At 58.3% G+C, this 461,373-nt stretch carries 401 protein-coding genes, 6 tRNA genes, 1 other RNA gene, 3 pseudogenes and 1 riboswitch (1 of these 412 only partly in view); of the genes and pseudogenes, 248 read left to right on the forward strand and 163 right to left on the reverse strand.

Annotated elements, in window-relative coordinates:
- Window positions 1-472 precede the first annotated feature (472 nt).
- Together HF945_RS03825 and rapA are read right to left on the reverse strand one after the other, a co-directional pair.
- Window positions 473-1,135: a dienelactone hydrolase family protein gene (locus HF945_RS03825; protein ID WP_290524435.1), complete on the reverse strand. Its 663-nt coding sequence runs from the start codon at window positions 1,133-1,135 to the stop codon at window positions 473-475.
- Between the two features lie 2 nt (window positions 1,136-1,137).
- Window positions 1,138-4,023: an RNA polymerase-associated protein RapA gene (rapA, locus tag HF945_RS03830; RefSeq protein ID WP_290524436.1), complete on the reverse strand. Its 2,886-nt coding sequence runs from the start codon at window positions 4,021-4,023 to the stop codon at window positions 1,138-1,140.
- Window positions 4,024-4,715: 692 nt separating this feature from the next.
- On the opposite strand from rapA, the gene HF945_RS03840 reads away from it, so the two are divergent.
- Window positions 4,716-8,117, forward strand: coding sequence for an FG-GAP-like repeat-containing protein (locus tag HF945_RS03840; RefSeq protein ID WP_290524438.1), 3,402 nt, complete (start codon window positions 4,716-4,718; stop codon window positions 8,115-8,117).
- A gap of 419 nt (window positions 8,118-8,536) precedes the next feature.
- Here HF945_RS03840 and uca read toward each other — a convergent pair whose 3' ends face one another.
- From uca to HF945_RS03895, 11 genes are all read right to left on the reverse strand, one after another.
- Entirely contained in the window at window positions 8,537-12,124 is a 3,588-nt protein-coding gene (gene uca / locus HF945_RS03845) for an urea carboxylase (RefSeq protein WP_290524439.1), read from the reverse strand.
- 85 nt (window positions 12,125-12,209) lie between these two features.
- On the reverse strand, window positions 12,210-12,851 hold the full coding sequence (locus HF945_RS03850; protein WP_290524440.1) for an urea amidolyase associated protein UAAP2: 642 nt from the start codon (window positions 12,849-12,851) through the stop codon (window positions 12,210-12,212).
- Between the two features lie 41 nt (window positions 12,852-12,892).
- Window positions 12,893-13,609, reverse strand: coding sequence for an urea amidolyase associated protein UAAP1 (locus HF945_RS03855; RefSeq protein ID WP_290524441.1), 717 nt, complete (start codon window positions 13,607-13,609; stop codon window positions 12,893-12,895).
- Window positions 13,610-13,639: 30 nt separating this feature from the next.
- A complete protein-coding gene (locus HF945_RS03860) occupies window positions 13,640-14,431 on the reverse strand; it encodes an ABC transporter ATP-binding protein (protein WP_290524442.1) in 792 nt (263 codons plus the stop codon).
- 1 nt (window position 14,432) lies between these two features.
- Window positions 14,433-15,251 carry an ABC transporter permease subunit gene (locus HF945_RS03865; protein WP_290524443.1) on the reverse strand — a complete coding sequence of 273 codons (819 nt, stop codon included), beginning with the start codon at window positions 15,249-15,251 and terminating at the stop codon, window positions 14,433-14,435.
- Between the two features lie 84 nt (window positions 15,252-15,335).
- Complete coding sequence (locus HF945_RS03870) at window positions 15,336-16,400, reverse strand: putative urea ABC transporter substrate-binding protein (RefSeq protein WP_290524444.1); 1,065 nt, start codon at window positions 16,398-16,400, stop codon at window positions 15,336-15,338.
- Between the two features lie 56 nt (window positions 16,401-16,456).
- A riboswitch (guanidine-I (ykkC/yxkD leader) is annotated at window positions 16,457-16,571 on the reverse strand.
- Between the two features lie 197 nt (window positions 16,572-16,768).
- A complete protein-coding gene (locus HF945_RS03875) occupies window positions 16,769-17,542 on the reverse strand; it encodes a dienelactone hydrolase family protein (RefSeq protein ID WP_290524445.1) in 774 nt (257 codons plus the stop codon).
- Window positions 17,543-17,612: 70 nt separating this feature from the next.
- The gene (locus HF945_RS03880) at window positions 17,613-17,927 is read right to left on the reverse strand and encodes a hypothetical protein (protein ID WP_366492553.1); all 315 of its coding nucleotides are present in this window, start codon (window positions 17,925-17,927) and stop codon (window positions 17,613-17,615) included.
- A gap of 60 nt (window positions 17,928-17,987) precedes the next feature.
- Window positions 17,988-18,551 (reverse strand): glutathione peroxidase, encoded by a 564-nt coding sequence (locus tag HF945_RS03885; protein WP_290524447.1) that lies wholly within the window; start codon window positions 18,549-18,551, stop codon window positions 17,988-17,990.
- A gap of 63 nt (window positions 18,552-18,614) precedes the next feature.
- Window positions 18,615-18,983 carry a HopJ type III effector protein gene (locus HF945_RS03890; protein WP_290524448.1) on the reverse strand — a complete coding sequence of 123 codons (369 nt, stop codon included), beginning with the start codon at window positions 18,981-18,983 and terminating at the stop codon, window positions 18,615-18,617.
- Window positions 18,984-19,070: 87 nt separating this feature from the next.
- Window positions 19,071-19,463: a hypothetical protein gene (locus HF945_RS03895; protein ID WP_290524449.1), complete on the reverse strand. Its 393-nt coding sequence runs from the start codon at window positions 19,461-19,463 to the stop codon at window positions 19,071-19,073.
- A 68-nt stretch (window positions 19,464-19,531) separates the two neighbouring features.
- Here HF945_RS03895 and HF945_RS03900 point away from each other — a divergent pair, with 68 nt between their 5' ends.
- From HF945_RS03900 to HF945_RS03950, 11 genes are all read left to right on the forward strand, one after another.
- Complete coding sequence (locus HF945_RS03900) at window positions 19,532-19,870, forward strand: GIY-YIG nuclease family protein (RefSeq protein WP_290524450.1); 339 nt, start codon at window positions 19,532-19,534, stop codon at window positions 19,868-19,870.
- The gene (locus tag HF945_RS03905) at window positions 19,854-20,444 is read left to right on the forward strand and encodes a LemA family protein (RefSeq protein ID WP_290524451.1); all 591 of its coding nucleotides are present in this window, start codon (window positions 19,854-19,856) and stop codon (window positions 20,442-20,444) included. The genes HF945_RS03900 and HF945_RS03905 overlap by 17 nt, the downstream gene beginning before the upstream one ends.
- Window positions 20,441-21,163, forward strand: a complete 723-nt coding sequence (locus tag HF945_RS03910) for a YgcG family protein (RefSeq protein ID WP_290524452.1) — start codon at window positions 20,441-20,443, stop codon at window positions 21,161-21,163. The genes HF945_RS03905 and HF945_RS03910 overlap by 4 nt, the downstream gene beginning before the upstream one ends.
- Window positions 21,163-21,774, forward strand: a complete 612-nt coding sequence (locus HF945_RS03915) for a TPM domain-containing protein (RefSeq protein WP_290524453.1) — start codon at window positions 21,163-21,165, stop codon at window positions 21,772-21,774. The genes HF945_RS03910 and HF945_RS03915 overlap by 1 nt, the downstream gene beginning before the upstream one ends.
- 1,079 nt (window positions 21,775-22,853) lie before the next feature.
- Window positions 22,854-23,072, forward strand: coding sequence for a hypothetical protein (locus HF945_RS03920; protein ID WP_290524454.1), 219 nt, complete (start codon window positions 22,854-22,856; stop codon window positions 23,070-23,072).
- A 169-nt stretch (window positions 23,073-23,241) separates the two neighbouring features.
- Window positions 23,242-23,775, forward strand: a complete 534-nt coding sequence (locus HF945_RS03925) for a hypothetical protein (RefSeq protein WP_290524455.1) — start codon at window positions 23,242-23,244, stop codon at window positions 23,773-23,775.
- A gap of 413 nt (window positions 23,776-24,188) precedes the next feature.
- A complete protein-coding gene (locus HF945_RS03930) occupies window positions 24,189-24,809 on the forward strand; it encodes a hypothetical protein (RefSeq protein ID WP_290524456.1) in 621 nt (206 codons plus the stop codon).
- Window positions 24,810-24,941: 132 nt separating this feature from the next.
- Entirely contained in the window at window positions 24,942-25,199 is a 258-nt protein-coding gene (locus HF945_RS03935) for a helix-turn-helix transcriptional regulator (protein WP_290524457.1), read from the forward strand.
- Window positions 25,192-26,430 carry a type II toxin-antitoxin system HipA family toxin gene (locus HF945_RS03940; RefSeq protein WP_290524458.1) on the forward strand — a complete coding sequence of 413 codons (1,239 nt, stop codon included), beginning with the start codon at window positions 25,192-25,194 and terminating at the stop codon, window positions 26,428-26,430. The genes HF945_RS03935 and HF945_RS03940 overlap by 8 nt, the downstream gene beginning before the upstream one ends.
- A 424-nt stretch (window positions 26,431-26,854) precedes the next feature.
- Window positions 26,855-27,124 (forward strand): hypothetical protein, encoded by a 270-nt coding sequence (locus HF945_RS03945; protein ID WP_290524459.1) that lies wholly within the window; start codon window positions 26,855-26,857, stop codon window positions 27,122-27,124.
- Between the two features lie 135 nt (window positions 27,125-27,259).
- On the forward strand, window positions 27,260-27,616 hold the full coding sequence (locus tag HF945_RS03950) for a hypothetical protein (RefSeq protein ID WP_290524460.1): 357 nt from the start codon (window positions 27,260-27,262) through the stop codon (window positions 27,614-27,616).
- Between the two features lie 395 nt (window positions 27,617-28,011).
- On the opposite strand, the gene HF945_RS03955 is transcribed toward HF945_RS03950, so the two are convergent.
- A tRNA-Met gene (locus HF945_RS03955) sits at window positions 28,012-28,088 on the reverse strand.
- 216 nt (window positions 28,089-28,304) lie between these two features.
- On the opposite strand from HF945_RS03955, the gene iscR reads away from it, so the two are divergent.
- From iscR to HF945_RS03975, 4 genes are all read left to right on the forward strand, one after another.
- A complete protein-coding gene (gene iscR / locus HF945_RS03960; protein ID WP_290524461.1) occupies window positions 28,305-28,766 on the forward strand; it encodes a Fe-S cluster assembly transcriptional regulator IscR in 462 nt (153 codons plus the stop codon).
- A gap of 192 nt (window positions 28,767-28,958) precedes the next feature.
- A complete protein-coding gene (locus HF945_RS03965) occupies window positions 28,959-30,107 on the forward strand; it encodes an IscS subfamily cysteine desulfurase (RefSeq protein WP_290524462.1) in 1,149 nt (382 codons plus the stop codon).
- Window positions 30,108-30,297: 190 nt separating this feature from the next.
- The gene (locus tag HF945_RS03970; protein WP_290524463.1) at window positions 30,298-30,477 is read left to right on the forward strand and encodes a heme NO-binding domain-containing protein; all 180 of its coding nucleotides are present in this window, start codon (window positions 30,298-30,300) and stop codon (window positions 30,475-30,477) included.
- A 281-nt stretch (window positions 30,478-30,758) separates the two neighbouring features.
- On the forward strand, window positions 30,759-31,145 hold the full coding sequence (locus HF945_RS03975; protein WP_290524464.1) for a heme NO-binding domain-containing protein: 387 nt from the start codon (window positions 30,759-30,761) through the stop codon (window positions 31,143-31,145).
- Window positions 31,146-31,149: 4 nt separating this feature from the next.
- Here the strand turns inward: HF945_RS03975 and HF945_RS03980 are convergent, their stop codons facing one another.
- From HF945_RS03980 to sufB, 7 genes are all read right to left on the reverse strand, one after another.
- Window positions 31,150-31,599: a SufE family protein gene (locus tag HF945_RS03980; protein WP_290524465.1), complete on the reverse strand. Its 450-nt coding sequence runs from the start codon at window positions 31,597-31,599 to the stop codon at window positions 31,150-31,152.
- Window positions 31,600-31,681: 82 nt separating this feature from the next.
- On the reverse strand, window positions 31,682-32,224 hold the full coding sequence (gene sufT, locus HF945_RS03985; RefSeq protein ID WP_290524466.1) for a putative Fe-S cluster assembly protein SufT: 543 nt from the start codon (window positions 32,222-32,224) through the stop codon (window positions 31,682-31,684).
- Window position 32,225: 1 nt separating this feature from the next.
- Complete coding sequence (locus tag HF945_RS03990; protein ID WP_290524467.1) at window positions 32,226-32,585, reverse strand: iron-sulfur cluster assembly accessory protein; 360 nt, start codon at window positions 32,583-32,585, stop codon at window positions 32,226-32,228.
- A 103-nt stretch (window positions 32,586-32,688) separates the two neighbouring features.
- Complete coding sequence (locus HF945_RS03995) at window positions 32,689-33,912, reverse strand: cysteine desulfurase (protein WP_290524468.1); 1,224 nt, start codon at window positions 33,910-33,912, stop codon at window positions 32,689-32,691.
- A complete protein-coding gene (gene sufD, locus HF945_RS04000; RefSeq protein ID WP_290524469.1) occupies window positions 33,909-35,135 on the reverse strand; it encodes a Fe-S cluster assembly protein SufD in 1,227 nt (408 codons plus the stop codon). Before sufD ends, HF945_RS03995 begins: the two co-directional genes overlap by 4 nt.
- Window positions 35,132-35,887 (reverse strand): Fe-S cluster assembly ATPase SufC, encoded by a 756-nt coding sequence (gene sufC / locus HF945_RS04005; RefSeq protein WP_290524470.1) that lies wholly within the window; start codon window positions 35,885-35,887, stop codon window positions 35,132-35,134. Before sufC ends, sufD begins: the two co-directional genes overlap by 4 nt.
- 138 nt (window positions 35,888-36,025) lie before the next feature.
- Window positions 36,026-37,465, reverse strand: a complete 1,440-nt coding sequence (gene sufB, locus HF945_RS04010; RefSeq protein ID WP_290524471.1) for a Fe-S cluster assembly protein SufB — start codon at window positions 37,463-37,465, stop codon at window positions 36,026-36,028.
- A 296-nt stretch (window positions 37,466-37,761) separates the two neighbouring features.
- On the opposite strand from sufB, the gene ndk reads away from it, so the two are divergent.
- The 12 genes from ndk to HF945_RS04070 all read left to right on the forward strand — a co-directional run bounded on the left by ndk (window position 37,762) and on the right by HF945_RS04070 (window position 52,111).
- Complete coding sequence (ndk, locus tag HF945_RS04015; RefSeq protein ID WP_290524472.1) at window positions 37,762-38,193, forward strand: nucleoside-diphosphate kinase; 432 nt, start codon at window positions 37,762-37,764, stop codon at window positions 38,191-38,193.
- 87 nt (window positions 38,194-38,280) lie between these two features.
- The gene (gene rlmN, locus HF945_RS04020) at window positions 38,281-39,423 is read left to right on the forward strand and encodes a 23S rRNA (adenine(2503)-C(2))-methyltransferase RlmN (RefSeq protein WP_290524473.1); all 1,143 of its coding nucleotides are present in this window, start codon (window positions 38,281-38,283) and stop codon (window positions 39,421-39,423) included.
- On the forward strand, window positions 39,423-40,205 hold the full coding sequence (gene pilW, locus HF945_RS04025) for a type IV pilus biogenesis/stability protein PilW (protein WP_290524474.1): 783 nt from the start codon (window positions 39,423-39,425) through the stop codon (window positions 40,203-40,205). Before rlmN ends, pilW begins: the two co-directional genes overlap by 1 nt.
- Window positions 40,202-41,074, forward strand: coding sequence for a RodZ domain-containing protein (locus HF945_RS04030; RefSeq protein WP_290524475.1), 873 nt, complete (start codon window positions 40,202-40,204; stop codon window positions 41,072-41,074). The genes pilW and HF945_RS04030 overlap by 4 nt, the downstream gene beginning before the upstream one ends.
- 18 nt (window positions 41,075-41,092) lie before the next feature.
- A complete protein-coding gene (gene ispG / locus HF945_RS04035) occupies window positions 41,093-42,211 on the forward strand; it encodes a flavodoxin-dependent (E)-4-hydroxy-3-methylbut-2-enyl-diphosphate synthase (RefSeq protein ID WP_290524476.1) in 1,119 nt (372 codons plus the stop codon).
- 137 nt (window positions 42,212-42,348) lie between these two features.
- Window positions 42,349-43,587, forward strand: coding sequence for a histidine--tRNA ligase (hisS, locus tag HF945_RS04040; protein ID WP_290525388.1), 1,239 nt, complete (start codon window positions 42,349-42,351; stop codon window positions 43,585-43,587).
- Window positions 43,588-43,850: 263 nt separating this feature from the next.
- Window positions 43,851-44,486, forward strand: a complete 636-nt coding sequence (locus tag HF945_RS04045) for a tetratricopeptide repeat protein (protein ID WP_290524477.1) — start codon at window positions 43,851-43,853, stop codon at window positions 44,484-44,486.
- Window positions 44,487-44,497: 11 nt separating this feature from the next.
- Window positions 44,498-45,643, forward strand: coding sequence for an outer membrane protein assembly factor BamB (gene bamB, locus HF945_RS04050; RefSeq protein WP_290524478.1), 1,146 nt, complete (start codon window positions 44,498-44,500; stop codon window positions 45,641-45,643).
- A 141-nt stretch (window positions 45,644-45,784) separates the two neighbouring features.
- A complete protein-coding gene (gene der / locus HF945_RS04055; RefSeq protein ID WP_290524479.1) occupies window positions 45,785-47,191 on the forward strand; it encodes a ribosome biogenesis GTPase Der in 1,407 nt (468 codons plus the stop codon).
- Window positions 47,192-47,290: 99 nt separating this feature from the next.
- Entirely contained in the window at window positions 47,291-49,336 is a 2,046-nt protein-coding gene (locus tag HF945_RS04060; protein WP_290524480.1) for a TonB-dependent receptor, read from the forward strand.
- Window positions 49,337-49,367: 31 nt separating this feature from the next.
- The gene (locus HF945_RS04065) at window positions 49,368-50,195 is read left to right on the forward strand and encodes a hypothetical protein (RefSeq protein WP_290524481.1); all 828 of its coding nucleotides are present in this window, start codon (window positions 49,368-49,370) and stop codon (window positions 50,193-50,195) included.
- Window positions 50,192-52,111 (forward strand): ATP-binding protein, encoded by a 1,920-nt coding sequence (locus tag HF945_RS04070; protein ID WP_290524482.1) that lies wholly within the window; start codon window positions 50,192-50,194, stop codon window positions 52,109-52,111. The genes HF945_RS04065 and HF945_RS04070 overlap by 4 nt, the downstream gene beginning before the upstream one ends.
- On the opposite strand, the gene xseA is transcribed toward HF945_RS04070, so the two are convergent.
- Window positions 52,056-53,414 carry an exodeoxyribonuclease VII large subunit gene (gene xseA, locus HF945_RS04075; RefSeq protein WP_290524483.1) on the reverse strand — a complete coding sequence of 453 codons (1,359 nt, stop codon included), beginning with the start codon at window positions 53,412-53,414 and terminating at the stop codon, window positions 52,056-52,058. The two genes, HF945_RS04070 and xseA, sit on opposite strands and share 56 nt — an antisense overlap.
- Before the next feature lie 239 nt (window positions 53,415-53,653).
- On the opposite strand from xseA, the gene guaB reads away from it, so the two are divergent.
- Together guaB and guaA are read left to right on the forward strand one after the other, a co-directional pair.
- The gene (gene guaB, locus HF945_RS04080; RefSeq protein WP_290524484.1) at window positions 53,654-55,135 is read left to right on the forward strand and encodes an IMP dehydrogenase; all 1,482 of its coding nucleotides are present in this window, start codon (window positions 53,654-53,656) and stop codon (window positions 55,133-55,135) included.
- Window positions 55,136-55,317: 182 nt separating this feature from the next.
- Window positions 55,318-56,889: a glutamine-hydrolyzing GMP synthase gene (gene guaA / locus HF945_RS04085; protein WP_290524485.1), complete on the forward strand. Its 1,572-nt coding sequence runs from the start codon at window positions 55,318-55,320 to the stop codon at window positions 56,887-56,889.
- A gap of 270 nt (window positions 56,890-57,159) precedes the next feature.
- Here the strand turns inward: guaA and HF945_RS04090 are convergent, their stop codons facing one another.
- Window positions 57,160-57,459 carry a transposase gene (locus HF945_RS04090; protein WP_290524486.1) on the reverse strand — a complete coding sequence of 100 codons (300 nt, stop codon included), beginning with the start codon at window positions 57,457-57,459 and terminating at the stop codon, window positions 57,160-57,162.
- A gap of 275 nt (window positions 57,460-57,734) precedes the next feature.
- Here HF945_RS04090 and HF945_RS04095 point away from each other — a divergent pair, with 275 nt between their 5' ends.
- Window positions 57,735-61,517: an SIR2 family protein gene (locus tag HF945_RS04095; protein WP_290524487.1), complete on the forward strand. Its 3,783-nt coding sequence runs from the start codon at window positions 57,735-57,737 to the stop codon at window positions 61,515-61,517.
- 875 nt (window positions 61,518-62,392) lie between these two features.
- On the opposite strand, the gene HF945_RS04100 is transcribed toward HF945_RS04095, so the two are convergent.
- On the reverse strand, window positions 62,393-63,595 hold the full coding sequence (locus tag HF945_RS04100; protein WP_290524488.1) for a hypothetical protein: 1,203 nt from the start codon (window positions 63,593-63,595) through the stop codon (window positions 62,393-62,395).
- Window positions 63,596-63,978: 383 nt separating this feature from the next.
- Between HF945_RS04100 and infC the strand changes: the two genes are divergently transcribed.
- The 8 genes from infC (at window position 63,979) to HF945_RS04140 (ending at window position 70,082) form a co-directional block, all read left to right on the forward strand.
- Window positions 63,979-64,536, forward strand: coding sequence for a translation initiation factor IF-3 (infC, locus tag HF945_RS04105; protein ID WP_290524489.1), 558 nt, complete (start codon window positions 63,979-63,981; stop codon window positions 64,534-64,536).
- 52 nt (window positions 64,537-64,588) lie between these two features.
- On the forward strand, window positions 64,589-64,783 hold the full coding sequence (rpmI, locus tag HF945_RS04110) for a 50S ribosomal protein L35 (RefSeq protein WP_008929366.1): 195 nt from the start codon (window positions 64,589-64,591) through the stop codon (window positions 64,781-64,783).
- A 25-nt stretch (window positions 64,784-64,808) separates the two neighbouring features.
- A complete protein-coding gene (gene rplT / locus HF945_RS04115) occupies window positions 64,809-65,168 on the forward strand; it encodes a 50S ribosomal protein L20 (RefSeq protein WP_290524490.1) in 360 nt (119 codons plus the stop codon).
- A 162-nt stretch (window positions 65,169-65,330) separates the two neighbouring features.
- On the forward strand, window positions 65,331-66,350 hold the full coding sequence (gene pheS, locus HF945_RS04120; RefSeq protein WP_290524491.1) for a phenylalanine--tRNA ligase subunit alpha: 1,020 nt from the start codon (window positions 65,331-65,333) through the stop codon (window positions 66,348-66,350).
- Window positions 66,351-66,380: 30 nt separating this feature from the next.
- Entirely contained in the window at window positions 66,381-68,756 is a 2,376-nt protein-coding gene (gene pheT, locus HF945_RS04125; RefSeq protein WP_290524492.1) for a phenylalanine--tRNA ligase subunit beta, read from the forward strand.
- Window positions 68,757-68,776: 20 nt separating this feature from the next.
- Entirely contained in the window at window positions 68,777-69,079 is a 303-nt protein-coding gene (gene ihfA / locus HF945_RS04130) for an integration host factor subunit alpha (protein WP_062817366.1), read from the forward strand.
- On the forward strand, window positions 69,060-69,419 hold the full coding sequence (locus tag HF945_RS04135; RefSeq protein ID WP_035230230.1) for a MerR family transcriptional regulator: 360 nt from the start codon (window positions 69,060-69,062) through the stop codon (window positions 69,417-69,419). Before ihfA ends, HF945_RS04135 begins: the two co-directional genes overlap by 20 nt.
- A 586-nt stretch (window positions 69,420-70,005) precedes the next feature.
- A tRNA-Pro gene (locus tag HF945_RS04140) sits at window positions 70,006-70,082 on the forward strand.
- A 430-nt stretch (window positions 70,083-70,512) separates the two neighbouring features.
- Here the strand turns inward: HF945_RS04140 and ylqF are convergent.
- Window positions 70,513-71,457: a ribosome biogenesis GTPase YlqF gene (gene ylqF, locus HF945_RS04145; RefSeq protein WP_290524493.1), complete on the reverse strand. Its 945-nt coding sequence runs from the start codon at window positions 71,455-71,457 to the stop codon at window positions 70,513-70,515.
- Between the two features lie 214 nt (window positions 71,458-71,671).
- On the opposite strand from ylqF, the gene HF945_RS04150 reads away from it, so the two are divergent.
- Window positions 71,672-72,874, forward strand: coding sequence for an acyl-CoA dehydrogenase family protein (locus HF945_RS04150; protein WP_290524494.1), 1,203 nt, complete (start codon window positions 71,672-71,674; stop codon window positions 72,872-72,874).
- Window positions 72,875-72,899: 25 nt separating this feature from the next.
- Window positions 72,900-74,024 carry an acyl-CoA dehydrogenase family protein gene (locus HF945_RS04155; RefSeq protein WP_290524495.1) on the forward strand — a complete coding sequence of 375 codons (1,125 nt, stop codon included), beginning with the start codon at window positions 72,900-72,902 and terminating at the stop codon, window positions 74,022-74,024.
- Window positions 74,025-74,651: 627 nt separating this feature from the next.
- Here HF945_RS04155 and HF945_RS04160 read toward each other — a convergent pair.
- On the reverse strand, window positions 74,652-76,955 hold the full coding sequence (locus HF945_RS04160) for a hypothetical protein (RefSeq protein WP_290524496.1): 2,304 nt from the start codon (window positions 76,953-76,955) through the stop codon (window positions 74,652-74,654).
- 637 nt (window positions 76,956-77,592) lie between these two features.
- Between HF945_RS04160 and HF945_RS04165 the strand changes: the two genes are divergently transcribed.
- Window positions 77,593-78,219: a TetR/AcrR family transcriptional regulator gene (locus HF945_RS04165; RefSeq protein ID WP_290524497.1), complete on the forward strand. Its 627-nt coding sequence runs from the start codon at window positions 77,593-77,595 to the stop codon at window positions 78,217-78,219.
- A gap of 117 nt (window positions 78,220-78,336) precedes the next feature.
- Here HF945_RS04165 and HF945_RS04170 read toward each other — a convergent pair whose 3' ends face one another.
- The 3 genes from HF945_RS04170 to HF945_RS04180 form a co-directional block, all read right to left on the reverse strand.
- On the reverse strand, window positions 78,337-79,269 hold the full coding sequence (locus tag HF945_RS04170; RefSeq protein WP_290525365.1) for an IS110 family transposase: 933 nt from the start codon (window positions 79,267-79,269) through the stop codon (window positions 78,337-78,339).
- 897 nt (window positions 79,270-80,166) lie between these two features.
- On the reverse strand, window positions 80,167-81,057 hold the full coding sequence (locus HF945_RS04175) for an OmpW family outer membrane protein (RefSeq protein ID WP_290524498.1): 891 nt from the start codon (window positions 81,055-81,057) through the stop codon (window positions 80,167-80,169).
- 10 nt (window positions 81,058-81,067) lie between these two features.
- The gene (locus HF945_RS04180; protein WP_290524499.1) at window positions 81,068-84,412 is read right to left on the reverse strand and encodes an Ig-like domain-containing protein; all 3,345 of its coding nucleotides are present in this window, start codon (window positions 84,410-84,412) and stop codon (window positions 81,068-81,070) included.
- 500 nt (window positions 84,413-84,912) lie between these two features.
- Here HF945_RS04180 and HF945_RS04185 point away from each other — a divergent pair, with 500 nt between their 5' ends.
- The 6 genes from HF945_RS04185 (at window position 84,913) to HF945_RS04210 (ending at window position 94,195) form a co-directional block, all read left to right on the forward strand.
- Window positions 84,913-85,833: an oxygenase MpaB family protein gene (locus HF945_RS04185; RefSeq protein ID WP_290524500.1), complete on the forward strand. Its 921-nt coding sequence runs from the start codon at window positions 84,913-84,915 to the stop codon at window positions 85,831-85,833.
- Between the two features lie 108 nt (window positions 85,834-85,941).
- Window positions 85,942-87,591 carry a lipoprotein insertase outer membrane protein LolB gene (locus tag HF945_RS04190; protein WP_290524501.1) on the forward strand — a complete coding sequence of 550 codons (1,650 nt, stop codon included), beginning with the start codon at window positions 85,942-85,944 and terminating at the stop codon, window positions 87,589-87,591.
- On the forward strand, window positions 87,591-88,133 hold the full coding sequence (locus HF945_RS04195; protein ID WP_290524502.1) for an FMN-binding protein: 543 nt from the start codon (window positions 87,591-87,593) through the stop codon (window positions 88,131-88,133). The genes HF945_RS04190 and HF945_RS04195 overlap by 1 nt, the downstream gene beginning before the upstream one ends.
- Before the next feature lie 638 nt (window positions 88,134-88,771).
- On the forward strand, window positions 88,772-90,442 hold the full coding sequence (locus HF945_RS04200; RefSeq protein ID WP_290524503.1) for an AMP-binding protein: 1,671 nt from the start codon (window positions 88,772-88,774) through the stop codon (window positions 90,440-90,442).
- 111 nt (window positions 90,443-90,553) lie between these two features.
- On the forward strand, window positions 90,554-92,203 hold the full coding sequence (locus HF945_RS04205) for a lipoprotein insertase outer membrane protein LolB (protein WP_290524504.1): 1,650 nt from the start codon (window positions 90,554-90,556) through the stop codon (window positions 92,201-92,203).
- An 897-nt stretch (window positions 92,204-93,100) separates the two neighbouring features.
- Window positions 93,101-94,195: an OmpA family protein gene (locus HF945_RS04210; RefSeq protein ID WP_290524505.1), complete on the forward strand. Its 1,095-nt coding sequence runs from the start codon at window positions 93,101-93,103 to the stop codon at window positions 94,193-94,195.
- 416 nt (window positions 94,196-94,611) lie between these two features.
- Here HF945_RS04210 and HF945_RS04215 read toward each other — a convergent pair whose 3' ends face one another.
- Complete coding sequence (locus HF945_RS04215; protein WP_290524506.1) at window positions 94,612-95,439, reverse strand: ion transporter; 828 nt, start codon at window positions 95,437-95,439, stop codon at window positions 94,612-94,614.
- 414 nt (window positions 95,440-95,853) lie between these two features.
- Between HF945_RS04215 and HF945_RS04220 the strand changes: the two genes are divergently transcribed.
- Window positions 95,854-96,837 carry an IS110 family transposase gene (locus HF945_RS04220; protein WP_290522779.1) on the forward strand — a complete coding sequence of 328 codons (984 nt, stop codon included), beginning with the start codon at window positions 95,854-95,856 and terminating at the stop codon, window positions 96,835-96,837.
- A 277-nt stretch (window positions 96,838-97,114) separates the two neighbouring features.
- On the opposite strand, the gene recD is transcribed toward HF945_RS04220, so the two are convergent.
- The 4 genes from recD to HF945_RS04240 all read right to left on the reverse strand — a co-directional run bounded on the left by recD (window position 97,115) and on the right by HF945_RS04240 (window position 107,178).
- On the reverse strand, window positions 97,115-99,058 hold the full coding sequence (gene recD, locus HF945_RS04225) for an exodeoxyribonuclease V subunit alpha (RefSeq protein WP_290524507.1): 1,944 nt from the start codon (window positions 99,056-99,058) through the stop codon (window positions 97,115-97,117).
- Window positions 99,059-99,232: 174 nt separating this feature from the next.
- On the reverse strand, window positions 99,233-102,853 hold the full coding sequence (gene recB / locus HF945_RS04230; protein ID WP_290524508.1) for an exodeoxyribonuclease V subunit beta: 3,621 nt from the start codon (window positions 102,851-102,853) through the stop codon (window positions 99,233-99,235).
- Window positions 102,850-106,221, reverse strand: coding sequence for an exodeoxyribonuclease V subunit gamma (gene recC / locus HF945_RS04235; protein WP_290524509.1), 3,372 nt, complete (start codon window positions 106,219-106,221; stop codon window positions 102,850-102,852). Before recC ends, recB begins: the two co-directional genes overlap by 4 nt.
- A gap of 258 nt (window positions 106,222-106,479) precedes the next feature.
- Entirely contained in the window at window positions 106,480-107,178 is a 699-nt protein-coding gene (locus HF945_RS04240) for a LysE family translocator (RefSeq protein ID WP_290524510.1), read from the reverse strand.
- Between the two features lie 154 nt (window positions 107,179-107,332).
- Here HF945_RS04240 and HF945_RS04245 point away from each other — a divergent pair, with 154 nt between their 5' ends.
- Entirely contained in the window at window positions 107,333-108,733 is a 1,401-nt protein-coding gene (locus HF945_RS04245; RefSeq protein WP_290524511.1) for a PLP-dependent aminotransferase family protein, read from the forward strand.
- A 114-nt stretch (window positions 108,734-108,847) separates the two neighbouring features.
- On the opposite strand, the gene HF945_RS04250 is transcribed toward HF945_RS04245, so the two are convergent.
- From HF945_RS04250 to HF945_RS04260, 3 genes and pseudogenes are all read right to left on the reverse strand, one after another.
- A complete protein-coding gene (locus tag HF945_RS04250) occupies window positions 108,848-109,291 on the reverse strand; it encodes a DUF3332 family protein (protein WP_290524512.1) in 444 nt (147 codons plus the stop codon).
- A gap of 159 nt (window positions 109,292-109,450) precedes the next feature.
- Window positions 109,451-110,191: pseudogene (locus tag HF945_RS04255) on the reverse strand (lysine 2,3-aminomutase); the annotation flags it as partial.
- Between the two features lie 63 nt (window positions 110,192-110,254).
- Window positions 110,255-111,280 (reverse strand): hypothetical protein, encoded by a 1,026-nt coding sequence (locus tag HF945_RS04260; protein ID WP_290524513.1) that lies wholly within the window; start codon window positions 111,278-111,280, stop codon window positions 110,255-110,257.
- A gap of 256 nt (window positions 111,281-111,536) precedes the next feature.
- Between HF945_RS04260 and HF945_RS04265 the strand changes: the two genes are divergently transcribed.
- Entirely contained in the window at window positions 111,537-112,982 is a 1,446-nt protein-coding gene (locus HF945_RS04265) for a phospholipase D-like domain-containing protein (protein WP_290524514.1), read from the forward strand.
- A gap of 143 nt (window positions 112,983-113,125) precedes the next feature.
- A complete protein-coding gene (locus HF945_RS04270) occupies window positions 113,126-113,848 on the forward strand; it encodes an START domain-containing protein (RefSeq protein ID WP_290524515.1) in 723 nt (240 codons plus the stop codon).
- Here HF945_RS04270 and HF945_RS04275 read toward each other — a convergent pair.
- Together HF945_RS04275 and HF945_RS04280 are read right to left on the reverse strand one after the other, a co-directional pair.
- Window positions 113,817-113,993, reverse strand: coding sequence for a PLDc N-terminal domain-containing protein (locus HF945_RS04275; RefSeq protein ID WP_290524516.1), 177 nt, complete (start codon window positions 113,991-113,993; stop codon window positions 113,817-113,819). The two genes, HF945_RS04270 and HF945_RS04275, sit on opposite strands and share 32 nt — an antisense overlap.
- A 116-nt stretch (window positions 113,994-114,109) precedes the next feature.
- Window positions 114,110-114,186, reverse strand: a tRNA-Arg gene (locus tag HF945_RS04280).
- Between the two features lie 667 nt (window positions 114,187-114,853).
- Here HF945_RS04280 and arsS point away from each other — a divergent pair.
- From arsS to HF945_RS04300, 4 genes are all read left to right on the forward strand, one after another.
- Window positions 114,854-115,810: an arsenosugar biosynthesis radical SAM (seleno)protein ArsS gene (gene arsS / locus HF945_RS04285; protein WP_290524517.1), complete on the forward strand. Its 957-nt coding sequence runs from the start codon at window positions 114,854-114,856 to the stop codon at window positions 115,808-115,810.
- On the forward strand, window positions 115,807-116,481 hold the full coding sequence (locus tag HF945_RS04290) for a TIGR04283 family arsenosugar biosynthesis glycosyltransferase (protein WP_290524518.1): 675 nt from the start codon (window positions 115,807-115,809) through the stop codon (window positions 116,479-116,481). The genes arsS and HF945_RS04290 overlap by 4 nt, the downstream gene beginning before the upstream one ends.
- Before the next feature lie 11 nt (window positions 116,482-116,492).
- Window positions 116,493-117,140 (forward strand): TIGR04282 family arsenosugar biosynthesis glycosyltransferase, encoded by a 648-nt coding sequence (locus HF945_RS04295; RefSeq protein WP_290524519.1) that lies wholly within the window; start codon window positions 116,493-116,495, stop codon window positions 117,138-117,140.
- Window positions 117,141-117,251: 111 nt separating this feature from the next.
- Window positions 117,252-117,596, forward strand: coding sequence for an Hpt domain-containing protein (locus HF945_RS04300; RefSeq protein ID WP_290524520.1), 345 nt, complete (start codon window positions 117,252-117,254; stop codon window positions 117,594-117,596).
- 633 nt (window positions 117,597-118,229) lie between these two features.
- Here the strand turns inward: HF945_RS04300 and fdxA are convergent.
- Both fdxA and mutS read right to left on the reverse strand, forming a co-directional pair.
- Window positions 118,230-118,565, reverse strand: coding sequence for a ferredoxin FdxA (fdxA, locus tag HF945_RS04305; RefSeq protein ID WP_290524521.1), 336 nt, complete (start codon window positions 118,563-118,565; stop codon window positions 118,230-118,232).
- Window positions 118,566-118,857: 292 nt separating this feature from the next.
- The gene (gene mutS, locus HF945_RS04310; RefSeq protein ID WP_290525389.1) at window positions 118,858-121,410 is read right to left on the reverse strand and encodes a DNA mismatch repair protein MutS; all 2,553 of its coding nucleotides are present in this window, start codon (window positions 121,408-121,410) and stop codon (window positions 118,858-118,860) included.
- Window positions 121,411-121,640: 230 nt separating this feature from the next.
- On the opposite strand from mutS, the gene HF945_RS04315 reads away from it, so the two are divergent.
- Window positions 121,641-122,624, forward strand: coding sequence for a transposase (locus HF945_RS04315; RefSeq protein ID WP_290524522.1), 984 nt, complete (start codon window positions 121,641-121,643; stop codon window positions 122,622-122,624).
- A gap of 81 nt (window positions 122,625-122,705) precedes the next feature.
- Here HF945_RS04315 and HF945_RS04320 read toward each other — a convergent pair whose 3' ends face one another.
- The 10 genes from HF945_RS04320 to HF945_RS04365 form a co-directional block, all read right to left on the reverse strand.
- Complete coding sequence (locus HF945_RS04320) at window positions 122,706-123,998, reverse strand: SO2930 family diheme c-type cytochrome (protein WP_290524523.1); 1,293 nt, start codon at window positions 123,996-123,998, stop codon at window positions 122,706-122,708.
- Window positions 123,999-124,086: 88 nt separating this feature from the next.
- On the reverse strand, window positions 124,087-125,721 hold the full coding sequence (locus HF945_RS04325) for a parallel beta-helix domain-containing protein (protein ID WP_290524524.1): 1,635 nt from the start codon (window positions 125,719-125,721) through the stop codon (window positions 124,087-124,089).
- Window positions 125,722-126,374: 653 nt separating this feature from the next.
- A complete protein-coding gene (locus HF945_RS04330) occupies window positions 126,375-127,415 on the reverse strand; it encodes an AraC family transcriptional regulator (protein ID WP_290524525.1) in 1,041 nt (346 codons plus the stop codon).
- Between the two features lie 227 nt (window positions 127,416-127,642).
- Entirely contained in the window at window positions 127,643-127,978 is a 336-nt protein-coding gene (locus HF945_RS04335) for a hypothetical protein (protein WP_290524526.1), read from the reverse strand.
- Window positions 127,975-128,802 carry a DUF3325 domain-containing protein gene (locus HF945_RS04340; RefSeq protein WP_290524527.1) on the reverse strand — a complete coding sequence of 276 codons (828 nt, stop codon included), beginning with the start codon at window positions 128,800-128,802 and terminating at the stop codon, window positions 127,975-127,977. The genes HF945_RS04335 and HF945_RS04340 overlap by 4 nt, the downstream gene beginning before the upstream one ends.
- Window positions 128,799-129,113 (reverse strand): hypothetical protein, encoded by a 315-nt coding sequence (locus HF945_RS04345; RefSeq protein WP_290524528.1) that lies wholly within the window; start codon window positions 129,111-129,113, stop codon window positions 128,799-128,801. The genes HF945_RS04340 and HF945_RS04345 overlap by 4 nt, the downstream gene beginning before the upstream one ends.
- Complete coding sequence (locus tag HF945_RS04350; RefSeq protein ID WP_290524529.1) at window positions 129,110-130,702, reverse strand: PepSY-associated TM helix domain-containing protein; 1,593 nt, start codon at window positions 130,700-130,702, stop codon at window positions 129,110-129,112. Before HF945_RS04350 ends, HF945_RS04345 begins: the two co-directional genes overlap by 4 nt.
- Window positions 130,703-130,908: 206 nt before the next feature.
- Window positions 130,909-133,134 (reverse strand): TonB-dependent receptor, encoded by a 2,226-nt coding sequence (locus HF945_RS04355; protein ID WP_290524530.1) that lies wholly within the window; start codon window positions 133,132-133,134, stop codon window positions 130,909-130,911.
- A gap of 200 nt (window positions 133,135-133,334) precedes the next feature.
- The gene (locus HF945_RS04360; RefSeq protein ID WP_290524531.1) at window positions 133,335-134,318 is read right to left on the reverse strand and encodes a FecR domain-containing protein; all 984 of its coding nucleotides are present in this window, start codon (window positions 134,316-134,318) and stop codon (window positions 133,335-133,337) included.
- Window positions 134,315-134,878, reverse strand: coding sequence for a sigma-70 family RNA polymerase sigma factor (locus HF945_RS04365; protein WP_290524532.1), 564 nt, complete (start codon window positions 134,876-134,878; stop codon window positions 134,315-134,317). Before HF945_RS04365 ends, HF945_RS04360 begins: the two co-directional genes overlap by 4 nt.
- A 246-nt stretch (window positions 134,879-135,124) precedes the next feature.
- Between HF945_RS04365 and HF945_RS04370 the strand changes: the two genes are divergently transcribed.
- The 4 genes from HF945_RS04370 to HF945_RS04385 all read left to right on the forward strand — a co-directional run bounded on the left by HF945_RS04370 (window position 135,125) and on the right by HF945_RS04385 (window position 140,918).
- On the forward strand, window positions 135,125-135,652 hold the full coding sequence (locus HF945_RS04370; RefSeq protein WP_290524533.1) for a hypothetical protein: 528 nt from the start codon (window positions 135,125-135,127) through the stop codon (window positions 135,650-135,652).
- Between the two features lie 166 nt (window positions 135,653-135,818).
- On the forward strand, window positions 135,819-137,435 hold the full coding sequence (locus HF945_RS04375; protein ID WP_290524534.1) for a GMC family oxidoreductase N-terminal domain-containing protein: 1,617 nt from the start codon (window positions 135,819-135,821) through the stop codon (window positions 137,433-137,435).
- A gap of 61 nt (window positions 137,436-137,496) precedes the next feature.
- Window positions 137,497-139,131, forward strand: coding sequence for a long-chain-fatty-acid--CoA ligase (locus HF945_RS04380; protein ID WP_290524535.1), 1,635 nt, complete (start codon window positions 137,497-137,499; stop codon window positions 139,129-139,131).
- 440 nt (window positions 139,132-139,571) lie between these two features.
- Window positions 139,572-140,918, forward strand: a complete 1,347-nt coding sequence (locus HF945_RS04385; RefSeq protein ID WP_290524536.1) for a wax ester/triacylglycerol synthase family O-acyltransferase — start codon at window positions 139,572-139,574, stop codon at window positions 140,916-140,918.
- Between the two features lie 164 nt (window positions 140,919-141,082).
- Here HF945_RS04385 and HF945_RS04390 read toward each other — a convergent pair whose 3' ends face one another.
- Together HF945_RS04390 and rnk are read right to left on the reverse strand one after the other, a co-directional pair.
- On the reverse strand, window positions 141,083-142,459 hold the full coding sequence (locus tag HF945_RS04390; protein ID WP_290524537.1) for a class II fumarate hydratase: 1,377 nt from the start codon (window positions 142,457-142,459) through the stop codon (window positions 141,083-141,085).
- An 89-nt stretch (window positions 142,460-142,548) separates the two neighbouring features.
- On the reverse strand, window positions 142,549-142,938 hold the full coding sequence (gene rnk / locus HF945_RS04395; RefSeq protein ID WP_290524538.1) for a nucleoside diphosphate kinase regulator: 390 nt from the start codon (window positions 142,936-142,938) through the stop codon (window positions 142,549-142,551).
- A gap of 309 nt (window positions 142,939-143,247) precedes the next feature.
- Between rnk and HF945_RS04400 the strand changes: the two genes are divergently transcribed.
- Window positions 143,248-144,603 (forward strand): wax ester/triacylglycerol synthase family O-acyltransferase, encoded by a 1,356-nt coding sequence (locus HF945_RS04400; RefSeq protein ID WP_290524539.1) that lies wholly within the window; start codon window positions 143,248-143,250, stop codon window positions 144,601-144,603.
- Window positions 144,604-144,650: 47 nt separating this feature from the next.
- On the opposite strand, the gene HF945_RS04405 is transcribed toward HF945_RS04400, so the two are convergent.
- Genes HF945_RS04405 through HF945_RS04415 form a run of 3 tightly spaced genes read right to left on the reverse strand, consistent with a single transcriptional unit; the run spans window position 144,651 to window position 147,625 of the window.
- Entirely contained in the window at window positions 144,651-145,172 is a 522-nt protein-coding gene (locus HF945_RS04405; RefSeq protein WP_290524540.1) for a pyridoxamine 5'-phosphate oxidase family protein, read from the reverse strand.
- Entirely contained in the window at window positions 145,169-145,591 is a 423-nt protein-coding gene (gene hutX / locus HF945_RS04410; protein WP_290525390.1) for a heme utilization cystosolic carrier protein HutX, read from the reverse strand. The genes HF945_RS04405 and hutX overlap by 4 nt, the downstream gene beginning before the upstream one ends.
- 6 nt (window positions 145,592-145,597) lie before the next feature.
- Window positions 145,598-147,625: a TonB-dependent hemoglobin/transferrin/lactoferrin family receptor gene (locus HF945_RS04415; RefSeq protein WP_290524541.1), complete on the reverse strand. Its 2,028-nt coding sequence runs from the start codon at window positions 147,623-147,625 to the stop codon at window positions 145,598-145,600.
- A gap of 238 nt (window positions 147,626-147,863) precedes the next feature.
- On the opposite strand from HF945_RS04415, the gene HF945_RS04420 reads away from it, so the two are divergent.
- The 6 genes from HF945_RS04420 (at window position 147,864) to HF945_RS04445 (ending at window position 152,696) form a co-directional block, all read left to right on the forward strand.
- The gene (locus HF945_RS04420; RefSeq protein WP_290524542.1) at window positions 147,864-148,712 is read left to right on the forward strand and encodes an ABC transporter substrate-binding protein; all 849 of its coding nucleotides are present in this window, start codon (window positions 147,864-147,866) and stop codon (window positions 148,710-148,712) included.
- Window positions 148,713-148,721: 9 nt separating this feature from the next.
- A complete protein-coding gene (locus HF945_RS04425) occupies window positions 148,722-149,762 on the forward strand; it encodes an iron ABC transporter permease (RefSeq protein WP_290524543.1) in 1,041 nt (346 codons plus the stop codon).
- On the forward strand, window positions 149,755-150,510 hold the full coding sequence (locus HF945_RS04430) for a heme ABC transporter ATP-binding protein (RefSeq protein WP_290524544.1): 756 nt from the start codon (window positions 149,755-149,757) through the stop codon (window positions 150,508-150,510). The genes HF945_RS04425 and HF945_RS04430 overlap by 8 nt, the downstream gene beginning before the upstream one ends.
- 41 nt (window positions 150,511-150,551) lie before the next feature.
- Window positions 150,552-151,040 carry a CinA family protein gene (locus tag HF945_RS04435; protein WP_290524545.1) on the forward strand — a complete coding sequence of 163 codons (489 nt, stop codon included), beginning with the start codon at window positions 150,552-150,554 and terminating at the stop codon, window positions 151,038-151,040.
- Window positions 151,041-151,195: 155 nt separating this feature from the next.
- Window positions 151,196-152,233 carry a recombinase RecA gene (gene recA, locus HF945_RS04440; RefSeq protein ID WP_290524546.1) on the forward strand — a complete coding sequence of 346 codons (1,038 nt, stop codon included), beginning with the start codon at window positions 151,196-151,198 and terminating at the stop codon, window positions 152,231-152,233.
- Window positions 152,226-152,696: a regulatory protein RecX gene (locus HF945_RS04445; RefSeq protein ID WP_290524547.1), complete on the forward strand. Its 471-nt coding sequence runs from the start codon at window positions 152,226-152,228 to the stop codon at window positions 152,694-152,696. The genes recA and HF945_RS04445 overlap by 8 nt, the downstream gene beginning before the upstream one ends.
- Window positions 152,697-153,199: 503 nt before the next feature.
- Here HF945_RS04445 and HF945_RS04450 read toward each other — a convergent pair.
- Window positions 153,200-154,630 (reverse strand): M48 family metalloprotease, encoded by a 1,431-nt coding sequence (locus HF945_RS04450; RefSeq protein ID WP_290524548.1) that lies wholly within the window; start codon window positions 154,628-154,630, stop codon window positions 153,200-153,202.
- Window positions 154,631-154,703: 73 nt separating this feature from the next.
- On the opposite strand from HF945_RS04450, the gene HF945_RS04455 reads away from it, so the two are divergent.
- On the forward strand, window positions 154,704-154,952 hold the full coding sequence (locus tag HF945_RS04455; RefSeq protein ID WP_290524549.1) for a sulfurtransferase TusA family protein: 249 nt from the start codon (window positions 154,704-154,706) through the stop codon (window positions 154,950-154,952).
- A complete protein-coding gene (locus HF945_RS04460; RefSeq protein ID WP_290524550.1) occupies window positions 154,952-156,043 on the forward strand; it encodes an AI-2E family transporter in 1,092 nt (363 codons plus the stop codon). The genes HF945_RS04455 and HF945_RS04460 overlap by 1 nt, the downstream gene beginning before the upstream one ends.
- Before the next feature lie 104 nt (window positions 156,044-156,147).
- Here HF945_RS04460 and bcp read toward each other — a convergent pair whose 3' ends face one another.
- Together bcp and HF945_RS04470 are read right to left on the reverse strand one after the other, a co-directional pair.
- A complete protein-coding gene (gene bcp, locus HF945_RS04465) occupies window positions 156,148-156,624 on the reverse strand; it encodes a thioredoxin-dependent thiol peroxidase (RefSeq protein WP_290524551.1) in 477 nt (158 codons plus the stop codon).
- A 72-nt stretch (window positions 156,625-156,696) separates the two neighbouring features.
- Complete coding sequence (locus HF945_RS04470) at window positions 156,697-157,224, reverse strand: ACT domain-containing protein (protein WP_290524552.1); 528 nt, start codon at window positions 157,222-157,224, stop codon at window positions 156,697-156,699.
- A 250-nt stretch (window positions 157,225-157,474) separates the two neighbouring features.
- Between HF945_RS04470 and dapA the strand changes: the two genes are divergently transcribed.
- The 6 genes from dapA (at window position 157,475) to HF945_RS04500 (ending at window position 161,495) form a co-directional block, all read left to right on the forward strand.
- Window positions 157,475-158,359, forward strand: coding sequence for a 4-hydroxy-tetrahydrodipicolinate synthase (dapA, locus tag HF945_RS04475; RefSeq protein WP_290524553.1), 885 nt, complete (start codon window positions 157,475-157,477; stop codon window positions 158,357-158,359).
- On the forward strand, window positions 158,356-159,012 hold the full coding sequence (locus HF945_RS04480) for an outer membrane protein assembly factor BamC (RefSeq protein ID WP_290524554.1): 657 nt from the start codon (window positions 158,356-158,358) through the stop codon (window positions 159,010-159,012). Before dapA ends, HF945_RS04480 begins: the two co-directional genes overlap by 4 nt.
- A gap of 6 nt (window positions 159,013-159,018) precedes the next feature.
- Complete coding sequence (locus HF945_RS04485; RefSeq protein WP_290524555.1) at window positions 159,019-159,792, forward strand: MBL fold metallo-hydrolase; 774 nt, start codon at window positions 159,019-159,021, stop codon at window positions 159,790-159,792.
- 68 nt (window positions 159,793-159,860) lie between these two features.
- Window positions 159,861-160,577, forward strand: a complete 717-nt coding sequence (gene purC, locus HF945_RS04490) for a phosphoribosylaminoimidazolesuccinocarboxamide synthase (protein ID WP_290524556.1) — start codon at window positions 159,861-159,863, stop codon at window positions 160,575-160,577.
- Window positions 160,578-160,630: 53 nt separating this feature from the next.
- Window positions 160,631-160,864, forward strand: coding sequence for a DUF6726 family protein (locus HF945_RS04495; RefSeq protein WP_290524557.1), 234 nt, complete (start codon window positions 160,631-160,633; stop codon window positions 160,862-160,864).
- Window positions 160,865-160,982: 118 nt separating this feature from the next.
- The gene (locus HF945_RS04500) at window positions 160,983-161,495 is read left to right on the forward strand and encodes a hypothetical protein (RefSeq protein ID WP_290524558.1); all 513 of its coding nucleotides are present in this window, start codon (window positions 160,983-160,985) and stop codon (window positions 161,493-161,495) included.
- A gap of 503 nt (window positions 161,496-161,998) precedes the next feature.
- On the opposite strand, the gene HF945_RS04505 is transcribed toward HF945_RS04500, so the two are convergent.
- Window positions 161,999-162,544, reverse strand: coding sequence for a hypothetical protein (locus HF945_RS04505; protein WP_290524559.1), 546 nt, complete (start codon window positions 162,542-162,544; stop codon window positions 161,999-162,001).
- Window positions 162,545-162,769: 225 nt separating this feature from the next.
- Between HF945_RS04505 and HF945_RS04510 the strand changes: the two genes are divergently transcribed.
- The 17 genes from HF945_RS04510 to HF945_RS04585 all read left to right on the forward strand — a co-directional run bounded on the left by HF945_RS04510 (window position 162,770) and on the right by HF945_RS04585 (window position 174,209).
- Window positions 162,770-163,468, forward strand: a complete 699-nt coding sequence (locus tag HF945_RS04510; protein ID WP_290524560.1) for a GntR family transcriptional regulator — start codon at window positions 162,770-162,772, stop codon at window positions 163,466-163,468.
- A gap of 85 nt (window positions 163,469-163,553) precedes the next feature.
- A tRNA-Val gene (locus tag HF945_RS04515) sits at window positions 163,554-163,630 on the forward strand.
- A 181-nt stretch (window positions 163,631-163,811) separates the two neighbouring features.
- Complete coding sequence (locus HF945_RS04520; RefSeq protein WP_290524561.1) at window positions 163,812-165,035, forward strand: integrase arm-type DNA-binding domain-containing protein; 1,224 nt, start codon at window positions 163,812-163,814, stop codon at window positions 165,033-165,035.
- A gap of 101 nt (window positions 165,036-165,136) precedes the next feature.
- Window positions 165,137-165,913 carry a hypothetical protein gene (locus tag HF945_RS04525; RefSeq protein WP_290524562.1) on the forward strand — a complete coding sequence of 259 codons (777 nt, stop codon included), beginning with the start codon at window positions 165,137-165,139 and terminating at the stop codon, window positions 165,911-165,913.
- 93 nt (window positions 165,914-166,006) lie between these two features.
- Window positions 166,007-166,291, forward strand: coding sequence for an AlpA family phage regulatory protein (locus tag HF945_RS17355; protein WP_366492593.1), 285 nt, complete (start codon window positions 166,007-166,009; stop codon window positions 166,289-166,291).
- Entirely contained in the window at window positions 166,288-166,566 is a 279-nt protein-coding gene (locus tag HF945_RS04530; protein ID WP_290524563.1) for a hypothetical protein, read from the forward strand. The genes HF945_RS17355 and HF945_RS04530 overlap by 4 nt, the downstream gene beginning before the upstream one ends.
- A 275-nt stretch (window positions 166,567-166,841) precedes the next feature.
- On the forward strand, window positions 166,842-166,997 hold the full coding sequence (locus tag HF945_RS04535) for a hypothetical protein (RefSeq protein ID WP_290524564.1): 156 nt from the start codon (window positions 166,842-166,844) through the stop codon (window positions 166,995-166,997).
- Window positions 166,994-167,299, forward strand: coding sequence for a hypothetical protein (locus HF945_RS04540; RefSeq protein WP_290524565.1), 306 nt, complete (start codon window positions 166,994-166,996; stop codon window positions 167,297-167,299). Before HF945_RS04535 ends, HF945_RS04540 begins: the two co-directional genes overlap by 4 nt.
- Entirely contained in the window at window positions 167,296-167,565 is a 270-nt protein-coding gene (locus tag HF945_RS04545) for a hypothetical protein (protein WP_290524566.1), read from the forward strand. Before HF945_RS04540 ends, HF945_RS04545 begins: the two co-directional genes overlap by 4 nt.
- Entirely contained in the window at window positions 167,558-167,908 is a 351-nt protein-coding gene (locus HF945_RS04550) for a hypothetical protein (protein ID WP_290524567.1), read from the forward strand. The genes HF945_RS04545 and HF945_RS04550 overlap by 8 nt, the downstream gene beginning before the upstream one ends.
- Window positions 167,905-168,123, forward strand: a complete 219-nt coding sequence (locus HF945_RS04555) for a hypothetical protein (RefSeq protein WP_290524568.1) — start codon at window positions 167,905-167,907, stop codon at window positions 168,121-168,123. The genes HF945_RS04550 and HF945_RS04555 overlap by 4 nt, the downstream gene beginning before the upstream one ends.
- Entirely contained in the window at window positions 168,116-169,006 is an 891-nt protein-coding gene (locus HF945_RS04560; protein ID WP_290524569.1) for a toprim domain-containing protein, read from the forward strand. Before HF945_RS04555 ends, HF945_RS04560 begins: the two co-directional genes overlap by 8 nt.
- A complete protein-coding gene (locus HF945_RS04565; protein ID WP_290524570.1) occupies window positions 169,003-170,550 on the forward strand; it encodes a DUF3631 domain-containing protein in 1,548 nt (515 codons plus the stop codon). The genes HF945_RS04560 and HF945_RS04565 overlap by 4 nt, the downstream gene beginning before the upstream one ends.
- Entirely contained in the window at window positions 170,550-170,846 is a 297-nt protein-coding gene (locus HF945_RS04570; RefSeq protein WP_290524571.1) for a hypothetical protein, read from the forward strand. Before HF945_RS04565 ends, HF945_RS04570 begins: the two co-directional genes overlap by 1 nt.
- Window positions 170,839-171,075, forward strand: a complete 237-nt coding sequence (locus tag HF945_RS04575) for a hypothetical protein (RefSeq protein WP_290524572.1) — start codon at window positions 170,839-170,841, stop codon at window positions 171,073-171,075. Before HF945_RS04570 ends, HF945_RS04575 begins: the two co-directional genes overlap by 8 nt.
- 120 nt (window positions 171,076-171,195) lie before the next feature.
- On the forward strand, window positions 171,196-171,405 hold the full coding sequence (locus HF945_RS04580; RefSeq protein WP_290524573.1) for a hypothetical protein: 210 nt from the start codon (window positions 171,196-171,198) through the stop codon (window positions 171,403-171,405).
- A 74-nt stretch (window positions 171,406-171,479) separates the two neighbouring features.
- Window positions 171,480-174,209: a hypothetical protein gene (locus HF945_RS04585; RefSeq protein ID WP_290524574.1), complete on the forward strand. Its 2,730-nt coding sequence runs from the start codon at window positions 171,480-171,482 to the stop codon at window positions 174,207-174,209.
- Here the strand turns inward: HF945_RS04585 and HF945_RS04590 are convergent.
- Together HF945_RS04590 and HF945_RS04595 are read right to left on the reverse strand one after the other, a co-directional pair.
- Window positions 174,196-174,456: a hypothetical protein gene (locus HF945_RS04590; protein WP_290524575.1), complete on the reverse strand. Its 261-nt coding sequence runs from the start codon at window positions 174,454-174,456 to the stop codon at window positions 174,196-174,198. The genes HF945_RS04585 and HF945_RS04590 overlap by 14 nt on opposite strands.
- A 9-nt stretch (window positions 174,457-174,465) precedes the next feature.
- The gene (locus HF945_RS04595; RefSeq protein ID WP_290524576.1) at window positions 174,466-175,017 is read right to left on the reverse strand and encodes a hypothetical protein; all 552 of its coding nucleotides are present in this window, start codon (window positions 175,015-175,017) and stop codon (window positions 174,466-174,468) included.
- Window positions 175,018-175,482: 465 nt separating this feature from the next.
- On the opposite strand from HF945_RS04595, the gene HF945_RS17360 reads away from it, so the two are divergent.
- The 3 genes from HF945_RS17360 to HF945_RS04605 all read left to right on the forward strand — a co-directional run bounded on the left by HF945_RS17360 (window position 175,483) and on the right by HF945_RS04605 (window position 177,328).
- Complete coding sequence (locus HF945_RS17360; protein WP_366492599.1) at window positions 175,483-175,914, forward strand: type II toxin-antitoxin system PemK/MazF family toxin; 432 nt, start codon at window positions 175,483-175,485, stop codon at window positions 175,912-175,914.
- Between the two features lie 435 nt (window positions 175,915-176,349).
- On the forward strand, window positions 176,350-176,757 hold the full coding sequence (locus HF945_RS04600; protein ID WP_290524577.1) for a hypothetical protein: 408 nt from the start codon (window positions 176,350-176,352) through the stop codon (window positions 176,755-176,757).
- 19 nt (window positions 176,758-176,776) lie between these two features.
- Window positions 176,777-177,328: an SOS response-associated peptidase gene (locus tag HF945_RS04605; protein WP_290524578.1), complete on the forward strand. Its 552-nt coding sequence runs from the start codon at window positions 176,777-176,779 to the stop codon at window positions 177,326-177,328.
- Here HF945_RS04605 and HF945_RS04610 read toward each other — a convergent pair.
- Window positions 177,325-178,110 (reverse strand): hypothetical protein, encoded by a 786-nt coding sequence (locus HF945_RS04610; RefSeq protein WP_290524579.1) that lies wholly within the window; start codon window positions 178,108-178,110, stop codon window positions 177,325-177,327. The two genes, HF945_RS04605 and HF945_RS04610, sit on opposite strands and share 4 nt — an antisense overlap.
- A 281-nt stretch (window positions 178,111-178,391) precedes the next feature.
- Window positions 178,392-178,607: a DNA-binding protein gene (locus HF945_RS04615; RefSeq protein WP_290524580.1), complete on the reverse strand. Its 216-nt coding sequence runs from the start codon at window positions 178,605-178,607 to the stop codon at window positions 178,392-178,394.
- A gap of 1,431 nt (window positions 178,608-180,038) precedes the next feature.
- On the opposite strand from HF945_RS04615, the gene HF945_RS04620 reads away from it, so the two are divergent.
- Window positions 180,039-180,518, forward strand: coding sequence for a hypothetical protein (locus HF945_RS04620; protein ID WP_290524581.1), 480 nt, complete (start codon window positions 180,039-180,041; stop codon window positions 180,516-180,518).
- Window positions 180,518-181,360 carry a DUF72 domain-containing protein gene (locus HF945_RS04625; protein WP_290524582.1) on the forward strand — a complete coding sequence of 281 codons (843 nt, stop codon included), beginning with the start codon at window positions 180,518-180,520 and terminating at the stop codon, window positions 181,358-181,360. Before HF945_RS04620 ends, HF945_RS04625 begins: the two co-directional genes overlap by 1 nt.
- Window positions 181,361-181,544: 184 nt before the next feature.
- Here the strand turns inward: HF945_RS04625 and mltF are convergent, their stop codons facing one another.
- Window positions 181,545-182,948 (reverse strand): membrane-bound lytic murein transglycosylase MltF, encoded by a 1,404-nt coding sequence (mltF, locus tag HF945_RS04630; RefSeq protein ID WP_290524583.1) that lies wholly within the window; start codon window positions 182,946-182,948, stop codon window positions 181,545-181,547.
- Between the two features lie 408 nt (window positions 182,949-183,356).
- Here mltF and purL point away from each other — a divergent pair, with 408 nt between their 5' ends.
- The 4 genes from purL (at window position 183,357) to HF945_RS04650 (ending at window position 189,145) form a co-directional block, all read left to right on the forward strand.
- Window positions 183,357-187,232 carry a phosphoribosylformylglycinamidine synthase gene (gene purL / locus HF945_RS04635; protein ID WP_290524584.1) on the forward strand — a complete coding sequence of 1,292 codons (3,876 nt, stop codon included), beginning with the start codon at window positions 183,357-183,359 and terminating at the stop codon, window positions 187,230-187,232.
- Between the two features lie 189 nt (window positions 187,233-187,421).
- Complete coding sequence (locus HF945_RS04640; protein WP_290524585.1) at window positions 187,422-188,099, forward strand: PaaI family thioesterase; 678 nt, start codon at window positions 187,422-187,424, stop codon at window positions 188,097-188,099.
- A gap of 2 nt (window positions 188,100-188,101) precedes the next feature.
- Window positions 188,102-188,806, forward strand: a complete 705-nt coding sequence (locus HF945_RS04645; RefSeq protein ID WP_290524586.1) for a PaaI family thioesterase — start codon at window positions 188,102-188,104, stop codon at window positions 188,804-188,806.
- Between the two features lie 9 nt (window positions 188,807-188,815).
- Window positions 188,816-189,145, forward strand: a complete 330-nt coding sequence (locus tag HF945_RS04650) for a YqfO family protein (RefSeq protein WP_290524587.1) — start codon at window positions 188,816-188,818, stop codon at window positions 189,143-189,145.
- A gap of 382 nt (window positions 189,146-189,527) precedes the next feature.
- On the opposite strand, the gene HF945_RS04655 is transcribed toward HF945_RS04650, so the two are convergent.
- Window positions 189,528-190,085, reverse strand: a complete 558-nt coding sequence (locus HF945_RS04655) for an NUDIX hydrolase (protein ID WP_290524588.1) — start codon at window positions 190,083-190,085, stop codon at window positions 189,528-189,530.
- 303 nt (window positions 190,086-190,388) lie between these two features.
- Here HF945_RS04655 and HF945_RS04660 point away from each other — a divergent pair, with 303 nt between their 5' ends.
- From HF945_RS04660 to HF945_RS04675, 4 genes are read left to right on the forward strand one after another with little or no spacing between them, the layout of a single operon-like run.
- Window positions 190,389-191,063 (forward strand): response regulator transcription factor, encoded by a 675-nt coding sequence (locus HF945_RS04660; protein ID WP_290524589.1) that lies wholly within the window; start codon window positions 190,389-190,391, stop codon window positions 191,061-191,063.
- Window positions 191,063-191,470 carry a CsgE family curli-type amyloid fiber assembly protein gene (locus tag HF945_RS04665; RefSeq protein ID WP_290524590.1) on the forward strand — a complete coding sequence of 136 codons (408 nt, stop codon included), beginning with the start codon at window positions 191,063-191,065 and terminating at the stop codon, window positions 191,468-191,470. Before HF945_RS04660 ends, HF945_RS04665 begins: the two co-directional genes overlap by 1 nt.
- Window positions 191,470-191,880: a curli assembly protein CsgF gene (locus HF945_RS04670; RefSeq protein WP_290524591.1), complete on the forward strand. Its 411-nt coding sequence runs from the start codon at window positions 191,470-191,472 to the stop codon at window positions 191,878-191,880. The genes HF945_RS04665 and HF945_RS04670 overlap by 1 nt, the downstream gene beginning before the upstream one ends.
- A 14-nt stretch (window positions 191,881-191,894) precedes the next feature.
- On the forward strand, window positions 191,895-192,734 hold the full coding sequence (locus HF945_RS04675) for a CsgG/HfaB family protein (protein WP_290524592.1): 840 nt from the start codon (window positions 191,895-191,897) through the stop codon (window positions 192,732-192,734).
- Window positions 192,735-192,876: 142 nt separating this feature from the next.
- Here HF945_RS04675 and HF945_RS04680 read toward each other — a convergent pair whose 3' ends face one another.
- The 5 genes from HF945_RS04680 to HF945_RS04700 all read right to left on the reverse strand — a co-directional run bounded on the left by HF945_RS04680 (window position 192,877) and on the right by HF945_RS04700 (window position 198,978).
- Window positions 192,877-193,200 carry a hypothetical protein gene (locus HF945_RS04680; protein ID WP_290524593.1) on the reverse strand — a complete coding sequence of 108 codons (324 nt, stop codon included), beginning with the start codon at window positions 193,198-193,200 and terminating at the stop codon, window positions 192,877-192,879.
- 73 nt (window positions 193,201-193,273) lie between these two features.
- Window positions 193,274-194,128 (reverse strand): hypothetical protein, encoded by an 855-nt coding sequence (locus tag HF945_RS04685; protein WP_290524594.1) that lies wholly within the window; start codon window positions 194,126-194,128, stop codon window positions 193,274-193,276.
- Window positions 194,129-194,424: 296 nt separating this feature from the next.
- Window positions 194,425-195,843, reverse strand: a complete 1,419-nt coding sequence (locus HF945_RS04690) for a hypothetical protein (RefSeq protein ID WP_290524595.1) — start codon at window positions 195,841-195,843, stop codon at window positions 194,425-194,427.
- Between the two features lie 1,125 nt (window positions 195,844-196,968).
- Window positions 196,969-198,387 (reverse strand): hypothetical protein, encoded by a 1,419-nt coding sequence (locus tag HF945_RS04695; protein WP_290524596.1) that lies wholly within the window; start codon window positions 198,385-198,387, stop codon window positions 196,969-196,971.
- 51 nt (window positions 198,388-198,438) lie between these two features.
- Window positions 198,439-198,978 (reverse strand): hypothetical protein, encoded by a 540-nt coding sequence (locus tag HF945_RS04700; RefSeq protein ID WP_290524597.1) that lies wholly within the window; start codon window positions 198,976-198,978, stop codon window positions 198,439-198,441.
- Between the two features lie 329 nt (window positions 198,979-199,307).
- Here HF945_RS04700 and HF945_RS04705 point away from each other — a divergent pair, with 329 nt between their 5' ends.
- From HF945_RS04705 to rssA, 4 genes are read left to right on the forward strand one after another with little or no spacing between them, the layout of a single operon-like run.
- On the forward strand, window positions 199,308-199,949 hold the full coding sequence (locus HF945_RS04705) for a CoA pyrophosphatase (protein ID WP_290524598.1): 642 nt from the start codon (window positions 199,308-199,310) through the stop codon (window positions 199,947-199,949).
- A gap of 2 nt (window positions 199,950-199,951) precedes the next feature.
- Complete coding sequence (locus HF945_RS04710; RefSeq protein ID WP_290524599.1) at window positions 199,952-200,491, forward strand: gamma carbonic anhydrase family protein; 540 nt, start codon at window positions 199,952-199,954, stop codon at window positions 200,489-200,491.
- A complete protein-coding gene (locus HF945_RS04715; RefSeq protein WP_290524600.1) occupies window positions 200,484-200,696 on the forward strand; it encodes a DUF1289 domain-containing protein in 213 nt (70 codons plus the stop codon). Before HF945_RS04710 ends, HF945_RS04715 begins: the two co-directional genes overlap by 8 nt.
- Window positions 200,693-201,616, forward strand: a complete 924-nt coding sequence (gene rssA / locus HF945_RS04720) for a patatin-like phospholipase RssA (RefSeq protein WP_290524601.1) — start codon at window positions 200,693-200,695, stop codon at window positions 201,614-201,616. Before HF945_RS04715 ends, rssA begins: the two co-directional genes overlap by 4 nt.
- Window positions 201,617-201,748: 132 nt before the next feature.
- Here the strand turns inward: rssA and HF945_RS04725 are convergent, their stop codons facing one another.
- Both HF945_RS04725 and ccsA read right to left on the reverse strand, forming a co-directional pair.
- The gene (locus HF945_RS04725; RefSeq protein WP_290524602.1) at window positions 201,749-203,011 is read right to left on the reverse strand and encodes an HlyC/CorC family transporter; all 1,263 of its coding nucleotides are present in this window, start codon (window positions 203,009-203,011) and stop codon (window positions 201,749-201,751) included.
- 230 nt (window positions 203,012-203,241) lie between these two features.
- On the reverse strand, window positions 203,242-204,045 hold the full coding sequence (ccsA, locus tag HF945_RS04730; RefSeq protein WP_290524603.1) for a cytochrome c biogenesis protein CcsA: 804 nt from the start codon (window positions 204,043-204,045) through the stop codon (window positions 203,242-203,244).
- Between the two features lie 216 nt (window positions 204,046-204,261).
- Here ccsA and ffh point away from each other — a divergent pair, with 216 nt between their 5' ends.
- The 5 genes from ffh (at window position 204,262) to rplS (ending at window position 208,141) form a co-directional block, all read left to right on the forward strand.
- On the forward strand, window positions 204,262-205,689 hold the full coding sequence (ffh, locus tag HF945_RS04735; RefSeq protein WP_290524604.1) for a signal recognition particle protein: 1,428 nt from the start codon (window positions 204,262-204,264) through the stop codon (window positions 205,687-205,689).
- A gap of 498 nt (window positions 205,690-206,187) precedes the next feature.
- The gene (gene rpsP, locus HF945_RS04740) at window positions 206,188-206,436 is read left to right on the forward strand and encodes a 30S ribosomal protein S16 (RefSeq protein ID WP_290524605.1); all 249 of its coding nucleotides are present in this window, start codon (window positions 206,188-206,190) and stop codon (window positions 206,434-206,436) included.
- Window positions 206,436-206,975: a ribosome maturation factor RimM gene (gene rimM / locus HF945_RS04745; RefSeq protein ID WP_290524606.1), complete on the forward strand. Its 540-nt coding sequence runs from the start codon at window positions 206,436-206,438 to the stop codon at window positions 206,973-206,975. Before rpsP ends, rimM begins: the two co-directional genes overlap by 1 nt.
- Before the next feature lies 1 nt (window position 206,976).
- Window positions 206,977-207,774 (forward strand): tRNA (guanosine(37)-N1)-methyltransferase TrmD, encoded by a 798-nt coding sequence (gene trmD, locus HF945_RS04750; protein WP_290524607.1) that lies wholly within the window; start codon window positions 206,977-206,979, stop codon window positions 207,772-207,774.
- 10 nt (window positions 207,775-207,784) lie between these two features.
- Window positions 207,785-208,141, forward strand: coding sequence for a 50S ribosomal protein L19 (gene rplS, locus HF945_RS04755; protein WP_290524608.1), 357 nt, complete (start codon window positions 207,785-207,787; stop codon window positions 208,139-208,141).
- Window positions 208,142-208,360: 219 nt separating this feature from the next.
- Here the strand turns inward: rplS and HF945_RS04760 are convergent, their stop codons facing one another.
- Both HF945_RS04760 and HF945_RS04765 read right to left on the reverse strand, forming a co-directional pair.
- Complete coding sequence (locus HF945_RS04760) at window positions 208,361-209,362, reverse strand: IS110 family transposase (protein ID WP_290523520.1); 1,002 nt, start codon at window positions 209,360-209,362, stop codon at window positions 208,361-208,363.
- A gap of 508 nt (window positions 209,363-209,870) precedes the next feature.
- Entirely contained in the window at window positions 209,871-210,125 is a 255-nt protein-coding gene (locus HF945_RS04765; protein WP_290524609.1) for a GlsB/YeaQ/YmgE family stress response membrane protein, read from the reverse strand.
- 132 nt (window positions 210,126-210,257) lie between these two features.
- Here HF945_RS04765 and xerD point away from each other — a divergent pair, with 132 nt between their 5' ends.
- From xerD to HF945_RS04795, 6 genes are all read left to right on the forward strand, one after another.
- A complete protein-coding gene (xerD, locus tag HF945_RS04770) occupies window positions 210,258-211,166 on the forward strand; it encodes a site-specific tyrosine recombinase XerD (protein ID WP_290524610.1) in 909 nt (302 codons plus the stop codon).
- 46 nt (window positions 211,167-211,212) lie between these two features.
- Window positions 211,213-211,974 carry a DsbC family protein gene (locus HF945_RS04775; RefSeq protein ID WP_290524611.1) on the forward strand — a complete coding sequence of 254 codons (762 nt, stop codon included), beginning with the start codon at window positions 211,213-211,215 and terminating at the stop codon, window positions 211,972-211,974.
- A 134-nt stretch (window positions 211,975-212,108) separates the two neighbouring features.
- Entirely contained in the window at window positions 212,109-213,299 is a 1,191-nt protein-coding gene (gene alaC, locus HF945_RS04780) for an alanine transaminase (protein WP_290524612.1), read from the forward strand.
- A gap of 64 nt (window positions 213,300-213,363) precedes the next feature.
- The gene (locus HF945_RS04785) at window positions 213,364-214,665 is read left to right on the forward strand and encodes a homoserine dehydrogenase (protein WP_290524613.1); all 1,302 of its coding nucleotides are present in this window, start codon (window positions 213,364-213,366) and stop codon (window positions 214,663-214,665) included.
- A 164-nt stretch (window positions 214,666-214,829) separates the two neighbouring features.
- Entirely contained in the window at window positions 214,830-215,912 is a 1,083-nt protein-coding gene (gene thrC, locus HF945_RS04790; protein ID WP_290524614.1) for a threonine synthase, read from the forward strand.
- 138 nt (window positions 215,913-216,050) lie between these two features.
- Window positions 216,051-216,260: a DUF3565 domain-containing protein gene (locus HF945_RS04795; RefSeq protein ID WP_290524615.1), complete on the forward strand. Its 210-nt coding sequence runs from the start codon at window positions 216,051-216,053 to the stop codon at window positions 216,258-216,260.
- 457 nt (window positions 216,261-216,717) lie between these two features.
- On the opposite strand, the gene HF945_RS04800 is transcribed toward HF945_RS04795, so the two are convergent.
- Window positions 216,718-217,950: a serine hydrolase domain-containing protein gene (locus HF945_RS04800; RefSeq protein WP_290524616.1), complete on the reverse strand. Its 1,233-nt coding sequence runs from the start codon at window positions 217,948-217,950 to the stop codon at window positions 216,718-216,720.
- 261 nt (window positions 217,951-218,211) lie between these two features.
- Here HF945_RS04800 and HF945_RS04805 point away from each other — a divergent pair, with 261 nt between their 5' ends.
- Both HF945_RS04805 and HF945_RS04810 read left to right on the forward strand, forming a co-directional pair.
- On the forward strand, window positions 218,212-218,529 hold the full coding sequence (locus HF945_RS04805; protein ID WP_290524617.1) for a DUF962 domain-containing protein: 318 nt from the start codon (window positions 218,212-218,214) through the stop codon (window positions 218,527-218,529).
- Window positions 218,530-218,544: 15 nt separating this feature from the next.
- The gene (locus HF945_RS04810) at window positions 218,545-218,988 is read left to right on the forward strand and encodes a group III truncated hemoglobin (protein ID WP_290524618.1); all 444 of its coding nucleotides are present in this window, start codon (window positions 218,545-218,547) and stop codon (window positions 218,986-218,988) included.
- A gap of 46 nt (window positions 218,989-219,034) precedes the next feature.
- On the opposite strand, the gene HF945_RS04815 is transcribed toward HF945_RS04810, so the two are convergent.
- Together HF945_RS04815 and HF945_RS04820 are read right to left on the reverse strand one after the other, a co-directional pair.
- A complete protein-coding gene (locus HF945_RS04815; RefSeq protein ID WP_290524619.1) occupies window positions 219,035-219,208 on the reverse strand; it encodes a hypothetical protein in 174 nt (57 codons plus the stop codon).
- Window positions 219,209-219,538: 330 nt separating this feature from the next.
- Window positions 219,539-220,747, reverse strand: coding sequence for a CaiB/BaiF CoA-transferase family protein (locus tag HF945_RS04820; protein WP_290524620.1), 1,209 nt, complete (start codon window positions 220,745-220,747; stop codon window positions 219,539-219,541).
- 189 nt (window positions 220,748-220,936) lie between these two features.
- On the opposite strand from HF945_RS04820, the gene trmH reads away from it, so the two are divergent.
- Entirely contained in the window at window positions 220,937-221,620 is a 684-nt protein-coding gene (gene trmH / locus HF945_RS04825; protein WP_290524621.1) for a tRNA (guanosine(18)-2'-O)-methyltransferase TrmH, read from the forward strand.
- On the opposite strand, the gene HF945_RS04830 is transcribed toward trmH, so the two are convergent.
- Complete coding sequence (locus HF945_RS04830; protein WP_290524622.1) at window positions 221,592-223,481, reverse strand: hypothetical protein; 1,890 nt, start codon at window positions 223,479-223,481, stop codon at window positions 221,592-221,594. The two genes, trmH and HF945_RS04830, sit on opposite strands and share 29 nt — an antisense overlap.
- Window positions 223,482-223,529: 48 nt before the next feature.
- Here HF945_RS04830 and HF945_RS04835 point away from each other — a divergent pair, with 48 nt between their 5' ends.
- The 3 genes from HF945_RS04835 (at window position 223,530) to HF945_RS04845 (ending at window position 226,063) form a co-directional block, all read left to right on the forward strand.
- Complete coding sequence (locus HF945_RS04835; RefSeq protein ID WP_290524623.1) at window positions 223,530-224,201, forward strand: 50S ribosomal protein L11 methyltransferase; 672 nt, start codon at window positions 223,530-223,532, stop codon at window positions 224,199-224,201.
- 175 nt (window positions 224,202-224,376) lie between these two features.
- A complete protein-coding gene (locus tag HF945_RS04840) occupies window positions 224,377-225,705 on the forward strand; it encodes a DegQ family serine endoprotease (protein ID WP_290524624.1) in 1,329 nt (442 codons plus the stop codon).
- 79 nt (window positions 225,706-225,784) lie between these two features.
- A complete protein-coding gene (locus tag HF945_RS04845) occupies window positions 225,785-226,063 on the forward strand; it encodes a DUF5666 domain-containing protein (RefSeq protein WP_290524625.1) in 279 nt (92 codons plus the stop codon).
- An 8-nt stretch (window positions 226,064-226,071) separates the two neighbouring features.
- Here HF945_RS04845 and HF945_RS04850 read toward each other — a convergent pair whose 3' ends face one another.
- Entirely contained in the window at window positions 226,072-226,851 is a 780-nt protein-coding gene (locus tag HF945_RS04850) for a crotonase/enoyl-CoA hydratase family protein (protein ID WP_290524626.1), read from the reverse strand.
- Between the two features lie 65 nt (window positions 226,852-226,916).
- Here HF945_RS04850 and HF945_RS04855 point away from each other — a divergent pair, with 65 nt between their 5' ends.
- On the forward strand, window positions 226,917-227,237 hold the full coding sequence (locus tag HF945_RS04855) for a thioredoxin family protein (RefSeq protein ID WP_290524627.1): 321 nt from the start codon (window positions 226,917-226,919) through the stop codon (window positions 227,235-227,237).
- On the opposite strand, the gene HF945_RS04860 is transcribed toward HF945_RS04855, so the two are convergent.
- Window positions 227,234-228,241 carry a zinc-binding dehydrogenase gene (locus HF945_RS04860; protein ID WP_290524628.1) on the reverse strand — a complete coding sequence of 336 codons (1,008 nt, stop codon included), beginning with the start codon at window positions 228,239-228,241 and terminating at the stop codon, window positions 227,234-227,236. The two genes, HF945_RS04855 and HF945_RS04860, sit on opposite strands and share 4 nt — an antisense overlap.
- Before the next feature lie 96 nt (window positions 228,242-228,337).
- The gene (locus tag HF945_RS04865) at window positions 228,338-228,781 is read right to left on the reverse strand and encodes a DoxX family protein (RefSeq protein ID WP_290524629.1); all 444 of its coding nucleotides are present in this window, start codon (window positions 228,779-228,781) and stop codon (window positions 228,338-228,340) included.
- Between the two features lie 203 nt (window positions 228,782-228,984).
- Between HF945_RS04865 and HF945_RS04870 the strand changes: the two genes are divergently transcribed.
- On the forward strand, window positions 228,985-229,368 hold the full coding sequence (locus tag HF945_RS04870; RefSeq protein WP_290524630.1) for a DoxX family protein: 384 nt from the start codon (window positions 228,985-228,987) through the stop codon (window positions 229,366-229,368).
- Window positions 229,369-229,450: 82 nt separating this feature from the next.
- Here the strand turns inward: HF945_RS04870 and HF945_RS04875 are convergent, their stop codons facing one another.
- Window positions 229,451-229,849 (reverse strand): TM2 domain-containing protein, encoded by a 399-nt coding sequence (locus HF945_RS04875; protein ID WP_246968881.1) that lies wholly within the window; start codon window positions 229,847-229,849, stop codon window positions 229,451-229,453.
- An 11-nt stretch (window positions 229,850-229,860) separates the two neighbouring features.
- Window positions 229,861-231,042 (reverse strand): formate-dependent phosphoribosylglycinamide formyltransferase, encoded by a 1,182-nt coding sequence (gene purT / locus HF945_RS04880; protein WP_290524631.1) that lies wholly within the window; start codon window positions 231,040-231,042, stop codon window positions 229,861-229,863.
- Between the two features lie 83 nt (window positions 231,043-231,125).
- Here purT and tadA point away from each other — a divergent pair, with 83 nt between their 5' ends.
- Window positions 231,126-231,578 carry a tRNA adenosine(34) deaminase TadA gene (tadA, locus tag HF945_RS04885; RefSeq protein ID WP_290524632.1) on the forward strand — a complete coding sequence of 151 codons (453 nt, stop codon included), beginning with the start codon at window positions 231,126-231,128 and terminating at the stop codon, window positions 231,576-231,578.
- Window positions 231,579-232,078: 500 nt separating this feature from the next.
- Here the strand turns inward: tadA and HF945_RS04890 are convergent, their stop codons facing one another.
- The 4 genes from HF945_RS04890 to HF945_RS04905 form a co-directional block, all read right to left on the reverse strand.
- Entirely contained in the window at window positions 232,079-233,260 is a 1,182-nt protein-coding gene (locus tag HF945_RS04890; RefSeq protein ID WP_290524633.1) for an OmpA family protein, read from the reverse strand.
- A gap of 317 nt (window positions 233,261-233,577) precedes the next feature.
- Window positions 233,578-234,369, reverse strand: coding sequence for a GGDEF domain-containing protein (locus tag HF945_RS04895; protein WP_290524634.1), 792 nt, complete (start codon window positions 234,367-234,369; stop codon window positions 233,578-233,580).
- 126 nt (window positions 234,370-234,495) lie between these two features.
- A complete protein-coding gene (locus HF945_RS04900; RefSeq protein ID WP_290524635.1) occupies window positions 234,496-235,032 on the reverse strand; it encodes a chalcone isomerase family protein in 537 nt (178 codons plus the stop codon).
- Entirely contained in the window at window positions 235,002-235,607 is a 606-nt protein-coding gene (locus tag HF945_RS04905; protein ID WP_290524636.1) for a nuclear transport factor 2 family protein, read from the reverse strand. Before HF945_RS04905 ends, HF945_RS04900 begins: the two co-directional genes overlap by 31 nt.
- An 84-nt stretch (window positions 235,608-235,691) precedes the next feature.
- Here HF945_RS04905 and HF945_RS04910 point away from each other — a divergent pair, with 84 nt between their 5' ends.
- The 4 genes from HF945_RS04910 to HF945_RS04925 are packed head-to-tail and all read left to right on the forward strand — an operon-like array spanning window position 235,692 to window position 239,314.
- Entirely contained in the window at window positions 235,692-236,252 is a 561-nt protein-coding gene (locus tag HF945_RS04910; protein WP_290524637.1) for a DUF2878 domain-containing protein, read from the forward strand.
- Between the two features lie 3 nt (window positions 236,253-236,255).
- A complete protein-coding gene (locus HF945_RS04915) occupies window positions 236,256-237,026 on the forward strand; it encodes a DUF1295 domain-containing protein (RefSeq protein WP_290524638.1) in 771 nt (256 codons plus the stop codon).
- Complete coding sequence (locus HF945_RS04920) at window positions 237,023-238,030, forward strand: cyclopropane-fatty-acyl-phospholipid synthase family protein (RefSeq protein ID WP_290524639.1); 1,008 nt, start codon at window positions 237,023-237,025, stop codon at window positions 238,028-238,030. Before HF945_RS04915 ends, HF945_RS04920 begins: the two co-directional genes overlap by 4 nt.
- Window positions 238,031-238,054: 24 nt before the next feature.
- Window positions 238,055-239,314 (forward strand): HAMP domain-containing sensor histidine kinase, encoded by a 1,260-nt coding sequence (locus HF945_RS04925; RefSeq protein WP_290524640.1) that lies wholly within the window; start codon window positions 238,055-238,057, stop codon window positions 239,312-239,314.
- A 91-nt stretch (window positions 239,315-239,405) separates the two neighbouring features.
- On the opposite strand, the gene HF945_RS04930 is transcribed toward HF945_RS04925, so the two are convergent.
- The 3 genes from HF945_RS04930 to HF945_RS04940 form a co-directional block, all read right to left on the reverse strand.
- Window positions 239,406-240,305, reverse strand: a complete 900-nt coding sequence (locus tag HF945_RS04930) for a diguanylate cyclase (RefSeq protein ID WP_290524641.1) — start codon at window positions 240,303-240,305, stop codon at window positions 239,406-239,408.
- Between the two features lie 12 nt (window positions 240,306-240,317).
- Complete coding sequence (locus HF945_RS04935; protein WP_290524642.1) at window positions 240,318-241,016, reverse strand: response regulator transcription factor; 699 nt, start codon at window positions 241,014-241,016, stop codon at window positions 240,318-240,320.
- Window positions 241,017-241,154: 138 nt separating this feature from the next.
- A complete protein-coding gene (locus HF945_RS04940; protein ID WP_290524643.1) occupies window positions 241,155-242,147 on the reverse strand; it encodes a helix-turn-helix domain-containing protein in 993 nt (330 codons plus the stop codon).
- A gap of 203 nt (window positions 242,148-242,350) precedes the next feature.
- On the opposite strand from HF945_RS04940, the gene HF945_RS04945 reads away from it, so the two are divergent.
- The gene (locus HF945_RS04945) at window positions 242,351-244,135 is read left to right on the forward strand and encodes an acyl-CoA dehydrogenase (protein ID WP_290524644.1); all 1,785 of its coding nucleotides are present in this window, start codon (window positions 242,351-242,353) and stop codon (window positions 244,133-244,135) included.
- A gap of 179 nt (window positions 244,136-244,314) precedes the next feature.
- On the opposite strand, the gene HF945_RS04950 is transcribed toward HF945_RS04945, so the two are convergent.
- Window positions 244,315-245,247, reverse strand: a complete 933-nt coding sequence (locus HF945_RS04950; RefSeq protein WP_290525391.1) for an IS110 family transposase — start codon at window positions 245,245-245,247, stop codon at window positions 244,315-244,317.
- A 669-nt stretch (window positions 245,248-245,916) separates the two neighbouring features.
- Between HF945_RS04950 and HF945_RS04955 the strand changes: the two genes are divergently transcribed.
- Window positions 245,917-246,963 (forward strand): porin, encoded by a 1,047-nt coding sequence (locus HF945_RS04955; protein ID WP_290524645.1) that lies wholly within the window; start codon window positions 245,917-245,919, stop codon window positions 246,961-246,963.
- A gap of 107 nt (window positions 246,964-247,070) precedes the next feature.
- Here HF945_RS04955 and fabB read toward each other — a convergent pair whose 3' ends face one another.
- Both fabB and fabA read right to left on the reverse strand, forming a co-directional pair.
- Window positions 247,071-248,285 (reverse strand): beta-ketoacyl-ACP synthase I, encoded by a 1,215-nt coding sequence (fabB, locus tag HF945_RS04960; RefSeq protein WP_290524646.1) that lies wholly within the window; start codon window positions 248,283-248,285, stop codon window positions 247,071-247,073.
- A gap of 9 nt (window positions 248,286-248,294) precedes the next feature.
- Window positions 248,295-248,855 (reverse strand): 3-hydroxyacyl-[acyl-carrier-protein] dehydratase FabA, encoded by a 561-nt coding sequence (fabA, locus tag HF945_RS04965; protein ID WP_290524647.1) that lies wholly within the window; start codon window positions 248,853-248,855, stop codon window positions 248,295-248,297.
- 450 nt (window positions 248,856-249,305) lie between these two features.
- Between fabA and HF945_RS04970 the strand changes: the two genes are divergently transcribed.
- The 16 genes from HF945_RS04970 (at window position 249,306) to HF945_RS05045 (ending at window position 266,662) form a co-directional block, all read left to right on the forward strand.
- Window positions 249,306-251,270, forward strand: coding sequence for a heme lyase CcmF/NrfE family subunit (locus HF945_RS04970; protein ID WP_290524648.1), 1,965 nt, complete (start codon window positions 249,306-249,308; stop codon window positions 251,268-251,270).
- Window positions 251,267-251,812 carry a DsbE family thiol:disulfide interchange protein gene (locus tag HF945_RS04975; protein WP_290524649.1) on the forward strand — a complete coding sequence of 182 codons (546 nt, stop codon included), beginning with the start codon at window positions 251,267-251,269 and terminating at the stop codon, window positions 251,810-251,812. The genes HF945_RS04970 and HF945_RS04975 overlap by 4 nt, the downstream gene beginning before the upstream one ends.
- A complete protein-coding gene (locus tag HF945_RS04980; RefSeq protein WP_290524650.1) occupies window positions 251,809-252,234 on the forward strand; it encodes a cytochrome c-type biogenesis protein in 426 nt (141 codons plus the stop codon). Before HF945_RS04975 ends, HF945_RS04980 begins: the two co-directional genes overlap by 4 nt.
- Window positions 252,231-253,256 (forward strand): cytochrome C biogenesis protein, encoded by a 1,026-nt coding sequence (locus tag HF945_RS04985; RefSeq protein ID WP_290524651.1) that lies wholly within the window; start codon window positions 252,231-252,233, stop codon window positions 253,254-253,256. Before HF945_RS04980 ends, HF945_RS04985 begins: the two co-directional genes overlap by 4 nt.
- Before the next feature lie 261 nt (window positions 253,257-253,517).
- Window positions 253,518-254,174, forward strand: a complete 657-nt coding sequence (adk, locus tag HF945_RS04990) for an adenylate kinase (protein WP_290524652.1) — start codon at window positions 253,518-253,520, stop codon at window positions 254,172-254,174.
- Between the two features lie 1,570 nt (window positions 254,175-255,744).
- Entirely contained in the window at window positions 255,745-256,494 is a 750-nt protein-coding gene (locus HF945_RS04995) for a hypothetical protein (protein ID WP_290524653.1), read from the forward strand.
- Window positions 256,495-256,842: 348 nt separating this feature from the next.
- Window positions 256,843-257,073, forward strand: a complete 231-nt coding sequence (locus tag HF945_RS05000) for a bacterioferritin-associated ferredoxin (protein ID WP_081939780.1) — start codon at window positions 256,843-256,845, stop codon at window positions 257,071-257,073.
- Window positions 257,074-257,192: 119 nt separating this feature from the next.
- The gene (gene bfr, locus HF945_RS05005; RefSeq protein WP_290524654.1) at window positions 257,193-257,672 is read left to right on the forward strand and encodes a bacterioferritin; all 480 of its coding nucleotides are present in this window, start codon (window positions 257,193-257,195) and stop codon (window positions 257,670-257,672) included.
- A gap of 94 nt (window positions 257,673-257,766) precedes the next feature.
- Window positions 257,767-257,843 (forward strand) — tRNA-Arg (locus HF945_RS05010).
- Between the two features lie 743 nt (window positions 257,844-258,586).
- Window positions 258,587-258,841, forward strand: coding sequence for an OadG family transporter subunit (locus HF945_RS05015; RefSeq protein ID WP_290524655.1), 255 nt, complete (start codon window positions 258,587-258,589; stop codon window positions 258,839-258,841).
- A gap of 13 nt (window positions 258,842-258,854) precedes the next feature.
- A complete protein-coding gene (oadA, locus tag HF945_RS05020; RefSeq protein ID WP_290524656.1) occupies window positions 258,855-260,645 on the forward strand; it encodes a sodium-extruding oxaloacetate decarboxylase subunit alpha in 1,791 nt (596 codons plus the stop codon).
- A complete protein-coding gene (locus HF945_RS05025; RefSeq protein ID WP_290524657.1) occupies window positions 260,638-261,936 on the forward strand; it encodes a sodium ion-translocating decarboxylase subunit beta in 1,299 nt (432 codons plus the stop codon). Before oadA ends, HF945_RS05025 begins: the two co-directional genes overlap by 8 nt.
- A 140-nt stretch (window positions 261,937-262,076) precedes the next feature.
- Window positions 262,077-263,111 (forward strand): dihydroorotase, encoded by a 1,035-nt coding sequence (gene pyrC / locus HF945_RS05030; RefSeq protein ID WP_290524658.1) that lies wholly within the window; start codon window positions 262,077-262,079, stop codon window positions 263,109-263,111.
- A gap of 2 nt (window positions 263,112-263,113) precedes the next feature.
- Window positions 263,114-264,139 (forward strand): GTP-binding protein, encoded by a 1,026-nt coding sequence (locus tag HF945_RS05035; protein WP_290524659.1) that lies wholly within the window; start codon window positions 263,114-263,116, stop codon window positions 264,137-264,139.
- A gap of 18 nt (window positions 264,140-264,157) precedes the next feature.
- The gene (locus tag HF945_RS05040) at window positions 264,158-264,487 is read left to right on the forward strand and encodes an SMR family transporter (protein WP_290524660.1); all 330 of its coding nucleotides are present in this window, start codon (window positions 264,158-264,160) and stop codon (window positions 264,485-264,487) included.
- Window positions 264,488-264,502: 15 nt separating this feature from the next.
- The gene (locus HF945_RS05045) at window positions 264,503-266,662 is read left to right on the forward strand and encodes an acetyl-CoA hydrolase/transferase C-terminal domain-containing protein (protein ID WP_290524661.1); all 2,160 of its coding nucleotides are present in this window, start codon (window positions 264,503-264,505) and stop codon (window positions 266,660-266,662) included.
- Window positions 266,663-267,009: 347 nt separating this feature from the next.
- Here the strand turns inward: HF945_RS05045 and HF945_RS05050 are convergent, their stop codons facing one another.
- The 5 genes from HF945_RS05050 to HF945_RS05070 form a co-directional block, all read right to left on the reverse strand.
- Window positions 267,010-267,540: a DUF4282 domain-containing protein gene (locus tag HF945_RS05050; protein ID WP_290524662.1), complete on the reverse strand. Its 531-nt coding sequence runs from the start codon at window positions 267,538-267,540 to the stop codon at window positions 267,010-267,012.
- Window positions 267,534-268,568, reverse strand: coding sequence for a DUF2804 domain-containing protein (locus HF945_RS05055; protein ID WP_290524663.1), 1,035 nt, complete (start codon window positions 268,566-268,568; stop codon window positions 267,534-267,536). The genes HF945_RS05050 and HF945_RS05055 overlap by 7 nt, the downstream gene beginning before the upstream one ends.
- Window positions 268,565-269,374: a DUF1853 family protein gene (locus HF945_RS05060; protein ID WP_290524664.1), complete on the reverse strand. Its 810-nt coding sequence runs from the start codon at window positions 269,372-269,374 to the stop codon at window positions 268,565-268,567. Before HF945_RS05060 ends, HF945_RS05055 begins: the two co-directional genes overlap by 4 nt.
- The gene (locus HF945_RS05065; protein WP_290524665.1) at window positions 269,371-269,919 is read right to left on the reverse strand and encodes a PadR family transcriptional regulator; all 549 of its coding nucleotides are present in this window, start codon (window positions 269,917-269,919) and stop codon (window positions 269,371-269,373) included. The genes HF945_RS05060 and HF945_RS05065 overlap by 4 nt, the downstream gene beginning before the upstream one ends.
- Before the next feature lie 207 nt (window positions 269,920-270,126).
- Complete coding sequence (locus HF945_RS05070) at window positions 270,127-270,810, reverse strand: hypothetical protein (RefSeq protein ID WP_290524666.1); 684 nt, start codon at window positions 270,808-270,810, stop codon at window positions 270,127-270,129.
- Window positions 270,811-271,095: 285 nt separating this feature from the next.
- On the opposite strand from HF945_RS05070, the gene HF945_RS05075 reads away from it, so the two are divergent.
- The 5 genes from HF945_RS05075 (at window position 271,096) to HF945_RS05095 (ending at window position 275,579) form a co-directional block, all read left to right on the forward strand.
- A complete protein-coding gene (locus tag HF945_RS05075; protein ID WP_290524667.1) occupies window positions 271,096-271,563 on the forward strand; it encodes a YbjN domain-containing protein in 468 nt (155 codons plus the stop codon).
- 1 nt (window position 271,564) lies between these two features.
- Window positions 271,565-272,230, forward strand: a complete 666-nt coding sequence (locus tag HF945_RS05080; RefSeq protein ID WP_290524668.1) for a 2OG-Fe(II) oxygenase — start codon at window positions 271,565-271,567, stop codon at window positions 272,228-272,230.
- Window positions 272,188-274,233, forward strand: a complete 2,046-nt coding sequence (locus HF945_RS05085) for a hypothetical protein (protein ID WP_290524669.1) — start codon at window positions 272,188-272,190, stop codon at window positions 274,231-274,233. The genes HF945_RS05080 and HF945_RS05085 overlap by 43 nt, the downstream gene beginning before the upstream one ends.
- A gap of 162 nt (window positions 274,234-274,395) precedes the next feature.
- Complete coding sequence (locus tag HF945_RS05090) at window positions 274,396-274,845, forward strand: Hsp20 family protein (protein ID WP_290524670.1); 450 nt, start codon at window positions 274,396-274,398, stop codon at window positions 274,843-274,845.
- Between the two features lie 215 nt (window positions 274,846-275,060).
- Window positions 275,061-275,579, forward strand: coding sequence for a hypothetical protein (locus HF945_RS05095; protein ID WP_290524671.1), 519 nt, complete (start codon window positions 275,061-275,063; stop codon window positions 275,577-275,579).
- An 83-nt stretch (window positions 275,580-275,662) separates the two neighbouring features.
- Here HF945_RS05095 and gap read toward each other — a convergent pair whose 3' ends face one another.
- Entirely contained in the window at window positions 275,663-276,679 is a 1,017-nt protein-coding gene (gene gap / locus HF945_RS05100; protein ID WP_290524672.1) for a type I glyceraldehyde-3-phosphate dehydrogenase, read from the reverse strand.
- A 160-nt stretch (window positions 276,680-276,839) separates the two neighbouring features.
- Between gap and ffs the strand changes: the two genes are divergently transcribed.
- The 5 genes from ffs to HF945_RS05125 all read left to right on the forward strand — a co-directional run bounded on the left by ffs (window position 276,840) and on the right by HF945_RS05125 (window position 281,639).
- An RNA gene (gene ffs / locus HF945_RS05105) (signal recognition particle sRNA small type) lies at window positions 276,840-276,936 on the forward strand.
- 158 nt (window positions 276,937-277,094) lie between these two features.
- The gene (gene dnaX / locus HF945_RS05110) at window positions 277,095-279,050 is read left to right on the forward strand and encodes a DNA polymerase III subunit gamma/tau (protein WP_290524673.1); all 1,956 of its coding nucleotides are present in this window, start codon (window positions 277,095-277,097) and stop codon (window positions 279,048-279,050) included.
- Between the two features lie 85 nt (window positions 279,051-279,135).
- Window positions 279,136-279,453 carry a YbaB/EbfC family nucleoid-associated protein gene (locus tag HF945_RS05115; protein ID WP_290524674.1) on the forward strand — a complete coding sequence of 106 codons (318 nt, stop codon included), beginning with the start codon at window positions 279,136-279,138 and terminating at the stop codon, window positions 279,451-279,453.
- Between the two features lie 9 nt (window positions 279,454-279,462).
- Window positions 279,463-280,065, forward strand: coding sequence for a recombination mediator RecR (gene recR, locus HF945_RS05120; protein WP_290524675.1), 603 nt, complete (start codon window positions 279,463-279,465; stop codon window positions 280,063-280,065).
- A 431-nt stretch (window positions 280,066-280,496) separates the two neighbouring features.
- Entirely contained in the window at window positions 280,497-281,639 is a 1,143-nt protein-coding gene (locus HF945_RS05125) for an acyl-CoA dehydrogenase family protein (RefSeq protein ID WP_290524676.1), read from the forward strand.
- A 418-nt stretch (window positions 281,640-282,057) separates the two neighbouring features.
- Here the strand turns inward: HF945_RS05125 and HF945_RS05130 are convergent, their stop codons facing one another.
- Together HF945_RS05130 and HF945_RS05135 are read right to left on the reverse strand one after the other, a co-directional pair.
- Window positions 282,058-283,044: a putative solute-binding protein gene (locus HF945_RS05130; RefSeq protein ID WP_290524677.1), complete on the reverse strand. Its 987-nt coding sequence runs from the start codon at window positions 283,042-283,044 to the stop codon at window positions 282,058-282,060.
- Between the two features lie 136 nt (window positions 283,045-283,180).
- A complete protein-coding gene (locus tag HF945_RS05135) occupies window positions 283,181-284,194 on the reverse strand; it encodes an AraC family transcriptional regulator (protein ID WP_290524678.1) in 1,014 nt (337 codons plus the stop codon).
- Between the two features lie 268 nt (window positions 284,195-284,462).
- Here HF945_RS05135 and HF945_RS05140 point away from each other — a divergent pair, with 268 nt between their 5' ends.
- Genes HF945_RS05140 through HF945_RS05165 form a run of 6 tightly spaced genes read left to right on the forward strand, consistent with a single transcriptional unit; the run spans window position 284,463 to window position 293,300 of the window.
- A complete protein-coding gene (locus HF945_RS05140) occupies window positions 284,463-285,158 on the forward strand; it encodes a hypothetical protein (protein ID WP_290524679.1) in 696 nt (231 codons plus the stop codon).
- Window positions 285,159-285,177: 19 nt separating this feature from the next.
- A complete protein-coding gene (locus HF945_RS05145) occupies window positions 285,178-286,803 on the forward strand; it encodes a GH3 auxin-responsive promoter family protein (protein ID WP_290524680.1) in 1,626 nt (541 codons plus the stop codon).
- On the forward strand, window positions 286,800-287,894 hold the full coding sequence (locus HF945_RS05150) for a hypothetical protein (RefSeq protein WP_290524681.1): 1,095 nt from the start codon (window positions 286,800-286,802) through the stop codon (window positions 287,892-287,894). Before HF945_RS05145 ends, HF945_RS05150 begins: the two co-directional genes overlap by 4 nt.
- Window positions 287,891-288,847, forward strand: a complete 957-nt coding sequence (locus HF945_RS05155) for a hypothetical protein (RefSeq protein ID WP_290524682.1) — start codon at window positions 287,891-287,893, stop codon at window positions 288,845-288,847. Before HF945_RS05150 ends, HF945_RS05155 begins: the two co-directional genes overlap by 4 nt.
- Window positions 288,844-290,019, forward strand: coding sequence for an efflux RND transporter periplasmic adaptor subunit (locus tag HF945_RS05160; RefSeq protein ID WP_290524683.1), 1,176 nt, complete (start codon window positions 288,844-288,846; stop codon window positions 290,017-290,019). The genes HF945_RS05155 and HF945_RS05160 overlap by 4 nt, the downstream gene beginning before the upstream one ends.
- Complete coding sequence (locus HF945_RS05165; RefSeq protein ID WP_290524684.1) at window positions 290,016-293,300, forward strand: efflux RND transporter permease subunit; 3,285 nt, start codon at window positions 290,016-290,018, stop codon at window positions 293,298-293,300. The genes HF945_RS05160 and HF945_RS05165 overlap by 4 nt, the downstream gene beginning before the upstream one ends.
- A gap of 331 nt (window positions 293,301-293,631) precedes the next feature.
- Here the strand turns inward: HF945_RS05165 and gpmA are convergent, their stop codons facing one another.
- On the reverse strand, window positions 293,632-294,378 hold the full coding sequence (gpmA, locus tag HF945_RS05170) for a 2,3-diphosphoglycerate-dependent phosphoglycerate mutase (RefSeq protein ID WP_290524685.1): 747 nt from the start codon (window positions 294,376-294,378) through the stop codon (window positions 293,632-293,634).
- Window positions 294,379-294,549: 171 nt separating this feature from the next.
- On the opposite strand from gpmA, the gene rnd reads away from it, so the two are divergent.
- From rnd to HF945_RS05195, 5 genes are read left to right on the forward strand one after another with little or no spacing between them, the layout of a single operon-like run.
- A complete protein-coding gene (rnd, locus tag HF945_RS05175; protein WP_290524686.1) occupies window positions 294,550-295,623 on the forward strand; it encodes a ribonuclease D in 1,074 nt (357 codons plus the stop codon).
- Entirely contained in the window at window positions 295,623-295,931 is a 309-nt protein-coding gene (locus HF945_RS05180) for a YcgL domain-containing protein (protein WP_290524687.1), read from the forward strand. The genes rnd and HF945_RS05180 overlap by 1 nt, the downstream gene beginning before the upstream one ends.
- Window positions 295,921-296,373, forward strand: a complete 453-nt coding sequence (locus HF945_RS05185; protein ID WP_290524688.1) for a YcgN family cysteine cluster protein — start codon at window positions 295,921-295,923, stop codon at window positions 296,371-296,373. Before HF945_RS05180 ends, HF945_RS05185 begins: the two co-directional genes overlap by 11 nt.
- 28 nt (window positions 296,374-296,401) lie before the next feature.
- Window positions 296,402-296,755 carry a hypothetical protein gene (locus HF945_RS05190; protein WP_290524689.1) on the forward strand — a complete coding sequence of 118 codons (354 nt, stop codon included), beginning with the start codon at window positions 296,402-296,404 and terminating at the stop codon, window positions 296,753-296,755.
- Window positions 296,752-297,210, forward strand: a complete 459-nt coding sequence (locus HF945_RS05195; protein WP_290524690.1) for an HIT family protein — start codon at window positions 296,752-296,754, stop codon at window positions 297,208-297,210. The genes HF945_RS05190 and HF945_RS05195 overlap by 4 nt, the downstream gene beginning before the upstream one ends.
- 283 nt (window positions 297,211-297,493) lie before the next feature.
- On the opposite strand, the gene HF945_RS05200 is transcribed toward HF945_RS05195, so the two are convergent.
- From HF945_RS05200 to HF945_RS05225, 6 genes are all read right to left on the reverse strand, one after another.
- Window positions 297,494-298,219, reverse strand: coding sequence for a class I SAM-dependent methyltransferase (locus tag HF945_RS05200; protein ID WP_290524691.1), 726 nt, complete (start codon window positions 298,217-298,219; stop codon window positions 297,494-297,496).
- A complete protein-coding gene (locus HF945_RS05205) occupies window positions 298,212-298,574 on the reverse strand; it encodes a PilZ domain-containing protein (RefSeq protein WP_290524692.1) in 363 nt (120 codons plus the stop codon). The genes HF945_RS05200 and HF945_RS05205 overlap by 8 nt, the downstream gene beginning before the upstream one ends.
- A gap of 8 nt (window positions 298,575-298,582) precedes the next feature.
- Window positions 298,583-298,735, reverse strand: coding sequence for a hypothetical protein (locus HF945_RS05210; protein ID WP_290524693.1), 153 nt, complete (start codon window positions 298,733-298,735; stop codon window positions 298,583-298,585).
- A 251-nt stretch (window positions 298,736-298,986) separates the two neighbouring features.
- Window positions 298,987-301,314 (reverse strand): TRAP transporter large permease subunit, encoded by a 2,328-nt coding sequence (locus HF945_RS05215; RefSeq protein ID WP_290524694.1) that lies wholly within the window; start codon window positions 301,312-301,314, stop codon window positions 298,987-298,989.
- Between the two features lie 193 nt (window positions 301,315-301,507).
- Window positions 301,508-302,521, reverse strand: a complete 1,014-nt coding sequence (locus HF945_RS05220) for a putative solute-binding protein (RefSeq protein ID WP_290524695.1) — start codon at window positions 302,519-302,521, stop codon at window positions 301,508-301,510.
- Between the two features lie 90 nt (window positions 302,522-302,611).
- The gene (locus tag HF945_RS05225; protein ID WP_290524696.1) at window positions 302,612-303,640 is read right to left on the reverse strand and encodes a hypothetical protein; all 1,029 of its coding nucleotides are present in this window, start codon (window positions 303,638-303,640) and stop codon (window positions 302,612-302,614) included.
- A gap of 202 nt (window positions 303,641-303,842) precedes the next feature.
- On the opposite strand from HF945_RS05225, the gene HF945_RS05230 reads away from it, so the two are divergent.
- Window positions 303,843-305,177 carry an AarF/UbiB family protein gene (locus tag HF945_RS05230; protein ID WP_366492898.1) on the forward strand — a complete coding sequence of 445 codons (1,335 nt, stop codon included), beginning with the start codon at window positions 303,843-303,845 and terminating at the stop codon, window positions 305,175-305,177.
- A gap of 195 nt (window positions 305,178-305,372) precedes the next feature.
- Here the strand turns inward: HF945_RS05230 and HF945_RS05235 are convergent, their stop codons facing one another.
- The 7 genes from HF945_RS05235 to HF945_RS05265 form a co-directional block, all read right to left on the reverse strand.
- Complete coding sequence (locus HF945_RS05235; protein WP_290524698.1) at window positions 305,373-306,581, reverse strand: putative solute-binding protein; 1,209 nt, start codon at window positions 306,579-306,581, stop codon at window positions 305,373-305,375.
- A 76-nt stretch (window positions 306,582-306,657) separates the two neighbouring features.
- Complete coding sequence (locus HF945_RS05240) at window positions 306,658-307,731, reverse strand: putative solute-binding protein (RefSeq protein WP_290524699.1); 1,074 nt, start codon at window positions 307,729-307,731, stop codon at window positions 306,658-306,660.
- A 176-nt stretch (window positions 307,732-307,907) separates the two neighbouring features.
- The gene (locus HF945_RS05245; protein ID WP_290524700.1) at window positions 307,908-309,080 is read right to left on the reverse strand and encodes a putative solute-binding protein; all 1,173 of its coding nucleotides are present in this window, start codon (window positions 309,078-309,080) and stop codon (window positions 307,908-307,910) included.
- A gap of 454 nt (window positions 309,081-309,534) precedes the next feature.
- Window positions 309,535-310,302 carry a YciK family oxidoreductase gene (locus tag HF945_RS05250; protein WP_290524701.1) on the reverse strand — a complete coding sequence of 256 codons (768 nt, stop codon included), beginning with the start codon at window positions 310,300-310,302 and terminating at the stop codon, window positions 309,535-309,537.
- Between the two features lie 95 nt (window positions 310,303-310,397).
- Window positions 310,398-311,066, reverse strand: coding sequence for an HAD-IA family hydrolase (locus tag HF945_RS05255; protein ID WP_290524702.1), 669 nt, complete (start codon window positions 311,064-311,066; stop codon window positions 310,398-310,400).
- Between the two features lie 106 nt (window positions 311,067-311,172).
- Entirely contained in the window at window positions 311,173-311,934 is a 762-nt protein-coding gene (gene ubiG / locus HF945_RS05260) for a bifunctional 2-polyprenyl-6-hydroxyphenol methylase/3-demethylubiquinol 3-O-methyltransferase UbiG (RefSeq protein ID WP_290524703.1), read from the reverse strand.
- A complete protein-coding gene (locus HF945_RS05265; protein WP_290524704.1) occupies window positions 311,885-313,219 on the reverse strand; it encodes a TRZ/ATZ family hydrolase in 1,335 nt (444 codons plus the stop codon). Before HF945_RS05265 ends, ubiG begins: the two co-directional genes overlap by 50 nt.
- 218 nt (window positions 313,220-313,437) lie before the next feature.
- Between HF945_RS05265 and gyrA the strand changes: the two genes are divergently transcribed.
- From gyrA to HF945_RS05335, 14 genes are all read left to right on the forward strand, one after another.
- Window positions 313,438-316,197, forward strand: coding sequence for a DNA gyrase subunit A (gene gyrA / locus HF945_RS05270; protein WP_290524705.1), 2,760 nt, complete (start codon window positions 313,438-313,440; stop codon window positions 316,195-316,197).
- Between the two features lie 105 nt (window positions 316,198-316,302).
- Window positions 316,303-317,385 (forward strand): 3-phosphoserine/phosphohydroxythreonine transaminase, encoded by a 1,083-nt coding sequence (gene serC, locus HF945_RS05275; RefSeq protein ID WP_290524706.1) that lies wholly within the window; start codon window positions 316,303-316,305, stop codon window positions 317,383-317,385.
- A 186-nt stretch (window positions 317,386-317,571) separates the two neighbouring features.
- A complete protein-coding gene (pheA, locus tag HF945_RS05280) occupies window positions 317,572-318,654 on the forward strand; it encodes a prephenate dehydratase (protein WP_290524707.1) in 1,083 nt (360 codons plus the stop codon).
- A 202-nt stretch (window positions 318,655-318,856) separates the two neighbouring features.
- Complete coding sequence (hisC, locus tag HF945_RS05285; RefSeq protein WP_290524708.1) at window positions 318,857-319,969, forward strand: histidinol-phosphate transaminase; 1,113 nt, start codon at window positions 318,857-318,859, stop codon at window positions 319,967-319,969.
- Between the two features lie 128 nt (window positions 319,970-320,097).
- Complete coding sequence (locus tag HF945_RS05290; protein WP_290524709.1) at window positions 320,098-322,341, forward strand: bifunctional prephenate dehydrogenase/3-phosphoshikimate 1-carboxyvinyltransferase; 2,244 nt, start codon at window positions 320,098-320,100, stop codon at window positions 322,339-322,341.
- Window positions 322,338-323,015, forward strand: coding sequence for a (d)CMP kinase (cmk, locus tag HF945_RS05295; RefSeq protein ID WP_290524710.1), 678 nt, complete (start codon window positions 322,338-322,340; stop codon window positions 323,013-323,015). The genes HF945_RS05290 and cmk overlap by 4 nt, the downstream gene beginning before the upstream one ends.
- A 198-nt stretch (window positions 323,016-323,213) precedes the next feature.
- Window positions 323,214-324,896, forward strand: a complete 1,683-nt coding sequence (rpsA, locus tag HF945_RS05300) for a 30S ribosomal protein S1 (RefSeq protein WP_290524711.1) — start codon at window positions 323,214-323,216, stop codon at window positions 324,894-324,896.
- Between the two features lie 69 nt (window positions 324,897-324,965).
- Entirely contained in the window at window positions 324,966-325,316 is a 351-nt protein-coding gene (gene ihfB / locus HF945_RS05305; RefSeq protein WP_290524712.1) for an integration host factor subunit beta, read from the forward strand.
- A 50-nt stretch (window positions 325,317-325,366) separates the two neighbouring features.
- Complete coding sequence (locus HF945_RS05310) at window positions 325,367-325,597, forward strand: lipopolysaccharide assembly protein LapA domain-containing protein (protein ID WP_290524713.1); 231 nt, start codon at window positions 325,367-325,369, stop codon at window positions 325,595-325,597.
- Window positions 325,594-326,763 carry a lipopolysaccharide assembly protein LapB gene (gene lapB / locus HF945_RS05315; protein ID WP_290524714.1) on the forward strand — a complete coding sequence of 390 codons (1,170 nt, stop codon included), beginning with the start codon at window positions 325,594-325,596 and terminating at the stop codon, window positions 326,761-326,763. Before HF945_RS05310 ends, lapB begins: the two co-directional genes overlap by 4 nt.
- Window positions 326,764-327,938: 1,175 nt before the next feature.
- Window positions 327,939-328,940, forward strand: coding sequence for an IS110 family transposase (locus HF945_RS05320; protein WP_290523520.1), 1,002 nt, complete (start codon window positions 327,939-327,941; stop codon window positions 328,938-328,940).
- A gap of 197 nt (window positions 328,941-329,137) precedes the next feature.
- The gene (gene pyrF / locus HF945_RS05325; protein WP_290524715.1) at window positions 329,138-329,833 is read left to right on the forward strand and encodes an orotidine-5'-phosphate decarboxylase; all 696 of its coding nucleotides are present in this window, start codon (window positions 329,138-329,140) and stop codon (window positions 329,831-329,833) included.
- A gap of 88 nt (window positions 329,834-329,921) precedes the next feature.
- Window positions 329,922-330,239, forward strand: coding sequence for a helix-hairpin-helix domain-containing protein (locus tag HF945_RS05330; protein ID WP_290524716.1), 318 nt, complete (start codon window positions 329,922-329,924; stop codon window positions 330,237-330,239).
- 85 nt (window positions 330,240-330,324) lie between these two features.
- Window positions 330,325-331,062: a hypothetical protein gene (locus tag HF945_RS05335; RefSeq protein ID WP_290524717.1), complete on the forward strand. Its 738-nt coding sequence runs from the start codon at window positions 330,325-330,327 to the stop codon at window positions 331,060-331,062.
- Window positions 331,063-331,093: 31 nt separating this feature from the next.
- Here HF945_RS05335 and HF945_RS05340 read toward each other — a convergent pair whose 3' ends face one another.
- Together HF945_RS05340 and HF945_RS05345 are read right to left on the reverse strand one after the other, a co-directional pair.
- Entirely contained in the window at window positions 331,094-332,428 is a 1,335-nt protein-coding gene (locus tag HF945_RS05340; RefSeq protein WP_290525392.1) for a succinylglutamate desuccinylase/aspartoacylase family protein, read from the reverse strand.
- A gap of 28 nt (window positions 332,429-332,456) precedes the next feature.
- The gene (locus HF945_RS05345) at window positions 332,457-334,337 is read right to left on the reverse strand and encodes an ATP-binding cassette domain-containing protein (protein WP_290524718.1); all 1,881 of its coding nucleotides are present in this window, start codon (window positions 334,335-334,337) and stop codon (window positions 332,457-332,459) included.
- Window positions 334,338-334,594: 257 nt separating this feature from the next.
- Here HF945_RS05345 and HF945_RS05350 point away from each other — a divergent pair, with 257 nt between their 5' ends.
- Window positions 334,595-335,713 (forward strand): sterol desaturase family protein, encoded by a 1,119-nt coding sequence (locus tag HF945_RS05350; RefSeq protein ID WP_290524719.1) that lies wholly within the window; start codon window positions 334,595-334,597, stop codon window positions 335,711-335,713.
- Window positions 335,714-335,809: 96 nt separating this feature from the next.
- Entirely contained in the window at window positions 335,810-336,217 is a 408-nt protein-coding gene (locus HF945_RS05355; protein WP_246968657.1) for an SMI1/KNR4 family protein, read from the forward strand.
- A gap of 131 nt (window positions 336,218-336,348) precedes the next feature.
- Here the strand turns inward: HF945_RS05355 and HF945_RS05360 are convergent, their stop codons facing one another.
- Both HF945_RS05360 and trmY read right to left on the reverse strand, forming a co-directional pair.
- The gene (locus HF945_RS05360) at window positions 336,349-337,281 is read right to left on the reverse strand and encodes an IS110 family transposase (RefSeq protein ID WP_290525365.1); all 933 of its coding nucleotides are present in this window, start codon (window positions 337,279-337,281) and stop codon (window positions 336,349-336,351) included.
- Window positions 337,282-337,600: 319 nt separating this feature from the next.
- Window positions 337,601-338,203, reverse strand: coding sequence for a tRNA (pseudouridine(54)-N(1))-methyltransferase TrmY (gene trmY / locus HF945_RS05365; RefSeq protein WP_290524720.1), 603 nt, complete (start codon window positions 338,201-338,203; stop codon window positions 337,601-337,603).
- Window positions 338,204-338,464: 261 nt separating this feature from the next.
- Here trmY and HF945_RS05370 point away from each other — a divergent pair, with 261 nt between their 5' ends.
- The 12 genes from HF945_RS05370 to HF945_RS05420 all read left to right on the forward strand — a co-directional run bounded on the left by HF945_RS05370 (window position 338,465) and on the right by HF945_RS05420 (window position 349,970).
- Window positions 338,465-338,755, forward strand: coding sequence for a hypothetical protein (locus HF945_RS05370; RefSeq protein ID WP_290524721.1), 291 nt, complete (start codon window positions 338,465-338,467; stop codon window positions 338,753-338,755).
- Window positions 338,756-338,847: 92 nt separating this feature from the next.
- Window positions 338,848-340,167, forward strand: coding sequence for a hypothetical protein (locus HF945_RS05375; RefSeq protein ID WP_290524722.1), 1,320 nt, complete (start codon window positions 338,848-338,850; stop codon window positions 340,165-340,167).
- Window positions 340,168-340,570: 403 nt separating this feature from the next.
- Window positions 340,571-342,076, forward strand: coding sequence for a hypothetical protein (locus tag HF945_RS05380; RefSeq protein ID WP_290524723.1), 1,506 nt, complete (start codon window positions 340,571-340,573; stop codon window positions 342,074-342,076).
- Window positions 342,077-342,221: 145 nt separating this feature from the next.
- Window positions 342,222-342,449 (forward strand): DUF3024 domain-containing protein, encoded by a 228-nt coding sequence (locus HF945_RS17365; RefSeq protein ID WP_366492900.1) that lies wholly within the window; start codon window positions 342,222-342,224, stop codon window positions 342,447-342,449.
- Between the two features lie 206 nt (window positions 342,450-342,655).
- Window positions 342,656-343,816, forward strand: coding sequence for a protein kinase family protein (locus tag HF945_RS05385; protein WP_290524724.1), 1,161 nt, complete (start codon window positions 342,656-342,658; stop codon window positions 343,814-343,816).
- Between the two features lie 125 nt (window positions 343,817-343,941).
- Window positions 343,942-344,934, forward strand: coding sequence for an alkaline phosphatase D family protein (locus HF945_RS05390; protein ID WP_290524725.1), 993 nt, complete (start codon window positions 343,942-343,944; stop codon window positions 344,932-344,934).
- Between the two features lie 543 nt (window positions 344,935-345,477).
- Complete coding sequence (locus tag HF945_RS05395) at window positions 345,478-345,879, forward strand: GFA family protein (RefSeq protein WP_290524726.1); 402 nt, start codon at window positions 345,478-345,480, stop codon at window positions 345,877-345,879.
- 105 nt (window positions 345,880-345,984) lie between these two features.
- A complete protein-coding gene (locus HF945_RS05400; protein WP_290524727.1) occupies window positions 345,985-346,914 on the forward strand; it encodes a prolyl oligopeptidase family serine peptidase in 930 nt (309 codons plus the stop codon).
- 268 nt (window positions 346,915-347,182) lie between these two features.
- Complete coding sequence (locus HF945_RS05405) at window positions 347,183-347,695, forward strand: adenylate kinase (protein WP_290524728.1); 513 nt, start codon at window positions 347,183-347,185, stop codon at window positions 347,693-347,695.
- 288 nt (window positions 347,696-347,983) lie between these two features.
- On the forward strand, window positions 347,984-348,472 hold the full coding sequence (locus HF945_RS05410; RefSeq protein ID WP_290524729.1) for a VOC family protein: 489 nt from the start codon (window positions 347,984-347,986) through the stop codon (window positions 348,470-348,472).
- 511 nt (window positions 348,473-348,983) lie between these two features.
- Complete coding sequence (locus tag HF945_RS05415) at window positions 348,984-349,208, forward strand: PAS domain-containing protein (RefSeq protein WP_290524730.1); 225 nt, start codon at window positions 348,984-348,986, stop codon at window positions 349,206-349,208.
- Complete coding sequence (locus HF945_RS05420; RefSeq protein WP_290525393.1) at window positions 349,209-349,970, forward strand: diguanylate cyclase; 762 nt, start codon at window positions 349,209-349,211, stop codon at window positions 349,968-349,970.
- Window positions 349,971-350,002: 32 nt separating this feature from the next.
- Here HF945_RS05420 and HF945_RS05425 read toward each other — a convergent pair whose 3' ends face one another.
- On the reverse strand, window positions 350,003-351,895 hold the full coding sequence (locus tag HF945_RS05425) for a propionyl-CoA synthetase (protein ID WP_290525394.1): 1,893 nt from the start codon (window positions 351,893-351,895) through the stop codon (window positions 350,003-350,005).
- Between the two features lie 813 nt (window positions 351,896-352,708).
- Here HF945_RS05425 and HF945_RS05430 point away from each other — a divergent pair.
- Window positions 352,709-353,011 (forward strand): antibiotic biosynthesis monooxygenase, encoded by a 303-nt coding sequence (locus tag HF945_RS05430; RefSeq protein WP_290525395.1) that lies wholly within the window; start codon window positions 352,709-352,711, stop codon window positions 353,009-353,011.
- A gap of 271 nt (window positions 353,012-353,282) precedes the next feature.
- On the opposite strand, the gene mscK is transcribed toward HF945_RS05430, so the two are convergent.
- From mscK to HF945_RS05445, 3 genes are all read right to left on the reverse strand, one after another.
- Window positions 353,283-356,636 carry a mechanosensitive channel MscK gene (gene mscK, locus HF945_RS05435; protein ID WP_290524731.1) on the reverse strand — a complete coding sequence of 1,118 codons (3,354 nt, stop codon included), beginning with the start codon at window positions 356,634-356,636 and terminating at the stop codon, window positions 353,283-353,285.
- Window positions 356,637-356,892: 256 nt separating this feature from the next.
- Window positions 356,893-357,876, reverse strand: coding sequence for an IS110 family transposase (locus HF945_RS05440; protein WP_290522779.1), 984 nt, complete (start codon window positions 357,874-357,876; stop codon window positions 356,893-356,895).
- Between the two features lie 390 nt (window positions 357,877-358,266).
- Window positions 358,267-358,932: a tRNA/rRNA methyltransferase gene (locus tag HF945_RS05445; protein WP_290524732.1), complete on the reverse strand. Its 666-nt coding sequence runs from the start codon at window positions 358,930-358,932 to the stop codon at window positions 358,267-358,269.
- A 173-nt stretch (window positions 358,933-359,105) separates the two neighbouring features.
- On the opposite strand from HF945_RS05445, the gene HF945_RS05450 reads away from it, so the two are divergent.
- The 3 genes from HF945_RS05450 to HF945_RS05460 all read left to right on the forward strand — a co-directional run bounded on the left by HF945_RS05450 (window position 359,106) and on the right by HF945_RS05460 (window position 362,170).
- On the forward strand, window positions 359,106-360,128 hold the full coding sequence (locus HF945_RS05450; RefSeq protein WP_290524733.1) for a phospholipase: 1,023 nt from the start codon (window positions 359,106-359,108) through the stop codon (window positions 360,126-360,128).
- A 66-nt stretch (window positions 360,129-360,194) separates the two neighbouring features.
- Window positions 360,195-361,538 carry a peptidylprolyl isomerase gene (locus HF945_RS05455; protein WP_290524734.1) on the forward strand — a complete coding sequence of 448 codons (1,344 nt, stop codon included), beginning with the start codon at window positions 360,195-360,197 and terminating at the stop codon, window positions 361,536-361,538.
- Complete coding sequence (locus HF945_RS05460) at window positions 361,538-362,170, forward strand: hypothetical protein (RefSeq protein ID WP_290524735.1); 633 nt, start codon at window positions 361,538-361,540, stop codon at window positions 362,168-362,170. The genes HF945_RS05455 and HF945_RS05460 overlap by 1 nt, the downstream gene beginning before the upstream one ends.
- Here HF945_RS05460 and HF945_RS05465 read toward each other — a convergent pair.
- The 10 genes from HF945_RS05465 to HF945_RS05510 all read right to left on the reverse strand — a co-directional run bounded on the left by HF945_RS05465 (window position 362,137) and on the right by HF945_RS05510 (window position 373,819).
- Window positions 362,137-363,081 carry a PA2778 family cysteine peptidase gene (locus tag HF945_RS05465; RefSeq protein ID WP_290524736.1) on the reverse strand — a complete coding sequence of 315 codons (945 nt, stop codon included), beginning with the start codon at window positions 363,079-363,081 and terminating at the stop codon, window positions 362,137-362,139. The two genes, HF945_RS05460 and HF945_RS05465, sit on opposite strands and share 34 nt — an antisense overlap.
- A gap of 17 nt (window positions 363,082-363,098) precedes the next feature.
- A complete protein-coding gene (locus HF945_RS05470) occupies window positions 363,099-363,476 on the reverse strand; it encodes a PA2779 family protein (RefSeq protein WP_290524737.1) in 378 nt (125 codons plus the stop codon).
- Window positions 363,477-363,523: 47 nt separating this feature from the next.
- Window positions 363,524-365,698, reverse strand: a complete 2,175-nt coding sequence (selD, locus tag HF945_RS05475) for a selenide, water dikinase SelD (protein WP_290524738.1) — start codon at window positions 365,696-365,698, stop codon at window positions 363,524-363,526.
- Window positions 365,695-366,468 (reverse strand): PhzF family phenazine biosynthesis protein, encoded by a 774-nt coding sequence (locus HF945_RS05480; protein WP_290524739.1) that lies wholly within the window; start codon window positions 366,466-366,468, stop codon window positions 365,695-365,697. Before HF945_RS05480 ends, selD begins: the two co-directional genes overlap by 4 nt.
- A gap of 360 nt (window positions 366,469-366,828) precedes the next feature.
- On the reverse strand, window positions 366,829-368,325 hold the full coding sequence (locus HF945_RS05485; RefSeq protein WP_290524740.1) for an ABC transporter permease subunit: 1,497 nt from the start codon (window positions 368,323-368,325) through the stop codon (window positions 366,829-366,831).
- Entirely contained in the window at window positions 368,322-368,969 is a 648-nt protein-coding gene (locus HF945_RS05490; protein WP_290524741.1) for an ATP-binding cassette domain-containing protein, read from the reverse strand. The genes HF945_RS05485 and HF945_RS05490 overlap by 4 nt, the downstream gene beginning before the upstream one ends.
- 2 nt (window positions 368,970-368,971) lie before the next feature.
- On the reverse strand, window positions 368,972-369,847 hold the full coding sequence (locus HF945_RS05495) for a putative selenate ABC transporter substrate-binding protein (protein ID WP_290524742.1): 876 nt from the start codon (window positions 369,845-369,847) through the stop codon (window positions 368,972-368,974).
- Between the two features lie 389 nt (window positions 369,848-370,236).
- Window positions 370,237-372,552: a fatty acid cis/trans isomerase gene (locus HF945_RS05500; protein WP_290524743.1), complete on the reverse strand. Its 2,316-nt coding sequence runs from the start codon at window positions 372,550-372,552 to the stop codon at window positions 370,237-370,239.
- A 232-nt stretch (window positions 372,553-372,784) separates the two neighbouring features.
- Window positions 372,785-373,237 (reverse strand): DUF3429 domain-containing protein, encoded by a 453-nt coding sequence (locus HF945_RS05505; protein WP_290524744.1) that lies wholly within the window; start codon window positions 373,235-373,237, stop codon window positions 372,785-372,787.
- Window positions 373,238-373,318: 81 nt separating this feature from the next.
- Window positions 373,319-373,819 (reverse strand): DUF1643 domain-containing protein, encoded by a 501-nt coding sequence (locus HF945_RS05510; protein ID WP_290524745.1) that lies wholly within the window; start codon window positions 373,817-373,819, stop codon window positions 373,319-373,321.
- A gap of 57 nt (window positions 373,820-373,876) precedes the next feature.
- Here HF945_RS05510 and HF945_RS05515 point away from each other — a divergent pair, with 57 nt between their 5' ends.
- Complete coding sequence (locus HF945_RS05515) at window positions 373,877-374,593, forward strand: nitroreductase (protein ID WP_290524746.1); 717 nt, start codon at window positions 373,877-373,879, stop codon at window positions 374,591-374,593.
- A 466-nt stretch (window positions 374,594-375,059) separates the two neighbouring features.
- On the opposite strand, the gene HF945_RS05520 is transcribed toward HF945_RS05515, so the two are convergent.
- On the reverse strand, window positions 375,060-375,575 hold the full coding sequence (locus HF945_RS05520; RefSeq protein WP_290524747.1) for an Hsp20/alpha crystallin family protein: 516 nt from the start codon (window positions 375,573-375,575) through the stop codon (window positions 375,060-375,062).
- Window positions 375,576-375,758: 183 nt separating this feature from the next.
- On the opposite strand from HF945_RS05520, the gene HF945_RS05525 reads away from it, so the two are divergent.
- Window positions 375,759-375,974: a dodecin gene (locus HF945_RS05525; RefSeq protein ID WP_035235004.1), complete on the forward strand. Its 216-nt coding sequence runs from the start codon at window positions 375,759-375,761 to the stop codon at window positions 375,972-375,974.
- A gap of 152 nt (window positions 375,975-376,126) precedes the next feature.
- Here the strand turns inward: HF945_RS05525 and HF945_RS05530 are convergent, their stop codons facing one another.
- From HF945_RS05530 to HF945_RS05540, 3 genes are all read right to left on the reverse strand, one after another.
- A complete protein-coding gene (locus HF945_RS05530; protein ID WP_290524748.1) occupies window positions 376,127-377,782 on the reverse strand; it encodes a DEAD/DEAH box helicase in 1,656 nt (551 codons plus the stop codon).
- Window positions 377,783-378,771: 989 nt separating this feature from the next.
- Entirely contained in the window at window positions 378,772-379,644 is an 873-nt protein-coding gene (locus tag HF945_RS05535) for a MaoC/PaaZ C-terminal domain-containing protein (RefSeq protein ID WP_290524749.1), read from the reverse strand.
- Between the two features lie 148 nt (window positions 379,645-379,792).
- A complete protein-coding gene (locus HF945_RS05540) occupies window positions 379,793-380,443 on the reverse strand; it encodes a TetR family transcriptional regulator (RefSeq protein ID WP_290524750.1) in 651 nt (216 codons plus the stop codon).
- Between the two features lie 185 nt (window positions 380,444-380,628).
- Between HF945_RS05540 and HF945_RS05545 the strand changes: the two genes are divergently transcribed.
- From HF945_RS05545 to HF945_RS05560, 4 genes are all read left to right on the forward strand, one after another.
- Entirely contained in the window at window positions 380,629-381,753 is a 1,125-nt protein-coding gene (locus tag HF945_RS05545) for an FAD-binding oxidoreductase (protein ID WP_290524751.1), read from the forward strand.
- Window positions 381,754-381,771: 18 nt separating this feature from the next.
- Window positions 381,772-382,914, forward strand: a complete 1,143-nt coding sequence (locus tag HF945_RS05550; protein WP_290524752.1) for an acyl-CoA desaturase — start codon at window positions 381,772-381,774, stop codon at window positions 382,912-382,914.
- Window positions 382,915-383,302: 388 nt separating this feature from the next.
- Entirely contained in the window at window positions 383,303-384,322 is a 1,020-nt protein-coding gene (locus HF945_RS05555; protein ID WP_290524753.1) for an AraC family transcriptional regulator, read from the forward strand.
- 103 nt (window positions 384,323-384,425) lie between these two features.
- Complete coding sequence (locus HF945_RS05560; RefSeq protein ID WP_290524754.1) at window positions 384,426-384,707, forward strand: hypothetical protein; 282 nt, start codon at window positions 384,426-384,428, stop codon at window positions 384,705-384,707.
- Window positions 384,708-385,101: 394 nt separating this feature from the next.
- Here the strand turns inward: HF945_RS05560 and HF945_RS05565 are convergent.
- The 3 genes from HF945_RS05565 to HF945_RS05575 all read right to left on the reverse strand — a co-directional run bounded on the left by HF945_RS05565 (window position 385,102) and on the right by HF945_RS05575 (window position 386,323).
- Window positions 385,102-385,189: transfer RNA gene (locus tag HF945_RS05565), tRNA-Ser, on the reverse strand.
- Between the two features lie 142 nt (window positions 385,190-385,331).
- Window positions 385,332-385,769 (reverse strand): YiiD C-terminal domain-containing protein, encoded by a 438-nt coding sequence (locus tag HF945_RS05570; RefSeq protein WP_290524755.1) that lies wholly within the window; start codon window positions 385,767-385,769, stop codon window positions 385,332-385,334.
- Window positions 385,766-386,323: a nitroreductase gene (locus HF945_RS05575; RefSeq protein ID WP_290524756.1), complete on the reverse strand. Its 558-nt coding sequence runs from the start codon at window positions 386,321-386,323 to the stop codon at window positions 385,766-385,768. The genes HF945_RS05570 and HF945_RS05575 overlap by 4 nt, the downstream gene beginning before the upstream one ends.
- Window positions 386,324-386,478: 155 nt before the next feature.
- Here HF945_RS05575 and HF945_RS05580 point away from each other — a divergent pair, with 155 nt between their 5' ends.
- Complete coding sequence (locus HF945_RS05580) at window positions 386,479-388,026, forward strand: adenylate/guanylate cyclase domain-containing protein (RefSeq protein ID WP_290524757.1); 1,548 nt, start codon at window positions 386,479-386,481, stop codon at window positions 388,024-388,026.
- A 165-nt stretch (window positions 388,027-388,191) separates the two neighbouring features.
- Here HF945_RS05580 and HF945_RS05585 read toward each other — a convergent pair whose 3' ends face one another.
- Complete coding sequence (locus HF945_RS05585) at window positions 388,192-389,841, reverse strand: hypothetical protein (protein ID WP_290524758.1); 1,650 nt, start codon at window positions 389,839-389,841, stop codon at window positions 388,192-388,194.
- 842 nt (window positions 389,842-390,683) lie between these two features.
- On the reverse strand, window positions 390,684-392,279 hold the full coding sequence (locus tag HF945_RS05590; RefSeq protein ID WP_290524759.1) for a choline dehydrogenase: 1,596 nt from the start codon (window positions 392,277-392,279) through the stop codon (window positions 390,684-390,686).
- Between the two features lie 106 nt (window positions 392,280-392,385).
- On the opposite strand from HF945_RS05590, the gene HF945_RS05595 reads away from it, so the two are divergent.
- The 10 genes from HF945_RS05595 (at window position 392,386) to pelG (ending at window position 406,100) form a co-directional block, all read left to right on the forward strand.
- Window positions 392,386-393,021, forward strand: coding sequence for a DUF3047 domain-containing protein (locus HF945_RS05595; protein ID WP_290524760.1), 636 nt, complete (start codon window positions 392,386-392,388; stop codon window positions 393,019-393,021).
- 268 nt (window positions 393,022-393,289) lie between these two features.
- On the forward strand, window positions 393,290-393,850 hold the full coding sequence (locus tag HF945_RS05600) for an HNH endonuclease (RefSeq protein WP_290524761.1): 561 nt from the start codon (window positions 393,290-393,292) through the stop codon (window positions 393,848-393,850).
- Between the two features lie 126 nt (window positions 393,851-393,976).
- Window positions 393,977-396,748 carry an endo alpha-1,4 polygalactosaminidase gene (locus HF945_RS05605; protein ID WP_290524762.1) on the forward strand — a complete coding sequence of 924 codons (2,772 nt, stop codon included), beginning with the start codon at window positions 393,977-393,979 and terminating at the stop codon, window positions 396,746-396,748.
- Window positions 396,711-397,586: a hypothetical protein gene (locus HF945_RS05610; RefSeq protein ID WP_290524763.1), complete on the forward strand. Its 876-nt coding sequence runs from the start codon at window positions 396,711-396,713 to the stop codon at window positions 397,584-397,586. Before HF945_RS05605 ends, HF945_RS05610 begins: the two co-directional genes overlap by 38 nt.
- Window positions 397,583-400,345, forward strand: coding sequence for a tetratricopeptide repeat protein (locus tag HF945_RS05615; protein ID WP_290524764.1), 2,763 nt, complete (start codon window positions 397,583-397,585; stop codon window positions 400,343-400,345). The genes HF945_RS05610 and HF945_RS05615 overlap by 4 nt, the downstream gene beginning before the upstream one ends.
- A gap of 10 nt (window positions 400,346-400,355) precedes the next feature.
- A complete protein-coding gene (locus tag HF945_RS05620) occupies window positions 400,356-400,868 on the forward strand; it encodes a hypothetical protein (protein WP_290524765.1) in 513 nt (170 codons plus the stop codon).
- Window positions 400,868-402,202, forward strand: a complete 1,335-nt coding sequence (locus tag HF945_RS05625; RefSeq protein WP_290524766.1) for a PelD GGDEF domain-containing protein — start codon at window positions 400,868-400,870, stop codon at window positions 402,200-402,202. Before HF945_RS05620 ends, HF945_RS05625 begins: the two co-directional genes overlap by 1 nt.
- Window positions 402,195-403,211, forward strand: a complete 1,017-nt coding sequence (locus HF945_RS05630) for a hypothetical protein (RefSeq protein ID WP_290524767.1) — start codon at window positions 402,195-402,197, stop codon at window positions 403,209-403,211. Before HF945_RS05625 ends, HF945_RS05630 begins: the two co-directional genes overlap by 8 nt.
- Window positions 403,183-404,730 carry a GT4 family glycosyltransferase PelF gene (gene pelF, locus HF945_RS05635; protein WP_290524768.1) on the forward strand — a complete coding sequence of 516 codons (1,548 nt, stop codon included), beginning with the start codon at window positions 403,183-403,185 and terminating at the stop codon, window positions 404,728-404,730. Before HF945_RS05630 ends, pelF begins: the two co-directional genes overlap by 29 nt.
- A complete protein-coding gene (pelG, locus tag HF945_RS05640; RefSeq protein ID WP_290524769.1) occupies window positions 404,730-406,100 on the forward strand; it encodes an exopolysaccharide Pel transporter PelG in 1,371 nt (456 codons plus the stop codon). Before pelF ends, pelG begins: the two co-directional genes overlap by 1 nt.
- A 535-nt stretch (window positions 406,101-406,635) precedes the next feature.
- Here pelG and HF945_RS05645 read toward each other — a convergent pair.
- Window positions 406,636-407,673: a DUF3080 family protein gene (locus HF945_RS05645; RefSeq protein ID WP_290524770.1), complete on the reverse strand. Its 1,038-nt coding sequence runs from the start codon at window positions 407,671-407,673 to the stop codon at window positions 406,636-406,638.
- Between the two features lie 115 nt (window positions 407,674-407,788).
- Here HF945_RS05645 and HF945_RS05650 point away from each other — a divergent pair, with 115 nt between their 5' ends.
- Together HF945_RS05650 and HF945_RS05655 are read left to right on the forward strand one after the other, a co-directional pair.
- Window positions 407,789-413,344 carry an MG2 domain-containing protein gene (locus HF945_RS05650; protein ID WP_290524771.1) on the forward strand — a complete coding sequence of 1,852 codons (5,556 nt, stop codon included), beginning with the start codon at window positions 407,789-407,791 and terminating at the stop codon, window positions 413,342-413,344.
- Window positions 413,345-413,454: 110 nt separating this feature from the next.
- The gene (locus HF945_RS05655) at window positions 413,455-413,856 is read left to right on the forward strand and encodes a hypothetical protein (RefSeq protein WP_290524772.1); all 402 of its coding nucleotides are present in this window, start codon (window positions 413,455-413,457) and stop codon (window positions 413,854-413,856) included.
- 252 nt (window positions 413,857-414,108) lie between these two features.
- Here HF945_RS05655 and HF945_RS05660 read toward each other — a convergent pair whose 3' ends face one another.
- Window positions 414,109-414,621, reverse strand: a complete 513-nt coding sequence (locus HF945_RS05660) for an outer membrane beta-barrel protein (protein ID WP_290524773.1) — start codon at window positions 414,619-414,621, stop codon at window positions 414,109-414,111.
- Between the two features lie 107 nt (window positions 414,622-414,728).
- Here HF945_RS05660 and HF945_RS05665 point away from each other — a divergent pair, with 107 nt between their 5' ends.
- Complete coding sequence (locus tag HF945_RS05665) at window positions 414,729-415,313, forward strand: HAD family hydrolase (RefSeq protein ID WP_290524774.1); 585 nt, start codon at window positions 414,729-414,731, stop codon at window positions 415,311-415,313.
- A 10-nt stretch (window positions 415,314-415,323) separates the two neighbouring features.
- On the opposite strand, the gene HF945_RS05670 is transcribed toward HF945_RS05665, so the two are convergent.
- Complete coding sequence (locus HF945_RS05670; RefSeq protein ID WP_290524775.1) at window positions 415,324-415,923, reverse strand: GNAT family N-acetyltransferase; 600 nt, start codon at window positions 415,921-415,923, stop codon at window positions 415,324-415,326.
- Between the two features lie 96 nt (window positions 415,924-416,019).
- Window positions 416,020-417,045: a GGDEF domain-containing protein gene (locus HF945_RS05675; RefSeq protein WP_290524776.1), complete on the reverse strand. Its 1,026-nt coding sequence runs from the start codon at window positions 417,043-417,045 to the stop codon at window positions 416,020-416,022.
- A 602-nt stretch (window positions 417,046-417,647) separates the two neighbouring features.
- Here HF945_RS05675 and HF945_RS05680 point away from each other — a divergent pair.
- From HF945_RS05680 to HF945_RS05705, 6 genes are all read left to right on the forward strand, one after another.
- On the forward strand, window positions 417,648-418,718 hold the full coding sequence (locus HF945_RS05680) for an aldehyde reductase (RefSeq protein WP_290524777.1): 1,071 nt from the start codon (window positions 417,648-417,650) through the stop codon (window positions 418,716-418,718).
- Window positions 418,719-418,864: 146 nt separating this feature from the next.
- Complete coding sequence (locus HF945_RS05685) at window positions 418,865-420,586, forward strand: neutral/alkaline non-lysosomal ceramidase N-terminal domain-containing protein (RefSeq protein ID WP_290524778.1); 1,722 nt, start codon at window positions 418,865-418,867, stop codon at window positions 420,584-420,586.
- Between the two features lie 193 nt (window positions 420,587-420,779).
- On the forward strand, window positions 420,780-422,114 hold the full coding sequence (locus tag HF945_RS05690; protein ID WP_290524779.1) for a DASS family sodium-coupled anion symporter: 1,335 nt from the start codon (window positions 420,780-420,782) through the stop codon (window positions 422,112-422,114).
- A 135-nt stretch (window positions 422,115-422,249) separates the two neighbouring features.
- A complete protein-coding gene (locus HF945_RS05695; protein ID WP_290524780.1) occupies window positions 422,250-422,951 on the forward strand; it encodes an ATP-binding cassette domain-containing protein in 702 nt (233 codons plus the stop codon).
- Entirely contained in the window at window positions 422,941-424,179 is a 1,239-nt protein-coding gene (locus tag HF945_RS05700) for an ABC transporter permease (RefSeq protein ID WP_290524781.1), read from the forward strand. The genes HF945_RS05695 and HF945_RS05700 overlap by 11 nt, the downstream gene beginning before the upstream one ends.
- A 1-nt stretch (window position 424,180) precedes the next feature.
- Window positions 424,181-424,720, forward strand: coding sequence for a DUF3299 domain-containing protein (locus HF945_RS05705; protein WP_290524782.1), 540 nt, complete (start codon window positions 424,181-424,183; stop codon window positions 424,718-424,720).
- Window positions 424,721-424,923: 203 nt separating this feature from the next.
- On the opposite strand, the gene HF945_RS05710 is transcribed toward HF945_RS05705, so the two are convergent.
- Together HF945_RS05710 and HF945_RS05715 are read right to left on the reverse strand one after the other, a co-directional pair.
- On the reverse strand, window positions 424,924-425,343 hold the full coding sequence (locus HF945_RS05710; RefSeq protein WP_290524783.1) for a CBS domain-containing protein: 420 nt from the start codon (window positions 425,341-425,343) through the stop codon (window positions 424,924-424,926).
- Between the two features lie 376 nt (window positions 425,344-425,719).
- Window positions 425,720-427,018, reverse strand: coding sequence for an MFS transporter (locus HF945_RS05715; protein WP_290524784.1), 1,299 nt, complete (start codon window positions 427,016-427,018; stop codon window positions 425,720-425,722).
- A gap of 480 nt (window positions 427,019-427,498) precedes the next feature.
- Here HF945_RS05715 and HF945_RS05720 point away from each other — a divergent pair, with 480 nt between their 5' ends.
- From HF945_RS05720 to HF945_RS05750, 7 genes and pseudogenes are all read left to right on the forward strand, one after another.
- Window positions 427,499-428,455, forward strand: a complete 957-nt coding sequence (locus HF945_RS05720) for an oxygenase MpaB family protein (protein WP_290524785.1) — start codon at window positions 427,499-427,501, stop codon at window positions 428,453-428,455.
- 255 nt (window positions 428,456-428,710) lie between these two features.
- On the forward strand, window positions 428,711-428,968 hold the full coding sequence (locus tag HF945_RS05725; protein ID WP_290524786.1) for a type II toxin-antitoxin system ParD family antitoxin: 258 nt from the start codon (window positions 428,711-428,713) through the stop codon (window positions 428,966-428,968).
- Window positions 428,949-429,251, forward strand: coding sequence for a type II toxin-antitoxin system RelE/ParE family toxin (locus tag HF945_RS05730; protein ID WP_290524787.1), 303 nt, complete (start codon window positions 428,949-428,951; stop codon window positions 429,249-429,251). The genes HF945_RS05725 and HF945_RS05730 overlap by 20 nt, the downstream gene beginning before the upstream one ends.
- Window positions 429,252-429,574: 323 nt before the next feature.
- A complete protein-coding gene (locus tag HF945_RS05735) occupies window positions 429,575-431,485 on the forward strand; it encodes a 3'-5' exonuclease (protein WP_290524788.1) in 1,911 nt (636 codons plus the stop codon).
- Between the two features lie 111 nt (window positions 431,486-431,596).
- A complete protein-coding gene (locus HF945_RS05740) occupies window positions 431,597-433,354 on the forward strand; it encodes a hypothetical protein (protein ID WP_290524789.1) in 1,758 nt (585 codons plus the stop codon).
- Between the two features lie 19 nt (window positions 433,355-433,373).
- Window positions 433,374-433,469: pseudogene (locus HF945_RS05745) on the forward strand (transposase); the annotation flags it as partial.
- 92 nt (window positions 433,470-433,561) lie between these two features.
- Entirely contained in the window at window positions 433,562-434,233 is a 672-nt protein-coding gene (locus HF945_RS05750; RefSeq protein ID WP_290524790.1) for a hypothetical protein, read from the forward strand.
- Window positions 434,234-434,540: 307 nt separating this feature from the next.
- On the opposite strand, the pseudogene fadA (HF945_RS05755) reads toward HF945_RS05750, so the two are convergent.
- Window positions 434,541-434,672 (reverse strand): annotated as a pseudogene (gene fadA / locus HF945_RS05755) (acetyl-CoA C-acyltransferase); the annotation flags it as partial.
- A 148-nt stretch (window positions 434,673-434,820) separates the two neighbouring features.
- On the opposite strand from fadA (HF945_RS05755), the gene HF945_RS17370 reads away from it, so the two are divergent.
- Complete coding sequence (locus HF945_RS17370) at window positions 434,821-435,519, forward strand: ImmA/IrrE family metallo-endopeptidase (protein WP_366492672.1); 699 nt, start codon at window positions 434,821-434,823, stop codon at window positions 435,517-435,519.
- Between the two features lie 584 nt (window positions 435,520-436,103).
- Here the strand turns inward: HF945_RS17370 and fadA (HF945_RS05760) are convergent.
- Window positions 436,104-437,279, reverse strand: a complete 1,176-nt coding sequence (gene fadA, locus HF945_RS05760; protein WP_290524791.1) for an acetyl-CoA C-acyltransferase FadA — start codon at window positions 437,277-437,279, stop codon at window positions 436,104-436,106.
- Window positions 437,280-437,305: 26 nt separating this feature from the next.
- Entirely contained in the window at window positions 437,306-439,453 is a 2,148-nt protein-coding gene (fadB, locus tag HF945_RS05765) for a fatty acid oxidation complex subunit alpha FadB (RefSeq protein WP_290524792.1), read from the reverse strand.
- Between the two features lie 1,470 nt (window positions 439,454-440,923).
- Here fadB and recJ point away from each other — a divergent pair.
- Window positions 440,924-442,657, forward strand: coding sequence for a single-stranded-DNA-specific exonuclease RecJ (recJ, locus tag HF945_RS05770; protein WP_290524793.1), 1,734 nt, complete (start codon window positions 440,924-440,926; stop codon window positions 442,655-442,657).
- Window positions 442,658-443,011: 354 nt separating this feature from the next.
- Here the strand turns inward: recJ and HF945_RS05775 are convergent, their stop codons facing one another.
- Window positions 443,012-443,344, reverse strand: a complete 333-nt coding sequence (locus HF945_RS05775) for a hypothetical protein (RefSeq protein WP_290524794.1) — start codon at window positions 443,342-443,344, stop codon at window positions 443,012-443,014.
- 303 nt (window positions 443,345-443,647) lie between these two features.
- Here HF945_RS05775 and HF945_RS05780 point away from each other — a divergent pair, with 303 nt between their 5' ends.
- Window positions 443,648-444,766 (forward strand): BamA/TamA family outer membrane protein, encoded by a 1,119-nt coding sequence (locus HF945_RS05780; protein ID WP_290524795.1) that lies wholly within the window; start codon window positions 443,648-443,650, stop codon window positions 444,764-444,766.
- Window positions 444,767-444,929: 163 nt separating this feature from the next.
- On the opposite strand, the gene HF945_RS05785 is transcribed toward HF945_RS05780, so the two are convergent.
- Window positions 444,930-445,385, reverse strand: a complete 456-nt coding sequence (locus HF945_RS05785) for a transposase (RefSeq protein WP_290524796.1) — start codon at window positions 445,383-445,385, stop codon at window positions 444,930-444,932.
- Between the two features lie 415 nt (window positions 445,386-445,800).
- Between HF945_RS05785 and HF945_RS05790 the strand changes: the two genes are divergently transcribed.
- The 6 genes from HF945_RS05790 to HF945_RS05815 all read left to right on the forward strand — a co-directional run bounded on the left by HF945_RS05790 (window position 445,801) and on the right by HF945_RS05815 (window position 452,037).
- On the forward strand, window positions 445,801-446,085 hold the full coding sequence (locus HF945_RS05790) for a hypothetical protein (protein WP_290524797.1): 285 nt from the start codon (window positions 445,801-445,803) through the stop codon (window positions 446,083-446,085).
- A 194-nt stretch (window positions 446,086-446,279) separates the two neighbouring features.
- Window positions 446,280-447,396, forward strand: a protein-coding gene (gene prfB, locus HF945_RS05795; protein WP_290524798.1) for a peptide chain release factor 2 whose coding sequence is annotated in 2 segments (ribosomal slippage) — window positions 446,280-446,351 and window positions 446,353-447,396 — 1,116 coding nt in all. Because the reading frame shifts where the segments join, the coding sequence is not laid out codon by codon here.
- Window positions 447,397-447,484: 88 nt separating this feature from the next.
- Window positions 447,485-448,987 (forward strand): lysine--tRNA ligase, encoded by a 1,503-nt coding sequence (gene lysS / locus HF945_RS05800; protein WP_290524799.1) that lies wholly within the window; start codon window positions 447,485-447,487, stop codon window positions 448,985-448,987.
- Between the two features lie 88 nt (window positions 448,988-449,075).
- Complete coding sequence (locus tag HF945_RS05805; RefSeq protein WP_290524800.1) at window positions 449,076-449,744, forward strand: TetR family transcriptional regulator; 669 nt, start codon at window positions 449,076-449,078, stop codon at window positions 449,742-449,744.
- Window positions 449,737-450,420, forward strand: coding sequence for a uracil-DNA glycosylase (ung, locus tag HF945_RS05810; protein ID WP_290524801.1), 684 nt, complete (start codon window positions 449,737-449,739; stop codon window positions 450,418-450,420). Before HF945_RS05805 ends, ung begins: the two co-directional genes overlap by 8 nt.
- Window positions 450,421-451,326: 906 nt before the next feature.
- Window positions 451,327-452,037: a phosphoadenylyl-sulfate reductase gene (locus HF945_RS05815; protein WP_290524802.1), complete on the forward strand. Its 711-nt coding sequence runs from the start codon at window positions 451,327-451,329 to the stop codon at window positions 452,035-452,037.
- Window positions 452,038-452,360: 323 nt separating this feature from the next.
- On the opposite strand, the gene HF945_RS05820 is transcribed toward HF945_RS05815, so the two are convergent.
- The 9 genes from HF945_RS05820 to HF945_RS05860 form a co-directional block, all read right to left on the reverse strand.
- Entirely contained in the window at window positions 452,361-452,801 is a 441-nt protein-coding gene (locus HF945_RS05820) for a chemotaxis protein CheX (RefSeq protein WP_290524803.1), read from the reverse strand.
- A gap of 32 nt (window positions 452,802-452,833) precedes the next feature.
- A complete protein-coding gene (locus tag HF945_RS05825) occupies window positions 452,834-453,658 on the reverse strand; it encodes a protein-glutamate O-methyltransferase CheR (RefSeq protein WP_290524804.1) in 825 nt (274 codons plus the stop codon).
- Window positions 453,655-454,776 carry a chemotaxis-specific protein-glutamate methyltransferase CheB gene (gene cheB, locus HF945_RS05830; protein ID WP_290524805.1) on the reverse strand — a complete coding sequence of 374 codons (1,122 nt, stop codon included), beginning with the start codon at window positions 454,774-454,776 and terminating at the stop codon, window positions 453,655-453,657. The genes HF945_RS05825 and cheB overlap by 4 nt, the downstream gene beginning before the upstream one ends.
- A complete protein-coding gene (locus HF945_RS05835; RefSeq protein WP_290524806.1) occupies window positions 454,773-455,156 on the reverse strand; it encodes a response regulator in 384 nt (127 codons plus the stop codon). The genes cheB and HF945_RS05835 overlap by 4 nt, the downstream gene beginning before the upstream one ends.
- Before the next feature lie 17 nt (window positions 455,157-455,173).
- On the reverse strand, window positions 455,174-457,189 hold the full coding sequence (locus HF945_RS05840) for a methyl-accepting chemotaxis protein (protein WP_290524807.1): 2,016 nt from the start codon (window positions 457,187-457,189) through the stop codon (window positions 455,174-455,176).
- Between the two features lie 22 nt (window positions 457,190-457,211).
- Window positions 457,212-457,697 (reverse strand): chemotaxis protein CheW, encoded by a 486-nt coding sequence (locus HF945_RS05845; protein WP_290524808.1) that lies wholly within the window; start codon window positions 457,695-457,697, stop codon window positions 457,212-457,214.
- Window positions 457,687-459,921 carry a chemotaxis protein CheA gene (locus HF945_RS05850; protein ID WP_290524809.1) on the reverse strand — a complete coding sequence of 745 codons (2,235 nt, stop codon included), beginning with the start codon at window positions 459,919-459,921 and terminating at the stop codon, window positions 457,687-457,689. Before HF945_RS05850 ends, HF945_RS05845 begins: the two co-directional genes overlap by 11 nt.
- Before the next feature lie 36 nt (window positions 459,922-459,957).
- Complete coding sequence (locus HF945_RS05855; protein WP_290524810.1) at window positions 459,958-460,383, reverse strand: response regulator; 426 nt, start codon at window positions 460,381-460,383, stop codon at window positions 459,958-459,960.
- A gap of 638 nt (window positions 460,384-461,021) precedes the next feature.
- Window positions 461,022-461,373 carry the end of an efflux RND transporter permease subunit gene (locus tag HF945_RS05860; RefSeq protein ID WP_290524811.1) on the reverse strand. 2,765 nt of this gene lie beyond the right edge of the window, so 352 of the gene's 3,117 nt are visible here — the last part of the coding sequence; the start codon falls outside the window, past its right edge; its stop codon occupies window positions 461,022-461,024.

Here is a 461,373-nt window from a genome sequence, read left to right on the forward strand (position 1 = left end):
AGCAACACGCTAAAAAGCCGCGCTCCGAAAGGGGCGCGGCTTTTTTGTGGGCAGCTCTGCGGCTGCTGGACGCTGGACGAATCACGTCGGACGCTAAAAACCTCTGTCTTCAACAGCGCACTGTGGTTGAAGGGAGTAACCAGCCTGCAGGCGCTCCGAGTCTCGAAGGTAAAAAGTTACGAGTTACGATAAGCGAGTTTCGAAAGGCAAAACCTCAAATCTCGTGCTGGGTTGTTGTCTTTTGATCTTCGAAACTCGGTACTCGAAACTCGCTTCTGGAATCCTTACCTCGCCAAGGCTCGGATCGCCTGCAGGCAGGCTCCTACGGCGGGGAATAGCGAGGGTTTTAACGATGCAAAAAGGCCCGCCCGGTTTATCGGGCGGGCCTTTTTGCATCAGGCATCAGGCATCAGGCATCAGGCATCAGGCATCAGGCATCAGGCATCAGGCATCAGGCATCAGGCATCAGGCATCAGGCATCAGGCATCAGGCATTCACTAATCCATTTCCCGATCTCGCGGATCTGTTCCAGGCACACCATGTGTTCCATGGGGTAGGTGCGATAGTCGGGGGACAGGCCCATCTGTTGCAGGCTGGCAACCGCGCGCTGGCCCAGCTGTTCCGGTACCACCGGATCCATGGTGCCGTGGCTGACCATGACGGGGAGGTGGGCATTCGTTTCGCTCAGGGCGACAGGTATGGCCATGTAGGTGGACAGGGTCAACAGGCCGGCAAGCGGCTTGGGGTGGCGCAGGGCACACTGATAGGCCACAGCGCCGCCTTGAGAGAAGCCGGCGATAATGATCCTGTTGCTGGGAATGCCACGCTGGATTTCCCGTTCGATCAGATCGTCGATCGCATCCGCGGAGGCCAGAACGCCGCTCTCGTCCACCTTGCGGTCGATATCCATGGCCAGGATGTCGTACCAGGCAGGCATCACCATGCCGCCATTGACGGTCACCGGGATGTTGGGCGCATGGGGGAAGATGAAGCGCACGGGCAGATCGGCTGGCAGCTGCAGCTCAGGCACGATGGGTTCAAAATCGTGACCACTGGCCCCCAATCCATGTAACCAGATCACGCTGGCGACAGCGGGTTGTGCCGGCTCGATTTCGATACATTCCAGCAAGGCCATGATCATTCCCCTCCTGCGACGATAACGCGTACGGCGTTGAGTTGGCACTGGGCGTCGGCCAGCAGTTTTTCCAGTTGCCGGGTCTGGTTTTCCAGAGCAGTAATCTCTTCTTCACGGACCGCCGGGTTCTTTTCTTTCAGCGCCTTGAGGCGGCCGAGTTCGTGCCCTTGCTCCTCACGCATGGCGTCCAGTGCAGCGGTGATAATGGTGTCCGCTTCCTTGCCCGCGGCGGCTTCGTTGCCCTTGAGCAGTTTTTCCAACAGGCCTTTCTGGCTGGAAACAATCTTGCGGCTAAGGGGTTTGTCCATCTTGTGACATTGCTGGCTTAGGCCGTCGTGGCTGATGGCCTGGCTGATGTTCTTGCCATTACTGTCCAGCAGGTGACGGATCACCGTGCAGGGCAGGAAGCGGTCTGCCTGCAGATGTTTGGGAGCCATGGACTCCACCGTGTAAATCGCTTCAATCAGCAGGGTGCCGGCCTTGATACGCGGGTTTTTCAGCAGGCTGACAGCCGCCTTGCCCTTGTGCTCTCCAAGCAGCATTTCAAGGCTGCCGGTGACCATGGGGTGCTCCCAGGTGAGGAACTGCATGTCGTCCCGGCTCAGGGCAGTGGTGCGGTCGTCGGTCATGGTGATGCCTTCATCCGGGAGCCCGGGGAAAGCATCGCGCATGTGCGGGCCGGGTTTGAGGATCACGGCAGTATCCGAGTGATCTTCCTGGTCCACGCCGTAGCGATCAAAGACGCGCTGCATGAATGGCAGTGGGCTGTCCTCATCCGATTCGGCCAGCAGGGACTGAAGTTGCGAGGCATGTGCGTCATCGAAGGAGCTCAGTTCCAGCAGACGGTCACGACCGGTTTCCATCAAGGTGTGGAGCTCGTCGGCAACAGCGCGGGTTTCGGACACCAGTGCATCGATAGCGGTGTACTCCGGGTCGCTACAGAGCAATGGTTCCAGCGCATCACGGCTGCGCAGATAGATATCATGGCCCGCCGGGTTGGTGTGTTCGAAGGCATTCATGCCTTCGTGGTACCAGCGGTAAAGGACTTCCTGGGCGTGCCCTTCGAAATAGGGCACATGAATCTGGATGTCCTGATTCTGGCCGATACGATCGAGGCGACCAATGCGTTGTTCCAGCAGATCCGGGTTCAGGGGCAGGTCCAGCAGCACCAGGTGATGGGCGAACTGGAAGTTTCGTCCCTCAGAACCAATTTCAGAACAGATCAATGCCTGGGCGCCGTCAACGTCGTCAGCAAAGAAGGCGGCGGCACGGTCACGCTCAATCAGATCCATGTCTTCATGGAACATGGCGACGTTCATGCCCAGTTTGTAGTTGCAGTGCGCGTGCAGATCGGTGGCGGTATGGCGGCTGGCACAGATCACCAGCACCTTTTCCTGGCGGTGTTGTTTGAAGAACTGTTCCAGCCAGTTGACCCGTGGATCAAGGCCGCACCAGCGATCATCGTGATAGAGGGTCTCCGGGTGCAGCTGCCCTTCCAGGGATTCGTCGTTGTCGTAGCGATATTCGTCGGGCAGCTCCAGCGGGTAGCCATGGGCATGGCGCTGGGGAAAACCGGCGATATTGTGGCGCGTGTTGCGGAACATGACTCGCCCGGGTCCGGAGCGATCCAGCAGCTCGGCCAGGATACCATCGCGATCGCTGTCCGTGATGGTCATGTCCGGCAGGAGTGTCTGGGCCCGTTTGATCAGATCCGCATCCCAGCTGGGCTGGTCGTGCAGTTCACCGGCCAGCTGGGCGATCTCCTGATAGTGGCTTTGCTCTTCACGGAAGGCGTCCAGGCTGGGGTAACGATCCGGGTCCAGCAGGCGCAGGCGGGCAAAGTGGCTTTCCAACCCCAGTTGTTCCGGGGTCGCGGTGAGCAGCAGCAGGCCGCGGGCCTGACGGGCGATGGTGTCAACGCGCTGATAACCCTCACTGGGGGCGTCTTCACTCCATTCCAGATGGTGTGCCTCGTCCACCACCAGCAGGTCCCAGTCGGCGCCGGCCAGCTGCTCGATATCACATTCTGCAAGGAAGTCGGTGCTGCACAGGATTAGCTGTTCGCTCAGGAACGGGTTGTCGTTGTTGCTCGGCGCTTCGCCTTGTTCTTCGGCAATCCGTTCTTCCTCGATAATCTGCGCCAGCATGTCCTTGATGCTGGTTTCCGGCTGCAGCGCTTCCAGACGTTCGCGATCGAAGATGGAAAAGTGCAGGTTGAAGCGGCGTACCATTTCCACAAACCATTGATGTACCAGTGCCGGAGGCACCACCACCAGCACCCGGCTGGCGCGGCCGGTGAGGAGTTGCTGATGCAAAATCAGGCCCGCCTCGATGGTCTTGCCCAGACCCACTTCATCCGCCAGCAGGACCCGGGGGGCAAAGCGGTTGGCTACCTGGTCGGCAATGTAGAGCTGGTGGCCGATATGATCGATGCGCGGGCCTCGCAGTCCCTTGATACGGGATTGCTGTTGCTGACAGTGGGCGTTGAGGGCATCCACACGCAATTCGAACCAGCGGTTGGAAGAGAGCTGGTTGGACAGCAGACGGTCCAAGGCAGAGTTGAGGCGCAGCGTATGACCCAGCAGGGTTTCCGGCACGGGCTGCACATTCTCCGGCTCACCCGCCGGGTGGGCCATGTAGACCTTGAGACCGTTCAGTTCATTGACTTCTGCTACGGTCAGTTCCAGCCCGTCTTCAGTACGCAGGGTGTCGCCGGTATCAAAGGTTACCCGGGACAGGGGCGCATTGTTGATGGCGTAGGTACGCTCTTCCTCAACAGCCGGGTATTCCACCGTGACCAGACGGTAGTCTACGTCCTTGATGATGCCGAGACCCAGTTCGGTTTCGGATTCGCTCAGCCAGCGCTGGCCGGGGGTGAAGTCTGTCATTGTTGCTGCCGGTTGATTCAAGGGGGCCGAATTATACGGCTTTGTGCGCCGCGCTTCGATGTTGACAGGGTGCTGTGACAGGCTTTTGTCCAGTTCGGGGCCTGGTTGCCCATGTTCCTGGCGCTGTGGGCGGAGGCTGTCGGGTTGATGGCTCTCCCGTCAACGGCCTGCTCTGCCGACATTCCCGCTAATCGGCGTTCAATCTTTTGATATGCTGGGGCTCCACTTCTTACAGGCAGTTCTCGATGGGCGACGTCGTTTCGTTTCGCAAACCGGCCAAAAAGGCGCCCCGCAAAGGCATGTGTCAGCATGGCTTCCACAAGTGGGAAGTGTGCAAAGCGTCGCAGTTTGATGTGAAGCAGGGTCGTCTGGTGACGGTGTACCGCTGCGCCCGCTGTGGAAAACAAAAGGTACAGGCCCATTAGGCGTTCGGGTGAGTGACGGTCGCCCATGTGGGGCAATGGTGCTACGCGGAAATGTAAAATTACGCCGCCAGCTCCCGCACTCTTTGGCGTGAACTGTATACCTTGTAAGAAAGCGCCGCGAAAACAGAGTCTTACGGAGGCTGCCTGGGTGGCTGTAAGTGCATCTTTTTGTGGCGATTGAGTTAATTTTTGTACGATAATTCCGGAAAAAGTGAGATGCGGTGCGCACTTTGGGCATTCGCGATAACAATAATTCCGGGATCGACTATGAAAGCAGGGACGTTGCTTGCCCGATATTCCATGGTGCCATGGGCCATCGTGGTGGTTCTGACACTCAGCGCCTGTGGCGGTAGCGGTGGCGGCTCCGCCGGGGCGGCGGCCACGCCTGCGGGCTCCGGTTCCACTCCGCCCCCTGAGCCTGTCGATCCGGTGGAGGACGATCCGGAAGTCACCCTCAACAGCTGGCTGCGCAGTGTCATTAACGAAAAGGGCCTGACCGGTGATCCTGCTGCTGCCCGTCAGGTGGCGCAGACCACCCCCGCAGAAGATCCCGCCGTCAAACTGGGGCAGTTGCTGTTCTTCTCTCATACCCTGTCCGGTGACCGAACCGTATCCTGTGCCACCTGTCACATGCCGGATTTTGGCGGTAGTGACGCCCTTTCCCTGGGGGTGGGGGTATCGCCTGTGGATGCCGCCCAGGTTGGCCCCGCCCGCCGGCTTGATGCGACCACGGATCTGGATCCCGCTGCCGACGGCAAACCCAATATGCACCGCAACAGTCAGACGGTGTTCAACGCGGCACTGTATGACCGCAGCCTGTCCTATGATGGCCGCGTCTTCGTGGTGGATCAGGCGGTCATGCCGGGGGGCAAGGGGCAGAGTATCCGTACCCCGGACACGGGCAATCTGACCGATGGCTCCGGCGCGGATGGTTTGCTGGAAGTGTTCTCCAAGTTTCCGCTGACCAACCACAATGAAATGCGGGGGTATCTGTTCAGTGCCCTGTCCGAGGACGAGTATCGCGAGCACCTGGTGGCCCGGCTCCGCGGCACGGTGGATACGGACCTGCTTTCTGATGATGGCAGCAGCAACTGGCTGGCACTTTTCCAGGCCGCGTTTGACCAGCCTGATGCCTCTGCCGAGCAGGTGATTACCCTGGTCAATGTGCAACGGGCCCTGGCGGCGTACATGTCCTCTATGAGCTTTGTGGACAGCCCCTGGAAGCGTTTTGTTCAGGGGGAGGAATCGGCAATTACCCTGAAGGCCAAGCAGGGCGCGCAATTGTTCTTTGCCGGCAAGGACGAAGGCGGCTTGGGCTGTGCGAGCTGTCACAGCGGGGATTTCTTTACCAATGAAAAATTCTATAACGTGGGTTTCCCGCAAATCGGCCGGGGCTTCCTGCGACCCGAGAAGGATGATATCGGTCGCTGGAACAGCACCCGCCTGGAAGCCGACAAGTATGCGTTCAGGGTACCCAGTCTGCTGAATGTGCAGGTGACCATGCCATACGGGCATGCCGGCACCTTCGATCAGCTGGAAGACGTGATCCGTTATCACGCCAACCCCCGTGTAGGGCTGGCGTTGTTCGACTTCGGCCTGCAGCAACTGGCCCAGTTCAAGGGGACAGAGAGTTACGATTACGCTGAAGGGCACAGTCAGGCGGTACAGGATGCAACCAGCTTCCTGCTGGCCGAACCTCTGCTGCCAGGACGGGATCTGGACGATGATGAGCTGGATCGTCTGGTTGTTTTCCTTCGTACGCTTAGTGATCCCTGTGTCAGGGACAATGTTTGCCGAAACCAGTGGCGGCCAACGGCGGAAGAGGATCCGGACGGGAACCTGCTGGTGGCCGGCGTGAATCCCACCTTCGATGGCGATACCCCGGTGGACCCGGATCCAGGAACGGGCGAGCCGCCGGTGGACCCGGCAGATTACCCGAAGACAGTGGCGTTGAATTTCACCGCACCCGCCCGGACAACCTTTGCGGAACTGGCAAGCTGCAACGAGCAGCCGGCCCCGTTTGTGGTGAATTCTGGCCTGCCGGTGTTTGTTGGCCGTCACTTGTTCGCGTTCGGTTTGTACGATGGATTGGGGCGTCCTTTGCATCCCCATGGTTTCAACCCTGAAACCTGGAACCTGGATAAAGTGTTCAGCATCGAGCCGGTGATGATTGCCGGAGGCGTAAGTGCGGGCTATCTGGACGATGACTGCTGGCTGGATCTGGCGTATGCCGGTGGGGAAGAATCCGGGATGGTCTTTTATCGCAATCGCGGCGGCCAACTGGGTTTTGATGCCATGGATCTGCTTGACGATGATCCGGGTGGGAAGTTTACCGGTACCGCCCTGGCAGATCTGAACGGTGATTACCGCCGGGAAATGTTGTTCGGTAATGTGCAAAGCCCGACGCTGCCGATCTATTCCAGTAATGATGCGGGTGGCTATTATTCGGTCGCCAAGGTGCCGATGAGCCGGAACACTTACGGCATCTCCTTCGCTGATGCCAATCATGACGGCTACCCGGAACTGTTTCTGGCTCACTGGTATGGCGGCAATGTGCTGACCGCGCCGTTGTTCTGGAAGAACAACAGTGGTGTGGAGATCGAGCATGATGATGTGGCGGCCGGGCTGTCCAATAACGATCTGAGTCAGACCTGGAATTTTTCCCCGCAACCGGCCGACGTGAATGCGGACGGTGAGCTGGATCTGTTGCTGGCGTCGGATTTTGGCACCACCGTGGTGATGGAAGGGCAGGGCAATGGCACCTTTGCCAATATCACCGATCGGGAGATCATCACCGATGAAAATGGCATGGGTTCCACGCTGGGCGATTATGACAACGATGGCGATCTGGACTGGTTTGTGACTTCCATCTTTGACCCCAACGGAGAGGCCGAAGCCAACTGGGGGGTGACGGGAAACCGTCTGTACCGCAATAACAGTTCGGCAGGTGAGTTGATTCTGGAAGATGTAACCACATCAGCCGGTGTGGCCGATGGAAACTGGGGGTGGGGCGCCTGTTTTGCCGATTTCAACAACGACGGTTTCCTGGATATTTTCCATGTGAACGGGTTCGGGTTTATCCCGGATTCTGCCACCGATACCGAATTCGGTCTGAGCATGATCGAAAACTACAAGACCGCCACCCAGGAATACTTCGATTCGCTGCCGCGTTTGTTCATCAACCAGGGAGACGGCAGTTTCACCGAGCAGGCTGTGCAGTGGGGGTTATTGCTGCCCAGCGAGGGGCGAGGCATTACCTGTCTGGATTACGACCGGGACGGTGACATGGATGTGGCACTGCTGGATCATTCCCGGGGGCTGCAGTTCTTCAGCAACCAGATTGGCAATGGCTACGGCAAGCGTTTCCTGTCTGTGCGTCTGGTGGGGCAGGCGCCAAACACCGAAGCCATTGGTGCCCGGGTGAAAGTGAGCGCCGATGTGGGCGGCAGCTTTGGTCAGCAGACGCAAATGCGGATGGCGAATGCCAACACAAACTTCAATGGCCAGAACCCGCCGGACCTGCATTTCGGCATGGGCACAGCGAATCAGGCTGACCTGATCGTGACCTGGCCCGATGGGGTGAGTTGGCAGTGCGATGGGGTGGATACCAACCGCTTCATGATCCTCGACCAGCGCAGCCTGCCGGCAAGCTGTTCGGCTACGCCGTAAAGCAGCTACGAGCTACGAGCTTTGAGCTACGAGTAAAAAAGAAAAGATATTGGGCTTTATCTTTTTCTCGAAGCTGGAAGCTCGTAGCTAGGGAGCCTCTGAATAACTCCTTGCGTACTCAGCGTGACCTGGAGCGTGCAGCTGTTGTGTCTTGTCTCGACGGTCAGGGTGGCTCCCTTTCCGAGAGGCAAGGCGCAGCAGATGTGCGCTCCAGGCCGCGCCTTTATGCCCGAACGGGTGCTCTCGGGTCTTCCAGGCTGGCCCGCACTCGTTGTTGCGCCTTACGTTGAAGGTGGAGAGTCGATGGATGGACATACACCTTCAAAAGCGCGCCCCTCTTTACCTTTGCCGAGGGGGCGAACCAGCCTGAAAGACTGAGCATGCAAGGAGTTATTCAGAGGCTCCCTAGCAGCTGCTTTTCAATCCAGCACCATGATCGCCTGCCCCGCATTGATCTGCTGGCCTTCCTGGCGGGCAATGGCCGCAACCGTTCCGGAAGCGGGGGCGTAGATTTCGATTTCCATTTTCATGGATTCGAGCACGGCCACCACGTCACCTTCGTTCACGCTGTCGCCTTCGGCCACGTTCAGTTTCCAGATATTACCGGCCACCGGTGATTCCACCGGGGTGCCGTCCACTTCTTCAGTGCCATTGTCCGCATCCAGATCCTGTTCAGACTGGAAGTTGATCTGGCCACTTTCCACCCAGCGTTGCAGCTCTTCATCAAAGGCCCGGTTGCGGGATTCAGTGAACGCTTCAATCTCATTCTGATTGTCATCCAGAAAACGCTGGTACTCGCTCAGATTGAAGGTGGTCTCTTCGATCTTGATGGGATATTCGCCCTTGGGGAAGTCCCGGCGGATCTGGTTGAGTTCCTCGTGGCTCACCTCGTAGAAACGAATCTGGTCGAAAAAGCGCAACAACCAGGGCTTGTCGAACGCCCCGGTCTTGCGATAGCGATTCCACATCTGCAGGGTGCGGCCCACAAACTGGTAACCCCCCGGGCCTTCCATGCCATAGACACACAGATAGGCGCCGCCAATACCCACGGAATTTTCCGCTGTCCAGGTACGCGCCGGGTTGTACTTGGTGGTCACCAGGCGATGGCGGGGATCGTAAGGCGTGGCCACCGGGGCACCCAGGTACACATCCCCCAGCCCCATCACCACATAGCTGGCACTGAACAGGATCTTTTTCACCTCATCAATGCTGTCCAGGCCGTTGATACGGCGAATGAACTCCAGGTTGGAGGGGCACCAGGGGGCGTCCTTGCGCACCGACTGCATGTATTTCTCGATGGCCTGATGGCAGGCCTCGTCATCCCAGCTCAGCGGGATATGCACGATACGGGAGGGGACCTCCAGATCCTTCTTTTCCTGCAGGGCCCGTTCAGCGTCGGTCAGGGTCTTCAGCAGGATATCGCGGGGCAGCACCTGCGGATCGAAATGAACCTGCAGAGAGCGAATACCCGGGGTCAGTTCGATGACACCCTCAAGCTTCTGTTCTTCCAGCCACAGCATCAACGCATCGGCGCGGAAACGCAGACGCAGGTCCAGCACCAGCGGACCGTATTCCACCAGCAGGTAACGATCCCCCGCAGCACGGTAGACCACGTCGACACCCACTTGTTCTTCCGACAACGCGACCAGAATCGGTGTGGTGATGGGCGCGGTTTCGACTTTTTTGACCGGCTCACTCAGTGCGCTGACACAGGCATCCTGCTCGGCAGCCAGCGCGTCCGCATCCTCCAGGCTGATGGCTTCAAAGCGCAGGGTATCGCCGGCCTTCAGTTGCCCCAGTTTCCAGCGGTCGGCCAGTACCACGGTGGCAGGGCAGACAAAGCCACCCAGAGAAGGGCCGTCCGGGCCAAGAATGACAGGCATATCACCGGTGAAATCCACGGTCCCTACCGCATAGGCATTGTCATGAATATTGGAAGGGTGCATGCCCGCTTCGCCACCGTCACTACGAGCCCATTCAGGCTTGGGGCCCACCAGGCGAATGCCGGTACGGCTGGAGTTATAGTGCACCTGCCAGTCGGTGGAGAAGAACATGGCCATGTCGTCGTCGGAGAAAAAATCCGGGGCGCCATGGGGGCCGTAGATTACCCGCAGGGTCCACTGTTTGCCGAGCTTCGGCTTGAGGCTGTCTGGCACCACCCGATCGCTGCTGGGGCCGTTGTCGGGGGCAAAGTGAAGAACGTCACCGGTGCGCAGGGCTCGCCCACCATGACCACCAAACTGGCCGAGAGTAAAGGTGCTGCGCGAACCCAGATAGGGCGTGCACTGCAACCCACCGGCAATGGCCAGATAGGCGCGGGCGCCTTCGCCGCTGACCTTGCCCAGTTTCAACACCTGGCCGGCATGCACCTTGATGACCTGGTAGCTTGCCAGCGGGGCATCATCCAGGGTGGCGTGCATGTCAGCACCGGTGAGGGCAATACGGGTGGCCTGGTTGAATTTCAGGGTCGGGCCGTTAAGCGTGAATTCCAGTCCTGCTGCGTTTTCGTCATTGCCCAGCAAACCATTGCCAAGCCGGAAGCTGAGGTTATCGAAAGGGCCTGACGGCGGCACACCCACGGGCCAGTAACCACTGCGACCCGGGTAATCCTGTACCGTGGTCATGGTACCGCCGGCCAGCACATCCAGAGTGAACGGCTGGTAATGGAAGTCGTTCAGGTAACGGGTGGTCATCCGGCCTTCCGCGAATACCGGATCGTTGAGAATGGCGCACACGTATTCGCGGTTGGTTTCGATACCTTCCAGCGTGATGTTGTCCAGCGTATGGCCCAATGCCGTCAGGGCGCTGTCGCGATCTGCTTCATGAATGATCACCTTGGCGAGCATGGGATCGAACAGGGGAGAGACGGTGAGGCCGCCTTCCACCCAGTGATCAATACGCAGTCCTTTGCCATCGGCTTCCGGGAACGTGACAGCGGTCAACAGGCCGGCACTGGGCTGGAAGTCCTTGTTGGGGTCTTCCGCGTAAACCCGGGCCTGAATGGCATGGCCTTTCGGGGTGAAGGGGCCGAGACTGTCCAGGGGCGGCAGATCGCCGGCAGCCAGTTTCACCATCCATTCCACCAGGTCTACGCCGAAGATCTGTTCGGTGACACCGTGCTCCACCTGTAGCCGGGTGTTAACTTCCAGAAAGTAGAAAGCGTTGGTGTCCTGGTCGAGAATAAACTCCACGGTGCCCGCGTTGCGGTACTGTACCGCTTCCATCAAGGCGCGGGCGGTGTCCTGCAGTTCGCTACGCACTGCATCGGGCAGATTGGGGGCGGGGGTTTCCTCCAGCACCTTTTGATGGCGGCGCTGGGCCGAGCAGTCCCGTTCACCCAGGGTTATCGCCTTGCCCTTGCCATCACCAAACACCTGAACCTCGATATGGCGGGCACGGGCAATATACTTCTCGATAAAGACGCCATCGTTGGAAAAATTGTTGGCGCTGAGCCGGCGTACCGAATCCCAGGCCTTGTCCAGACTCTCTGCACTTTCACAGATCTGCATGCCGATACCGCCACCGCCGGCGGTACTCTTCAGCATCACCGGGTAACCGATCTCGTCAGCGGCTTTCAGGGCGGCGTCTTTGTCGGTGAGCAGATCGGTACCGGGCAGCAAGGGAACGCCGGTTTTTTCAGCCAGCGCCCGGGCGGTGTGCTTGAGCCCGAAGGTATCCATCTGTTCCGGGGTTGGACCGATAAAGGCAATGCCGCGGGCTTCACAGCCTTTCACAAAGTCCGGATTTTCACTGAGGAAGCCATAACCGGGGTGCACCGCTTGCACGCCATGGGCTTCCATCAACGCAAACAGTTTTTCCTGATTCAAGTAGGTGTCACGGGCGCTACCTTCACCCAGACAGAATGCCTCGTCGGCGTGATTCACATGCAGGGAATCCCGGTCGGCTTCGGCAAAGACGGCCACGGCTTTCACGCCGAGGGTCTTGAGCGTTCGGGTAACACGGGTGGCAATGGCACCGCGGTTGGCAATCAGAACCTTGTTGAACATGGCTGCCTCTCTTCGACAGGAGACGGGTCGTCCCGTCATTAAAACCTTGGCCGCCGAGGTCGTCCCCGGGGTATAGGAGCGGTGATCAATCGTTCCAGATCAGTACTTCAATGGGTGTCGGGTTGTAGCCGTTACAGGGATTGTTCAACTGCGGGCAGTTGGAAATCAGGATCACTGTATCCATGCAGGCGGTCAGCTCCACATACTTGCCCGGCGCGGAAATGCCGTCTTCGAAAGTGAGCCCGCCCTCGGCAGTCACCGGCACATTCATGAAGAAGTTGATGTTGTGAGTGATGTCCTGCTTGGCCAGATGAAATTCCGGGTGCTCATTGACGGCCAGCATCCAGCTGTCCCGGCAGGCATGCATGCAGCGCTTTTCCAGATCGTAGCGCACGGTGTTGCTTTCAGTGGCACAGGCGCCGCCCAGAGTATCGTGACGGCCACAAGTGTCAGCAACGATTTCCAACAAAGGGTTCATGCGGTTAGTCATCAGCGTGGTGCCGGCGGTGAGGTAGACATTGCCCTGTTCGCGGATGGTGTCCATGGCGCTGTAGCGTTCGGCGGGATCTTCGGCGCTGTAGAAAAGGGTGTCTGCAGCCTGGTTGCCTTCCAGATCCAGCAGGCGAACCGTCTGGCCTTTGCTGATAGTGCGGATAAAATAATCTCCGGCCGCCACCACTTCACGAAAGCTGGCCTGATCTGGTTGTCGTGAACTTTCTTTGATCATTTTTCTTTCCTTGTCGCTTGAAGCTTGTGGCTTGCAGCTTCTTACAATCCCAGGTGGTAGAGGCGATTGTTTTCGAACGCACGGCCGTTTTCCGGGCGGAAGTTCTTGCAGAAATCATCCTCTGTTACGGGGGCGGCTTTCAGCATCTCGATCTGCACCGGCTTCATGGGATATTCCTCCGCCGGATCCAGCGGGTGTGGGCAGCTGTGCAGGATCACCAGGGTGTCCATTTCGAAGCGCAGGGTAACGCTGGCACCGGCGCGGGCCACGGAAGGATCGAACACCAGGTTGCCCTCATCATCCGCCGCCACTTTGGAAAACAGATTCAGGTTAGCGGCCATGTCCCGTTCGGTGAGACCGTACTTGGCCAGTTCGGTCAGGAAGCTGTGTTCACCACTCAGGGTCCATTCATTGTGGCAATCCTGGTAGGAGCGCACGGCGTATTTTTCTTTCAGGGTCTTTTCACTGAGGGTGCCACACACGGTGTCGTGCCAGCCGAAATCGTCTTCCACGATGGAGGCAAATACGCGACCCATATCGGAATAAAGACAGTTGCCTTTGGTCAGCTTGAAAGTGTGTTGGCCCTTGAGGCTGTCCGGGGCGTTGTACTTCTCAAGAAGCATCTCGGGGTTGTACATCAGTACGGAGAGGTTGGCGCCACCCTCCAGATCGGTGAAGCGCAGCTGCATGCCGCGGCGTACCCGCAGCGACCAGTGGGCGCTGCCGGGCAGGGTGGTGGTGTAAAGGCTTTCGCTCATGGTGAAGTCCTTACCGCTGTTTGATACGGGTTACAGGGTGTCGTTAAGAACGCGACTGGTTCGTGTCACGGTCTGATTGATATTGGTCAGAGTGCCGTTGGCGCAATCGCCCACGGGCAGGTCATAGGTGACCCGCGCGCCGTAGGCACCGGGGGCCTGGGGATCAAGACGGGGTTTGTCGAAGACCCACAGGCGGGTGCCCAGATAGAAGCCTTCAGTGATGTCATGGGTGATCATGAACACCGTCAGTTTCTGTTGCTTCCACAGGCTCAGCACCAGCTTGTGCATGTCGGCACGGATACCCGGGTCCAGTGCACCGAACGGTTCGTCCAGTAGCAGAATGCGAGGCCGCTTTATCAATGCCTGGGCCAGGGCAAGACGTTGCTGCATACCACCGGAAAGCTCATGGGGGTATTTGTCTGCGGCCTGACCCAGTCCCACGGACTCAAGCATGTCGAGGGCGGTCTTGCGAAGCTGGCGACGCTTCTTGCCGAACGTAACGCCCAGCCAGCGGTTGCTTTCCAGTTCACCGCCGAGCATGACGTTTTCCAGCGCGGTCAGGTGGCTGAGCACGGAATAGCGCTGGAACACGATCCCACGGCTTTCGTCTGGCTCCGCCGGTAACGGCTTTCCATCCAGCAGCAATTCGCCGCGGGTGCCTTCTTCAGTGCCAAGCAGCAGTTTCAGGAAGGTGGTTTTTCCGCAGCCGGAGGCGCCGACAATGGTGATGAATTCACCTTCCTGCACGGTGGCATTGAGCCGCTCCAGGACGACCTGATCACCGTACTCCTTCCACAGGTTTTTCAGTTCGATAATGGCCATCTTAATGTCCTTGCTGGTGGAACCAGGGATAGCGCCATTGCGAATAGCGGCTAAGCATGAAGTCGATGGCAAACGCCAGCAGAGTGATCCACACCACGTAGGGCAAGATCACGTCCATGGACAGGTACCGCCGGACCAGGAAGATCCGGTAGCCCAGCCCTTCGGTGGCTGCGATAGCTTCGGCGGCAATCAGGAACAACCAGGCCGGGCCCAGCGACAGTCGCACGGCGCTGATCAGTCGCGGCATTATCTGCGGCCACACCAGACGAGTGACGATCTGCCAGGTATTGGCGCCCAGGGTCTGCAGCTTGATGATCTGCTCGGCGGGGATTTCCATGGCTCGCTGTTGCAGGTCGCGAATCATGAAGGGGGTAATACCAATAATGATCAGCATGACCTTGGCCAGTTCCCCCAGTCCGAAGATGATGAACAACACGGGCAGAATCGCCATGGGGGGCACCAGCGAGAGCCCGGTGACCAATGGGGAAAAGGTGGAACGAATCAGCGGAATGGTGCCGTTGCCGATGCCCACCACCACCGCGATCAATGCACTGATGGCCACACCAATGGCAAGCCGTTGCAGGCTGGCCAGTGTGTCAGCCCACAAAAGGTAATCGCCGCTGCGCTTGCTGGGTTCGAAGGCCATGCGGTCGATGGCTTGAACGAAACTGTCCAGGGCGGGCAGCAACTTGTCGTTGGGGTTCTCTGCCAGTCGTGCGTCGGACGCCACCATGTAGGCGATGATCAGCAGCAGGAAGGGCAAGAGTCCCAACGCCCAGTTCATGGCATTGCCGGGGCGACGGTTGATCAGTTTCTTCATGGCAATTCCCGGTTGATTTAGAGACTGGATGCCTGACGCCAGCCGCTAAGCAGCGTCAAGCGTCGGGCATCTGGCGTCAGGCGTTCAGAGCTTTCCTTCCGCGGCCATGGCCATGTAGTCAGGGATAAAGCGCAGCTGCACATTGCCTTCGCTGCCGAATACGCCGGCTGGCGTTTCGATACCCACAAAACCGGCATCCGGTGCGCCTTCACCGAGCAGGCCATGGTCAAAGGAGAATTCGGCCACTTTCTGCATGGTGTCTTTCAGCTCTGCACTATTGACGAATTCCACGGCTTCGCTGGCGTTGTAGAACATGCGGGTGGAGGCAAGCTGGGCTTCGTAACCGGCCAGATCAGTACCGGAGGCCTTGGCCATGAAAGTGCGGGCCGCCTTGCCGGCTTCATCGTCGGCGGACATGGTGGCCATGATTTCGTACCAGGCGCCGGTGAGCGCCTTGCCGAAGTCCGGGTTGGCGTTCAGGGTCTCGGTGTTGACCACCATCAGATCGATGATTTCACCGGGGATCTTGGAAGAGTCGAACACCTTGTGGCTGTCCGGCATGGCGGTGATTTCGCTCAGCAGCGGGTTCCAGGTGGCCACTGCGGTCACGTCATCGGTGGTGTAGGCAGACACCATGTCAGCATCAGAGGTGTTCACCACGGTCAGGTCTTTTTCGCTCAGCCCTACTGTGTCGAGAGCCCGTGCCAGCAGATAGTGAGAGACAGACAACTCGACCAGGTTCACATTCTGGCCCTTGATGTCAGCCAGCTTGTCGGTGCCCTTGAGGACCACACCATCGTTGCCGTTGGAGAAGTCCCCTACGATCAGGGCGGTGGAATCTACCCCACCGGCGGCGGGAATGGTCAGCGCATCCATGTTGGTCATGGCGCAGCCGTCATAGGCGCCGGCAGTGTACTGATTGATGGATTCCACGTAGTCGTTGATTTGCACTACGTCGATGTCGATATCGTATTTGTCGGCCCATTTATCGACGATCTCTTGCTGGGCGCCATAGTCCCATGGCATCCAGCCCACATAGATGGACCAGCAAACGCTGAATGAATCCTTGGCCATAACGGTGGCCGGGGTGAGGGCGGCAAACAGGGAAAGTGCTGCGGCGGCAGCGGTTTTGCGTACGGAATGGGTCATCTCGGACCTCCTTGGCTACGGACGGAGAGGAATCCAATGACACTGCTGTCATCGTGCTCTCCCGGGCTTTTGTCCCGCCGTGTAACCTTCTGCCAAGCAAGTCAGACAAGGTCGCCAGCTCTCGGACCAGACATCTTCAGGACGAAGACCGGAACCCTAGCTGCCTATTTCGCAAATTGTGTTGAGTGCGTGATGGCATGCAAGCCATTCGATTCCTCGACAGGAATTCTGCAAGCCAGATGCCAACTTTGACAAAGTGGGAGAAAACAAGGAGTTGGGAGTGTGGGCGGAAGTGTCAGGGCGCGAAAGTACAATAAAACGCATTGCATTGGGGCGCTGCGTACTGAGGCGCCCCAATGCGGTGCATATCAGTCCGTCATGAAATTCATCAGGGCGTCCCAACTGGTCAGATCAGCATGGGCATCGTAGCCCAGCGGCAACTCGAAGCGTTTGGCTACGGCATCCGCGCCGGGATTGGTGAAGCTGTGCTGGACCCCCGGGAAGCTGAGCAGGCGCAGATCTACGCCGGCAGTGGTCATCTCGGAAACAAACCCGGTGACCTGCTCGGCGGGCACCATGGGGTCAGCCTGGCCAGTGGCCACCAAAACCTTGGCCTTGATGTCTCCCGCTTGCGCCGGCGAGTCCGTTCCCAGAGAGCCGTGGAAGCTGGCCACACCGGCCAGATCCACGCCCCGACGGGCCTGGTTCAGCACCACCGCACCACCAAAGCAGTAACCAATCGCGTAGATCCGTTTGGCATCCACCTGCTGCTGTTTGAGCAGCATCTGGCGGGCCGCTTCGAAGCGGGCATTCATCTTTTCCGGCTCCGCCAGTGCGGCTTCCATGAAGGCGGTGGCATCTTTGGGATGGGTGGCTACTTTGCCAGTGCCGTACATGTCCACGGCCAGGGCAACAAAGCCTTCCTTGGCCAGCATGCGGGCGCGATTGCGGGCATATTCGTTCAATCCCCACCATTCGTGTACCACGATGACGCCGGCAGAAGGTTCCTTCTGCTTTTCGTTCAGGTACATGACACCGGTGCCCAGCCCGTCGGGCAGGGTGACTTCTGTTTCGATGATCTCGGCAGCGTAGGCGCTTTGGCCCATGACCAGAAACAGGATAAACAGGCCAAGCCGTTTCATTGCTTTTCCTCTCGGTGATTAAGTGTTTTCGGGGTTGTGCGCGTCACGCATCAGGCGGCCGGCGGCAACCTCATTCCTGCCATACCCAGCGCAGCGGTTCGCCAAAGTCGTCATACAGCAGTTTGCGCTGGGGGCGGGCGTTGAGACGTTGGCGTTTGGGTTTGTGCTTGCGGGCATCAATGGTGGCCGCCACCTGGCTGAGGTCGGTGCGGCCTGGCTGGCGAGGGCCATTGAACAGCACGGTCTGGTGACCCTTGCCACTGACCGCATCGGCGCCACTGACGCCACTGGGGACTTCCTCGATGGATCCACCTTTCTCCAGAAAGCGTTGCATATCACGCTCCAGGCGATGACGTTGCTGCTCTTTGCTGTTGAGAACCTTCACCGGAACTGACCCCAGGTTGAAAGTGGAACCATCGACAATAGCAGCCTGCGGGCAGGGCTTCTACTGCCCGTGGGTGGGAGTTTGTAACGCTGCCTTGATCGCGTCTTCCAGGGCGCCACCCAGCGGTTTCTCTGCTGCGGGGAAATGCTGGATCGACTGGCCGTCGGCGGAAACCAGGAATTTGTTGAAGTTCCAGCCCGGTGCCTCGGTGGCTTCCGCCAGTGCCCGGAATACCGGGTTGGCCTCTGTCCCCTTCACCTTGCTGGTGGCCGCCATGGGGAAGGTGACGCCGTAATTGATATAGCAGACCTTGGCGGTGTCCGCTTCATCATCCAGTTCCTGACGGAAGTCATCGGACGGAAAACCAATGATCACCAGTCCCTGATCCTTGTAGCGCTGGTAGAGATTTTCCAGGCCCTTGAACTGGCCAGTGTAGCCACAGCGGCTGGCGGTATTCACCACCAGCGTCGTGTGCCCCCGGGTCAAGTCACACAGATCCAGCTCGGCTTTGGAGTGCAGCTTGCGCACCTGGGTATCGAACAGGGCCGGGCAATCACTGGCCATGGCCGGCAAGGTAATGGCCAGGGGCAGGATTAGCAGTATCGCTTTCAGGGTGCGAATCACAATGACGCTCCTTTGATGGCAGAACCTGACTATTCCTCCGGCCCGGTCAACAGGGCGCGAAGATCAACGCCCCTTGGGCTTGAGTGCCTCGCCGTCGAACTTTACGTCGGCCAGGGTGTGGCGCATGAAAGTGCGGATATTGGCGTGATCATCGCCTTCCGGATTGCTCAGCACATGGTCACGGAAGAAATGGCCAAAGCAGGCCAGGGTCTGCTCATCGTTGAGCTGGTGCAGCTTGGCGAAGGCGAAGATCTTGCAGGAGCCCTCATTGGTACCCGCCTCATTCACCACCATGTCCTCGCCGCTGCCGTTGGTGAACCGGGTCGGGGTGTAGTCATAGTGTTCTGCGATGACTTCCTGTACCTGCTCAAAGGCAACCACTTCGGGCATCAGATTCAGGGCAAACAGCAGGGTTTCGACGGAATTGCTCATGAGGTGGATCCTGTTCCGGTGTTGGTCGTCTGGACAAGCGCTGAAGGGTAGCGCCAACACCGGAGCAGGGGAAGGCCAAAGCGCCGATTACCGGGTGGCGGCCGCGGCCTCTGGCAGCCTTTCCGCGCCCAGCGGGTTGCAGTTTTTCAGGACCACCTTGCCCTGCAGCATATTGCCGCGGGAATACTCGCGGAAGATGCAGTCACCGGTTTCCGGGTCATAGTCCTCGATCCACAGGTTGTCTTCCTTCCAGGTGGCGTTGAGGTGGTAGTGGCCTTCAGGAATGGTAATGCTCATGGTGCCGCCAAAGCGCTTCACGAACACCTGCTGCAGCCAGAAATAATAGGCCAGGGTGGCGACCAGCCAGATGATGGCGGCAACAATGATCGCTGGCTTCCATTTCTCCATGCGCACGCCAATGCCGAACAGGGCACCAATCACCAGAGCTGCGACCAAAAACCAGTAGAGGTAGGTAACCATATTTTCATCCTTGTTGTCTGAATTAGCTCTGGCATCATAGCAATGATTTCAAAGGCAGATGTAAAAGCATGCAACAGTGGTGGGTGTACATGGTGAGGTGTGCGGACCGGTCTCTTTATACCGGTATCTGTACCGAGCCGGCTCGCCGCTTTTACGAGCATAATCACAGCCCGAAAGGCGCACGATATACCCGGGTGCGGCGTCCGGTGGTGCCGATATTACTGGTGCCCGGTGGCGATCGTTCAACGGCCAGCCAGCTGGAAGCTGGTTTGAAACGGCTGAGCCGGGCCAACAAGGACAAATTGCTGGCGGCGCTGCGAGAAGAAAAACGTCGGCAACCGCTGTCAATCTGGCTGGAAGATTCCGAATACATTAATGGAGAACAAGGTAATGACACTGTGGCGTAGTTTTGTGCTGGTAATGCTGGCGGGCTGGTTGAGTGGCTGCGGGATCAATAATATCCCCACCTACGACGAGCAGGTAAAAGCCGCCTGGAGCCAGGTGGAAAACCAGTATCAGCGCCGTGCAGACCTGATTCCCAATCTGGTCAATACCGTGAAGGGGTATGCCGCCCACGAGCAGGAAGTACTGGTAGATGTGACCGAAGCCCGTGCCAAGGTGGGTTCCATCCAGGTGGATGGCAACATGCTGGATAACCCGGAAAAGTTGCAGCAGTTCGAGCAGGCCCAGCGCCAGCTCGGTTCCGCCCTGCAACGCCTGATGGTAGTGGCAGAGCGTTACCCGGATCTGAAGGCCAACCAGAATTTTCTGGCCCTGCAATCCCAGCTGGAAGGCACCGAAAACCGCATCAGCGTGGCGCGCCGGGATTACATCGCCGCCGTGCAGCAGTACAACACCGAAATTCGTACCTTCCCGGGCCGCCTCTGGCACAGCTTCCTGTATAGCGAGATGGAAGTGCGTGACACCTATGAAGCCACGTCGGAAGGGGCCGACGAGGCGCCGGCTGTCAGCTTCGAATGATGCGCTTTCTGATACTGGCCCTGTTGTTGCTGGCGCGGCCCCTGTGGGCGGCGCCTGATTTCCCTGAGCTGACCGGCCGGGTGGTGGACCAGGCCGGTCTGCTGACGCCGGCCCAGGTGCAGAGCCTGAGTGGCACGCTTGCCTCGGCGGAGCAGAATACGTCCAATCAGGTGGTGGTGGTTACCCTGTCCGATCTGCAGGGGTATGACATTGCCGACTACGGTTACCAGCTGGGCCGTCACTGGGGTATTGGCAGCAAGGATAACGACAACGGCGTGTTGCTGATCGTCGCGCCCAACGACCGCAAGGTGCGCATCGAGGTGGGTTATGGTCTGGAAGGGGCGCTCACCGATGCCCTGTCCAGCATCATTATCCAGCAGGAAATCCTTCCCGCGTTCCGTCAGGGGCAGTTCTATGGTGGTATCCAGGCGGGTGTCACGGCCATTCAGGCTGCCATCAAGGGTGAGTATGCGGGTACCCGCCAGGCCCGTCAGAAACCCTCTGGCCTCAAGGCCCTGGGTATCCTCGGTGTGATGATTGTGCTGACCTTCCTGCTCTCCTTCGGGGGCGGTGGCGGTCGCGGTGGTCGCCGCGGGGGCTTCATGTTCCTGCCCATGCCCATGGGCGGTGGTGGCTTCGGCGGTGGCGGTTTTGGTGGCGGCGGCTTCGGCGGCGGTGGTGGCGGCTTTGGTGGCGGTGGCGCCTCAGGAGGTTGGTGATGTTATTGGATAAACAGGCCCAGGCAGATCTTGCTGCAGCTATCACTGAGCAGGAAAAGCGCACTGACGCTGAACTGGTCACCGTGCTGGCGGGGCAAGCGGACGACTATCGTTACATCACCACCCTGTGGGCTGCGCTGTTGTCTCTGCTGGTGCCGGCTGCGCTATTGTTCATCCCGCACTGGCTGACATCGCTGGAAGCGTTGATGTTGCAGTGGGGCGTGTTGCTGGGGCTGGCGGTGCTGTTCCGATTCAGGCCCATTCAGTTCCGCCTGGTACCCCGCTCCCTGCAGCGCCAGCGCGCGGCGAGCCTGGCACGCAGCGCCTTCCTGGAACAGGGGCTTCACCACACCCGTGGCGATACCGGTTTGCTGATTTTCGTCAGTGAGGCCGAGCATTATGTGGAAATTCTTGCGGATCAGGGCATTGCCCGGCATGTGGATGATACCCAGTGGCAGGCCATCGTGGATGCGTTTATTGCCCGGGTAAAAGCGGGACAGATGGCAGAGGGCTTTCAGCAGTGTGTGGCGGCCTGCGGCGACAAGCTGGCCACCCATGTGCCTGCGACCCGCGATAAGAACGAACTGCCCAACCATCTGGTGATGCTCTGAACCCCACTGCTGTCCCACAGTTTCCTGAAGGTCCTGAGGAAGCGGAGGCGCTTTCTCTTGTGGGAGCTCTCTGTGCTCGTCAGGGTATGCTTGCAAGCGAATAGCCCTTGCCGCACCAAAATTCGCCTGCAAGCAGGCTCCCACGAGCAAGGCATCTGCGAGCGTCAAAATGCGGCGGTTAAATCCTGTTCCCCTAAACAGAGCAACCCGCCGGCTTGCCAGCCTGGCGGGTTTCGGACTTCGCTAAGGAGCCTCTGAATAACTCCTTGCATGCTCAGTCTTTCAGGCTGGTTTGCCCCCTCGGCAAAGGTAAAGAGGGGCGCGCTTTTGAAGGTGTATGTCCATCCATCGAAAAAGCGCAACAACGAGTGCGGGCCAGCCTGGAAGACCCGAGAGCACCCGTTCGGGCATAAAGGCGCGGCCTGGAGCGCACATCTGCTGCGCCTTGCCTCTCGGAAAGGGAGCCACCCTGACCGTCGAGACAAGACACAACAGCTGCACGATCCAGGTCACGCTGAGTACGCAAGGAGTTATTTAGAGGCTCCCTAAGTCAAACTGTGGGACAGCAGTGGGAGGAACCCGGGCTTTTGCGGTCCGGGTGCCTGTCAGGTTTGCCCCGTGTCTGTTCTGGCTGTTGGTTCGCACACCGGGGCTAACGTATCGCCGAATCACCCGCCGAAGGCGTTCTTCGCAGGCTGGGCCCATTCTGAAACGCCGTTCATCGCCTGGTGCCGGCCTTTCCCTGGTGGTAGCCGGGCAACCGTTCCTGGCTAATCCTTTTTTCTTCCCTTCCAAGCGACTGATAAGAATAGAAAACCGCTCCGGTGGTGGCCCCTGCGCTGAAGAACTCAGTGCTACTCAGTAATTGAATATGAGAAAAGTGGACAATTGCGGGAAAGGTTGAAATTCAGTACCAAAAGAAGGAGCAGAAAAGCTAACCGTGCCGGTCGGATCCCCGTTTGCGTTCCGCCATCATGGCCCGGCAAGCCAATAGCAATAAGGACAATGCCACTGCCAACGATGCAGTGGCCGTCGCCAGAACCGGGTAACGGTTCTGGCATGCGCTATGGAGAGAGACGATGAAACTGTTTCGCGAGCACCTTGGTACCGCTACGCCGATTCCTCCTGTTCTGATTACCGAGTCAAATGATCTTGAGCGCCTGAAATCCATCGCCCGCAACACCGCCGCCTTTGATCTGGGTGTGCAGGATGTGGAATGGGAAACAGACCAGCCCGACCCCCAGGGTTGCCTGCGTCTGAAACTCAGCGGCGATTACTATTTTGTCATTCGGCCCTGATTCCGCCCCGGCTTGCCGGCTGACCCGTGGCTCCCGTCTCCACAGTCATGAGGCTTACCGCAACGGCTTGGTTGTGGTTGCTCGGTAATACTCCCCGGGTGTAATACATTGCCGCAGGACAAGCGTGCTACGGTCAGGGCAGGACCGAGTTGATCGCAGGAAGCGACTGATGAGACAAGGTGTGCCAATTGCCCTGGCCTGGGCTGCATTGCTGTTCAGCCTTTCTTTGCCAGCCTTGGCGGCGCCCACCTGGTACGGCGTGTTCAAGGGTGGCTGGACAGATTTCGACTATCCGGATTTGCCCTCGGGCATCGACACCACGGACTCCACCTTTTCACTGCTTGCAGGGATGCAGTTCGACTTCAATCCTTCTTCCTTTTCCGCCGGACTTGAGGCGGGTCCCGTCTGGTTGGGTCGCTATGGCCCGGACGACAATCTCAGCGTGGGTGGCCTTGAGGCCGCCGTTGTCGGGGTTGCCCGGGTGGCGACGGGCACCGACCTGTTTGTTCGAACCGGCGTTCTGGGCTGGGATGCGAAAGTGCGTGGTGCCAGGGACGAAGACGGCCTGGATCCCCACTACGGCCTGGGATTCCGCTACGGCCTCGATAACCTGCGTTTTCGGGGCAGCGTGGACTGGTATGAACTTGATGATGTGGAGGTAGAAGCCTATACCCTCGGGTTTGACTACTGGTTTCAGCGCTGAGTGGGCGTGGGTTTGACACAACCCCCGTCAAAGATCTCAAAATGAAGTCTGTGGTGATGTTTGCGTGGCGGTGCCGGGTGAAAGGCCGGGTGGACGACGTACCCCCGGTTAGGGAGCCTCTGAATAACTCCTTGCGTCTCCTCTTTTACTGTTGCCGAGGGGCGAGGCTGTCTGAAAGTGTCTGCATCAGACGTTATCGAGAGGCTTGCCGGGGTGTGTGTCTCGACGGTGTCAGCGGGGAAATGGCTGCCTCACGTATCAGCGGCAAGATAATCTTCTTTCTCTGAAATGGGGGCGCAGCAGGTTTTGATTGCCGCCTTGTCCCGACTGTAGGAGGCTATCGTTATCGTGTTCGTTGCGGCTTCACTGCGCGGCACACAACAAGGATCTTTTTTGGCAAGGAGTCTCAAGCAATGCGTATCCCCTCTCAGTTTCAATTCCCGTTCGCAGTATTGGCCTTGATACTGTGGCTTTCCGGTTGTGCCTCTACCACGGAGGATGACGCGCTCCCCGAGCCGTCACTGCAGACGGAGGAAATTCACAATGAGGGCGAGCCGGGCAGCGCGCAATTGCGTCGCCTGGATCTGGTGGCGCAGGTCACCGCTATTGATCACGACACCCGGGAAGTGACTCTCAAGGACAGCACGGGTGAGAGTACTACCCTGACGGTAGGACCTCTGGTGGAAAATCTGGACCAGGTAGAGAAGGGCGACAAGGTGCACGTGGTGTTTTACGAGCAAATGGTCGTTTATGCCCGCCCGCCGGGCAGCGGCGCACAGGCCGATGCCGCCTTGCTCATGGAGACCGCCGAGAAAGGCCAGAAACCCGCCGGCGTGATTGCGGAGGTGGATGAAATCGTGGCCGTGGTCACCGCGGTGGACCTTGAAGCGCACAGCGCGACACTGCGCTTCCCTGATGGCAGTGAGGAGCAATTTGCCGTGTGGCCCGACGTGGAGTTGAAAGAGGAGCATGTCGGCGCGGAAGTGGTCATTCAGATGACCTCCGCAGTGGGCGTCAAAGTCGACAAGATCTGATTGGAAGGCATACGGACCGGCGCTGCTTTTGATGAGTGTCCGGTCTTTTGCTTGAGGCGCAGGATGTCGTTGCAATGCCTGTCTACTCATATTTGAGTATATTTTGCTTTATAGATTGATTTCTACTCATTTATGAGTAGATTTATCGGTATGGAAACCTTGGCGAAAATTGGCAGCAACCTCCGTGAAGCAAGGCGCAAAGCGTACCCTGACGATACCCTGGATGACTTTGCATTACGGATTGGTGTCGGCAGGGCAACCCTGCAACGGATGGAGAAGGGCGATCTCAGCGTCTCCATGGGGAAATATCTGCAGGCAGCCAGATTGCTGGGCCTGGACGAGCCATTCCAGTACCTGCTGAAGCCCAGACGGAGCCTGTTCGATGACTAGACAGCGCTACGATCTCTACCTCAATACCCGTGAGACAGGGCTGGTACATGCTGCCGAGGTGGTACTGCTGGAAGAGGCGGGCAGCCTCAGCGAGGTAGGGTTTCGCTACCGTTCCGAATACCTGGATGGTTCCGGAGCCTTTTCCATTGACCCGGCACAGCTTCCTCTTCGCTCAGGTACGTTTGAATTTGCCTGCCACCGGGGCGCCTGCCCGGCGATTCTCGACGATTACCTGCCGGATGACTGGGGTCGCAAGGTGCTGGTGCAGTTGGCGCTGTATCGCGACCACAAAAAGCTCAACGCCAACAGCGCGATTGATACCCTCTCCCTGTTGGGCAATAGCAGGATTGGTGCCGTTTCCATCGTGGAGCAGGGCGGGGTGCCACACTTCGACGGCGGTTACGCTCTTGAGTATCTGCAGGCAGCAGAGCAGGCGGCCCAACAACTGGACCAGTTGGACCACGGTCAAGTGGACCTGGACGAAATGAGCCTGCTCTATCTGGCCAACGCCGGTACTGGTGTGGGCGGTGCCCGGCCCAAGGCCCTGCTGTTTGATGCTCACGGCCACTATCTGGCCAAGTTCAACCGCTTCACCCAGGACAGCTACAACAATGCCAGAGTGGAACTGGCCTGTCTGAAAATGGCGCAGGCTGCAGGCATCACCATGCTGGATGGGAAGGTCATCACGGGAATCAATGGTCGCGAAGTGCTGTTGCTGGATCGCTTCGACATAGACGGCGACACCAGAAAGCACCTGATCACCGCCAACGGACTGCTCAAGGAGCCCCAGTCACAACTGGATCCTGGGCATGCCTTCCGCTACGACCATGTCAGCGAGTTGATCCGGAAATATTCCTGCCGCGTAGAACAAGACCTGATACAGCTGCTCAAATTGATGCTCTTCAATCGTGCCATCAACAACACCGATGACCACGAGCGTAATTTCAGTTTCATGCATGGCCCAAAAGGCTATCACCTGGCCCCAGCCTATGATCTGGTACCCAGTCTCACCCTCAATACCCACCACGCCGCCGGCTACCAGTACCAGCCCTGGCCTCCCTCGCCCACGGAAGCCCTGGAAGATGGCCGTATCTTCAAATTACCCAGACCCAAAGTCGAAGCGGCAGCAAAGGATGTGATGCGCGCTGTCGAGCAATGGCGGCACTTTGCTAGTGAAGCGGGAGTGAGTTTTGAAGATAGTGAAAAGTTGGGGCGGGTGATCAAGACCTGAGTGGTGTTTATGGCAGGTCTGAGTCAAGAGAGCTTTCCCGGCGTTTTTTCAGTGAGGGGGGGGCGTGCCCTTGTCCTTTCTTTTTCCTTTACCTCTTCACCAACAGGGGCGAAGTCAGCGGACTCCGGCCGTTTTCATCAGCGCGCAAGTTGATCTTGTAGGTTATGGCTTACATAAATTTTTAAGTGATTGAGATAAGGTGATTTTTTAGAAAAGCGGATGCAAGAAAAGTCCGAGTAAAAATTCCCGTTCAACACGCAAGTTCAAGAAAAGTCTGTTGAGAGTGATTCCTGATTGTAGGGTAAGTCACTGATAGGTAGTCGGTCTCATGTGATTCTTGAGTGGGAGTGGATCGGGGATATACAGCAAAGTGTTATATCGCATCTGCAATTGAATAAACTGTTAGTGCTCAATGGAGTTGTCTTTGCCTATTTACATCAAGCGTGAATCTGACAACGTGAACATAGCCAAGCTGGCAGCAGGTGACTGGGAGCTGCCCTCTCAAATACGTTGCCTAGAGGAATGGCTGGTGGAACAAGAGGAGAGTTTGCCTCCAGCGGACTACATTGCGGACATCGGATTCAGTATGCGCGAAAACGCTCTTGGTGGCGGTGCAATTTTAAGTGTTCGCGCCATGTCCATCATGGCAAAGCTTGGAATAAAGCTTTATCTATCCGAATACCCTGATGACTAGGTGTATGGGCACTAACAAGCGGCATCACGGCGACCGCTTTTCCGCCGCTTCGCGGCTCCAAACCGGCGCGTGTGCCGGGCGTTATGTTTACAAGGCTCGTAATTGTCAGAGAGGGTTGGCGTGAGAAGATTAATTATGGCTACAAGCCTGGTGGCGCTAGTCTCCGGATGCGCCACCTCAATGAGCCCCGCGCAGTTTGGTGAGAGTTTCCCAAAAGCTACCACCTCTGAGTATTACTCAAAGCCTTCCGCGGAGGCTGCGATACGTGAAGGAAATTGTAGCATTGCAGTTAAAGACAGAAAGTATGTCGCGCCGATTGGGTTGACGGTGCATGGAGATGTAAAGAACGGAGCTGTCGGTGTTGATGAATGGGTCGCGGCCGATAAGGCCAACGCATACACAATAAACAACTACGAGTGGATTTCCGTGCCAATAGGCGAGGACTACGCAACTCAGTTGATTCTACACTTCGATACGCTTCTGTGTCCGTGAGAGGACTAGAGCATAACAAGGGCCTGCAAGCCGACATTCGGCGGCTGAGGCGGGCGTTAACTGTCCAACCTCCGCAAGAAAAGTAGACACCTCACTACAACCTAATGAGGTGTGTTTATATGGCAAAGAAGTCGAACGGTGGCGTCTGGTCTTGCATCGTGCGCGAGGAGTCTGGTGCAAGGAGGGCGATGCCGGATTCGCCCCTCAAGTGGTGCTCCTGCACTCAGGGCTGCCTGCGCGGAGTGGGGCGGGGCTCGTTTGGCAGAAGCCACGCCCCGTGTTGCAGCTTGTAGCTTGCCGCTTTGGCATGTTGCGTGATGCATGAAGCGTGCAGCCGCCGCGAAGCGGCACAAAAAAAGGGCTGGAGATCACTCTCCAGCCCTTTTTTCATCGTTTGGTAGCAAGGGGCGGACTTGAACCGCCGACCCCAGCATTATGAGTGCTGTGCTCTAACCAGCTGAGCTACCTTGCCATTCGAGGCCGCGAATTTTCCGCGAGGTGGGTGCAGGTGTCAAGCTTTACCGGTTCAGCTGGACAATGTTTAGCCAGGCTGGCTCGACATGGGGAACGTTTTGCGATTTGCTTGTCTTAATTGAGAATCATTGTCATTATTGTGATGCTAATACTTGACTGAAATGGTCGGGATTATTAGGCTTCAACCTGTAATACACATAAAAAGGGTGTGGATATGCGACTGACTACCAAGGGCCGTTATGCGGTGACGGCGATGCTGGATCTTTCCCTGCATGCTGCAGCCGGCCCGGTGTCGCTGGCGGACATTTCGGATCGTCAGGGTATTTCCATTTCCTATCTGGAGCAGCTGTTTGCCAAACTGCGCCGTAACGGGTTGGTAAACAGCGTGCGGGGCCCCGGTGGGGGCTATCAGTTGAGCCGGGCCAGCGACGATATCGATGTGGCGTCGGTGATTTCCGCCGTGGACGAGCCGGTGGATGCCACCCGTTGTGGCGGCCACGGCGATTGCCAGGAAGGTGATACCTGCCTGACCCATCATCTGTGGTGCGATCTTTCCGACCAGATTCAGAGTTTTCTGGGCGGCATTACCCTGGGTGAACTGGTTGCACGACAGGAGGTCAAGCAGATCTCCGAGCGTCAGGACCGTCACCAGCGGTTGTCCGTGAGTAGCCTGTAGAAGACGGAGGGACGTCTGAGGTCTGACGTCGGACGACAAGGAACAAGATCTGTTGGTTTTGGGTTCAGCGTCAGACTTCCGACGTCAGACGTCCGACCTGACTGGCTGATTCGCTCAACGCTACATTGCCCCCTATAATTCCCCGATCATTTCCGCCTTCATTTCCATACACAACCGGTTTCTTTCATCGCCATGAGCCAAGCTGTTTATCTTGATTACGCTGCTACCACGCCGGTGGATCCGGCCGTGGTGGACGTGATGGTCCGTCATCTCGGCCCGGAGGGGACCTTCGCCAACCCGGCTTCCCGCAGTCATCTTTATGGCTGGCTGGCCGAGGAGGCGGTGGAAACCGCTCGCCGCCAGGTGGCCGATGTGTTGAATGCGGATCCCCGCGAGATCGTCTGGACCAGCGGGGCTACTGAAGCCAACAATCTGGCGATCAAGGGAGTGATCGAAGCCCGTGGTGGCGGCCATGTCATTACCAGTGCCACAGAGCACAAGGCGGTGCTGGATGCCTGCAAATGGCTGGAGCAACAGGGTCATGCGGTGAGTTACGTCATGCCGGGGGACGATGGCCGTATTGCGCCTGAGGCGGTCGCGGCGGCGCTGCGGGATGACACCGTGCTGGTGTCGATCATGCATGCCAATAATGAAACCGGGGTGATCAACGATATCCAGACCATTGGCGCTCTGTGCCGTGAGCGTGGGGTCTTGTTCCATACCGATGCCGCCCAGACGGTGGGCAAGCTGCCGCTGGATGTGCAGGTGATGCCGGTGGATCTGGTGTCAGTGTGTGCTCACAAGGTCTACGGGCCCAAGGGCGTAGGCGCTTTGTATGTGCGCCGGGCGCCGGAGGTGAAGGTGTCCGCGCAGATCCACGGTGGTGGGCATGAGCGCGGCATGCGTTCCGGTACCCTGCCTACCCATCAGATTGTCGGCATGGGAGAGGCGTTCATGCTGGCAGTGGATCAGTGTGAGGAAGAAGGGGGGCGGATTGCCGGTTTGCGCGATCGCCTTTGGCAAGGGATCCGTGCACTGGATGATGTGGCCATTAATGGCGGAGACAGTCCGCGTCTGCCGGGCCATCTGAATGTGGCCTTTGCCGGCGTGGATGGGGAGATGCTGATCACTGCCATGAATCAGGTGGCGGTATCGTCCGGCTCCGCTTGTACCTCCGCCTCCCTGGAGCCGTCCTATGTGCTCAAGGCCATGGGCGTGTCGGATGATCTGGCCCATGGCTCCATTCGTTTCTCGGTGGGGCGTTTTACTTCCGAGGCGGATATTGACCGGGCGATCGAGAATGTCCTCGATGCGGTGCGTCGATTGCGCGGTGCGGCCTGACGCCCTTCCTTGCCCGCAGGACCAGTGACGGGCAGAAACGACCGTGCCAAGCACTTTGTGACGTTGGCAGTCATGGCGATGTGTTTCACCTGGCAAAACAGGCCGTCAGCGGTGCCCTGTATCGGCTGAATGGTCATTTTCCGGGTATGCCTCTTGCTGGGATGCAGAGGTAGGCCAGGAGGGTGAGATCATGCACGGTGCCATTGTTTCCAGCTTCAAGCGTTATCTGGATACCGCCCTGGGGGAGGATATCTGGCGGCATGTGGTGGAAGATGCCGGCTTGAAAGGCAAGACCTATATGCCGGTTTCCATCTATCCCGATGAAGAAATGGAGGCGCTGCTGAATGCGGCGGAGCTTGGGAGCCTCTGAATAACTCCTTGCGTACTCAGCGCGGCCTGGAGCGTGCAGCTGTTGTGTCTTGTCTCGATGGTCAGGGTGGTTCCCTTTCCGAGAGGCAAGGCGCAGCAGATGGGCGCTCCAGGCCGCGCCCTTCGGGTCTTCCAGGCTGGCCCGCACTCGTTGTTGCGCTTTTTCGACAGGCAACCAGCATGCCATCAAAAGTGCGCCCCTCTTTACCTTGGCCGAGGGGGCGAACCAGCCTGAAAGACTGAGTATGCAAGGAGTTATTCAGAGGCTCCCTTGCCACCGGGTTGCGACGTGATGACCTGCTGGCGGATTTCGGTGAGTGGGTGATTGCCCCGCTGATGCAGCTCTACAAGGCCATGATTCCCCCTGATACGGATGCGGTCAGTTTTCTCGTCAATCTGCAGCAGACCCATGAGCGTATCCTCAGGCTCAAGGACCCGTCAGCGCAGGCGCCCAATATCACGGTCAAACGCTGCGGCAAAGGGCTGGTTGAGATTTGCTATGCGTCCAGCCGCAATATGGGGGCGATGATTCCGGGAGCGGTGAAGGGCATTGCCCGCTGGTTTCATGAAGAGCTGAGTCTGCTCGCCTCGGAGCCGGGCGAGCAGGGTGCAGTGCACTTCGTGTTCCAGTTCAGCGCCAACGAGATGGCGGCGCGTCAGGTGGTCTGACGGCTCAGGCGGCGAGCTGTTCGGCCTGGTGCTTGATCTTGGCGACCATGGCCCGCAGGCCGTTGCCGCGGGTGGGGCTCAGATGACTGAGCAAATCGATACGGTCGAAGAAGCCGTCCATATCATAGTCGTGTATGGCCTTGGGGGATTGCTGGTTCAGGGCAGACAGAACAATCGCCGCCAGCCCTTTCACGATCAGCGCATCGGACTCCACGGCCAGATACAGGGTGTCGGCATCACTGTCGTAATCCGTTTCCAGCCACACCTGGCTCTGGCAGCCCCGCACAAAGCGGTCTTCGGTTTTCAGCTCATCGGGCAGGCCGGGTAGCTGTTTACCCAGATCAATGATGTAGCGATAACGCTCTTCCCAGTCATCCAGAAATTCCAGATCCTCGGCAATGTCCTCGGCAGTCACATCCTTGCCAAGCTTGATGCTGCGAATATCAAATGACACGTCGTTGAACTCCGTTATCTCTGGCTGCAGGTTTACTGGGTTTTGCGTGCTGCATGTTGCGTGAAGCGTGCAGCGTCTCTTGTCAGAACATCCCCAGTTCGAGCTGGGCTTCTTCACTGATCATCTCGCGGCTCCAGGGCGGGTCGAATACCAGGGCCACTTCCACCTTGTCCACGTTGGGCACCTTGCCCAGGCGATCTTCAACATCGCCCACCAGTACCGGGCCCATGCCGCAGTTGGGGGCGGTGAGGGTCATGCGGACCTGGACCACGTTCTCGCCGTCACGGCGGATCACGTCACAGCCGTAGACCAGCCCCAGCTCCTTGATGCTCACCGGGATTTCCGGGTCGAAGATGGTCTGCAGGGTATTGTCCAGGTCTTCCTGGCGCACGCTGCCGTCCTCATTGGCGGGGGCGAAGTTCAGTTCCAGCGGCTGCTGGCCGATGGCATCGGCGTCGGTGCCGTCAATGCGCGCCATGTTACCGTTGATAGTCACCGTGTAGGTGCCACCCAGGGCCTGGCGCAGGTTCACGAAGCTGTTCTTGGGGATGGTAATACGGGTGCCGTCCGGCACCTTGCGGGCCGGGACATCACGGGAGACGACAACCGTTCTTTGCTCTGCCAAGTTATACCTCTTCGACGGTAAAGCTCTCGCCGCAGCCGCATTCGCCGGTGGCGTTGGGGTTGCGGAACTTGAACAGGCTGTTGACGCCTTCGGTGACGTAATCGATGACCAGGCCGTTGAGCATGGGCAGCCACTTTTCCGGCACGTACAGGTTCACGTCGTCGATGACGAACAACTGGTCGCCATCTTTGGCCTCTTCCACGAATTCAAGCACGTACATGAACCCGGAGCAGCCGGATTCGTCCAGGTCCAGACGGATGCCGGCGGCATTGGCGCGGGCGATTTCACGCAGCGCCTGTTTATTGGCTGCTTCGGTCAGGTGGATGGTGATTTGACCGGGAGTAAATGTCTGAACTGTCATGAATTACCTACCTTGCCAAAACGCCAGATGCTTGATGCCTGACGCTTGACGCTGAAAACCAATGTGGGATCGTGCTCCGGCGTCCGGCGTCCGGCGTCCGGGGTTACAGGAAGGTTTTCACCTTCTCCAGTGCCTCGAACAGGCGATCCACCTCATCAAGGGTATTATAAATCGAGAACGAGGCACGCACAGTGCCCGGAATACCGAGCGAATCCATCAACGGCATGGTGCAGTGATGGCCGGTGCGTACTGCCACGCCCTGCTTGTCCAGCAGCATGCCCACATCCGCCGGGTGACCGCCCTCCAGCAGGAAGGACAATACACTTACCTTGTTGGCGGCGGTGCCGATGATTTTCAAGCCATCGAAAGCCTCTGCCTTTTCTGTGGCCCGGGCCAACAGCGCGTTTTCATGGGCTTCAAGGGCAGGGCGATCCTGGGTATTGAGCCAGTTGATGGCGGCGCCAAGACCGATTGCCCCGGCAATGTTGGGGGTGCCAGCCTCGAACTTGTAGGGCAGCTGGTTCCAGGTGCTCTTCTCGAAGGTGACCACTTCGATCATTTCGCCACCGGTCTGGTAGGGCGGCATGGCCTCCAGCAGTGCGCGGCGACCATAGAGCACGCCGATGCCGGTGGGGCCGAACAGCTTGTGGCCGGAAAAGGCGTAGAAATCCACGTCCAGGTCCTGCACATCCACCGGGAAGTGGGCCACGGCCTGGGCGCCGTCGATCAGGGTGATGGCGCCCACCGCTTTTGCGCGGGCAACCATGTCCTTCACCGGGTTCAGGGTGCCCAGCGCATTGCTGGCATGGCCGATGGCGAAGATTTTGGTTTTTTCGCTGAGCAGCTGCTCGAAAGCGTCCAGATTCAGGCTGCAATCGTCACGTAGCGGGATCACCTTGAGGGTGGCGCCGGTGGCTTCGCAGGCCTGTTGCCAGGGCACGATGTTGGCATGGTGTTCACTGGTGCCGATCAGTACCTCGTCGCCGGGCTGGAGGCGCTCGCGGGCCACGCACTGGGCAACGATGTTGATGGATTCGGTGGTGCCCTTGGTCCAGAGAATTTCTTCCCGGCTGGCGTTGAGGAAGTCCGCCACGGTTTGGCGTGCACCCTCGAACTGGCCGGTGGCTTCGTCACTCAGGTAGTGGGCACCACGGTGCACATTGGAATTCACGCCACGGTAGTAATTCTGCAGGGCGTCCAGTACCGCCACCGGTTTTTGGGTGGTGGCGCCATTATCCAGATAGACCAGCGGCTTGCCGTTGACCTGCTGGTCCAGAATCGGAAACTGGGCGCGCAGGGCGTTGATATCCAGTGCCTTCACGGTCATGCCGCCGCATCTCCCGCCGGGCTGGCGTGGGTCAGCTCGGCTTCCAGCCAGGGCTGGGCCCATTCCGCCACTTTCTCGTGGGGCAGGGCCATCAGCAGTTCGTTGACGAAGCCCAGGCTCAGCATGCGCTTGGCTTCTGCCGCCGGGATGCCGCGCGATTGCAGGTAGAACTGCTGGGTGGCATCCAGCTGGCCGACGGTGGTGCCATGGGCACACTTAACGTCGTCGTTGTAGATCTCCAGCTCCGGCTTGGTGTTGATCTCCGCACCGGCATTGAGCAGCAGATTCTTGTTGGACAGTTCGGCGTTGGTGCCACTGGCGCCGGGGTGGATGTGAATACGGCCGTTGAATACGGCCTTGCCACTTTCGCCGGCCAGACCCTTGAAGTTCTGGTCGGACTGGCAGTTGGGCACCGCATGTTCCACACACATCTGGTTGTCCACGTGGCTCTTGTCGCGCACCACGAAGATGCCTTTCATGTTCAGTTCGGCGCCGCTTTTGCCCACCAGGGCGTGGACATCGTTACGACGCAGGCGGTTACCGGTCATCAATTGGTAGCTGTTCACCGTGCTCACGCCCTGCTGGTCGATCACCAGGGTGCCGATGTACAGGGTGGAGGCCTGCTCCCCCTGCAGGCGGTAATGGGTCAGCTGGGCGTTGTCGGCGGTGATCAGTGCGGTGACTGCGTTGGTCAAAGCCTGGCCTTCGGCGTGGACATGCTCGATCACGGTGGCTTCAGCGCCCGTGTTGAGCTTGACGATCACGCGGGGGTTGCAGTGCGCCGGTGCGTCGCTGGCAGACTGAATCTGCACGTGGATCGGCTGCTCGATACGGGTATTGGCGGCCACTTCCAGCACGACAGGACGGGCCACAGCGCTGTTGTAGAGCGCAAACGGAGTATCCAGTCCGTTCACGGCGGGACTGTCATGATGCAGGTTGACGCCAGCGGGCAGGGTGCTGCCGGTCAGCTCGCCATTGGTGAGGGTGACCACGTATTCGCTCAGGGCGGGCAGGGGGCTGCTCAGTTCGCCGTTGGCAATGCCATTCAGGTGCCCGTCAGCCAGGGCATGCAGAGAGGTGTACTTCCAGCGCTCGGTCTTGCGCTCAGGAAAGTCGACCGCCTCCAGCTCGCCCAGGTCTGCACCGTCACCGGCCAGACGGCGGGCGCTGGCCAGGGTCTGGGTTTTCAGGTCGAGAGCCAGGTTTGAGGAGGTTAAGCTCATGCAGATTCTTCCTCGCCGGTGAGCCAGCCGTAGCCTTTCTGTTCCAGTTCCAGTGCCAGTTCCTTGCCGCCGGACTTGATGATCTGGCCGTTGTACAGCACGTGTACAAAGTCCGGCACGATGTAGTCCAGCAGGCGCTGGTAATGGGTGACCAGCACGATGCCGCGCTCCGGGCTGCGCAGGGAATTGACCCCTTTGGCGACCACTTGCAGGGCGTCGATGTCGAGGCCGGAATCCGTCTCGTCGAGCAGTGCCAGCTTGGGCTCCATCAGCATCATCTGCATGATTTCGTTGCGCTTCTTCTCGCCACCGGAGAAGCCCTCGTTGACGCCACGCTTGAGGAAGCTGGCATCCAGGCTGACCTGCTTGCAGGCAGCCCGGGCCTGGCGAAGCAAGGTGACCGAATCCCACTCTTCCTTGCCCTGGGCGCCGCGCACGGATTCCAGTGCCGCCTTGAGGAATTCCATGTTGGAGACACCGGGGATTTCCACCGGGTACTGGAACGCCAGGAACAGGCCCGCCTGGGCGCGCTCTTCCGGTTCCATGTCCGCCAGGCTCTTGCCTTCGAACAGGGCTTCGCCACCGGTGATTTCGTAGTTGTCACGGCCGGACAGCACGTTGGCCAGGGTGGATTTGCCGGAGCCGTTGGGGCCCATGATGGCGTGCACCTCGCCCGGGTTCACGGTCAGGTTCAGGCCCTTGAGAATCGGCTTGTCCGCCACGGAGGCGTGAAGATCACGAATTTCCAGCATGTTTTGATGCGCCTTTCGATTGGGCCGGGAGTCCGGCACCGGGTTGATTCAGGGTTGCTGTGGGAGCTTGCCTGCAAGCGATTTGAGCAAGATCGATCGCTTGCAGGCAAGCTCCTACGGCGTAGTTGGTCTCGGGTGTTAGCCCACCGCGCCTTCCAGGCTCACTTCCAGCAGCTTGCCGGCTTCCACGGCGAACTCCATGGGCAGTTCCTTGAACACCTCTTTACAGAAGCCGTTCACGATCATGGATACGGCTTTCTCCGGGTCGATGCCACGCTGGCGACACAGGAACATCTGGTCATCACTCACCTTGGAGGTGGTGGCCTCGTGCTCAATGGTGGCCGTGGGGTTCTTCGACTCGATGTACGGGAAGGTGTGCGCGCCGCACTGATCGCCCAGCAGCAGGGAGTCGCACTGGGTAAAGTTGCGCGCGTTTTCCGCCCGCGGGCTGATGCGTACCAGGCCCCGGTAGGCATTCTGGCTGCGTGCTGCAGAAATGCCCTTGGATATGATGGTGCTCTTGGTGTTCTTGCCCAGGTGGATCATCTTGGTGCCGGTGTCCGCCTGCTGCATGTGGCGGGTCAGGGCCACCGAGTAGAACTCGCCGATGCTGTTGTCGCCACGCAGGATCACAGAGGGGTACTTCCAGGTGATGGCGGAGCCGGTTTCCACCTGGGTCCAGCTGATCTTGCTGTTGTCGTGGGCCACGCCGCGCTTGGTCACAAAGTTGTAGATGCCACCCTTGCCGTTCTCGTCACCGGGGTACCAGTTCTGGACCGTGGAGTACTTGATTTCGGCACCGGGCAGGGCCACCAGCTCGACCACGGCGGCGTGCAGCTGGTTCTCGTCCCGCTGGGGCGCGGTGCACCCTTCCAGGTAGCTCACGTAGCTACCTTCGTCGGCCACGATCAGGGTGCGCTCGAACTGGCCGGTATTGGCTTCGTTGATGCGGAAGTAGGTGGACAGCTCCATGGGGCAGCGTACGCCCTTGGGGATGTAAACAAAGGAACCGTCGGAGAACACCGCGCTGTTCAGGGCCGCATAGAAGTTGTCACCCTGAGGGACCACAGAGCCCAGGTACTTGCGGATCAGCTCCGGGTGCTCCTTGATGGCCTCGGAGATGGAGCAGAAGATCACCCCGGCTTCCGCCAGCTTCTCTTTGAAGGTGGTAAATACCGAAGAGGAATCGAACACCACGTCCACGGCTACGCCGGCCAGCATTTCCTGCTCGTGCAGGGGGATGCCCAGCTTTTCATAGGTGGCCAGTAGTTCCGGGTCTACCTCATCCAGGCTCTTGGGGGCGTCGTCCAGGCTCTTCGGCTTGGAATAGTAGGACACCTCATTGAAATCGATGGGCGGATGGGACAGATGTGCCCAGCCCGGAGAGGGCATTTCCTGCCACTTGCGGTAGCTTTCCAGTCGCCATTCCAGCATCCATTCCGGCTCTTCCTTCTTGGCAGACAGGAAGCGGATGACGTCCTCGCTCAGGCCCGGGGGCAGGGTCTCGGCGTCCACCGTGGTGGTGAAACCGGCCTCGTAGTTGGAGCGAATCAGCTTGTCCAGTTCGGCTTGGCTCATAGATCAGTGCCTGCGATTGAATACCAGAGTAATTTAGTCGGGTATTATACGCCTTTCGCGGGCGCTGTCGAATGGGGGCGGGTGTGAAATGGCCGCGGCCCGGTGACGGCGGGGCGGTGCGTGTCCGACGGGGCGGCAACGGTATCATAATTCGCCTCTCTTGCGTATAATCCGCCGGTTCCAGGGGGTTGCTGCGTGGGCTGCTTTGCCAGTCTGCCGATCGCCCCTGTCATTGCCCCGGGGAACCGTTTGGGTTTCCGAGGACCATTTAACGCAAATCTGGAGTGAACAGACTGATGGCTGTTGAGCGCACCCTCTCTATCATCAAGCCTGATGCCGTGGCCAAGAACGTAATCGGCGACATCGTTGCCCGTTTCGAGAAGGCTGACCTGAAAGTTGTCGCCATGAAGATGGTACACCTGATCGACGAGCAGGCCGGCGGTTTCTACGCCGAGCACAAAGAGCGTCCTTTCTTCAAGGATCTGGTGTCCTTCATGACCAGTGGTCCTGTTGTGGTTCAGGTTCTGGAAGGCGAAGGCGCCGTAGCCAAGAACCGTGACCTGATGGGTGCTACCAACCCTGCGGACGCGGAAGCCGGAACCATTCGTGCCGATTTCGCTCAAACCATTGACGAAAACGCGGTACATGGCTCCGACTCCACCGAGTCTGCTGCCCGTGAAGTGGCCTACTTCTTCTCTGACGAAGAACTGTGCCCGCGCACCCGCTAAGTTTCAGCGAGTGAGCAACCTCCAGCCACGGCCTTCGGTCGTGGCTGGCGCTTATCAGGAAACCGTGTTTCCTACTGGAGAAATGCCATGACAGCCCAACAGAAAGTCAATCTGCTCGGTCTCGATCGCCCGCAAATGGAAGCGTTCTTCCTGGAAATGGGGGAGAAGAAATTCCGTGCCCAGCAGGTGCTGAAGTGGATCCACCATCATCAGGCGGATTCGTTCGAGCAAATGACCGATGTCGGCAAGGCATTGCGCCAGAAACTCTCCGAGGTGGCGGAAATTCGCGCTCCGGAAGTGATCCACGAGAGCATCAGCCGTGACGGCACCCGCAAATGGGTGTTCGAAATGGATAACGGTGGTGCCGTGGAAACCGTCTTTATTCCCGATGGCCGCCGCGGCACCCTGTGTGTGTCGTCCCAGGTGGGCTGTGCCGTGGACTGCAGCTTCTGCTCCACTGGCAAGCAGGGCTTCCAGCGGGACATGACCAGTGCCGAAATCATCGGCCAGGTGTGGCAGGCCAGCCGGTCCTTTGGTCCGCGCCGCAATCTGGGCGAGCACCCGATCACCAATGTGGTGATGATGGGCATGGGCGAGCCCCTGCTCAACTATGACAAGGTGCTCACTGCCATGCGCATCATGAAGGATGACCTGGGCTACGGCATTGGCAAGAAGCGTATTACCCTGTCTACCTCCGGGGTGATCCCGAAGATGGACCAGCTCAGCCAGGACCTGGATGTGGCGCTGGCGGTCAGCCTGCACGCGCCCAATGACGAGCTGCGCAATGAACTGGTACCGCTGAACCGCAAGTATCCGCTCAAAGAGCTGATGGCGGCCTGCAAGCGCTACACCAAGAATATTTCCCACAAGCACAACACCATCACCATGGAATATGTGATGCTCCGGGATGTGAACGACAAACCGGAACATGCCCGCCAGTTGGTTAAACTGCTTAACGGCATTCCGGTGAAGGTGAACCTGATCCCGTTCAATCCTTTTCCCCATGCGGGCTATGAACGCTCACGCAAGAGCGATATTCTGGAGTTTCATAAGTATCTGAATGACAATGGATTGTTGACTACGGTCAGGACGACGCGCGGTGATGATATCGACGCCGCCTGTGGTCAGCTGGTGGGGCAGGTGCAGGACCGTACCCGGCGCAGTGAGCGCTGGAAGCAATCCATTTTTCACCGCTCTGAACACACGGATAACAATACAGCGCAAGCGTAATGAATCCTTTTATTCGCGGTTTTCTTGGCCTGCTGGTTGCAGGCTTTCTCACCACCGGTTGTGTGACGGTGGAATCCGGCGGGCGGGAAGTCAAAGTCGATGAAGCAGTGACCAGTCGTGTTGCTGCCGGGCTACAGTATCTTCAGCAGGGTGACCCTGCCGAGGCGCGTCGACATTTCTCCCGTGCACTCCAGCTCGATGATGACAGTGCGGTGGCGCATAACGCCATGGCACTGCTCTACAAGTACGAGCAGGACCCGGAGATGGAAGAATATCACTACAAAAAGGCGGTCAGTGCTGATCGCAGCTACTCACCCGCACAGAACAACTACGGCACGCTGCTGTATTCCCGAGGCGAGTATGACGATGCCCTGAAGCGTTTCGAGCGGGCCGCCAATGATCCCAGTTACAGTGGTCGTGGCAGTGCCTGGGAAAACATGGGGCGTTGCTACCGGGAGCTGGGCCAGGATGAGGCCGCCCAGAAGGCCTTTATCAAGGCGCTGCGCCTGAATCCCCGTGCTGTGCTTCCCAATCTTGAACTGGCCGACCTTTACTTCCAGGAGGATCGTGCGCGGCTGGCCTGGGATTACTATCAGCAGTATGTCCAGCGTTCAGACCGTCAGAGTGCCCGCTCGCTGTTGCTGGGCGCCCAGCTGGCTTCCACGCTGGACTACAAGGATCAACTGTCGAGCTATGCGCTGGCACTGGAAAACCTCTATCGTCGCTCACCGGAGTTTCGTGAGTGGCAGGACTGGAAAGCTTCACGGGAGAGCGCACAATGAGTGACAAGATGGTGGTGTTGCCCGGTGAGCGTTGCCGCAAGGCCCGCGAGGCCATGGGCTGGACTCCCGCAGAAGCCGCCAAGCGAATGCATCTGTCCCAGACCTATCTGCTGGCGCTGGAAGCCGATGATTACGAGCGTCTGCCAGAGGCAACCTTCGTCAAGGGTTACCTCAGGAATTATGCTCGCCTGCTGGGACTGCCCGCGGATGAGGTAGCCAACACCTTCCAGCAGATGGTCAACGAGGATGCGTTCGACAAGCCGCTGGAGCTGCCGAGCATGCCCCGTCGTCCAAAACTGTTCGCCCGTCCACTGGGCTGGGTGCTGATTGCGGTTGTGGTGGGTGTGCTGGCGGTGCTGTTCTGGCCCCAGGCGGGGAACGAGACGGTCGCCCCTGAGCCGGTGAATGACATGAGCGAGGATGCCGGTCTGGACAACCCGGCCACATCAGCGCCGCTTTCCTCTGGCGAAGAGGATGCTGCTGATATGGCCGAGGCGGATGCTCTGGAAATGGACGACACCCAGGCGCTGCCAGACGGTGAGACGCTGGATGCGCCGGTCGAGGCTGAGGCACCGGTCGCCGAGCCGGAAGCCCCGGCGGTCGATCCACAAATGCTGGCGTCCAACGGTCTGGACCGTCTGGTGCTGGACCTGTCAGCGGACTGCTGGATGGAAATTCGCGATGCCAATAACCGCGTGCTTCGCCAGGGGGTGAAACCTGCGGGTGCCACCCTGCGCGTGGATGGCCGGGCACCTTTTAGTCTCAAGATCGGCGACGCGGCCGCAGTGAGCGAAATGTATCTCAATGGTGAGGCTGTCACCTTGCCGACGGATTCTCCTGGTAGCGTGGTCAAACTGACGCTCCCCTGATCAATACCGAGACAAGCCATGGAACCGGAAGTCAAAATCGAGCGCCGCAAGACCCGACAGATCTTTGTCGGCAAGGTGCCGGTGGGCGGTGACGCGCCCATCTCCGTTCAAAGCATGACCAATACTGAAACCTGCGACGTGGCGGCCACCGTGGGCCAGATTCAGCGTTTGCAGGATGCCGGCGTGGATATCGTGCGGGTCTCCGTGCCGACCATGGAGGCGGCGGACGCCTTCGGTGAAATCCGCAAGCAGGTGGATGTGCCGCTGGTGGCGGACATTCATTACGACTACAAGATCGCTCTGGCCGTGGCTGAAAAGGGCGTGGACTGCCTGCGTATCAATCCCGGCAACATCGGCCGCGAGGATCGTATCAAGGCGGTTATCCAGTGCGCCAAAGACAAGGGTATTCCCATCCGCATCGGTGTGAATGCCGGCTCACTGGAAAAGGAACTGCAGCGTAAATACGGTGAGCCCACCTCCGACGCCCTGGTGGAGTCCGCCATGCGTCATGTGGATATTCTGGATCGCCACGATTTCCAGGATTTCAAGGTCAGCGTGAAGGCGTCCAACGTGTTCATGACCCTGCAGGCCTACCGCAAGTTGTCGCAGCAGATCGAGCAGCCCCTGCATCTTGGGGTCACCGAGGCTGGTACCTTCCGTTCTGGCACCGTGAAGTCAGCGGTGGCCCTGGGCTCCCTGCTGATGGAGGGTATCGGTGACACCATCCGTATTTCCCTGGCCGCCGACCCGGTAGAAGAAGTGCGTGTAGGCTTCGACATTCTGAAGAGTCTGAACCTGCGCAAGAAAGGCGTGAACATCATTGCCTGTCCCAGCTGTTCGCGGCAGAACTTCGATGTGATCAAGACCGTTAATGAACTGGAAGCGCGCCTGGAAGACATCAATGAGTCCGTGGATCTGGCGGTGATTGGCTGCCTGGTCAACGGGCCCGGCGAAGCCCGGGAAGCGGATGTGGGCCTCACCGGTGGCACCCCCAATAATCTCTCCTACCTGAATGGCGAAAAAAGCCATCACGTCACCAAGGACGATCTGGTGGACGAGCTGGAGCGGATGGTGCGCGCCAAGGTCAAGAAGCAGCGCGAAGATGAAGAAAAAGGCATCATCGCGCGTAGTGAATAACTGACGCTGGATGGCGGATCCCCGACGCCTGACGCCATGATGGTGGTTGCGTCGGGCGTTTCGCGTCCGGCGTCCAGCGTTTTGAAGGAAATGCAGTGAGCAAGGCAGGAAATAAAAAAATCACTTCCATTCGCGGGATGAATGACATCCTGCCGGAGCAGACCGGCCTGTGGCAGTGGCTGGAAGACAAGGTGCGCGGTGTGCTGGCCAGTTATGGCTACCAGGAGATCCGCATGCCGATTGTGGAGCAGACCGATCTGTTCAAGCGCAGCATCGGTGAAGTGACCGACATCGTCGAAAAGGAAATGTACACCTTTGACGACCGTAACGGTGACAGCCTGACTCTGCGTCCGGAAGGAACTGCCAGCTGTGTGCGTGCCTGTGAGCAGCACGGTCTGCTCTATAATCAGGTGCAGCGGCTCTGGTATACCGGCCCCATGTTCCGTCACGAGCGCCCCCAGGCGGGTCGCTACCGCCAGTTCCACCAGATCGGGGTGGAAACGTTCGGTATGGACGGTCCCGATATCGACGCCGAGGTCATCCTGATGACCGCGCGCCTGTGGAAAGCGCTTGGGCTGGCAGACAAGGTGACCCTGGAGCTGAATTCCCTGGGCGACAGTGATGATCGCGCTCGTTACCGCGATGCCCTGGTGGCCTACCTGCAGGCGCATGTGGAGCAGATCGACGAAGATTCCCGCAAGCGCATCGAGCGTAGCCCCTTGCGGGTGCTGGACAGCAAGGACCCGGGGACCCGTCAGGTGCTGGAAAATGCCCCGCAACTGGCGGACTACCTGAATGATGATGCCCGTGCCCACTTCGATGGGCTGAAAGCCTTGCTGGATGCCAATGGCATTGCTTATAAAGTGAATCCCTATCTGGTGCGCGGTCTCGACTACTACGGCAAGACCGTGTTTGAGTGGGTCACCGATGCACTGGGGGCCCAGGGGACGGTTTGTGCCGGTGGGCGCTACGACGGTCTGGTGGAACAGCTGGGCGGCAAGCCGACCCCGGCGGTGGGCTTCGCCATGGGCGTCGAGCGACTGATTTTGCTGGTGGAACAGGAAAAGCCGGAACTGTCAGCGCCGGTGGACGTCTATGTGATGGCCATGGGCGATGTGTTGGCCCCCACCATGGCGCTGGCCGAAGAGTTGCGTGATGCCCTGCCGGGCAAGAGCGTGCAACTGCATTGCGGTGGTGGCAGTTTCAAAAGCCAGATGAAAAAGGCAGACCGCAGCGGTGCGGCCGTGGCCCTGATTATCGGCGAAGACGAACTGGCCAATGGCGTGGTGACAGTGAAGCCGCTGCGTGGTCAGGGTGAGCAGGTTCAGGTTGCCCAGGGTGATGTGGCCAACGCGGTGACCTCGCTACTGGGATGAAGACAGCGACAAGCTTCAAGCTGCAAGTCGCGCTGCAGCTTGAGATGACAGACGAGTTGAAAGTTTAAAGTTCAAAGTTGAAAAGCGCGGGCCCGGTTTTCTTGAGCTGGTCGGCCATGCCCGCGCTTCAGGACTGATGAATCGCGGAGACATCCTTTCCGGATGGCAATGCCTTTACCGCGTTTCAACTTTGAACTTTTAACTTTCAACTCCGCCAAACAACGAACCCGAAACCCGGGATATAAAAACGAAAGGAGATCAGGGTGGTCGATTACATCCGTGACGAAGAAGAGCAGGCGGAACTGCTCAAGAACTGGTGGAAGGAAAACGGTACCGCCACCATCATCACCATTGTGCTGGCCGTGGCTGCGCTGATTGGCTGGCGCGAGTGGCAGGGCTACCAGGGTGAGCAGTCTGCGGATGCTTCCAGCCAGTATCAGAGCATGCTGGAATCCCTGGGGGCGGCTGAGGTAGACGCAGTGACCGAGAAAGCCGACGTCCTGATCGAGGATTTCCCTGGCACCGCCTATGCCGACCATGCCCGTCTTGCCAAGGCCAGTCTGGCCGTGTCCAAGGCGGACTATGATACGGCCGCCACGTTGCTGGAAGACGTGGCTGACAACGGTGCCACCGATGCGCTGACATACACTGCCAAGTTGCGTCTGGCACGGGTTCATCTGCAGCAACAGGCCTGGGACAAGGCGGAATCCGTACTGTCAGGCGCTTTCCCGGAGGCCTTCAACGGCATGGCCCTGGAGCTGCGCGGGGACGCCGCCAAGGGGCAGGGTGATCTGAATGCCGCGCAAGCCCGCTACAGCGAGGCGCTGGACGTACTGCAGGACGGTGGCGAAAAAGACCGTGTGCAGATGAAACTTGACGATCTGAAGACCGCTTCCTGAACAGGATTTTCATGAGAAACCTTCTGCTTCCCCTGCTGCTCGCCAGTGTTGTGCTGGCGGGCTGCAGTTCCAATCCCAATGCCATCGAGCCCAATGAATTGCCCGACTTCGATGCCAGCTACAAGGTAAAGCGGCTGTGGAGTGAAGGCGTGGGTGATGGTTTGCAGGACAGCCAGCTAACCCTGCGGCCTGCGGTGACTGCACAGCAGGTGATTGCCGGTGACGTGGAAGGGCGGGTCTATGCCATCGACCGTGAAACCGGCAAGCGCCAATGGCGCATCAAGACCGGTGATCGCATTGCCGGGGCCTTCTATGCCGGTTACGGCATGGTGCTGTACGGCACCCGCGAAGGCATGGCGGTGGCGCTGGATGCAGAAACCGGTGAAACCCGCTGGCGTACCCAGCTCAGTGGAGAGGCGTTGGCGATTCCGGTGACAGAGGGTTCCCTGGCCATTTTCCAGACCCAGGATGGCCATGTGACGGCACTGGATGCTGAGACCGGTGAACAGCGCTGGGATTATGAAACGCCCCCGCCCACCCTGACTCTGCGTGGGCTGGCCCAGCCGACCATTGCCGGCGACAAGGTTTACGCCGGGTTTGCCAATGCCAAGGTGGCGGCGCTGGATCTGGCCAGTGGTTCGCCGGTGTGGGAAACACGCATTGCGGAGGCGACCGGGCGTTCCGAGCTGGATCGTCTGGTGGATGTGGACGGTAACCTGATTGTGGAAGGCGGCGGCGTTTTCGCGGTGAGCTTTCAGGGCAAGATCGGTGTGCTGGACCAGGATTCCGGTCGCCAGTACTGGGAAAAACCCATGTCCAGCGCCCATGTGATCAGTACCAGTGGTGCTGGCAGTCTGTTCGTGGCAGATGATGTAGGCGTGGTGCGGGCGGTGGATCAGCGAAGCGGCGCCGTGCTGTGGAAGCAGGACAAGCTCTACGGTCGCCGTCTCACCGGCAGTGCCTACCAGGACGGACTGGTCGCCGTTGGGGATTTCGAAGGGTATATCCACTGGCTGGATGCCGATGACGGCAGTATCGTGGCCCGCAAGCGCCATGATGGCGACGGCTTTGCGGGGACCCCGGTGGCCTATGATGATGTGCTTTATGTGGTGGGTTTTGATGGCAAGCTGTCGGCCTACCGATTGGAGCTTCGTTAATCCTGACGCCGCAATCGTGCCATGATTCAAACGCCGACCCCTCTGGTCGGCGTTTTGCGTGCAGCGAACCAATCCGTTTCGCGTTACCATAGCGCCCAAATAGCGTTCAAATGGCGCTCAAATACTCATGCAGAGATACCTATGAAGCCGGTTATCGCCCTGGTGGGGCGGCCCAATGTGGGCAAATCCACCCTGTTCAATCGCCTGACCCGTACCCGCGATGCCCTGGTGGCAGATTTCCCGGGCCTCACCCGTGACCGTAAATACGGTGACGGCAGGCTGGGCGACTTCCTCTACACCGTGGTGGATACCGGTGGGATCGGGGAAAACGATGATGGCATTGATGTGCCGATGACCGAGCAATCCCTCACTGCGGTGGGGGAGGCCGATCTGGTGTTGTTCATGGTGGACGGCCGGGCGGGATTGACCGCGGCGGACGAGCAGATAGCAGCGGAATTGCGCAAGCTTCCCAAGCCCACCTACCTGGTGGTGAACAAGACCGACGGCATCGATCCGGACACGGCCATGGCCGACTTCTATACCCTGGGAATGACCGATGTGCTGCCCATTGCCGCAGCCCATGGCCGGGGGGTGCGCAGCATGATCGAGACCGTGCTGGAGGCCTTTCCGGATCTGGAACCCTACTACGACGAAGACGGCGAGCCGGTGGATACCAACGATGGCAGCATTCGTGTGGCCGTACTGGGGCGCCCGAATGTGGGTAAATCCACCCTGATCAACCGGATGCTGGGCGAGGAGCGGGTGGTGGTGTTTGACCATGCCGGCACCACTCGGGATTCCATCGAAGTACCCTTCGAGCGAATGGACAAGAAGTACACCCTGATCGACACCGCCGGGGTGCGGCGCCGTGGCAAGGTTTACGAGATGGTGGAAAAGTTTTCCGTTATCAAGGCCTTGCAGGCTGTTGAGGCAGCCCAGGTGGTGGTCATCGTGATCGATGCCCGGGAAGGCATCACCGACCAGGATCTTCACCTTTTGGGCTATGTTCTCGATAGTGGCCGCGCGCTTATGATAGCGGTGAACAAGTGGGATGGACTGGATGCCGACCACAAGGAGCGGGTACGTGTGGAACTGGGCCGCCGGCTGGAGTTTGCTCCCTGGGTGAAGATCAAGTTCATCTCCGCACTGCATGGTACCGGGGTTGGTGATCTTTGGGGTATGGTTGAAAAGGCATGGGACAGTGCCTTTATCCGGATCGGCACCAACGAGATGACCCGTATCATGGAGGCGATTCTGGCGGGTCACCCGCCGCCGCGTAACGGTCGATTCCGGGCCAAATTGCGCTATGCGCACCTGGGGGGCAACAATCCGCCCACCATTGTGCTGCATGGCAACCGCACGGAATCCTTGCCCAACAGCTACAAGCGTTTCCTCGAAAACCGTTTCCGGGAAGCGCTCAAGCTGGAAGGGACGCCCATCCGGTTGGAGTTCAAGTCCGGCTCCAACCCCTATGAGGGCAAGAAGAATGTGCTCACCGATCGTCAGGCCCACAAGCGCCGCCGGATGATCAAGCGCATGAAGAAATAGCGCGTTAGCCTCAGGGAGGGGGTTGCTATCAAAGATCGGGGGATTGGGTTTGTCATTGCGATAACGGTCTTGTCGCCAGCTTCTTGGGCCATGGAGCCCATGATGCCGTTTGATGACGCCCCGGGAATGGTGCTGACCCCGGCCCGGGTCAGCCAGCCCCAGTCTGAAGCCCCTGCCAGTGTGACGGTAATCGACCGTAACCTGATTGAAGCCAGTGGAGCCCGAGAGCTCTACGAAGTGCTCAAGCTGGTGCCCGGCATGTCTGCCATCAAGGTGGACGGCAATGTCCCTACCGTTTCCTACCATGCCACCCAGGCCCGCGATGTGCGCCGCATGCTGGTGCTGCTGGATGGCCGAAGCCAGTATCAGCCCGGTCTTGCCCGGGTGAACTGGAATGACATGCCCGTTGATATCCAGGATGTGGAGCGCATTGAGGTGACACGGGGCCCTGCCGCTGCCGCCTACGGCGCCAATGCCTTCGCAGCCGTGATCAATATCATCACCCGTGATCCGCGGGATATCAGTCGTAGCAGTGTCTATCTGGCGGGGGGCAACAACGCCATTCGAGATGGCCGTGCTGCTGCGGCCGGGCAGACCGAGGATATGGCCTGGCGGGCGTCTGTGGCGCGCCGTGCTGATGATGGTTACGACGAGCCTTTCGAGGGCAGCAGACTGCCCGACGCCAAGCGTATTGAAACCCTGAACAGTGAATGGCTGTGGAGCCTTGACCAGAAGAATACCTTTGGCATCCAGGCCGGGGGTAGCATGAGCCGGCTGGAACGGTTGCAGGACCCGAGTATCGGCGAGCTTGGTGCGTATCAGCAGGACCCGGTGCAGAAGGGGGAACGCGCCTTCCTGCAGCTGGAGTGGCAGCATGTCTTCAGTCAGACCCACCAGCTCAAGCTCACCGGCTATGGGCAGTACAACAACGAAGTGACGGACTTCAATGTGTGCTACTTCGACCCGACCACGGGGCAGCCGGGCCCGGGCGGCGGGATTTTCTTTTCCCGGGAGCTGCGCGATTTCTACCTGCAAAACCCGGGCGGTGATATCGGTGCCACGCTGGCCGCCTCATTCGCCGATCCGGCGGTGCAGTCCCGGTTTGCCACATTATCCGCGGCCGGAGGGGATTTCTGTGCCACCAACGAGCTTGATGTTCAGGAAGAGCGGTATGACCTGGAGCTGCAGGACACGCTGCAGATCAATGACCGGCTTCGCCTGGTCAGTGGTATCAACGTGAGGCAGGACCGTGCCCGTTCACAGACCTTCCTGTCCGGCACGGAGGAGAATTTCAGTTACCGCGTGTTCGGCAACCTCTCCGCCGAAGTCATCGACAATGTTCTCGTCAACCTGGGCGGTTACTGGGAGCACGATGAAATCAGTGACGCCAACTTTAGTCCCCGTGCGGGGGTGAACTGGCGCTTCATGCCCGGTCACAGCCTCCGCTATGTGTATTCCGAAGCGATTCGTACCCCGGACATTTACGAGGAGCGAGCGCGCACCAATATTGAGGCGCAGCAGTTGTCATCGCCTTTTGCCAGCGACCCGCGAGGGTTGTTGGGATGGTCGCCAGCGTTTTTCTTTGCCACCCAGAGCAGCCCTGGAACCCAGGAGCCGGAAGAAATCCGTTCCTGGGAGGTCGGCTATTTCGGTCAGTTCCGGATGCTGGATCTGGATGTTCGCTACTTTCAGGAAACCCTGACCAATCTGATCAGTGGTGCCATCAACTTCGCGGAATTTGAACCCGCCAATGATGGCGAGGTTGCTCACCAGGGCACGGAAGCCCAGTTGACCTGGCGACCCTCCGTCAATCACCTGCTCAGGGCCACCGGGGCGCATATCCACACCCGTACCAATATCAAGACAGAAACCCGTCTGGCTGCCCGTGACAGTGGCAGCCTGTTGTGGGCCTGGCAGCTGACCGACAACTGGGGGTTCAGCACGGCCTACTATCTGTTCGGTGATTACAATGACAACACCTTTGAGCGCGTGGATGCGCAGCTGCGTTTCCGGCATGAACTGGCCGGGAGTGAATGGGAATGGAAAGCCGTGGTGCAGCATGGGCTGAACAAGCAGCCACTGGTGTTTGAAGAAAACCTTTATGCCGAAGATCGCATGTGGCTGGGGATGTCGGTGAGGTTCTGACATGAGAGTTCAACAAGGATGTTGGCTACTGATGATCTGGCTGTTGTTGTCGGGGGAGCCCCTGTTTGCCCGGGAACATCTGAAGGTGCATGTGCTGGCCGCGGAGGGTCCGTTTAAAAGCGGCTTCGTGAATGCCTTGCAGGCCGGCGATCCGGATATCCGCATCACCCCTACCAGCGAGCAGGCCGATCTGTTGGTGGCACTGGGTGATGATGCCTTCTCGCGTTCAGCACGTGATGACAAGCCTGTGCTGGGTGTATTTGTCAGTCGCAGTCTGGAAGACAGTTTGCGCCGTAAAGGGTGTCATTGCGCGGCTATCTGGGCAGGTGTCGCGCTGAATGATCAGCTTGCCATGCTGCAGCTGATGATGCCGGTTGCCGCCAAGGTAGGGGTGATCATTGGCAGCGACAGTGCCTGGTCAGAGGGGACGGTGAAGGACTACCGTGGCCGGCTGGGACTGACCCTGTTCAAAGTGGCCGACCTGTCCGAGTTGGGCAGGGTGCTTCGGGAAGAGCTGGATGAGCTGGATGCCCTGGTCCTGCCGGTGGATGAGGAACTGTTTGGCCCGGATGCCGCCAAACTGGTTCTGTTGACCAGCTATCGCTTGCGCCGACCCGTGTTTGGACCAGAGCAGAGTTATGTTCATGCCGGGAGTGCGGCCAGCCTGTTTGCCAGTGGTGGTGATCTGGTCGCGGAGACATTGGTCCAGCTGGAATCATTTACTTCACGCAAGCGCTTCCGGCGCTCCGGGTTTGTGCACACCCCCTCTGTGATCGTCAACGAACATGTGGCCAACAGCTTTGACATGCGCTTCCACGATTCCGAAGCGTTGCGCTCGGCGCTGGAGGTGATGCCATGAATCTGGGAGGCGGCATTCGCAAGCAGCTGCAATTGCTCGGGGTGGTGCCCGCCCTGTTTATGCTCGGCCTGTTGCTGGTGGCGCTGACCTGGCAGCGGTTTGAAGATGCGGATCGGGATTTGCAGGCGCTGGGCAGTTTCATGGCGTCCCAGCTGGCGTCCTCGTCGGAATATGGGGTGTTGGCGGGCAATTACAGTGATTTGCGTCGTCAGGCCCAGCTGGCCATGCAGCAGGCGGATCTGCAGTACGTGGTATTCCGCGACAACGAGGGCAAGGTGCTGCTGTACGAGGGGCGCCAGGATCGGGTGGCGGGTAACAGTATTATCGAATTTCATTCCGGCATTTACCGCCAGCCCCTGATGGATACCGATACCATGCGCGTGTCTGCCGCAGACAATGATTCGCCGGTACGCATTGGTGAAGTGGTGCTTGGGATGTCCAGTTCCCGCCTGTTGGCCAGGCAGAAGGAGATTCTGCTGGCCAGCCTGATCCCGGCGCTTTCCGCCATGATCCTGGGGTTGTGGATTGCCCACTACCTGGCCCGGCAGATTGCCTCCCCGCTGAATTACCTGTCCGGTCTGCTGCGTACCCTGCGCGGGGGGGATTACCATGTTCGCGGCACCAGTGAGTTGCAGGGGGAGCTGGGTGATCTGCAGAGTGATATCAATCAGCTGGCCAGCAGTCTGGAGGAAGCCCGGGTCGACCAACAGAGCGCGATTAACGAACTGCAGGCCGCACACCAACAGGCCCAGACGGCCAGCCAGGCCAAGAGTGACTTCCTGGCGATGATGAGCCATGAACTGCGCACGCCCATGAATGGGGTGCTGGGCATGTTGCAGCTGCTGGAGCAGACCCGGCAGAGCGGGGAGCAGCACGAATATACCCAGGTGGCGCTGGAATCCACCGGGCACCTGCTGGATGTGATCAACGATATTCTGGACTTTTCACGGATTGAAGCCGGACGCATGGACCTTGATCCGGTGTTTTTCGAGCTGGATCCGCTGCTGGAGAACTGCCTGTCCACGTTCCGCTATCTGGCAGAGAAAAAAGGCCTGTTCCTGAAACTCGAGAAAGACGCGCTGATCAGCGGCAAGCTGGTGCGCACGGACCCCACACGATTGCGGCAGGTGCTTAACAACCTGATCTCGAATGCCATCAAGTTTACCAATGAGGGCGGGATTACCGTCTCCGCCAGTGCCCACCAGGTCAAGGGCGACTGGCTGGACGTGAAGTTGTCCGTTATGGATACCGGTATCGGGATCCCGGAAGACAAGCAGTCGCGTCTGTTTCAGGCCTTCTCCCAGGTAGACTCGTCCACCTCCCGCCGCTTTGGCGGTACCGGGCTGGGGCTGGCCATTGCCCGGCGGCTGAGTGAAATGCTGGGCGGCACCCTCACGCTATCCAGTTCAGCGGGCGGCGGCAGCACCTTCACGGTGGCATTGCGTATGTTTTTCCGCAGCGACATGGATAGTGGCCGTGAAGTGGTGTTGATTGGTCAGGAGGAGGAGCCTCGCACCCTGAATGGACTGGTACTGCTGGTGGAAGACAACGAGGTCAACCTGATGGTGGCAAGGCGGATTCTGGAGCAGATGGGGGTGACCGTGGTAACGGCCATGAACGGTCGTGAGGCGCTGGACAAGGCCGAGCAGCGCGACTTCGATTGTATCCTCATGGATGTGCAGATGCCGGTCATGGATGGCATGGAAGCCACCCGGCGCCTGCGTCAGTGGGAGCGGGAGCAGGGCCGGGTGCCCATGCCGGTGATTGCGCTTACCGCCAATGCCATGGAAGAAGAGCGTGAACGCTGCCTGGGCGCGGGCATGAATGCCCATGTGGCCAAGCCCTTCCGTCGCCAGCAACTCAGTCGGGTACTGACCCCGTATCTGACCCCTGAACGTGCTCAATCCGGGCGCTGAACTCGCCATCCTGTAAACGGGTGGTGACGGTGTCGCCGGGTCGGAGCTGATCCACCGATCGCACTGCCTGCTTTCCCTTGAAGCTGATGCTGTAGCCCCGTGCCAGGGTCTGCAGCGGGCTGGCGGTGTCCAGGCGCTTGCCCAGGTTGCCGAGCTGTTGCTGCTGCTGTTCCATGCTGCGCAGGACTGGCTGCGGCAGTCGCTGTTTCAGGTTGGCCAGTCGTTGCTGGCGGTCCTCCAGCAACCGTAGCGGTGAAATGCGCGCCAGCCGTTGTTGTACGGGCAACAGGCGGCTTTCTGTGAGGCGAAGTTGATGGCGTACCTGCCGCTGCAGGCGGGCCTGCAGCTCATCCAGCCGTTGGCTGCTCTGCTCCAGATGATGGCGCGGTGAGCGTAGTCGCTGTGTCAGGTGGCGCAGTCGGTCGCCGGGAGTGCGCAGCTGCTGGGCCATGACCCATTTGAGCCGGCGCTGCAAGGCACTCAGTCGCTGGGTGACCTGGGTCAGATCCGGGCTCACCAGTTCTGCTGCCGCCGAGGGGGTCGGCGCGCGCAGGTCTGCTGCGAAGTCGGTCAGGCCGGTATCCACCTCATGGCCCACCGCGGAAACGATGGGGATCGGGCAGGCGGCCACAGCCCGGGTCAGGGCTTCGTCATTGAACGCCCACAGGTCCTCCAGGGAGCCGCCGCCGCGGCCGATGATCAGCACATCACACTCATTGCGCCGGGTAGCCAACTGCAAGGCCTGTCGCAACTGGCCGGGTGCGTCGGCGCCCTGTACCGCGGCGGGGTAGATCACCACCGGAATGGACGGGCAGCGACGCTTCAGCACCTGCAGAATATCGCGGATGGCGGCCCCGCTGGGGGAGGTGATGACGCCGATCTGGTTGGGCCAGGGAGGCAGGGGTTGCTTGCGCTCCTGGGCAAACAGGCCTTCCGCTTGCAGCTGCGCCTTGAGCGCGTCGAATTGCGCCTTGAGGGCCCCTTCACCGGCGGGCTCCATGTGCTCCACCACGATCTGAAAGTTGCCGCGGGGCACATACAGCGTGACCTTGGCGCGCACCAGTATCTGCTGGCCATTCTGGGGCTGGAATCCCACCTGCCTGTTACGGTTTCGAAACATGGCCGCGTTAATCTGGGCCCGTGAATCCTTGAGGCTGAAATACCAGTGGCCGGACGACGGTCGGGACAGGTTGGACAGCTCGCCCTGTAGCCAGATCAGGGGAAAAGAGCCTTCCAGCAGGCCCTGGGCTTCCAGGTTGAGCTGGCTGATGGAGAGGGGATCGGTACGCGATGAAATGTTCATCGCGGGAGAGTAGCGATTTTCTTTGTTCTCTGCCACTGTCTGGATTGTGTACAGGGGGCGAGATGTCGTATAATCGCCCGCTTAATTTCCGGGGGTGGCCCGGCGAGGCTCTGGGTAAACCGGAGACCGCCAGCCGCCTTAACCGGCGGCACCCGGTCCTCCTCCTTAACTCCGGGTGCGCCTGACAGAACCCCAATCAGCGGTTCTGGTGGCAACCCTCTCACTTCCTACGGTGCAATATGCTCAGAATCGTGCAAGAAGCATTGACGTTCGACGACGTTCTGCTTGTACCCGCCCATTCCAATGTGCTGCCCAAGGATGTGTCCCTGAAGAGCAAGCTGACGCGGGACATCTCCCTGAACATTCCGCTGGTCTCTGCAGCCATGGATACGGTCACCGAGCACCGCCTGGCCATTACCATGGCCCAGGAAGGCGGCATCGGCATCCTCCACAAGAGCATGGATGTGGAAGCCCAGGCGCGTAACGTGCGCATGGTCAAGAAGTACGAATCCGGCGTGGTGAAAGATCCGATCACCATTGGCCCGGAAGCCACGGTGGCCGAGCTGCTCAACCTCACCGAAGCCAACAACATTTCCGGTGTGCCGGTGGTTGAGAAAGACGGCGAGGGCGACAAGGTGGTCGGCATCGTTACCAGCCGCGACACCCGTTTCGTGACCAACTATGACCAGCGCGTCCAGGACATCATGACCGGCAAGGACCGGTTGGTGACCGTGAAAGAAGGCGCCGGTGCCGATGAAGTGCAATTGCTGCTGCACAAGAATCGCATCGAAAAGGTGCTGGTGGTCAACGATGCCGGCGAACTGCGTGGCATGATCACCGTGAAGGACATCGAGAAAGCCCGTAAATACCCCAACGCCTGCAAGGACTCCCAGGGTCGCCTGCGAGTGGGCGCTGCCGTGGGTACCGGTGAAGGCACCGACGAGCGTGTTACCGCGCTGGTGGAAGCGGGTGTGGACGTGATCGTGGTGGATACCGCACACGGACATTCCCAGGGCGTGATTGACCGTGTCGCCTGGGTGAAGAAGCATTACCCGGAAGTGCAGGTGATCGGCGGCAATATTGCTACCGCCCAGGCCGCAAAGGATCTGGTGGCTGCGGGGGCCGATGCCGTGAAAGTGGGTATTGGTCCGGGTTCCATCTGTACCACCCGTATCGTCGCCGGCATCGGTGTGCCGCAGATCACGGCCATCTCTGAGGTGGCTGCAGCACTGGAAGGTACCGGTGTGCCGTTGATCGCTGATGGTGGTATCCGTTTCTCCGGTGACATCGCCAAGGCAGTGGCTGCCGGTGCCAGCGCCATCATGATCGGTTCCCTGTTGGCCGGCACCGAAGAGGCGCCGGGTGAAGTGGAGCTGTTCCAGGGGGGCTACTACAAGGCCTACCGTGGCATGGGCTCGTTGGGCGCCATGTCCGGCAAGACCGGTTCCTCCGACCGCTACTTCCAGGATGCCGCAGCGGGTATCGAGAAGCTGGTGCCGGAAGGTATTGAAGGCCGGGTGCCCTACAAAGGCCCCATGAGCGCCATCGTGCATCAGCTGATGGGCGGGCTGCGGGCCTCCATGGGCTACACCGGCTGCGCCACCGTTGATGAAATGCGCACCAAGCCGGAGTTCGTGAAAGTCTCCGCTGCCGGGATGAAGGAATCCCATGTGCATGACGTGACCATCACGAAAGAGGCGCCGAATTACCCGGTTGGGTGATTTGAGACCTGTCGTGCTTGAAGGGGTCGGATGTCTGAAGTCGGATGTCTGACGCCAGAACCGGTCGGAGGCAACTCCGGCCGTTTTGTTTTTAAAGCGTCTGACGTCAGACATCCGGCGTCCGACCTGTAACCAACAAGGCCCGGTGCTTGTCGCCGGCAACCACCGCGGGATAGAACCCCATGCAAGACATCCATGCCCAGCGCATCCTCATTCTGGATTTCGGTTCCCAGTACACCCAGCTGATCGCCCGTCGCGTGCGCGAGATCGGCGTTTACTGTGAGATCCGCGCCTTCGACATGACCGCTGAGGAAATCAGCGAGTTTGCGCCCAAGGGCATTATCCTGTCCGGTGGGCCGGAGTCGGTTACTGCGGCAGAAACCCCGCGTGCCCCACAGGCGGTGTTCGACGCCGGTGTGCCGGTGCTGGGCATCTGTTACGGCATGCAGACCATGTCCGAGCAGCTCGGCGGCAAGGTGGTTGCCGGTGAGAAGCATGAGTTCGGTTACGCGCGTGTAGAAAAAGCGGAAAAGAACAGCCTGCTGGATGGCATTGTCGACCACGAGGAACACGGCAAGGAATTCCTGGACGTGTGGATGAGCCACGGTGACCGTGTGGGTGAGATCCCGCAGGGGTTCAAGGTGATCGCCACCACCGGTAGCTGCCCGATTGCTGCCATGGCCAACGAAGAGAAGCGCTTCTACGGCATCCAGTTCCATCCGGAAGTGACACATACCCTGCAGGGTGGCCGTCTGCTGGAGCGTTTCGTGCGTGAGTTGTGCGCCTGTGAAGCATTGTGGACACCCAGCAACATCATCAATGATGCCATCGACACCATCCGTGATCAGGTGGGCAAGGACGAAGTGATCCTGGGGCTTTCCGGTGGCGTGGATTCCTCCGTGGTGGCGGCGCTGCTGCACAAGGCCATCGGTGACCAGCTTACCTGTGTGTTCGTGGACAACGGCCTGCTGCGTCACCAGGAAGGCGACCAGGTGATGGAAATGTTCGCCGACAACATGGGTGTGAAAGTGATCCGTGTGGATGCGGAAGACAATTTCCTCGGCAAACTGGCCGGCGAAGCGGATCCGGAGAAGAAGCGCAAGATCATCGGCAACACCTTCATCGACATCTTCGATGAAGAAGCCGGCAAACTGAAAAATGCCAACTGGCTGGCCCAGGGCACCATCTACCCGGACGTGATCGAATCCGCCGCCAGCAAGACCGGCAAGGCCCACGTGATCAAGAGCCACCACAATGTGGGCGGCCTGCCGGAAGACATGAAGCTCAAGCTGGTGGAACCCCTGCGCGAGCTGTTCAAGGACGAAGTGCGCAAGATCGGTCTGGAGCTGGGCCTGCCCTACGACATGGTCTACCGCCACCCCTTCCCGGGCCCGGGTCTGGGCGTGCGTATCCTCGGTGAAGTGAAGAAGGAGTACGCCGACACCCTGCGTCTGGCGGACCATATCTTCATTGAAGAGCTGCGTGCTGCGGGGCTCTATCACAAGACCAGTCAGGCCTTTGCTGTGTTCCTGCCGGTGAAGTCCGTGGGTGTAGTGGGCGATGCCCGCCGCTACGAATACGTGGTCGCCCTGCGTGCGGTGGAAACCATCGACTTCATGACGGCCCGCTGGGCACACCTGCCCTACGAGTTCCTGGAACTGGTCTCCAGTCGCATCATCAACGAGATCCCGGGTATCAGCCGGGTCACCTACGACATCTCGTCCAAGCCACCGGCGACGATTGAGTGGGAATAGCCCATTCTGGATGCGTAGAAATACATCATGAAAAGGACGGCCTTCGGGGCCGTTTTTTTATGGCGTATTGATATCGTTAAGTTAGATCGTGATTTTTCAAGTAGCTTTTCTCTTGGTGCGTGGTTGGCACATAGAAGGCCATAGCAGCGGCTACAGCTGATGGCATCGGGGTATTAGGTAACTTGAAAGCATACTCGGAGCTCATCGGTAGAAAGTGGGCCTCGGGACAGAGCTTGGTCGGATGGTAAGCTTTTTGGGGTGTGATTGAATTTATGCGTGTCCTCGAATTTCACTTTTATGGCGCTTGTTGTAGAGCTGCGAATAGGTCCCATTGAGGTGGCGCATCCCTTTTGACAATGTGGCATCACCCGTTTCTATGAGAAGGTGATAGTGGTTGCTCATCAAGCAGTAAGCATGGCATTGCCAGTGGTAGGTTTGAGTGCATGAGAGAAGGGCGTCCAAGAATGCTAATCGGTCCTGATCATCTTCATAGATGTTTTGTCTGGCGTTGCCCCTTGCTGTGACGTGATATAGGGCACCAGAAAATTCGATGCGAAGTGGGCGAGCCATGGCAGTCTCCATTCTTTTTGGTGTTTGAGGATGGTGCCGCAGGAGGGAGGGCTCGGCTGTAGGCGAAGTCCTTCTGATGTTATAAGTGGTTGCCTGCGTTCTTTGTGGGAAATGGGAGACCTGACCCCCGTTGTTAAAGATGCGCGCCTATGCTGATTCGACTCAGTATCTGTAGAGCAAGCGTCGAAGCAAACGCACTAGCCAATCCAGCACTAGAATCTATGAACAGCAATTGATGAATTGAGCTTATGAGATTTCATCCCGATGGTCCCTCCATGCCGGATATTCTTTTGGAGCGCTGTGATGCTGGTCGCGTGGTGTTTCTGTGCGGTGCCGGAGTTTCGTTGCCATCTGGAATGCCGACCTTTGTCGGCCTCACTAGGTACGTCATTGAGTTCTTTGACCCACCAGACGATTCAGAAATCATGGCTGCGTTTCGGCCATGGCTGGACGATCAATCTGCAGCGAATGTCCCACTCGACCAAATCTTCAACCTCCTTCACCTTGAATACGGCAAGGATGAAGTTAACGCTCTGGTCACAGAGCGGCTGAGTGCTCCTCTAGAAATCAAAGATTTTGGACGTGAGCACGGTCTGATCAAGCGGATTTCTTCGAGCCAAAGCGGCGTGCCGCAGATTGTCACGACGAATTTTGACCGATTGTTCGAGGTAGGGCAGGAAGGAGAGCATCTGGTCCGACACGTGCCACCTGCTTTTCCCGACCTGAACTTTGGAACGAAGATAGAGGGGATTACGTATCTACACGGGCGTTTGGTAGAAGCAGCCTCTAAAAGTCATCCTTACGTGCTGAGCAGCGCGGACTTCGGGCGTGCCTATCTGTCAGAAGGATGGGCCACCAACTTCATCAGGCATCTCCTCGAACGATATACCGTCGTTCTGGTCGGCTATCAGGCGGAAGACCCACCAATTAAATATCTTCTTCAGGGGCTCAACCATGACGGTCAGTATGACCGATCTAGACTCTATGCCTTTGACCGTGGGCTTCCTGAGGAGATCGAAGCCAAGTGGCGTGACCGAGGTGCCACAGCCATAGCCTATTCCGATCATTCGGATTTGTGGAAGAGCATGGAAGCCTGGGCAGATCGGGCCGACGATCCGCGCAGGTGGCGTGCATCCATAATCGCCAAAAGTCAGCAGGACCCGAAGGATCTAGCCCCTCATGAGCGTGGTCAAGTTGTTCATGTCCTTCGCACAGTGCAGGGAGCGAGGTTGTTCTCGGAGGCTGATCCGGTACCGCATCCTGAATGGGTATGTGTGATGGATGCGAATGTCCGATCAGCCAAACAGAGCCGCGGCTATGGCGACGATGCTGAAGTTTTCGATCCCGAGGCTGCTTATGGACTCGATGACGATCTGAGGGATATCTCTGACGATGATCGCAGACAGGGTGTCAGTAACGACAATCTCCTTGTCTGGCGCGATGAAGACGACAATCCGCATGATTTTCATCGGTTGGGCGGACGACAGGCTGCAGGTTTCGAGGTAACCCCGATAAGGCTTGGCCACCTCATCACCTGGCTCAGCAAGTCCATCGATAGCCCTGTGCTGGCTTGGTGGGTCATTCGACAGAGCGGACTGCACCCGCGACTGCTGCAACAGTTCGAGTGGCAAGTGGAGCATTCGAAGGCTCTCAACGAGCGTGCTCGTCATATCTGGAACCTGATTCTCGAACACCATCGAGACCCTCGCAATCGTCAATGGAATGGCGACTGGTTCGACTTGAAGAAACGGATCAATGAGGAGGGCTGGACGGCCAGTGTCCTACGGGAATTCCGGAGGGTTGCGACGCCGCGCTTGGAGATCAGGCCATCGTATGGCTTGGGGCAGACCAGACCACCGTGTGTACCCTGGGAGGAAATTCATCTCAGCGACCTCGGTCAGTGGGAAGTCGTGCTCTTGGATCGGCACAACGAAGATTTAGACGTCCCCGACGATCTATTACCACAGGTAGTTGGCATTCTGAATGAACAGTTTACCGTCGCCTCAGGGCTACTGGGGGATATCGAGACCGTCTACTTCCAGACGCCGACCTGCTATTCGGACCGTGAGATCGATGGGAGAGAGCACATCACGGAAGCCGCGGGGGGCGTGACTTGGTTCGTCCAACTTTTTGACCGATTGGCTGCCAAGTGGCCAGAACTGGCAAATGCATATGCAACAACTTGGCCTGCGGCAGACCGGTTCTTTTTCCGTAAACTCAAGCTGTATGCGTTCAGCAAAGCGGGCGTCTTCGAGGCCGACCATGTAGCCGAGGAGGTCTTGTCCTTAGATCAGGAGATATTCTGGGGCATCGATGTGGTCCGAGAGCTTCTTTTCCTGCTGGAGGACCGATGGGGAGAGTTCTCTCAGGAGAGCCGAAATCAACTCATCGACCGCATCTTGACGGGCCCCGATCAGCGTTCCCGCTGGTGTGACGAAGAGTTTCCAGGGCTGCGGGACGAGTTTGCCTCCAGATACGCCCGGTATCTCGAACTACAGGGTTGTGAACTGACTGCTGATCGCAGTGAACGGCTTGCCGAGATGATCAGAAGTATTCCTGGATGGAGCGACGGCTGGGCGACCTCGACGGTGGTGGTGCGGGGCTCTCACACGGGCTGGGTCGGTACGGATGAAAAACCAGATTCCATCTTGGACCTTCCCGTAAACGAGGTGGTCTCCAAGGCAAAGGAAGACCTGAAGAGGGACGTTGACAGCTTCACCGAGAAGCGGCCCTTCACTGGTTTGGTGAAAGCCAATCCGCGAAAGGCGCTGTCTGCGTTGACGATTGCAGGAAAGGCTAACGACTACCCTGAGGCGTTCTGGTCGGCCATGATCAGTGAGCTTCCCGCAGACATCTCGCCCAGGCTGAGACGGGGATTCCTGAACCGAGTAGCGCGACTCCCACATGTAGTTATCGCCAAACTGCGCCATACCTTGGGCCGATGGCTCGAAAAGGACTTGGTCGCGATCCTTGAGTTTGATGATGATCTCGGTTGGACAGTCTACGATCACATCGTCGATGGCATCCTGAGCGGCGGAGCAAATGCAGCGAAGAGCGGGATTGGCGAAATCCGCCAAGGTGGAAACGTCATTCAACGGTCCCGGCGCACATTCGGCCATGCGATCAACGGTCCCATTGGTATGTGCGCTAAGGCCCTTTTCCACTCAGTGCCAGGGGAAAAACAGGAAGCTGGTTCACTGATCCCCGAGCACATCAAATCCCGTGTCGAGCGCCTCTTTACGGCACCAGGTGAGGGGGCAGGTCATGCCGTGTCGATAGCGAGCAGCAAGCTTAACTGGCTCATGTTTGTTGATCCCGCCTGGACTGAGGAACGTCTTATTCCGATGTTGGAGTTCGAGCATCCAGCCTCGGAACCAGCATGGAATGGGTTTCTTCATAGTGGCCGAGTGCCTTGGCCGCCGTTGGCCGAGACCATCAAGCCACTCTTGCTTGACCTCTTCCCGTGGGTTGAAGGGTTTTCTTGGGATCGCGATCTCTCAGAGGTAGCCGTCCAATGGCTAGGCTTCATGCGGGTGTTTCACCCGGGTGAACCAAGCGGTCTTACACGAGGCGAAATGCGCTCGATCTTTCGAGCGATGTCCGACGATGCTCGGAACCAGTTCATTTTCTGGTTGGGCAAGGTCGGACAGAAAAACGAGAATGGCTGGATTAAACACGTCATTCCCTTAATCAAAGAGGACTGGCCGAGAGAACGCCGATACAGGACCACAGCATCGATGAGGGCGTGGATCGGCCTGCTTGATGATACCGGCGATAGCTTCCCGGCCGTCTACGAAACGGTGAAGAAGTTCTTGGTGCCGGTGGAGACAAATGACCATCCGTTCTACCGGTTCACCCGAGAGATCAGTGATGAGAAGCCGATTACCGCTCTATTCCCTGAAACGACGCTGGATTTGATGAACAGGGTTACACCTCGGGTCCTCACCCGTCCGCCATACGAGTTACCGAAGGTACTAGCACTGATTGAGGAAGCCGAACCTGAGCTGATATCAGATCCACGCTATTTGCGCCTTATCGATCTTGTTGAACGAAGCTAGGTCTCGGTATTCATGACCGACAACCCAGCTATGGATATGGAGCCCTAGATTTCACGACCTCTCAAACAGTGAAGGTCTGCCATAAATAAATCAGAAGTTCTTGTTCGCAGTGACACCGAATGACCGTAATACGCTCTGTCGATCCAGCGCACTTAGTCAGTAAGTGCGCCAGACTGAACGGCAAGAAAGGGCTGGCTGTGACTTGTGCGAGAGCTCTGTGACGGCGGGATGGCACATCACATCGATAATGCCCCTCAAGCGGTAGAGGTGGTATTTTTCATGGTATGGCTCCCGTGTGGCATGCATAGCTTATTGTTTTATAGGGATTTATTTCGACAATCAATAATAGAGTGGGAATAGAAAAAGGCAGCCAGTTGGCTGCCTTTTTTGTGGTTCATCGCGCAATCGCGGGAAGTTGCTCCTACCGCGGTTTTCCCGTAGGAGCGTCGCTCGCGGCGCGATTCCAGCGGTTTAGTCCCGCCCAGGGGCAAATCGAGATCTGTGGGAGATTCTGCTTGCTGAACGAAGGCTCTAGCAGCATGCCCTGGTCCACAGCAGCATTCGTTCAGCAAGCTGAATTTCCCACACAAGCAGGAAAGCCTGTTTTGCCACAGAGATCGCAGAGACCACCGAGTGAAAACAATGGGTTTCCTCAGTGGTCTCTGCGATCTCTGTGGTGAAAACGTTTTTGACCCTGGTCTGTAATCGCGCCGCGACCGAGCGCAGCGAAGGAACGCCTGACAAGGCGGCCCCGCAGGGGTGAGCGGAGCGAATAACCGACGCTCCTACGGCATGGGGCGTGCCGCGAGCCATTCCCTCAAATCCGCAATGAACCTTTTTTGTTTCATTCAGGCTAAGCGCTGCGCGACGGCACCCTAAGAGCAGATGCGGAGCAGGTGGCTGATCAGATCCACCTGCCGGTTGAAGTTGTTCTTCTGTAGCAGGGATTTGATATTGGTACGAACGGTGCTCACTGCCAGGCTCAGTTCCTCGGCGGCTTCAGCGGTGTTGGCGCCTTTGATCAGGCAGTGGCAGACCCGGGCCTCCGCCTCGGTGGCATTGATGATCTTGCGGATCTCGGCGGTCCCGGGCACCCGGCAGTCATTCGGGTCAAAGATCTCCACCAGGACATTACTGTTGCTGCGTTGCTTGTTGTGCACCGGGGTGATCGAGAAACGCAGGGGCAGGGCATCGGTGTGCAGGTACAGGGTGTCGTTGTCGTCCAGCGCTGCGGTCTTGCCGGTAATGAATAGCATGAGCTGGGTGTAGAAATCCTTGCCAAACCCGGTGTCGCGGAAATGAATGCCCCGGGTCTCCTGGTTCACCGTGAAGACATCATAGCGATTACCAATATCGATGAAGGCCGGGCTGGCGCTGATCAGCAGGGTGACCGGAGAGAACACCGCCACAGGCTGTTTGAGCATGGCAATGCTGGTTTGCAGGTCCTTGAAGCTCTGTTCAGAGCGGTGCAGGCGCTCGTAGAGGTCCAGGGCGATTTCAGCATGCTTCTTCAGCCGGGCAAGCAGGGCCATTTCCTGTTTGCTGAACACCGGTCGGGACTTGTGGCGATTGAAGACCAGTGCCACATGTTGCTGGTACTTGTTGGTGAAGGCGATGGTGGCGCTGTCGACAATGCCCGCGGCGCGCACCCAGGTGCGTGAGAAGGAAGACATGCCGGCCAGTACATCGCATTCCGGGTCGCCGTCGGCGTAGCTGAACAGGGCGTTGGGGCCAGCGTCCAGGGCCCGGGCAATGGCCTTGTCCTTGAAGACCAGGCCGGTTTTCAGCATCAGGGGGACAACCCCGGGCGGGTACCCGACCGCCCAGCCATACAGCCCTTTCAGCTGAGGTTCCTTCTGGATGACGGCGAGACAGGCGCTGACCAGATCCAGCTCTTCACGAATAAAGCGCAGGAAAGGGTCAAACCCTTCATTGTGATCCACGCAGCTATACAGGCTGGTGACCAGGCGATCCAGGATGTCCGCCTGGTTGTCGTCCGGTGCCAGCAGTCCCCCGTTGACCTGGTTGCGATCCGGATCCGCAACGTGGCCGGGATGGTGATGACTTTCTATGGGCATGGTTGTCTTGCTTCCCCCTCAAGACCACAGAGACCCAGCGTACAATTTGCCGGTCTGGATGTTAAGGCGCGGCCTTTTCGGGGGTGGCGTGAGCGGTAGCGGGTGCGGGACGGCGCCGGTTGGCGGTTTTGCTGCCATTGGGGCCGTATTGCTGCTTGAAAAGTGGGCGGATTTGCTTAAAATACGCACCCTTCCCGGGATTCGGGGCCGGTTACACGGCTTTCGGATCGTGAGCGAAACCTCACAGCCGGGTAGAATTCATTCCGTTTCAGTGAGTTGCGTGCTCCAGCCTGAGGGTTTGGGGTTGTTGTGCCCGTTGTGGTGGCATACAATGCGCGCCTTTACTGGGGCGGCGAGGCGTTCGCCTCATGGTCTAAAACAGAGTGGAGGTTCACGACATTAAGCGTGGAGGCAACAAGGGCCGCGAGCAACGCGCCCGAATCAATCAGCAAATCCAGGCAACCGACGTTCGGTTGATCGATGTGGACGGCGAGCAGGTCGGTATTGTGACCCTGCAGGAAGCGCTGGAGAAATCCACTTCAAAACAGCTGGATCTGGTAGAAATCTCCCCTGGTGCGGAACCGCCTGTTTGCCGAATCATGGATTACGGCAAGCACCTGTTCGAGGCGAAGCAGAAGGCCAAAGAGGGGCGCAAGAAGCAGCGCCAGACTCAGGTCAAGGAAATCAAATTCCGTCCCGGCACTGACATCGGCGACTATGAGGTGAAACTGCGTAACCTCAAGAAGTTCCTCGAGGCCGGCGACAAGACCAAGATTACCGTCCGCTTCCGCGGCCGGGAAATGGCTCACCAGGAGCTGGGCCGGGAACTGCTCGAGCGTATCGAGAAGGACCTGGAAGAACTGGGTACTGTTGAGCAACGCCCGAATATGGAAGGTCGCCAGATGATCATGGTGATCGGCCCGGGCAAAAAGAAGAAGTAATCTCTCCAACAGGAGGGGTTACTGCATTAATCAACCAACTTGAGAAGGTACCATGCCTAAAATCAAGACAAATCGTGGGGCTGCCAAGCGTTTCAAGAAAACCGCCTCCGGTTTCAAGCGCAAGCAGGCATTCAAAAACCACATTCTGACCAAGAAGTCTTCCAAGACTATCCGTCAGCTGCGTCCGAAGCAGGAAGTCCACGAGAATGATGTGGCTCTTGTTAAACGCATGATGCCCTACGCATAACTGATACGGATCTGGAGACTGAAAAATGGCACGAGTAAAACGTGGTGTGCAGGCCCGTCGTCGGCACAAGAAGGTTCTCAAGCAGGCTAAAGGCTACTACGGTGCCCGCAGCCGTGTTTATCGCGTAGCGGTCCAGGCCGTTACCAAAGCCGGTCAGTACGCTTACCGCGACCGTAAGGTTCGCAAGCGTCAGTTCCGTCGTCTGTGGATTGTTCGTATCAACGCCGCTGCGCGTCTGAACGGCCTGTCCTACAGCCGTCTGATCGACGGCCTGAAAAAGGCTTCTGTCGATATCGACCGTAAAGTACTGGCGGACATCGCTGTTCGCGATCAGGCAACCTTTAGCGCTTTGGCCGAGAAAGCCAAAGCGAGTCTCACCGCCTGATTCACTGTTCTGTCTCAGACAGAGCAGCATACTCAACGGGGGAAGAGCTCGCGCTCTTCCCCCGTTTTTGTTGGAACAAGAGACGCAACAAGCAACATGCTTCATGCAACACGCCAGTCTGCGTGATGCGTGTTGCGTGAGGCGTGTAGCAGGGGAATATCAATGGAAAATCTCGATGCCCTGGTCGAAGCCGCGCTGGCGGAAGTAGAGCAGGCGGGCGATGTGCGGGCCCTGGATGATGTGCGGGTGAAATACCTGGGCAAGAAGGGCGAAATCAGTGCGCTGATGAAGGGCCTGGGCAAGTTGAGCGCGGAAGAGCGCCCCAAGGCTGGCGCTGTCATCAATGAAGGCAAGCAAAAGGTCCAGGAAGCGATTACTTCCCGCAAGACCCTGCTGGAAGAAGCCGCGCTGGCGGAGCAGCTGGCCAGTGAAACCGTGGATGTGACCCTGCCGGGCCGTGGCGATATGCCGGGCAACCTGCACCCGGTGAACCGCATGCGCCGCCGCATTGAAGATTTCTTCCTGCGCCTGGGGTTCGATATTTCCGAAGGGCCGGAAGTGGAAGATGATTTCCATAACTTTGAAGCCCTGAATATTCCCTCCCATCATCCGGCGCGTGCCATGCACGACACCTTCTATTTTGGTGATGGCCGTCTGCTGCGTACCCACACCTCGCCGGTGCAGGTGCGGGTCATGGAGCAGGGCAAGCCGCCGTTCCGCATTATTGCGCCGGGGCGGGTGTACCGTTGTGATTCCGATCTGACCCACACGCCCATGTTCCACCAGGTGGAAGGCCTGCTGGTGGACAAGGACATTACCTTTGCCGACCTTCGCGGCACCGTGGCGGAATTCCTGCGCTTCATCTTTGAAGTGGAAGACCTGCCGGTGCGTTTCCGTCCCAGCTATTTCCCGTTCACCGAGCCCAGTGCGGAAGTGGATGTGGGTTGCGTCAGCTGTGGCGGCGAAGGCTGCCGGGTGTGCTCGCACACCGGCTGGATCGAGATCATGGGCTGCGGCATGGTGCATCCCAAGGTGCTTGAGCACGGTGGCGTGGATGCTGAGGAATACAGCGGTTTTGCCTTCGGTATGGGGATCGAGCGGATCACCATGCTGCGCTACGGGGTGAACGATCTGCGGTTGTTCTTCGAGAATGACACCCGTTTCCTGTCCCAGTTCAGCTAACGCCCGCAAACACGTTTAAGGAATTCGATAATGCTTGTGAATGAAGCCTGGTTGCGGGAGTGGGTGAACCCCGCGGTCGACACGGACACCCTGGTCAAACAGCTGACCATGGCCGGTCTGGAAGTAGACGGTGTAGAACCGGCGGCGCCGGTTTTTTCCGGTGTGGTGGTGGGCGTGGTGGAAAGCTGCGAACAGCACCCGGATGCCGACAAGTTGCGCGTCTGCCAGGTGTCCAACGGCACGGACACGACCCAGGTGGTGTGTGGCGCCAGCAATGTGCGCCCCGGCCTGAAGATTCCCTTTGCCCAGGTGGGTGCCAAGCTGCCTGGTGATTTCAAGATCAAGAAAGCCAAGCTGCGTGGCGTCGAGTCCAACGGCATGCTGTGTGGTGCCTCCGAGCTGGGTCTGGAAGATCTGATCGATGGCCTGATGGAACTGCCGGAAGAGGCGCCCGTCGGCAAGGACTTCCGCGATTACCTGCAGCTGGACGATGCGGTCATCGAGGTGGATCTGACCCCCAACCGGGCGGACTGCCTGAGCGTGCGCGGTATTGCCCGCGAGCTGGGCGTGATGAACCAGAGCCCGCTCACCGAGGTGGCCATCAGCAAGGTGGCACCGGCCATCGATGACACCCTCAACGTGACCCTGGCGGACAGCGATGCCTGCCCCCGTTATCTGGGGCGCGTGATCAAGGGCGTTGATGTGAAGGCGGAGACCCCGCTGTGGATGATCGAGCGCCTGCGCCGTGCCGGTGTGCGTACTATCGATCCGATTGTCGATGTGACCAACTATGTGTTGTTGGAGCTGGGGCAGCCCCTGCATGCCTTCGACCTGGCCAAGCTCAACGGTGGCATCACCGTGCGCAAGGCCAACGCCGAAGAGAAGCTGACCACCTTGGACGATCAGGAACTGACCCTGCGCAACGACACCCTGGTGATCGCCGATGACAGCGAGGCCCTGGCCCTGGCCGGCGTCATGGGGGGGAAACCGTCTTCCGTGACCGACAGCACCCAGGACATCTTCCTTGAGTGCGCTTTCTTTGCGCCGCTGGCCATTGCCGGCAAGGCCCGTTCCTATGGCTTGCACACCGATTCCTCCCACCGCTTCGAGCGCGGTGTGGACCCGCAGTTGCAAAATGACGCCATTGAGCGCGCCACCGCCCTGATCCTGGAGATCGCCGGCGGTCAGGCGGGCCCGGTGACCGAGGCCGTGGACGAAGGCAAGCTGCCGAAGCAGGCGGAAATCACCCTGCGCGCTGAGCGGATCGAGGGGCTGCTGGGTATGGGCCTGCCTGCGACCCAGGTAGAAGACATCCTCAGTCGTCTGGGTATGGAGATTTCCACCCAGGAGAGCGGCAAGGAATGGGTTGTGCTGGCGCCCAGCTGGCGTTTTGATATGGCCATCGAGCAGGATCTGATTGAAGAGCTGGCGCGTATCTACGGCTACGAGAAGCTGCCCAGCCGTGTTCCGGCGGGCTCGCCCTCTGGCGAGACCGTGGGTGAGCACGTGGTGGCCCTGCGCCGCCTTAGCGATACCCTGATCGATCGCGGCTATCTGGAAGCCATTACCTATACCTTTGTGGAGCCGGGCCTGCTCAAGCAGGTGGAGCCCCGCTACGAGCCCCTGCCGCTGCTCAATCCGATCTCGGCGGATCTGGGCGTGATGCGGACCACGTTGCTGGCCGGCTTGTTCAGCACCGCCCGCCATAACCTGAACCGTCAGGCGGAGCGTCTGCGTCTGTTTGAAACCGGGCTGCGCTTTGTGCCGGGTGAGGCAGGTCTTGAGCAGACCCCGATGATCGCGGGTCTGGTTTACGGCAGTGCCCAGCCGCAGAACTGGGAAGGCAAGCGGGCTGTGGACTTCTTCGACCTGAAAGGGGATGTGGAAGCCTTGCTCACGCTTTCTGACGTGGGGGCGTTCAGCTTTGAGGCCGGAGAGCACCCCGCGCTGCATCCGGGGCAGACCGCTGCGCTCAAGCGCGGAGAGGATGTGGTTGGCTATCTGGGCCGGATTCACCCCCGTCTTGCGGCGGATCTGGACCTGCCCGCCAATCTGTATGCCTTTGAGCTGGCGTCAGCACCTCTGCAGCAGGGGGTATTGCCCACCTTTGCCGGTGTGTCCGATCAGCCACGTATGCGTCGCGATCTGGCCTTTGTCGTGGATGACAGCGTTCCGGCGGGTGAGCTGGTAGCGGCGGTGCGATCTGCCTGTGACGAGCGTCTCACCGATGTGCGGATTTTCGATATATATCAAGGTGATAGCATTGGTAAAAATCGCAAAAGCCTCGCTTTGGGCTTGACCTTCCAGGACCGTTCACGCACTCTTAAGGATCAAGAAGTCAACGACCTGGTTGAAGCTGTTGTTTCCCAGTTAAAACAACAGTTTAACGCCGCCTTAAGGGATTGATTCGGGATTGGGAGTGATTCATGGGAGCGCTGACCAAAGCGGACATGGCCGAGCGCCTGTTTGAAGAGCTTGGCCTTAACAAGCGCGAAGCCAAGGAAATGGTGGAAATGTTCTTCGAGGAAATTCGCCATTCCCTGGAAAACAACGTTCCCGTGAAGCTGTCCGGTTTCGGCAATTTTGATCTCAGAGATAAAAGTGAACGACCAGGGCGCAATCCGAAAACCGGTGAGGAAATCCCCATCACTGCCCGTCGGGTTGTCACCTTCCGTCCAGGACAAAAACTAAAACAACGGGTTGAGGCGTATGCTGGAACCAAGTCATAACGACGAACTCCCGGCGATCCCGGGCAAGCGGTATTTTACCATTGGCGAAGTGAGCGACCTGTGTGATGTAAAGCCGCACGTGCTGCGCTACTGGGAACAGGAATTTCCCCAGCTCAAGCCGGTAAAGCGCCGTGGCAACCGTCGTTACTATCAGCGCCAGGATGTGCTGATGATTCGCCAGATCCGTAGCCTGCTGTACGATCAGGGGTTCACCATTGGTGGTGCCCGGCAGCAGCTTACCGGTGGTGCCAATGCGGAATCCGCCACCCAGTACCATCAGCTGATCAAGCAGATGATCGTGGAGCTGGAAGACGTCCTCGACGTGCTCAAGGCCTCCTGATCTTAGACAGGCTCCTGCAGGAGCTTGCCTGCAAGTGAAAGCCCCGGCAGCCCGGCTCCCGGGGCTTTTTCATGCCTGGCCCTTCCTCCATGCCCCCATAGGAGCCTGCCTGCAGGCGATCCTTTTCAAGCCACAAGCCACAAGCCACAAGCTACAAGCTACAAGCTACAACGCGAGCGAGGCCTTGCCTGGCTGGAATGCCTGGGCTCCGCGCTCCGGGGGGTAACACTCCGCGGTACCCGATTCATGCGATGGACCCTGCTACTGTGGGAGCGGTCGTCCGACCGCGAAACTTCGAGGTCGGGCAATCGCGGTGGAACCACCGCTCCCACAGTGAGGTTGGTGCTATGTGACGCGGGGCCCTAAGCGGTGGCCTTTCAAATGGTTGATTGGGTTCTGGCCAATCCGACCGGGGTGCGGGCAGGGCGTGGCCGTTGACACAGCATTTCTCCGCGTTGAAGCTTGTAGCTTGAGGCTTGCCGTCTCATCGCTCAAACCCTGACCAATCAGCTGTTTACTGGTTCCATCCCGCGAATGAATCCGCTATGATGCACGCCGCTTTGTTAGCAGTGCTGACAAAGCGCCTCGGGGCGTAGCGCAGCCTGGTAGCGCACTTGCATGGGGTGCAAGGGGTCGGAGGTTCGAATCCTCTCGCCCCGACCAATTTGGTCGGATCAAAAAGCTCGGCATTAGCCGGGCTTTTTTTGTGGCCGCTCGGCGGCCGCAACACGCTTCACGTATCAGGCAACACCCGGAAGGGCGGTGCCAAATGGCATCCCCTCTTGGTACCCAGCCTGCACGGCACGCCTGTAGGAGCTTGCCTGCAAGCGATCCGAGCGACAGCGAGGTAATCCGTTTCGAGTTACGAGAAGCGAGTTTCGAAAGGCAAAACCAGGAGCATGGAAAGCGGTTCGGGTTTTGATCTTTGAAATGCGTTTCTGGAATCCGTACCTCGCTTAGGCTCGGATCGCCCAGGCAAGCTGGGCTCCTACGGCGGGGTATAGCATGTGTTTTCGACGCAAAAAGGCCCGCCCGGTTTACCGGGCGGGCCTTTTTGCGTCAGGCGTCAGGCGTCAGGCGTCAGGCGTCCTAGTCAGGCCTTCTTGTTCGCCTTGGCCTTGTAAGCTGCCTTTCTTGCCTTTTTGCGTTCTTCCTTTTCCTTCGCCTTTCTGGCGCGGATTTCCGCTACCTTGACGTGTTCCTTCTCGGCCATGGCCGGGGTTTCCAGGGTGATCTGGCCCAGTTTGCCATTGCGGAACTCATTGATCAGCAGCGCCGCTGCGCGGTCGAAATCCACATGGCCACCACGGCCCAGGCAGCCGCGCTGCTTGCCGATGACTTCCAGCAACGGTACGCCTTCGCTGGGCAGATCGGCCTGTTTGAAACGCTCCTGCATGAGTGCCGGATAGGCCTCCATGAAGTACTCCGCGGCAAACAGGGCCACATCATCCTCGTGCATGGCGGTGGCCTTGATGGCGCCGGACAGGGCCAGGCGATAACCGCTGGCCGCGTTCTCGATCTTGGGCCAGAGGATCCCCGGAGAATCGATCAGGATCAGCCCTTCACCCAGTTCGATGCGCTGCTGGCGCTGGGTCACCGCCGGTTCGTTACCCGCTTTGGCCACCTGACGGCCGGCCAGGGTATTGATCAGTGTGGATTTGCCCACATTGGGGATGCCGGTGATCAGGGCGGTGATGGTCGTGGCGCGGTCAATCCGCTTGTTCACCATTTTCCGGCAGGTATCGGCCAGTTTGCGTATGGTTTCCGGCTTGTGGGTGGTGATGGCCTGGGCCCGCACGGTGGGGTCCTGTTGCAGGTGCTCAAGCCACCGGGCTGTGATCTGCGGGTCGGCCAGATCGCTTTTGCTGAGCAGCTTCAGGCAGGGCTTGCCCTGGCGAAAGCCTTCAATCACCGGGTTGCTGCTGCTGTAGGGCAGACGGGCATCGACGATCTCGATGATCAGGTCCACCTTGGGCAGCAGATCGTGGATTTCACGGGTGGCCTTGTTCATGTGGCCGGGGAACCAGTTGATGCTCATCAAGGGGCCTGCTCTGGAAAATGCGAATTGGCCGGGATTATATCGGTTCTTGTCCGGCCTTGCTGAACGGAAGCAGTTGTCGAGAGCCGCCTGTGAAGGCCACGAAATTGCGCATGACGGTTTTCGCCAATGCCCTGATACGTCCCGTCATGAGTGTCTCATACGTACTCGTATACACTGTATACCATTGATTCTGATAACAGCGGAGTACGGTATGGATCTGCGTGTGCCGGAGCAGGAAAAGGCATTTCGGGAAGAGGTGCGGACCTTTCTTGAAGAAAGTCTGCCCCCCGAAATTCGGGAAGCAGGCAAGATGGTGACCTCGGTGTTCGCACCGGTGAAGGAAGCCATGGCCTGGCAGAAAATCCTCAATGACAAGGGTTGGGCAGCCCCCCACTGGCCGAAAGAGCATGGCGGGACCGGCTGGAGCGTCACCCAGCGTGCCATCTTTGCTGAAGAACTGGTGCGTGCCGAAACCCCGCCGCTGGTGCCCATGGGCCTGCACATGTGTGGCCCCTGCCTGATCGGCTGTGGGACTGAGGAACAGCAGAAGGAATACCTGCCGAAGATCCTTAACGGTGAGCATTTCTGGTGTCAGGGCTATTCCGAGCCCGGCTCTGGTTCTGACCTGGCCTCTCTGAAGACCTTTGCTGAAAAAGACGGTGATGACTACATCATCAACGGCACCAAGATCTGGACCACCTACGCTCATTACGCCAACAAGATGTTTGCGCTGGTGCGCACCAATAAAGACGGCAAGCCCCAGCAGGGCATTACCTTCCTGCTGCTGGATATGGACCTGCCGGGCATCAGCATCGAGCCCATCGTCGGTCTGGATGAAGTCACCGAGCAGTGTCAGGTGTTCTTCGACAACGTGCGTGTCCCCCAGGCGAACCGTGTGGGCGAGGAGAACGACGGCTGGACCGTGGCCAAGTACTTGCTCACCTTCGAGCGTGGTGGTCAGGAATACGCTCCGGGCCTGAACGTACAGCTGGAAAAGATCCGTCTGATGGCCGAAAAACAGCAGACCGTGCACGGCCCCATGAGCAAGGATCCGGTCTGGCAGCACAAGTTTGCTTCCGTGGAAGCGGATGTGCTGGCACTGGAATTTACCGAGATGCGTATCAAGTCTGCACTGTCTTCCGGCAAGGATCCGGGCGCGCTGTCTTCCATGACCAAGATCCTCGGCACCGAACTGCTGCAAAAAGTCACCGAACTGCGTATCGAGACCCTCGGTGCCCAGGCCGCCATCTGGCAGCCTCAGGCCCTGGTGCCCGGTGATGAGCAACCGATCATCGGGCCGGAGTATGCGCTGACCGCCATGCCCCATTACCTGAACTCACGAGCCTGCTCCATCTATGGCGGCTCCAACGAAGTCCAGCGCGGCATTATTGCCAAAGCCGTTCTGGGTTTGTAAGCGTCCGCCAACAAGGAGAAGTCTGATGAATTTTCAGTTGAGTGAAGAACAGCAAATGCTGGCGGACAGCGCCAAGCGTTTTGTCCGTGATAACCACGATGTGGAAAAGCACCGCCAGAACAAGAAGCTGATGCCGCTGGACGAAGCGACCTGGAATCAGTTCGCCGAACTGGGCTGGCTGGCCGTACCGTTTGCCGAAGAGCACGGTGGTCTGGGCATGGGCCCGCTGGAGACCATGGTACTGCTGCAGGAACTGGGTGAAGGCCTGATCATGGCACCCTATATTGCCACCGTGGTTCTGGGCGGCGGTTTCCTGCGTCATGCCTCTGAAGCCCAACAGGGTGAAACCATTCCGTCCCTGTTGGAAGGTGGCCTGCAGCTGGCCTTTGCCGCAGAAGAATACGAGCGCGTATTCAGCCTGGAAAACACCGCCATGCAGGGCGATGTGCAAGGGAGCGACGTGGTGCTCAATGGCACCAAAGCCTGTGTCCTGAACGGGGACCATGCTGATCAGCTGATCGTGCTGGCCCGTACTGCAGGCCAGGTGGGCGACAAGGACGGCCTGAGCCTGTTTCTGGTGGATGCCAATGCCGAAGGGGTTGAGCGTACTCCCCACCGTACCGTGGACGGTCGCCAGGGTGCAGAGATCCGCTTCAGTAATGTGAAGGTGGCCGAGGCGGCACGCATCGGTGAGATGAACAAGGCTTACGAGATTGCCAAAAGCGTCCTGCTGGAAGGCCTGCTGGCCCTGTCTGCCGAGTGTACTGGCAGCCTGTCCGTGCTGCTCAACGATACCGTTGAATACAGCAAGACCCGCAAGCAGTTCGGCCTGCCGATTGGGAAATTCCAGGTGCTGCAGTTCCGCATGGCGGACATGTTCATCGCCATGGAGCAGACCAAATCACTGTTGATGGCGGCTACCATGAAACTGGTGGAAGGGCATGATGATGCGGCCAAGGCGGTCCACGCCATGAAGGCGCAGCTGGGCCGTGCCGGCCGCAAGATTGGCCAGGAAGCCATCCAGATTCACGGTGGCATGGGCATGACCGACGAGCTGAACGTGGGCCACTTCGTCAAGCGCCTGAGTGCGGTAGATGGTGTGTTCGGCAATGCGGATGTCCACCTGATGGAGATCGCGCGCTCCGCGTAATCTTCCGTTGGAGGGAACACAAAAAAGGCGGCCCTCGGGCCGCTGCTGTCCCACAGTTTGATTTAGCGAAGTCCGAAACCCGCCAGGCTGGCAAGCTGGCGGGTTTCTCTGTTTAGGGGAACAGGATTTAACCGCCGCATTCTGACGCTCGCAGATACCTGTCTCTTGGGAGCCTGCTTGCAGGCGAATGTTGGTGCGGCAAGGGCTATTCGCTTCAAGCATACCCTGACGAGCACAGAGAGCTCCCACAAGAGAACGCGCCTCCTCTTCCTCAGGACCTTCATGGAACTGTGGGACAGCAGTGGCCCGAGGGCCCCTTTTTTGTTGGCCGCTCTTCGGCCACTTTTACGCCCGCCAGGGGGGCTGTCGTGTGGGAGCGTGCTTGCACGCGAATGGCCATCGGATATACAAACCTTCGCGTGCAGACATACCCTAAAGGGCACAAGCGCTCCCACAAAAAATCCGTTTCTCTTCTTCATAAAAACAGGCGAAGCCTGAGGGGTTTGGGTTTCGGCGTCAGGCTTCGGGCATCTGGCGTCATGCGTCACAGCCGCAGCGCGGCAAAAGAAAACCCGCACAGCGCAAGCTGTGCGGGTTTCTCTTACTGCTTTACTGCAGGGTCCTGGATTACAAGGTCTTCATGTATTCCATGATGGCCAGACGCTCATCATCGGTGAGTACACTGTTGAACTCGTGACCCTCGTTGCCCTGGCTGTACAGGATGGTGTTGTAGATCTTGCGATCTTCCACCTGGGCATTGGTGATGTTCGGCGGTGCCCAGATGTTCCATGCCAGGATCAGGTTATCGAACAGCACGCCGAGGATCTCCTGAGCCAGCGGTGTGTTCCGCTCGTCATTGGGATCACAGGTGTAGCCCGGGGTTACCGCAGGGTTCCACCAGGTGCGCCATTCACAATCGATCACGTCGTATTTCCAGCCCAGCTTGTTCTGGTCGTAAGCGCGCGAGAAGTTGGTATCGAAGCCCATGGTCACGTTGCCATTGTTGTACCAGGGGTTCTTCATCTTCGGTGCAGACTCACGTCGCCAGATGGTGGGACGGTCAGACGGTTTGAGCAGGCTCCAGACATCCGGAATGGCGCCATTGTGCAGGTAAGGCGCGGTGGCCCATACGCCGTACAGCGGTGGTGCCAGATAACCCGGCTCACGATCCCCACGCAGGCGTTCCTGGTTCTGCGGGCCACAATCGTTTTCGGTGCCCTTGGTGGATGGGTAACCAAAGAAGTTCACGGAACCGGCCCGCTGCATGCTTTCGTTGTTGGTTTCCCAACGCACCGCATCGGTGCCGATGATACGCTGCGGCACGATGTAGGACGCTACCCCTTCCAGCGCCGGGTCGGCCAGGAAGTTGGGGTCGTTCACATAACGCGGAGAGTAAGCACCGTGACAGCTGGCACAGGAACCGTTCCCTTCGGGGCGGTCAATGGGGTTGTCGCGATCCGGGCCCCACATGTCCAGCTCGTGGAACAGCACGGCACCTTCTTCTGCCAGTGCGGTATCAATCTCGGCGGGATACTTGGGCGCTTTCAGGGTTTCGATCCAGGCGTTGATAGGCGGCCCGGCCTTACGCATGTAATCCTGGCCTGCTTCACTCAGCGGGCCCAGTACGGCCCCAAACAGACCGAAAATCGGTGTGTAGAACACCTGGTCCACACGGGGGGCGTCAGCCGGGAAAATACCGTCAGCAAACTTCACCGGACGGTGACCCAGGTTCCACCACGCGGGGGTATCCATGGAGGCGGTGGAACCGCTATTGATCAGGCCAAAGAAATCCTGCGGGGCGTAGAGTCCGTCATCGGGAAAGATGAACGCCAGATTCACGTCCGAGGCGTTGTTGGTGCCGCGGCCATGGCTGAGGTTGGCGAGGGTGGCCACGGAGGCCAGATAGCCTTGCGGCAGGGCATCACGCAGGAACAGATCCAGATCGGCCAGCGGACTGCCGCTACCCAGGGTATTGCCCATGCCCTCGTGCTCCACGTTGCCACTGTGACAGGCGTGGCAGGTGATGCCGATGCGGCCGGACCAGGAGCCGTCCTTGAGGCGCATCTGTGTGAACATCAGTGGCAGCTGACCTGAGCCGCCGTCAGTTTTGTTCGGATCTTCCCCGGGCAGGGGGTAGGGATTGCGTGTATCGCTGATCGGCGAACCGTAGCGTTCAGCAACCCGCTGATCGTAGTTATCGGGTTTGGCGATATAGCCGCCCCAGGACATCCACAGACGGCGATACTGGCCTGCTGTCAGGGTGGAGATGCCCATGGCCCCTTCCAGGGTGTAGGGGGTGGTGCCGGCAAACAGGGCGCCCACGCCTTCGGAGCCGCCGGTCAGCAGTCGGCCGCCCCACTCGAAGCGTTCGCGCAGCTCGCCGCAGGTCTTGGCGTTACCCACTTCCTGAACGGCTTCCGCATCCACATGGCAGTTTTTCCAATAGGCATTGAAATGCACCGCCTTACCATAGCTGACGCCTTCCTTGACCATGGAACGGGGATCAACAGGGAGTTCTGCACTGTCCGGCTTGCCGTAACAGTAATCCCAGACCGCCCAGCCCCCGCGGCTGCCTTCTGACAGCAGCGCATAGGGGTCGTAATCGCCAGGACGATTATAGACGTTGATCGGGGCTTCATCGTGGTAGGGGTCTTCGTAGCTGCCATCGTAGGGCGCCGGGGGCGGCGCATCTTCACCCGCAGAGTAGGATTTCTGGGATGTCACTTGCGACGATAGCGGGACAACATCTTCCGTCTGGGGTGTTGGCAGACTGGTGTTGGCGGCGCTTTCCGGTGTGCTGCTGGTATTGTCGTTGTTGACGGGGTCAACGTCACCGGTGCCACCGCAGGCTGTTGTAAGCGCAACTGCTGCGACCATGGTCGCCAGCGCTCTCCAGCGAGAGGGTACTTCCTTGAGGGTTGGATTCTTCATTGCACACGTACCTCCGACAGTCATGTCGAAAAATAGTTGTTGTTATTTCTTGATCCGGTGGTTTGCGGTGACTTGTTGTTGTCGTTGCCGCTGCCTGGATCTCACGGCTCTGTAGGCCATGATGTGTAGCGCACCATTTTGGGATGGGTGCAACCTTGATACAAATTATTATTATTGTATCAGCTGCTCAACACTAGCATTGCAGAACTGTGACTTGCTAGTCACTAGTCAGATTTCTGCCGTTTGTATCCCTTCTGGTGGCTGGTCTGGTGGTTCCCTCTGTCGCCTGTGCTTTCTGGGTCGTCGGTAGGCATGGGGCGGCAGAGGAGGACGCATTCAGCAATGAGCATCCCCCTAACTGAAGCCGGGAGGAGGCAGGGAAGCGTGGCGGACGTAAGGCGGGATTTTCAGCTGGCAGGATGAATGGCAAACGCAGAGTTGGGGCACGAAGGTGACGTCACCCGTAATGACACCGTGTTTGTTACCGGTGCCAACGCAAAGCAACGTGAAAAGCGCACGGTGTCACCACGTGACAAGGGCGGGATACATAGTTGTCGTTCACGTTTGAGTAAGTATTTGCTACCGTTACTTCCTTATAACAATTTCCTCTGAACAGCTATCTTCACCTGGAGTCTCGATGTCACGGAACACTGCTGCCTCAAATGCACTTCTGCAAGGGATTCAATTGCCGGAGGGTGACAAGACCTATGTGAAGATTCTCGACGCCGGTCTGGCGCTGTTTATCGAATTCGGTCTGCGTCGCACGACCATGGAAGATGTGGCCAACCGTGCCGGCGTCGGGCGAGCCACGGCCTACCGTCGCTTTGGCGACAAGGACCAACTCATCCATGCGGTGATTCTGCGTGAGGCAAAGCGTGAGCTGGATCTGATCGAGCAGGAACTGAATGCCATCGAGGGCGGCCTCAACAAGCTGCTTGAGTCCTTTGTGCTGGCGGTAACCCGCGCCCATGCGCATCCGCTGTGGCGCAGGCTGCAAACCTCTGATACCGAAATCATCCTGCCATTCTTCACCCAGGGGCTATGGCAGATGATGGCTTTCTTCCGCATGTTTCTGGCGACCATGCTGGAACGGGTCAAGAAGGAAGAGGCGATCAGCGACTTGTCGACCGAGTTTCTTGCCGAACTGATGTTGCGTCTGATGCAATCCATGCTGCTGTCGCCGGAAGGGGTGATGAACCCCTCTGATGAAGCGTCCGTGCGTAAGGTTGCCGATCAGTGCCTGCGTCCCCTGATGGCGGGCTGATTGCTTGAGTCGCAGAGGCCGCATATTGCGGCCGCGGAGCGGCAAAAGAAAAATTCATCGTAGAATTACGGGAAAGCCTCCACTTTTCCGTAGGAGATTCTATGTTGTCCACCCCTTTTATGAGGCAGGCATAGATACGTAGTCAGTACGGCTCTTCATCAGCGCGAAGGCGATACGGACCAGCTTACGTGCGAGGATGACCAGGGCCTGCGTTTTCGCCAGGCCACGGTCGAGATAACCTTGGTAGACACCCGCCCAGCGGGCGCTTTTACGAGCGGCCATGGCCGCACAGTAAAGCAGTCTGCGGGTCTCTGAGTCGCCTTTTTTGGTCAGCTTGCGTTTTCCCGTTCTGGTGCCGGAGTCCTTTACATGGACATCCATCCCCAGGAAGGCGACGAAGGCGTCGCTGTTGCGGAAGTCTCCTCGCAGGAAGGCCATGACCAAGGCGTAAGCCGTCAGATCGCCCACACCTTCCAGAGATTTGCAGCGTTGTACCTGATCGCAGAGCCCTGCCTCTCTTACGGTGTTGCGAAGATGCTTCTGGATTAGTGTATCCAGACTGTTGATCTGTGAGATCAGCCTTGTCAGGCTCGCCTTGAGAATCTTTTCGCCACCCAGGCTCTGTTGGATCATGGTTCGCGCCTTGATCAGCGCCGCGCGGCGGCGTAGCAGTGTCTGCAGTGTTCGATACGCCTTGGGCGGCGGGCTCCAACGGCGCAGATCCTCCTTCTCTCTCTGCAGATGGCGGGCAAGCAGCTGGGCGTCAGAGGCGTCTGTTTTAGCTCGGCCGCCTGTTCCCTTGCGGTAGCTGCTGAGACGTGAAGCATCAATGACGTAAATGTGGTGCCCTTTGGCATGGGCCAACTCGATGACTGCCATGTGGTAAGTCCCTGTGGCCTCAATGGCGATCTCACAGGAGCATGGCAGGCTCTTGAGCCAGTGTTTAATGGCTTTGGGGGTGTTCTCGATGGTGAACGTCTGGCCCTGGAAATGAATGACCAACTCGGCCTTGGCGACGTCGATGCCGACGATAGATCTTGCTACTTGCATTGCCACTGAACTGCCCCTTGAGCTAGGTTACACATGCTTGTCGGGGCGCACCTAAACGCTGGCTTGCTGGTATCGTCGGTCTGAGGTGCAACTCAGCCGATGGATTCTTTATCGGCGTATGAATAGGTGCGGGGTGGGGCCAAGTCTCCTACCGTCTGTACCCTGAGGTCAGATGCGTCGTTGGTCCCTCCACCCCGGCAAGTCCTGCATCATTGCAGGAGAGGCATTCAAACATACAAGCGTCGGTTATTCGCTCCGCTCACCCTTCGGGCCGCCCTGCGGGCGTTCCTTCGCTACGCTCGGTGGCGGCGTGATTCCAGACTGCTTGTGTGGGAAGTTCAGCTTGCTGAACGAATGCTGCTGTAGGCCATGGCATGCTGCCAGAACTTTCGTTCAGCAAGCTGAATCTCCCACTAGACACCGATTTCACCCAGAGCGAAGTAAAGCGCTGGAATCGCTCCGCCACCGTGCGCAGCGGATAACCGATGCTCCTGCGGGAAGGCTCCGGTAGCAGAACCTTCCCGCTAATCCACGATGAACCTTTTTGGGGGCCGCTCTGCGGCTGCAGCACGCCCAGGTAACACCGTAGGGCGTAAATCGGCGGAAGCCGATCTCCGCCGCATTTTCCATCATTGCCCCGCACCACAGGAAAGGCCCTGTCGGAGATCGCCTGCGGCGATTTCCAACCTACGAGGCTTCGCATCGCACACAGGCGGCCGATGCAACCCGGTATTGTGTTCTTATCGTCAGGCGTCTGGCTTCAAGCATCTGGCGGCCTGTGAGCGGGATTGAGCCAGGGAGATTCATCTCATCGCCCCTTCCTGCTAATCCGCGATGAGCACAAAAAAAGACCGGCGGGATTTCCCGCCGGTCTTTTTGGTTGCCGTGCGTTCAGGGTTAGAAGGTGAAACCGATACCCAGCGAGTAAGCGAGGATGTTGATGTCCGCGTTGTACTCCACATCACCCACTCTTTCGTAGGGAACCTGGGGAAGGCCGGGCGCCTCGACAACCATGTCGGACACCACGGCAGACACGTCCGGGAAGCTGATGTACTTGGTATCCAGGCTTACCCACCAGTGCTCCGACAGGTGGAAATCAAGCCCTGCCTGGGCCGCCCAGCCGAACTTGTTGTCCACGTCGATATCCGGTTCGCCCAGCGCAGTAGCGACCGGGTTGGTGACCTCGGTGTCGAAGGTAAACAGATAACCGATACCGGCCCCCAGATAGGGCTGTATGCCCTTGTTCAGGCGAAAGCGTTTTACCAGTGTCACCAGCGGTGGGGCAGCCTTGGTGGTGGCAATTTCTTCACCCAGCGCCGGCACACCGGTGGGGATGCCATTCACTTCCGGTACTAGCGGTTCATCAGCCAGTTTCCCTTCCGCTTTGAGCTCCAGGGTTGGCGGGGCTGAGGCAATCAGTTCCAGCGACCAGCCTTTCCCCCAGGGCAATTTGTAGCCGAAGATGATGCCCGGCAGTAGCAGGGGGTCTGCGGTGGCTTCCCCTTCCAGATAATGCGGGCCCGGACCGCCCAGGGCGGTTTCGGCCACTTCACTCAGGTTCTTGGCCTCAATGTAGTTGGTTTGCACATCCGGGGCAAAGTACATCGCCCCAAAGCGAAAGTAGAAGCGGTCTTCACCGGCGATATCACGGACAAAGTCGGAGCCGGGATAATCGACGCGCACGTCATCGTATTCAGGAATGGTTCGGTCCTGCGCCATGAGCGGGGCGCAGAGCGCCAGGCCGGCGGCGAGCGCCGGCAGGCGCAGAACGTGTTTCTTGCTCTGCATGTTGTTGTCCTTATTGAGCGTTGCTTTCAGGCAGTTTGCGGGCACGGGACGGCAGGTTCATGACCTGCAGGGCTACCTTCTCGGCCGGCAGCAGCAGATCGGCTTCACCGAGGCTGGCATCTAGCAGATCGGGGAAAAGCTCGAGCCCAAGGGTTGCCTTGACGTTGTTCAGGTTGGTGACCTTGAGCGTGATCCGTCCGTCATCCTGGAAGCTGATCGGCCCGTAGAGATAGGCGGTCACTGCCAGACTTTTTGCAGTATGGCTGGCCAGAACGTCGTCAATGAAGTCCTCCAGCTCCAGGAAGCCAAGGAAGTCCAGGAAGGTGGACCCTTCGCCAAGCAGCAGTTCCGTCAGTGCTTCCTGGATCGCGGTCAGCAGATCGAGATCCGGTACGTCCAGCCATGCGGGCAGACGTACGATGAAGTACGGTTGCTCTTCGCCTTCCAGGTTCACAATGTAACCGTTCAGGGGCAGCACATCGCTTTCTGGATCCGGTCGCTCCGGACGGGTACGCAACAGCACCGAGCGAGTGTTCAGCTTGATCGGAAGTGATACGGCCACACCTTCAAAGACGTTGAACACATCCAGATCACCGAGCACTTTGCCAATATCGAGACCAACATCGGCATTAATCGTGAGACCAGTGCCGAGAATCACCTGGTGATTCACTTCCACCGGTATCATGTGCGTGCCGACCACATCAAGACAGGGTTGCTCGCCCAGATCGTCCGGGTTTGGCATGCACCAGCTGCCATCGCCCTGGTCTACCAGACCGAGATCCGGCACGGACAGATCCAGTTCCTGCTTGGGCTTGAAGGCCATTGGCAGGGCACCGGTAGCAAAGATCTTGTCCTCGCCCTCGCTCAGGCTGGCACCGGTAATCAGGCCATGGGTGTCGAGTACTTCGGCAGTGGCGAAGTTACTGCAGTACGGTGAGAGGTCGGCGCTTACAGGATTGCCTTCCTCGTCGATCGGGTTGCCGTTCTCGCCAAAGCGGGTGCACGGGAAGGGTTCGCCGTCATCCCAGCCGCCGCTGCCGTTGAAATCCGCGTAGGGGCGGGTATATACCGTGGCATAGACCGTATCGAAAGGTGCAACAGCGTTGAAATCAATGATGATGTTGTCGCCACCATTCGGGTTGCCTGCCTTCGGGGTGTCGGCAATACCTTCCATCGGTGTGGTATTCAGCGGCAGGTTGCCCAGATTGTCGTGACTGTACAGCTGGGGAGTGCTGTCGCCGTTAACCACCAGACGGTATTGCTCACCGGCAACAAAGGTGCCTTCGGCAGGGTGAATCTGGAACTTCAGGTTGCTCGGCACCAGGGCAGCGTCGATGCTTTCCCAGTTGCTGCCGGTATCCCAGCCCAGACATACCGGACCGTCTACGCAGGCGTCACCGCCGGGGGCAATGGTGCCCAGCACCATGGAGTCTGTATCCATGGGTTGGCTGAAAGAGGCTTCAATGACACGGCCGATTTCATACTGGAAATCCAGGTAGAGTTCGTCATCGCTGAGACCGCCTTTACAGCGACCGGCATAACCAGGTACTTCGGTCTCTACCAGTGCACAGCCAATACCGGGATGCAGACCGAGAATGATCGGGGGGACTTGCTCCTGGGAATTGGCGGTACGCGTGTAGTCGGCGGTGGTGAACGTGAGGGTGCTGTCGCCGCCCAGTGCATCTTCGCCGCTGACTTCAATGGTGCGCGGTTCGAAGGCGTGAATATCGGTAATGTTGTTGCTCATGATGAGCTGATATTCGGTGGCCGGGTTCAGGCGCGCCTGAGGGGAAATGGTCAGGCTGGTACCGCTACGCTTGACCATGATGTCCACGGGGGTCCCGCCGTTGCCCATATCCAGCAGCTGGATTTCATCCAGACCGGCGGGGCTCAGGGGCTCATTGAAGGCCAGCAGGATATTGTCATTGGTTTCCACGCCGATCTTGCCATCGGAAGGGTAGGCGCCGGTGACAAAGGGGGCATCACTGTTGGTGTAATCCACCACCACGGCCGGATCGGCCTTGGCCTGCAGACTGAAATCTGCCGCTACCTTGGTGGCGCCGCCCAGCACGTCCAGCTGCAGGGTACGGAACACTTCCAGGGTCAGGACGTGGTCCTCAATGGTGGCCAGACCAATGGCACGTACATGCATCAGGTTCTGGTTCAGGGTGGCATTGCCCTGCAGGTTCTCGGTCTGCAGTGACAGGTCAAAGTCCATGTACACGTACAGAGGGGCCTTGTCATCGTCCATCTTGTGGCCATCGGGACGATAGATATTGGGCATCAGGTAACCGGTGACATTGCTCAGGAAAGTCCCTGTGATCAGGCCGGTTTCCAGATCCGTGCTGACTTCACCGCCGAGCTTGGCCGGGTTGATACCAGTGAGCTGCAGCTGCTGGCCTTTACGGGCCAGAACCGGCGTCCTGGTGCCACCAAAAGCCTGCGGGTTGGCCAGAAAGGCTTCCAGGCCGTTGGGCAGGGAGTTGGCCACATTTTTACCCAGGGCGGTATTAACCAGAGTGAACTGGTTGGTGGGGCCACCGGTGATCTTGGATTTGCCCGGGTAGCCGGGGCTTTCCATGTCCGGGAAGGTCTGCAGGGTTTGATAAATAGGTGGATTGGCTGCGTCCGGGGTGTCCTTGGTGCTCGCGGGCACAAAGCTGTAGGTCACCGGCTCCAGCGCTTCGCCATTCAGGTCGACGATGCCATTCAGGCGTACTTCATAGTGGGCGCCGCCCTCCATGTCCTCAATGGGCTGCAGTGTGATGTAGTGGCGCTCGGCGAGCATGTCCGCATCCACGGGTTCTTCGCCATTTTCTCCGCTCACTTTGACGAACTGGACAGACTCACCCAATACCACCGAATCATCAAACAACGGCTCGTTGAACGTTAGGCGAACCGGAGAAATGTCCACGATCGGGAATTCAGGCTCTACTTCACTGCCTTCCACAAAGGCCAGTGGGCTTTCCTGGTTGAAGGCCAGCACGGCAGGAGTCTGTCCTTTGACAGGGGCTTCCTGACGGGTCGTGAAGCTGAACACAGGCTCCTCGCCATCGCCGATATTCTTTGCCTTGGGGGAGGCTTCACGGCGCAGCCAGACCTGGTAAGTCGTGCCGGGGGTCAGGCCGTCCATACTGAATTCGATGGTACGGCCATTGTTGATGATATTGGTGTAGCTGCCGGTGTCGACCGGGCCATCCGGGCCTGTCACACAAAAGGCGCCAATGGGCGCGTCGGCGGTGCCCGTACAGTTGGCCATCACAGCGGTTTCATTGACCTGGCTGGAAAACACCAGCATGGCCTTGCTGGGGGTGGGCACATCGACCATACCGTCAACCGGGAAGGTGAATGTCAAACCGTCAGTTGTGGGTGGAACCACAAATGGGTTGTTGTCCGCCCCACAGCCTGAGAGGGCTATAGACATTGCGGGTATAAGCAGGCCTAAGCCTAATTGTGAGCATTTGGTCATTGTTGTTCTCCAGCACCGTTATTGGGTGTTGTTGGATGAGGGCTGGCGGGTCCGTCCAGTTTTTCGATCCAGAGTTGTTGCGTATCAAAAAAAACACACTATGATACAGAAAGCAATAATCGTATCGTTGTTCGATACAAAAGACTGCCAACTATTTATGCCCACTTGGCCCATTCTGCACATCAGTGGCGGTTGAGGGCTGATCACCGGTCGGGCGCGTGTGAAACGGCGCTGTCTGGCCGGTCATGCGCAATTGATTTCAGTTTGCATGAAATTGCTCCGTCGAGTAGTCGACAACGAGATCAAATTTGTTTCACTGTCTTGCGAAATGCCATATTGAGACGTATTTTTGCATTTGTCTCATTGCAGGATGACTGGAGTGCCCGATGACACAAACCGCTGAGCAATCACGCCGCGATGTACTGAAGCCGCTTGGGCCGGATTCCCTGACATGGCAGGACTTCGGGTCCTGGCGTTTCAATCTGATGCTCCCGCAGGCGTTTGTGCTGCAGGTGTCTCACCCGATTGTGGATGCCGGTGTGGGTGACCACTCGGTATACAAAACAGACCCCTGGGGACGCGCCAAGCGTTCCACTGCCATGTTGTGGCCTATTGTTTATGCCCGGCCCCAGAAGGCCATCGAGATGGGCGTGAAACTGTATGATCTGCACCGCTCCATCAAGGGTGTGGACAAGCATGGCAAGAAATACTTTTCACTGGATCCCGAGGCCTACAGCTGGGTACATATCACCGGCTATGACGCCACTATCCGGATGCACGAAATGCTCGGTACGCCCCCGACCACGGAGGAGCGCGAGCAGATGTTTCAGGAGTGGCGTCAGCTCGGTTTCCTGATGGGTATCCGTGATCAGGATCTGCCGGCAACCCAGAGCGAGTACTGGGACTATTTCAACCGGATGATTGAAGAGAAGCTGGAAATGGGTGAAGTGGCACAGGAGCTGCTTGCGCATAACCACTATCTTGAGATTCCGAAGCCGCCGGTAGACTGGTTGCCGGAAATCGGCTGGAAAATGATTCGTGCCGTGCTGGGGCGCCTCATGCGCTTTAATCTGCGTGCCACCTTGCCGCACCAGTATCGTGAGAAGTTCGACATTCCCTGGACGAAAGGGGATCAGCGGTTGTTCAAGGCCTGGTGCCGCTTTTATCGGCTGATGTATGCCATCACGCCGAAAAAGATGCGACTGATTCCCATGGCTCGCCGGGCCTTTGCGGATGCGAAAAAGCACCCCGAAGCCTACAACATGGCCCGGACGACCCAGGAGACAGTCGCCCAGGAAGCCATCTGAACCCCGGGATAGGTTCAGACAGGGCTGCCCGACAGCGCCAGGAAACGCGCACCATGCAGCTCCTCCCGGAGCTGCCTTTTGATAACAAAAAACGTAGTAGAGAGCCTCATGAAAATGCTTAGCGAAAACGCAAAAGTACTGCTTCTCGGGTTGTTGGTGGTTTTCCTGCATGGGTGTTCATCCATGAAGGAATCTGACTATGTTCCCAAGTCCCCTGAAACGCTCAGCGAATGGTTGGTAGAAGGCTCGTTTGAGCTGAAGACCGGTGGCAACAAGAGCGAAAGCCATTTCTATTTCAAGCAGATCGATGAAAATTATGAGTTGGCCATTCTCGGCGATGACCCGGTCGGCAAACCCAAGGCATTGATCAGCGGTAACATCTATGAGCCCGGTAGCGAAAAGCTGGATGTGATCAGCGGCTACGAGGCGGAAAAGGTGGCCCAACAGCTGAAATCCGTCATGCGGGCCGGTGACCTGTCCTACTGGGTGCGTGGCCTGCCTGCCACGGCAAACGCGCAGGTTGAACAGCAGGGCACCAATCTGGCCAAGAAAATCCAGGAAAATGGCTGGAAGATTTACTACCACGATTTCATGTCGGTAACCGGCAACTACAAGTTGCCTGCGCACATCAAGTTCAATGGTGACGACAAGTCGCTGCGCATGGATTTGGTGCGGGCAGAAACCGGTTATCTGACCAATCCCTGTGGCCAGAACCTGTCTGAAGACGAAATCAACGCCTCTGTGGAGCAGGTCGGTGAGGGCGATGTCGTCACCACTCTGGTTCCCCGCGATGGTACTGCGCCGTTGCCTCGGTGGATTGACGAAGCCGATTTCTGCAAGCAGCTGCTGAAAATTCACGGCGACGAGTTGCCGGATTCCCGTGTGGGCCTCTACGGTCCGGACTCCATGATGTGGCGCCTGTCCGGCATGGCGTTGCCGGGAAGTTTCGGCGCCGGTCGCTCACTGCTGCTGCAGGTGGCTCACCCCTGGGTGACTGCCGGTATCGATGAGCATTCCGTGGTGCGCAACGATCCGCTGGGCCGTGCCCGCCGAACCTTCTACCACATCCTCAGTGTTACCTATGGCAGCATGCCGCAGGTCATGGCCTCGGCAAACCAGGTACGTGACATTCACGAAGAAATTGAAGGTCATCTTCCCGAAGAAAGTGGTGCCTTTGAGCGGGGTTCCGAGTACCGCGCCAACGAAATCAACGCCATGATCTGGGTGCACGCCACTCTGTGGGAAACCATCGTCCATATGTACGAGAAAATGGAAGAGCCGCTGACACAGCAGGAGAAAGACCGTTTCTACGAAGAGACCAAGCTGTTTGCCATGCTGTTCGGTATTCCGGAGCAGGCGTTGCCGGCGGACTGGAATGAATTCATGGAGTACAACCGGGCCATGTGGAACAGCCCGCAGTTGACGGTGACCCCGGCGGCCATGCAGCTGAAGAAGGATCTGTTCAAGCCTCAGTCTATCTGGATGATCTTCCCCATGTGGGGTCAGGAAATTATCACTTCTGCTGAACTGCCCCCGCGTATTCGTGAAGAGTACGACATGAAGTATGGCTGGTGGCAGAAGATGAACTACGCGTGGATGCGTGCCGGTGCCTGGACTCTTGGTGCACTGTTGCCCAAGGATATGGAGCGCCAGGCGGTGTACCACGAAGCCATGGCTCGCCTGGAGGGTGAGAAGCTGGGTGGTGTAAACCAGTTCTTCATCGAGGCCTTCTTCGACAAGGAACGGTTGGTTAACTGATGAAGGTTGAACTCTCCCGGGTATCAATGCGCCTGCTGGGCGCATTGATACTGGTGTTCTCGCTGCCGGCCACAGCGGCTTACGATGAGACCGAGTATTCCACGCCTGAAGCGTTTCTCGGTAAGGTCTATGGCAATGATGTGCCCGGTATTTCCCTGCTGCCCCTGCGCGGTGAAACCCGCAAACGGGCCGAGGCCGCATTGGGCCATCGCTACAGTGGCATGCGTCTGCGTTATTGGCAGAATGACGGCACGACGGCCTGGATCATTGACGAAAAAAGTAAAGACATGCCAATGACCATCGGTATTGGCATCAGTCCGGAGGGGAAGATTTCCGTACTGGAACTGCTGGTTTACCGCGAGCCGCGAGGTGGAGAAATTCATCAGGCTGCTTTTCGGGAACAGTATATCGGCGTCAACCTGACAGAACAGGACGCCCTGTCTGTGGATGTGGATGGTATTACCGGTGCCACCCTGTCTGTGGATGCCTTGAATCGCGTCGCTGCCATGGCGCTGGTGCTGCACGAGTCCGTGGTGGAATAAGTACTGATTTCTGTTTGTTAGTTGTTAGTAGTGTGCATTTGGCCTGCGCAGGATCTGGTTTTATCAGGTCCGGCAGGTCGCCTTTTTCCCGCTGAAAAAAAATCCTTCCTTTCTTCGCTAATACCCGCTGTTACTGATCACTTTTTCCGTTCAGGCGCGACTTCAGATGCCGGCATTGGGTGCATTAATGGTATGGCGGGTTACGGATCGTAACGGTAAACCGGCATTCCTTTTCCGGCATCTGTGTGTTCTCAAAAGTGGCAGCGATTTACTGCTGGCTGTCAACGCAATCCGTCGATAATGGGGGCCGCCGGAATGATCAAAGATAAGCCTGTGATGGCAGATGTGGCTAAAGACCTGTTGGGCCACAACCTCTATCTTGGGAGCAAGTAATTCCCCCGGTTAACTGGCTGCGGGGGAGCCCGGAAGGACCGGGCGGTGGTGATTCGTGGTCTGCGTAGGGTGAGAGTCTTGAGACTGTCGCACCGTCAACGTGACCCGGTTTTTTAGTCCAGCTGTGGCCTGGGCTCACAGGGAATAATCCGGTGAGCATGGTTGCATCTGCTGAGCGGCGGAGCGTTCTATCTGCTCGCCACCGGCAAGCCAATAACGTCAATAAACACGCTTAAGGTGCTTTTATGAATCAGGAATCTCGCCCCTGGCTGTCTACCTACGAATCTCTGGGCAAAGACTGGTATACCCTGCCGGAGCTGCCTGAGAAAACCCTGTCTGATTATGTGCGCGGCTATGCGACAGAATTTCCTGATCGGGAAGCACTGGTATTTCTCGGCCAGGCGCTGACCTACAAACAACTGGATACCCTGGCCGATCGCATGGCTGCGCTGTTCGCAGAGCAGGGCGCCACAGAAGGGGATGTGCTTGGTATCCAACTGCCCAATACGCCGCAATACGTGATTGCGTTTATCGCAGCGGCCCGCCTGGGTATGGTGACCACCAGTATTTCTCCACTGATGACTCCGCCGGAAGTTACCCATCAGGCCAATGATGCGAAAGTGAAGATCCTGATGACACTGATGCCGTTCTGGCAGGCCTCCGTTCAGCCGGTGTTGGGCAAGGTGCCTACCCTGACGACGGTGATCGTATCTGGCCCCATGGACATCATGAGTGGTCAGGGCGAAGCGCTGGATACCGAAGTCGAAGGCATCAAGGGCATTTCCCTGCATGATCACATGCCGGAAACCGCCGCCGCCGTGAATACCAAAGTGGACATGGACAAGGTGCTGTATCTGCAATATACCGGTGGCACCACAGGCCTGCCCAAGGGCGCCAAGTTGTCTTCGCGCAACCTGTTCATGAACAACCTGCAGGCCAATGTCTTTTATGGCTACCGTACCGGTGAAGAAACCGTGGCATCTGCCTTCCCGCTATTCCATATCGGCGGTGCGGCAGTCCTGTTCAATGCCCTGCGTACGGCCTCCACTTTCCTGCTGATTCCGGACCCCCGTGATATCGATCATTTCGTGAATGAAATGAAGGCCCGCATTCCCACCGTGCTGGCTGCGGTGCCCGCGCTGTATCAGATGCTGTGCGCCAACGAGACCTTCAAGGGGTTGGATTTTGCCGGTCTGCGGATGGCGATTTCCGGTGCGGCGCCCTTTGCCAAGGAAGAAGTGCAGAAGCTGGAAAGCGTGGTCGGTGCGGGCAAGTTCTGCGAGGTGTATGGCATGACCGAGACCAGCCCGGTGATCACCCTTAACCCTGCCTCTCATTTCAAGGAAGCCCATGTGGGGTTTCCGCTGCCGGGCACCGATGTGCGTATCGTTGATGCGGAAGACGGCGAGACCCTGATGCCGCTGGGTGAAGCCGGTGAGATCATTGCTTCCGGCCCTCAGGTGATGCAGGGGTATCTGGAAATGCCGGAAGCCACCGCCAAATCCCTGCGGGAAATTGATGGCAAGCTGTGGATGCACACCGGTGATGTGGGTGTGATGGATGAAGACGGCTTTGTCCGTGTCTGTGACCGCAGCAAGGACATGTTGATCGTCGGTGGCTACAAGGTGTTCTCTGTGGAAGTGGAGAGCAAGGTACAAAGCCTTCCCTGGGTGGCAATGTGTGCCGTGGTCGGCCGCCCGGATACCAACCGTCCTGGTAACGATGTGGTCCAGTTGTACGTTGAGCGCACAGCGGATTGCGCGGAAAATGAAAGCGAGCTGAAAAGCCAACTGGAAAGCTTCTGTCGCGAAAACATGTCGCCCTACAAGGTACCCAAGGAAATTTTCTTTATTGATCCGATCCCGCTCACTTCAGTGGGCAAGATCGACAAGAAGGCACTGCGCCAACCCGCTTGATCGGGTTGAGCCACCCTTTGGCAAGTCATCGGCATGCTCTGTCGGTGACTTGTTAAAGGCATTGCCTGAATTCATTGCTGCATAATCACTACAACAACATGAGAGGCTGTCATGAGCCGCGTTATCCTTTCTTTCGGCAAGGTGTATTTGCTTGCCCTGTTCCTGGTCCTGCAAGGTTGTTCGTCACTCAAGGAATCCAGCTATGTGCCCAAATCTCCAGAGGGGATGAGCGAATGGCGCGTAGAAGGAAAGCTTGAACTGTTTGCTGATGATGAGAAAAGCAAGAGCTACTTCTATTACCTGCAGATAGACGAAAACTATGAGCTTGGATTGCTTATGGATGAGCGTGTGGGCGATCCCCAGGCGACCATCCGTGGCAATGTGTTTGAGCCTGGCAGCGAAAGCGTTGATGTCACAGGTGGCGCGGATGCGGTAGCCGTTGCTGAGCATCTACGTGCCAGTATCAGCGCGGGCAATCTTTCTTACTGGTTGCGGGGCTTGCCCGCCACTGAGTCCGCGGAGATTTACAAGGATGGTAATTACCAGCTTGACCGGATTGAAGAGGCCGGTTGGGATATTCGCTTCCGTGACTACATGTCGTTGCAAGGCAACTATCGGCTGCCGTCTGACATCAAACTGGAAGGTGATGACAAGGGACTGATCCTGAAGATGGTGCGGGGGGATACCGGTTATCTGGCACACCCCTGTGAACAGGGTGTCAGCGATGAACAGGTTGCGGCCACCAATGACCCTGCCCGTGACAGTGATGTGGTTGCCCAGCTGGTGCCCCGTGATGGCAGTGCGCCGCTGCCGCGCTGGATCAACGAGGTGGACTTCTGTCGTCAGCTGGCAAAGATCCATAACGACAAGCTGCCCAACCCCCGTGAAGGGCTATATGGTCCGGATTCCATGATGTGGAAAGTCACTGGCCTGGCATTGCCTTCCGGCTTTGGTGCTGGCCGTGCACTGCTGCTGCAGGTGGCGCACCCCTGGGTCACCGCCGGCATCGACGAGCATTCGGTGGTGCGTGATGATCCGCTGGGCCGTGCCCGCAGGACCTTCTACCATATTTCCAACATGGTCTATGGCAGCACCTCCCAGGCCATGACGTCGGCTAATCAGGTCCGTGATATTCATGAAGAAATTGAAGGTCACGTGACTGAGCAAGCCGGCGCGTTTGATCGTGGCTCCGAATATCGTGCCAACGAAATCAACGCCATGATCTGGGTGCATGCAACGCTCTGGGAAACCAGCATGCACATGTACGAAGAGATGATTGGCACGTTGAGCCAGGAAGAAAAAGATCAGTACTACGAGGAAACCAAGCTGTTCGCCATGCTGTTCGGGATTCCGGAGAGCGCACTGCCCAAGGACTGGAACGAGTTCATGGCCTATAACGAAGCCATGTGGGACAGCCCCCAGTTGACGGTGACCAACAATGCGCTGCAGCTGAAAAAGGATCTCTTCGATGCCAAGTCAATCTGGATGATCTTTCCGCTGTGGGGGCAGGAAATTATCACCTCAGCGGAGCTGCCGCCGCGTATTCGTGATCAGTACAACATGAAGTATGGCCTATGGCAGAAGCTGAATTATGGTTGGATGCGCGCCGGTGCCTGGACCATGGCGGTACTGTTGCCCAAGAGCATGGAGCGCCATGCGATCTATCGTGAGGCTGAAGCAAGGCTGGAAGGTAAGCGCCTGGGCGGTTACAACCAGTGGCTGATTGAAGCCTTCTTCGACAAGGAACGGATCGTTAACTGATTCTGAAAAGCCGGCGGTTTCACCGCCGCCGGCCTTTTGTTCGTTTCTGATCCTGGATACCCCCGCACGCGCCAGCACTTCTGCTCATTCGAAAGCAAGGCTGGCACTCTCTCACCCTTATATCGTTTCATCGGGGATTTCCTGGAAGGCCCCGCACCTTCCCGTAAGCGCGTCGGTTATTCGCATCGCTCACCCCTGCCGAGCCGCCTTGTCAGGCGTGCTTGGCTTCACTTGTTGGCGTCGCGATTCCAGCGCTTTACTTCCTCTTTTGATCGATGTCTGGTGGGAGATTCAGCTTGCTGAACGAAGGTTCAGATAGCATGCCCGGGTCTGCAGCCGCATTCGTTCAGCAAGCTGAACTTCCCACACAATCAGCAAAGCCAGTTTTACCACAAAGCTCGCAGAGATCACTGAGTTGATACGATGTGGGGCTCTGTGGCATCGGTGATTGCTATCCCGCTACAGGAACGTAGCGCAGCGGAGTAACGCAAACAGTGCAGCCCGAAGGGTGAGCGTGGCGAATAACGGCCGTTCCGCCGTGATCCGAGCCTGAGCGAGGTAAGGATTCCAGAAGCGCATCTCGAAGCTCAAAGCCCAACGCCCTTTCGATGAGGCCGGTTTTGCCTTTCGAAACTCGCTTTGGGAGTCCTTGCCTCGCCTGAGCCTGAATCGCTTGCCCAGGGCCAGTGCCTGGACAGGCATAAGGTTTATTAGGCTTTAGTGTGAATATTGGGTGAAGGGGTAAGTGGAAAGGGCTAGATAACTGTATCTCTTACTGGGCGGCTTGGTTTGGTTTCGGTAAATAATCGCTATATCAGCCCCAAATGATCTATTTATGACATAAGGGAAAGTCATACAATCGCCCACCTTCCATTCGCACAGAAAAGGATTTGCACTGTGAACGCAACCCTCAAGGTGATTGCAGCTTCTTCCCTGTTGTTGGCTCCCTTTGCTACGGCCAATGAAAATGTCCCTGACCGTTATGGTTACATTGGTGGTCATGCCAGTTTTTATACCTTTTACGACAATCGGGTCATAGGTAAGACGGTTAACGGCCTTGAGGATGTGGCCTTCTACGGTGGCCAAATCGGTTGGCGCTTTCATCCCAACTGGTCTGTACAAGGCTGGTACGAAACCGTAGAGGGGGATGCAGAGAGCAAATACGTAGACTCAGGTCTGCGCCTTGATATGACCAACTATTTTGCCAGTGGTCGCTACCATCTGAACAACCACGGCTTGCTGGGTTTTGAGCCCTATGTGGGGCTCAACGTGGGTGAGCAGATCATCGAGAGTATTAACAGCCCGAACAGTGACAAGAATGATGAGTTGATGGCAGGTCTGGAGCTCGGTCTCCAGCTTGCCTTTTTCAAGCATCTGGTGCTGGACCTGGGTACCCGTCATGCCTACAGCCTCGATCGTGAATTTTGGGAAGGGCAGGTGTACGCCGGCATCAACCTGGCGTTCGGTATCAGCAATGATGATGAGTCGCAAAGCAGTGATGAGGATGCGGTAACCAATCCGGAAGATGTAATTGTGCTGGATGCCGACAACGATGGCGTCAATGATGACGTAGACCAGTGTGCAGGCACTGCATCGGGCGCGGTTGTTGATGAGACAGGTTGTGAAGTCGATGATGCTTCCGGGCAGGTGCAGCAAGCCGGTAGCCTTTACTTCCCGTTCGACAGTGACCGGGTGCAAGGTGAGTTTGATGAGCAGGTGCGCACGGCGGCGGAACGCATGAAGGCGGGTGAAAAAGCCTCCATTCGCGTGGAAGGTCATACTGATGATACTGGCGATGAATCCTACAACCAAAGCCTGTCGGAGCGTCGTGCGGAATCTGTGCGCGATAAGCTGGTGACGGATTTGGGCGTGGACGGGGAGAGTATCTCCACCCAGGGATTCGGGGAATCTCGGCCTGTGGGTGACAACAACACCCCTGAAGGTCGTGCCCGGAATCGCCGCGCAGATGTGATTGTGGAGCCGCAGGAGTAAACGCCGCGGTTGCCAGCAGGCTGGCAGCAATAAAACGGGACACCTGGTGTCCCGTTTTTTTTGATTCACCTCGCAATTGCAGGAATAACCCACCTTTGGATTAACCGGCTGAGAGAGAATCTCCCCTTCACGAAAAATGCTCGACGCCTGATGCGGGAATAGCGTGCACTCCGCAAGGCACGTCTCAGCTGAAAATCGATTGTCTGGAAAGACAGTCCCCCAGGCTGAGTGATAATCCTCAAGCGGGTGAGGGAGTCACAGGCGCACGATATAACCCTGCGTTGTCATTTTGGTTGTCAGGCGTCAGGTATGCAGCGACCGCAACGGCAGATTAGCCTGATAAAGGCGGGGAAAACCTTCTCACTGCCTTCCCCGCTAATCCAGCATGAATCTGTTGAATTGGCAGACAGTCCGAATCACTTTTTGCTGGACTGAACCAGCCTGGTGAGCTCGGCCAGTTCCGCCTGAATGTCTGTCAGCTGACGGCTCATTCTTTCCCTTTCGCCATGGGCTTCCTCTGCCTGTTTGGCGTTCTGTTCCTCGCTCATGACTTCCAGGATGGCACCGATCATCATGTTCAGGAATACGAAGGCGGTGAGGAAAATAAAGCTGAGGTAGTACAGCCAGCTTAATGGATAGCTTTCCATGGTGGCGTACATCACGTCGGTCCAGTCTTCAAAGGTCGCCACCCGGAAAAGGGTGAGCATGGAAATGGCCACATCGCCCCACAGGGTTTCATCGACACCGGAGAAGAACATGGAGCCCATGGCCGCGTAGATATAGAAGATGATGAACATGAGCAGGGCGATGTAACCCATGCGGGGAATCGCCTTGATCAGGGAGTTGATCAGGAAGCGCAGTTCCGGCACCACCGATACCAGCCGCAATACCCGGAATACGCGCAACAATCGGCCCAGAAGCACCACTTCGGCATTGTCCATGGGTATCAGGCTGCCAATCACCACCAGGGTATCAAACAGGTTCCAGCCATCCAGAAGGAAGCGCTTCTTGTCCGCGTGGACGCCAAACCGGAACAGGATTTCCACCAGGAAGAAGATCGTGATGGCGTTATCGAGCACGGCCAGGGTGTCGGTGAACAGGGGCGGCAGGTTATAGGTGTTGGCGCCAATGGTCAGCGCGGAAAGGATGATGATGGCGATCACTGCGCCCTGGAACAGTTTGCTGGATTCGATGCGGCGCAGCTGCTCCAGTGTGGATGAGGAGCGAGTCAGTTCGGTGGACATGGAGAGTCAGGATCCTGTTTGCAATGTGTCTGAACAGCGGTCAGGCCCGATTCTAATTGCCCCCGGCCTTGAGCGATAGCCAGCGAGTTTAAATGGTTGATCGGGGTATCCGGTAAAAGCCGGTTTGCCCCCCCAATACTGTTCACTGAAGCGCGATGTTTCAGTGGGAGCGTGCTTGCACGCGAATGGCGCGGCATGACACAAAGGCTTCGCTTGCAAGCAAGCTCCTTGTATCTCTCCACGAGTGCTGATTAGCTACCAGCACTCACGGGTCGGGTTAAAGCCTGACAAGCTCCTGAGGGCATAGACCCTGTGACGTAGATCCTGGCTCCGACCCATTCTCTTAAATCTGAACGGTATCCGGGCTCTCCCCTCCGCGGGATGAAGCCGTATAAGCAAGGGAAGACACGAGAGATGCACTTCGTTGGAATTGATGTCAGCAAAAAGAGCCTCGATACACTTTGGCTGCGCCAGGCCAATCCCCGGAAGGTAAAAACACGGGTTTTCCAGAATCGGCGCGGGAAGGAGCACGAGGTTGCGCAGTGGCTGCTCAAGCAGACCGGTGCTGAGCCGTCCGAGATTCATGTGGTGCTGGAAGCCACCTGTATTTATCACGAGAACCTGACCTACGCACTCCATGAAGCTGGGTTGCAGGTGTATGTGGCCAATCCGGCGCGCACCAGGGACTTCGCCAAGAGTGAAGGGTTCTCAAGCAAGACAGACAAGCTCGACTCGCTGTGCCTGGCTCTCTACGTGAAAGAGAAGCATGAGCGACTACATAAATGGCAGCCGGAAGCGCCAGAGATCAGGCAGTTACGAGCGCTTGGTGCTCGTCTGGAGGCCTTGGAGAAAGACCGTCAGCGGGAAGAAAACCGGCTTGAGAAAGCGGAATTCAACCAGTCAAGCGAGCGAGTCATTGCCTCTATACAGGACATGATCGCGACACTGAATGAGGAGATCCGCAAGCTCAAAAAGGACATCGATGACCACATTGATGGCCATCCTGAACTGAAACAGGACCGCTCACTGCTGGAGAGCATCACTGCGGTAGGCGATGTGATGTCCCGAGAGCTGCTGTCGCTAATACACAGTCGGGACTTCCGGTCAGCCAAGCAATGTGCCGCCTTCCTGGGCATTACGCCGGTGCACAATGAATCCGGCGACTCCAGAAAGCCGACAAAGATCCGCAAAGGTGGCCGCGCCAACGTACGGGGAAAATTGTTCATGGCAGCAGTCACAGCATGCACCCACAACCCCGATATCCGGGCACTGAGACGGCGCATGGAAGACAGGGGGAAGACAGGTAAAGTGATTGTGGTGGCAGCAATGCGCAAGCTGGTGCAAATCGCCTATGGGGTAATCAAGCACCAAAAGAAATATACCCCACAAGTCGCATAGAGACGGCTTGCAGGGTATGGAGAGAGACGGTATCTACAAGAAGACCAAACCTCTCCTTGAGTGAACAGCATTACGGTTTGATCTCCACCTTTTCGTCGCGGCGTGGGTTATTCGCTCCGCTTGCCCCTGTAGTGCCGCCTTGCCTGGCTTCCTTCGTTGCGCTCGGTGGCGGAACGATTCCTGGCCAGGACCAACCGTTTTTCACCACGGAGGTTACTGAGAAAACAAGCTTTCTCTGGGTGATCTCTGTGACCTCGTTGTGCCTGTGAGGGTCCCGTTATTGATGCTGGTGTGCCAGCCGGTCTGCCAGGCCGGAGGCGCGCCAGGTGGCTTTCTTCACTGCGCTGTCCCATACCCCGGGCTTGCCGAATTCCAGCAGGGTGAAGGTTTCCCGCGCCCGAGTGACCGCGGTATACACCAGCTCCCGGGTAAGCAGGGGGTGGGGTGCATCGGGGAGTACCAGCAGGGTGTGGCGGAACTCCGAGCCCTGGGACTTGTGTACCGTCATGGCGTACACGGTTTCCACCCCGTCCAGCCTTGAGGGGAGTACCCACTTGATGCGGCCATCCGGCAACTGGAAAGCGACCCGCAAGGGGCGGAGGCCACTGTCATCCGTTTCTCCGGGCAGGGTTAGCCCCACATCGCCGTTCATGAGTCCCAGCTGGTAATCATTGCGTGTCATCATCACCGGGCGACCCGCATACCATTCCCGCTCTGGGGCCAGCCCCTGTTGTTGCAGGTAGTGGGTGATGCGCTGGTTGAGCTGCTCCACCCCAAAAGGGCCGCTGCGCAGGCCACTGAGCAATTGCTGGTGGGTGAGTTGTTTCAGTAGCGATGCCGCCCATTGATCCCGTTCAGGGTTCGCCTCCGGCGGATTCTCGACGGCCAAAAAAAGACTGCGCAAACCCTGGTGGCCGGCGCTGCCTTCCAGCAACAGGGTTTCCAACTGTGTGTTGTCGCTCTGCAGTCGGCGGCGGTTGAGGCTCTCCGGGTAATCCAGAAACGCCGCCCGTGACTTGCTCAGGTCTGCCCGGTTGATGGCGGTAGCCAGGGCGCCGATGCCGGGGCTGTCCTTAGAGCGCCAGTTGGTACGTAGCATGGCTGTGGACTGTGCCAGCGCCGTGCCGGGCTGGTCGGGCACTTCACGGAAGTCACGGATATCGGCGCCACAACTCTGAGCAACGAAGTCCAGGGTATCGGCTTGATAACGGCCTTCAAAGGCATAGCGGCACAAATCGCCCATGACTGCGCCGGCTTCCACGCTGGCCAGCTGGTCCTTGTCGCCCAGCAGGATCAGTTGCGCATGGGCGGGCAGGGCTGACAGCAGGCTGGCCATCATGTCCATGTCGATCATGCTGGCTTCGTCCACGACTACCAGATCCGCGTGCAGGGGATTGTGGGCGTGATGACGGAAGTGCCGCGAATCCGGCCGGGTGCCCAGCAGGCGGTGCAGGGTGGTCACGTCGGTGGGAATGCTGTCGCGAACCGCATCAGAGACCGGCAGGGCGGCTACCTGGTCGCCAATGGATTCGGTGAGCCGCGCGGCGGCTTTGCCGGTGGGGGCGGCGAGACGAATGCGCAGGCGCTGTTGGTTTCCCACGGCCAGGCTTTGCAACAGGCCCAGCAGTTTTACCACTGTGGTGGTCTTGCCGGTCCCCGGGCCGCCGGTAATGATGCCGATACCAGCGCGGCTGGCCAGCGCGCAGGCCACCTGTTGCCAGTTGGTGTTGTTATCACTGTCAGGGAATAGCGCCTGCAACGGGCCCTGCAGTTGTTGTGCAGACAGTCCGGAAGGCGTTGCCAGCCGCGTTGCAATGGCGTTGGCGACCGACCGTTCCTGTGACCAGCTACGGCGCAAATAAAGTCGATGGTTATCCAGCACCAGTGGTGTGCTGCCGTCGTCGCTGACCAGCGGGCTTTGCTGCAAGGCCTTGCGCCATTGGGCGGGTGTCCCCGGGAGTAACTGCGTCAGTTCCGCAGGCGGTGACGTGCCCCACAGCTGGGTACTCAGGGCGTCATTTTCAAAATCCAGACAGAGATGACCACTGGCCTGCTGGTTGCTGGTAAAGGCCGCCAGTAACAGCACTTCATAACTGGCATCGCTGCACTGTTGTTGCAGAAAGCGGGCAATGGCCACATCCAGATCCCGTAACAGTCCGCCGTCGCGTAGCCGCTCCAGGGCATCTTCCCAATTGAGGGCGGAGAATAGATCAGATTGCATCGAAGCCCCCAAAAGCCATTGAAAGTTGAAAGTTGAAAGTTGAAACGCGGGAAGGTTTAGAGTTTAACGAACAGGTCATGCGCCGCGATTCTTGGGTAGTGGTGCGCGGGTACAGAGTTCCAGCAAGGGAAAGCGTCCCCCGCGCTTTTAAACTTTTAACTTTTAACTTTAAACTCACCCCTCGCCTCCAAACATCGCATCCAGCCTTTCAATCAACTCCGTCGCCGGCCGGTCGAAGACCGTGCCCGCTGCTGGACCCTGCATGCCGCGCAGGAACACATAGACGGCGCCGCCCAGGTGTTGCTCCGGATTGTAGCCTTCGCCAAGGCGGTTCTTGAGAAGACGATGGAGAGCCAGCAGGTAAAGCACGTACTGCACCTCGTAACGCTTGTCGAGAATGGCACGGGTCATGGCGCGGGCGGTGTAGGCGCTGTCATCCACGCCCAGCCAGTTGGATTTGTAGTCGAGCACGTAGTACTTGCCGCGGTGTTCGAACACCAGATCGATAAAGCCCTTGAGCATGCCGTTGAGGGTGTCGGCCTCCAGTCGCGGGCGGGGCAGATCCGGGTGGATGGCATCGCGGATAGCCTGGTCCAGAGCCGCCACGCTCACCTGGTTGGCGGGCAACATGAATTCCATCTCTGCCACATAGGTGGCCATCTCGCTCAGCGCCACCTGATCAGCGGCCAGCGGTAACGGGGTTTGCAGGGCGGTTTTCCACCAGTTATTGATCACCGCCCCGTGATCTTGCCATCCGCGGGCCTGGAGTTTTTCTGCCACAACCTGTTCGAAGGGCGCTGGGGACGCCAGGGTCGCAACAAAGTCCTGGTTCGCTGCCAGCTCGAGGAAATCATGCAGCAGGGTGCCGGGTGCTGCGCCGCGGGGAAAGGCGTGGATGCTACCCGGCAGAGGCTCCTGTTCCGGCATGCTGTCCTGATCCGGTTGCTCGGCCAACTGGTCGCTGCGCGGGTCCGCCGGGGCCAGGGTTTCCTGCACATGCTTGAGGGCACTGTAGCTGGCAATCCACCAGGGCTGGCGTTGATGTCGGGGGGGCACTTGTACCGGTTTGAGGGTCACATTCTGTGTAGCCGGTTGATACGGGGCATCATGGCTCTCCGGTGGTGCGATCACGCTTACCGCGTCGCTGATTACCGGTGTCAGTTTTTCGGTGAGCTTTTCATTTTCCACACCGTCACCAAACAGCAGGCGGCCTATGGCACTCTTCTCCAGCTGGTTGGTTTTTCCGTTACCTTTCACGTAGGGGGCAATGCCCAGGGTGCAGGTATGGCAGGCCCGGGTGAGTGCCACATAGAGCAGGCGCATGTCTTCCGCCAGGCGCTCTTCGTCAGCCTTGCGCTCGTCTTCCACATCCGGCTCCAGTGACACATGCAGCCGGTCATCATCATGGAAACGCAGCGGCGGCTTGCTCTTGTCGGCGGGGCGGAAGCTGCAAATAAAGGGCAGATACACCAGCGGGTATTCCAGCCCCTTGGATTTGTGGATGGTGATCACCTTGACCCTGTCATCATCACTTTCCAGCCGCAGGATGCTTTCCTTGCTGCTGTTGCTCTGTTGTTCGAGGGTTTCTTCCAGATAGCGAATCAGGGCTTGCTCGCCATCCAGTTGGGTGGCCATCTGCTGGAGCAATTCAGACAGGTGCAGCAGGTTGGTCAATGCCCGCTCACCGTCCAGGCTCTGACTGAGACGCACCGGCACATGAAAATCCATCAGCAGGTTGCGCAGCATGGGCAATACACCCTGCTGTTGCCACTGGTGGCGATAGCCATGGAACTGTTCCACCATGCGTTCCCAGCGCACCTCATCCTGATTGATGGCATCCAGTTCCGTGTAGGCCATATCCAGTGACGCACTGGCCAGGGCACTGCGCACCTTGCTGTCCGATTCCGGGTTGGCGCAGGCGTGCAGGATCAGCAGCAGGTCGATCGCTTCCGGCTGGGCAAACACGGAATCCTGGTCAGACAGATACACGCTGCGCACCGCACGTTCCATCAGCGCATCGCGAATGGCTTTGGCTTCGGTGCGGTCTCGTACCAGAATGGCAATGTCGTTGGGCTGCAGGGGCCGAAACTGTTCGCCTTTGCGGAAACCGGTGTCGCCTTTTTCCGCGCCGTTGAGCAGGTGGGTGATTTCGGTGGCGCAACGTTCCGCCTGTTGCTGGCGGTACTGACCCGCACTCACCGCCCTGTCGCGGTCTTCCACCCACAGGGTAATGCCAGCTTTGACCTGCCCATCTACTTCCAGTTGTTCCTTGCGACCCTGGGCTTCCACCGGGTCGAACGGGAAGGGGCTGCCGGTTTTGGCCATGCGGAAGACATCACCAAACGTCTGGTCGCTGTAAGTGAACAATTCGTTCACAGCGGCGACCATGGCATGGGCAGAACGGAAGTTCTTTTTCAGGGTGTAGTGGTTGCCTTTGGTGGCCGTGCGGGCTTTCAGGTAGGTGAATACATCCGCGCCGCGGAAAGCATAGATGGCCTGTTTGGGGTCGCCGATCATGAACCAGCCGATCTCCGGCTGATTGCCATAGAGTGCAGAAAAAATTCCGTACTGGACCGGATCGGTATCCTGAAATTCGTCGATCAGCGCCACCGGGAATTGCTCACGAATCACCGCGGCCAGCCTCTCGCCGTTGGGCCCTTCCAGGGCATCGCGCAGGCGGGTGAGCATGTCATCGAAGCCCAGCGTGGCGGTCTGGCGGCGTACTTGATCCACGCGCCGGTCAATCCAGGCAGCCACATGGGCCAGCAGGTCCGTGCGTGGCAGGCGGGTGTTTTCGCGACCCATCAGGACCCGATCTAGAGTTTTGCAGAACAGGAAGTCCGGACGGTGTTCCTGACCCGCCTTGGTCAGCTTCATGCCGTCTTCAGAGAACTTGAAGAGGACGTCGTAATCCTTGTCGCGCAGGCCTTCTCCCTTGGCGTAGCGCTTCAGAAGCTTGAGCATGCCGGGCACACTTTTCGCCCGATAGCTGTTGCCGTTCAGCCACTTGTTCTCCTGGGCGTCACGTACCCAGTGAAGGAAGTCCGGCAAGGCGTCGGCCAGTTGCTGACGGGCCAGCCGGTCCAGCTCGGCCTGGGGATCGGTTTGCGTCAGCCATTTTTTCACACTGTCTGGCAGGTTCGCCGGATCGGCTTCCTTGAGCCCCAGCAGAGGGCGGGCTTCCTTGAGCAAGGCATCCGGGTTGCCCAGGCCTTCGCTTTGCAACTGGTTGGCGGCACTCACCGGGAAGTTGTTGATGATGTTGCGCCAGTAATCCCGTGCCGCCTGCAGTTGTTCATCGCTGGCATCTTCCTGCAGTTCCAGACTGAACAGGCTGCCGGAATCAAACGCATGCTGTTTGAGCATGCGGTTACAGAAACCGTGGATGGTGTAGATGGCTGCTTCATCCATCCACTGGGCTGCGGCATCCAGTCGCTGGGCGCATTGCTTGCGCGCCTGCGGCTCGGCGTAGTCGGCCAGCAGTTGTGACAGCACCGGGTCGCTGGCAGTGGCGTCCGGGTCGGCAAAGGTCCGGGCGGCATCGGCCAGGCGGTCCCGAATCCGTTCGCGCAGTTCTTCCGTGGCGGCTTCGGTAAAGGTCACCACCAGGATGTCCGGTGGCAGCAGCGGGCGGTGGAAGGCCCGGTCGTCACCATGGCCCAGCACCAGGCGCAGATAAAGCGCTGCCAGGGTAAAGGTCTTGCCGGTACCGGCGCTGGCTTCGATCAACCGGGTGCCATGCAGAGGGAAAGTGATCGGTAGCGGTGGGTCCTGACGTCCGTCGTTATGGCTCATGACAGGTCCCCCAGTTCGGCCCACTGGCTGTTCAGGAAGAGGGGCGCAAAGAGTTGTTCTGTCCAGTAAAGAAACAGCGGTTCTTCCTCTTTTGTCTGTGCCCAGAGCGTATCGAAATCCGGCCAGGCGCGGGCCAGTGACGGGTCATCCACTTCGCCACGGCTGAAATCGCTACTGGTGTATTTGTGCCTTGCCGCTTTCACGCCTTTCTCTTCATCTTCTTCCGTCAGGAAGGCAAAGGCGGTGGCACAGGCCACCGGTAGCGGATGGCAGAGCGCCTGTTGCCAGGCATGACCAAGCTGGTCGAGATGCTGCTGGGCTGCCTGCTGGGTTACCTGTAGCAGGGTAAAGCGCCCATCCTGGCCCTGAATGCGGGTGGTGAGCGGGTAGCCGGCAGCACAGGCGGCCAGGTGAATGACCCAGTCGCGACACAGCTTGTCGTAACGGTTTTCCAGCTTGCCGGTCTGCAGGACCAGCCGCTGCGGGTTGCCGGTGGCACCGCGCAGATCGGTGAGCCAGTCTTCCAGTGGCAGGGGGCCGGCGGTCAGACGGATTTCCTGCTGGGGCAGTGGACTGCCACTCTGGGCCAACAGGGCAAAGTAATCGTCCAGCGGATCGGCCAGCGGCACCAGCAGGCTGTCACGGCTCCCTTCTTCAAACGGATGCAGGGGCAGATCGCCGCTGGCGGCCAGCCGGTCCAGGGTGGCCTGCATGGTGGCTTGCGCCTGTTCCGGGCCCACCTGCAGGGCGTCACTGACCAGCTGATCCTGTAGTTGATAACGCTGTAGTCCGTCGAAACCGAAGGGTTCGCTGTCTTCGAGTACCTGGCGTTCCAGTTTCAGTTTTGCCTTGAGTCGGCGTTCGAAAAAGTGTGCCACCGGCTGCTTTAGGAAGCGTCCCAGGGCAGCGCAATTCACCGGCTCGTCGTTGTCCAATGGTGGTAACGGTTGGCTGTTGTCCACTGGCGGGGCATCGCCGTCATGCAGTACCCGCCATTCGTTGGCATAGGTGCTCAGGGCATCGTTGCCGGCATCGAAGTACTGGCTGCTGAAGGGCTGCAGGGGATGCGCCTGGGTGAGGGCCTCCACCGGGTCGCCCTGGTCGCAGTGCCAGCGCTGGTTGATGTGATCGCGCAGCTGGGCCACCAGTACTGAAGGCGGACGTTCGCTATTGTCGCGCACGTTGCGGCCGGTCCAACTGATATAGAGGCTGTCGCGGGCGCTGAGCAGGGCTTCCAGAAACAGATAGCGGTCGTCGTCCCGCCGGGAGCGATCCCCGGGACGATAGTTGCCCCACTGGCGCATCAGGTCGAAATCCATGGGCTGCTGGGGGCGGGGGTAGTCACCGTCTTTCATGCCGAGCAGGCACACATGGCGGAACGGAATGGCGCGCATGGGCATCAGGGTGCAGACGTTGATGCGCCCGGCCATGAAGCGCTGCGACAGGCTTTCGGCATTGAGTGCATCCAGTAATGGGCGGCGGGCCACGGTGAGCGGCAGAGCCTTGTCGAAATCCGCTTCGCCGCAGGCCGCCAGCCAGTCGTTGAGAGCATCGCGCAGGCCGGCATCCAGGCCCTGGTCGTCCTGCTCCTCGGGGGCAAACAGATCATCCAGTAACTGGCTGAAACGCAGCTGCCACTGGGTCGGGGTGGCGCTGTCCCGGAAGGCCTGCCAGTGATGTTCCAGACTATCCAGCAAGCGTGACAGTCGCCCGGCCAGCTCCGCACCCAGGCCTGCCACTTCGTCCAGGGGCTGGATGTTGTTCCAGGCCGGGCCATCGCCCATCAGGTAGCCGGCCAGCATGCGCTTGAGCCCGAACGCCCAGCTGTTCTGTTCAAAGCCGGGCACCTCCAGGGTGTGGCGCTGGTCGCTGTTGAGCCCCCAACGGATACGGGCCTGATCAATCCAGCTGGCCAGCTGGGGCAGGTCGCTTTCCTCAATGGCAAAGCGCTGGCGCACCGCAGGCACCTCCAGCAGGTCGAGAATGTCGCTGGCGGTAAAGCGCCACTGGGGCAGGTGCAGCAGGGACTCCATGGCCTGGGCCATGGGCGAGGCGGCACCGGCACTGCGGTCGCTGAGGGTGTAAGGCAGGTAGCGTGGGTCGTCCCGCTCCATGCGACCAAACACTGCATCAATGTAGGGCGCGTAGGCCTCGATATCCGGCACCATCACGATCACGTCCCGTGGCTGTAGGCTCGGGTCTTCGGCAAAGCGTTTCAGCAACGCATCCTGCAGGATTTCCACCTCCCGCTGGGGGCTGTGGGCGATAGCGAAATGCAGGGAAGAATCCGTTTGCAGGGGGGGGCGCTGGTCCGGTGCCGGCTGCGGTTCCAGATCGAGGATGTCCTGCTGCAGTTGTTGCAGCAGGGTGCTCGGTGAGAGATCGACGAACAGGTCAATCTGGTTCTGGAAAGCGCTGCGGTAGCTGTCCGGATCATCGTGATCATAGAGCAGGCCGATAAAGTCCCGGCCCTGTTTGCCCCAGGCGGCCAGCAGCGGATTGACCCGGTTCTCCGGCAGCAGGTCGAGGTGACGTTTGCGCTCGTCCAGTTGGCGCCGGAGCAGATGACGGTCTTCCACGATATCCGCCCAGTAATGCTGGCAGGGGTTCTGTACCAGCATCAGGATCTGGCAGTGCTGGCTCAATGCGGCGAGGGCCTCCAGGGATTGCTGGGGCAGGGCGCTGATACCAAAGATAATCAGCCGGCGCGGCAGGCCCGGGGGCGTTTCACCATTGTTCAGTGTCGCGATGAAACTGTCATGGATGGCACTACGACTGAGGCCCTGTTTGTCATCGTCCATATCGGCCAGCAGCGCGCGCCACAGGTGCGCCTGCCAGCGCTGGCTGGCGGGAAATTCATCAAAGGTAGTGCGGTCGTGAGCTTTGCGCAGTTGATCCTGTCCCGCTTCCCAGTCGGTGAGCCAGTCAGCCCGGTACACCTGGTAAGCGTCATAGAGATCGGCCAATCGTTCGGCCAGCTGGTGTCGCTTGCGAAAGTCCTGATCATCAGCAAGAAAGTGGCGCAGCGGGCCGAAATGTTCATCATCCAGCAGAGTCGGCAGCAAGCGATACAATCGCCACAGCAAACGGGACTTGTCGAAGGGTGAGGTGCGCGGCACCTTGTCCTCGCCGAGCACGGCGCGGTAGGCGCTCCACAGAAAACGGGCCGGCATCTGGAACTGGAAGCCGGCACTGATCCCCAGCGCATCCGCCAGTTGCAGTTTCAGCCACTGGGCCATGCCATTGGATTGCACCAGGAAGGTTTCGGTTTCCAGTGGTGCCAGGGGCTGGCGTTCCAGCCAGTCGGCCACCAGTTCGGTGAGGGTTTCCAGACGGTTGCTGTGCAGCACCATCAGCCCGTTTTGCATGGATCATCCTTGCGCGACATTGAGTTTGTGCGAAAAGACTAGACTAAGGGAGAAGGGCGCCGTGCGCTACAACCCAAGCCTGTCCCGGCGCTTGAAATGTCAGTATGTCGGCAGGGCAGGACAGAAACTGTCGTAGCGGATTGAGAAAAGTCAGAAGCGAGTTGCGAGTGACGAGTAACGAAGCGTTAAACCGCGTTTGTGTCTCGGGTTTTGACTTTCGAAATTCGCTCCCCGTCACTCGCCACTGCCTCACTAACGCTACATCACACTCTGCCACCAGGGTTCCCGTTGCACTGGCACCGTCATCGTCTCGTCAGGTTGCGCCGCCGCAGGTAGCTGGCTGTCGGCTTCGTTGGCTTGCAATCCAAACGTGGGTACCAGTGATGCCACCAGCAGCAATGCCATGGTGCGGTTGAACAGTTTCAGTCGCTTGCCTTCTTTCAGCCACTGTTTCAGCAGGGCACCAAACAGACTCCAGCTACTGATCAGCGGCAGGCCGATCAACAGAAAGGCGCCCGCGACAATCGCGACGCTGACACTGAAGTCCGCAGGGTCGGTGAAGGTTGCCACTCCGGTCAGAATCATCATCCAGGCTTTCGGGTTAACCCACTGGAACAGGGCAGCCTGGAAAAAGGTAAAGGGTTGAGCCTGTGCCGTCCCGTCATGGAGGGCTGTGCTGCGTACCAGTTGCCAGGACAGGTAGAGCAGGTAGGTAGCTCCGCCAACCCGAAGCAGGGTGATGGCCTGCGGGAACTGGCTGAGCAGCTGGCCAAGTCCCAGGGCGACGCAGACCAGGATCACCTGACAGCCGATAGCAATCCCGAAAATATGTGGCAGCGAACGGCGGAAACCCGCATTGGCACCGGAGGCAATCAGCATCAGGTTGTTGGGGCCCGGGGTCGCGGTCATCACGGTCACAAAGCCGATCAGGGCCAGCAGCTGTTCCGTACTCATCATGTGCTTCCTGCGTTGGGGAAAGGGATAAGAGTCAGAGTAGGTGGACAGTGTTGAGCAAGACAGATATAAGAAAACGAAATTGATGCAGTACAGATGGTTTTGTGAGTAATCTGTGCTGCCGTATTTTTCACAAACTGTACTGCGGGGTAGAGGGATGACGTTGTATCAGGCACTTGCGGATCGCTTGCAGGGGTTGATCCGTGATCAGGTTTACCCGGTTGGGAGTCGTTTGCCCGGGGTGAGAATGCTCAGTGAGCAGCATGACGTCAGCGTCTCCACGGCGGTGAATGCCTGTCGCGAGCTGGAGCAGCGAGGAGTGCTGGAAGCGCGCCCACGTTCCGGTTACTACGTGCGTCAGCCCGCCCTGATGCGCAAGCCACCACGGGTGGCCAGGGCCAGCCGCAAGCCGCGGCGCATCACCGGCCAGGAAAGAGTGCTGCAAATTCTGCAATCGGTGAAAGATCCCGCTGTCATGAATCTGGGGGCTGCCGTTCCCGCACCGGAGTTCATGCCGGTGGCGGCTATGGAGCGGGTTTATCATTCGGTGTTGAGGGAGGAACGCCGTCGTTGTGTGGGTTACGAATTCCCTCCCGGGGCGCCGGAGCTGCGTACCCAGATCGCCCGGCGTTTGGCGAGCCTGCAATGTGATGTGTCACCGGATGAGGTGCTGATTACCAATAGCTGTCAGGAATCGGTTTCCATTGCGCTGAAACTGGTTACCTCTCCGGGTGACACTGTCGCCATTGAGTCGCCAACCTACTATGGATTGCTTCAGGTCATCGAATCGCTGGGACTGAAGGCCCTGGAGATACCCACCGATCCGGAACACGGAATCTCTCTGGATGCATTGACGCTGGCACTGGAGACGTGGGACGTGGCGGCCTGTGTGGTGGTGAGCAATTTCTCCAACCCGTTGGGGGTTTGCCTCACGGATGACAGAAAGCAGGCGCTGCTGTCATTACTGGGCAAACACAAGGTGCCGTTGGTGGAGGATGACATCTACGGGGATTTGCCGCTTGCCGGGCCGCGCCCCCGGCCGCTGAAATGTTGGGACCGCGAGGGGCTGGTCTACTATTGTTCCTCCTCATCCAAGACGCTGTCGGCAGGCATGCGGGTGGGCTGGCTGGTGCCCCCGCCGTCGCAACAGGAGCGGGCAGAGTATCTGCAGTTCATCAATACGGTGTCGGTGAATACGCCGGCGCAGCTAGCGCTTGCCCGTTATCTGGAGAAGGGAAGATACGATCACTTTCTGCGTCAGCTGTGCGCTCAACATGCCCTGGGTGTGGCACGAATGACGGAGCGGGTCACCCAGCTTTTTCCGGAAGAAGCTCGGGTCAGTCGGCCGGCAGGGGGATTTGTATTGTGGGTGGAGCTGCCAGGCGAAGTGGATACCACCAGTTTGCTGGAAAGGGCGCTGAATGCCGGTGTCAGTTTTGCCCCCGGCGCCATGTTCTCGGCGTCAGGAAAGTTCGCCAACTGTTTGCGCATGAATTGTGCAGTGAAGTGGGATAATCGGGTGGAGCAGGCGTTGGTTACGCTGTCGAGATTGTTGTGAAGAGTCAGCAGCGAGTTTCGAGTTGCGAGTGATGAAAGTCAAAAACTTCAGCCCGGAGGCCAGGAGGGTTTCTGCTTTTCGTTACTCGCAACTCGTCACTGGCAACTGGGGTTTTTACAGCAGCATGCTGCCCAGCACTTCGCGCTGCTCGTCCTGGATCTTGATGACCTTGTCACCTTCCTTGACCAGGGTGTAGCGCTCTTCCACACCTTCACTGGTGGCCAGAACAGAGATGGAGCCATCAGCGTTGTAGGTCAGCTCGGCCTGGTTGCCCATGCCATCGTTGACGGTTTCGGTGCTACCTGCGACTTTGGCGCCTTCCTTGCTGATCGGGTTGGTGCCGGTCCAGAACTCGATGGAGTTGAAGATCACGATGTCACCCAGCAGGGAGAGCCCGTAAACCGGCACCCACCAAAAGATGAAAGAAATCCCCTGGCTGACGAACTTGTTGTTGGTGGCAGTGGCGTTCCAGTCCTGCACGGTATCGAACAGGGCGTTCTGGCCAAGACAGCCAGTGAGCATCATGGCGCAGGCGGTACTGGTAAAAGCTTTCTTCATGATTTCTCCTCGTAGTTGACGGCGTTTCACCGGTCAAGTCGGCGAACCCTTCCACTAATAGCCCTGTGGGTGGGCAACGTCCAACATTCTCTTTCAAGATGTGAAAGCCGTACTTATAAAAACGCCCCGCAGGGCGGGGCGTCTTGGCGTGCTGGCGGATCAGCTTTCCATCTCGGCCAGTTCGTCTTCAAAGAAAAACTTGTCTTCTCCGAAGGCCGGCTCCAGATGGTTTAGCCAGGTGGCCTCTTCATTGAATTTGGCGAAGAACGGGCGCTGAACCCAGTCGTGATTACGGCCCTGGATAAAGCGCAGGGCAAACACTTTTTCACCGTTGATTTCGGTGACACCCTGAATCTCCACTTTGCCCGGGTGGCTGGACATACTGGGGCCGCGGGCGGTGCGGGCAATACCGGATACCTGCTTCATGGCATCCCGGTAAATTTCCCAGGCTTTTGCCAGCGGTACTTCAAAGTAATGCCGGGCGCCGGTATCGCGTTCCACAAACATGTAATAAGGCACGATGCCCAGTTCCACCTGCGTCTGCCACAGTCGCGCCCAGTCATCGGCATTGTCATTGATGTGGGCGAACAGAGGACCCTGTGCCCGGATAACAGCACCGGTAGCGCGGACCCGGCGAACGGCTTCTTTGACGATATCGGTTTCCAGTTCCTGCCAGTGGTTATAGTGGGCCATCAGCGCCAGATGCTTGCCGCTGGCCTGCACCTCTTCGAACAGTTCCAGAAGATCCTGGGCATCGTCGTCGGACACGACACGCTGTGGCCAGAAGGTCAGAGCTTTGGAACCGATGCGGATGGTGCGAATCTGCTCAAGCTCCAGCAAGGGCTCGATGTGAGCACGCAGATTTTTGGTTTTCATTACCAGCGGGTCGCCACCGGTGACCTTATCGCGTTTACATGGGATGTAAAGTATCTTGGAGATTAGTTGGCAATGCTGTGAGTGGAACTATTTCGTAATTAACTGGAGCACTAAAAAAAGCGAAGCTACGAGCCAAACCGACATGTTCACAATGGGCATTTTGGCTAAAAGCCTTGCAGTGTCAGAAGTGTTCTTTGCATTATTTTCAGATATTTTATGTATTAGCGGTGGGAGGTCATGCTTCTGTTTTATTAGTGCTTCTATTTCGGCTATGGATTTTTTATGTTGATGCATATGGTCAAGGCCGCTTTTAATTTTTCGACCGAAAACATAATTTAAAAATATCCCAACAAAAATGATGAGTGTTGCACTGGCCCAAGTTGTTAGTCTCCCTTTTTCTAGGTTTGAAAGATAGGGCATTGATGCTAGCAATGCCAGCATGAAAGTTGTGTTCATGCTAAGTTTTTTCCAGTTTAAATTGTCTTCATGAGTATACAGGTTTACGGCAGTATGGTGATAGTCAACGATGTCGTCCAATGGTTGGGAAGCTGAGTGCCAAAGAGTTCGAGTGTATATTTTTGATTTTTCTGGGAAGCGACACCAGATGCCTCTCGGTCGAGTTATGTTGTCGGGGTCTGGCCCAGGCTTAATTTCAAACTGCTTGATGAAGCCGTGTTTTTCATGGAATTTAATGGAGCTTTCATTTTGGGGCTGGGTTACGATAGCGGCGGCTAAAACGATATTTTGTTCAGTTACATATTTGTATAATGTATCTGCCACGCCCCGAGTTTTTGGGGACTCTTTTTTTACACAAATTTGCTTAATTAAGAAAAATTCACAATTAAGGTTTGCTTTGCAGTATTGCCCGACCAGATCATTGGCGGCGATTTCGGAGGAGGGGTATCCATAAAGAAAGCCAAGTATCTCGCCGTTTTTTTCAGCTTTTATGAAAGTGTTTTTTTCTATCAAGAAGCTTTTGTAATTATCAATGGAGTAGCCTGATACTAAAAATCCTTTCTCTGTGCCGGTTTTGCAGCCGCTAATTAGCCAGCTTGATGCAATCGCGTGTATTTCCTCAATATCGGTTTGCATGACTTTGGAGAGGGTAAGCAAGGTGGGGCTCCTGGTAGTTTAGGTATGGCTCTGGTGTGAAAGCTCATAACCCGCGTGGTCTGGAATGATCAATTAATGGTAGTGGCAGGCAATTTAAAGTGCAAAGTGGGCCGGTTTATATTTTGCGGACTCTTTGCGGCCAGTCTGCAGCTCAATAAATCGGTCTTCTCCATTTGTTGTACTATGTTGGCTGCATATTGCTAATCTAACAAGGCTACTTCAATGAGTGCTGCCAGTGGCACGGAGCTGAAAACCGTTGGATCTGACATTCTGGAAAAGCCGTTATGAGCAGGGACTGGCAGTGCTGGAGCCGTTCTGGCCCTATATTGCCGCTGCCATCAGTCTTTCCCTGGCGATCTATGTGACTGCCCATGTGGCCCAGAACAAGCGCGATGCGCGGGCGGCGGCGGCCTGGACCGGGCTGGTGTGGCTGGTGCCGGTGGTCGGCGCGGTACTGTATTTCATGTTGGGGGTGAACCGTATCCAGCGTCGCGCCCGACAGCTCACCGGCGGGCTGATCGACACTGATGATGGCTGGCGGGTGGCCGCAGAAGCGGAGCCCACGGTGCCGCACCTGCAGGTGCTCAGCCGGCTGGTAGGACGCCTGACTCATTTGCCGCTCACGGATGGCAACGAGTTGGCATTACTGGATGCGCCGCAGACCTATCAGGCCATGCTGGAGGCGATTAACGGTGCCAGTGAGAGCATCTACCTGGTGACCTATATTTTTGGCAATGACGCTGCCGGCAAGCCTCTGGTGGATGCCCTGGCCGCTGCGGTCAAACGGGGCGTCAAGGTGAGGGTGCTGATTGATGGCATGGGCGCTCACTATTCCTTGCCGTCAGTGGTTTGGCGTCTGCGCCGTAGCGGGGTGCCGGTACAGCGCTTTCTGTACTCTCTGGCACCCTGGCGCATGCCCTATATCAACCTGCGCAACCACCGCAAGATCATGATCGTGGATCGCTCCCTGGGCTTTACCGGGGGGATGAATATCCGCGCAGGGTATCTACACAAACCGGCTCGCACCACGGATCTGCATGCTCGGCTTGAGGGGCCGGTGGTCGGCCAGCTGTTGCGAAGTTTTGCGGCCGATTGGGTCTTTACCTGCGGGGAAGTGCTGGAGACCAGCTACCGTGGCCCTGCCCAAGTGGGCGACGTACAGGCCCGGGGTATCAGTGCGGGTCCGGATGCAGATTTCGACAAGCGGCGTCTGACCCTGCTGGCGGCCATCGGCAGTGCAGAGCGCCGTATTCGCATTGTCACTCCCTATTTCGTGCCGGACCTGACCTTGTTGGCGACCTTGCAGCTGGCCATCCTGAAAGGCGTGGAAGTGCAAATTGTGGTGCCACGACGGAACAACCTGCGAATGGTGCACTGGGCCAGTATGCACGCCCTGCACTGGCTGGTGCAGGAAGGTGCGCAACTGTGTCTTTCGGCAGCACCTTTTGATCACAGCAAGGTGATGACCGTGGATGGTCACTGGGTGATGCTGGGCTCCGGCAACTGGGATGCGCGCAGTCTGCGCCTGAATTTCGAATTCGACCTGGAATGCTACAGTGACAGTCTCGCCGAGAGGGTGGACCGGTTCGTGGATAGCCGGATAGCGGCGGGGTACGCCATGGATCTGCAGGGATTCAGGCAAATTGCCCCTTGGCGCCGGGTCCGCAATGCCCTGGCGCACATGATGGAGCCCTATCTCTGAATGTTCGATGGCACTTTGCCATGATAAATGTGGCCCGTGTCACGCTACGGCGGCTACCGTATTTCACCGGACAAGCAGTCTCGCTAGAGTGCGTGCAGGTTCTCTTCCCGCCTGGGGAGTGCACGAGGAGTGCCGGAAAAATAATGAAAATACTTCTGACCCTATTGCTGATGCTGGCGCTGAGCCCTGTCACCCACGCCAATCAACCGGACCCGGAACCGGAATGGATCCTGGTGACTGACCGTGATGGTGTGCGGGTCTATCGGCAGGATGAAAAAAGCACCCGGTTGAAAACCTTTCGCGGCGTCGCCCGGATGCCGGTGGATGACTTCAAGGCCATCGGTGTGCTGATGGATGACTACGATGCCGTGGCAGGTTTCATGCACATGGTGTCGGAAATCCGCGATGTGAAGCGTTTCTCCCACTACAAGCGCGATGTCTACATCACCACTCAGTTACCGTGGCCGGTCAGTGACCGGGACGCGCCCCTGCGCGTTTCCTTCTACCAGGAGCCAGACTCCTATGACTTGATCATGCCCATGGCGCTAAATCCCGGGATGCCTGAGCAGAGCGGGTATGTGCGCATGCCGCAGATGCAGGGCTATTACCGTTTTTCCCCGGTGGCACCCGGGGAGGTGGAAGTGACCATTGAGGTGATACTGGATCCAGGCGGTGCCGTGCCTGCCTGGATTGCCAATATCATCCTGCGGGACATTCCCTATTTTTCCCTCAAGCGTTTGCGCCGTGTGATCAACCAGCCCCGCTTCCAGGGCGTGGATACCGGTTATTACCGGGTGCCGGAAAGCTGGAAGAACGCGGAGGAGGCCTCCGTGGCTAACGCTTCAGTGGAGAGCCCGGCCCCATAATGGCCCAGATGATCAGGCCGATCAGTGGCACAATCAGAATCAGCACAACCCACAGCACCTTGGCCATGGTTTCCGCAGAAGATTGAACAATCATCACGATGGCATAGATCGCTGCAGCCAGCAGCACCAGTCCCAGTAGTTTCATGCGTCCATTCCCGTCAGGTGGTTGTTCCATCAATGTCGGTCCCGTCAATGTAGACCAGAGCAGAGAAAGGGTAAACCTGCACTACCGGGGAGCGGGGGCGTAATGTCAGGGGGAAGTGGCGCCCCGGAGATGATTCGAACATCCGACCTAGCGCTTAGGAGGCGCTTGCTCTATCCAGCTGAGCTACCGGGGCAAAGAGCGAAAGATTGTACTGGGTTTCATCGTTGGTGCCAGTCTCCGGGGAGCAAGCGTCTCTTTACAGCGCTTGCTCGCCCTCCGGGCGCCGGCAAAGCGGCGGTATCCGCTTCGCGTTCGTTCGGCCAAAGCACGCTTTGGCCCCCCCGAACTCACCCAGCTGAGCTACCGGGGCAAAGAGCGAAAGATTGTACTGGGTTTCATCGTTGGTGCCAGTCTCCGGGGAGCAAGCGTCTCTTTACAGCGCTTGCTCGCCCTCCGGGCGCCGGCAAAGCGGCGGTATCCGCTTCGCGTTCGTTCGGCCAAAGCACGCTTTGGCCCCCCCGAACTCACCCAGCTGAGCTACCGGGGCATGGCTGTTGATTGTAAGGACTTTCAACGGTGGCGCCAGTTTTCAGGAATCGGACGGTTATTTTTTATGCGAGAGGGGGGTAAGCAGTCGTTCAGTCAGTTGAATCTCCTGCAGACTCACCGGGCCCCTGCATGCTTGTTACCGTCTCGGGGGCACAATCTTGTCGAAACTCGAAACTCGAAACTCGAAACTCGAAACTCATAGCTCATAGCTCATAGCTCATAGCTCATAGCTCAATTCCCCCTTCACGTAACCTTTGCGACATTTGCGCATCCAATTGGTAGCATTGCGGAAATTTCATGACAGGTTAACTATGCAGGACACCCACGATCTTCTGGTGCGCAGTTCTACGGATTTTCCTCCCCTGCGCAGACAGTCCACTACCATCTTGCAGGTCAATCTCGGTTACCTGTGCAACCTCAGCTGTGTTCACTGCCATGTGAATGCCGGGCCGACGCGCACGGAATTGATGGACCTGGACACCGTGGAATTGGTGTTGGCGGTCATTCGTGAACGGGGGATTCAGGTACTGGATCTCACCGGCGGCGCACCGGAAATGAATCCTCATTTCCGCTATCTGGTCACAGAAGCGCGCAAGCTGGGGGTGGAAGTCATCGATCGCTGCAATCTCACCGTGCTGCTTGAAGAAGGGTATGAGGATCTGGCCGGGTTCCTGGCCGAGCAAGCGGTGCATATTGTGGCCTCGTTGCCCTGCTATCTTGAGGACAACGTCAACAAGCAGCGGGGCAAGGGGGTGTATCAGGGCAGTATTGAGGCGATTCGCCGCCTTAACGCGCTGGGGTATGGGGACCACTTGACCCTGGATCTGGTCTATAACCCCACCGGGCCTTCCCTGCCGCCCCCCCAGGCGGCACTGGAAGCGGATTACAAACGTGAGCTGGATGAGCGGTTCGGGCTGCGCTTCAACGGCCTGCTGACGATCACCAACATGCCCATCAGCCGGTTTGGCGCCGTATTGTTGGCCCATGAGCAGTTCAATGACTACATGCAGTTGCTAAGAGACAGCTTCAACCGGGAGACCCTGCCTGCGGTCATGTGTCGCAGTACCCTCAGTGTGGATTACCGCGGTTATCTGTATGACTGCGATTTTAACCAGATGCTGCACATGCCCCAGGGGAACCACGCTAGCCATCGCCATCTTTCCTCCTTGCTGGAACGTGACATGGAGGGTGAGGCTATCTATGTGGCTGACCACTGCTATGGCTGCACTGCTGGCGCAGGGAGCAGCTGTGGTGGGGCGCTGGGGTGACATCGGTCAGCGTCATCGTGCCGGTTCGCAATGAGGCGCCCCAGCTTGCCGATGTGCTGGCCAGTATCCGTCGCGCCCTCCGGGCGGGGGATGAGCTGATTGTGGTGGATGGCGGCAGTACGGATGGCAGCATTGATATTGCCGAGCGGCTGGCGGACCGGTTGCTGGTGTCGCCGGCCGGGCGCGCCAGACAGATGAATGCCGGCGCCGCTGCGGCGCGAGGGACTTGGCTGTGGTTCGTTCATGCAGATACGGAACTGCTGCCTCAGCATCGACATGCGCTGGAGACGTTACCTTCAGGGGCGTTGTGGGGGCGTTTCGATGTGCGCTTGTCCGGCAGCCGGTTGCTGTTTAAGGTAATTGGCGGGCTGATCACTCTTCGTTCCCGGCTCACTGGTATTGCCACCGGGGACCAGGCCATCTTTGTTCGCCGTGATGTCTTTGATGCACAGGGAGGTTTTGCCGACCAGCCCCTGATGGAGGATATCGCGCTGAGCGCAGCCCTTCGCCAGCAGGGGCGCCCCGCCTGTCTGCGACCGGTGCTGGTGACCAGTAGCCGCCGGTGGCAGAAACAGGGCGCCTGGAAAACCATCTGGCTGATGTGGCGGCTACGTTGGCGCTACTGGCGTGGCGAGGACCCGGCCAGCCTGCATCGGGACTATTATGGCTGAGCAGGACCTGTATGGCTGAGCAGAACAAGGCCCAGCGTGGCCGCAACCGTGATTTGCTGATTGTTTTTGCCCGGGCGCTGTACGCGGGACAGGTGAAAACCCGCCTTATACCGGCGGTGGGCGAGCGCGGGGCGCTGCGGGTGTACCGACAGTTGCTGGAGCGCACGCTGGCGGCTGCGCAACGCTTTCCCGGCGATGTGGAACTGTGGATCGACCGCCCTGATGTGAACCAGATGGCCCGTGCCCGTCGCTCAGGATGGACATGCCGGGTGCAACAAGGGGCTGATCTGGGGCAACGCATGGCGTTTGCGCTGGATCAGGGCTTGCAGAGCCATGACAGAGTGCTGCTGGTGGGCAGTGATTGCCCGTTGCTGGACAGAGCGTATTTTCAGCAGGCATTGCGGGCCCTGGCTGGTGCAGAGGTGGTGTTTGGCGCCAGTGAGGATGGTGGCTATGTGCTGCTTGGGAGCCAGCGTCCCGGGTTATGGAAACGGAATCCGTTTTCCGGGGTCAGATGGGGTACAGAGCACGCCTTGAAAGACAGCGTGTCGTCATTGCAGTCCCGCTCCCGCCGGCTGGCAATGCTGCCAGCGCTATGGGATGTGGATGAGCCGGATGATCTGACGCGGGCCATCAATGCAGGCCTGTTGGTCGGGTGAAGCGTTGCTTTCACACTTTCTCATTCCAAAGTGCGAATATCGGAATTGATGCACATAAGATTTAGTTCTTAGGTGAAACAATAACTAGCCGTAAAGGATGACGGAAGCGCTATGCCGGTTTCAGAGACACAACTTATCGATTCGGACATCGTCACGGAGCTGAAAGACGTGATGGGCGATGATTTTTCTGTGCTGGTGGACTCGTTTATTCGTGATGGCCAGCAGCGGTTACAGGCGCTTCAGCAGGCCCTGTCAGCACGGGACCGAGAGACGCTGCGGGCCCAGGCGCATTCCTTTAAGGGCAGCAGCAGCAACCTGGGGGCGCTGCAGGTCTGCGCCCTGTGCCTGGCCATGGAGACCCTGGCTGTCGAGGGCGATCTGAATCAGGCGCCGGAGATTCTGGAGGCGCTGCAGACGGCATTCGACAAGGCGTCCGAAGCGTTGAGAGAAATCTGAACCCGCCTGCCAAAACACCAGGCAAAAAAAACCCTCTTCCAAAAGTGGGGTGGAAGAGGGGGGTTGTGAGCGCTATTTCTAGCGCCTTGGGGGGATACTGGTTGAGCCTTGGGGTAACCCTCAGCTCATGGGAATAATGCTATCGATTCGCAGGCCGGGCTGCTGTAAAAACCGGTGAGGATTTGTAATAACTTGCCGCACTTTTACCGGCAGGATGTAGCAAGACGGTAGGACTTCCACCTTCCCGGGAGGCTATTTCACGCGTCCTTGTAAGATATTTCCTACAAATCTGTAGGAAATACCTGTCAATTTCCCCTGATTTCAAACGCTGGTTTTATGCTAACTTATTGATAAGTATGGCATTGACCGGAAAAGGGCGTTTTTTGATCAAAGTTTTAATCTTTTTTTTACCCAAATCCCAAAAATGCGTTGCTATAGTGGAATCGTGCTTAGGGACAAGAGCACAGGGACAAGCAGGGAACGCAAGACACGGAAGTCACGGTGAGCGCAAAAGGGTCAGGATGACTCGACGCAAAAAGGGCGGCAGGATGCCGCCCTTTTATTTTGTCTGCAGAAAGTGCTGCAGAAGCCAGCGCCACTTGGGGCATGGCGCTGTCTGGCAGAAGGAAGGCGTTAGCCTTCCCACTCGCGAACCAGCTTCTCGCGTTTGTTCGCAACACCGTCCCACTCTTCAGCATCGTCCGGTGCATCTTTCATTTCAGTAATGTTTGGCCACTTTTCGGCCAGTTCCGCGTTGATCTCCAGGAACTCCTGCTCGCCATCGGGCAGCTCATCCTCGGAGAAGATCGCGTTCACCGGGCACTCCGGCTCACACAGTGCACAGTCGATACACTCGTCCGGGTGGATTACCAGGAAGTTGGGGCCTTCGTAGAAACAGTCTACCGGGCACACTTCCACACAATCGGTGTGTTTGCAGTTAATGCAGTTTTCACCTACTACGAACGTCATAGCCTGTCCTCGCCAGGTGTCATGTCTTGGTCCAGCATCAAGCCGCTGATTATAGCAGCTTTTATGTGGTCTCACTTGGGGTGGCGCTAGTCTAGCGGCATGGCCTGAGGCAGGCAAACGCAGACTTGATATAAGGATATAGCTTGCACAGTCCGAAGAGGACAAAGGCGTTTTTACCACAGAGGGCACAGAGGCCCCCTTTCCGGACCTGAATGCCTTGCCCGACCGTAGGAGCGATGGTTCCACCGCGATTCGCGCAGCGAAACCGGTGCCCTCTGTGGTAAAACCGCCTTTAAACCAGCCCCTTGAGCTTGTACAGCGCCTCCAGCGCCTGCTTCGGCGTCAGGTCATCCGGATCCAGATCGGCCAGCGCTTGCTCGGCGGCACTGGGCTCGGCGAACAGGCTGGCCTGTGCGGGCGCGGTCGCCGGGGCGCTGGCGTTGGGGATGGCCGTGGGTGGGGCATCGTTTACCGTCAGGCTCTGCCCGGTTTCCAGCTCACGCAGCTTTTCGCCCGCCTGCTGGATCACGCCCGCCGGCACGCCGGCCAACTGGGCCACCTGCAGACCATAGCTGCGGCTGGCGGGGCCTTCCTGTACCCGGTGGAGAAACACGATACGGTTGTCATGTTCGCTGGCGGTCAGATGGGCGTTGTAGATGCCGGGCAGCTGCTCCGGCAGCTGGGTCAGCTCGAAATAGTGGGTGGCAAACAGGGTGAAGGCCTTCAGGTTGCGGGCCAGATGTTCTGCTGCGGCCCAGGCCAGGCTCAGGCCATCAAAGGTGCTGGTGCCGCGGCCGATCTCGTCCATCAGCACCAGGCTCTTGGCGGTGGCGTTGTTGAGGATGTTGGCGGTTTCCGACATTTCCACCATGAAGGTGGAGCGGCCACCGGCCAGATCATCGGAGGAGCCGATGCGGGTAAAGATGCGGTCCAGGTTGCCGATGCGGGCGCTGGCGGCGGGCACGCAGCTGCCCAGATGTGCGAGCAGGGCAATCAGTGCGGTCTGGCGCATATAGGTGGACTTACCGCCCATGTTCGGGCCGGTAATGATCACCATGCGGCGGGCATCGTCCAGGTGCAGACTATTGGGCACAAAGGCATCGTCCAATACCTGCTCCACCACCGGATGGCGGCCATCCACGATCTCGATGATGGCTTCTTCATCGACCAGTTGCGGGCGCACCCAGTTTAGCGCTTCGGCTCGCTCGGCCAGGGCGGCCAGCACATCCAGCTCGGCGACGGCCGCGGCGCAGCGCTGCAACGGGTGCAGGTCAGCGGCCACTTTTTCCAGCAGTGCTTCATACAGACGCTTCTCCAGGGTCAGCGCCTTGCTGGAGGCCGACAGCGCCTTGTCTTCGAACTCTTTCAGCTCGGGGGTGATAAACCGTTCGGCATTTTTGAGGGTCTGGCGACGCTGATAATCCACCGGCGCATCATCCGCTTCCCGGCGGGACAGCTCGATGTAATAGCCGTGGACCTTGTTGTATTTCACCTTGAGGGTGGAAAAGCCGGTGCGCTCGCGCTCACGGGTCTCGATATCCACCAGCACCTGGCCGGCGTTTTCGCTGATGGAGCGGAGCTCGTCCAGCTCCGCGCTGTAGCCGGGGGCAATCACACCGCCATCGCGGATCAGCATGGGCGGGTTCTCGATCACCGCCCCGCCCAGCAGTTCAACCTGTTCCGGGAACTGACCGATGCGTTCGATCAGCTCATAAAAGGCATCGGAGGCCGGCAGGGTGCCAATCAATGCCGGCAGCGAATTGAGGCTGGCATGAAGGCGCGTCAGATCGCGGGGGCGGGCAGAGCGCAGCGCCACCCGACCAAGGATCCGTTCCATATCGCCGATGTCGTTGAGCACATCGCGGGTGGACTCGAAACACCAGCCCTGGCGCAGGGCTTCAATCTGGTCCTGGCGCTGGTTGAGGGTGGTGCGGTTGCGCAGGGGCTGGTGTACCCAGCGTTTCAGCTGGCGAGCGCCCATGGCGGTTTTGGTGCTGTCCAGCACCCAGGCCAGGGTGTGCTGCTCCTGGCCATCCAGGGTTTCGGTCAGTTCCAGATTACGGCGGGTGGCCGCATCCATGGCCACGGTGTCGTCAAAGCTTTCCACCACCAGCCCGGTCACATGGGGCAGTTCGCCGCGCTGGGTTTCCTTGGCGTAACCGAGCAGGGCGCCTGCGGCGGCCACCGCCACCGGTGTGGGTTCACCAAAGCCGGCCAGATCCTGTACCTGGAACTGCTGGCTCAACTGACGGCGGGCAGATTCCTCATCGAACTCCCAGTCCGGGCGTTTGCGGCTGCCGGGCTTGTCCGCCCAGCGGCCGGGCAGGGACTTGGCTTCACTGTAAAGCAGCTCGGCGGGCGACCAGCCCTCCAGCAGCGCCTGCAGTTGTTCGCCGCCTTGCACCTGGGTCACCACAAAACGCCCGGCGGCCACATCCAGGCTGGCACAGCCATATAGCCCCTTGTCCTCATAGACAGCACACAGCAGGTTGTCGCGACGCTCTTCCAGCAGCGCCTCGTCACTGACCGTGCCTGGAGTAACGATGCGCACTACATTGCGTTCCACCGGTCCCTTGGCCAGCGCCGGGTCACCAATCTGCTCGGCAATGGCAACGGATTCGCCCAGCTTCACCAGCCGGGCCAGATAGCCTTCCGCGGCGTGGTAAGGAATGCCCGCCATGGGAATCGGCTTGCCGGCACTCTGGCCGCGCTGGGTTAGGGTAATATCCAGCAGCCGGGCCGCCTTCTGCGCATCACCGAAAAACAGCTCATAGAAATCCCCCATGCGGTAGAACACCAGCTGGTCCGGGTGCTCGGCCTTGATCGCCAGGTATTGCTGCATCATCGGCGTATGTTGGCTCAGGTCCGCGCTCACGCTTCCTCCGGGGGTATCAGTGACGGAAATCAAAGGAGGGATGATATAGGGATTGGAAGAGGGATTCATGGTTCATTCCTCTTCTAATCGGGGACACCCACAAATTAGACAATATCCTACACATGGAATGGCAGGCTTCTGATGGCGGGCAGTCTTTATGGTCAGTATTGTTGGGTCATGGATAAGCAAGGAGGCTGACCATGACTCGCGCTCGTTATACCCAGGTATCACTCGACTCTACTTCGTTCTACCACTGTATCTGTCGCTGTGTGCGGCGGGCCTTTCTGTGTGGCAAGGATCACTATTCCGGTCAGGATTATGAGCATCGCCGCCAGTGGGTGGTGGATCGCCTGGCGGTGCTGGCTGAGGTGTTTGCCATCGACCTGTGTGCCTATGCGGTGATGTCCAATCACTACCACCTTGTACTTCGTATCAATCGGCAGAAAGCCTTGTCCTGGTCGGATCGAGAAGTGGCCGAGCGCTGGATGCAGCTTTTTTGCGGCCCTCTTATCGTCAAGCGCTGGCTGAAAGAGGAGACAGGAGCAGCGGAATCCCTCAAGGCCCAGGAAATCGTTGGGCAGTGGCGTGACCGGCTTTACGACATGGGCTGGTTTATGAAGTGCCTTAATGAGCACCTGGCCAGACGAGCTAATGAAGAGGATTGCTGCAAAGGGCGCTTCTGGGAAAGTCGCTACAAGTGTCAGGCGTTGCTGGATGAACAGGCAGTTCTGCAGTGTATGGCCTATGTGGACCTGAACCCTGTAAGAGCTGATATGGCGGGCACCCCTGAAGAGTCCGAATACACGTCTATCCAGCAGCGTTCAGAAGCCATCAGCGAAGGTGATGGCGACAACAAGGCAAGGCCCGCCCTTCTTCCCATGGTCCACGCCGGTAATGCCGAGGCAGAGGATGAGGATACGGTGTGCCGCTTCCGACTGATGGATTATCTGGAGCTGGTGGACAGTACGGGGCGCGCTGTTTGTGATGACAAGCGAGGCGCAATCTCCGCACATGCGGCAGGAGTGCTGGATCGTTTGGGAATAGATGAGAAGGCATGGTTAGCCCATATGAGGCCTAAACAGCAACGGCAGCCCATTGCACTGGGTGCGTTGGATAAGCTGAAGGAGTACGCACAGATGACGGGTCGCAAATGGATTGCGGGGCAAAGCCTGGCGGGATGGTAAGTTGTTATTTTGGCTGATTAAATTTATGCGTGTCCCTGACTAAAGGAAAAAGGACGCGCGCAGCGCGTCCTTTCTTGGGTGTCACGGCGAACACGCCGCATCAGGCAATTGATTGATCCATTCGCGAATCAAGGCAACGCCTTCTTGATGAATCACACTGCGGCCCAATTCCGGCATCTTGTGCCGTGGGTCGGTGGTGTTCATGCGGAACAGCAGGTAAGACTCCTCTGCTGCGCCGGGGACCACATCGCCCAAGGGGTAATCGGGGCTGCCACCGGCAACTGGAATCTTGCAAGCGCCGAACCGGGTTGGGTCGTCTGCATATTCGCGGTTGTATTCCAGCTGCAAACCACTGCTGCCAGCCGGGCCAGCGTACTGCGGCTCGGGCAGGGTCAGCTCGGAGCGGTGACAGTGGGCGCAGTTGATGTCCAGATACGCCTTGGCGGCATCATGCAGGGCTTCCGGCGTCAGCAGTACCGGGTCCTGGGCGTTGCTGAAGAGCGGCGCTTGTGACACCTCGCTCATGGATTCGGGCAAACCCTCCAGCACGCCCTGTTCTTCCCAGTAAGCCAGTTGGTTCCTGTTGTATCCCTCATAGTCGAAGTCTTTGTTCAGGTACCGGGCCTTTGGACCAATGGGCTTGAAGATCGGTTGACGTTGGTCTTCCGAGCCTTGCAGCAACGGCACAACGGAGTGACAGGAAGTACAGGACGAGGCTTTCGGCACTGCATAGGTGAAGGTGAGGGTCTGACCGTTATGCAGCGTGGTCATGTTCTCCACGCTTTTGCCGGCGATGGCCAGGGTGGCATCCGCTTCTGTGTCCCAGTAGTAAGGACGGGCGACCCAGCCATTTTCGCGATGAATCAGCAGACGGGTTTCAATGATGGTTTCGTTCTGGCCACGGTTGGCGGTGTCCGCCGGCATCGCAAAGGTTTTCACCAGCACCGTACCCACAGGAAACTCGAACGCTTCGTGTTCACTGTAGGTGGCCTTCTCTCCTTCAGGAATGAATACAAACCGGTACTTGCTCGCATAGTCCGTGAAGAGCGGCGTGGACAGGTCGTAGGGAATTCCGCCGGCGTTCGGGTTGCGGGTGGGGTCGGTGCGGTCAGCAAACAGATTGTAATCCGACAGCTTTGCACAGTTTTCGTTGAGTAACGCCCCCCAGTTCACCCCGGAGGTGGTGCCACCGCACTCGGCGGTTTCCGCGGGCTCGGACGGGTCGGTTGTTTCGGGCACATAACGGACACTGTCATCCTTGTTGATGGTGAGCCCGTCTTTGCCAATGTCCACGTCGCAGGCGCTGAGCGCAGACAGGGCCAGGGCAAAGACCGTGCTGCTGAGCGCACGCTTGCTAAATGTTGAGTTGTTCATGGTAACCACTCACTCAATCGATTCTCGTTGCGGCATGGTGATGACGAAGAGGCGAACCACTGTCCGCCTCGTTCTCATGCCAACCGGATTAGAGGGCACATGCCGCTTCGGACAGATCATCACCCGTGCAGCCATAGGTCACGCCGTTGATGCTGACGGTGGCGGGGGGCAGACGGTTGTGTGCACAGTTCAGGAGCGAGGAGCCGATCATGGGCTCGATCAGCAAGCTGGGTGCGGGGGCGGTACCCGCCGCATTCCAGTTGGCCGGGTTCATTGGATCGGTGCCGAAAACCTGGCCGGTGTTGACGTCGTCGTAGGTGGTGGCCGGGTTGCCGTTCACATTGTTATTGGCACAGATCTGGTCTTCCGCGCCGTAGGGCTGATAGCTGACGCCGTCTGCTTCGGCTTGAGAGCCGGCAGGAATGAAGTCCTGGAACGCTGTCAGTTGCCCCGCGTTGGCGAGCAGTTCACCCACGCCATCATAGAGAATGGCCGGGAACACCTGGGCCATGCCGCTGGCGTTATACGGGGAGGTATAGCCGTTGATGATATCCACCAACAGCGTGCCCTGCGGATTGGTGCTGTTACGCGCGATAAAGTTATTGTGGGCGTAGACGTTGCGCACCAGCGGGGTCCAGCCATTGGTCATGGCCTGTCCGTACTTGGCGGGGTAGTTGGCCAGGTCATCGTCTGCCAGCAGATAGCTGGCGATGGCGATCGCGGTGGTGTCGTTATCGGTGATGTCGTTGTTGAAGATTTCCACGTCACTGGTGGCGAACACCAGGATGCCGGTGCCCGGAGGCGCAATGGCTACCGCGCCGGCCCCCACATTGGGTGCGTTGTTCGCATAGGCGGTGTTATTGAAGACACGAACATTGCCGCCATAGGCATTGGTCAGGCCGGGCAGGTCAAAAACCAGAATGCCGGCGGTATTGCCGGTGGCCATGTTGTTATACACATCCGCATTCAGGGTGTTTTCCACTTCGATACCTGCCACGTTGCGTACCGCCACATTGTCACGGATCACCACGTCGCTGGACTGCCCCACATAGATGCCCGCATCCGCGGAGCCTGCGGCATAGTTGTGTTCCAGCAGCACATTGCGCGATTGCAGCGGGTACAAACCATAGGCGCCATTGTCGGATTCCAGGGGCCCTTCCCAGACGGTGGCGGTATAGGCGAAATGCACACCGCTGGCATTGGTGACCTTGATGGCGTTCTTGTTAGACTCATATACGCCGAAATCGCGGATGGTCAGGTTAGAGCCGCCTTCAAAACGGATGGAGTCGTCGCCGGTGGAATCGCTGAAGTCCAACTTGGTTTCCTTGATGCCATGGCCGGTCAGGACCACGCCGCTGGCGCTGTTAACGGTGATGGTTTCAGAGACGGTAAACTCACCCCGGGGCAGGACCACGACCGCATTCTCCGGCAGCTCGAACAGGGCAACCAGCAGATCTTCGGTGATATCGTCGCCACTCTCGGCGTCCGGTGCTACAAAGATGGCGTCACAGGGGAAGGCGAAGCCGGAAGTGCTGGTGCCGGCGTCACAGCTTTCAACCGTGCCCGAGTTTCCGGTGTTGCCACCGCTATCGGGACTGCTCTTTGTCTGGGTGATCTCGTCACCCTCGTTAACGTCAATACAGCCTGTCAGCAACAGCGAGCTGGACAGCACGCCGGCAGCAAATGCCGGTAACGCTTTGCGGCTCATCCGGTTCTTCATCATGGTGGTTCTCTCCCGACTCGTTATTTTTCCATCCTGAGCGCCTTCGGTGGCGCTAAGAATTTTGTACTAGGGAAAACAACCTATAGAACCCGGGGAGAGAGCCCCAACGAGAAGCGCTGTGCAAACCTGAAAAGCGATGTGCAATACGTGACAGGCACCATGCAAAAGTTAAAAAACCACTGAGTAAATCCTTTAACTGACTGTTTTTATTGGAGGATTAGGCTTTGTCGCGGATCGGCGGGAGTGGCGCCCAGAAAAAGGCCTTCGGTAGGCGCGTGGGCTATTGCTGCGTTGGCGGCGCGATTCCATACCAGGATCAAAAGCGTTTTCATCGCGGAGAGTGCAGGGTTCAAAGAGCCCCCCGGTTTTCTTCCTGAACGCAGTGGCCTTTGTGGCAAATCGGTATCAACAGCTATCGCGCCGCCACCGAGCGTAGCGAAGGAACGCCCGCAGGGTGGCCCGAAGGGTGAGCGGAGCGAATAACCGACGCTCCTGCGGAAAGGGTGGGAGGAACTGATCGGGGTTATTCAGGTAAGTTGCGAAGCACCCAAATTGGGGCTTGTGACGGGAGGGTTTAACGTCGGTCGATGTCGCCCTTTGTATGATGCCTGAGGGGTTGGGAGCGGGCTCGCAAGGACAAAACGTCGGCAAGCCTATTGGCGAGACTGACGATACTCGGTGGGGGTTTGCTGTTTGAGCTCCTTGAAGGCCCGGTTGAACGAGCTCAGCGTGCGGTAGCCGATATCCAGGGCAATATTCTGAATCGGGGTGTCCGGTTCAGTGACCAGACGGTTACAGGCTTCTTCAATGCGCATCTGGTTCACGTAATCATTGAAGTTGCGATAGTTGAACGTACCGTTGATGATGGCCCGCACCCGGTATTCGGGAAGGGACATCCGCTCGGCCAGCTTTTTCAGGGTTAACTTCTCGGTCCGGTAGAAGTGTTCCTCTTCCATGAGCTGCCTGAGTTGTTCCGCCATCTCATGGCTCGGGTCCGTCTCCGGGGCCGGCTCGGTTTGCTCGATGGCCGATGCGTGGTGAGCCTCATTGTTGCCCGGTGTGGTAGCGACTGACTGCATGTCCAGCAGTACGCCATCCTGCCCCTTGAGCAAAAGGAACCCGACCAGCAAGGTGGCCAGGCCCACCATGCCGGCAACCAGCTTGCTGGTATCCAGCCCATGGTTGAGTGACACGGTGACACACAGCAAGGTGGCGCCCACGGACACCAGCAGGGCGAACCGGAGCTTCCTTCGCCCTTCAACCAGGTCATTGCGCCAATGCACTGCGGTGATCCATAGCCCACTGAGAATGAGGATGTATTCCGCGAACTGGGGCACCTTGAAGCCCAGCCAGTGCAACCACCAGGCGGCTTCAGGATCTGCACCACCAAACGGTCTGCTCAGGGCCGGGGGGATGAAACTATACAGGGCCAGTACCACCCAGACCGGGTTGGCCCGGGGTCTGGGGGAGAACGCCAGCAGGCACAAGAGCCAGAACGCTGCCGGCAGGGTGGTCATGATATCGCCCAGCAACCACTGGTATTGCTGTCCTGCTACCCGGCTGGAGACGAAGGCGGCAGCGGCAAGCAATACCCACAGAAACACCTTGCCCACCAGCAAGTGCCGGAAGTCGCGCAGGACAACAAGAAAGACAACGGCAAGACAGCCAAGACTAAAGCCCGTGAGTAGTTGCATGCTCACTCAATGCGTTATTGGTTATTGTGGGTGAGCAGAATAGCACCAAAACAAGGGGATAATCTTTCCGTGCTTCCGGGAAATCGGTGAGCCTGTCGTTTGCACTGGGGCACAGTTCCCTCCGGGGCTGGCTGCATACTGGCGGTCTTCCGCCGTCGGAGAACAGCCGTGGCAGTCTTGCGGCGGCCCCTGTCAAAGACGCATCAAGCCGGGGGAGTGCCTGTTTCTCAAGGGTAGGTTGAAGGCGTCAGACCCTGCACATCTTTCCAGTCCACTTCAAACATTTCGCCGGGCCCGGCATCCATGATGATGTAAAACGGGCGCGTTGGTTGGGGGAAGGTGAGGCGTGAGTGCGCATCCAGCTTGCTGTGCTTGAGGATAGTGTTGTCGTAGTCCAGCACCGTCATGGCGACGCCATTGGCGGCGCTGCCGTCATGGAATTGGCCGGTGCAGGTGATGTCTGAGCCGGTGAGTTCACAGCGGCATACCGGGGTGTGCGCGATCACCGGACCGCACAGCAGCAGGGTGACAATCAGGGCGGAAAACCGCGGGACGAATTTCATGGTCGCTCCTTGATAAAAGTGGCCAGGCTCGGCGACAGACGTTCTATGGAGAGTGGCTGATGGTGAAAAGTGCCGTCGTTGCCTTCCACTGTCAGCCACAGGCCATCGCTCAGGGTGGCGGCCACAGGAATGGGGATCTGTACGGCCTTTTCCTCACCGCGACCAAAGAAGGCATTACCCGCGGCGGTAGTGCTGCGCGGTTCGCGTACCTTGAGAAAGGCCTGGCGAATTTCGCCCTGACAGCGTTCGCAGAAGCGGATCACGAACTGTTTCAGGGGCACCTCCAGGGCCACAATTTCCGGTGCTCCCTGATCCTTTTCGGCGATCACGAAGGTCCAGGGGCCGATATCACCGGTCAGGGCATCGTCGCGCAGCAACGGCTTCTGCCCGGTGCCGGCCAGTTGCCAGGCGAATACGGTCAGCGGCAGGGCAATGACGGCCAGGGCCATGGCGATTTTCGCCGGGCTGGCCGGTACCGGTTCGGTGGCCAGTGGAATGCGCGTTATCCCAGCGGCTTTTTTTCGCGCCGGGCGCTGGGGTTTCACCGGTTGCCAGGGCCAGCGGGGCAGGGCAAACACCAGCGCAACCCCGGCCAGGGATAGCCAGCCGAACCAGGTGACAACCCCAATGCTGAAACGCCATTGCACCGCGGCAAGGATCAGTGCGACACCAAGCAGGGCCCAGCCTGTTATTTTGGCAAGACGGGTGGCCTGCGGTGAAAGAGAGCGTTGCAACAGATGTTTACTGTGCCGGGGCATGGCCAGTGCCAGGCAGGTAAAACCGGCAAAGGTGATCAGAAATAGCGTCAAATTTAACAGGGTCATGCGCCACCTTCCGGCATCAGCCAAAGGATCAACGGTGCACACGCCAGACTGCCGATCAATAGGCCCAGCCACACGGTGCGTAGCCGTTTGATGCTGAAAGCCCAGATGATGATCAGCGCATACAGGATAAAACCGAGCATGGTGCCGGTAGCAATGGCTTCGGCTTGTGGCAGGGGCAAGGTCAGCGACAGCAACAGCAACACCATCGATGAAAGCATATAGCCACCGACAAAGGCGGCCACAACCCGAGCGAAAACGGCCCATCGGTAGCGGGCGCTGTCACTGAATAGACGGTTACGCAGGGCGCTCATACCGATGCCTCCCGACGATTGTTGGTGAGCCAGCGTCGTCGCACCTTGATGGCCATCCAGGCAAAGGCGGCTCCCAGGCCCAGCATGGTCAGATCAAAGCCGGCCAGTACCCACTCGCCGGCGGGGAGCGTCATGCCCAGGTGCTTGTCGGTGGTGATCAGGTTGAGTAGCGGGATCAGCGCAAAGGCGGCTGCGGCCAGCCAGAGAATTTCCACCCAGGCCTTGCGGATATCCCGGAAGCAGGCGTAGAGGAAGGCTTCGCCCCACAACAGAAACAGCACATTGGCTTCCCAATTGGCGCGCTCGGCCAGATCCACTGGCAGCAGGCGGTTGGCCCAGAAGTAGCCAGCAATCCCCAGTGGCAAGCCAGCGATAGTGGCCACGTTGAGGGCTTCTATCAGCCGCATGTTGATGCTGTGGTCCCCCGGAAGGGTCTGCTGTTTTCGACGTTTTACGGTCCACAACACCAGACCGGTGGCGATCATGGCACAGCCCAGCAGGCCCGCAGCAAAATACAGCCAGCGCAGCCAGGGGCCGGCAAAGCGGCCTTCGTGCAGGGCGGTGATGACTTGCCGGGTGCGGGAAGTCATTGTGCCATAGGGGCCCGTGGGCAAGGCCTCACCGGTGGTGGCGTCAAAGGCCAGTTTTTCGCCGTCGTACCAGCGTAGCCGATCAATATGGATGCGCTGGATCTCCACCCGTGGACTCTCGCCGGTATCATGCTGGATAAAGACGGACTGGATTTGTTGCTCTCCCCAGGCCCGGTCAGCGCTAGCGAGCATGGGGGCAAGGGGTGCCTGCGGCCGTGAGGCGGCCTGGTGATCATGGTTCTCTGCGTAGAGGTCGTCGAAGTATCGGTCGCGGCTTTCCCGGTCCGCTCCATACAGGGCGACCATGCCGGCGGGCATGTAGGTAGTGTCGAAGAACACCAGGCCGCTGTAGGTGATCATGATGAAGAAAGGCAGGGCCATCACGCTGATCACGTTGTGGGCATCCAGCCAGCTTCTCTGCCCCTTGCCCGGGCGGAACGTGAAGAAATCCTTGAAAATCTTCTTGTGGGTAATGACCCCGGTGATGATGGCCATGAACATCAGCAGGGTGCAGATGCCCACCAGATAATAAGCCAGCAGCAAGTCCATGTAGTGCAGCCGGTAGTGCATTTCATAGAGTAGCTCTCCGCCACCGGTGGCTCGTACCGGAGTGCTTTCCTGATGTTCACCGGTGAGTGGATTGAGGGTGGCGTTGCCACGGGCACCGTGGTCATGGCCGGGTTCGGGCAGATCTTCCCAACGAATTTCAAAATTCTGCCAGCCGCGGTTGACCGGGGAGTAATGTGGCAGGTTGATTTGCCAGTGCGCGGCGTGGGGGGCTCGCTGTTCCAGCTGGTCCAGCGCCAGCGAGATCATGGCGTCACGGTCGCTGGTTGGCAGGGCCTCTACCAACGGTCGTTCCGGTTCCATCCAGCGGGTGATTTCAAAATGGAAATACCCTGCGGTGCCGGTCACAAAGATGAAGAACAACACCCAGCCTACGACCAGTCCGGTCCAGGTGTGCAGCCAGGCCATGCTTTGTCGGAAACCTTCTTTCATCGTGTATCGTGCCACCTGTTACCGTTATGAAACCTGTGTTTGGGCTTCCCGAAAACAAAAAAGCGCCCCGATCCAGGTCGGGGCGTTGCATGGGAAGGAGCTTGCCGGAGGGCTGGCGGCGTTTTTATATGCCCTCATGAATAAAGACGAACGAGAAAGGGAAAAGGTGAAACCCTTTCTCGTTCTTTTGATCACGGCGCAGGTGATCAGAAGTTGTAGCGCACATCCATGTTGATGGAGCGGCCAGGCTCCAGCAGGGTTTCCACGGTGGGGAACTCTTGCCCGTAGCTGGCGCGGTCGGTGTATTCCTCATCATTGATGTTATCGACAGAGAGACGCAGTGACAGGGCGTCGATGGGGCTGTAATCCACATAGACGTCCACGACGGTGTAGCTTTCCTGTTTTTCCCCCAGTCCTTCGGCTTCCAGCGCGTCATTTTCAAGCGCGATTTCCGCGTTCAGGCCCAAGGCCCATTGACTGTTGGGCCAGTACAGCTCGCCATTGAGGGCAATCTGTTCGCCGAGCGGGACAGTGAAGTAATTGCCGTCGTAGGAGGAAGCCACCTCATCATCTTTTTCCGATTCGATATCCGCATAGGTCACCGCGAAACGACCCAGTGACGCGCGGTAGCCCACGGTGGCGTCAAAGCCGTCAATGTCGAAGTCCGAGTACAGGTCAGGACCGCCACCCCAGGTCGGTACCCGGGCATCACGAATACCGGTTTCGAATTGGTTGGCGGAGGCAAAGAAACCGTTCCAGTTGGCCTTGAAGCCGACGGTGTGGTTGTGGGCCTTGACGGGCATCATGTCGCCGTAAACCCAGGCGCCATTGAGGATGAAGTTTTCCGCCAGTGCGGTGCCGCCCCAGACATCGGCGTAGCCGCCGTTGATGGCGAAGTGCTCGTTAAAGTGGAATTCGGCGAACACATTGGAGCTGGCGCCTTCGTCTTCGTGGCTGGATTCATCGGTGCCGATGAAGTCTTGCTGGTCATAGCGCAGGCCGTAGGACAGGTCCAGGCGCTGGAACAGCGTCTGGCGAAACTGGACGAAGGCGCCGGTGTTTTCTGCGCTCTCTTCCAGATCCGGGTCGCCGGCATATTTGAAAACGGCACTGTCATCGTAATAATCCAGGCCGGCAGTGATATCCACGAAGCCGGTGTGAAAGGTATTCTTTGCCGTGGCAGAGGTGCTTTCAGTGATGCCGGTGTAGACCACTGTAGTGGTTGGTGCCGCCAGAGGATTTTCAGTGGTTTTCAGCTCGGTTTCGTTGTTGGCTACTGTCACTTCCGGGTTCCACAGGCCGCTGCCGGTAAGCCGACTGTAGCCGAGCACGGAGTTCTTGCGGGTGAGATCATAATTGCGGGAATCCGGCACCGGTCGCCCGGCGGTCAGGCCGGAAAAGTTGGCTCGGTACGGGCGCTGGGAGTCATCGTTGACCTGTTCGTGGCTCAGTTCGATGCGCCCCATGTCGTCATTCTCATAGGCCAGTTTGGCCAGACCGCTGAGCAGGGCGGGTTCGGTGAAGTTCACCTCGTCGCCATTGCCATCTTCATAATTGTCCCCGTCCACTTTTTTCACGTAGCCCAGGGCTTCAAAGCCATTGCTGCGGCCAAAAAGGGAACCTGCGGTGGTCAGTGCGTCGCCGTTGGAGGCATACCGTCCATGCAGGAAACCACCCAGATCATCACCGGGGGCCAGCAGGTCGGCCACATCGACCGTCTCGAATTTCAGGGCACCCCCCAGTGCGCCCGGGCCATCATCGGCGGCGGCAACACCGGCGGATGCGCTCACAGACTTGAACAGGGAAGGGTCAATCAGGGTGGTGGCGTTGTGGTGGAATACCTTGTTGTTCTGGCGCGCACCATCCACGGTGACCAGCATGGCGGTTTCTTCCACGCCGCGAACATAGATTTTCTCGTTCACAGGAATGGAGCCGCCAACGGACACGGATGCTTCGTTCTTGAACAGGTCCTTGCTGTCCTGGGGCTGGAGTCGGGTGATGTCGGTGAAATCGTAATCCAGCGTATCTTGCGCACTGCGCTGACTGACGCTGACGGTGACCGGGTCAAGGGTGTTGCTGGCATTGCTGTCTGCGCCGCTCAAGGCAAAAGAGCCGTCAGGTTGGCGAGTGGCGGAAAGACCGGTGCCCGAGAGAATGCGCGTCAGGCCTTCTTCGGCATCATAGCTTCCCTGGAGACCGGGGCTCTGTCTGCCCGCTGCCAGCTGCAGGTCACCGGCGATGAGCACGCCAGACGCACTGGAGAATTGGGTGAGCACGGTGTTCAGCGGACCGGCCGGAATGTTGTATTGCTGTGCGCCAGCGGATTCTTCGGCATGGGCGGTCAGCGGCAGAGTCAGTGGCAGGCTCAGGCCCATGGCCAGGCTCAGTGTCAGGGCGCGCATGGCGCCATGGCTAGGTTGAAAACGTTTCACGTTATCTCCTCTTGTCAGTATGGGATGTTCCCGGCGCATCCTTGTGACGGGTTTTACTGACATATCGAACAAGGCGACTGAAAGCGGAAAACTTTTTTCAGGTTATTTGTGTTGTTGGGTCCGTGACGGGCATTTGCTTTAGCGCTGGCGTCAGTCAATGTAGGCGTTCAGGCGGAGATGGGCTCGCGGCCCTTTCCGCCCTACGGGGTTGCCGGCAGCGGTTCGATGCTGGTCCACCAGGGGAGAGGCTGGTGAATACGGATCGGCAGGGCGTTTTCCAGCATGCTCCAGGCTTGCTCGGGACGATCGAGAGGAAAGCCGCCGAAGACCCTCAGGTTCGCCACCCGGGGAGAGACCTGAATGTGGCCATGTTGATAGCGGCCCAGTTCCTCGATGAGATCCGACAATCGAATGTCCTCTGCGATGAAACGCTTTTTGTGCCAGGCCTGCTGCGTGTTGCGGATACTGGATATGGGCGCGATGGCATTGCGGGAGAAGTGTGCCTGCTGGAGTCGCTTTACCACAGCGCGTTGCTGGCCGAGGGTGGTGATTTCAACGGCCCCCTCGAATACCGACAGAAGCGTTTGCGCTTTGCCATGGCGAACGGAAAACCGTGTACCCAGCGGGCGCAGTTCGCCACCGGCGGTGAACACCACCATGGGGCGCGGGTCGTTCCCTGTCTCTATGAGGATTTCGCCGTGGAGTAACTGGATCTGGCGCTGTGGGCCATCCATGACGGTATTCACGGCGGAATCGGTATTCAGCCAGAGCCGGGTGCCATCCGCCAGGGTCCATTGGCGAATCTCTCCGGTGCCGGTGCGACATTGTGCCTGCCAGCTGGCCGCCAGCTGCGGCAGGGGAGTATGTCGCCAGCTGGTCCAGCCCAGTCCGAGGGTAACGGCAAGTGCGCCCAGTCCCTTGAGCACATGACGCCGTTGCTGGCGGCTCTGGCGAACCCGCTGGAGAGTGGCTTCCGTATGCTGTGGGTGATCGCCGGTGGCGGCACTGAACTGCTGCTCGATACGCTCCACCAACTGCCAGCCCCGGAGATGATCCGGGTGCTGGTTCAGCCAGTGTTGCCAGCGTTGATTGTCTTCCGGGGCGGCTTCGCCGGAGCGAAGCAGCGCAAACCAGTCGGCGGCATCGCAGAGCACCCGATGATCAATTGTGGCTTGCCCGGTCATGAGGAGCCACGCAGGTTGTCACTGGCGGGGGGGGCCGGGGTGTCGCCCTCCAGGCGTGCCTGCAGGCGCAGGCAGGCGAGCATGGCTTTGGACAGATAATTGCGCACCGTACGTTCGGTGACATTCAGCCGCTGGGCAATTTCGCGACCGGTGAGGCCGTGGACCATGGACTGCAGAAAGGCATCGGCAACGGGCTCGGGCAGGCGTTGCAGCATGGCATCCACTGCCATCAGAGCCTCCAGTGCGGCGGTCTGTTGCTCGGCGGAAGGGGTTTCCTGCTCCGGGTGGCTGGCCAGGGTGTCCAGCCACGCTTGCTCGATTTCACGGCGTCGCCACAGATCCACACACAGGCCCCGGGCCATTCGGCTAAGGTAGGCGCGGGCAGTGTGGTGGCTGAGATAACGGGGTTTGGTCAACAGCCGGATAAAGGCATCGTGGGCCAGGTCCGCGGCATCATCCGCATTGCCCAGCCGGCGGCGCAGCACCTGATGCAACCAGCCATGGTATTCGCTATATAGCGTTTCTACGGACAGGGAATCCCCTGTGGTTGCCCCGGACATGATCGCGCCCCCAGCGTCGTTGCCCAAATAATGAGCGGTCAAGTCTAAATGGGAATGGTTATTATTACAATGATCGTTTTGGTGGGTGCTTCTGTTCCGGCTTTACGGCTAACCACACAGGCCCTGGGCAATGTCGGGGTAACCGTACTGGCCCGTGCATCCCTGCTCTTCGAAATACCACCTTATGGCCACCGTTTTGTTACCCTGTCCCGGCGGGGGATCACCGTGAGCATAAGGGAGCGCAAGATGACTATTTTAATCCGGTCAGTCGCAGCAATGCTGCTCGTTCTGGCCGTCCAGGCGGAGGCCTATGATCAGATATTCAAGGTCAAAGAGGGCTTGATGATCCGTAATCCTTATTACGGTGACCAGGGCATTATCTCCATCCGGGTCTATGGGGATTACGTGAATGCCTATTCCAAGGATAAGTACGACAAGCAATACAACGACAAGCTGTTCACCATCACCCCAGGGGTGGCGCCCTACCGGGAATTCATCTTCGATATTTTGGAGAAAGGGCGCTTTGTGATCCTGCCTAATCAAACCGGCAAGATTGAAGACTTGCGTATTATCTACAAAGAAAAGAAATACAGCTTCCTTGAAGCGGTGCGTTATTTGAATGACAAAGATTTGTGTGGCCTCGCCATGGAATGCCCGTCCAGCGAAATGGCGGAAAAACAGGGTCGGCGGACCACGGCACCGGGCACCGAAGGGCCGCTGGAGCGGGCCAGTGCCAGGAAGGTGGATTACATGACCCGAGTGAATATCTTCTAGCTGTTGTATGCGGTTGCCTACCAGCCCGCAAAGTTACAAATTTCAACCCTGGGGGGAGTACAAAGAAACTCGACAAATGCCCAGCTTCAGTATTGATTGGGGGCTGGCCGGCGAAGACCTGCGCCAGGGGCCGCATACGACTGAAAAGAACAACAGGGAGAGCAGCATGGAATTTGATTATGTCATCGTTGGTGGCGGGTCTGCCGGGGCGGTGTTGGCGGCCCGGCTGAGTGAGGATCCTTCGGTTTCCGTATGTCTGCTGGAAGCAGGCGGAAAGGGGGACCACATCATGATCCGGGCGCCCGCCGGGGTGGTGGCCATGCTGCCTAACGGGCTGGTCAGTAACTGGGCCTTCGAAACCGAACCCCAGTCCGGTTTGAATGGTCGTCAGGGCTACCAGCCCCGCGGCAAGGCATTGGGCGGCTCCAGTGCCATTAATGCCATGCTCTATGTGCGCGGCCAGAAGGAAGACTATGACCTGTGGGCGGAGCAGGGTTGTGCTGGCTGGTCCTGGGATGAGGTATTGCCGTATTTCATCAAGTCCGAAAACAATGAAAATGGCCGTGATGCGTTTCATGGCGACGACGGCCCGCTCCATGTGAGCAATCAGAAGTCGCCTCGCCCGGTGACCCATGCCTTTGTGGAATCGGCCCGGCAGGCGGGGTATCCGGTGATTGAGGATTTCAATACTGGAGACAATGAAGGGGCCGGTATCTATCAGGTCACCCAGTTCCATGGTGAGCCGAAAAATGGCGAGCGCTGCTCCACGGCAGCGGGGTTTCTGCACCCGGTGATGGATCGCAGCAACCTGACGGTGATCACCGGCGCCCGTGCCACCAGGGTCGTGTTCGAGGGCAAGCGTGCCACCGGCGTGGCGTATCACCAGAAAGGCCATGATGCGGTAGCAGTAGCACGTCGTGAGGTGCTGTTGGCTGGCGGTGCTTTCGGCAGCCCCCAGCTGTTGCAGCTTTCCGGCGTGGGACGCCCGGAGGACATTACCCCCCATGGCATCGAGATGGTTCATGAACTGCCGGGGGTGGGGCATAACCTTCAGGATCATATCGATTTCATTTTGTCTTACCGCTCAAAAGATACCGATAACTTCGGTATCGGGGTCACGGCAAGCGTCAATCTGTTCAAGCATATTCTGCAGTGGCGCAAAGACGGCACAGGCATGATTGCTACGCCTTTTGCTGAAGGGGCGGCGTTCGTCAAGTCGGAGAGTGATGTGAGTCGGCCGGATCTGCAGCTGCACTTTGTCATTTCCGTGGTGGACGACCATGCCAGGAAACTGACCCTGGGCCATGGTTTCAGTTGTCATGTCTGTGTGTTGCGACCCCACTCCCGTGGCAGGGTGTTCCTGAAGAGCGGTGATCCGTTGGCGGCGCCGGGCATTGATCCCGGGTTCCTCAGTGATGAGCGCGACATGGAGACGCTGCTCAAGGGCGCGAAGATCACTCAGGGTATTCTGGAAGGTGAGCCTTTGGCCAAATACCGGGAAGAGCCCATGTTTGGCGCGCGTTTGGATTTCACGGATGAAGAGTGGAAAGATCACCTGCGTGCCCGATCTGATACCGTCTATCATCCGGTAGGGTCCTGCAAAATGGGACTGGATGACATGGCGGTGGTGGATCCGCAGTTGAAAGTCCGTGGCCTGGAAGGGCTACGGGTGGTGGATGCTTCGGTGATGCCTACACTGGTGAGCGGCAACACCAATGCCCCCACCATCATGATCGCGGAAAAGGCCGTTGATATGATCAAGGCGGATCAGCCCAAGAGCTGACCGCTGCTCAACAAGCATTGCATAACGAAGAAAGACTGATTTTGTACTTAGGAGAGAGAGCATGAATGGCACCATGATGTATGAGTCACTGACGGTTGGCTCGTTGCTGGACCACGCCAAGAACTACCACGCAGGCACGGACGTGGTGTCGGTGGAAACCAGTGGTGAGGTGGAAACCCTGACCTGGGGAAAGGTGTCGGAAAATGCCCGCCGACTGGCTGCGGTGCTGGACAAGCTGGGCGTCGCGCCCGGCAGCCGCTGTGGCACCATCGCCTGGAACAACCGCCGTCACCTGGAAATCTATTACGGGGTGGCTTCCAGCGGTCGTATTACCCATACCATCAACCCTCGTCTCCACCCGGAACAGCTGATCTACATTGTGGAGGATGCGGATGATCAGGTGCTGTTCTTCGACAGCACCTTCCTGCCGGCGGTGGCTGCGCTGAAGCCCAAGCTGAAGAGCGTGAAGCATTTTGTCCTGATGGGCGCGCGCGATGAGGAGGCTGCGGCGCAGCTGGACGGTCTGAAGTTCTACGATGAGTTGCTGAGTGAAGTGGAGCCGGTGGCCCATTGGCCGCAGATCGATGAAACCAGCCCGGCGGCCCTGTGTTACACCTCGGGCACCACCGGGAACCCCAAAGGGGTGCAATACACCCACCGTTCCACCGTGCTGCATTCCCTGGGCGGCAATCAGCCCGATGGACTGGCCATTTCCGCCCGCGATACGGTGTTGCCGGTGGTTCCCATGTTCCATGTGAATGCCTGGGGTGTGCCTTACGTCACGGCTGCCGTGGGTGCCAAGCTGGTGTTGCCGGGGCCGCATCTGGACGGTGACAGCCTGGTCAACCTGCTCAACGATCAGTCGGTGACACTGGCGCTGGGGGTGCCCACCATCTGGATGGGGCTGCTGGAAGCCATGGCCCGTTCCGGCAAGAAGCCGGAGAGCCTGAAGCGTACGGTTGTGGGCGGCTCCGCCTTGCCGCCGTCCATGATCAACCAGTTCCGCGACAAGTATGGTGTGGAACTGATTCATGCCTGGGGCATGACCGAAACCTCGCCGTTGGGCACCATGAATCAGCTGCTGCAGAAGCATGATCGCCTCAGTGATGAAGAGCAGGCGCTGTTGCGTCAGGGCCAGGGTCGTCCGCCCTATGGTGTGGCGCTGCGCATCGTTGACGAGGCGGGGCATCCTCTTCCCCACGATGGCAAAACCCAGGGTGACCTGCAGATCCGCGGCCACTGGATTGTGGAAAGCTATTTCGGCAAGGGGGAGTCCGCCCTGACCGCGGATGGCTGGTTTGATACCGGCGACGTGGCCACCGTGGATGAGGATGGCTACATGATCATCCGTGACCGCTCCAAGGACATCATCAAGTCCGGGGGCGAGTGGATTTCCACCGTAGAGCTGGAAAACATTGCCATTGCCCATCCGGGTATCGCCAATGCGGCGGCGATTGCGGCCCGCCATCCGAAGTGGGATGAACGCCCGATTCTCATCGCGGTGAAGAACGGGGAAGCGGACGTGACCGGCGACGAATTGCTGGCCTTCTACAAGGGCAAGGTGGCCAGCTGGCAGGTGCCAGACACGGTCATCTTTGTGGATGACCTGCCGCTGGGTGCCACCGGCAAGGTGATGAAAAACCAGCTCCGTGAAAAATATGGTGATGTGCTGTTGTCAGCCCAGACCGACAAGTAAGCCTGTCCGTACGACAGCCCGGTTGCTGCACTGATTGAGGCTGCCGTGTCCCGACCGCCACAGTCTCCCTGGGAGGGGGCTGTGGCAATTATGCCTGCAATGGGCAGTCCCCGCCTTGAATCTCCGTTCGGCACCTTTTCAACTGGACAGTTTGTTTCTCTCTGGCCCTTTTGTTTGTTTTATCGCGGTTTTGCGGGAAAAGCCCGATTCACGTCTCCCTCCCCCGTAGGCGCTTCGCTGGCGGCGAGATTGGGCAGGCGCTAAAAACAGATGTACCGCAGAGGACACCAGGACCATGGGGTGTATCCGTCGATAACCAAAAACAACGAATCAGCCAATGAGTCCCGGGACAGGGTCTGGATAATGGGATGTTTGGTATTCCCGCATGGGGATGGCATTGTGGAACCACAACAATAAGCAACAACGCTCTGGAGCATCTTATGGCGCGCAAATTGTCCATCATGGATTCTGGCTGGCTGATGATGGAAACCCGGGAAACCCCCATGCACGTGGGTGGGCTTGCCCTGTTCACGATGCCCGAGGATGCACCGGCAGATTACATGGAAAACATGTATCGCTATCTGATTGACGTGGACGGGATCTGCCGTCCGTTCAACCAGAAAATCCAGGCTCACTTGCCATTGCGTATGGACGCGGCGTGGGTGGAAGACGAAAACTTCGATATCGATTATCACGTGCGCCATTCGGCACTGCCGCGCCCGGGACGGGTGCGCGAATTGCTGGCGCTGGTCTCCCGCCTCCATGCCCAGCGACTCGATCCCAGCCGTCCGCTGTGGGAGTGCTATCTGATTGAAGGTATCGAAGGTAACCGGTTTGCGCTCTACACCAAGATGCATCATTCCATGGTGGATGGCATGGCAGGGATGCACCTGATGCAGTCACGCATGGCGAAAAGTGCCGACGATGCCATGCCCGCGCCCTGGTCCGGTGCCTGGGATGCCAACAAGCCGAAGCGCTCTCCGAGTGAGAAGGTGAAGGCTTCCGTGCGTCAGGGGCTGAGTAACGTCTCCAGGGGAACCGGTCAGCTGGTGGATCTGCTGCGCCAGCCCAAAGAGGGGAATGTGAAGACCATCTACCGGGCGCCGAAGACCCAGCTCAACCGTCGCGTCACCGGGGCTCGCCGGTTTGCGGCACAGTCCTGGTCTCTGCCGCGGATCAAAGCGGCGGCAAAGAAACACAATGGCACGGTGAATGATATCTTTCTGGCCATGTGCGGCGGCGCATTGCGTCGTTACCTGCTCAGTCAGGACAGCTTGCCGGAGGAAGCACTGGTAGCTCAGGTGCCGGTGGCCCTGCGCAGTGCCGATCAGGCGGAGGAGGGGGGCAATGCCATCACTACCGTACAGGTCAGTCTTGGTACACACCTGGATATTCCCGAAGCCCGGGTGGCAGCGATTCAGGATTCCATGAAGTCGGTGAAGTCCCGCCTTGGTGACATGCAGAAGGCAGAGATTGATGTCTATACCCTGCTCACTAATGTCCCTCTTTCCCTCGGGCAGATCACCGGGATCTCCGGGCGGATCAATCCCATGTTCAACCTGGTGATTTCCAATGTGCCAGGGCCGAAGCAAACGTTGTATCTGAACGGTGCCGAGATGCAGGCCACGTATCCGGTGTCCCTGGTACTGCACGGCTATGCCTTGAACATTACCGTGGTCAGCTACAAGGACAGCCTGGAGTTCGGGGTGATCGGTTGCCGGGATACCCTGCCGCACATCCAGCGTTTTCTTGATTATTTCGAGGAATCGCTCAGCGAACTGGAGTAATGGCCAACAGCAAACGTGCTCGACAGGCTTGCGGTAAACGCGAGCGCCTCCCTCTTGTCAGGGGGATGGGCACGGTTGCAGGGGCAATCAGGGCGTTGCATCACAAACAACATCCAGGCGCAGAGCCTCTCTGGCTCTGTGCTGAATGTAGTGGGTGGATGTTGCTACGGGCCGCCGTCCGTCAGCGATGCCGGGTCCAGTAACCGTTCCAGCTCCGCTTTGCTCAGGTCGGTATGCTGTTCCGCCACCTCGATGATGGGGCGGTTTTCCTGGTAGGCCAGTTTGGCAATCTCGGCGGCCTTCAGGTAACCAATGATGGGGTTTAGGGCGGTGACCAGAATCGGGTTGCGGGCCAGTGCCTCATTGAGCTTGTCTTCCCTTACCGTGAAAGTGGCGATGGCCTTGTCCGCCAGCAGGCGGCTCACGTTGCTCAGCAAGGTGAGGCTTTCCAGAAGATTCTTCGCCACCAGTGGCAGCATCACGTTCAGTTCAAAGTTTCCCGATTGGCCGGCCACGGTGAGGGTGGTGTCGTTGCCGATCACCTGGGCGGCGACCATGGCGGCGGCTTCCGGGATCACCGGGTTAACCTTGCCGGGCATGATGGAGGAGCCCGGTTGCAGTGCTTCCAGTTCTATTTCACCGAGCCCGGCCAATGGGCCGGAGTTCATCCAGCGCAGGTCATTGGCGATTTTCATGATCGTCACTGCGGTGGTTTTCAGCTGCCCGGAGAGTGCCACGGCGATGTCCTGGGAGCCGATGTGGGTAAAGAAATTCTCCGCCGGGGTGAACGTCATGCCGGTGTGGGTACTGAGGGCCAGGGTGAAAGCGGCAGCGAAATCGGGATGGGCATTGATACCGGTACCTACGGCCGTTCCGCCCTGGGCCAGACTCTGGATCGAGGGCTGCAGTTGTTTCAAGTGGGTGATGTTGCGGGCAATCTGGTCCGCCCAGGCATCCAGGCTCTGGCTCATGCGCACTGGCATGGCATCCATCAGGTGGGTGCGGCCGGTTTTCACATAGGCGGCCACCTCAGTGGCCTTGCGGCGAATCACTGATTCCAGGTGTTGCAGGGCAGGCAGCAATGCCTCGGCCAGGGCGAGGGAGGCGCTGATGTGGATGGTGGTGGGGATTACATCGTTACTGCTCTGGCCGCAATTGATGTGGTCGTTGGGACTCACCGGCTGGCCGTAATGACGGCTGGCCAGGGTAGCAAGCACCTCGTTGGCATTCATGTTGGAGCTGGTCCCGGAACCGGTCTGGAAGATGTCCACCGGGAAGTGCGTCATGAAATCCTCTTCCAACAAGGCATCTACGCTCTGGCAGATGGCCTCGCCCATCTCTGCCGGGATCTGTCCCAATTTGCTGTTGGCGGTGGCGGCGGCCCGCTTGGCCAGCAGCAGGGCACGGATAAAGGCGTGGGGGAGGGGCTGACCACTCACCGGGAAATTGTCGATGGCGCGTTGCGTCTGGGCACCATAGAGCGCGGAGCTGGGGACCTTGAGCTCGCCCATGCTGTCTTTTTCGGTGCGATAACGGGTCATGCTTTTCTCCCTGTCAGCGATCGTGTTGAAAGTGTAGCAGCTGGTTCTGGCGGCTGCTTGCCGGGGCCGTCCGGCAGGCAGCCTGGGCGCTAATGTGACTGAGCCGGCAGGACCTCCAGTAACTGCAGCTGCAAAGTACGGTTACGGCAGGGCCAGTGGATGGTGGCGCCCACGCTCAGCCCGAGCAGGGCGGCCCCGGCCGGGCTGAGGATAGAGATGGCGTCCGGGAAGTTGCCGGTTTCGCGGGGCAGCACCAGCACGCGCAAGTGTGCCTTTTCGCTGCCGGCTTCACGAAAGCGCACCCGGCTGCCCAGGCAGACCGTCCCCTCGGGCAACTGGTCCGGGGCCACAATATGGGCGCGTTCCAGTTCGCGGTAGAGGTGCTCGATTTCATCGCTGTCTTCCTGCTGGCGATCCAGCAGGGCATAGAGTCGCTCACGGTCCAGGGTGGTGACCGTAATGGGCGGTAAATTGGCCATTTTGTTCTCCTGAAGTATCGGGGGTAGTCGTGCCGGGGGCGCCGAACGTCCGGCGCAGGCACGGCCGTTCGGCGTCAGGAGAGAAAGGCAGGAGTGCTCGCAACCACGCCGTTTTCAGGGGTGATTGTCTGGAACAAGGGGGACGGGCTCACCGGGACGGGAGCAAAGGCGTCAGTCATGGGATGAGCGTAACAGAACGGTAAACGTTGTCCAGATGGCTCATGCCGAACCGCGTTCTGTCATGGTGCACATTCATGGCCCGGCGTAGGTTACGAGGCTTTCAGGCGCTACCGTTCAGGAGAACGCACCGTGGGCAAGAAGCTTTCCATTTTTGATGCCGGCTTTCTGATGATGGAAACCCGGGAAACCCCCATGCATATCGGCATGCTGCAACTCTATGGCCTGCCGGAGGGCGCTCCGGATGATTATCTTGAGCAGATCTACCGTCGCATGGTGGATGTGGAAGGCATTTGTCGTCCGTTCAACCAGAAACTGCACTCGCGGGTGCCGGGCAGGGTGGATGCCTCCTGGATCACCGATGAGAACTTTGATATCGACTACCACGTGCGCCATTCGGCACTGCCCCGTCCGGGCCGGGTGCGCGAGTTGCTGGCACTGGTATCGCGCCTGCATGCCCAGCGCCTCGATCCCCGTCGCCCGTTGTGGGAGTGCTATCTCATTGAGGGGCTGGAAGGAAACCGCTTCGCCGTCTACAACAAGATGCACCACGCCATGATGGACGGTGCCGGTGGTATGAATCTGTTGCAATCGCGCATGTCCACCAACCCGGGGGATTCCCTGCCTCCCCCCTGGTCTTCCGAGTGGAACACCCGCCTTCCCCGCAAGCGCAAGAAGAAAAAGCCCGCGCCGGTGGGACTGATCAAGTCGCTGCGCAATGTGCAGCGTGGCACCAGCCAGTTTGTGGACCTGATGCGTCAGCCCAAGGAAAGCAACATCAAGACCATCTATCAGGCGCCGAAAACGGTGTTTAACCATCGGGTGACCGGTGCCCGCCGTTTTGCTGCCCAGTCCTGGTCACTGGATCGTATCAAGAAGGTGGCAGAGCAGCACGATGGCACCGTAAACGATATCTTTCTGGCCATGTGCGGCGGCGCCATGCGTCGCTATCTGTTGTCGCTGGACAAGCTGCCCCACGATCCTCTGGTGGCCCAGGTGCCGGTGGCGCTGCGTTCCATGGAAGAAGCCGGTGAAGGAGGCAATGCCATCACTACGGTACAGGTCAGCCTGGGTACCCATCTGCATGAACCCACAGAGCGACTGGAGGCCATCAAGGATTCCATGAATGGGGTGAAGGGGCGCTTGAAGTCCATGGAAAAAGCGGAGATCGATATTTTCACCATGATCTCCAACCTGCCGTTATCGGTGGGCCAGATGACCGGCATTTCCGGGCGTATGAACCCGCTGTTCAACCTGGTGATTTCCAATGTGCCGGGGCCGAAGGAGCCCTTGTACATGGGCGATGCCAAGATGCTGGCCTCGTATCCGGTGTCGCTGGTGATGCACGGTTATGCGCTCAACATCACTGTGTTCAGCTACTGTGACAGCCTTGAGTTCGGCATCATCGCTTGCCGGGAAACCCTGCCCCGGATTCAGCGCATGCTGGATTATCTGGAAGAGTCGCTGGTGGAGCTGGAAGGGAAGTAGATCGGCAACTCCGGGCCAGACGCCGGTCGTCTGGCCCGGTGTTCGGCTTATGCCTGGCGTTTGCGGTGACCATCGCGCATGTGGTTGACCGCTTCACCGGCCAGGGTCTTGCCTTCCAGTTGATAGGCGCGGGCAAACCCTTTTACGTAGCGACCTTCCCGCGGGATCAGGCGGAACAGCTTGAAATCCCCCAGGGTGCTCAGGTTGAGAATGCGCTCGCCCAGACGCTGGTGAAGCGTCTCTACACCGGTCTTCCATTCCGGGCTGTCCTCCTGCAGCTTTTCGGCATCCATCAAATAGTTCACCCGCTTGCGGGCAAACAGTTCTTCTGCGCTGTCTTCATCTTCCACGATCAGCACAGAGGCCTGCGGGTTGGCTTGCAGATTGCGCGCATGCACGGCAATTTCGCTGATCAACACATAGAGGCACTCGTCGCCGATGGCGAAGGGCGCATAGGACGCAAAGGGCGCGCCGTCGTCGCGGATGCTGGCCAGTTGCAAGCTGCGCCGGCTGTGGATGAAGTCGACCACTTCCTGGTTGATCTTGCGGGTAAAACGTTCACTGCTCATTGGTCGGCTCCGGTGTTGGGCAGGCTGAGGGTGTCACGAATGCTCAGGTAGGTTTTCAGTTGCTTCTCCAGCAGTTGGCCATTGCCGTCGCGGCCGAGAAACACTTTGAAAATGTTGTCGCCCTGCTTGTCCTGAAAGCAGAACGCATGGCTGTCACGGCCACGGTGCTGGCGGCTCTGCAAATAGATATGGCCGATGGCCTCCAGGCGGATATGGCCGTGGAAGCCGGGAACCGGACCATCCAGATTGAAATACCCTTCCCCTTCCTTGCCGGCGGGGAAGGGGCCCTTGAATTCGAACACACAGCTGCCGTGCAGCACGATGGTGGTGGTGTTGTCCCAGGTGGCGAGCAGCTGCATCAAGGCTTTGGCGTCACTGCCTGGCAACGAAGGTTGTGGCTGGGTCTTGAGCGTCTCCAGGCGCTATCAGAATTGATAGCGCAATGAGGAAATGATCGCGCGGCCGGGGTTGTCCAGTTCGGACCAGGCCACCCGGTAGCTGCGGTCGGTGATGTTGTTAACGGTCACATCGGCACGGATGGCCGGCCAGGCTTTCGGGGTCCAGCTGGCATACAAGTCGGTGACGGTGTAGCCGTCGTAGGTGGTGTTGCCGGTGTTGGTGGCGTAATCGGTTAGGTCCTGTTCACGGGCGTGGATCATGCGAACACCGGCGGTGAACTGGTTATCCCAAAAGCCGTAGAACAGGTCGGCGTTCAGGGTGTCTGCCGGGATATTGGTCAGGTCTTCACCGGTATCTTCGTCTTCACCGCGGGTCTGGCCATAGCCGAGTCGAACACCGAGCGCCTCAAGACGGTATTCTGCTTCCAGCTCGAAGCCTTCCAGGGTGGCCTTGTCCACGTTGACCCAGTAGGTGTTGCCCGGGTCCATGGCCGGTGGGGGGAAGAACACGGGCGGGGTCACGATTTGTTCAATGAAGTTGTCCACCTTGTTCTGGAAGATGGCCGCCTTGACGGTGAGGTTGTCGCCCCCGGCCAGCTCGCTCCAGTCCATGCGCACCAGCAATTCGTTGTTGGCGGCCTGTTCCGGATCCAGATCCGGGTTGGAAACGAAGGTGTTGCAGAACCCCGGGCCCATGCAGAAATGGGTACCGGTGCTGTACAACTCTTCGGCGCTCGGGGCCCGGAAGGCCTGGTCGTGACGAAGGGTGACACGGGCCCACTCGGCCGCTTGCCAGCTCAGCGCCGCAGAAGGGGAGACGGCGCTGTCACTGCGGTCTTCGTTGAGGTTGTCGGCCTCGGTGGCGAAGTCGTCATAGCGCACGCCGAGCTCCAGATCCAGCGAGCCGGTGAGTGGATAGGTACCCTGGGCAAAGACGCCCCAGACATCGGTGGTGGCGTCCGGCGGGGTGGGCCGGTTGCTGCCGCCCCGCTCTGCACTGAATTGTTCCTGATAGCCGTCCACCCCCATCAGCAACTCCAGTTTGCCGAGCATGGCGGTGTGGTTCAGGTTGATGCCGTACAGGTCCAGCTGGGTGCTGTCCGGGCGGCCATCACTTTCGCGGGTTTCATCCATCTCCACGCCATTCCAGTAGAACATGGCCTGGCTGTTGGTGCCGTCACCGTTGCCCAGGTGGCGGTAGTCGATGGCCGCATTGCGGGTGGTCTGGTCGCGCTGGATCAGGAAGTTGCTTGTGCCATTGGCGGGGGCGCTGCCGTTGGAAGGCACGCCGCCGGAGAAGTCCGCTTGCCGCGCGGTAAAGGCAATGTTCTGGTTATCGGCCAGATGCCAGACCAACTTGCCCATTCCACCCTCTTCGCGGCTGGCTGAATTGGCCAGTTCCTGATCGTGGGACACTTCCATGTCGTCACTCTCGCGGTTGTAACCACTGAACAGCCAATCCAGATGCCTGGTGGTGCCTGCCACGGCGGCGCTGCCGCGTTTGTCATTGTTGTTGTCGTTGTAGGTGCCTTTCAGGAAACCGCCGACGCTGGCATCGGGCTGGATCAGGTCGGTGGGATCCACGGTGTTGAATGAGGCGACACCGCCGACCGCGCCAGAGCCCCACAGGTTGCTGGCCGGGCCACGAATTACCTCTGCAGAGCGAATCAGCTCGGGCTCGATGAAGTAACTGGGGCGGTGGCCGGATTCAAAGACCTGTCGTGCACCGTCCACCAGTTGCAGTACCCGGGCGCCTTCCAGGCCACGGATATTGATATGTTGATTTTCAGAACGGGGGCCACCCACGGTGGTGACATTGGGGATGTCCTTGACCAGCTCCGGCGCGGAGCTGGCCTGACGGCTCTCGATGCTTTCCGCGCTGACGGTGGCCACGGAGCGGGTGGCCTCTTTTTCCGTTTTGTTGTCACGGGTTGCGGTGACAGTGATCGGGGCCAGTTCGGCCAGCACTATCGGTTCTTCTGCAGAGGTGTCAGCCAGAGCCGGGCTGGCTGACAGGGCGATTGCCAGGGACAGGGCACGTTTGCGCAAAAACATGTGGGTTTCCTCACAAGCCAAAAAAGAGAGCGAATTTGCCTGGCGTGCGAGGGGCTGGCTGGGCAGTAATCAGAATTGGGGCGCAAGCATAGGCATTTGAATATGATATGTAAGCAGTAATCATTCTCATTGACGTTTATGGCTCAGACTGCCAGTATTTGCGCCACATTACGGGGGACGGGTACGTCTCCTCAGGGCGGTTGTGCTCGGAAATGCAACCTGAGAAAGGGGAGTTGTGGTGCGAATTCTTGAAATGATCGCAGGCTTGTCGATCAGTGTGGTCCTGGCTGTGCAGGTGCAGGCGGCTGAGCCCAAACGACTGATCAGTGCGGATGCAGGTGCCACCAACATGATTGTCGCGCTGGGGCTGGAGGATTCCCTAGTGGCGGTGGACGTGACCAGCCCGGCGTCTGGCGAGCTGGCTGAGTTGCCGCGCATTGGCTACCACCGCAACCTGTCTGCCGAGGGCTTGTTGAGCCTTTCACCGACTCATCTGGTGGGTACCGATCACATGGGCCCCGACACCACCTTGAATGTGCTGGAAGACGCCGGGGTTGAGCTGATTCGCTTGCCGGCGGCCTATTCCTTGCCTGCGCTGAAAAGCAATCTGCAGGCGATGGCAGAGGCGCTGGGTCGAGAGGCGCAGGCTCAGGGTCTGCTGGACCGTTTTGCTGCCCGGACCGCTGCGCTGCAGGCCCATTCCCTGAAGGGCAATAAGGTCGCGTTCATTCTCGGTGCGCGGGGTGGGTTTCGTCTCGCGGGCGCGGGCAGTAATGCCGGGCAGGCGATGATTGAGCTACTGGGAGCGGATAACGTGGCGGATTTTGAGAACTATCGTTCGGTCTCCACGGAGTCCCTGCTGGCCATGGAGCCGGATGTGATTTTGGTGGCTGGTGAGATGAGCACTGATCCAGCGGCGGCGCTATTGGAGAAGCAGCCCCTGTTGTCGCATACCCCAGCCGGTAAGGCGGGGCAAATCTACACGGTGGATGGTGCCACCCTGGTGGCGGGCTTGAGCCTGGCGGCGCTGGATGAGGCGGAGCGCGTCGCTAACGCAGTGCAGTCTTCCAGGCCGTCTGGCTACTAGGGCTTTGTCATGATGAATCGATTGCCGGCGGCCCCTGCGGCGGTGTTGCTGTGCGCCCTGCTGATGGTTGGAGTGGTGTTGTCCCTGACCCAGGGGGCGGTGTCCATGCCTGCCTCCGGCAGCTTGACCGCTATTTGGGATGCGCTGTTCAGTAGTGATCGCTCCGGGTTACTCCGCCACGAAAAAGTCATTGTGCTGGAGCTTCGCTTGCCGCGCTTGTTGCTGGCCATGCTGGTCGGCGCCATTCTGGCCCAATGCGGTGCGGTGATGCAGGGTCTGTTCCGTAATCCGCTGGCCGACCCGGGGATTATCGGGGTGTCCTCCGGGGCGGCGGTGGGCGCAGTGTTGGCGATCGTGTTGTTACCGGTCGCATGGCTGGTCTGGGCGGTACCGTCTGCGGCGTTTGTCACCGGGCTGCTGACCACCTTGCTGGTGTATTCGCTGGCACGTTCCTCGGCGGGTACGTCTGTGGTCATGTTGCTGCTGGCGGGGGTGGCGGTGGCCGCGTTCGCTGGCGCGGGGATCGGCTTTCTCAGTTACTTCACCGATGACGCCCGGTTGCGAGAGCTCAGTGTCTGGCAAATGGGGTCGCTGAATGGGGCCAATCACCAGCAGGTGTTGCTGGCGTTGGTAGCGTTTGCGGTATTGGCGATCTGGTTTCAGCGCCGGGCCGGGCCGCTCAATGCCTTTTTGTTGGGGGAATCCGAGGCGCGCCATCTGGGGGTGCCCGTGGAGCGCATGAAACTGGAGTTGATTGTGCTGGCAGCGCTGGGGGTGGGCGTCGCGGTGGCGTGCAGCGGCATTATCGGCTTTGTGGGGCTGGTGGTGCCGCACCTGGTGCGCTTGTCCTGTGGCCCGGATCACCGCCGCCTGTTGCCGCTGTCGGCGCTGACCGGAGCAATGTTGTTGATGCTTTCGGACCTGGCCGCGCGCACCCTGGCCAGCCCGGCAGAATTACCCGTGGGCTTGCTCACGGCCCTGCTGGGTGCGCCGTTCTTTCTGATCCTGCTGCTTCAGCAGCGCAAGCAATGGAGTCTGTCCGGTGCTTGAGATTAGTGATCTGCTTGTTGAAGCCGGTGGTCGGCGTTTGCTGCAACTGGACAATCTGCGTCTGCCCGCGGGGCAGTTTGTGGCATTGCTGGGGCCCAATGGCGCGGGGAAGTCTTCATTGCTCAAGGCCATTAGTGGCGAGGTGACTTGCCGTGGAGAGTTGCTTTTCCACGGTCAATCACTGCGGCACTGGAACAGCCTGCAGCGGGCCCGACATGTTGCAGTGCTACCCCAGGCCAGCAGCCTGACGTTCCCGTTCAGTGTCCGTGAAGTGGTTGAGATGGGATTGATGCCGTTGTCCATGTCGCGCCAGGCCGGCGCCGATGTGGTGCGGGCCGCCATGATTGATACGGATTGCTTGCACCTGGCCGCGCGCAGTTTTCCCGGTTTGTCCGGTGGTGAAAAACAGCGGGTGCACCTGGCCCGAGTACTGGTGCAGCTGGTGCAGGCAGAAAAAACGCCGCTGCTGCTGCTGGATGAACCCGTGTCTGCCCAGGATCTGGGGCAGCAACACAACATTTTGCGGCTGGCGGTGCGGCTGGCCCAGCAGCGAGGCATTACCGTACTGGCGGTATTGCACGACCTGAATCAGGTGCTGCGTTATGGCATGCGCTGTCTGGTGCTGGCGGAAGGGGAGCTGGTAGCGGATGGTGCGCCGCAACAGACCCTCACGCCCGAGCGAATTGAAGACGTATGGGGCTATCGTCCCGAGCGTTACCTGTCGGAAGAGCATTTTGCGTTGCTCTGAAAATGCTAAAGTGCGTTCCAGACCTGTTACTGGAGCGATGCGTGAACTCCCGAGACATTCCCGATGCAATTGAATCCCTGGCCCTGCGACTGACCCGCCAGCGTCTGATGGTGGTGACGGCAGAGTCCTGCACCGGCGGCGGTATCGCCCAGGCCATGACGGCCCTGCCTGGCTCGTCCGCCTGGTTCGAGCGCGGCATGGTGTCCTATTCCAATGAAGCGAAGCAGGACCTGCTGGGTGTACAGGCGCAGACACTGGACAGCCATGGGGCGGTCAGTCAAGCAACCGCACTGGAAATGGCCCGCGGTGCCATCGAGCATTCCCGCGGTCATATCAGTGTGGCGGTGACCGGCGTGGCCGGGCCGGATGGAGGCACCCCGGACAAACCGGTGGGCACGGTGTGGATCGCCTGGGCGCAGAAGCAGGGCCCTGCCGAGGCGCAGTGCTTTCACTTTGCCGGCGATCGCCATGCCGTTCGTCAGCAGACCATTCTGGCCGCCATCGAGGGCTTGAATGCGCGCCTGCAGTAGTCACAATTGCCCGATCAGACAAACAGGGTTGCAAAGCACAGGAATACCTGTTCATAATACTGTCCATATTGTCAGTGCTGACTGAAAGGCCAGTTTTGACGACACAGATACCGGCGATGCAATGACTGTCACGCCGACACAGGAGAGGGGTCACAATGAGCGATAAATCCAAGGCGTTGTCCGCCGCACTGTCCCAGATTGAACGTCAGTTTGGTAAAGGTTCCGTGATGCGCATGGGCGACCAGAAGCGCGAGCGGATCCCGGCCATTTCCACCGGCTCCCTGGGGCTGGATATCGCACTGGGTATTGGCGGTTTGCCGAAAGGCCGTATCGTGGAAATCTACGGTCCGGAATCCTCCGGTAAGACCACCCTGACCCTGAGCGTGATCGCCGAAGCCCAGAAGAAAGGCGCCACCTGTGCCTTCGTGGATGCGGAGCACGCGCTGGACCCGGATTACGCCGAGAAGCTGGGTGTGAACGTTGATGACCTTATCGTGTCCCAGCCGGATACCGGTGAGCAGGCACTGGAAATCACCGACATGCTGGTGCGCTCCGGTGCCGTGGATGTGGTGATTGTGGATTCCGTGGCGGCGTTGGTGCCCAAGGCGGAAATCGAAGGTGAAATGGGCGACGCCCACGTTGGTCTGCAGGCCCGTCTGATGAGCCAGGCGCTGCGCAAGATTACCGGTAACGTGAAGAATGCCAACACCCTGGTGGTGTTCATCAACCAGATCCGCATGAAGATCGGGGTGATGTTCGGTAACCCGGAAACGACCACCGGGGGTAATGCCCTCAAGTTCTACTCCTCCGTGCGCCTGGACATTCGACGCATTGGTGCCGTGAAGCAGGGCGACGAAGTCACCGGTAATGAAACCCGTGTGAAAGTGGTGAAGAATAAGGTCTCCCCGCCGTTCCGTCAGGCTGAGTTCCAGATTCTTTACGGCCAGGGCATCAACCAGCTGGGTGAAGTGCTGGATCTGGGTGTACAGCAGGGCCTGGTTGACAAGTCCGGTGCCTGGTACGCCTACAAGGGTGACAAGATTGGCCAGGGCAAACAGAACGCCTGTGATTACCTGCGTGAGAATCCGGCCATTGCCCAGGAGATCGAGAAGGAAATCCGTGCTCGTCTGCTGGCTGTTCCGGGCGACGCTCCGGCTGAGGCCGAAGAGGAAGCCGAACTGGGCGATGAATAAACCGCTTACCGAATCCGAGTTGCGTCAGCGGGCGGTCAGCCTGCTGGCGCGCCGGGATCATGCCCGCCGCGAGCTGGAAACCAAGCTGCGCAGCAAGGTGGGGGAGCATCCGGCATTGGCGTCGGTGATCCAGTGGTGCGAGGAACAGGGTTTCATCGATGACCGGCGCTTTGCCGGTTTTTTTGTGCGTTCGCGCATCGAACGAGGCCATGGCCCGCTGCGTATCCGCCAGGAGATGCAGCTGAAAGGCGTGGATCGGGAGCTGATTGAAGCGGCTATCCGTGACGCCGGTGAAGATAGTGGCATCGACTGGTTTGCCCTGGCCCGGGATGCTCGCGCCCGCCGTTTCCGTAGCTATCCGCAGGATCAGAAAGAAAAAGCCAGACAACTGCGCTTTCTGCAAAGCCGCGGTTTCGATGCGGAACAAAGTTTCGCCGCTCTGGATGTGCGGGAAGAAGAATAACCGCTCTTTTCTGATTCATTGCGGATTAGCGGGAAGGTGCTGCTACCAAGGCCTTCCAGCAGGAGCGTCGGTTATTCGCTTCGCTCACCCCTGCGGGGCTGCCTTGCCAGGCGTTCCTTCGCTGCGCTCGGTGGCGGCGCGATTCAAGCGCTTAACTTGCCTTGGGTCAAATCCATGTCTGGTGGGAGATTCAGCTTGCTGAACGAAGGCTCTGGTGGCATGCCCAGGTCTACCGCAGCATTCGTTCAGCAAGCTGAACTTCCCACACAAGTAGCAAAGCCTGTTTTACCACAGAGGTCGCAGAGATCACCGAGTTAAAACAGGGGGTATCTGCTGGGGAACCCGTATCCCTTAACTGATGGCTGAAGTGGAAGGTTGTTGAAACCACGGAGGCATTATTCGCGTGCAGGCACGCTCCCACAGGTAAGTCTTGAGCATTTCGAAGTGACGACCTGCTCAGGTTTTGATGATTCCGTCAGGCGTCAGGCATCCAGCGTCCCCAATCAGAACTCTTCCTCAGACAGCCGCTGCATCTCTTTCATGCGACCGTTGAGTTTGCTGTACAGGGCAAAATCTTTCTCGGCATCGTTGAGGGCATACTGCATTTGCTGCAGGGCCTTGCTGTCGTTACCCCGCAGGAACTGGCTTTCAGCCCGGGCGTGGAGGGCGCGTACCCGGTCGCCGCTGTTGCCATAGGCATCGGCGGCAAGGTCCCAGATATAGGGGTCGGTGGGACGACGGTTCAGCAGTGACTTTAGCACCGGCATGGCACGCGTCGGTTGCTGGCTGCGTAGATAGGCGCGGCTGAGCAGGATGGACGCTGCATAGTCATCCGGGGAAACCTTGAGCACCCGCTGAGCTTCGCGGATGGCGGTGTCGTACTGCTCTTCGTCCAGCGCAATTTCGGCCAGTCCCAGACGGAACCAGAGTTCATCCGGGTAGATGTTGGCCAGTTGTTCCATCAGTGAGCGTGCCTGGTCGTAGTGGTTGGCGCGCAGGTGGCTGAGGGCCAGACCGTAACGGGCTGCTTGCAGGGCAAGGGCGCTGCGTTCGTTGCTATAGCGTTCGAAGTAGTCGATGGCCTGGTCGTCGCCCTGGATGAAGGCGGCGCGTAACCTTGCCTGGACCAGCAGATACTGGGGAGAGATGGACAGTGGTGGAGAGGGCAGATTGCGTGCTCGGGCACGGCTGTCGGCGATACGGCTTTCGGTGACCGGGTGAGTCAGCAGGAACTCCGGCGGATCACCGGAAAACTGTTGCTGGTTGTGCATCCGTTCGAAAAAACGAGGCATGGCGTCGGGGTCCATGCCGGCAGCGGCCAGTGTTTGCATGCCGACCCGGTCCGCTTCCCGTTCGTTCTGTCGTGAATAGGCCAGCTGGCTGTGAATGGCGGCGGCCTGTGTGGCCGCCATGCCGGCCATACCGGCTTCACCGTCGCCGGCAATGGCCACCGCGAGGCTGGCCAGCATGGCAGCCAGCACTGCGGTGTTGACCTTCTTGGAGTCCAGATAACGGCGCGCAAAATGGCGCTGGCTCACGTGCGCGATTTCGTGTGCCACCACGCCGCCCACTTCGGCTTCCCCGTGAGCATTGAGGAACAGCCCGGCATTGAGGCCGATGACGCCACCGGGTACGGCAAACGCGTTGATTTGCCGGCTGTTGATGACCACGATATCCAGGTCGGGTTCTTTCAGGTCACTGAAAGACGCCAGCCTGTAGACCAGACTTTCCACGTATTCCTGCACCAGCGGATCCGACATGATGGAGGTCTGGCCGCGCAGCTGCCGCAACCATGCCCGTCCCAGCCGGTACTCCTGATCTGCAGACATCAGTGCGGCGGTGGGATCGCCCAGCACCGGGAGGTCATCATTGGCGCTGGCCGGGTACACGGCCAGGCAGCACAGCAGCAGAAACACGCGTTGTAGCAACTTCAATCAGGACTCCATATCGGATGGGCAGGCATGTGACTATAATGCCGTCAGGCAGATAAACAATGAAACCCTGTGCATGACTGATCCGTTAATTGACCTTCACATCGATGCTTCAGAGCTGCAATGTCCCATGCCGCTTCTCAAGACCCGTCAGGCTCTCAGACACCTGAATGCCGGGCAGGTTCTCGAAGTGGTCGCCACGGATGCATCGTCGGCGCAGGATATCCCTGCCTATTTGAGACAATCCTGTCACCAACTGGTTCGCTGTGATGAACAACCCGGGCGCTGGAGATTCCTGATTCGCCGCGGAGAAAGGGAGAGCTGATGGTACGAATTCTGAAGCACTGGGTGGATCAGTACTTCTCTGACGAAGAAGCCGTGTACCTGCTGGTGGTGCTGGTTTCCGTGGGCCTGGTCATCGCCTTTCTGGGGGGGATGCTCGCCCCGGTGCTGGCGGCCATGGTCATCGCTTATCTGATGCAGGGGCTGGTGTCGGCGCTGGAGCGCCGTGGCCTGCGTCGCATGATGGCGGTGAGTCTGGTGTTTACCCTGTTTCTCGGGGTGCTGATTGCCACCCTGGTGGTGCTGTTGCCGCTGGTCTGGAAGCAGACGGTCCTGTTGGTCCGTGACCAGCTGCCCCATGTGCTCAAGAATGGAGAGGCCTGGCTGCGGGAACTGCCCAACCGGTATCCGGAGATTGTTTCCATTGAGCAGATCGATTCCATCGTTGCCGTGATCCAGCGGGAGGTGGCGGTGGTGGGGCAGGGTGTGCTGACCCTGTCACTGTCTTCCATTCCCAACCTGGTGGAAGTCATGGTGTTTCTGGTGTTGCTGCCGCTGCTGGTGTTCTTCTTTCTCAAGGACAAGGACGCCCTGGTGGGCTGGCTGATGCGTTTTTTGCCGGACCGGCGGCGGGTGCTGTCCCATGTCTGGCAGGAAATGGACGGGCAGATCGCCAACTATGTACGCGGCAAGGCCATCGAGATTCTGCTGGTCGGCAGCGCCACTTTTGTGGCCTTCATCCTGTTCGGGCTCAACTATGCGGTACTGCTCAGTGTGCTGGTGGGCTTGTCCGTGGTGGTGCCCTATATTGGCGCCACCGTGGTGACCCTGCCCGTGGCGGCTGTAGCCTATGTCCAGTTTGGTTGGGGCGGGGATTTTGCCCTGGTGATGGTGGTGTACGGGATTATCCAGTTTATTGACGGCAATCTGCTGGTGCCGCTGCTGTTCTCGGAAGCGGTCAATCTGCACCCGGTGGCGATCATTACCGCCATCCTGCTGTTTGGTGGCATGTGGGGGTTGTGGGGGGTATTTTTTGCCATCCCGCTGGCGACCCTGATCAAGGCGGTGATTAACGCCTGGCCCAGTCAGGGCGATTATTCCTCCGGGAACACGGAAGACGCAGCCGCAGAATGATGCATGAAAAGGGGCGGATCAAGCGCCCCTTTCTTGTTCCACCGCAAGCGTATTCGGGCGGCGCGATTCGAACACCGGCAGACGTGAGCTACCACTGAGGCTCGCTAGATGCCCAGAGCGTCCAGCTCGGCGAGCAGGTCTTCGTGGTGGGTCTTGGTCTTGAACTTGTCCATGACCTTCACCAACTTGCCATCCTTGCCGACGATGAAGCTGGTGCGGATCAGACCCATGAATTCCTTGCCCATGAACTTCTTCATGCCCCAGCAGCCATATTTTTCTGCCACTGCATGATCTTCATCGGACAGCAGGCTGAAGTTCAGGTCGTGCTTTTCGATGAACTTGGGCAGGCGTGCTACCGGGTCCGGGCTGATGCCAAACACCACCACGCCACGCTTCTCCAGCTCCGCTTTGGTGTCCCGGATGCCGCAGGCCTGGGTGGTACAGCCCGGGGTCAATGCCTTGGGGTAGAAAAAGATTACCACCGGATGCTTGCCCTTGAACTGTTTCAGCTCAACGGTGTTGCCGTCCTGATCCTGCAGTTTGAAGTTGGGTGCCAGATTACCAATCTTGGGGTGTGCCATGTCTTAGTCCAGTTCCCTGTCTTTGGGTTAGTGTCTTGCGTGTTGCCTGAAGCGTGATGCGTGTAGCGGTTCTTACCGCTTCGGGCTCATGGTGGCATCCAGGTTGCGTGCCTCACAGAAATCCAGGAAGGCATCGCGCAGCTGGGCAACGGATTGTTCCGCGCTCATGCTCAGTACCAGGTGAAGGCTGAACATGGGGGTGCCAGTGTGAGGGGCAGCATAGGTGCCGGTGTGCAGGTCATCAATATTGATGCTGCGGGACGAAAAGAAATTGGCGATCTCATGAACAATCCCAGGGTTGTCCATGGCGACCACCTCCACCTCATAGGGCAGGGAGGCCGGGCGCTGATCCCTCCGCTGGGTGCGTTTGAGGGTGATCAGCAGGTCCAGTTCCTGGCTGAGCGTCGCCTGGTCTGCTTCCAGCTGCGCCAGCGTACCCTCGCTGCCCGAGACCAGCATCAACACCGCAAATTCGCCGCCCAGCACCGTCATGCGGGAATCCAGAATGTTACCCTGGCGCTCAAGGACGGCGCGGGAAAGGGATTCAACGATGCCGGGGCGGTCCGACCCCAGCGCAGAAATAACGATCAACTGTTCCATATGACGCTCCCTGAGATCCGCGTTTCAGAGGCTTCCGAAGAGGCCGTTCTGGCTATTATTGGAATGAGTAGCAACAAGAGTGTAGTGCGGGGAGCAGGATTGTGCACGGCGGGAATCGGGGACACCGCATGTCGCCTTTATGCGGCACATCTGGCGTCCAGCCCTGTCGGAGTTTACCATAGCGCCCTTCACCATTTCGGCAGGGTCCGGTACCCGTGGGCACCGGTTTTGCGGCCAACAGGAGACAGGCATGATTCGCGGCAGCATTGTAGCGCTGGTTACCCCCATGCGAGAGGACGGTTCCGTCGACTGGGAACATCTTCGCTCGCTGGTGAACTGGCATGTGGATCAGGGTACCCACGCCATCGTGGCGGTGGGCACGACGGGTGAATCCGCAACCCTCGGTTTCGAAGAACACGACAGTGTGATTCGCGAAGTGGTTGCCATCGCCAAGGGCCGTATTCCGGTGATCGCCGGTACCGGTGCCAACAATACCGAAGAAGCCATTCGCCTGACCCGTGACGCCAAGCGTGACGGTGCTGATGCCTGCCTGCTGGTGACGCCTTATTACAACAAGCCGCCCCAGGAAGGCCTGTATCAGCATTACCTGGCGGTTGCCCGTGCCGTGGATATCCCGCAGATCCTCTACAATGTACCGGGAAGGACGGCCTGCGACATGTTGCCGGAAACCGTGGAGCGACTGAGCAAGGTGCCCAACATCATCGGTATCAAGGAAGCCACCGGCAACCTGGAGCGGGCCCGCGAGATCCGCGAGCGTTGTGGTGGCGATTTCATGCTCTACTCCGGCGACGACGCCACCGCTTGCGAATTCATCCTTGCCGGCGGCCATGGCGACATTTCCGTGACGGCCAACGTGGCCCCCGCCAAGATGGCGGCCATGTGTGAAGCCGCGCTGGAGGGTGATGCCGACAAGGCGCGGGCACTGAATGCGGAACTTGAACCCCTGCACCGTGATCTGTTTATTGAAGCGAATCCGATTCCGGTGAAATGGGCATTGTATGAAATGGGCCTGATTGATGCGGGTATCCGGCTGCCGCTGGTGTCGCTGTCCGAAGTGGCCCAGCCCCGGTTGCGCGATTCCCTGCGTCAGTGCGGGCTTCTGGAGGCTAAATGAAGCAAGTGGAAACGACCCCTTTGCGTCGCTTTTCGATCCTGAGGGGGCGTTTGCCGGGTAGTCTGGCGGTGCTGGCGGTGATCAGCGGCTGTAGCTGGCTGCCCAACAGCAGTCTTGAGTATCGGGATGCGGCGGTCACCGACCCGATTCAGGTGCCGGAAGGCGGAGTGTTCATCGGCGAGCAGGCGCTGTACGACGTGCCCCGCCAGGATGACCGCCTGATCGGCAAAGGGCCCGATGAAGACAAGTACGAGCCACCCACACCGCCGGAACTGGTGGTGTTGGGCAATGTGCCTGAGGATGATGAGGATTTACCCGCACCGTCGGGAGAGTCCGCCAGAGCGATTCTGGCCCGTGACGGCAATGGCTACCCGATTCTGATGATGTCCACACGCTATGCGTGGGCCTGGGAATATATTGGCGATGCCCTGAAAGACACGGACCTGAAAGTGTCGGACCGGGACCGCGAAATCGGGGTGTTTTACCTTCGGGTGCCCTCGCGCTATGAACTTGGTGCCCGTGAGGCCCAGCTGAAGCTCAGCCATACCACCAACGGGATCCAGGTGGCGGTACTGAATGAGAAAGGCACGGCGCTGGTTGAGAAAGCGCCGGGACAGGCCATCCTTGAACGTATCTATGAAGAGCTGGAATAGGCTTTGATGCGTCTGGCTTCGCTGGGCAGCGGCAGCAAGGGCAATGCCACCCTGATCCAGGCCGATGACACCCTGGTGTTGGTGGATTGCGGTTTTACCGTCAAGGAAACCCTGGCCCGACTGGCCCGGCATGGACTGCCCGCCGATAGCCTGAGCGCCATTCTGGTTACCCACGAACATGGTGATCATGTGCGCGGTGCTGGCGCTTTGGCCCGTAAGACCGGCTGCCCGGTTTACAGTACCTTTGGCACGGCCTGTGCAGTCAGGGACAAGCCAGCCGGGTTCCGCAATGCGGACTGGCAAGAGGTTCGTCCAGGGCGAGCTTTTCAGGTAGGTGCGCTGGAGATCCTGCCTGTGCTGGTGCCGCATGATGCCCGTGAACCCTGCCAGTACCGCTTTTCCTGGCAGGGGCGCACCGTGGGCGTGCTGACCGACCTGGGGTCGATCACCCCCCACGTGGTGGATGCCTACAGCGACTGTGATGCACTGGTGTTGGAATGCAACCATGACCGCCAGATGCTGGAGGGCGGCCCTTATCCGTTGTCGTTGAAACGCCGGGTGGGTGGTATGTTAGGGCACCTGAGCAATGATCAGGCGGCGGCGCTGTTGCGCCAAACCAACGTGGACCGCCTGCAACACCTTGTACTGTCTCACCTGAGTGAGCAGAACAATACGACCTTGCTGGCGCAAGACGCCATCGAGCAGGTGATCACCTGCGGTCGTGAACGCATTGGTGTGGCCAGTCAGACCGAAGGGTTTGACTGGCTGCAGATACATTAGGGAGTTTCCGGACAGGCCCCTCAGGGCGCTGGCGGCAGGCTTCCATAACTCTGGTGATAGGTCTTTTCATGGAAAAACGCGAAGAGTTGTATGCTGGCAAAGCCAAGTCTGTGTACACCACTGATGATGCCGACAGTCTGGTAATGGTGTTCCGTGACGACACCTCGGCCTTTGATGGCAAGAAGAAGGAAGCCCTGGCGCGCAAGGGTGCGGTGAACAACCAGTTCAACGCCGCCATCATGGAAAAGCTGAAGGCGGCCGGTATTCCCTGTCACTTTGAAAAGATGCTGTCTCCCACCGAATCGCTGGTGAAAAAACTCGAGATGATTCCGGTGGAGTGTGTGGTGCGGAACATTTCCGCCGGCTCAATCTGTCGTCGCCTTGGCGTGGAAGAGGGCCTGGATTTGACGCCCCCCACGTTTGAATTCTTCCTCAAGAACGATGACCTGGGCGACCCCATGGTTAACGACTACCACATCCGCAGCTTTGGCTGGGCCACGGACGAGCAAGTGGCTGAAATGAAGGCGCTGACCTTCAAGGTCAACGATGTGCTCAAGCAGCTGTTCCTGGATGGCGGCATGCTGCTGGTGGATTACAAACTGGAATTTGGCGTGTTTAATGGGGAAGTGCTGCTGGGCGATGAATTCAGCCCGGATGGCTGCCGCCTGTGGGACAAGGAAACCCGCGAAAAGCTGGACAAGGACCGCTTCCGCCAGGGGCTGGGCGGCGTGGTTGAAGCCTACGAAGAAGTGGGCCGTCGTCTGGGGATGACGTTCGAGTATTAAGTTTTACTGCCGGCCCCGGGGCCGGCAGCCCCAATAATAATAAGGAGACTCCCATGAAAGCCATGATTCGTCTGACCGCCGTTGCACTGCTGACAGCGGTATTGAGCGGCTGCTTCCTGACCAAAATTGTTACTACGCCGATGCGCCTGGTAGGCGCGGCCGGTTCGGTGGTGGGGGCTGCCTTGTCCATTATTCCCGTGGCCGGCAATGCGGCCGATGAGGCCCTGGAAAAAGTGGATGGCGCCATTGATACCAGCGCCGACAGCATCGACAAGATCCCGCTGTAACTGCCGCCGAGCCATAAATGCTGGCGCCAAGGTGCTTGTAATACGCCGGGGGCTGTGAAGAATAATGTTTGCGCCCTTCCCGGACGCCTGACATAAAAACAAAAAACCGGAGTTTGCCATGCGTCGCTGGCTTGTTTCGCTACTGGCCCTGTTGCCGTTTACCGCCCAGGCGGATGATGCCCTGATTGGTCTGGGTTATCTCAATGGCCTTGTTGGTATCAATCTGGAGTGGGCGACCACCCAGAACAGTTTTTTCGCCCTCCCTGCCTACTATGTAGATTCCTCTGGCCTGGATACCGATGAATTCCGCTGGGTGGCGGGCTGGCGCCACAAGATGGAGCGCGGGATGATGGACGAAAACGGCTTCTATACCGGGCTGCTGGCCGGTGACCTGGGGGGCGAGCGACATTACGAGCGTCTCGGGGTCGGTTTTGAAATTGGGCATCAATGGGTGAAACCCTACTCCCGCTGGACCGTCAGTGCCGCCATCGGTGCGGTGGAGGCGCTGGAGTGCGCCGACTACAAGGCGGCTATCCGCTGCGACAGCGAAGAAGAACAGGACCAGTATGATCTGGATGTTGAGCCGGTGGTGGTGCTGGGCGTGAGCTACAGCTTCCGGTTGGGCAGGTAAGCCCTGTCCTGTGTTTCGAAAGGGGGCGCTTTCCTGCGCAATCCCGTCCTATTCCTTCCTGATTCCCCCTCTTGCGCCGCTTCTTGAGCGGTCTTGAGGGGCTACAGTCTTGTTGTGCCCCCTTTCTGGGCACCACTTTTGCACAAGTCTGTAAACACCTTCTCATCTCCATTCTAGCGATCTGCTCTAACTCATTGATTTGTGGCTTTTGTTTCTTAACTTATTGATTTGTAATGGCTTTAACCTTGTGGCCATTTTTTCATCATTTTAATGCCATCTTAGGGAAAGCCTGTGCTGGCGACGGTTCCTGACAGTCTATGCACAGAGTTATCCACAGATATTGTGAGTAACTTTTGTGGGTCACTTTTAAGGGCGACTTGAGGGAGGAGGAGGCTCGGGGCCTCTGAATAACGTCTTGCGTACTCAGCGTGACTTGAAGCGTGCAGCTGTTGTGTCTTGTCTCGAAGGGAAGGGTGGTTTCCTTTTCAAGAGGCAAGGCGCAGCTAGCGCCGCAGCATGGGCAAGGGGCGCCAGGGCTGGCTGAGTAGCTGCTGGCCACCGAGTTTGAGCAGCAGGGCGTGGAAGCCGGCGTTGGGAAACGCTGCACGGATACGGCGAATGCGGGCGGCTGGCAGTCCGAAACGGAGCAAGCCCAGGCTCACATCAATCCAGTCTGCGCGGCGAAACATTTCGGCCAGATTAAGGTTGTCCCGGCTGAAGCGGGTGACCTTGTGGTGGTTAAGGATCATGGCCTTGACGGTGGGCTGCCAGCTTTCCAGATGCTGCTCTTCCAGATAATGGCAGGCCAGTCTGGCGGAGGGGTCGAGATAATCAAAGGTGCCGGCCAGCCAGATACCCGCGTCATGGAAAAACCCCGCAATAGCCACTTGGTCCAGCTCTTCTTCGCTGAGCGGCCGTTGTGAGGCAACCAGATTAAGAACCCGATAAATATGATTGCGGTAGGGCGTCTGATCTTTGCCAAACCGCTCGGAGTGCAGGTCGAACAGCGCGTCAATGCGTGGGTGTCGCTGAATCAGGTCAGGGGTCATGAGGTATCCATTCCGGTTATCCGGTCATAGTGGCGTGGCCCCGGGGGGAAATCCAGTACCGGCTTGCGGATCTTCCACCGGGTTGGCAAAACCAGCCAACCGCAGGCCGGGCAAACAGGAAGGTGGAATTTGTTGTCTGCGGTCAATGGGGCTTGGTGCCCAACAGCACTTGTACTATAGTCGGACAATAATTTCAGAATTGTTCAACAAGCACCCGGGGGTTCGGTGAGTTTCAAAGCCAAGGAAAGCCTTTCCGAGCAGATCGCCCAGCACCTGGCGGATCAGATCATCCGTGGGGACATGCTGGCCGGCGATCGTATTCAGGAATTGCGGGTTGCCGGTGAGCTGGAAGTCAGCCGGGGGTCCGTGCGCGAAGCACTGCTGATTCTGCAGCGCCGCCAGCTGATCGATATACTGCCGCGCCGCGGTGCGGTAGTAAAAGAGATGTCAGAGTCCCATGTGCGCAGCCTCTATGAGGTGATGCAGATTCTGCTTGGGCTGGTCATCCGCAAGGCCATCAAGGTCGTGCGCGAGGAAGACCTGGATGCGTTTATCGAGCTGGTCCACGGTCTGCAGGTCGCAGCGGAAGACCGTAATCTGGATGATTTCTTCGTTCTCAGCTTTCGTTTCCTGGAGCATGCCTACCCGTATGCACGGAATCCGTTTGTGGAGGACATCCTCATCAACATGCAGCCGGCTATGCAGCGCGCGTATTTCATGGCCCTGCATCTTGAAGGGGATGAGGTGAAGGAATGCCTGTCGTTCTTCAAGGCGCTGGTGGAAACCATCTTCCGTCGCGATGTGCGTTCGGCCCTGGAGATCATCCGCGAGTTCGCCGAGCACCAGTCTGATCTGGTGGAAGAATCCATCACCCGTGCCCGTCAGATCGAGACTGCCTGGGGTTCCAGACGGAAAAAGTCATAAAGCCCGGGGCAGGGGGTTGCCCTGACCCGGCAAGCTGCATAGAATTGCCACCCTCTTCAGGACGTTACGACGCACTGAAAGCCATACAACCGTAGCTCAGTTGGTTAGAGCACCACCTTGACATGGTGGGGGTCGGTGGTTCGAATCCACTCGGTTGTACCAAATTCCAGTATCACGGCATCCCATGCCGTCCCAAGAGCCCTGTTAATCAGGGCTTTTTTGGTTATAGTGCGTTTCATGCGGGTTCATTTCATATCACCGCATACCCCCAAAACGGGGGGTATATCCGGGGGTATATCCCGATACCCCTTGCTTGATACCCCCACCGGGAGAGAGCGCACTCATGCCCCTTACATCCACAGCCGTCAGCCAGGCAAAGCCCAAAGCCAAACAGTTCAAGCTGTCTGACAGCCATGGGCTCTACCTTCAAGTGATGCCCAACGGCTCAAAGTACTGGCGATATAAGTACCGCTTTGCCGGCAAAGAGAAGGTGTTGGCCCTTGGCGTGTTCCCCGCGGTCTCCCTGAAAGATGCGCGGAGTGCCCGAGATGAGGCACGGCTCACCCTGGAGAAGGGGGTGGATCCGGGGGCAGTTCGCAAGGTGGAGAAACTGACTCGGCACATTGCCGCGGCTGAGAGCTTTGAAGCGATTGGCCGAGAGTGGTTCGAGAAGACCAATGCGAAGTGGTCTGCTGGCCATGCCGACCGGACAAAACGTCTGCTGGAAAAGAACCTCTATCCCTATATCGGCTCCAGGCCAATCAAGGACATTGAAGCTCCTGAGGTGCTGGCGGTCGTGCGCAGAATTGAGGCCCGTGGCTCCAACTATATGGCTCACCGTGCCAAGCAGGTGGCAGGGCTGGTTTTCCAGTATGCGATTGCTACAGGGCGAGCACAGGCAAACCCAACCCTTGGCCTGACTAACGCGATGGTGCCTCGACGCCAGAAACATCATGCCGCTATCACTGACCCTGCTGAGGTAGGGAAGCTGATGGTGGCCATCGATGCCTTCCAGGGCACGCCGGTTGTGAATGCTGCCCTTCAACTATCAGCGTTGCTGTTCCAGCGCCCTGGGGAGATTCGGGGTATGGAGTGGTCCGAAATCAAATGGGACCAGTCCCGATGGGAGATCCCTGCGGAGAAGATGAAGATGGGTATGCCTCATGTTGTGCCCCTCAGCCGGCAGGCCATGGCCATTCTGGAGGAGCTTCATCTGCTGACCGGCCGTGGCCGCTATGTCTTCCCCAGTGCCCGGGGCGCCAGCCGCAGCATGTCTGAGAACACGGTCCGCACGGCCCTCCGCACCATGGGTTATGACAACGACACCATGACGGCTCACGGCTTCAGAGCTATGGCTAGGACAATTCTGGATGAGGTGCTGGGCTGCCGGGTGGACTGGATTGAGCACCAGCTGGCCCACCAGGTGAAGGATTCGAACGGCCGGGCCTACAACCGGACAGCACATGTCGAGGGCAGGGCCCAGATGATGCAGCAGTGGGCTGACTATCTGGACCAGCTCAGGAAAGAAGCGAAATCAGAGAATGTGGTGAATATCCGGAAGGCTTGAGCCGCCGGTACCGAGTTTCGCCAGCCTAGGGTAGCTCCTGAACGGCCAGTAACCCCACTGGCCTGGCTGGCGGATTTATTGGGGTGTCATAGGGGTATGACATGGATGCAGTCGTTGATAAGGGGCCTGTTTTCTATGATGGAGATAGGCTCTTTTTGAGAAGAGACATCGTCACAAAAGTCATTCAACAAAATGGACTTTCACAGAACTACGAAGATGAAGATGGCAATAAGAAAGTTAGAGGCGTGGAGCCATATGTCTATGTGGACGGCATCGTTGAGCTTTATGGAATAGGGGATCTCGAGAACCAAAGCAGCACAAAGGTGTATGCAAGCGGCCTATTCCTTTACTCAAACATCACAAGCTGGTTTGGGAAGTCTGCATTTGATAAAAACTGGGTTCAGCTGGTGGTAAAGCCCCATCTGAGTGGGCGTCTATCTCTACCCCCATCTCTAAAGGACTCCTACTTTCCGGAGGCCTATATGCCTGCGACAACGATCCCATATGCTGAAGACTGTGCATATTTTGATACTTCAGAGCTTCTCTACTTTGCAACCGAGTGGCTGGGCTTCCCATCGAGTGTTCTCGTGGAGAGGGTTGAAGCAGAGGTTGGCCCATATTTGGCTGATGAAACCAATAAGGCAGCGCCTCAGAGCGATGGCGCTTTGCATCCAAAGGAAAGGAAAACACTTGAGGCTCTTGTGGCTGCCATGGATGCTTTACTCGTTGATGCAGGCGTTCTTGATCCAAAGCCATTTACCTCTGGGCAGCAGCTTGAGGCACAGATGAGCGCAATTGGAATACCAAATCCGCCGAAAGCTAAGACTCTTGGAGAAAAGATAAAAGCCATCCGAAGCAAAGTGGAAAATTCCAAATAGAACGCTGGAGACACAAACGGAATCGAAGTGTGCGAATTTACTAAAAGTGTGACATAGCCTTTAGAGCGTCCCAGTAAAGACGAGGCGCTACCAATGCACACCAACCTTCCAGAAACCGGCTACCTTCGATTGCCCCAGATTGTGGGGCAGTCTCCCATAACTGAAGAGCAAGCAGCTCAAAACCGCAAAGCAGGGAAACGCCCTGTACAGCCCCGTGCGGGCATTCCCCCAATCATTCCCGTTAGCCGCACTACCTGGTGGAGAGGCGTCAAAGAAGGACGCTTTCCGGCAGGCGTGAAGCTCTCCGGCGGTATCACCGTCTGGCGAGTGGAAGATATACGGGAGTACCTGCAGAAAAGCGGTGAGGTGTCGGCATGAGCGAGAAGCGATTGACGCCGCTTTGCCCTCGACAGCAGCGACTCCTCAAGGCTTTGTTGGGCGGAGAGGTGACCCGTGAGCAGGCAGACCGGATTGCCAAGGCCTCCAACGGCCCGGCAGTGGTCGGGGCTCTCCGAGAAAGGGGGCTCGATATTCCCTGTGAGCGGAGGGAGAAGCTGGATGATGATGGCAAGAAAATCCGCCCAGGCATCTACAGCCTAGAGTCAAAATCCATCCCCTTGGCAAAGCAGCTGCTGGCGGGGGTGGTAAGATGAGTGGGCTTGCAGCAATTCAGACTCAGGGTTATTGTGCGTCTGTCGCAGCAAAATCTGCGGCCGAGTTTGGCGACTCGAACTATCCAAGGCGCACAAGCGCCCACCCTGTAGCAGGCGCTTTTTTTGTGCCCGCTATACAGAGTTATGGTGGCTGTGCGTGGGAGGCCTTCGGGCCTGCCGGTGCCCTTGGATGCCGGTTCGCCAACCTGCGCACAGTCACCTCCATCTTTTTGGCGAGAGATGTTGGTGGCTCCACAATCCAAGGAGCTACAAGCATGAATCACGTCCGTATTGCGTCCGCAACCCGCGCACGCGCCCACCGCAAAATGGCCATTTCGGCCCTCAAATCAGATTCCAGTCTTGCCACCCGCCTCAAGCGGTACCGACACCACTCCGCCAAGGCTCGCCGCCTGGAAGGGGGTGCAGCATGAATCAGCACAATAACCCCGCAGAACTGGTCGAGGTGCTGCGCAATATCCTCGATGAAATCGGCACTATGGCCAATGCCCTGAATTCTGGGTTGGTGGATCTCAACTGCAATCCTGAAGATGCTGCCCGTGGCTATGCCTACATGTATTCCACGCTGGCTGAGCGCATTGGTTGGCTGGCTGATTTGGGGCTGACTCACGTCTTGGGCAGTCCGGACATCTGTGGCGATGCTGAGGATTGGTTTATGTCCCCGGCATATCACGATGCCAAGGCCAAGCTGGTAGGCAAGGGGGGCAAATCATGAACGTCCCAACCACACGTGCCGAAATTGAAGGCGAGAGCCTCATTGGTTCAGCAACCGCCCTTCGCACCATCTCCGAGTTGATACAGGAAAACGGTGTCCGGGAAAGCTGCGAGGGCATGCAGCCGTTTCTGGATCTGGGCGCTTATGAAGGGCTGGCCTGTGCTGTCTCCATCATTGCCGAAAAGCTGCAGGAGCAGGGCGAATTCTTCAAGCAAGACGCCATCGTTGCGGTCCGGGTCCCGTTGCAGGAGAAGCGTCATGGATAAGCGTATCCCATCATTTGGCGAGCTCCTGAAGGATCTGGATGGCATTGCACCGATATACAGTCCTGATGGTGGAAAACTCACCCTCACCAGTGAGCAATCTGAGCAGCTACGTCGCATCGCCCAGGCCAGTGAAGAAACAGGCGATGCCCTAGAGCTTGGTATGCGAGTGGTCGGCAAGCTGATGGCCGCCAGTGCCACCAGTGAGCTGCCCATGGATGCTGACGAGATACAGGCCTTGGGCTGGTTCATCCGTGAGGTGAGTGACGTGGTTCATTGCCTCAAGAATGTGGGCCTGGGCGCTGAGTATCGGCTGCAGGCGGACCGTAAGGGGGTGGCAGCATGAACATCCTCGACCAAGTATCACAAGCCAGCTACGCCTTCCGTTCTGCCCGGGACACTCTGCAGCAGCTGATAGGCCGGCCCACCGAGAACTGGGCAAGCGGTTATGCCCGCGGGGTGCTGATGGCCCTGTGGGAGCAAGACGTAATTTCCGAAGAGCAGCGTGATGCAGCCGGTAAAGAGTTGGATGCCATGCAGGGGGTACGTCGACATGGATAGCCAATACTCCTACAGCGATGCCGTTGCTGACTTCCGTTCCGAGATACTGGCGGTGCTGGGTAGCGCCCCTGACCACATTGTCCCTGATGGGGAGCCTCACCGGTTCAGGGTTGAGGGTGACAAGCGGAGTAAGCGCTCAGGCTGGTACATCATGCATCTGGATGGTGTCCCTGCTGGCAGCTTCGGGAACTGGAAGACCGGCCAGAAAGAGACGTGGTCTAAAGTAGACCGAAATAGACTGACTGCCCGGGAGCAGGCCGAGATTCAGCGGCACTTCCGGGAGCAACAGGCCAAGGCTGCCCGCAAGCGGCAGGAAGCCCAGGACGAAGCGGCCGAGAAGGTCCGCAAGCTCTGGGAATGGGCAAAGCCTGCCGATCCCATGCACCCCTATCTCCAGAACAAGCAGATGCCGCCTATGCAGCTCCGGCAGCATGGTGAGGTGCTGCTTGCTCCTCTGACTGATGGCCACCGAATGGTGAACCTGCAGCGCATCTTCCCTGATGGCTCCAAGCGCTTTTACCCGGGGGGCCGGGTATCGGGCTGCTGGAGCCCTATCGAGGGCGAGAAGGGGCCGCTCTACATCTGCGAGGGCTGGGCCACCGGGGCGACCATCAACAAGCTCACAGGCCGTTTGGTGGTGTGTGCGATGAATGCCGGGAACCTGACGCATGTCGCCAAGGCCATGCGGGCTCGGTATCCAGACCGGTACCTGGTGATTGCTGGCGACAACGACCGGTTCACCGATGGAAACCCCGGCAAGGCTGCAGCCATTGATGCAGCTAGGGCAGTGGGTGGCGAGTGGATGGTTCCTGACTTTCCGGAAGGGGAGAAGGGGACCGACTACAACGACCACTACCTGCTGGAGCTGGAGGGAAAGCTATGAGCGAGACCGCGCAAACCCTGACCCCATCCGGGAATGTGGAATCCCACAGCCCGCTGACATCCGAGCAGCAGGCGGCAGTAGAGCATGCCCTGAGCATGGTGAAGGATGACCCGGGCGCCATGTTTGAGCCGGCAGTATTGGAAGCCTTGAAGGCCCTCAGGGACGTCCCGGCCCAATTCGTGCGTATTCGCCTGGAGGTGAAGCGGGCCGGCACTGTGCCGATGACTGAGTTCGACAAGCTCACCGCGGTAAAAGGCGATGGTGATTCTGAGGAAGGCGACATCTTCCCTGAGGTCGATCCATGGCCGGAGCAAGTCGACGGCGCCCAGTTGCTGGAGGATCTGGAAGAGCAGTTTTCCCTGTTCGTGGTGGCCGAGCGTGAAACGCTCCGTGCTGCTTCTCTGTGGGCTTTGTTCACCTGGTGCCATGACAGTGCTGCTATCTCCCCAATCGCGCATATCAGCGCCCCTGAGAAGCGTTGTGGGAAAACGGTGCTGCTGTCCTGCCTGCAGAGAACGGTGTCCCGGCCCTTGCCGGTCTCCAGCATCTCAAGCTCGGCCCTGTTCCGCTCGGTGGAGAAGTGGCAGCCATGCCTGCTGGTGGATGAGGCGGACAGTTTCATGGGAGACAACGAGGATCTGCGCGGCATCATCAACTGTGGATTCAACCGGGATTCTGCCCATGTGATTCGCTGTGCTGGCGATGACCACGAGCCGACCCGCTTTACGGTGTTTGCTCCAAAGGTGTTGTGCGGTATCGGCAAGCTGGCTGACACCATCATGGACCGGGCGATTCCTCTCCGCTTGCGTCGGAAGAACCCAGGGGAGAAGTCTCAGCGCCTACGACATAGCGACCCAGAGTCATGGGATAACCTGCGGCGTCGGATGGCCCGCTGGAGCATGGATAACGAGCAGCGTGTTTTCCTGTCGCGTCCTGCAGACATCGATGGCCTTAACGACCGTGCCCAGGATGCATGGGAGCCGCTACAGCAGATAGCAACTATTGCTGGTGGTGACTGGCCGGACAAAACCAGACATGCGGCTATTGCGCTCCATGGTGTGGAAGAGGAGTCCCATTCCATTGGGGTAGAGCTCCTGTGTGACATCAAGGTGGTCTTTGAAACCGAGAAGGCTGACAAGCTATTCAGTGCAGATCTGCTGAATGGCCTGCATGCCGATGAAGAGGCCCCTTGGTACACCTGGAACAAAGGCAAGCCAATGACCTTGAGGCAGCTCGGTAAGCGCCTTGGTGAGTACAGCATCAAGTCCGGAACTATTCGGATTGGCTATCGGACGGCCAAAGGTTACCGACGCGACCAGTTCACGGATGCCTTCAATCGATACCTTCCCAGTAGCCCCCCTTCTGTAAGCGTCACACCGTCACAACCCAGTAAAGACGCGGGGTCTGGCGATTTTCCAAGCGTCACACAGGGTGAAGGTGTGACGGATAAAAAAACGCTGAAACCCAGTGGTGACGCGGAGTGTGACGGTGTGACGCTTGGAACTCCCCCTGAGGAGCAGGAAAGCGAATGGGAGGCCTTCTGATGGCTGCTATCGACTACCTGACAGACCAAGGGCTGACGGTTCAGGTTGTGGGTGACCGGCTGATGGTTGCCCCATCTGGAAGGCTCACACCGGATCTGCGGCGGTGGATTAAGGAGCACCGGACTGAGCTCATGGATGAAGCCAGGCTGTACCGGTGCTGGCGGATCTACCGGGGTGGCAAACCGATTGGAACGATGGTCGGGGCACCCATCACCTACGCCACCGCGCTGGACCATGCCCGCTTTCGTTGGGGCGATGCTGAAGTGCATCCGGTGAGGGAGAGTCGAAGTGAATGACGTCCGAGAAGCAGTCCTCAAGGAACTGGCGGAAATGGGGGAAACTCCCTGCCTGGGCGGCCGGGTTTCAGAGAAGGCGGCAGCCAAACTTCTCATGTACACCCCTGAATACTTCCGCCAGAAAGCGGCTGACGGGCTATCACCGATCCCGTGGAAGCGTCACGGCAACAGGAGGTACTACCGCCTGGAAGACATCATCGAATACCTGAGTGAGGATGACGGGGTCTGAGGCCCCGTTCTTTACCGAACACACCCGCAGAAACTCGCAGAAGAACACATAACTTCTCTGGTGACCCCTAACCACCCCGGGGTGATAGTGAATCCAAGAACATTCACCGGAGACAGCCCTGTGAGCAACCTCACCAAGTCCGAGAAACGCTTCGTTAACCAGCTGGCGCATGCTCATGCCCAGATCTATGAAATCCATGCCCGCGGCAACATGAAAACCCGTCTGCTTCAGCTGAAAGCGGAGGGGGTGACTGGTGAGCAAGCCTTCGAAGAACTGCAGAAAATGGCACCACAGATGCGGTCCCCGGTGACCGAATTTTCGGAGCAGTAACGCACACGTATGCGCGGACCTGAAGATTTTCTGACAGTCATTACGCGCGAGAACAAATCTACAGGAGCAACAGCATGATTGAGGTAGAGCACCCGACTTTGGGAGTCCTCGAATTCCCTGACGGAACTAGCCAGGAAACGATTAAGGCAGCGATCCAGAAAGCCGAGCAGAAACAGCCGGGTAAGTTCGACCTGTCCACCGCCCGGCCGGTTGCGCAGGAGGGCAATCAGACCATGAATGTGGAGCTGCCTAATGGGCGACTGATTGAGGGTGTCCCGGTAGGGACGTCCAAGGAAGCCATCAAGCAGAAAGCTATCGCGGCCGGCATTGCTACAGAGCAGGACTTCAGCGGCCAGAGTGGCGGTTTTGACCTCTCCAAGGCAAGGCCAGCCTATCCTGAGGCAGACGGCGCTGGTGCCGGTCAGGGGGGGCTGCAGAGATTGAAACAAGCGGAAAACGCACTTGTGAAAGCCGATGCAGCAGGGGATGTAGAAGGCGCTCGGACCTTGGCTGCTGAGGTGCGGCGCCTCCGTGCAGAGCTGCAAACCACTGGTGATGGTCTCCCGCTGACCGACAGCCAGCGCCAGGCTGTAGAGCGTATCCAGGCAAGCCCGGATAAAGGCGGGTTCGTGAACTTCGTTACCGGCAATGACCGGACTGTTCCAGGCATTGAGGAAATCGATGCAGACCAAGTGTTTGGCGACCCATGGGACGACCATCCTTCAGAGAACTTCAAGGTGTCCGCGGGCACCCTGTTGACCTTTGATGATGAGGCCAAGAAGAACATTTGGTCCGAGCAGCTTCAGTCAGCAGGGATCGAGCACCGGTGGGCTCAGGACCCGTTTGGGAATGCGGCACTGGTTTACAAGGATCCTAATGATGGGACAGAAAAGATTGGATACCTGAACAAGGCCGGCTGGAGCATGAGCGATGCGGCTACCACAGCCGCCCAGATTGGCGCTTACGCTGGTGCGGGTAAGGCAGCAAGGGCTGTGCCATGGGTAGGGCAGAAAATCGCTCAGGCGGGTGCTGTGGGGCGTGCAGGTATGGCTGGTGGTGGAGCTGCCACCCAATCTCTGGCATCAGATGCAGGGGCCAATACGGTTGGTGCTGACATCCCTGGCGAACAGATGGCCAGAAATGCTCTGGTAGCAGGCGCTGCCGGTACTGTGCTTAATCCGATTGGCGAGTTGGCCGGGGCTGGCTTGCAGCGTGGTGCCCATGCGGTCGGGCAGTTGTTCAAACGCATGACAACGGGTGGGGAGCAGGCAGTTGCAGCCACCAAAGAGCTAGTCATGCAGAATGCCGGCGACTATCGAGCCATGTTTGAAAATGCCACCCCCGATTTCTGGGCCCGGGTGCACCAACAAGCGCAATCTGCGACCACTCCTGAAGAGGCGTTTCAGAGTGCCGTGTCCCAAGCTTTCCGTGAGCAGATCCCGGGCTTTACTCCACTGCGACCGCATGTGACTGGTCAGCCTTCTGACTTCGCTGAACTGGATAAGGTGAGCCGGGGCGGGTATGGCGGTCAGCCTCAGGACGAGTTGCGGGTAATCCAGAAGGATAACGAGACGGCACTGGCAGAGCGTGCCCGCACCATCCGGGAAGAAATCACCGGGCAGGGACTAGATAACGTAGGCGATGCCGGTACTCAAGTGCGGCAAGGGTTGCGCGATGCCTATGACGTCTCCAAGGCCAAGGTGAACGAGGCTTATGACATTGCTGGCCGGCAACAGGGGCAATTCCGGGCTGCGGGTGTGGAGAGCCTGCCTGGGCGTTTGAATCAGGCGCTTGAGTCTGGAAGCCATAAGCTGCCTGGCCGTGACCTGATGAAAGAAAACTACCCAGCCACCACGGAGATGCTGGGCGCCGTGGAAACCCTCCGGGGTGGTGATGTGCCCATCCAGCAATACGAGCAAATGCGCCGGTACCTGCAAGGGCAGTGGCGTGGCGCAAAGAGTAGCGACCGGGCGGCAGCGGCCAGCATCCTTCGGGAGTTTGATACCTGGGCGGATGACATGCTGGACCAGGCTATGTATGCCGGCGATGAAGCCGCTATGGAATCCCTCAAGGGCGCAAGGGCCGCCAACCGTGAGCACATGGCTAAGTTCGGCAAAAATGACACCTTTGCAGATGGCCGGAAGATCTCCGACCGGGCGGGGAAGGTGGTGAACGACATCATTCACGATGACCTGTCACCGGTGGCTGTCATCAATTACATGGCGGGTTCCTCGAAGATGGGGCAGACCAAGGACGCCATGGCGGTGCTGGGGCGGCTGCATAAAGCTGTAGGCGTGGATTCTCCTGCGTGGTCAGCACTTCAGGAGGCTGGACTGCTGAGATTGTTCTACGACGATGCCGGCCGCCTGAGGAATACTGGGCAGGTACTCAAGCGCTGGGACCAGATGTATCAGGGTGATGGCAGGGCCTGGGCAATGCGTCTGTATGGGCCATCGAGCATGAACCAGCTGGACCAGCTTATGAAGCTCATGCGTCGCACCCAGCGGGATAGCCGCGACTATGTGCCCTCCGGGCCTGCCATCGACAAGCTAACTGACACTATTACTCAAATGGCCGGAAGGCTTGGGATCTCCGCCAAGCACCCTCTGGTAGGTGGTTTCGTGGCTGATGTAGTGGATGGGCTGAGGAAGTCAGGAGCAGACCGCCGGATGGCGAGGGAAGGGCAGGAGGCCATTCATGCTCCTGTGTTGCGCTACATGCCGGAGGTGAACTTCTCCAGGGCGATTGGTACAGGGATGGCCGGTACCGGGTCGGCTGGTGCCAGATCGTCTACAGCCAACTGAGGGGGAGCCACATTAGCTTGCTGACAGCTAGGACAAGGAAGATCCCGCCAATCAGCGGCATGAAGATGTAGCCCACGATGGCCACGGGCCAGGACAGCATATCCGCCCACCACTTCACTATCTTGTGCTCATCAGTGCCCGGCTCGGCCTTCGACAGGACGAGCTGGGCCAGTATCCAGGCAATAAAAATCAGCACCATCAGCATGGTGAGAAAGCCTGCGAGCCAGAGGTAGGGGGAGATTTCCATTATGGCAGTCTACCGTACTCGGTAATGGACACTCGAGCCGATGTATTTGATTTTTGCCCATCGAGCCTCGCTCGCTTTGAGGTCAGGGACATATACAGAGAATGATGTGCTGTTCCCCGGAGAAATCCGGTTAATGCTAAATTCTCTGGATGAGCCGTTCACAGTCAGTCGAAACTCCGCGCTGTTATGGGCGATAGACTGGGCATTAATGATTCTGCCTTTAAACTTGATGCCTGTGAGGTGCTCCTCTTGCTCGGCATCGACCAACATGAACCCTTCATCAATGTCTTGAACATTCGGGGTCGTGAAATCAACGGTTTCATCATATTTTTGGATAGCGTAATTGACGCGAACATCTCTCGTGCTGGCGTCAAGCTCTGCTAATTCTTGAGAAAGGTGCTCATATTCATACTGCAACTTCTGCATCTCGAGCTTTACAGCTTCCAGCTTTTTGCCCAAGTCCGGTTGCTTTTCTGGTGCGTTGCTCAAGATATAGAAAATAAGCAGTATCGAGACTGAGCTGATAGCAATAGCCAGTTTGCTCAAGTTTTTAGAATCCATCACTTCTTCCCCTGAATACCCAATCCGTGGCGTGACTATTGTCTCTGAACGCGGTAGCTTTATGAAGCTGCGAGCATATATCAGTGCAAAATCAAATGTGCGTTTTGCGCATTAAGGAGGTGCATCTTGAACATATGTTTGAATGTCCGGGGGGTGTCTGCTGAGGATGAGAGTGCAGCGTATTAGCTGCCAAAAGGCTACCAGAGCCCCTCGGTCACTGTTGCGGAGAATCCCCACAAGCTAACGCTAGAAGTTGCGCCCTTTGGGTTACATGCTTTGATGCCGTGCCGGGGCAGGCCTCAATAAACCACACCGGACTCAGCAAAATAGGGTGCTACTGATTGTGAGTAGCCAAGTAGACAGCAACGTAGCAAAAGCCCTAGGCCCTGCTTAATCAAAGCGGGGCCATTTATTTTTAAAGGGAATAGAACAGGGTTGAGTCCTGTGCTGTAAGGGAGTTTTGTTTTGCCGATTACAATCCATCCAAGACCTGGGCAAATTCTAAAATGTGACTTCAGTGAGGGCTTCAAGGAGCCTGAGATTGTAAAAAGACGGCCTGTGCTCGTTTTGGCTTCATACGACACACGTCCCGGGCTCGTCACAGTGGCCTGCCTCAGCACACAGGAGCCTGACCCGCCACGGGATTACCATATGGAGATGCAGAAAGGCATGCTCCCACAGCTGGGGGAATTCCAGAAAGATACCACCTGGCTGAAGGGGGACATGGTCTACACTGTAGGTTTTCATAGGCTTGACCGTATCCGATTGGGGAAAAGAGACCCTTTGACTGGGAAAAGGGTGTATTTCACGCAGCGGTTGAGCCGGGATACTATGAAATCCGTGTACACTTGTGTTCTGCATGGGCTCAAGATTGGCCATATTGGCCATCACCTATAAAAACCGCCTATCGGACTAATGCCTTTAAGGTGTTGAAATCGGTCTGGGCTGGTCTTAGTATCACCACCGTTCCCGCTCTGCTTAGGCATCGGGCATGCGAGACTGCACTAAGGTCCGTCCCGTGCAGCCGGCTTGGCCACCGGCGATGACAAGCTTGGCCAAAGCCGCGATTGGCCCCAATTCCATTGGGGCCCTGTCACCTAACATTAAAAAGCCCGCCTAGCGCGGGCTTTTTTGTATCTGCTGTTTTGCTCTAGAACAGCTAGCCTATTCTGAATAGACCTGTCGCGGTCGAGCGCAGCAACATTTTCGCTAGCGAACCCTTCATTCCTCGCAGACGTAGTGCTCCTACCAGAGTTCGACCGCTATTCCCCATTAAGGTTCAATTTGAGAAGATTTTAAGGGTCTGTTTCAGAGTTTGTAGAGGGATGTGGGATGAAATTGCATTGGCCGTTGATTGCAGTGGTTGCTTTGCTGGGTGTTGGGCTAAGTAGCGTCTGTAGTGCCGCTATAGGCAAGCTACTGGATCGAGGGGAGTTGGTTGACGAGTGGCACTGTAAGGATCCGATTGATTATCCAGCTCCTGTGTTGGTAAGGGCTCTTGTATATGAGAAGGGCTATTTCAATGGTGATGTAATTGCAGCTGGAGTTACCAATCCTGCTGTTTATTCTGTCCAAGGGTTTCAAATGCGCTGGGACTTTGGGTCGGATGGGGATGGTGGGGCGCCATACTCTCTGGTTCTTCAGCCAAATGGTGATGCTAGTTACTACGATTTTACTGGTGTGCCTAAGGGAGAGAAGGTTTCAGCCAGCCAGAGGTATAAATGCAAGAAGGTAAAGTGAGGCCATAATGTGCGGTCGAATGGACATCGATGAGGGCCCAGTTCGGGAGTGGGTGAAGGACACGCTGAACATTGAACTGGACCTGCACACCAACCACGACCTGCGGCCTACCCAGACCGTTGCCGTCATCGGCGGTGACCGACACCAGACAAACACCACTTGGGGTCTCCAGCCCGCCTGGGCCAAGAAGCTCCTCATCAATGCCCAGGGCGAGACCGTAGCCGAGAAGAAGACCTTCAAGCAGGCCTTTGCTGAGCGCCGCTGTGTGGTGCCGTGCTCCGGCTGGTACGAATGGCGGGACGAAGGCGGGAGCCGCAAGCAGAAGTACCGCTTCGCCGCGGCTGACGGCAACCCGCTCCTGATGGGCGGGATCCTGTTCCCGGGGGAGGAGGGCACCAGGTTGGTTACCCTGACCATCCACCCGAATCAGGAATGCGCTCCGTACCATAATCGCATGCCACAGTTTGTGGCTCCGGAACATCTGGACCAGTGGCTATCCGGATCCGTGGAGGAGGTGCTGCAGCTGGTGGCCCCGTTGGCAGATGGATCTGTCGGGATTGGCCTTCGCTAGTAGACTGTGGCTTTCTTGTGGTATGGAGGGAACGGCATATTTTCGCGCCTCTCTACCGCTTCTTCGAGGCTCATGTCGATTGCCTGCAGGGCTTGCTCGTCATATATCCTTCCAACCCCCATAGTTAATTTGGCGTGATTGAATTTCTCCATTGACGGGCTGAGTACCAATTCACTGTCTGAGTACTCAATGAGGGCAACTAGAGCTTCAGCTGCTTCCAAATATAGCGCCCTCATTCCTTGTGCTATGCTTGACCAGCCTGAGTCTCGCCAGTTTATCTGCGATGACAGAACATAATCGTTTATGCCTTCTATGTTGGATTCAGTCCTGCCAGAAAGAATGTTTAATACGCTCTTGTAACTGAGATGGATGCTACGGTCGTCAATCCTCACCAAAGCGGTTTTTTGTAGACCATCATGAAAGTTTGAGATGCATTTTTCGAATGCTGGCTCCAGCTGAAGCCTGAGATTATTTCTGGATTGAATCAAAAGGCTGTTGTCGTGGAGTTCATTGGCTTGCTGCATCGCTTCTTTGGATTGAGCCAGCTCTTCTCGAGTGGCTGCCAGCTCTTGAGTTTGGTAGTACAGCGAGACTATCAGTAGGAAGATGGTCAGGAAGCCCAGTAGAGGGTTAGCCAGCCCACCAACGAAGTCCCCGAACATGCCCCATTCAGCTGGGCCTCCTATAGCGTGCTCACTAAATTGCTTGGCGTATGCCCCGAACACCCCGGCGAGTATCACTATCGCTGCGATGCCGACAGCCCACAGAATCCCCTTGCCCATGAATCCCTCTCTTCCTTGATACGTACGATTATTTTGGTGGGTATCCTACACCGGGATAGGCGAGGGCTTACAGACCGAGGGCTGGTGGCCTGAGACCATGGCTTTACCCGTCGCCGGCCAGGTTCTCTCCAGTCATGGCAGGCCAGCGACTGATAGTCAGCGAATATGCGGCGGGTGTCTCCGAGCAAACAGCTCATTTTGACCTTGGCAATTCTGAATCGCCTGCAGCCTACCATCTGAGGGTTTCGAGACAGCTACGCGCATGTATACGCGCGCGAGGGCTACCGACCGGAGTTGAGCACCCTATCTGCCAGAGCGTTACCGGTCATGCGCTGGTAGGCGGTCCAGTCCACAAACCATAGGCGCCCAATCTGAGCCCCGGGCAGCACATCGCGCTTCAGTTGATCCCTGATTGTCTGGCCCGTGAGCGGGGTTCCGTTCTCTCCCCATACCCGGCGCTGAAATTCCCTGATTTTGATGAGTTCGGTCTTTCTCATGTCCATTTCCCCTTGTTATGTGGCAGATAGCTATACCACAGGGACATGGTTACCGCTGTGTTTTGCGACCAATACGCGCGCGAGGCCGGCTGGCGGGAAGATTTATCTGACATCACTACGCGCGTAGAGGGTGCGCACTCAACTGCGCACTTCGCACCTAGGTTCGCACCCCTTACGCGCGTTAATGCTGGGGTTGGTGCTGCTGGCCTACCCTAAGGTTTCCATAAGGTTTGCTGGAATCGGGAGGAGGGAGGGGGGCGAGCCTGCAGCTGGGCCTGAATGTTGACAAATGCTGACATCGGGAAGGGCTGGAACCTGAAAAAACCTGAAACGTCGATCCGTGGCTTGGCTGGTGTATACGCTTCGTCTACTGGTCAAAACTTGACATGGCCCGATGATTTTATCCGGGTCATTACGCGCGAGGATCTGCCGGCCAGTTTGAAAAGGAATCAAAATTAATCAAAGCGGCCTGGGTGCCGCTACCCCAGAAAATCAAAGGTTGGGTGAAGGTTTTCTTGAGGTCACTGCGCGCGTAGAGAATGTTGAACCATGGAATCCAGGTGGGCAGGGCTGCCGAACACTAAGGTTTGAGGGCGCCTTGCTTGGAAATGCTGACTCCGGCCCGTAGTGGCCAGGCAGTGTACGATGCATCGTACAAACTGACCATGAGGGGGAGGGCCGGCCAAAGTGCCCTCCGAGCCGGCCCTTGAAACGACTGGGCCGGCGGTTATGAGGCGCCCCACAAAGCGAGCCGATAAACGGTCCAGCCGGCCAATTCTGGGGGTATAAATGGGGGTATAAGTTTGACATAAGGGCTGTAATGTCAAATAAAAACAATGGGTTGTTGGTGGTATTCGTGTCCACTCGGTTGTACCAAATTTCAAAAGGGCCTGTCGCATTGCGACAGGCCCTTTTTTTGGTTCATAGCGGGGCCTGTTGAGCACCCGTATCCGCAAGCGCTGCCCGACTGTCGCTGTGGGAGCTTGATTGCAGGCGAAGGGGTTTAGGTCGATTGCGGGAAAAGCTTCGCTTGCAAGCAAGTTATTCGCTTCGCTCACCCTTCGGGCCGCACTCCGTGCGTTACTTCGCTACGCTACGTTCCCACATCAAGATCGAAATCGCCTTCAGCTAACCCTGGCTAGGCCCCTTTCCCGAAATTCTGCGATGAACCTTTTTTTGAGCCGCTCTGCGCCTGCATCACGCAACCGCTGCACCTGGAACGCGAAGGCGGTGAAGACTCCGCAATGGATTCGGTGGTGGTTTCGAGTTACGAGAAGCGGGTTTCGAAAAGCAAAACCCGGAATGCCCCTGTTGTTCAGGCTTTCGCAACTCGTGCCTCGTAATGTGCTTCTGCGGGCGTCCTGGATTGCCGCGGACGGACGCAGGCTTTCGCGTTAGACTCTCTCTATTTTCCCGATACGTTGCGTCACCATGTCTGCACCGGATTTCCTCGGCTCTCCAGCTGCACGCCTTGTGCTCTATCTGCCTCACCGCCCGGAAGGGCTGGAGAACTTTTGCCATGCGCCATCGGCCCAGGCCATTGTTGCGGCCAACTCCAACCACTGGCGCAAGATCATCAATCTGCTGGCCAAGGTGGCAAGCCCGGTTGAAGACGCGTGGCGGGTGTTTCGTGATGATGATCTGTTTGCGCATACGGCGCTGTGTTTCTCGCCCTTTCTTCAGCCAGGGGAGTGCTGGCACTGGATTGCCGGACAGGCCAACCTGGCGCGTTTTGGTGCGCTTGCCGGTCAGCCGGAGGCGTTGGCTGGCGATGGGGAGATTGCGGTGGATGGGGAGCGCATGCTGCTGCTGTCCCCGTACCCGGATTATCGGCAGCTAAGCAATGCGCGGGTGTCACGGATGCGCAGTGTGCTGGCTCAATCCGGGTTTTATGCCCGGGAGGCCTGCTGATGCGCCCTTATCGTCTCGGCTGCCCCCAGTGGCAACATCCCAGCTGGAATGACCGGCTGCCAGAGGGTGGCAGCGCTCTGGCCCGTTACAGTCGGGTGTTTGATTGCGTGGAGGGCAACACCACCTTCTATGCCACTCCAAGCCAGCAACAGAGTGAACAGTGGCGCGCCCAGGTGCCTGATGACTTTCGCTTCCAGTTCAAGTTTCCCAGGGCGATTACCCATGACTGCTTGCTGCAGGATGTGGCAGGGCAGGTGGATGCCTTTCTGGAAGTCATGGCGCCGCTCCGTGAAGTGATGGGCCCTTTTCTGCTGCAATTGCCTGCGGCATTCGGCCCCGAGCAACTGGATAACCTGTGGTCCTTCCTGGATGGGTTGCCACAACCGTTGGACTGCGCGGTGGAGGTGCGTAATTTAGCGTTCTTTTCCAAGGGGGAGAGTGAGCGGTTACTGAACCAGGGGCTGCGGGCGCGCAACACGGCGAGGGTCTGCTTCGACAGTCGCCCCCTGTTCAGTGTGCTGGCACGGGATGAGGTCACCGCCGATGCCCAGCGCAAGAAACCACAGGTACCGGTGCATGTGCTGCCTGTGGACGCAGACCCGGTGATCCGCTTCATCGGCCATCCCGATTTGCAGGCCAATCCGGCGTTTCTGCAGCCCTGGGTTGCGCGAGTGGCGCAATGGGTTTCACAGGGGTGGTCCCCTTACATGTACATTCACATGCCGGATAACGGCGATGCCCTGGCGCTGGCGGAACTGTGGCACGGGATGTTGCAGGAGGTGATGCCGGAGCTAGAACCGTTGCCATTGGGCAGGCAGGTGGATCAGCCGGGATTGTTCTAGAGAAGAGTTGAAAGTTTAAAGTTTAAAGTTGAAACGCGAGACCGGGGTGGTGCCGGGTTTATGTCAGTGGCTCCGCGCTCAAAGGTCGAGCGCGGGCACGGCGTCAAATACATGATCACCTTAACCGCGCTTTTTAACTTTCAACTTTCAACTTTCAACTTTCAACTTTCAACTTTGAACTGCTTTAGTTCAGGGCGATGCGGGTTTCATCGCGACGGCGGCTGTTTTCCGCCCACACCAGCAGGTCGTAGTAGCGGCGGATGTGGCGGACATAGACCACTGCCTGACCGCCCCGGGCGTTACCGTATTTGAGCTGGCTGGCATAGGCCGGCTTGGCCAGCATGGGCAGACGCTGCTTCACATCCTGCCAATTGTCCGGGTTGCCGCCCTGGCGTTGGGTCAGGATTCGGGCATCTTCCAGGTGACCAAAACCTACATTGTATGAGGCAAGCGCCATCCAGGTGCGGCTGGGCTCGGGGATGCGGTCCGGAATTTTGGCATGTACGCGACGCAGATAGGCGGCGCCGGCGGTGATGCTCTGGGTCGGGTCGGTACGATCGCTGATACCCATCTGACGAGCGGTGTCGTTGGTGAGCATCATCAGGCCCTTCACCCCGGTGGGGGAGATGGCGCCCGGATCCCACAGGGATTCCTGATAGGCTACAGCGGCCAGCAGACGCCAGTCGAAGCCACTGTCCTCACCGGCCTGGCGGAACAGTTCCTCGTAACGGGGCAGGCGTTGCTCCAGATGACGCATGAAACTGCGGGCGGCATACAGGTTGAAGTGTTCCACATGCCCGTAGAAGCGGTCTTCCAGCTTGGCCGTGGTGCCGTCGGCTTTCACCTGGGTCAGGTAACGTTGAGCGGCCAGGTACAGGCTCTGGTCATCCTTGGGGTTGAGGGCCCAGGCAAGCGGCAGGTCTGTGGCCAGGGTGTAGTCGGCAATCAGGTCCGGCCACAGGGCGCGCTGCAATGAATAGGTGTTGGAATGAATCAGGCTGTAATCCACCTCACCATCTTCCACCAGTGCCAGTAACTGCTCCGGGGTGGCGTCTTCCACTTCGATGAACTCCAGTGCCGGATTTTCCAGCTGAGCCTGAATCAGTAGTTCGGCGTGGCTGGAACCGGCCGGCACGGCAACAACATGGCCCACCAGTTGATCCACATCGGTGATGCGGGGGCTGTCCAGACGGCGTACCACCAGGGAGTCGACCTGCTGATACGGGGTAGTGAACTGCAGACCTTCGCTGCGTTCCGGGGTGTTGACCAGGCCTGCCGCGGCAATGTCGGCAGTGCCCTTGCGAATGGCGTAGCGAATATAGGAGAGATCGCTGGATTCCAGCACCTTGAGCTTCACACCAAGGCTGTCGGCAAAGCCCTTGGCCAGTTCGTATTCCATGCCGGTGTGACCATGCTGGTCTTCGTAATAGGTCGTATTGGACGGACGAGTCATCACCACCAGCTCGCCACGGGCCATCACCCGCTCCATGGCGGAAGGCGTGGGGCGCATAGCCAGCATCAGGCCAATCACGCTGAACAGGGCCAGCGAGGCCAGGAGATGCTTACTGTGTCGGAAGAACACCGTCATCCTTGGGGCTACCTCTGTCAGGTTATCCAGACAGGCCGATACTGCCTTACGTCGACCGGGTTGCTATTTCAGCAACTAATACGTCTCGTCCTATATGTGATCTATATCACGAAAGACGGTGCGCACTCTATCATTGGCAAGCCCCTGATATGTAACCATTTGTCGGACAATAGCTGGTTTTTTGCACAAATTTTAAAAGTCACGAATAGAGCATTATTTTGCTTATCAGGCGTGCGGCGTAGGAAATAGCCCTTTTTCTGAGGTGTGTCGTATGACCGGCATGTGACCGGCCCAAATCGTTTAAATAACCCCCACTGAAGGCTGCGATGGGCGGTCAAATCCCGTATCATTGCGGCCCTGAATTGGGCAGCCCCCAACCCCCCACTGGTTAATCAGATAAGGCGCACTATGCTGATCCTCTCCGGAAGCCCGGCCCTGTCCGCATTTCGTAAGGAAAAACTGCTGGAATCCCTGCCCGGGATTTCTGCCATTTCAGCCCATTATGTTCACTTTGTGGCTCTTCATGAATCCCTGAACGCTGCCCAACAGCAGGTGCTGGAGGGATTGCTGGAGTATGGGCCGTCACTGGAAGAGGACGAGGTTGAGGGGCAGCGTTTTGTAGTGGTGCCGCGCCCAGGCACGATTTCGCCCTGGTCGTCCAAGGCTACCGATATTTGCCACAATGCGGGCTTGACCCAGGTTGAGCGTGTGGAACGTGGCATCGAATATCGTCTGGCGGGTGAGGGCGACCGCGCTGCGCTGTCGGCGGCGCTTCATGACCGCATGGTGGAAGTGGTGCTGGCGGAACTGGCCGACGCCGAAGCCCTGTTTGCCCATCACGCGCCCCGTGAATTGTCCACGGTGGATGTGATGGGGGGCGGTCGCGCCGCGCTTGAAGCCGCCAACGGCGAGCTGGGACTGGCGCTGGCGGCCGATGAAATCGATTACCTGGTGGAGCAATTCACTGCGCTGGGGCGTAACCCGGCGGATGCCGAGCTGATGATGTTCGCCCAGGCCAATTCCGAGCACTGTCGACACAAGATCTTCAATGCAGATTGGACCATTGACGGTGAAGAACAGGACCTGAGCCTGTTCGGCATGATCCGCAACACCTACAAGCACGCGCCGGAAGGCGTGCTCAGTGCCTATAAAGACAACGCCTCCGTGGTGGCAGGCCCTGTGGCCGATCGCTTCTTTCCGGCGCCGGGCTCTGCCCGCTATGAATTCGTCAACGAGCCTGTTCACCTGTTGATGAAAGTGGAAACCCACAACCATCCCACGGCAATCGCGCCGCACCCAGGGGCAGCAACCGGTTCCGGTGGTGAAATCCGCGATGAAGGCGCCACCGGTCGGGGTTCCAAACCCAAGGCTGGAATGACCGGCTTCTCGGTGTCCGACCTGAATATTCCTGGTTACGGGCAGCCCTGGGAAACCGGCTATGGCAAACCTGGCCGTATTGCCTCAGCGTTGGATATCATGATTGAAGGCCCCATTGGCGGTGCAGCATTCAACAATGAATTCGGTCGCCCCAACCTGTGCGGCTACTTCCGGACCCTGGAAATCCAGGCGCCGGGTGTGAACGGTGATGAAATGCGCGGCTACCACAAGCCGATCATGATCGCCGGGGGCATGGGTAACATTCGTGATGGCCATGTGGAAAAGGATCCCATCAAGGAAGGCGCGCGGATCATTGTGCTCGGTGGCCCGGCCATGCTGATTGGTCTCGGTGGTGGGGCGGCCAGTTCCATGGCTTCCGGCCAGTCCGATGAAGCCCTGGATTTTGCCTCTGTGCAGCGGGACAACCCGGAAATCGAACGGCGGGTGCAGGAAGTGATCGACCGCTGCTGGGCCATGGGTGACAACAACCCCATTGTTTCCATTCACGATGTGGGTGCGGGGGGGCTGTCCAATGCACTGCCCGAGCTGGTCCACGACCATGACATGGGCGCAAAGCTGGAGCTGCGCCGTATCCCCAGCTCCGAGCCCGGCATGAGCCCGGTGGAAATCTGGTGCAACGAAGCCCAGGAGAGGTATGTGCTGGCGGTGATGCCCGAGGATGTGGATACCTTTGACGCCATCTGCAAGCGAGAGCGCACCCCCTACGCGGTGCTGGGTGAGGCGACCAGCGAAGAGCATCTTACCGTCAGCGACGAGCACTTCGGCAAGCCGCCGGTGGATCTGCCCATGGACCTGCTGTTCGGCAAGCCGCCGAAAATGCAGCGCAGCTTTGAGCGCGAAGACTTCCAGCGCCAGACGTTCACCACCGATGGCATTGACCTGAAAGAAGCCGGTGAGCGTGTCCTGCGCCTGCCCACCGTGGCTTCCAAGAGCTTCCTGATCACCATTGGTGACCGCTCCATTACCGGTCTTGTTCATCGAGACCAGATGGTCGGTCCCTGGCAGGTGCCCGTGGCTGACTGTGCAGTGACCGCTACCGGCTTTAATCAGCGTAGCGGTGAAGCCATGGCCATGGGGGAGCGTACCCCGGTGGCACTGGTGGATGCACCGGCCTCCGGCCGTATGGCCGTGGCGGAATCCATTACCAATATTGCCGGTGCCCACATTGGTGATTTGGGGCAGATCCGCCTGTCCGCCAACTGGATGGCCGCGGCGGGCCACCCGGGCGAAGACCAGGCCCTGTTCGACACCGTGAAGACGGTCGGTATGGAACTGTGTCCGCAGCTGGGTATTGCTATTCCGGTGGGCAAGGACTCCCTGTCCATGCGCACGGTGTGGAAAGACAAGGGGATCGACAAGAGTGTCACTGCACCCTTGTCACTGATCATTTCCGCCTTCTCCACCGTTACCGATATTGATCTGACCGTCACCCCGGAGCTGAAGACCGATGTGGCCAGTGAGTTGCTGCTGCTGGATCTGGGCCGTGGCCAGAACCGTCTTGCCGGTTCTGCGCTGGCCCAGGTGTACGGCAAGGTGGGAGACGTGGCGCCGGACCTGGACGATGCCAAGGACCTGATTGCCTTCTTTGAGGTGACCCAGCAACTGCTGGCCGAGCGCAAACTGCTGGCCTACCACGATCGTTCCGACGGTGGCTTGTTTGCTACTCTCACCGAGATGGCCTTCGCGGGTCGTACCGGGCTGGACATCAGTCTGGATAACATTGCCGGTGATACCCCGGAAGCGGTGGCGGCTCTGTTCGCTGAGGAATTGGGTGGGGTGATCCAGGTGGCTGAAGAGCATGTTGATGAAGTGCTCAAGCGCTACGATCAGGCCGGCCTCAAGCAGTGTGTGTCTCGCCTTGGCCGTGTGGATGCGGACGATGTGGTTCGCGTACGGCTTGGCGGTGGCATCCTGCTGGAAACCCCGCGCCGTGATCTGCAGCGCATCTGGGCGGAAACCAGCTATCAGATTCAGGCCCTGCGTGATAACCCGGATTGCGCCCGTCAGGAATTCGACGCCATTCCAGTGAGCAATGGCCCGGGCTTGAACGTGCGCCTGACTTTTGACATGACGGAAAACCCGGCGGCGCCGATGATCAACACCGGTGTGCGTCCGCAGATGGCGATCCTGCGCGAGCAGGGCGTCAACGGCCAGACCGAAATGGCCGCCGCGTTTGATCGTGTGGGTTTCGATGCTATCGATGTACACATGAGCGATCTGCTGGAAGGGCGGGTCAAGCTGGAAGACTTCAAAGGCCTGGTGGCCTGCGGCGGGTTCTCCTACGGTGACGTATTGGGTGCCGGCGGCGGCTGGGCCAAGACCGTGCTGTACAACGAATCCCTGCGCGATGCGTTCAACCGTTTCTTCTTCCGTGAAGATACCTTTGCCCTGGGCGTGTGTAACGGTTGTCAGATGCTGTCGCACCTGAAGGACCTGATTCCCGGCGCCGAGCACTGGCCGCGCTTCGTGCGCAACCTGTCCGAGCAGTTCGAGGCTCGTACCTCGCTGGTGGAGATCCAGCATTCCCCGTCCATCCTTTTGCAGGATATGGCCGGCACCCGTATTCCCATTGCCGTGGCCCACGGTGAAGGGCGGGTGGAGTTGGCGGATGATGCACTCAACCGCAACATCGAGCAGCAACTGGTGGCCCTGCGTTACGTCAATGGTCTGGGTAATCCCACCGAACAGTACCCGGCCAACCCCAATGGTTCGCCCCAGGGGGTGACGGGCTTCACCACCACCGACGGCCGGGTGACCATCATGATGCCGCATCCGGAAAGGGTGTTCCGCGTGTTGCAGAACAGCTGGATCCCGGATGACTGGCGCGGCCATGAGAATGGCCCCTGGCTGCGCATGTTTGCCAATGCACGGAAGTGGGTGGGGTAAAAAGCAGTTAACAGTGAACAGTTAATAGTTAACAGCTGAACAAAAAGGCGGGAATGGCTTGGCTATTTCCGCCTTTTTTGTGGCACTTATTGATCTTGTCGGGAGCGGCACGGGTGTTCAGAATCAAACGGTTGTTTGAATGCGTTTTCGCTGTTCACTATTAACTGTTAACTATTCACTGGTGTTCCTGTGTCCGAAAAAAAACCGGAAAAAACCTACGGTCCGTTCGAGCTTCGCACTGCCTATGCCACCGAGCCGGTGCCGGATGATTTTGTTCAGCGTCGTCGTATTGGTGAGGCCATTCGTAGCCTCTCCGAGCGGCTGATCCGGGTGGAAGCGGATGAGGCCACGTTGACGGACTGGGCAGACCAGCTTGAGGCATTGGTGGCAACAGTGGGGGAGCCTGAGCGGCGGGACAGCCGTCAGGCCAATCGCAAGTTGTTCACCGGTGCCGCGACGATTGGCGATCTCTACCACATGATGGACTACGACCCGGTGGGTGGCGGGGCCAACCCCATCGCGCCGCAGATCGACTGGCTCAAGGAAAGCCAGGACGGGGTGGAAGGCAAACTGTGGCTGGGACAGCAGTATCAGGGCCCGCCTGGGCGGGTGCATGGTGGTGTGGTGTCCTGGATTCTGGATGCGGTGCTGTCCCGGGCCATGCATGCCTCGTTCCGTCTTGGCGTCACCGGCACCCTGAATATCCGCTACATGGCGGGCTCTCCCATTGAAGAGACCCTCCACTGTCGCGCTCATATTGTGCGTCAGGAAGGCCGCAAGATCTTTATTGAGGGTGGCATCTGGCACGGTGAAACCCAGACCGTTCACGCGGAAGGGGTGTGGCTGACTCCCAAGAGCCTGGGCTGACCATGAGCGATTCCCGATACCATTTTCGTGATATTCGCGTGGCCGAAACCCCGGAGCCGGGTGAGCGCGCGGTCCTGCATCGCCAGCTGGGCAGGGCGCTGGCAGCACTGAATGAACAGGTACTGCGGCTGGATGCGTCGGAAGAATCCCTGCGCGGTTATATCGAACAGGTCCAGAGCCTGAGCGGGGCCTTGGCCGAGCACGGTCAGCGTGATTATGCCACCACGCTGCGACGGCTTCTGGATGGTGAGGGCTCGGTGGATGATGTCACTGACCTGGTGGATTTTGAAATCCTCACCGGCAAGGCCTCGCCGATATCCCCGCCACTGGAACTGTGGCTGGAGGAAGACCGGGTGCGCGGCAAGGCCACCTTTGGCCCGGCGTTTCAGGGGCCACCTGGGCGTTTGCATGGCGGTGTGATTGGCCTGGCGCTGGATATTGTGCTGGCCAAGACACAGGACTTTGTCGAGCAGATCGGTGTCACCGGTACCCTGAAGATTCGCTATCTGGCGGGCACACCGCTGGGGAAACCGGTAGAGTTTGAAGCTCGACCAGTGCGTATTGAGGGTCGCAAGCTGATCTGTGAGGGATCGGTGTGGGTGGATGGTCAGCAGACCGTGGCCGCGGAAGGGATCTGGATTTCCAGCCGCGGTGACTATCGTCTCAAGCCTGAATACGCTGACCTGGAAGCTGCTATCCGCGTATAAGGAGTCATCATGAGGGAGCTGACCTACAAGCTGTGTTTTTATGTGCCGGAAACCCATGTAGAGCAGGTCAAGCGGGCGGTGTTTGACGCCGGAGCCGGACATATCGGCAACTACGACTGTTGTGCCTTTCAGGTCCGCGGTGAAGGCCAGTTTCGCCCGCTTGATGACAGTCTGCCGTTCCTTGGAGAGCAGGGAGAGGTCGAAGTCGTGGCCGAGTACCGGGTGGAAACTATCGTCACCGAGTCCCTCCTGCACGCCGCCATCAGTGCCCTGCGCCTGGCGCACCCCTACGAAGAACCTGCCATCGATCTGTTCCGGCTGGAGCCGTTGCCTGCATAGCTACCGGTTATATAAGGTGCGCTACGAAGCCGCTGTAGGAGCCTGCCTGCAGGCGATCCGAGCCTAAGCGAGGTAAGGATTCCAGAAGCGAGTTTCGAAGGGCAAAACCAGAAGCATGGAAAGCGGTTTGGGGTTTGATCTTCGAGATGGGTTTCTGGAATCCTTACCTCGCTTAGGCTCGGATCGCTCAGGCGAGCTGAGCTCCTACGGTGGGGTATAGCGAGGGTTTTACCGATGCAAAAAGGCCCGCCCGGGTACCGGGCGGGCCTTTTTGCATCAGGCATCAGGCATCAGGCATCAGGCATCAGGCATCAGGCATCAGGCATCAGGCATCAGGCATCAGGCATCAGGCATCAGGCATCAGGCATCCACCCGCTGTCCATCAATCTTCGCTGGGGCGTCGTTGCAAGGGGGCGATATCCTGGCAGCGTACCGGGAAGGTGCCGTTCTGCAGATCATCGATATAAAAACGCAGAGTCCGGCCGATGGTGGGAAAGGCCAGCTCATCCCAGGGGATCTCGTCCAGGCTGAACAGGCCTGCATCGCAGCTTTCCTCGCCGACACCGTATTTGCCGTCTTCGATCCGGCCAAGGAAGAACACGTACACCTGGTTGATGTGCGGCAGATTAAAAACCGTGTACAGATCGCCAATGGCTACGGTGGCACAGGCCTCTTCCCAGGTCTCCCGGGCTGCACCCTCCTGCAGGGTCTCTCCGTTCTCCATGTAGCCAGCGGGAAGGGTCCAATACCCCTTGCGAGGTTCGATGTCGCGCTTGCAAAGCAGTACCTTGCCATCCCACACAGGCACCGCCCCGACCACGATTTTGGGGTTTTGGTAGTGTATTGTCTGACAATTTTTGCACCAATATCGTGGCCGGTTGTCACCCTCCGGAATGGTGAATTGAAGGTCTGAATGGCCACAATGGCTGCAAAAACGCATGAAATCTCACTTATCTTGCCGGCTGTGCAGGGGCTGATTCTACAGGAGTTTCCCCGGATACCCTATCCGGGGTATGGGCAATCTGCCTGCCTCGGTGTATAAAAAATTATGGCTATTCCGTGAGCAATGTCTCAATTTTGCAATTGTTAAAAATAGCCATAAGGATTAATGCGAGCCCGTTGGGGTTAGTCCTAGACTAGTCGTCCGGGCTGAGTAGCCAGTCATCTGACCGCACGGTCAGGTTAACAAAGGGAAGGAAATTCCTGATCGCAATTCATTGCAGACGGGAAAGGGGACTCGGAAATGGATGTTTCGATGGCGCAGGGAACGCGTGACGAAAGTAAAACCTATCTTGTTGTTTCTCATTGCAACAATCTGGCGATTCGCCTGCTGGCGAAATCGATAGAGAACCAGCGTGGCGTGGCCTGTACGGCGATTACCCGTGATGATTTGTTCTGCGACCAGATTCAGGACGATCTCGTACTGATCAATGTGCTGGACTTCTCATCTGCAGAGATCGAGCGGTTACTGGGACGCGTCCAGGAAAAGATGCCCATGTGTCGGGTAATACTGGTGAACGCAGATCGGAAGGATAATATATTTTTCCTTTTGAACTGGCCGGTTGTTAAAGGTGTTATCTATCAGCAGGATAATGACACTCTGATCTCCAAGGCCATTGATGTGGTGTGCAAGGGGCGTAGCTGGTTCCCTCGTAACTACATGGATTACCTGGTTCGCCACCGCAAAACGCCTACCCGATGCGGACATGTGTTCGAAAGCCTGACCAGCCGTGAGCGTCAGATGCTGGATCACGTGGTGCGTGGCATGAGCAACAACGAAATCGCCGATGCGCTGTGTTTGAGTACTCACACAGTGAAAGCTCATTTGCAAAGTCTCTATCGCAAGGTGGGCGTGAAGAACCGCGTTGGTGTGATGCGCTGGGTACATGAAAACCATCTGGAAGAAGAAGATCGCTGATGAAACTTCAGCGACACTTCCTTCTGGTGGTGTGGCTTGGGTTGACGCTCTCTGCGAATTCGGTAGTCGCTTCAGGCCTTGAGTCAGAGTTGGGCGTTGTGGTCGACAAGACGATTACGCCGATTGGCAAGCGTTTTCATCAACAGTTCGCCTATCAGAGACATTATCTTTACCCGGACACTCCCTTCACGGTCAGCATTCATGAACAGCCTTCTGCACGAAGCGGGAGCATCATCACCATTGAAGGAGCGGACACCCAGTTGGCCCGCTTTATTTTGTCTTTTGCATCCAACTGGGAAGATGCCCGTGTTCAGGCATTGGTGCAGTCAGTTGAGAATCAGGTCAGGCGTCTCAAGCTGCTGAATACCCTCGTTGATAATCCAGACCTGGCCAAGGACGGCTACTAATGAAACGTATTTTTGCCAGCGCCATGCTGGCGTTATCCCTGCCTGCTGCCGCAGTGGCCAGTGAGCTTGTCTACCAGCCGGTGAATCCCAATTTCGGTGGTAACCCACTGAACGGGTCTCACTTGCTGGGCAGTGCGCAGGCACAGAATGACTTCAAGGACCCCAATGCGTCTTCTTCAAGTTTTGAGCGGCCATCAGAGTTGGATCGGCTGACGTCATCGCTTCAGTCCCGATTGCTGAGTCAGTTGCTTGCCGATGTGGGTGACGGAAATGAGGGCAGCATTGTGACTGACGACTTTGCTATCAATATTCTGGATGACCAGGGAGTGTTGTCCATTCTCATTGAGGACATCAATACCGGGGAAGTGACCCAAATTGAAGTGGATGGCCTGGTGCCGGACACTTTTTAGAATCAGGGAAGATTATGGCTACGTTAAAAATAAAAGGCGCGTTAGTGCTTGCCTGCGCGCTTTCATTATCTGCTTGTGTGACTCCTCCTCTGGACCCTGAAGCGCCCGCACTGGTTGAAAAATCTCAAGTTGCCCAGGACCTGGAAAAACTGCCGGCGCCCAAGGGCCGGATCATGGCTTCCGTTTACAGCTTTCGCGATTTGACAGGGCAGTATCGTCCTGCGCCAGCATCATCCTTTTCCACAGCGGTGACACAAGGTGCTGCGGCATTTCTGATTGATGCGTTGAATCGCTCGGGGTGGTTTCTGACGCTGGAGCGTGAGGGACTGCAGGATCTACTCACTGAACGAAAAATTGCTCGTGCAGTTGTTGAGAAAAAGCAAAAACAGGGCGCAGCGATAGCCGACGTCCCGGATCTGTTCTCCTCGGATATTCTCTTTCAGGGCGGGATTGTTGCCTACGAGACCAATATCAAGACAGGAGGGCTGGGCGCGCGTTATCTGGGTGTGGGCGCGTCCGAGCAGTATCGCACCGACCAGGTGACGGTGAACCTGAGAGCCGTGGATGTCCGTACCGGCAGAATCATCAATACGGTTTCTACCCAGAAAACGATCTATAGCAAGGAGCTCCAGGTCGGTGTCTATAAGTACATCGATTTCAAGGAGCTGCTGGAGAGTGAGGCCGGAGTGACCACCAATGAGCCGGTTCAGCAATGCGTCAAGCTGGCGGTTGAGGCAGCAGTTGCGCATCTTATCGTCAAGGGTGTGCTGGACGGAAACTGGCAGCTCAAGAACCCGGATGATATGCGTAGTGACATTATTGAGCAGTACGCTGTGTCATTCCGACAGCAGTAACAAGTTTGCGCTTGGCGGCTGTGCCTGCCGGGCGCAGCACCAATGCATCATGCTTTCCCGGTGACCCCGGCGATGCATGGTGGTGCGCCGCAGGGCGGGCACTCCTGACAGTCATAAGCGAGATGCAAAGACGCTCTGAGGCCTATTGTGGCGGAAATACTTTTGATATCTCGGCAATAATCTGATTGTCGCTGTCACGAATCATCCCGGTCACTTCCACGTTGTCTTGTGGCGAGGTATTAACCTTGATGTTTCCCAGTGTCTGGGTTGTAGCGTCCATCACGCCCTTACCTGATTGACTGGTACGACTGCTCCCGGCAGGACCTTTCTTGTTGACGCTGATTTCATAGCGGAAAGCTTTTCCTTGGGTCGGGCATTGCAGTGCTAGCTGATACCGTGACAAAGCGTGCTCCGCGGTGTGAATGACGTCAAGCTGACAGTGATCTGTTGCAGCTTCTGTGGGCATGGGCGAGACTCCTGCAATGAATACGATGGCCAGAAACAAGGACCGTGTTCCGGAGCGCTGTTGCTGAGATCGCTTAAAACTGATGTACCGATGCATTGTTATCAACCCCGAATTGCAATATGCGCCCCTCATTTGCCCCTGATGATTGGATGATCCAGGCATTATTGCCTGGCAGGGAAGGGGCGGTGGATCGTTGTTCAATAATTGCGGTCTGATCGTCGCCGGTCTGGCGGATTTTTCCCCAGTTGTCAGGTCCATCCTGCTCAAGGGTGGCGCTCAGTTCGTCACCACCGTTTTGTTCGATGAATGCCGTATTGCCTGCGCCCTCACTGTTGCGCTGCTGAATGTGGGCCTGGCTGTTGTTGGCATGCTGCTGGCTGATGTTTCCAAGCGAGTGATCACTTTCCTGTTGGGAAACACTGGCGCTGCTTTGCAGGCTGTTGTGCTGGTCAATGAAAGCCGTGCTATCGGCTACTGACTCTTGGCTAATATGCGCTTGCGTGACGCCGCTGTTCGATTGCGATATTCGGCTTTCCGACGCGTCGCTGTGTTGCTGGTATATCTCGGCATCGAGGGTGTCTGAGGCCGCCTGATTGATGGAAGCGGTATCCTCTTTGCCATTACTCTGGTGGATCTCTGCCTCGCCGGACAGCAGTTCCTCCTGTTTGATGGTGGCAAGGTTTGCCTGTGAGAAATGGGTTTGATTGACGATAGAGGATGTTGAGTGAACATCCTGCTGGCGAACCTCTACCTGGTTATGGTCACCCTCTGTCAGGGCTTGTATGTGGCTTTTTTTTGCATTCTGTTGCGATGCCTGGGCGTCGTTATGCGTCCCTTTCTGAACCAGTGTGACGCTATTATCTGCAGTGCTGTGGCCTGACAGGGTAAGCAACACGATTGCGGTAAAGACAAAGACTGATTGTTGCATGATATCCGCCCCCGTCTATCCCTGGTGTGATTGTTGCGTCCTGCGACAATGGGCACCGGTGCCGCTGAAAATCCTGGTTTGCGTGGCGTCTGGAAATTGCGTTATCGAATATTCCGATTTTGTAACAGCTGATAGTGGAGCGGAATTAGCCGGAATTACTGAATTTCAGGGGTAACCGCCCAGTGTGCGCCTGTTGGGCAGGTCCGGGCGTCCACAAGCTGGTTGTTGGTCTCCATGTATTCGGCGCCTTCTTAAACAAAAAACCGGGGCCTGAGCCCCGGTCCTGTTTGCAACAATCAGTTCTGGTCGATCAGGGCGTTGTTACCGCCGCCGCCAGCCTGATAGATGGATGCCATATCCATGGTTGAAGATTGCAGGATGGTTGCAACATTTTCGTTGCCCAGGGCGCCAACCCCGCTCTGCTCAATGTAGGCCCAGTTGTCCGGGCCGCTCTGGTTGATTGTGGCAATGCCGTATTCCGCCGGTGCGGTTTGTTCTACTTCGGCATAGTTATCAACGTCGGTCTGGTCAATGTCGATAACGCCGTTACCACCATGGGAATGGGCCTGGGCGTAGTTGCCGGAGGCTGATTGATCAACGGTCGCCACGTTGTCGGAACCGGATTGATCGACCTCGGCTTCGTTGCCATTGCCGGTCTGGGTCACGGTGGCAGAATTGCGGTCACCGAGGCCCTGGTCCACATTGGCAATGTGGTTGTCACCGCTCTGGTCAACGGTGGCATCGCTCAGCCAGGAGCCTTGCTGGTCGATATCTGCCATGTTGCCGCTGTCGGTCTGTGTAATCATGGCCGTAGAGCCGCCTGAGAAGTTCTGGGTGATGCTGGCATCGTTGCCGGAACCGCTTTGATCAACCACTGCATCGGATCCGAGAGAGATGTTGGTCTGGCTGACCGTGGCGTTGTGGTTGAGTCCGGTTTGATCCACATCGGCGGTGGCAAAGCTGGAGAGTGACTGATCAACAGTGGCAGTCAGCCCGCCGCCCAGTGTCTGGTCGATAGTTGCAACATTATCCACTCCGGCAGATTGGGTAATGCTGGCGCTGGAGAAGGCGTCAACCAACTGGTTGATGGTGGCAGAGGCATTGCCGGTCGCGGTCTGGGTGATTTCGGCGCTGGCGAACGTGGCTGCACCCTGGTTGATAGTGGCATCAGACCCGAAAGAGTCAGTCTGTGAAATAGTGGCATCGACAAATGCGTCCAGGCCTTGATTCACCGTGGCGGTGTTGAAGGCGCCGCCATCCTGGGTGACTGTGGCGGTAGCGGAAAGCGTGCCGTTCTGGTTCACTTCGGCGTCAGAGCCAAAGGAGCCACCCACTTGGCTGATGGAGGCAGAAGAGTTGAAGGTGTTGCCTTCTGCATCATCCTGACTGATCGTGGCGTTATTGGCACTGCCTTCTTGCAGAACGCTGCCAACCACGGAAGCACTGGAGTTCTGGGTGATGCTTGCCGTGTTGTCATTACCGGTGGTGTCCACCGATGCGGTTTGCGGGCTGCTGCTGTTGGTTTGCAGCACATCCGCTGTATTGTCATCGCCAACCTGGGATACGGTGGCGTCATTCAGATCGGTATTGGACTGTGTGGTTGTCGCGCTGTTGCCGTTACCTGTCTGGCTGGTGGTTGCGGTGTTGTCAGCGGCATAGGCACCGCTGACCAGGGCCAGCGTGATGGCGGCAGCCAATGGTTTGATTACGTTCATATCCCTTCTCCTCATTTTTCGGTATGCATCCTGCGACCCGAGGTAAAATGCTTGTTGTCTTGAATCGCACAAATTCAGTGTGATACAGGTCATGAATTTTAAGTATTGGTCCCAAAGCCCAATTTAAAATTTTATTTTTAATACGCTCAGATGAGAAAGAAGAAGGGTTTCGGGGCTGTTGGTATAGGAAGGATTTGCAGATCAGGATGTGATGGCTAAACGTTGTCTACTTGCCGGTGGCATCGGCATTAGTGCGCCTCTGAACAACTCCTTGCATGCTCAGTCTTTCAGGCTGGTTCGCCCCTCTTCGGCCAAGTTTAAGAGGGGGCACTTTTGAAGACATGCTGGTTGCCTTTATAGATTCATACCTTCAAAACAAGGCAACAACGATTGTGGATCAGCCTGAAAGACCCGGGAGCCCCCGTTCGGGCATAAAGGCGCGGCCTGAAGCCACTGCTGTCCCACAGATTGACTTAGCGAAGCCCGAAACCTGCCAGGCTGGCAAGCCGGCGGGTTTCGCTGTTTAGGGGAACAGGATTTAACCGCCGCATTGTGACTCTCGCAGATGCCCGTCTCGTGGGAGCCTGCTTGCAGGCGAATGTGGGTGCGGCAAGAGCTATTCGCTTGCAAGCATACCCTGACGAGCACTGAGAGCTCCCACAAGAGAAAGCGCCTCCGCTTTCTCAGGACTTTTATGAAACTGTGGCACAGCAGTGGGCCTGAAGCGCACATCTGCTGAGCCTTGCCTCTTGGAAAGGGAGCCACCCTGACCATCGAGGCAAGGCTCAGCAGCTGTGCGCTTCAGGCCACGCTGAATATGCAAGGAGTTATTCAGAGGCTCCTTAACCGATACGGTGCTCGCCAGATGGGAGCAATCAGGGTTGTTTTTCCCCTCAGATTAGACCGGATACTTGAAGCTGAGCCCTTGGGTTGCGCTTCGACAGTGATTCCCCTGGTTGTCTGAAGGTCGGCTGGCGGGATGTGGATATTCAGGTTTTGCGGTGAGAGAGGTGTGGATTCTGGTTGGCGGCTTGGCGTGGATGATGCAGTTTAATAGCGAAGCACGCCCTAAAATAAAACCGGGGCCTTGCGGCCCCGGAGTGAACTATGCCTTACGAAGAAGGATTAGTTCTGGTTGATCAGGGCGTTGTTGCCGCCACCGCCAGCCTGGAAGATGGACGCGGTGTCCATGGTTGAAGACTGCAGGATGGTGGCAACATTTTCGTTACCGAATGCGCCAACACCGCTTTGCTCGATGTAGGCCCAGTTGTCGGCGCCGCTTTGGTTGATGGTCGCAATGCCGTACTCGGCAGGTGCGGTTTGCTCAACCTGTGCGAAGTTGCCATCAGCAGACTGGTCGATATCGATGATGCCGTTGCCGCCATGAGAGTGCGCCTGGGCATAGTTGCCGGAAGCAGATTGGTCAACCGTGGCCAGGTTGTCGGAGCCGGATTGGTCCACTTCAGCTTCGTTACCGTTGCCAGTTTGGGTAACGGTGGCAGAGTTGCGGTCGCCAAGGCCTTGATCAACGTTGGCAATGTGGTTGTCGCCACTCTGATCGACAGTGGCGTCACTTTGCCAGGAGCCTTGCTGATCGATATCGGCCATGTTGCCGTTGTCGGTCTGGGTGATCATGGCAGAGGACAGACCTGAGAAGTTCTGGGTGATAGTGGCGTCATTACCATTGCCGCTTTGATCAACGACAGCATCAGAGGCAAAGGAAATGTTGGTCTGGCTGACGGTAGCGGTGTGGCTGAGGCCGGTTTGATCCACATCTGCAGTGGCGAAGCTGGACAGAGACTGGTCCACGGTTGCGGACAGGTCGCCGCCAACCACCTGGTCGATGGTGGCAACGTTATCAATGCCGGCAGATTGGGTGATGGATGCGGTGGAGAAGGTGTCAACCAGCTGGTTGATGCTGGCAGAGGCATTGCCTGTGTCAGTCTGTGTAATTTCAGCGCTGGCAAAGGATGCTGCACCCTGGGTGATGGCGGCATCGGACCCGAAAGAATTGGTCTGGGTGATGGTGGCATCAACAAAAGCGTCCAGTCCCTGGGTCACGGTGGCGGTGTTGCCCGCGCCGCCATCCTGGGTCACGGTGGCGTCAGCATCGATGGTGCCGGTCTGGGTGACAGTGGCATCATTGTCAAATGAGCCGCCAATCTGGTTGATGGAGGCGGAAGAGCTGAAGGTGTTGCCTTCCGCATCGTCCTGGTTGATCTCAGCGGTGTTTTGATCACCGGCTTGCAGGATGGAGCCGCTCACTGAGGCGCTGGAGTTCTGGGAGATGCTGGCATCGTTATCGTTACCAGTGGTATCCACAGAAGCGGTTTGGGTGTCGCTGCTGTTGGTTTGCAGCACATCCGCGTTGTTGTTGTCGCCCACCTGGGAAACGGTGGCATCGTTGAAATCGGTGTTGCTTTGAGTGGTGGTTGCAGTGTTGCCGCTGCCAGTCTGGCTGGTAGTGGCGGTGTCACCTACGGCCCAGCTTGCGCTGGAAATGGCGGCCAGAACTGCAACAGCCAGGGGCTTCATTACGTTCATGGGTGTTTCTCCTCATCGTGTCTTAGGCAAAATAAAAGTGGTGCAATTTATCTAGTCCCATTGCTGAATGGAGACATACATTCCGGCCCCGAACTGGGACACCGAAACTCCTTGGGCGGTGCCACGCTGTGAAATTTCAGCGTAGTTGCCAATCCCGTATTGAGCGATTTCGGCCACGTTGTACTGGCCAAGTTGTTCGATGGAGGCAGTGTTAAAGCTGCCATTCTGATCGATGGTGACGATGTTCCCGAACCCGTACTGGGCGACGACTGCAAGGTTTTCCCAGCCGAGCTGGGTGATGTCGGCTTGTTGGCCTGTGCCTTGCTGGATGAGATCGGCCTGGTTGCCATAGCCTCTCTGGGAGAGGCGGGCGTCGTGGCTGGATCCAGCCTGGGAGACGGTGGCAGCGTTATTGCCACGCTGATAGACAGCCGCGAACAGATCGGCGCCGGTTTGGGAAATGTCTGCACGGTTATGGAGAGGGATTTCGTCGAAAAGCGAAAGGTCGGTGGCCATGGCGGAGACTGACATCGTCAAAAGTGCCATGAAAAGGGCTCTGCGGCCTTGATGATTAAGTACCCTGGTATTCATAAATCCTTCCCTCAAATGTCTTCCATGACATTTTTCTTCCTCGCCCAGTGAGTCTTGCTCGATTCCTGGCTGGTGGATATTGCTCTCGGGTGCCGAATTTGTGACGTGGTTCTAGTTCTGTGGTGTAAGCAATATCTCCCCAGGCCTTGTTGCAGCGGGGTGTTTGATGTCGTGTAGATGTTGGAAAAGCTATTTTTCACGGGTTTTACGTTTAAATCGTGGGATAGCCTTGCGGTGTAGGAAATTAGCTACGGCCGTAGTGCTGGACAGGCTCTGCATGTATACCTTTCTTTCACGCTGGATTGCTTGAAGGCTTGCCGCAGCGGCTGATGCTGTTCAAACTACCGTTTGAATCCATGGGTCCGGAGAGTGGTGTGCTCGACTTGCTCAGGCAGCGTTTGCCTGGTTACCAACGCACTGAGTTGCCGCTGGCGCTGCCAGAGGCGGCGGTGTTGATGCCGCTGGTGGACACCCCGGAGCCCCGGGTGATCCTCACAGTCCGCTCCAGCTCCATGCCCACCCATGCCGGTGAAGTGGCTTTTCCGGGTGGCAAGCGGGATCCGGAGGACAAGAGCTTGCTGATGACGGCCCTGCGGGAAACGGAAGAAGAAGTGGGCCTGAGTCGCGAGTACGTAGATGTATTGGGGCAGTTGTCCCCCATTGCGTCACGCTATGGCATGAAGGTCACACCCTTTGTGGGGATTGTGCACCCCGATGCACAGCTGCAGGCGGAGCCAGGGGAAATCGAGACCATCTTTCAGGTGCCCCTGACGTTCTTTCTGGAAGAGCGCCCGGAACTGTCCAGCCCCATCGATTTCTTCGGCCGGCGTTTTCGCATTCCCAGCTACTACTATGAAGACAAGCGGATATGGGGGCTGACGGCCTTCATGATTCTGGATTTGATCAATCACGTATACGATGCCGGTATCGAATTTGATGTGTCTCACTGGCCGGCAGACAGGGAACAATAAGCATGATTTACAAAATTGGCAGCCGCCAGCTGGAACAGCGTGGCAGTGGGCACTGGATTGCCGAGAATGCCACCGTCATCGGTTCGGTGGTGATGGAAAGCAACACCAGTATCTGGTTCAACGCCGTGCTGCGCGCGGATAATGATCTGATTGAAATTGGCGAGAATACCAATATTCAGGATGGTGCCGTGCTGCACGTGGATCCCGGTGTGCCCATGAAGATCGGTCGGGATGTCACCGTGGGGCACAAGGTGATGCTGCATGGCTGTACCATCGGTGACAACAGTCTGATTGGTATCAATGCGGTGGTGCTGAACAAGGCGGTGGTTGGCAAGAACTGTATTATCGGTGCCAATTCGCTGGTCCCGGAGGGTATGAAGATCCCGGATAATTCCCTGGTGATGGGGTCGCCCGCGAAGGTGGTCAAGGAAATTACCGAGGGGCACAAGGCCATGCTGACCATGAGCAGCATGCACTACGTGGCCCATGCCAAGGAATTCCGTGAGAACCTGGAAGTGGACGAACGATTCGATCATGACTGACCGTCAGCGAGTGTCTCCTTGCGTGTCCATTTGCGCGCTGGATGAGGATGACATCTGTGTGGGGTGTTTTCGCTCTGGCGGCGAGATATCCATCTGGGGGCTGTTGACCGATGAGGAGAAAGACGAGGTCTTTCGCCGCATCGAGCAACGCATGAACGGGGAGCCTGCTCCCTGCGTGGTGAGAAGCAAGAAGGCAAGCGAATGAGCAATGGAACCCCTACCCAGAGTGGCGGCAAGCCGGTTGTCGGGCTGGCCCTGGGCAGTGGATCGGCCCGCGGCTGGGCGCATATCGGTGTTATTCAGGCGCTGGAAGAAATGGGTATCGAGCCCCAGGTGATTGCCGGCACCTCGGTTGGCGCCATTGTTGGTGGCGCCTATGTGACAGGAACGCTTAATCAGTTTGCCGAATGGGTCAAGAATCTCACCGTCAAGGATGTGGTGGGGCTGCTGGACATCAGCTTTTCCGGTGGCGTGGTAAAAGGAGAGAAGCTGTTCGGGTTTTTCCGTGAACACCATGAAAACCCCGAGATCGAGCATCTGGAGAAAAAGCTGGTTACGGTAGCGACCGACATGACCACCGGCCGTGAAATCTGGATTACCAAGGGCCCCATGCTGGATGCCGCACGGGCGTCCTGTGCGTTGCCTGGCCTGTTTTCCCCGTTCAACCTGCAGGGGCGCTGGATGCTGGACGGTGGTCTGGTGAACCCGGTGCCGGTGTCAGCCGCCCGAGCCATGGGCGCGGACATCGTGATTGCGGTGAACCTCAACGCACAATTGGTTGGCGGGCACCTGGCCCGGGACACCCGTAGCCAGGTGGAAGGGGAAGAGGGCTCGGAAGAAGAGCGCAGCATCTGGCACAAGGTGATGAATTACTTTTCTACCGAAGACGGCGAAGACCCCGGGTTCTTTGATGTGGTGGCGTCCAGCATCAACATCATGCAGGACCGCATCACCCGCTCGCGGATGGCCGGCGACCCGCCGGAAGTGACCCTGGTGCCGTTACTGGAAGACTTCGCCCTGATGGACTTTCACCGCGCCAAGGAAGCCATCGAAGAAGGCCGGGCGTTGGTGAAACGGCATGAGGCGGATATTCGGGGGTGGGTGGGGAATGCAGTTAACAGTTAACAGTGAATAGTTAACAGCCGCGTCCACCGCCTTTGATTTTCAAGCCGTGATGCTCGCGCCCAAAGTGGGGCGCGGGCAGAGACTCCCAACAGAAAACAAACATTTCGCACGCGAACTGTTCACTATTCACTGTTAACTGTTCATTGCCTTCCTCATTCTGGCCGCCTTCACCATATTGTCCTTCACTTGCAGGATTTCGATCTGGTAATCGAGGATCTGGACCGAGATGTTGGCGTCGGGGATGTCCTGGAGGTACTCCAGGATCAGGCCGTTGAGGGTTTTGGGGCCGTCGGTGGGCAGGTCCCATTGCAGGGTGCGGTTGATGTCCCGCAGGGTGGTGGAGCCGTCGATGACGTAGGTGTCATCTTCCTGGGGATGAATGTCCTGGCTGGTGGCGGCCAGGTCGGTGGTGAATTCACCCACGATCTCTTCAAGAATATCCTCCAGGGTGACCAGGCCGAGCACATCGCCGTATTCATCCACCACGATGCCGATACGTCGCTTGGCATTCTGGAAGTTGATCAACTGCTGATGCAGGGTGGTGGCCTCAGGCACAAAGTAGGGCTCGACGGTGTACTGCATCAGTTCCGCCTTGTTGATCTCTTCCTTAAGTAGCAACCGGCTCAGTTTGCGCAGATGCAGCAGGCCGATCATGTTGTTCGGGTCACCGTTGTAGACCGGCAGGCGGGTATGCTGACTGGCCCGCAGGGTGGTGAGGATGTCATGCATGTCATCCTCCAGATCGATGCCCACCATCTCGTTGCGCGGCACCATGATGTCTTCCACCGTGACTGTCTCCAGATCAAGGATATTGAGCAGCATCTTCTGGTGGTTTTCTGGTATCAGGCCGCCGGCCTCATTCACCACGGTACGCAATTCCTCGGGGCTGAGGTGGTCGTCGCCCTGCTCATTGGCGTTGATGCCTGCCAGGCGCAGGAGGATGTTGCTGACGCCGTTGACCAGCCAGACCAGCGGCGCCAGCAGAGTCTGCAATGGCTTGAGGGCGACGCTGGCCGGGAAGGCCACGCGCTCTGGGCGCATGGCTGCAAAGGTCTTGGGGGTAATCTCGGCAAACACCAGCATGATGATGGTGATCACCACGGGTGCAACCGCAGCGCCACTGTCACCCAGCCAGCGAATGGCCAGAATGGCGGCCACGGTGGCGGCAAAATTGTTGACGAAGTTGTTGCCGATCAGGATGACCGACAGCAGCCGGTCGGTGCGCTTGAGCAGTCCCTCCACCCGGGCAGCCGCCTTGTGCCCCTGGCGGGCCAGATGACGCAGCCGGTAGCGGTTGATGGCCACCATGCCGGTTTCGCTGCTGGAGAAAAAGGCTGAGCCAAGAACCAGAAAGACCAGGGCGCCAATCAGCCACCCGTCAGAGAAGGTATCCAAGAGAAGAGTCGTTTATCCGCCAGTTGGGTGGATATTGTTCGGGGTGGGGGTGAGGGGTGTCAAGGAGGCGGGGATCAGTTAATAGTTAATAATGAATAATTAATAGCTGCGCGAGCAGCGATTGTCTTGATGCAACGCATGGAGCCGCGCCCAAACTCTGGGCGCGGCTCCATGCGTTTCAAAACATGAAAACCCGTCTCGAGGCGTTATTCATTATTCACTATTCATTATTAATTGCGGTGCAGGATGAACTCCAGCACCAGCTGACTCCCAAAGAAGCCCACCAGCAACACCCCAAAGCCGCTCAGGGTGAAGCGGATGGCGGTGCGGCCGCGCCAGCCGCGCAGGTAGCGGCCGGCCAGCAGAGTGGCGAAGACCACCCAGGCGATGATTGTGAGTACGGTCTTGTGGACCAGGTGCTGGGCGAACAGGTTGTCCACGTAAAAGAAGCCGGAGGCAATGGCGATGGTCAACAGGATTTCGCCCACCCAGATGGCCTCGAACAACATGGTTTCCATCACTTGAACCGGTGGAAACAGCCGCATGATGCCACGAATATGGCCTTCCCTCAGCTGGTGGTCCTGGATGCGCACCATCACTGACTGGGCGGCAGCAATGGCCAGTACCGAATAAGCGAGAATGGAGAACAGCACATGAGCCCCCAACCCGTGGGCCATGGGCTGGATGTTGCCTTCCTGGGTGGCCAGCACCATGCAGGGAAGGGTCAGGGCGGCAAAGGGGTAGGCGATGGCGTTGATCCATTCAAACGGCCGGTGCAGGCAGGACACCAGCACGGCCAGCACGCAGGTGGCGCCGACCATGGAGGCCACGGCAAACAGGCCCAGGTGCAGGCCATTGGGGGTGACCATGACGCTCCACAGGCTGATGCCATGGGCAACCAGTGCCAGCGAGCCGGGCAGCAGGATGGATTGCCGGGATGGCTGGGTTTGCCCTCTGAACTGGGAAAATACAATCAGGCTGGCAACGGTATAGAGCACAAAGGCTGCAATACCGCTGATCACGGTAAGCGTCATGGGTGTTGATATCCATCCAGTAGCCCGAAGACGAAATTGCCGGGCAATCCGAAGAAGTCTGGCATAGGGTCAAGTTGACTATCAACAATCATTCTCATTTTGCGGGCGGGTTTGGCCTGGCCCCATGACGTTGGGCGTCAATGAGGGCTATAATCGCGCCCCTGTCACTGCCACAGCGTGAGCTGTGGGCAGACAAGAGGATTTGGAGGTAACACCATGTTCGAGAATCTCACCGACCGGTTGGGATCGTCGCTTAAAAACCTGGCAGGTCAGGGGTCACTGACCGAAGACAATATTCGCGACACCCTGCGTGAAGTACGCAAGGCGCTGCTGGAGGCCGACGTGGCCTTGCCGGTGGTGAAAGAGTTTGTCGAGCAGGTCAAGGAAAAAGCGCTGGGGCAGGAAGTGCTGCAGAGCCTGAACCCGGGCCAGGCGTTCGTGAAGATCGTCAACGATGAGTTGGTCCACACCATGGGCGACGCCAACGACGCCCTGGATCTGGCAGCCAAGCCGCCGGCGATTATCCTGATGGCAGGCCTGCAGGGTGCGGGTAAGACCACCTCCGTGGCCAAGCTGGCCCGTTTCCTTCAGGAGCGTGAGAAAAAGAAGGTCATGGTGGTGTCGGCAGACGTGTATCGTCCCGCCGCGATCGAGCAGCTCAAGACCCTGGCAGGGGAGGTGGAGACCAACTTCTTCCCGTCCACCGGCGATCAGGATCCGGTAGACATTGCCAATGGGGCTCTGGATGAGGCGCGCCGTCGTTACATGGACGTGCTGATCGTCGATACCGCAGGCCGTCTCCATGTCGATGAAGACATGATGACCGAAATCAAGCGCCTGCACGGGGCCATCAGCCCGGTGGAAACCCTTTTCGTGGTGGATGCCATGACCGGTCAGGATGCGGCCAATACTGCGCAGGCCTTTAATGAGGCGCTGCCGCTGACCGGTGTGATCCTGACCAAGGCTGACGGTGACTCCCGCGGGGGGGCGGCCCTGTCTGTTCGCCAGCTTACCGGCAAGCCCATCAAGTTCATCGGTATGGGCGAGAAGACGGACGCCCTGGAACCGTTCCACCCGGATCGTATTGCCAGCCGGATTCTCGGCATGGGCGACGTGTTGTCCCTGGTGGAAGAAGCCGAGCGCAAGCTGGACAAGAAGAAAGCCGAAAAAATCGCCAAGAAGTTCAAGAAAGGCAAGGCGATGGACTTCGAGGATCTCAAGGACCAGTTCCAGCAAATGCGCAACATGGGCGGCATGACTGGCTTGCTCGACAAGTTGCCCGGTATGGGCGGCATGATGCAGGCGGCGCAGGATCCGGCGGCCATGAAACAGATGAAGCACATGGAGGCGCTGATTGACTCCATGACCGTCAAGGAGCGTCGCAACCCGGACATCATCAAGGGCTCCCGCAAGAAGCGGATTGCCATGGGCGCCGGGCTGGAGATTCAGGATCTGAACCGCCTGATGAAGCAGCAGAAGATGATGGCCAAGATGATGAAGAAGATGCGCAGCAAGGGCGGCATGAAGAACATGATGCGCGGCCTGGAAGGCATGATGGGGGGCAACGGTGGTCCCGGTGGCAGCGGCGGGCCGGGCGGCGGCATGCCCCCCGGTGGCATGGGCGGTGGTATGCCGCCGATGTGATTTGGCGCTTCACGCGCCACGCAACATGCAACACGCGGGCAGGGCAGGTTAAAACCTCTCTGCCCGCGCTGCGTTTTTGGGGGGGTGATAAGACCTTATTCAAAAGCACTTTCACCACAGAGCTCACAGAGAAAGAGCAGCGGTTCTGTAGGAGCTTGCCTGCAAGCGATCCGAGCCTTGGCGAGGTAAGGATTCCAGAAGCGAGTTTCGAAAATCCAAAACCGGTAGCCGGGCGCGAGGCCTGGATCTTTGCCTTTCGAAACTCATTTTCTCGCCCAGGCACGGATCGCGGTCGAACGACCGCTCCTACAGCTACCCCGAAGCTTTTGCTGGCTAAATGCTTGTTGCCTGAGTTGTCTGCCTGTATAATCCGCGCCCTTCGCGGCCTTTCCCTGTTTTCTATGGATTCGGGGGCTGGCTTTCAAGCGGATACGATGGCTCGCCATGCCCTCCTCGGCAGGCGGCCGGGAAACCGGATTGATAAAAGGTAGATAGACCATGGTAATTATTCGTCTCGCCCGCGGCGGTTCCAAGAAGCGCCCGTTCTACAGCATCGTTGTTGCCGATAGCCGTAACGCCCGTGATGGCCGTTTCATCGAGCAGCTGGGTTACTACAACCCCATCGCCCGTGGCGGTGAAATCCCTCTCAAGCTGAACCTGGAAAGCCTGGACGCCTGGGTTGCCAAGGGTGCTCAGCTGTCTGACCGCGTCAAGACCCTGGCCAAGCAGGCACGTAAGGAAGCCTGATGACCAGCGGAGGGCAACAGTCCTCTGAGCTGGAGGTGGTCGGTCGCATCCTGGGGGTGCACGGCGTACAGGGGTGGGTAAAGGTCTTTTCCCATACCGACCCCCGCGAAAACCTCCAGCACTACCAGCCCTGGCACCTGAAACAAGGTCGCCAGTGGAAGCCGGTCAAAGTCACCGGCTTCCGTCCCCAGGGCAAGGGGCTGATCGCACGTCTGGAAGGTATTACCGACCGGAACATGGCAGCAGCCCTGGTAGGGCAGGATATCGGGGTACCCCGTGACCTGCTGCCGCAGTCTGGCGGCGGTGAGTTTTACTGGCGCGACCTGATCGGTCTGCGGGTCTTCGAAAGTGGAGGCGCAGATCTGGGCAAGGTGGCGAAAATGCTGGAAACCGGTGCCAACGACGTGCTCGTGGTGCGTGGTGACAGCAACAGCCTGGATCGCCGCGAGCGGCTGATTCCCTGGCTTCCGGATGATGTGGTCACCGAGGTGAATCTGGCCGAAGGCCATTTGACCGTTGACTGGGACCCGGATTTTTAACATGTCGAAGGACTCGACGCCGTACACCGTGACTCTGGTGACCCTGTTTCCGGAGATGGCGAAGGCGATCACCGATTTCGGCGTGACGCGACGGGCCGTGGAACATGGCCAGTTGCAGGTGGATACCGTGAATCCGCGGGATTTCACCGAAGATCGTCACCGCACCGTGGACGATCGCCCCTTTGGTGGCGGCCCAGGCATGGTGATGAAGGTGGATCCGCTGGCGAAAGCCCTGCAATCCGCCCGTGCTGCCAACCCGGCAGCCTCTGTGATTTATCTGTCCCCCCAGGGACAGCCGCTGACCCAGGCGAAAGTCGAGGCGTTGGCACAGCAGCCCGGCCTGGTATTACTGGCAGGGCGCTATGAAGGCGTAGACGAGCGGTTGCTCGAGGCCGAAGTGGATGAGCAGATCTCCATCGGTGACTACGTGCTCAGTGGCGGTGAACTGCCGGCACTGGTGCTGATCGATGCGGTCAGCCGATTGATTCCCGGAGTGCTGGGTCACCAGGATTCCGCCGAGCAGGACTCGTTTTCAGGCGAATTCGAAGACCTGCTGGATTGTCCGCACTACACCCGCCCGGAGGTGTACAACGGACAGGCAGTGCCGCCGGTACTGCTGAGTGGCAATCACGCGTTGATTCGCCGCTGGCGCCTTAAACAGGCGTTGGGACGGACCTGGCAACAGCGTCCTGACCTGCTGGAACGCCGCCGGGCGCGGGGTTTGAGCAAAGAAGAGCAACAGCTGCTGGACGAATTCATCGCCGAGCAGTCGTCGCATACAGCAAAATCGAACGAATAGGAGCATTGCCATGAGCGGCAAGAACCTGATCATCCAGGGCATCGAAGAAGCCCAGCTGAAAGCCGACCTGCCGGAATTCGGCGCCGGCGACACCGTTACCGTTCAGGTAAAGGTGAAAGAAGGTAACCGTGAGCGTCTGCAGGCGTTCCAGGGTGTTGTTATCGCCCGTCGTAACCGCGGCCTGAACTCTGCGTTCACCGTGCGCAAGATCTCCCACGGTGTGGGCGTTGAGCGTGTATTCCAGCTGCACAGCCCGCTGATCGATTCCATCGAAGTGAATCGTCGTGGTGATGTGAGCCGCGCCAAGCTCTACTACCTGCGCGATCGCTCTGGTAAGTCTGCCCGGATCAAGGAAAAGATTCGGTAAGACCGGCAACACCGGGTCTGCCGAGGGCGAATGTTGGTTCAGCCTTTGCTGTAGGGCATGCGGAACCAACCTCTGGACGGGTAGACCACAAGCTCCAACAAAAAAGCCGCTTCCTTTCGGGAAGCGGCTTTTTTGTTGGCCGCTCTGCGGCTGCAACACGCAACCCCTGGAATGCCCCCGTGCTTCTGCATTTCTACGAAGCCGCTGTAGATACCCTGTTCAAGCGCAAGCATTTTTCGCATGGCAATCACTAAAAAGCAGTGATGAATCGAACGGGGTGTCCGTCTTAACGCAGGCCCACAGGCCAGTCAGATACTTACGCATTACCGCCACCTGGGCCTGCAGCTTGGTTTTCCCGCGGGCGACCAGGGCCTCATAAAATGCCTTGGCATTCGGGTCAAAGCGCACGGCGGACATGGCAGGCATATACAGCGCTGAGCGTATGTACACGTTGCCCGCTTTACTGATCCTTGAGGCCTGATGAACGCTGCTTCCAGACTGGTACAGACGTATATCCAGGCCCGCATGACGGCTTACCTGAGCGGATTTCAGATGATCCGGCAAGACGCACAGCTCAGCCAGCAACGCGAGGGCCGTTGCCTCCGCAATGCCCTTGGCTGCGCAGAAGTGCTTATACAAGCGCTTGAGCTCAGGTGATTCTCCCAGAAGCTCCACCGCAGCCCGCTTCAGCCGATCAATGCGTCGATCCAGCATCTCAATCGCTTCCTGCTCATCTTCAACGAGCAGCGTGGGCGTAGACTGGGTGGCCTTCATGGCATGGAGGCGGTTCTTTGCCTGTGTCCGGCTACCGGTCAGGCGGTTGATCTGCCTTCCGAGGCTTCGAAGGGCCTGACGGTGCTGATCTGGTGGTGTCCACAACCGGGGCTCCATCCGCATGCCGTACTCGGCCAGAAGTGCCGCATCTATGCTGTCGGTCTTGCTGTTCTGCAGCTTGATATTGGCGAAGTTCTTGGTGCTTTTGGGGTTAATCACTGCCACGGGCAGGCCGGCCTCAACCAGAGCCACCGCCAGATCAAAGTAATACACTCCTGTTGCTTCCATGACGATGCACTTCGGTCGAAGCTTTTTCATCGCGGCAATCATGGAATTGTGGCCATCAGGGGACTGCTTGTACTGCTTGGGCTTGCTGAACCTACCATCGCCAAAGCTCACAACATCCACAGAACTAGCACCAATATCCACACCGGCAAATACAGACATACCCTTCACTCGCAACGCTGAATTAACGACAATAGTCACCGGTTCCCCGACCTCGCACTGACTTACCTGCTACCGACCTTGTGATACGAAGTCTCGCGCAAGCGGCTTCGGGATACCCTTCGGAGTAGGTAATGAGGCGGGGAGCCGCTCTACAGACGAAGTCAGAGCAAGCTGCTTCCAGGAGCGAACGGCCTCCCCGGTAACCGGTAAACCATAATTCATATGGTGAAGTGGCAACATACAAGGAGCTTGCCTGCAAGCGATCCGAGCCTGGGCGAGGTAAAAGACAGTTTCGAGTTACGAGAAGCGAGTATCGAAAGGCAAAACCAGAAGCTGGAAAGCAGTTTGGGTTTTGATCTTCGGGATGGGTTTCTGGAATCCTTACCTCGCCAAGGCTCGGATCGCGAGCAGGCTCGCTCCTACAGCGGGGTATAGCGAGGGTTTACCGACGCAATAAGGCCCGCCCGGTTTACCGGGCGGGCCTTACTTGCGTCAGGCGTCAGGCACTTCAGGCCTTCTTCAACATCCGATAGACCCACAGCAATACCAGGGCCCCGACGATGGCGGTGGCAAAGCTGCCCAGGCTGAAGCTGCCCACCGAGCCGCCGAGGCCGGTGATAGAGCCCAGCCAGCCGCCCACGAAGGCGCCAGCGATCCCCAGCAGGATGGTGATAATGAAGCCGCCCGGGTCCTTGCCCGGCATGATCCATTTGGCGACGATACCGGCGATCAGGCCGAATACAATCCAGGACAGAATGCCCATTTGCCTCTCCTTGGTTGTTGAAAACAGTGTCTCCCGGTTATAGATGCCAGATTTGGCAGCGTTTGTCGTTCGCTTGTGTTGGTATCGGGGTAATATTTGGTAAAAGGGTGTACTGGATACGCAAGGTAGTGAATGACAGCAATTAGTGATGAACACGCCCGCCTGATTGATGCCTGGCTGGATCAGCAGTGGCTCGAAAAGGGACTGAGTGAGCACAGTCTGAGCAATTATCGCCGGGACGTGACTCAGTTGGCCGTGTGGCTGGAGAAGCATGCCGGCACCCTGTTGCAGTGTGAGCGTTACCAGCTGCTTGAATTTCTGGCCGATCGCCATCAGCTGGGCATCAGTGCCCGCTCCGTGGCCCGCCAGCTTTCCGCGCTAAAGGGCTTCTATCGGTGGCTCAAGCGGGAAGGGCGGATCAGCGCCGATCCTGCGTTGCTGATCGAGCGCCCCAAAACCGGCCGGCCATTGCCCAAAACACTGACCGAGGCGGATGTGGAGGCGCTACTGGACGCACCGGATCTGGAGACGCCGCTGGGGCTGCGTGATCGCGCCATGCTGGAAGTGTTGTATGCCACCGGCCTGCGCGTCACTGAGCTGGTGACCCTGACCCAGAGCCAGATCAATCCCCGCCAGGGGCTGGTGCGGGTGATCGGCAAGGGCGACAAGGAGCGGCTGGTGCCGCTGGGTGAGGAGGCGTTGCACTGGCTGGTGCGCTACCTGCGTGAAGGCCGGCACCTGTTGTTGGGCAATGATCAGGAATTACTGTTTCCCAGCCAGCGGGGCACCTGTATGACGCGGCAAACGTTCTGGCATCGTATCAAGCAGTTGGCCACGGTGGCGGGGGTGCAAAAGAATCTCTCACCCCATACACTGCGACATGCATTTGCCACTCACCTGCTCAATCACGGTGCTGACTTGCGGGTGGTGCAGCTGTTGTTGGGGCACAGCGATCTTTCTACCACGCAGATTTACACCCATGTGGCGCAGCAGCGTCTGCAGGACCTTTACCAGAAACACCACCCGCGCTCGGGAACCTGAGGGTAATCCGGGGCTCTAAGCAGGGAACAGAAGGAGTAACGACAGAATGAAAAAATGGTTTGTATTCGCCCTGATGGGCCTGGTGACGGCCTGTGGGGCAGAAACCGGTGCCAACAATGCAGCTGGGGCGCAGGGCTCGCAACAGGCAGTTGACGAAGACCGTATTCGTGACGTGATGGAAGAGGCCTTCGATGGCATCAATGTGACGGCAGTGCGTCCCTCACCCATTGATGGTGTGGCAGAGGTGGAAGTGGCAGGCCGGGATACGGTCTATGTGAGCCATGATGCAGGTTATGTCCTGATCGGCAACCTGCTGCAGATCAAGGACGGTGAGGTGATCGACCCCGCAGAGCAGCGTCTTGAGGCGGTGCGCAAGGAGGGCATCTCCCAGCTGGATGAATCACAGCTGATCACCTATGCGGCGGAAGATGAGAAGCACGAAATCTACGTGTTCACTGATATTACCTGTGGTTATTGCCGTAAATTGCACCGGCATATCGAGGAATATAATGACGAGGGTGTCACTGTTCACTACCTGGCCTTCCCGCGCGGCGGTGCCACCGCCAAGTCAGCGGCCGCCATGCGGCATATCTGGTGTGCCGAGGATCCTCAGCAGGCCCTCACTGATGCCAAGCTGAATGACGAGATCGTACAGACCGAGCTGGGCGAATGCGCCAAGCCGGTGGACGAGCAATACGCGCTGGGGCTGACATTCGGTGTCCGCGGCACGCCGGCCATCTATACCACCGACGGCAAGCAGCTGGGTGGATACGTCAGCCCTGAGCAGCTGATGGACCGTCTGGACTGATCCCCCCTTCAGCACGTCTCCACAGGCCCGCCATTCGGCGCGAAAGCGCCAGCTGGCGGGCCTTCTACATTGACTGCGCCCGGCCGCACCGTTAATGTGTCCGCCTCATTTTTCGTCCCGCCCAAGGTGCTGTCGTGGAAACCGATTTCCAGCGAATTCGTCGTTTGCCGCCCTATGTCTTCAACATTGTTGGGGAGCTGAAGAAGGCTGCGCGAGCGCGGGGTGAGGACATCATCGATTTCGGCATGGGCAACCCGGATCAGCCCACCCCGAAGCATATCGTCGACAAGCTGACAGAGACCGTGCAGCGTGGCGATACTCACCGCTATTCCCAGTCCCGCGGGATTCCACGGCTACGCAAGGCCATCACTGATTGGTACCAGCGTCGCTACAGCGTGGACCTAGACCCGGAGTCCGAGGCCATTGTCACCATCGGCTCCAAGGAAGGGCTGGCGCATCTGGCGCTGGCCACCATGGGCCCGGGGGATACCGTGCTGGTGCCCAATCCCAGTTACCCCATTCATCCCTATGGCTTTGTGATCTCCAACGCGGATATCCGTCATGTGCCTATGGTGAAAGGGGTGGATTTCTTTGTGGAGCTGGAGCGTGCCATCAAGGAATCCTGGCCCAAGCCCAAGATGCTGGTGCTTAACTTTCCGGGCAATCCCACCGGTCAGTGTGTGGATCTGTCGTTTTTCGAGAAGGTAGTGGCCATTGCCCGTGAGCATCAGATCTGGGTGGTCCATGATCTTGCCTATGCGGACATCGTGTTTGACGGCTACAAGGCGCCTTCCATTCTGGAAGTGGAAGGTGCCAAGGATGTGGCGGTGGAATTCTTTTCCCTGTCAAAGAGTTACAATATGCCCGGCTGGCGGGTGGGGTTCTGCTGTGGCAACCCGGATCTGATCAATGCCCTGGCGCGGATCAAGTCCTATCTGGATTACGGCACCTTTACGCCGATTCAGGTGGCTGCCATCGCGGCCCTTGAAGGCGATCAGAGCTGTGTGGCGGACATCTGCGAGATGTACCGCAAGCGTCGCGACGTGCTGGTGGATGGTTTGGCTGAAATCGGCTGGCAGGTGGAGCGCCCCCGTGCCACCATGTTCGTTTGGGCCGAAATTCCCGAGCAGTACAAGGCCATGGGTTCGCTGGAGTTCTCCAAGAAGCTGCTGGCCGATGCCGGTGTGGCGGTCTCTCCAGGGGTGGGGTTTGGCGAATATGGCGACGACCATGTGCGCTTTGGCCTGATCGAGAATGAACAACGTACCCGGCAGGCCATCCGCGGCATCAAGAAGATGTTCCGCCAGGATGGGCTGTTGGACTGAGGATGTTGCCGGCCATGGCGGGCAACCAAATAACTGATTTAACGCATTGAAACGAGGAAACGCTGTGGATCCAGTGAAGGTGGGTATTGCAGGTCTGGGCACTGTGGGCTCGGGTACCGTCAACGTGCTGAAGCGTAACGCCCGGGATATTGCCCGTCGCGTGGGGCGGCCGATCGAAATTACCCACATTGGTGCCCGTCGTGACCACCCTGACTGCGACATTAGCGGTATTCGCGTATCCCGAGACATCTTTGCCGTGGCCTCTGACCCGGAGATCGATATCCTGGTGGAGCTGATCGGTGGCATTGAGACGGCCCGTGAGTTGGTGCTTACCGCCATCAAGAATGGCAAGCACATTGTCACCGCCAACAAGGCCCTGATCGCCGAGCACGGTAACGAGATCTTCCAGGCGGCGGAAGCCAACGGCGTGGATGTGGCGTTTGAGGCTTCTGTGGCAGGGGGGATTCCGATCCTGAAATCCCTGGGCGAGGGCCTGGCCGCTAACCACGTGAACTGGCTGGCCGGCATCATCAACGGCACCGGTAACTTTATTCTCACCGAGATGGAAGAAGGTGGCCGCGCGTTTTCCGATGTGCTGGATGAAGCCCAGAAGCTGGGTTATGCCGAGGCCGACCCCACCTTTGATGTTGAAGGTATCGATGCGGCTCACAAGCTGACTATCCTGGCCTCCATTGCCTTTGGTATCCCGCTGCAGTTTTCCAAGGTTTATACCGAAGGGATCTGCCGTATCACTATCGAGGACGTGGCCAGCGCCGCGCACTTTGGCTATCGCATCAAGCACCTGGGGATTGCCAAGGACACCGGTAACGGCATCGAGTTGCGGGTGCACCCAACCCTGATTCCCAAGGAGACCATGCTGTCTGCCGTCAACGGTGTGATGAATGCTGTGATGATTCACGGCGACGCCGTGGGCCCGACCATGTTCTACGGCGCTGGCGCAGGTGCCGAGCCCACTGCCTCTGCGGTGGTGGCGGATATCATCGAGCTGGGCCGCGCCCTGACCGTGGATCACGAAGAGCGGGTGCCTTATCTGGGCTTCCATACTGACCACATCTCAGACGACCCGATCCTGACCATTGATGACGTGGCCTGCAGCTTCTACCTGCGCCTGCACGTTCAGGACAAGGCCGGGGTGCTGGCGGACATTACCCGCATTCTTAGTGACAACAATGTGAGCATTGATGCACTGGTTCAGCGGGAAGTGGAGCAGGGCCTGGTGCCTATCGTGATGATGACCCACCAGGTTCGCGAGGGTGACATGAATGCCGCCCTGGAGAAGATCGCTGCCCTGGACACCGTGGATAGCGATATAATGCGCATCCGGGTAGAGATGCTGGACGCCTGATTAAACGCCAGAGGCCTGACGCCAGACGCCTAACGCGGTAGAATCTCGCGTTCTTCAGCGTCAGGCCTCGGGCATCCTGCGTCAGGCGCGCCAAAAGAACACACACTTTCGAGAACAGCAGAGCCTGGCTTAGAGGCTTTGCATCAGAAGCAGAGACCAGACCCATGCCTTTTCGTGACCGTTACACCGGCCTGATCAACCGTTACCGCGACCACCTGCCGGTGAATGATGACACGCCGATTATCAGCCTGGGCGAAGGTAACACCCCGCTGATCCGTCTGAAGAACATTCCCAGGATGCTCGGCAAGGACGTGGACATCTACGTCAAATACGAAGGCCTGAACCCTACCGGTTCCTTCAAGGACCGCGGCATGACCATGGCGGTAACCAAGGCCGTGGAAGAGGGCAGCAATGCCATCATCTGTGCGTCCACCGGTAACACGTCCGCTGCCGCTGCGGCCTATGCAGCCCGCGCCGGCATCACCGCTTTCGTTCTAATTCCGGAAGGCAAGATCGCCATGGGCAAGCTGGCCCAGGCGATGATGTACGGTGCAGTGATCATGCAGATCCGTGGCAACTTCGACCAAGGTATGGAGCTGGTGAAGCAGGTGGCCGAGAAGGCGCCGGTGACCATCGTGAACTCGGTGAACCCTTACCGTCTGCAGGGCCAGAAATCCGCAGCGTTCGAAATTGTCGAGGAGCTGGGGCGTGCCCCGGACTTCCACTGTCTGCCGGTGGGTAATGCGGGCAACATTTCCGCACACTGGATGGGTTACAGTGAATACAAGAAAGCGGGTGTGGTGAACAGCGCGCCGAAGATGGTGGGTTACCAGGCTGAAGGTGCGGCGCCCTTCATGCGTGGCGAAGCGGTGAAGGATCCGGAAACCGTAGCTACCGCCATCCGCATCGGGAATCCCCAATCCTGGGACAAGGCCTGGGCGCTGCAGAAAGAATCCGGCGGCTGGTTCGATGAGCTGACTGACAATGAAATCCTGGCGGCGCAGAAACTGCTTGCCGAGAAGGAAGGTGTGTTTTGCGAGCCGGCTTCTGCAGCCTCTCTGGGCGGCGCCATGCGAGACATCAAGAATGGCAAGATTCCGGAAGGTTCCACCATCGTCTGTACTCTTACAGGAAACGGCCTGAAGGACCCGGACACGGCCATCGCCCAGTGCCAGGACAGCCGCATGGTGACCATTGATGCGGAGCTGGACGCGGTGAAAGGCGCGATCCTGTCCAATATGGAATAAAACGCACCCCATCCGGGGTTAGCGTCAATACCTGCAAAACGGGTCGGCATCTGCCGGCCCGTTTTCTTTTTCAGCGCCTCTTTTCCTGAGTATTCATTGGCACCATGATGAAGCCAGCGAGACGTCAGGAGAGAGGTCATGACCAACCAGGTTACCGTCAACGGCTTTCGGCAGGATGAGGTAGGCGATTGGGTGATGGAGTTATCCTGTGGCCATCGCCAGCATGTGCGCCATCAACCGCCGTTTATCAATCGTCCCTGGGTCACCACCGATGAAGGTCGGCTCCAACATCTGGACATGGTAGTGACCTGTACCCAGTGCCAGCGGGGGATGCCGTTGCCTGAATGAATGCCGGACGCTGGATGCCTGACGCTCGACGTAAAACCCCTCGCAGCTTCAAGGGGAGCACCCTGTGGGGGCGGTGGTTCCACCGCGATGCTTTCCCCCTCAAAAGCGTGAGCGAAGCCGCTGTAGGAGCTTGCCTGCAAGCGATCCGAGCCCTGGCGAGGTAATGAGTTTCGAGTTACGAGAAGCGAGTTTCTAAAGGCAAAACCGGATGCATGGAGAGCAGTTTGGGTTTTGGGTTTCTGGAAGGGGTTCTGGAATCCTTGCCTCGCTTAGGCTCGGATCGCTTGCAGGCAAGTTATTCGCTTCGCTCACCCCTTCGGGGCCGCACTTCGTGCGTTACTCCGCTGCGCTACGTTCCCACAGCAGGCTCTAGTGAGTCTTTTCCGATGCAAAAAGGCCCGCCCGGTTTACCGGGCGGGCCTTTTTTCGTCAGGCGTCAGGCGTCAGGCATCCAACCTCAGGCATTCCGCAACCGCGTATGCTTGTTGATCGTGTGCTGCAGGCTGAACAGGGACGGCAGGTGGGGGCCGATGACGCCTTTGCCGGTGGTCAGCAGGGCGCCGCTGAGGTCCCGCTGCGGGTCGGCCCAGCAGTAGATGCTGATAAAGCCCAGATGGCCGAAGGCCCTGGGGGCGCCGGGGCCGAACATGCCCATGCCGCGGTTACCGAGCATGAAACCGTTGGAGAAGTTGAGCGGCAGCATCAGGCTGCGGTCGAAGCGGGGGCGATGCCAGGCGGGTTCCAGGGCCCGTGCCACGGTTTCCGGTTTGAAGATCTGTTTGCCGTTGTAGCGGCCGTTATTGAGCAGCATTTGAAAGAACCGGCTGGCTTCCTCAGCGGTGGCGTACAGGTTACCGGCGGGCACGGTCACATCCTGGAAGCGGTTGTCGTTGGAGACCTCCACGACCTCGTCGATGGTGCCGCCCACCGCATGGTTGAGGAACAGGTCCACGACCTTGAAAGGCACCCCGGTGGACACATCCATGGCTCGTTCCGGGCCGGTGCTGCCAAAGGTGAAATATTTCATGCCCATGGGTTGGCGTACCACCCGGTCCAGGGTGGTGTTGAGGTCTTCCCCGGTCACGGCTTCCACCACTCTGCCGACGATAAAGCCGGCAGTGACGGCATGATAAGCCTGGGTGTTGAGGGTGGTGGGTTTGGCCGCGCAGAGAATGTCGAAGATTTCCTCAGGGCGGAACAGGATGTCAGCTGACACGGTTTCCTGAGGCCGTGGAATGCCGGCCTGGTGGGTCAGCAGGTGGCGGATGGTGGTGCGGCCTTTGCCATTCTGGCCGTATTTGGGCAGATAGCGGGTCACCGGGTCATCCAGGTCCAGATCACCGGTTTCCACCAGATGGTGGATCATCATGGCCGCCACCACCTTGGAGGCGGAGAACAGGCACACCGGTGTGTCCGGCGTCATGATGCGCTGGCTGTCCGGGTCAGCAAAACCGATGCTGCGGTTGATCATGATCTCGCCGTGACGGCGCAGACACAGGCTCAATGCCGGTGTCATGCCGCCACGGTAAAGTTTACGGGTGGCTCGCCAGATAGCTTCTACCTGTCCTGAGGCCATGCCGGTGCTGGCCAGGGGGGCTTCTTCGCCTTGCCGGATCAGGCTGTCCAGGCTGCGGGGAATGCGGTTGGCCTGTTTGCTGATCAGGCGACTGACACGGGGACGTAAAGCCATTAAAACCTCTGAAAAGTCAGGTAAATCGCACCGGGTATACGCCGTGTGCAGAATGCGGTCAGCTATTTTGCATGGCCCGGGTTGACCTGCAATAGTCGGACGAGCCATCCCGGTGGCGTAAAATCACAATCATGATGGCACATTCTGCTTCGGGTCATGGGGTACAATCAGCCTGTGGTTACAAGTTCTGGCGTTACCGGCGCGGGATAATCCCGCTACAACAACAATCGTGGCGCCATGCCGCTTATGCAGGAGGTAACTGTGACAACTATAAAACAATCCGATTTCCAGAGTTTTGCCGAGTTTTATCCTTACTATCTGCAGGAGCACAGCGATGCGACCTGCCGTCGTCTGCACTTTTTCGGCACCCTGGGCGTACTTGCCATTCTGGCGGGTGTTCTGTTCACCGGTAACCTGTGGGGCCTGATCCTGCTGCCGCTGGTGGGCTATGGATTTGCCTGGGTAGGGCATTTCTTTTTCGAGAAAAACCGCCCGGCCACCTTCAAGCACCCCTGGTACAGCCTTGCTGGCGACTTTGTGATGTTCAAGGACATTCTGACCGGCCGTATCGCCTGGTAGTCAGCGGGAACCTTCATGAGTGCAGTCGATATCTTTGTCCCTGGCCAGACAACGGCACAACAGGAAAACGCGTTACCGGATCTGGACTGCCGTGAGCAGATAGATGCCATGGTGTACGGGTTTTACCGGCGCTTGCTGGATGATCCGGAGATGGCCCCGCTGTTCTTCGAAGTGGCGAACATTGATCTGGACGCGCACCTGCCGATCATCTGTCAGTACTGGCACAAGATGCTGCTGGGAGACCGGACCTACCAGCGGCACATGATGGAAAAGCATCGGGCGCTGGATGACAAGATGCCACTAAGTGGCGTACATCATGAGCGTTGGCTTGGCCACTTCATGGCCAACCTGGATGGCCGGTTCTCCGGCCCTCTTACGGATCGGGCACGTCGCCTGGCGGCGACCATTATGGATAACCTCTATCATCAGTTGCAGCAACGTCGTTCAGCGTCTTTCTAGAAGACGGTTCCAGAAGGCTGGGCATGCAAGACGTTATTCAGAGGCTCTAGATCATCGGCACCAGCCAGTTGCCCAGCAACAGGGCGCCGCCGCCCAGATAACAGCTGCGAATCAGTACCGGGTCTGATTGCAGCGCCTGACGGCGCAGTTGAAAGTACAGGCCAGCGCCAAGCAAGCCGGCTGCTACGGCAATCACGGTCATCCACATGAAGAGCTGCATGTAATTGTCCTTTTTGTTTCTCTTTATGTCTTTTTTAACGCTGCCCGACCGAACGGTCAATGACCTGCCGCCTGTGCTGACAAACGGCGTCCGCGTTCTACACGACCCCGGTGACATCGATGCCTGGTGGGAGATTCAGCTTGCTGAACGAAGGAGCAGGCAGGGTGCTCTGTTCAAAGGCTGCATTCGCTCAGCAAGCTGAATCTCCCACAGTAAAACCAAAAGGGGGGCTCAGCGGTCACAGCGATCACTGAGTTAAAATAACGGGTTTGCTCTGTGATCGCTGTGGTGTTCTTCGCGTCGGGCATCCGGCGTCAGGTATCCAGCGTCTTACCCAATGATCCCCTGCGCCTGCAGGCTATTGAACTCGTCTTCGCTCAGACCCAGTTCATCGCGCAGGATGGCGGCGTTGTGGCTGCCCACCTCGCCACCGGGCCAGCGGGTTTCTCCGGGGGTGTCTGCCAGGCGCGGAGTGATGGCAGGCACCTTGAGGGGTTTGCCGTTGATTTCCACTTGCTGGAACAGTCCGCGGGCCTGGAAGTGGGGGTCCTGCATCATGTCGGCCACCGAGTAGATGGGGCCGGACGGGACTCGTGCCTCTTCCAGGATAGCGAGTACCTCCTCACTGGGCAGGCTGCGGCACCAGCTGTCCAGGGCCTCATCAATGGCGGCTTCGTTTTCCACCCGGCCGGCGTTGCTGGCCATGGCCGGATCTTCAGCCATATCGGCACGGCCAGCGGCCGTCATCAGCCGCTTGAAGATGGAATCGCCGTTGCCACCAATGACCACAAACTTGCGATCGGCGCAGCGGTACGTATTGGTAGGCACGATGCCGGTGACGGTGGAGCCGGAGGGCTCACGGATCACGCCGGCCCCGTCGAATTCCGGGATCACCCCTTCCAGCAGATTGAATACCGACTCGAACAGGGCCACATCTACCACCTGGCCTTTTTCACTGGACTGACGTTCGAACAGGGCGAGCAGAATACCCAGGGCGGCATGCAGGCCGGCAATGGTGTCACCCAGGGAGAGATTGGGGCGTACTGGTCGCTCACCGGGGAAACCGTTCACATAGCGCAGGCCGCCAATGCCCTCGCACACCGAGGCGTAGCCAGGCTTGCTGGCGTAGGGGCCTGTCTGACCGTAGCCAGAGATGCGGGTATAGACCAGCCCTGGGTTGTCATCGGCAAAGCTGTCCGGACCGAGGCCCCAGTTTTCCATGGTGCCGGGGCGGAAGTTTTCGATCACTACATCGGCCTTGCCCATCAGCTTGCGCACCAGTGCCTTACCCTCACCGGTTTTCAGGTCCAGGGTGACGGATTTCTTGTTGCGGCCCAGACTGCGCCACCAGAATGAGGTGCCGTCCTCATCCAGCTTTCGCCAGCCGCGAATTGGATCACCACCAGGTGGCTCCACCTTCACCACATCCGCACCGAAATAGGCCAGCAGGGTACCGGTAAAGGGGCCTGCCAACAGTTGTCCGAGTTCAACCACGCGAATGCCTTCCAGCGGGAGCGGCCGGGATGGGGTGTCGGTCATGCTGTCTCCGTAGTGATTTGATTGCCGTGATAATGCTGTGCACAGAGCCTAGCGGATTGTGATGCGGGGTGGCAGTGACGATTTCGGTCTAAAAACCAGTGAGTTCTGCCATTCGCTGGCGGTATAGAGGCCGGTTGGCACTATTTTCATGGCCCCTATACAATCCGCGGCCTGTAATGAGGAATCGCCATGACCCCGGAACGTTACCGCCGTATCTGTGAAACCCTGGATCGCCGTCAGCCTGATCTGACCGTGATCATGGACGGGGTCCACAAGCCCCACAATATTGCTGCCATCGTGCGCACCTGCGATGCGGTGGGGATCCTGGATGTGCATGCCATTCTTCCCAACAATCGTGCCCGCATGGCCGCCGGTACGGCCATGGGCTCCCAGCGCTGGGTCAAGGTCCACAAGCACGAAGACAGCACTCCGGTAATTCGTGAACTGCAGGGGCTGGGTGTTCAGGTTCTGGCGGCCCACCTTTCTGATACCGCCATTCCTTACCGGGACGTGGATTACAGCAAGCCCACGGCACTGCTGCTGGGCACTGAAAAATTTGGGGTCAGTGACGAGGCCGCCGCGGCGGTAGACCAGCATGTGATTATCCCCATGATGGGCATGGTGGAATCATTCAATGTGAGCGTGGCGGCCGCCATCATTCTGTCTGAAGCCTGCGAGCAACGACGCAGCAAGGGCTTTTATGATCAGCCCCGTCTTGATCCAGCCCGTTATCGGGAGTTGCTGTTTCGCTGGGGGCACGAAAAGATTGCCCGCCTGTGCGATGCCCACGGTGTGCCCTATCCTGAGCTGGACGAGGAGGGGCAAGTCAGGGACAGTGCGGCGCTTACCGCGCTGCTGCAGAAGGCAGATTGACGCCTCCCGTCAGGGATGCCCTGGGGGCATTGCTGACCTGCCAGTGGAAGTCGCTGGCTCCCCCTTCACCCACCCACGCTGGGAACCAAAGGGTATTGTCCATGGTGGCGTAGCGCAGCCGGGTAATGTCGATGCCCTGTGCCTCTGCCAGCTCCACCATGCGCTGTAGCACCTTGCCATGGGAGATCCGGGTGGGGGTCTGGGTAGTATCCATGATGGCCTGGTGGACCAGTTGATTGAAGGTCTTCCTGTCAATCCCGGAGAAATTCATACGGTCCAGATCGGCGATGAAGGCATCGGCCAGTGATGGAACGGTGGTGAATCGGCCTGCGTTGTTGAGTGCCACCAGGCGCTCGTGAACCACTTCGTCGTACTTCTCGAAAGCCCCCTTATCTTCAGCATCCGCCAGTGCCAGGATGGCTTCCCCCAGGCTGTTCATGTTGGCGTAGTCCAGCTTGGGAATGGCTCCCATCAGGTCGATCACCGTGCGCGGCAGACCACTGCTCTGGAAACCCAGTCGCGGAGTGGCGCCGGGGAATCGCTCATACTCGGTGGTGCTGGTGGCATCATCCTCATAGAACATGTTCATGTTGACGCCTTCCAGAAACGCATCAAACAGGCCGTTGGGCACCACTGGCATGTGATTGCTGAAGAACATCTCCCAGCCCTGATTGGAATCCATATGCAGCCAGTCGCCGGGCAGGCGAGTGGCGTTCATGGTTTTTTCGAAGTCGCTCATGGTGCCATCCACGACACCGTATTGTTGTTGGCCATAGACGGACTGGAAAGTGACCCGGGCCCCTTCCAGGTTATGAAAGTCGATGGCGAAATGAATACGCGGGTCGCGCAGGAACATGAGGAAAAATTTCAGCACCTTGACGCTGCCGATGGCAAAGCGGGAAGGGATCGTGACCGACTGCTCGTAGAAATCCACCTGGAACTTCTGGCTGAAGAAGGTGGGCATGAAGGCATACCAGATGCGAGCCTTCACCAGCATGGAGACCCGCACCGGGCCATCTTTTACGGCAATGGGGGTCGCCTTGATATTTTTGCGGGTATCCAGATCCACACGCAGTTTCTGGTTGAGAATGCCGGTGCTGATATTCACATAGATATTATCGAACACACTGGTTTCCTGGTGCGGTCCCAGTCTTGGCGCCATGGAGTGGATTTGGGTAAAGTCGTCCGGTTCGTAATCCAGGTCCATTAATGTGCTCTGGATCTGTCCGGCCTCCAGGTCGGCACTGACATAATCCGCCCGGGAGCGTTCCGGGTTGTTTCGGACCAGATAGATATAGCGTGGCTGGTTTCGAGGCGAATCCAGGCGTATTTCCTTGAGGATTTCTCCGCTTTTCAGCTCGTGTTCCGTGGCAGAGTAGCGGGCATTTCCCCCATCACGGAACATGAAGACCAGTTCATCGAAATCATCGAAGATGCCAGGTTCGCCTTCTGGTGGGTGGTCATTCTCACCTTCGATCCAGATCAGGCCGGTCTTGTCGAATTCATCAATCTGAAACGGAATAGGGATCAACTTGCCGGCACGCACCGCCATCAGGGATAGCGCTTCCACCGGGGTGCCCATTTGTTCAGGGAGTTCAAAACCTTTCATCTCCATGGGATAAAGGTAAGTGAACTGGGTGGTGTCCAGCGCTTTGATGGTGGCATCCAGCTGGGCCGTGGAGATCTTGGACAAACCCGGTGCCCAACGGCCCATGGCACTGGGATCTGCCTTGTAGAAATCGATGAAATGCTGGAAATAGGCGTCTGGAACCCCTTCCGTCCAGATCTCGCGAGCCTGGAGCGGGTTGCCAAGACTGATCATCAGGGTGATCAGTGCAATCCATGCCTGTCTGGCGGTCATTTTGTTATTCTCTGCGACGTTTTTTGGATAGGCGACGGAGCCAAGAGTATGACAAGCGACCCGAAAAGAGTAGGCCTTAACGCCTTGCACCGGCGGCTCCACCGCGTATTGCCAAACGTCAGGCTGACCTGCCAGCCGCTGCCGCAGACGCCATCGCTGAAACTGTGGTTGCTGGATGAACTGTTTCCTGAGCAGGCGCTGGAGCCCGGTGTGGTCAATGCCATCATGGAAGAACCGCCGTACTGGTCTTTTTGCTGGGCGTCAGGACAGGTTCTCGCAGCCTATCTGATGGACAATCCGCAATGGGTGAAGGGACGCTGTGTGGTAGATGTGGGCCCGGGGTCCGGGGTGGTCGCCATTGCCGCGGCCCGGGCAGGGGCCCGGCGGGTGATTGCCTGTGACCTTGACGAGGATGCTCTGATGGCAACCCGCGTCAATGCGGCCGAAAACCAGGTCCAGATCGAGCTGTCCCAGGATCTGGAGGAGGCACTGCAGGGCGCCGATTTGGTGACCGCAGCGGATATCCTCTATGACCGTGACAATCTGCCGCTACTGGCCCGTTTCCAAAAGGCGGAGCGTGTGCTGCTGGCGGATTCCCGTGTGCCGGATCTGGACCCGCCGGGGTACGAATTGCTGGGAGAATGGCAGTCCTGCACCTGGCCGGATCTGGGAGAATCCAGCGAATACAACGGGGTACGGTTGTTTGCTTCGGAACCGTAGCGAAAAACGCCGGTCACAGGGATACGCGGCAGGCGTTATCAGCAGATAGCTGCCACTACTCCTGCCGACGGGGGCAACAGGGACTATTCCCGATTTCTGTTGAATACAGGAGGAACAAACATTGTTGAAGGCTAAACAATCCGTCCATTCTGCCGCAGGGTTGCTGGCAATTTTGATGATCTTTTTCTCGCCGGCCAATGCGGCCTTGCCGTCCGCCACCGGGGACGGTCAGGCGCTGCCTTCGCTGGCGCCGATGTTGGAGAATGCGTCGCCAGCGGTGGTCAATATTGCCGTGGAGACCCGTGTCCGCGCAGCAAGAAACCCGCTGATGGAAGACCCGTTTTTCCGTCGTTTCTTCAATATCCCTGAACAACGGCGCGAGCGCCGAGCCGCCAGTGCCGGCTCGGGGGTGATCGTGGACGCCAAGAGTGGATATGTGCTCACCAATGCCCACGTGGTGAAAAATGCCGACAGCATCGAGGTGACGTTGACGGATGGCCGCGAACTTTCTGCGGAACTGGTGGGCACCGATGAAGAAGTGGACCTGGCTGTGCTCAAACTGGAGCAGGCCCGGGACCTGACACAGATTGCCATTGCAGACTCGACGACCCTGCGGGTGGGGGACTTTGTGGTGGCCATTGGTAACCCCTTCGGCCTTGGCCAGACGGTGACCAGCGGGATTGTGTCTGCGCTGGGTCGAACCGGGCTTGGCATTGAAGGGTATGAAAGCTTTATCCAGACCGACGCCTCCATCAACCCCGGGAATTCAGGGGGGGCGCTGGTCAACCTGCGGGGTGAACTGGTAGGGATCAATACCGCCATCCTTGCCCCGGCAGGGGGCAACGTGGGGATTGGGTTTGCCATTCCCACAGAGATGGCTGAAAACGTGATGCACCAGTTGATCGAGCATGGTGAAGTTCGCAGAGGCATGCTTGGCGTTACCATTCAGGATCTCACCCCGGAATTGGCGGAAGCCTTTGGTGTGGAACGTCAACGGGGGGTGGTCATTACCCAGGTGATGGAGGAAAGCGCGGCAGAAAAGGCCGGCATCAAGAGCGGTGATGTGGTCGTGGCGGTGGACGGTCGTCCGGTGAACCGGGCTGCGGATCTGCGCAACAAGGTAGGCATGTCGCCGGTGGGTGAAAAGGTACAGTTGAGCATTGTCCGGGAGGGCAAGGAAAAGTCTGTTACGGCGGTGATCAGTGAGACCTCACAGGAAACCGCCGGTGGTGAGGCGATATCCAGTTATCTGGAAGGGGCCAGCCTGCGTGACCTGCGCAAGGGCGAATTGCAGCATGCGGATCAGGGCGTCTTCGTGGAAAGCGTGGAGCAGCGTTCTCCAGCCTGGCGCGCCGGGTTGCGCGAGGGTGATGTGATCATCAATGCCAATCGCCAGGATGTGGCGACCATGGATGAGTTGAAGGGCGCCATCCAGGACAAGGACGCGGCCTTGTTGTTACGGGTCAATCGTAATGGCGGGGTCTTCTTCGTGGTGGTACGTTAAAGACTAAGGCGGCCACAGGCCTGAACCGGTCTGTGGCCTGTTACATGGAAGCAGGAAGCACGAAGCAAAAGGAAATCACATGAAAGGCTCATGGAAAGCATTGTCTGTTGCCGCCGTTCTCGCGGTGAGCGCTCCGGCATTCGCCAATGATATCGAAGGTGTGATTGAGTCGGTGGATACGGAAGAGGCCACCTTCGTGGTGCAGGGCATCACGTTTGTGACCGGCGCCACCACGTTCTATGAGGATGGACTGAAGGAATTCAGCAATCTTCATGAAGGCCAGCGGGTGGAAGTGGACTTCCAGTACCAGGACGGCAAGCATGTGGCCACCCTGGTTGAATTGGAAGATCATGACTGAGTCGCGGATCAGTCAAATTGTCCGTGCCGGCCTTTGCCGGCGGTGAAGCGGCCTGCTCCCTGCAAAGCTTCCTCGAACACTACTGGATAACCCCCGACGCCCTCAGCCTTGAGCGCCTCCGTTTCGGAAAGCTGCCATTGCTGCAGGGCAGACTGTCGGTCCGCGCGCAGGCAGTGCTGGGGAAAAGCCGCTATCTGGCGGGCCATTTCCAGCGCCTCTTCAAGCGCGGTGCCTTCCTCCACGACGCGATTGGCCAGGCCAAACTGCAAGGCTTCCTCTGCCGCCACCGGGCGGCCGGTCAGGATCATGTCCATGGCCCGGCTATGGCCGATTAGACGGGGCAACCTGACCGTGCCGCCGTCAATCAATGGCACCCCCCAACGACGGCAGAACACCCCAAAGACGGCGGAGTCTTCTGCTACCCGAAGGTCACACCACAGCGCCAGTTCCAGGCCTCCCGCTACCGCATAGCCGTTAACAGCGGCAATCACCGGTTTATTCAGCGTCAACCGGGTTGGTCCCATGGGGCCAGGGCCAGCGCCCAGGGCATCAATCTCGTTACGTCGCTGTGGATCTGACAGGGCGCCCAGATCCGCGCCGGCGCAAAAGTTACCGCCGGCACCGTGCAGAATGGCCACAGTCAGACTGTCGTCCTGTGCAAAGGCTTCAAAGGCCTGTCGCAGGGTATCCGCAGTGGGGCGGTCCACGGCATTGCGTACTTCGGGTCGATTGAGGGTGACGATCAGAATGTCTTCGCGACGCTCGGTCAGTACGGTTGCCTGTTTCATTGCTGGTATCCTGAGGGCTGTGGCGAGAAACTAATGTCGATAAAGTGTACCAAGGTGGGCGGTCGATGCAGTATCAGGAAATCTATGAACCCGAGACCCTCAGCCGGGCTGAGCTGGATGCGTCAAAGGGGTTGGTGGTTGTAGAGTTTGGAACCAATTGGTGTGGCCATTGCCGTGCCGCCCAGGCGGGTATAGCGCAGGCGCTCAGTGGCATGCCGGATGGGCAGCATATCAAGGTGGAAGACGGACCGGGACGGCGGCTGGGGCGCAGCTTTCGGGTCAAGCTCTGGCCAACCCTGATTATCATGAAAGATGGTCAGGAGCTGGCCCGGGGAGTGCGCCCGGACGATGAAGTCCTTCAGGCGCTGGTCGCCGCTGCCGGTTAACGCGTCAGTACAACCTTGCCGATGGTCTGGCCGGACTGTAGCAGGTGCAGTGCGTCGTGGGCCTGAGTAAAGGCAAATTTGTGGCCCACGTGGGGTGGGGCGATTTCCACTGTGGCAAGTTCTTCGAGCAGAGCGCGCATCTGCTGTTTCTGTTCCCATAACCAGATCAGGTTGAATGCCAGCACCGAGCGGTTGCTGCTGATCATGTCCATCACGTCATAGCGGGGGCGTCGCAGGTAGCGCCATATGGCACGCAGGTAATCGGGCCGCTGGCCGCTGGGGGTGAACTCGGCGGCGCCGAACACCACCAGTCGACCCATGGGGTTGAGCGCGTCGAAACTGGCTTTCTGAACCGCCCCGCCGATGGCGTCCAGCACCAGGTCAAACGATTGCTGACCACGCTTGAGCTGGTGGTGAAAATTCTTCTCCCGGACCAGTACCTGGTCAAAACCTTGCCGTTCCAACCAGTCAGCTTTTTGCCGATCGCTGACCGTGCCAACGGGATCGGCGCCGAGTGCCTTGCACAGTTTCATGGCCTGCAGTCCCACCCCTCCGGCGGCGCTGTGTACCAGCACCCGGTGGCCGGGTTTGACCGCACCCAGTCGGGTCAGTGCGTACCACGCGGTCAGTGTCTGCACCGGAAAGGCGGCACCCTGGGCGGTAGTCCAGTTTTCTGGCAGTGGCATCAGGTAATCCGGGTCGCTGTCGATCTGCGAGGTATACCCTCCGAAGCGGGTGACGCCCATCACTTTTGCCCCCACCTGGAACCGTGGGTTGTCCGAGGTGGTTTCAATGACCTGTCCTGCAAACTCCAGCCCCGGCGTGAAGGCTCCTTCCGGTGTGGCGGAGTACAGGCCGGTGAGCGCAAAGATATCGGCAAAATTGAGACCAACTGCGTCGACGCGGATCCGGACCATGCCGGTTTTTAATGGAGAGGGAGCTCTTTCTTCAAGACGGAGTCGGGTGAGACTGCCGGCTTTGCGGGTTTGCCAGTAGTGGATCATTGTCGGGTTCCCGAAAAACGAGCCACAAGCCTAGCGTGGTGGGCTTTGCTTCTGCAATTGCAGCGGGCCCCTATTGGGGCCCGCTTCTTGCTCGTGTTACTGGAGGGCTGGTTGGATCGCCTTGTCGGCACTGAGGTTGCCACCACCGGTGATCAGCAGGGAAACCGTCGCCGCCAGCAGAGCCAGTCCGAACTCATAGCCGTTGTTGCTCATGAACAAGCCGTTGCCGATATGCACGGTGAGAATGGCCATTATCATGGTGAAGCCGGTGACCATTGCGGCAGGCCGAACCAGCAGACCCAGCACCAGGGCCAGCCCGCCAAGGAATTCCCCGCTGCCGGCCAGCAGTGCCATCAGGTAGCCGGGTTCAAGACCAATGGACGCCATCCATTGGCCGGTGCCTTCCAGACCGTAACCGCCAAACCAGCCAAACAGTTTCTGGGCGCCATGGGCCATGAAAATGATGCCCACCGTCAGGCGCAGGGCGAGGGGGGGCCAGCTGGACTGGGTCTGGGTCAGGGTGCGGATCAGGTTTTTCATGCTGTGTTCCTCAGGATTGTCTGCATCTGGCTGAACGGCGTGTCTTGAGGACTATTAAACGCATTCGTTGAGCTGCTATAAATGAGGGAAATTGCCGCCTTTAGATCTAAAAAGTAGATTATAAGAAGGGCGGCCTAATGATAATGTGTCAGCCTTGTTGGGCCGCCAGCGGCTCTGAGTCATCATCTTCGTGGAGATAGCCTTTGAATAATCCAGACCTGGCCAAACTGATTCTGCGTCTTACGGCAGGAATCCTCATGTTGTTGCACGGCATCGGCAAACTGTATTCAGGGGTGGGCTGGATCGCCCAGGAACTGGCAAGTCATAACCTGCCCGGCTTTCTGGCCTACGGGGTTTTTATCGGGGAGCTGGTGGCGCCGATTATGGTGATTATCGGGTTGCATACCCGGGTGGGGGCGGTACTGATGGCGGGGAACATGCTGGTCGCCATCGTGCTGGTGCATATGGGGCAGATCTTTTCCCTGACCAGCAACGGAGGCTGGACGCTGGAATTGCAGGGGGTCTTCCTGTTCACCTCTATCGCGATCTTCTTCCTGGGCGCGGGCCGGTATGCGGTGAGGAATTGAATATTTCGCCAGAGGCCTGACGCCTGACGCAAAAAAATGCCGCGCTCTTTCCGGGCGCGGCATTTTTTTGGGGAGGGTGGGCTTAGCCGGGAAGGCGGTTCTTTTCTGCGATCTGGCCGTTGAGGGTCAGGAAATCGTAGAGGATCCCGAGACCGAACAACCCCACCGTCAGTAGATAAATAATCCCGGTGAACACCTTGCCCATGTAGAAGCGGTGAATACCGAAGATGCCCAGGAAGGTGAGCAGGATCCACGCCACGTTGTAGTCGATACTGCCGGCTTCGTACTTGGCGTCGGCGGCTTCATCCATGCCGGGGATCAGGAACAGATCGATAATCCAGCCGATGAAAAACAGGCCGAGGGTAAAGAACCAGATAGTGCCGGTGATCTGTTTGCCATAATAAAAACGGTGGGCGCCCATGAACCCGAAGATCCACAGTAGATAGCCAATCACCTTGCTGTGCGTGTCCTGATTCTGCATCTCGATCCCTCTTAGAGTTTCACACTGAGTGCGGCAATGGCAGCGTTGGCCTTGTCACGGGCGTTGTTGATGTCATCACCCAGCGCCAGCGCCACACCGAGTCGGCGGCTGCCATGCACTTCCGGTTTGCCGAACAGGCGTATTTCGGTATCCGGTTCTGCGAGCGCCTTGTCGAGTCCCTGATACTGCATTGCTTCCGAGTCGCCCTCCACCAGCAGCACAGAGGATGCCGCCGGACCTTGCTGTTCCAGCCGGGGAATGGGCAAGCCAAGAATAGCCCGGGCATGCAGGGCGAACTCGGAGAGATTCTGGGACAGCAAGGTCACAAGGCCAGTGTCATGGGGACGGGGAGAGACTTCGCTGAAATAGACCTGATCGCCCTTGATGAACAGTTCCACGCCAAAGATGCCCATGCCACCGAGGGCTTCGGTAATGGCACCGGCCACCTCTTTGGACGCCGCCAGCGCCGCATCGGACATGGGCTGGGGCTGCCAGGATTCCTGATAGTCACCGTTGGCCTGGCGATGGCCAATGGGATCACAGTAGGTGGTGCCGTCGCGGTGGCGGACAGTCAGCAGGGTGATTTCGTAATCAAAGTCCACAAAGCCTTCCACGATGACCCGGCCTTCCCCGGCACGGCCACCGGACTGGGCATAATCCCAGGCTTTCTGGATGTCGTCCTCGCTCTTGATGGTGCTCTGGCCCTTGCCAGAGGAGCTCATCACCGGCTTGATCACGCAGGGCATGCCGATGTCGGCTACGGCCTGCTGGTAGTCTTCCAGGGTTTCCGCAAAGCGATACGGGGAGGTGGGCAGGCCCAGTTCTTCGGCGGCCAGTCGGCGAATGCCTTCGCGATTCATGGTCAGGTTGGTGGCCCGGGCGGTGGGCACCACATTTACGCCCTCTGCTTCCAGCTTGAGCAATTCATCCGTAGCGATGGCTTCGATTTCCGGCACGATCAGCGCGGGCTTTTCCTTTTCCACCAGACTGCGCAGGGCGCTGCCATCGAGCATGTTGATCACATGACACCGCTGGGCAACCTGCATGGCCGGTGCGTTGGCGTAACGGTCCACGGCGATGACTTCACAACCGTAGCGGATCAATTCGATGGCGACTTCCCGGCCCAGTTCGCCGGAGCCGAGCAGCATGACACGGGTAGCCGTGGGAGTGTTGGGGGTGCCAATGGTGGTCATAATGTTTCCCAAATCTGGTGATAGGCCGATTGTAACGAATTGCGGGGCAGGTGCTACCATTCCCCAAGCTGAGAGGATCTGCCGTGAATGATGAAGATTGGATGCGCCGGGCACTGGCCCTGGCGGAACAGGCCGCTAAGGTTGGAGAAGTACCGGTGGGGGCGGTGCTGGTGCGAGAAGACTCGCTGTTGGGGGAGGGTTATAACCAGCCCATTATCGCCCACGATCCCACCTGCCATGCGGAAATCATGGCGCTGCGCCATGCCGCCCGCAACGAACAGAATTATCGCCTGCCGGGCAGCACCCTGTATGTGACGTTGGAGCCCTGCACCATGTGCTTCGGGGCGCTGGTGCATGCCAGAGTGGCGCGGCTGGTGTATGCGGCCAGCGAACCACGGGCCGGGGTCTGTGTGAGTCAGCTGCAGTTGCCGCAAGCGATTTTCTACAATCACAAGATGATGGTCGAGGGCGGGCTGCTGGCGGAGGAGAGTGCAGCGTTGTTGAAGGGTTTTTTTGCCCGCCGGCGGGGGCGGTGAGCTAACGAGCTACGAGCTACGAGCTACGAGCTACGAGCTACGAGCTACGAGCTACGAGCTACGAGCTACGAGCTACACTCGATTTGATGAGAAGACCCGGAAAAGTTCCCCAGGTTTTGCGAAGAATGGAAAAGACATTCAGGTCGTGGAGTTCGGCGGCTTGGGAACCTGATAAGCCGCTGTAGGAACGTAGCGTAGCGGAGTAACGCACGCAGTGCGGCCCGAAGGGTGAGCGTAGCAAATAACTCCCTTCCAGGGGACGAACCGAGCGACAGCGAGGAACTGGGATACCGTTGGCACGGGGCCTTGTTATAACCCGTAGGAGCTTGGCTTCAAGCGATTCGAGCCTAAGCGAGGTAAGGCCCGCCGTTTAGGTTTCCGCGTGTCGCATGTTGCGTGAAGCGTGATGCAGCCGCGGAGCGGCACAAAAAAGCCCGCCCGGTTTCCCGGGCGGGCCTTTATGCATCAGGCGTGTTGCGTGATGCTTGTTGCGGCGTTCCTTACTGGAACTGTGCTTCCTTGGTGGTGGCCTTCATCACCGCCTCTACACGACGGTTCTTGGCACGACCTTCAGCAGTGCCGTTGTCGGCAATCGGCTTGTCTTCACCATAGCCTTCAGTGCTGACGCGACCTGCATCGATTTCGTACTCGTCAACCAGTACACGACTGACTGCGTCGGCACGCTCCTTGGACAGCTTCTTGTTGAAGGCTGCGGAGCCGGTGCTGTCTGTGTGGCCTTCCAACACCAGGTTGGCAGAGGGATACTGACGCATCTTCTCGGCCAGGTTACCCAGTTTCGGGTAGGAAGCCTTGGTCACTTCAGCCTTGCCGTGCTCGAACTCAACGTAAAGGGTTTCCTTCACGTCTTTGTCCAGGTATTGCTGACAGCCGGTTTCATCAACCAGTGCACCTGCAGGTGTGCCTGCACACTGATCCTTGCTGTTACCAACGCCGTCGCCGTCGTCGTCCAGTTCACAGCCTGTGGCATCGACCTGGGCGCCGGCCGGGGTAGCAGAGCACTGGTCCTGCTCGTCCGGAACACCATCGCCGTCGCTGTCGGCAACGATGTTATCCACCGGTGCGGGCTGTTCTTCCTCTTCGTCGTCGTTGCTGCTGCTGGTGGCACCGATAAGGAAGTTCAGGCCTGCATAAATTTCTGCATCCCAACGCTCGCTGTCAAAGGCGTAGTAGGGACGGGCGCCCACATCAAGAATGAAGTGTGGGTGCAGCAGGGTCTGGAAACCGGCTTCCAGGGTACCAATGGTTTCCTGATAGTCGTCGAGACCGCTGCGGTTGCTGGGCTCGGCACGGAATTCACCGGCACCGATACCCACATAGGGTTCGAAGGCTGAACTGCCGTAGAAGTGCTTGCGCAGGGAAGCACTGGCAATGTTCAGGTCCACATCACCGAACAGGTCGGTGTTGGAATTGTTGCGTTCCCACCAGGCCTGTACAGACCAGTCGCGGTTGAACCGGTAGCCCAACTGGGCGCCGGGCAGGGTGACTTCGTTGTCGTAGCTGCCGGTATCCGGTTCGTAGTGATCGCCAAGGTCAATCCAGTTTTCGCTGATATGACCACCAAAGTAGAAATAACGCTCGGGCATTCCCTCAGCCATTACTGCAGAAGTGGCAGTAACAGATGCGCAAGCAATGCTCGCTGCTAAAAAACGTTTAGCGTTCATAGACTCCTTCCTTTTTTTATCGATAGGCAGAACAAACACTGCTTCAGTGTTCGTTAGGCAATCGTCCATGTAAATCCTCCTTCTAGAGATTAATAAGAAAATTTACAAAGGGTGAAACTAATTGAGGGTTTTATGGCCATGGCTAAAGAAAATTAACAATAAAGCCTTATGAATGGTTCATGATTTGGTATTACTTTTTTTGCGAGGCTGCTTTTTCGGCCAATAAAAGGAGGGGCAGAGCGGGGAGAGTCATGTGTTGTCAGCGCTGATCATTCGCCAGGTTTGCCGGCCCAACCTTGGTGGTTTGCCCGAATCGCTCAGGCATCTGCGGCTGGGGGTTTTTCCCGTCGTTCGTTACGGTTCTGATAGAGGGCGTAATCGGCTTCATTGAGCAGTGAGTTCAGGTTGCGACCACTGTTTTCTGTGCTTGCCGCGCCGATCTTGGCGGTGATTTTGACCGAGGGGCGGGAGCCGTCGTCCTGGATGCGGCCTTTGATCTTCAGGTTGGCGGCAATGGCGCGCAGGCCTTCTCCCATTCGGGTGGCATCCTCGAAACTGGTGTGGGGCAATACCAGCAGGAACTGGGCGCCATCAAAACGCCCGAACAGATCGCTTTCGCGAATTTTTTCCGCTATGCCGTCGGCGAACAGACGCAGCGCCTGCTCTCCCACATGACGGCCTTGTTCATCCAGCAACTGGCTGAAGTCGCTGATTTCGATGAGCAGCACTGAAACGATGTAGTTGTGGCGCTGACTCAATGCCAACTCCCGCTCCAGCATGCCAAGCAGGTGTGGACGGTTGAATACCCCGGTGAGGTGATCTTCCCGGGCAGCCTGTTGCAGATCCCTGTTCTGACGGTCCAGGGCGATAAGACGGGTGGCAAACAGGTAGAGCAACGGGGTAATCAGGATCAACGGCAGGGCGATGGCCAGTACCAGGGCAGACAGCCAGTCACGCTCGCCCACGATCAATACCGCAATCCCGGTCAGGATTACCGACACCAGAGTAGCGGAAAAAAGGAAGGCTGCGGTGCCCTTGAGGGCTGCCGGCCGGTCTGTCTTTCTGATGTGGCGCGAGGCGGTGGCGATAACGTGAAACAGCGTTGCCATGCTGCGATTTCCCCAAAACTGACTGTGTTTGTTATTTCTTCAGTATCCGGGCTCACTCGCCGGGGCGCAATAGTCCAGGCTCAACCATGTAGCCGGCGGGCGGTGGTATAGCGGCGGGAAGGCTCTCTAGCGTTGCCCGAGCAGGGATTCCTTCATGGCGGCAGAATAGGGGGAAGGACCAAACCAGATGGACAGGTAGGCTCGAGCGAAGTCGTCGCCAGCCTGTTGGGTCAGGGTTTGGTCGTTCAGACGCAGGGTCAGGCCGCCTTCCTCATAGGTCATGGTGTAACGGTCACCGTCATCCACGTCCTGGTAGTATCTGTTGAACTCAGCAAGCTCTGGCTGCAGCCGGTTGAAGCGGGCTTCATCAAGATTCTTTTCGAGAAAATGCATGGCTGCCTTGGCGAAAGCATCCCCCGGCACTTCCCGGAAGTAGCGAAAAGCCAGTTTCAGTGGTGGGCTGAGAAGATCGTCCACATTACAGTCCTGCCGGTATAGGGCGGCTTCACCAACCGTGAATACCTTGAGGGCTTTCACGTCGGCACGTTGACACTGTTGCCAGTCATCCTCAGCAAGGGCGAGCCCGGGAAGGCTGGCGATCAACAGGCTGCTGGCAGCCAGTAATTTGGGGCCTACGGTGCGTCCGGATGTTTGCGTAACCATCGTGTTGGTGCTCCCAGTATTGGCAGGTGTTGATCCAGTCCCTGACTGCTGTCCCAGAAGTCCTGGTGGAATACGACCTGACCCTGTTGGTTAAAACAAAGCTGGCTGATACCAAGGGTGTAAGACAACCTGTCCCTGCCAAGCAGACTGAACTGCGCACGCATTTCCCAGAGCAGGTAAGTGGCATCAGGTTGAGCGGTGTCGACCTGCGGATTCATATCAGCGGGAGCCAACACATCCAGCAGGGTGACTGTCATGGTGTCGAGGCCCTCGGCAGTCTTCTGCAAGTGTTCAGCAAGCGTTTCTCTGTCTCTCAAGGTGACCAGGGTGTCATTGAAGTACACGTCTTGGGCATAAATGTCGGCAATTTGGTCGGTCACCTGGCCACTGCGAAGCTGGTCATAGAAGCGTATGAAGCGTTCTACTTGGCTGGCATCTGGTGGATGACTGTTTGCACAACGACCTCGCTCATCCAGATAAATCTGGGTGTAGCCATAGGGCCCCGCGGGAGTGCTGTTGCATCCCCACAGACCTGAAGTCAGGGCAATTACTGCCAGTGTCGGTAACGATTTCATGGAACAAGAATGAGGCAAGGCCGGTGAGACCCTTGTGAAGATTGGTTCACAGCCCGTTGACGAGTTCTGGCGCACTCTTGTTTGATGAAAACACCGACACCGCAATTTTTGATCAACCTGATTGGTTTTCAGCTGCTTTGGCCGGCCGCCGTGCTGGGGGCCGCCAGCGGTTATTCCTACCTTGCGTGGTGGGTGCTGGCAGCCATGCTGTTGTTGCCCGTGGCGGCAGGCAGTGAGTGGCGCCGCGATTTGCGTATGTTGGCTACCGGATTTACGGTCTGCCTGCTGGTAGAGCCGGTGTGGTTGCAGTTGGGATTGATCGACTATGTAGACGCATCATCGCGCTGGTTGGCGCCAGGATGGATCTGGGCACTGTGGGGCGGTTTCGCAATCAGCTTCTTTTACTGCCTTGCCTGGTTGCAGACGCGACCCGTACTGGCGGTGCTGTTCGGCGGGCTGGGTGGCGCTTTTTCCGTGTTGATGGGGGTCAAGCTCGGTGCCGCTCAGGCTCCCCAGGGGGAGTGGAAACTGATGCTCGTCTATGGCGCAATCTGGGCAGTGATTGTGCCTTTATTCGGTAGTTTGGCACGCTGGTTCGAAAAATCCTCAAATACTTTGGGTAATGGAATACGTGACCATGGATAGTGTATGGACAGTGTAATGGTGTGGCTGGGGATTCTGTTAATCGTCGCCACAGTGATGTGGCAACAGCAACGACGCAGCCGCAACGCCGGCTGGGTTGATGTGTTCTGGGCATGGGCAACCGGTATCACCGGTGTGGTCTTTCTGCTGGGCGGAAGCGGCGACTGGGCCCCCCGTATGGCAGCACTGATCTTGCTGGTGGTCTGGTCATTGCGCCTGGGAGGACACATTTATCGTCGGGTGCGTGACGAAGAAAAAGAAGATGGCCGTTACGCGGCTATGCGAGAGGCGCTGGGTGCCAAAGCGCAACCCGTGTTTCTGCTTTTCTTCTGGGGTCAGGCACTGTTGGCACTGGGGTTTGCCATGACCTTCAAGGTGATTGGTGAACAACAGCAATGGAATGCCCTGTGGGTCATGTCCGGTTTTCTGTTGGGCTTGCTGGCCATCGCGGGTGAAGGACTGGCAGACCGTCAGTTGAGCCGCTTCAAGGCGAGAGCAGACTCCCGGGGCAAGACGTGCCGCGAAGGACTTTGGCGATACTCCCGTCACCCTAATTACTTTTTTGAATGGTTGCACTGGATCAGTTATCCGTTGATCGCCATCGGAGCGAGTCACGCCGCCTGGCTGTGGATACTGCCTCTGGCCATGTTCCTGTTTCTCTGGTTTGTGACCGGTATTCCGTACACGGAAAAGCAAGCCATTAAGACCCGGGGTGATGATTACCGGGATTATCAACGCACCACCAGTGCCTTTTTCCCCTGGAGACCTGCACCATGATTATTCAGATGGCTGAATCCGGCCTGCTGCCGGACCCACTGGTTCGTTTCGGAATTCGTCGCCTGCTCGGCCGCCGCCTTCAGCAGGAGCATGAGCGCAAGCCCGAGGCCCTCACGGAGGCCCTGAGTGCCGCACCGGTGGCAGTGGATCAGGATGCGGCCAACGAGCAACATTATGAAGTGGATGCCCGTTTCTATGAAAAGGTGCTCGGCCCACATCTTAAATATTCCAGCGGTTACTGGCCCAGTGACAGCAGCACTCTGGCCGACGCTGAAGAGGCCATGCTGGCGCTCACCTGCGAGCGTGCAGAACTGGCCAATGGTCAGAATATTCTCGAAATGGGCTGCGGTTGGGGTTCCCTGACCCTGTGGATGGCGGAACATTATCCGGGGAGCCAGGTTACTGCCATTTCCAATTCCGCCTCCCAGCGGGCGTTTATCCTGGCGCGCGCCAAAGAGCGGGGGCTGAGTAATCTCAACGTGATAACGGCAGATGCGGCGGCATTCACCCCCGAGCAACAATTTGACCGTGTTGTGTCGGTGGAAATGTTCGAACATATGCGCAATCACCGCACCCTGATGGCCCGTATCCACGACTGGCTGGTGCCCGGTGGCAAGCTCTTCGTCCACGTGTTCTGTCACCGCGAACTGACCTATCTTTTCGAAGACAAGGGCAGCAGTGACTGGATGGCCCGAAACTTTTTTTCCGGCGGGATGATGCCTTCCTGGGACTGGTTGCCTGATTGCTCTGGTGCACTCCGGGAAGAACAACGCTGGGCGGTCAATGGTACTCACTACGGCCGGACTCTGGAGGCCTGGCTGGTGCTCGCAGACACCCACCAGAAAACCCTCACCGCCTTGCTGGATGAGTTATACGGTGCGGGCGAAGGCAAGCGTTGGTTGCAACGCTGGCGGATGTTTTTCATGGCATGCGCCGAGCTGTTTAACTATGGTGGGGGCGACGAGTGGTTTGTTGCTCACTACCGGTTTGCTCGCCCGGAGTGAGCCCCATGGCCTGAAGGGGAAGGCATGAAAAAGTCCGGGGTTCAGCATCGCATTACCCGTGTTTATCTGATTCAACTCCTGTTGATCAGCATGGCCACGGTGCTCGGGGTCTGGGTGACGGCCAATATCATCGAGCAGGTGCTGGTAAAGCAGGCCCTGATCAAGGAGGCCGAACATTACTGGTCTCTGCTGGATGATAATCCATCCCAGCCCCGGCCAAATACCCGCCACCTGCTGGGGCTGCTGACCAGCGATGTGGTCAGTGATGATATTCCTGAAGTGTTGCAAGTGATGCCCGATGGCTACCATCGGGTTGAGCTGGGCAGTGAAAAACCCATCGTCTATATCGAAAGCCGGGATGCTTCCCGGCTCTACCTGGTGTTTGACGAGCAACGGGTTTCTGTTCTTGCTTTCCTGTTCGGTATCCTCCCACTCACTGGTGTGCTGTTGGTGATCTACATCACCTCGTTTCTGGGCTGGAAGAAATCCCGCGAATTGCTGTCTCCGCTGGTGCAACTTTCCGACCGGTTGCGCCAGGCGCCGGTGGATAACCCCGGCCTGGCGCGCCCGGATCTGTCTGATATCGAAGCGGATGCGGACAGTGAAGTCTCTGTTCTGCTGGGGGCGCTGGAGCGTTATGCCGACCGACTGGTGACCTTTGTGGAGCGTGAGCGACAGTTTACCCGCGATGCCAGTCATGAATTGCGTACGCCTCTGGCGGTGTTTCGTGCCAACCTGGAGTTGCTGGTCAGCCAGACCGGTGATCGCCCGCTGATACGTCGCATGGAAGATACCGTGGACGACATGGAGGCAACGCTGGAAACACTTCTCATGCTGGCCCGTACCGAGCAGACCAGCCAGGACAGTGAGGTCATCATAGTGAATGACCTTGCCGTGAACCTGATGGAGCGGCTATCTCCCCTGGCGGAGCGCAAGAAGATTCGTTTGCAGGTGCGCCAGCGGGCATTGATGCGAGTGGAAGCGCCGGAAGCTGTACTGACTATTCTGCTGAACAACCTGGTTCGAAACGCCATCAACTACAGTGGATCTGGCGAGGTGACCATCGTTATCGAAAACGGCGCAGTGCAGGTGGTGGATGCAGGCGTGGGGATGGAGCGATCCGAACTGGACCGTATGATGAAACCGTTCCAGCGGGGTGAAAGCGGCGAAAGTGGTCATGGCCTGGGGTTGGCGATTGTTCAGCGTTTGTGCGAGCGCTATCACTGGGATGTGATGGTGGCCAGCGAACCGGGGCAGGGGACCCAGGTTGAGGTGCGTTTCTGAACTACGGAAATGACGCAGTCACAGCTGTCATCCGCTGATTTGGCAGGCCCTGATCTCTGTACCCCCTGAGATCATGGGTATCTGCATAGAGTCAGAACGGTGAAAGGGGTTCTTGCTGCAGTTTCACCAGCAGCCGCTTGGCATTCAGGGCATCACGGATGCGGTCAGCAACCATGGCTGCTTTGCGCTGGTGGGTGTCGGCAAGCAGGATGCCGAACTGGTTGTTGCCCAGATGGGCTACACTGTCCTGATCTCGCAATAGCGCCGCCAGTGAGTCGGCGATGACCAGACTGTCCGCGTCTTCCGCCGCCTGCAGATACATCACCGAGGAGGCTTCGCCCAGGTTGATGCAGTTGCCTTGCTCCTGGGCAAGGATATCCCGCCAGCCCACCACAGACGGCAGACCGGTCTCATCACAGCGATCCGGATGCTCGATAAAGGTGCTGAGTCGTTGTTGCTGCGCATCGCGCAAGGCGCGCTGCAGGGTAAAGCTGATCAGAGCGGCATCGTGTTCAAGCTCTGGCAGTCGGTCCGCCAGACTGGCCGGTTGTGCTTTTGGGGCCAACGCGCACAGGGTGCCGAAAAGCGCACCGCGGGCATCCAGCAGGGGCAACCCCACATAAGCACCGATTTCCAGATCATCGTTGATGGGGGCCGCCCGGTATGGCGAGGCTTCACGGGTATCGGTAACGATGCAGGGACCATCCTGCTCCACCATGCGAATGCAGTAGCTGCGTTGCCACTCAATCCTGTGACCTTGCTCCAGGCCGTAATGGTCGTCGTTCACTCTCAACAACCACATGACGTCATCACGCACGCGGGTAATCATCCACAGCGCCATGCCATGGCGCTGCTGGAGCCGCTGCAGGTGAGCGTCAAGCAGGGCCTCGCTGGATGAATAGCGAACGGGGCGGTTAGAGCGGGAAACAGGCATATAAAGAAGGGCGTGATGTTTGAGTTCATTATCACGCCCTACTTTACGGCTGTGCAAGGGGGCTTTCTGTTAAGGGTTCGAGGGTTCTGGTGATTGGATACAGAACCCTACCCCGGGAAGGGTGTTGAGAAGGTGGTTGGCGAAGGGCTTGTCCACGGCCTTGCGCAGGTTGTAGAGATGGCTGCGCAGGGCATCAGAATCTGGAACCAGGTCTCCCCACAGTTCTTGCTCAAGCTGTTCCCGGCTTACAACCTTGGGGGACTCTCGCATCAGGATGCGAAGAATCCGGAAAGCAGTGGGGGACAACTTCAGCGGTTGGCCTGCTCGACGGGCTTCCTGGCGGGCGGGATCCAGTTCCAGATCGTCAACTTGCAGGGTATTGGCAGTCACTTCGCGGCGCTGCCGGCGAATCTGGGCATGCACCCGGGCGGCCAGTTCCGGCAGGGCGAACGGTTTGACGATGTAGTCATCGCCGCCATTGCGAAAACCTTCCAGCTTGTCGTCAAGCTGATCACGGGCGGTCATGAAGATCACCGGCATATCCAGGGTCAGCTCTTCCCGTACCGAGCGGCAGAATTCGAAACCGCTTTCCCCGGGCAGCATCACGTCCAGCAACATCAGGTCGTAATGATGTTCCTTGACCAGTTCACGGGCCAGGTGCGTGTTGCCCGCATAATCCACCGTGGCGCCTTGCTGCTCAAGAAATTCGAGCACGGTCTGCGCCAGTTGGCGGTGGTCTTCGACCAATAGAATCGAGAGGTTGTCCACGGTGCTGCTCCTGTACAAAGTTCCGATTTTGTACAACCAAGATTGCCCTGTCCGTTGTCAACGGGGCGTCAACATGGCATCACTTTTCAGTGTCCGTTCTGCCGGCCGGGCTCGCAAGTCCCAGGCGATGAACAGCTTTCAGTCGCTCAGTGCGCCGTTACGGGCAAAGCGCTGGCGATAATGGCTGGGTGACAAGCCGGTATGCCGCTTGAACAACCGGGAAAAGCTGCTCACATCCTGATAGCCCACCTGCTCTGACAGTTTCGCCAGATTGGATGCGCCCCGTTCCAGCATCTTGCGGGCGGCTTCGATGCGTACCCGCTGCAGGTACTGCAAGGGGGGCTCGCCCAAGGCGGCGGTGAAGCGGCGCTGGAGCTGGCGAGGGCTGATGTGAACCTTTTCCGCCAACTGCGCCAGGGAGGCGGATTGATGAAAGTGTTCATGAATCCATGCCTGCACGGTGTGGACCTGTTCATCCTGGTGGTAACTGTGGGCAGGCAGACCGGCATAGATGCTTTGCAGATCGTTGCGCACATCGATGACAAAGGCGCGAGCCAGCTCCCGGGCCAGATCCGGGCCGCAATAACGTTCCACCAGCAGAATACTCAGGTCCCGCCAGGCGGTGCCGCCTCCGGCACAGAAAATAGTGTCCGAGCGGGTGATCAATTCCCGTTCATTGAGCTGTACCTGGGGGTAGCGGTGACGGAACTGCTGGCTGAAGCCCCAGTGGGTGGTCGCGGTTCGCCCATCCAGCAAGCCTGCCTCCGCCAGCAGGAAGGCCCCGGTGCAATTGCTGGCCAGGTCGGCGCCGGCTGCATGCATCTTCCTCAACCAGGGGAGGACGTCCTTTTGCTGCTTCAGCACACTCTCGATGGGGGCGCCGATGGTGGGTACGACCACCAGATCCACTTTCTCCACCTGATCGATGGCGGCATCTACTGCGATACGCAGGCTCGGCGTGCAGCGCACCGGGTTACCGTCCCGGGAGACGATGCGAACGGAGAACTGTCGATCCAGTGGCTCGCCCTGGATACGGTTCCAGGTGACGCCGGTCAGGCTCAACAAATCCACGATGCCGGTGAGCGCGGAGGCAAAGACGCCGTCATAGGCGAGAACTGCAACTTGGTACATAGTGACGTGATCAGCCATAAATAAGTCATAGGCGACAATGCCAGAGACCCTTTGCCGGTGGCAAGCTGATTAACTATCAAGAGGGCTGGCGGATCGGTGACTCGCTGGCGCAATGACTGACCCTTATACCCTGAGTCAGGCACCCAGCCACTATGGCCCTCGCACCCTGACATCTGCCCTAATGCATCAAAGGAGCCCTGTTCGTGAGCGACACCATTCTTGACCGGCGAGATCTGCGCTTCCAGTTGTTTGACGTGCTGGACACCGATGCATTGCTGGCCCGCCCGCGCTTTGCCGAGCACAGCCGCGAAACGATCGAGGCGGCACTGGATACGGCCGAGAAACTGGCCCGGGAAAAATTCGCCAATCACAACACCCGGGCAGACAAGGAAGAGCCCAGCTTTGTTGACGGCAAGGTGGTCATGCTTCCCGAGGTCAAAGAAGCCTTTGACGCCTATATCGAAGCCGGATTCCTGGCCGCACGGGCCAGCTTTGAAGAGGGTGGCATGCAACTGCCGGAAACGGCGGCGGCAGCCTGTACCGGGATGTTCACCTGCGTAAATCCCAGCACGACGGTGTATCCGTTTCTTACCGCCGCGGCGGGCAATGTGATCCGGAACTTCGCCAGTGAATCGCTCAAGACACAGTTTCTTGAACCCATGATGGCCGGGCGTTTCACCGGCACCATGGCGCTGACAGAGCCCCATGCCGGCTCGTCCCTGGCCGATATCCGCACCCGGGCCAACCCACAGCCCGACGGCACTTACCGGATCAAGGGCAACAAGATTTATATTTCTGCCGGCGAGAACGAGCTGGGGGAAAACATCGTCCACCTGGTGCTGGCGAAGATTCCCGGTGGACCGGATGGGGTCAAGGGCATTTCCCTGTTTGTGGTGCCCAAATATCGCCTGGATGATCAGGGCCAGCCGGGTGAGCGCAATGATGTGATCCTGGCAGGGTTGATTCACAAGATGGGCTATCGCGGTGCCAGCAGTACCGCTCTCACTTTTGGCGATAACGATGATTGTCATGGTTATCTGGTAGGTGAAGAGCACCAGGGCTTGCGCTACATGTTCCAGATGATGAACGAGGCGCGGGTGGCCGTGGGCTATGGCGCAGCTTTGCTGGGCTACCGTGGTTACCGTTTCGCACTGGATTATGCCCGCGATCGTACCCAGGGCCGCCATGCCGAGAAGGCCGCGTTCAGTGAGCCCATGGTACCGATCATCGAACATGCGGATGTGCGCCGCCTGTTGCTTACCCAGAAAGCCTATGCGGAAGCAGCGCTGGCCATGTGCTTTTACGGCTATCGGCTGGTGGACGAAATCGAAACCGGGAATGAGGCGCAGGCCAAAGATGCAGAGCTGCTGCTGGACTTGTTGACCCCGGTCATCAAGACCTGGCCTTCCGAATTCGGCCTCAAGGCTAACGATATGGCCATCCAGGTATTCGGCGGCGCGGGCTACACTCGCGAATATCCGGTGGAGCAGGTTTGGCGGGATAACCGTCTCAATCCCATACACGAAGGCACCACCGGTATTCATGGTCTGGATTTGCTGGGGCGCAAGGTCTGGCAGTCTGCGGGTCGTGGTATGAAGTTGCTGGCCGAACACATTATGGCCGATGTATCAGCCACGTCAGATTCACGGTGCCGCCCCTTTGCCGATGCCCTGCAGGCGATGTTGCCAAAAGTGGATGCGGTGACCCGGGCAGCGGGCAAGACCCTGGCGGAAAAGGGACCGACCACGGGGCTGTCCAATGCCAATGCCTACCTGCAGCTGGTGGGACATGTAGTGGCCGCCTGGATGTGGCTGCGTCAGGCCAATGCTGCTGTGCAACTGGATGATGGCGACGCGGATTTTGCCAATGGTAAATTGCAGGCAGCCCGCTATTTTTTCCAGTGGGAACTGCCCCGTGTCGAGGTGGATGTAGCCCGTTTGCTGGAGGGTGACCGGACGTTTCTGGAAATGGAAGATCGCTGGTTCTGATTGTATTGACGATCAGTGTGCATGTCGTAAACGTGCTCGGGAGAGCCGCACCGCGGCCGAATGCCGTGACGACATTTTAGCCCCCGTTCAGGGGGCTTTTTTTTGGTTTATCGCGAGTTGGCGGGGAAGTTGCCGCTACCAAGGCCTTCCCGTAGGAGATTCTATGTTGTCCACCCCTTTTATGCGGCGGACGACGGCGCGTAGCTGGTGCGGTTCTTCATCAACGCGAAGGCGATACGGACCAGCTTGCGTGCGAGGATGACCAGGGCCTGCGTTTTCGCCAGGCCACGGTCGAGATAACCTTGGTAGACACTAGCCCAGCGGGCGCTTTTACGGGCAGCCATAGCTGCGCAATAAAGCAGTCTGCGGGTTTCTGAGTCGCCTTTCTTGGTCAGCTTGCGTTTTCCCGTTCTGGTGCCGGAGTCCTTTACATGGACATCCATCCCCAGGAAGGCGACGAAGGCGTCGCTGTTGCGGAAGTCTCCTCGTAGGAAGGCCATAACGAGCGCATATGCAGTCAGGTCGCCCACACCTTCCAGAGCCTTGCACCGTTGCACCTGATCACTAAGTCCAGCTTCTCTTACGGTGTCGCGAAGGTGTTTCTGGATCAGCGTATCCAGACTATTGATCTGTGAGATCAGCTTTTTCAGGCTTGCCTTGAGGATCTTTTCGCCACCCAGACTTTGCTGGATCATGGAGCGTGCCTTGATGAGCGCGGCGCGGCGGCGCAGCAGTGTCTGCAGTGTTCGATACGCCTTGGGTGGCGGGCTCCAGCGGCGTAGATCCTCTTTTTCTCTCTGCAAATGGCGGGCGAGCAGCTGGGCGTCAGAAGCGTCTGTTTTGGCTCGACCGCCTGTTCCCTTGCGGTAGCTGCTGAGCCGTGAAGCATCAACGACGTAAATGTGGTGCCCTTTGGCATGGGCCAACTCGATGACTGCCATGTGGTAAGTCCCTGTGGCCTCAATGGCGATCTCACAGGGGCATGGCAGGCTTTTGAGCCAGCGCTTGATCGCTTGGGGGGTGTTCTCGATAGTGAGCGTCTTGCCTTGGAAATGAATGACCAATTCGGCCTTGGCGACGTCGATGCCGACGATGGATCTTACTACTTGCATTGCCACTGAACTGCCCCTTGAGCTAGGTTACACATGCTTGTCGGGGCGCACCTAAACGCTGGCTTGCTGGTATCGTCGGTCTGAGGTGCGACTCAGCCGATGGATTCTTTATCGGCGTATGAATAGGTGCGGGGTGGGGCCAAGTCTCCTACCGTCTGTACCCTTGGGTCAGATGCGTCGTTGGTCCCTCCACCCCGGCAAGTCCTGCATTGTTGCAGGAGGGGCATTCAAACATACAAGCGTCGGTTATTCGCTCCGCTCACCCCTGCGGGGCCGCCTTGTCAGGCGTTCCTTCGCTGCGCTCGGTGTCGGCGCGATTTCAGACCGGGATCAAAAACGTTTTCACCACAGGGGTCACTGAAACCTCGGATCGGGAGCCGTTGCCAGAACCTTCGTTCAGCAAGTTGAATCTCCCACCAGACACCGGTTTCGCCCGGGCGAACTAAAGCGCTGAAATCGCGCCGCCAGCGACGCTCCTACGGAAAGGTGGGGCTTTCCCGGAAATCCGCGATGAACCTTTTTCAGCAGGCATCAGCCCTACCGGGGATTTACGCTAACCGCTAACCGCAAGCCGCTGTTTTCTATTCCTTTGTCTCTCTTGCTGGTGTCATCAAATGGTCATATATTTTGCTGGCGTTCGAGGAGTTTATTTTCAAGGAGAAAGAAAAAATGAAAAAACATTTGCTTGCGATGGCTGTTGCTGCGGCGATGCCGGTATCTGCCCTGGCTGCATCCACTTTTTACGGCAAGATTAATCTGAGTGTGGACAAGACCAGTGACTATCCGGAAGGACCGCTGGTGTTTGACGCGGACGATCTTTCTGATGCCTGGTTCGTCTCCAGTAATAGTTCCCGGCTGGGGGTGCGTGGGGAAGAAGGTCTGGATTTCAATAATCTGTCGGTAATTTATCAATATGAAGCCGGTTATGATGTGGATGGGGATTCTGGTTCCACTTTCAGCACCCGGAACAGTTTCCTGGGTCTGAATACGGTTGCCGGTAAATTCTTTGCCGGCCGCTTCGACAGCGTGGTGAAAGATGCAGAAGGCTGGGTAGACCAGTTCAACGAAACCGTTGCGGATATGGAAGTGGTGTTTATCAGCCAGAACCGCAACAACAATACCCTTAATTGGGAAAGCCCTGACTTTGGCGGCGTGGTGATTCGTGCACAGATTGCCCCGGGTGAAGGGGAGCAGATTGGTGTGGGCGCCAATAGTGAGACCAAGGATGGCCTGACCGATACCTGGGGCTTGTCTGCCACTCTGGACAATGATGCCATCTACGCCGCACTGGCCTATGAAAGTGCCTACGATGAAATCAGCGTATTGGGTGCAACCCTGGGCGGTGACCGTGATGCACTGCGTGGCACCTTCGGCGTGAAGGCCACAGATAGTGTGCAGCTGGGCATTATCGCTGAAAAGGCCGCGTTTGATCCGATTGGTGATGATGAGGCGGACCTGATGTCGTATCTGCTTAGCGGCCGGGTGGGTCTGAATGATCGCCTTGGTGTAAAGGCCCAGGCGGGCATCCTGGACAGCAGTGATCTGGACCTGGATATTCAGGTGCTGACCCTGGGCGCGGATTACAAGCTGGGTAGCCAGACCACAGCCTATGGGCTGCTGTCCGCCTCCAACACGGACTTCGATCCGGTTGGCAGTGTTAACGATGTGGACGAATCCGGCACCGCCTTCTCAGTAGGCATGGTGCACAAGTTCTAGCTACACGCTTCACGCAACATGCACCACGCGTAAAACAAAAAAACCGGCTTCCGCCGGTTTTTTTGTTGAGCTATTAATTGTTAATTATTAACTATTAATTGCTCTTCTCAGCCTTCCCATTTCTTCATCAGCAGGCTGGCGTTGGTGCCGCCAAAGCCAAAGCTGTTGCTCATCACAACACTCGGGCCCTGTTGCTTTCCTTCAACCAATACCGGTAGGCCTTCTGCCTTCTCGTCGAGCGTCTCGATGTTGGCGCTCACTGCGGTGAAGTCGTTCTGCATCATCAGCAGGCAGTAGATGGCTTCCTGTACGCCTGCGGCGCCCAGGCTGTGACCGGACAGGCTCTTGGTGGAGCCGATATCCGGGGCGTTGTCACCAAACACTTCGCGCACGGCTTTCAGTTCTGCCACATCCCCCACCGGGGTACTGGTGCCGTGAGCGTTGATATAGTCAACGTTGCCATCGAAGGTGGCCAAGGCCTGACGCATACAGCGTGCCGCACCTTCACCGCTGGGCGCGACCATGTCGTGACCGTCGCTGGTGGCACCGTAGCCCACGATTTCAGCGTAGATCTTGGCGCCGCGCGCCAGCGCTGTTTCCAGCTCTTCCACCACAACCATGCCGCCGCCGCCGGCAATAACAAAGCCATCGCGGTTGGCATCATAGGCGCGGGAGGCCTTTTCGGGGGTGTCGTTGTATTTGCTGGAAAGCGCGCCCATGGCATCGAACAGGCAACTCAGCGCCCAGTGTTCTTCCTCGCCGCCGCCGGCAAACACCCGGTCCTGTTTGCCCAGCTGGATTTGCTCAACGGCGTTGCCAATACAGTGGGCGCTGGTGGCACAGGCAGAAGTGATGGAGTAGTTCACGCCCTTGATCTTGAAAGGGGTGGCCAGGCCGGCAGAGACGGTGGAGGCCATGATGCGTGGCACCATGTAGGGGCCGACACGCTTGACGCCACGGGAGCGCGCGATATCCGCCGCTTCCACCTGGTTCAGGGAGGAGTGCCCCCCGGAGCCGGCAATCAGACCGGTGCGCTCATTGCTGACTTCTTCTTCGCTGAGGCCGGCGTCGGCAATTGCCTGCTGCATGGCCACGTAGGCATAAGCGGCGGAATCGCCCATGAAACGGCGAGCCTTGCGGTCGATGAAATCCTCAAGGTTGATCTCGGGAACGCCAGCCACCTGGCTGCGCATGCCCATTTCCTTGTAAGTTTCATTGAAACGAATGCCGGAACGGCCTTCCTTGAGAGACTGGGTAACCGTCTCGGCGTCGTTGCCCAGGCAGGACACGATGCCCATGCCTGTAATTACTACACGGCGCATTATTTGCTCCTAGAATCCATCGGTGGAAGTGAACAGACCCACCCGCAGGTCGTCGGCGGCGTAAATCTCGCGGCCGTCCACTTCCACTGTGGCGTCGGCAATGCCGAGAATGAGTTTGCGAGTGATAACCCGTTTCACGTTGAGGCGATAGGTCACTTTCTTGGCGGTGGGCAGGATCTGCCCGGAAAACTTCACATTGCCGACACCGAGGGCACGCCCACGGCCGGGGTGACCTTCGCGGCCCAGGAAAAAGCCCAGCAATTGCCAAGTGGCATCCAGGCCGAGGCAGCCGGGCATCACCGGATCGGATTCGAAGTGGCAGTCGAAGAACCAGAGGTCGGGTGTGATATCCAGCTCGGCAATGATTTCGCCTTTGCCATACTTGCCGCCCTGGTCACTGATATGAACGATGCGGTCCATCATCAGCATATTGGGCAAAGGCAATCGTGCATTTCCGGGGCCAAACAGTTCACCATGGGCGCAGGCCAGCAGGTCATCACGATCGTAGGAAGTTTGCTTTTCTGTTGTAGTGCTCAAGATTTTTACTCCATGAAGGCCAGGGCGGCGCATTCCGAGTATATGGATGATTTGTGTCGTTTTTCCGTCAGCCTGGTGACAGGCTTGAAAGATGACGGAGATACTAGCAAAGCCAAGTGAAAGCATACGAATAGCAAGCGTCTCAAAATATGTCGGAGGGGCTGCTTTACCGAAAATGACCGATGAACGGACAGAAAAGACCGTTGTCTCAGGTTTTGGCGGGTTATTCAGGGGGTAAGCGGCTGCTTGCCAGGGTGGGCTGGACAATTGGGTACCACCGCAACCTACCCGCAGGGGCGCAGGGAAACGAATAATGGACGGTCTGTTTAGGCCCGGGACGCCAATCCTGACCAAATCCTTGCAATGCCTTAATCATTTCGGTCACAGACTTGCAATTAGCGAACCATCTAAAGATGCTATGCGCGCAGCGCATGATGCGGGCCGGCAGGACTCTGTGCCGGCCTAACTGACTGAGGAGCTTTCGTGGCAGCAGAAATCGGGCACCTGTCCCTGTGGTTGGCGTTGGCCGCCGCCCTGTGTTTATCCGTATTCCCGCTGGTGGGGGTATCCCGTGGCATTGCCGCCTGGCAATGGTATGCCCGCCCTTTGGCCTGGGTGCAGTGGGTGGCCATGACCGTGTCCATGGCGGCGCTGGCGTACTGCTTCTATAGCAATGATTTTACCGTGAGCTATGTGGCCAACCACAGCAATTCCGCCTTGCCGTTGGGCTACCGTTTGTCGGCCATTTGGGGCGGGCACGAGGGCTCACTGTTGCTATGGGGATGGCTGCTGTCTGCCTGGGCGGCCATGGTGGGCTGGCTGAGCCGAAGTGTCCCGCTGGAAATGGTCGCCCGGGTGCTGGCGGTCATGGGCATGATTGCAGTGGGCTTCCTGCTTTTCATGCTGCTCACGTCCAATCCTTTCGACCGCACCTTGCCCTGGTTTCCGCTGGACGGCGCGGACCTGAACCCGCTGTTGCAGGACCCTGGCCTGATTGTCCACCCGCCCATGTTGTATATGGGGTACGTGGGTTTCTCGGTGGCCTTTGCCTTTGCCGTGGCGGGGCTGCTGGCAGGTAATCTGGATCCGGCCTGGGCGCGGTGGGCTCGCCCCTGGACCACCGTGGCCTGGTGTTTCCTGACGGTGGGTATCGCGCTGGGCTCCTGGTGGGCCTATTACGAACTGGGCTGGGGTGGCTGGTGGTTCTGGGATCCGGTTGAAAATGCCTCGCTGATGCCCTGGCTGGCCGGTACTGCATTGATTCATTCCCTGGCGGTCAGTGAAAAACGAAACCTGTTCCGGGCCTGGACGGTATTGCTTGCCATCATCACCTTCTCCATGAGCCTGCTCGGCACCTTCCTGGTGCGCTCTGGTGTGCTGACGTCGGTACATGCCTTCGCCAACGATCCTACCCGCGGGGCCTTCATCCTTGGTTTCCTGGTGGTGGTGGCGGGTGGCGCGCTGACCCTCTTTGCTATCCGGGCATCTGCCCTGCGCAGCGACGGCGGCTTCAAGCCCCTGTCCCGCGAGGCGTTCCTGCTGGGCAACAACCTCATGTTGCTCACGGCCATGGCCGTGGTGCTGGTGGGGACCATTGCGCCGCTGTTCTTTGAATGGATGGACCTGAAGATTTCCATCCGCAGCCCCTATTTCAATGGGTTCTTCGTGCCCCTGACCTTTGTGCTGATTCTGCTGATGGTCCCCGGGGTATTCAGTAACTGGAAGCGTCAGGATGGCAACAACCTGGTGAGACGGATCGCTCTGCTGGCCCCGGCGGCGGTGATTGCCGGCTGGTTCGGCGCCCGCATCCCGGAGCCGTCTCCCTGGCAGGGCGTGCTGGCCATGATGCTGGCGATCTATCTGGTGCTGGCTCATGGTGATGATGTGCTGCGTCGCGCCAGTGCCTATGGGGTGGGCGCCATCGCGGGGCTACGCAAGTTGGCGCGCAGTTACTGGGGCATGGTGATCGCCCACTGTGGTCTGGCCGTCATGGTGGCGGGTATTGCGCTGGTGAGTTTCCACGAGGTGGAGCGGGATGTGCGCATGGCGCCGGGCGATGACGTTCAGCTTGGAGATTACCGGTTCGTATTCGACAGCCTGGATGAATACCGCGGCCCCAACTTCGATTCCACCCGTGGGCACTTTGATGTGTTCTGGAAGGATCAGCCGGTGGCCCGTTTGAACCCGGAAAAACGCACCTACCATGCCAGCCGTCAGGTGATGACGGAGGCGGCCATTGATGCCGGTTTCTGGCGTGACCTCTACGTGGCCATGGGTGAACCGCTGGAAGACGGTGAGGCCTGGGCTGTACGGATCTACTTCAAGCCCGGGATTCGCTGGATCTGGCTGGGCGCACTGATCATGGCGCTGGGTGGCGCGTTGGCGCTGTCAGACAAGCGCTATCGCCGTCAGAAATTCGCATCCCCGAAAACCGGAGACGCCCGATGAAAGCCAATTCCCCCTGGGTATTTCTGCCGCTCGCCGGTTTCGTGCTATTGGCGGTGGTGCTGGCCAGTGGTCTGGGCCGGGACCCGCAGGCGTTGCCTTCGGCGCTGGTGGGCAAACCGGTACCGGGTTTCACATTGCCGTCCCTGCTCACAGAAGAAACCTTTACCGAGCAGTCTCTCACCGGGCGCTGGCAGTTACTCAACGTCTGGGCGACCTGGTGCCCGACCTGTCACATTGAACATCCCTACCTGCTTACCCTGGCGGCACAGGGCATGCCGATTGCCGGCCTCAATTACAAGGATGAGTTGCCTGCGGCACAGGATTACCTGGCCAATATGGGCAACCCGTTCACCCATGTGATTGTGGACCAGGACGGTCAGCTCGGGCTGGATCTGGGCGTATACGGCGCGCCGGAAACCTTCCTGATCAATCCCCAGGGGGAGATCGTGTTGCGCCATGCCGGTGATCTCAACGAACGCGTCTGGAAAGAGAAGTTTCTCCCCCTGCTGCCAACCCCAAAGACGGCTGGAGGTGATGCATGACCTTGCTGAGAGTGTTGCTGCTGACGTTGCTGCCGCTTCAGGCGCTGGCCGCCATCGATGTTTACCAGTTTGACAATGAACAGCAGGAGGCCCGTTTCCGGGTGCTGGCGGAAGAGCTGCGCTGCCCCAAATGCCAGAACCAGAGCATTGCCGATTCCGATGCCGAACTGGCTCAGGATATGCGTGATCGCGTTCATAGCATGATTCTGGAAGGCAAGAGCGATGCAGAAATTGTGGAGTATTTCCGCTCCCGGTTCGGAGATTTTGTCAGCTACCGTCCGCCGGTGAATGCCAAAACCTCGGTCCTCTGGCTGATCCCGCTGGTGATGCTGCTGGGTGGGGGGGCATTGATCATCGTCCTGCTGCGCAAGGCTAGTGCACGGGCCGATGAGAACGACAGTAATCAGGGAGATGCACCATGATGTGGATGTTGGCAGCTGCGGCAGTGCTGTTACTGCTGGGTGTGTCCCTTTGGTGGCAATGGCGACGTGAGGCGCGCCGTGCCGGACGACCCACCTCCGGCGGGGTCGGAATTCCCCTTATCGTGATGGTGCTGGCGGTAGCCGGATACCTGCTGGTGGGAAAAAATGAACATACCGTCGCCTGGCTGGAACACCAGGAAAACTACGGCGACGCGGCACGTGACATTGTGGCGGGCAAGGCGCCGGACATGGACGCGGCGGATATTCCGGCTGCTGCCATGGCCCGGGTGCTTCAATCTCAGCTTTCGCGGACTCCCTCCGCCACCGGCTGGTTCGCACTGGGCAGTCTCTATGATCAGCTGGGGGCCCCGGCGCAAACGGAAGAAGCGGCGCGCAAGTCCCTGGCACTTGACCCGGATTCTCCTGCTTCGCACTTGCTGTTGGCTCGGGCCTTGATTGAGAAGGCCGGTGGAAAACTCAACGATGCGGCCCGTGAGGAAATTCGCTGGGTGCTGGATCGTGAACCCAACCATGATGGCGCCTGGATGTTATTGACGCTCTCCGCTGACCGGGCAGGGGAATACGATGAGGCGATTGCAGGCTGGGAATCCTTGCTCAGCCGCCATGAAAACGGTGAAACCGCTGACCTGCTGCGACGCGGGCTGGAAAACTCCCGGCTGCAGAAAGCGCGGCAGGGCGTATTTGCCTCCCTCAGCGCACAAGTAAACGGTGAAAACCTGCCAGCCGGGGGAACCCTGTTCGTCTATATCCGTGAGCAGGGGAGTCGCGGGCAGCCGTTGGCGGCCCGTCGTCAGGTCGCCCCGGCCTTTCCGGCAACCGTATCTTTAACCGCGGAAAACTGGCTGCAGCCCTATCCCTCGGGGGACGCCACCCTGGTCATGGGGGCGCGTTATACACCGGCGCCCGGGGCGGCGGTGGATCAGGCCATGATCAGTGCTGGTCCGGTACCCCTGGAATTGCCCCAGCAAGCGCCGCTGAGCTTGGATCTGTCCGCTCAGTGAGCGCTGTCATTGATGCATTTTGCGGGGCTGCGACCTAGGTCGCACGCCCCGTCCCTTGTGGAGAAACGGGCCTCAAGGTAAAGTTGCACCCCTTCGGAGGCCCTTGGGGTCTGTTTTCGTCACCGTTTTCATGCCACCTGAATGGCTTGTTCGGCCTGTAACCCCTGTAAACAAGGGGCTCGGCGGGATAGCGCTGGTGCTGCGGTGGTTGGCGAGAGCGGAACATTGCCTCTTCAGAATCACAGTAAGATGGAGAATCCTATGCGTGTCATCCTGCTTGGTGCTCCCGGTGCGGGCAAGGGCACCCAGGCGCAGTTCATCAAGGAACAGTTTGGTATTCCTCAGATTTCCACCGGTGACATGCTGCGCGCTGCGGTTAAGGCAGGAACACCGCTGGGTCTGGAAGCCAAGAAAGTGATGGATGCCGGGGGCCTTGTCTCCGATGACATCATTCTGGGGCTTGTGAAAGAGCGCATCGCAGAGAGCGATTGTGCTGCGGGTTTCCTGTTTGACGGTTTTCCTCGCACCATTCCCCAGGCGCAGGCTCTGGTGGAGCAGGGTGTAGACATCGACTACGTGGTGGAAATCGACGTGGATGATGAAGAGATCATCGAGCGTTTGAGTGGCCGCCGGGTTCACCCTGCCTCTGGCCGTGTCTACCACATCAAGTACAACCCGCCGAAGGAAGACGGCAAGGACGACGAGACCGGTGAAGAGCTGGTTCAGCGTGATGACGACCAGGAAGAAACCGTGCGCAAGCGCCTGGAAGTGTATCAGGCCCAGACTCGTCCTCTGGTGGACTTCTACCAGGAGCTGGCTGACAAGGGCGAGGCCAACGCCCCCCGCTATGTGCGCGTGGCTGGCGTAGGCTCCGTTGACGATATTCGGGACCGTGTCCTGTCCGGCTTGAAAGGCTGATCACAGGCAACACCAGCAAAAAGGGAGGCATTTGCCTCCCTTTTTTGTTTCTCCGCGGGGCGCACTAAGCAACAGCACCCACTCCCGCTTTTGCACAATCGCAAGGCGGCGGCCCCCCTATCTCTGTCCGCATCAGGCCCCCTGTTTCTTCTCTCTCTTTTTTCCGGCAGTGGCAGGTCTTCTTCTACCTCGATGCGCTTGTCGAAATTGTTCCCGTCGTTCGCCAGTGCCTGCGCGAATCAAGAGCGTCACCGCTCGCCTGTTGGCTGGATCCGCAGAGTGCATGAGCCGTTAAGCCGAAAGCCATAGCTTCTAGTTAACGAGCTTCAGTGTGACGGGATGGCGTGGGCGAAAGGAGCATTATCAGGCGTGTCAGGAGTGCCAGCCTTTTAATTCCGAAAGCAGGAATGATGATGAGGTGGGAAAAGCACCAAGCGACACACTGCTGTCCCACATTTTCACGCCCCTTTTTGGGACCGGTGCCCTCTTGGCCCCTTCCTTTGTGGGAGCTTGCCTGCAAGCGATTGGGTGTTGCCGGTGCAGGAATTGCTTGCAGGCAAGCTTCCACAAATAAGGAGCGCGTCCTGTCTGTGGGAGAGCCAGCTTGCTGGCCGAATGGTCCTGGTTCCGCGGAGACCTAAAGCTCCTTCATTCAGCAAGCGGAATTTCCACAAGAGCCTCGCTGCCTCATGACGTGGACAGACCGACGGCCTGGCGGTGATAGTCTTTCCCGCTGTGGGAGCCTGCCAGCAAGCGAATTCGGCCCTTGCGAACACTGCTTCGCTTGTAAGCAAGCTGATTCTGGGGAAAAAACTGCGGAAGCCGGGGAATCTGAAATTGACTCGTCGCCAATCCGTGTCTTCATATCACGAAGGAACCCGCCTGCATGGCAGCCCCGTGGGGCTCATACAAGCAGATACAAACTGAGAGGCAGCCGCACGAATGAGGCGCTGAATAACATTTTTATATTCCCGCCATGCTGAGAGTTGATGCTACTCAGGGGGCAAGGCGTTATTGAAGTGCTCCCTGACTGTCACCATTCTACTCATTTTCTCGCGTATAACCGTGCCTGATTTTCTTTAGCCCTTTCCTTTTTCCATTGTCGGGCGCTTTTCCCCCACGATTCTTAGCGTTTGCGGCAAACGTGTCCCCCCAATAACAGTTTATGCCGTCATCATTATCAAGATCGTTGCCCGGAGGCGTAATGGGAGGCACGCGTATCTGTTTTATCCGGCCGGTGAATATTCTCCATAGCAGTGAAGAAGGATTACCCAGGGTTAATGGCCGCATTTGTCGGCGGCATGGGGAGGTGCTGCATGGCTGATGCGTAGATTTGAAGGTGAGTATTAGCGTGGCTACAGGAATGAAATATTCCAGGAAGGTTATCGGTTAAAAGAGGGGATGATGGCGATGAAAAATATTCTGAAAAGTGATGCCGGATGCTAAAAAAAATTAAAGGAACGAAAAATGAAAAATGAATTGATCAAATAATGTACCAACCGAATTTTTTTTATGCTATTTTTCCCTTGTCGCAGTAATGATGACAACGCTATAGCTTAGGAGATCAATCATGGCTCGAGCAAAAAAAGCCGCCGCAAAAAAAACTGCGGCTCGTAAACCAGCAGCAAAGAAGACTGCAGCGGCCAAGGCTCCGGCCCTGCCGAAGTCTGTGACTAACGCTGAAGCGAAAGTGAAACTGCAGCAGAAAGCAGTGGATCAGGCGCAGAAGAAAGTTGCCCAGGCGCAGACTAAACTGGAAAAGCACCGCACCAAGGTCGATGGTGAAAACGCCAAGCTGTCCAAGCTGCGGGCGGATACTGCCACCAAGCGTGACAAGGCCAAGGCCAAGCCTACGGCCGCCGCCAAACGCGCCGTTGAGACAGCCCGCGGTAAGGTGAATACTCTTCGTCTGAAGCTTCAGGATATTCGTGCGGAAGCCAAGCTGATCCGTGCTGAAATCCAGGCTGCCAAGAAAGTTGTTACTCGCGAGCTGAAAAAACTGCGCACTGCCGAGCGCAATCTGAAGACCAAATTGCGTGAGCATGAGCGCAAGCTGGCCAAGAAAGTGAAAGCCGAGCAGAAGAAGGCAGAAGCCAAGGCCAAGGCCGCGGCCAAGCGTGAGGCTGCCAAAGCCAAGCGCGCAGCCAAGAAGAAGTCTGCTGCGCCCAAGCGCAAGAAGGCAGCTGCCAAGAAAGCCGCTACTCGCAAGGCGCCGGCCAAGAAGAAGGCCGCAGCCAAGAAAACGGCTACCCGAAAGGCACCTGCCCGTAAAAAGGCGGCAGCCAAGAAGCGTGCACCCAAGGCGAAAGCCTCTTCCTGATCCTTTCAGGATGCACCACAAAGGAGCCCCGCACCGCGGGGCTTTTTTGTGGCTGTTTGACAGGCTGCCCACGTCACCTGCTGCTCCTTTCTGTCCGGGCCGCCTTCCTTGCCTGTGGGCTCACTCCCTTGTGCCCCGACACACCTCCGCTTCGTCTCCCCCAAGGCGCCTTGCGCAGCCCGAGAACGCCCTCAGGAGAGCCTCTACCGTGGTTCAGGGAACACGCCCGCTGCACAGGGAAGCCACTCTCTGAGGGCAGGGGGGACGATTCAGGGATCTAATCACAAAAGTAGTTGATAATGATTCGCGTTAGGGTTAGCATCGTCTCCAGAGATTGAGGAATGGCGTATGTACGTTTGTATCTGTAAGGGCATTACTGACAACCAAATACGGGAAGCGGTCGAAAACGGCTGCGACAGCCTGCGTGATCTTCGTCGGGAACTTGGGGTTGGAAGTCAGTGTGGTAAGTGTGCCCGTCACGCCCGTCAGGAACTGCGTGAGGCCCGTAGCGCAAGCCAGGCGTCCTCTTTCTCGCATTCTTCCCCTGAGCCGGTCATGTTCTGGCCGCAACCGGCATAACAATCGTTCTCATTTCGATAAACGATTGTATTAAAAGCGATTTTCCACGTTTCGCCTTGTTTCTGTCATCCTGTTCCTGAACAATGGGGGTCCCCTTAGTTCATTGGATGGAGACCCCCATGAAAGGCGACGCCAAGGCCATTGAGTATCTTAACCGAGCACTCGGAAACGAGCTGGTGGCAATCAACCAGTATTTCCTCCACGCCAAGATGTACCAGGACTGGGGTTTGCAGGCCCTTTACGAAAAGGAATACCACGAGTCCATCGATGAGATGAAGCACGCGGACTGGCTGGTAGAGCGAATCCTTTTCCTCGAAGGGATTCCCAATCTCCAGGATCTCGGCAAGCTGATGATCGGCGAGAACACCAAGGAAATGCTTGAGTGCGACCTGAAGCTGGAAAAAATTGCGGTGCCGGATCTGCGTGAGGGCATTGCCTACGCCGAATCCATTCAGGATTACATCACTCGCGATCTGCTCAAGCGCATCCTGGAAAGCGAGGAAGAGCACATCGATTGGTTGGAAACCCAGCTCAATCTGATCGACCTGGTAGGCATTGAAAACTACCTGCAAAAACAAATGGAGACAGAAGAAGACTGATTGCTGAAGTTTTGAGCGATAAGCGCTTGACTCAACGAGAGGCTTTCGGAATAATGCGCAGCCTCTCGGGGCGATACAGCAACGGGATAAAAAAGCGCTGGTAGCTCAGCTGGATAGAGCATCTGGCTACGAACCAGAAGGTCGGGGGTTCGACTCCTCCCCAGCGCGCCATACAGACGAAGGGCTTGCAGAGATGCAGGCCCTTTTCTGTTTCTGGCCCCCCTGAACAGTTGAGATTCCGCATTACCCTGGAGACGCCCCGCAAGCGATTTGAGCGACCGCGAGAGAATCAGTGTCGAGTGGCGAGTTTCGAGTTTCGAAAGGCAAAACCTCAAATCTCAAACCTCGTGCCGAGGTTTTGTTTTTTTCTTCGAAACTCGTTTCTGGAATCCTTGCCTCGCTGAGGCTCGGATCGCTCAGGCAAGCTGAGCTCCTACGCGGGGTATAGCCAGTGTTTTATCGATGCAAAAAGGCCCGCCCGGTTTATCGGGCGGGCCTTTTTGCATCAGGCATCAGGCATCAGGCATCAGGCATCAGGCATCAGGCATCAGGCATCAGGCATCAGGCATCAGGCATCAGGCATCAGGCATCAGGCATCAGGCATCAGGCATCAGGCATCAGGCATCAGGCATCAGGCATCAGGCATCAGGCAAAAAATGCGCGCTCCCGGATCAGCCTGTGCGCACCGCTAGCGGGCAGATTGCGGATGCATTGATCAAAACCACCAAAAACCCGACTTTCGTCATACTGTCGTCTCATTGCGCATTGTCGACAATCCCCTTACATTGCGCCCAATCCCGGTATGAGGCATGCATGGCCTGCAATGTTGATGAGAGCTGTTGCACTGACACGCTTTTCGCTCATGCCTGCGGCGCAACTGGAAACCGCTTTCGGAACCGTTAAAGGAGTGTTCCATGGACTCACTGATGTCCCAGGGCCTCGAGCTCATGCTGGTCGGCATGGGGGTGGTGTTTGTCTTTCTGGTCGTTCTGGTGGGTATAACCACCCTGATGTCAGCGCTGGTACAGCGTTTTGGACAGACACCGGTTGCCCCGGCAGCCACGCCCGCTGCCACACCGGCACCCACTGCATCGGATCTGCCTTCCGCTGCGGTGATCAAAGCCATCGAGAAAGCCGTGCAACAGCATCGGCAGTCTTCCCAGTCATAATCCGGAAATCATCATGAGTAATAAACTTGGCATCACTGATGTGGTGCTCCGCGATGCCCATCAGTCCCTGTTTGCGACTCGCATGCGTCTGGACGACATGCTGCCGATTGCTGCCGAACTGGATGAAATCGGTTTCTGGTCCCTGGAGTCCTGGGGCGGCGCCACCTTTGACGCCTGCATTCGTTATTTGGGGGAAGATCCCTGGGAGCGGATCCGTGAGCTGAAGAATGCTATGCCGAACACCCCGCAGCAGATGTTGTTGCGTGGCCAGAACCTGCTTGGTTACCGCCATTATGCAGATGATGTGGTGGATGCGTTCGTGGAGCGTGCTGCCGAGAATGGCGTGGATGTGTTCCGGGTATTCGATGCCATGAACGACATGCGCAACATCGAGCGAGCCATTGCGGCGGTGGTGAAGCAGGGCAAGCACGCCCAGGGCACCATTGCCTACACCGTAAGCCCGGTGCATACCCTGGACATGTGGGTCGAGCAGGGCAAGGTGATCGAACAGATGGGCGCGCATTCCGTGGCCATCAAGGACATGGCGGGCCTGCTGCGCCCCAATGACGCTTTTGAGTTGGTTACCCGACTGAAGGCGGCGTTGAGCATTCCGGTTCACATGCAGTGTCACGCCACCACAGGCCTGTCCACAGCCACTGCCCTGAAAGCCGCGGAAGCGGGCATCGACAACGTGGACACCGCCATTTCCTCCATGTCCATGACTTACGGCCATAGCCCCACCGAGTCCGTGGTGGCCATGCTGGAAGGGACTGACCGGGATACCGGTCTGGATCTGAAAAAACTGAACAACATCGCCGGTTACTTCCGTGATGTGCGCAAGAAGTACGCGAAATTCGAAGGCAGCCTGCGCGGTGTGGATGCCCGTATTCTGGTGGCGCAGGTGCCTGGCGGCATGCTCACCAACATGGAAAGCCAGTTGAAAGAGCAGGGCGCGGCGGATCGTTTTGATGATGTACTGGAAGAGATCCCCGCAGTGCGCAAGGACCTCGGTTATATCCCGCTGGTGACGCCGACCTCCCAGATTGTGGGTACTCAGGCGGTGCTCAATGTGCTGTCCGGTGAGCGCTACAAGGTGCTCAGCAAGGAGACCCAGGGGGTGCTGCGTGGTGAGTACGGCGCCGCCCCGGCTGACTTCAACAGCGAGTTGCAGGCCCGTGCCCTGGACGGCGATGAGCCGGTGACCTGCCGTCCGGCGGACCTGATCGACAACGAAATGGACAGTCTGCGCGAAGAAGTGGCTGGCCTGGCCAGCGAGAAGGGGCTGACCTTGTCTGAAGGTGAGCGCCGTGATGATGACGTGCTCACTTATGCCTTGTTCCCGCAGATCGGTCTGCGCTTCCTGGAGAAGCGCGGCGATGCGTCCGCCTTTGAGCCTGTTCCCACGGGTGCGGATGCCTCGGCAGTGGCGGCCAATAGTGAAGGCGTCTACACCGTGGATGTGGATGGTCAGCAATTTACCGTGAAGGTGAGCGACGGCGGTGATGTCACCGGCATCAAGTCTCTTGGTGGCGCAAGCCAGGCGGCCCCGGCGGCACCGGTAGTGGGTGACCCGGCCAACAGCATGCCGGTCCCGGCTCCGCTGGCTGGCAATATCTTCAAGGTGCTGGTGAAGCCCGGTGACCGCATTGCAGAAGGCCAGAAAATCATGGTGCTGGAAGCCATGAAGATGGAGACCGACGTGTCCACCCCGGAAGCCGGTATCGTCACTGAAGTGCTGGTGAAAGAAGGGGATGCGGTGAGCGTTGGCCAGACCCTGCTGAGTGTGGAGCCGGCCCATGGATAAACTGGAAACCCTGTGGACCAGTACCGGCCTGTATCACATGAGCGGTGGTCAGCTGATCATGATGCTGGTGTGTCTGGGGCTGCTGTGGCTGGCTGTCCACAAGAAGTTCGAACCGTTGCTGCTGGTGCCGATTGGTTTTGGCGGTATCCTGGCTAACATCCCGATGGCGGGTCTGGCGGAATCCGCCATCAGCCAGGCGCTGCATTTCGGTGACCAGAATCTGCTGGCCAGCATGGCCCAGGTACTGGGCATGGATGTGGAGGCTGGCCGTCAGGCCCTGTACAAGGCTGCGGAAGCAGCGGGCCCCGCCGTCCATGACCAGCTTCATCATCTGGCGGTAACGGCCAACTACGGTGACGGTATCCTGTACCTGATCTACACCGCAGGCCTGACCACCGGCATCTTCCCGCTGCTGATTTTCATGGGGGTGGGTGCCATGACCGATTTTGGTCCGCTGCTGGCCAACCCGCGCACCCTGTTGCTGGGGGCGGCTGCCCAGTTCGGTATCTTTGCGGCCCTGCTGGGCGCGCTGGCGCTGAACTGGCTGGGGCTGGACTTCAGTCTCCAGGACGCGGCAGCCATCGGCATCATTGGCGGTGCGGATGGCCCGACCTCGATCTATGTGACCACCAAACTGGCGCCGGAACTACTGGGGGCCATTGCCGTGGCGGCCTATTCCTACATGGCACTGGTGCCGATCATCCAGCCGCCGATCATTCGTGCGCTTACCAACCAGGAAGAACGCAAGATCAAGATGGAACAGCTGCGGCCGGTAAGCCAGGTGGAAAAAATCCTGTTCCCGGTCCTGCTGCTGATTCTGGTGGCACTGATTCTGCCTGATGCGGCTCCGCTGCTGGGCATGTTCTGCTTCGGTAACCTGATGAAGGAATCCGGTGTGGTGAATCGTCTGGTGGATACCACCAGTAACGCCCTGATCAATGTGGTTACCATCATGCTGGGCCTGGCCGTGGGCTCCAAGCTTAGCGCGGAAAAATTCCTGGTGGTGGAAACCCTCGGCATTCTGGCGCTGGGTCTGGCGGCCTTCATGATCGGTACTGCAACCGGTGTGATCATGGCCAAGATCCTCAACCGTGTGAGTCATCACCCGGTGAACCCGATCATTGGTGCGGCCGGGGTATCTGCGGTACCGATGGCGGCCCGGGTGGCCAACAAGGTAGGACTGGAATCCAATCCGCACAATTTCCTGCTGATGCACGCCATGGGCCCCAATGTGGCGGGGGTCATCGGCTCTGCGGTAGCTGCTGGCGTTCTGCTAAACTTCGCTGGCTAATATCCCGTGCGGTGCCGGCCTCTTCGGCACCGCTCAATTCCTGTCGATGTTTGGGTCGGAAGTCCGACGCCCCTGCCGCTTTACCCTGTTATTTGCGCTACACTGTGCGCCTTCGCTGATTCGGCAACAAGGTGAGCCCCATGACTGATTCTTTGACGATTCTCCGCCCGGACGACTGGCATCTGCATTTTCGTGATGGCGATATGCTGGCGGAAACGGTACCGGCCACGGCGAATGTGTTCGGCCGGGCCATTGTCATGCCGAACCTGACCCCGCCGGTGACGACCGTTGCCCAAGCCGCGGCCTACCGTGAACGGATCCTGGCCCAGGTGCCGGACGGAGTCAGCTTTGAGCCGCTGATGGTGCTCTATCTGACCGATAGCACCCCGGTGGAAGAGATTGCCCGGGCGGCAGAAAGTGATTTTGTTCATGCCTTCAAGCTGTATCCCGCTGGTGCTACTACCAACTCTGACAGTGGCGTGACGGATCCGGGCAAGATCACTCACCTCTACGAAGCCATGGAGAAGCACGATATTCCGCTGCTGGTTCATGGTGAGGTGACGGATGCAGATATTGATATCTATGACCGGGAAAAGATCTTCATTGACCGTTATCTCAGTGATATTCGCGACCGGTTTTCTGCGCTGCGCATTGTCTTTGAACATGTGACCACCGCGGAAGCGGTGCATTTTGTTCAGGAAGTGAATGATCTGACAGCGGCCACCATCACCCCGCAGCATCTGCTGATGAATCGTAACGACATGCTGGTGGGTGGCGTGCGTCCGCATAACTACTGCCTGCCCATTCTCAAGCGTCGTCAACACCAGGAAACCTTGCAGCGCGCAGTGCTGGAAGGGCACCACCGGTTCTTCCTGGGTACGGATTCCGCTCCCCATGCGCGCAACAAGAAAGAGGCGGCCTGTGGCTGCGCCGGTTGTTACTCCGCCCGTGCGGCATTGCCCTTGTACGCCAGCTTCCTGGAGCAACACAACGCCCTGGACAAGTTGGAAGGCTTCGCCAGTCGTTTCGGTGCAGATTTCTACCGTATGCCTTACCACACCGAGACCGTGACCCTGGTGCGCAAGCCTTGGTCGGTGCCGGACGTGATTGATGCGGCGGGGGAGGCCATGGTGCCGTTCTATGCCGGGCAGGAACTGCCCTGGTCGCTGGCCTGATCATGGATCGTATCCCGGTAGTCGTGCTGACCGGGTTTCTTGGCAGTGGCAAGACTACCCAGTTGAACGCCTGGCTTGAGCAGCGTCAGGATCTGGCGCTGTTAATCAATGAACTGGGTGATATCGGTATTGATCAGCACCTGACACAGCAGGCCGGTGTGCCGGTGACACTGCTGGCCGGTGGCTGCGTGTGTTGTGTGGTGCAGGGCTCCCTGTCTTCCACATTGCGAAACCTGTTCATGGCCCGAAAAAATGGTGAGATTCCTGCCTTCTCCAAGGTCATTCTGGAAACCACCGGTGCTGCCGAGCCATCCGGCGTACTGGCGCCGCTGGAGCAGGATCCCTGGCTGAAAAAACGTTTTTACTGTCAGTCTGTGCTTACTGTCGTGGATGTGGCGGCCGGGACGCAATCCATCCAGAGTCACCCGGAATGTCTTGAGCAGATCCAGGCGGCGGACCTGCTGCTGTTGTCGCGAACCGATCAAGTGGATGAGGCGGCTCTGGTCGAGTTCCGCCGGCAGCTACTGGCGCTTAATCCTGACGCAGAGCAGCATTCCACGCCGGCGCCGGCGGCGTTGCTGGAGCGAGAGTTTGAGCGGCGTTGTCGCATTACTGGCAGCCTGACGCTGAAGGCGCCCGGCTCACTGTCGTTTTCCCCTGCGATGTCTCTGACGGCGCCGGTAGCAGCGGCTTCCCGGCATCAGCTCTACAGTGCTTCGCTGATCTGGCCCCATCGACTCAGTTGGCAACATTGGCAGGCGGCCCTGCGGCAGCTGGCCAGTCAGTGCGGAGATGCATTGGTGAGGGTCAAGGGGCTGCTGCAGGTGGAAGGGCTTGATGGGCCCTTGCTGGTGCAGTGGGTGGGCGCCGCAGACCCCGAGTTGACTCCCATGAACCGCTGGCCGGATGGCGATATCTGCACGCGTCTTGTGCTGATTGTCCGTCATCAGAGCGCTGACTTTGCCGGCCAACAAATGGCACACTGGGAACAGTTGCTGGAGCAGCTGCACAGCGCCCCCACTCACTGATACGGGACCCGTTTGCCAATGGGGTATCTTTATCTGGCCATCGCCATTGTGGCGGAAGTCATCGCTACCTCTGCACTGAATGCCTCTCAGGGCTTTACCCGCCTCTGGCCTTCCACCATTACCGTTATTGGCTATGCCATTGCCTTCTATGCGCTTTCCCTGACCCTGCGCACGGTGCCCATGGGTATCGCCTATGCCGTGTGGGCAGGAACCGGTATCGTGTTGATTGCGCTGGCCGGGCTAGTGGTGTTTGATCAAAAGCCGGATTTGCCTGCTGTGGTGGGGATGGGATTGATCGTGGCGGGGGTGGTGCTGGTGACCTTTGTTTCAAAAACCTCCTCGCACTGACAACAAGGAGTGGCTGTGACAGAACGAATGGAAAATGTTGAACGTGCCGTGGATGCGGTGATCGAAAAGACCGGTGGCGAGATTCGTCTGGCCATGCCGCTGGGCCTCGGCAAGCCCAACCGTTTCGTCAATGCACTTTACCGTCGTGTTGAGCAGGACCCATCGCTTACCTTGGACATCTTTACTGCCCTGTCGCTGGGGCGTCCGGGTGCTGGCAGTGATCTGGAAGCCCGTTTTCTTGAACCCTTTGCCGACCGGGTCTTCGGTGATTACGAGGAACTGGCGTATCTGCAGCCTGCCAGAAAAAGTGAATTGCCAGCCAATATCCGTGTCTTTGAATTCTTCTTTCAGCCCGGCAGCATGCTCGGCAGTGACAGTGCCCAGCAACACTATATTTCCAGTAATTACACCCACGTGGCCAGGGATCTGAATGCCCGCAACATCAACGTGGTTGCACAATTGCTCGCTCATCGTAATGAGGGAAATGTAGAAGGCAATGACGAGTACAGCTTTTCCTGCAACCCGGAAGTGACTCTGGATCTGATGCCCTTGTTGCTGGCACGGCGGGAAGCGGGGGAAACCATTGTATCGGTGGGCCAGGTGCACCGTGATTTACCGTTCATGGAGAACGATGCCCGGCTGGATGACTGGCTGGCACACATGGATATTCTGGTGGATGACCCTGACGGCCATACCCGCCTGTTCAGTACCCCCAACATGCCGGTGAATGTGCAGGATCATTTTGTTGGCCTGCATGCCAGTACCCTCATTCGTGATGGCGGAACCCTGCAGATCGGAATCGGAGCACTGGGCGATGCCCTTGTCCATCATCTGCGCTTGAGGGATCAGGACAATGCGCGCTACCTGCGGCCCTTGAATGATTGGGGTATTCCCGAGAGCCAGCAACGGATGATTGACCACGAAGGCGGTACCGCGGCTTTCCAGGAAGGGCTATATGGCTGCAGTGAGATGGTCACCCATGGACTGTTGCAACTGGTGAAAGACAGGATTATCCGCCGTCCGGTGTATGACTGGGCGCCGTTGCAACAACTGGAAATGCATGAGCCCAACCAACCCGGGCTGGCGTTACTGGATCTGCTTCGCGAGCAATCCGCTATTAACCGCCGACTGGGCCGCGCGCAGATTCGCACGCTCAAGCGGTTTGGTATCTTTCGCGGCGAGGTGCACAAGCAGGGTGATCAGCTGACGTTGCCCAATGGCGTACAGGTTGCCAATGACCTGGATGACCGCACTACCCGTGAAGCGCTTAAAGCGGTGTTGGGCGACTCCCTGCGCGGCGGTATCGTCATGCATGGTGGCTTCTTCCTCGGTCCGCAGGCGTTCTATGAGCGCCTGCGGGGGCTGAGCGACGAAGAGCGCAACGCCATTAACATGACCCGGATCAGTTATGTGAACCACCTCCATGGTGATGAGGAGCTCAAGCGTTTGCAGCGTCAGGATGCCCGCTTTGTGAATACGGCATTCACCGTTACCTTGCTGGGCGCCGGGGTAGCCGATCAGATTGACGATGGCCGGGTTCTCAGTGGGGTCGGCGGACAGTATAACTTTGTTAGCCAGGCCCATGAGCTTGAGGGTGGCCGCTCCATTCTCATGGTGCGTTCGTGGCGTGAGCGCGCCAGCGAAGCCATGAGCAACGTGGTGTTTGCGTATGGGCATAACACGATTCCCCGTCACCTGCGTGATGTGGTGGTAACGGAATATGGCGTCGCTGATCTGCGTGGCAAGACCGATGAAGAAGTGGTAATGGCCATGCTGAATGTGTCAGACAGCCGCTTCCAGATTGGCCTGATGGAAGAGGCGCAGGCAGCAGGGAAATTGCGTAAGGACTATCAGATTCCTGAGGCCCACCGGCGCAACAACCCGGAACACCTCCATGACATTGCTGAGCGTTGTGGTGACACCAGCTTCCCGTTGTTTCCGTTGGGTTCTGACTTTACCGAGACAGAACAGCGGCTGCTCAAGGCGCTGACCTGGCTCAAGGAAAAAGTCAGCCACAAGGAATACATGGAGCTGGGCAACAAGGCACTGTTCCATGAAGGCAGCGAATCGGAATTTGCAGCGGAACTGGAGCGAATGGAGTTGCGTGACCCGGACGGAGTTAAAGCACATATCTACCAGCGCCTGCTGCTCACCGCACTGGAGGCGGCAACCTAGGCAATCTACGAGCTACGAGCTGCGAGCTGCGAGCTGCGAGCTGCGAGCTGCGAGCTGCGAGCTGCGAGCTGCGCTCGATTGGATAGAAAACCCCGGAAAAGTTCCCGAGGTTTTGCGAAGAACGGAGAAGGGGTTCAGATCGTTGAGTTCGGCGGCTTGGGAACCTGATAAGCCGCTGTAGGAACGTAGCGCAGCGGAGTAACGCACGTAGTGCGGCCCGAAGGGTGGGCGTAGCGAATAACGGTCGTTCGACCGCGATCCGAGCTCAAGCGAGGTAAGGATTCCAGAAACGCATATCGAGAAATCGATACAAGCCAACCGGGGCAGGGGCGGAGCGGGCCCCGCCATCACTCCGGCTTGTCTTTCCGATCTTTCCTGTTGTCGCTTTTGATCTCGGGTTTGCGGGGACTGCTTGAGCCGCCTGACAACACCCGCCAGAACGGAATGCGTCGGGTAACGGAAACCATTTCATCCACGGTGTCGCCGATACCGGACAGGCGATCGACGGTATCCCGCAGACCGACCAGCTCATCCACATGCTCCGAAATCTTGAACACCACCATGTAGAACTCAAGCAGTGCGCGCAGTACGGAAGCCAGTACCAGAAAGGTGACCGGTGCGGCGACAAAGAAATAGAACAAACCACGCCAGGTTGACGCCATGAAGGCTTCCACGCAGAGGTAGAGCAATCCCATGGCGATGACGGTGAGGGCAATACCATACACCCCGGGCAATACCTGGATGATCATGTATTTGTCGAAGCGGAAGTTGAACAACTCACGCCAGTACTGCACCACCCAGAAGAAGCCGCGGCGCAATTTAACGTTTACTTTTTGGGGCGGAGCCTGCTGCGGCTCCCGATCGTTATTCTCTACCATTTTGCGTACTGCTCCTCGACAAAACCATAGCGGCTGGTGATGGCGATACGGCTGCCGTCATCCAGACGCAGGTGCCCATCAAAGCGGCCAAACAGTTGGTTGAAGTTGCTGGCGAATAAACCGAGATTAAGGCGCTCGCGATGGTTACCGCTGGGCGTAAAGGTGAGTTCGACGCGGCCACACAGGCTACGGATCTGCCAGGGCTGCATCAAATCATCGCGCTGGTAATCGAACATGACCCCGTCGGTGGGAATCATCACGTCATCCACCCACAGGCAATTCTCTGAAAAGGTGGTTTCATTGACGCCACAGGACAGGTTCAGGCCGATGCGTTTTCCGCCTGCCACGGTGGACAGGCAGGCCCAGTTCCAGAAGGTTTCCCGGCGCATGTAACCTGCAGAAAAGTCGTGATGTCCGCACGCATCCAGTTCCGCCAGGCAGGTTTCCTGCCCTTGGCGAATCAGGGTGCCGGTGACCGCTTTGCCGGCAACCTTGTTGGCATAGACCCAGCCATTCACGCCGGTGCGGGTGCACAGGGACATGGGCTGGTAGTCCGGCCCTTCTTCCATGGTGGCCTGAAGCTGCAAGTCGTCCAGGGTAACCTGGAGCGTCTTGATTAGCTGTTGGCCGTTATCCTGATAACCCAGCTCGATGTCGACGCCTTTCTGGCGAAAGCGGCTGATGCCGTCACGGGGGGAGTCAGACATGTGCAGATCCCGGCCTAGCGGTGAGCGCCAGGTGTATTCCCGCAGGGTGCCGGTGCGCGGTTCGAAAATATAAAAAAACGCCATTCCAAGCCAGGCGGTATGTGCCAGTGCGCAACCTGCCAGTAATTCATCACTGATGATGCCGAAGTACTGGAACTGTTTGTAATGAAAGTGCCTGGCCAGCGGGTTGGCGCGGCTGCCCATGGGGGTTCGGTAATCGGCTTCGCGGCCGTTGATCCGCGACACCGTTTCAGGAAAGACGCCCAAGGCGACCTGTCCCCGGTCATCAATCAGAGGGGAGGGTTGAGCTTGAAAATTCATGCTTGAGGCCAACTGGCAGGAACAATGAAACCCGGCTCAGGACGCAGTTCAGAGCGGACCATCAACGGGCATGACTGTGATTCAACATAGTCAATGAGATCAGGGGTATCAACAAAAGTGGTACCTTTGTCTAACATTAATGGCGCTGGCCAGCTTTTCTTATCAATCACCTGCCAGCGATGTTGAGGAAGACTGCGGGCGGGCATCCACCAGCCTCGCTCATGGTTGGGATGTCGCTCAGGGCTACCCGGGTGGCCATGGCGATAGAACAACCGCCCACGGGTGAGCAGGGCTTGCCCGTCCACGCGCAGTCCGCGTTCGTAAAGCAGTCGTTGGCATGCCGGCAGGGTGCTGCGGGGCAGCTGCTGTTCGAAAAGGTGTTGGTGTTTGCGTGCCAGGGTGTCGCGGCTGTTCGGACCGTACCAGTGATCGGGGGTGCCGAGATAGAATTTCAGTGCCAGCTCCCAATGCCACAGTTTTCCGTTGTCGCGGTCACGGACCAGCATATCCAGCTCGCCCAGTGTGCTCTGGCCATCCCGGATCGGCAGGTTGTGTTCTACCAGTTCCAGTCCTTCGCTGACGCAAACCAGAGCCATCACCCACTGTTCAAAGGCCAGCCCCAGGCGCCGCGCAGGCGTGCACTGTTCCAGCCATTCTACGGCATCACCAATCACACCGGGATGGCGAAGCCACTCGCGTTTGAGTAGCTCTCCCGCATCGCTGTAAGGGACACAGGTGAGAAGGGGCGGGGCCTGAATCAGCCAGGAAAGCTGGGCACTCAGGTCCCCGTCAGGGTGGGCGATCATGCAGAGGTGGGCAGGTCTTCCCGTTTGTGCAGTTCGGTTCGCACTTCTTCTGCCCAGTTAAGCCACGCCTGCTGGTCAAGAATGCCACGTCGCAGGGTCAGGTAGGTATACATGTCCTTTTCGCTGTTGCGTTCTGCCAGTGTCTTGGCAAGGGCCTCGAAGGTGCTCAGGCGTTCGCGGCGCAGGTCGGCCTGGTCTTCCAGTTCGCGAAGCACAGAGGCTGGCTCGCTAAGAGCGCCGCCAGCGATCTTGACCATGAAGGCATCGCGAATACGAGGAGGCGCAGCCGGTTTGCGCAACCAGCGGATCAGCTCGTCCCGGCCTTCTTCGGTAATGCGGTAGAGCTTTTTGTCCGGCTTGCCGTCCTGGGGGATGTGGCGATATTTCACCATGTCCTGCTCATTGAGCTTGCCCAGCTCCAGATAGATTTGCTGGTGGGTGGCATTCCAGACCAGCCCGATGCTGTTTGCAAATTCGCGAGCGAGGTCGTAACCGCTGGCTTCCTGATCTTGTAGCAGTACAAGTATGGCATGGCGTAAAGACACGGCTCACTCCTCGGTCTTGTTAATATGGGCAACACCATATTGATACTAGAGAGCCGCGTTATTGCTGCGCAATCAGTTGAATAAGTAGATTTGTAAAAACTTGGTGATGTTAGCCTACAGCACTTATCCTGTGTAAGTAATTGTTATCAAAAGAGGTGCAGTCTGTAGGCCGTCGGATTCAGTCAGCAACGAGCCGTATGGAGAGTGTCAGTGCTTCCGGTCTTCAAAACGCATCAACATGTCGGCCTGATAACCACAGGCGGATGTCAGTTGATCATCGTCCAGTTTGGGGATCAGGTTGCGTATCAGGCTCCGTGATGCCTTGCGAGTGGTTTCCACCCCCACGCTGGCAAGCTTGCGCAGTACCGGGCCGAAACCAAGCAAATCCATGGGCTTCTCGAAATACCATTTGATGGATTCGTCAGTGATGGCATGGAGGTATTCCTCCAGTTCCCGGCGGGCTTCGTCATAGTCTCCATTGGCGCACAGTGACGGCAGGTTGCTGCCCTTGATGGCCATCCCCTCACTGACCGGGAACGCCACATACCAGCCATCGCTGCCTTGCTGGCGGACACTGTCCATGTAATCGGCCGCTGCCTTGTTCTGGGCCAGGTCCATTTTTTTCGCACTGCGTCCAATGACCAGCGAGGTGGCCTTGTTGATGGTCTGGCAGGTCATGTTCACCACCTTGAACAGACTCGGGGAGAGTCCGGTGGCCTCCGCTGCGCGAACCATGAAGGCCTGCAGCGCTTCCTCCATGAAAATGGCCATGATCGCTTCGATCTCCCGGGGTTCCGGCTTGGTGGCACCGCCCTGCATACGGGAAATGAAACCGTCAGTGCGGGTATGCAGGGTATCGCTGGACCGGAAGGCCACATGGGGATTTGTCATTATTTTTCTCCTCGGACTGGAAGAAAGGATGATACGCACTGCCATTCGCCGACCCAATGACCAAATTTGCCGGTTTTCTATTCCTTTTTTGTTGCCGATAGATGATGATTCGCGCCATTGCCGGGGACGAGCCCGTTCATCATTTTCCGCCGCCTTCCGCCGTCGCACTGCAATCCATGATTGCTCAGACCCTGATGGCGATGGAGCCTCAACGGCGTTCTGCATCAACAGAACCGGAAAGGGGACTGGGCCGGAAGGACCGGTAACGGGTTCCAAGGAGAGATCATGTTAGGCGTCATTCAGGCCGATGCGGACCAGATAAAGCAGTGGTTGCAGCAAGCCAATATCCAGCACTACATCTGTGAGCATTGTCACGGCCTGCACCTGTCCGAATTGCAGGGGCGAGAAGGGGTTGTCGATGCGCGCCTGTTCGTTGAAGAAGATGGTGTGCTGTTGACCACCGAATTGGAAGTGAGACCCGCGGCCCTGTTTGCCGTTCAGGCTGAGCTCAGCCGTCTCAATATGGCCTACCCGTCGGTGAAACTGTTCCTGGATGTGAATGATGATTCCCTGCCACGGCTGGTGGCGTGCGATCTGTTGCTGGGGCGCCGCGGCATCAGTTTTGACCAGTTCATCTATTTTGTGCAGGCCACTGTGGATGCGACCTTGCAGCTGATGGACGAGTGTCAGGAGTACAACTGGTTGATCTGGCCGGACGAGTTCGAGAACGGCCCTGCTGAGGCGTTGCACTAACATGCAGGACAACGCGGATCTGGTCGGTGGAGTGGGTGGTGCCCACCTGGATGGCATTATCGAGGGTTTGGTCCGGGACGGTTTTGCCGTGTCCCCCGGGTTTGCGCCCATTACGTTGGTACGTGCCCTGCGCAAGGAAGCCATGGAGCGTGATCAACTGGGCGAATTCCGGCTGGCGGGCATCGGCCGTCGCCAGGAACACCAGAAGGACGACCGCGTACGCAGTGACCGTACCTGTTGGTTGAAGGCGGGCACGCTGGCTCAGTGCCAATGGCTGGAACACATGGAAGCGCTACGGATAGCGGTAAACCAGTCGCTGTTCATGGGGCTGTTCGAGCTGGAGTCCCACTTTGCCATCTATGGCCCGGGCGATTATTACCAGCGGCATCTGGATGCCTTCAACGGCAACAATGGCCGACTGCTGTCGGTGGTGCTTTACCTCAACGAGGGTTGGCAAAGCGGGTGGGGCGGGCGGCTACGCATCTGGCCTGGGCCGGACACCAGCGCCATAGCCACGGAGGTGGAGCCCCGGGCGGGCACACTGGTGGCTTTCCTCAGCGAGAAAATCCCCCACGAAGTCTTGGCAGCCACCCGGGAACGCTACAGTATTGCGGGATGGTTCCGATGCAACAATACCACCGCCGATTGGCTCGATCCGCCACGCTGACATTATTCGGCCTGGCACTGGCGAGTACCTCCCTGGCGCAATGGTGTGCCGAGCCTGGTCGTGATGGTTCGCAGCCGGCGGGTCAGGTGATCAATACCTGGTTTACCGGCCCGGATTCGCAGGTCCTCACGGCGGGCACCCGCGCTTTCACCCTGAGTCGCGCACGCGGGGCGGCTCCCCTGATGCCCGGCGATCTGGCCCTGCTCATGCAAGTGCAGGGCGCCCGCATCGTTACCTCCAATGATGTCCGATACGGCCAACTGGAAAGTCATCACCTACAGGCTGAGTGGGTGCGTATTGAGCAACTGGACGGCAATAACCTGCGGGTGCGAGGGGCGGGAAGTCGCGGTGGGCTGCTTCATACCTATGTCAATCAACCCGCTGATGAAGAGCAGGGGCGGCAGCGCTGGCAGCTGGTTCGGGTGCCGCAATATGACAGTCTGACACTGGATGGTGACCTCAAGCCCCTGCCCTGGGATGGCTATACCGGCGGTGTACTGGCCCTGGATGTGCGTCGCAAACTGGCTCTGAATGGCCATCGCCTGGATGTGTCGGGCACCGGGTTTCGTGGGGCGCCGGCAGTGTCCTTGCAGGGCGCCTTGGGCAGTCCGGATGACTGGCGCTATCGAAGCCCGGGCGAACAAGACCGGCAGGTGGCTTACGGCCACCATGGCAGCAAGGGCGAGGGCATAGCGGGTACGCCGCTGTTGCTGATGGCTGCGGACGTCGGTTATCCCGCGGGCGGTATGGCAAGAGGGGCGCCGGCGACCGCAGGTGGGGGCGGGAATGCCCTGGATCTGTCTCACCGGGCCATGGCCAGTGGTGGTGGCGGCGGGAATGGGCGTGCCGGTCAGGATGGTCTGCCCGTTGAGGGTGGTGGCAAGGGGGGAGGGGTGGCGCCTGTCACGCTGGTGATGGGCAGTGGTGGCGGGGCGGCCGCCCGCCGCCAGGGCGAAGGCGGTGACGGCGGAGCCGGTGGCGGTGTGCTGCTGGTTCGTGCCGCCGGACTGAGCGGGCCGGGAACCCTCGCCCTTGTCGGCGCAAAGGGCACCGTGGCGGGCAAGGCAGGTGGCGGCGGCGGCAGTGGCGGCACCCTGTGGCTGGATATGCCTGCGGGCAGTCTGTTGCCTGTGACCCTGAATCTGAAGGGCGGCAAGGGCGCCGCCGGTGGGGGGGCGGGCGGCGACGGCCAGCGGCTGACGGCTACCCCCCAGCCGTGGCCGGGATTTGCTTCATTGCCCCTGGACGGCACCCGGGGCGGTTATCAGTGTCGCCCGGCGGGGCACTGGGTGTCCGCAGTGGTGTTTGTGGATAACGGTGCAGGAGACCCCGCCGCCGCCTTCAATGGCCGCCAGGATCCGGGTGAGCGCGCCTTGTCCGATGTCCCTTTTGTGCTCACCGACAGCTCAGCGCCTGCAATGACCGGGACCAGTGACGGGGCGGGAGGTATCAGTGTGCGGCTGTCGGAAGCCCGGAGTATAGGGCAGCCCATGACCTTTTCAGTGAGCTTGCCGGAGCAGGGGCTGCTACCTCAGGTCCCCGCGCTTCAGGGCGCGTCAGGCCAGCAGCAGGGTCATCAGGTCAGCTGGTCGTTGTCGGCAGTGCCGGATCACCATTCCGGCCCGCTTCAGCTCGGGCTGGTCATGATGCCGGTCTGGAAGGCCCCGGAGAGCCTGCCGGTGGCGGCCGGCGGCAAGGCAGTGGTCACCTTTCGTTATCAGGCAACACTTTCCGGGCGGGTGGTTTTCACCAGCAATAGTGAAGCGGTCGGTGGCTTGTTGATGGACCGGGACTGTTCCGGCAACAGTGAGCGCTGGGATAGCGGCAACCGTCCCGGCTGGCAGGTTTTGGCGGGCGAGTCGCTGTGTGTGCGGGTGCCCGTGACCGTGATGGACCAGCCGGTGGCGGTGGCCGTTACGGCAAAAACCCATGCGGACCGGGCCCCGTCCGGCTTCCAGGTGCCTGCCCAGACCGTGACGACCCAACTGAAGATTGCTCACTGACCCTTGAAACATTGTTGCCCGACCCCATCTACTTTCCTGTGACAAGACCGGTCTGAAGTGTTCTGCCTGTCAGGGCAGAGGCTTCTGTCACGCCAATCTGATTGTTAACCATGATGCAGTGGATGCCTGCGGGGTCCGCTGTGGACGATGAGGATTAGTGTGATGAATACAGGTTTTTCCCTTGCGCCCCTGTTCCGCCATTCAGTGGGCTTCGACCGTTTCGATGAACTGCTGGACGCGGCCCTGCGTGCGGACCAGTCCAGTGGCTATCCCCCCTATGACATCATTCGCGAAAGTGATGGTCGGTACCGTATCGTAATGGCGGTAGCGGGTTTCCGTCGCAACGATATTGAGATCACCGTGCAGGAAAATGAGCTGCGCATCCGTGGCGGCCTTTCTGATCACGAAGACCAGGAGCGAACCTGGTTGCACCGGGGCATTGCCCGCCGTGCGTTCGAGCGCACCTTCAAGCTGGCAGATCACGTGGAGGTGGATGCCGCCGGTATGGAGGATGGCCTGCTGACTGTGACCCTGAACCGGGTGGTCCCGGAAGAGAAGAAGCCGCGGATTATCCCGGTGGAAGGCGATACCGCGTCAACAAAAAGCAATTAATTGCTAACAGTTTGTCACGCGAATTTTGTGACACAGTAAAGGGGTCGAACAGGCCCCTTTTTGCTAATTTGGAAATGCAGAAGCGGGGTACTTGTTGCCCACCGGCCCGTTTCCTGGCCCGGAGAGCAACGCCTTCGCCCCCTGATCAGGACGATCAGGATCAGGGAGTTTTCCCAACAACTCCCCCCATTGTCAGCCATAGGGAGCGGCAAGCAATGAAACGACTCTACTATTTCACCAAGTCTCTGGCCTCGGTTCGGGGTATCACCAACGAGCTGCAGCAGGCTGGTATCGGTGAGAACCACCTGCATGTGATGGGCAATGACACCATGGCCATCGCCAAGGCCCATGTCCATGGCGCCACCCCCTGGGAAGAAACCGACATCATGCACTCCGGCTTTATCGGTGCCCTCGCGGGTATGGGAATCGGCGTGCTGGCGGGTTTTCTGCTGGCCGGGATGGACCCGTGGGGAGTGAACCTGGATAGCGGTGCCATCATCGGAGCCACGCTGTTCGGCACCTGTTTTGGTGCCTGGCTTGGCGGGTTACGTGGCGTTTCCAGCCAGAATCACCACCTTACCCCGTACATGGAGCGGGTGATGGAAGGGGATTACCTGATGATGGTGGATGCCGACGACGACATACAGGCCGGCAAGATCGAGAAAGTCATGGCCGGTCATCGCCATGAGGCGGAAGTCGCTGGCCGGGATGAGCGCTTTCACCCTTTCGATTGATGAGGCGCTGGACACCTTGTGCCTGACGCAGGATGACATTGGTTTTCCTTTTTGGCGATCAGCTTGTCGTCAGGCGTCAGGCGTTACACATTCATCCAGTGATTTGCCACATCCAGCAATCGCTGGCTGAATCCCCATTCGTTGTCGTACCAGGCCAGCAACTTGGTTTGCTGGCCGATTTGCCGTGTGTGATTGGTATCAACGATGCAAGAGAAAGGCTGGTGATTGAAGTCACCGGAAACCAGCGGGATGTGATTGATGGCCATGATGCCCTGCAACGGGCCGTGGGCCGCGTTGCTCAGCGCCTCATGAATCTGTTCGATGCTGGCAGGCTGTTCCAGCACAACACTGAGGTCGGTCAGTGACACATTCAGGGTGGGAACCCGGACGGCCAGGCCATCCAGGCGGCCGGCCAGGTGCGGGAGCACCTTGCCCACGGCTTTTGCCGCGCCCGTGCTGGTCGGGATCATGTTCACTGCTGCCGCGCGGGCACGCAGCAGATCTCCGTGGGCCTTGTCCACCAGGTTCTGGTCGTTGGTGTAACTGTGGATGGTGGTCATCAGCCCCTGCCGAACGGTGAAAGCCTGATCCAGTACATCCACCAGCGGAGCCAGACAATTGGTGGTGCAGGAGGCATTGGAAATGATTTTCTGGTCAGCGTTGAGGGTGCCGTGGTTAACGCCGTACACCACCATGGCATCCGCATCCTCTACCGGGTAGCTGCACAGCACACGGGGGGCGCCGGCGGTGAGGTGCTCCTGGAGAGCGGCGCGGGTCTTGAACTTGCCGGCACACTCAATCACCAGGTCCGGTTTCAGGGTCCGCCAGGGAAGCGATTCCAGCGAGGCCTGTGACGAGCAGGGAATGCGCTGGCCATCGATTTCCAGCACCCCCTTGTCGTAGTGCACTGAATGGTGCCAGCGGCCGTGGGTACTGTCGAAGGCAAGCAGGTGAGCCAGGACATGAAAATCGGCCAGATCATTGATCTCCACCAGGGTGAAACGGTTACTGGCGGGGTGGTCATGGAGTGCACGCACCAGACAGCGTCCGATACGGCCGAAGCCATTGATGGCAATGCGAATTTTCCCTGTTTCGCTCACGGTGCAATCTCCTTGTTGCCCCATGATTTGAGTGTAAACCTGTCCGCCCACTGATCAAGCTTTGTTCGGACAAACGGCAGTGTCTTGCAAAGCATTGGCGCATTGCGCACAATGCGCCCTCGCTTCGAGGCTGAAAGGCCCGGGCGCGTTATGGTCGACCCGTCGGTCCCCCCGCAACGACAAGCTGTAAACCCCGCCAGGCCCGGAAGGGAGCAACGGTAGCAGTGGACTCGTGTGCCGGGGTGTGGCTGGCGGGAAGACCTCCTAATTTCCCGCTTCTCCCATCCCCCTTTACGCAAACCGCTAACCGCTCAAAACCGTTACTCGCACTGTCCTCCTTTACGGAACTTCGCTAGCATAAGCGACTGAATTTCAATTCCTTTGTCGTGGTGGCCGCGAAAGCTGCCGGAGTGCTATGAGTTATCAGGTTCTTGCCCGAAAATACCGTCCCCGTACCTTCGATGAGCTGGTGGGGCAGGAGCATGTCTCCCGGGCGCTGATGCATGCGCTGGATCAGGATCGTCTGCACCATGCCTACCTGTTCACCGGGACCCGGGGGGTGGGCAAGACCACCATCGCGCGTATTTTGTCGCGCTGCCTGAACTGCGAGCAGGGGGTCAGTGCCCGACCCTGTGGCGTCTGCCCCACCTGTCAGGAAATCAACGATGGCCGCTTCGTGGACCTGATCGAAGTGGATGCGGCCAGCCGTACCAAAGTGGAAGATACCCGCGAGCTGCTCGACAATGTGCAGTACGCGCCCACTCGGGGCCGCTACAAGGTGTACCTCATCGATGAGGTGCACATGCTCTCCGCGCATTCCTTCAATGCACTGCTAAAAACGCTGGAAGAGCCGCCGCCCCACGTGAAGTTCCTGCTGGCCACCACGGATCCGCAAAAGCTGCCGGTCACCGTGTTGTCCCGTTGTCTCCAGTTCAGCCTCAAGGCGTTGCCGCCGGAGCAGATCGCGGGACATCTCAAGGAATTGCTGGACAAGGAAATGATCCGCTATGACGAGCCGGCACTGCTGTCGCTGGGCAAGGCGGCCCAGGGGTCCATGCGTGACGCCCTCAGTCTGACCGACCAGGCCATTGCCTTTGGTGGCGAACAGCTGGGCAGTGAGGCCGTGAATGCCATGCTCGGTACGGTGGATCGCAACCATGTGCTGACTCTGCTGGTGGCACTGGCAGAGCAGGAGCCGGGCGGGGTGCTCAAGGCATTGGCCTCGGTGTGTGAACACAGCCCCGGTGAACTGGCATTGCTGGACGAGCTGATCAGTCAGTTGCACCAGATTGCAGTGTGTCAGGCGGTGCCCGGTGAGGCAGACGAGACCCTGACCCGGCTGGCCGGTGCACTCAGCGCAGAGCAGGTGCAGCTCTACTATGACGTGGCCCTGCGTGGGCGCCGTGATCTTCAGGATGCCCCGGATATTCGTGCTGCCCTGGAGATGTTGCTGCTGCGGATGGTGCTGTTTACCCCGAAAGGTGTACTGCCCGCCCAGGGGGGCGGCGCAGCCCCGGCAAAAAAGCCTGAAGTCGCCGCGCCGTCAGTCCAGGCTGACGGTCGCCCGGACCTGCGTGCCTTGCTGGAGACCCCAAAGCCGGCTCCGCAGCCTGTGGCACAGACCTCGACCCCGGTAGCGGAGGAGTCCCCTCCCGCGCCGCAACCGGTTGAGTCCCGGCCGCAGCCGGCCAATCCGCCAGAGTCTGTGCCTCCGGCTCCCGCCTCCGCCCCTGAGCAGGCCGCGGCGCCGGTGCCAGCGGGCGACGCTCCACCCTGGGAGGAAGATGTGCCGCCCTGGGAAGACGAGCCCGTAAAGCAGGCACAACAAGCTGAAGCGGCGCCCGAGCAGCTCCATGCTTCCCGGCCAGACTCCCAACCGGATTCGCCGCAAAAGGTGGTTGCCGAGCCACAGACCGAGGAGGCACCCGCCGAGCCCGAGGCCCCGTTGGCGCCGTTGCCCGAGCCCACCAGCGAAGCCGAGGTGGCCACCTGGTGGGCGGCCTTGCTGCTGCGCCTGGATCTGGATGGCACGGTGCGCAATATTGCCCGTAATGCCGTACTGGTCAGCCGCGAACAGCACCTCTGGACCCTGCGAATCAGCACCGGTCATCAGGTGCTGGTGAACCGGGAACGCCTGGATGAACTGTCTGCGGCCCTTGAAAATTACTTTCAGCGCCGCATTCAGGTTCAGGTGGAATACGAACAGCGGGCCGGCGATACACCGGAGTTGATGGCGGAAGCCAAGCGCCAGGAAATTCTTGCCGGTGCCATCCAGACCCTCCATGGGGACCCGGTGGTACAACAGCTGGTCAGTCGCTTCAGCGGCCGCCTGGACGAAGACAGTGTCACCCCCAAACAGACAGTAGAATAGAAACGCCAGATGCCAGACGCATGACGCTTGAAACAAACACCTGCGTCCGGCGTTTGGCGGCTGGCGTAACAACCCGGAGACAAACATGGACTTTGATATGAATTCTCTCATGCAGCAGGCCCAGGCCATGCAGGAGAAGATGAAGAAGATGCAGGAAGAGGCCGCCAATGCGGAAGTGACGGGTGAAGCGGGTGCCGGCCTGGTGAAGGTGACCATGAATGGTCGCCACGATGTGAAATCTGTCAGTGTGGATGATTCGCTGATGAGCGAAGAAAAGGAACTGCTGGAAGACCTGCTGGCGGCTGCGGTGAATGATGCGGTGCGTCGAGTGGAAAAGCAGCAGCAGGACAATATGCAGAACATGGCCGGGGGCTTTCCTTTCCCGCCGGGTTTCAAACTCTAGGCCGTCCCTGTGAAGCACGCACCCCTGGTTGACCAGTTGATTCATGCCTTTACCTGCCTGCCAGGTGTCGGCCCCCGCTCGGCCCAGCGTATGGCCTATGCCCTGCTTGACCGGGGGCGGGAGCAGGGCCGCCGCTTGGGCGATGCCCTCCATGCTGCCATGGATGGCGTGCAGCATTGTCAGCGCTGTCGTAACTATGCGGAGGCAGAGCTGTGCCCGATCTGCGAAAGCCCGAAGCGTGATGGCTCGCTGATCTGCATCGTGTCCACCCCGGCTGATGTGCTGGCTTTTGAACAGTCAGGCGAATACCTGGGGCAGTACTTTGTGCTCATGGGCGAGCTGTCGCCACTGGACGGCATCGGCCCCCGGGAGCTGGGCCTGGACGTGCTGGAGCAGCGTCTGCAAGGTGGCGAAATCCGCGAGCTGATTCTTGCCACCGGCACCACGGTGGAAGGGGAGGCCACTGCCCACTATGTGCTGGATCTGGCCCAGGACGCTGGGGTTCAGGTCACCCGCATTGCCCAGGGCGTGCCCATGGGCGGGGATCTGGAGTTCGTCGATGGCGCCACCCTGGCCCAGGCCCTGCGCGCCCGCCGCCCCTTCGAGAGCTAGCAGCAACAAGCTACGCTTGATGCTAGAGAGAAAGCCGGAATATTCCCCGGGGGTCCTGCTTTCTACAACGCTGCTGTAGGAGCTTGCCTGCAAGCGATCCGAGCCCAGGCGAGGTAGGGTTACAAGCTGGCGGAGACCTTTCTGGAGAGAGAGCCCGACGCCATCACCGATAATCGCGGAAAACCAGATTGCAGCACCCTCCAACCCGCCCCGCGTTTCAACTTTGAACTTTCAACTTGAAACTGCCTTTCCCCACCTGACCGTAATTCTTGCATCCAGGCTGTCTGGCTCTGAGCGACTTCCTTCATAACGCCACCAGCGGACAAACAATCCCCAATCCACATAACGCGACAAGCTCTATAGCCTCTGCACCGGCAGGTCTGGTAAGGTCTGACCAAGCAAGCGCTAGGTTGAATCAAGAAGGAGGCCCTGTGAGCGCACTGGATTATTTCAACGAGACACACCGGATGGTGCGGGCCACGGTACGCAAGTTCGTGGAAAAGGAAATTCTTCCCTATGTGGATGACTGGGAAGAGGCAGGGGAGTTTCCCCGTGAGCTTTACCGCAAGGCCGCTGAAGCGGGCATTCTCAGTATCAATGCGCCGGAGGAATTCGGTGGCACCGGTGAAGATGTATTCATGAAGGTGGCGGCCTGTGAGGAACTGGTGCGCTGCTCTTCAGGCGGTCTTTGTGCCAGCCTGGGCTCGCTGGATATCGGGTTGCCACCGGTATGGAAATGGGGCAGCGAGGCCATGAAAGAAGCGGTGATCCCGGCGGTGATTGACGGTGACAAGATTTCTGCACTGGCCATCACCGAGCCCAATGGCGGGTCTGATGTGGCCAATCTGCGCACCCGGGCCGTGCGTGAGGGGGACCACTATATGGTGAATGGCGCCAAGACCTTTATCACCAGCGGGGTGAGAGCGGATTACTACACGGTGGCGGTGCGTACCGGTGACAAGGGCTACGGCGGCATCAGCCTGTTGCTGGTCGAGAAAGGCACCCCGGGTTTTACGGTGGGGCGCAAGCTGAAGAAGATGGGCTGGTGGGCGTCGGATACCGCCGAGCTTTTCTTCGAGGATTGCAAGGTGCCGGTGGAGAACCTGATCGGACCGGAAAATGGTGGCTTCTACTGCATCATGAGCAATTTCCAGATGGAGCGTCTGATTCTGGCGGTGACCGCCAACAGTACGGCGCAGCTGGCACTGGATGAAAGCCTGCGTTACGTCAAGGAACGTGAGGCGTTTGGTCGGCCGCTGGCGGGCTTTCAGGTGACCCGTCACAAACTTGCCGAGATGGCGACGGACATCAAGGCCAGCACCGAGTTTACCTATCGGGTTGCCGCAAAGATCGCTGCCGGCGAAGACGCTGTACTGGATGTCTCCATGGCCAAGAACGTGGCCACTCGCTGCGCCGACCGGGTTACCTATGATGCGGTCCAGCTATTCGGTGGCAGCGGCTACATGCGCGGTACCATCGTCGAGCGTCTTTATCGCGACAATCGCATCCTTTCCATCGGCGGCGGCACCCACGAGATCATGAATGAGGTCATCGCCAAGCAGATGGGACTGTGAGCGGCAAACTACAAGCCGCAAGCTGCAACGCGGTATAGGTCATCAGAGGTTTGAACGTGTGAGGCCGCGTCCGGAGTTTGGGCGCGGCCTCTTTTATTGCCGCTTCGCGGCTGCAACACGCTTCACGCAACATGCGGCACGCAAAGATAAAAAGCGGATTTACCACAGAGGGCACAGAGTTCACTGAGGAAAAGAAAGCTTCTTTCTCGGTGTGCTCTGTGCCCTCTGTGGTGAAACTGCTTTTGACTTTAATGCTTTTCGCAACTCGAAACTCGTCCCTCGCAACTCACAGCTAGAAGCTTGTCGGTAACTGAACGCAAAGAGGCCGCGCCCATACCAGGGCGCGGCCTCTTTGCGTTCAGCCTGCAACAGGTTTCAATCGCGTTGTTGCGTGAAGCGTGCTGCATGTAGCGTCATATCAGGTGCATTCCGCACGGCTCTGGTTCAGTTTGCAACGAACCTTGCGGAGCATATCCAGCATGTCCGGATCGTAGTAGCCTTCCACGCGCAGCAGGTTACGGGCTTCCTGCATCAGGACTTCATACTTGGCCTTGTCCGCATCCGGAATTTCTACCCACCACTTGGGATCCACTTTCTCTTCTTCTTTTTTCAACTGGGCAACGATGCGATCCAGGTTGCTGTAGAAGTATTCACGGGATTTCTGTGCCACCTCTGCAGAGAAGGCGTCCTTCTTGCCGATCAGCTGAATAGTGAGCTGTACCAGCGGGTAGTTGATGATGCCGCCATCCGGAGACAAGCCCTTGTAGAGTTCCAATGCTTCATAGACCGCCAGCGGGGCCGCAATCACATCCACTACACCGTTATTGAATTTGGTGGAGAAGTTGGTGATGTCCGACGCTACCGGGGTGGCGCCTACCTGGGAAACCAGTTTGGCCTGGGTTTCATCATATTCCAGTACCGCCACGCGTTTACCCGCGGCCTTGGCCAGGGTGTTCACTTCCTTGTCGTCCACGAAGACATAGGCGGCACCGGCGGGGGCGATACCCATGACCTGATAGGAACCATGGGTCAGCTTGGGGGCAACCTGCGGGTTGGACAGCACCTGCAGCACGATGCGCAAGTGATCCATGGTGGGGATGGCGCCAATGGAATCTACGGTGCCGGCGTACTTGTTAAAGCCGCGGCCTCGGATGCCGGTCACCAGTGCCGCCTGGCAGACACCGGCTTTCAGGTCTTCAGCGGCAATTGCTTCATTGGTGTAGGGAATCAGTTCGGCTTCAAGTCCCCAACCCAGGGCTTCAGTCTGCCAGTCTTTCATGGCGCCCATCATGGGGCCCACATTGCCGACGATATCGAATACACAGATCTTGGTGGGGGCTGCCTGGGCGGTGACGGAGGTCGCCAGGGCGCAGGCCGCCAAGGCGGCTTTCATCAGCTTCTTCATGGAATCTTCCTTATTTGTTATTACTGGTATTAATGGTATGAGTGGATAGTAGAGGGAAAGGTTCCTAAAGCAAAAACCGCTCCGGTCAGACGGGCGTTTTTTTGGTCAATGCCGTTGTCCATTGGCAACTTCATGGTTATTGACGGTGGCTACGGCGGACCTCTCCCGGTGTTTTCCCTGTCCAGGTGCGATAGGCCTTGCTGAAGCTGGCCTGGTCACTGTAGCCCAGGTGTTCCGCGATCTTGCTCATGGGCATGTCGGTGTCTTGCAGGAAACGGGTGGCGAAGGTTTCTCGTACCTCATTGCGAATAGCGCTGAACGAATAGCCTGCCAGATTCAGGTGACGACGCATCGAGCGGGGGCTCATCCCCAGAGCTTCAGCCACCCGCTCCAGGCTGCTGTTGCGGTCCGGGCGCCTTATGACCTCCTGCCGTACCTTGCTGGCCACGCGCAGGCTGTCATCCTTGTCCAGCTGTTCCCGGGATCGGGTGGTGGCCACGAGGCCGGCCATGCTGGCTTCGTCGTCTCTGGCCTGCCTGCCCGACAGGGGCATCAGCACCCGGTTGGAAGTACGGTTGAAATGCACATCCACATCATAATCCAGCCGGGGCCATGGTGAGGCCCTGTCGGGGCGGGGGAAATCAAACTCGAAAGTAAATTTGCGACACACCAGCGAGGCCAGGGCATAGATGCTGCCCATATAGATGTTGGTGATGGTCGGTTTCAGTTCGCCCAGATCCCAGTTGTCATGCAGTCGGATGGTGATAAGGCCGGCATTGCAGCTGATTTCCATATCCATCAGCGGCAGGGATACCCGCAAATACTGCACCACAATGTTCACCAGTTTCGGGAAGTCCTGCTGACGCAGCAGGGCAAAACCGAACAACCCATGTCCTTGCAGGTCGAGTTCCTGGCCGAACCGGAAACTGGCGGTGGCATCGTCCAGCAGTAACTCGCCTTGCCGAAGAATCTCGCAAACCTGTTTCATGGAAAGGTAGGCGTCGGGATCGGAAAGTTTTTCAGCGTCCAAGGCGGCATTTTCAAGGACTGCCGTTCCATTTATTCCGCGTTTTTGTAGGAACCGTAAATATCGGCGGGCGTAACGAGCAGAAATCAGTGGAACGTCTAATGCCATTGCCTTGTTCTTCATTCTCTTTATCCGGACCCTGTTGTTTTTATCTTTGAGAGCCTGGTCGCAATACGGATGTGACAAATTAAAAAGGAAACAAATGATTTCCCTTTTTAACAAAAAGATGGCCGCTTTTACTATTACTACATTGGCCCTGTCTGGCCATGATGTCGCCCACTTTATCGCACAAAAAAGAACAGGGAGCTACAGAATGCAGAAGGAAAAGAAAGAAAAGCTTAAGGCGCGTTATGTTCCTATTTCTAAAGTATCAGTAAAGATAATAAGAAGAATGTATGAGATATATTCTCGGTACTACGAAAATGTAAGTCTGGACCTGTTTTGCCAGGATATGGCGGAAAAAAACGGGGTGTTTCTGGTGGAAGAACGTTCTACCCGACGCGTGGTGGGCTTCTCTACCATGAAGACGCTGGATATATACGCCGGTGACAAGCTGGTGAAAGGGGTTTTCAGTGGCGACACCATTATTGAAAAGGAATACTGGGGAAACAAGGTATTGCATGTGGCCTTTTTCTTCCAGATGATCCGCGAAAAATTACGCCATCCGTTCCGCCCCATGTTCTGGTTACTGATTTCCAAAGGGTATAAAACCTACCTTTTGATGGCGAATAATTTTCTCAATTATTACCCGCACCCGGAAAAGCATTGCGACAAGCTGGAAGGGCTGGTGGACAATTACTGCGAGTTGCTTTTCCAGCCTTATTACTGCAATGAAAACAAGATCCTGGATTTTGGCAGTGGTTATACCCACCTGAAATCGGATGTGGCGCAAATCACCGATGAAATGCGCGCCAGAAATAACAAGATTCATTTCTTTGAAAAGCGCAATCCCAGCTGGGAGCGTGGCACGGAATTGCCTTGTGTGGGTGAAGTCAGTTACTCCCTGATTCTGAATTACCCCTTTCAACTCTGGCGTAAGTTGCGCCGCAAATCGAATCAAACCATGACCGCGATCCCTGCCAAATAACAACAATACCGGGGGAACCATGTTTGGACATCGACTATTGAAGCTGGCCACCGGGCCGGGCGAGCGCCGTTTTGCCCGTTCATTGCCCTCTCTGGAAGCGGTGCAGCGTGAAAATCTGGCCAGGTTGCTTGGCCAGGTGGCGGGGATGCCGGCACATGCCCGGGCAGGGCTGAGCCCGGATATGAGTTGGGAGCGATTTGCCGCGGCACAACCGGTTACCGATTACGACCACTGGCGAGAGAGTGTCGAGGCCCATCGCACCCGCGGTGAAAGCCGGATGACGGGCTCGCCGGTGAACCGTTTCCAGCCCACTAGTGGTTCTACCTCGGCAATCAAGTGGGTGCCCTACAGCAAACAATTTCTAGGCGAGCTGGATAACGCCATCAGCCCCTGGGTGGTGGATCTCTATCGCCAGTATCCCGGGTTGATGAAAGGACGCCATTACTGGTCCATGTCCTGGGTGCCCACGTCGCTGCGCGAAAGCATGAGTGATGAAGTGAATGATGATCTTCAGCTCATGTCCCTGGGCAAACGACTGGTGGCTGGAGCCACCCAGTCCGTGCCTCAGAATGTCTCTCTGGCGCGAACCTCGGATGACTCCCTGTTTGCCACTCTGGCCTGGCTGGCGGCGGACAGGTCCCTGTCCATGATGTCCATCTGGAGTCCCACCTTCGGGCTCGGCCTGCTCAAGAGCCTGGCGCTGTGGCGTCATGAGATTGCCGATGTGCTGCAGTCCGGCGATTGGGGGGATCACATGCACGGCGTTGGCAATCCTGGTTGCCCAAGGTCTCCCCGGGCTGCGGCCTTGCTGCGCGAATGGGACGGCTCCCTGGACGCGAACTTCTTTAAGGCCTTGTGGCCGTCACTGGCCCTGTTGAGTGCCTGGGATACGGCCGCATCCGCACCCTGGGCCAAACAGCTCCACGCCCTGCTGCCCCAGGCGGCCTTTCAGGGCAAGGGCCTGTGGGCCACAGAGGGAGTGGTGACCATCCCCTATCAGGGCGAGCACACCCTGGCATACCGCAGCCATGTGTATGAATTCCAGGATCCGGATGATGGCGCCATCTATGCCCCCTGGGAGCTGGAAACCGGGCAGCGTGTGATGCCGCTATTGAGTACCGGCAGTGGCATGTTGCGCTACAAGCTGAAGGATCTGGTACGGGTGGATGGCTTCAATCAGGGCGTCCCGATTCTGACCTTTCTGGGCCGGGCGGGCACCACTGACCTGGTGGGCGAGAAACTCACTGCCCCGGTGCTGGATGAAGCGATTGAACGGCTTGGACTTCCTGCAGGTGTGACCCCGGTGTGCACCGTAGCGGTGGATAATGCCGGTCATGGCAAACCCGGCTATCTGCTTCTGCTTGAGGGTCTGCCCGAGCAGGCCGGGGATGCCGGAGAGCGGTTGGAAGCGCAGTTACTCGAACATTTTCATTACCAGCTGGCTCGCAATCTTGGCCAGCTTGAGCCGGTTCGCTGTGTCATAAATCCCGCCATGCGTGAGCGCTATCTGCACCAGTGCCGTCAGCGCGGCATGATCGAAGGCAACATCAAGATGGAATCGTTGCAGTACTGGCCCGGCTCACTGCCTGGTTGGTTGAGTCCTGTTGCGGCGAGCAGCCCAGACCGGGAGGAACCGGCCCTGTGAGCTACCGGATACGGCCTGCCAGTGAGCAGGACAACGACGCCATTCTCGCGCTCCTGCAGGGTACGCCCCAGCACGGCGCGGTCACCCTGAACTTCGAACGTCAGCCCGATTACTTTCGGGGGGCCCGGGTGACCTGTGAGAAGCCGGATATCTGGGTCGCCGAGCCCACCGGGGAGCAGTCCGGGCTGGGAGCCATTTTCAATATTGGCTGGCGGCATCTTTGGGTCAACGGGGAAGTGCGATGGGTGCGTTACGCCCATGATCTGCGCATTGCCCCGGCGTCGCGCAACGGCATGGTCCTGCATCGCATCTCACGGCATATCCGCAAGCTGCTGGCCGAGGGCGAGTGGATGCAGACCACCGTGCTCAGTGATAACGAGATGTCCCTGTCCACGGTGGCCAGTGGTCGGGCGGGCCTGCCGGTGTATTACCCTGCGGGCACCATTGAAACCAGCATGTTGTATACCCGCGCAAAGGCCCTCCGGGCGCCGGCGGATGTCACCATCCGGCAAACCGGCGAAGCCGACCTGCCTGCCATTGCGGCCTTGCTGAACAGGGTGGGCAAGGAGAAGCAGTTCTTTCCCAGCTGGGATGTGGACAGGGTGCGTGGCGATGATTATTGCTTTGGGCTCAACCCGGGCAATTTCCTTGGCCTGTGGGTAGGCCAGGAACTCAAGGGCGTGTTGGGTTTCTGGGACCAGAAGTCCATCAAGCAGACCCGGGTGCTGGGTTATGCCCGGGGCATGGGCTTGATGCGCCATCTCTATAATTCCCACAGCCTGATACGGGGCGGCATGCGACTGCCTGCGCCCGGCGGGGTGCTTTCTTACCTGACCCTGCACAGTGTGGCCGTAGAGAACGACGACCCGGAGCTGTTGCGTCTGTTGCTGGATCACGCCATCGGTTTTTTTCACGGCCGCTACGATGCGCTGGTATGCGGTTTCTTTTCTCAGGACCCCCTGGCCGCCGTAGCGGCCCGGTATCGCCGCCGGTTGTTGCTCAGTGAGCATTTTCTGATGAGCTATGACGGCGACCCCCGCGACCAGCTGGACAGCCACCGTCGCTGGTACGTGGAGGTAGCACGGCTATGACTGCAGAGGCAACGGATTATATTGGCATGTGGTACCGCGCCCGTGCCCGCCTGGGTGTGCAGGATCGTACCGAGTTCATGGCCATCAATCCGGTCACTGGCGAACGGCGCACGGTCTACCAGCGCCACCGTGATGCGGACGGGGTAGGGGGCGTGTTGTCCTTCGCCCGCACATTGGGAATGGCCACGCCGCCCATACCGCAAGCGCGGTACCGTAAACCGCCCCCCTTCTGGCGGCGTTGGTTGGGTTCCCCGAAAAGTCGTGAGGTCGTGGCACCACAATGGCGACGATTCGGTGAACCCGCAGAGACCGTTCCGGATCCGGTGGTGCAATGGCTGGATACCAGGCAGACCGCTGCGCTCTATCAACGGGCCGCCTCGCTGGGCGTATCCGTCAACAGCCTGCTGTTGTTGGCGTTGCACCGTGCGGTCTCGCAGACCCTGTTGCTTCACCGCCAGGAGGGCAGTTGGTGTTTCCCGGTGAACATGCGTGGCAGCGTGCCGATTCCCCGGCAGGAAATGAATCTTTCCAGCGCCTTCTATCTGGTGGTGGATGACAACGATTCCCCCGCGCAGGTCGATCGCGGCATCCGTGATCATCTCAAAGCCAATGTGCACTGGCGCTACTGGCATCTGGCCCGTATCGGGCGCTGGATCGGGCAGCGGGGTGTGAACTGGATCTGTGGGCGTCTCCTGGATGGCCCCCAGCATCTTGGATCGCTGTCCAGTCTGGGGGAATGGCAACTGGATTTCCCGTCAGCCGGGCTGCCGGAAGACACCGTATTTGCGTGCTGTGGTCCGGGCAGCCCAACCCACCCGGTGGCCAATGGGGTGGCGGTGGTGAACGGCAGGATGAGTCTGGCGCTGAAGCTGCACCCCTCACTGGGCGCTGACAACGGGCAGGCTGAACGCTGCTTGCAGGAATGGATCAACGGGTTGGAAGTGGCGTCATGAAATTACCTATCAGTTTACGAAGCATGGTCGCCCTGATTGCCGCGGCTGCCATGGGCCTGGCAGTGGTGTCTCTTTATCTGGTGCCGCCGGCCCAGCCAGTGACTAAAACCCATGACAATGTACTGTCGCTGGATACCTGGGCGGTGGAATGGCGTGATGTGGTGATTCCGGTTTACACCCAGGGGCTGGTGCGGGCGCGCCACGAACTGCCGCTTAGCCTGGAGGTGTCCGGGCGGGTGGAAGAGGTGTCCCCGGCGTTTGCCGATGGTGGCCGGGTCATGGCCGGTGAGATCCTGCTGCGTTTGGACCCCGAGCCATTCGAACTGGAAGTGGTGTCGCAACAGAATGCGGTGCATGCGGCGCGTCTGCATGTGGCGGAAACCCGTGCTCGTGCCCGGGTTGCCGGTGCGTCCGGGCGCGCTTCAGCGCTGGGACGATTCGAGCCCCAGATGGATGAGGCCCGCAGCCGGCTTGCCGCCGCCCAGGCGGGGCTGCGACAGGCGGAACGGCAGCGAGAGCAGACCGAACTGGTCGCGTCTATTAGTGGCCGTTTGAAAGGTGTCAACGTGATGCCTGGCCAGCATCTGCAGGCGGGCGCGGTGCTGGGCCAGTTGTACCAGGAAAACCTGGTGGAAGTACGACTGCCGGTACGTGATGACTGGCTGGCCTTGCTGGGCATCGTTCCCGGCGATGACCGTTCCCTGCAGCAGGTCAAGGCGACCCTGCGAGGTCGCTTTGCCGGTCGCGACGGGCAATGGGAAGGCAAGGTTGTCCGGCGGGAGGGGGGGCTCAACCGTAATCAGATGATGCATTTGATCGTGCAGGTGGCGAACCATGAGCAGACATTGCCACTGGAGCCAGGAGTGTTGGTGCAGGCGGAATTGCGCGGTGCACAGACCCCTGCTGTGGCCGTGTTGCCCCGGTCTGCCCAGGCCGGTGAAAGCAGTATCTGGGTGCTGGATGATGAAAAGCGCTTGCGCCGCCAGACCGTGGCAGTGCTCCATCACGACAGTGAACATCTCTACGTCCACGATGGGGTGAGCAGTGAGACCCGTGCCGTACTGGCCGGCGATTTGCAGCTGCTGGAAGGGATGAAGATCAATCCCCGCCCACCGGCAGGGAAGCTGGCCAGGGTCGATGATCCCGGTCACGGCGAGGGTGTCACGCGATGAATCGTTCCATCGCCTGGTTTGCCGGCAACAGCGCGGTGGCCAACCTGTTGATGATGACGCTGCTGCTGGCGGGCTTGCTGGCGATCCCCAACACCCGCCAGGAAACCCTTCCCAATGTGCCGCTGGACCGCATCGGCATCTATGTGGCCTGGCCCCAGGCGACCCCGGAAATGGTCGAGTCCCTGGTCTGTACCCCGGTGGAAACCGCCATCGATGATGTGGAGGGGGGCACAGAACTGATCAGTGAATCCCGTGAGGGGCTCTGTTCAGTGCAGCTGGATGTGGTGGAAGGCCATGACACCCGGGCAGTGCTTGAGCAGATCCGCACCCGTCTGGAAGGGCTGGATACCTTGCCCCGCGGGGCTGATCGTCCACGGGTACAGGAACTGGTGGTGCGTAACCGGGTGGTGCGACTGCTGGTCAGTGGTCACCTGTCGCGCAAGGATATCTACCAGCTGGCCCAGAAGGCCCGTCGCCAGTTGCTCAACCATGAAGCGGTGTCCAGTGTGGATATCGAGAACCTGCCGGACCGGGAAATGTCCCTGCAGGTGCACCGGGATGATCTCTATCGATATCAGCTCACCCTGGATGGTATGGCCGCGGCGGCCTCCCAGAGCGTGCAGCGGATTGCAGGTGGGTTGCTGCGCAGTGAGCGTGGCGACTGGTTGCTGCAGACTGGCCAGCAGCCAGGCAGTGTGCAGGCTTATGAACAGCTCGCCATTCGCCAGTCGGATCAGGGTGACATGTTGCGCCTGGGCGATGTGGCCCGGGTTGAAGATGGTTTCTCGCGGGACAATCAGGCCGCCTGGCTGGATGGCCAGCCAGCGGTGGCGCTGGATGTGTACCGGGTTGGCGACCAGAATGTGCTGGCGGTGGCCAATGCGGTAAAGCAGTGGATGCAGGAAACCGAGCTTCCTCGTGGCGTTACCTTGCGTATCTGGAATGATGATGCGCGCCAGTTTCAGGAGCGCTCCAACCTGCTGTGGCGAAATGCACTACAGGGTCTGGTTATGCTGACTCTGATGCTGGCGATTTTTCTGACGCTGCGGCTGGCAGGCTGGGTATCCCTGGGGATTCCGGTGTGCATGCTGGGAGCCTGCGCCCTGTTGCCGTTGCTGGGTGAATCCTTCAATACCATTTCCCTGTTCGCCTTTATTCTGGTGTTGGGGATCGTGGTAGATGACGCGGTGATTGTGGGCGAAAGCATTGATCATCAGCGGCGTCAGGGCTTGCCGGGGCCCGAAGCGGCCGTCAGCGGCGCCAGGCGCGTTGCCAAACCCTTGCTGTTTGCCGTACTGACCACGATTTTTGCCTTTGCGCCCCTGCTGTTTCTGCCGGGCCCGGAAGGGGCGTTGATGCGTGTGATTCCGATTGTGTCCATTGCCATCCTGGTGTTGTCGCTGGTGGAGTCCCTGTGGATCCTGCCTGCGCACCTTAGCCATGGTCGTCCGCCTCGCGGTATCTGGCTCAAGTCCGAGCGTCTGTCCAACCGGATCAATGAAAAACTGGAGCGTTGGCTGGATTACCGGGCGCGGCCGTTGTTGCGGCAGGCCCTGCACTGGCGGTATGTGCTGGTGATCGTTTTTCTGGGATTGTTCCTGTTCTGCTGTGCGTTGGTGAACAGTGGATGGCTGACCATGGTGTTGTTTTCCCGGGTGGAAGGCGATCGCATCATGGCGGAAGTGGTGTTCCCGCAGGGCACCGGTGACGCGCGGCTGCTGCGTGAGGTGCAGGCACTTGAAGGGTCCGCCAATGAGCTTTCCAGTGCCCTGGCCTCCGAGCAGGCGCCAGTGGCCGTGGACGCGGTCTTCGCCGAGCAGGGGGTGCGCCAGAAGACCTCTAATGCCCAGGATCCGGGGGCACGCTTTCGGGTAAGGGTGACCCTGGCCATCAGTGGCGATACCGGGCAGCTGTCGCCCAGGGAGCTGGCCGCGCGCTGGCGGGAGGTCCACGGTCCGATTGCAGATGCCCTGTCGGTGAAGTTCCATGCCAGCTTGATGGCGGTGAAACCGGATATCCATCTCAACCTGTTTCACACCGACCTGGTCACCCTGCAGCGGATGAGCGAGCAGGCCGCGCTGGCCCTTTCACAGATGGAAGGGGTGCATGAGGTGGCCAATAATCTCCATGCCAAGCGCACCATCGTGGAAATTTCCTTGCGCGAAGAAGGCAAGCTGGCCGGCTTGCGTGCCGAGGACGTTGGCGCCCAGGTGCGTAATGCCTTCCATGGCATCGAACTGGACCGCTGGTTCGAACAGGACAGGGAAGTGCCGGTGATGCTGCGGCTCTCTGCCCAGGACAGTGCCAACCTGACGGATCTGGAAAAGCTGCCGCTGCAGCTGCCCAACGGGGAAATGACGGTTCTGGCGGCGGTGGCGGATCTGTCCCGCCGTCAGGCGCCGGCCATGATCAGCCACTATGCCGGGCGGCGCAGTGCCACGGTCAGTGCCTTTGTGGATGAGCACACCACCTCACCGGGACTGGTCATGCAGCGACTGCAGAACACTTTGCTTGATCCCATGATGGCAGGTGATGAAGAGGCAGGCTGGACCGTGGCGGGCAAGCAGGCAGCGGTGCAGGATTTTCTTGATCATCTGTCTATCAGCTACTTGATCGCCCTGGCGGCCATCTTCTTCTTGCTCACGGTGCTGTTCGGTGGCTATGGCCAGCCCCTGCTGGTTATGGCAGCCATTCCGTTCGGCATGGTGGGGGCCTTTATGGGGCACTTCCTGCTGGGCTACAGCCTGACACTGTGGTCGCTGGTTGGGGTGATTGCGGTCAGCGGTGTGGTGGTGAATGACAACCTGGTGTTGATTGATGCCATCAATGAGCTCAAAGGCAAGGGCTGGGCGCTACGTGATGCCGTGGTCGAAGGTGTCAGCGGCCGCCTGCGACCGGTAATGCTCACCTCCATCACTACCTTCGCCGGTGTGGCCCCGCTGATGCTGGAAACCAGTGTGCAGGCCCGCTTCCTGATCCCCATGGCGGTGGCATTGGCCTTCGGTGTGCTGTTTGCCACCCTGGTGAGTCTGTTGTTGGTGCCCTGTCTGCTGGTGATCAGCCATGATGTGAAAGTGGCCTGGCATCGCTGGCAGGCCCGCTGGCGGGCTCCGGAAGCATCGGAAATCGATACCGTTGAGGTCGCCTACGAGCGGGGCCAGCTCACCGCCTGGTGGGGTGCCAGCAACCCCTACGAGGATCCGGTTCTGCGCTCGGCATGGGAAGCCGGGCGGCAGGATCACGGCAATAAGGAAGAAGGGGAGCTGCCGCAGCATTTGTAGAGGCGAGTTGAAAGTCCAAAGTTGAAAGTTGAAACGCGGATGACGTCATCGGGGATGCGATGCCGTGCCCGCGATGGCCGTTAATGGTGCGGGTACAGAGCTTCAGAACACAGACCGGCTCACGCCGATTTCCGCCCTACGGTTTGTCGGGGCCCCTTTCTCACCTGCAGGAAGGCTCCTACAGGTGAGAAAGGGGCCAGTGTTTTGTGGGTTGTGCGTGCCGCGTGTTGCGTGAAGCGTGATGCAGCCGCAGAGCGGCAAAAAAGCCCGCCCAGGGAAACCGGGGCGGGCTTTTTTGCGTCAGGCATCCAGCCTCAGGCGTCCAGCGTAATTACGCCTTACCCTGATTGGCGACGGCCTCGGCGGCCTTGGCGACTTCCTCGGCATCGCCCAGGTAGTAGTTCTTCACCGCTTTCAGGTTGTCATCCAGCTCGTAGACCATGGGCACCCCGGTGGGGATGTTCAGCTTCACGATCTCCTCGTCGGAGATATCACCCAGGTATTTCACCAGGGCGCGCAGGCTGTTGCCGTGGGCGCAGATCAGTACCTGTTTGCCGGCTTCGATGGCGGGCTTGATGTCGCTCTCGAAGTAGGGGATGAAGCGATCCACGGTGTCCTTGAGGCTTTCGGACAGGGGAATCTGCTCTTCCTTCAGGTCTTTGTAGACGCGGAAGTTGCCGGCGTAACGCTCGTCATCACGCTCCATCTTGGGCGGCGGCGTGTCGTAGCTGCGGCGCCAGATATGAACCTGATCATCCCCATATTTTTCGGCGGTTTCGGCCTTGTTCAGGCCTTGCAGAGCACCGTAATGACGTTCGTTGAGGCGGTAGTCACGAATGACCGGGATCCACATCTGGTCCATGGTGTCCATGATGGTCCAGAGGGTGCGGATGGCGCGCTTGAGCACGGAGGTGTAAGCCACGTCGAATTCAAAGCCTGCTTCTTTCAGCAGTTCGCCAGCGGTACGGGCTTCCTCGCGGCCTTGCTCGGTCAGATCCACATCTTTCCAGCCGGTGAAGCGGTTTTCCTTGTTCCAAACGCTCTGGCCATGGCGGACCAGTACCAGTTTCGTGCTCATGCGGTGTTTCCTGTGCGGGTTTCAGTGCGGCGCAAAGGGTAGCAGAAAACGGCCGGGAAATTGAGCATCCCGGGCCATATTTCATCTCTGCCATGGATTCCTTGGCCTGTTTGCTGAAATGTGTCCGCCCGAGCCCGTATAATCGACCCCAATTCAGTTTCAGGCGAATCCATGGCTTATCTCTGGTGTGACACAAATGACGCAATCGGCAGCTGGCTGGACAGCCTTGCCCCCGGCAGCCCCATGTACCTGGATACGGAATTCATGCGTGAGCGCACCTTCTGGCCCGAACTGGCGCTGGTCCAGGTGCATGATGGCGACGCTATCCGCCTGATCGATACGCCCCGCATCACGCCTGCGGCACTGGCGCCACTGTTTCGACAACACACTCTGGTGATGCACGCCTGCTCAGAGGATCTGGAGGCCATTGCCAGTTATACCGGCGCCTATCCGGCGGCCATCGAAGACACCCAGATCGCAGCCGCACTCACCGGTGAGGACATGCAGCTTGGCTACCAGAAGGTGGTGCAGATGTTGCTCGGGGTAGAGCTGCCGAAAGGGGCGACCCGCACCAACTGGCTGAAGCGCCCGCTTAGTGAAGAGCAATTGCATTACGCGGAGGATGACGTGAAATACCTGCCGCAAGTGACGTCGATCCTCCGTGAGCGGCTAACGGCACTGGGACGGATGGACTGGTGGCAGGAAGAATGTGATCGCTTGCTGGCCCAGGCCAGCCGCGAGGAGCTGCCCGAGGATGCCTGGCGGGGTGTGAAGGGCGCAGGCCTGCTGCCGGATGACGCACGGGCGGTTCTCTCCGTACTGGCTCCCTGGCGCAACCGCATGGCCCGCGAGCGCAACCTGCCGAAGAGCTTCGTGATCAAGGACGCCCAGCTGCTGGATCTGGCCCGGGCCCGTGGCGGCCACCGGGGCATACTGGCCGATGTGGGATTGCACCCGAAAAGCATTCGCCGCGATGGTGAGGCATTACTGGCCCTGATCGCTGAAGGCCAACAGGTGGCCCCGCCACCGCCCTTGCCGGGCCCCCCGGATGCGCATGAAAAGAAAATGGCCAAGGCGCTGCGCAGCAAGGTGGGGCAGGTTGCGGATCAGGTCGGGCTGAAGCCGGATGTGCTGATGCGACGTCGCTGGCTGGAGTCCCTGATCCGTAATCCGGAGCGGGTGCCGGAGCCGCTGACCGGCTGGCGCAATGCGATTATCACTCAACCCTTGCTGGAGTTGCTGTAGTGCTGAAAGGCAAGCTGTTTTGCTCGATTTACAAGACCCGCAAGAAGGCGGGCATGTACCTGTTTGTGGACCGCCAGAAGGGCCTGAAGGATCTGCCGGAGGCCTTGCTGAACCAGTTCGGTCGTCCGGAACATGTGAACGATATGATTCTCTCGCCAGAGCGCCCGCTGGCCCGGGCTGACGTGCAGCAGGTCATGGACAAGATTCGCGAGCAGGGGTTTTATCTGCAGATGCCGCCACCGCCGGATGAGGACCTCTATCTGGCGGCGGGCCACCCGGATCGCCCGCGGGGCATGGATGAGGACTGATGCTCTGCGTGAGCGGTTCTGGGAATTGCCCCTGGACGCGCTCAACAAGCAGGAATGGGAAGCGCTCTGCGATGGCTGCGGAGGCTGCTGTCTGGTTAAACTGCAGGATGAGGACAGCGGCGAGCTGGCGTTTACCAATCTGGCCTGTCGCTATCTGGATGCCAACAAATGCCAGTGCCGGGTGTACCAACAGCGGTTCAGCAAGGTGCCGGATTGTATTCAGGTCACTGAGGCAGTGGCCCGGAATACGGACTGGTTGCCCTCCACCTGTGCCTACCGCCTGCGCGCCCATGGACGACCGTTGCCGCAGTGGCATCCGCTACTGAGCGGTGACCGCCGTTCGGTACAGCAAGCGGGCGTCAGTGTGGCCGGGCGGGTGGTTTCCGAGCAGCTGGTCCCTGAAGAAGACTGGGAAGAACACATTATTCATTGGGTAGAGTGATCCTCTGCTCACGTAGTCAGGAGTTATTGTGACGACCAAAGCATATCTGTGGGGCTGGTTTGCCTACCTGGTAGGTACCGGAGGCGTGTTGTTTGTCTGGTGGTGGCTGACCCGTTCCCTGAGTGTCTGGGGCAAGGTGCCGCTGCGTATTGTGCTCACTGCGCTGTTGATCACCCCCTGGTCCGTTTCCCCGGAGCACGACGAGTGGGCGCCGGCCTGGGTGGTGAGCCTGTTTGATGGCCTGGCCCAGGAAGATGTGAGCCTGTGGCGTGCCGGTGGGCCTCTGCTTGCCATGCTGGTGGTGGCGCTGGTGGTGGCGGCACTTGAAGTGTGGCGACAGCGCCGCAAACAGACGGGTCGGCACGCGGATACGACAGAATGAAGCTGTGTATTTTCTGTCAGATCCAGGCCGGTGAACTGCCCGCCAGCGTGGTCTACGAGGACGAGCAGGCCATGGTGATCCTGGACCTGTTTCCGGTCCGGGAAGGGCACTGTCTGGTGATTCCCAAGGTTCATGCCCCGCTGGTGGAAGATCTGAGCGCAGAGATGTCCAGTCACTTGATGGATCTGGCCCGCCGTACCATCAAGGCCCAGAAGCGGGCCGGCTTGCCGGTGAAGGCCCATAACCTGGTGATCAATGATGGCCGGGAGGCCAACCAGCACGTGCCCCATGTGCACTTGCACGTGATTCCCCGTCGGGGGGGCGACACCCTGGCCACAGCCCTGACCTGGGCCACCCGTCTGGTCAACATCTTTGGCATGGCTAAACGGCGCCAGAAACTGGATCGCCTGGCAGGACTGCTGGCTGAGCATTTTCCGGGTGAGCCCGGATCCTGAAGAGAGAGTGACAAAGCTTTGCCAGCACAGGGCCCGGTCCCGCAGCGAGGGCTTGCCCCTGTTTTATAGGAGCGGTGGTTCCACCGCGATTTTCGGGTTTCTTTGGTTTCTCGATCGTCCCCGGAGGGCATAGCGAGTCACAGCTCCCACAGTGGGCGTGGTGCCGGGGTGTCGGACATGGCGGTGGGAGCGTGCCTGCACGTGAAGAGCAAGCGCCTTCGTCTGCAAGCAGACTCCCACAGAAAGCCACACCTTCGCCACTCTCTGTGTCAGCCAACGCCCCTCAGGGCCGGCGCCACGCCTTTACCCGTAATGGCCAGCGTACCGTCCGCGGCTGATTTCCCCAGGCGTCGGCCAACACCGGGGTAAAGGTTGCCAGTGGGTCCTCACCGGCCTGCCGGGCCTTCACCAGCGCAGACCAGGTATCCAGATAGCCGAGCATATCCGCTAACCCCCAGTGGCATTCCAGGGCATCGCCGGGGTAGGGAACCTGCTGCCAGGGCAGTGTGGCATCGGGGTAATTGGCCATCAGAGCGGACCTTTCCGGTGGCCACCAGGGCTCGAGCGGACCGTCATGGTAATCGCGTATCAGGTCTCCAAGCCCTTCCACTTCACAAAGCCCATAGCTGATAAGCGCAAGAAGGCCGCCGGGGCGCAGGCATCGCTGTGCCTCGGCGAAAAATGACGGGGAATCAAACCAGTGAAAGGCCTGGGCCACGGTGATCAGGTTCACACTGGCCTCTGGCAAGGGGAGGGCAGAGGAGGACCCGCACACGTAGTGGGTGAATGAAGCGGGAGCCGCCTGTATTTGTTTGAGGCTGATGTCAGCCCCAAGTACCTGTTCGAACAACGGTTCCAGGTGCCTGCAGGCCTGACCTGTGCCACACCCCATATCCAGCGCCAGTGTGTGTTGGTTACATTGCGCTGCCAGCCATTGGAACAGGGTGGCCGGATAGTCGGGGCGGTGGTGTTGGTAGGCCGAACCTCGCTGAAACAGCGATTCAGTCACTGAACTGACCATCGTTATCGAAATGGGCTGCCCACAACCTGCCGTCGGCCTGCTCCAGATCCAGAGCGATACCCGCAAGCAGCTGCCCATCAGGGGCGGCACACCAGGCCACGGTGCCGTAGAGATGATAAGTGCCGTGGTCTTCCAGCAGCGCAACCCAGAGTTCCACATCCGTGTCCGGGCGAATCGGGGTTGGGAGCTCCACGCTGATACCCGCCAGAGAGACATCATGGGTAGTCAGGTAGAGCCGGTCTTCCTGGCTCACAGATGAAGACCGTGCCGGGAGCAGTGTCAGAGACAGGCTCTCTTCACGGTGAATGCGGGGATAGCGTCGGTTTTCCATTGCCGTTGCCATAATCAACCCTACCCGTAAATTGCCCGGTCAACCACGTAGGCTGCCAGCGCGATAAAGCCGACGACCCCGGTCAAAAACAACAGGAACATCAGGGCCGGTCTGGCCGTCTTGGGCAAGGGTTCTGTCTCTCTTGGTAATTGTGATGGTTCCGGTTTCGCCATCAGCGATCTCCCTGCAATGACCAGTGGTTACAGTATCCGCTATTCAAAAAGATTTAGAAACCAGCGAGCAGGCATGGTAATTGACGTTATGTGAGGGCGTCAGTGGTCTTATGTGCGGATAAGACAGGTGCTGGCCCATGCTCTCCTGGTTTTGCCATTCGCGTGACGCATGTTGCGTGAAGCGTGAAGCAGACGCAGAGCGGCCCACAAAAAAGGGGCCCGAAGGCCCCTTTTCATGCTGCAGTGGATTATCAACCGTGCGCGATCTTCTGGAACAGATACTCGTGCAGGCTATCTGACAGCAGCGGCAGGTAGGACACCATCAGCAGGGCTGTCAGCATCACCGCGATGGGCAGAAGGAACTTCTCGTAGCGACGGTAGAAGCTGCCACCGTGAACCTTGGCAGATTCCACTTCCTCGTCACCCACCACCTGTCTCGTTAACAAGTGGTTGAGTGCCACTGGCGGTGACAGGTAACCCAGTTCGAAGGCCACCAGAGTGATCATCCAGAAGTGCAATGGGGCAATGCCGTTGTCGAAGGCGATCTGGGCAATGGTGGCGTTCACCAGAATCACCGCCCCGTAGGGGTCCATGATCATGCCAATGATTACCATGGTGATAACCAGCAGGGTCATGGCCACCCAGATGCTCGGGAAGGTTTCCGGCAGGGCTTCCATCACTCCGGAGCGCTCGATGATACCGCCCACACTCACCGACAGTGCCATCAGCATCAGCAACGCACCGATGTGGCCGGTGGTTTCATTGGTGGCAAAGCGCAGAGAGGTTTCCAGCTTTTCCCCAACACCGGGCTCGGGCTGGTAATGGGGATCCATGTCCGGCGTCTTCACCAGGTAGTGCACCACAAGACAGGCCGCCAGGATGATGTTGCGCCAGAACAGGCCCCAGAACTCACCTTGCAGGTCTTCTGCGGAAGTGCCGGTGGGGATGTTGCCGGAGCTCAGAGCTTCCTGCATACCCATCATGTTGTAGAAGGAGTAGAGGATCAGCGGTACCAATACCAGGGTGAATACATGCAGGGACTTGTTGCTGAGCTTCTCGTAGCAGAGGATCGCCAGCAGCATGACCGGCAGAATGATCGGTGCGTAGATCTCGTTCAGCTCGGTGCTCAGCAGATCACGGAATACCACGACCACGGTGCCCATGATGACGACATAGGGCAGCAGCGGAATCAGGCGCTTGAGGCTGGCCGGCACGGCTTCGGAGAACGGCGCAATACGGGCCGGGGCAGTGCGCGCAAACTGGCTGTAGATGAAGAACAGGATCAGCGACAGGCCGAAGATCTTCAGGCCGGAAGTGAACAGTTCGTCGGTGGTTACGCTGTTGTTCAGGGCGGCGATGATCACCACCAGCAGACAGGGACGCAGTACCACACCCATGGAGCCGGACATGGCGGTAGCCGCCAGAGCCAGTTGCTTGCGGGCACCCGCACGGATCAGTTCATTGTAGATGGTGGCACCGGCAGCGATAACGAAGATACCGGATGCGCCGGTGTAGGCAGTGGGTACCGCGGCAACGGCCAGTACCACGAAGCACATCAGCTCCGGAGACATCTTCCAGGGACGCAGCACGTCGAAAACCAGATGGGCCATCTTGGTCTGGCGCAGCATCATACCGATCCAGATATACAGGGCCAGGCTGAGGAACAGGGTGGACAGTTCCATCATCATGCCCAGGTAGACGCTGATGCCGTGGTAGTAACCCTGGCTGACGAACTGGGCGCCTGCGGTGAGACACATGAAGCTGTACAACGGAATGGTCAGCAGGGCCTTGCCCCAGGTGCCGCCTTCTTCCAGATCCTTGGGCGGACGGACCAGCTGGTACAGCGCCGCCAGTGACAGGATGATGAAGCCGCCGATCCAGAACTGGTGCAGATAGAAGTGGCTGACCTGAACACCATCAGCAATGGCGGAGACTTCCTCACCACGATAGATCCACGCGGAGGCCAGCAGCATCAGGTTGGCGGCCAGCTGGCCACCTGTGGCCACCAGGTGGTCCTTGCGGGTCTTGGGAGGCCGCAGTGAAATGTGGTGACGCGTCAGTGTGGCCGTCGCTGCACAGATAATCACCAGCAGACAGAGCAGCAGGCGTTTGTAGTTGCCGAGGCTGGTTACTACCTTGGCCACGCCGCCCTCGATGTTACGGAACGCAATCACCCCGGGGGTAACCTGCTCCTGGACCATTTTGTAGTCGGCCCATTTGTCGCGGCAGATCTGGCGGGAGGCTTCCAGGGACTGACGCAGGGCGCCTTCGTCCACATCGGTGCCGAAAATGCCAGCCAGGGGATCATCCGCCATCTGGGCCTTTTTCTGCTGTACCGCCTTCTGCAGTTCAAGATCCAGATTCGGGTCCGGGTTACAAGTGGGTTCACCGACCAGCCCGGCTGAACGTAGTTTGAAGTAGCCCTCCCAGGTGTTCTCACCGATTTTCAGCAGCTGGGAGTGGATGACTTCACCTGATGCCAGAAAAATCGTCAGCAACAGGAGAATCAGGGTGGGGAGAGAGGATAGCCATTCACCGACGGAGCGGTTGGCTACAGTCATACTAGAAGGTTTATCCATTGTGCACCCGGTTATTGTTATACCGCCAAGGTTGGGGCATCCGACGCCGCGTATGATGCGTACGGTCCCAAGGGAAATCCCGAATCAGGCAGTGTAAACACCTTGTCTCGCCACCGCATTGGCAAGGAAGGTCAACGTTGAGGTTGAATGGGAAAGCGGGGCCAGTCTGGCCCCGCTCGCTCATGCCCTGTGGTTATTCCACGGGGTTGACGCATTCCGCTCTGGATGGCTCTTCCTTACAACGGACCTTGCGCAGCAGGGTCATCATGTCCTTGCTGTATACGCCGTCATTGGTCAGAGCAATTCGTGCTTCACGCATCATTTGGTCATACTTCAGCTTGTCCGCCTCAGGGATACGAATCCACCATTTTTTGTCTACTTCCGAGTTGGCGTTCTCGATCACCCGCATGGCACGGTCAAACTGGCCAAGCATGTACTTTCGGGACTGTTGGGCGAAACCGTCAGGGAACTTGTCCTTGCGAACAATCACCTGGGCGGTGAGCTGACCCAGCACGTAGTCCACGATACCGCCGCTGGGCTGCATGCCCTTGTAGAGTTCCAGTGCGGAATAAGCCGCAATGGGGGCAAAGCAGATGTCGACAGAACCATTGTTGAAGCGGCCGGAGAAGTTGGTGACGTCAGACATCACCGGAGACATGCCGACCCGGGAGGCCATGTTGGCCTGGGCGCTGTCGTATTCCAGTACCGCGATGGACTTGCCGGACAGCTCGCCCACGGTGTCGATGGTTTTGTCTTTCACGAACAGATAGGCCGCCCCCATGGGCGCCACACCAGCCACTTCATAAGGGCCGGAAACCAGATTCTGGTTTACAGAGGGGTTACCACTGGCCAGAACCGTGATCACGGTGCGCATGGCGTCATAGGTGGGAATAGCACCAATGGAGTCCAGGCTACCGGTGTAATTATTGAATTGACGCCCACGAATACCGGTCAGCACGGCAGCGTCACACTGGCCGGCCTTAAGGTCTTCTGAAGCGATCTTTTCATCGGTGTAGGGTTTCAGTTCAAGGTCTACACCCCAGCCCAGGGCTGCGGTTTTGTAGTCCTTCATGATGTTATAGATGTCGCCACTGGCGCCGATGATGTCGAATACGCACAGGGTTCTTTTTTCTGCAGCATGGGCAGGGGTAAAGGTCAATGCCAATGCTGCTGTTGCCGCTGCACTCAATACCTTGAGATAGCGCATGGTGGTCTCCTGGTTACTTCTTGAAAGGTTCAAACTCAAAAGATAAAAGTGATGCAAAAGCGGCCCGAAGGCCGCAAAGGGTGTTGCTGCTTACAAAAGATCGTTGATATCGACGGCAGGAGCGGACTTGGACGCATCATCCCAGAAGGTGCCGAGGCCCCCAACAGGTGTGCGCTTGCCAGTGTTTTCTGTCCATTCACGGTCTGAAATGCCTTCCACGATGAAACCGGCGATGGCATCCAGCATGGCATACTCAGGATCCAGGTTGCTGTCATTGGAAGCGAAATCACGGATAGCGGTACGCAGACGCTCGTCGTCGCCTTTGCTGTAAGCGCTCATGGCGTAGAGGGCGCTGCCCAGACGGATACCGCTGTTGAAGCCAGCGTCGGCGCCTGCTTCCAGCTCAGCCCAGGGCTCGACATTCGGCGGAGCCAGCATCGGAAGCAGGTTCCACACCGCGGCGCGAACGGAGCGGGGTACGCCCCACCATTTCTGGTTGTCCAGACACTTCATGCCGCGCTCAACCTTGGCAGCGATGTCACGGGGAACACCCACTGCTCCATCGGAGTTGCCGTCGTTGAGAAGAGCCTGAACGCCGGAGATGTTGCCCACCATCCATACCAGCTCGTCAAAATCGGTTTTCAGCTTGGGGCATTCGCCTTCTTTCTGCTCGCCGTAGGCTTCGAGCATGTACTTGTAGGCGGTGTACTGACGCTCGGCAGCGACAGCCGCCCAACGTTTTTGCTCGATGCGGGCATCCTGAGCTTCGTTGACGCGGCCATCTTTCACGGCACGCATATAACGCAGTTCGGCTTCCAGCCCCACCTGTTCAACACAGGTGGCCGCCGTGGTGAAGACCATGGTGCCCAGCTTCTCGGGGTGAGAGCCGACACGCTCGAAAGACATCAGCAGGGGCGTCTGTGCTTCGCCAGTAATACAGGCCATGCGGACGTCATCGTAGGTCATCATGTAGGGGAGCATCTCGGACCGGCCGAAGCTGATCAGGACGTCACCGGTAGACTTGTAGATTACACCGCAACCCTGAAGAGCGAGGATGGCGCCCGCAATCAAGCCAAGGCGGGCGTGCCCCAGCAGGTTTTTAACGGAGAGAGAACGCATTCGGTAGCTCCTTGTTATTGTTCTCAAATAGCGCGTCAAAGGTACGAAAGTCCGTGTATTGGCACAAGCAGTAATTACAAAAAAGCCTGCAAGCAATTACAAACCATAAATTTGCTATATGATGTGACATCACTATGTTGGACCCCCGGCAACTCAAGGATAGTAAGACTTTATTATGAGTAATAGCTCTGGCATCAAGGACATGAAGGCGTGGCTGGAAGGTGAACGCAGTGGCCTTTCCCTGGCGTTGAATACGGCCCGTGGTGGTTTCCGAATCGCTGAGACTCTGGGAGTGGTAGGTCGTCAGGGTTTGGGGTGGCTGCTCGGCAATCGCCCGCCAGTGCCGGCTTTGCTGAGGACTACCTTCGAATCTTTGGGCACCACCTATATCAAGCTTGGTCAATTTATCGCCAGCTCGCCGTCCATTTTTCCGGAAGAATACGTGGAAGAATTCCAGCGCTGCCTGGATCGAACACCACCACTACCTTTTCATTACATCCGTCAGACCATTGAAAAAGAACTGGGGCAACCTCTAGAGGATCTTTATCTATCTGTCGACCCCAAACCATTGGCCAGTGCGTCCATTGCGCAGGTACATTCTGCCAAGTTGAAAAATGGCAAAGACGTGGTGATCAAGGTTCAACGTCCGGGTGTGCAGAATGTTTTGCTCACAGATTTCAATTTTTTGTATCTTGCCGCGCGGATTACCGAGCGTCTTGCTCCCGGACTTTCCAAGTCGGCCATTTCCGGCGTGATTGAAGAATTGCAGGCGGGCATGCTGGAAGAGTGCGACTTCATCAAGGAGGCCGCCAATCTGAAAGCCTTCAATGCATTTCTGAAAGATACCGGTAATACCAGTGCTGTCGCCCCGGAGCCGGTGATGTCCCATACCTCCGGCAAGGTGCTGACCATGGAGCGATTCTTTGGTGTGCCGTTGACGGATATGAATGTGCTGAAGAAATACACTGACGATCCCGCCCAGACCCTGATATCAGCGCTCAATACCTGGTTTTCCAGCCTGATGATGTGTGATTTCTTCCATGCGGATGTGCATGCTGGCAATTTGATGTTACTGGAGGATGGCCGGGTAGGGTTCATCGACTTCGGTATCGTCGGCCGGATTCGACGTGAAGCCTGGAATGGCATGGCCAAATTCTTCGATGCCATTGGACGTGGTGATATTCGTCAGATGGCCGAAGCCATGGCGGTGATCGGCATGACCCGCGAAGAGGTGGACGTGGATGCTCTGGCCAGGGATATCGAAAAGCTGCAGGGCGCGCTGGGTCAGGTAGATCCCTCGGCCCTGATCCAGGCGGACCGCAATGACAAGGAAGTGAACCGGCTGCTGATGGATTTGGTCAAGATCGGCGAAGGTCACGGCATCCGTTTCCCCCGCGAGTTCGCATTGCTGCTCAAACAGTTCCTCTATTTCGACCGTTATGTTCAGGTGCTGGCACCGGAGATGGACATGTTCACCGACAGCCGGCTGGACATGTTTGGCGGGGGAGATGACCTGCCGGGCGGTCTACTGCACTAATAGCTACGAGCTACGAGCTACGAGCTACAAGCTACAAGCTACAAGCTACAAGCTACAAGCTACAAGCTACAAAAAAACCGCACCCTTCGGGCGCGGTTTTTTTATGCTTTCCAGATCGCGGCAGCGCGGAACACAAACCTCTCTCGTTAACCGCGGCATCTCCTCGTGTTGCAGCTTGAAGCTTGTAGCTTGTTCCTATTCCACCGGATTCGCACACTCCCCACGCGTCGGTTCCAGCTTGCAGCGGATCTTGCGTTGCAGGGTCAGCATGTCTGCATCGTAATAACCCTGTTCACGCAGGGTCAGGCGGGCTTCCTGCATGAGGACTTCGTATTCCTGCTTGTCGTCTGCCGGAATCTCGATGAACCAATGTTCTGGCACCTTGGCCGCTTCAATATCCAGCCGTTCCTTGATCAGGTGGTAGCTGTTGAAGAACTCTTCCCGTACCAGTTGCGCCACTTCATTGGGGAACTTGTCCTTGCGACCAATCAGCTGCATGGAAATCTGGGCCAGCGGGTAATTGATGATGCCGCCATCCGGTGAAAGCCCTTTGTAAAGTTCCAGTACCTCGTAGGCCACCAGCGGGGCCGGGAGAACATCAACCACACCGTTATTGAACTTGTTGGGCGCTGACAGGATATCCGAGGCCACGGGGGTAGCACCGATCTGCGACACCATTTTCGCCTGGGTGGGGTCATAATCCAGCACGGCCACACGTTTGCCGGAGGCATTGGCCAGGGTGTTGATGTTCTTGTCATTCACAAACACATAGGCGCCGCCAGCGGGAGCAATACCGAGGATCACATACTCGCCACTCACCATCTTGTCGGCGGATTTCGGGTTGGCCAGCACCTGGAGAAGGATGCGCATGTGCTCGTCGGTGGGGAGGCCGCCAACGGCATCGATGGTACCGGTGTAACGATTAAACAGGCGCCCCCTGAGACCGGTCATCAGGGCTGCGTCGCAGATACCGGCTTTCAGATCCTCTGCGATGACCGATTCGTTGGTATAGGCCTGAATATCCAGGTCCACACCGTATTCCAGCAGGCGGGTGCGCTGGTCTTCGGCGGCTTTATAGATTGGCCCGACGCGCCCGGCCACGTCCCAGATACAAATGCGGCGCTTGAGTGGTTCGCCGCGTGTAAAGCCAGCCACTTTCTGCATGGCATCAATCCGTTCATCCAGGCTGCGGCTTTGATCAAAGGCGATGGCGCGAAGTTTTTCTGCCAGTGCCGGGGTCAATTCCACGCCGGGGGCGAACCGCTCCAGTTCGGCTTGTTGGGCCGGCGTCAGGTTCAGGCTATCCTCGGCCTGCGCGAACAGGGAGGTGGCCAGCAGGGTGCTGGCGGCAAGTAATTTGAAGAAGCGCACGATGACTCCATATATCTTGTTGTTTGTATTCATTGTGAACGTCATAAGGCCTGAGTCTCTGGCTCCGGTGCCGTTGCCGGTTGCGGGCTGGTCAATCTGGCGTTCGGATTTATTCCGTTTCCTGGCTGCATTCTGGCCGTTGCGGGGCCTGGTTGCAGCGGATACGTTTCATGATCGACAGCATGGTGGCGTCATAGTAACCGCTTTCGCGGAGCTTTAGCCGGGCGGCCCGCATCATGCTGTCATACTCTTGCCGGTTCGACGTTGAGACATCAATCCACCAGTGCGCAGGGATCTCTCCTGCTTCTCTTTCCAGTGCGGTTTGAATGGAGCTGAAACTGTCCGCTGCCACTTCCCGGATCAGGGCAGCAATAGCCGGTGGAAACCGGTCGGTGTGCGCGATCAACTGGGCGGTGAGCTGCACGATCGGATAGTCCACAATGCCGCCATCCGGGTCCATGCCCTTGTACAGCTCCAGCACCTCATAGGCGATCAGGGGCGCGGGAAGAATGTTGACCGTGCCGTTGTTGAACAGGTTGGGGGCGGTGGCCATTGTGGTGGATACCGGAGCGGCACCAATGTGGGTGACCAGCCTGGACTGACCGGGATCAAAATCCAGTACGGCCACTTTCTTGCCCGCCGCCTGGGCGAGCGAGTTCATGCGCTTGTCGTCGACAAACAGATAGGCGGCGCCCGCCGGGGTCACTGCCAATGTCTGGTATTTGTTGCTCACCATGTACTTGTCCAGATTGGGATGGGCAAGGGTGCGCAACAGGATCTTCATGTGTTCCAGGTCGGGCAGGGCGCCAATGGCATCAATGGTGCCGGAGAAGCGATTGAACTGTCGGGCCCGGAACCCGCTCATCAAGGCGGCGTCACAGTGCCCGTTTTTCAATGAGGCCGCCAGAACGCCCTCATTGGTGAACGCCTCCAGGCTGATGTCCATGTTGTAGCGAATCAGGTCCAGGCGCAGATTGGTGGCACCATTGAAGATTGGACCGGACTTGCCGGATAAATCCCACAGACAGATGTGCCGCTTGAAAGGCTCGTCGTCCTTCAAGCCCATTTCCTCGCGTGCAGCTTTCAGTTGTTCCTGTTGTTTGGGGGTCAGGTCCAGTGCCCAGCTGGTGGAGCCGAGCACGGCAAGACAAAAAGTGGCAATCAGTAATCGGGGCGAAGCCATGGATGATCCTTCATGAACATGTGATTCGCTTATAGCATTGAAAAAAAGCGGGTTGTTTTATCTCTTGTATGACAATTGTACGGCGACATGGGGATCCCGGGATGAAAGGCCCGCGGGCAACAGGGTAACTGCACCTGCATGTCCGTCGGTCCTGTAGCCTCCAACTGTAGATTCTGTCAGCTGCCGCCCTGGCTGCACTCGGCGCGGGCGGGGTTGAACTTGCAGCGGATCTTGCGCTGAAGGGTAAGCATGTCGGCACTGTAATAGTCACGGTTTTTCAGCGCCGTACGGGCTTCCTGCATCATGACTTCATATTCCTGCTTGTCCTTTTCAGGAATGGAAATCATCCACTTGGCAGGTACCCGGTCCGTTTCCTGATTCAACCGTGCAATCACCTGTGGGTAGGCTTCAAAGGAAGCTTCGCGGATAAGCTGTGCCACTTCATTGGGAAATTTGTCCAGCCGGCCAATCAGCTGCATGGTGAGCTGTGTGAGCGGGTAATCAACAATCCCGCCGTCGGGCTTCATGCCTTTGTAGAGCTCAAGGATTTCATAGGCAATCAGTGGGGCCGGCAGAATATCGATCTGCCCGTTATTGAACTTGTTCGGCGCGGAAACAATATCGGTACTGACCGGGGTGGCGCCGATAGAGGCCACCATCTCCGCCTGGGTCTGGTCGTAATCGAGCACCGCAACCCTGCGGCCGGCGGCCTTGGCCAGGGAGCTGATGCTGCGATCATTCACAAAGATATGGGCTGCGCCAGCAGGGTAAATTCCCATGACCACATAATCTCCTTGCACCATGTGGCCTGCCTGTTTTGGATGGGCCATCACTTGCAGCAAGGTATGCATATGCTGTTGGTCGGGAATGGCGCCGATGGCATCCACGCTGCCGGAATACAGATTGAACTGTCTGGCCCGCAGTCCGCTCATCAGGGCGGCATCACAGCGCCCAGCCTTGAACTCTTCCACCATCACCGTTTCGCTGGTGTAGGGTTCCATTTTCAGGTCGATACCGTATTCGGTGGCCAGCGCCTTCTGCTCCATGGCGGCATTGAAAACCGGGCCATTGCGGCCGGCGATGTCCCAGATGCAGATGGTGCGGCTGAAGGACGAACCCTTCGGCATCTGGTCAAAACCCACCAGCTTGCTGATCGCCTGCAGTCGAGAGCGAACCGGCATCTCCCGGGTATAGAAGATATCCGCCATCTGCTCCATGGTTCTGTCGGAAAGCGTGGTACCGGGCACCAGCTGCTGCAGCTTTTCCTTCTGGGCATCGGTCAGGTTGGCAGCACTGACCAGCGAGCAGAACAGGCCAATGGCCAGGGCAAAGGTAATGCGCTTGTGCATGAGCTTCTCCGTGCGCAGACGTTGTTGTTTTTGGTAGTCCTTGAACTAGATGTAGCACGCTACTCCATGCCGGGGGAGGGCTCCAGCGCAGGGAGTGACGGCGTTTGGGCAAGCGCCTGCAGAAAATGTCAGGGGATATGAATGGAATGCCAGATGCTGGATGCCTGACGCAGGACGCTAAATTAAAAAGAATAGAGGCGGAGATGCCTGGCAGGCATTTCCGCCCTACGGGGGAGCAGTTGAAAGTTCAAAGTTGAAAGTTGAAAAGCGGGTCTCTGGCTGTGCTATCTGAAATACCTGCTCTCCGGGCGCGGGCACAGCCTCACAAAACGAATCGTCCTTCACCGCGTTTTTGAACTTTCAACTTTAAACTTTCAACTCGACTTCCCATTAGTCGCCAGCCCCGCAGAGGATGCAGAGCCGGCGAGTTGCGTGCCGCGTGATGCGTGTGGCGTCACTTCGGCTGCGCGTCGATGGACTGGCCGTTCACGTTCTTGCTGGCGGGGCCGAGCAGGTAGAGGTAGGGCGCCATGATGTCCGCCGGAGTCTTGATGGTCATCGGGTCTTCACCGGGGTAGGCCAGGGCGCGCATATCGGTGCGCGTACCGCCAGGGTTCAGGGTGTTGACGCGAATGTTGGTGGTGTTTTCCAGCTCTTCGGCCAATACCTGGGCCAGATTTTCGGTGGCCGCCTTGGAGACCGCATAGGCGCCCCAGAAAGCGCGGCCCTTACGGCCCACGCTGGAAGAGGTGAACAACAGGCGGGCATCCTCACTGGCGCGCAGCAGCGGCAGCATGGCCTGGGTAAGATAAAAAGCGCTGTTCACATTGACCTGCATGACGGAATCCCAGGTGCCGGTGCCGTAACGGTCCAGGGGGGTGATGTCACCCAGGATGGACGCATTGTGCAGAATGCCGTCCAGGCGACCGAACTCCTTGTCGAACAGGCCGGCCAGTTCCTGGAAATCCTCCGGCCGGGCCACGGCCAGATTCACCGGCGCCAGGGCCGGTTCCGGCCCGCCGGCGGCCTTGATTTCATCGTAGACCCGCTCCAGTTTTTCCTGGGTGCGACCCAGCAGGATCACGGTGGCGCCATGGGCGGCCAGGGTCAGTGCGGCAGTGCGACCGATACCGGCACCGGCGCCGGTAACCAGAATAATGCGGTCCTTGAAGGCGTCTTCAGGACAGGCATAGTTGAGGGCGTCGTTTTGAATATCCGTCATGGTTTATCCTGTGAATCTTGCGCCAGAGGCCGGATGCCTGACGCCGGATGTTTTTCAATGGCGGAGATGGGCATTCGCCCATTTCCACCCTACATTTAGCCGCGTAATTTTTGTAGCAGCGGCAACAAGTCTGAGCCTTGTTCCAGATAATAATTGGCCTGCCAGCCACGCGGATCATCGTCCGCATCAATATAACCAAACGCCGCCACGGCGGTGGCCATGCCAGCATTCTGTCCTGCCTGAATATCACGCAGATGATCGCCGACATACAGGCAGTGGACGGGATCCACATTGTCCTGACGGGCGGCAATCAGCAGGCCTTCCGGATCCGGTTTGCGCTGCTTCACATCGTCCGGGCAGAGCACCGGGCCAACCCGCTCAGCCAGACCCAGCCCGGCCAGCACCTTGTGAGTGAAGCGCGAGGGTTTGTTGGTGACGATGCCCCAGGGAATCCGGTTATCGTCCATCCAGTCCAGTGCTTCCGCCATGCCCGGAAACAGCACCGTGTCCACCGCCAGATGTTGTTCGTAGGCATCCAGCAGCTCGTCCAGAAACGCCGGAAAAGTCAGGTCCTCCGGGCCGGTACCAAAGCCCAGCTCGGTGAGCGCTCGCGCCCCGTTGGAGACATTGGCGCGTACCGCGGAGTAAGTGACTTCCGGGCGGCCGTGCTTTTTCAGCAGAGTGTTCAGCACCGTATAAAAGTCCGGTGCGGTATCGATCAGGGTGCCGTCGAGATCGAAGTAAACGGCTTCCAGCTTATTCATACATTCTCTCTACAGCGCCGCTGTAGGAGCGCCGCTTGAGGCGCGAAGGCGTTTGGGTATTCCGCTGCGCTCACTTCGCGCCTCAAGCGGCACTCCTACAGGGGGGTTATTCGCCTTTACGGGCGTACATCAGGTAATTCACCGACACATCCCGGTTCAGCTTGTACACCTGCGTGAGCGGGTTGTAGACCATGCCGGTGGTGTCTTTCACGTCCAGTGCCGCATCGCGGGCCCAGCCGGCCAGTTCCGAGGGCTTGATCAGCTTGGCGTATTCATGGGTGCCGCGGGGCAGCAGGCGCAAAACGTATTCCGCACCCACGATGGCGAACATGAAGGCTTTCGGGTTGCGGTTGATGGTGCTGAAGAACACATGGCCGCCGGGTTTGACCAGGGTGGCGCAGGCGCGGATCACGGAAGAGGGATCGGGCACGTGTTCCAGCATTTCCAGGCAGGTCACCACGTCATACTGGCCGGCCCGCTCTTCGGCGATCTTTTCCGCCGGGGTCTGCAGGTATTCCACTGCAACACCGGCCTGTTCCGCATGAATGCGGGCCACCGCCAGCGGCGCTTCGCCCATATCGATACCGGTTACTTCTGCGCCGCGACGGGCCATGCCCTCGGACAGCAGGCCGCCACCGCAGCCAATATCGATGACTTTCTTGCCCGGCAGGCTGACACGCTCATCAATATAGTTGAGTCGCAGCGGGTTGATGTCGTGCAGGGGGCGGAACTGGGAGTTGGGGTCCCACCACTGTTCGGCCAGGGCGTTGAACTTGGCAATTTCCCCGGCATCCACATTGGGTACGCTGTTTTGTGTCTCAGTCACGGTTATCGGCTCCGGCAATCGTTTGTTGCCACTGCTGGGCATTCTTCAGAATCAGGGCGTCGTTCAGGGTGGTCAACTTGCGGCTGTCCATCAGGCAGCGTCCGCCCACCCAGCTGTGGGTCACCTGGTCGCGGGTGGCGGCGTAAATCAGCTGCGCCACCGGATCATAGACCGGCAGGGTCTCCAGCCGGTTCAGATCCACCGCTACCATATCCGCTTGCTTGCCAATTTCCAGTGAACCGATCTCGTCATCCCGGCCCAGCGCCCTGGCACCATTCAGGGTGGCCATTTTCAGGGCTTCGGCGGCGGGCAAGGCATCGGCCTCCAGGCTCACGCCCTTGGCCAGGAAGGCGGCGGTACGGGCTTCGCCGATCATGTCCAGATCATTGTTGCTGGCGGCCCCGTCTGTGCCCAGGGCCACGTTGATGCCGGCCTTGCGCAATTTCTCCACCGGGGCAAAGCCGCTGGCCAGTTTCAGATTGGATTCCGGGCAATGCACCACCTGGGTACCTGTCTCGGCGACAAACTCGATTTCCTCGTCGGTGAGCTGGGTCATGTGAACCGCCAGCAGGCGGGGAGACAGCAAGCCCAGATCCTTCAGGCGGGTCAGCGGGCGTTCACCGGTGTTGCCCACCGCCATCTGGATTTCGCCGGCGGTTTCATGCACGTGCATCATCACTGGTGCATCCAGCTCTTCCGCCAGGGTCAGCACCTTCTTTAGCGGTTCGTCAGACACGGTATAAGGGGCATGGGGGCCAAAGCCGATCTGGATGCGCGGATCATGGCGCCACTCGTCCATGGCATCGGTGGCCAGCCGGATATAGTCGTCAGGGCCGGAGCCCATGGGAGTGGGGAAGTCCAGCAGCGGGCAGAACAGACTGGCGCGCAGGCCCGCCTCCACGGTGGCCTTGGCGGCACTGGACGGGAAGAAGTACATGTCCGCGAAAGTGGTGGTGCCGGAGCGGATCATTTCCGCGGCGGCGAGTCTGGTGCCTTCGTAGACAAACTGCTCGCTGACAAACTGCCCTTCTGCGGGCCAGATGTGATTCTCCAGCCAGGTCATCAGCGGCAGGTCGTCGGCAATACCGCGCAGCAGGTTCATGGCTGCGTGGGTGTGAGCGTTGACCAACCCGGGGATCAGCAGGTGGTCGCCCAGCCGGATGACCTCGCTGGCCTGCCATTTCTCGTCGGCAAGGGCGCTGGGCAGCAGGTCGGTAATGCGTCCGTCCTTCACTACCAGGGCATGATTTTCCAGTACCGCGTCGTCGTCGGACACGGTGGCAATCCAGCGGGCGTGGACAATCAGGTCGGCCTGATGGTCGCTCATGCATAACTCCTTGATCGGACAGGGGGCCAGAATGGCGGCAGTATAGCGGTTTGGGCGACATGTTGCTTCTTTGAGGTAGCCGCTTTTGCAGTGTTCGCGCACCCCCGCACCTGTGCTATCATCCGGTGCTTTTCCGGGCTTCTTCATTGTTGCCGCCCGGAACCATGGAGTCAGCCTGAGTCCCGCCTGCGGGGCTGTTGGGGATAATAAGGATCACTATGTCGGATCTCGCCAGAGAAGTTACCCCGGTAAACATCGAAGACGAACTCAAGCAGTCGTACCTGGATTACGCCATGAGCGTGATCGTCGGTCGTGCACTGCCTGACGTACGCGACGGCCTCAAGCCGGTACACCGCCGCGTGTTGTTCGCCATGCATGAGCTGAACAACGACTGGAACAAGCCTTACAAGAAATCCGCCCGTGTGGTCGGTGACGTGATTGGTAAGTATCACCCCCATGGTGATTCCGCCGTGTACGACACCATCGTACGGATGGCGCAGCCTTTTTCCCTGCGCTACATGCTGGTGGATGGTCAGGGGAACTTCGGTTCCATCGACGGTGACTCCGCCGCGGCCATGCGTTACACCGAAGTGCGCATGGCCAAGATCGCCCATGAATTGCTGGCGGATCTGGACAAGGAAACCGTGGATTTCGTCGATAACTACGACGGCACGGAAAAGATTCCCGATGTGATGCCCACCCGGGTCCCCAACCTGCTGGTGAACGGTTCCTCCGGTATCGCCGTGGGTATGGCCACCAATATACCGCCCCATAACCTGGGCGAGGTGGTGGATGGCTGTCTGGCGCTGATCGACGACGACAGCCTGACCCCGGACGACCTGATGCAGTACATCAAAGGGCCGGATTTCCCCACCGCCGCGATCATCAACGGTCGCGCTGGCATCGTGCAGGCCTACCGCACCGGCCGTGGCCGTGTGTACATGCGCGCCCGTGCCGAGATCGAGGCCACCGACAAGAGCGGCAAAGAAGCCATCATCGTTACCGAGATTCCCTATCAGGTGAACAAGGCGCGGTTGATCGAGAAGATTGCCGAGCTGGTGAAAGACAAGAAGATTGAAGGCATCACCGAACTGCGCGACGAATCCGACAAGGAAGGCATGCGCATCGTGATCGAGCTGCGTAAGGGCGAGAACGCGGAAGTGGTGCTGAACAACCTCTATCAGCAGACCCAGATGGAGTCGGTTTTCGGCATCAACACCGTGGCACTGGTGGATGGCCAGCCCAAGACCCTGAACCTGCGTGAGCTGCTGGATGCCTTTATCCGTCACCGCCGTGAAGTGGTGACCCGTCGTACCGTGTTCGAACTGCGCAAGGCCCGTGAAAAGGCCCACCTGCTGGAAGGCCTGGCGGTGGCCCTGAGCAACATCGATCCGGTAATCGAGCTGATCAAGAGTTCCCCGAGTGGCGCGGAAGCGAAAGAGAAGCTGCTGGCCAAGGGCTGGGCGCCCGGCGATGTGCTGCAGATGCTGGAGCGTGCCGGTGGTGAAAATGCTGCCCGCCCGGACGGCCTCGACGAGCAGTACGGTCTGCGTGATGACCTGTATTACCTGAGCCCGGAACAGGCCCAGGCGATTCTCGATCTGCGTCTGCAGAAGCTGACCGGCCTCGAGCGCGAGAAGCTGATCAACGACTACCAGGAACTGCTGGAAGTGATCGCCGAGCTGATGCTGATCCTGGCGGATCCGGAGCGCCTGATGCAGGTGATCCGTGACGAGCTGGTTGCTGTGCGTGAAGAGTATGGCGACGAGCGTCGCTCCGAGATCGTGGCCTCCCGCCTGGATCTCAGCATGGAAGACCTGATCGCCGAAGAAACCGTGGTGGTGACCCTCTCCAACGGCGGTTACGCCAAGATGCAGCCCATTGATACCTACCGCGCCCAGAAGCGGGGTGGGCGCGGCAAGTCCGCCGGGCAATTGAAAGACGAAGATTACGTGGAGCACCTGCTGGTAGCGGGCACCCACGATACCCTGTTGCTGTTCACCGACGCCGGCAAGGTGTTCTGGTTGCGCACCTTCGAGCTGCCCCAAGGCGGCCGCGCCTCCCGGGGCAAGCCGATCGTGAACCTGTTGCCGGCTCTGGGGAATGAAGAGCGGATTACCGCTATTCTGCGCCTCGATGCCGACATGGTGCGTCAGCAGAAAGCCGATGCGGCGGAAGACGAAGACGAGACCGTGGTTGAGGCCGAGGACGTGGTGGAAGACGCGGTGGACGGCGATGAGGCCGAAGCAGTGCCAGATACCGTGCCCGGTCCGTTCATCTTCATGGCCACCTCCAGCGGTGTGGTCAAGCGTACCCAGCTGGCCAACTTTGCCCGTCCGCGCAGCTCCGGCCTGATCGCCGTGAAACTGCAGGAAGGCGAGCATCTGGTCAACGTGGCCATCACCCAGGGCCACGAAGACGTGATGCTGGTGGCGCGCAACGGCAAGGCCGTGCGCTTCCATCAGTCCAAGGTGCGTGTCATGAGCCGCCTGGCCCGCGGTGTACGCGGTATCAAGCTGGCTGACGGCGTGGACGTGATCTCCCTGATCGTGCCGGAAGAAAACGGCCAGATCCTTACGGCCTCCGAAAAGGGCTATGGCAAGCGTACCCCGCTCACCGAGTATCCCACCAAAGGGCGCGGTGGCCAGGGTGTTATCGCCATGGTGATCAACGAGCGTAACGGTGAGCTGGTGGGCGCGACCCAGGTGTTCGGCGAAGAGGACATCATGCTGATCTCCAACCAGGGCACCCTGGTGCGTACCGGCGTGGACCAGATCAGCACCTCAGGCCGTAACACCCAGGGCGTGCGTCTGATTCGTCTCGGCGAGGAAGAAAAACTCTGCGGCCTGGCCACCATTCCGGAACTGGAAGGGGCCGAGGAAGACGACGAGCTGGACGGTGAAGAGGGCGAGGTGATTGAAGGGGAAGCCACCCCGGAAGCACCGGCGTCCGACGCCAGCGACGACGCAGAGGAATAACCCTGGTTTTAAAGCGTCGGACGTCCGACGTCTGACGTCCGACGCAAAACCAACCAAACCCGAGCCCGGTTCCGCCGGGCTTCTTTGATTAGACGGAGAACATGAATGTCCCGCGCCTATAACTTCTGCGCAGGGCCGGCGGCGTTGCCGACGGCGGTACTGGAACAGGCCCAACAGGAAATGCTCGATTTCCAGGGCAAGGGTCTGTCCATTATGGAGATGAGCCACCGGGACAAGGTCTTCGTGGATATCGCCGAAAAGGCCGAACAGGATCTGCGTGACCTGATGGGCATCAGCGACGATTACGCCGTGCTGTTCTTGCAGGGCGGCGCGTCCACCCAGTTCGCCATGGTGCCCATGAACCTGTTGGGCGAGGGCGAAACCGCCGACTACATCAATACCGGGCAGTGGTCGAAGAAGGCGATCAAGGAAGCCGGTCGCTACGGCAACATTAATGTGGCCGCCAGCAGTGAAGACACCCACTTCACCACGGTACCGCCCCAGGACAGCTGGAACCTCTCCGCCAACCCGGCCTACGTGCATTACTGCCCCAATGAAACCATTGGCGGGCTGGAATACAGCTTCATCCCCGAGGTGGGCAGCACGCCGCTGGTGGCGGACATGAGCTCCACCATCCTGTCCCGTCCGGTGGATGTGAACCGCTTTGGCCTGATCTACGCCGGTGCCCAGAAGAATATCGGCCCCGCCGGTTTGACCCTGGTCATCGTGCGCAAGGATCTGCTTGGCAAGGCCGGCGCCCATGTGCCCGCCATGCTCAACTACCAGACCCATGCGGACAACGGCAGCATGTACAACACCCCGCCCACCTATGCCTGGTACCTGGCCGGCCTGGTATTCCAATGGCTGAAAAAGCAGGGCGGCGTGGCCAATATGGCAGAAACCAACCAGCGCAAGGCCGAAAAGCTGTATGGTTTCATTGATGGCAGCGATTTCTACAGCAACCCGGTGGAAGTGATCAGCCGCAGCCAGATGAATGTGCCTTTCGTGCTGGCCGATGATCGCCTGGACAAGCAGTTCCTGGCGGAAGCCGATGCCGCAGGCCTGCTCAACCTGAAAGGCCACCGCAGCGTGGGCGGCATGCGTGCCAGCATTTATAACGCGGTGCCGGAAGCCGCCGTGGATGCCCTGATTACCTTCATGGCAGAGTTTGAGACAAGGAACGCCTGACGCAACACGCACCACGCACCACGCCATGTCTGCGAGGCTGGGATTTGCGTGTTGCGAAGTCGCGGTTTAAGTAGGTGGGCAAGTGATAAACGAAAATTACAGCATGGCACTGGTAACCAGTTACGCAGGTTTTTCTGCGTGTTGCCTGTTGCGTGATGCGTGTAGCGAACAAAAAGCGAGGTCAGCATGACCGAAAGTCTCGACAACTTGCGTAACCAGATCGACGAGCTGGATCAGAAGCTGCAGGATCTGCTTAACGAGCGTGCCGCCCTGGCGCACAAGGTGGCGGAAGTGAAGATTGCCACCGACCCCAACCCGGTGTTCTACCGTCCGGAGCGTGAAGCCCAGGTGCTGCGCCGGGTGAAAGAGCGTAACCAGGGGCCGCTGGATGGCGAAACCATGGCGCGCTTCTTCCGTGAGGTCATGAGTGCCTGCCTGGCGCTGGAACAGCGCATGAAAGTGGCTTTCCTGGGTCCGGAAGGCACCTTCACCCAGCAGGCCGCGCTCAAGCATTTTGGCCATGCGGTGGAGTCCGTGCCGCTGGGTGCCATCGATGAAGTGTTCCGGGAAGTGGAAGCCGGCGCCGCTCACTATGGTGTGGTACCGGTGGAAAACTCCACCGAAGGGGTGGTCAACCACACCCTGGATACCTTCATGACTTCCGAACTGAAGATCTGTGGTGAAGTGGAACTGCGTATCCATCATCACCTGCTGGCCGGCCAGCATACCCAGCGTGACAAGGTCACCCGGGTGTACTCCCACCAGCAGACCCTGGCCCAGTGCCGCCAGTGGCTGGACGCCCACATGCCCGGTGTGGAGCGCATCGCGGTGAGCTCCAATGCGGAAGCGGCCCGTCGTCTCAAGGACGAGTGGAACGCCATGGCCATCGCCGGGGAAATGGCGGAGGAGCTGTATGGGCTGGAAGCGGTGCAGCGCAACATCGAGGATCGTCCGGACAACACCACTCGGTTCCTGATCATCGGTCGCCAGGACACCCCGGCCTCCGGCAAGGACAAGACCAGCCTGATGATCAGCGGCAAAAACCGCCCGGGGCTGTTGTTTGAGGTGCTGGCGCCGTTCCGGGACGAAGGGATCAACCTCACGCGTCTGGAGTCCCGCCCGTCCCGCACCGCCAACTGGAGCTACGTGTTCTTCGTGGACTGCGAAGGTCACAAGGAAGAGGGCAATCTGCAGGCAGTGCTGGACAAACTGGAAGCCGCCGGCAACACCATCAAGCTGCTGGGTTCCTATCCAAAAGCGGTACTCTAAACCTGCCGTAGGAGCTTGCCTGCAAGCGATCTTTTCTTGCCTGAGGCCAAATCGCTTGCAGGCAAGCTCCCACAAAGGAATAGCCACTGCATAGGCTTGTCACAACGAGGCTTTGCGTCAGACGTCCGACTTAAGACGTCCGACCCCAATCAGATAACCCCGGTGGCCAGGGTTGGCAACCAGGGTAGAAGGGAGCACACACATGACCTGCGACTACATCCAATTAGCCAACAACGGTATCCAGCAGCTCAAGCCCTACGAGCCGGGCAAGCCCATCGACGAGCTGGAGCGTGAGCTGGGGGTCACTGACATCGTCAAGCTGGCCAGTAATGAAAACCCGCTGGGTGCCAGCCATAAAGCCCTGCATGCGCTCAAGCATATGCACGAGCTGCACCTGTACCCGGACGGTGCCACCTTTTCGCTGAAAGCGGCACTGGCAGAAAAACTCAATGTGGCCGGCAACCAGCTGACCCTGGGCAACGGTTCCAACGACGTGCTCGACATGATTGCCCGCGCCTACCTGCAGGAAGGCGACGAGGCCATTTTTTCCGAGTATGCCTTTGCGGTGTATCCCATCGTGACCTTGGCCTGCAATGCCAAGCCGGTGCAGGTGCCCTCCAACCTGTTTGGCCATGATCTGGCGGCCATGGCAGAGGCGGTCACCGACCGCACCCGGGTGATTTTCGTGGCCAATCCGAACAATCCCACCGGTACCTGGTTCAATGCCCATGCCCTGGATGAATTCCTGTCGCGGATCCCGGAGCGGGTGATCGTGGTGCTGGACGAGGCCTACTTCGAGTACGTTGAGGAAAGCCATTATCCCAACGGCATTGAGCGTCTCGGCAAATACCCGAACCTGATCGTGACCCGCACCTTCTCCAAGATCTATGGCCTTGCCGGTCTGCGGGTGGGCTACGGCATTTCCAGCCCGGAGATTGCGGATGTGCTCAACCGGGTGCGTCAGCCGTTTAACGTGAACACCCCGGCCCAGATCGCCGCGGAAGCCGCGCTGCAGGACGATGATCACATCGAGAATTCCCGCGGCGAGAACACCAGCGGCCTGGTGCAGATCGCCGAAGGGCTGCAGAAACTGCACCTGGAGCAGATTCCGTCCGTGGCCAACTTCATCGCCTTTGACTGCGGCCAGCCGGCCATGCCGGTCTATGAGGGCCTGCTCAAGGAAGGGGTGATCGTGCGGCCGCTGGGCGGCTACGGCATGCCCAACCATCTGCGGGTGACCATCGGCACCAGTCGCGAGAATGAGCGCTTCCTGATTGCCCTCAAGCACGTGCTGCAGGATCTGGCCGATGGGTGATTTCAACCGTTTCGGACTCCCCGCCGTAGGAGCGTCGCTTGAGACGCGAACCTGCTTGCGTCAGGCCGTGCCAGATTCGGTTCGCACCTCGAGAGGTGCTCCTACAGTGCGACCCGGGGGCGTTGCTGATGTCTGAACCCCTCTTCAATCGCATTGCCATCATTGGCCTCGGCCTGATTGGCGGTTCCTTTGCCGCTGCCGCCCGTGAAAACGGCTTGGCCCGCTCCATCGTGGCTGGCTCGCGCTCGGCGCGCACCCTGGAGCAGGGCATTGCCCTGGGGGTGGTGGATGACGGTAGCCAGGATCTGGCCGAAGCGGTAGCCGGTGCTGATCTGGTGTTTGTTTCCACCCCCGTGTCGGCCATGGGCAAGGTGCTGGCGGCGCTGAAGCCAGGACTTTCCCGCACCGCCATCGTCACCGACGGCGGCAGTGTGAAGGGCAATGTGATGAGTGCGGCCCGTGACGCTCTGGGCGAGCATTACGCCCGTTTCGTGCCCGGCCATCCCATTGCCGGCAAGGAAAAGAGCGGTGTCACTGCAGCAGATGCCAGCCTTTACCGGGATCACCGGGTGATCCTGACGCCCACCGACGATACCGATCCGGCGGCCACCGCCAAAGTGCGCGCTATCTGGACCGCCATGGGCGCCGAAGTGCTGCAGATGTCCCCGGATTATCACGACCAGGTGCTGGCGGAAACCAGCCATTTGCCGCATCTTCTCGCGTTTTCGCTGGTAGATACCCTGGCGAGGCAGGGGGATTCCAACGAGATTTTCCGCTATGCTGCCGGCGGTTTTCGGGACTTCACCCGGATTGCCAGCTCTGACCCGGTCATGTGGCACGACATTTTCCGGGAGAACAAGGATGCCCTGTTGCAGGCGCTGGGCCTGTTCAGCGATGGCATCGACCGTTTCCGCGATGCCGTGGAAAAAGGGGATTCCGATGCCCTGATGGGCATCATGACCCGCGCCAACACGGCCCGGGCACACTTTATGGCCATGAACGGGCGCACTTCCTATACGCGCGCCCAACATTCAGGTGACGACACAATCATGACAGACAATAGCAAGGCCAACCCGACCTATCTGATGAGCCCGGGTGGCAAGCTGAATGGCCGCATTCGCGTGCCCGGCGACAAATCCATGTCCCATCGCTCCATCATGCTGGGTTCCCTGGCAGACGGCGTGACCGAGGTAGAAGGTTTTCTCGAAGGCGAAGACGCCCTCGCTACCCTGCAGGCATTCCGCGACATGGGCGTGGTGATTGAAGGCCCCAACAATGGTCAGGTGACTATTCATGGCGTGGGCCTGAATGGCCTGAAGGCGCCCTCCAAGCCGCTGTACATGGGCAATTCCGGTACGTCCATGCGCCTGCTCACCGGGCTGCTGGCCGGTCAGGCCTTTGATGTGGAACTGACGGGGGATGCGTCCCTGTCCAAGCGTCCCATGGAGCGGGTGGCCAAGCCCCTGCGTGACATGGGCGCCCAGATCACCACCGGTGACGAAGGTCGTCCGCCGGTGCGTATCCGTGGTGGTCAGCCGCTCAAGGCGATCCACTATGATCTGCCCATGGCCTCGGCCCAGGTGAAATCCGCCGTCTTGCTGGGCGGCCTGTATGCCGAAGGGGAAACCTCCGTCACCGAACCGGCCCCCACCCGTGACCACACCGAGCGCATGCTGGGTGGCTTCGGTTACGCCGTACGCCGTGATGGTGCCACCAGCGCGGTGCAGGGCGGTGGCAAGCTCACCGCCTGCAAGTTGGAAGTCCCGGCAGACATTTCCTCTGCCGCCTTTTTCCTGGTCGGCGCGTCCATTGCTGAAGGCAGCGAAGTGACCCTGCCGCACGTGGGCATCAATCCCACCCGTACCGGCGTGATCGACATCCTCAAGCTGATGGGGGCGGATATCCGCCTGGAGAACCAGCGTGATGCCGGTGGCGAGCCGGTGGCCGATATTGTGGTTAAATCCGCGCCGCTGAAGGGTATTGAGATTCCCGAGGAGCTGGTGCCCCTGGCCATTGACGAATTCCCGGCCATCTTCATCGCCGCCGCCTGTGCCGAGGGCGACACCATCCTGCGTGGCGCCGAAGAGCTGCGGGTGAAGGAGTCTGACCGTATCCAGGTCATGGCCGATGGTCTGGCCGCTCTGGGTGTGGACCATGAAGTGTTTGAAGACGGTATCCGCATCACCGGCGGCGAGTTCGGTGGTGGCGAAATCCAGTCCCACGGTGATCACCGTATCGCCATGAGCTTTGCCATGGCCTCCCTGCGCGCCACAGGCCCCATCACCATTCATGATTGTGCCAATGTGGCCACCAGCTTCCCGGGCTTTGCCCAGTTGTCTGCCCACGCTGGTCTCCAGCTGGAGGAAAAATGACGGAAACCGCCGTACTCACCATCGACGGGCCGGTTTCCTCCGGTAAGGGTACCGTGGCGCGGCGGGTGGCAGCCCGTCTGGGCTGGCACTTGCTGGATTCCGGTGCGCTCTATCGTGTTCTGGGCTATTACGCCAGAAATCAAGGGGTTGCGCTGGATGACGAGGCTGCGCTGGTGGCCCTGGCCAAGTCCCTGCCGGTGCGTTTTCTGGAGCAGCAGGGCGAGACTGCGGTGATTCTGGAGGGGGAAGACGTCTCCAACATCATCCGTCAGGAAAGTGTGGGCGAGCTGGCCAGCCAGGTGGCGGTATTGCAGCCCGTGCGTGATGCCCTGCTGGCCCGCCAGCAGGCATTTGCCGAATCCCCGGGCCTGGTGGCCGATGGCCGTGATATGGGCACCGTGGTATTCACTGCTGCCCCCCTCAAGATTTACCTCACTGCCAGCGCCGAAGAGCGCGCCAGACGGCGCTTTGAGCAGTTGAAGCAAAAGGGCTTTGGTGCTACCCTCGCGACCCTTGTTGAGGACATCCGCACCCGGGATGACCGTGACATGAACCGTGAGGTGGCGCCATTGCGCCCGGCAGACGATGCCGTGGTGATCGATTCCACCACACTCTCGGTTGATGACGTGGTAAACCGGATTCTCGACGAGGCTGCGGCGCGACAGCTGGTCTGAGTCTTTTCAGGCAGGCGTAACGAAGCAGTCACACACCCATGGCACCCTTCGGCAACCCTTGCCGCGGGGCGTTTTTGATTCTGTGTTCAAGCGGCCGATCTGTCACTCCCTCACAAAGTAAGCCAGCTGGGGAGGGCGGGTCCAACTACTCATAACCCATGTCTGCTGGTTGGCATGTGAATGTAAACAGAGAGAAACATGACTGAATCTTTTGCTGATCTTTTTGAAGAAAGCCTCAAGGACCTCGACGTAGCTCGTGGTTCCATCATCAAGGGCACCGTTGTATCCATCGATAGCGACTGGGTAACCGTCAACGCTGGCCTGAAATCCGAAGGCATCATTGCCCGTGACGAATTCATCAACGAGGCAGGTGAACTGGAAATCGCCGAAGGCGACGAAGTAGATGTAGCCGTAGATGCCATCGACGATGGCATGGGCTTCACTCGCCTGTCCCGTGAAAAAGCCAAGCGCGCCGAAGTATGGGGCGAGCTGGAAAAAGCTTTCGACGAAGACGAAATCGTAAAAGGTCAGATCTCTGGCAAGGTAAAAGGCGGCTTCACCGTAGATATCGGTCCGATCCGTGCCTTCCTGCCGGGCTCTCTGGTAGACATCCGTCCGGTGCGCGACGTTGCTCACCTGGAAGGCAAAGAGCTGGACTTCAAAGTCATCAAGCTGGATCCCAAGCGCAACAACGTGGTCGTTTCCCGTCGTGCGGTGATGGAAGCCGAGCACTCTCAAGAGCGTGAAGCACTGCTGGAATCCCTTCAGGAAGGCATGGAAGTCAAGGGTATCGTGAAGAACCTGACCGACTACGGTGCGTTCGTGGACCTGGGCGGCATCGACGGCCTGCTGCACATCACCGATATGGCCTGGAAGCGCATCAAGCATCCGAGCGAGATCGTGGAAGTGGGTCAGGAAATCGACGTCAAGGTACTGAAGTTCGACCGCGAGAAGATGCGTGTTTCCCTGGGTCTGAAGCAGCTGGGCGAAGATCCGTGGCACGACATCGTGGGCAAGTACCCGGAAGGTGCCAAGGTGAAGGCCAAGGTAACCAACCTGACCGACTACGGCTGCTTCGCCGAGATCGAGGAAGGTGTAGAGGGTCTGGTTCACGTATCCGAAATGGATTGGACCAACAAGAACATCCACCCGTCCAAGGTTGTAGAGATCGGCGACGAAGTGGAAGTGATGATCCTGGACATCGACGAAGATCGTCGTCGTATCTCCCTGGGTATCAAGCAGTGTCAGTCCAACCCGTGGGATGCCTTCGAGCAGAAGTACCAGAAAGGCGAGCGCATTTCCGGCAAGATCAAGTCCATCACTGACTTCGGTATCTTCATCGGTCTGGAAGGCGGCATCGACGGTCTGGTGCACCTGTCCGACATCTCCTGGGAAGAGCAGGGCGAAGATGCCGTGCGTAACTTCAACAAGGGTGACGAGCTGGAAACCGTGGTTCTCTCCATCGACGCAGAGCGCGAGAGAATTTCCTTGGGTATCAAGCAGTTGACAGACGATCCGTTTGCTCAGTATGTTGCAGCTAACGATAAGGGCGCAATTGTTAAGGGCGTAGTCAAAGCGGTAGACGCGAAAGCGGCCACCGTAGAGCTGGCTGAAAATGTCGAAGGTACCCTGCGTGCCAGCGAAATCAGCCGTGACCGCGTTAACGATGCGACCGAAGTGCTCAACGTGGGCGACGAAGTGGAAGCCAAGATCGTCAACGTTGATCGCAAGAACCGTGTACTGAGCTTGTCCATCAAGTCTAAGGATCAGGCTGATGAGCGTGAGGCCATGGACAACCTGTCTGAACAGCAGGATGCCAATGCGCCGAAGACCATCGGTGATCTGATCAAGCAGCAGATGGAAAACAGCAACGAGTCTTAATCGGCTCCTCCCGAGGGGCCGGCAATGATGCCGGCCCCACTGGGCTGGGAGCCCAGGGAGCAAGCTGTAATGGCGTTAACCAAATCTGAACTGATTGAGCGTATTGCCGACCGACAGTCCCAACTGTCGCCCAAGGACGTGGAACTGGCAGTCAAGACGCTGATCGAGGAAATGGCCGATTCCCTGGCCGGCGGTGGTCGCATCGAAATTCGCGGCTTCGGCAGTTTTTCCCTTCATTTCCGCGCCCCCCGTGTGGGACGCAATCCCAAAACCGGTGCCAGCGTCGAGCTGCACGGTAAATATGTTCCCCATTTCAAGCCTGGCAAAGAGTTGCGCGAACGCGTTAACGAATCCCTGCATCTGCAAGGCAGTGATGACCAGGACTCGGAATCCGATGGCAGCCAGGCGGCAGCCAGCTGACCCGCTCCCCCATGCTGTAACCGGCGAGGGCCGGAGAGAGGAATTCTGCCATGCGTAACTTGTACCGCATCCTGGTGATTCTGGCTGTGGTGGCCATCTTCCTGATCGCTTTCCTGTTTGTCACCAGTAACCGTGATCTGGTCACCCTGGACCTGTTGGTAGATGGCTGGCACTGGGATGTTTCCCTGGGCGTGCTGGTGATCGGCATTCTGGCAATCGGCCTGTTGGCCGGCTTACTGGCCGGCATCGGCCTGCGTGGTCTCAAGAGCCTGTTTTCATGAATGAATCCCTGTGGTTGATCCCGTTCTTCTTTGTTGCCATCGGAGCGGGTTTTTTTCTGGGGCGCCGCGAGAGCCGGCGTCGTCAGCGCCGCCGCATGGCCTCCCTGTCCAAGGACTACGTGGCCGGCATCAACTTCTTCCTCAACGAAGAACCCGACAAGGGCATTGAAGCCCTTCTCAAGGGGCTGGACGTGGGCGAGGAGGGGCTGGACACCCATCTGGCCCTGGGCAAGCTGTTCCGTAAACGCGGCGAGTTTGACCGTGCCGCCCAGCTCCATACCCACCTGCTGGAGCATGGCGACTATGCCCGCCCGGTGCAGGAAGAGATCCAGCTGGAACTGGCCCAGGATTATCTGGCCAGCGGCATCTTTGACTTGGCCGAACAGGTCCTGCTGGAAATGCTGGATCAGAACTGTGAAGCCAAGGATGAAGTCTGCAGCCAGTTGATGGGCCTGTATGAACAGGAGCGTGACTGGGTCAACGCCATCAGCATGGGCGAACGATTGCTGAAGAGCCGGCCCGAACTGGCTTCGGTACTGGCGCAGTACTGCTGTGAGCAGGCAGACAATCTCAAGCGGGACAAGGACATCAATCCGGCTCGCCGCATGCTGCGCCGGGCACTGTCCTTTGACGATAAATGCGTGCGTGCCAGCTTCCAGGAAGGGGAGCTGGAAATGGACGAGCAGAACTGGGAGGCCGCGATTCAGGCCTACCAGCGCATCTGGGTGCAGGACAGCGACTTCTTCGATGAAGTGCTGGACAAGCTGCGTGCCTGCTATGACGCCCAGGAGAAGGGCGAGGATTTTATCCAGATGCTGGCGGACTACAGCGCGGAGAAACCCAGCACCAGCCGCATCCTGCTGCTATCTGAAGCCCTCAAGGACCGTTACGGCGACAAGGAGGCGGCGGACTTTATCGGCGAATACATGAAAGCCAACCCGTCCGTACGCGGCCTCAACAAGATTCTCGACATGAGCCTGGCCGGCATTGTGGAAGGTGAAGCCCGCGAACACCTGGATGCCCTTCGCCAGATGTCCGAAAAGCTGGTCAACAACAAGAGCCTCTACAAATGCCGCCGCTGCGGCTTCGAAACCCCGCTGATGCAATGGCGCTGCCCAAGCTGCAAACGCTGGGGCACCATCAAGCCAGTGGTGAAGGAGGTTTAAGAGCAGCTATCAGCTATCAGCTACAAGCTACAAGCTACAAGCTACAAGCTACAAGCTACAAGCTACAAGCTACAAGCTACAAGCTACAAGCTACAAGCTACAAGCTACAAGCTACAAGCTACGCTTGGATTAGGAAAATCCAAAAAGTTCCCGGATTCTGCATTGCTACGAAGCCGCTGTAGGAGCCCAGCTTGCCTGGGCGATCCGAGCCCAAGCGAGGCAAGGATTCCAGAGCCCCGGCTTGAGCTGTAGGAGTTCCCTTCCAGGGGACGAACCGTACGCAGCACGGCATCGGCAGGCCCCAAAACATGACCCCTTCGGTCCCTTCGCCCAGACAAGCTGGGCTCCTACAGAAGCGCGCATTGTTTATTGTAGGAGCCCAGCTTGCCTGGGCGATCCGAGCCCAAGCGAGGCAAGGATTCCAAAGCCCCGGATTGAGCTGTAGGAATTCCCTTCCAGGGACGAACCGTACGCAGCACGGCATCGACAGGCCCGAAACATGACCCCCTTCGGTCCCTTCGCCCAGACAAGCTGGGCTCCTACAGAAGCGCGCATTGTTTATTGTAGGAGCCCAGCTTGCCTGGGCGATCCGAGCCCAAGCGAGCTAAAGATCCCAGAAACGCCGATAGCGCCGTGGGAGAGCCAACTTGTTGGCCGAAGGGCTCTCAGGCTGGCACAGCGTCCAAGAGCGGATGCCCCATTCGTTCAGCAAGCTGAATCTCCCACGGTAAAGCCTGCTAGCCTTGGAGAGATTGCTGCGCTCGATGATAGCGCCGCTGTTGCTGCCGATGCCACCATAATCCTGTCGACGATGCCCTGAGGCACGTCTGACCTGCACCACCCAGCGTTTGTGCGTGGCGGCATGTTTGGACTCCACAGGCCCCGAAAAAATGACCCACTTCGGTCCCTTCGCCCAGACAAGCTGGGCTCCTTGTATGTTGCCACTTCACCATATGAATTATGGTTTACCGGTTACCGGGGAGGCCGTTCGCTCCTGGAAGCAGCTTGCTCTGACTTCGTCTGTAGAGCGGCTCCCCGCCTCATTACCTACTCCGAAGGGTATCCCGAAGCCGCTTGCGCGAGACTTCGTATCACAAGGTCGGTAGCAGGTAAGTCAGTGCGAGGTCGGGGAACCGGTGACTATTGTCGTTAATTCAGCGTTGCGAGTGAAGGGTATGTCTGTATTTGCCGGTGTGGATATTGGTGCTAGTTCTGTGGATGTTGTGAGCTTTGGCGATGGTAGGTTCAGCAAGCCCAAGCAGTACAAGCAGTCCCCTGATGGCCACAATTCCATGATTGCCGCGATGAAAAAGCTTCGACCGAAGTGCATCGTCATGGAAGCAACAGGAGTGTATTACTTTGATCTGGCGGTGGCTCTGGTTGAGGCCGGCCTGCCCGTGGCAGTGATTAACCCCAAAAGCACCAAGAACTTCGCCAATATCAAGCTGCAGAACAGCAAGACCGACAGCATAGATGCGGCACTTCTGGCCGAGTACGGCATGCGGATGGAGCCCCGGTTGTGGACACCACCAGATCAGCACCGTCAGGCCCTTCGAAGCCTCGGAAGGCAGATCAACCGCCTGACCGGTAGCCGGACACAGGCAAAGAACCGCCTCCATGCCATGAAGGCCACCCAGTCTACGCCCACGCTGCTCGTTGAAGATGAGCAGGAAGCGATTGAGATGCTGGATCGACGCATTGATCGGCTGAAGCGGGCTGCGGTGGAGCTTCTGGGAGAATCACCTGAGCTCAAGCGCTTGTATAAGCACTTCTGCGCAGCCAAGGGCATTGCGGAGGCAACGGCCCTCGCGTTGCTGGCTGAGCTGTGCGTCTTGCCGGATCATCTGAAATCCGCTCAGGTAAGCCGTCATGCGGGCCTGGATATACGTCTGTACCAGTCTGGAAGCAGCGTTCATCAGGCCTCAAGGATCAGTAAAGCGGGCAACGTGTACATACGCTCAGCGCTGTATATGCCTGCCATGTCCGCCGTGCGCTTTGACCCGAATGCCAAGGCATTTTATGAGGCCCTGGTCGCCCGCGGGAAAACCAAGCTGCAGGCCCAGGTGGCGGTAATGCGTAAGTATCTGACTGGCCTGTGGGCCTGCGTTAAGACGGACACCCCGTTCGATTCATCACTGCTTTTTAGTGATTGCCATGCGAAAAATGCTTGCGCTTGAACAGGGTATCTACAGAGGCGCGCATTGTTTTTGTAGGAGCCCAGCTTGTCTGGGCGAACCGAATCAAAACCCGCCTCAGCCTGAGGGTTTGCCTTTCGCAACTCGAAACTTGTCACTCGCAACTGTCTGACCATTCTTGAACCCCTTCCGAGCAACGCCTACCATACCCCCGCCTACCCACCACCCAGGAAATCGCCATGTCTATCACCAGCCCCGTTGTTGTCGCTCTGGATTACCCCGATCAGGCACAGGCGCTTGCCATGGCGGATCAGCTGGATCCGGCCAAGGTGCGTGTAAAAGTGGGCAAGGAAATCTTTACCCGCAGTGGTCCGGCGGTGGTGGATGCCCTGCTTGGCAAGGGTTTCGAAGTGTTTCTCGACCTGAAATTCCACGATATCCCCAACACCGTGGCCGGTGCCGTATCGGCCGCCGCTGACATGGGCATCTGGATGGTGAATGTGCATGCCTGTGGCGGCCAGCGGATGATGGAAGCCGCCGCCAACGCCATTGCCAATCACGCCAACCGTCCGTTGCTGATCGCGGTGACCGTGCTGACCAGCATGGACGCGGCAGATCTGGAGCAGGTGGGGGTGGTGGATGCCCCTGAAGTGCAGGTCCGTCGTCTCGCCGAATTGTCCAAGGCATCCGGCATGGACGGTGTGGTTTGTTCTGCACAGGAAGCCGTCATGCTGAAAGAAGCCTGTGGCAAGGAATTCGCGTTGCTGACCCCGGGCATCCGGCCCGCTGGCGCCGATGCCGGTGACCAGCGTCGTGTCATGACGCCCGTGCAGGCCCGCGACGCCGGCGTGGATTACATGGTAATCGGCCGCCCCATCACTCAGGCGGCAGAGCCTACAGTGGTTGTGGACGAAATATTACACAGCCTCTCCTGATTCACTGACACGGATTGCCCCCACAGGCTGATAACTCTCTGTGGGAATGCCTTTTATGGTGCTTTCTCCAACCTAAAGGAGATCAATCATGAAAGGATTCAACACCGTACTCGCCGTTATCCTGCTTGCCTTCGCTGGCCTGTCCCAGGCCGTGGAAGTGACCCCGGTACCTTCTACCGCTACCGCCTCCGCTACCGAGCAGGCCAGCGCGCAGCGCATCAATCTCAATACTGCCGACGCGACCCAGCTGCAGGCGCTCAAGGGCGTGGGGCCCAGCACGGCCGAATCGATTATCCAGTGGCGTGATGCCAATGGCCCCTTCACCAGTGTGGATCAGCTGCTGGCCGTGAAAGGCATTGGTGAAAAGACCCTGGCGGGTTTGCGGGACAACCTGACTGTGCAGTAATGTCTGCCCCCGGGTGGGGCCGTTTTGCCGGCCCGGTAGCGGGGTGGCATACTGCCCCGCTTTGCAAGGATGCTCTGGGGGAATCATGAAGATGAAATTGGGCCTGTTGCTCTTTCTGGGCGCATTACTGGCAGCCTGCACCAGTAACACGGTGACTATTCCTGACAATCACTACAGTGATGACTACACCGGTGTCCCCGAGCGGGCCTCGATCCTGTTGTTGCCGGTATCGCCCACCCGGGATGAATATCGCAGCGGCGTGACACCGGTGACCCGTTTGCTGGTGGACGATCTGAAGACCCGCCACAGCGTGGAAACCGTGGCGGTGCCGCTATTCAACAAAGCCTGGCTTGAAGCCATAGAAAGCGTGGGAGGAATCTATTCTGCCTCTTCCGGTGCCTTCGATCGCGGGCGCTACCAACAAGCGGTGAAACAACTGGTCAAAGCGCTCAACCCCGAAGGCGAGCATGACATCGTGATCTTCCCCACCCTGGTGGAACGGCAAGCCGAAAGCACGGGGAAATACGCCAAGTGGGATGGTGTCAGGCGGGCCAACATTACCGATGGGCTGGACGATGCCCGTTTCTCCCGCTGGCACGGCAGTGTGGGGGCGGTTTCCTTGCAGCTGAACAGCTTTGACGGGCAGGGCACCTGGCTGTCCACCAGTTACGGTGGGCTGGTATTGCCCCATTACTACAGCATTGAAGACAAGATTCCCCGCACGCACCAGAAAGACGATATGTTCGCGGACGAGAAGGCTCTGGATGAGGGGATTCGTTTAGCGGTGGTCCCCTTCCTGGGACCGGTGGTGAAAGGACAGTAGCGCGCGGAGAACGGCGTCCTCCGCGCCCCCGTTACTCGGTGGTGTTGTCTTCCTCTTCCTGGGTCAGCGATGGCTTGCTGTCTGCCACGTCGTCGCTTCTTGCCTCTCCGTTCACCTCACCGTTGACCGCGCCGTGGCTGTCCTCGCCGGTGTCGGCGCCTGTGCCGGGTTGCTGGTTCTTTTCCTTTTCCTTGCTGGCTTTTTCCGCCTGGGCTTCCACTTCTTCCGTGGATTTCACCTCACCAATCCGGAACGCCGCAAAGCCGGCATGGACCACCTGGTTCACGGCCATCCCCAATATCCGGCCGTCATAGGGCGCGATAATGGCGCTGCCGGTGTTGCTGATCGGATCGGTGACGGTGCCGAGGATCTCTCCCTTCTTCACCTTGTCGTTCAGCTTCACCTCGGACAGCAGGATGCCGCCCTGGCCTGCACGAATCCATTCCGATTCGAAGAACACCGCCTGGGGTGCACTCCAGAATCGGCTGGCTTTTCGCATTTCCAGGTTTTCCAGCAGGGTTTCCAGCGCCTGCACGCCATAATTCACGGCCTGGGGCTCCAGCCGGTTGGGGCCGCCGGCTTCCATGGTCACGGAAATAATGCCGTCCTTCACCGCTGCGTCGCGCAGCATGCCGGTGGCACCGGGGCTGTGCAGCACGGTCATGCCACCAAAGTGCTTGGCGAAGGCCACCACATCCGGGTTGTCCAGATCCGCCCGCAGCTGGGGCAGGTTGATGCGCTTCTGGGAGCCGGTATGCAGGTCCACCAGATAGTCGCAGTGGCTGACGATGTTGCTGTACAGGGAATGGGCCACCCGCGAGGCGGCGCTGCCCTTGGCATAACCCGGGAAGTAACGGTTCAGGTCACGGCGGTCGCTGAGGTAACGGCTGCCACTGCGGAAGCCGTCCAGATTCACGATGGGCACCCCGATCACGGTACCGGCCAGCTGGTCCGGCTCCAGCTCGTACATCAGCCGCCGCACCATCTCGATGCCGTTGAGTTCATCACCATGGATCGCCGCCGTGAGGCAAAGCTGGGGGCCGGGCTTCTGGCCATGGGCAACCAGCACCGGTACCGGGGTGGCAATGGACGCGAAGGACTGATCCGGGGTCCAGTGCAGGGTGGCAAAACTGCCGGGCTCCACCTTGCGGTTGAGCAGGGCCAGGGACGTTTGCTGCGGGGGGGCGGTTTCCGCGCTGGCGTCTTCCTCGCCCGCCGGGGGCACATGGGCGGGCTTGGCCGGTGTGGGGTGGTCGGTTTCCTGCTGACGCTCTACCGCACGTTCCTCATCTTCCGCCTCATTGGCCTGCAGCGGGCTGCTGATCAGCAACAGGCCGGTGCCGAGGATCATCAGAAAGCGAATCAATGAATGCACAACCACTCCTTCTGTTGGTTCAGCCGAGCTGGTCCAGTTCGTCCCAGCGGGCGTAGGCGGCGTCCAGTGCCGTCTGCAGCTCGGTCTGTTGCTGTTGGGCGGCAGTAATCTCGGCCGGGTCGCCCTTGTAGAAGTCGGGATCGGACATACGGGCCTGCACCGCATCCAGATCGCCTTCCAGCTGTTCGATGGTACCCGGAAGTTGCTCCAGCTCGCGCTGATCCTTGTAGGACAGCTTCTTGGGTTTGGGCGCTTCCTCTTTGGCCGGTGCCGCCGGCTTGAGGGCTTTGACGGGTTTTTCCTTCACAGGTTCCGGACGCTGACGAATCCAGTCCTGATAGCCGCCCACGTAGCTGTTCAGCTGGCCGTGTTCGAACACCAGGGTGGAAGTGACCACATTGTCGATGAATTCCCGGTCGTGGCTCACCAGCAGCAGGGTGCCCTGATAATTCATCAGCTGTTCTTCCAGCAGCTCCAGGGTCTCCGCGTCCAGATCGTTGGTGGGCTCATCCAGTACCAGCAGGTTGAACGGCTTGGTGAACAGCTTGGCCAGCAACAGCCGGTTGCGCTCACCCCCGGACAGGGATTTCACCGGCTGGCGCACCCGGCCGGGATCGAACAGGAAGTCCTGCAGGTAGCCGATCACGTGTTTGTTCTGGCCGTTGAGATTGATCACATCGGAGCCTTCGGCCACGTTGTCGATCACGCTCTTTTCTTCGTCCAGGGTATCGCGCAGCTGGTCGAAGTAGGCGACTTGCAGTTGGGTGCCAATCTTCACCGTACCGCTGTCGGGTTTGAGCCGGTCCAGCAGCAGGCGGATCAGGGTGGACTTGCCGCAGCCATTGGGCCCAAGGATGCCGATGCGGTCGCCACGCATCAGCGTTACCGAGAAATCCTTGACGATCTGCTTGCCGCCCACCGCGAAACTCAGGTTTTCCGCTTCCACCACAATCTTGCCGGAGCTGTCGCTGCTCTGGATGGTCAGGTTGGCGGTGCCGGTGCGGTTGCGGCGCTGGGCAAACTCATCGCGCATGGCCTTGAGGGCACGGACCCGGCCTTCGTTACGGGTACGCCGGGCCTTGATGCCTTGGCGGATCCACTTTTCTTCCTGGCTGAGCTTCTTGTCGAACTCCGCGTTGGCTTTCTCTTCCGCATCCAGTTGCGCCTGCTTGCCGGTCAGGTACTTCTCATAGCTGCCGGGCCAGCTGGTCAGCCTGCCACGGTCCAGTTCGATGATGCGGGTGGCCAGGGCGCGGATAAAGGCCCGGTCGTGGGAAATGAACACCAGGGTGGCGCCGTAGCTTTTCAGAAATTCTTCCAGCCACTGGATGGATTCCATATCCAGGTGGTTGGTGGGCTCGTCCAGCAACAGGATATCCGGTTCCTGCACCAGTGCCCGCGCCAACAGTACCCGGCGCTTCATGCCCCCGGACAGACCGGCAAACTGCATGTCGCCATCCAGGCTCAATTTGGACAGGGCGGTATCCACCCGCTGGGACAGCTGCCAGGCACCACGGGCCTCGATCTCGCTGCTCAGTTGTTCGAAACGGGCCAGCACCTTGTCATCGGCGTCGCCCAGCTGATGGGCCAGCTCGGCGTGTTCGCTGAGCAGGGCGCCATGCTCACCCAGGCCCTGGGACACCATGTAGTGCACGCTATGATCCTGATCGTCCGGCACTTCCTGTTCCAGCCGGGCAATGCTCAGCCCCTGGGTCTGTTCGATCTGCCCGTCATCCGCCTGGATCTCCCCGGCGATCACCTTCATCAGGGTGGACTTGCCCGCCCCGTTACGGCCAATCAGACACAGGCGCTCGCCACTGTCGATGGAAAGGTTCACATGGTCCAGCAAGGCCTGCTGGCCATAGCTGAGCTGTATTTCGCGAAGCGTGAGTAATGGCATACGATAAAATCCGCATCAGGCAACACGCATCACGCAACACGGCGCGAACCCGGCAATGGTGGGATTGAGAGTCAGTGCCTCGCGCCCGCACGCTGAAGCGCGGAGAATAAGTCCCTGGAGAGGAAAGCCGTACCGCGTGATGCGTGAAGCGTGATGCGTCTGTTATTGAACGCGCAGTGTAGCAGCTTGTTACTGCCCTGTACTGGCCCAAATGCGGGGGAGTCAGGCAGTCTTTGGGGGAATGGAGGAGGGAGCCAGTGAGTGAATTTTTACGCGACCGTTATGAAGAAGTGGATCTGAGCCCGGGGCAGGGCAAGATTACCGCCACCGTGTCCATCGGGCTGGGGATTCTGGCGCTGATGGGCAGCTTCTGTTTCCTCTACCCCGAGATCTTTACCACGCCTGATTTCCGCGGCTTCTACAATGCCGAGGTGCTGCGTATTGCTCTGTTTATCGGCATCGGTATCGGGTTCACCTGTGGTTTTTTCAGCGTGTTTCGGCATCAGGAAAAACGTTACGGCATCATCGGCATGGTACTGGCCTGCATGGCGGCGCTGATTGGCTCCGGGCGGCTGGATGTGCCGCCGGTGGAGGGCCGCAGCCTGTATGCCGGGCTGGATTATTTCATCCTCACCCTGTTGGTGCTGGCGCTGGTGTTCATCCCGCTGGAACGGGCCTTTCCCAAGGACCCGCAACAGAAAACCCTGCGCGGTGGCTGGGTCACCGACATGAAGTACTTCCTGTTCAGCCATGTGGGCCTGCAGCTGATCAGTTTCTTCACCATCATCCCGATCCAGGTGGTGCTGCATGACAAGGTGGATATCGGCTTCCAGCAGGCCATTGCCAGTCAGCCCCTGTGGCTGCAGTTCATCGAGATCCTGATCGTCATCGATCTGGGCAGCTACTGGATCCATCGTGCCTTCCACGAAGTGCCTTGGCTGTGGAAGTTTCACGCCGTACACCATTCCACCACCCAGATGGACTGGCTGGCCTCCTCGCGCCTGCATGTGGTGGAGATCATCGCCAACCGCTTCGTGGGTTACCTGCCCATCTTCATCCTCGGCTTTGCACCTTCAGCGGTGTATGCCTACCTGGTGTTCGTGTCGTTCCACGCCATCTTCATCCACGCCAATGTGCGTTTCCGTTTCCCGGGTATCCGCTGGCTCATCGCCACCCCGGAATTCCACCACTGGCACCATTCCTCTGAAGACCAGGCGGTAGACAAAAACTACGCCGCCTTCCTGCCCATCTACGATAAACTGTTCGGCACCCTGATCATGCCCAGGGAGCTGGCCGCCGAATACGGCACCCGAGCCAGCACCCCGGTGCCGGAAGGCGTGGTCAAACAGTTCCTGTTCCCGTTCCGCCGGGGCTAGAAGATTTTTTACCACAGAGACCACGGAGTTCACTGAGGGAAACCCTTTTTCTTCTCAGTGCTCTCTGTGATCTCTGTGGTTAAACAAGGTTTTTATATGGAAGACGTAATCGAACTGCTGCGCGAACGCCACGAAGGTGGCCTGGTGGCGCTGGAACTCCCGGACGAAGACCGCCTGGTAGAAATCGAAGAGCAACTACTCATTCCGCTACCCGGTGACTACAAGGAGTTCCTGCTCAACGCCAGCGACATTATCTGCGGCAGCCTGGAACCGGCCACGGTGATGGACGACTACGCCCACAACTTCCTCCCCGAAATGGCCGCCAACGCCTGGGACCAGGGCATGCCCCGCTACCTGATCCCCGTCTGCGAAGCCCCCGAAGGCATTTATGCCATGTCCCAGGAAGGCAGCGTGCTGCTCTGGCAGCCCGGCAACGGCATCAGCGAGGAAGAAGAGTGGGGGAGTATCTGGCAGTGGGCGCGGGAAATCTGGCTGGAAAGTTAATGAATAGTTAATAATGAATAATTAATAGCTAAGAAGCCCCAAACCCATCTGTAGGAGCCCAGCTTGCCTGGGCGATCCGAGCCTAGGCGAGGTAAATTAGTCTGTAGGAGATTCTATGTTGTCCACCCCTTTTATGAGGCAGGCATAGATACGTAGTCAGTACGGCTCTTCATCAGCGCGAAGGCGATACGGACCAGCTTACGTGCGAGGATGACCAGGGCCTGCGTTTTCGCCAGGCCACGGTCGAGATAACCTTGGTAGACACCCGCCCAGCGGGCGCTTTTACGAGCGGCCATGGCCGCACAGTAAAGCAGTCTGCGGGTCTCTGAGTCGCCTTTTTTGGTCAGCTTGCGTTTTCCCGTTCTGGTGCCGGAGTCCTTTACATGGACATCCATCCCCAGGAAGGCGACGAAGGCGTCGCTGTTGCGGAAGTCTCCTCGCAGGAAGGCCATGACCAAGGCGTAAGCCGTCAGATCGCCCACACCTTCCAGAGATTTGCAGCGTTGTACCTGATCGCAGAGCCCTGCCTCTCTTACGGTGTTGCGAAGATGCTTCTGGATTAGTGTATCCAGACTGTTGATCTGTGAGATCAGCCTTGTCAGGCTCGCCTTGAGAATCTTTTCGCCACCCAGGCTCTGTTGGATCATGGTTCGCGCCTTGATCAGCGCCGCGCGGCGGCGTAGCAGTGTCTGCAGTGTTCGATACGCCTTGGGCGGCGGGCTCCAACGGCGCAGATCCTCCTTCTCTCTCTGCAGATGGCGGGCAAGCAGCTGGGCGTCAGAGGCGTCTGTTTTAGCTCGGCCGCCTGTTCCCTTGCGGTAGCTGCTGAGACGTGAAGCATCAATGACGTAAATGTGGTGCCCTTTGGCATGGGCCAACTCGATGACTGCCATGTGGTAAGTCCCTGTGGCCTCAATGGCGATCTCACAGGAGCATGGCAGGCTCTTGAGCCAGTGTTTAATGGCTTTGGGGGTGTTCTCGATGGTGAACGTCTGGCCCTGGAAATGAATGACCAACTCGGCCTTGGCGACGTCGATGCCGACGATAGATCTTGCTACTTGCATTGCCACTGAACTGCCCCTTGAGCTAGGTTACACATGCTTGTCGGGGCGCACCTAAACGCTGGCTTGCTGGTATCGTCGGTCTGAGGTGCAACTCAGCCGATGGATTCTTTATCGGCGTATGAATAGGTGCGGGGTGGGGCCAAGTCTCCTACCGTCTGTACCCTGAGGTCAGATGCGTCGTTGGTCCCTCCACCCCGGCAAGTCCTGCATCATTGCAGGAGAGGCATTCAAACATACAAGCGGTCGTTTGCTATGCCCTCAGGGGGCGACCGCGATTGAAGCGCCTTGCTACACAAGGTTCGCACCTCAAGCGGGGCTCCTACATCCCCGCAAGATCCATCTCATTATTAATCAACACCACACACTGTGACGCAAACAGCATGGTCGGCCCCAGGCTGATCTTCTCGGTGCCCAGTCGCTTCAGGCTGTTAAAACTCTTCTTCGGCATGGGAATGTGATCGGTAAGAAGGAAACAGGGCTTATCGGCAAACGCCAGTTCGCGAATGCTCTCGCCCTTCGGGTCCATCATATAAAGCTGATGGCCATCCTCGGCCAGCTCCTTCACCAGCTTTTCGAAGCTCAGCGTGCGCACGGTAATGCCGCTCTCCACCGCCTTCATCTGCTCCTTGCCCATCCCCGCAGAAGCATCAAGCGCCCGCACCACCTTGGCCAGCAACGCCTGCTCATGAAACCCGCCAATATCCCGCATCTCCTCGGCCACAAAGGTAAGGGTGCGGGAATAATCCTGGGTGCTCTCCAGCACCAGATGTACCACCACATCGGCACGGTGCGACTGCGCCACAAAGATGGCATTCATCAGAGTGTGGGCGAGGATCTCGCTGTGGGCATCACCGCCGACGTTGGCCATTAGCGTCTGGCTGTTGGTAGAGGCGGCACGGGCGCGGAGGACGAAGGTACGCATTGGCAAGGGCTCTGGAGAGTGTGGGGGGATTGTACATCAGACGTTGATTGGGCGTGGAGACATGGACTATGGACGGGAAGATACGCCCGTTTTCAACGGAACGTTCCTTTGAGCTCGGTGTAAGACATTGGCTATTTCACTCTAACTGATTGATATGAGAGTATTTTGATATATTGAGCGGGGTGGAGGCTCGGAGTTAGACGGATCCGAGTTATAAGGAACGCTCTAATTAATACGCTGTTATGAAGGGAGGGAAGTTTCATGGATGGATGGCATTTTGAAGAAGATGCAACTTGCTGGCGAGATGTTGGTGGGGAGTTGATTTGCTTTGATGGTTATTTAGATGGGGATAGATACGTTTTTGCCGTTTCGCAAATAGCTCTAAATGATTACTACGGGACAGATGATACTCTAGAAGATGCAGAGAATAACTATCTCAATAATTATCAACATGTTGAGAGTGTGGCGGCTAGGTTCGCCTCTGAGTATGAAGCCAATGATGAGCCGCCCCATTATTTCATTGATTCAGACGCATTCAATGATTTTGCGTAATTTTCATAACAAGCCGTTGCAGTTCGCGCCTGCCGGCGCCGGACTCGTTACGCTCGCCGCAGTACAGGGGCGTTAGGCTTCAAGGGGGAAACATGAGCGTTGATGAAGAAATCGGAGAACTTGAGACGCTGATGGCCTCAGCGCCTCATGAAATAAACATTTCATTTCTAGATCATCGTGGCCGGAAGACGACGAAGTTAGTAGGGAATACTAGCGAAAAGAACTTTGTCAAAGGGCAGAACCGAACATATGAGTTCGAGTTCAAAGAGCCGCAGTTTGTATCTCTGATTCAGATCGATACGCGAGATTATGCGGATGGAAACAAAGCATCCTTCACTTGTACTTACCATCCATCCGGAGATAAGGGCAAAGTTCAAGTCGCTAACGCGAACAACGCATGGGTCGTCCAAATAAACGGGTTCATTACGAAGTTTTCGATTGAACCGCCAAGAAAATATTTAGGGGATCAGCTACTTACTTCTGTCCAAATCAAGGGGTTCAGTTCGTCCGAGTTCTCCGACATTGCTAAACAGGTTGGTTCTGTCGAGAACCTCCGCCAATCAGCACTTGAGAAATGTAAAGAGCGGCTTGAGACAGTAACGGCCAAAGAGGCAGAGGTCGAGGGTCTGAACCAGAAGATTGCGGAATTGACCGAGACGATCAACCGGCTAGACGGCGAAAAGGCACAGGTCGAAAGTCAGATCGATTCGGCGCAGGAAAAGCTGGAGGCAACGGGTCGGGCCGTTGGATCGAAAAAGCAAGAGCTATCTGAATATTCCGCCCGCATCGAGTCCGCTTCTTCATCAATTGAACAGAAAACGGAAGAACGGAAACAGCTTTCAACAGAAATAGCCAAGGCCGATGCCGAGCTGCGGGAGTTGAAAGAGAATATCAACATGTTCCCGACAGAAATCAGCGGCTTCGTTTCTCAGGGGGCATCAAGCATTAGAAGGTACTCATTTCTCGCCGCTATCCCAATCATTGTAATTGGCCTAGTGACCGTTGATCTGTTTTCGAAAGCCTCGGAACTCAGCCACTTGGAGAATCTACCTGAGGCGGTTTCCATTTGGGAGATTTTGATTGCGCGTTTCCCATACGTCTTGGTCTGTGGCGCACTTATCGCATCAAGTTACAAACTTGCCAGAGTGTTCATCGCTGAGATCATCCGAATCAATGAGCAGAGATTGAATCTCACAAAAATTAGCATTATCGCCAAGGATGTGTCGGACGCCTCGGAAGACGGCTTGTCGCTTGATGACGCTGCCCGCTATGAGCACCGCACGCATCTGAAGATGGATCTTTTGCGCGCCCATTTGAAAGGCTACCTTGCGGATGGTTACCAATATTCTAAGAAGGAACTGCCAACGCAAGACTTGCTACCGGAAGATGTTGGTAATGAGTCCGAGGGCTAACAAATAACAATGGCTACGGGGTCAGGTCTCCCATTTCCCAAAGCTGACGCTATGTGGGAATTGGGAGACCTGACCCCAATGTTCACGGCGGACGTCTTGCTATACGCAAGCTGATTTAGTGGAGTTCTTTGCGCTTATTGCGCAACGACATGTGGGGAATCGTCCGGGAAGAGTTGAACCGAGAGCGGTCAAACGACGGCCAAAGCCGACACCACTACTGACGCGGCCCAGACATGAAGCACAAGCTGATATACGCAAGAACGGCCATCCTCCAAAATAACGGGAATGGAGCCGGTCAGCAGCATGAAAGGCTTGGGCTTAAGTAAGTGCCATTCAGACCTGACCCCCAGGGGTGTTAGGTGTCCAGTCGAGAATTTGTAGAATAATCTGGAGAATTTAAGATATGTCAAATCTTGCTAGCTTGATTAAGTACTTTAGAGGTGGTGCTGCCGAAGACGAAAAGGAGATCAGAGGGGAAGTTTTTGTTCCACCCGGAAACATGGAGGATTTGCTGAGCTTCGATTTTCATTCAAATGTGATACTGCTCGGAAATAAAGGAGTTGGGAAAAGTATATTTGTGAACGTTATTCATGAGGCATATCTTAAGAACAAGGAGCTTTCGGTCCTCATAACACCAGATGACCTTGAATGTGATCCTATTTTAGAAAGAAAAACTCTATCTGATAAAAAAGCGGTTGCATATGCGCAAATGCTGAAAGCAATAGCATGTATAATTGGCGCGCACTCGAACAGAAATGAAGTGGCAATCTCTGAAGAGATGGTTTCTCTGCAAAAGCTAGCTATAAATGAAGGGTATTCAAAGGCTGATCTCATTTCAAAATTTTCCAGCCTTCTTGCTAAAGCAACACCGTATTGCGGTGAAATTGCTCAATCTTTGTTAGAGCAACAGAATAGCATTATGAACGTTAACAAGCTAACAGAAACAGTTGAAAATTATTTGTCAAATAAAGGCAAAAATTTATGGCTGTTATTGGATGACATAGACGCTGCTGTCGCAAAAGATTCTAAAGATGGATTTGATTACGGTGCGTGCTGGGCAATAGTTTCCGCAGCCATTGAGCTATCTCAAGACATTCCTAATTTAAGATGCCTTGTTTCTGTGCGATCAGATATTTGGCATGTGATGACCAGAGTTCAAAGGCATGGCCAGGAAAGAAAGGACAAGCTTGGTTTTGTGCATGAGTTGAAGTTTTCAGAGGATGAGCTTAGAAAAATCTTTAATCGTCGAATACAGTTGGCGGTTAATGATGCAAGTTCTACGCATGGAGTTTATACATTTTTCAAGAATGTCCAGGTGTTGCTGCCGGGAGAAACAGTCAATAGGCGAACGTGGGATCAATGGCTTTCAAAAATATCGCGCAATAGACCTAGAGACTTAGTGAAGGCTGTTCAGATGTTGATATCTGACGCAAAAAAAGAAAAGAAAGATTTTATTGGTGATGATAATGCACACGCAATTCTCCTTGGGTTTGGAAAAGAGAGAATCGAAAATATTGTTGATGAATATGACAAAATGTGCCCTCAGATAAACGAGATAGTGAATGACCTAACAGCTAAAAATACATATACATTCATTGAACTAATGGAGCTGCTTGAGAAAGCTCCGGCCAGGAGGAAGACTCAATTAGATGGTGTGCCCATGCAACAAACCAAGGAGGATGCTATTAAACTGTTGAGAATTTTGCATATGGCCTGTTTTATTAATCCACGCTTGGAAGGGGACGGGGATGATGCAGAATACAAACACTTTAACTTTCATGATTATCCTGATCTCATTGATTTTACTAAATTGAATGATTTACAGCGATATAAATGGCAAGTACATCCAGCGTTTCACACATACTCGCACGATATTCGTCAAAAGAAGAAAAATCTATCTACCTTGTAGTGGATCACCTAACAATCCAAAGCACTCGGACCTCGCTAAGTTCGGCCGGTGTTTGGGGCGTTATGTGTATGCCAGTTTTCGAGTTTGAGCTATGGCGATAAGTGAATTTGAAGAGCGTCGCTGCGAGCGAGAAATGGAGAAATTCATGCAGCTCCGCAGACCGCCGCCGCATATTCGGAAGGAATTTGATTTGGGTTATCGGATTCTCAATCAAAGCGTGGAGATATTCGAAATACGCCCAGAGTGGAGAAATCCAGCCTCAAAAATTGAGATTCCTGTGGCAAAGTCCACCTATGTCAAGACGCAGAAGTGCTGGAAGATATATTGGCAGCGCCAGGATCTGAAGTGGCACTCCTACCAGCCAATGCCCTAGGTGAGTTTCTTTGAGGAATTTCTGTCTGTGGTCAATGAGGACTTGCATGGCTGCTTCTTCGGCTGAAAGAACACATAACAAGAGGCTGCACCGGATGAATTTTCGCTGTCATCCTTTGTGCATAAAGCCGCACAAAGGCCGCCATCAAAAATTTACCCGGTGAGCCGGGCGTTATGGCGCGTGAAGAAAAGGACTGATAGTCATTAATGAATGCTGAAAACGCAATTGAAACTCATTATAGAAAACTTGCTGATGGTTTGAGCAATGAATATGAGGAGCTATATGAGCCTTTTGAAAACGGAAGGCTAAGAATTTTGTTTTCAACGCTTCATGCGATGCTGATTAGTGCATTTGACTCAATGAATCACAGATTGCCGACTACGGAAGAGTCCGCTCACTTCTGGGCAGATCCAAGTCGAGAATTGATTCAAGCTATTGAAATCGTTGAAGCTTTAGAACGATCCTTAAAAAGATCAGAATTTGCTTTTGCAATCGAGGAGTACTACAGGAGAACGCTATCTTTATGCAAAACATTTTTAAGCAAAAGCGGTGGTAGCTCAATACCACCCAATACAGAAAAGATTGAGTTGTACTATACGATTCCCATCTTCTCTCCACAAAATTCTATTGTTATAGAGAATCAAAAGAATGTTTCTGATTTAAAGCTGATCGGAAGAGGGTCATATGCGCAGGTTTTCAAATATGATGATAAGTTTTATAAAAAAACATTTGCTTTAAAGCGCGCCAATAAAGATCTAACCGATAAAGAGCTAGACAGGTTTAAGCGTGAATTTAATCAGATGCGCGGCCTAAATTCTCCATATGTTTTAGAGGTGTTTGGGTACAATGAAACAAATAAAGAGTATGTGATGGAGTTTATGGATGCATCATTGGACGAATATATATCTAAGAACAACGCAAAGCTCTCTTTTGGTGAGCGAATGAAGCTTGGGCTTCAAATAATTAAAGCTTTTTCGTACATCCATTCAAAAGCCATTCTCCATAGAGACATAAGCCCTAAGAATATTTTACTTAAAATATACGATGATGTGGCAGTTGTAAAAGTAGCAGATTTTGGGCTGGTGAAGATTGTCGATAGTAACTTAACATCCGTAAATACAGAGTTTAAAGGTTACTTTAATGACCCTAATTTAGTAGTAGAGGGATTTGATAGTTACGATATTCTACATGAGACCTATGCGCTTACTAGAATTCTATATTATGTCTTAACTGGAAAGACTCGTACTGACAAGTTTTCCGAAAATATGAGAACGTTTGTTGAAAAAGGCCTCAACAGTGATAAGGGTCGTAGGTTTAAAGATATTGATGAGTTGGGCAAAGAATTTCAAAATATTAAGCTTGGTTGAAGGGGCTGTGAGCCATAACAAGTGGCTGTTGGCCGACAAATATTCCGCTGCGCTCCGCATTTTGGCAAAGCCAGGCGTTATGCAGTGGTTTTCGCCGGATCAATAAACATTAAAAAAGAGTTATTATGAAAAGAGTAGCATTTGCTTCATGTTGCCGTTATGAGGCTTTCCCACATATACCTCACGAAAATAAACAACCCGAGTGGAAAGAAATTCAAGATGCGAATCCTGATTACTTATTCCTACTAGGTGACAATATCTATATGGACTATGGAGTTTCATTTTTTAGCCAAGAGCCTATAGGCTCTCCAGAAAAGCTTAGTTTAGAAGCTTTTGAAGCTATAATGAATGGGAAATATGCTCAACAGTTCTCAGTGCCAAGTTTCAAAAGTTTGATCTCAGAAATGCGTTCTAAAAGTGCATTATTTGCAACATGGGATGACCATGATTTTGCCTGGGATAACGCTTGCGGGTGTGATGTGCCAGAAGATAAGAAAAAAGCTTCAACTAACTTATTCAAAAAGTGGGTTCTAGGACAGTCAGAGCCAGATGATAGTCCCATCTATCATTATGTGGACTTGCCAGAAAACAATCCCACTGCGAGGTTCATTATTTTAGATAACAGGAGTTATTCGGAGCGAATAAATAGACACTCTGATGGAGAGGATGAATTCACATCCCCATCAGAAGGAAAGAGTATGCTTGGAGAGGTTCAGCTAAATTTTTTATTGGATAAAATGCAGCACGGCCTCCCCCATACGTTTATATGTTCTGGGCTTAGCTTGACTCAAGGTAATGAGAATTGGTCAAACTATGAAGAAGAGTACGATATTTTCTCCAAGGCTGTGGAAGAATCGAGTAGCAACGTTTTTTTTGTGGCTGGTGACATTCACAAAAATAAATTATTAAAACCAAACGCTAAGCGACCGTGCTATGAAATCATATCATCAGGAATATCTATTAACTATTTGGGCCTCCCAGCTGATTTTGATGACTGCCACAACTGGGGAATAATTGAATTTGATACCTGCCAAGTAAATGTCCAATTTAATAAAGCAAAGCTGAATGATGTTGGAGGCATACAAGAAATAAAAAGTCGAACTTATAATTTACTCTAATGCGAGCTATAACAAGTCAATCAACTTCGCTCCTTTCAGTCGCCGGACGCAGAAAACTGCGCCGGTTATGGGTGCCGGGGTCAGGTCTGAATGGCACTTACTTAAGCGATAAGGCATTGATAAAGAAGGAAAGAAGCTGATCCAATAGCAGGGTGTTTATCTCGCCAAAGAACCACACCACTGCCAAGGATCAGCTCGAATGCATGCTAAACATAACCGCCTGCACCAGCAAGCCATCAGGGAACAGGTATCAGAGCAGGATGCAATGCGGTTTTTCAAGCTGCTGACGTCGCCCGAACTCTTTGGAGAGCTGTGATTCGGGGTCAGGTCTTGCATCGAGAGCTGTGATTCGGGGTCAGGTCTTGCATCGTGCCCCCAGAATGCACGATAAAGGCCTGTCCCCATGTTTGCAGGCAGCCTGAAGAGGGAAATGGGGTCAGGTCTCCCATTTCCCAAAGCTGATGCCCTGCGAGCGAGAGTCGGGGTAAGATCTCACATTCCAGTTTTAACCAGGCTCTCTCCCCATAGAATGGAAGAATATCCATGAAGGATCATTTCGGCTCTTGTCTGTGTGGCACCGTGCGGTTTCAGATCAAAGGGGATTTCGACCGCTTCTATCTCTGCCACTGCCAGCATTGCCAGAAAGATACAGGCTCAGCACACGCCGCTAATCTGTTTTCCTCTTCCGCGCAGTTGCTCTGGTTGTCGGGTGGCGAGGTAGTCAGGACGTTCACGCTTCCTGGTACCCGGCATGCCATAAGTTTCTGCTCGTTGTGTGGCTCGGCGATGCCGAATGCGCAGACATCGGGTCTGCTGGTGGTGCCTGCAGGGTGCCTGGACACGCCAGTCCCAGTGCTGCCAACGGCACATATTTTTTTGGCCAGTAAAGCGGTTTGGGAAGACGAGATTAATGATGCGCCAGGGTTTGATGGGGTGCCTGGTTGAACTTTTCTGGGCTTGTCGGCATCGAAGGAGGCAAGGTTCAGGTCGTCCCCCGTACTCGGAATAATAGCCAAGAAGCTGATCTAAACGGTCTGCCGGAAAATGCTCATGTATAAAGCTCTCGCGATCATAATGGCGTTGCTGCTGTTTGCTATTCAGGATGTGTTTGCCGAGGAGGGGGAGCTCTTAACACGGGCAGATGGGTCAGAGATCACGTTCTATCTGGACCAGAAAGGAAGCAGCCATTTGCTGGTGCTGATGCAGGGCTCAGACTGCAATAGTGTGGCCCATAGCAAGGTGATTAATGATCGCTTTGCCATCGTTATTGGTGATGCGGATGTCCTTACGGTGGAGAAGTATGGCCTTACCCGGTCGGTTTCCTGGAACGGTTCAGGGGATAGCCCGGATTGTCCGGCGTCATATTTCGAGCATGACTCGCCACAGCAGCGGACGGACGATTATCTTCAGGTGATGTCCTGGCTGGATAACCAATTTCACTATGACCGCATTACGCTACTTGGTGGAAGCGAGGGGGCGTTGGTGGCGGTGATGGTGGCTTCCCGCAGTGATTCGGTGAGTGCGGTTGTCTCTCTGAATGGCGGTGGCCGCTTTTTCGTCGATGATGTACTGCACAGTATGGCGCTTGAGCTTCCTCCGGTGGCATTGGAAGAAGCGAAACAGGGTTTTCTGGCGTTGGCCGCCTCTGTCGAAGCTGTCGAGAATATGGACCTTGTGATGAGCGGCCATGGGTTTCGTTGGTGGAAGAGTATGTTGGCCGCAGACCAGACTGAACTGCTGATGAGCGTCCGCGCCCCGTTGCTCATTATCCAGTCTAGCCTTGATAAAAGCGTTTCTCCCAAGCTGGCTTACGATCAGGCTCAGACACTGAAGAAAAAGAAGAATAATGTCGACTTTCGGGTTTATACGGAGCTTGATCACAAGTTCCATGACGCTTCTGGAAAGGATCACTCGAACTTGGTTATTTCTTCCATCAAGGACTGGCTGGGTCGCCAGCGTCGCACAAGCGAGGCCTTGTGACGGGCTTGGTCAAAGGATATATAGGCCAGGTCTTGCATCATGCATTTAGGCGCACGCTGAAAGGCCTGCCCCCAATCTTGCTGATTGACAATTCAGTGACCTTTGAGAATGATCAACCCATGAACTCAACGCTTCAGCAACAGGCACTGCGAATTATCATCATCCCATAGGGGTGGTGTGGTTTATGCTGCTTTGTTGATTTCAAACCCACCCAATGAGGTGGGTTTGTTGTTTCTGCCTCTTGGGAATGTGTATTTCAGGAGGATTAATGAGAAAAGTCGCGGTTTTTGGCAAGCCAGGTAGTGGCAAGTCCACATTAAGCAAAACGCTGGCTGCCGCATCTGGCATCCCTTTGTATCCGTTGGATTCGCTGGTATACAAGCCCAACGGTGAGTCGGTAGAGCGTGCATTATTCGACGAAGCGCATGAACAATTACTGGCCTCAGACAGCTGGATCATCGAAGGTTTGGGGCCGCTGGCGTCATTCCATCAGCGCTTGAACGCTGCGGACACACTGGTTTATGTGGACTTGCCGTACTTCACCAGCTACTGGTTTGTGACCAAGCGTTTGCTCAAAGGCCTGTTTGTGAAACCGGAAGGCTGGCCAGAGGGGAGCTCTGTGTTCAAGGGAACGCTTGAGAGCTACAAGATGCTGAGATTGTCCCCAAGGTTCTGGAACGCAGACTTTCGTTCCCGGCTGGAAGCGTTATCCACGGGTAAAACTCTCCATGTGATCACATCGGTCACTGCACTTAACCACTTCGTGCGTGATCACCTTTAGTTGCAGGCGAAGGATTCGGGTCAGCTCTTGCGTGCACGATGCAAGACCTGACCCTGGTATTGACCCTAAGGAGCTTCGGGGTCAGACCTCACACTTCCCAAAGTTGATGCCCTGTGGGATTAGAAGAATTCACCCTGGATGCTCCGGCCCTGTCCGGAATTGGTTGACCTCTACCGTTCAACCTTTAAATAGAAGGAGACCGATTTCCCGGTTTTCACCTTCCCCGCTTGATCATCCGCGCTCTCACGGTCCACGCTGGAATCCGTTTCAATAATCGGGAGGGACCCCATGTCCAAGCCAGCCAAAAATACCGTCTGCCTGTGGTTCAATTGTGATGCGGAGGAGGCCGCACGGTTTTATGCCAGTGTGTTTCCCGATACCACCGTGGATGCCGTGAACCGGGCGCCGGGGGATTATCCCGCCGGCCAGGAAGGGGATGTGATTACCGTGGAGTTCACGGTGATGGGCATTCCTTGTCTGGGGCTCAATGCCGGCGATGCCTTTAGCCATGATGAGGCCTTTTCGTTTCAGGTGGCCACGGACGATCAGGCAGAAACGGATCGCTACTGGAATGCCATTATCGATAACGGCGGGCAGGAAAGTGCCTGTGGCTGGTGCAAGGATAAATGGGGGCTCTCCTGGCAGATTACGCCGGTGGTGTTGACTCAGGCCATCAACAGCCCGGATCGGGGGCTGGCTAAGCGGGCTTTCGAGGCCATGATGACCATGCACAAGATCGATGTAGCGGCTATTGAGGCGGCCTGCCGTAACGACTGACCACGCACCGAATTCGTGGTTATACGCTCAAGCGGGTTCGGCGTCATGGGCGCCGGCCAAGGTCTTACCTGTGCATCCCCGCACAGCCTGCAAGGCTGACCGGTTTCCCGCTTTTAATTCGGGTCTTTGCTCTTAAGCGCCCGCCGCTCTCCCTGTCTTGCGTCCATTTCACTCCGGGTCGCTCTCTGCGGATCCGGGGGATAACGGCCCTGATCCACCTTGCGGGTATTCAATATCGAAAACAATGTTTATACCTAAGTCGTATGCTCTCCGCTGTTTGCGTTGGGTAAGCTTGGCAGGGATAAGTGCTGAAAGCGGAGTGTCCTGCCTGTTCCTTGTCAGGGGGAGGGCGGCGGGCAGAGGGTGTATGCCACGCAGGGCGCGGCAGTTCTGAACGTTCCGGACAACAACTAACACGCAACGGGTGCCCGTGTGCGCGGGTTTGCCGTGGGAGCGGGGAATCCAGGGGCTATCAGCGTCAGGAGACTGGTCAGCCTGTGTGGGGAAGGCAATGGCGGAAACGGTAAAGGAACTGCAGGAAGCGCTGACGGCGCTTCAGGCACGGCTCAAGGAGTACGAGCATCAGTCCAAACAGCTTGATATGGTGATCAAGGCCACTGGCGTGGGTATCTGGGACTGGAATGTGCAGACCGGCGAAACCGTTTTCAATGAACGCTGGGCGGACATTATTGGTTATACCCTGGACGAGATTTCACCGGTGAGTATCCAGACCTAGATCACCTACGCTCACCCCGACGACCTGAAAGAATCCGACCGGCTGTTGCGTGACCATTGGGCCGGGAACACGGATTACTACATTTTCGAATCGCGCATGAAGCACACGGCCGGACACTGGGTCTGGGTCTATGATGCCGGGCAGGTGGTGGAATGGAACGATGACGGTAGCCCGAAACGGATGGTGGGCACCCATCTGGATATCACCCGCCAGAAGGAAATGGCGCTGCAGCTGTCGCAGGCGAACAAGGAATTGGCAGAGCTCAGTTACGTGGATGCCCTTACCGGTATCTCCAACCGCCGAGCCTTTGACTGCAAGTTCTGTGAGCTGGTGTCGGCCACCCGGCGCACTCGCTCTGCGCTGTCGCTGATGATCATCGATATCGATTTCTTCAAACAGTTCAACGATCTCTATGGTCATGAACAGGGAGACCATGCGATCCGTGAGGTGGCGCGGCAGGTGGCGGCGACGCTGCCGAGGAGAACGGACTTTGCCGCCCGTTATGGCGGTGAAGAGATTGTGGTGTTGTTGCCCTATACCCCAAAAGCCGGGGCGATTGCCGTGGCGGAGAAAATCATTGAGGCGGTACACCGTTTGCAGATTCCTCACGTCTATTCAGACGACAAGGGCTGTCTGTCCGTGAGCATTGGTGTGGCCACGGCCAATGAGGCCTATGACGATCTCTTCCAGCTCGCCGACCAGGCGCTCTACGACGCCAAGCACGCTGGCCGCAATGGTTTTCGGGTGAAGGCCGCAGATTGATCCGGCACTGTTCATGGATAGTTGAACAGTCACTAGCTCGCCACCATGACTCTCTCATTCAACAGTGCTTCGATTTCCGCAATGCTGGCCGGATCATCAATGGTGGACGGCACGGTATAGCTTTCGCCGTCGGCAATCTGGCGCAGCAGTTTGCGCAGGATCTTGCCGGAGCGGGTCTTGGGCAGGCGCTGGGCGATGAGGGTGTCCTTGAGGCAGGCCACGGCGCCGATTTCCTGACGGATACGGGCGACCAGTTCGCTGTTCAGGGTGTCTGCCTCCACATCCATGCCGTCCTTGAGCAATACCAGCCCCAGTGGGACCTGACCTTTCAGATCGTCGGCAATGCCGATCACCGCACACTCGGCCACGGCCGGATGGCCGGCCAGCACTTCTTCCATTTCTCCAGTGGAGAGCCGGTGCCCGGCCACGTTGATCACATCGTCAGTGCGACCCATGATGAAGACGTATCCGTCGTCGTCCTTGTAACCGCCGTCACCGGAGGTGTAGTAACCCGGGAACTGTTCCAGATAGCCCGCCAGGAAGCGCGGGTGGTTACCCCAGATGGTGGGCAGGCAGCTGGGGGGCAGCGGCAGTTTGATGGCCACGTTGCCTTGCTGGTTGGGGCCCACTTCGTTGCCGTTGTCATCGAGGATGCGCACGTCGTAGCCAGGGCTGGGCAAGGTGGCCGAGCCCGGCTTGCAGGGCCTGGGCTCCACACCCATGAGGTTGGCGCAGATGCCCCAGCCGGTTTCGGTCTGCCACCAGTGATCCACCACCGGCAGGCCGGTGATGTGTTTTACCCAGTCGTAGGTGGGGGGGTCGAGCCGTTCGCCGGCCATGAAGATGGATTCCAGTGACGACAGATCATGCTTGCGGATGCCATCGGCGTTGGGGGCTTCTTTCTTGATGGCGCGGAAGGCAGTGGGAGCAGAAAACAGGGCCTTGACCTGGTACTCCTCGACGACGCGCCAGAAGGCGGCGGCATCCGGGGTGCGTACCGGTTTGCCTTCATAGAGCACGGTGGACAAGCCACTGATCAGCGGGGCGTAGACGATGTAGGAATGCCCCACCACCCAGCCCACATCAGAGGCGGCCCAGAAGGTGTCGCCGGGGTTCATGTTGTAAATCGCTTTCATGCTGTAGTGCATGGCCACGGCGTGGCCGCCGTTGTCACGGACCACCCCCTTGGGTTTGCCGGTGGTGCCGGAGGTGTAGAGGATGTACAGCGGATCGGTGGCCAGCACCGGGGTGCAGTCGGCGGGTGCGGCGGCGTCTACGGCGTTCTGCCAGTCCAGATCCCGTCCTTCGATCAGTGAGGCAAGGGCCTGGGAGCGTTGGTAGATGATGCAGTGTTCCGGTTTGTAGCTGGCCTGCTCGATGGCCGCATCCACCATGGGTTTGTACTCGATCACCTTGTTCACTTCCACGCCACAGGACGCCGAGACAATGACCTTGGGCTGTGCATCGTCAATACGGATGGCCAGTTCGTGGGGGGCGAAGCCGCCAAAAACCACGGAGTGGATGGCCCCCAGACGTGCGGTGGCAAGCATGGCCACCACGGCTTCCGGGATCATGGGCATGTAGATCAGCACCCGGTCGCCCTTGCCCACGCCCTGTTGCTGCAGGGCGCCGGCGAAGCGGGCCACGCGGTCGGTCAGCTCGGCGTAGGTAATGGTCTGCTTGCTGTCGGTCACTGGTGAGTCGTAGTAGATGGCCACCTGTTCACCGCGGCCCTTTGCCAGATTGGCATCCAGCGCCATGTGGCAGGTATTCATGACCCCGTCAGGGAACCAGCGATCAATGCCGTTTTCGTCCTTGCCGACAATGGTGGCAGGAAAGGTGAACCAGTCCAGCTGCCGTGCCTTGTCGGCCCAGAAGGTGTCGGGTTCGTTGATGGATGCAGAGTACTCTTCCTGGTAGCTCATCGCGGCTGACCTCATGGTGTCGCGCCCACTTCTGATGGGGCTGTGGCCCGGTGCGGGAGACCAGTGGTAAGGGCTGGATGAAGCACGGGCAGTTAAGGGTGTCTTGATGGGATGCTATGACGAGGGGGTTGGCCAGTGAATTAGACTAAAGTGGGGAAAGGAGGCGCGGCACACATCAGGCTTCATGGGAGCCCATAAGGGGATGGCTTGTGTTTTGTAGGAGCGGCGGTTCCGCCGCGAAGCGATGGGTTTAATCGCGGTCGAACGACCGCTCCTACAGAAGCCGCGGAAAAACGTAGGGCGGAAATCGGCGAGAGCCGATCTCCGCCGTGTAGCCGCAACGGGAGAAGGGCGGACCTGCCAACCGCATCATCTGTTCAGGGGAACAGGATTTCATCGCCGCATTTTGATTCTCGCAGATGCCTGTCTCGTGGGAGCCTGCTTGCAGGCGAATGTTGGTGCGGAAAGGGCTATTCGCTTGCAAGCAAGCTCCCACAGGAGCCTGGAATTATGGTGTGGGAGCTTGCCTGCAAGCGATATGCGCCTTGGCCAGTGACAGCAAGCAAATTTGAGTGACGCGAAATCCCGTAGGGCGGAAATGCCCCAGGGCATCTCCGCCATGGGCGCCAGGCTTGTCCCGGCCAATGGGGTGTGGAGGAGAGCAAAGGGTTCGTTCAGGCAAGCTAAGCGCCAGCAGGGTGTCGGTGGCGGGGTTGGGCGTGATGCATGCTGCGTGTTGCGGTAATTACCGTCAATGCAGTGGTGCGGCAGGTGGTTCACCATGGGGGCACATTCATTTACACGGAGGCAACCATGTACATCGCCATGAACCGTTTCAAGATCAAGCCGGGCTGTGAAGACGATTTTATCGAGATCTGGCGGGGCAGGGATACGTTTCTGCAAGAGGTACCGGGCTTTAAGGAATTTCACCTGTTGCAGGGGGCGAGCAACGAAGAGTACACCCTGTTTTCGTCCCATGCGGTGTGGGAGTCGAAGGCGGCGTTTGAAGGCTGGACCAAGTCCGAGGCGTTCCGCAAGGCCCACGCCAACGCCGGGGCCCGCAAGGATATCTACCTGGGCCCGCCGCAGCTGGAATGTTTTGAGGTGGTGTTGTAAGGACGCCCGATGCCGGACACCTGATGCGCAGCCCGCCCAGGTGTTCGACCTTGGCGCTTGCGTGCAAGGGGCAAAGGGGCAGGGGTTCGCAGGGCCCTGTCTGTTTTCGCTATAAACCGTTATTCCCTGGTTTGGGCCCGGGTTCGCCAGGGGAAGAGTGGCTCACGCCTGTTTTCGTCTGGTTCATCACATCGCTGAGCGACCTAACGGCTTGTCTCGGCAAGACGCTGCCAATGTGTTTCTCTCCTGACTTGGCCTGGCTTGCCATGGCTTACTTCGGATCCCCAGTTTGGTTGGATTTGCCATCGTTAGCTTGCGAATCCGCTGACGGGCCGTTGTCGTCATTGCCTTCGTTGCCCTTGTGGCTTTCCAGGTTGAGCTGCTCGCCATTGCTGGTGCGGATGTGGATGTCCAGCTGGCTGAAGGCAATTTCCACGTCCTGTTCCTTGCAGAGCGCATCAATGTGCCGGTTGAGCTCATCGGTGGCGGCCAGGCGATCGTTGATATCATCCACGTGCACCCGTAATTCATGGTCCAGGGTGCTGGCACCAAAGCCCATGAACAGCACCACCGGCTCGGGATCCCGAAGTACCCGGCGGTTGTTTCTGGCCGCTTTGAGCAGAATGTCGCGGCATTTCTCCAGATCGGAACCGTAGGCAAAGCCCACCTTGAGAATCACCCGGGTAACGGTGTCAGAAAGTGACCAGTTGATCAGCCGTTCGGTGACGAACACCTTGTTCGGCACCAGGATTTCCTTGCGGTCAAAGTCGATCAGGGTGGTGGCACGAATGCGGATCCGGCTCACGGTGCCGTCCAGGTTGTTGATGGTAATCACGTCGCCAATCCGGATTGGGCGTTCGAACAGCAGGATGATGCCGGACATGAAGTTGGCAAAGATTTCCTGAAGGCCGAAGCCCAGCCCCACCCCCAGTGCCGCCACCAGCCACTGCATCTTGTCCCAGCTGAGTCCCAGTGCGCCCAGGGTCAGCACCAGGCCGCTGGCCACGATCACGTAGGAGAGCAGGGTGGTGGTGGCATAACTGGTGCCCTGACGCAGATCCAGTCTGGACAGTACCAATACCTCCAGCAGGCCGGGCAGGTTGCTGGCCAGCAGGAACGTGACCGCCCCGATGACCAGTGAGGCGATCACATCCCCCAGGCTGATCAGTGATGCGCTGGCTTCTGCACCGGTGCCGTCAGCGGTTTCCCACAGCACAATCTTGTCGGTGTAGGCAAAGGCATGGAATACATCTGCCCATACCCAGTACACCAGCACGCCAATGACGCCCACCAGCGCCAGCCGGATAAGCCGCAATGACTGCTGGTTGACCTGTTTGAGATCCAGTTGCGGCTCTTCCACTTCCACCGCTTCCGAACTGGCGTTGTCCTTCTGCTCGCTTTCGCGCTGAGCCACTGCCCGCTTGTAGGCCAGCCGTTGTGCTGCCACGGCCAGGCCGCGCACGGCGGTGGCGTCCAGCAGGATCCACAGGGCCACCAGATAAAGGCTGAAAATCATGTGGCCGGCCAGGCGTACGGAGGTGTAGTAGTAGCCCACCCCGGTCAACACGATCAGTGCCAGCGGGGCCATGCCGCACAGGGCGGTGGACAGGGTTTTCATGGCGGCGCTGTAGTGGCGACCGGGGTAGGCCCGGGCGATGGCAGGCAGGCTGACCAGGATGGCGCCCAGGCAGGCCAGCATGATGACCAGGCCCAGGCGGTCGTTACTGAGTTGGGCGGGCCACTGGTCGCCAAAGGCAATGATGAACATCATCGGTACCAGAGCCAGTCCGGTGATCAGCATGCGGCGGCGCATCTGCTGTTGATGGGTCATGTCCCAGCGGAAGTGGCGCTGCGCAATGCCGTTGTTCTTGAGCAGCCGGTAAAGCACTTCGAACACCAGCCACAACAGTGCCAGTTGCGTGAACGCGGAGCCGATGACACTGCTGAACGTGCCCGGGGTCAGCCAGATGGCACTACCCAGCAAGGCAAGGAACACCGGTACCGGTGCCGAGATGATAAAGGTATAGAGCAGGCTGACCGGGGTATGGATCTGGCTGTCCCGGCGCAGGGAGCCCACGTCCCGGTTCATCACGGCGATTCGCTCTTTCAGCTTGGGCCGCACCAGCAGTAGCAGGATAGAGGGGATCAACATGCCGATGAGCCAGGCCCAGCCCTGGGTAAAGAGCTTCCAGGTGCTGTCCACCAATGCTTGCCAGGGCATGTTCTGCACCTGTTTCAACAGCTCGGCGGGCAAGCGCCCCAGCCAGTGAAAGCTCAGTGGTTGATTGCTCGGCATCCAGAAGGTCTGCTCGGAAATGGTGTTGTGCAGGTCCTGGGTGATCTTGCGGAGCTGGTCATGATTGAGCTGGGTGCGGGTAAGGATAGCCAGCTGGCGGGTCAGTTCCTGATCCAGCTGGTCGTACAGGCCCAGGCGTTCTTCGCGGAGCAGGGCAAACGCCCGATCGAGCGCTTCGCCACCGGGGGAGTCAATGTCCTCGTCCAGCGGGAGGCTGGCATCATCCAGCCCCTGAATGTGCTGCTCGATCTCGAACTGACGCAGGCGGGATTCGGTGATCTGCTTTTCCAGATCCAGTTCTCCCTGATCCTGGGGCAGGCTCTTTTGTTGCTTGTAGAGGATGCGCGAGAGCAGCAGGCTGCCATCGAGCATGCGAATCTGGTCGTTGACCGTGGCGGACAGGGAGCGCGCCTTGTCCAGCTGGGTCTTGGTGTCCACGGCGGTGCGTAACAGCTGATTGACGCTGTCGCTGGTGGCGGCCAGCTCCTTGCGCAAGGCCTGATTGGTTTTCATGGCCTGCTGCACCTGGGGATGCTCCAGCACCGAGGCCGATAATGAGGAATCCGGGGCGTTGGCCTGTTCTTCCAGCTGGTTGGTGCGACGCTCGTTGATTAGGGGCTGTACCGCGTCCAGGCGCTGCTCGATCAGGTTTTGCTCCAGCTTGAATAGCTGTTGCTCAAGGCGGGCAATATCCTGCTGGCGATCAATGATCGAGAGTTCCTGGTTATAGCGTTCGATGCGGGATTCCAGGGCCTTCTGCTCCGTTTGCAGCCGACGGATTTCCAGTTCTTTCAGCGGCTCGCCGTCTTCATCGGTGCCGTTGTTTAATCGTGAGCGGATGGTATTGATCCGGTCCATGGCTTCGCCGATGACTTTCTGGGCCTGCTCGGGGAGGGTCTGGGCCCGGGTCAGTTCGCTGTTGGCACGGGCCAGCTCGCTCTGGTTGGTTTCCAGGGCATCAAGCTGGGAGACCAGCACAGTGACCAGCGCTTTCAGGTTCTTGTCAGCGTAGGCTGCCTGCCAGTCGGAATCCCGCTCTTCACGCAAGCGGGTGAGCTCCGCCTCCAGACGGGTTCGCTTGGAGGGTGCCTCCCTGGCGAAGGTTTCCAGTTCCTCGATGGTGGCCTGGTTGCTGTCGATTTCCTGGCGAAACTCCAGGGTTTTTTCCAGTGTTTCTCGCTCGGGGTTGGGGCTGCCATCCTGTTTGCCTTCGCTGGTTTCAGTGAGCTGCTTCTGCAGATCACCGACACCGGGCAAGCTGAAGCTGGTTTGTGAAAACGCCAGGCAGGGTAGAAGCAGCAACAGCATCAGGGGAAGGCGTCGATCCATAACCAAACTCTCTCCAGGGGCAATTCAGCGATAGTTGTAACACAGGCAGACTCGGCACGCCTCACGGAACATGTAAAACGGACTGTCCTGCAGGCGATTTAGTGCGCAGTTCGGAAATGGGCGTGAGCCCATCTCCGACGGGACGTGGACGTTCATGGCGGAGATCGGCATTCGCCGATTTCCGCCCTACGGTTTTATCGCCGTGGGGCGCCGGGTTTTGTAGATACCGTCTCTCTCCATACCCTGCAAGCCGTCTCTATGCGACTTGTGGGGTATATTTCTTTTGGTGCTTGATTACCCCATAGGCGATTTGCACCAGCTTGCGCATTGCTGCCACCACAATCACTTTACCTGTCTTCCCCCTGTCTTCCATGCGCCGTCTCAGTGCCCGGATATCGGGGTTGTGGGTGCATGCTGTGACTGCTGCCATGAACAATTTTCCCCGTACGTTGGCGCGGCCACCTTTGCGGATCTTTGTCGGCTTTCTGGAGTCGCCGGATTCATTGTGCACCGGCGTAATGCCCAGGAAGGCGGCACATTGCTTGGCTGACCGGAAGTCCCGACTGTGTATTAGCGACAGCAGCTCTCGGGACATCACATCGCCTACCGCAGTGATGCTCTCCAGCAGTGAGCGGTCCTGTTTCAGTTCAGGATGGCCATCAATGTGGTCATCGATGTCCTTTTTGAGCTTGCGGATCTCCTCATTCAGTGTCGCGATCATGTCCTGTATAGAGGCAATGACTCGCTCGCTTGACTGGTTGAATTCCGCTTTCTCAAGCCGGTTTTCTTCCCGCTGACGGTCTTTCTCCAAGGCCTCCAGACGAGCACCAAGCGCTCGTAACTGCCTGATCTCTGGCGCTTCCGGCTGCCATTTATGTAGTCGCTCATGCTTCTCTTTCACGTAGAGAGCCAGGCACAGCGAGTCGAGCTTGTCTGTCTTGCTTGAGAACCCTTCACTCTTGGCGAAGTCCCTGGTGCGCGCCGGATTGGCCACATACACCTGCAACCCAGCTTCATGGAGTGCGTAGGTCAGGTTCTCGTGATAAATACAGGTGGCTTCCAGCACCACATGAATCTCGGACGGCTCAGCACCGGTCTGCTTGAGCAGCCACTGCGCAACCTCGTGCTCCTTCCCGCGCCGATTCTGGAAAACCCGTGTTTTTACCTTCCGGGGATTGGCCTGGCGCAGCCAAAGTGTATCGAGGCTCTTTTTGCTGACATCAATTCCAACGAAGTGCATCTCTCGTGTCTTCCCTTGCTTATACGGCTTCATCCCGCGGAGGGGAGAGCCCGGATACCGTTCAGATTTAAGAGAATGGGTCGGAGCCAGGATCTACGTCACAGGGTCTATGCCCTCAGGAGCTTGTCAGGCTTTAACCCGACCCGTGAGTGCTGGTAGCTAATCAGCACTCGTGGAGAGATACAAGGAGCTTGCCTGCAAGCGATCCGAGCCTCAGCGAGGTAAGGATTCCAGAAGCGAGTGACGAGTTTTGAGTTGCGAAAGGCCAAACCGGGAGGTTTATCGGGTTTTGGGGTTCAAGACTCGCTTCTCGTGACTCGTAACTGCTTTTCCCTCGCCTGGGCTCGGATCGCTTGCAGGCAGGCTCCCACAGGTGTGGGCGGCTGGCTCCTACGGCGTTGTCAGGCGCCGCATGAGTTGTCGGATCAGGCCCAGTTCACGGTCGTCGGCCAGGGGGAGCAGTTCCAGTAGCCACTGGTGCAGGTTTTCGCGCGCTTCGATGCCGTGAGCATTGAGCAGCCCTTGCAGGGCGTCGCGGGTGTGGCGGTAGGTGTCCCTGTCGCTGGCGGCGGCCGGTGCTTCAGGGCGGTGCTTGCGCAGTTCCCAGGCATACACCATCACCGCCTGGCCAAGGTTGAGAGACGGCTGGGGGTGGGCCAGGGGTATGCTGCTGCCCAGATCGCAACGGGCTACTTCTTCCCCGGTCAGCCCACTGGATTCCCGACCGAACACGATGGCGGCACGCTGCACACTGCTGGGTTTGGCCGACAGCAGGGCCGCGCACTCATCCGCATTCACATAGCGTTCTTTCTGGATCCGCTGGCGGGCGGTGCAGGCGATACTGAGGTCCACATCGGCCAGTGCCGCGTCCAGGGTATCGAACTGCCGGGCGCCGGCGAGAATGTCCTGACTGTGGTGAGCCACCCAGTTGGCGGCGGTCATGTCACCCGGTCTGACCAGTCGCAAGTCTTCGAATCCCATGGTCTTGAGTGCCCGGGCGGCGGCGCCGATGTTCTCTCCCCGGGCGGGTTCTACCAGTACAAATGCGATATCCATGGGTTGTTATGTCCGTGAGGAAAGCGGGGAAGCATTGTACCTGCTCCCGGGCCCGTGGCAGAAAATGTCCATGAATTGTCCCGGGCCGTCCTAGGGGCAAGGCGCCCACCTGATTATTATTTGTCCAGAAGCGCAATAATTTTTACAACAATAATGTCAGGGAGGGGACCCCCATGAAGAAGCTCGCAATTGCCGGTGCGCTCAGCGCCGCCGTTCTGGCCGTGCCGGCCCAGGCTTTCCAGCAGATCACCCACAAGCGAATCGCCATTGATGCGGTGAACTATATGAAGGCGAATCCGGCCACCACCGAGTACAACCGTCTAAAGGCCTGGGTGAATGCAGCCGGTTACAGCATGGATCAGTTTGCGGAAGTGATTGGGCAGGGTGCCTACGATGTGGATGATTTCCAGGATACCTATCTGTGTGGCGCCACCACCGGTGACTGTGTCTACGCCCCGGTCTTCAACGCCGGTGCCTCCCTGGTGAACTACACTTCCTACTGGCATTTCCAGAATCACACCCGTGGCTCCGATGCGCACGGTAACGATTTTGGTGGCTACAACTATGATCTGCTTACCGTGTGGGGTGACATCGATAACATCGCAGCGGCCTGGTTGTACGGCGACTATATGGATGATGGCAACGGTGGCATGACCGGCTGGTGGTGGTCCGATGACTCCGAGTACAACACCTACGGGGTGACCGAAGCCAACTATCGTCAGGGCAGTTATTCCAGCAAGTCCATGTACGATGATTTCGAGGAAATGCCCTTCCAGCCCATCGATAACCTGGGTCAATACTGGTACAGCCAGTTCCTGGCCAACCCCACCGCCCAGACCCTGGGGTTTGTCATGCACACCACGGACCTGTTGCAGCCGCACCATGTCTGGACTACCTCTGCCCTGAACCACAGTGGCTGGGAATCCTGGGTGGCGGATTACTATGACAGTGAAGACCTGAACAACCCGGTCATGGTGGACGCAGCGCTGCAGAATTACACCCCGCTGTCGGCCTCCAGCAATGACATCCGGCCGTTGCTGACCCAGGGCGGCGCCCTGGCCTACGGTAATGGCGGGATTGTGCTGTCCAGCACTGACCATAGCGACCGCTTGCAGGTGGCCCAGGTGGTCATTCCCCATGCCATCGCCATGGTGGTGCATGTGCTCAACCATGCTGCGCTGAAAGTGAATCCGTAAGCGTCACACTGGCGGCCCTGCGGGGCCGCCCGTCTACCTCAATAATCACAACAAGAGGGGGCAGTAATGAAAGTTTTCAACAAGGTTATCGCGGTGGTGTCGGTGACTGCGGCACTCTCAGTGGTGGCAATCACCGGTTGGCGGCAGTGGGGCCCGTTACCGGAATCTGTGGCTGCCCGTGTAAACGGTGAGGCCATTCCTGCCGAGACCCTGAATATTTTCGTGGCGGCCAGTCGTCGCGCCAATCCCCAGACCAGCCGTGAAGTGGTGCTCAAGGGGTTGATTGAAAATCGCCTGTTGGCAGACATGGCGAAGAGTGAGCATGGCCATGAGGGCCACGAAGAAGGTCAAGGCCGTGTGGGCTATGACGCACAAAGCCTGCAGGAGCAGCATCGTTTTCGTCTGCTACGCACCGCCTATGCCAGCCAGATCCAGGCGGCCATTCGCCAGTCCGGGATCAACGACAGTCGTGCCTGGCTGACGGCGCCGCTGGATCTGTCTGCCGAGACCCTGCAGCCCATGCTGTCGCTGCAACAGAATCTCTATACCACCATGACCGAGCAGCAACAGGCTCAGGCCGCAGCCCATGTGATTGCCCGTTACCGGTTTGTTGATGACGCGCCGGAGCAGACACTGTCGTTGTGGGATCTTTACCGCCGTCAGAATATCCAGCTCAAGGTGCAGATGCACAATCTGAATCTTGGTTTTATCCGTGAAGCCATCAAGCAGCAGCTGAACATGGAGTTCGTTTTTCACTGGTTTGAGCATGAATCCGGTGTGGCACCGGCCGCCATGGTGGCCATGGATCGCTGCATCGAAGATGCCCGTCAGCGTGAAGTCATGCTGCACGAGTACGGTCTGATGCACGACATCCACGACGACAACCCGGCGCTGAGAGCACAGGCGGAAACCGTGACGACGGAGCAGGTGGCCGAGTATTACCAGCAGCACCGTGATGAGTTTGTGCGGGTGGAAAAAGTCCGCGCCCGGCATCTGCGGGTAAACAGCCAGCAGCAAGCGGACAAGGTCGTGGCTGAAATCAAACAGGGGCTGGCATTTGCCGAGGCGGTAAGTCGTTACTCGGTGGCGGAGGATGCGGCAACGGGTGGTGAGCTGGGCTGGGTGGATCGGGACAGCCGCAATGGTGACTGGATCCGCGCGTTGGCCTTCGTACAACCACAGGGACGGGTGTCCGCATCGTTCCGGAGTCCCACCGACAGCAATGATGCCTACTGGGAAATCCTCTGGGTGGACGAAAAGGTCACCGGTTTCCAGCCGGTGGACAGTGAATCGGTGCGTTACCGGGCGGCCATGGCCATTGCCCGAGTGCAGCTGCAGGAGGCCTTCAAGGCGCGTCTGGCGGCAGCCAGTGAAGCCGCATCCCTGCGTGTGAATCCGGAGGTGTTGTAATGCGCGGGCTGTGGGTGGCCATTGTCGCCGTGGGGGTGGTTGCTGGCGGAACAGCGTGGCAGCTGAAAAATACGGTTGCCGAGCCAGCGCTCACGGACACGCCAACGCAACAGGCTGAGCCTGAAGCACCTGCTGAGCTTGCCACGGAAGCACAAACGGCGTTGCCGATGATTGAGATCATTGGCGAGCGTCATGTGTCGGCGCCAGAAGCCATGCTGGAGGCGCAGAGCCAGGATCCGGCCCGGGTGCCCGTGCCCTCTGAGGCAGTGGTAACCGCGCTGCGTGACAGTATGGAGAACGGTGACCCGCGCACGCCGCCGCTGGCGCGCAGCGAGGATCTGCGGGAGATGCCCAGCGCCAACGAGCTGGCAGATCCCGATCTCTACCAACAGTACGAGCAACGACAAAACCAGAAGGTGTACGCCTCATTCGCCTCTGCGGCCACGCAAAAGATCAGCGATCTGGAAAAAATGATTGCCCGTGCGGAAGCGGAGGGCCTGCCTTCCGAGCAGATCCAGGAAGGCCGGGAAAAACTGGAAGGTCTGCGCCATCAGCGTGATGAGATTCTTCAGGCCCACCCGGGGGTGGCGGACACGCTTCAGTCCGTTTCCGTTTCCACAGGGCAGGAGTAGCCCAGATCGAGGGCAGTGTCCTGCAGGTCGGGATCATCCGGTGACAACGCCAGCGCCTGACACAGACTTTGCCGGGCTGCGTCTTCATGGCCCAGTGCCTGTTGCGCATAGGCCAGGTTATTCCAGGCAGCAGAGAAATCCGGCTTGAGCATGACCGCCTGCTGGAAGGCGTGCAAGGCGGCCTCTCGTTGTTGCTCACCCCACAGGCTGTTGCCATAGCCGAACCATAGCTCGCCACTTTGCGGGAAAGCTTCTACGGCTACGGGCCAGTAACTTTCTCCATTGGGCGCTGCAGAGATGGCCCGGAATAATCCATGCGCGGTGGCGCTGGCGGGCAGTTCACCCGGCTGAACCAGAGTGAAGCCCCAGCGGTCTGCACGGGCCCAGGTGCGAATGAAACGATTCCAGTGACTGCGATCACTCTCGGTGGTGCCGCTGTGCAGGATAATGGTCTTGCCCGCCTTGTCGTAGCCGGTGACCACCGCAAAGTGCCATTTCGGCCAGCTTTTCAATGCCAGGTTCTGTAATACCAGCACCGGTCTGCCGGCCTGAATTTCCCTGAACAGGCTGTCCTCATCTTCCACCGGGTAAGCCAGTAATCCACGACTGCGCGCGGCGGCTTTCAACTCTATGCCCAGGCTGCCTTGCCGTTGCGGTAGCCAGACCTCGTCGACAAGGGCTTCTGCGGTGTCGGGCTTGCCCGCCCATTGCAGCATCATGGCCAACGAGGCAGGGCCGCACTGGTATTTTTCCTGTGCAACGAAGGGGACATCGAGCTGATGCTCAGGCTGCTGTTGGGCAAATTCAGGCGGGGGAAGCGTCTGGCAGGCTGCCAGCAAGAACAGCAAGGCTGCGATGACAACCGGACGTACCGGCTGCCATCGCAGGGTGGTCAGGATTCGGGTAATCACGCCGATCCGTTCGCGGCTTAAATGGCCGGGAAAATGTCGGTGGCACCCAGCAGATCCAGCACGATGAGAATCAGAAGGATCAGTACGACCGCGCCTAACACGCTTTGTCCGGCAGGCAGCTCGTCAGTCTTTTGCGCCAGTTGCTGCAGCTCCTGATGACTGAGGCGGTCCAGTCGCTGGCTTATCTGGTCCTTGTCGACGCCATATTTTTCCAGCGTTTGTGCCGCCGCTTTGTGATCCATCACCTGCATCACTTTGGCTTTCAATTCAGCACGATCCTGTTGCTGAATGACTACGTCGTTACCCACCATGGCGGCATGGGCCGCGGGTACAAAAATCAGTTGCGAGAACATCAGTACGAACGCAGTAATAAGGCCTGTCAGACGCTTGGTCATGTAAATCTCCTTGTGGGAAATGTTGGCATAACGGTAACACTTTGATGTTAATCAAGCGTAATGACGCCCGGGTTTTCGCCATCTTTTACAAGGACTTTACCGATCACCGAGGCCATCACACCGTTTTCTGACAATTTTTTCAGTGCTGGAATCAGGGTGTCTTCGGCAAGGCAGAACAACAGCCCGCCACTGGTTTGTGGATCACACAGGGCGGTCAGCAACGTATCCGATACCGTGGCGTTTCGCTGGCACTGCAGCAGACCGAGCCGATTGGCCTCGCTGAGTGTACTGGTCACCTGGTTATCGATGAGTGTGAGGGTGCCGGGCAGCAACGGGATGGCGGCGGTGTTCAGCGCCATACGCACCTGACTCTGCTGACAGATTTCCAGCAAGTGACCGATCAGGCCAAAGCCTGTGATATCGGTGCAGGCGTGGACGTTGTCATTCTGCAGGGCGTCGCGGGCAAGGGCATTGCTCTGCAACAGGGTCTCAAGGGTGGCAGACAGCCAGTCTCCCCGCAGCTGTTCGCCGTGCATCATGGCCGCCAGTTGCACGCCGCTGCCCAGAGGCTTAGTGAGCACCAGCACATCGCCGGGGCGCGCGCCTGACTTGTGCCACAGGCGCCCGGACGCGGCTGCACCGTTCACGGTGAAACCGGCGGCCATCTGTGGCCCCTCAGTGGTATGACCGCCAACCAGGGTGCAGCCCGCTCGGTTCAGCTCCCGCACGGCTCCCGCCATCAGCCGCTGCAGGTCACGGCCTTGCAGGCGAGGGTGGTGCCAGTTGAGGGTGATATTGGCCAGAGCCGAATGCGGCGTTGCATTCATGGCGTACAGGTCACTGAGGCTGTGCAGGGCGGCAATCCTGCCAAAGGTGTAGGGCTCATCAATGAAGGCCGGGAAGAAATCCAGACTCTGGACCAGACGCTGATCCTCAGGCCACTGGATCACCGCGGCATCATCGCCGGCGTCCACCCCGGCCTCGATCCCCGGATTGATCTGCGGCTGCAGAGTCGCGAGGGCATCCGACAGTGCGTCACTGCCCACCTTGGCACCACAGCCGGCACAGTGCAGGGCATCCGGGTCCATTGCCGGTGCGGGCATCTGCGGAAGCTGCCGCTGGAATTTGGCCATGAAGGCATGGTCGATGCGATCCTTCCAGCGCCACATCAGTGGGCCTGCCACGCTCAGTGCGCCGCCCCGGCTGGCAATCGCATCCTTGCCGCCCGCTGATAGCAGGGAAAGGAAGCGGTGCTGTGGCCTGTAGGGTTTGAGTGGCTGGCCCTGGAGGGCGGCCCGCAAATTGTCAGCCAGTGTGGATGCCTGGCGTACGGCATAAACGCCTGCCTTGGGCAGGGGTTGGGGAAAGGCCGCACAGTCGCCCGCGGCGAAGACGCGCGGGTGGCTCTCACTTTGCAGTGTGGCATGGACCTTCACAAAGCCCTTTTCGTCGCAGGCCAGATCACTGTGGGCGAACAGGGGAATGCCACGCACCCCGGTACACCACAGCACCTTGTCCGCAGCCAACGGATGGTCGTTGGCCCACAGTCTGCCGTCCTGGTGACGAACCCGGGTATTTTCATGCAGCTCAATACCGTATTGCTCAAGACGCTTGCGCATCTTGCGGCGCACGCTGTCGTGGTAACCGGGTAACAGCACACTGCCTGAAATCAGTGACAGGGACACCGGGTGATGGTGCTGGCGGGCATGCTCGGCAATGGCCAACACCATCTCCGTTCCACCAGCACCGGCGCCTACCACGGCCAGGGTGCCGTCCTGGTTGTCCGCCGCCCATTGTTGCCAGCGGGCATGAAATCCACTCACCGGTTTGACTGGTACCACGCACTCGGGCACGGCGTCGCCCAGCGGCGTCAGATCCGGAGTGGCACCCACATCCAGGCTGAGCCAGTCATAGTTCAGGTGGCTGCCGTCGCTCAGTGTGATCTGACGCTGGGCACTGTTAATGCTGGTCACGGCGGCTTCCACAAAACGGGTGCCGGTGGCGATACACAGCCGGTAAAGATCCACATGGGTGTCGCGCAGATCGTAATGTCCTGCCACCAGCCCGGGCAGCATGCCGGAGTAGGCACTGAGTGGATCCGGGGACACCAGGGTGACACGTACGCCTGGCAGCGGCTGCATGGCCAGCATGCGGAGGGCCAGGCAATGGCTGTGGCCGCCCCCGACGAGAACAAGATCCTGATTGGCTGAAGAGGGAATCACAGCAGTATGTCGCCTTTCAGGTAACAGCGGGCCTCGCCACTGAGGGTGACCCGGTCACCGTCCAGGGTGCAGAACAATTCTCCACCACGGGCAGACACCTGCCGTGCATGCAGCGTTGTCTTGCCCAGTTGTTCGGCCCAGTAGGGCACCAGCGTGCAGTGGGCGGAACCGGTGACCGGATCCTCGGGGACGCCCTTGGCGGGGGCGAAGAAGCGGCTGACAAAGTCGCACTCTTCTCCGGGGGCGCTAATCATTACGGCGAAGGTATCCAGCTGGGCGATGGCTTGCAGGTCCGGCTGGAACTGCCTGACCTGTTCGGCGCTGTCGAGTACCACCAGGGTGTCCCGGGCTTGCAGCGCCGTGGTGATGGAAACCCCCAGCGCCGTCTCCAGCGGTTGCAGGTCCACAATTGGCTTGCCCGGGCGGGCGGGAAAATCCAGGGTAAGCCGGGGGCCGTCACGGCTCACAAACAAGGGGCCGGAGGCGGAGTTGAATCGCACCCGCTCGCCGGGAAATCCCAGCGCATTGAAGACCACCCAGGCGGCGGCCAGGGTGGCGTGCCCGCACAGATCCACTTCTACGGTGGGGGTAAACCAGCGCAGGGCGTAACCCTGTTCATCCGGGACGATGAAGGCGGTCTCGGAGAGGTTGTTTTCCAGGGCAATGTTTTGCAGCAGACCGTCATCCAGCCAGCGATCCAGTGGCACTACCGCAGCGGGGTTGCCGCCAAACAGGGAAGAGGTAAAGGCATCGACCTGGTAAAGCTTCATGAAGATCCTTGGTTTGCATGCTGGCTGCGGGACGCCTGAGGCAGGACGCTGAATGTATAAAACTGTCTACAGGATATAGGCCCTTTGGTGATGCTCCAACCTTTGCCGTGGCGATGCCGGGTGTCAGGTATCAAGTTGCGAGCTATCAGCTATCAGCTATGAGCTACGAGGAAAGGCGCGTCGCGCCGTGAAACTGTAGGTTTTGATGTGGGAGCGTGCTTGCACGCGAATGGAGCACTCTGGAATAAAGGCTTCGCGTGCAAGCACGCTCCCACAAAAATCAAAATCACGGCGGGAAGAAACAGGAATACCTGCTTTCACTCTGTGCCCTCTGAGGTGGACGTCGTTTTGACTTTCCCGTCAGGCATTGGGCATCTGGCATCCAGCGTTCCTCAGTCTTAGCCGTTTGCGCAGCGCCCGTGACATTGCATCCACCACCAGGTTCAGTGCCACCGTGGCAAGGATCAGGATCAGGGTACGGTCAAAGCGGAATTCGGCCACGCTGGAATCGATGTAGAAGCCCAGGGTATGAATGCCCAGGATACCCAGCACGGCGGTTTCGCGCATGATCACTTCCCAGCGGTACAACAGAAAGGCCAGCAGGTTGGGACTGATGCGTGGCAGTACTTCCCAGGCATAGCGGTTGAGTCCGGTTGGGGCATCGGCTCGCAGGTGCAGGCTTTCACTGAAGCGCCCGGTCAGGTGCGCCACGATGGCGCCGGTATGCAATGCCAGCGCAAGGATGCCAGGCAGCATGGATGGACCGAGCAGAATCAGGAAAAAGAAGGCGAGAAAGAACTCCGGGGTGGTGCGCAGCACCACTAGCAGACCGTGGCCTCCCAGGCGTGAGACACGGTTGCCGAACAGGGGCGAGATCAACGGGAACAACAGCAGTGACAGCAGCGCTGTCACCAGCAGGGCGGCCATGCCCAGCACCAGGGTCTGCCATAGCCCTGGCCAAAGTTGTTGTTGCCAGAGCATGGCCAGCCACTGAAACAGGGCGGTCAGGTTCTCGCCCTGACGTAGGGGGGCGGGCACCAGATCATGGGTGACAAAGCGCACCAGGATATCCGGATTGAGATAGACCACCGGCGGTGCCCAGGCCACGGCGGCGATCAGGTAGACCGGAATGAGCGTCGGGCGCAGCCACCAGCGCAGGGTAAAGATGATCAGGAAGAACAGATACAACAGCGCGGCGCCCTGATCGTAATGCCCTTCGCGGAAGGCGGTTTCCAGATGAAACCCCAGTGTGGGCAAACCGATGAAACCAAGAATGGCGGAGGCGCGGATGGCGCATTCCAGCCGGTAGCTGCCGTAGGCCTTGAACGCCTGCCACACCAGTGGAAGGCGGGCGAAGAAGAACACGCTCAGTGCGCGGCTGCCAGCGGGCAGGGCGGCGGCCGGCGCCGGGTCGGCTTCTTCGAGAAATTCGCCAAACACCTTGGCAAAGATGCCGCTGTAGGGAATGGCGATGGCAAGTACGGCGGTAACGGTGCTGAGCCCGGTGAGCTGCAACAGCAACAACCCCCAGAACAGTTCATGCACCGCGCGCACACTGGCGGCCACTGCACGCACGGCCCGCCAGTGCCACATCACGGCCATGGCAAACCCGGCCAGGGCGCCCAGTGCCGTGCCTTGCCCGGCAAAGGCGAGGGTGTTGACGACGGCACGCCAGAGAAAATCCGTTGAGGAAAAGTCCGGGCTCAGGAAACCCTGGCTGATCCGCAACAACTCATGGCCGGGAGAAACGCGGGTGATCTCCAGGTCGGCCAGCAGCAGGGCAACCAGCCCCACAAGGGCCAGTAAACCACTGACACGGCGCCAGCCACTGGCGGTGGTATTGAGCGCTGGTGTCATTGGTAGAGAGGATCCAGATCCGCCAGGCTCAACGTGGCGCAGGGCGCATCCAGGACGATGGCGCCGTCGCGCAGCCCGATGATCCGGGTGCAGGCTTGCAGGGCCTGTTGGCGGTCATGCAGGGCAATCACCGCACTGTCATGGCGGGCCAGTGCCTGTTGCAGCAGGTTGAGCCCCTGATGTTCGTCCACACTGGAGACCGGCTCGTCGGCAAGCAGGATGCCGCGCCGGGTATGGATGGCCCGACCCAGGGCTACACGTTGGGCCTGCCCGCCGGACAGGCGGTCCACACTGGTGAACAGTTTGTCGGCCAGCCCCAGTTCGGCGGCCAGCTCGCCAATCACCTGTTTCTGCTGGCGCGAGGGCCAGACCAGATTGCGCAGGTTGCTGATGCTGTGATGGCGATCCAGGGCGCCCATGTAGATGTTGTGAAACACGCTGAGCATGGGGACCAGATCCGCATTCTGCGGGCACCAGGCCACCTGATCCGGCTTCTGCTGTCGCAGGGCGGCCAGCAGGGTGGATTTGCCTGCCCCGGAGGGGCCGAGCAGTGCCACCTTTTCGCCTGTGTTGATCTGCAGGGTCAGGTTATCGAACACGGCCTGGCCAGGATGGCCAAGCCGTGCCTGCTCAAACCGGAACACGATCAGGGCGCGTCCAGCAGTCCGATGTCCTGAGCGGTCTCTTCGATGGGAGCGTAGTCCGCGTTGCTGGCGGGGATGAACTTCTCGCGCGGGAAGGCATTGAGCAGTACCGGATCCTCGATGGCCAGCAGGGCGTCTTTCACTTTCTGGGTGAAGCCTTCACCGAATTTGTGGTCCAGGGTGCCACGAACGGTCCAGTGATAGTCCGGGTAGCCGGGGGTTTCCCAGATCACTTTGACCTTGCTGGTGTCGATCTTGCCTTCTTCCAGCTCACGCTCCCACACCTTGAAATTCACTGCGCCAGTGGCATAGGCGCCGCTCTGTACCAACGCAATGGTGCGGCTGTGGTCGCCGGAGAAACCGACTTTGTCGAACAGGGCTTCCGGTGCCTTGCCGAAGGTTTCGCGCAGATAGAATTCCGGCATCAGGCGTCCGGAGGTGCTGCCCTTGGAACCGAAGGTGAAGGAGGGTTGCTCGATAAAAGCATCGGTGAGCGTGTCGCCTGCTTCCAGCCCGGTGCTGGTGTTGGCGATGAAATAGCTCTTGAAGTTGGGATCTTCCTGCCCCTGGGCAATGGCCTGGGAACCGGGCACCAGGCGACGAGCCTGAACCCCAGAGAGGCCACCGAACCAGGCCATTTGCACATCGTCATTGCGGAACGCGGTGACGGCGGCCGCGTAGGATTTCACGGGTACGTATTTGACCGGCACACCCAGTTGTTCTTCCAGGTACAACGCCACCACGCCAAAACGTTTTTCCAGCTGGGACTCGTCCTGATCAGGAATGGCGGTGAAGGTGAATGTCCCCAGGTGGGGTTGTTCGCTACAGGCAGACAGCAGCACCGCTGCCAGCAGGGTGGCAAGAATCTTGAAACGCATTGTCAGCTCCGTTCAATAGGGAGGCATACCGGGCGGAAGACGAATGGATCCTTGACGCGGGCCCGGCCATACGCGACAGGGGGAGTATATATAACCGGGCTATTGGCGCGCTACCGGCAGGCGAAGCAGCTACTAGCTATGAGCCGCGAGCTACAAGCTACAAGCTACAAGCTACAAGGAAAGCCCCGGGGGCTCTGTCATGTTGTCGGGGATTCTGTGGGAGCGTGCTTGCACGCGAATTGAGCACTCTGAAACAAGGGCTTCGCGTGCAAGCACGCTCCCACATAAATTCATCACCACCGCGTGAGTAAGCAGGGGGTTCCTGCTTTTACTCCGCGAGCTCTGTGGTAAAAACCGGTTTTGCTTTTAGCATCAAGCGTCCAGCGTATTCACAGATTCTTATAGCGATTCATGTCCAGCACTGCGGCCTGGGTGGGTTCGTTGACTTCCATGTAGCGGGTCATGGCATGGAAGAAATCCCAGAACTGCGGGTGGGTGCGGCGGACACCGTATTGCGATACCAAGTGGGTAAAGTCCTCTTCATCTTCCACCGCATTGAGCTGCTCGATGAAATCGTTGAGGGCACCCTGCGACACATTGAACATGAAGTTGGGGTAGCTGCTAAGCACCCCGGGATAGAGTGTCAGCGTGTCCAGTTCCGGCTGGTAGCGCATATCCTCGTTGAACATGAACGCCACATTGCTGTGGGCCCGGTTGCGGAACAGGGTATAGATTTCCTGTTCGCCAGCGGGGCTTTCCACACGAATCATGGTGACTTCGGGCAGGTAATAAATGGCCTTGAAATTACCCGCGCGCCGGGAAGCCAGCTTGCTCAGGGTGATGTCCGACTGTTGTTTCCATTGCGCCACTTGCTCGCGGTGACACTCCTCGCTGTCGCAGCGGTTCAACGGGTCAGGGCGGGCATTCAGGTTGCTGAAGCGTTTGACCAGATTGGCATTGAATTCATTCACCGGGGTGCTGGTCTGGAAGGCAATCCCGGTGGGGTGGCTGGTATCAATGCTGGCGTAGCTGAGCTTCAGACGCAGTTTCCCGCCATCCTGATACCAGTGATTGAGCACGGGCTTGCGCAGCTCTGCGGGGAAATAGCGCAGGGTGTTCTGCTCGGCACCGTTGCGGATCAGATCAAAGTAGAGTCGGGTCTGGGCCTGGTGGGACACCGCGCCGAACACGTTGAAATTCACCACCAGGTTGTAATAGGTGCGTTCAAACAAGGGGTAATCCATGACCCAGGTGGTCAGGGGGTAATCCCCCAGCAGCCCTTTGCGCACAGAGGCGTTGTCGTGATTACGGAAGATGGTCAGCAGGGCGTTGGGGTTGTGGCCATCGCCATCCCACAGGCTTTCCCAGCCTGGTCCACGAGGTTCATGCTGTGCGTAGGCCTTCTGGCGCGCTTTCAGGTAATTGTTGCGCTTGTCGCTGTACTTGATCCATTCCGGGCCCAGATCCAGCAGATCGGAATCCTGGCCGGGCAGGCCAAGCAGCGGGCTCACCGTGTTGCGGTAGGTTTCGTTGGTGATGTACAGATCCTGCTCCGGATCCTGGAATACTGCCCAGAACTGGTCGCGAATCACGTCGGTGGCAACCTGGCCACGGCATACCGGGCCGCGGATAAAGGTGCGCACGAAATACTCCGCATTATCCAGCATGAATTGATAGCGGGCCCGGGCGGGAATCGGTTCGAACGTCAGGAAAGGGTTGGCACGATCTTCATAGTCATAGCCGGGCAGGGTTTCTACCTGCCAGTCGCCAGCGAAGAACTGCTTGCGGGTGCGAGCCAGTTTTTCCGGGTTGAGAGAAAAGGTGATATGAGTCTTGTGCACCAGGGTGCCCTTGATCGGTGACAGCCGATACCAGAATGAGCTGGGCGGTGCGTCATTGGGGCGCACGGTGGCCACTGGCACAATGGGTTCGCCGGGAGGGGTGCTGGAGCGTACCAGTTCGAAGAAGTGGTCCGGCGCGTCGCCGTCTTCCTCACCAAAGTAGAGATGGGCCAGGAACAGGTGTTCGTAGATCCAGCGAGCAACCAGGGTTTCGCGCTTGCCTTCCGCATTGAGCATCGCCTCCCAGGCCTGGATCTGTTCCTTCTCCGTCGCAGACAGGGTCAGCGTTTCGGGCTCGCGGGGGGCACCGTCGTGCATCCACTGCTCCAGGGTGGAGAATTCCTCGTCGGTGAGGCCGGTCACTGCCAGGGGCATGCCTTCCTTGGGGTAATCATCCGCGTAGTCATCGAATTGTTCCGGGTTGGGGCAGACATTTTGTCGGCTGATACCCAGTTGAATGTGGTCGGGAAGTTTCTCGTTGCTGGCAAAGTCGTGACTGTGTCCCAGCTCCAGCATTCGGTAAAGCAGGGAGCCACGCATGCCCCAGGCACTGTCCACCACAGAATAAAACCCCTTGTCGCGCCAGGCCGAGGTGGTCAAGGCATCAACGCCAAGGCGGGTGGGTTCAGCATCATTTTTTCGGGCGCCATCGTAGACGGGCTTTTTGCTGGCACCACGGTCCAGTCCATCCACGTTCTCCAGCTTCAGCTGGCAGGGGGCGTCATAACAGCCGTGGCAGGCCAGGCACTTCTGGTCGAAGATCGGGCGGATGTCTTTCTGGTAGCTGGGTGTGGCTGCCATTGCTGATGTGGACACCGTCAATGACACTGCCATGACAGTAAACAGTTTCTGTACCAGACGCATTCGCTATCTCTCCCTGATCTCAAGACTGAGTTGAGTCTACCTACGGTGAAGAGGCCAAGCTACGCCAATTGTAGATTTTACGCTGGATGCCCCACGCCTGATGCCTGACGCTAAAACCAAAACCTCTTGGTCAGGAGCGAGAGAAAGGCTTTCCTGAAATCAGGGAGTGGAGCGATGATCCTTTGCTCTTGAGGTTTCAGCCCCAATCATCAGGCGTCGGGGATCCAGCGTCCTAGAACATGGGCATCATGGCGGCGGCCCAGCCGATCAGCATGGCGATCACCGCACCGGCAGTGAGCTGGGTACGCAACTGGCCGTACCAGCGAGGCAGCTCGTCATTGAACAGCATTTGTTCCGTGCCCCACAGAAACATGAGGCCGGCGGAGAGCATGGGCAGGGACAGTTCCAGGGGCAGCATCAATCCTGCCCAGCCGATAAAAGCTGCGAACACACCAAAAAGCTGGGTGGGAAACTGATTGGATTGCCCGAACTGGCCCAAAACCCGCCCCCAATGTATGGCACCTGCGAAGGTGAGGGAGATGGCCGCGTAACCGACCAGTCCCATCAGGGCGGTATCGCGCCACGTGGCCGACCAGGCCAGCCCCGCCAGGACAAACATGGGCGCCAGACTGATCAGCGTCAGCCTGCGGGTACGGCGGATATTGTCAGCACGAGGTTCGGACACGGCATTTCCCTTTAGATAGACATCCCATTATCCGTTGGAGAAGTGAAGGTTGAGACAAGAAGTGCGCCTTGGGTCGTGTTTTCAGGCCCGTTGGTACCCTGCCCACGGCTGCGGTGTCAGGTGTTTGGGGAGATAAAGCGGGTGGGCGGGATCGCCGGAGGCATTGACCCGGATGGCATGCAGATCATGCAGGGTGTGGGCGACATGATGGGCACGGTTCATGTGGTGCCCCAGGTTCCCCCAGGCCGCCACCACCAGATCGGCCTGTCGTGCCAGCTTTCGTAACCATTGATCATTTTTTGGCCCCACCGGTTCGGGAGCGGCAAACAGATCCCTGGGATAGGTGGCGCGCCAGGCGAACAGGTTCGCCACACACAGGCCGGAGTATCCCCAGTCGCGGGCAAAGCCCATGCAGCGGCGAATGGTGGGGTCATCCTGACGGTGGTCGGCGGTGGAGGGATTCAGGCCGATCAGCAACATGAAATCCTCACCGTCGCCCCACTGGCGCCAGAGGGCATAGCGGTATTGCCGGCAGCGGGAAAAGTTGGCGCTGCGTCGCAAAATATCGGTGTTCTTGGTCATGGCCGGCTATTGTAGGGATTTGGCATAGTCGTGCTACTGCTATCCACGGAGTGCCCCATGGAATTCAAGGACGCGATGGCCCAGCGCCACAGTGTGCGTGCGTTTTCAGACACGCCGGTGAGCGACGAGTTGCTTACCGAACTACTTACCACTGCCTCGTCGGCGCCTAGCTGGTCGAATACCCAGCCCTATCAAATTGCGGTGGCGAAAGGGGCGGTGCTGGAAGATTTGCGCAAGACCCTGCCGCCCATGTTTGACCAGCTGGTAACGTTGGCACGGGGCTCTAAATTCCAGCAGCTCAAGGCAAAGCTCACCAATGACGGTGTTCCGGATGGGGATTTTCGCCCGGTCACCAACTACCCGAAAGATTTGCAACCGCGCCGAAACGCCACTGGCCAGAAGTTGTATGAGTTGCTGGGAATCGAGCGAGGCGACAAGCTTGGCCGTCATCAACAGATGCGTGAAAACTTCAGTTTCTTCAACGCGCCGGTAGCCTTGTTCATCTTTGTCCATGAGGGCCTGGATGTGTACAGCCCACTGGATGCGGGCATCTTTCTGCAGAGTTTGATGCTGGCGGCTACCGATGCGGGGCTGGCCACCTGTGCACAGGGGGCGCTGGCTATCTGGCGTTCGCCGCTGGAGAAGCACTTTCACATCCCCGGCCATTACAAGCTGCTGTGCGGTCTGTCCCTGGGCTACGAAGCCGACGAGACCATCAACACCTTCAGCCCCGGCCGCGCACCGCTGGAAGAGCTGTTGATCAAGGAGAAGTAGCTGTCAGCTACAAGCTACAAGCTACAAGCTACAAGCTACAAGCTACAAGCTACAAGCTACAAGCTACAAGCTACAAGCTACAAGCTACGCTTGATTGGATTAAAAACGGCCGAAAAGTTCCAGGGTTTTCGGCTTTTCTCCGAAGCCGCTGTAGGAACGTAGCGTAGCGAAGTAACGCACGCAGTGCGGCCCGCAGGGTGAGCGTAGCGAATAACTTCCCTTCCAGGGGACGAACCGAGCGACAGCGAGGAACTGGGATGCTGTTGGCACAGGTCTCTTTTGAACCCGTAGGAGCTTGCCTGCAAGCGATCCGAGCCTGAGCGAGGTAAGGATCCCAGAGACGCTTTTCGTCTTAAGAAGAGCAAAGTTATTCGCTTCGCTCCCCCTTCGGGCCGCACTGCGTACGTTACTCCGCAGCACACGTTCCTGCAGTTCAACCATCCCGCCGTGCGGCCTGCTACGTCGCTCAATGAATCTCGATCTTCCTCCGGCCATGGCCATGTTGTGCATGGCGGGGAATGGTCAGGGACAGCACACCGTTGTGAAACACCGCATTCATCTCTTCGCCGTCGGCGTCCGCGGGGAGTGACAGTATTCTCTGAAAGTGCCCAAAGCGGCGCTCGCTGTAGTGGTAACCGTCACGATCCGTTTCCTGTACTTCCTGCTTGTGGCCGTTGATCTGCAGCCGGTCGTTATCCAGCGTGATTTCCAGATCCTGTTTTTCCACCCCGGCCAATTCAGCGGTAATCAGGTAGTGGTCGTCCCGCTCCAGAATATCCAGATTGGGGCGAAACGGGGCGGTGGGCTGGGCCCGTGGCGCAGGCGTTGTCCAGGCCATATCGCCCAGCATCTGCTCAAACCAGTTATCAAATTCTCGCTCCCAGCGAAGCAGCGGGTGACGGGGTTGGCGCTGGGGCAGGGGGCGTTCCCGATTGCTTTCGTCACTCAACCAGTTCCAGGGTGTCATTTTGTGCATATCCATCGCGTTGACTCCTGACAGTGTGGTCAGATTGTGGCTTGCTGTACTTTCTGTTCTGAGGCAAAAGGCCCGGCGTTTCAATGGTGAATTGCCTGTTTTTTGATCGATGTCATGACGGGGACGGGTTGTTATCCGGTGGATCAAGGGCGCAGGATGGGGGCACATTTCCTGAAAAGGAGAGCAACGATGTCAGACCATCATGTTTACAAGAAGGTGGAGTTGGTAGGCTCGTCAAAGAAGAGCATCGAGGATGCCATTGAAAATGCGCTGAGCACCGCCAGCGAAAGCCTGGACCTCACCGAATGGTTCGAAGTCACCGAAACCCGCGGCCATATCGTCGATGGCAAGGTGGGGCACTATCAGGTGTGTCTGAAGGTGGGGTTCCGGATTTCGGGATCCTGAACAGCAGCTACAAGCTTCAAGCTACAAGGAATAAAAAAACCGCGCCAATTGGCGCGGTTTTCTTTCAGCCTGCAGCGCGAAGCTTCAGACGCTCAGCCAGGTACAACCCGGCCTCGCGTTGTTGCTTGTTGCGTGAAGCGTGTTGCTTTCCGTTAAACCGCTTCCAGCCCCAGAGAGCGCTGACAGACCCGCGCGGTGCGGATGGTGTGCAGCTGCTTCGGGGACAGATCATCCGGCAGTTCCACGGTGCTGTGGTCCTGATGGATCTTGATCGGGCCGATCAGGCGGCTGGGCAGCTTGGCTTCGTTGGCAATGGCGCCAACAATGTTGCCCGGCTTGACGCCGTGATCGTGGCCGACCTGGATGCGGTACTGACGCATGGGCTTGTCATTGCGACGCTTGCCACGGGGGCCGCCACGATCGTCACGGCCATTGGCACGGCGCTCACGACGCTCACGGGGTTCGCGTACCTGCTTGACGAACTTGGGTTCCTTGAGGATCAGCGGTTCGCGGTGGAACATGGCGGCGGCCAGCGCCACGGCCATATCTTCACCGGACAGGTCCATGCTTTCGGCAATCTGCTTCACCAGGGCACGGGTCTCGTCGATGTTGCCATCCTGGAGGCGGGTGGCCAGCTGCTCCTGAAAACCGGCAATGCGCTTGGCATTGAGGTCGTCCACGGAGGGCAGGGCCATCTTTTCGATGCTCTGGCGGGTGACGCGCTCGATCTGACGCAGAACGTGCTGCTCACGACGGCTCACGAACAGGATGGCATCACCCTGACGGCCGGCACGGCCGGTACGGCCGATGCGGTGTACGTAGGCCTCTGGATCACCGGGCATGTCGTAGTTGATCACGTGGGTGATGCGCGGCACGTCCAGGCCACGGGCAACCACGTCGGTGGCGACCAGCAAATCAAAACGTTTGTCTTTCAGGCGCTGAACAGTCTTTTCCCGCTGCTGCTGCTGCATGTCGCCATTGAGGGCGTCGGCACGCAGGTTGCGGCGGTTGAGCTGCTCGGCCAGTTCCAGGGTGGCCTGCTTGGTGCGCACGAACACGATCACGGCGTCGTGATCTTCGGCTTCCAGAATACGGCTCAAGGCATCCAGCTTGTTCAACCCGGCCACTGGCCAGAAACGTTGGCGAATGGAGGTTGAGGTTGTGGCGCTGCCACCATCAATCTGAACCCGCTGGGGGTTCTTGAGATGCTGGTCTGCAACCTTGCGAATAACCGGCGGCATGGTGGCGGAAAAAAGCGCCAGCTGACAGTCGTCCGGGGTGCGCTCGAGGACCCATTTCACATCATCGATAAAGCCCATGCGCAGCATTTCGTCGGCTTCATCCAGAACCAGGGCTCTCAGATTATCCAGTTTCAGGGAGCCGCGTTCCATGTGATCCATGACGCGGCCGGGGGTGCCGACAATGACCTGGGCGCCGCCACGCAGGCCCTTGAGCTGGGTGCGGTATTCACCGCCACCATAGATAGGCAGGACCTGAAGGCCCTTGATGTCGGCTGCAAATTCTTCACAGGCAGTGGCGACCTGGATAGCCAGTTCGCGGGTGGGGGCCAGGATCAGCATCTGCGGTTCACGCAGGCTGGCATCCAGCCGGGCAAGCAGGGGCAGGGCAAAGGCAGCGGTTTTACCGGTACCTGTCTGGGCCTGACCCAACAAATCGTGGCCATCGAGCAACAGCGGGATGGCTTGCGCCTGAATCGGCGACGGCTCTTCGAAGCCCTGTCGGGCAATAGCGGAGAGCAAAACCTCGGGCAGGCCAAGAGTGGCGAACCCGGCACGGGAATCTGACATGATTTACCTATGTATAGGAGGGGAAGGGCTGGGGGATCCCCAGCGAAGAGCGCGAATCATACGCGCATCGTGTGAAAATTGCACGTTATTTCGCCAGTTCCAGCTGAGGGCTATCGCCCAGACCGGAAATCCTGAATCGCTCAGGAGGTAGTTACGGAGTCGCTGTAGGAACGTAGCGCAGCGGAGTAACGCACGCAGTGCGGCCCGAAGGGTGAGCGCAGCGAATAACCTGCCTGCAGGCGATCCGAGTCCAAGCGAGGTAAGGATTCCAGAGACGCGGATCGAACTTCAGGAACTTGAGGTGCGAACCTGCGGTGGTGGTGGCTCCCGCCTGGCTGACATGACTCCTGCTGATGTCTCATCGCACCGATAAAGGTGTTTGTCCTCGCCGGACTGGCCCAAAGGGGGAACTGGCTCCCCCTCTGGCGTTCCGGCCATTCCCCGGTATGGGAATGGCGCTCCAGCGGGCAAAACATGTTTTGCAAACCCCCGCTTCCGCCCCCTTACCCCGACTCCGTTCGGCCCGCTCCGCGGGCACACTCCGGTACTCACGATCTGGCGGACGCAAAAAAGACTCGCTCCGCTCAGACAGGTTTTTTGCTCTACGCCGCCAGATCCTTCCGTTCCTCGACTCACTCTAACGGGGAAGCTGCCGTGCTGATGGCATTGGCGTTTTTTCTCGCGCAAACGTTCGCGATAGCTGTAGGAACGTAGCGCAGCGGAGTAACGCACGCAGTGCGGCCCGAAGGGTGAGCGCAGCGAATAACCTGCCTGCAGGCGATCCGAGCCTAAGCGAGGTATGGATTCCAGAGACGGTTTCGAATTGCAGAAAGAAGACCTCCCTTCGGTCGCCGTGCTGAGCACGGTTCGTCCCCTGGAAGGGAACGCCTACAGGGAGAGCAAATGACTCTACGGGACACCAGCCTCAAATACGCAAAAGGCCCGCACAGTCTCCCGGGCGGGCCTTTTATTCGTCAGGCGTCTGGCTTTTAGCCTTCCACCGCCCGGATCTGGCCTGCCAGGTGCGGCTTGATGCCGTCCTTGGCCAACAGACGGAAGTCGCTGCCGCCTTTCACTGCCACGTTCTCGAACTTGACGGTGGCGGGGATGAACATGGGCAGCTTGAACTGCACGTCCACAGTGAAGGCCGTTTCCGGCAGCTGGTTCTGCAGCTCGGCCAGGCAGCGCGCCTTGGACCACATGCCGTGGGCGATCTGGCGCTTGAAGCCGAACAGCTTGGCAGACAACGGGTACAGGTGAATCGGGTTACGGTCACCGGAGACGGCGCCATAGCGGCGGCCGGTATCGCCGGGTACTTTCCACTCAACCGTGTTGGTGGCCGGTTCCGGCTTGGCGGCTTCCTTCTTCTTGCCGCCACCACCGCCGCCGGAGCGGAAGAAATTCACCGACTCACTTTCCCATACTCGCTCACCGCCGGTGCTGATGCTGGTGAAGATAGAGAACTCGTAGCCCTTATCCACCTTGTTCAGGTTGCCCAGGTAGCACTTCACGTTCAGCTGTTCTTTCTCGCTGATCGGGCGGTACTGGGTGATGCTGTTGCGAACGTGCACCAGACCCATGGCCGGGAACGGAAAGTCGTCGGTCATCATCAGGGCCATGTGCAGCGGGAACGCATGCATGTGCGGATAAGTCACCGGCAGTTTGCCGTCAGCTGCGAAACCACACACCTTGCGATAGGCCGCCAGGTGCTTCTCGTCCAGGGCCACATCATTAAGACGGAGACCGGTATTCGGCAAAGAAGGGTTCTTGCCCGGCTTGACGGTGGCGCGCAGCACGGCCTTGGCAAAGTTGACGACCATGGGCGGTGGATTACGCAGTTCGCGGAAGGTGACTTCGCTCATTACAGGTTCCTTTCACGTTGCAAATGGGGCGAAAGCTTGGCCCGGCTAAGGCCATGAATGGAACGCAGTATAGAGCAGGGAAATGGGGGTGCTATTGGCCGAGCAGCCGGCTACAGCGGCAGCTTAATCACCGCCGCGTTTGTTCGAATCAGCTGCTGGGTTGGGAGGATTTCCACTGGGTTACCCCCAGGAAAATCAGGCGCAGCTGCTTCTCGGCCGCAATCAAGACCTGTTGCTGACCGAAATCATCGCTCTCTTCCAGTTCCAGCATTTCCTGGGTGAGGGCGGTGACATTGTTGACCACCAGGGCCGCCATCATCTGCAGGTCTTCCGAGCTGAAGTGATTCAGGAACGGAAAGCGGGCCATGTCCATGGCCAGTTCGTTGGTGAACATGCGGATCTCGCGGCGGATGGCATTGCGCATGGTGGGCGTGCCCCCAAACAGCTCCTTGGCCACGAACAGGAAGTGGGCGCGATTCTCGCGGACGTAATTGAAGTAGGTCTCCACGGAGCCGCGCAGCATGTTTTCGTCAGGGGTTTGTTCCTGGCGAACCTGACGCATCATCTGCCGCAAGGTCCGGAAGGACTCGTCCAGCAGGGTCAGCCCGAGGGCGCTCATGTCGGGAAAGTGGCGGTAAAACGCGGTGGGCACCACGCCGGCGCGCTTGGTGACTTCGCGCAGGCTGAGACTCGAAAAGGGGGCTTTCTTGACCACCAGATCCAGTGCTGCCGCCATCAATGCCTCACGGGTTTGCCCCCGTTTGGGCTTGCGGGTTTTGCTGCTGGCTTCTCTGGTCATCGAGTCTTGTCTCCAAAAATACGCTGTAAATTCTCTCTTTTGTGGGGCTGTGATGCAACAGCTTCAGAAATCACGGCTGTAAGTCTTTAAAACGGAAGGGTTTTATTTTTTTAGTGTACAGGTGTTGACAAAAAGTCCGGCGCAAATAAAAATGAGCACAACTGTTCACTTTAAGGGGTTTTCCCATGAGCGCAACAACACAGACATCCCATCGTTTTCAGCAAGGCATTAACCGCCTGCTGCAGTCCCGTGTTGCTGAGGTATTGAGCTACCCACATGGTGTAGATCGCTACCTGGAAGTGTTTAACCCCCTGTGGTCGGCCACGGAAGTGCGTGCCCGGGTGGATGCCGTACAACATTTGACGGCGGATAGTGTGACCCTGACCCTCAAGCCGAATAGCAACTGGGAAGGCTTCATTCCCGGGCAGTTCGTGCAGCTGACGGTCAGCATCAACGGCAAGCTTCACACCCGCTGTTACTCGCCGGCCAACTCCCTGCATCGCAAGGACGGCACCATTGAGTTAACCGCGAAAGCCCATGCCGACGGCTTTGTATCTCGCTACCTGCGGGAAGGCCTGCGGGTGGGAGAGGTGGTGACCCTGTCCCAGGCGGGCGGTGAGTTCGCCCTGCCGGCCCAGCGTCCTGACCGGGTTCTGTTGATCAGTGGCGGCAGCGGTATCACGCCAGTGATGTCCATGCTGCGTACTCTCTGTGACGAGGGCTACAAGGGAGATATTACCTTCCTGCATTACGCCAACCGCGCGGACGACATGATCTATGCGGACGAAGTGGCCGACATTGCCGCCCGTTTCGATAATGTCACCGTGCTCCGTGCCTTTGCGGATGCGCAGGACAAGGGTGAGCTGAGCGGTCTGTTTTCAAGTGAACACCTGTTCAAATCTGTTCCGGACTTTGCACAGGCAACCACATTTCTGTGTGGCCCGCCGCCGATGATGGCCGCGGTGGAAAAGGTCTGGGAAGAGCAGGGCATCAGTGACCGACTTCACAAAGAACAGTTTACGCTCGCCACTGCCGTCGTGGATGACAGTGAATCTGCTGAAGGCGAAGTGCGTTTTGTACGCAGCGAGACCCTGGTAACCAATGACGGCAGCAGCCTGTTGGAGCAGGCAGAAGCCGCAGGCCTGAATCCGGAATCCGGCTGCCGCATGGGTATTTGTTACAGCTGCACCTGCAAGAAGACCGCCGGCAAGGTGCGCGACCTGCGCACCGGTGAGATCAGCAGTGGCGATGAAGAAGACATTCAACTTTGCGTCAGCGTGCCGGTGGGCACGGTGACCCTGGACATTTAAAGGAAAGGAGTCAGCATCATGAGTATTTACAGCACCCTGACCCCGGCACAATTCGAAAGCATCGGCCAGGAACTGGACGCGATCCGCAACCGTGAAATCGCCGACCTGGGCGAGAAGGACGAGAAGTACATCCGTAACTTGATCAAGCGTCAGCGTCAGCTGGAAGTGGCGGGTCGCGGCCTGCTGTTTGCCGGCTTCCTGCCGCCGGCGTGGCTGGCTGGTGTGGCTTGTCTGTCAGCGGCCAAGATCCTGGACAACATGGAAATTGGCCACAACGTGATGCACGGCCAGTACGACTGGATGGGTGACAAGGAAATCAACTCCCGCAAGTTTGACTGGGACAACACCTGCACCAATACGGCGTGGAAGCATACTCATAATTTTGAGCATCACACCTTTACCAATGTGCTCGATAAGGACCACGACATTGGTTATGGCATTCTGCGCATGTCCGATGATCAGGCGTGGGAGCCGCGCTTCATTCTGAACCCGATCCTGGCGGTGATTCTTTCCACCTTTTTCCAGCACTTTGTAGCTGTACAGAGCCTCAAGCTGGAGGATTACCTGATCTACAAGACCAAGACCAAGGAAGAGCTGAAGGCGGAATTCAAACCCACCTGGAAAAAAATGCGCAAGCAGCTGGTGAAAGATTACCTGCTGTTCCCGGCGCTGGCGGGTCCGTTCTTCCCGTTCGTGTTTGCCGGTAACGTGGCCGCCAACCTGGCGCGTAACCTGTGGTCTTCCCAGGTGATCTTCAATGGGCACTTCCCGGAAGAGGTGGAGCAGTTCCCCGAATCCGTGCTGGAAGATGAGAGCCGCGGTCACTGGTATGTGCGTCAGATGTTGGGCTCTGCCAACTTCGAAGGTGGCCGCCTGATGCACATCATGAGCGGTAACCTGAGCTTCCAGATCGAACATCACCTGTTCCCGGATATTCCGGCGCACCGTTACGCCGCCATCTCCCCGGAAGTGAAAGCGATCTGCGAGAAGTATGGCCTGCCTTATAACACCGGCTCTTTCATGAAGCAGTCGCTGAGTGTCTGGAAGCGTATTTTCAAGATGGCGCTGCCCGGCAAAGGTAAGCCAGGCGACAAGGGACTGCGTGGCAAAGTGATCTCGCTGATGGGTGAATCCGAGTCAACTACACGTAAAGCCGCGTGACCCAATAGTCAGTGCCCTGGGCACCCGGTAGAGGCCGGTTAGCTGGTTCCGGCCCTGCCAACCTTGTGCTACTCTCACTGGGGTTGTAACCGTATAGATAGATATCGCTGCTGGAGTTCATTTTTTCGTCCAGCAAGGCAGAGGGAGAGAGGTGTAGTTCCTCTTACATGACCGACCGATAACGCCGCTGGGCGGGAAAAGGAGCCCAGCCCTTCGGGTTGAGGCTGAAATGCCCTCACTCGTTGTTGCGCCTCGTTCATTTGGAGCAAACCAAACATCTCTCTGCGCGCCTAGATTGAGGGCGTTTCAGCCTCAACAGCGACATCTATCTATACGGTTGCAGCCCCTTTCGAGAGTAGCATTTTTTATTCGGGGACAAGGCGAACGCATGGCAGAAATGACGGATTCCGGTGTGCTGTTGCGCATGGCTTACAGGGCCATGGTAAACGCCGGTATTGATGCCGATGCCGTTTTGGCAGAAGTCGGTCTGGACAAATCCATTCTTCAGGTGCCGGATCTGCGCACCCCCCATGATGCCCAGGAGTGGTTCTGGCAGGCGCTGGAAAAGGTGTCTGGTGATGAACATATCGGTCTGCACCTGGGTGAGCATATTCCTGTTTATAAGGGGCAGGTGCTGGAGTACCTGTTTCTTTCCAGCCCCACTTTTGGTGAGGGGCTGAAGCGTGCGCTGGATTACCAGCGCCTGCTCTCTGATGCCGCCCAGGGTGAACTTTTCGAAGAAGGTGATCGGGTGTTCCTCAAGCAGATGATCTGGAGCAAGCGCCTCAGCCATCTCAATGAGTGCATGATGATGGGCATCATCAAGTTCTTCCGTTTTGTCACCGATGGTGCCTTCGAACCGCTGGAAATTCATTTCGGCCATTCCCCCCACGCGGATCTCAACGAGTATCAACGCCTGTTCGACTGCAGCGTGAAATTCGACATGCCCAGCGTGGGTATGTATTTCGACGCCAGCGTCATGAATCTGCCTTCTGCGCACCACGAACCGGAGCTGTTGCAGCTGCATGAGCAGCTGGCGAGTGAGCAGGTGGCGCGGCTGGAAAAGCAGGATCTGGTGGCGCAGGTGAATCGTCTGATCGGGGAACTGCTGGAATCCGGCCATGCCAACCTGGAAGAAGTGGCGGAACGTCTTGGCATCAAGGCGCGCCAGTTGCGCACCCGACTTGCTGATGCCGGCACCAACTTCAACCAGCTGGTGGCGGATTACCGCTGCCGCCTGGCCAAGCGTCTGCTGGCGGGCACCGATGAGTCCATCGACGAGATTGTCTACCTCACCGGCTTTTCTGAACCGTCCACCTTCTATCGTGCCTTCAAGCGCTGGGTGGGGATGACTCCCATCGAGTACCGCAAGCTCAAGGCGGAAGAGGACGCGGCGGCGGCTGGTTAAGGCCCTGCCCGATTGCCGGCTTGAATATTGCAACAGCAAGAGGCGCGTTCTGCGCCTTTTTGCTGTCTGGAGTACAGCCCCTGCCTGTTTACTGGAGAACCATGTGAAGGCATTCCTGCGAAAATTGTGTTTCCCGATTCTTGCCCTGTTCGAGACGGAGGATGAGGAGAAATACGTCTATCGCTCGTCCTACCGGAAAATTCTCGCCGCGGTGGCCGTGCTGTTCATTATCTTGTCCGGCGCGTCGCTGGGAATGACGTTGAACTCCGGCCTGTCGGGCGGCTTTATTCCGGCGATATTCTTTGGTGGGGCAGGGCTGGTGTGTGTCATTGTCGCCGGATTGGGGACGGACCAGGCGGTCGCCAGAATCTGGAAGAATCGATAGCTACGAGCTACTGCATTGCTACGAAGCCGCTGTAGGAACGTAGCGCAGCGGAGTAACGCACGCAGTGCGGCCCGAAGGGTGAGCGCAGCGAATAACGAGCCTGCTCGCGATTCTCGCGCAAACGCTCGGGAAAGCTGTAGGAGCGCCGCTTGAGGCGCGAACCGAGCGACAGCGAGGAACTGAGATGCAGCTGGCACTTGTTTCGTTAGAACCCGTAGGAGCCTGCCTGCAGGCGATCCGAACCTAAGCGAGGTAAGGATTCCAGAAGCGCATCTCGAAGCTGCTTATTCTCGCTCGGATCGCTTGCAGGCAGGCTCCTACGGAAAGGTGGGGCTTTCCCGGAAATCCGCGATGAACCACAAAAAAAGCCCCGCATTGCGGGGCTTTTTTGTATTGGCGGTGAGGGAGGGATTCGAACCCTCGATACGTTTCCGTATACACACTTTCCAGGCGTGCTCCTTCGGCCACTCGGACACCTCACCTTAAACTGTTTTCACTGCCGGGCAGTGATGGAGCAAGGCCTGTGGGCCGAATGCCTTGCTCTCTATTGAGGGCGCGTAGAGTACCGGAGGGGGGCGGTGCTGGCAAGTGCCTGATGGCCGGTTGTTCAGGCTTTGAGCAATTTCAGCGACGTGCCAGAAAAACGCCGCTGAACTCGCACACTGTATTGCCCTCATCACTACGGCCAATGGCCTCGATGGGGAGTATGGCCTTGCCGCGTTCGGCCAGGCGCTGTGCAAAGCGATCCTGTTGGGTTGTGGTCACAGTAATGTGCAGATCCGAGTCCAGGGGCAGGGTGTACTTGAGCGCGGTTTCCACGGCGACCACGTCTGCCGGGTAGCCGCACTGGTGGGCGAGCAGGGTGGTGAGGCTCCAGCCAGACAGGGTGAGCAGGGCGGATTGGCTACCGGCAAAGAAGGTGCCCTTGTCGTTGTGATTGGGGCCAAGGGGGGCGTCGACCACCAGTCGGTCGCCATCAAAATTGGCAAAGTGAAAATGCAGGTGGCGGGTCAACGGGATGGCCGCGCGCACCTGATTGGCCAGGTCATCCAGTGAAATCATGGTAATTCGCGGATGAAATCAACAGGGGATTCGTCTGGCAGGCTTTTCAGGCTGCTGGCCGGGGTGCCTAGATAAAGATAGGCGATAACCTGATCCTTGGGGGCAAAGCCCAGCATGGTTTTGGCCAGATCCGAGTTGGCCATGGCCCCGGTGCGCCACATGGCACCAATGCCTAACTCGTAGGCAGCCAGCATCATGTTCTGGACCGCCGCGCCGACGGCGAGCATCTGTTCCCAGGCGGGGATCTTGTGGTTTTCAGTGATCTCAGCCACCGCGACCACGATGGTGGGCGCGCGCAGGGCCTTGTTCCTGGCGATTTCCCGGGTGCGCTTGTCGGCCTGGGGTTGTTCTTCCAGCAGTTGTGCTTCCATGATGTCACCGAGCCGCTCTCGCTGATCGCCAGTCAGGACGATAAAACGCCACGGGCGCAGCAGGCCATGGTCCGGTGCACGGATCGCCGCACGCAGCAGCATGTCGAGCTGGCTGTCGCTGGGGCCGGGTTCCTGTAACCGGGGGCTGGATACACGGGTGGTGAGGGCAGTGATGGTGTCCATTCATGGCTCCTGTAACGAGGCGGCAATGGTAGCTTGAAATGCAAATCAGTCACACCCGTCGCGTCAGCGCTGAATTTCATGACGCTGGTCACCCCAGTCTTTTTTCTTAGACGGGAAAGCGCTAAGCTTCTCAAAAACTCCGTGAAGCGGATCACATGACCTCCACGACTAAAAAGAAAGCTCGCCGTCCCCAGATCGGGCCCATGGAGCGGGCACGCCGACAAGCCAACTATATCCGACTGCTCGCCTTCCTCGTGGCCGTGCTGATGTTGGTGGTGGGGCTCAAGTTGGGGCTCTACCCCGAGTTGTATCTGCTGGGGGTGGCCGGCCTGCTGACTTATCCGTTGTTGGCCCAGGGTGTTTTGTTTCTGGCGCATCGTCAGGACCTGCCAGAGAAAGTGGCCCACCAGACGCTCATGCAGTCGGATGCGTTCATTATCGGCATGACCTGTGCCTTGCTGCATTTTGCGCTGGTGCCTTCGCTGGTGTTGTTGATCATTGTTCATGCCAATGCGGTGGCCAGTGGCGGTCTGAAGCCCTGGCTACTTAACCTGTTGATGACGGCCATTGGTGCCGCCACGCTGGGGGCGCTGTTGGGATTCCCGTTCATTTCTCCCCAGGCACCCATGCCGGCGGTAATGACCGCAGTGTCATTGCTTGGATTGGGCGTCTATGTAGGCGCGTCGTCGGCCTTTGTCCATTACCAGGCCCGTTACCTGAAGCAGGCCCAGGAGTTGGTGCGGCGTCAGCAACAGCAGGCGGTGGAGTTGTCCCGCAAGCTGGCAAAGTACCTGCCGCCGCAGATCTGGGGCTCCATGTTCTCCGGCAAGCGCGATGCCAAGCTGGAAACCCGTCGTAAACGGCTGACGGTGTTCTTTTCGGATATCAAGGGATTCAGTGCCATCTCCGAGGAGCTGCCGCTGGAAACCCTGACCAGCATGCTCAACAGCTACCTCAGCGAGATGACCCGCATTGCCCTGCGGCACGGCGGCACCATCGACAAGTTTATTGGCGATGCGGTGATGGTGTTCTTTGGTGATCCCAAGAGTGAAGGGGCCAACGAGGATGCCTACCGTTGCGTCATGATGGGCATCGAGATGCAGGAGCAGATGAAGTTGCTGCGCCAGCGCTGGAAGCGTGAGGGCATCGACCACAAGCTGGAAATCCGTATCGGCATCAACACCGGCTATGTGACGGTGGGGAATTTTGGCACCGATTCGCGCATGGACTACACCATTCTGGGCACCGATGTGAACCTGGCAAGCCGTCTCGAATCGGCCTGCCGCCCGGGTGGGGTGCTGATTTCCGAGGCCACCCAGGAACTGGTGAAGGACCGCATCCAGTGTCGCAACATGGGCGACATTCAGGTGAAAGGATTCAACCGTCCCATTCCCGTCTTCGAGGCCATGGGCGCCAAGAAAGATGCGGGGGCCAGGAACCGTTATGTCTCTGCTCAAACCAACGGCTTCGGGATACACCTGGATGTGGAGCGCGTCCGCAATTTCGACAAGAACACCATCCTCAAGACTCTGGCTCGCTCTGCTTCGGAACTCAAGAAGGAGATTGCCGTAGCAGTGAACTATGAAGCCGAAGGTTTCAGCCTGCACGTGGACAGCAATGCCATCAAGCAACGCGAACGCGACCGCATCATCGAAATGATGGGCCGTGCAGCGAAGCGGGTGCAGACGCAGGTGCGGGTTTGAAGGAGCTACAAGCTTCAAGCTGCAAGCTACAACGCGAGGACATGTCTCCCTCAACGACAGATGCTGTTGCTCCGCGCTGAGAGTTGTTAATGCAAAAAGCCACGCCCAAGGGCGTGGCTTTTTTGATTTTAGCTTGCGGCTTGTAGCTTGAAGCTTGCCGCTTTTCTAATTCAACGGATAACTCGTCCAGTCATCGGTCCAGTTCTGTACGCTGCCGGGGCGGATGGCGCCCAGATAGTCTGCGGCTTCATCCCAGAACTCGCCCTGCGGGATGCTGCTGGCGCCGTTGCGTGCCGGTGAGCGGGCGCCCGGTGCGAAGTCCGGGTGGGACAGGCTGTAGGCGTCGCGAGTGAGCAGGGGATCCGTGCCGAACTGGGCGTTGACCGCGCTGCTCTGGAAGTAACGGCGTTCGTCAAAGCCGCCGTCATCATCACTGTCCAGGTTCTCCGCATCGAAGAAGGTGAGGCCGCGGCTACCCACCTTGTGCACCATCATGCTGTTGAAGGTGAGTTGACCATCGGTGAGGCGTTGAACCGTTTCTGCGCCCTTGATATCGATGGTCTCGCCGGAAAAGCCATCGATAATCACATTATGGAAATGTCCCCCGGTGCCTACCTTTAGGGTCATGGCGCGGTGGTATTTCTCATGACTGCGTGGGCTGATCAGCGTCAGGTTGTAGAGCGTTGGTTCGGAAACGGGGCTGGCGTCCGGGTTGGCTTTCAGGTTGTCCCCCTCGAAGGCGTTATCGCCCAGATTGGGGTGTTGCTGGGCAACCAGAAACTGCACATTGCCACGCCATCCCATGTCCCAGTCCAGGGAGTCGTCGCCGGCACCGGTGATCACCACATGCTTGAGGTTGACGGTGCCGCCAAACACTTCGATGCCATCATCCAGGGCGCGGTGGACCTGAACATTGCGGATAATGGTGTTGCTGCCACAGCCGCCCAGCGTCAGGCCGTTGAGTTCGTTGTTGGCATACACCTCGAAGCCGGCGTATTCGATGCGGGTGTATTCCATGACACCGCAGGACGACGCCGCATCCGTGCCGCCAAACTGCCCCCGGGTATCACCGTGGGGAATCCCCTCGATCTGCGCGTCCTGCACATTGACCGGGGCGCTACCGAGCATGACCACGCCCCCCCAGTCCCCGGCAGTACGGGTGCCCATGGCCTGGTTGCTGGTGAACACGATGGGCGCGCTCTGCTGGCCACGGGCAAACAGGTTGGCGCCGCGGGTGATCACCAGTGCGGATCCGGGACGCCCCTCGATGCGGGTGCCGGCTTCAATGGTGAGGCTGCCGTCTTCCACATAGACAATGCCGTCCAGAATCCAGGTGGTGTTCGCCGTCCAGGTGTGGGTGCCCGTGAGCGGACCGGTCACCACATGACGCCCGGCCAGGGCTTCATGCAGAGGCTTGTATCCGAAATAGCCGATCACGCCCAGGGTCAGCGCGGCAAGGGCAAGCCAGACATAAGTAATGCGACGGGTAAGACGGGAGCCGTTATCTGATTGACGCTGGCCCAGCGTCTCGGCGATGTCCGGATTGGTCACCGGAGGGGTAGCCGTTACCGGCCGTTTGTGCAGCAACACTCCGTCGCGGTTGGCCTGCTCCAGCTTGATGCCGAGCGCACGTATTTTGCGGTTATCGCTCTGGGTGGCTCGCTTGATGATTTCAGCCCGGTATACCGGGTCATTGAGCAGCGTGTTGAAATGCACAAAGCGCAGGCTGCTGTCATTTTCCTGATCAAAGTTCTGTTTCAGTTGCCAAAGCAGCTCAACAAGCTGAGCGCGCGGCGACGATACTGCATCCACCATAAACCCCCCAGATGGATTAGGCGAAAATTCGAAAATTTGGACGAAGGGAGTATGTAAAAAAAAGATGACAGTGCCGTGACGGAGCCGAGCTATGAGCTACGCTTGATCCGATAGGGAAACCAGAAAAAGTTCCCGGGGTTTTGCGAAGAACGGAAAAGAGGTTCAGATCGTTGAGTTCGGCGGCTTGGGAACCTGATAAGCCGCTGTAGGAGCGGTCGTTCGACCGCGATCCGAGCCTAAGCGAGGTAAGGATTCCAGAAAAGCCTTTTGTGCCGACTGTAGGAGTACCTCTTGAGGTGCGAATCTGCGGTGGTGGTGGCTCCCACCTGGCTGACATGACTCCAGCTGCTATGTCATCGCACCGATAAAAGTGCTTTGTCCTCGCCGGACGGGCCCAAAGGGGTGTAACGCGACACCCCTCTGGACTCCCCCGCGCCCCGACTCCGCTCGGCCTGCTCCGCAGGCACACTCCGGTACTCGCCCTGTGACGGACGCAAAAAAGACTCGCTCCGCTCAGACAGGTTTTTTGCTCTTCGCCGTCACAGGGCTGCGTTCCTCGACTCACTCTAACGGGGAAGCTGCGGTGCTGATGGCATTGGCGTTCTTCTCTAGCGCTAACGTTTGAGATAGCTGTAGGAAGTAGCGCAGTGGAGTAACGCATGTCGTGCGGCCCGAAGGGTGAGCGTAGCGAATAACCTGCCTGCAGGCGATCCGAGCCTGGGCGAGGTAATGCGGTGACGCTGACAACGAGCTTATCGAAGGGATAACGCTTTTGGGCACAGCAACGGCGGAGATCGCCTTTCGGCGATTTCCGCCCTACACCTTATGCTGTGGAAAGAAGATTACTGCCCGAGAATAAAGTCCGCGCCTTTTTCCGCAATCATCACCGTCGGCGCATTGGTGTTGCCGCCGATGAGGGTGGGCATGATGGAGGCATCAATGACTCGCAGACCTTCCAGGCCCTGCACGCGCAGCTGGTTGTCCACCACGGCCATGTCGTCGTTACCCATCTTGCAGGTGCCCACCGGGTGGTAGATGTTGTCGCACTTGCGGCGCAGGAAGTCGCGCAGTTCATCGTCGGTCTGCACCTGCTTGCCGGGGAAGATTTCTTCGCCGCGCCACTGTGTGAGGGCATCCTGACCCATGATACGACGCACTTCCTTGAGACCGCGCAGCATGCCTTCCATATCATCCGGGTGTTCCAGGAAGCGAGGATCAATCAGCGCAGGCGAACGCGGGTTGGCATCGCGCAGGGTAATGTTGCCGCGGCTCTTGGGACGCAGGATACACACATGCCCGGAATAACCGTGCCCCATGCTGAAGCCGAGATTCAGGCCATGGTTGTCCAGACGCGCGGCGGTGAGGTGGAGCTGAAGATCAGGGATCGGCTCCTCCGGGCGAGACTTGATGAAGCCACCTGCCTCAGCCACGTTGGAAGTGAGCTGGCCGGTGCGACGGTAGAAGAAATCGAATACCCCTTTCAGACCCGTCATCAACAGGGCCACCGGATCCAGACTGAGGGTGTCCTTTTTAAGACTCTTGTGGACCACCAGCACATCCGGGTGATCCTGCAGGTTTTCACCCACGCCGGGCAGGTCGTGAACCAGCGGGATGTTGTGCTCGGCCAGCTCCGCGGCCGGGCCCACCCCGGACAGTTTCAGTAGCTGGGGAGAGTTGATGGCACCACCGGAAAGCACCACTTCGCGGCTGGCTTTGAGGGTGCGAATCTGACCGTTGTGCTCCACTTCCACACCCACTGCTCGCTTGCCTTCGAACAGCACACGGTTGGCCAGGCAGTTGGTGAGTACCGTCAGATTGGGGCGATCCATGACCGGATGCAGGTAGGCACGGGATACGCCGCAGCGTTCACCGTCCTTCTGGTTGACCTTGTACATGCCAACCCCTTCCTGCACATCATTGTTGAAGTCATCGGTCTGCGGGTGACCGGCTTCCACACCTGCCTTGATAAAGGCGTTACTCACCGGGTGAGTGTAACGCAGGTTGGCAATATTCAGTTTGCCGCCGGTACCGTGAAAGGCGTTTTCGCCATCCTCGTAATGCTCCGAGCGTTTGAATACCGGTAGCACGTCATCATAGCTCCAGCCTTCGTTCCCCAGCTCTGCCCAGTGATCGTAATCCCATTTGTGGCCACGGGTGTAACACATGGCATTGACCGCCGATGACCCGCCCAGGGTCTTGCCGCGAGGAATGTAGATCTGGCGATTGTTGAGGGCTTTTTGCGGTACGGTGTAGTAACGCCAGTTGCGGGCATTGGAGCGCATCATCAGGATGATGCCTGCAGGAATGCGAATAAAAAGGCTGTTGTCCGCGGGGCCGGCTTCCAGCAGGCAGACTCGGTTATCCGGGTTTTCGGAGAGGCGGTTGGCCAGCACACAGCCGGCGGAACCGGCCCCAACAATAATGTAATCGAACTCCATGAATGGCCCTCAGAACGGTGAAAAAGGCGAACAGGGCAGGGCACCGGCAAGACGCAGGCGGATCCTGATTCGCGTAAACATAATGTCTATTTTAGGAAAAAAGCCGATGAAAACGAGGCTTGTGGGCGACCCGGCGGTCGAATGTTTACTTAAAGCGCTATATTTGTCGTTGGCCTTCTGGCCGATGGCGGCGGTTTCACAGGTCCCCGATGGCTGGGAGTCGGTCCAGTTTGACGGCGAGACCCGCTACCAGCTGGAGCAGGGCTGCTGGCAGGCGCAGGCGCAGGACTCGGCGTCCGGTCTGGCGCGGCGCGAGGAAATTGATCTTCACGACACGCCTTATCTGCACTGGCAGTGGCAGTCCCCGACGCCCCCTGACTGGTCCGGGCAGGATGAGCAAAGTCGTGCCGGGGATGATTTTGTGGCTCGGGTCTACGTGATCAAGGAGGGCTGGCTGCCATGGCAAAGCCGTGCCATCAATTATGTTTGGTCCCGTCAGTATCCGGCGGGAACTCACTGGCCCAATCCGTTTGCCAGCCAGGCTCACATGGTGGTGGTGCAGGGACCGCAAGGGCAGGGGGAGTGGCATTCGTTTACTCGAGATGTGCGTGAAGATTTTCGTCGTTATCACGCTATGGACGTGGACCGCATCGACGCGGTGGCGATCATGACCGATACCGATAACACCGGGGCAACGGTATCCGCCTGTTACCGGCTACCCGTCTTTCAGGCCCGGCCATAAGCGCCGGGTTGCGGTAAACCATGAGAGCTGGTTATTATTTAAGCGTCTGTGGTTAGCCTGTCGCGGCAGGTTAACCACAGATTCCACAGCAAAGGCATGGCGATAGTGTTGTTCGGTTTGCAACGACCAGGCTCTCCCTCCCCAGACACTGTCTGCCGGCTTTCTTGTCTCCGCTTCTACAGTTTCTCAGGTTCCGGTTGTCGCCGAACCGTCATCGCTTCAAGCGTAATATCCCGATCACAGCGTAACGGCAGTGGAGAGCTTGCCCATGAGTGAACGCATCCTGCGGTTGGACAAGGGGGGGACCCCGATTGAATGGCTGGACTGGCAAATGGCGGCGACGCTGTATGCCCGGGGACTGGTTACCTGGACATTGGGGGAGGTGATCTATCGGCCACGGGGCGGGATCTGCCGCCATTCCGGGGAGCGCTCTTCCCTGGAATTGCACTCGATCATTGCCTGTGATGGCGTGATTCATGGTCACCAGCGTCCTGCGCCGCCGTTAACCAACCGGGCGCTTTTCCGCCGCGACCAGCAGCTCTGTCTGTACTGTGGCAAGCCTTTTACGGAACGCGACCTGACCCGGGATCACATCGTGCCCACATCCAGGGGGGGCAGGGATATCTGGTCAAACGTGGTGTCCGCCTGCCGTCGCTGTAACCAGCGAAAAGGAAACCGGCGGCTGGATGACATCGATATGGACTTGTTGGCGTTGCCCTACGTGCCGAATATGGCCGAGTATCTGGCGCTGATAAACAGTCACCGCATCCGTGGCGATCAGATGGAATTTTTGCGAACACAGTTCGGTAAAGAAAGCCGCCTGTTGTAAATTTTTTTGTAAAATTAAGTAGTTAAGCGCAATTTTTACCAGTTAAACCGCCATTTTGCCTCTTTGTTCACTGCTTGTTGATGTATAAAGCCCATTGTAGTTGTGTTTTTACGACGGGGTGCTCATTTGACGGGTCGACTGGTCTTTCTTTTATTCAGTCTTGTGCTTGCGATATCTGCGCGGGCAGCGCCCACCGGGCCGGCGGCAGCCTTTTATTATGGCCCGGATATTCCCTGGCGTGATCTTTCCGTTTACGACTTCCCGGTGGTAGAGGCCGCCCAGGCCAAGGGCGTGCCCGCACGGTATCGCGACCAGCACTTTTATGCCTACGTCAGTCTGGGTGAGGCGCTGCCGCAACGCCCCTATTTTTCCCGTATCCAGCCAGAGTGGCGGTTGGGCAAAAATACGGCTTGGGGATCCTGGGTGCTGGATCAGTCCCAGCCCGCGTTGAGAGACCTGTTTGTTGATGAGGTTTTCACTCCCTTGTGGGAGGCGGGCTACCGCGGTTTCTTTCTGGACACCCTGGACAGCTATCAGCTTGGCGTGAGTGATGAGGCCGGCCGCAAGGTACAGAGAGAGGGGCTGATTGCCCTTATCAACCAGGTCGCCGAACGTTACCCGGATGCCCGGTTCATCTTTAATCGGGGATTTGAGCTGATGCCGGGCATTGACGCCCAGGTGGACGCCATTGCAGCAGAGTCGCTTTACCAGCGCTGGGTGCAGGAGAAGCAGGGTTATCAGGCCGTGCCGGAAACGGATCGGGCCTGGTTACTGGGGCAGTTTGATGAAGCGAGACAACGTTATGGGGTGGAGGGCATTGCGATTGATTATGCGCCTCCCTCTGATCGCGAACGTGCCCGTGCACTGGCTGAAAAAATCGCAGCACACGATTTAATCCCCTGGGTCACTAATCCCGAAATTGACGGCATGGGGGTGGGGATTCGTGAAGTCATTCCCCGTGATGTGCTGCTGATTCATGGTGGCAGTGAAGATCGGCTCTGGGAGCATGCCGATGCGGTGCGATACGGGCTCATGCCATTGCAGTTTCAGGGGCTGGTGCCGGAGATTCGTGAGGTCAGCGAAAGCATGCCGGCAGGTCAATTGCGTGGCCGCTATGCGGGCATCGTGGTGTGGCTTGAAAAGGACGGCATCACCTCACCGGCCTTCGAGCAATGGCTGGTTCGCCAGCGGGAGGCCGGGGTGCCCATTGCCATGATCGGTTTTCCGGCCATTGATCCCCTGGGGCCCAACGGCAACCTGTTCGGTTTTCAGGGGCGTCCCACTCCCCAGGCGCTGCCCCGGATCGTCGCCGAGCATCCCGCCATGGGCTTCGAAGCGCCGCTGCCGGCGTTTCTCCCCGTGGGAGAGGCTCTGCATAACACCCAGGTCACTACCCCATGGCTGGAACTGGTTTCTGATGGCCAGCAATACACTCCGGTGGCGATGACGGAGTGGGGCGGCTATGCCATGCAGCCTTACGTGATCCGGTCCGCGTTGCCCACGGTTGACGGCAAGGGGATGGAACGCTGGATGTTCAACCCGCTGACCTTTGTTCGCTCGGCCTTGCGCTTGCCGGCCATGCCAATTCCGGATGTGACCACAGAAAACGGGCGGCGATTGGGCTTTGCCCACATGGATGGTGACGGTTTTCCCAGTCTGGCCGAGGTGCAGGACTACCAGGGCCAGGCTGATGCCCGTGTCCTGCTGGAAGAAATCCTGAAAAAGTTTGATTTGCCCACCACTATCTCCGTGATTGAAGGTGAAGTGTCCTCCCAGGGCCTGTATCCAGACCAGGCCGAGGATCTGCAGAACATTGCCCGGGAAATGTATACGCTGGACCATGTGGAAGCGGCGACCCATACCTATTCTCATCCGTTCTTCTGGTATGACGCCCAGCAGAATCCGGACTCATTGTTCGGCCCCGAAGGGCAGCTGCGTTTGCCGATTCCCGAATACAGCATGACACCGGAAAGGGAGGTGGCAGGTTCTGCCCGTTATATTGACGAGAATTTGCTGCCGCCCGGGAAGAAAACCGAGCTGGTGTTGTGGAGTGGCGACACCATACCCACGCCAGAAGCGCTGGCGGTGGCCAGGGAAAGTGGCCTGCTTAACATGAATGGCAGTGATACGGTCATTACCCGCAGCTCGCCCACCTGGACGCTGATCAAGGGCATTGGTATTCCCAAAGGGGAGGAGTACCAGGTGTACGCGCCCAACCAGAACGAGAACATTTACACCCATGAATGGACCGGGCCCTTTTACGGTTTCGAGCGTGTGATCGAAACCTTCGAACTCACCGAGACCCCGCACCGTTTCAAGCCGGTGGATGTCTACTATCACACCTACATCGCCAGCAAGAACGCCTCGCTGGAATCCTTGCGCAAGGTATACCAGTGGGCCGAGGAGCAACCCCTGTTCCCCCTGTTTGCCTCTGAATACGTTCGCAAGGTGCTGGATTTCAATCATATGGCCATTGCCCGTGAAGGTGACCGGTGGCTGGTCCGTGGTGATGGCGAGTTACGTACCTTGCGTTTGCCGGAGGGTACCGGTTTGCCGGATATGGCAACCAGCCAGGGGGTGGCGGGTTACCGGGAAGACAAGCCCGGACGCTACCTGCACCTCAGCGGCGCCACCGCCAGCTGGCAAGAAGGGGAGAGTGCCCGTCCGTATCTTCAGCAGGCCAATGGTCGTCTCACCGCCTTTGCGCAGCAGGATACGGGGCTGCAGTTTTCCCTGCGCGGTTACACCGAGCTGGAGTTTGCCATTGGCAATGCCTCTGGCTGCGTTCTGACTCAGGCGGGCCAGCGTCTGAATCCGCAGCGTCGCGAAGAGGGTGTCCACTATTTCAGGAGTGCGAAGCATGAGCTCGTTGAGCTACGGCTACAATGTTCGCAATGATCGCCTCCGGGTAATGGGGCTGCATGAGCTGTTGGCATTTTTGCTGTTGATTGCGGTGGTGTGCTGGATGATTTTCCCGCGGGAACTGTCCACTTCACTGCGAAGCGCCCGACTGGATGCGGTGACACTGAGCTATATGCAAGCCTGGCTCAAGGCCAAGCCGGATGATGATGAGTTGCGGCTGTTGCTGGCCAGAGAACTGATCATGCTGGGCCACTTCACGGAAGCCGAAGCTCAACTCAGCATCATTGAACGTGACGGACACTCGCATGGCACGGAAGTCGCCTGGCTGCGGCTGAAGCAGGACTTCAGCCGGCTGATGGCGATTGTGCCGGAAAACCGCGACGGCACCATGTTGCAGTATCAGACCATTGGGCGCATTCAGGCCATGGACCGGGATGCGCTTACGCTGGAGCAACAGGAAGAGCTGGCCGGGATGGCCATGGCCGTCAATGAATCCGATATTGCTGCCGAAACCTACACGCGGATTGCCCGTGAGGGGCGGCAGCCCGATCTCTGGCATGAGCGCGCGGCCCGGGTCTATCTTGCCAATGGTGATTACCAACAGGCGTCACAAGCCTGGGTTCGGGCCATGGCAGTGAGCAACGCCGAAGACCAGCGCAAGGCGTACTTCCTGTCTGCTATTGCTGCGCTGGAAGCGGGAAGCTTTCATGATGATGCCCTCTCACTGGCGGCGCGCCGCGAAGCCCCGTTTCTGCATGACAAGGCCGTGCTGTATCGGCTGATGCTACTGGCACAGGCCGGAGGCGACATGTCGCGTGCGCAGCGCTACGGGATCCTGCTGCTCAATCTGCCTGGGGCGAGGCAGTTGCGATGAGGCGAGCATTAGTGACCGGCTTGCTGTTAACCGGACTGGCCCAGGCTCAGCCGCCCGCGCCCTATGTGGAAAACTATTATGACCGCAGCTATCAGGTGTTCGTGGGCGCAGGTAACTTGCTGCGGGCGCGCCAGGTGGTGGAAAACGCGCTTTACTGGCACCCGCAGGATATTCGCTGGCTGGAGCGCCTTGCCCAGGTCGCGCAGTGGCAAGGGGATTTTCAGAGCTCACTGAGGGCCTGGCAACGTATTGCTACCCTCACGGACGCCCCTGAAGCCTGGTCCGCAGTGCTGCGCCTTGCGCCATCCACTTACAACAACCGTTTGATCATGCAGGCACGCAAGCAGTCCCTGCGAGAGAGGCCGTATGACGCCGCCCTGATTCACGACATTGCGCGGCAGTATGAATTACTGGGTAAACCGGATGAGGGGATTGCCTTTCTGCGTGACTGGCAACGTCGATATCCCAGCCGCACGGTACTGCGCGAGATGCAGCAGCTTGCCCTGAACAGTGGGGATGACCCGCTGGCCGTGGCGATCGCCCGCGAGTATGCCGATGCCTATGGTCCGGAAACCAACATGGCGCTGGAGGCCTCCCGATTGTTGTGGCTGCAGGGGGAGAGGGAGCAGGCCCTGGACATGCTGCAAGAGGATGCCAGTGGGCTGGAGTATGACCCCCGGGTTGCCCGGCAGATGGCGGTGATGTCAGCAGAGCTGGGGCGCTGGGATCCCGCCATTCAGCATTATGAGACGCTGGTGCGCCAGGACGATGACACCATTAATGATCTTTACATGTTCATCAACCTGTTACGGTATTTTGATCGCGACAGGATGACCGCGTTGATGGATCGCGCCTGGCACAAGCTGGATGATCCGGAAATGGCCATGGCCGTGCTCTTCGCCTTGCAAAACCGGGGCGAGTATCAATCCATTGATGCGTTTCTGGCGCGAATGTCACCGCAACAGCGGCAGATTCTTGAGCAGAACCCCGCGTTCCTGCGTTTCATGTCCAACTTGCAACTGCGCGAGGCGCGCCATGATCAAGCACGGCATTCGCTGCGACGGGCGCTCTATCTGGCCCCGGATAATCGTGACTCTCGCATCAGCTGGCTATGGTTGAATGTGGCCGTCGGCGATCAGGATGTGCTGCGTCGCAGTATCCTGCGCTGGCAGGATGACGCTCGCCGGGATAGCCGTTACTGGGAAGCGTTTTCTGCCGCCCACCTTCAGCTGGGTGAGCCGGAGGCCGCACTGCGTTATCAGCGCGCCTTGCTGGAACGCAATCCCGAAGACTGGCTGACACAATGGAATTATGCCCAGACGCTTTTTGCCGCTGGTCGAGAGGATCAGGCCTGGCCGGTGCTTCGCAAACTCTGGCGGGATCGGCCTTCACAGGCTCCGCAAGCGCGAAAGACCGAATACCAGTTCATGATGCTGACCCTGAGCCGGTTCTTTGAAAACGGAGATGCGTCTCTGGCCCGTGCTGACAAGGTGGCCCGCAGCGTCCAGGCATTGCCGCCGGCCACCCGGGCTGAATGGTTGGCGCAGTGGTCCCTGCTGCAGACCAGCAATGAACTGGCCCAGGCCTGGTATCTGCAGAAGTACCAGGCGGATGGCGAGCTTCAGTCAGGCTCCGCGCTGGCCTATGCTGCCCTGCAGGATGATCAGGATAGCGTGGCCCGTGTGCGTGAAGAATATGGCTCGCAATTGACGCTCAGCGAGCAGCTGGATACCCAGCTGCGTCTGGATGAAGAACGTGCTGCCGCAGCAACCCTGATGGCGATGCAGGAAGGCGCCCCGGAGTTGGCGGGCAGTGTGCTGACCCAGGAAAGCCTGCTGCTACCCTCGGCCCGTTCCACTGGACTTGGGTTCGAACAACGGCGTCTGGGGGCGCTGGATATTCAGGATTGGCAGTTCAAGCAATACCAGCCTGTCAGTGATCACAGTGAACTGGTGTTGCAGCTGGATCGTCGCCAGTTCAGCAGCAATGACGAGACCTTGCTGGTGGTGGACGATGATGAGCAACGTGTTGGGCTGTTTTGGAACTACCAACGTCAACGCTACCGGCATTCACTGTTTGTCGGCCAGCGGGATCTGCTGGATAACCAGGAAACCATGGCCGCGCTGGAACTGGGCGCCAACTGGAATGCGGACTGGTCCGGCACGCTGGATTACCAGTGGCGAATGCCGTCCGATGAATCATCCCTGCTGTTGCTGGGTGGCTCCCGCACTGGCCCCCGCTATGCGCTGAACTGGTCTCCCATGGCAACATGGCAGAACAGCGTGGATCTGGCGGATTACCAGTACCATGACCTCAATGACCAGACGCTGGGGGCAGGGCGCATCACGAATCTGCAGAGTAGCTGGCGGCCCTGGTTGTCACGTTTGTCACCCGGCGTTCGTCTGCGCCATACCCGCGCCGACTTTGATGAAGAACGGGAAAGCATGGACGAGGTGAAGGCTTTGTTGCCGCCTGGCCAGCCGGCTACTGCCATTCCCGAGGATTACCATGAATCCGAGCTGTCATTGCTGATTGGCATGCCAGACGTGCATATACGTCCGCACCGCTTGCAGGGATGGGCGGAGATTGGTTACAGCCATAACAGTCTCTCCGGCGATGGTTTCACCGGACGCGCAGGCATTGAAGGGCCACTGATCGGTCGCGATGGCTGGAAGCTGTACCTGGAGCGACAACTGAACACGGGCGGTAGCGGTGAAGACAGCTACCGGGCTGCACTGGAATACAGGATTTATTACTAGGAGAGAATCCATGAGAGTACTGATCTCAGCGTTGCTGCTGGTCGCCCTGACGGGTTGCACCCATGTGCGCAGCACCCAGGACGTTAGCCTGTCCGGGGAAGGCACCTGGCTGGTACTGCCGCTGACCAATCGCACGGCCACCCCGCAAGCGGGTTTGCGTGCGGCAGCCATCGTCGAGTCGGTGCTGTTCCGGCATGGCGTGCAGGCGGTGGATGCCTATCCAGACAGTGATAATGATGGTGTCCTGTTTGAAGCGTCTTCGCCGGGCAGCCGCGACAAGATGAAACAGTGGGTGAGTACCCGCAACGGTAACTACGTGGTGTCCGGTGTGGTACATGAGTGGCGCTACAAGACCGGCGTGGATGGCGAGCCTGCAGTGGGCGTCATGCTGGAAATCCGTGAGCTGCCGTCGGGCAATATTGTCTATAGCGGCACCGGTTCACGGGCGGGATGGGCCCGCGACTCACTCAGTGAAACCGGGCAGAAAGTCATCGATAAACTGCTCAAACCGGTGATCGACTGATGCTGGAGCGGATCGGCAGCGGCAAACTGGCGGCATGGCTGGCACCGGCAAAAGGTGTCGGCTGGTCAGTGTTCGAAACCCTGGTGCTGCTGGTGGCAGCGATCGCTGTGGGGATCTGGCTGCGCCCGCTTGATCCGCTCGCGCTGGACGCCAATTTCCGCTGGATTCTGCTGGTCCCGATTCTGCTGGCGCTACGTTACGGCAGTTTGCTAGGCGTGTTCGCCATGTTGTGCCTGATCGGTTCGTGGTTTGTGCTGCAATTTCTCGGTTATTACATCGGTCTGCGGTTCCCGGAAGGGCTCATGCTGGGTGGCTTTGTGATCACCCTGATCGCCGGGGAATTTGCTGATCTTTGGCGTGTGCGACTGATGCGTTCTGACAGTGCCGCCAGTTATGCACTGGAGCGATTGCAGAACCTGACCCAGCGCTATGTGTTGTTGCGTCTTTCCCATGACCGGTTGGAAGAGAATCTGCTGATCAAGCCCTACACGGTGCGCGATGCGCTGACTCGCTTGCGTGATCTGACCCTGGAGGAAAGTGAAACGGTCACGCTGCCGGCATCGGATGATTTGATGAGCTTGCTGGCGGAGTACTGTCATTTGCAGCGGGCGGCCATTTATCCGGTCTCCGGGGATCAGGTAATCGATACGCCTGCGGCGGTGCTGGGGGAGTGCAAACCACTGGAGCAGGACAACGCATTGCTGGCCTACGCCTTGGACAGCCAGACCCTGGCGCACGTTCAGCAGAGTGAGCATGATGATGTGTACCATGGCCTGTATCTGGTTGTGGCGCCGGTGCTCAGCAGCTCCGGTGAGATCAACGGCGTGCTGGTGATCGAACGCATGCCATTTTTGTCCATCAATTATGAGAATCTGCAGCTACTGTCCGTGCTGCTGAATTTCTATGCCGATGTGGTGCTCAGCGGAACGGATGCCCGTTTGCTGCTTGACCGCTGGCCGGAGCTGCCTTTCCGCATGGCCAGTGAGATGGTCGCACTGACACGTCTGCGCAAGGATGTGCGTGTTGAGAATTCCCTGACTCTGTTCATCGCAGATGACAGTGAGCAGGCAGGCCTGATTCTGGACGCGCTGGCCCGTGGCATGCGTAGCCTGGATCTTGCCTGGTGGATCAATGACCGGGTGTTGCTGATGATGATGCCGATGACCGGTGAATCCGGCCTGGAAGGCTTTATCATGCGTACTGATAACTGGCTGCAGGATGAATTCGCCTTCATGAGTCTGCGCCAGGCGGGGGTGCAATTCTTTTATCGGCACATGGATGGCCGCGACGCCGAAACCCAGCTGGCTGAATTGCTGGAGGCAGCGGGTGTCTAGCCTCAAGCTGCTGATCTATGCGATCTCGGCAGAGTTGGGGTCGCTATTGTTGTTGCTCAGTGAGAAGACCTCGCTGGGACTCTTCCTGCTTTATCTCACGTCTCACGGGCTGGCTTCTGCCCTGATGACGGTGGTGGCCTGGGGTGTGCTGCCTTCCCGTTTCCGCACTCCCAAAGTAGCGTCTTGGCTGTTGATCTTCGGGTTCGCATTTTTTATTCCAGCCATTGGTTTGCTGACCCTGTTAAGTGGGGTGCTGCTCGGTGTCTGGCTGCCCAACAGCCTGCGACAGCAGCCGTTTGCGCTGGTTGCCCAGCCATACTTTACCCCCGTGCAGGCTAAACCCGGCAGCGGCTTTCGGCAGATTGATCTCAAGTTGTTGCTGTCCAGCGATGACGCTCCTGATGCCTTGCGGGTTCAGGGCATGCTGGTGCTCAAGGACATGCCGGCCAGGGTCACAGGCAAGCTGTTGCGTGAATCCCTTGGTGACAGTTTTGAAGATGTGCGGTTGCTGTCCTACGGGATTCTGGATCAGAAGGAAAAAGTGATCACCCGTGATATCGACCGCGCTACGCAATTGCTCGAACGAGCGAAAGAGTCACGGCGCTATGGGTTGGCCCGACGATTGTCGGAGCTCTACTGGGAACTAAATTATCAGGATCTGGTGCGCGGTGACATTCGCCGTATTACTTTGGAGAAGGCCGCTTTTTATGCGGATATGGCTCTGATGGAAGCGCCCCAGGATGCGGGGCTGTGGCTGTTGCGTGGCCGTATTCTACTGGCCCAGGAAAACCTGGCCGAAGCCCAGCAATCACTGGTGTTTGCCCGTCGCCTTGGTCTTTCCGCCAACCTGGTGAATCCCTGGCTTGCGGAAATTGCCCTGCAGCGCTGTCAGTTCATTCTGGTCAAACGCCTGATGGGGGAAATTTCCGACGACAGTCAGTTCACCAATCTGAATAAATCCGTTGAATACTGGAGTGATCATGGGGTTTCCCACCGCCGACAAGGCTGATATCTGTCTGCTGCTGGAAGGGACCTTTCCCTATGTCAGTGGTGGCGTGTCCAGCTGGGTGAACCAGATCATTCGCGGGTTCCCGGAATATACCTTTGCCTGCTGTTTCATCGGCAGTCGCCCGGAAGACTATGGTGAAATGAAGTATGAGCTTCCGGACAATGTGGTGCATCTGGAAGTGCATTATCTTCATAACTTCAAACGTGGCGCCGAGAAAAAGCCGCTAAAAGGAAACCCCAAGGCCTTCCGGAAAGTCCGCCAGTTTCATGAACTGGTAAAGAATGGTGACGATAACCATCGCAAGGCCGAGTTGTTCGAATACATGGTCAACAATCTTGGCGATGGGCAGGCCTATTCCGAAGAGGCATTTCTGCATAGCCGTGCCAGCTGGGATTACATCTCACGGGCCTACCGTGAGAACAGCCGTGACCCCTCCTTTGTGGATTATTTCTGGACCGTGCGCATCATGCACGCGCCGATCTGGGTGCTGGATGACATTGCCAGGAATCTGATTCCGGCAAAGATGTACCACACCATTTCTACAGGCTATGCGGGCCTGCTCGGGGCGATGCTCAAGCGTCGTTATGGCAAGCCCCTTTTGTTGTCCGAGCATGGCATCTATACCAAGGAAAGGAAGATCGATCTGTTTCAGAGTGAATGGATCAGTGATAACCGGGGTCTGGTAGAAAAGAATAATGCGGAGATGGCATATTTCCGCGAGAAATGGGTGAACTTCTTTACCGAACTTGGCAAGGCCTGCTATCAGGCTTCGGACCGGATCGTGGCGTTGTATGAGCGGAACCGGGAGCGTCAGGTTGATGATGGTGCCCCCATCGAACGCACCATGAATATTCCCAACGGCATCGATTTGCCCCGTATGCAGAAAGTGCGGGCAGCGCGGCAGTCCGGAGTACCCAAGGTGGCCTGTCTGTTGGGGCGGGTGGTGCCTATCAAGGATGTGAAAACCTTTCTGCGTGCCATGCGCACACTGGTCAATGAGATTCCTGATGCGGAAGGCTGGATTGCGGGCCCCGAAGATGAAGACAAGGACTATGCCCGGGAGTGCCATGGTCTGGTGGCGAGTCTGGGACTGGAAAAGAATGTGAAGTTCCTCGGTTTCCAGAAAATCGATGAATTGTTGCCCAAGGTGGGCGTCATGGTGTTGAGCTCCATCAGTGAGGCACTGCCGTTGGTGATCCTGGAAGGCTTTGCTGCCGGTGTGCCCACGGTGTCCACCGATGTGGGTTCCTGTCGCCAGTTGATCGAAGGGCTCGGCCCGGAGGATGAAGCCTTTGGCAAGGCTGGCGATGTGGTCGGTATTGCCGACCCGGAGGCACTGGGACAGGCGGTGGCAAGGTTGCTGTCGGATGAGCAGGCCTGGTACCAGGCCCAGCAAGCGGGTATTCGTCGCGTGGAGGCACTGTACACCCAGGAAATGATGTTTGGCGCTTACCGTGAGTTGTACCAGTCATTGATTGCACGCAGCGAATCAGCGCAACCACAGGGGAGGGGGCGCTAATGGCGGGTATCGGTTTCGAGCTTCGCAAACTGCTGCGCAAGGATACCTTGCTGGGGCTGATCCGGGCCTATACCTATGCCGGGGTAATCAGCTCGGGGCCCTGGGTGCTGTCGATCATTGGCATCCTGATCATCGGTATTTTCAGTCTGGGCATGGTGGTGCCGGATGCCGGCGTCACCCAGTTCCAGGTCACGGTTACCTATCTGATTGCGCTCAGTCTGGTGCTCACCGGTGCGGTGCAACTGGCTTTTACCCGGTTCTGTGCTGACCGCTCTTTTGAGCACCGGGAAGACCTGATTCTGCCCAACTTTGGTGGCGTGACAGTGCTGGTCACCATGCTCTCGGGGCTGCTTGCCATGGCGGTGGCCCTGTTCCTGTTTCCCGCGCAAAGCATTCTTTACCGGGCCTTGCTGGTGGCCTGTTTTGTTGTGCTGTGTAACATCTGGATTGCCACCGTATTTCTTTCCGGCATGAAACAGTACAAGGCCATTTTGTGGCTGTATGCACTGGGCTACGGGATTACTGTGGTGGCCGCTCTGTTGCTGCGTTTCCTGGATCTTGAAGGGCTGCTGCTGGGCTTTCTGCTGGGGCAGGTTACCCTGCTTGGTGGCATGCTGGTGCTGATCATTCGCGGCTACCCGGCCAAGTCCATCGTCTCATTCGAGATGTTCTCGGGTAAATACCTGTATCCCTCCCTGATGCTGGTGGGCTTTTTCTACAATGCCGGGGTCTGGGCGGACAAGGCCATGTTCTGGTTCTACTCCGGGACTGGCAGTGACGTGATTGGCCCGCTGCGGGCGTCGCTGATCTACGACATTCCGGTGTTTCTGTCCTACCTGTCGCTGATTCCCGGGATGGCAGTGTTCCTGGTCCGCATGGAAACCGACTTTGTGGAACACTACAGCAATTTCTATGATGCGGTCCGCGACGGCGGCTCACTGTCCTATATTGAAGACCAGCGAAACCAGATGGTGTTTGTGATTCGCCAGGGGATCTTCCAAATACTCAAGATCCAGGCGATTTCAGCACTGGTGCTGATGGTGACCGGTGCGCAGATCTTTGCCGCGTTGGGTATCTCCGACCTGTATCTGCCGCTGTTGAAAGTACAGCTGATTGCCACCGCGCTGCAGGTGGTGTTTCTCGCCGTGATCAATGTGTTCTGTTATCTGGACCAGCGCCGCATGCTGGTACTCCTTACCGGGCTGTTCCTGGTTCTGAATATTCTCTTTACCGGTATCAGTCTCTACCTGGGGCCCCAGTTCTTTGGCTTCGGTTTTCTGCTGGCGCTGGCGGTGTGTGTGCTGCTGGGTTTGTGGTTGGTGAACCGCAAGATGAGTGAGCTGGAGTACATCACGTTCATGCTGCATTGATGCCTTGATGCATTGATGCAGCACGCAGCACGCATCACGCAACATGCCAAACCTTTCGTCTGCAAGCAGACTCCCACAAAAACCACCCCTGGGTATCACTCCGGGTGGCTTTTGATCTCTCTCGCAGCTTGAAGCTCGCAGCTCGCAGCTCCAATTGCGGTGGAACCACCGCTCCTACAAAAGCCGGGGAGGGTTGCCTGGCTCTGGTTTTAATGTGGGAGCTTGCTTGCAAGCGAATGGGCAAACATTTCGGCTGCAGGCAGACTCCCACTGTATGCTCCACCCGATTGTTCTTGCGTGGTGCATGTTGCGTGTTGCGTGAAGCAGCCGCAGAGCGGCCAACGAGCGGCCAAAAAAACGGCGCCCAGAGGGCGCCGATAATAGTTTGGCTCGGGAGAGCTACACGGAGCGAACTCCGCAGTCGATGGATGGGACCTCATCGACACAGTCATTATGTGGACACATGTTCGCATTCACATTCGCCATAAAGACTTTTCGTTTGGCTCCTTAGGTCAATAATTGCACGAACGTGCATTCAGAACTGGCCTGGCGCCAGGCCGCAGGGGCGCAGCCGTGATTGCCACAGGCTCACATGATCCTTGAGTGCTTGCTGCAGCTGTGTCTCCAGCCCGTCTGGCCCGAAATAATGGGCTTGCCAGTCCCGAAAGGCGTCCGTGGCTACGGTCTGTGCGGCCAGTCTGGCCAGGCTGGCGGCCAGTTTGTCCCGTTGTCGCTGCGCCTGCGCCAGAGCGTGTTGCACGCTGGGGCCCCAGATATTGTCCAGCACATTGCGAAGTCTTCGGGCGCGGCTGCTGGCCCGGTTGCGCGGGCAGAGCGCAGTCGGTTCGATGGCGTCCAGCATGCGGTTTGCCCGGTTCAGGTTTTCCAGTGCCAGCGCCTGGCGCCTCAACAGCACGCCCCCCGCCTGGCTACGAAACAGTGGCTCCAGATGGTTGTCCAGACTCCCGGTTTGAGCCGTTTCCGCTTCCTGTCCGTCAAACAGGATAGTGACCAGCAGTGCCAGGCTGGACAGGGCGCCCTGGCTGTCGCCCGCTTCGGCGGAAGGCGACAGGCTGAGAAAGTGCCGCAGTTCCGGCCCGGCTGCCAGCATGTTCCAGCGTAGCCGGGGCAGGGCGGCCTGCTTGTCTTCAATGGCCTGGTTCAGCAGACGCACCAGATCCGGGTTCTCCAGGGTGTTGCTTTTCAGGCACTGCCGGGCCAGCTGAATGAACCGCTGCTCATAGTCCAGCCGCAGCGAGGCGGCCTGGAGTTTACCCAGAGCACTGTTGCGCTGGCTGACCAGGGCCATGAGATCGCAGTGGCGCAGCTCGATGTAATCCAGCAGGTTGATACGGTGATCCGGTAACGATTGCTTCAGCTCACGGTCGGAAGGATAGGACCGTAACGGCAAGGGTGTGCTGTCGGGGATCGGGATGTCGGTGATACGTGACAGGCGTGCCAGGTAATCCTGCCATCGGGCGGCGTGGGGATCTGCGCCCAATGACTGCCACAGCAGCACACCGGCCAGTGCAAAGAGCAGGGTAACGATACCGGCCCAGAGACGCGGTTTCATCGATTCGCTCCCGGACCCGGGGACCTCGGGGAGGGCGCGCTGAAACACACCGGATTGCTATGCCGGTGTGCTATGTTTGTCCGATATATTGAACAAGGGAACGTCAGTGATGCCAATGTGGTTTGCAACGGTTATTCGCCTTCTGCTGATTAGTGCCAGCCTGATGCTGGTTGCCTGTGATGACAAGCCCGAAGCCGGCTCACAGACACCCTCCGGTGAGCAGACAACAGCACCGGTAACGACAACGTTAACGCCGCTGGATAATCGCTGGCAGCAACATCTGGCGGCAACACCGGGCGGTACGATCAGCGCCCGTGGCCCGATTACCGTTCGCTTCAGTCACCCGGTGTTCGCCGAACAGGAAAGGGGCAAGGCCCTGTCAGGCGTGGTCAGTCTCAAGCCTGAGATTCCCCATGAAGCGGTGGCGGTGGCGGAAGACCGCCTTGAAATTCGTCCCGCCAGCCCTTTGGAACCGGGGGCTTCCCTGACGCTGAGCCTCTTTGCGCAGGGGCTCGACAGCGTGGATGACCAGCTTCCTCCTGCCCGGTTTGCGTTGCAGGTGATGCACCAGCAACTCAGTCTCACTGTGGAATCACTGTTGCCCGCCGACGATGGCGAGAGCATGACCCTGTCCGGCCGTCTGCAGACCCGGGACGTGGCCGACCCGGCCCAGGTGGAGCAGGCCTTGACGGTTTCCGGGCCGGGGCAGCCGGTGCTGCAATGGCAGCACGATGCAGCCGGTTTGCAGCATGCTTTCAGCATCAGCGGTATTGCCCGTGGTGATGATGAGGGCGAGCTGGTCCTGGGCTGGGATGGCGCCACCCTGGGCGTAAACAATCAGGGCGAGCGACGCTATGCCGTGCCGGCCCGGGCGACCTTCGCTGTGACCAATGTGCGGGCAGTGAATTACCCCAGGCCCCATGTGGAAGTGAATTTTTCTGAGCCACTGCAAGGGACCCAGAACCTGATGGGGCTGGTGACGCTGGATCGTAACCTGAAGCCGCGCACCGAGGTGGATGGTAGCCGCTTGAAAATCTACCCCGATGACGACAGCGAAGACACGGTCCGGCTGGTCATTGAAGGAGGGGTAAGGTCTGCCAAAGGTGTGCGTCTGGACAGCAAGCTGGAGCAGACGGTGACCCTGATGATGTCCCGTCCCGGGGTGCGGTTTGTGGGGGAGGGTACCATCCTGCCCCGGGGCGATACGCTCAGCGTTCCGTTCGAAGCCGCTGCTGTAGGCTCGGTCAAAGTTCAGGCATTTCGGGTGTTCGATGACAACATGGGCGTGTATCTGCAGCGCAGTGACCTGGATGGGGCCGCTATGGATAACCGCACCGGTCGCCACCTTTGGCAAAAGACCCTCGACCTGCCGGCCAATGGGGAAGGCTGGCAGCGCTACCAGTTGGACCTCACCGAGCTGATGGCCCGACATCCCAATGGTCTGGTCATGCTGACCCTCACCATCGATGGGGATGATATCCACTATGATTGTCCTGCCGGGGCCCTGACCCGCAAGACCTCCCTGCCGGACAACTATGAGGGACCAGGACAGGAGGTGCCTGATGACCGTGTCAGCAGTTACTACGACGATGCCGGTTACCTCAGCTGGTACGAGCAGGACAACCCCTGTTCGGACAGCTACTACCGCTACAATGATCTGGCCACCAGCACCCGTGCCTTCCTGGCGTCGAACCTGGGCCTGATTGCCAAGCAGGGTGAAGACAATCGGCTGCATGTGGTGGCCACCCACCTGCATGACAATGTGCCGGCAGGCGACGTGACCGTGAAAGTGTATAACTACCAGCAGCAACAGGTAGGCAGCGGCGTTACCGATGATGAAGGCATGGTGACCCTGACCCTGGAAGGCACTCCGTTCTACCTCAAGGCGGACCAGGACGGCGATACCGGCTTTCTCAAACTGGCCCGTAACCGTGCGCTGCCGACCAACCAGTTCAACACCGGCGGGGTGCGGGTGCGTGACGGCCTCAAGGGATTCTTTTATGGCGAACGGGATGTCTGGCGCCCCGGTGACACTATCCATCTCACCTTCATCCTGGAAGACCGCAATGACCAGATTCCCGATGATCATCCCCTGACGCTGGACTGGTTCGACCCCCGTGGCAACAAGATCAACAGCTACACGCTGGAGGCACCCGTCAACGGTTTCTATGCCTTTACCCTGGCGACGACGGAGGAAGCCCCCACCGGTAACTGGCGTGCGGTGGCGCGTCTGGGCCAGCGTTACTTTGATACCCCGATACGGGTGGAAGCCATCAAGCCCAATCGGCTCAAGATTGATCTGACCCTGCCGGAGCAGGTCTCCGCCAACCGGGCCGAGCCGGTAACCCTGTTCACCCAGTGGCTCAACGGGGCCACCGCCTCCAACCTCAAGGCCGATGTGAAGGTGCGTAGCCGGGCGATGACCACCCGTTTCGACGGCCTTGATGCCTTCCAGTTTGATGATGCTACCCGTGCACTCGGCAGCGAGCCCTTTACTGCCTTTGATGCCAGCGTCAACACGGAGGGCAAGGCCCGCTTCCCGCTCACGGTGCCCGCTGAGCAACCCCCGGGCATGATGCGCGCCACTCTCACTACCCGGGTGTTTGAAAACAGCGGCGATTACAGCACCCAGATTCGCAGTGTGCCGGTGTATCCCTATGAGCAGTGGGCAGGCATGCGCATTCCTGAGGGCAGTGGTTGGGGCGGCGCGCTGGCCCGCAACGCACAACACGCCATTGATCTGATCAGTGTGGATAGCGATGGCAAGCCCCTGGCCGGAAGGCCATTGATGCTCACCGTCTATGAAATCAACTGGCGCTGGTGGTGGGACCGTTCCGGTGATGATCTCACGCACTTCATCAGCGATCCTCATACCCGGGTAATCCGTGAGGTGGGAATCACCACTGATGCCCAGGGCCGTGGCCAGTGGGTGCTTGAGGGTGAGGATTATGACTGGGGTCGCCACCTGATCCGGGTGTGTGACCAGCAAAGCGAACACTGTGCCTCCCAGACCGTCTATCTGGGCTGGAGCCCGGATCAGGCGGCAGGCAGCCAGGATGCCGCCACCCGGTTGAGTCTGGCCGCGGACAAGGCGCGTTATGCGGTGGGGGAAACGGCTCGTATCGAGCTGCCGGCCATGGCCGAAGGCCGGCTGCTGGTGAGCCTGGAAAGCGGTTCGGAAGTGCTTCAGCAGTACTGGAAACCCGCCACCGGAGAAAAGCAGACACTGACGATTCCGGTGACGGCAGACATGGCCCCCAACGTTTACCTGCATGTGGCACTGCTGCAGCCCCACCAGCGGGATAACGACCGGCCGATCCGTCTCTATGGCGTGCTGCCCTTGCTGGTGGATGATCCGGCCACCCGTCTGCAACCGGAAATCGATGCCCCGGCCACAGTGAAACCGGAGGAGACATTTACCGTCTCGGTCCGTGAGCAGCAGGGCAAACCCATGACGTACACCCTTGCGCTGGTGGATGAGGGGCTGCTGGGGCTGACGAATTTCCGCACCCCTGACCCCCATCAGGCGTTTTATCAACGGGAAGCGCTGGGCGTGCTGACCTGGGATCTGTTTGACCTGGTCGCCGGCGCCTATGGCGCCGAGCTGGACCAGCTGCTGGCACTGGGCGGTTCAGACAGTGGCGATGACGGCCGCGACAAGCAACGCCGTCGTTTTCCCCCGGTGGTGGAATTCCTGGGGCCATTCAGCCTGGAAGAAGGCGGGGCGGCCAGCCACGAGATTACCCTGCCACCCTACATGGGGCAGGTGCGGGTGATGCTGGTGGCCGGGGACAATGGCGCCTACGGCAAGGCCGATGCCGACATTACCGTCACCCAGCCGCTGACTCTGCTGAGCACACTGCCGCGGGTACTGGGGCCCGGTGAGAGCGTTGCCTTGCCGGTGACCGTGTTTGTGACCGACGACAGCATCGACCAGGTGTCACTGTCCGTAGAGGTGGATGAGACGCTGTTCAACGTGGACAGTGACAAGGCCAACCTGACATTCACCGGCCCGTCCGACCAGATTGCCATCCTGCGGCTGACTGCCAGACAGCAGACCGGGGTGGGGGAGATTACCGTTACGGCCACCGCCGGCGAGCACCGTGCCAGTGAGACTGTACACCTGCCGGTGAGAGCCGCTAACCCGCCCACCACCCGGGACAGCTTCAAGAAACTGGAGAAGGGCGAGCTGTGGGCACTGGAAATGGCGCCCCATGGTTTGCCGGGCACCAACACTGCCTCGCTGGCGGTGAGTACTCTGCCGGCCATGGGGCTGGAGCGCCGGTTGCAGTATCTGCTGCGCTACCCGCATGGCTGCATCGAGCAGACCACGTCGGCGGCCTTGCCGCAGTTGTACCTGCCGCAGCTGATGAACCTCAGTGATCAACAGCAACAGGACATCCAGACCCATATCGATGCGGCCATTGCCCGGCTGCAGCGATTCCAGTTAAGCAGTGGCGCCTTCAGTTACTGGCCGGGACTGGCGCAAGCCAGTGACTGGGGCACCAGCTACGCCGGCCATTTTCTGCTGGAGGCTCGCCGGTTGGGCTATGCGGTGCCGTCCGCGGTACTGGATAACTGGCAAAACTGGCAGAGCCGGCGCAGCCAGAGTTTGGGGGAGCGTCCCTGGCAGTGGAGTGCGGAAGCCTACCGCCAGTACACCCTGGCGTTGGCAGGCAAGCCCCAGGTTGGTGCCATGAACCGTCTGCGAGAACGCCTGCAGATGGCAGAGCAGGATTACCGCAACAGCAGCAGCTACCACAGTGGTCGCTGGCTGCTGGCGGCAGCCTACCAGCAGATGGGACTCTCCGAGGTGGCCGCTGAACTGACCGCCCTGGCCCGTGACGAGGTGAAGCAGGACGGTGCCAGCTATACCTATGGCTCTTCGCTGCGCGATCAGGCCATCCGCCTGACCGTGACCCAGGCTCAGGGACGGGATCAGCAGGCCTGGTCACTGGCCCGTGACATTGCCGATCAGTTGGCCAGTGATGGCTGGTACAGCACCCAGACCACCGCCTGGTCATTGATGGCCATGGCCCGGTATGCCGGCAGCCAGCAGGGCGACAACGCCTACGCCTATGCGGTGAAAGAGGGCAAGGGCAGCTGGCAGGAGGTCGCCGCCACATCGCCGGTCACTCGCCAGCCCCTGGCCTCTGCCAGGCAGGGTCTGACGGTGCGCAATGACAGCGAGCGAAAGTTGTTTGTCACCCTCAGCCAGACGGGGACTCCGGCACCGGGCAATGAGCAGGCCATTAGCGAAGGCTTGTCCTTGAGTGTGGAATTCCTGGCTGACGGTAAGCCGGTGGACCCTGCCAATCTGAAACAGGGGCAGGATTTCGTGGCCCGGGTCAGCGTCCACAATCTCACCCGTCGTACTCTGGAAGATGTGGCGCTGACACAGATTCTGCCTTCCGGCTGGCAGCTCACCAGCAGCCGCCTGGATGGCAGTGCGCAGAACAGTGAACGGGTCACCTGGCAGGATCTGCGCGATGACCGGGTCATGCATTACTTCGATCTCAAGCCGGGTATCAAGCATCGCCTGACCCTGGACGTGGCGCTTAACGCCTCCTTTGCGGGCCGTTATTATCTGCCCGCCTGGACGGTGGAAGCCATGTACGATGGCCGCTATCAGGCACGCAGCAAAGGCCAGTGGGTTGAGGTGAAGAGATAGCGGCATGCTGGATGCCAGACGCCCGATGCCGGACGACAGCCCGTCCGGTGTCAGGCTGTAATCCATTCAAGCAGTCCCGAAATCACGAATTGAATCAAGGAAAAACAGCCATGATGAAATGGCGATTGATCCTGTCCAGCACCGCGCTCGCGGTGGTGCTGTGCATGTGGTACTACACCTTTGTCTGGCAGCAAGGCCGGCCTCCGGCGGGGGGCGTGAAAGTGGTGCAGCAACAAACGGCCGATGGCGTGGACTGGTACATCACCCTGCATGATAAGGGGCAGACGCACTGGCAGGCCGAGGGCAGCAACTTTGCGCTGGCTATCGACAAACTGGGTAATGATGGCTTCGCGGTGGATCTGGAATACCAGAGTGGCGAGGCGCGCCGGCATATCCAGCAGAAACTCCGGCTCGAGCCGGGCCTCAGCCTGATCGCCGCCTTCGGGGAAGGCCAGTACAGCGAAGCCCCGCATCGGGTGCTGTTGGAGCGGGTGGTGACTGGGGGGGAATAGCCAGGAGCTTCGGGCTATAAGCTACAAGCGACACTGACAGGATTAACGGAGGTCTCAACGTTCCCGGAGGTCGGTGGTTTCCTTTGCGGCCGGATTCGCCCAGGCGAGCTGGGCTCCTACAAAAACTGCGTTTCCAAAAAGTGGTTGTGGGAATGTGGCGCAGCGGAGTAACGCACGGGGTACGGCACAAATGCAGATGCGGGATAAAACAAAGGCGCCAAAAGGCGCCCCTGTTTCATACTGAAAAAACGATCAGAACTGGAAACGCAGGCCTGCGCCAAACATGTCCACGTTCAACTCGTTATCAAAGCGCATGTATTCTGCATAGACATACAGCTTGTCCATCAGGTCTACCGTTGCGCCAAGGCCACCGAAGGCATCGGTGGACGAGTCATCGTCGTCACCCAGCGGGTGTTTGATATCGAAATCGGTATTGGCAATACCGCCCTTGCCATACAGCCCTACCGGGCCCAGTTCGAAGGACAGCAGGCCCGCGAAGGTCAGGGCTCCCCCTTCCACCTTTACGTTGCCATTACCTTCCACTTCACCAAAATCGTAGTAACCGATTTCCGCACCCACCAGCTCGATGGGGCGCCAGCCCAGGAACAGGCCGCCGGTGGTGTTATCGTCATCGAATTCCACATTCTCGACTTCTTCATCCACGGCCGTGTTATAAAGCCCTGCGCCAATGTAGACACCGGCACTGGCAAGTGGGGTGAGGGCCAGCAGTGCAGCCCCGGCAAACAGTTTTTGTAGGCGTTTCATAGCATCACTCCCTGATAATGGTCTCAGGCAGTATTACTGATAATGACAGTGATGTGTATAGGTGGGTGTCACACTCTGGTGAGCAAGCAATGGCAAGGGAGGACTGCGTGAGCATCAATTATTCGGAACTGCGCGGCATGATCTTTGATCTGGACGGCACCCTGGTGGATTCCCGTCTGGATTTCACTGTCATTCGGCAGGCGCTGGGATGTCCTGAGGGCATAGGCGTATTGGAGTTCATCGATACCCTGCCGCAGGCTGAGCAGGAGGCTGCGCATCAGGTCGTGCTGGATCACGAAAGGGCCGGCGCAGAGCGTGCCGAGTGGATGCCTGGCGCCCTGGCGTGTCTGCAACGGCTGGAGGCCAACGGGGTGCCGGTGGCGATCCTCACCCGCAACGCCCGCAGCATCGCCGAGCTGACTCTGTCGCGGCTGGGCTTTGCCATAGACTGCCTGCTGGCGCGGGAAGATGCGCCGCCCAAGCCGGCGCCTGATGGTCTGTTGCACATTGCGACGCAATGGCAACTTCCCCCTGAGCGGCTGGCCTACGTGGGGGATTTTCGTTTTGACCTGGAGGCGGCGCGTAATGCCGGGATGGTGGGGATCTATTACGACCCTGGCGAAACCGGGACGCATAGCCAGCTTGCGGATGGGGTGATCAACCATTTCGATCAGCTGAATCTCGCTCAGTGATCTGCGGGGATTAACGCGGTTGTCGCAGCATGCCCCAATGCATCACCGCGCCGCCGGGCAGATAGCCATGGTGGACCACCTCGAACCCGAAGCGCAGATAAAGCGACACATTCTCCTCATTGTGGGTATCCAGATAGGCCGGCGTGCCTTCCCGGTCCAGACGTTCCAGGGTGGGGCGCAGAATGGCTGAGCCGAGCCCCTTGCCTTGTTGCGCCGGGTCTACTCCGAAGGTGCTTAGATAGGCGTGCGGTTCACTGATGATGGTCTGGTGCATGGAATGCATATCTTCCACCGCATCCAGCTGACGCTTGATAGCCGCAGGGCCCTGCACGAACAACGCCGGTAACACCCCGAAGCGAAGCAGATCCAGATTGGAGTGATGCATGGCCGTGGACGGCAACCACAAAGCCACCCCGTCGGTACTCTGGTCGGCACAGATGATCTCGCCGTAAAGCGCCGCGTGCCGCAGCATGAAGCGAAAACTGTGAAAACATTGCCGTGCCCGTTTGGCGGCATCGGGAAAGAAATACACGAACAGGGGGTCATCGTGAAAAGCCCGGCTGAGTACTCTGGCCAGGTGCTCCGTCTGAGGATGAAACTCGGTTGTCATTATGATCCTGTTCTTGCTGTTTGGGATTCAGCGCTGAAGTGCATGGTATGACGAGAAGCCTACGGCAGCGAGGAATAATTCAGGTTGTATACCCTGTTAGGCAGCAATCCGGTTTCGGCCGGTGGACTTCGCCTCATACAGCTTTTCATCCGCACTGCGAGTGAGGATGTCCAGTGTATCGCCATCGGCACCCAGCTGGGCGATACCACCACTGACAGTGAGGGTGACCGGCGCGCCTTCCAGATCCAGCGCTTCCTGTGACAGCTTGCGGCGAATCTTGTCCGCTACCATCCGTGCCTGTTCCTTGTCCGTATCCGGTAACAACAGACAGAACTCTTCGCCGCCCATGCGGGCGACCAGGTCAGTCTGGCGCACGGTGGTGCGCATCAGATTGGCGAAGTATTGCAGGGCCTTGTCGCCAGCGGCATGACCGTGGGTGTCATTGATGCGCTTGAAGAAATCCAGGTCCAGCAATACCAGCGACAGCGGGTTGCCTTGGCGCTGGTGTCGTGAGCGTTCCAGATCAAAGCGGGTCTGCAGGTGTGCCCGGTTTGGCAGCTGGGTCAGTGGGTCGGAATGTGCCTGCTGTGTGAGTCGTTGCTCGCTTTGTTCGCGGGTGATCTCGTACACATGGGAAAAGGCAATCAGGCACAGGGTCAGCACCGAAATATTGGCCAGAACCGGCGGTTGCATCATCTGCGGATCATGGCCGAAACGGTGAAAGAAAATGGCAGTGGCAATACCGATGTAGAGCAGACTCATGCCAAGCCCTTTTACCCGGCCTACCAGCAAATGGGACACGATGGGGATCAGGAATATCCAGATAAAGACATTGGCGGTGGAGCGCGGGGAGGCCATGGCGACCATCATGATCGTGAAAAAGGGAAACAGGTACGCCATGGCCCAGAATTCCAGGCGGCGGGTATCACGGATGATCAGCAGCAGGGCCAATGAATAGGTGGCCATGACCAGTTCGGCAATGGCCACCACGTTGTTGCCGCGGCCGAAGTTGATCCACGCAAACAGCAGACCGCTGAAGAAAGTAATGACGAGTAGGGCGTTCAGAAGTGCCTTGCGATAGGGGCGTGCCAGGTGCTGCTGGTAACCGGGCGGGTTGTACATTGTGTTGGGAGTCCCTGATACGGCGTGAAGTCCATGCGTCTTTGATGCGCAATTTTTATACTACCAGAGAGACCGGGGGCGGGACAGTGAACGCAGCGTCCGTGCTTCTCGTTGCATTGAGCATTTAGCGGCATACGCTTCGCTTTCCTCTGCCGGCCACCAGTGCCTACTCCACTGAGATAAAGGCCTGTTGTGTCTGCGCGTGAAGGCCACACGTTAAGGAGCCTCTGAATAACTCCTTGCGTGCTCAGCGTGGTCTGGAGTGTGCAGCTGTTGTGTCTTGACTCGATGGTCAGGGTGGTTCCCTTTCCGAGAGGCAAGGCGCAGCAGATGGGCACTCCAGGCCGCGCCTTTATGCCCGAACGGGTGCTCTCGGGTCTTCCAGGCTGGCCCGCACTCGTTGTTGCGCTTTTTCAACAGGCAACCAGCATGCCATCAAAAGCGCGCCCCTCTTTACCTTTGCCGAGGGGGCGAACCAGTCTGAAAGACTGAGCATGCAAGGAGTTATTCAGAGGCTCCTTAACTATTGGCACAGCTACACCTTTGCGCCGCCTTGTTGCGGTGCTAGCGTCAGGCATCGTGAATTGTTGCTGGAGAAAGGCATGTCCAAGGAATCGCTGACCGTCATGGTGACGGGTGCGTCCGGTTATATCGCAGGCTGGATCATCAAGTATCTGCTGGATGAAGGCCACACCGTGCATGGCACCGTTCGGAACCCGGACAAGACAGCCAGTGTTGCCCATCTGCTGAAAATGGCCGAGCAGGCCCAGGGCACCCTGAAACTGTTCAAAGCGGATCTTCTGGATGCGGACAGCTTCGATGCCCCCCTGCAGGGCTGCGATATTCTCATGCATACCGCATCGCCCTTTGTGCTGGACGGGTTCACCGATGCCAACGAAGCTCTGGTGCGCCCGGCGGTGGAGGGGACCCGCAATGTGCTCAATGCGGCCAACCGGTGTGACACCCTCAAACGGGTCGTGCTGACCAGCAGCGTGGCGTCGGTGTATGGCGACGGTACCGACATGAAAGGCAAGTCAGCCTTTACCGAAGAAGACTGGAACACCACCAGCAGTGTGGATCACAACCCCTATCAATACTCCAAGGTGGCCGCCGAGCGGGAGGCGTGGAAAATCCATGATGCACAGAGTGGTGAACAAGATCGCCGCTGGGATCTGGTTACCATCAACCCGGGCATGGTCTATGGGCCCTCCCTGACCAACGCCAGCAGCTCGGCCAGCATCGGCACCCTGCTGGACATGGGGCGTGGCAAGCTGAAGACCGGTGTACCGGATCTGGTTTATGGGGCAGTGGACGTTCGAGATGTGGCCCGGGCCCATCTGTTGGCGGCCTTCAACCCGGACGCCTCCGGTCGCTATATCCTGGTCAGTGAGTCGGTTTCCATGCTCGACATTGCGGCTACCCTGAGAAAGCAGTTTGGCAACCAGTATCCGTTCCCGAAAATGAAGGTGCCGAAGCCGATGGTGTGGCTGTTTGGTCCGATGATGGGGCCGGTCACCCGCAAGTTCATCAGCCGCAATGTGGGCTATCCGATCCGTTTTGATAACAGCCGCAGCAAGGCGCTGGGCATCCAGTACCGGAGCGTGGCGGACACCCTGAAAGATCACTTTGAGCAAGTACTGGAGGACGGACTGGTCAGGCGGCGTACCGCCTGATCCTGGCTAACGCGGCTGTATGGCCGCGTTGTTGTCCGTCTGGATAACCAGACACATCGTTGAAGCAAAAGTGGCCCGTTCGGCCACTTCTTGCAGGATTGTTATTCTGGTACGTTCGTGCACAAATTGTGAGGCAGGAACTGCTAATGGAATATCAGGTCGGCTGGGGTAAGCGAGAAATCCACATCAATGGCTGTGGCTATGCCATGCATGGCTATGGTCAGCCCGGTCATCGGGCCACTGGTACCCGCAACCCCCTCTATGCCCGCAGTCTTGCCATTGCCGACCTGGACAGCGACGACGCACCACTCCTGTATTGCTGCCTGGACCTTGGCTATGTCACCCATGCCATGCGCCAGGGCGTCGTGACGGGATTGCGTGAGTCGCTGGGCGAGGCTTTCGATGAACACCGTCTGGTGCTGACCTGCACCCACACCCACTCGGGGCCGGGAGGCTGTGCCCACGAAGGCCTCTATAATCTTGTCACCCCGGGGTTCGTGCCGGCCCACCTGGAGGCGGTGGTGGAGGCCGCCCTGGCGTCCCTGCGGGCCGCGTTGGTGACTCGCAAGGCCACTGAAATCCAGTATCGCAGCAGCCAGGTCCCTGATCCGGTACCGGTGGCCTGGAACCGCTCACTGAACGCTTATAACCGCAACCCGGATGTGGCGCCTCGCGATGCAACCCAGACCCACCTGGCGCTGGATCGCACCATGCACCTGATCAGCTTCCATCGACAGGGCCGGGTGCGGGCGCTGCTTTCCCTGTTCGGTGTCCATGCGACTTGCCTGGGCAATCGGCTCGCCCACTACGATGGTGACAACAAGGGGTATGCCGCCCTGCATGCAGAAACGCAGCTGCAAGCGGATGGCGTTTCTGAACCTGTGGCCATCTTTGCCCAGGGCACCGCGGGGGATGTGTCTCCCCATTACCATGGCCCGGGTGATCGCAAACGGCGTCGAAAGCTTCGTGGTGAGGCGGAGTACGCCTATGCCCGCAAGAATGGGGAAGCACAGAGCAAGCATGCCCTGGCCATGCTGGAAGCGGAAAGCGGGCAGGCTGTCTCCGGCCCCCTGGATGGGGTGCTCACCTACGTGGATATGAGTGATCAGGCCGTTTCACCGGAATTTGCCGGGGGCAGCCGTGACGCCAGAACCAGCGCACCTTGCCACGGCGTGGGGTTCTTTCTGGGCACCCCGGTGGATGGCCCGGGGATGCCGGCGCCGCTGGGGTTTGCTGCCAGGCGGCTGGCGCGTGCCCAGCGGCGGCGCAGCCTCAAGCCAGGTTCACCCCGGCAGGCCCAGGCACAAGCCCTCTATGCCAGCCAGGGCCCCAAGGACATTTTGCTCAATGCGGGCGAGAAGCGGGTGCTCGGGTATGCCCTGGACAGGATTCCGCTACCGGACCTGGCCGATCCCCTGGTGGCGGAACTGAAACGCCAGGCCCGTCTGGGTGCCTTGACCGAAAGCCCCATGGTGCCCTCCGTGTTGCCCTTGCAGATAGTGAGGCTGGGTAATCTACGGTTGGTGTGTGCGCCCGGTGAATTCACCACCGTGGCAGGGCGGCGACTGTTGAGCGCAGTGGCCACGGCGTTACCACTGGAAGACAGTGAACAGTGCCTGATCAACACCTATTGCAACGATTACATGGGCTATGTGACCACCTTCGAGGAGTATCAGGAGCAGGCCTATGAAGGCGGGCATACGGTCTACGGGCAATGGACTCTGGGCGCTTTCCAGACGGCCTTCACCCGTCTTGCCGCAACATTCAACACACCTCCCTCCGAGCGGGAGCCGGCTGAGAAAAATGCGCCGCCACCGGTACCGTACAGCGAGCTGGCCCTGCGCAGTGATATCCCTGTAAGGGGGTGAGAGATGTCCAGCGGCTGATGTTGGGACGGTGCTTTTGTTCTCCCTTTATGGCGCCTCTCTACCGTAGTTGGACATCGCCGTGCTGATACTCCTTGCCTCTTGCCCCATGTTCCCCCGACTGTTATCAACCTAAAACGGAGTCCGTGACCGGGCCGGGTTTATCACAAGCACAACCACGGGGAGCGTTAAAAGGATGATAAGGCGATTGGGGTTGGTGGCCGGATCAATACTGGCCGCGGTGCTGGCTGGCACATTGCCGGCAGAACCGGACACCGGGGCGGGGTTGGCGCTGCTGGTACTGATCGGCCTGTTGTGGCTTACCGAAGCGCTGCCACTCACCTTTACCGCTTTGATGGTACCGGTGCTGGGGGTGGCGCTGGGCTTGTCAGGGGTGGATGGGGCGCTGGCCGGGTTTGCCCATCCGGTGGTAGCCCTGTTCCTCGGTGGCTTCGCGCTGGCGGCAGCACTGGGAGTGCATGGCATCGACCGCTGGCTGGCCCAGAAACTGTTGTTGCTGGCCGGTGGCAGAGCGTTGCCTGCGGCGCTGTTGTTGTCGTTGACCACCGCGTTGTTATCCATGTGGATCAGCAACACGGCCACCACCGCCATGTTGTTGCCCATTGCCCTGGGGATGTCCGCGCCCATGGCGGAACAGTATCCCCGATACCGGGTGTTTCTGCTACTGGCGCTGGCCTGGTCCGCCAACGTTGGCGGTATGGCCACGCTGGTGGGCAGTCCGCCCAATGCCATTGCCGCGGCAGCCCTGGACTGGAGTTTCAACCAATGGCTGGCTGCAGGCCTGCCGGTCTTTCTGGTGCTGTTTCCGGTGGCGCTACTGATTCTTTACGGGATCTGTCGACCGGAAGCGAACCTGCCCCGGGTGGATGTGAATGACCGGGTGGCGTTCCCGGACAGCACTGGCGCCAGGCTGACCCTGGCGATCTTCCTGTTGACCGTGGCCCTGTGGGTGTTCGGTGCACCGCTGGCCAGGATGCTGGCCATCGAAAAAGGCTTCGATACCTGGGTTGCGGTTTTAGCCATCGTGCTACTGGGCGCAAGTGGTTGCGTAAGCTGGAAAGCGGTGGAGCAACATGCCAACTGGGGCGTGCTGCTGTTGTTCGGCGGGGGTATTACCCTGTCCACCTTGTTGCAGAGCTCCGGAGCCAGCGGCTGGCTGGCCGAGGGAATCAGCAGCCTGTTGCCCCATGGGCAGACCTGGCTGGTCTACCTGATACTGGGTGCCTTTGTGATCTTCCTGACCGAAATGGCCAGCAATACCGCCAGCGCGGCCCTGCTGGTGCCCTTGTTGATGCCGGTGGGCGCTGCCGTGGGTGCCGATCCTGTCGCAGTGGCGTTACTGGTAGCCTTTGGTGCCAGTTGTGCCTTTATGCTGCCGGTGGCCACACCGCCCAACGCCATGGTTTATGGCAGTGGCTTTGTGCCCCAGAAAACCATGATCCGTGCCGGTGTGGTACTGAACCTGATTGCCGCCGTGGTACTGGCGGTGCTGGTGCCCTGGCTGATGTAGCCTTCTCGTAGCTCACGGCTCATAGCTCGCAGCTGCTTTTTCCAGTCTGACTACAGAGGTGGTGTTGCTGTTACCTTCCGGGCAGAATGCCTTGCAACTCAGCCCCGGTAACACCCGTATTCCGCTGGAGTAAAAGTGGTTCTGCATCTCAACAATCTGGAATATTCCCACCCCGGACAATCGCGCCCCCTGTTGCGCGTTTCCGACTTCGCCCTCCAGGCGGGGGAGCGGGTGCTGCTGCACGGACCCAGCGGTTGCGGCAAGAGCACCTTGCTGTCCCTGGTGACGGGCATCCGGCCGGTGCAGAAAGGCGAGATCCAGGTGGCCGGGCAGCCGTTTTCCGATTTGTCGCAGCGGCGCCGGGATGCGTTTCGGGCGGACCACATGGGCGTGATCTTCCAGGCCTTCAATCTGCTGCCGTATCTCAGTGCGGTGGACAACGTGACGCTCAGCGCGGGGTTTTCCCGGCGCCGTTGTGACCGTGAGGGCGTCAGCAACAAGGCCCAGCGGCAGCAGGCGGCGCAGGCCTTGCTGCAACGGCTGGGGCTGGATGATCGCACCGCCGCCTTGCCGGCCTGGCAATTGTCGTTTGGGCAGCAGCAACGTGTCGCCGCCGCCCGTGCCCTGTTCGGCAAACCAGAATTAATCATTGCCGACGAGCCCACCTCCGCGCTGGATAACCACAGCCGCGACATCCTGTTGAACCTGCTGGGGGAGCTGTGTGAACAATCCGGCAGTGCCTTGCTGATGGTCAGCCACGACAACCAGGTGGCCGGGCATTTCCAGCGCAGTGTGAGTTTTGCCAGCCTGAACGGGGAGGGCGATCATGCTGCCTAAGGTGATACTGGCGTCATTGCGAACCCGCCGCACCTCGGCGCTACTGATCGTGGCCGCCATCGCCCTGAGCGTGCTGATGATTGTGGGCATCGACCGGGTGCGCCATCAGGTGCGCGCCAACTTTGCCAGCACGGTGTCGGGTATCGACCTGATTGTCAGCGCCCGCGGCGGGCCCATGAATATCCTGCTCTACAGTGTCTTTCGCCTCAGTGATCCCACGGCGGGCATCCGCTGGCGGACGGTGGAACACCTGGCACAACATCCGGATGTGAAATGGTGGATCCCCATTGCCCTGGGCGATTCGCACCGCGGTTTCCCGGTGGTGGCCACCAACGACACCTACCTGAGCCACTATCGCTATGGCAGGGATCAGGCTCTGAGCCTGTCGCAGGGACAATGGTTTGCCGGAGCGGATCAGGTGGTGCTGGGCAGTGCGGTAGCGCGCCAGCTGAATTATCAGCAGGGCGACAAGGTGGTATTGGCCCATGGTGCCAGCGGGCCGGCCATCGTCGAGCATGACAACCATCCGTTTACCGTGGTGGGGGTGCTGGCACCCACTGGCACCCCGGTGGATCAGAGCCTGCATATTTCCCTGGCCGGCATGGCCGCCATTCATAACGGCGGCGCCTTCCTCTCCGGCATGCCGCCGCTGCCCGGCCAGCAGGCGGACAAGCCGGATTCCGTGAATGCGGTAATGCTGGGGCTATCCCGTCGTACTGCGGTGCTGAGCCTGCAACGGGAGTTGTCCCGCTACAAACCGGAACCCCTCAGTGCCATCATTCCCGGCGTGCAGCTGCAACGCCTGTGGCGGATCACCGCCGCTGGAGAGCAGGCGCTGCGCGCCACTTCCCTGGCGGTGCTGGTGGTGGCCCTGCTGGTGCTGGTGTCCACGGTGCTGGCGGCGCTGGAAGGGCGGCGTCATGAGCTGGCGGTGCTGCGTGCCGCGGGTGCCGGTCGGCGGGCGGTGTACGCTATTATCGCCGGCGAAAGCCTGTGCCTGACCGTGATGGGCTGCCTGCTCGGCCTGCTGATATTGTTTGTGGCACAGTGGGCGCTGGCCCCCATGGCGCTGGCCGAAGCCTCCCTGCGGTTGCCGGGCCATTTCATTGCCCTGCGCGAACTGCCTGCGGTGGCCGCCATTCTGGTGGCTGGCTCACTGGCCGGGTTGATCCCGGCGGAAAAAGCTTTCCGTAACAGTCTGGCCGATGGCCTGACCCCAAGGAACTGACATGCGTGTATTCACCATCCTGCTTTGTCTGACCCTCAGCCTGCCGGCCATGGCCGCCCGTGAGCTGGAATGGGATGACCTGGTACCTGAAGGGTACGAGCCGCAAAAGGTCTATGGTGCCCTGTTTGATGAAATCTACGGCGACAAGGAGCCGGATGACATCGAAGACGGGGACGATAAGGGCGAGCGGATGATGGATGCCATCGACAAGGCCTGGCGTGAGGCCCCGCTCAAGCAATCCCTGGATAACACTGTCGTGCGCCTGCCGGGCTACGGTGTTCCTATGGATGGTGATGAAGAGTATGTGCGCGAATTTCTGTTGGTCCCGTATTTCGGCGCCTGCATTCATACGCCACCGCCGCCGCGCAACCAGATCATTCTGGTCAAAATGGAAGGGCGGGGCGTTCCCCTGGACCTGGCGGTAGGCGCCATGTGGCTGGAGGGAACCCTCAAGGTGTCCAGTCAGGATACCGAATACGGCACGGCCGGTTATGTGCTGGAAGGCCAGAGCGCGGAGCCCTTTACCGGCTATCCACAGTAAGCCGGGCTCCCGCACCTGTTAATTGTGGGAGCGTGCCTTCACGCGAATTCACTGCCTGCCTTTGAAGCGTCTTCGCTTGCAAGCAAGCTCCCACAGTGGGTGTGACGAGAGCTGCAATCCGCTTGCCGTATTCCCGCTGACAAGGTGGGTGATGCTTTATGGTGCATCATGAAGTGATCCAAAATGATGCAACATGGTCGCTTTCAGCTAGCCTTCCTGCTCAATTCAGCCAGTTTGTCATCCAGCATGTTGAGGATGTGGCGGCGGCTGATCACGCCCAGCACCTTGTTATCCGCATCCACCACCGGGTAGATCTTCGGCTTGGCATTGAGCATCTGCTGGGCCAGGGACAGCACGTCGCTTTCCAGCGACACGGTGAGTACCTCGCTTTGCATCAGGTCCTTTACCGTGGCCACCCGCTGGTTGTGATAGACCACCTGTAATGCGGCCTGCAGGCATTCGCGCTCGCTGATCCAGCCCACCAGCATGCCGGCCTCGTCGGTCACCGGGCTGCCGATCATGTCCAGCTTGATCAGGTTGCTGGAAGCCTCCACCACCGGCATGTCCGGGGTGATCTTGGCAAAACGGGTGCTCATCAGTTCGTTGATAGATGCAGAATCCATGGGGATATCCCTCGCATTGTTCTCAGGTTATTCAGAATCGTGATAACGGCATTCATGCCGTTGGTTATCCCTGATACTGCGTAAACCGTGCCAAATCTGGCGGGGGAGACATTGCGGCGGGTTTTGTGGCGACACGCCTGCAGCGTTACCCGTAGGAGCCTGCCCGCAGGCGATCCGAGCCAAAGCGAGGTAATGAAGCGAGCGATGAGTACCGAGTTGCGAAAACCAAAAGCGAAAAACCTCTCGCAATCACATGGGCAGGGCTTTGCTCTTCGAAACTCGCGCGACTAGGTTGTGTGCGCCCCTGTAGGAGCGGTCGTCCGACCGCGAAAACGGTCATCGAAATGCCAACCCTATCGCGGTGGAACCACCGCTCCTACGAGGAGGGTTTGTCCGGAGGTTGTTCGCTCTGGCTGGTACCTGAGTCATGGGCGTCGTCTTCGCTTCCCGGCTCCACCTCGTCCTCCGGCATCATCTCCAGTGCCACCTGCGAAGTACGCACCATGGGCACAAAATGGGTGGAATGATCGGACAGATCTTCGCGTACCACGTGCAGCCGCATAAAGGTATACAGCGCCAACGCCACCTGCATGATCACGAAGTAGAAGGGTAGCGAGCGGGGGCCCAGCAGTTCCATCAGTTGCCCGGCCAGGGCCGGGCCAATGGCGGCCCCCACCCCGTGAAGGAAAAGCGCGCTGCTGCCCCCGGACAAAATTTTGTCCGCATCCAGCCGATCGATCAGATGCGCCAGCGCCACCGGGTAGGCACAGAAAGCCAGTCCGCCATAGATCCCAATGGCCATGTAAAGCAGTGAGGGCGTGCCGCTGGACAGCCACACCAGCACCGCCGCAATGGCGGCGGCAACGCAGATCACCGCCAGTACGGTGCGCCGGTCATGGGTGTCGGAATAGCGCCCCAGCGGGTACTGAAACAGTGCGCCACCAAGAATGGCCACACTCATGAAGGTGGCCACGCTGGCACTGTCCAGTCCCACACGGCTGGCATACACCGGCCCCAGCCCCCAGAAGGCCCCCATGGCCAGACCGGAGAGCAGGGCGCCGGCCACGGACACCGGCGCCGCCTTGTACAGCGCCTTGAAGCGCAGCCGGCTTACGGTTTCCACTGGGGGCTGGGCAAAGCGCGTCCAGGTCACCGGCACCAGGCTCACACTGATCAGCATGGCGGCGATGGCAAACAACATGAACGACATGGCCGACTCCAGTCGCAACAACTGCTGCGCCGCTGCCAGTGCGCCCAGGTTGATGGCCATATACACCGCAAAAACCCGGCCGCGCTGTTCTGCCGGCGTCTGGCCGTTCAGCCAGCTCTCCACAACGGTGTAGAGAATCACCAGCACAAAGCCGTTCATCACCCGCAGCGCCATCCACACCCAGGGTTCCACAAACATGACATGCAGCAGGGCAGAGCAGGCCGCCAGCGCCGCACACATGGCAAAGGCCCGGATATGGCCCACACGGCGAATCAGGGGCAGGGCGGCAAAGGTGCCGGAGAAGTAGCCGAGAAAATACCCGGACATGATCAGCCCCAGCGAACTGTCGCTGTAGCCTTCCAGGCTCCCGCGCACCGCCAGTAAGGTATTCAACAGGCCGCTGCCCAGCAACAGCAACGCCACCCCTAGCAGTACGGCACCAATGGGTACAATCAGCGGTAGCATGCTTCCTCCCTGAAACCACGGCACAAGGCCAGTAATGAAAGACAAGCGGGAACCATGCCAACCGCGCTAACCCCCTGGAATCGCAATAGAAATTCTGGTGCGGCTCAAAGCCGGTAGAGCCGGTAAAGGGGCGCTGCTGGTGGGAGATTCAGCTTGCTGAACGAATATTGACCCTCTCGCTGGCAGGCAAGCACCCAAGGACCACCGGCAAGATGCACTACGAGGCAAGTACCGGTTTAGCGTTCTCTGAGTGTGATTTGATCGTCAAAATCAGGGGCGTTTAACAGGGGTATATCTCACTGGTTGAATTGTTTCCTTTTGCTTCTTCCGGCTCTGCAACACAGGTGAAATATTCGTTTAGTTAGCGGGCTGTGTTGTTGTATCCGCCATTCTGGCCACACATCATCAAAGAATGCTTAACCGGGAAATGCCCGGCATTTAGCCGTATTGATAAGTGTGCCCTGACAGGGAGAGTGGGCGATGACTGATGTCGTTGATACAGAAAAAAAGACGGATACAGCAAAAAAGACAACCAAAACCCCCCGTGCCAGCCGGCCTGCCGAGAAAGATCCGGTTCCGCTGCTGCCGGGGTCATTAATGTGGCAGGACTTTGGGTCCTACCTGTTTCACCTGATGCTGCCCCAGGCATTCATCCTGCAGTCGGCCCATCCGGTGATCAACGCCGCGGTCACGGTGGACAAGAAATACCTGAATGATCCCTGGGGGCGGGCCAGGGGCTCCACCAAACTGCTCTGGCCAGTGGTCTATGCGCGCCCGGAGAAAGCCATCGAAATGGGCCGCAGCCTGCGCGAGCTGCACCGCTCCATCAAGGGCGCCGACAAGCACGGCAACAAGTTCTACGCGCTCGACCCGGAAGCCTATTCCTGGGTGCATGTGACCGGCTTTTACTCGGTGGTGAAAATGCACGAATGGTTCGGCGAGCCACTCACCCCGGAACAGCGGGCTGCGCATTTTGCCGAATGGAAGCAGATGGCGGGCATGCTGGGTATTGCCGATCGTTTTATTCCACAGACGGAAGAGGCGTATTGGGAGCACTTCAACCACATCATTGAAGAGCGGCTGGATACCCACAACGAAGCACTCAACGACATCCTGGCGCCCATGTACTACAGCAATTATCCGGTGCCGCCGAAGCTCGAAGAGCAGATGCCCACCTGGCTGTGGAAGCTGATGATCCTGCCATTCAGCCTGTTCGCCCATCGCCTGACGGTGGCCACCTTGCCGGACAACTATCGCCGCAAGGCGGGGCTGCGCTACAACCTGGCGGACAAGGCGGCTTTCAAGGCGTTCTGCTGGGCTGTTCGCAAGGCTTACCCCAAAGTGCCAGAGAAACAGCGTTATATCCCGCTGGCCTGGCGCGCCATCAAGGATGCCCGCCGGCACCCGGAAGCCTATCAATATCCCACCGCCAGCTGATTGCTGGCGGTTTATCCCTCAATAAACTCCGCCGCACCAACACTGCGGCGGCATCCCCCCGTAGGCGTCCATGCTCGCATGACGATCCCCGCGGAGCGGGGCCGTTGCCAGGGCAAAGCCTTACGTCGCCCGGGTCAGCTAGCGACCACCCGGCGGCCGGCGTTACCTGTTCAGGGATCCGGGTAGACCGCCAGCTTGATCAAAGTTGCACCAATAGTATGATGATTGTGTTGTTCTTTCACTTGGGCCGCAGCTATGAGCACCACCCGTAAAACCATTACCGTCACCGACCAGCAGGATCACTGGATCAAGTCGCAGATTGAGGCCGGGCACTACACCAACGACAGCGAGTATATTCGAGACTTGATACGCCGTGATCAGGCGAGCCAGGCGAATATCGACGCGATTCGTGCCGCCTTGATCGAGGGCGAGCAAAGCGGTGTAGCGGAGCCTTTTGACGTCGAAACGTTCAAGCGCGAACTGGCTTCCCGGCATGGCGACAAAATCCGCTGAGTTCAAGCTTTCACCCGCAGCAAGAAAGGATATGGAGGCGGCATGGCTCTACTCCTTGCACGAGTGGGGCAGGGCGCAAGCCGACCGGTATGTGGATGAACTGGTTGAAGCTTTTACCTTTTTAGCGGGGAGTCCTGGGGCTGGTGCACAATGCGAAGCCATTCGGGCCGGGTACCGTAAGTATCCGGTGATTCGCCATGTCGTTTATTACCGCCAAGCCGGGTATGGCATCGAAGTGGTGAGGGTATTGCACGATCGAATGCTGCCCTCCAGGCATTTATAGAGGCAGGCGGATCACTAACCATCGCCTGCAGCCAGAGCCCTGAGGATCCATCGAAGACGGATCTGTAGGAGCGGCGCTTGAGCCGCGAACCCCCACACCCTAAACAAACACCTGAAGCCTATTCATTTATTTGCGCTGGAAGATTGTGTACATTCGGAATTGATAACGAATAACAATCAGCTCTGCCAGGATGGCCGGGGTGAAATGCAATAAGGGGAACGGATGCCAGGCTGTCAGTATCGACATTTTATTGCTGCCGATTGTGGCGATAGCAGTGGCGAGATTGTCTTTGCCTTTTTGATGCGGGCAAGGGGCTAGCCGTCATGGCCACTATCATCCCCAACCTCAGCACCGTTCGCGGTATGACCGCGGGCGAGCGGCGCCTGGGGCAGCGGCTGGAAACGCTGCTGGAGGATGACTACACCGTCTGGTACGACACCCCGGTGGGGCGCAACCGGCGCTATCCTGATTACATCATTCTTCATCCCGGCCGTGGCTTGCTGTTTCTGGAGGTGAAGGACTGGAAGCTGGATACCCTCAAACAGATCACCCCCCGCGATGTGGAAATCTTCACCCCCGATGGCCTGAAGACCGCCACCAATCCTCTGCAGCAAGCCCGCCAGTGTGCGCTCACCGCCATCAAGAAACTGCAGCGCGATGAACACCTGCAACAAACCTCCGCCCAGCACAAAGGCAAACTCTGTTTCCCGTGGGGCTATGGGGTGGTGTTCCCCAATATCACTCGCAAGCAATGGAACGAGGCGATCCCTGAGGATCATCAGGAACTGGTGTTGCCGCCACACCGGCTGATCTGCCGGGATGAAATGACTGCCACCGCAGACCCTGAAGTCTTCCAGGAACAACTCTGGGCCATGTTCGATTACACCTTCGGCGACAAGCTCACCCTGCCGCAGATCGATCGCATCCGCTGGAACCTGTTCCCGGAAATCCGTATCAATGCGCCCCAGCAGGGGTTGTTTGATGAAGGAGATGAGGCTGATGAAAAAAGCGAGCAGGCTAACGGGCAAGGGCAGGGCTGTCATAACGGCAGCCGGACCGTGGCAGAGAGCCAACCCGGCTACAACGCCATCCCGGATATCGTCCGCGTCATGGATCTGCAGCAGGAGCAACTGGCACGCAGCATGGGCGAGGGCCACCGGGTCATCCATGGGGTAGCCGGCTCCGGCAAGACGCTGATTCTCGGCTACCGCTGCCTGCACCTCGCCCAGGCCGTCACCAAGCCAATTCTGGTGCTGTGCTTCAACATCACCCTGGCTGCGCGGCTGCGCAGCTTTATTGCCGAAAAGGGCATCGAAGAGAAAGTACAGGTGCACCACTTCCATGAATGGTGTGGCCGGCAACTGCAAACCTACAACGTGGATCTGATCCCCGCCACGCCCGAGCTAAAACCCTGGGAGCGGCAGGTGGAGACGGTCGTGCAGGCCGTGGACAAGGGTCAGATCCCCCGCGCCCAATACAGCGCGGTGATGATCGACGAAGGCCACGATTTCGAGCAGGACTGGCTGGCACTCATCGTGCAGATGATTGACCCGGACACCAACTCCCTGCTGCTGCTCTACGACGATGCCCAGTCCATCTACAAGAAGCGCAGCCTGAAATTCCCCCTGTCCAGCGCCGGCATTCAGGCCCGTGGCCGTACTACCATCCTGAAACTGAATTACCGCAACACCCGCGAAATCCTCAGCTACGCCTACGATTTCGCCAAGGACTTCCTGCAAGCTCAGGACGCCGACGACGACCACATTCCCCTGATCGCCCCGGAAATGGCCGGCGCCAGCGGCCCGCCACCGGCATTCCGCAAGTTCGATACCTTCAACGATGAAGCCCACTACATCGCCCGCTGTATTCGTAAATGGCACCAGAACGGCCAGCCGCTCAACAACATCGCGGTGATCTACGGCTACAACTGGCAGGCAGAAACGCTGCAACGTGCCCTCAAGCGGGAAAACCTTCCTCACGCTTGGCTGAAAGATAACGCCAGCAAGAAAGCCTACGACGCCAATGCTGACCGCATTGCGTTACTTACCCGACAAAGCAGCAAGGGACTGGAGTTCGATACCGTAGTGCTGGCGGGGTTGGGGGGATTGAAGGATGACACGGAGAACCTGGAGAGTGAGGTGCGGTTGTTGTATGTAGGGATGACCCGGGCGCGGCAGCAGTTGTTGTTGACGGGGAGTGGGGGGAATTGGTTTGTGGGGCGGTTTGGTGGGTAGAGGGGTTTGGCGTCGGGCAAGAGTTGACCCCGCATCTTCACGATCTCTCCCCTCGCTTCCTTATGTCTTAGTCTTCGTTAATAATGTTAAGTAATAGATGGGAAGGTTTTTGTGAGATTTAGAACACTTAGAAAATGGGATGATTTGGAAGGGACTGAAGCGCTCTTGTTTTGTGCGCAAATGCTAGAGGAGCTCCTTTTTGACTATACACTAGACACTTATAAGCCTTCTGCTATGAATGCAAGTTTGCTTTGTTCCGAAGCATTAATGTGTGCTGCAGACATAGAGAAGGGGCTTATTGATAAAAATAACTTGAAATACATAATTGAGGAGCTGTCCCAAGTTATTCGGCGGGATCCCGTTGTTAAAAGGTTACTTTCATTAGATGTCGATTCTGTCCTGAGAAGTATTGAGGGTGGTCATGAGCGGATTGCGGATAAGAAAGTTGTGCTGGAGTTAGTGGCTTATGAGCTTAGTTTAAAGAGATATAAGGAGATGAATGAGAGTCTTTTGTCTGAGGTGGTTAAAGCTAATGGCAGGAAAAGTGATATAAGGGTTGTTGTTAGAAGTTATGTCACCACCTTGATAAATTTTGGCTATGAAAGCAAGTACTTATACAAGAAGTGCCTCGACTTTTTTTACTATGGAAGTGAAAGAATAAAGGGAAATCATAATATTGATGATTTTATAGATATTTTTAAAAAAGAGCCTGATGAATATGTGGCAATCTATAAAGCGTCTGGTATTTTCTCTGTTATTAGCGACTCATGCGAGAATATTGATATAAATGTGTCAAAAGGGGCTGATGATTATTCCGGCTTTATCTCGAGCTCTGGGTTCTCGAATATCACTTCGGATCAGGTCTATGTTGTTGTTAAAGGTATCTCTGCCTTGGATATGTATGCGGCTAAAGCTATGGCAGAAGATAGGATGGAGGTGATGAGTACATTGATGAAGTTGTTTCATCATAAGGAAAGGCCTGATTGGGAAGGACGATGTTTGATGGTTAATGAGTCGAAAGGGACTGGAGTAATTGTCGATATTCCGGTTAATACAATGCATAGATGCATTGATTTGAAACCTGAAAAAGCTTCGCTCAAGCTTAATCAGTTAATTAATGGTTTCTCCTTGCATCAAGGGTCCTTTACCAAATTCGCCAGGAGTGCGGAGCTGCATTCTTTGGCTCTTGATAGTGATTCAAGAGAGAATCAAATGATTAATCTCTGGATTGCTCTTGAGTCGCTGATTCCGTCATCGGCAAAGGAATTATCAAAAATCCAAAAATTAATAGATGCGATTATGCCGTTTATTAATATTGTTTATGTTCAGCGTCTGGTCGAAAGGTTTGTTGCTGATTTGTTTAATTGGAGTCCGGCAGCGCTTAATCGAGCTGTAAAAGGTATTCCTGGTGGGAAAATTTACGTAAAAATTGCAAAGGTATTGACGCAAGAAGAATTCAAGGGGAGGCGAGAGAAGCTATTTCAGGATTTTGGCGATTTCGTTCTTCTAAGGAATCGTGCGTTCCAAATAGGGGAAATGATTTCTAAAGGGAGCAAGGTTAGTGAAACAATTAAGATCCATGATCAGCGAGTAAGATGGCAAATTCGTCGAATTTATAGAAGCCGGAACATGATTGTTCATTCAGGTGTGACCTTAAGTTTTACTGATATTCTTATTGAGAATTTGCATGATTACTTGGATATCGTAATGTCTAAATTGGTTGCCCTTGCTTCTGGTGAGGTCAATATTAATACAATAGACCAAGGTTTCAAGTATGTGGCAATTAATTATGAGTCATACTTGAAGTTTCTTGATAAGAATAAAGATGGTTTTTCAAATGAAAGTATTGAAAAGCTTTTTTTGAGATGAAACCCCGTATTATCACTGTATTTGCCGTTGTGTACGCAGGGCCTTTCTGTGTGGGCGGGATCATTACTCAGGCCAGGATTTCGAGCACCGCAGGCAGTGGGTGGTGGATCGTCTGGCGACACACAACAGGACACCCATCAATTGGTACTCCCGCTTATTGACTTGCCGGACCTGGCTGGCTGATGGTTAACCCTTTGCTGATAAGGGGTGGTAACCGTTATGGAATGGTGTGGCTGGGATTGGCCGTGTATCTGGAGCAATGTTTTTGGGGCTGCTGCAGCGGCTTGGGTTCAAGCAGGTGCTACAGTTGCTGTTTTTGTTTGGTCAATAAAGTCTTCTAGGAAGACTTTTGAGGAGGATCAGAAGAGAACAAGAGAATCCTATGAGCGCCAACTGGAACGAGACCGGATTGAACGTGCTGCCCGTGATGAGAGGGAGTCTCAGGCAGTCAATTATGAACGACTGAAGAATCTGGCTCGGGCTGTTTTTATCGTTAATAAATCGATCATTACGATTGGCGCTCTCAAGAATATCCTTGATGAAGCTGCGAAAACTTTAGATCTTGATACTGTCCGTGTTGCAGCTCTTGTTCGTAGTGTTCATCAGGAGGCCGATTTTGTTATCAAGCTCATGATGCGCGAATTCCCAAATCCTTCTGTGCTTGGCCAGCTCCAGAGAATTGCGGTTGTACTTGATGCTGCTGCTATGTTTGGTTCTGCAGGTGCGGAAAGACTTAGATACGCTGCAAGCAAGAAAAAACTTGAAGATTCCATAAGCTACCTTAAAAAGGTGCAAAAAAATCTCATTGATTATCAGGAAGAATTCACTAAAAACCCGAATGCTACACTGGATCCAGTTGAAGGAAGTGACTTCATTTAGAGATGAATTCAAGAGATCCGGGGTCAGACCTCCAAGGATCCGGGGTCAGACCTCACATTTCACATGCAAGCATGCCCCCTACGGTTAAGCCCTGACGGTTTTGCATGACGCATGATGCAGCCGCGTAGCGGCCAAAGAAAAACCCCGGCGGATAAGCCGGGGTTTTTTGTTTCCAGTCCTGCCCTTGTGAGGCGGGGCCGGAAATTGGCATCAAGAGAGTTGTTCAGGAGCGGATAGCTATCAAAAGCACCCTCTCCCTGTCCCTCTCCCGCAAGCGGTAGAGGGGACCCTCCAGAGAGGTTAGGCGTTATACACGCTCGATGATGGTAGCGATACCCTGACCCAGGCCGATGCACATGGTGGCCAGGCCGAGTTTGCCGCCTTTCCATTCCAGTACGTTCAGCAGGGTGCCGGTGATACGCGCACCGGAGCAACCCAACAGCAACAACAGGACACCCATCAATTAGCCCTTAGCTTTGATCGGCTAATGAAAAAGTGTGAAATTTACTTGTGGGTTTGACTGTTTTTTGATCTTGTCGTACATATATGGTGTCTGTCTATCAAAAAAACACAATATGTGGTGATTTATGGATCGGGTTAAGAAGCAATATATTGAGCTCCAGGCTAGGCAGCTCCATAGGCAAATTTGGTCTCAAAGAGATAGTTTGTTTCCGGATGGTGTCTTGAGCCCGACTCGGCTTTGTGACCCCCGTATCGCGTGTGAGGTTCTCGGAATTAGCTATGAGGAGCTCCCCTACATTGATCCAAGGTTCGCACGACCTGAGGAAGGGAAGGTACTTGCAGGGTTAATAGACCGTCAGGCACAACGGATCGTTATCAGTGACGCCTTACCTAATCAAGTTATGAGATTTACTGCTGCTCACGAGCTTGGTCATTGGTGTCTGCACCAAGATCATATTTTGCATAGAGATATGCCCGTTAGTGGATCTGATGTTGTCTACCAGAGGTCAGAAGTTGAGCAGGAAGCAGACTATTTCGCAGCATGTTTCCTGATGCCTAGGAAATCTGTGGTTAAAGGCTTTCAGAGCAGATTTAAGGTGCAGGTCCCATTACATTTTACGGATAGTTTGGCTTACTGGTTGTCTCCAAATGATCCTAATTCACTAATTGGTGCTTCTCAAGACTCGTTGGCGAGAGAAAAAGCTCTGGCTCAGTGCACAGGCCTGGCTGGTGAAAGATTTCAATCTTTAGCAGATGAATTCAAAGTTTCTGTGGGTGCTATGGCTCTCCGAGTTCGTGAATTGGGGCTTGTAAGCTGGCCATGAAAGTAGATGGATCAGGAGGCAGACCTGACACATTTTAGAACACAGGAAGATTGGTGAGAACAACAGGTTAAGGCGTGATGGTTTTGAGGAAACACGAGGGTCAGGTCTTGCCCCGTGCGTTTTGTTCAGACAGATAGTTTCTTGAGCATTGCGATGAAGCGTGGCTCACGAGACGGGTCGCTCATACAATAGTATCCTTTCCCTGTGCACTTTCTTGCCTCGACCGAACACACAACCACACAACAGGACACCCAAACATTGGCAGATTTCCTACAGCTGTGATGGTTGTTGTCTGATGTTGTGCTGTCCGTAAGGTCAGCAGAAGATCCGGGGTCAGACCTCACATTTCACAGCAGAAGATCCGGGGTCAGACCTCACATTTCACATGCAAGCATGCCCCCTACGGTTAAGCCCTGACGGTTTTGCATGACGCATGATGCAGCCGCGAAGCGGCCAAAGAAAAACCCCGGCGGATAAGCCGGGGTTTTTTGTTTCCAGTCCTGCCCTTGTGAGGCGGGCCCGGAAATTGGCATCCGGGCCTGAGCGCCGGCTTGCGTCCGGCGTCAGGCTTCGGGCGTCAGGCGTTATACGCGCTCGATGATGGTAGCGATACCCTGGCCCAGGCCGATACACATGGTGGCCAGGCCGAGTTTGCCGCCTTTCCATTCCAGTACGTTCAGCAGGGTGCCGGTGATACGCGCACCGGAGCAGCCCAGCGGGTGGCCCAGGGCGATGGCGCCGCCGTTCAGGTTCACTTTCTGGTCAGCGACTTCCAGCAGCTTCAGGTCTTTCATGACGGGCAGGGACTGGGCAGCGAACGCTTCGTTCAGCTCCACGTAGTCGATGTCGTCGATGGTCAGGCCTGCGCGTGCCAGGGCCTTCTGGGTGGCCGGTACGGGACCGTAACCCATGATGGCGGCGTCGCAGCCGGCAACGGCCATGGAGACGATCTTGGCGCGGGGCTTGAGGCCCATTTCTTCGGCCTTGGCAGCGCTCATGACCAGCATGGCGGACGCACCGTCAGACAGGGCAGAGGCGGTACCGGCAGTCACGGTACCGTTGGCCGGATCGAACACCGGACGCAGTTTCTGCATGTCGGCCAGGGTGGCACCGGGACGGATCACTTCGTCGATTTCACACAGCACCTTGTTGCCTTCGGCATCGTGACCTTCGATGGGAACGATCTCGTTCTTCCAGCGACCTTCCTGGGTAGCTTCCCAGGCCAGGCGGTGGGAACGTACACCGAACTCGTCCTGCTGCTCACGGCTGATGCCGTGCATCTTGCCGAGCATTTCCGCGGTCAGGCCCATCATGTTGGAGGCCTTGGCGGTCACCTTGGAGATCTCCGGGTTGATGTCCACACCGTGATCCATGGCCACGTGACCCATGTGCTCCACACCACCGATGACGAACACGTCGCCGTTGCCGGTCTGGATGGCCTGGGCAGCGGAGTGCAGGGCCTGCATGGAAGAACCACACAGACGGTTCACGGTTTGCGCGGCGCTGGTGCGCGGCAGGCCGGCCAGCATGGCGATGTTACGGGCGATGTTCATGCCCTGTTCTTTGGTCTGGTTTACACAACCCCAGATCACGTCTTCGGTCTGCTGAACGTCCCAGCCCGGGTTACGCTCCATGAGTGCTTCGATCAGCAGGGCAGACAGTTTCTCGGCACGCACGTTACGGAACTGGCCATTACGGCTCTTGCCCATGGGCGTACGGACCGCATCGACGATGACTACGTCATTCGGATTCAAGCTCATATCTATATCTCCTGTCAGTCCGTGGCTTAGGCGAAGAAAGACTCGCCCTTGGCGGCCATGTCTTTGAGCATCTGCGGTGCTTCGTAGATGCCACCCAGGTGCGCGTACTTGTCGCACAGCTCAACAAAGGCTTGGGTGCCCATGCTGTCGATGTAGCGCAGCGGGCCACCACGGAAGGGAGGGAAGCCGATGCCGTAGATCATGGCCATGTCGGCCTCGGCAGCGGAACCTACGATGTTGTCTTCCAGGCAGCGAACGGTTTCGGTGCACATGGGGATCATCATGCGGGCGATGATTTCCTCGGCGTCGAATTCCCGGGTCTCGGCCACGTGGGGCTTGATCAGTTCCCAGGTCTTCTCGTCGGCCACCTTCTTCGGCTTGCCTTTCTTGTCGGTTTCGTAGCGGTAGAAACCCACGCCGTTCTTCTGGCCGTAACGCTCGTTTTCGAACATCACGGTGGAGACGTCCTTGAAGTCGTACTGCATACGCTCGGGGAAGCCTTCAGCCATCACCTGGGCGGCGTGTACGCCGGTGTCGATACCGACCACGTCCATCAGGTAGGCCGGGCCCATGGGCCAGCCGAACTTCTGCATGACCTTGTCCACGGCTTCGAAGTCCGCGCCGTCACGCATCAGCATGCCGAAGCCGCCGAAGTACGGGAACAGAACGCGGTTAACCAGGAACCCGGGACAGTCGTTAACCACGATGGGGTTCTTGCCCATTTTCTGGGCGTAGGCCACCAGGGTAGCGACGGTTTCGTCGGAGGTTTTCTCACCACGGATCACTTCCACCAGCGGCATCATGTGTACCGGGTTGAAGAAGTGCATACCGGCGAAGTCCTGCGGACGCTCCAGCGCTTCGGCCAGCTTGGTGATGGAGATCGTGGAGGTGTTGGACGCCAGAACGGTGCCTTCCTTCACTTTACCTTCGGTTTCGGCCAGAACGGACTGCTTGATCTTCTGGTTTTCGACCACGGCTTCAACGATCACGTTGACGTTGTCGAAGTCGCCGTAGTTCAGGGTCGGACGGATGGCAGACAGGACTTTACCCATCTTGGCGGCATCCATCTTGCCCTTGCTGACGCGCTTGGCGAGCAGCTTGGAGGCTTCGTTCATGCCCAGGTCCAGCGCTTTGTCGGCGATGTCCTTCATGATGATCGGGGTGCCTTTGAGGGCAGACTGGAAGGCGATACCGCCACCCATGATACCGGCGCCCAGAACGGCGGCCTGGTTGATTTCACCAGCGCCTTTGGCGGTCTTGCCGTTCACTTTCTTCACGGCCTGATCGGCCAGGAACAGACCTACCAGCGCGGTGGCTTGCGGGGTCTTGGCGATCTTGGCGAAGCCCTTGGCTTCCACTTCCAGAGCCTGGTCGCGGTTCATGCCGGCAGCGGTCTGCATGGCTTTCACGGCGGCAACTGGAGCGGGGTAGTTCTTGCCAGCCTGACCCATGACCATGGCCATGCAGGTCTGGAAGGCCATCATGTTTTCCATGGGCGGCAGCTTCAGGGGCTCGAGCTTTTCCTGACGCTTGGCGCGGAAGTCGATTTTGCCTTCCAGGCACTGCTTCACCAGGGCGATGGCAGCGTCGTTCAGCTTGTCGTGAGCCACAACGGCATCGGCAACACCCACTTTCAGGGCCTTGTCGGCGCGGTGCTGACCACCAGCGGCGATCCACTCAACGGCGTTGTCCACACCGACCAGGCGCGGCAGACGCACGGTGCCGCCGAAGCCCGGGTACAGGCCCAGCTTCACTTCCGGCAGACCCACCTGCGCCTTCTCGCTGAGGACACGGAAGTCGGCAGCCAGACACATTTCCAGACCACCACCCAGGGCGATGCCGTTCACGGCAACCACTTTGGGAATGTCCAGATCTTCAAATGCGTTGAAGACCTTGTTGGATTTCAGACACCAGCCGGCAATTTCTTCTTCCGGCAGTTTGAACATGTCTGTGAATTCGGTGATGTCAGCGCCAACGATGAAAACCCCTTTGCCGGAGGTCACGATCAGGCCCTTGATGTCGCTGTTGCCCTGAATGGCTTCGACGGCCTTACCGAGATCTTCCACGGTTTCCTGGTTGAACTTGTTAACGGACTCGCCCTGAAGATCGAACTTCAGTTCGGCGATGCCGTCGTCAAGCAGTTGTACGCTTACGGCGTTGCCTTGATAGATCATAGCGTTTGCTCTCCAGTCCCAAAGTACGCGGCGCAATCGGCCGCTTTGGTAATGCCCCTGGTCCCTCAAAATGGGGGAGGCGACGTGATTCATGTGAGTGTTTGCTTACATAAATCAACGAACTTGCAGGCCCGCAAGTATAGGGAAGGTGAATGACTTTTTTAGCCCTAATTTGTGACCGTCTGGTCGGATGGCGTGATTGGTGAAGAATGTGTCGCAACGTGCGCGATGGCTGAGGCAGAGCGCAATGTCTCGAGCCTTGCCCGGGCCGCGGTCTGCTGGCGTTTGCGGTTTCCTGCTTTGCGGTGGGACCACCGCGCCCACCAGGAAAGGCGTTGGCGTTGCTTGCATGTCTCGTCCCTGTACTTTCCATGTATCACGTCATCGCAACCGCCCCAAGGATGCGCTTTTCTGGCGCCGTCTTAAAGGGGGGAAGGGGGATACAGTCTGTCCACTCCGGTGGCTGCTCGTTGGTGAGTGAATGAGGCCTGCCCGTAGGAAACGACACTGGAGAACGGGGATTGTTCTTGTAGGAGCCCAGCTTGCCTGGGCGAAAGGCTTCGAGACGCGAGTGGCGAGTTTCGGGTTGCGAAAGCCTGGCCTGAGCGGTCCAACGGTCTTTGCTTTTGAAATCCGCTCATCGTGACTCGCAACCGTCTATTCGCCCAGGCGAGCTGGGCTCCTACAGATCCGGGGGCGGATGGTTCGGCCAACACTGCGGGGAAGGGCGGGCGTGGTGCGTCGCTTTTAAGGTAAACTGCCCGACACGCTCATTCCTGCCCTTGTAGGAGCCCAGCTTGCCTGGGCGAAAGGCTTCGAGACGCGAGTGGCGAGTGTCAAGTTGCGACAACCTGGCCCGAGCGGTCCAACGGTTTTTGCTTTTGAAATCCGCTCATCGTGACTCGCAACCGTCTATTCGCCCAGGCGAGCTGGGCTCCTATAGATCCGGGGGCGGATGGTTCGGCCAACATTGCGGGGAAGGCGGGCGTGGTGCGTCGCTTTTAAGGTAAACTGCCCGGCACTCTCATTCCTGCCCTTGTAGGAGCCCAGCTTGCCTGGGCGAAAGGCTTCGAGACGCGAGTGACGAGTGTCGAGTTGCAACAACCTGCCCCGAGCGGTCCAGCGGTTTTGCTTTTGAAATTCGCTCATCGTGACTCGCAACGGTCTCTTCGCCCAGGCGAGCTGGGCTCCTACAGATCCGGGGGGAAGGTTCGGCCATCACTGCGGGGAAGGCGGGCGTGGTGCGTCGCTTTTAAGGTAAACTGCCCGGCACGCTCATTCCTGCCCTTGTAGGAGCCCAGCTTGCCTGGGCGAAAGGCTTCGAGACGCGAGTGACGAGTTTCGGGTTGCGACAACCTGGCCCGAGCGGCCAGCGGTTTTTGTTTTTCGACACCCGCGCCTTGTGACTCGCAACGGTCCATTCGCCCCTCAAGATGCGCTCCTGCAAAGGCTCCCGTTACAGGTTGTTTGATGCCCATCGATGCACTGCGTTTGCCGACGATTACCCGCCGCCCCCAGCACACGCCGGACTGGCCGGATGTGCCTCCGTTGCTGGCGAGGATTCTGGCCGGGCGTGGGGTAGAGGATCCGGCGCAGCTTGAGCTGGCCCTGAAGCGCCTGCCACATCCGCAGGGGTTTACTGGCCTGGCGGGCGCGGTGCAATTGTTGCTGCAGGCCCGTGCCGAGCATTGGCGTATCTGTATTGTGGGCGACTACGATGCCGACGGCGCCACCGCCACCACGTTGATGGTGCGTGGGCTTGAACTGTTGGGCTTCCCGCGCCCGGATTTTCTGGTGCCGGACCGCTTTGAATACGGCTACGGCCTGTCGCCTGCCATTGTGGAGCTGGCCGAGCAGCAATATCAGCCTGACCTGATTATTACCGTGGATAACGGCATCGCCAGTGTGGACGGGGTGGCGGCAGCCCGGGCCCGCGGCATGCGGGTACTGATTACCGATCACCACCTACCCGGCGACACCCTCCCTGACGCGGACGCGCTGGTGAACCCGCGCCTGCCGGGCTGTGAGGATTTCCCCGCGGCCAATCTGGCCGGTGTGGGGGTGGCGTTCTATTTGCTGATGGATCTGCAGCGGGTGCTTCGCGAGCAGGGCTTCCAGCCGGCGCAGCCAATAACCGATCTGCTGGACCTGGTGGCGCTGGGGACGGTGGCCGATGTGGTGGTGCTGGATGATGCCAACCGGGTGCTGGTGGAGCAGGGGCTGCGGCGGATTCGGGCGGGCAAGGGCTGCCCGGGGATTCGTGCATTGCTGCAGGTGGCCGGCCGTGATCCGGGCCGGGTGCTGGCCGCGGATATGGGCTTTGCCGCAGGGCCGCGTCTGAACGCCGCGGGCCGGCTTTCTGATATGACCCACGGCATCGCCTGCCTGCTTTCGCAAAGCGATGCCGAAGCCATGGAGATGGCTCAGGAGCTGGATACCATTAACCGGGAGCGCCGTTCCATTGAGCAGGGCATGCGCGATGCGGCCATGGAAGAGGTGAACCGGCTGGATGCAGACAATCTGCCGGCGGGGCTGTGTCTCTATGGGGACAAATGGCATGAAGGAGTGGTGGGGATTCTTGCCTCGCGGGTAAAGGAAGCCATTCACCGCCCGGTAATTGCCTTTGCACCGGCCCAGCAGCCGGGCACCCTGAAGGGCTCGGGTCGCTCTATCCCCGGTTTGCATTTGCGCGATGCGCTGGATGCGGTGGCCACCCGTAACCCGGGTTTGCTCAGCAAGTTCGGCGGCCATGCCATGGCGGCGGGGCTGTCACTGGACCTGGACCAACTGGAGCGGTTCAAGGCCGCCTTCGAGGCGGTGGTGGGCGAGATGCTGTCGCCCCGGGCGCTGGAGCGGCGGGTGGAAACGGATGGAGAGTTAGCGGATCAGGATCTGACCCTGGGGAATGCCGAGTTGCTGAGTCATCGGTTTCCCTGGGGACAGGGCTTCCCGGCCCCCTGTTTTGATGGCGAGTTCGAGGTGTTGCAGCACCGCATCGTCGGCGAGCGGCACCTGAAGCTGACCCTGGGTTTGCCGGGTGTCAGCGGGGTGATTGATGCCATCCATTTCAATGTGCCGGTGGAAGCACTGCCGGGGCGTATCCGTCGCGTGCGGGGGGTGTACCGGTTAGAGGTGAACGAATTCCGCGGCCAGCGCAATCCGCAGTTGCTGTTCGAGCATTTGATTCCGGTGGAAGGGCGCTAGCCCGGTTTTGTAGAGCCCAGCTTGCCTGGGCGAAGAGACCGTTGCGTGTCATGAGAGCGAGTGTCGAAAAGCAAAATCCCTGACCGCTGGAGCGGGGTTTTCGCAACTCGTCACTCTCGTCATAACGCCTTTCGCCCAGGCAAGCTGGGCTCCTACAGGGGCTTTGGGGCAAGCTGAATCTCCCACAGTGAAAGGCCTGGGCTTCTTTCAGGTTTATCCGCTTCTACGGAAAGGTAGGGGGAGGGAATCCCCTGGGAGGCTGAGAGGGGATTCTTGCTGCGTGCAGCGTCCACATCTCCACATCTCCCGTGCTCCGGCACGTGGCCGGAGTCGGCGGAGATAATGTGAAAGGTATCAGGCGCAGTAACGGCCGTATTGGCTGAGGGCCTTGCTGCTGTGTGGGTCCACCAGATCTACCCAGACCTGCATGGAGTCCTGATTCCGGGTGTTTTGCAGGTTGCTGAAATCACCGGGGGTAAAGTTGCCTTTCAGTGTGTCACCGGCCTGGGGGCTGATGCCATCCAGTTGCTTCACCAGCACCATGCCGGAACTGGAATTCAGCAACATGTATTCGCAGCTCTGACTGAGGATGACGGTTGCCTGCTGATCTGCAGCATGGGCCTGACCGGTGAGGAGCAGGGCGCCAGCCATTGCGGCACCGCACAGATGCATCTTGAGTGCTGACATGATTCCATCCTTCCTTGTTATTGTTCACTAACAGCCGTTCTGTGTTCACCTTACTTGGCAAGCCGACGCCATCCTGTTGTCGAATCGCAGTAAAGCTGTAACGCCCGTGTAGTCTTTTATTACGTTCCTTCAGACGCGTTGAGGATGGCACAAATAGTGGCACTGCAATATCAACGTTTCGTGCCCAATTTCGGTAGGGTTTTCGTCTGATTCGATCCCGTCGCCTAGGTGGAAATTCACTGCAGAGTCGGGGCAGATGTCGTAATCTGCGTCGCACAGGCACGCACAGTTGAGGGAGGCAGGGTGAAACAGGCTGGATGGCTTGGGGGGATGGTGGCTTTGCTGCTGAGTGCCCCGCTCTCGGCGGCAATGGCCGAAACCGATGAGCTGATGACCAATATCGAGAAAGGGGCAGACGCGCCCCCCATCGAGCGTGGCAACCTGGTGCTGGTGCCGATTCCCATGTCCAACCCCACGCTGGGTACCGGCTTGCAGTTGGCCGGGTTGTATCTGCACCCGGTGGATGAGGATCACGAGGGCCCCAATCCCACCAGTGGGGTGGGGGGGATGTACACCAGTACGGACAGTTGGGTGGCCGGGGTGTTTCACCAGAATTACCTCTTTGATGACCGCTTGCGGGTAATGGCGGCGGCCGGGGCGGGATCGTTGAATCTGGAATACTTCGGCTTTGGTGGTGACGGGCCCTTTGCTGACAACCCGCTGGATTATTCCATCGATATGGCACTGGGGCTGGTGCGTACCCAGTTCCGGGTACCGGGAACGGATCACTGGTTTGCCGGGCCGGCAGTCCTTTACTCCGAAGGGGATGTGGCGATGTCGTTGAGCCAGCTAGTGCCCCAGTTGCCGGGACTTGAAAAGGATATCGCCCTGGGGGCTGGCGGGCTGGTGTTGACCTATGACAGCCGCGACAACAACTATTACCCCCGTGAGGGCGTCATGTTCTCGGCTTCCTGGTATGACTACGGCGATACCTTCGGCAGCGATTTTGACTATGGCAAGACCACGCTGAACTACAGCTATTATGCTTCGCTGTCAGAGGCCGTGGTGTTGGCCGTGAACGGGGTGCTTGAACATACCACCCGCGGAGCACCTTTCTTCGCCCGCTCGGCCATGCAGGTGCGTGGCTACAACCATGGTCGTTATATGGACGATGTGGCCCTGACCACCCGGCTTGAGGGCCGCTACAAGTTCAAGCCCCGCTGGGCTCTGAAGGCGTTCTATGATGCCGGCTGGATCAGTGATGACAGGGACCAGGTGCTGGAAGGCGAGACCGCATCCAGTATCGGCACCGGCATCCACTGGCAGACCACCGCCGAGAAACCCCTGCATCTGGGGGTGGATGTGGCGTTCACCGAAGATGATGACACGGTGTTCTTTATTCAGCTGGGGGAACGGTTTTAGGGCAGAAGTCCCTGTAGGAGCCCAGCTTGCCTGGGCGAAAGGAGTTAAGAAGCGAGTGACGAGTTGCGAAAACCTGCCCCGGGCGATTAGAGAGGGGCGAAACGCGCGCCTCGTCACTCGCAACACAGTCTTCGCCCAGGCAAGCTGGGCTCCTACAGGGAGATTAGAGCCAGGCTGCGTTCCAGTAGGGGTAATCCCGCACACTTCTCACCAGCCCTGCACGCAGCGGGTTGGCCACAACATAGCGGGCGGTGGGGAGCAGGTCGGCTTCTTTACGGATGGCTCTGTCATGAAAGCCCTTTTGCCAGAGGCGGGTTCCTGCTTGATGACTGAGACTTCCCTTTATCATCTTGACGGCTTTGCTGACATCACCTTCCCGCAAGGAGAATAACCAGTGGATGTGGTCTGGCATTACTACATAGCACCAGTTTTGTAGCTGGTCCTGTCTTTCTGTCTGATACAGGCGCCGGCAGGCGAGCATTGCCAGCGCAGGGTCAGTGAAGTGCTTCTCACGATTCCTGGTTACGAAGGTAATGAGGTAGGAGCGTCCCGTTTCTGAGAATCTCCCTTTCCTGAGCTGATGGCCTTCATATGTCTTCATCCCCTGAAGATAGGCCATGAAACGAGGGAGCTCTGTCCGACAATGAGTAGCGTCGCTGTAAGCCGGACAGGACGCACCGTGTGAGACGTCGGCCCATCGGGACTCTCCATTCCCTGTAGGAGCCCAGCTTGCCTGGGCGAAAGGGGGCTTTCGAAACTCGCGCCTCGCCATTCGCAACGCATTTTTCGCCCAGGCAAGCTGGGCTCCTACAGAGGGGGGGGGATGGTGCGCTTGCAGGGACCCCGGCAAAATTGTCGACAATTGCTGTTAGGTTGCGGGGTTTTTGCTAGGATTGCGCTCTGCCTCCTCCCTCCACCGATGGGAAGCGGAGGGTTGCTGTTTCTTTGATGTGTGGCCCACAAGGCTTCACTTCCATTGACTCTGGCGCCGGGCTATCGCCCGCCGTCTTTGTGTCCTTAACGGAGGGGACCTGATGAAAACGATACACAAGCACCGTCTCAACGTGTCCAGTGATGTGCAGGAGATCCGCTTGCCGGAATCGGGCACGGTGCTGAAAGTGGACTATATTCTGCAGGATGCGGCGATCTGCATGTGGGTGGAAGTGGATGCGGAATCCGTGATCGACACTCCCAAGGAAGTCCGTACCTTCAAGGTTTTCACCACTGGTTCCGGGATCCCGGACAATGCCAGCTACCTGGGCACCACCATTGATCACATGAAAGCCCAGGCCTACCACGTCTACGAGCTGAAAGACTGACCAACAGCGCCCGGATGGGAGCGTGCCGGCTGGCGACACCGTCCCGGAACGCTCCTGCGGGCCAGTGCTGACCACGTTGTGCACCCTTTACGGCTGCCGCCCCTCGTCAGCCAATCCGCAAACCGTTAGACTGCGCAGCTTTCCGGGCACTTTTTCGCCCATTGCCAAGATAGTACCCAGACCAGAGAGACGTAATGGAAGTCAATCCGCTGCGAACCCATCTTTCCGAACTCACTGAGCGCGTGGACGCGCTTAGGGGGTATCTTTGACTACGATACCAAGCACGAGCGTCTGACCGAGGTCACCCGCGAACTGGAAAGCCCGGATGTCTGGAACGATCCGGAATACGCCCAGGGCCTGGGCAAGGAACGGGCCCAGCTGGAGGGGATCGTCAAGACCATTGACGACGCCACCCAGGGTATCGAAGACACCAGTGGCCTGCTGGAGCTGGTGGTAGAAGAAGACGACGAAGACACCTTGCCTGAGGTGGAAAGCGAGCTGGAACGGCTGGAGGCCATGGTGGCGGATCTGGAATTCCGTCGCATGTTCTCTGGCGAAATGGACAGCAGCAACGCCTATCTGGATATCCAGGCCGGGTCCGGTGGTACCGAGGCCCAGGACTGGGCGGAGATGATGCTGCGCATGTACCTGCGCTGGGGTGAGGCCCATGGCTTCAAGACCGAGCTGGTGGAAGCCTCCGACGGTGATGTGGCAGGCATCAAGTCCGCCACTGTGCGGTTCGAGGGTGAGTACGCTTTCGGCTGGCTGCGCACCGAAACCGGCGTGCACCGTCTGGTGCGCAAGAGCCCGTTCGATTCCGGCGGCCGCCGCCACACCTCGTTCAGCTCCGTGTTCGTCTCCCCGGAAGTGGATGACAATATCGATGTGGATATCGATATGGGTAACATGCGGGTGGACACCTACCGCGCCTCCGGTGCGGGTGGTCAGCACGTTAACCGGACGGATTCCGCGGTACGACTGACCTATACCTTCAAGGACGACGGCGGTACCGAGCATACCGTGGTGACCCAGTGTCAGAGCGAGCGAAGCCAGCACCAGAACAAGGACAAGGCCATGAAGATGATGCAGGCCAAGGTCTACGAACTGGAAATGCAGCGTCGCAACGCCGAAAAACAGGCCATGGAAGACAACAAGGCCGATATTGGCTGGGGCAGCCAGATCCGCTCGTACGTGCTGGATGATGGCCGGATCAAGGATCTGCGCACCAATGTGGAAAGCCACAATACCCAGCAGGTACTGGACGGGGCCCTGGACCAGTTTATCGAAGCGTCCCTGAAGGCAGGGTTGTGACAACGCCGGACGCTTGATGCCCGACGCCGGACGCTACCCCAAAGCGTCCAGCGTCAGGCATCAGGCGCTTTACTGGAAGCACAGAGCTATGAGCCAAGAGCAAACCACACCGAATACTGAATCCGAACAGCAGGAATCCGAAAACCGCCTGATCGCCGAGCGTCGCGCCAAGCTGGCGGAGCTGCGTGAAGCGGGCAATGCGTTCCCCAATCACTTCCGTCGCGATTCCCTGGCGGCTGATCTGCAGGCGCAGTACGGCGAATTCAGCAAGGAAGAGCTGGCCGAGAAAAACATCACCGTGGCGGTGGCCGGTCGCCTGATGCTGGACCGCAAGGCATTCAAGGTCCTGCAGGACATGTCCGGGCGTATCCAGATCTATGCCAGCAAGGATGTACAGAAGGACACCAAGCACTGGGATCTGGGCGATATCGTCGGGGTGCGCGGTACCCTGTGCAAATCCGGCAAGGGTGACCTTTATGTGATGATGGATGAGTACCTGCTGCTCACCAAGTCCCTGCGTCCGCTGCCTGAAAAGCACAAGGGGCTCACCGATACCGAAGCCCGTTATCGCCAGCGCTACGTGGACCTGATCGTGAATGAGGAAAGCCGCCGGGCCTTCCAGATCCGCTCCCAGGTGGTTGCCGGGATTCGAAATTACCTGGTGAAGAAGGGCTTCGTGGAAGCGGAAACCCCCATGCTGCAGGTGATTCCGGGGGGCGCGTCGGCTCGCCCGTTCATCACCCATCACAACAGCCTCGACATGGACATGTACCTGCGCATCGCACCGGAACTGTACCTGAAGCGGCTGGTTGTGGGTGGTTTCGAAAAGGTGTTCGAGATCAACCGCAATTTCCGTAACGAAGGGTTGTCCACCCGGCATAACCCGGAATTCACCATGCTGGAGTTCTATCAGGCCTACGGTAACTACCTGGACCTGATGAACCTGACCGAAGACATGCTGCGCACCTTGGCCCAGGATGTACTGGGCACTACGGACGTGGACTACCAGGGTGAAGTGTATGACTTTGGCAAGCCGTTCGCGCGCATGACGGTGGTCGAGTCCATTCTGCACTTCAACCCGGACATGGATCCGGCGGCGCTGGCGGACGATGCCGGTGCCCGCAAGATCGCCGAAGGCCTGGGCATTCCGCTGAAAGACAGCTACGGGCTGGGCAAGGTGCAGATCGAGATTTTCGAGAAAACCGTGGAGCACCGCCTCAAGGACCCCACCTTTATCACCGAGTACCCCACCGAGGTCTCTCCGCTGGCTCGTCGTATGGATGACAACCCCTTTGTCACCGAGCGTTTCGAGTTCTTTATCGGCGGGCGTGAAATCGGCAACGGTTTCTCGGAGCTGAACGATGCCGAGGATCAGGCGGAACGTTTCCAGGCACAGGTTGCCGAAAAGGATGCGGGCGACGACGAAGCCATGTTCTTCGATGAAGATTATGTGGTGGCCCTGGAGCACGGGCTGCCGCCCACGGCGGGTGAGGGGATAGGAATTGACCGCCTGGTCATGTTGTTTACCAATTCCCCGTCGATTCGTGATGTAATTCTGTTTCCGCACATGCGTCCCCAGGGGCGCGGGTAAACTTTTTTGGGGCACGCCTTGTGCCCCTGCCCTTGCGGGTGGTGGGAGAGTGACACAACTCTGTGAATAACAAAGGCTTGCTGTGTCCATGACAAACGTAATTCAGTACCAAGGTCGAAAAGCCCGTCGCGCGGGCAGTGAACAGCGCCGCCAGGCCATCCTGGAGGCCGCGCTGGCGATTATCATCAAGGATGGTATCCGCTCCGTTCGCCACCGGGCCGTCGCCCGGGAGGCGGATGTTCCGCTGTCTGCCACCACCTATTACTTCAAGGATATCTCCGATCTTATCGCCGATACCTTCACCCTCTTCGCGGAGCGGGCGCTGACGGAAGTGATCGAACCGTTCAAGCAGAAAGCCTTTGCGCTGCTGTCTGAATTTTCCCGTGAAAGCCTGGCCGATCCGGAACAGCGCAAGCAGATGGTGATGCTGATCGGACAGATGCTCTCCAGTTTCATCATCGATGAATTCGAGCAGCGCCGTGAGCATGTGGTGGCCGAACATGCCTTCCTGCAGGAAGCCGTCCGCGACGACCGTCTGCGCGATCTGGCGGACCTGTACCTGCGCCAGCAGCTGGAAAGCCTGCACATTGCCACCGAGCTGCTGGGCAGCAGTAACCCGCGGCTGGATGCGGAACTGATCCTGTCTTCCATGATGACGCTGGAGCAGCGCTTGCTGGTGCATCCGGAAAATGCTCACGCCGAGTATGTGGAAGCCCGCCTGTGCAACCTGGTCGACAAGTTGCTTCCCCATGGCTGAGACGCAACCGCTGGAATCTGGCTGGCAACAGCATCTGGGCCGTGAGTTCGACAAGGACTATATGGTTCGCCTGCGTGCCTTTCTGGGCGAGCAGAAGCAGGCGGGCAAGACGGTTTATCCAGCGGGCCCGGATATTTTCAATGCGTTCAACCTGACGCCTTTCGAGCGGGTGAAGGTGGTGATCCTGGGCCAGGACCCTTACCACGGGCCGGATCAGGCGCACGGGCTGTGCTTTTCGGTACAGCGCGGCGTCAAAACCCCGCCGTCACTGGTGAATATCTACAAGGAGATTCACCGGGATCTGGGCCTGCCGATTCCCGGCCACGGCAATCTGACTCACTGGGCGGAGCAGGGGGTGCTGTTGCTCAATGCGGTACTCACCGTGGAAGCGGGCCAAGCTGCCTCGCACCAGAAGCAGGGCTGGGAGACTTTCACCGACGAAGCCATCGAGCAGCTGAACCGGGACCGGGACGGACTGGTGTTTCTACTGTGGGGCAGCCATGCCCAGAAGAAAGGCCGTCTGATTGACCGGGAGCGCCATTGCGTACTGACGGCGCCGCACCCTTCACCGTTGTCCGCCCATCGGGGCTTTCTCGGCTGCGGCCACTTCTCCCGGGCCAACCAGTACTTGCTGCAGCAGGGGCAGGAGCCCATCGATTGGTCGGTGCCGGAGTGAGCTGGTAGCTACAAGCTACAAGCTACGCTGATTGGGTTAAGAAAGGCCCCAAAGTTCCCGGCATTCCTGGATTTCTACGAAGCCGCTGTAGGAGCGGTCGTTCGACCGCGATCCGAGCCCAAGCGAGGTAAGGATTCCAGAAACGCCTTTGGTACCAACTGTAGGAGCACCTCTTGAGGTGCGAACCAGCGGTGATTGGTCCCGACCTGCGTGACGTGGCATCTGCTGATACGTCATCACACTATGAGACGTGCGTGTCCTCGCCGGACGGGCCCAAAGGGGGAACTGGCTCCCCCTCTGGACTCCCGGCCACCCCGACTCCGTTCGGCCTGCTCCGCAGGCACACTCCGGTACTCGCCCTGTGACGGACGCAAAAAAGACTCGCTCCGCTCAGACAGGTTTTTTGCTCTACGCCGTCACAGGGCTGCGTTCCTCGACTCACTCTAACGGGGCAAGGTGGAAGCTGCCGTGCTGATGGCATTGGCGTTCTTTCTCGCGCAAACGCTCAAGCTTGCTGTAGGAGCCTGCCTGCAGGCGATCCGAGCCCAAGCGAGGTAAGGGCTCCAGAACTGCTGATGGAGATGGCGGGCTTTCCGCTTGCTGGGCGGTCCGGGATTGGCAACCTTGATGGGCAGAATAAGAAACTCTCCCTTAGGTCGCCTCGCTGCGTTCGGTTCGTCCCCTGGAAGGGAACTCCTACAGGGTTTGCAGGCGAATCGAGCGGCGGCAAGGGTAGCGGGACCGTTATCCGCCCTGAAACCTCGCCGATTTGGTGGCCATTTACCCGGAAATCACGAATCCCTCCCATATTCCTTTGATGCATAAAACTATCACTATATATTCCTTTATATTCTTCCCACAGTCCCTATCATGACCTTTCGCCAATCCTGATAGCGAGGCTCGAACATGGGTAGTGCTCAACTGATTACACGTTTCGGAGACAACACGGCAGGCCTGTCCAAAGAGGCCCTGGCTGAGCTGAACCGTGTCTATCGTCCGCTGAGCTTTGAAGAGCGTATTCGTCGTGTATACCAGGATTTCCCGGCAGACAAGATTATGGTGACGTCCTCTTTTGCGGCCACCTCTGCCTATTTCCTGCACATTATCTCCACCATCCGTCCCGAGCAGCCGGTGCACTTTATTGATACCGGTTATCACTTCGAGAAGACACTGGAGTACAAGGATTACCTGATCAACCGCTTCGGTCTTAACGTGGTGGATGTGACCCCGGACCCGGATCACCACCAGGTGTCCCTGGACAACCAGATGTGGGAAACCGATCCGGATCTGTGCTGCCAGGTGAACAAGGTGAACCCGCTGGAAGAGGCCAAGGAAAACTACGATCTGTGGATTTCCAGCCTGATGGGGTGGCAAACCGAACATCGCGCGGGCCTGGAAGTGTTCGAGGAGCGTCGGGGCATGATCAAGTTCAATCCGATGATCGACGTGACCAAGGAACAGCGTGACGCCTACATTGCCGAGCATGACCTGCCGTTCCACCCGTTGGTGGCGGAAGGTTATGATTCCATCGGTTGCAGCCATTGTACCTTCAAGGGTGAAGGTCGTGATGGCCGCTGGAAGGGCAAGAACAAGACCGAGTGTGGCATTCATTTGTAAGAGCCGCATTCCGCAGCACGCTTCATGCAGCACGCGAAAGGCCGCTCCCGAGAGGGGGCGGCCTTTTTTTAGGTTCATTGCGGATTTCCGGCAAACACCCCCTTTCTGTAGGAGCCTGCCTGCAGGCGATTGGAGCGACAGCGAGGGCAAGAAGCGAGTTTCGTAATGCGAGAATCGGGGTGTAGCAGGTATTGGTTTTATTGGGTCTGGGTTTTATTGGGTCTGGGTTTTTGTGTCTCTGATGGGGTTTATTCGCCCAGGCAAGCTGGGCTCCTACAGAGTGGGCGTTGGAGCCGGCTACGGATTGCGTGATGCGTGTTGCGTCAGTGCAATCCGGGCTGTACGCAGATCAGCAGTTGGCCGGCCTGGTCGTCTTGCAGTTGAACCCGCACAGCGCCCTGGGCCGCTTCGGGCACTGTTTCCAGTGTCATGGGCAGAGAGAGCTGGCTGGGGCCAGGCAGAATCGCCTTGATATTACCGGCGATGATATTGGTCAGTTCGGAGAGGGCATCCGCGATGTCCCGGGCTTCCACGCTGTTATCATCCTTGCGGAACATGGCGGCGGCAATCCGACGGCTGAGTTCATCACTGCTGCTGATGGTGATGCTGCCTTTCCAGCTACCGGAAATGGTGATCGCCGCTCCCCGAGGCAGGGCGGTTGCTGATGTTTCCTCCGTTCGCACCGGGATTTTCAGGAAATCATTCATCACTGTGCTGCCGATACGGGCGATTTTGATTGGCAGTTGCGCAGATTGAGAGTCCATGGGAGCACCTTTGATTGTATGAGTCGGGCGAGTCAGGTGGGCTGAAAGAATGAACCGTACTGGCAGGCCTTGACCGGTTTGAAACCGCTGCATCTTTCAAGTGTTTCCGCTGCGCCGAGTAGCAGATAACCATCTTTGCGTGCATGCTGCCGCATCTTGCTGAGCACCAGGTTTCGATCAGCGAGAGAAAAGTACAGCAGCACGTTTCGCAGCAAGATGATGTCGAACTCGGGGAGTGCTTCCGGCCATTGCTGAATCAGATTGATAGCGCGAAAGTCCACTTTGTCTCGGATCGGTTTCTTTACCTGCCACTCCAGCCCATCCTGCTCGAAATAGCTCGCCATCATTCGAGCGGGCAACCCACGGTTCATTTCTGTCAGTGTGTAGCGACCGCTGCGGGCTTTGGCCAGGGATGAATGGGAAAAGTCGCTGGCCAGAATCTCCACATCCCACCCCCGCAACTCGGGAAACTGTTCATCCAGTAACATGGCAATGCTGTAGGCTTCCTGCCCGGTGCTACAGGCGGCGCTCCAGATTCTGAGGGTGCGCTCCCGACGCCGCCGTTTCATCAGGCTCGGCAACATGTAACTGGCAAAACTTTCCCTGAAAACCGGATCACGGAAAAAATACGTTTCGTTGATAGCCATGGCTTCGATCAACTGACAACGCAGCGTATCTTCAGGATCGTTGCAGGCCTTTTCGATCAGGGCATTGATATCACCGTGGGTGTATTCGCTGGCCAATCCGTGCAGCCGTGCCTCGGCCAGGTAAGCCTTGTCTTCGGGCAGCTCCACAGCGATGTGTTCGAACAACAGACTACGCAGATGACAGTAGTTGTTCGGGTGGATCTCGCTCATCCAGGAACCTCATGTTTGTTATCGCTGTTCAGGCGGTCCAGTCGGGAGCGGAAGGTAGGGCGGCCCCGGTTCACCCGGCGGGTGATCTCGTCGGCCATCCTCATCAGTGGGTATTCGGCGGTGGCGAGCCCGGCACGGGAAACTGCGCCGGGCATGCCCCAGATCGTGCTGGATGCGCGGTCCTGAACTAGTATTTGCGCGCCGACGTCTGCCAGCTTGCGGCAGCCTTCCAGGCCATCCTGGCCCATGCCGGTGAGTATCACCGCAAGGGTATTGGCGCCAAAGTGCAGTGCCGCGGCATCGAACAGCACATCTACCGCAGGGCGGCAGAAGTTGACCGGCTCGCTTCGCAGGGGGGTCGCTATGATCTTTCCGTCTTCTCGTGCCACTGACATGTGGTAGTCGCCGGCGGCCAGCAATACCTGGCCGGCTTCAATGACCGTGGGTTGATGGCATTCTCTGATCGATAGCGCGCTGTTCTGGTTGAGCCGTTCAGCAAGTGCCTTGGTGAACACGGCGGGCATGTGCTGAACCATCAGCACCGGCACAGGAAAGTCATCAGGCAGGGCCGCCATGATCTCACCAAGGGCTTTGGGGCCGCCCATGGAGGACCCGATCACTACCAGATCTACCCGGGATGGGATGCGCCGGTAGCTGCTGGCACTGGGGGTGAGGGTAATGTTGGCCGGCTTCTCTGTGACCATGGGTTCCCGCTTGAACAGCGACTTGATTTTGCCAAGCAAGCTGTTGCGGATGTAGTCGCGGGCTTCAGCGGCAGTGCCCACCATGGCGGGCTTGGGCACATAATCGTTGGCCCCCAGGGATAATGCCTCAATGGTCACCATGGCACCGCGTTCGGTGATGGAGCTGAATACCAGTACCGGCAGGGTGGACTGCTGGGCCTTTAATGCCTTGAGCATGTCCAGTCCGCCCATCCCCGGCATTTCTACATCGAGAATGAGCAGGTCGGCTTCCACTCGTTGTAGTCGTTCAAGGCCTTGCTGGCCATCTGAGGCGGTACCGACCACCACAATGTCCGGATCTTCTTCCAGGATCTGGGTGAGGATATGCCGCACTGCGGCGGTATCATCCACCAGAAAGACACGGATTCGGTTCATGCGTGCTGTAGTCCAAGCATTTCCAGTTTGCTGGCCAGGGCTTCGGATGAGAATGGCTTCATCAGGTACTCATCCGCGCCGGCGGTGAGTGCTTCCACCATATGACCCACCTCGGCCTCACTGGTGACCACCAGTAGTTTCATGTCCGTGTAGCAGTTCTGTCCGCGAACAGCCTTGATGAAATCCAGCCCGTTCATCACCGGCATATTCCAGTCCACCAGCGCCAGCGACGGGATGTCGGCGTCTCCTTCCAGCAGCGAGATGGCCTGTTGGCCATCGCCTGCCTCATGGGTTTCATAGCCAAGCTGGTTGAGCAAATCACCGAGGATCAGGCGCATGGCCCGGGAGTCATCAATGACCAGTGCTTGTCGGTTTGCCATGACACTGGCTCCTCATTTCACTTGCTCTGGTTGTCGGCGCGGGAGTTACGTTCTGCATCCACCACCAGGGTCTGCAGATCGGCAGACAATTTGGCCAGCTCAGCCGCTGCCTGGCGCATGCTTTCCACGCCGGCATTGGTGCTCTTGGCGGCTTCCGCCACGCCGCTGATATTGGAGGCCACTTCGTTGGTGCCCTTGGCGGCATCCCCTACACGGCGTCCCATCTCATTGGTGGTGATGGTCTGCTCTTCCACCGCAGAGGCGATGGAGCCCTGGACCTGGCTGATGTGGTGAATCACTTCGCTGATACGTGCGATGCCTTCGATGGCGCCTTTCACATCCACCTGGATGGCTTCGATCTTCTGGCCGATGTCCTCGGTGGCCCGGCCCGTTTCCTTGGCCAGTTCTTTCACTTCGTTGGCCACGACCGCGAAGCCTCGGCCAGCATCCCCGGCGCGCGCGGCCTCAATGGTGGCGTTCAGTGCCAGCAGGTTGGTTTGCTGGGCGATGCCGGTGATCACCTTGATCACCTTGCCAATCTCGGCACTGCTGGTGCCCAGGCTGCTGATGGTGGTGTTGGTGCCTTCGGCAATGCTTACCGCTTCGTCGGCAACGCGGGCCGCGTCGGTGGCGTTTTTGGCGATTTCCTTGATGCTGGCGCCCATCTCTTCGATGCTGGTGGAGACCGCCTGCACGTTCTCGTTGATGTCATCTGCGGTGTTCACCGCCGAGTTCGCCTCGCGGCTGGTGATGGCCGCGTTGGATCCCATCTGGTCGCTGGTGGCAATCATTTCCTCCGAGGAGGTGGCCAGCACTTCCACGGTGCCGCGGATACGCTCTTCCAGCAGTACTTTCTCGGTGACAATTTCCCAGGTCAGCATGGGACCCACATAGCTGCCTTCGGCATCATAGATAGCGTTCACCAGCAGGTCGGCCTTCTCGTCGCCGATGTTGATGCGTGCACGGTAGGGCAGGTTGCTGGGATCTGACAGGATGCGACGTTGATGCTCCGGGCGTTTGTGGAAAATATCGATATTGGCTCCCAGCAGCTCATGGGCCTTGATGGGCAGATGCTCCTCGAGCTTTTTCATGGTCTCGGTGGCCGCCGGATTCAGATAGATGATCTTCAGGTCACGATCACACAGGAACACGTTGGTGGGCATCTGGTCCACCATGTTCATGACGCGACGGAATTCGTTCTCCTGGCGCAGTTCGGTGGTCACGTCTTCCCAGCACACGGTATAGCCGGCAATCTTGTTTTCGCCGGTCATTACGGCGTTGATCCGGGTGCGCAAAGTGACGCCGCCGAAGTTGAAATCTGCCGAGTGGGGCATGGCGTTGGGGTTGCGCAGGATGGTTTCCACCCGTTTCGGATCGCGGTGGAAACGGTGAATATGGCCGTTGAGAATTTCTTCGATGCGCACCCCAAAGGTGTTGTAGATCGGCTGCGAAATGGTCGCCAGGGTTTCGTTGGCGCGTGGGTTGATATAGACAATGTTGAGACTGGTGTCGGCTACGAACACATTGGCCTGCAGACTCTCCAACGTGGCCTTGACCCCTTCCAGGCTGTCGGTGACAGAGGTTTCCACATCCACATCACGCAGGGCGGTTTCGGCGGCGCCATACTGGCCGTTGGATTGGTGGGTTGTCGGTTCGTTCACGATCTGCTCCTTCAATGGGGCTACTGCCTGCATGATCTGTTCGGCAAGCTCTTCGTCTACGCCAACCGCCAACAGGGTTTCACTGAGATGTGAGGCTACCTTGTCGAAGGATTTGGCAGTGATATTCAGGGATTTGTGGGCTTCATCCATGGCGCGGCCGTTATAGTTCTGTGGCCCCCCCAGTGCCTGGCTGAAGAACTTCACCTGTAATTCTTCCAGCCCCTGTCGTTGCTTGTGGCGGAAGTAGGGCGCCAGGGCGGGATCGGCCAGCACGCGGTCATAGAATTCCGAGACGACGGCAGTGATGGCGGGTTCGCCGCCTACCTTGCTGTAGAGGGAATCGTCGTTGATGTTGTTCTGTTCATTATTCATCAGTCACTGTCCTTGTAGCTGGCTATTGCAATACGCTGCGTGTGCTTTCGCTCAGTGAGCGGGTACACATCTCGTCGTCAAGCAGAGTGTCAAGATCAAGCAGAAGGTGCAGGTTGCCCTGTACCGAGAAAACGCCATACATGAAGCGCCGTGCCGCCCCCTTGAGTGTTTCCGGGGGTGACTCGATGTCGTCCGGGTTGATGGTGATGATGTCGCCGATCTGGTCCACCATCAGGCCTACCTGTTCGCCATCATGGTTGATGATGATGTTGAAGATAGTGTCTTCGTCATCGTCATCGCGGGGCGGCTGTTCAAGGCGCAGCACCTTGCGCAGGGCAATGGCCGGCACGATACGGCCGCGAATATTCATCAGCCCCATGACACCGGGAGGCGCCAGTGGGATGTCGGTGATCTGGTGGTTGGCCAGTACTTCCTGCACGTTGTCCACGATCACGCCATAGCTTTTGTCGGCCACGGTAAAGGTGCACAGCAACTGATCAGTGTTCATCGTGGCCTCCGTTGTTCAGATCGCGGTAATGGTCGAAGAGGGCGTCGCTGTCGATGAAGTCAGTAACATGGCCCTGCAGGATGCCGGCACCGAGAATGCCATCGGACTTGGCCACCTTTTCAATGTCGGCCTTGTCGTCGGACACGATGTCGATGATGTCGCTGACCACCAGCCCCACTTCGCCATAGTCGGTGGGTTGCACCACGATGCGGATCATGTCGTTGTCTTCGCTGTCACTTCGGGTGTCATCACCCAGGCGGATCAGTGGCAGGATTTTGCCGCGGTACTGAATGACTTCACGGCCGGCGGAGTACTCGATGCGATCGCGGCTGATTTCTTCCAACCGTGAAACCCGGGAAAGGGCAATGGCAGAACGCCCGGTTTGGGCACTGGGGCGGACCAGCAGGTAGTTCTCGGCCACGTTGATGGGCTGGTGACTCTGGTCTTCCTGCGGCAGTTGCTGGTTAAGCTTGCGATCCTGGCGGGTTACACCGGCAAAATCGGCAGTGGATTTCACATCCAGAATCAGCGCCACACGCCCATCGCCCATGATGGTGGCGCCGGCAAAGCAGGGATTGTCCTTGAGCAACCTGCCCAGTGGCTTGACCACAATTTCTTCCGTGTCACGCACATCATCCACCAGCAGACCGAACTCCTGCTGGTCGGCGGTGAGCACCAGAATAAACTGATCGTGCTGTTTTTCCGGGCTGCCCATCTGCATTAACGAGCGCATGTCGACCAGGGGTAACAAGCGGCCCCGCAGACGATATACCAGGGCGTCATGCACGGTCTGGATATCCTCTTCCAGTTTGTCGGCTTCCACGTAGACCACTTCCAGCAGGTTGACCTGGGGAATAGCAAAACGCTGGTGCAGACAACGCACAATCAGTGCCGGGACAATGGCGAGCGTGAGCGGAATCTTGAGTTTGAAGGTGGTTCCTTTGCCCGGTGTGCTCTTGATCTCGATGGAGCCGCCGATGCGTTCCACATTGTTGCGAACCACATCCAGGCCGACACCGCGACCGGACAGATCGTTAATCGTTTCAGCGGTGGAAAAGCCGGGCTGAAAGATATAATTCATCTTTTCCCGTTCGTTCAACGTGTCCACCTGATCGGGATGGAGCAGGCCGGCTTCCAGCGCCCTTGCGACAATTTTCTTGCTGTCCAGACCCTTGCCGTCGTCACTGATTTCCACCGTCACATTGCCACTTTCATGGTAGGCGCTAAGGGTGAGGGTGCCTGTTTCCGGTTTGCCCGCCGCCAGCCGGTCTTGCGGTGTTTCGATGCCATGATCTACCGCGTTGCGAACCAGATGCACCAGTGGATCACGAATGGCTTCCAGCAAGCTGCGGTCCAGTTCGGTGTCGCCCCCCTTCAAAATGGGGGTGACTTGCTTGCCGGTCTTCTTTTCAAGATCACGAAGCAGGCGCGGGTAGGTGGCCCAGGCATTGCGGATGGGCTGCATGCGGGTCTGCATGAGGCCTTCCTGCAGTTCGCTGGTGACCAGATTGAGTCGTTGCGACAGGTTCTGCAGCTGGGAATCATTCTGGCTGCCCGCATGCTGCAGCAACTGGTTGCGGGTCAGAACCAGCTCGCCCACCACGTTCATCAGTTTGTCCAGCAAGACAACGTCAACACGCACCGTGCTTTCGGAAGGAGCAGGGTTGGCGGGTGTGTTGTCATCGCTACCGGAGGATGATTCGACGGTAGACGGTTCATGGCTGTGAGGCGCGTCGGAGGGAGATGCGTCTGCGGAACGACCGGCTTCATCGGCGCTGTCCACATCGTTGCTGATCGCGGCCGGATCCTGGAGGAAGGCGCCCGAATCGCTGGCGCTGTTTTCCGGTACCAACCCCTGTAGCCGTACCAGCAAGGCTTCGGGAGCGGCTTCGCCATCGTTGCCGTCAGTGTGGATTTTCTTCAGGAAAATACGGATTTCGTCCACACCATCAAGCAGCGCCGCAGCGATCTCCAGGCTCATGGTCAGATGCCCGTCGCGCATGGCGCCAAGGATGTCCTCCATTAAATGGGTGAGGGCTTCCAGGTGACTGAAACCAAAAAAACTGCAGGTTCCCTTGATGGTATGAATGGCCCGGAACGCGCTGGCGACAGACTCACTGTCATCCGGTGCGCGTTCCAGTGCGACGATATCCTGTTCCAGCTGGGCGAGATTCTCGTCGCTTTCGATCAGAAAACTTTGTAGCGCCTTGTCATTTTGTGGCATGACCAATCCCGGTTAGGTGTTTGTTCTTCTGTCCGGTCAGGCAGAGGTCTGTTTCATCAGGGACGTCAGTCGCATCACCGAGCGCAGATCACCATCGTGGGGCGGCTTGACCAGATAGTTGTTGCAGCCTGCCTTGTGGCCAGCCATATGGGATTCTGCAGAGGTGATACTGGACAGCATGGCAATGCGCGCAGTGACGCCCATCTCACGAAGCGCCTGGCATGCCTCCAGTCCTCCCATGCCTGGCATTTCCACATCCAGAAAGATCAGGTCGAGTTCGACTTTGTCGGCGCAGGAGAGGGCCTCATGACCGTCCGTCGCCTGAAACACTTCGATATCGAAAGAGTCTTCGGCCAGCTCATAGAGTTTGGCGATGATCAGGCTACGCACCGCGTTGCTGTCGTCGACGACCAGAATGGCGAGTCTGTCCCTGCTCTTTTCCGGTATGGCTGCTGCTTCCATTGTCTGCCTCGGTGTATCAGTGAGCGTGTAAAGCGGGTTACCACTTTTTCCATGGGCATACCCTCGGGTAGGCCAACGCGAATAGATGTAAAAGATGAGGCGGGGAGGGGAAACACTTTGTGGACCAATGGTCTACTTGTGCCGATATTTGCATATATGCCAATCAGGAATAATGGCGCGCAGATTGATCACAATGACCTTCCCTGTCTGATCTTTTGTCGTCATATTCCTTGACGACATCTTCACGTTAATACTCTCCCGTCCCAGTACGCTCCTTCCGGTGGACGAGTGCAACAGGGACTGGGATGAACGGAATTTTTTTAAACTTTGGTATTAGGGGGGAAAGGCAGCTTTGAGCTTGGAGCTTTCAACAGCACACCCCGAGAGTGAGAGGCAGGGAAGTACACAACTTGTGACAAACCCTTTCGCTTGCAAGCAAGCTCCCACAGAGCTAAGGAGCCTCTGAATAACTGAGGAAATGACGGTTTCTTTCTCCGTGTGATCTGTGAACTCTGTGGTAAATCCGCTTTTGATCTTTGCGTGTTGCGTGATGCATGAAGCGTGCTGCAGCCGCAGAGCGGCCACAAAAAAAGCCCGCCATGTGGCGGGCTGGGGAAGTGAATTGACCTTGTTAGGTGTCAGTCGCGCCGACCGTGGAGGGGCACCCCGGAAATCTTCCTGACCACCACATAGAACAGCGGGATAAAGAAGATTGCCAGTACGGTGGCGGTGAGCATGCCGCCGAATACCCCGGTACCAATAGCGTTGCGCGCGCCGGCGCCGGCACCGGTGCTGATCATCAGCGGGGTAACCCCGAGCATGAAGGCCAGTGAGGTCATCAGGATAGGTCGCAGTCGCATGCGTACCGCTTCCAGGGTGGCCTTGAGAAGGTGTTCCCCTTTCTGTTCCAGTTCGAGGGCAAATTCTGCAATCAGAATGGCATTCTTCGCTGACAGGCCAATGGTGGTCAGCAGGCCAACCTGGAAGAAC

This window comes from Alcanivorax sp. (assembly GCF_017794965.1).
Lineage (GTDB): Bacteria > Pseudomonadota > Gammaproteobacteria > Pseudomonadales > Alcanivoracaceae > Alcanivorax.

Bases quoted from the DNA above. Each gene is read 5' to 3' on its own strand.
- HF945_RS05650 (WP_290524771.1), top strand. From the start codon at position 407,789: ATGTGGTTTGCAACGGTTATTCGCCTTCTGCTGATTAGTGCCAGCCTG.
- HF945_RS17355 (WP_366492593.1), top strand. From the start codon at position 166,007: ATGCACACCAACCTTCCAGAAACCGGCTACCTTCGATTGCCCCAGATT.
- HF945_RS04615 (WP_290524580.1), bottom strand. From the start codon at position 178,607: ATGAGAAAGACCGAACTCATCAAAATCAGGGAATTTCAGCGCCGGGTA.
- HF945_RS05680 (WP_290524777.1), top strand. From the start codon at position 417,648: ATGTCCAAGGAATCGCTGACCGTCATGGTGACGGGTGCGTCCGGTTAT.
- HF945_RS05710 (WP_290524783.1), bottom strand. From the start codon at position 425,343: ATGGATTCTGCATCTATCAACGAACTGATGAGCACCCGTTTTGCCAAG.
- HF945_RS03930 (WP_290524456.1), top strand. From the start codon at position 24,189: ATGCGTATCCCCTCTCAGTTTCAATTCCCGTTCGCAGTATTGGCCTTG.
- HF945_RS03875 (WP_290524445.1), bottom strand. From the start codon at position 17,542: ATGAAACGGCTTGGCCTGTTTATCCTGTTTCTGGTCATGGGCCAAAGC.
- HF945_RS04860 (WP_290524628.1), bottom strand. From the start codon at position 228,241: ATGATCCACTACTGGCAAACCCGCAAAGCCGGCAGTCTCACCCGACTC.
- HF945_RS05655 (WP_290524772.1), top strand. From the start codon at position 413,455: ATGATGAAATGGCGATTGATCCTGTCCAGCACCGCGCTCGCGGTGGTG.
- HF945_RS04520 (WP_290524561.1), top strand. From the start codon at position 163,812: ATGCCCCTTACATCCACAGCCGTCAGCCAGGCAAAGCCCAAAGCCAAA.
- HF945_RS05550 (WP_290524752.1), top strand. From the start codon at position 381,772: ATGAGTATTTACAGCACCCTGACCCCGGCACAATTCGAAAGCATCGGC.
- HF945_RS04030 (WP_290524475.1), top strand. From the start codon at position 40,202: ATGAGTGACAAGATGGTGGTGTTGCCCGGTGAGCGTTGCCGCAAGGCC.
- HF945_RS04365 (WP_290524532.1), bottom strand. From the start codon at position 134,878: ATGTCCGGGGCAACCACAGGGGATTCCCTGTCCGTAGAAACGCTATAT.
- HF945_RS04545 (WP_290524566.1), top strand. From the start codon at position 167,296: ATGAACGTCCCAACCACACGTGCCGAAATTGAAGGCGAGAGCCTCATT.
- HF945_RS04855 (WP_290524627.1), top strand. From the start codon at position 226,917: ATGCAGTATCAGGAAATCTATGAACCCGAGACCCTCAGCCGGGCTGAG.
- HF945_RS05580 (WP_290524757.1), top strand. From the start codon at position 386,479: ATGACCTCCACGACTAAAAAGAAAGCTCGCCGTCCCCAGATCGGGCCC.
- ylqF (WP_290524493.1), bottom strand. From the start codon at position 71,457: ATGAGCATCAACTGGTTCCCCGGCCACATGAACAAGGCCACCCGTGAA.
- HF945_RS05675 (WP_290524776.1), bottom strand. From the start codon at position 417,045: ATGTACAACCCGCCCGGTTACCAGCAGCACCTGGCACGCCCCTATCGC.
- HF945_RS05825 (WP_290524804.1), bottom strand. From the start codon at position 453,658: ATGAGCGAGATCCACCCGAACAACTACTGTCATCTGCGTAGTCTGTTG.
- HF945_RS05775 (WP_290524794.1), bottom strand. From the start codon at position 443,344: ATGTCAGCACTCAAGATGCATCTGTGCGGTGCCGCAATGGCTGGCGCC.
- HF945_RS04995 (WP_290524653.1), top strand. From the start codon at position 255,745: ATGGCTCGAGCAAAAAAAGCCGCCGCAAAAAAAACTGCGGCTCGTAAA.
- HF945_RS05855 (WP_290524810.1), bottom strand. From the start codon at position 460,383: ATGGAAGCAGCAGCCATACCGGAAAAGAGCAGGGACAGACTCGCCATT.
- HF945_RS04095 (WP_290524487.1), top strand. From the start codon at position 57,735: ATGCCGGATATTCTTTTGGAGCGCTGTGATGCTGGTCGCGTGGTGTTT.
- HF945_RS17370 (WP_366492672.1), top strand. From the start codon at position 434,821: ATGGATCGGGTTAAGAAGCAATATATTGAGCTCCAGGCTAGGCAGCTC.
- HF945_RS05035 (WP_290524659.1), top strand. From the start codon at position 263,114: ATGGATCGTATCCCGGTAGTCGTGCTGACCGGGTTTCTTGGCAGTGGC.
- pheT (WP_290524492.1), top strand. From the start codon at position 66,381: ATGCTTGTGAATGAAGCCTGGTTGCGGGAGTGGGTGAACCCCGCGGTC.
- recC (WP_290524509.1), bottom strand. From the start codon at position 106,221: ATGCAAAACGGGCTGATGGTGCTGCACAGCAACCGTCTGGAAACCCTC.
- HF945_RS04320 (WP_290524523.1), bottom strand. From the start codon at position 123,998: ATGAACAACTCAACATTTAGCAAGCGTGCGCTCAGCAGCACGGTCTTT.
- HF945_RS04525 (WP_290524562.1), top strand. From the start codon at position 165,137: ATGGATGCAGTCGTTGATAAGGGGCCTGTTTTCTATGATGGAGATAGG.
- HF945_RS04700 (WP_290524597.1), bottom strand. From the start codon at position 198,978: ATGAATACCAGGGTACTTAATCATCAAGGCCGCAGAGCCCTTTTCATG.
- HF945_RS05055 (WP_290524663.1), bottom strand. From the start codon at position 268,568: ATGAATTTTCAAGCTCAACCCTCCCCTCTGATTGATGACCGGGGACAG.
- gpmA (WP_290524685.1), bottom strand. From the start codon at position 294,378: ATGAGCACGAAACTGGTACTGGTCCGCCATGGCCAGAGCGTTTGGAAC.
- HF945_RS05485 (WP_290524740.1), bottom strand. From the start codon at position 368,325: ATGACACCAGCGCTCAATACCACCGCCAGTGGCTGGCGCCGTGTCAGT.
- HF945_RS04100 (WP_290524488.1), bottom strand. From the start codon at position 63,595: ATGCCCATAGAAAGTCATCACCATCCCGGCCACGTTGCGGATCCGGAT.
- HF945_RS05480 (WP_290524739.1), bottom strand. From the start codon at position 366,468: ATGAAGCTTTACCAGGTCGATGCCTTTACCTCTTCCCTGTTTGGCGGC.
- HF945_RS05185 (WP_290524688.1), top strand. From the start codon at position 295,921: ATGAGGACTGATGCTCTGCGTGAGCGGTTCTGGGAATTGCCCCTGGAC.
- HF945_RS04760 (WP_290523520.1), bottom strand. From the start codon at position 209,362: ATGTCTGTATTTGCCGGTGTGGATATTGGTGCTAGTTCTGTGGATGTT.
- HF945_RS04330 (WP_290524525.1), bottom strand. From the start codon at position 127,415: ATGCAACTACTCACGGGCTTTAGTCTTGGCTGTCTTGCCGTTGTCTTT.
- fabB (WP_290524646.1), bottom strand. From the start codon at position 248,285: ATGCGCCGTGTAGTAATTACAGGCATGGGCATCGTGTCCTGCCTGGGC.
- trmH (WP_290524621.1), top strand. From the start codon at position 220,937: ATGACCCCGGAACGTTACCGCCGTATCTGTGAAACCCTGGATCGCCGT.
- rimM (WP_290524606.1), top strand. From the start codon at position 206,436: ATGACCAGCGGAGGGCAACAGTCCTCTGAGCTGGAGGTGGTCGGTCGC.
- pheA (WP_290524707.1), top strand. From the start codon at position 317,572: ATGACCGAAAGTCTCGACAACTTGCGTAACCAGATCGACGAGCTGGAT.
- HF945_RS04875 (WP_246968881.1), bottom strand. From the start codon at position 229,849: ATGCAGAATCAGGACACGCACAGCAAGGTGATTGGCTATCTACTGTGG.
- HF945_RS04685 (WP_290524594.1), bottom strand. From the start codon at position 194,128: ATGCAACAATCAGTCTTTGTCTTTACCGCAATCGTGTTGCTTACCCTG.
- HF945_RS04250 (WP_290524512.1), bottom strand. From the start codon at position 109,291: ATGAAGAAAGCTTTTACCAGTACCGCCTGCGCCATGATGCTCACTGGC.
- HF945_RS04670 (WP_290524591.1), top strand. From the start codon at position 191,470: ATGAAACGTATTTTTGCCAGCGCCATGCTGGCGTTATCCCTGCCTGCT.
- HF945_RS05380 (WP_290524723.1), top strand. From the start codon at position 340,571: ATGTCAAATCTTGCTAGCTTGATTAAGTACTTTAGAGGTGGTGCTGCC.
- HF945_RS05495 (WP_290524742.1), bottom strand. From the start codon at position 369,847: ATGCGTTTCAAGATTCTTGCCACCCTGCTGGCAGCGGTGCTGCTGTCT.
- fadB (WP_290524792.1), bottom strand. From the start codon at position 439,453: ATGATCTATCAAGGCAACGCCGTAAGCGTACAACTGCTTGACGACGGC.
- HF945_RS05450 (WP_290524733.1), top strand. From the start codon at position 359,106: ATGAAGAAGCTCGCAATTGCCGGTGCGCTCAGCGCCGCCGTTCTGGCC.
- HF945_RS03850 (WP_290524440.1), bottom strand. From the start codon at position 12,851: ATGATCAAAGAAAGTTCACGACAACCAGATCAGGCCAGCTTTCGTGAA.
- dnaX (WP_290524673.1), top strand. From the start codon at position 277,095: ATGAGTTATCAGGTTCTTGCCCGAAAATACCGTCCCCGTACCTTCGAT.
- HF945_RS03840 (WP_290524438.1), top strand. From the start codon at position 4,716: ATGAAAGCAGGGACGTTGCTTGCCCGATATTCCATGGTGCCATGGGCC.
- recB (WP_290524508.1), bottom strand. From the start codon at position 102,853: ATGAGCCATAACGACGGACGTCAGGACCCACCGCTACCGATCACTTTC.
- HF945_RS05595 (WP_290524760.1), top strand. From the start codon at position 392,386: ATGAAAACGAGGCTTGTGGGCGACCCGGCGGTCGAATGTTTACTTAAA.
- ihfA (WP_062817366.1), top strand. From the start codon at position 68,777: ATGGGAGCGCTGACCAAAGCGGACATGGCCGAGCGCCTGTTTGAAGAG.
- HF945_RS03895 (WP_290524449.1), bottom strand. From the start codon at position 19,463: ATGGTTACCTACCTCTACTGGTTTTTGGTCGCAGCTCTGGTGATTGGT.
- HF945_RS04200 (WP_290524503.1), top strand. From the start codon at position 88,772: ATGAATCAGGAATCTCGCCCCTGGCTGTCTACCTACGAATCTCTGGGC.
- HF945_RS04985 (WP_290524651.1), top strand. From the start codon at position 252,231: ATGATGTGGATGTTGGCAGCTGCGGCAGTGCTGTTACTGCTGGGTGTG.
- HF945_RS04975 (WP_290524649.1), top strand. From the start codon at position 251,267: ATGAAAGCCAATTCCCCCTGGGTATTTCTGCCGCTCGCCGGTTTCGTG.
- HF945_RS05460 (WP_290524735.1), top strand. From the start codon at position 361,538: ATGCGCGGGCTGTGGGTGGCCATTGTCGCCGTGGGGGTGGTTGCTGGC.
- HF945_RS05130 (WP_290524677.1), bottom strand. From the start codon at position 283,044: ATGAAGAAGCTGATGAAAGCCGCCTTGGCGGCCTGCGCCCTGGCGACC.
- HF945_RS05115 (WP_290524674.1), top strand. From the start codon at position 279,136: ATGGACTTTGATATGAATTCTCTCATGCAGCAGGCCCAGGCCATGCAG.
- mutS (WP_290525389.1), bottom strand. From the start codon at position 121,410: ATGATGCAGCAATACCTGGCGATCAAGGCCGAGCACCCGGACCAGCTG.
- HF945_RS05345 (WP_290524718.1), bottom strand. From the start codon at position 334,337: ATGCCATTACTCACGCTTCGCGAAATACAGCTCAGCTATGGCCAGCAG.
- HF945_RS04605 (WP_290524578.1), top strand. From the start codon at position 176,777: ATGGACATCGATGAGGGCCCAGTTCGGGAGTGGGTGAAGGACACGCTG.
- HF945_RS05245 (WP_290524700.1), bottom strand. From the start codon at position 309,080: ATGCACAAGCGCATTACCTTTGCCCTGGCCATTGGCCTGTTCTGCTCG.
- HF945_RS04910 (WP_290524637.1), top strand. From the start codon at position 235,692: ATGAAAACACCGACACCGCAATTTTTGATCAACCTGATTGGTTTTCAG.
- HF945_RS05330 (WP_290524716.1), top strand. From the start codon at position 329,922: ATGAAAGGATTCAACACCGTACTCGCCGTTATCCTGCTTGCCTTCGCT.
- pelF (WP_290524768.1), top strand. From the start codon at position 403,183: ATGGGGTTTCCCACCGCCGACAAGGCTGATATCTGTCTGCTGCTGGAA.
- HF945_RS04215 (WP_290524506.1), bottom strand. From the start codon at position 95,439: ATGTCCACCGAACTGACTCGCTCCTCATCCACACTGGAGCAGCTGCGC.
- recD (WP_290524507.1), bottom strand. From the start codon at position 99,058: ATGCAATCTGATCTATTCTCCGCCCTCAATTGGGAAGATGCCCTGGAG.
- HF945_RS04655 (WP_290524588.1), bottom strand. From the start codon at position 190,085: ATGCGTTTTTGCAGCCATTGTGGCCATTCAGACCTTCAATTCACCATT.
- HF945_RS05290 (WP_290524709.1), top strand. From the start codon at position 320,098: ATGTCTGAACCCCTCTTCAATCGCATTGCCATCATTGGCCTCGGCCTG.
- HF945_RS05540 (WP_290524750.1), bottom strand. From the start codon at position 380,443: ATGACCAGAGAAGCCAGCAGCAAAACCCGCAAGCCCAAACGGGGGCAA.
- gyrA (WP_290524705.1), top strand. From the start codon at position 313,438: ATGTCGGATCTCGCCAGAGAAGTTACCCCGGTAAACATCGAAGACGAA.
- HF945_RS04480 (WP_290524554.1), top strand. From the start codon at position 158,356: ATGAAGCAAGTGGAAACGACCCCTTTGCGTCGCTTTTCGATCCTGAGG.
- HF945_RS05600 (WP_290524761.1), top strand. From the start codon at position 393,290: ATGAGTGAACGCATCCTGCGGTTGGACAAGGGGGGGACCCCGATTGAA.
- HF945_RS05405 (WP_290524728.1), top strand. From the start codon at position 347,183: ATGAGAAAAGTCGCGGTTTTTGGCAAGCCAGGTAGTGGCAAGTCCACA.
- HF945_RS05530 (WP_290524748.1), bottom strand. From the start codon at position 377,782: ATGTCAGATTCCCGTGCCGGGTTCGCCACTCTTGGCCTGCCCGAGGTT.
- HF945_RS04775 (WP_290524611.1), top strand. From the start codon at position 211,213: ATGAAAAAATGGTTTGTATTCGCCCTGATGGGCCTGGTGACGGCCTGT.
- HF945_RS04920 (WP_290524639.1), top strand. From the start codon at position 237,023: ATGATTATTCAGATGGCTGAATCCGGCCTGCTGCCGGACCCACTGGTT.
- HF945_RS04195 (WP_290524502.1), top strand. From the start codon at position 87,591: ATGAAGGTTGAACTCTCCCGGGTATCAATGCGCCTGCTGGGCGCATTG.
- HF945_RS04620 (WP_290524581.1), top strand. From the start codon at position 180,039: ATGTCTGCACCGGATTTCCTCGGCTCTCCAGCTGCACGCCTTGTGCTC.
- HF945_RS05545 (WP_290524751.1), top strand. From the start codon at position 380,629: ATGAGCGCAACAACACAGACATCCCATCGTTTTCAGCAAGGCATTAAC.
- HF945_RS04190 (WP_290524501.1), top strand. From the start codon at position 85,942: ATGAAAATGCTTAGCGAAAACGCAAAAGTACTGCTTCTCGGGTTGTTG.
- HF945_RS04370 (WP_290524533.1), top strand. From the start codon at position 135,125: ATGACTATTTTAATCCGGTCAGTCGCAGCAATGCTGCTCGTTCTGGCC.
- HF945_RS03855 (WP_290524441.1), bottom strand. From the start codon at position 13,609: ATGAGCGAAAGCCTTTACACCACCACCCTGCCCGGCAGCGCCCACTGG.
- rpmI (WP_008929366.1), top strand. From the start codon at position 64,589: ATGCCTAAAATCAAGACAAATCGTGGGGCTGCCAAGCGTTTCAAGAAA.
- HF945_RS05785 (WP_290524796.1), bottom strand. From the start codon at position 445,385: ATGGCCTATCTTCAGGGGATGAAGACATATGAAGGCCATCAGCTCAGG.
- HF945_RS05165 (WP_290524684.1), top strand. From the start codon at position 290,016: ATGAATCGTTCCATCGCCTGGTTTGCCGGCAACAGCGCGGTGGCCAAC.
- HF945_RS04300 (WP_290524520.1), top strand. From the start codon at position 117,252: ATGCCGGTTTCAGAGACACAACTTATCGATTCGGACATCGTCACGGAG.
- dapA (WP_290524553.1), top strand. From the start codon at position 157,475: ATGATTCGCGGCAGCATTGTAGCGCTGGTTACCCCCATGCGAGAGGAC.
- HF945_RS05805 (WP_290524800.1), top strand. From the start codon at position 449,076: ATGACAAACGTAATTCAGTACCAAGGTCGAAAAGCCCGTCGCGCGGGC.
- hisS (WP_290525388.1), top strand. From the start codon at position 42,349: ATGAATGACATCCTGCCGGAGCAGACCGGCCTGTGGCAGTGGCTGGAA.
- rapA (WP_290524436.1), bottom strand. From the start codon at position 4,023: ATGACAGACTTCACCCCCGGCCAGCGCTGGCTGAGCGAATCCGAAACC.
- sufC (WP_290524470.1), bottom strand. From the start codon at position 35,887: ATGCTGGAAATTCGTGATCTTCACGCCTCCGTGGCGGACAAGCCGATT.
- HF945_RS04800 (WP_290524616.1), bottom strand. From the start codon at position 217,950: ATGGCTTTACGTCCCCGTGTCAGTCGCCTGATCAGCAAACAGGCCAAC.
- HF945_RS05510 (WP_290524745.1), bottom strand. From the start codon at position 373,819: ATGACCAAGAACACCGATATTTTGCGACGCAGCGCCAACTTTTCCCGC.
- HF945_RS04570 (WP_290524571.1), top strand. From the start codon at position 170,550: ATGGCTGCTATCGACTACCTGACAGACCAAGGGCTGACGGTTCAGGTT.
- HF945_RS04820 (WP_290524620.1), bottom strand. From the start codon at position 220,747: ATGACCGACACCCCATCCCGGCCGCTCCCGCTGGAAGGCATTCGCGTG.
- HF945_RS05815 (WP_290524802.1), top strand. From the start codon at position 451,327: ATGGGTAGTGCTCAACTGATTACACGTTTCGGAGACAACACGGCAGGC.
- lysS (WP_290524799.1), top strand. From the start codon at position 447,485: ATGAGCCAAGAGCAAACCACACCGAATACTGAATCCGAACAGCAGGAA.
- HF945_RS05070 (WP_290524666.1), bottom strand. From the start codon at position 270,810: ATGACAAATCCCCATGTGGCCTTCCGGTCCAGCGATACCCTGCATACC.
- HF945_RS04765 (WP_290524609.1), bottom strand. From the start codon at position 210,125: ATGGGCATTCTGTCCTGGATTGTATTCGGCCTGATCGCCGGTATCGTC.
- rlmN (WP_290524473.1), top strand. From the start codon at position 38,281: ATGACAGCCCAACAGAAAGTCAATCTGCTCGGTCTCGATCGCCCGCAA.
- guaB (WP_290524484.1), top strand. From the start codon at position 53,654: ATGCTCAGAATCGTGCAAGAAGCATTGACGTTCGACGACGTTCTGCTT.
- HF945_RS03935 (WP_290524457.1), top strand. From the start codon at position 24,942: ATGAGTAGATTTATCGGTATGGAAACCTTGGCGAAAATTGGCAGCAAC.
- HF945_RS04135 (WP_035230230.1), top strand. From the start codon at position 69,060: ATGCTGGAACCAAGTCATAACGACGAACTCCCGGCGATCCCGGGCAAG.
- HF945_RS04090 (WP_290524486.1), bottom strand. From the start codon at position 57,459: ATGGCTCGCCCACTTCGCATCGAATTTTCTGGTGCCCTATATCACGTC.
- HF945_RS05015 (WP_290524655.1), top strand. From the start codon at position 258,587: ATGGACTCACTGATGTCCCAGGGCCTCGAGCTCATGCTGGTCGGCATG.
- HF945_RS05790 (WP_290524797.1), top strand. From the start codon at position 445,801: ATGAAAACGATACACAAGCACCGTCTCAACGTGTCCAGTGATGTGCAG.
- HF945_RS05370 (WP_290524721.1), top strand. From the start codon at position 338,465: ATGGATGGATGGCATTTTGAAGAAGATGCAACTTGCTGGCGAGATGTT.
- HF945_RS03900 (WP_290524450.1), top strand. From the start codon at position 19,532: ATGCAACAGTGGTGGGTGTACATGGTGAGGTGTGCGGACCGGTCTCTT.
- HF945_RS04505 (WP_290524559.1), bottom strand. From the start codon at position 162,544: ATGACCCCTGACCTGATTCAGCGACACCCACGCATTGACGCGCTGTTC.
- HF945_RS04270 (WP_290524515.1), top strand. From the start codon at position 113,126: ATGAAAATACTTCTGACCCTATTGCTGATGCTGGCGCTGAGCCCTGTC.
- HF945_RS04455 (WP_290524549.1), top strand. From the start codon at position 154,704: ATGACTGATCCGTTAATTGACCTTCACATCGATGCTTCAGAGCTGCAA.
- ndk (WP_290524472.1), top strand. From the start codon at position 37,762: ATGGCTGTTGAGCGCACCCTCTCTATCATCAAGCCTGATGCCGTGGCC.
- HF945_RS05050 (WP_290524662.1), bottom strand. From the start codon at position 267,540: ATGGTAGAGAATAACGATCGGGAGCCGCAGCAGGCTCCGCCCCAAAAA.
- ubiG (WP_290524703.1), bottom strand. From the start codon at position 311,934: ATGCCCAGCAGTGGCAACAAACGATTGCCGGAGCCGATAACCGTGACT.
- HF945_RS04565 (WP_290524570.1), top strand. From the start codon at position 169,003: ATGAGCGAGACCGCGCAAACCCTGACCCCATCCGGGAATGTGGAATCC.
- HF945_RS05410 (WP_290524729.1), top strand. From the start codon at position 347,984: ATGTCCAAGCCAGCCAAAAATACCGTCTGCCTGTGGTTCAATTGTGAT.
- HF945_RS03970 (WP_290524463.1), top strand. From the start codon at position 30,298: ATGCACGGTGCCATTGTTTCCAGCTTCAAGCGTTATCTGGATACCGCC.
- HF945_RS04325 (WP_290524524.1), bottom strand. From the start codon at position 125,721: ATGATGAAGAACCGGATGAGCCGCAAAGCGTTACCGGCATTTGCTGCC.
- HF945_RS05075 (WP_290524667.1), top strand. From the start codon at position 271,096: ATGTTAGGCGTCATTCAGGCCGATGCGGACCAGATAAAGCAGTGGTTG.
- oadA (WP_290524656.1), top strand. From the start codon at position 258,855: ATGAGTAATAAACTTGGCATCACTGATGTGGTGCTCCGCGATGCCCAT.
- pyrF (WP_290524715.1), top strand. From the start codon at position 329,138: ATGTCTATCACCAGCCCCGTTGTTGTCGCTCTGGATTACCCCGATCAG.
- HF945_RS03870 (WP_290524444.1), bottom strand. From the start codon at position 16,400: ATGACCCATTCCGTACGCAAAACCGCTGCCGCCGCAGCACTTTCCCTG.
- HF945_RS04795 (WP_290524615.1), top strand. From the start codon at position 216,051: ATGACCAACCAGGTTACCGTCAACGGCTTTCGGCAGGATGAGGTAGGC.
- xseA (WP_290524483.1), bottom strand. From the start codon at position 53,414: ATGAACATTTCATCGCGTACCGATCCCCTCTCCATCAGCCAGCTCAAC.
- HF945_RS04315 (WP_290524522.1), top strand. From the start codon at position 121,641: ATGACTCGCGCTCGTTATACCCAGGTATCACTCGACTCTACTTCGTTC.
- HF945_RS05455 (WP_290524734.1), top strand. From the start codon at position 360,195: ATGAAAGTTTTCAACAAGGTTATCGCGGTGGTGTCGGTGACTGCGGCA.
- rplT (WP_290524490.1), top strand. From the start codon at position 64,809: ATGGCACGAGTAAAACGTGGTGTGCAGGCCCGTCGTCGGCACAAGAAG.
- HF945_RS04815 (WP_290524619.1), bottom strand. From the start codon at position 219,208: ATGCAGCTCTTCATGTGGATGACCGTGATTGCCGTAGCAGCCGGCTTG.
- HF945_RS05230 (WP_366492898.1), top strand. From the start codon at position 303,843: ATGAAGGCGTGGCTGGAAGGTGAACGCAGTGGCCTTTCCCTGGCGTTG.
- HF945_RS05440 (WP_290522779.1), bottom strand. From the start codon at position 357,876: ATGCACTTCGTTGGAATTGATGTCAGCAAAAAGAGCCTCGATACACTT.
- HF945_RS05620 (WP_290524765.1), top strand. From the start codon at position 400,356: ATGAGAGTACTGATCTCAGCGTTGCTGCTGGTCGCCCTGACGGGTTGC.
- HF945_RS04845 (WP_290524625.1), top strand. From the start codon at position 225,785: ATGAAAGGCTCATGGAAAGCATTGTCTGTTGCCGCCGTTCTCGCGGTG.
- hisC (WP_290524708.1), top strand. From the start codon at position 318,857: ATGACCTGCGACTACATCCAATTAGCCAACAACGGTATCCAGCAGCTC.
- HF945_RS04715 (WP_290524600.1), top strand. From the start codon at position 200,484: ATGACTGACCGTCAGCGAGTGTCTCCTTGCGTGTCCATTTGCGCGCTG.
- HF945_RS04585 (WP_290524574.1), top strand. From the start codon at position 171,480: ATGATTGAGGTAGAGCACCCGACTTTGGGAGTCCTCGAATTCCCTGAC.
- HF945_RS04175 (WP_290524498.1), bottom strand. From the start codon at position 81,057: ATGCAGAGCAAGAAACACGTTCTGCGCCTGCCGGCGCTCGCCGCCGGC.
- fabA (WP_290524647.1), bottom strand. From the start codon at position 248,855: ATGCGCCGCCCTGGCCTTCATGGAGTAAAAATCTTGAGCACTACAACA.
- HF945_RS05025 (WP_290524657.1), top strand. From the start codon at position 260,638: ATGGATAAACTGGAAACCCTGTGGACCAGTACCGGCCTGTATCACATG.
- HF945_RS04600 (WP_290524577.1), top strand. From the start codon at position 176,350: ATGAAATTGCATTGGCCGTTGATTGCAGTGGTTGCTTTGCTGGGTGTT.
- HF945_RS05250 (WP_290524701.1), bottom strand. From the start codon at position 310,302: ATGACGGATATTCAAAACGACGCCCTCAACTATGCCTGTCCTGAAGAC.
- HF945_RS05470 (WP_290524737.1), bottom strand. From the start codon at position 363,476: ATGACCAAGCGTCTGACAGGCCTTATTACTGCGTTCGTACTGATGTTC.
- HF945_RS03860 (WP_290524442.1), bottom strand. From the start codon at position 14,431: ATGGCCATTATCGAACTGAAAAACCTGTGGAAGGAGTACGGTGATCAG.
- HF945_RS05040 (WP_290524660.1), top strand. From the start codon at position 264,158: ATGGGGTATCTTTATCTGGCCATCGCCATTGTGGCGGAAGTCATCGCT.
- HF945_RS03910 (WP_290524452.1), top strand. From the start codon at position 20,441: ATGATGCGCTTTCTGATACTGGCCCTGTTGTTGCTGGCGCGGCCCCTG.
- HF945_RS05520 (WP_290524747.1), bottom strand. From the start codon at position 375,575: ATGGATATGCACAAAATGACACCCTGGAACTGGTTGAGTGACGAAAGC.
- HF945_RS04390 (WP_290524537.1), bottom strand. From the start codon at position 142,459: ATGACCCGTTATCGCACCGAAAAAGACAGCATGGGCGAGCTCAAGGTC.
- HF945_RS05240 (WP_290524699.1), bottom strand. From the start codon at position 307,731: ATGGCTTCGCCCCGATTACTGATTGCCACTTTTTGTCTTGCCGTGCTC.
- HF945_RS03995 (WP_290524468.1), bottom strand. From the start codon at position 33,912: ATGACCGTGAAGGCACTGGATATCAACGCCCTGCGCGCCCAGTTTCCG.
- HF945_RS03940 (WP_290524458.1), top strand. From the start codon at position 25,192: ATGACTAGACAGCGCTACGATCTCTACCTCAATACCCGTGAGACAGGG.
- HF945_RS05220 (WP_290524695.1), bottom strand. From the start codon at position 302,521: ATGCGCTATCTCAAGGTATTGAGTGCAGCGGCAACAGCAGCATTGGCA.
- HF945_RS04555 (WP_290524568.1), top strand. From the start codon at position 167,905: ATGAACATCCTCGACCAAGTATCACAAGCCAGCTACGCCTTCCGTTCT.
- HF945_RS04240 (WP_290524510.1), bottom strand. From the start codon at position 107,178: ATGATGAGTACGGAACAGCTGCTGGCCCTGATCGGCTTTGTGACCGTG.
- HF945_RS04340 (WP_290524527.1), bottom strand. From the start codon at position 128,802: ATGACCCTGTTAAATTTGACGCTATTTCTGATCACCTTTGCCGGTTTT.
- HF945_RS04690 (WP_290524595.1), bottom strand. From the start codon at position 195,843: ATGAACGTAATCAAACCATTGGCTGCCGCCATCACGCTGGCCCTGGTC.
- HF945_RS04275 (WP_290524516.1), bottom strand. From the start codon at position 113,993: ATGAAACTACTGGGACTGGTGCTGCTGGCTGCAGCGATCTATGCCATC.
- HF945_RS03865 (WP_290524443.1), bottom strand. From the start codon at position 15,251: ATGAAGAAACTGATCAACCGTCGCCCCGGCAATGCCATGAACTGGGCG.
- HF945_RS04495 (WP_290524557.1), top strand. From the start codon at position 160,631: ATGAAAGCCATGATTCGTCTGACCGCCGTTGCACTGCTGACAGCGGTA.
- rpsP (WP_290524605.1), top strand. From the start codon at position 206,188: ATGGTAATTATTCGTCTCGCCCGCGGCGGTTCCAAGAAGCGCCCGTTC.
- HF945_RS04890 (WP_290524633.1), bottom strand. From the start codon at position 233,260: ATGAACGCTAAACGTTTTTTAGCAGCGAGCATTGCTTGCGCATCTGTT.
- HF945_RS04810 (WP_290524618.1), top strand. From the start codon at position 218,545: ATGAGTGCAGTCGATATCTTTGTCCCTGGCCAGACAACGGCACAACAG.
- HF945_RS04865 (WP_290524629.1), bottom strand. From the start codon at position 228,781: ATGAAAAACCTGATCCGCACCCTGACCCAGACCCAGTCCAGCTGGCCC.
- HF945_RS04895 (WP_290524634.1), bottom strand. From the start codon at position 234,369: ATGGCAACGCTGTTTCACGTTATCGCCACCGCCTCGCGCCACATCAGA.
- guaA (WP_290524485.1), top strand. From the start codon at position 55,318: ATGCAAGACATCCATGCCCAGCGCATCCTCATTCTGGATTTCGGTTCC.
- HF945_RS05090 (WP_290524670.1), top strand. From the start codon at position 274,396: ATGAATACAGGTTTTTCCCTTGCGCCCCTGTTCCGCCATTCAGTGGGC.
- HF945_RS04385 (WP_290524536.1), top strand. From the start codon at position 139,572: ATGGCGCGCAAATTGTCCATCATGGATTCTGGCTGGCTGATGATGGAA.
- rssA (WP_290524601.1), top strand. From the start codon at position 200,693: ATGAGCAATGGAACCCCTACCCAGAGTGGCGGCAAGCCGGTTGTCGGG.
- HF945_RS04835 (WP_290524623.1), top strand. From the start codon at position 223,530: ATGACAAGCGACCCGAAAAGAGTAGGCCTTAACGCCTTGCACCGGCGG.
- HF945_RS03890 (WP_290524448.1), bottom strand. From the start codon at position 18,983: ATGAGCAATTCCGTCGAAACCCTGCTGTTTGCCCTGAATCTGATGCCC.
- HF945_RS04170 (WP_290525365.1), bottom strand. From the start codon at position 79,269: ATGCAAGTAGCAAGATCTATCGTCGGCATCGACGTCGCCAAGGCCGAG.
- HF945_RS04610 (WP_290524579.1), bottom strand. From the start codon at position 178,110: ATGGGCAAGGGGATTCTGTGGGCTGTCGGCATCGCAGCGATAGTGATA.
- HF945_RS03920 (WP_290524454.1), top strand. From the start codon at position 22,854: ATGAAACTGTTTCGCGAGCACCTTGGTACCGCTACGCCGATTCCTCCT.
- HF945_RS04065 (WP_290524481.1), top strand. From the start codon at position 49,368: ATGATCTGGCTGTTGTTGTCGGGGGAGCCCCTGTTTGCCCGGGAACAT.
- HF945_RS04335 (WP_290524526.1), bottom strand. From the start codon at position 127,978: ATGAAATTCGTCCCGCGGTTTTCCGCCCTGATTGTCACCCTGCTGCTG.
- fadA (WP_290524791.1), bottom strand. From the start codon at position 437,279: ATGAGCTTGAATCCGAATGACGTAGTCATCGTCGATGCGGTCCGTACG.
- recA (WP_290524546.1), top strand. From the start codon at position 151,196: ATGAGCGATAAATCCAAGGCGTTGTCCGCCGCACTGTCCCAGATTGAA.
- HF945_RS04295 (WP_290524519.1), top strand. From the start codon at position 116,493: ATGGCTGAGCAGAACAAGGCCCAGCGTGGCCGCAACCGTGATTTGCTG.
- HF945_RS05700 (WP_290524781.1), top strand. From the start codon at position 422,941: ATGCTGCCTAAGGTGATACTGGCGTCATTGCGAACCCGCCGCACCTCG.
- HF945_RS03925 (WP_290524455.1), top strand. From the start codon at position 23,242: ATGAGACAAGGTGTGCCAATTGCCCTGGCCTGGGCTGCATTGCTGTTC.
- HF945_RS05515 (WP_290524746.1), top strand. From the start codon at position 373,877: ATGGAATTCAAGGACGCGATGGCCCAGCGCCACAGTGTGCGTGCGTTT.
- HF945_RS04940 (WP_290524643.1), bottom strand. From the start codon at position 242,147: ATGTACCAAGTTGCAGTTCTCGCCTATGACGGCGTCTTTGCCTCCGCG.
- HF945_RS04840 (WP_290524624.1), top strand. From the start codon at position 224,377: ATGATCTTTTTCTCGCCGGCCAATGCGGCCTTGCCGTCCGCCACCGGG.
- HF945_RS04415 (WP_290524541.1), bottom strand. From the start codon at position 147,625: ATGTTTTTGCGCAAACGTGCCCTGTCCCTGGCAATCGCCCTGTCAGCC.
- HF945_RS04155 (WP_290524495.1), top strand. From the start codon at position 72,900: ATGAATTTTCAGTTGAGTGAAGAACAGCAAATGCTGGCGGACAGCGCC.
- HF945_RS05225 (WP_290524696.1), bottom strand. From the start codon at position 303,640: ATGCGTTCTCTCTCCGTTAAAAACCTGCTGGGGCACGCCCGCCTTGGC.
- HF945_RS05360 (WP_290525365.1), bottom strand. From the start codon at position 337,281: ATGCAAGTAGCAAGATCTATCGTCGGCATCGACGTCGCCAAGGCCGAG.
- iscR (WP_290524461.1), top strand. From the start codon at position 28,305: ATGCGACTGACTACCAAGGGCCGTTATGCGGTGACGGCGATGCTGGAT.
- mscK (WP_290524731.1), bottom strand. From the start codon at position 356,636: ATGGATCGACGCCTTCCCCTGATGCTGTTGCTGCTTCTACCCTGCCTG.
- HF945_RS05525 (WP_035235004.1), top strand. From the start codon at position 375,759: ATGTCAGACCATCATGTTTACAAGAAGGTGGAGTTGGTAGGCTCGTCA.
- HF945_RS05840 (WP_290524807.1), bottom strand. From the start codon at position 457,189: ATGAATAATGAACAGAACAACATCAACGACGATTCCCTCTACAGCAAG.
- HF945_RS04485 (WP_290524555.1), top strand. From the start codon at position 159,019: ATGCGTCTGGCTTCGCTGGGCAGCGGCAGCAAGGGCAATGCCACCCTG.
- mltF (WP_290524583.1), bottom strand. From the start codon at position 182,948: ATGACGGTGTTCTTCCGACACAGTAAGCATCTCCTGGCCTCGCTGGCC.
- HF945_RS05735 (WP_290524788.1), top strand. From the start codon at position 429,575: ATGGCCACTATCATCCCCAACCTCAGCACCGTTCGCGGTATGACCGCG.
- HF945_RS03990 (WP_290524467.1), bottom strand. From the start codon at position 32,585: ATGACAGTTCAGACATTTACTCCCGGTCAAATCACCATCCACCTGACC.
- HF945_RS04905 (WP_290524636.1), bottom strand. From the start codon at position 235,607: ATGAAATCGTTACCGACACTGGCAGTAATTGCCCTGACTTCAGGTCTG.
- HF945_RS05555 (WP_290524753.1), top strand. From the start codon at position 383,303: ATGGCAGAAATGACGGATTCCGGTGTGCTGTTGCGCATGGCTTACAGG.
- HF945_RS04360 (WP_290524531.1), bottom strand. From the start codon at position 134,318: ATGACCGGGCAAGCCACAATTGATCATCGGGTGCTCTGCGATGCCGCC.
- HF945_RS05845 (WP_290524808.1), bottom strand. From the start codon at position 457,697: ATGAACACTGATCAGTTGCTGTGCACCTTTACCGTGGCCGACAAAAGC.
- HF945_RS04470 (WP_290524552.1), bottom strand. From the start codon at position 157,224: ATGGAACAGTTGATCGTTATTTCTGCGCTGGGGTCGGACCGCCCCGGC.
- HF945_RS05670 (WP_290524775.1), bottom strand. From the start codon at position 415,923: ATGACAACCGAGTTTCATCCTCAGACGGAGCACCTGGCCAGAGTACTC.
- HF945_RS04955 (WP_290524645.1), top strand. From the start codon at position 245,917: ATGAAAAAACATTTGCTTGCGATGGCTGTTGCTGCGGCGATGCCGGTA.
- trmY (WP_290524720.1), bottom strand. From the start codon at position 338,203: ATGCGTACCTTCGTCCTCCGCGCCCGTGCCGCCTCTACCAACAGCCAG.
- HF945_RS05210 (WP_290524693.1), bottom strand. From the start codon at position 298,735: ATGGCGAAACCGGAACCATCACAATTACCAAGAGAGACAGAACCCTTG.
- lapB (WP_290524714.1), top strand. From the start codon at position 325,594: ATGAATGAATCCCTGTGGTTGATCCCGTTCTTCTTTGTTGCCATCGGA.
- HF945_RS04185 (WP_290524500.1), top strand. From the start codon at position 84,913: ATGACACAAACCGCTGAGCAATCACGCCGCGATGTACTGAAGCCGCTT.
- HF945_RS04445 (WP_290524547.1), top strand. From the start codon at position 152,226: ATGAATAAACCGCTTACCGAATCCGAGTTGCGTCAGCGGGCGGTCAGC.
- HF945_RS05320 (WP_290523520.1), top strand. From the start codon at position 327,939: ATGTCTGTATTTGCCGGTGTGGATATTGGTGCTAGTTCTGTGGATGTT.
- HF945_RS04150 (WP_290524494.1), top strand. From the start codon at position 71,672: ATGGATCTGCGTGTGCCGGAGCAGGAAAAGGCATTTCGGGAAGAGGTG.
- HF945_RS05705 (WP_290524782.1), top strand. From the start codon at position 424,181: ATGCGTGTATTCACCATCCTGCTTTGTCTGACCCTCAGCCTGCCGGCC.
- cheB (WP_290524805.1), bottom strand. From the start codon at position 454,776: ATGAACCGAATCCGTGTCTTTCTGGTGGATGATACCGCCGCAGTGCGG.
- rplS (WP_290524608.1), top strand. From the start codon at position 207,785: ATGAGCGGCAAGAACCTGATCATCCAGGGCATCGAAGAAGCCCAGCTG.
- HF945_RS05425 (WP_290525394.1), bottom strand. From the start codon at position 351,895: ATGAGCTACCAGGAAGAGTACTCTGCATCCATCAACGAACCCGACACC.
- HF945_RS04540 (WP_290524565.1), top strand. From the start codon at position 166,994: ATGAATCAGCACAATAACCCCGCAGAACTGGTCGAGGTGCTGCGCAAT.
- HF945_RS03950 (WP_290524460.1), top strand. From the start codon at position 27,260: ATGGCTACAAGCCTGGTGGCGCTAGTCTCCGGATGCGCCACCTCAATG.
- HF945_RS05235 (WP_290524698.1), bottom strand. From the start codon at position 306,581: ATGAATACAAACAACAAGATATATGGAGTCATCGTGCGCTTCTTCAAA.
- HF945_RS04460 (WP_290524550.1), top strand. From the start codon at position 154,952: ATGGTACGAATTCTGAAGCACTGGGTGGATCAGTACTTCTCTGACGAA.
- HF945_RS04405 (WP_290524540.1), bottom strand. From the start codon at position 145,172: ATGAGCAGTGAACGTTTTACCCGCAAGATCAACCAGGAAGTGGTCGAC.
- HF945_RS04925 (WP_290524640.1), top strand. From the start codon at position 238,055: ATGAAAAAGTCCGGGGTTCAGCATCGCATTACCCGTGTTTATCTGATT.
- HF945_RS04375 (WP_290524534.1), top strand. From the start codon at position 135,819: ATGGAATTTGATTATGTCATCGTTGGTGGCGGGTCTGCCGGGGCGGTG.
- HF945_RS04350 (WP_290524529.1), bottom strand. From the start codon at position 130,702: ATGAAAGAAGGTTTCCGACAAAGCATGGCCTGGCTGCACACCTGGACC.
- HF945_RS04380 (WP_290524535.1), top strand. From the start codon at position 137,497: ATGAATGGCACCATGATGTATGAGTCACTGACGGTTGGCTCGTTGCTG.
- der (WP_290524479.1), top strand. From the start codon at position 45,785: ATGAAGCCGGTTATCGCCCTGGTGGGGCGGCCCAATGTGGGCAAATCC.
- HF945_RS05685 (WP_290524778.1), top strand. From the start codon at position 418,865: ATGGAATATCAGGTCGGCTGGGGTAAGCGAGAAATCCACATCAATGGC.
- HF945_RS05205 (WP_290524692.1), bottom strand. From the start codon at position 298,574: ATGGCAACGGCAATGGAAAACCGACGCTATCCCCGCATTCACCGTGAA.
- HF945_RS05445 (WP_290524732.1), bottom strand. From the start codon at position 358,932: ATGGATATCGCATTTGTACTGGTAGAACCCGCCCGGGGAGAGAACATC.
- HF945_RS05155 (WP_290524682.1), top strand. From the start codon at position 287,891: ATGACTGCAGAGGCAACGGATTATATTGGCATGTGGTACCGCGCCCGT.
- HF945_RS04850 (WP_290524626.1), bottom strand. From the start codon at position 226,851: ATGAAACAGGCAACCGTACTGACCGAGCGTCGCGAAGACATTCTGATC.
- HF945_RS04705 (WP_290524598.1), top strand. From the start codon at position 199,308: ATGCTGTTCAAACTACCGTTTGAATCCATGGGTCCGGAGAGTGGTGTG.
- HF945_RS04205 (WP_290524504.1), top strand. From the start codon at position 90,554: ATGAGCCGCGTTATCCTTTCTTTCGGCAAGGTGTATTTGCTTGCCCTG.
- HF945_RS03905 (WP_290524451.1), top strand. From the start codon at position 19,854: ATGACACTGTGGCGTAGTTTTGTGCTGGTAATGCTGGCGGGCTGGTTG.
- HF945_RS04710 (WP_290524599.1), top strand. From the start codon at position 199,952: ATGATTTACAAAATTGGCAGCCGCCAGCTGGAACAGCGTGGCAGTGGG.
- cmk (WP_290524710.1), top strand. From the start codon at position 322,338: ATGACGGAAACCGCCGTACTCACCATCGACGGGCCGGTTTCCTCCGGT.
- purT (WP_290524631.1), bottom strand. From the start codon at position 231,042: ATGACCACCATTGGCACCCCCAACACTCCCACGGCTACCCGTGTCATG.
- pheS (WP_290524491.1), top strand. From the start codon at position 65,331: ATGGAAAATCTCGATGCCCTGGTCGAAGCCGCGCTGGCGGAAGTAGAG.
- HF945_RS05690 (WP_290524779.1), top strand. From the start codon at position 420,780: ATGATAAGGCGATTGGGGTTGGTGGCCGGATCAATACTGGCCGCGGTG.
- HF945_RS05085 (WP_290524669.1), top strand. From the start codon at position 272,188: ATGCAACAATACCACCGCCGATTGGCTCGATCCGCCACGCTGACATTA.
- HF945_RS04675 (WP_290524592.1), top strand. From the start codon at position 191,895: ATGGCTACGTTAAAAATAAAAGGCGCGTTAGTGCTTGCCTGCGCGCTT.
- HF945_RS05135 (WP_290524678.1), bottom strand. From the start codon at position 284,194: ATGAAGAACAAGGCAATGGCATTAGACGTTCCACTGATTTCTGCTCGT.
- HF945_RS05255 (WP_290524702.1), bottom strand. From the start codon at position 311,066: ATGAATAAGCTGGAAGCCGTTTACTTCGATCTCGACGGCACCCTGATC.
- ihfB (WP_290524712.1), top strand. From the start codon at position 324,966: ATGGCGTTAACCAAATCTGAACTGATTGAGCGTATTGCCGACCGACAG.
- HF945_RS04665 (WP_290524590.1), top strand. From the start codon at position 191,063: ATGAAACTTCAGCGACACTTCCTTCTGGTGGTGTGGCTTGGGTTGACG.
- xerD (WP_290524610.1), top strand. From the start codon at position 210,258: ATGACAGCAATTAGTGATGAACACGCCCGCCTGATTGATGCCTGGCTG.
- fdxA (WP_290524521.1), bottom strand. From the start codon at position 118,565: ATGACGTTCGTAGTAGGTGAAAACTGCATTAACTGCAAACACACCGAT.
- purL (WP_290524584.1), top strand. From the start codon at position 183,357: ATGCTGATCCTCTCCGGAAGCCCGGCCCTGTCCGCATTTCGTAAGGAA.
- ccsA (WP_290524603.1), bottom strand. From the start codon at position 204,045: ATGACGCTTACCGTGATCAGCGGTATTGCAGCCTTTGTGCTCTATACC.
- HF945_RS04530 (WP_290524563.1), top strand. From the start codon at position 166,288: ATGAGCGAGAAGCGATTGACGCCGCTTTGCCCTCGACAGCAGCGACTC.
- HF945_RS05575 (WP_290524756.1), bottom strand. From the start codon at position 386,323: ATGGACACCATCACTGCCCTCACCACCCGTGTATCCAGCCCCCGGTTA.
- HF945_RS05335 (WP_290524717.1), top strand. From the start codon at position 330,325: ATGAAGATGAAATTGGGCCTGTTGCTCTTTCTGGGCGCATTACTGGCA.
- bcp (WP_290524551.1), bottom strand. From the start codon at position 156,624: ATGGCACACCCCAAGATTGGTAATCTGGCACCCAACTTCAAACTGCAG.
- HF945_RS04345 (WP_290524528.1), bottom strand. From the start codon at position 129,113: ATGAGCGCCCTGCGTAACCGTCTATTCAGTGACAGCGCCCGCTACCGA.
- HF945_RS05415 (WP_290524730.1), top strand. From the start codon at position 348,984: ATGGCGGAAACGGTAAAGGAACTGCAGGAAGCGCTGACGGCGCTTCAG.
- serC (WP_290524706.1), top strand. From the start codon at position 316,303: ATGTCCCGCGCCTATAACTTCTGCGCAGGGCCGGCGGCGTTGCCGACG.
- HF945_RS04060 (WP_290524480.1), top strand. From the start codon at position 47,291: ATGATGCCGTTTGATGACGCCCCGGGAATGGTGCTGACCCCGGCCCGG.
- adk (WP_290524652.1), top strand. From the start codon at position 253,518: ATGCGTGTCATCCTGCTTGGTGCTCCCGGTGCGGGCAAGGGCACCCAG.
- HF945_RS04830 (WP_290524622.1), bottom strand. From the start codon at position 223,481: ATGACCGCCAGACAGGCATGGATTGCACTGATCACCCTGATGATCAGT.
- rnk (WP_290524538.1), bottom strand. From the start codon at position 142,938: ATGGCCAATTTACCGCCCATTACGGTCACCACCCTGGACCGTGAGCGA.
- HF945_RS04550 (WP_290524567.1), top strand. From the start codon at position 167,558: ATGGATAAGCGTATCCCATCATTTGGCGAGCTCCTGAAGGATCTGGAT.
- HF945_RS05725 (WP_290524786.1), top strand. From the start codon at position 428,711: ATGAGCACCACCCGTAAAACCATTACCGTCACCGACCAGCAGGATCAC.
- rpsA (WP_290524711.1), top strand. From the start codon at position 323,214: ATGACTGAATCTTTTGCTGATCTTTTTGAAGAAAGCCTCAAGGACCTC.
- HF945_RS05820 (WP_290524803.1), bottom strand. From the start codon at position 452,801: ATGGACTCTCAATCTGCGCAACTGCCAATCAAAATCGCCCGTATCGGC.
- HF945_RS05355 (WP_246968657.1), top strand. From the start codon at position 335,810: ATGGAAGACGTAATCGAACTGCTGCGCGAACGCCACGAAGGTGGCCTG.
- sufD (WP_290524469.1), bottom strand. From the start codon at position 35,135: ATGAGCTTAACCTCCTCAAACCTGGCTCTCGACCTGAAAACCCAGACC.
- HF945_RS04695 (WP_290524596.1), bottom strand. From the start codon at position 198,387: ATGAACGTAATGAAGCCCCTGGCTGTTGCAGTTCTGGCCGCCATTTCC.
- HF945_RS05720 (WP_290524785.1), top strand. From the start codon at position 427,499: ATGACTGATGTCGTTGATACAGAAAAAAAGACGGATACAGCAAAAAAG.
- HF945_RS04660 (WP_290524589.1), top strand. From the start codon at position 190,389: ATGGATGTTTCGATGGCGCAGGGAACGCGTGACGAAAGTAAAACCTAT.
- HF945_RS05265 (WP_290524704.1), bottom strand. From the start codon at position 313,219: ATGAGCGACCATCAGGCCGACCTGATTGTCCACGCCCGCTGGATTGCC.
- HF945_RS04160 (WP_290524496.1), bottom strand. From the start codon at position 76,955: ATGAAGAATCCAACCCTCAAGGAAGTACCCTCTCGCTGGAGAGCGCTG.
- HF945_RS04220 (WP_290522779.1), top strand. From the start codon at position 95,854: ATGCACTTCGTTGGAATTGATGTCAGCAAAAAGAGCCTCGATACACTT.
- HF945_RS05390 (WP_290524725.1), top strand. From the start codon at position 343,942: ATGAAAAGAGTAGCATTTGCTTCATGTTGCCGTTATGAGGCTTTCCCA.
- HF945_RS05645 (WP_290524770.1), bottom strand. From the start codon at position 407,673: ATGAAACCGCGTCTCTGGGCCGGTATCGTTACCCTGCTCTTTGCACTG.
- HF945_RS05835 (WP_290524806.1), bottom strand. From the start codon at position 455,156: ATGGCAAACCGACAAGCACTGGTCATTGATGACTCCCGGGCCATGCGC.
- HF945_RS05395 (WP_290524726.1), top strand. From the start codon at position 345,478: ATGAAGGATCATTTCGGCTCTTGTCTGTGTGGCACCGTGCGGTTTCAG.
- HF945_RS05095 (WP_290524671.1), top strand. From the start codon at position 275,061: ATGAAACGACTCTACTATTTCACCAAGTCTCTGGCCTCGGTTCGGGGT.
- HF945_RS05160 (WP_290524683.1), top strand. From the start codon at position 288,844: ATGAAATTACCTATCAGTTTACGAAGCATGGTCGCCCTGATTGCCGCG.
- sufB (WP_290524471.1), bottom strand. From the start codon at position 37,465: ATGAGCCAAGCCGAACTGGACAAGCTGATTCGCTCCAACTACGAGGCC.
- HF945_RS04980 (WP_290524650.1), top strand. From the start codon at position 251,809: ATGACCTTGCTGAGAGTGTTGCTGCTGACGTTGCTGCCGCTTCAGGCG.
- ispG (WP_290524476.1), top strand. From the start codon at position 41,093: ATGGAACCGGAAGTCAAAATCGAGCGCCGCAAGACCCGACAGATCTTT.
- HF945_RS04900 (WP_290524635.1), bottom strand. From the start codon at position 235,032: ATGGTTACGCAAACATCCGGACGCACCGTAGGCCCCAAATTACTGGCT.
- pilW (WP_290524474.1), top strand. From the start codon at position 39,423: ATGAATCCTTTTATTCGCGGTTTTCTTGGCCTGCTGGTTGCAGGCTTT.
- HF945_RS05385 (WP_290524724.1), top strand. From the start codon at position 342,656: ATGAATGCTGAAAACGCAATTGAAACTCATTATAGAAAACTTGCTGAT.
- HF945_RS05080 (WP_290524668.1), top strand. From the start codon at position 271,565: ATGCAGGACAACGCGGATCTGGTCGGTGGAGTGGGTGGTGCCCACCTG.
- HF945_RS05500 (WP_290524743.1), bottom strand. From the start codon at position 372,552: ATGCGTCTGGTACAGAAACTGTTTACTGTCATGGCAGTGTCATTGACG.
- HF945_RS04590 (WP_290524575.1), bottom strand. From the start codon at position 174,456: ATGGAAATCTCCCCCTACCTCTGGCTCGCAGGCTTTCTCACCATGCTG.
- HF945_RS04070 (WP_290524482.1), top strand. From the start codon at position 50,192: ATGAATCTGGGAGGCGGCATTCGCAAGCAGCTGCAATTGCTCGGGGTG.
- HF945_RS05590 (WP_290524759.1), bottom strand. From the start codon at position 392,279: ATGGAGTTCGATTACATTATTGTTGGGGCCGGTTCCGCCGGCTGTGTG.
- trmD (WP_290524607.1), top strand. From the start codon at position 206,977: ATGTCGAAGGACTCGACGCCGTACACCGTGACTCTGGTGACCCTGTTT.
- HF945_RS04535 (WP_290524564.1), top strand. From the start codon at position 166,842: ATGAATCACGTCCGTATTGCGTCCGCAACCCGCGCACGCGCCCACCGC.
- recJ (WP_290524793.1), top strand. From the start codon at position 440,924: ATGCCCATCGATGCACTGCGTTTGCCGACGATTACCCGCCGCCCCCAG.
- HF945_RS05215 (WP_290524694.1), bottom strand. From the start codon at position 301,314: ATGGATAAACCTTCTAGTATGACTGTAGCCAACCGCTCCGTCGGTGAA.
- HF945_RS05145 (WP_290524680.1), top strand. From the start codon at position 285,178: ATGTTTGGACATCGACTATTGAAGCTGGCCACCGGGCCGGGCGAGCGC.
- ffh (WP_290524604.1), top strand. From the start codon at position 204,262: ATGTTCGAGAATCTCACCGACCGGTTGGGATCGTCGCTTAAAAACCTG.
- rnd (WP_290524686.1), top strand. From the start codon at position 294,550: ATGGCTTATCTCTGGTGTGACACAAATGACGCAATCGGCAGCTGGCTG.
- HF945_RS05195 (WP_290524690.1), top strand. From the start codon at position 296,752: ATGAAGCTGTGTATTTTCTGTCAGATCCAGGCCGGTGAACTGCCCGCC.
- HF945_RS05000 (WP_081939780.1), top strand. From the start codon at position 256,843: ATGTACGTTTGTATCTGTAAGGGCATTACTGACAACCAAATACGGGAA.
- HF945_RS05730 (WP_290524787.1), top strand. From the start codon at position 428,949: ATGGCGACAAAATCCGCTGAGTTCAAGCTTTCACCCGCAGCAAGAAAG.
- HF945_RS05535 (WP_290524749.1), bottom strand. From the start codon at position 379,644: ATGAGCGAAGTCACCTTCCGCGAACTGCGTAATCCACCGCCCATGGTC.
- HF945_RS05570 (WP_290524755.1), bottom strand. From the start codon at position 385,769: ATGATTTCACTGGATGACCTGGCCAATCAGGTGCGCGCGGCCATCCCG.
- HF945_RS05375 (WP_290524722.1), top strand. From the start codon at position 338,848: ATGAGCGTTGATGAAGAAATCGGAGAACTTGAGACGCTGATGGCCTCA.
- HF945_RS05585 (WP_290524758.1), bottom strand. From the start codon at position 389,841: ATGGTGGATGCAGTATCGTCGCCGCGCGCTCAGCTTGTTGAGCTGCTT.
- HF945_RS04245 (WP_290524511.1), top strand. From the start codon at position 107,333: ATGACGTTGTATCAGGCACTTGCGGATCGCTTGCAGGGGTTGATCCGT.
- HF945_RS04625 (WP_290524582.1), top strand. From the start codon at position 180,518: ATGCGCCCTTATCGTCTCGGCTGCCCCCAGTGGCAACATCCCAGCTGG.
- HF945_RS05660 (WP_290524773.1), bottom strand. From the start codon at position 414,621: ATGAAACGCCTACAAAAACTGTTTGCCGGGGCTGCACTGCTGGCCCTC.
- HF945_RS04425 (WP_290524543.1), top strand. From the start codon at position 148,722: ATGATGAATCGATTGCCGGCGGCCCCTGCGGCGGTGTTGCTGTGCGCC.
- HF945_RS04560 (WP_290524569.1), top strand. From the start codon at position 168,116: ATGGATAGCCAATACTCCTACAGCGATGCCGTTGCTGACTTCCGTTCC.
- thrC (WP_290524614.1), top strand. From the start codon at position 214,830: ATGCCTTTTCGTGACCGTTACACCGGCCTGATCAACCGTTACCGCGAC.
- pelG (WP_290524769.1), top strand. From the start codon at position 404,730: ATGGCGGGTATCGGTTTCGAGCTTCGCAAACTGCTGCGCAAGGATACC.
- HF945_RS04680 (WP_290524593.1), bottom strand. From the start codon at position 193,200: ATGCCCACAGAAGCTGCAACAGATCACTGTCAGCTTGACGTCATTCAC.
- HF945_RS04650 (WP_290524587.1), top strand. From the start codon at position 188,816: ATGAGGGAGCTGACCTACAAGCTGTGTTTTTATGTGCCGGAAACCCAT.
- HF945_RS03915 (WP_290524453.1), top strand. From the start codon at position 21,163: ATGTTATTGGATAAACAGGCCCAGGCAGATCTTGCTGCAGCTATCACT.
- HF945_RS04645 (WP_290524586.1), top strand. From the start codon at position 188,102: ATGAGCGATTCCCGATACCATTTTCGTGATATTCGCGTGGCCGAAACC.
- HF945_RS05140 (WP_290524679.1), top strand. From the start codon at position 284,463: ATGTATGAGATATATTCTCGGTACTACGAAAATGTAAGTCTGGACCTG.
- HF945_RS05430 (WP_290525395.1), top strand. From the start codon at position 352,709: ATGTACATCGCCATGAACCGTTTCAAGATCAAGCCGGGCTGTGAAGAC.
- HF945_RS03965 (WP_290524462.1), top strand. From the start codon at position 28,959: ATGAGCCAAGCTGTTTATCTTGATTACGCTGCTACCACGCCGGTGGAT.
- HF945_RS04500 (WP_290524558.1), top strand. From the start codon at position 160,983: ATGCGTCGCTGGCTTGTTTCGCTACTGGCCCTGTTGCCGTTTACCGCC.
- purC (WP_290524556.1), top strand. From the start codon at position 159,861: ATGGAAAAACGCGAAGAGTTGTATGCTGGCAAAGCCAAGTCTGTGTAC.
- HF945_RS17365 (WP_366492900.1), top strand. From the start codon at position 342,222: ATGCAGCTCCGCAGACCGCCGCCGCATATTCGGAAGGAATTTGATTTG.
- HF945_RS05615 (WP_290524764.1), top strand. From the start codon at position 397,583: ATGAGGCGAGCATTAGTGACCGGCTTGCTGTTAACCGGACTGGCCCAG.
- HF945_RS05060 (WP_290524664.1), bottom strand. From the start codon at position 269,374: ATGATCGCCCACCCTGACGGGGACCTGAGTGCCCAGCTTTCCTGGCTG.
- HF945_RS03825 (WP_290524435.1), bottom strand. From the start codon at position 1,135: ATGGCCTTGCTGGAATGTATCGAAATCGAGCCGGCACAACCCGCTGTC.
- HF945_RS04915 (WP_290524638.1), top strand. From the start codon at position 236,256: ATGGACAGTGTAATGGTGTGGCTGGGGATTCTGTTAATCGTCGCCACA.
- HF945_RS04950 (WP_290525391.1), bottom strand. From the start codon at position 245,247: ATGCAAGTAGTAAGATCCATCGTCGGCATCGACGTCGCCAAGGCCGAA.
- bfr (WP_290524654.1), top strand. From the start codon at position 257,193: ATGAAAGGCGACGCCAAGGCCATTGAGTATCTTAACCGAGCACTCGGA.
- HF945_RS05310 (WP_290524713.1), top strand. From the start codon at position 325,367: ATGCGTAACTTGTACCGCATCCTGGTGATTCTGGCTGTGGTGGCCATC.
- arsS (WP_290524517.1), top strand. From the start codon at position 114,854: ATGCAGGACACCCACGATCTTCTGGTGCGCAGTTCTACGGATTTTCCT.
- HF945_RS05715 (WP_290524784.1), bottom strand. From the start codon at position 427,018: ATGCTACCGCTGATTGTACCCATTGGTGCCGTACTGCTAGGGGTGGCG.
- HF945_RS04165 (WP_290524497.1), top strand. From the start codon at position 77,593: ATGTCACGGAACACTGCTGCCTCAAATGCACTTCTGCAAGGGATTCAA.
- ung (WP_290524801.1), top strand. From the start codon at position 449,737: ATGGCTGAGACGCAACCGCTGGAATCTGGCTGGCAACAGCATCTGGGC.
- bamB (WP_290524478.1), top strand. From the start codon at position 44,498: ATGAGAAACCTTCTGCTTCCCCTGCTGCTCGCCAGTGTTGTGCTGGCG.
- uca (WP_290524439.1), bottom strand. From the start codon at position 12,124: ATGTTCAACAAGGTTCTGATTGCCAACCGCGGTGCCATTGCCACCCGT.
- HF945_RS05610 (WP_290524763.1), top strand. From the start codon at position 396,711: ATGAGCTCGTTGAGCTACGGCTACAATGTTCGCAATGATCGCCTCCGG.
- HF945_RS05625 (WP_290524766.1), top strand. From the start codon at position 400,868: ATGCTGGAGCGGATCGGCAGCGGCAAACTGGCGGCATGGCTGGCACCG.
- HF945_RS05850 (WP_290524809.1), bottom strand. From the start codon at position 459,921: ATGCCACAAAATGACAAGGCGCTACAAAGTTTTCTGATCGAAAGCGAC.
- HF945_RS05400 (WP_290524727.1), top strand. From the start codon at position 345,985: ATGTATAAAGCTCTCGCGATCATAATGGCGTTGCTGCTGTTTGCTATT.
- pyrC (WP_290524658.1), top strand. From the start codon at position 262,077: ATGACTGATTCTTTGACGATTCTCCGCCCGGACGACTGGCATCTGCAT.
- HF945_RS04595 (WP_290524576.1), bottom strand. From the start codon at position 175,017: ATGGATTCTAAAAACTTGAGCAAACTGGCTATTGCTATCAGCTCAGTC.